Origin of the sequence: Halalkalibacter krulwichiae, assembly GCF_002109385.1 — a bacterium.
In the GTDB taxonomy this organism is placed as follows: domain Bacteria; phylum Bacillota; class Bacilli; order Bacillales; family Bacillaceae_D; genus Halalkalibacter; species Halalkalibacter krulwichiae.
Genome location: NZ_CP020814.1, coordinates 3,858,141 through 4,319,513 on the forward strand (window position 1 = coordinate 3,858,141; position 461,373 = coordinate 4,319,513).

The 461,373-nt window shown below is 40.2% G+C and carries 448 protein-coding genes, 18 tRNA genes, 3 rRNA genes, 16 pseudogenes, 3 riboswitches and 1 other annotated feature (2 of these 489 running past the window's edge); of the genes and pseudogenes, 110 read left to right on the forward strand and 375 right to left on the reverse strand.

The features are described 5' to 3' along the window. Positions 1 to 808: the 5' portion of a nuclease-related domain-containing protein gene (locus BkAM31D_RS19595; protein ID WP_066161157.1), read on the reverse strand. The gene continues 176 nt to the left of window position 1, outside the view; the window shows 808 of its 984 coding nt (coding positions 1-808); the start codon lies at positions 806 to 808; its stop codon lies beyond the left edge, outside the window. Positions 809 to 879: 71 nt separating this feature from the next. On the opposite strand from BkAM31D_RS19595, the gene BkAM31D_RS19600 reads away from it, so the two are divergent. Continuing rightward, positions 880 to 1,278: a secondary thiamine-phosphate synthase enzyme YjbQ gene (locus tag BkAM31D_RS19600; RefSeq protein WP_066161159.1), complete on the forward strand. Its 399-nt coding sequence runs from the start codon at positions 880 to 882 to the stop codon at positions 1,276 to 1,278. A gap of 99 nt (positions 1,279 to 1,377) precedes the next feature. Next, positions 1,378 to 4,137 (forward strand): LysM peptidoglycan-binding domain-containing protein, encoded by a 2,760-nt coding sequence (locus BkAM31D_RS19605; RefSeq protein WP_180319881.1) that lies wholly within the window; start codon positions 1,378 to 1,380, stop codon positions 4,135 to 4,137. Between the two features lie 55 nt (positions 4,138 to 4,192). Here BkAM31D_RS19605 and opp4C read toward each other — a convergent pair whose 3' ends face one another. The 5 genes and pseudogenes from opp4C to BkAM31D_RS19630 all read right to left on the reverse strand — a co-directional run. Further along, positions 4,193 to 5,107, reverse strand: coding sequence for an oligopeptide ABC transporter permease (opp4C, locus tag BkAM31D_RS19610; protein ID WP_066158208.1), 915 nt, complete (start codon positions 5,105 to 5,107; stop codon positions 4,193 to 4,195). 14 nt (positions 5,108 to 5,121) lie between these two features. After that, on the reverse strand, positions 5,122 to 6,069 hold the full coding sequence (locus BkAM31D_RS19615) for an ABC transporter permease (protein WP_066158210.1): 948 nt from the start codon (positions 6,067 to 6,069) through the stop codon (positions 5,122 to 5,124). An 82-nt stretch (positions 6,070 to 6,151) separates the two neighbouring features. Then, positions 6,152 to 7,786, reverse strand: a complete 1,635-nt coding sequence (locus BkAM31D_RS19620) for a peptide-binding protein (RefSeq protein WP_066158212.1) — start codon at positions 7,784 to 7,786, stop codon at positions 6,152 to 6,154. Between the two features lie 156 nt (positions 7,787 to 7,942). Further along, positions 7,943 to 8,953 (reverse strand): ABC transporter ATP-binding protein, encoded by a 1,011-nt coding sequence (locus BkAM31D_RS19625; RefSeq protein WP_066158214.1) that lies wholly within the window; start codon positions 8,951 to 8,953, stop codon positions 7,943 to 7,945. After that, positions 8,950 to 9,638, reverse strand: a pseudogene (locus BkAM31D_RS19630) (ABC transporter ATP-binding protein); the annotation flags it as partial. The gene BkAM31D_RS19625 and the pseudogene BkAM31D_RS19630, both read right to left, overlap by 4 nt. A 116-nt stretch (positions 9,639 to 9,754) precedes the next feature. On the opposite strand from BkAM31D_RS19630, the gene BkAM31D_RS19635 reads away from it, so the two are divergent. Then, positions 9,755 to 10,825 carry an LCP family glycopolymer transferase gene (locus BkAM31D_RS19635; protein WP_066158216.1) on the forward strand — a complete coding sequence of 357 codons (1,071 nt, stop codon included), beginning with the start codon at positions 9,755 to 9,757 and terminating at the stop codon, positions 10,823 to 10,825. Between the two features lie 34 nt (positions 10,826 to 10,859). Here the strand turns inward: BkAM31D_RS19635 and BkAM31D_RS19640 are convergent, their stop codons facing one another. The 4 genes from BkAM31D_RS19640 to galU (BkAM31D_RS19655) form a co-directional block, all read right to left on the reverse strand. After that, complete coding sequence (locus tag BkAM31D_RS19640) at positions 10,860 to 11,942, reverse strand: glycosyltransferase family 4 protein (RefSeq protein ID WP_257391602.1); 1,083 nt, start codon at positions 11,940 to 11,942, stop codon at positions 10,860 to 10,862. Positions 11,943 to 12,136: 194 nt separating this feature from the next. After that, positions 12,137 to 15,529, reverse strand: a complete 3,393-nt coding sequence (locus tag BkAM31D_RS19645) for a peptidoglycan-binding protein (RefSeq protein WP_066158221.1) — start codon at positions 15,527 to 15,529, stop codon at positions 12,137 to 12,139. Positions 15,530 to 15,770: 241 nt separating this feature from the next. After that, a complete protein-coding gene (locus tag BkAM31D_RS19650; protein WP_066158225.1) occupies positions 15,771 to 18,929 on the reverse strand; it encodes a peptidoglycan-binding protein in 3,159 nt (1,052 codons plus the stop codon). Between the two features lie 139 nt (positions 18,930 to 19,068). Beyond that, entirely contained in the window at positions 19,069 to 19,947 is an 879-nt protein-coding gene (gene galU, locus BkAM31D_RS19655) for a UTP--glucose-1-phosphate uridylyltransferase GalU (RefSeq protein WP_066158227.1), read from the reverse strand. Positions 19,948 to 20,268: 321 nt separating this feature from the next. On the opposite strand from galU (BkAM31D_RS19655), the gene BkAM31D_RS19660 reads away from it, so the two are divergent. Beyond that, positions 20,269 to 22,515, forward strand: coding sequence for an N-acetylmuramoyl-L-alanine amidase (locus tag BkAM31D_RS19660; protein WP_066158229.1), 2,247 nt, complete (start codon positions 20,269 to 20,271; stop codon positions 22,513 to 22,515). 105 nt (positions 22,516 to 22,620) lie between these two features. Here BkAM31D_RS19660 and BkAM31D_RS19665 read toward each other — a convergent pair whose 3' ends face one another. The 14 genes from BkAM31D_RS19665 to BkAM31D_RS19725 form a co-directional block, all read right to left on the reverse strand. Then, positions 22,621 to 23,922: a UDP-glucose dehydrogenase family protein gene (locus BkAM31D_RS19665; RefSeq protein ID WP_066158231.1), complete on the reverse strand. Its 1,302-nt coding sequence runs from the start codon at positions 23,920 to 23,922 to the stop codon at positions 22,621 to 22,623. A gap of 145 nt (positions 23,923 to 24,067) precedes the next feature. Then, positions 24,068 to 26,086 (reverse strand): peptidoglycan-binding protein, encoded by a 2,019-nt coding sequence (locus tag BkAM31D_RS19670; protein ID WP_066158233.1) that lies wholly within the window; start codon positions 26,084 to 26,086, stop codon positions 24,068 to 24,070. A 158-nt stretch (positions 26,087 to 26,244) separates the two neighbouring features. Then, on the reverse strand, positions 26,245 to 27,621 hold the full coding sequence (locus tag BkAM31D_RS19675) for a sugar transferase (RefSeq protein ID WP_235820531.1): 1,377 nt from the start codon (positions 27,619 to 27,621) through the stop codon (positions 26,245 to 26,247). A gap of 364 nt (positions 27,622 to 27,985) precedes the next feature. Further along, entirely contained in the window at positions 27,986 to 29,605 is a 1,620-nt protein-coding gene (locus BkAM31D_RS19680; RefSeq protein ID WP_066158235.1) for an ATP-grasp domain-containing protein, read from the reverse strand. A gap of 69 nt (positions 29,606 to 29,674) precedes the next feature. Next, a complete protein-coding gene (locus BkAM31D_RS19685) occupies positions 29,675 to 31,291 on the reverse strand; it encodes an acylphosphatase (protein WP_066158238.1) in 1,617 nt (538 codons plus the stop codon). Between the two features lie 59 nt (positions 31,292 to 31,350). After that, on the reverse strand, positions 31,351 to 32,988 hold the full coding sequence (locus BkAM31D_RS19690; protein ID WP_066158240.1) for an acylphosphatase: 1,638 nt from the start codon (positions 32,986 to 32,988) through the stop codon (positions 31,351 to 31,353). 64 nt (positions 32,989 to 33,052) lie between these two features. Further along, positions 33,053 to 34,582: an ATP-grasp fold amidoligase family protein gene (locus BkAM31D_RS19695; protein ID WP_066158242.1), complete on the reverse strand. Its 1,530-nt coding sequence runs from the start codon at positions 34,580 to 34,582 to the stop codon at positions 33,053 to 33,055. Continuing rightward, complete coding sequence (locus BkAM31D_RS19700) at positions 34,569 to 36,554, reverse strand: glycosyltransferase family 2 protein (protein ID WP_066158245.1); 1,986 nt, start codon at positions 36,552 to 36,554, stop codon at positions 34,569 to 34,571. Before BkAM31D_RS19700 ends, BkAM31D_RS19695 begins: the two co-directional genes overlap by 14 nt. A 29-nt stretch (positions 36,555 to 36,583) precedes the next feature. Then, entirely contained in the window at positions 36,584 to 38,002 is a 1,419-nt protein-coding gene (locus BkAM31D_RS19705; protein ID WP_306807473.1) for an ABC transporter ATP-binding protein, read from the reverse strand. Between the two features lie 2 nt (positions 38,003 to 38,004). Beyond that, entirely contained in the window at positions 38,005 to 38,199 is a 195-nt protein-coding gene (locus tag BkAM31D_RS24750; protein WP_306807415.1) for a hypothetical protein, read from the reverse strand. A gap of 14 nt (positions 38,200 to 38,213) precedes the next feature. Next, positions 38,214 to 38,990 (reverse strand): ABC transporter permease, encoded by a 777-nt coding sequence (locus tag BkAM31D_RS19710; protein WP_066158332.1) that lies wholly within the window; start codon positions 38,988 to 38,990, stop codon positions 38,214 to 38,216. Between the two features lie 128 nt (positions 38,991 to 39,118). After that, entirely contained in the window at positions 39,119 to 39,898 is a 780-nt protein-coding gene (locus BkAM31D_RS19715; protein WP_066158249.1) for a glycosyltransferase family 2 protein, read from the reverse strand. Between the two features lie 2 nt (positions 39,899 to 39,900). After that, the gene (locus BkAM31D_RS19720) at positions 39,901 to 41,061 is read right to left on the reverse strand and encodes a glycosyltransferase (protein ID WP_066158251.1); all 1,161 of its coding nucleotides are present in this window, start codon (positions 41,059 to 41,061) and stop codon (positions 39,901 to 39,903) included. Positions 41,062 to 41,094: 33 nt separating this feature from the next. Beyond that, positions 41,095 to 42,216 (reverse strand): glycosyltransferase, encoded by a 1,122-nt coding sequence (locus BkAM31D_RS19725; protein ID WP_066158253.1) that lies wholly within the window; start codon positions 42,214 to 42,216, stop codon positions 41,095 to 41,097. Between the two features lie 285 nt (positions 42,217 to 42,501). Between BkAM31D_RS19725 and BkAM31D_RS19730 the strand changes: the two genes are divergently transcribed. From BkAM31D_RS19730 to BkAM31D_RS19750, 6 genes are all read left to right on the forward strand, one after another. Continuing rightward, positions 42,502 to 44,112 carry an InlB B-repeat-containing protein gene (locus tag BkAM31D_RS19730; protein ID WP_066158254.1) on the forward strand — a complete coding sequence of 537 codons (1,611 nt, stop codon included), beginning with the start codon at positions 42,502 to 42,504 and terminating at the stop codon, positions 44,110 to 44,112. A gap of 27 nt (positions 44,113 to 44,139) precedes the next feature. Then, positions 44,140 to 44,916, forward strand: a complete 777-nt coding sequence (locus BkAM31D_RS19735; RefSeq protein WP_066158256.1) for an SGNH/GDSL hydrolase family protein — start codon at positions 44,140 to 44,142, stop codon at positions 44,914 to 44,916. Between the two features lie 174 nt (positions 44,917 to 45,090). Beyond that, positions 45,091 to 45,249 (forward strand): hypothetical protein, encoded by a 159-nt coding sequence (locus tag BkAM31D_RS23750; protein ID WP_157076884.1) that lies wholly within the window; start codon positions 45,091 to 45,093, stop codon positions 45,247 to 45,249. Positions 45,250 to 45,589: 340 nt separating this feature from the next. Continuing rightward, the gene (locus BkAM31D_RS19740; protein WP_066158258.1) at positions 45,590 to 47,017 is read left to right on the forward strand and encodes an alanine/glycine:cation symporter family protein; all 1,428 of its coding nucleotides are present in this window, start codon (positions 45,590 to 45,592) and stop codon (positions 47,015 to 47,017) included. A 288-nt stretch (positions 47,018 to 47,305) separates the two neighbouring features. Further along, positions 47,306 to 48,892, forward strand: coding sequence for an ATP-binding protein (locus tag BkAM31D_RS19745; RefSeq protein ID WP_066158260.1), 1,587 nt, complete (start codon positions 47,306 to 47,308; stop codon positions 48,890 to 48,892). A 159-nt stretch (positions 48,893 to 49,051) separates the two neighbouring features. Further along, positions 49,052 to 49,510 (forward strand): hypothetical protein, encoded by a 459-nt coding sequence (locus BkAM31D_RS19750; protein WP_066158262.1) that lies wholly within the window; start codon positions 49,052 to 49,054, stop codon positions 49,508 to 49,510. Between the two features lie 49 nt (positions 49,511 to 49,559). On the opposite strand, the gene BkAM31D_RS19755 is transcribed toward BkAM31D_RS19750, so the two are convergent. Beyond that, entirely contained in the window at positions 49,560 to 50,456 is an 897-nt protein-coding gene (locus BkAM31D_RS19755) for an LCP family glycopolymer transferase (protein ID WP_276565222.1), read from the reverse strand. Positions 50,457 to 50,702: 246 nt separating this feature from the next. Between BkAM31D_RS19755 and BkAM31D_RS19760 the strand changes: the two genes are divergently transcribed. Further along, entirely contained in the window at positions 50,703 to 51,332 is a 630-nt protein-coding gene (locus BkAM31D_RS19760) for a cell wall hydrolase (RefSeq protein ID WP_306807416.1), read from the forward strand. A gap of 488 nt (positions 51,333 to 51,820) precedes the next feature. Here the strand turns inward: BkAM31D_RS19760 and BkAM31D_RS19765 are convergent, their stop codons facing one another. Further along, on the reverse strand, positions 51,821 to 52,576 hold the full coding sequence (locus tag BkAM31D_RS19765; RefSeq protein ID WP_066158267.1) for a 3-hydroxybutyrate dehydrogenase: 756 nt from the start codon (positions 52,574 to 52,576) through the stop codon (positions 51,821 to 51,823). Between the two features lie 258 nt (positions 52,577 to 52,834). Between BkAM31D_RS19765 and BkAM31D_RS19770 the strand changes: the two genes are divergently transcribed. From BkAM31D_RS19770 to BkAM31D_RS19775, 3 genes are all read left to right on the forward strand, one after another. Continuing rightward, positions 52,835 to 53,014 carry an H-type small acid-soluble spore protein gene (locus tag BkAM31D_RS19770; RefSeq protein ID WP_066158269.1) on the forward strand — a complete coding sequence of 60 codons (180 nt, stop codon included), beginning with the start codon at positions 52,835 to 52,837 and terminating at the stop codon, positions 53,012 to 53,014. 183 nt (positions 53,015 to 53,197) lie between these two features. Further along, a complete protein-coding gene (locus BkAM31D_RS24550) occupies positions 53,198 to 53,323 on the forward strand; it encodes a hypothetical protein (RefSeq protein WP_257391603.1) in 126 nt (41 codons plus the stop codon). Positions 53,324 to 53,508: 185 nt separating this feature from the next. Next, positions 53,509 to 54,159: a GGDEF domain-containing protein gene (locus tag BkAM31D_RS19775; RefSeq protein WP_066158271.1), complete on the forward strand. Its 651-nt coding sequence runs from the start codon at positions 53,509 to 53,511 to the stop codon at positions 54,157 to 54,159. Positions 54,160 to 54,661: 502 nt separating this feature from the next. Here BkAM31D_RS19775 and BkAM31D_RS19785 read toward each other — a convergent pair. From BkAM31D_RS19785 to BkAM31D_RS19815, 7 genes are all read right to left on the reverse strand, one after another. Continuing rightward, complete coding sequence (locus BkAM31D_RS19785) at positions 54,662 to 56,371, reverse strand: adenine deaminase C-terminal domain-containing protein (RefSeq protein ID WP_066158273.1); 1,710 nt, start codon at positions 56,369 to 56,371, stop codon at positions 54,662 to 54,664. Positions 56,372 to 56,386: 15 nt separating this feature from the next. Continuing rightward, positions 56,387 to 57,448, reverse strand: a complete 1,062-nt coding sequence (locus BkAM31D_RS19790; RefSeq protein WP_066158275.1) for an ABC transporter ATP-binding protein — start codon at positions 57,446 to 57,448, stop codon at positions 56,387 to 56,389. Positions 57,449 to 57,462: 14 nt separating this feature from the next. Continuing rightward, entirely contained in the window at positions 57,463 to 58,251 is a 789-nt protein-coding gene (locus tag BkAM31D_RS19795) for an ABC transporter permease (RefSeq protein WP_066158277.1), read from the reverse strand. Positions 58,252 to 58,258: 7 nt separating this feature from the next. Further along, positions 58,259 to 59,080: an ABC transporter permease gene (locus BkAM31D_RS19800; protein ID WP_066158279.1), complete on the reverse strand. Its 822-nt coding sequence runs from the start codon at positions 59,078 to 59,080 to the stop codon at positions 58,259 to 58,261. A 69-nt stretch (positions 59,081 to 59,149) separates the two neighbouring features. Next, entirely contained in the window at positions 59,150 to 60,085 is a 936-nt protein-coding gene (locus BkAM31D_RS19805) for a nucleoside hydrolase (protein WP_066158282.1), read from the reverse strand. A gap of 15 nt (positions 60,086 to 60,100) precedes the next feature. Next, positions 60,101 to 61,147: an ABC transporter substrate-binding protein gene (locus BkAM31D_RS19810; protein ID WP_066158283.1), complete on the reverse strand. Its 1,047-nt coding sequence runs from the start codon at positions 61,145 to 61,147 to the stop codon at positions 60,101 to 60,103. A 220-nt stretch (positions 61,148 to 61,367) separates the two neighbouring features. Further along, on the reverse strand, positions 61,368 to 61,709 hold the full coding sequence (locus tag BkAM31D_RS19815; protein ID WP_066158336.1) for a hypothetical protein: 342 nt from the start codon (positions 61,707 to 61,709) through the stop codon (positions 61,368 to 61,370). A gap of 329 nt (positions 61,710 to 62,038) precedes the next feature. On the opposite strand from BkAM31D_RS19815, the gene BkAM31D_RS19820 reads away from it, so the two are divergent. Next, entirely contained in the window at positions 62,039 to 63,304 is a 1,266-nt protein-coding gene (locus BkAM31D_RS19820; RefSeq protein ID WP_066158285.1) for a SulP family inorganic anion transporter, read from the forward strand. Positions 63,305 to 63,317: 13 nt separating this feature from the next. On the opposite strand, the gene BkAM31D_RS19825 is transcribed toward BkAM31D_RS19820, so the two are convergent. The 3 genes from BkAM31D_RS19825 to BkAM31D_RS19835 all read right to left on the reverse strand — a co-directional run bounded on the left by BkAM31D_RS19825 (position 63,318) and on the right by BkAM31D_RS19835 (position 67,688). Continuing rightward, positions 63,318 to 64,211, reverse strand: coding sequence for a macrolide 2'-phosphotransferase (locus BkAM31D_RS19825; RefSeq protein WP_066158289.1), 894 nt, complete (start codon positions 64,209 to 64,211; stop codon positions 63,318 to 63,320). Between the two features lie 376 nt (positions 64,212 to 64,587). Further along, positions 64,588 to 66,204, reverse strand: a complete 1,617-nt coding sequence (locus BkAM31D_RS19830; RefSeq protein ID WP_066158292.1) for a gamma-glutamyltransferase family protein — start codon at positions 66,202 to 66,204, stop codon at positions 64,588 to 64,590. Between the two features lie 251 nt (positions 66,205 to 66,455). Next, positions 66,456 to 67,688, reverse strand: a complete 1,233-nt coding sequence (locus BkAM31D_RS19835) for a dicarboxylate/amino acid:cation symporter (protein ID WP_066158293.1) — start codon at positions 67,686 to 67,688, stop codon at positions 66,456 to 66,458. A gap of 453 nt (positions 67,689 to 68,141) precedes the next feature. On the opposite strand from BkAM31D_RS19835, the gene BkAM31D_RS19840 reads away from it, so the two are divergent. Then, positions 68,142 to 68,915, forward strand: a complete 774-nt coding sequence (locus BkAM31D_RS19840) for an SGNH/GDSL hydrolase family protein (RefSeq protein ID WP_066158295.1) — start codon at positions 68,142 to 68,144, stop codon at positions 68,913 to 68,915. Positions 68,916 to 69,033: 118 nt separating this feature from the next. On the opposite strand, the gene BkAM31D_RS19845 is transcribed toward BkAM31D_RS19840, so the two are convergent. After that, positions 69,034 to 70,563 (reverse strand): AbgT family transporter, encoded by a 1,530-nt coding sequence (locus BkAM31D_RS19845; protein ID WP_066158297.1) that lies wholly within the window; start codon positions 70,561 to 70,563, stop codon positions 69,034 to 69,036. A 349-nt stretch (positions 70,564 to 70,912) separates the two neighbouring features. On the opposite strand from BkAM31D_RS19845, the gene BkAM31D_RS19850 reads away from it, so the two are divergent. Together BkAM31D_RS19850 and BkAM31D_RS19855 are read left to right on the forward strand one after the other, a co-directional pair. Next, positions 70,913 to 71,815 carry a DMT family transporter gene (locus BkAM31D_RS19850; RefSeq protein ID WP_066158299.1) on the forward strand — a complete coding sequence of 301 codons (903 nt, stop codon included), beginning with the start codon at positions 70,913 to 70,915 and terminating at the stop codon, positions 71,813 to 71,815. A gap of 117 nt (positions 71,816 to 71,932) precedes the next feature. Continuing rightward, the gene (locus BkAM31D_RS19855; protein WP_066158301.1) at positions 71,933 to 72,478 is read left to right on the forward strand and encodes a hypothetical protein; all 546 of its coding nucleotides are present in this window, start codon (positions 71,933 to 71,935) and stop codon (positions 72,476 to 72,478) included. A 47-nt stretch (positions 72,479 to 72,525) separates the two neighbouring features. Here BkAM31D_RS19855 and BkAM31D_RS19860 read toward each other — a convergent pair whose 3' ends face one another. From BkAM31D_RS19860 to BkAM31D_RS19895, 8 genes and pseudogenes are all read right to left on the reverse strand, one after another. Then, the gene (locus BkAM31D_RS19860; RefSeq protein ID WP_066158303.1) at positions 72,526 to 73,437 is read right to left on the reverse strand and encodes an AEC family transporter; all 912 of its coding nucleotides are present in this window, start codon (positions 73,435 to 73,437) and stop codon (positions 72,526 to 72,528) included. A gap of 7 nt (positions 73,438 to 73,444) precedes the next feature. Further along, a complete protein-coding gene (locus BkAM31D_RS19865) occupies positions 73,445 to 74,479 on the reverse strand; it encodes a LacI family DNA-binding transcriptional regulator (protein ID WP_066158305.1) in 1,035 nt (344 codons plus the stop codon). A gap of 153 nt (positions 74,480 to 74,632) precedes the next feature. Then, the gene (locus BkAM31D_RS19870) at positions 74,633 to 76,165 is read right to left on the reverse strand and encodes a BCCT family transporter (protein ID WP_066158307.1); all 1,533 of its coding nucleotides are present in this window, start codon (positions 76,163 to 76,165) and stop codon (positions 74,633 to 74,635) included. A 158-nt stretch (positions 76,166 to 76,323) separates the two neighbouring features. After that, positions 76,324 to 77,413 (reverse strand): annotated as a pseudogene (locus BkAM31D_RS19875) (tartrate dehydrogenase). Between the two features lie 5 nt (positions 77,414 to 77,418). Further along, positions 77,419 to 78,879, reverse strand: coding sequence for an aldehyde dehydrogenase family protein (locus tag BkAM31D_RS19880; RefSeq protein ID WP_066158309.1), 1,461 nt, complete (start codon positions 78,877 to 78,879; stop codon positions 77,419 to 77,421). Continuing rightward, positions 78,872 to 79,954, reverse strand: a complete 1,083-nt coding sequence (locus tag BkAM31D_RS19885) for an aromatic ring-hydroxylating oxygenase subunit alpha (protein ID WP_066158311.1) — start codon at positions 79,952 to 79,954, stop codon at positions 78,872 to 78,874. Before BkAM31D_RS19885 ends, BkAM31D_RS19880 begins: the two co-directional genes overlap by 8 nt. 31 nt (positions 79,955 to 79,985) lie before the next feature. Next, a complete protein-coding gene (locus tag BkAM31D_RS19890; RefSeq protein ID WP_066158313.1) occupies positions 79,986 to 80,240 on the reverse strand; it encodes a ferredoxin in 255 nt (84 codons plus the stop codon). A gap of 24 nt (positions 80,241 to 80,264) precedes the next feature. Continuing rightward, positions 80,265 to 81,281: an NAD(P)/FAD-dependent oxidoreductase gene (locus BkAM31D_RS19895; protein WP_066158315.1), complete on the reverse strand. Its 1,017-nt coding sequence runs from the start codon at positions 81,279 to 81,281 to the stop codon at positions 80,265 to 80,267. Positions 81,282 to 81,533: 252 nt separating this feature from the next. On the opposite strand from BkAM31D_RS19895, the gene BkAM31D_RS19900 reads away from it, so the two are divergent. Next, positions 81,534 to 82,910 (forward strand): sigma-54 interaction domain-containing protein, encoded by a 1,377-nt coding sequence (locus BkAM31D_RS19900; protein WP_066158317.1) that lies wholly within the window; start codon positions 81,534 to 81,536, stop codon positions 82,908 to 82,910. Positions 82,911 to 82,965: 55 nt separating this feature from the next. On the opposite strand, the gene BkAM31D_RS19905 is transcribed toward BkAM31D_RS19900, so the two are convergent. Then, positions 82,966 to 83,307, reverse strand: coding sequence for an immunity protein CdiI family protein (locus BkAM31D_RS19905; RefSeq protein ID WP_066158319.1), 342 nt, complete (start codon positions 83,305 to 83,307; stop codon positions 82,966 to 82,968). 117 nt (positions 83,308 to 83,424) lie between these two features. Here BkAM31D_RS19905 and BkAM31D_RS19910 point away from each other — a divergent pair, with 117 nt between their 5' ends. Beyond that, complete coding sequence (locus BkAM31D_RS19910; protein ID WP_235820532.1) at positions 83,425 to 85,179, forward strand: bifunctional metallophosphatase/5'-nucleotidase; 1,755 nt, start codon at positions 83,425 to 83,427, stop codon at positions 85,177 to 85,179. 58 nt (positions 85,180 to 85,237) lie between these two features. Here the strand turns inward: BkAM31D_RS19910 and BkAM31D_RS19915 are convergent, their stop codons facing one another. After that, on the reverse strand, positions 85,238 to 85,723 hold the full coding sequence (locus tag BkAM31D_RS19915; protein ID WP_066158320.1) for a DUF2798 domain-containing protein: 486 nt from the start codon (positions 85,721 to 85,723) through the stop codon (positions 85,238 to 85,240). 16 nt (positions 85,724 to 85,739) lie between these two features. After that, positions 85,740 to 85,937, reverse strand: coding sequence for a hypothetical protein (locus tag BkAM31D_RS19920; RefSeq protein WP_066158322.1), 198 nt, complete (start codon positions 85,935 to 85,937; stop codon positions 85,740 to 85,742). Positions 85,938 to 86,196: 259 nt separating this feature from the next. Here BkAM31D_RS19920 and BkAM31D_RS19925 point away from each other — a divergent pair, with 259 nt between their 5' ends. Further along, the gene (locus BkAM31D_RS19925) at positions 86,197 to 87,159 is read left to right on the forward strand and encodes a siderophore ABC transporter substrate-binding protein (protein WP_066158324.1); all 963 of its coding nucleotides are present in this window, start codon (positions 86,197 to 86,199) and stop codon (positions 87,157 to 87,159) included. A gap of 100 nt (positions 87,160 to 87,259) precedes the next feature. Here the strand turns inward: BkAM31D_RS19925 and BkAM31D_RS24555 are convergent, their stop codons facing one another. The 20 genes from BkAM31D_RS24555 to BkAM31D_RS20015 form a co-directional block, all read right to left on the reverse strand. Beyond that, positions 87,260 to 87,391 carry a hypothetical protein gene (locus BkAM31D_RS24555; RefSeq protein ID WP_257391604.1) on the reverse strand — a complete coding sequence of 44 codons (132 nt, stop codon included), beginning with the start codon at positions 87,389 to 87,391 and terminating at the stop codon, positions 87,260 to 87,262. 140 nt (positions 87,392 to 87,531) lie between these two features. Beyond that, positions 87,532 to 87,735 (reverse strand): hypothetical protein, encoded by a 204-nt coding sequence (locus BkAM31D_RS19930; protein WP_066158326.1) that lies wholly within the window; start codon positions 87,733 to 87,735, stop codon positions 87,532 to 87,534. Between the two features lie 174 nt (positions 87,736 to 87,909). Continuing rightward, positions 87,910 to 89,214 carry a branched-chain amino acid transport system II carrier protein gene (gene brnQ / locus BkAM31D_RS19935; RefSeq protein ID WP_084372405.1) on the reverse strand — a complete coding sequence of 435 codons (1,305 nt, stop codon included), beginning with the start codon at positions 89,212 to 89,214 and terminating at the stop codon, positions 87,910 to 87,912. A 316-nt stretch (positions 89,215 to 89,530) separates the two neighbouring features. Further along, positions 89,531 to 89,917, reverse strand: coding sequence for a DUF4825 domain-containing protein (locus tag BkAM31D_RS19940; RefSeq protein ID WP_066158328.1), 387 nt, complete (start codon positions 89,915 to 89,917; stop codon positions 89,531 to 89,533). Positions 89,918 to 90,064: 147 nt separating this feature from the next. Continuing rightward, positions 90,065 to 93,286 (reverse strand): M14 family metallopeptidase, encoded by a 3,222-nt coding sequence (locus BkAM31D_RS19945; RefSeq protein WP_235820533.1) that lies wholly within the window; start codon positions 93,284 to 93,286, stop codon positions 90,065 to 90,067. Between the two features lie 1,404 nt (positions 93,287 to 94,690). Continuing rightward, positions 94,691 to 95,011: a YckD family protein gene (locus tag BkAM31D_RS19950; RefSeq protein ID WP_066156961.1), complete on the reverse strand. Its 321-nt coding sequence runs from the start codon at positions 95,009 to 95,011 to the stop codon at positions 94,691 to 94,693. Positions 95,012 to 95,107: 96 nt separating this feature from the next. Continuing rightward, the gene (locus BkAM31D_RS19955; RefSeq protein WP_066156962.1) at positions 95,108 to 95,539 is read right to left on the reverse strand and encodes a hypothetical protein; all 432 of its coding nucleotides are present in this window, start codon (positions 95,537 to 95,539) and stop codon (positions 95,108 to 95,110) included. 61 nt (positions 95,540 to 95,600) lie between these two features. Continuing rightward, positions 95,601 to 96,527, reverse strand: a complete 927-nt coding sequence (locus BkAM31D_RS19960; protein ID WP_066156965.1) for an AEC family transporter — start codon at positions 96,525 to 96,527, stop codon at positions 95,601 to 95,603. Positions 96,528 to 96,694: 167 nt separating this feature from the next. After that, positions 96,695 to 97,567: a LysR family transcriptional regulator gene (locus BkAM31D_RS19965; protein ID WP_066156968.1), complete on the reverse strand. Its 873-nt coding sequence runs from the start codon at positions 97,565 to 97,567 to the stop codon at positions 96,695 to 96,697. A gap of 30 nt (positions 97,568 to 97,597) precedes the next feature. After that, positions 97,598 to 98,158: a sugar O-acetyltransferase gene (locus BkAM31D_RS19970; protein WP_066156972.1), complete on the reverse strand. Its 561-nt coding sequence runs from the start codon at positions 98,156 to 98,158 to the stop codon at positions 97,598 to 97,600. Positions 98,159 to 98,377: 219 nt separating this feature from the next. Further along, on the reverse strand, positions 98,378 to 99,655 hold the full coding sequence (locus tag BkAM31D_RS19975) for a voltage-gated chloride channel family protein (protein WP_066156973.1): 1,278 nt from the start codon (positions 99,653 to 99,655) through the stop codon (positions 98,378 to 98,380). 294 nt (positions 99,656 to 99,949) lie between these two features. Then, positions 99,950 to 102,472, reverse strand: a complete 2,523-nt coding sequence (locus tag BkAM31D_RS19980) for an EAL domain-containing protein (protein WP_066156976.1) — start codon at positions 102,470 to 102,472, stop codon at positions 99,950 to 99,952. A gap of 64 nt (positions 102,473 to 102,536) precedes the next feature. Next, a complete protein-coding gene (locus BkAM31D_RS19985; protein WP_235820505.1) occupies positions 102,537 to 103,274 on the reverse strand; it encodes an alpha/beta fold hydrolase in 738 nt (245 codons plus the stop codon). Positions 103,275 to 103,673: 399 nt separating this feature from the next. Then, positions 103,674 to 104,855: a sensor domain-containing diguanylate cyclase gene (locus BkAM31D_RS19990; protein WP_066156985.1), complete on the reverse strand. Its 1,182-nt coding sequence runs from the start codon at positions 104,853 to 104,855 to the stop codon at positions 103,674 to 103,676. Between the two features lie 465 nt (positions 104,856 to 105,320). Continuing rightward, a complete protein-coding gene (locus tag BkAM31D_RS19995) occupies positions 105,321 to 107,783 on the reverse strand; it encodes an EAL domain-containing protein (protein WP_066156989.1) in 2,463 nt (820 codons plus the stop codon). A 174-nt stretch (positions 107,784 to 107,957) separates the two neighbouring features. Continuing rightward, the gene (locus BkAM31D_RS24560) at positions 107,958 to 108,083 is read right to left on the reverse strand and encodes a hypothetical protein (protein ID WP_257391605.1); all 126 of its coding nucleotides are present in this window, start codon (positions 108,081 to 108,083) and stop codon (positions 107,958 to 107,960) included. Between the two features lie 143 nt (positions 108,084 to 108,226). Continuing rightward, on the reverse strand, positions 108,227 to 109,651 hold the full coding sequence (gene nhaC / locus BkAM31D_RS20000; RefSeq protein WP_066156991.1) for a Na+/H+ antiporter NhaC: 1,425 nt from the start codon (positions 109,649 to 109,651) through the stop codon (positions 108,227 to 108,229). 34 nt (positions 109,652 to 109,685) lie between these two features. Beyond that, entirely contained in the window at positions 109,686 to 110,804 is a 1,119-nt protein-coding gene (locus BkAM31D_RS20005; RefSeq protein WP_066156994.1) for a M20 peptidase aminoacylase family protein, read from the reverse strand. Continuing rightward, entirely contained in the window at positions 110,801 to 111,520 is a 720-nt protein-coding gene (locus BkAM31D_RS20010; RefSeq protein ID WP_066156998.1) for a hypothetical protein, read from the reverse strand. The genes BkAM31D_RS20005 and BkAM31D_RS20010 overlap by 4 nt, the downstream gene beginning before the upstream one ends. 1 nt (position 111,521) lies before the next feature. Continuing rightward, positions 111,522 to 112,640: a mandelate racemase/muconate lactonizing enzyme family protein gene (locus BkAM31D_RS20015; protein WP_066157001.1), complete on the reverse strand. Its 1,119-nt coding sequence runs from the start codon at positions 112,638 to 112,640 to the stop codon at positions 111,522 to 111,524. A gap of 120 nt (positions 112,641 to 112,760) precedes the next feature. Between BkAM31D_RS20015 and BkAM31D_RS23755 the strand changes: the two genes are divergently transcribed. Together BkAM31D_RS23755 and BkAM31D_RS20020 are read left to right on the forward strand one after the other, a co-directional pair. Continuing rightward, positions 112,761 to 112,901 carry a hypothetical protein gene (locus tag BkAM31D_RS23755; protein WP_157108294.1) on the forward strand — a complete coding sequence of 47 codons (141 nt, stop codon included), beginning with the start codon at positions 112,761 to 112,763 and terminating at the stop codon, positions 112,899 to 112,901. Between the two features lie 116 nt (positions 112,902 to 113,017). Beyond that, positions 113,018 to 114,073, forward strand: coding sequence for a Fic family protein (locus BkAM31D_RS20020; RefSeq protein ID WP_157108295.1), 1,056 nt, complete (start codon positions 113,018 to 113,020; stop codon positions 114,071 to 114,073). Between the two features lie 38 nt (positions 114,074 to 114,111). On the opposite strand, the gene BkAM31D_RS20025 is transcribed toward BkAM31D_RS20020, so the two are convergent. The 5 genes and pseudogenes from BkAM31D_RS20025 to BkAM31D_RS20045 form a co-directional block, all read right to left on the reverse strand. Then, positions 114,112 to 114,687 carry a LysM peptidoglycan-binding domain-containing protein gene (locus tag BkAM31D_RS20025; RefSeq protein WP_066157006.1) on the reverse strand — a complete coding sequence of 192 codons (576 nt, stop codon included), beginning with the start codon at positions 114,685 to 114,687 and terminating at the stop codon, positions 114,112 to 114,114. Continuing rightward, positions 114,641 to 114,925, reverse strand: a complete 285-nt coding sequence (locus BkAM31D_RS20030; RefSeq protein ID WP_066157012.1) for a LysM peptidoglycan-binding domain-containing protein — start codon at positions 114,923 to 114,925, stop codon at positions 114,641 to 114,643. Before BkAM31D_RS20030 ends, BkAM31D_RS20025 begins: the two co-directional genes overlap by 47 nt. A 165-nt stretch (positions 114,926 to 115,090) precedes the next feature. After that, positions 115,091 to 116,453 (reverse strand): annotated as a pseudogene (gene brnQ, locus BkAM31D_RS20035) (branched-chain amino acid transport system II carrier protein). A gap of 162 nt (positions 116,454 to 116,615) precedes the next feature. After that, entirely contained in the window at positions 116,616 to 117,596 is a 981-nt protein-coding gene (locus BkAM31D_RS20040) for a proline dehydrogenase family protein (protein WP_066157018.1), read from the reverse strand. Positions 117,597 to 117,665: 69 nt separating this feature from the next. Then, positions 117,666 to 118,604 carry a proline racemase family protein gene (locus BkAM31D_RS20045; protein WP_066157604.1) on the reverse strand — a complete coding sequence of 313 codons (939 nt, stop codon included), beginning with the start codon at positions 118,602 to 118,604 and terminating at the stop codon, positions 117,666 to 117,668. 241 nt (positions 118,605 to 118,845) lie between these two features. On the opposite strand from BkAM31D_RS20045, the gene BkAM31D_RS20050 reads away from it, so the two are divergent. Further along, positions 118,846 to 120,222, forward strand: a complete 1,377-nt coding sequence (locus BkAM31D_RS20050; RefSeq protein WP_066157021.1) for a sigma-54 interaction domain-containing protein — start codon at positions 118,846 to 118,848, stop codon at positions 120,220 to 120,222. A gap of 191 nt (positions 120,223 to 120,413) precedes the next feature. On the opposite strand, the pseudogene BkAM31D_RS23760 reads toward BkAM31D_RS20050, so the two are convergent. Both BkAM31D_RS23760 and BkAM31D_RS20055 read right to left on the reverse strand, forming a co-directional pair. Then, a pseudogene (locus BkAM31D_RS23760) lies at positions 120,414 to 120,611 on the reverse strand (aldehyde dehydrogenase family protein); the annotation flags it as partial. Between the two features lie 2 nt (positions 120,612 to 120,613). Beyond that, positions 120,614 to 121,498, reverse strand: coding sequence for a LysR family transcriptional regulator (locus BkAM31D_RS20055; RefSeq protein WP_066157023.1), 885 nt, complete (start codon positions 121,496 to 121,498; stop codon positions 120,614 to 120,616). A 139-nt stretch (positions 121,499 to 121,637) separates the two neighbouring features. On the opposite strand from BkAM31D_RS20055, the gene BkAM31D_RS20060 reads away from it, so the two are divergent. The 3 genes and pseudogenes from BkAM31D_RS20060 to BkAM31D_RS20070 all read left to right on the forward strand — a co-directional run bounded on the left by BkAM31D_RS20060 (position 121,638) and on the right by BkAM31D_RS20070 (position 125,516). Next, positions 121,638 to 122,372 carry a cyclase family protein gene (locus BkAM31D_RS20060; RefSeq protein WP_066157025.1) on the forward strand — a complete coding sequence of 245 codons (735 nt, stop codon included), beginning with the start codon at positions 121,638 to 121,640 and terminating at the stop codon, positions 122,370 to 122,372. A 46-nt stretch (positions 122,373 to 122,418) separates the two neighbouring features. Then, a complete protein-coding gene (locus tag BkAM31D_RS20065; protein WP_066157027.1) occupies positions 122,419 to 123,888 on the forward strand; it encodes a sodium/proline symporter in 1,470 nt (489 codons plus the stop codon). A gap of 18 nt (positions 123,889 to 123,906) precedes the next feature. Beyond that, positions 123,907 to 125,516: pseudogene (locus BkAM31D_RS20070) on the forward strand (gamma-glutamyltransferase family protein). Between the two features lie 153 nt (positions 125,517 to 125,669). On the opposite strand, the gene BkAM31D_RS23765 reads toward BkAM31D_RS20070, so the two are convergent. Beyond that, positions 125,670 to 125,840 carry a YwzD family small protein gene (locus BkAM31D_RS23765; protein WP_157076864.1) on the reverse strand — a complete coding sequence of 57 codons (171 nt, stop codon included), beginning with the start codon at positions 125,838 to 125,840 and terminating at the stop codon, positions 125,670 to 125,672. A gap of 268 nt (positions 125,841 to 126,108) precedes the next feature. Between BkAM31D_RS23765 and BkAM31D_RS20075 the strand changes: the two genes are divergently transcribed. The 3 genes from BkAM31D_RS20075 to BkAM31D_RS20085 all read left to right on the forward strand — a co-directional run bounded on the left by BkAM31D_RS20075 (position 126,109) and on the right by BkAM31D_RS20085 (position 130,398). After that, positions 126,109 to 127,359, forward strand: coding sequence for an FxLYD domain-containing protein (locus BkAM31D_RS20075; protein WP_066157030.1), 1,251 nt, complete (start codon positions 126,109 to 126,111; stop codon positions 127,357 to 127,359). A gap of 12 nt (positions 127,360 to 127,371) precedes the next feature. Beyond that, positions 127,372 to 128,505: a S1C family serine protease gene (locus BkAM31D_RS20080; protein WP_066157033.1), complete on the forward strand. Its 1,134-nt coding sequence runs from the start codon at positions 127,372 to 127,374 to the stop codon at positions 128,503 to 128,505. 162 nt (positions 128,506 to 128,667) lie between these two features. Further along, positions 128,668 to 130,398 carry a WG repeat-containing protein gene (locus BkAM31D_RS20085; protein ID WP_066157035.1) on the forward strand — a complete coding sequence of 577 codons (1,731 nt, stop codon included), beginning with the start codon at positions 128,668 to 128,670 and terminating at the stop codon, positions 130,396 to 130,398. A 38-nt stretch (positions 130,399 to 130,436) separates the two neighbouring features. On the opposite strand, the gene BkAM31D_RS20090 is transcribed toward BkAM31D_RS20085, so the two are convergent. The 8 genes from BkAM31D_RS20090 to BkAM31D_RS20115 form a co-directional block, all read right to left on the reverse strand. Continuing rightward, the gene (locus BkAM31D_RS20090) at positions 130,437 to 130,682 is read right to left on the reverse strand and encodes a hypothetical protein (RefSeq protein ID WP_066157038.1); all 246 of its coding nucleotides are present in this window, start codon (positions 130,680 to 130,682) and stop codon (positions 130,437 to 130,439) included. A gap of 165 nt (positions 130,683 to 130,847) precedes the next feature. Continuing rightward, a complete protein-coding gene (locus BkAM31D_RS20095; protein ID WP_066157041.1) occupies positions 130,848 to 131,054 on the reverse strand; it encodes a hypothetical protein in 207 nt (68 codons plus the stop codon). A 39-nt stretch (positions 131,055 to 131,093) separates the two neighbouring features. Next, positions 131,094 to 131,178, reverse strand: a riboswitch (cyclic di-GMP riboswitch). Positions 131,179 to 131,454: 276 nt separating this feature from the next. Next, on the reverse strand, positions 131,455 to 132,090 hold the full coding sequence (locus BkAM31D_RS20100; protein WP_066157045.1) for a hypothetical protein: 636 nt from the start codon (positions 132,088 to 132,090) through the stop codon (positions 131,455 to 131,457). A gap of 438 nt (positions 132,091 to 132,528) precedes the next feature. After that, complete coding sequence (locus BkAM31D_RS24570; protein WP_306807475.1) at positions 132,529 to 132,906, reverse strand: thiamine pyrophosphate-dependent enzyme; 378 nt, start codon at positions 132,904 to 132,906, stop codon at positions 132,529 to 132,531. After that, positions 132,795 to 133,709: a hypothetical protein gene (locus BkAM31D_RS24575; protein WP_257391607.1), complete on the reverse strand. Its 915-nt coding sequence runs from the start codon at positions 133,707 to 133,709 to the stop codon at positions 132,795 to 132,797. Before BkAM31D_RS24575 ends, BkAM31D_RS24570 begins: the two co-directional genes overlap by 112 nt. Further along, a complete protein-coding gene (locus tag BkAM31D_RS24580; RefSeq protein WP_257391608.1) occupies positions 133,709 to 134,242 on the reverse strand; it encodes a thiamine pyrophosphate-binding protein in 534 nt (177 codons plus the stop codon). The genes BkAM31D_RS24575 and BkAM31D_RS24580 overlap by 1 nt, the downstream gene beginning before the upstream one ends. 21 nt (positions 134,243 to 134,263) lie before the next feature. After that, a complete protein-coding gene (locus BkAM31D_RS20110) occupies positions 134,264 to 135,184 on the reverse strand; it encodes a malate dehydrogenase (protein WP_066157057.1) in 921 nt (306 codons plus the stop codon). Continuing rightward, a complete protein-coding gene (locus tag BkAM31D_RS20115) occupies positions 135,102 to 136,103 on the reverse strand; it encodes a ketopantoate reductase family protein (RefSeq protein ID WP_180319882.1) in 1,002 nt (333 codons plus the stop codon). Before BkAM31D_RS20115 ends, BkAM31D_RS20110 begins: the two co-directional genes overlap by 83 nt. Positions 136,104 to 136,394: 291 nt before the next feature. Here BkAM31D_RS20115 and BkAM31D_RS20120 point away from each other — a divergent pair, with 291 nt between their 5' ends. From BkAM31D_RS20120 to BkAM31D_RS20140, 5 genes are all read left to right on the forward strand, one after another. Further along, entirely contained in the window at positions 136,395 to 137,165 is a 771-nt protein-coding gene (locus tag BkAM31D_RS20120; protein ID WP_066157063.1) for an IclR family transcriptional regulator, read from the forward strand. 17 nt (positions 137,166 to 137,182) lie between these two features. Beyond that, entirely contained in the window at positions 137,183 to 138,223 is a 1,041-nt protein-coding gene (locus tag BkAM31D_RS20125) for a DctP family TRAP transporter solute-binding subunit (RefSeq protein WP_066157066.1), read from the forward strand. Between the two features lie 228 nt (positions 138,224 to 138,451). Then, a complete protein-coding gene (locus BkAM31D_RS20130; protein WP_066157068.1) occupies positions 138,452 to 138,937 on the forward strand; it encodes a TRAP transporter small permease in 486 nt (161 codons plus the stop codon). Continuing rightward, positions 138,934 to 140,199 (forward strand): TRAP transporter large permease, encoded by a 1,266-nt coding sequence (locus BkAM31D_RS20135; RefSeq protein WP_066157070.1) that lies wholly within the window; start codon positions 138,934 to 138,936, stop codon positions 140,197 to 140,199. The genes BkAM31D_RS20130 and BkAM31D_RS20135 overlap by 4 nt, the downstream gene beginning before the upstream one ends. Before the next feature lie 24 nt (positions 140,200 to 140,223). After that, positions 140,224 to 141,690: an aldehyde dehydrogenase family protein gene (locus BkAM31D_RS20140; RefSeq protein WP_066157073.1), complete on the forward strand. Its 1,467-nt coding sequence runs from the start codon at positions 140,224 to 140,226 to the stop codon at positions 141,688 to 141,690. Between the two features lie 116 nt (positions 141,691 to 141,806). On the opposite strand, the gene BkAM31D_RS20145 is transcribed toward BkAM31D_RS20140, so the two are convergent. The 7 genes from BkAM31D_RS20145 to BkAM31D_RS20175 form a co-directional block, all read right to left on the reverse strand. After that, on the reverse strand, positions 141,807 to 143,333 hold the full coding sequence (locus tag BkAM31D_RS20145; RefSeq protein ID WP_066157076.1) for a spore germination protein: 1,527 nt from the start codon (positions 143,331 to 143,333) through the stop codon (positions 141,807 to 141,809). A 13-nt stretch (positions 143,334 to 143,346) separates the two neighbouring features. Continuing rightward, complete coding sequence (locus BkAM31D_RS20150) at positions 143,347 to 143,670, reverse strand: Ger(x)C family spore germination C-terminal domain-containing protein (RefSeq protein WP_085449836.1); 324 nt, start codon at positions 143,668 to 143,670, stop codon at positions 143,347 to 143,349. Between the two features lie 11 nt (positions 143,671 to 143,681). Then, positions 143,682 to 144,266 carry a Ger(x)C family spore germination protein gene (locus BkAM31D_RS20155; RefSeq protein ID WP_085449837.1) on the reverse strand — a complete coding sequence of 195 codons (585 nt, stop codon included), beginning with the start codon at positions 144,264 to 144,266 and terminating at the stop codon, positions 143,682 to 143,684. Continuing rightward, positions 144,263 to 144,541, reverse strand: coding sequence for a hypothetical protein (locus BkAM31D_RS20160; RefSeq protein WP_085449838.1), 279 nt, complete (start codon positions 144,539 to 144,541; stop codon positions 144,263 to 144,265). The genes BkAM31D_RS20155 and BkAM31D_RS20160 overlap by 4 nt, the downstream gene beginning before the upstream one ends. A 15-nt stretch (positions 144,542 to 144,556) precedes the next feature. Next, positions 144,557 to 145,675: a GerAB/ArcD/ProY family transporter gene (locus BkAM31D_RS20165; RefSeq protein ID WP_066157081.1), complete on the reverse strand. Its 1,119-nt coding sequence runs from the start codon at positions 145,673 to 145,675 to the stop codon at positions 144,557 to 144,559. A 24-nt stretch (positions 145,676 to 145,699) separates the two neighbouring features. Further along, the gene (locus BkAM31D_RS20170) at positions 145,700 to 145,900 is read right to left on the reverse strand and encodes a hypothetical protein (RefSeq protein ID WP_066157083.1); all 201 of its coding nucleotides are present in this window, start codon (positions 145,898 to 145,900) and stop codon (positions 145,700 to 145,702) included. Positions 145,901 to 146,072: 172 nt separating this feature from the next. Then, complete coding sequence (locus tag BkAM31D_RS20175; protein ID WP_066157085.1) at positions 146,073 to 146,630, reverse strand: DUF2179 domain-containing protein; 558 nt, start codon at positions 146,628 to 146,630, stop codon at positions 146,073 to 146,075. Positions 146,631 to 146,979: 349 nt separating this feature from the next. Here BkAM31D_RS20175 and BkAM31D_RS20180 point away from each other — a divergent pair, with 349 nt between their 5' ends. Further along, positions 146,980 to 147,456: a hypothetical protein gene (locus BkAM31D_RS20180; RefSeq protein ID WP_085449839.1), complete on the forward strand. Its 477-nt coding sequence runs from the start codon at positions 146,980 to 146,982 to the stop codon at positions 147,454 to 147,456. 86 nt (positions 147,457 to 147,542) lie between these two features. Here the strand turns inward: BkAM31D_RS20180 and BkAM31D_RS20185 are convergent, their stop codons facing one another. Next, on the reverse strand, positions 147,543 to 147,854 hold the full coding sequence (locus BkAM31D_RS20185; protein WP_066157090.1) for a hypothetical protein: 312 nt from the start codon (positions 147,852 to 147,854) through the stop codon (positions 147,543 to 147,545). A 247-nt stretch (positions 147,855 to 148,101) separates the two neighbouring features. On the opposite strand from BkAM31D_RS20185, the gene BkAM31D_RS20190 reads away from it, so the two are divergent. Next, positions 148,102 to 149,925, forward strand: coding sequence for an SGNH/GDSL hydrolase family protein (locus BkAM31D_RS20190; RefSeq protein ID WP_066157093.1), 1,824 nt, complete (start codon positions 148,102 to 148,104; stop codon positions 149,923 to 149,925). Positions 149,926 to 150,069: 144 nt separating this feature from the next. After that, a complete protein-coding gene (locus BkAM31D_RS20195; RefSeq protein ID WP_066157096.1) occupies positions 150,070 to 150,723 on the forward strand; it encodes a hypothetical protein in 654 nt (217 codons plus the stop codon). 191 nt (positions 150,724 to 150,914) lie between these two features. Here the strand turns inward: BkAM31D_RS20195 and BkAM31D_RS20200 are convergent, their stop codons facing one another. Both BkAM31D_RS20200 and BkAM31D_RS20205 read right to left on the reverse strand, forming a co-directional pair. Further along, positions 150,915 to 151,442: a DUF2812 domain-containing protein gene (locus tag BkAM31D_RS20200; protein ID WP_066157098.1), complete on the reverse strand. Its 528-nt coding sequence runs from the start codon at positions 151,440 to 151,442 to the stop codon at positions 150,915 to 150,917. Next, a complete protein-coding gene (locus tag BkAM31D_RS20205; protein WP_066157101.1) occupies positions 151,439 to 151,756 on the reverse strand; it encodes a PadR family transcriptional regulator in 318 nt (105 codons plus the stop codon). Before BkAM31D_RS20205 ends, BkAM31D_RS20200 begins: the two co-directional genes overlap by 4 nt. A gap of 240 nt (positions 151,757 to 151,996) precedes the next feature. On the opposite strand from BkAM31D_RS20205, the gene BkAM31D_RS20210 reads away from it, so the two are divergent. Then, positions 151,997 to 153,352, forward strand: coding sequence for an MFS transporter (locus BkAM31D_RS20210; RefSeq protein ID WP_066157607.1), 1,356 nt, complete (start codon positions 151,997 to 151,999; stop codon positions 153,350 to 153,352). 90 nt (positions 153,353 to 153,442) lie between these two features. On the opposite strand, the gene BkAM31D_RS20215 is transcribed toward BkAM31D_RS20210, so the two are convergent. Next, on the reverse strand, positions 153,443 to 154,222 hold the full coding sequence (locus BkAM31D_RS20215) for a PhzF family phenazine biosynthesis protein (protein ID WP_066157609.1): 780 nt from the start codon (positions 154,220 to 154,222) through the stop codon (positions 153,443 to 153,445). 152 nt (positions 154,223 to 154,374) lie between these two features. Between BkAM31D_RS20215 and BkAM31D_RS20220 the strand changes: the two genes are divergently transcribed. Continuing rightward, a complete protein-coding gene (locus BkAM31D_RS20220) occupies positions 154,375 to 155,463 on the forward strand; it encodes a hypothetical protein (protein WP_066157104.1) in 1,089 nt (362 codons plus the stop codon). 50 nt (positions 155,464 to 155,513) lie between these two features. Here BkAM31D_RS20220 and BkAM31D_RS20225 read toward each other — a convergent pair whose 3' ends face one another. The 5 genes from BkAM31D_RS20225 to BkAM31D_RS20245 form a co-directional block, all read right to left on the reverse strand. Then, entirely contained in the window at positions 155,514 to 155,996 is a 483-nt protein-coding gene (locus tag BkAM31D_RS20225; RefSeq protein ID WP_066157107.1) for a DUF2798 domain-containing protein, read from the reverse strand. A gap of 209 nt (positions 155,997 to 156,205) precedes the next feature. Continuing rightward, a complete protein-coding gene (locus tag BkAM31D_RS20230; RefSeq protein WP_066157109.1) occupies positions 156,206 to 157,384 on the reverse strand; it encodes a chromate transporter in 1,179 nt (392 codons plus the stop codon). A 122-nt stretch (positions 157,385 to 157,506) separates the two neighbouring features. Continuing rightward, positions 157,507 to 157,695, reverse strand: a complete 189-nt coding sequence (locus BkAM31D_RS20235) for a BshB3 potential contributor to bacillithiol synthesis (RefSeq protein WP_066157113.1) — start codon at positions 157,693 to 157,695, stop codon at positions 157,507 to 157,509. A 97-nt stretch (positions 157,696 to 157,792) separates the two neighbouring features. Continuing rightward, positions 157,793 to 159,232, reverse strand: coding sequence for a MocR-like pyridoxine biosynthesis transcription factor PdxR (gene pdxR, locus BkAM31D_RS20240; protein ID WP_066157116.1), 1,440 nt, complete (start codon positions 159,230 to 159,232; stop codon positions 157,793 to 157,795). Between the two features lie 533 nt (positions 159,233 to 159,765). Continuing rightward, entirely contained in the window at positions 159,766 to 160,710 is a 945-nt protein-coding gene (locus BkAM31D_RS20245) for an arsenic resistance protein (protein ID WP_066157119.1), read from the reverse strand. A 120-nt stretch (positions 160,711 to 160,830) separates the two neighbouring features. Between BkAM31D_RS20245 and BkAM31D_RS20250 the strand changes: the two genes are divergently transcribed. The 3 genes from BkAM31D_RS20250 to BkAM31D_RS24015 all read left to right on the forward strand — a co-directional run bounded on the left by BkAM31D_RS20250 (position 160,831) and on the right by BkAM31D_RS24015 (position 161,904). Beyond that, positions 160,831 to 161,034, forward strand: a complete 204-nt coding sequence (locus tag BkAM31D_RS20250) for a hypothetical protein (RefSeq protein WP_066157120.1) — start codon at positions 160,831 to 160,833, stop codon at positions 161,032 to 161,034. Positions 161,035 to 161,128: 94 nt separating this feature from the next. Continuing rightward, a complete protein-coding gene (locus tag BkAM31D_RS20255) occupies positions 161,129 to 161,473 on the forward strand; it encodes a YhfM domain-containing protein (protein ID WP_066157123.1) in 345 nt (114 codons plus the stop codon). 281 nt (positions 161,474 to 161,754) lie between these two features. Then, positions 161,755 to 161,904 carry a hypothetical protein gene (locus tag BkAM31D_RS24015; protein ID WP_169801134.1) on the forward strand — a complete coding sequence of 50 codons (150 nt, stop codon included), beginning with the start codon at positions 161,755 to 161,757 and terminating at the stop codon, positions 161,902 to 161,904. A gap of 96 nt (positions 161,905 to 162,000) precedes the next feature. Here BkAM31D_RS24015 and BkAM31D_RS20260 read toward each other — a convergent pair whose 3' ends face one another. The 3 genes from BkAM31D_RS20260 to BkAM31D_RS20270 form a co-directional block, all read right to left on the reverse strand. Beyond that, on the reverse strand, positions 162,001 to 163,149 hold the full coding sequence (locus tag BkAM31D_RS20260) for a glycerate kinase (protein WP_066157127.1): 1,149 nt from the start codon (positions 163,147 to 163,149) through the stop codon (positions 162,001 to 162,003). A gap of 18 nt (positions 163,150 to 163,167) precedes the next feature. After that, positions 163,168 to 164,436 carry a GntP family permease gene (locus BkAM31D_RS20265; protein WP_066157130.1) on the reverse strand — a complete coding sequence of 423 codons (1,269 nt, stop codon included), beginning with the start codon at positions 164,434 to 164,436 and terminating at the stop codon, positions 163,168 to 163,170. Positions 164,437 to 164,563: 127 nt separating this feature from the next. Then, positions 164,564 to 165,700 (reverse strand): sugar diacid recognition domain-containing protein, encoded by a 1,137-nt coding sequence (locus BkAM31D_RS20270; protein ID WP_066157133.1) that lies wholly within the window; start codon positions 165,698 to 165,700, stop codon positions 164,564 to 164,566. A gap of 165 nt (positions 165,701 to 165,865) precedes the next feature. On the opposite strand from BkAM31D_RS20270, the gene BkAM31D_RS20275 reads away from it, so the two are divergent. Further along, positions 165,866 to 166,903 carry a hypothetical protein gene (locus BkAM31D_RS20275; protein ID WP_066157136.1) on the forward strand — a complete coding sequence of 346 codons (1,038 nt, stop codon included), beginning with the start codon at positions 165,866 to 165,868 and terminating at the stop codon, positions 166,901 to 166,903. A 283-nt stretch (positions 166,904 to 167,186) separates the two neighbouring features. Here the strand turns inward: BkAM31D_RS20275 and BkAM31D_RS20280 are convergent, their stop codons facing one another. Continuing rightward, positions 167,187 to 167,438 (reverse strand): hypothetical protein, encoded by a 252-nt coding sequence (locus BkAM31D_RS20280; protein WP_066157140.1) that lies wholly within the window; start codon positions 167,436 to 167,438, stop codon positions 167,187 to 167,189. Between the two features lie 124 nt (positions 167,439 to 167,562). Between BkAM31D_RS20280 and BkAM31D_RS20285 the strand changes: the two genes are divergently transcribed. Further along, on the forward strand, positions 167,563 to 167,892 hold the full coding sequence (locus BkAM31D_RS20285; RefSeq protein WP_066157143.1) for a hypothetical protein: 330 nt from the start codon (positions 167,563 to 167,565) through the stop codon (positions 167,890 to 167,892). Positions 167,893 to 168,115: 223 nt separating this feature from the next. Next, positions 168,116 to 168,502, forward strand: coding sequence for an SMU1112c/YaeR family gloxylase I-like metalloprotein (gene gloA2 / locus BkAM31D_RS20290; protein WP_066157145.1), 387 nt, complete (start codon positions 168,116 to 168,118; stop codon positions 168,500 to 168,502). Positions 168,503 to 168,552: 50 nt separating this feature from the next. On the opposite strand, the pseudogene BkAM31D_RS24910 reads toward gloA2, so the two are convergent. From BkAM31D_RS24910 to BkAM31D_RS20320, 6 genes and pseudogenes are all read right to left on the reverse strand, one after another. After that, positions 168,553 to 170,015: pseudogene (locus tag BkAM31D_RS24910) on the reverse strand (alanine/glycine:cation symporter family protein). Between the two features lie 36 nt (positions 170,016 to 170,051). After that, positions 170,052 to 171,665, reverse strand: a complete 1,614-nt coding sequence (locus BkAM31D_RS20300) for a M20/M25/M40 family metallo-hydrolase (RefSeq protein WP_066157148.1) — start codon at positions 171,663 to 171,665, stop codon at positions 170,052 to 170,054. Positions 171,666 to 171,754: 89 nt separating this feature from the next. Then, the gene (locus BkAM31D_RS20305; protein WP_157076868.1) at positions 171,755 to 172,516 is read right to left on the reverse strand and encodes a dimethylarginine dimethylaminohydrolase family protein; all 762 of its coding nucleotides are present in this window, start codon (positions 172,514 to 172,516) and stop codon (positions 171,755 to 171,757) included. A 20-nt stretch (positions 172,517 to 172,536) separates the two neighbouring features. Beyond that, positions 172,537 to 173,415, reverse strand: a complete 879-nt coding sequence (locus tag BkAM31D_RS20310) for a dimethylarginine dimethylaminohydrolase family protein (protein WP_066157157.1) — start codon at positions 173,413 to 173,415, stop codon at positions 172,537 to 172,539. A gap of 172 nt (positions 173,416 to 173,587) precedes the next feature. Next, positions 173,588 to 174,763: an amidohydrolase gene (locus tag BkAM31D_RS20315; protein ID WP_066157160.1), complete on the reverse strand. Its 1,176-nt coding sequence runs from the start codon at positions 174,761 to 174,763 to the stop codon at positions 173,588 to 173,590. 25 nt (positions 174,764 to 174,788) lie between these two features. Continuing rightward, entirely contained in the window at positions 174,789 to 176,216 is a 1,428-nt protein-coding gene (locus tag BkAM31D_RS20320; protein WP_066157163.1) for a YfcC family protein, read from the reverse strand. A gap of 365 nt (positions 176,217 to 176,581) precedes the next feature. Between BkAM31D_RS20320 and BkAM31D_RS20325 the strand changes: the two genes are divergently transcribed. Continuing rightward, positions 176,582 to 177,316: an IclR family transcriptional regulator gene (locus BkAM31D_RS20325; protein ID WP_066157167.1), complete on the forward strand. Its 735-nt coding sequence runs from the start codon at positions 176,582 to 176,584 to the stop codon at positions 177,314 to 177,316. An 82-nt stretch (positions 177,317 to 177,398) separates the two neighbouring features. Here BkAM31D_RS20325 and BkAM31D_RS20330 read toward each other — a convergent pair whose 3' ends face one another. The 3 genes from BkAM31D_RS20330 to BkAM31D_RS20340 all read right to left on the reverse strand — a co-directional run bounded on the left by BkAM31D_RS20330 (position 177,399) and on the right by BkAM31D_RS20340 (position 179,697). Further along, a complete protein-coding gene (locus BkAM31D_RS20330; protein WP_066157171.1) occupies positions 177,399 to 178,307 on the reverse strand; it encodes an AbaSI family restriction endonuclease in 909 nt (302 codons plus the stop codon). Positions 178,308 to 178,368: 61 nt separating this feature from the next. Next, positions 178,369 to 178,716, reverse strand: coding sequence for a DUF4260 domain-containing protein (locus BkAM31D_RS20335; RefSeq protein ID WP_066157174.1), 348 nt, complete (start codon positions 178,714 to 178,716; stop codon positions 178,369 to 178,371). Between the two features lie 90 nt (positions 178,717 to 178,806). Continuing rightward, positions 178,807 to 179,697, reverse strand: coding sequence for a LysR family transcriptional regulator (locus BkAM31D_RS20340; RefSeq protein ID WP_066157176.1), 891 nt, complete (start codon positions 179,695 to 179,697; stop codon positions 178,807 to 178,809). A gap of 129 nt (positions 179,698 to 179,826) precedes the next feature. Between BkAM31D_RS20340 and hutG the strand changes: the two genes are divergently transcribed. Beyond that, positions 179,827 to 180,804, forward strand: a complete 978-nt coding sequence (gene hutG / locus BkAM31D_RS20345) for a formimidoylglutamase (protein ID WP_066157182.1) — start codon at positions 179,827 to 179,829, stop codon at positions 180,802 to 180,804. 15 nt (positions 180,805 to 180,819) lie between these two features. Next, the gene (gene gltS / locus BkAM31D_RS20350) at positions 180,820 to 182,025 is read left to right on the forward strand and encodes a sodium/glutamate symporter (RefSeq protein ID WP_066157185.1); all 1,206 of its coding nucleotides are present in this window, start codon (positions 180,820 to 180,822) and stop codon (positions 182,023 to 182,025) included. 66 nt (positions 182,026 to 182,091) lie between these two features. Here gltS and BkAM31D_RS20355 read toward each other — a convergent pair whose 3' ends face one another. The 7 genes from BkAM31D_RS20355 to BkAM31D_RS20385 form a co-directional block, all read right to left on the reverse strand. Beyond that, positions 182,092 to 182,544, reverse strand: a complete 453-nt coding sequence (locus tag BkAM31D_RS20355; RefSeq protein WP_066157190.1) for an ASCH domain-containing protein — start codon at positions 182,542 to 182,544, stop codon at positions 182,092 to 182,094. 155 nt (positions 182,545 to 182,699) lie between these two features. Then, on the reverse strand, positions 182,700 to 182,960 hold the full coding sequence (locus BkAM31D_RS24595) for a hypothetical protein (protein ID WP_257391609.1): 261 nt from the start codon (positions 182,958 to 182,960) through the stop codon (positions 182,700 to 182,702). Positions 182,961 to 183,235: 275 nt separating this feature from the next. Further along, the gene (locus BkAM31D_RS20365) at positions 183,236 to 184,141 is read right to left on the reverse strand and encodes a M23 family metallopeptidase (protein WP_066157196.1); all 906 of its coding nucleotides are present in this window, start codon (positions 184,139 to 184,141) and stop codon (positions 183,236 to 183,238) included. A 235-nt stretch (positions 184,142 to 184,376) separates the two neighbouring features. Next, positions 184,377 to 185,897 (reverse strand): glycine betaine uptake BCCT transporter, encoded by a 1,521-nt coding sequence (locus tag BkAM31D_RS20370; protein ID WP_066157200.1) that lies wholly within the window; start codon positions 185,895 to 185,897, stop codon positions 184,377 to 184,379. Positions 185,898 to 186,175: 278 nt separating this feature from the next. Then, positions 186,176 to 186,952, reverse strand: coding sequence for an SDR family oxidoreductase (locus tag BkAM31D_RS20375; RefSeq protein ID WP_066157202.1), 777 nt, complete (start codon positions 186,950 to 186,952; stop codon positions 186,176 to 186,178). Between the two features lie 60 nt (positions 186,953 to 187,012). Next, positions 187,013 to 187,363: a DUF2200 domain-containing protein gene (locus tag BkAM31D_RS20380; RefSeq protein ID WP_066157206.1), complete on the reverse strand. Its 351-nt coding sequence runs from the start codon at positions 187,361 to 187,363 to the stop codon at positions 187,013 to 187,015. 63 nt (positions 187,364 to 187,426) lie between these two features. Beyond that, positions 187,427 to 188,449, reverse strand: a complete 1,023-nt coding sequence (locus BkAM31D_RS20385) for a serine hydrolase domain-containing protein (protein WP_066157208.1) — start codon at positions 188,447 to 188,449, stop codon at positions 187,427 to 187,429. Positions 188,450 to 188,637: 188 nt separating this feature from the next. Here BkAM31D_RS20385 and sigY point away from each other — a divergent pair, with 188 nt between their 5' ends. From sigY to BkAM31D_RS24755, 3 genes are read left to right on the forward strand one after another with little or no spacing between them, the layout of a single operon-like run. Beyond that, complete coding sequence (gene sigY, locus BkAM31D_RS20390; protein ID WP_066157214.1) at positions 188,638 to 189,162, forward strand: RNA polymerase sigma factor SigY; 525 nt, start codon at positions 188,638 to 188,640, stop codon at positions 189,160 to 189,162. Between the two features lie 4 nt (positions 189,163 to 189,166). Next, positions 189,167 to 189,493 (forward strand): YxlC family protein, encoded by a 327-nt coding sequence (locus BkAM31D_RS20395; protein WP_066157217.1) that lies wholly within the window; start codon positions 189,167 to 189,169, stop codon positions 189,491 to 189,493. Then, positions 189,490 to 189,615 carry a hypothetical protein gene (locus tag BkAM31D_RS24755; protein ID WP_306807417.1) on the forward strand — a complete coding sequence of 42 codons (126 nt, stop codon included), beginning with the start codon at positions 189,490 to 189,492 and terminating at the stop codon, positions 189,613 to 189,615. Before BkAM31D_RS20395 ends, BkAM31D_RS24755 begins: the two co-directional genes overlap by 4 nt. A 123-nt stretch (positions 189,616 to 189,738) precedes the next feature. Here the strand turns inward: BkAM31D_RS24755 and BkAM31D_RS20405 are convergent, their stop codons facing one another. Together BkAM31D_RS20405 and BkAM31D_RS23770 are read right to left on the reverse strand one after the other, a co-directional pair. After that, complete coding sequence (locus tag BkAM31D_RS20405) at positions 189,739 to 190,251, reverse strand: GrpB family protein (RefSeq protein ID WP_066157222.1); 513 nt, start codon at positions 190,249 to 190,251, stop codon at positions 189,739 to 189,741. A gap of 17 nt (positions 190,252 to 190,268) precedes the next feature. Then, positions 190,269 to 190,466: a hypothetical protein gene (locus tag BkAM31D_RS23770; RefSeq protein ID WP_157076869.1), complete on the reverse strand. Its 198-nt coding sequence runs from the start codon at positions 190,464 to 190,466 to the stop codon at positions 190,269 to 190,271. Between the two features lie 631 nt (positions 190,467 to 191,097). Here BkAM31D_RS23770 and BkAM31D_RS20410 point away from each other — a divergent pair. Beyond that, entirely contained in the window at positions 191,098 to 191,886 is a 789-nt protein-coding gene (locus BkAM31D_RS20410; protein ID WP_066157227.1) for an Ig-like domain-containing protein, read from the forward strand. Further along, a complete protein-coding gene (locus BkAM31D_RS24915; RefSeq protein WP_369692344.1) occupies positions 191,786 to 192,058 on the forward strand; it encodes a YetF domain-containing protein in 273 nt (90 codons plus the stop codon). Before BkAM31D_RS20410 ends, BkAM31D_RS24915 begins: the two co-directional genes overlap by 101 nt. A gap of 173 nt (positions 192,059 to 192,231) precedes the next feature. Here BkAM31D_RS24915 and BkAM31D_RS20415 read toward each other — a convergent pair whose 3' ends face one another. The 16 genes and pseudogenes from BkAM31D_RS20415 to BkAM31D_RS20490 form a co-directional block, all read right to left on the reverse strand. Next, positions 192,232 to 192,723 carry a hypothetical protein gene (locus tag BkAM31D_RS20415; protein WP_066157233.1) on the reverse strand — a complete coding sequence of 164 codons (492 nt, stop codon included), beginning with the start codon at positions 192,721 to 192,723 and terminating at the stop codon, positions 192,232 to 192,234. 105 nt (positions 192,724 to 192,828) lie between these two features. Then, positions 192,829 to 193,395, reverse strand: coding sequence for a DUF4256 domain-containing protein (locus BkAM31D_RS20420; RefSeq protein ID WP_066157235.1), 567 nt, complete (start codon positions 193,393 to 193,395; stop codon positions 192,829 to 192,831). Between the two features lie 337 nt (positions 193,396 to 193,732). Next, positions 193,733 to 194,302: a histidine phosphatase family protein gene (locus BkAM31D_RS20425; RefSeq protein WP_066157240.1), complete on the reverse strand. Its 570-nt coding sequence runs from the start codon at positions 194,300 to 194,302 to the stop codon at positions 193,733 to 193,735. A gap of 32 nt (positions 194,303 to 194,334) precedes the next feature. Further along, positions 194,335 to 194,649 (reverse strand): hypothetical protein, encoded by a 315-nt coding sequence (locus BkAM31D_RS20430; protein ID WP_066157244.1) that lies wholly within the window; start codon positions 194,647 to 194,649, stop codon positions 194,335 to 194,337. 20 nt (positions 194,650 to 194,669) lie between these two features. Beyond that, positions 194,670 to 194,957 (reverse strand): hypothetical protein, encoded by a 288-nt coding sequence (locus BkAM31D_RS20435; protein WP_066157247.1) that lies wholly within the window; start codon positions 194,955 to 194,957, stop codon positions 194,670 to 194,672. A 14-nt stretch (positions 194,958 to 194,971) separates the two neighbouring features. After that, positions 194,972 to 195,376: a hypothetical protein gene (locus BkAM31D_RS20440; RefSeq protein WP_066157250.1), complete on the reverse strand. Its 405-nt coding sequence runs from the start codon at positions 195,374 to 195,376 to the stop codon at positions 194,972 to 194,974. A gap of 144 nt (positions 195,377 to 195,520) precedes the next feature. Then, entirely contained in the window at positions 195,521 to 196,300 is a 780-nt protein-coding gene (fabI, locus tag BkAM31D_RS20445; protein WP_066157253.1) for an enoyl-ACP reductase FabI, read from the reverse strand. 120 nt (positions 196,301 to 196,420) lie between these two features. After that, complete coding sequence (locus BkAM31D_RS20450; RefSeq protein WP_066157259.1) at positions 196,421 to 196,927, reverse strand: DUF4871 domain-containing protein; 507 nt, start codon at positions 196,925 to 196,927, stop codon at positions 196,421 to 196,423. Between the two features lie 50 nt (positions 196,928 to 196,977). Then, complete coding sequence (locus BkAM31D_RS20455; RefSeq protein ID WP_066157264.1) at positions 196,978 to 197,406, reverse strand: DUF4829 domain-containing protein; 429 nt, start codon at positions 197,404 to 197,406, stop codon at positions 196,978 to 196,980. Positions 197,407 to 197,890: 484 nt separating this feature from the next. Next, complete coding sequence (locus tag BkAM31D_RS20460) at positions 197,891 to 199,543, reverse strand: catalase (protein ID WP_066157267.1); 1,653 nt, start codon at positions 199,541 to 199,543, stop codon at positions 197,891 to 197,893. Positions 199,544 to 199,665: 122 nt separating this feature from the next. Further along, entirely contained in the window at positions 199,666 to 200,733 is a 1,068-nt protein-coding gene (locus BkAM31D_RS20465) for a DUF4179 domain-containing protein (protein WP_066157270.1), read from the reverse strand. Then, positions 200,717 to 201,259 carry a sigma-70 family RNA polymerase sigma factor gene (locus BkAM31D_RS20470; protein WP_066157273.1) on the reverse strand — a complete coding sequence of 181 codons (543 nt, stop codon included), beginning with the start codon at positions 201,257 to 201,259 and terminating at the stop codon, positions 200,717 to 200,719. Before BkAM31D_RS20470 ends, BkAM31D_RS20465 begins: the two co-directional genes overlap by 17 nt. Before the next feature lie 132 nt (positions 201,260 to 201,391). After that, positions 201,392 to 201,625 (reverse strand): annotated as a pseudogene (locus BkAM31D_RS20475) (hypothetical protein); the annotation flags it as partial. 23 nt (positions 201,626 to 201,648) lie between these two features. Then, complete coding sequence (locus tag BkAM31D_RS20480; RefSeq protein ID WP_066157276.1) at positions 201,649 to 202,296, reverse strand: HAAS domain-containing protein; 648 nt, start codon at positions 202,294 to 202,296, stop codon at positions 201,649 to 201,651. Next, entirely contained in the window at positions 202,293 to 202,604 is a 312-nt protein-coding gene (locus tag BkAM31D_RS20485) for a PadR family transcriptional regulator (protein ID WP_084372338.1), read from the reverse strand. Before BkAM31D_RS20485 ends, BkAM31D_RS20480 begins: the two co-directional genes overlap by 4 nt. A gap of 148 nt (positions 202,605 to 202,752) precedes the next feature. Continuing rightward, a complete protein-coding gene (locus BkAM31D_RS20490; protein ID WP_066157282.1) occupies positions 202,753 to 202,983 on the reverse strand; it encodes a DUF3953 domain-containing protein in 231 nt (76 codons plus the stop codon). Positions 202,984 to 203,121: 138 nt separating this feature from the next. Here BkAM31D_RS20490 and BkAM31D_RS20495 point away from each other — a divergent pair, with 138 nt between their 5' ends. Beyond that, on the forward strand, positions 203,122 to 203,739 hold the full coding sequence (locus BkAM31D_RS20495) for a YczE/YyaS/YitT family protein (protein ID WP_066157284.1): 618 nt from the start codon (positions 203,122 to 203,124) through the stop codon (positions 203,737 to 203,739). Positions 203,740 to 203,780: 41 nt separating this feature from the next. Here the strand turns inward: BkAM31D_RS20495 and BkAM31D_RS20500 are convergent, their stop codons facing one another. Both BkAM31D_RS20500 and BkAM31D_RS24600 read right to left on the reverse strand, forming a co-directional pair. Further along, the gene (locus BkAM31D_RS20500) at positions 203,781 to 204,323 is read right to left on the reverse strand and encodes a DUF6609 family protein (protein WP_066157287.1); all 543 of its coding nucleotides are present in this window, start codon (positions 204,321 to 204,323) and stop codon (positions 203,781 to 203,783) included. A 13-nt stretch (positions 204,324 to 204,336) separates the two neighbouring features. Continuing rightward, positions 204,337 to 204,465: a hypothetical protein gene (locus tag BkAM31D_RS24600; RefSeq protein ID WP_257391610.1), complete on the reverse strand. Its 129-nt coding sequence runs from the start codon at positions 204,463 to 204,465 to the stop codon at positions 204,337 to 204,339. 808 nt (positions 204,466 to 205,273) lie between these two features. On the opposite strand from BkAM31D_RS24600, the gene BkAM31D_RS20510 reads away from it, so the two are divergent. Beyond that, entirely contained in the window at positions 205,274 to 206,206 is a 933-nt protein-coding gene (locus BkAM31D_RS20510; protein WP_066157292.1) for an aldo/keto reductase, read from the forward strand. A 19-nt stretch (positions 206,207 to 206,225) separates the two neighbouring features. Here the strand turns inward: BkAM31D_RS20510 and BkAM31D_RS20515 are convergent, their stop codons facing one another. The 17 genes from BkAM31D_RS20515 to proV form a co-directional block, all read right to left on the reverse strand. Further along, positions 206,226 to 206,996, reverse strand: coding sequence for a transposase (locus tag BkAM31D_RS20515; RefSeq protein ID WP_306807476.1), 771 nt, complete (start codon positions 206,994 to 206,996; stop codon positions 206,226 to 206,228). 375 nt (positions 206,997 to 207,371) lie between these two features. Next, positions 207,372 to 208,565 carry an ABC transporter permease gene (locus BkAM31D_RS20520; protein ID WP_066157297.1) on the reverse strand — a complete coding sequence of 398 codons (1,194 nt, stop codon included), beginning with the start codon at positions 208,563 to 208,565 and terminating at the stop codon, positions 207,372 to 207,374. A 20-nt stretch (positions 208,566 to 208,585) separates the two neighbouring features. Beyond that, on the reverse strand, positions 208,586 to 209,257 hold the full coding sequence (locus BkAM31D_RS20525) for an ABC transporter ATP-binding protein (protein ID WP_066157300.1): 672 nt from the start codon (positions 209,255 to 209,257) through the stop codon (positions 208,586 to 208,588). Then, on the reverse strand, positions 209,250 to 210,356 hold the full coding sequence (locus BkAM31D_RS20530) for an efflux RND transporter periplasmic adaptor subunit (protein WP_066157303.1): 1,107 nt from the start codon (positions 210,354 to 210,356) through the stop codon (positions 209,250 to 209,252). The genes BkAM31D_RS20525 and BkAM31D_RS20530 overlap by 8 nt, the downstream gene beginning before the upstream one ends. A gap of 370 nt (positions 210,357 to 210,726) precedes the next feature. After that, the gene (locus tag BkAM31D_RS20535; RefSeq protein WP_066157306.1) at positions 210,727 to 211,446 is read right to left on the reverse strand and encodes an ABC transporter ATP-binding protein; all 720 of its coding nucleotides are present in this window, start codon (positions 211,444 to 211,446) and stop codon (positions 210,727 to 210,729) included. Then, positions 211,446 to 213,227: a hypothetical protein gene (locus tag BkAM31D_RS20540; protein WP_066157309.1), complete on the reverse strand. Its 1,782-nt coding sequence runs from the start codon at positions 213,225 to 213,227 to the stop codon at positions 211,446 to 211,448. Before BkAM31D_RS20540 ends, BkAM31D_RS20535 begins: the two co-directional genes overlap by 1 nt. 12 nt (positions 213,228 to 213,239) lie before the next feature. Next, on the reverse strand, positions 213,240 to 213,746 hold the full coding sequence (locus BkAM31D_RS20545) for a stage II sporulation protein M (protein WP_066157312.1): 507 nt from the start codon (positions 213,744 to 213,746) through the stop codon (positions 213,240 to 213,242). 109 nt (positions 213,747 to 213,855) lie between these two features. After that, positions 213,856 to 214,050 (reverse strand): hypothetical protein, encoded by a 195-nt coding sequence (locus BkAM31D_RS20550; RefSeq protein ID WP_066157315.1) that lies wholly within the window; start codon positions 214,048 to 214,050, stop codon positions 213,856 to 213,858. Between the two features lie 36 nt (positions 214,051 to 214,086). Continuing rightward, positions 214,087 to 214,713, reverse strand: coding sequence for a hypothetical protein (locus tag BkAM31D_RS20555; protein WP_066157318.1), 627 nt, complete (start codon positions 214,711 to 214,713; stop codon positions 214,087 to 214,089). Positions 214,714 to 214,902: 189 nt separating this feature from the next. Further along, the gene (locus tag BkAM31D_RS20560) at positions 214,903 to 215,547 is read right to left on the reverse strand and encodes a response regulator transcription factor (RefSeq protein WP_066157321.1); all 645 of its coding nucleotides are present in this window, start codon (positions 215,545 to 215,547) and stop codon (positions 214,903 to 214,905) included. Positions 215,548 to 215,560: 13 nt separating this feature from the next. Beyond that, the gene (locus BkAM31D_RS20565) at positions 215,561 to 217,063 is read right to left on the reverse strand and encodes an ATP-binding protein (RefSeq protein ID WP_157108297.1); all 1,503 of its coding nucleotides are present in this window, start codon (positions 217,061 to 217,063) and stop codon (positions 215,561 to 215,563) included. Continuing rightward, a complete protein-coding gene (locus BkAM31D_RS20570) occupies positions 217,027 to 217,767 on the reverse strand; it encodes a PDZ domain-containing protein (RefSeq protein ID WP_085449841.1) in 741 nt (246 codons plus the stop codon). The genes BkAM31D_RS20565 and BkAM31D_RS20570 overlap by 37 nt, the downstream gene beginning before the upstream one ends. 2 nt (positions 217,768 to 217,769) lie before the next feature. Beyond that, positions 217,770 to 217,940 carry a competence pheromone ComX gene (gene comX, locus BkAM31D_RS20575; RefSeq protein WP_084372324.1) on the reverse strand — a complete coding sequence of 57 codons (171 nt, stop codon included), beginning with the start codon at positions 217,938 to 217,940 and terminating at the stop codon, positions 217,770 to 217,772. Next, the gene (locus BkAM31D_RS20580; protein WP_066157330.1) at positions 217,941 to 218,840 is read right to left on the reverse strand and encodes a polyprenyl synthetase family protein; all 900 of its coding nucleotides are present in this window, start codon (positions 218,838 to 218,840) and stop codon (positions 217,941 to 217,943) included. Positions 218,841 to 219,042: 202 nt separating this feature from the next. Next, complete coding sequence (locus tag BkAM31D_RS20585; protein WP_066157333.1) at positions 219,043 to 219,936, reverse strand: glycine betaine ABC transporter substrate-binding protein; 894 nt, start codon at positions 219,934 to 219,936, stop codon at positions 219,043 to 219,045. After that, positions 219,936 to 220,724 carry an ABC transporter permease gene (locus BkAM31D_RS20590; RefSeq protein ID WP_066157611.1) on the reverse strand — a complete coding sequence of 263 codons (789 nt, stop codon included), beginning with the start codon at positions 220,722 to 220,724 and terminating at the stop codon, positions 219,936 to 219,938. Before BkAM31D_RS20590 ends, BkAM31D_RS20585 begins: the two co-directional genes overlap by 1 nt. A 61-nt stretch (positions 220,725 to 220,785) precedes the next feature. Beyond that, complete coding sequence (gene proV / locus BkAM31D_RS20595) at positions 220,786 to 222,033, reverse strand: glycine betaine/L-proline ABC transporter ATP-binding protein ProV (RefSeq protein WP_218017039.1); 1,248 nt, start codon at positions 222,031 to 222,033, stop codon at positions 220,786 to 220,788. Between the two features lie 244 nt (positions 222,034 to 222,277). Between proV and BkAM31D_RS20600 the strand changes: the two genes are divergently transcribed. Beyond that, positions 222,278 to 222,820: a GbsR/MarR family transcriptional regulator gene (locus BkAM31D_RS20600; RefSeq protein WP_066157338.1), complete on the forward strand. Its 543-nt coding sequence runs from the start codon at positions 222,278 to 222,280 to the stop codon at positions 222,818 to 222,820. Positions 222,821 to 222,837: 17 nt separating this feature from the next. Here the strand turns inward: BkAM31D_RS20600 and BkAM31D_RS20605 are convergent, their stop codons facing one another. The 22 genes from BkAM31D_RS20605 to BkAM31D_RS20710 form a co-directional block, all read right to left on the reverse strand. Continuing rightward, complete coding sequence (locus tag BkAM31D_RS20605; protein ID WP_085449842.1) at positions 222,838 to 225,384, reverse strand: alpha-amylase family glycosyl hydrolase; 2,547 nt, start codon at positions 225,382 to 225,384, stop codon at positions 222,838 to 222,840. A gap of 532 nt (positions 225,385 to 225,916) precedes the next feature. After that, a complete protein-coding gene (locus tag BkAM31D_RS20610) occupies positions 225,917 to 226,828 on the reverse strand; it encodes a hypothetical protein (RefSeq protein WP_066157344.1) in 912 nt (303 codons plus the stop codon). Positions 226,829 to 226,845: 17 nt separating this feature from the next. Further along, positions 226,846 to 227,694 carry an SHOCT domain-containing protein gene (locus BkAM31D_RS20615; protein WP_066157347.1) on the reverse strand — a complete coding sequence of 283 codons (849 nt, stop codon included), beginning with the start codon at positions 227,692 to 227,694 and terminating at the stop codon, positions 226,846 to 226,848. Between the two features lie 481 nt (positions 227,695 to 228,175). After that, positions 228,176 to 228,913: a glucosamine-6-phosphate deaminase gene (gene nagB / locus BkAM31D_RS20620; RefSeq protein ID WP_066157353.1), complete on the reverse strand. Its 738-nt coding sequence runs from the start codon at positions 228,911 to 228,913 to the stop codon at positions 228,176 to 228,178. Next, the gene (gene nagA, locus BkAM31D_RS20625; protein ID WP_066157356.1) at positions 228,900 to 230,102 is read right to left on the reverse strand and encodes an N-acetylglucosamine-6-phosphate deacetylase; all 1,203 of its coding nucleotides are present in this window, start codon (positions 230,100 to 230,102) and stop codon (positions 228,900 to 228,902) included. The genes nagB and nagA overlap by 14 nt, the downstream gene beginning before the upstream one ends. A gap of 27 nt (positions 230,103 to 230,129) precedes the next feature. After that, positions 230,130 to 231,644, reverse strand: coding sequence for a xylulokinase (gene xylB, locus BkAM31D_RS20630; protein WP_066157361.1), 1,515 nt, complete (start codon positions 231,642 to 231,644; stop codon positions 230,130 to 230,132). 38 nt (positions 231,645 to 231,682) lie between these two features. Continuing rightward, positions 231,683 to 232,414 carry a sugar isomerase domain-containing protein gene (locus BkAM31D_RS20635; RefSeq protein ID WP_066157364.1) on the reverse strand — a complete coding sequence of 244 codons (732 nt, stop codon included), beginning with the start codon at positions 232,412 to 232,414 and terminating at the stop codon, positions 231,683 to 231,685. 11 nt (positions 232,415 to 232,425) lie between these two features. Then, positions 232,426 to 233,172 carry an MBL fold metallo-hydrolase gene (locus BkAM31D_RS20640; protein ID WP_084372326.1) on the reverse strand — a complete coding sequence of 249 codons (747 nt, stop codon included), beginning with the start codon at positions 233,170 to 233,172 and terminating at the stop codon, positions 232,426 to 232,428. A 6-nt stretch (positions 233,173 to 233,178) separates the two neighbouring features. Continuing rightward, on the reverse strand, positions 233,179 to 233,640 hold the full coding sequence (locus tag BkAM31D_RS20645; RefSeq protein WP_066157374.1) for a RidA family protein: 462 nt from the start codon (positions 233,638 to 233,640) through the stop codon (positions 233,179 to 233,181). Positions 233,641 to 233,652: 12 nt separating this feature from the next. Next, a complete protein-coding gene (locus BkAM31D_RS20650) occupies positions 233,653 to 234,681 on the reverse strand; it encodes a Gfo/Idh/MocA family protein (protein ID WP_066157377.1) in 1,029 nt (342 codons plus the stop codon). Positions 234,682 to 234,692: 11 nt separating this feature from the next. Then, entirely contained in the window at positions 234,693 to 235,496 is an 804-nt protein-coding gene (locus BkAM31D_RS20655; RefSeq protein ID WP_066157379.1) for a carbohydrate ABC transporter permease, read from the reverse strand. An 11-nt stretch (positions 235,497 to 235,507) separates the two neighbouring features. Beyond that, complete coding sequence (locus BkAM31D_RS20660; protein ID WP_085449843.1) at positions 235,508 to 236,446, reverse strand: carbohydrate ABC transporter permease; 939 nt, start codon at positions 236,444 to 236,446, stop codon at positions 235,508 to 235,510. 107 nt (positions 236,447 to 236,553) lie between these two features. Next, positions 236,554 to 237,882, reverse strand: coding sequence for an ABC transporter substrate-binding protein (locus BkAM31D_RS20665; RefSeq protein ID WP_066157389.1), 1,329 nt, complete (start codon positions 237,880 to 237,882; stop codon positions 236,554 to 236,556). A gap of 33 nt (positions 237,883 to 237,915) precedes the next feature. Further along, the gene (locus BkAM31D_RS20670) at positions 237,916 to 239,082 is read right to left on the reverse strand and encodes a threonine synthase (RefSeq protein ID WP_066157392.1); all 1,167 of its coding nucleotides are present in this window, start codon (positions 239,080 to 239,082) and stop codon (positions 237,916 to 237,918) included. Next, positions 239,079 to 240,284, reverse strand: coding sequence for a M20 family metallopeptidase (locus BkAM31D_RS20675; RefSeq protein ID WP_066157395.1), 1,206 nt, complete (start codon positions 240,282 to 240,284; stop codon positions 239,079 to 239,081). The genes BkAM31D_RS20670 and BkAM31D_RS20675 overlap by 4 nt, the downstream gene beginning before the upstream one ends. Position 240,285: 1 nt before the next feature. After that, on the reverse strand, positions 240,286 to 241,230 hold the full coding sequence (locus tag BkAM31D_RS20680; protein WP_066157398.1) for a sugar phosphate isomerase/epimerase family protein: 945 nt from the start codon (positions 241,228 to 241,230) through the stop codon (positions 240,286 to 240,288). 128 nt (positions 241,231 to 241,358) lie between these two features. Beyond that, positions 241,359 to 242,102, reverse strand: coding sequence for a GntR family transcriptional regulator (locus tag BkAM31D_RS20685; RefSeq protein WP_066157401.1), 744 nt, complete (start codon positions 242,100 to 242,102; stop codon positions 241,359 to 241,361). A 217-nt stretch (positions 242,103 to 242,319) separates the two neighbouring features. Beyond that, positions 242,320 to 243,042: an amino acid ABC transporter ATP-binding protein gene (locus tag BkAM31D_RS20690; RefSeq protein ID WP_066157404.1), complete on the reverse strand. Its 723-nt coding sequence runs from the start codon at positions 243,040 to 243,042 to the stop codon at positions 242,320 to 242,322. Next, positions 243,039 to 243,674, reverse strand: coding sequence for an amino acid ABC transporter permease (locus BkAM31D_RS20695; RefSeq protein ID WP_066157407.1), 636 nt, complete (start codon positions 243,672 to 243,674; stop codon positions 243,039 to 243,041). Before BkAM31D_RS20695 ends, BkAM31D_RS20690 begins: the two co-directional genes overlap by 4 nt. 85 nt (positions 243,675 to 243,759) lie before the next feature. Further along, on the reverse strand, positions 243,760 to 244,581 hold the full coding sequence (locus BkAM31D_RS20700; protein ID WP_066157410.1) for a transporter substrate-binding domain-containing protein: 822 nt from the start codon (positions 244,579 to 244,581) through the stop codon (positions 243,760 to 243,762). A 310-nt stretch (positions 244,582 to 244,891) separates the two neighbouring features. Beyond that, a complete protein-coding gene (locus BkAM31D_RS20705) occupies positions 244,892 to 245,491 on the reverse strand; it encodes a hypothetical protein (protein ID WP_066157413.1) in 600 nt (199 codons plus the stop codon). A 14-nt stretch (positions 245,492 to 245,505) separates the two neighbouring features. Beyond that, entirely contained in the window at positions 245,506 to 246,021 is a 516-nt protein-coding gene (locus BkAM31D_RS20710; protein ID WP_174521926.1) for a hypothetical protein, read from the reverse strand. A gap of 170 nt (positions 246,022 to 246,191) precedes the next feature. On the opposite strand from BkAM31D_RS20710, the gene BkAM31D_RS20715 reads away from it, so the two are divergent. Then, complete coding sequence (locus BkAM31D_RS20715; RefSeq protein WP_066157416.1) at positions 246,192 to 246,635, forward strand: hypothetical protein; 444 nt, start codon at positions 246,192 to 246,194, stop codon at positions 246,633 to 246,635. Between the two features lie 28 nt (positions 246,636 to 246,663). On the opposite strand, the gene BkAM31D_RS20720 is transcribed toward BkAM31D_RS20715, so the two are convergent. The 10 genes from BkAM31D_RS20720 to BkAM31D_RS20760 form a co-directional block, all read right to left on the reverse strand. Then, positions 246,664 to 247,098 (reverse strand): N-acetyltransferase, encoded by a 435-nt coding sequence (locus BkAM31D_RS20720; protein ID WP_066157419.1) that lies wholly within the window; start codon positions 247,096 to 247,098, stop codon positions 246,664 to 246,666. A 251-nt stretch (positions 247,099 to 247,349) separates the two neighbouring features. Then, positions 247,350 to 248,867: a flotillin family protein gene (locus tag BkAM31D_RS20725; RefSeq protein WP_066157613.1), complete on the reverse strand. Its 1,518-nt coding sequence runs from the start codon at positions 248,865 to 248,867 to the stop codon at positions 247,350 to 247,352. Positions 248,868 to 249,007: 140 nt separating this feature from the next. Further along, positions 249,008 to 249,784: a transposase gene (locus BkAM31D_RS20730; protein ID WP_066157421.1), complete on the reverse strand. Its 777-nt coding sequence runs from the start codon at positions 249,782 to 249,784 to the stop codon at positions 249,008 to 249,010. A gap of 141 nt (positions 249,785 to 249,925) precedes the next feature. Continuing rightward, positions 249,926 to 250,120, reverse strand: coding sequence for an ATP-binding protein (locus BkAM31D_RS24760; protein WP_306807418.1), 195 nt, complete (start codon positions 250,118 to 250,120; stop codon positions 249,926 to 249,928). A 269-nt stretch (positions 250,121 to 250,389) separates the two neighbouring features. Next, entirely contained in the window at positions 250,390 to 251,544 is a 1,155-nt protein-coding gene (locus tag BkAM31D_RS20735; protein ID WP_066157423.1) for an N-acetylglucosamine-6-phosphate deacetylase, read from the reverse strand. A 69-nt stretch (positions 251,545 to 251,613) separates the two neighbouring features. Continuing rightward, positions 251,614 to 252,339, reverse strand: a complete 726-nt coding sequence (locus BkAM31D_RS20740) for a glucosamine-6-phosphate deaminase (RefSeq protein WP_066157426.1) — start codon at positions 252,337 to 252,339, stop codon at positions 251,614 to 251,616. 20 nt (positions 252,340 to 252,359) lie between these two features. Then, positions 252,360 to 253,640, reverse strand: coding sequence for a TRAP transporter large permease (locus tag BkAM31D_RS20745; RefSeq protein ID WP_066157429.1), 1,281 nt, complete (start codon positions 253,638 to 253,640; stop codon positions 252,360 to 252,362). After that, positions 253,637 to 254,140: a TRAP transporter small permease gene (locus BkAM31D_RS20750; protein WP_066157432.1), complete on the reverse strand. Its 504-nt coding sequence runs from the start codon at positions 254,138 to 254,140 to the stop codon at positions 253,637 to 253,639. Before BkAM31D_RS20750 ends, BkAM31D_RS20745 begins: the two co-directional genes overlap by 4 nt. Positions 254,141 to 254,224: 84 nt before the next feature. Then, entirely contained in the window at positions 254,225 to 255,256 is a 1,032-nt protein-coding gene (locus BkAM31D_RS20755) for a TRAP transporter substrate-binding protein (RefSeq protein WP_066157435.1), read from the reverse strand. 135 nt (positions 255,257 to 255,391) lie between these two features. Next, positions 255,392 to 256,423, reverse strand: a complete 1,032-nt coding sequence (locus BkAM31D_RS20760) for a LacI family DNA-binding transcriptional regulator (protein WP_066157438.1) — start codon at positions 256,421 to 256,423, stop codon at positions 255,392 to 255,394. A gap of 215 nt (positions 256,424 to 256,638) precedes the next feature. On the opposite strand from BkAM31D_RS20760, the gene BkAM31D_RS20765 reads away from it, so the two are divergent. Next, the gene (locus tag BkAM31D_RS20765) at positions 256,639 to 258,888 is read left to right on the forward strand and encodes a P-loop NTPase fold protein (RefSeq protein ID WP_066157441.1); all 2,250 of its coding nucleotides are present in this window, start codon (positions 256,639 to 256,641) and stop codon (positions 258,886 to 258,888) included. A 135-nt stretch (positions 258,889 to 259,023) separates the two neighbouring features. Here BkAM31D_RS20765 and BkAM31D_RS20770 read toward each other — a convergent pair whose 3' ends face one another. The 6 genes from BkAM31D_RS20770 to BkAM31D_RS20795 all read right to left on the reverse strand — a co-directional run bounded on the left by BkAM31D_RS20770 (position 259,024) and on the right by BkAM31D_RS20795 (position 264,494). Next, complete coding sequence (locus tag BkAM31D_RS20770) at positions 259,024 to 260,025, reverse strand: zinc-dependent alcohol dehydrogenase (protein WP_066157444.1); 1,002 nt, start codon at positions 260,023 to 260,025, stop codon at positions 259,024 to 259,026. A gap of 20 nt (positions 260,026 to 260,045) precedes the next feature. Further along, positions 260,046 to 260,723: an SDR family oxidoreductase gene (locus BkAM31D_RS20775; RefSeq protein WP_085449844.1), complete on the reverse strand. Its 678-nt coding sequence runs from the start codon at positions 260,721 to 260,723 to the stop codon at positions 260,046 to 260,048. A 76-nt stretch (positions 260,724 to 260,799) separates the two neighbouring features. Beyond that, positions 260,800 to 261,330 carry a TRAP transporter small permease gene (locus BkAM31D_RS20780; RefSeq protein ID WP_066157450.1) on the reverse strand — a complete coding sequence of 177 codons (531 nt, stop codon included), beginning with the start codon at positions 261,328 to 261,330 and terminating at the stop codon, positions 260,800 to 260,802. A gap of 150 nt (positions 261,331 to 261,480) precedes the next feature. After that, positions 261,481 to 262,695 carry a TRAP transporter large permease gene (locus BkAM31D_RS20785; protein ID WP_085449845.1) on the reverse strand — a complete coding sequence of 405 codons (1,215 nt, stop codon included), beginning with the start codon at positions 262,693 to 262,695 and terminating at the stop codon, positions 261,481 to 261,483. Positions 262,696 to 262,722: 27 nt separating this feature from the next. Continuing rightward, a complete protein-coding gene (locus BkAM31D_RS20790) occupies positions 262,723 to 263,850 on the reverse strand; it encodes a type 2 periplasmic-binding domain-containing protein (RefSeq protein WP_066157457.1) in 1,128 nt (375 codons plus the stop codon). 152 nt (positions 263,851 to 264,002) lie between these two features. Beyond that, positions 264,003 to 264,494 (reverse strand): 2,4'-dihydroxyacetophenone dioxygenase family protein, encoded by a 492-nt coding sequence (locus tag BkAM31D_RS20795; RefSeq protein ID WP_066157460.1) that lies wholly within the window; start codon positions 264,492 to 264,494, stop codon positions 264,003 to 264,005. 129 nt (positions 264,495 to 264,623) lie between these two features. On the opposite strand from BkAM31D_RS20795, the gene alsR reads away from it, so the two are divergent. Continuing rightward, positions 264,624 to 265,520 carry an acetoin biosynthesis transcriptional regulator AlsR gene (gene alsR, locus BkAM31D_RS20800; protein WP_066157463.1) on the forward strand — a complete coding sequence of 299 codons (897 nt, stop codon included), beginning with the start codon at positions 264,624 to 264,626 and terminating at the stop codon, positions 265,518 to 265,520. Between the two features lie 319 nt (positions 265,521 to 265,839). Further along, positions 265,840 to 266,694, forward strand: coding sequence for a M14 family zinc carboxypeptidase (locus tag BkAM31D_RS20805; protein WP_066157467.1), 855 nt, complete (start codon positions 265,840 to 265,842; stop codon positions 266,692 to 266,694). 187 nt (positions 266,695 to 266,881) lie between these two features. Here BkAM31D_RS20805 and BkAM31D_RS20810 read toward each other — a convergent pair whose 3' ends face one another. The 8 genes and pseudogenes from BkAM31D_RS20810 to BkAM31D_RS24020 form a co-directional block, all read right to left on the reverse strand. Beyond that, positions 266,882 to 267,289, reverse strand: a complete 408-nt coding sequence (locus BkAM31D_RS20810) for a hypothetical protein (protein ID WP_066157469.1) — start codon at positions 267,287 to 267,289, stop codon at positions 266,882 to 266,884. A gap of 36 nt (positions 267,290 to 267,325) precedes the next feature. Then, positions 267,326 to 267,964 (reverse strand): hypothetical protein, encoded by a 639-nt coding sequence (locus BkAM31D_RS20815; RefSeq protein ID WP_066157472.1) that lies wholly within the window; start codon positions 267,962 to 267,964, stop codon positions 267,326 to 267,328. Between the two features lie 193 nt (positions 267,965 to 268,157). After that, complete coding sequence (locus BkAM31D_RS20820) at positions 268,158 to 269,258, reverse strand: recombinase family protein (RefSeq protein ID WP_066157480.1); 1,101 nt, start codon at positions 269,256 to 269,258, stop codon at positions 268,158 to 268,160. A gap of 29 nt (positions 269,259 to 269,287) precedes the next feature. Then, entirely contained in the window at positions 269,288 to 269,917 is a 630-nt protein-coding gene (locus tag BkAM31D_RS20825) for an ATP-binding protein (RefSeq protein WP_084372330.1), read from the reverse strand. Continuing rightward, positions 269,917 to 271,144: pseudogene (gene istA / locus BkAM31D_RS20830) on the reverse strand (IS21 family transposase). Before istA ends, BkAM31D_RS20825 begins: the two are co-directional and overlap by 1 nt. Next, positions 271,113 to 271,517 (reverse strand): hypothetical protein, encoded by a 405-nt coding sequence (locus BkAM31D_RS20835; protein WP_066157483.1) that lies wholly within the window; start codon positions 271,515 to 271,517, stop codon positions 271,113 to 271,115. Before BkAM31D_RS20835 ends, istA begins: the two are co-directional and overlap by 32 nt. A 332-nt stretch (positions 271,518 to 271,849) precedes the next feature. Continuing rightward, entirely contained in the window at positions 271,850 to 272,056 is a 207-nt protein-coding gene (locus BkAM31D_RS20840; protein WP_066157486.1) for a hypothetical protein, read from the reverse strand. Between the two features lie 132 nt (positions 272,057 to 272,188). Beyond that, positions 272,189 to 272,341 carry a hypothetical protein gene (locus BkAM31D_RS24020; protein WP_169801132.1) on the reverse strand — a complete coding sequence of 51 codons (153 nt, stop codon included), beginning with the start codon at positions 272,339 to 272,341 and terminating at the stop codon, positions 272,189 to 272,191. Between the two features lie 277 nt (positions 272,342 to 272,618). Here BkAM31D_RS24020 and BkAM31D_RS20845 point away from each other — a divergent pair, with 277 nt between their 5' ends. After that, a complete protein-coding gene (locus BkAM31D_RS20845) occupies positions 272,619 to 273,338 on the forward strand; it encodes a hypothetical protein (protein WP_066157489.1) in 720 nt (239 codons plus the stop codon). Between the two features lie 93 nt (positions 273,339 to 273,431). Here the strand turns inward: BkAM31D_RS20845 and galE are convergent, their stop codons facing one another. The 18 genes from galE to BkAM31D_RS20930 form a co-directional block, all read right to left on the reverse strand. Further along, entirely contained in the window at positions 273,432 to 274,427 is a 996-nt protein-coding gene (galE, locus tag BkAM31D_RS20850; RefSeq protein WP_066157491.1) for a UDP-glucose 4-epimerase GalE, read from the reverse strand. 33 nt (positions 274,428 to 274,460) lie between these two features. Continuing rightward, on the reverse strand, positions 274,461 to 275,627 hold the full coding sequence (locus BkAM31D_RS20855) for a nucleotide sugar dehydrogenase (RefSeq protein WP_066157494.1): 1,167 nt from the start codon (positions 275,625 to 275,627) through the stop codon (positions 274,461 to 274,463). Between the two features lie 149 nt (positions 275,628 to 275,776). Beyond that, complete coding sequence (locus BkAM31D_RS20860; RefSeq protein WP_066157496.1) at positions 275,777 to 277,063, reverse strand: oligosaccharide flippase family protein; 1,287 nt, start codon at positions 277,061 to 277,063, stop codon at positions 275,777 to 275,779. Positions 277,064 to 277,223: 160 nt separating this feature from the next. After that, a complete protein-coding gene (locus BkAM31D_RS20865) occupies positions 277,224 to 278,270 on the reverse strand; it encodes a glycosyltransferase family 2 protein (protein ID WP_085449846.1) in 1,047 nt (348 codons plus the stop codon). Positions 278,271 to 278,389: 119 nt separating this feature from the next. Then, positions 278,390 to 279,514: a glycosyltransferase family 1 protein gene (locus BkAM31D_RS20870; RefSeq protein WP_066157501.1), complete on the reverse strand. Its 1,125-nt coding sequence runs from the start codon at positions 279,512 to 279,514 to the stop codon at positions 278,390 to 278,392. Positions 279,515 to 279,542: 28 nt separating this feature from the next. Next, positions 279,543 to 280,451 (reverse strand): glycosyltransferase, encoded by a 909-nt coding sequence (locus BkAM31D_RS20875; protein ID WP_066157504.1) that lies wholly within the window; start codon positions 280,449 to 280,451, stop codon positions 279,543 to 279,545. A 45-nt stretch (positions 280,452 to 280,496) separates the two neighbouring features. Continuing rightward, positions 280,497 to 281,678, reverse strand: a complete 1,182-nt coding sequence (locus tag BkAM31D_RS20880) for a hypothetical protein (protein WP_066157507.1) — start codon at positions 281,676 to 281,678, stop codon at positions 280,497 to 280,499. A gap of 31 nt (positions 281,679 to 281,709) precedes the next feature. Next, positions 281,710 to 282,816, reverse strand: coding sequence for a glycosyltransferase family 4 protein (locus BkAM31D_RS20885; protein ID WP_066157510.1), 1,107 nt, complete (start codon positions 282,814 to 282,816; stop codon positions 281,710 to 281,712). A 23-nt stretch (positions 282,817 to 282,839) separates the two neighbouring features. Beyond that, entirely contained in the window at positions 282,840 to 283,460 is a 621-nt protein-coding gene (locus BkAM31D_RS20890; protein WP_066157513.1) for an acetyltransferase, read from the reverse strand. Further along, complete coding sequence (locus tag BkAM31D_RS20895) at positions 283,457 to 284,101, reverse strand: sugar transferase (protein WP_066157516.1); 645 nt, start codon at positions 284,099 to 284,101, stop codon at positions 283,457 to 283,459. The genes BkAM31D_RS20890 and BkAM31D_RS20895 overlap by 4 nt, the downstream gene beginning before the upstream one ends. A gap of 5 nt (positions 284,102 to 284,106) precedes the next feature. After that, the gene (locus BkAM31D_RS20900; RefSeq protein ID WP_066157616.1) at positions 284,107 to 285,216 is read right to left on the reverse strand and encodes a DegT/DnrJ/EryC1/StrS family aminotransferase; all 1,110 of its coding nucleotides are present in this window, start codon (positions 285,214 to 285,216) and stop codon (positions 284,107 to 284,109) included. A gap of 842 nt (positions 285,217 to 286,058) precedes the next feature. Continuing rightward, complete coding sequence (locus BkAM31D_RS20905) at positions 286,059 to 286,358, reverse strand: hypothetical protein (RefSeq protein ID WP_218017041.1); 300 nt, start codon at positions 286,356 to 286,358, stop codon at positions 286,059 to 286,061. Positions 286,359 to 286,542: 184 nt separating this feature from the next. Continuing rightward, positions 286,543 to 288,363, reverse strand: coding sequence for a polysaccharide biosynthesis protein (locus tag BkAM31D_RS20910; RefSeq protein WP_066157521.1), 1,821 nt, complete (start codon positions 288,361 to 288,363; stop codon positions 286,543 to 286,545). A 70-nt stretch (positions 288,364 to 288,433) separates the two neighbouring features. Next, positions 288,434 to 289,315, reverse strand: coding sequence for a UTP--glucose-1-phosphate uridylyltransferase GalU (gene galU / locus BkAM31D_RS20915; protein ID WP_066157524.1), 882 nt, complete (start codon positions 289,313 to 289,315; stop codon positions 288,434 to 288,436). Positions 289,316 to 289,547: 232 nt separating this feature from the next. Then, positions 289,548 to 289,691, reverse strand: a complete 144-nt coding sequence (locus tag BkAM31D_RS23780; protein WP_157076873.1) for a hypothetical protein — start codon at positions 289,689 to 289,691, stop codon at positions 289,548 to 289,550. 376 nt (positions 289,692 to 290,067) lie between these two features. Further along, entirely contained in the window at positions 290,068 to 290,838 is a 771-nt protein-coding gene (locus BkAM31D_RS20920) for a tyrosine-protein phosphatase (protein ID WP_066157527.1), read from the reverse strand. A gap of 22 nt (positions 290,839 to 290,860) precedes the next feature. Next, complete coding sequence (locus BkAM31D_RS20925; RefSeq protein ID WP_066157530.1) at positions 290,861 to 291,562, reverse strand: CpsD/CapB family tyrosine-protein kinase; 702 nt, start codon at positions 291,560 to 291,562, stop codon at positions 290,861 to 290,863. Between the two features lie 11 nt (positions 291,563 to 291,573). Continuing rightward, the gene (locus tag BkAM31D_RS20930) at positions 291,574 to 292,275 is read right to left on the reverse strand and encodes a YveK family protein (protein WP_066157532.1); all 702 of its coding nucleotides are present in this window, start codon (positions 292,273 to 292,275) and stop codon (positions 291,574 to 291,576) included. Positions 292,276 to 292,448: 173 nt separating this feature from the next. On the opposite strand from BkAM31D_RS20930, the gene BkAM31D_RS20935 reads away from it, so the two are divergent. The 3 genes from BkAM31D_RS20935 (at position 292,449) to BkAM31D_RS24610 (ending at position 294,136) form a co-directional block, all read left to right on the forward strand. Beyond that, positions 292,449 to 293,381: an LCP family glycopolymer transferase gene (locus BkAM31D_RS20935; RefSeq protein ID WP_235820508.1), complete on the forward strand. Its 933-nt coding sequence runs from the start codon at positions 292,449 to 292,451 to the stop codon at positions 293,379 to 293,381. 110 nt (positions 293,382 to 293,491) lie between these two features. Beyond that, positions 293,492 to 293,586: riboswitch (cyclic di-GMP riboswitch) on the forward strand. Then, positions 293,554 to 293,754: a hypothetical protein gene (locus tag BkAM31D_RS23785; protein ID WP_157076874.1), complete on the forward strand. Its 201-nt coding sequence runs from the start codon at positions 293,554 to 293,556 to the stop codon at positions 293,752 to 293,754. It overlaps the preceding riboswitch by 33 nt. 256 nt (positions 293,755 to 294,010) lie before the next feature. Next, positions 294,011 to 294,136 carry a hypothetical protein gene (locus BkAM31D_RS24610; protein WP_257391612.1) on the forward strand — a complete coding sequence of 42 codons (126 nt, stop codon included), beginning with the start codon at positions 294,011 to 294,013 and terminating at the stop codon, positions 294,134 to 294,136. 101 nt (positions 294,137 to 294,237) lie between these two features. On the opposite strand, the gene BkAM31D_RS20940 is transcribed toward BkAM31D_RS24610, so the two are convergent. The 8 genes from BkAM31D_RS20940 to BkAM31D_RS20980 form a co-directional block, all read right to left on the reverse strand. Then, positions 294,238 to 294,771: a hypothetical protein gene (locus tag BkAM31D_RS20940; protein WP_066157539.1), complete on the reverse strand. Its 534-nt coding sequence runs from the start codon at positions 294,769 to 294,771 to the stop codon at positions 294,238 to 294,240. 77 nt (positions 294,772 to 294,848) lie between these two features. Continuing rightward, entirely contained in the window at positions 294,849 to 295,139 is a 291-nt protein-coding gene (locus tag BkAM31D_RS20945; protein ID WP_066157541.1) for an RNA polymerase alpha subunit C-terminal domain-containing protein, read from the reverse strand. A gap of 30 nt (positions 295,140 to 295,169) precedes the next feature. Continuing rightward, positions 295,170 to 295,358, reverse strand: a complete 189-nt coding sequence (locus BkAM31D_RS20950; protein ID WP_066157544.1) for a hypothetical protein — start codon at positions 295,356 to 295,358, stop codon at positions 295,170 to 295,172. Between the two features lie 82 nt (positions 295,359 to 295,440). Next, the gene (locus BkAM31D_RS20955; protein ID WP_066157547.1) at positions 295,441 to 295,716 is read right to left on the reverse strand and encodes a toxin-antitoxin system YwqK family antitoxin; all 276 of its coding nucleotides are present in this window, start codon (positions 295,714 to 295,716) and stop codon (positions 295,441 to 295,443) included. A 76-nt stretch (positions 295,717 to 295,792) separates the two neighbouring features. After that, positions 295,793 to 297,058 carry an MFS transporter gene (locus BkAM31D_RS20960; protein WP_066157549.1) on the reverse strand — a complete coding sequence of 422 codons (1,266 nt, stop codon included), beginning with the start codon at positions 297,056 to 297,058 and terminating at the stop codon, positions 295,793 to 295,795. A gap of 54 nt (positions 297,059 to 297,112) precedes the next feature. Beyond that, positions 297,113 to 297,366, reverse strand: a binding site (T-box leader). Between the two features lie 113 nt (positions 297,367 to 297,479). Continuing rightward, complete coding sequence (locus BkAM31D_RS20965; RefSeq protein ID WP_235820510.1) at positions 297,480 to 298,289, reverse strand: arylamine N-acetyltransferase; 810 nt, start codon at positions 298,287 to 298,289, stop codon at positions 297,480 to 297,482. A gap of 137 nt (positions 298,290 to 298,426) precedes the next feature. After that, positions 298,427 to 298,738, reverse strand: a complete 312-nt coding sequence (locus tag BkAM31D_RS20970) for a hypothetical protein (RefSeq protein ID WP_066157553.1) — start codon at positions 298,736 to 298,738, stop codon at positions 298,427 to 298,429. A gap of 480 nt (positions 298,739 to 299,218) precedes the next feature. Beyond that, the gene (locus tag BkAM31D_RS20980; protein WP_066157560.1) at positions 299,219 to 300,523 is read right to left on the reverse strand and encodes a C40 family peptidase; all 1,305 of its coding nucleotides are present in this window, start codon (positions 300,521 to 300,523) and stop codon (positions 299,219 to 299,221) included. Between the two features lie 200 nt (positions 300,524 to 300,723). Between BkAM31D_RS20980 and BkAM31D_RS20985 the strand changes: the two genes are divergently transcribed. After that, positions 300,724 to 301,125, forward strand: coding sequence for a VanZ family protein (locus tag BkAM31D_RS20985; protein ID WP_169801141.1), 402 nt, complete (start codon positions 300,724 to 300,726; stop codon positions 301,123 to 301,125). A 54-nt stretch (positions 301,126 to 301,179) separates the two neighbouring features. Here the strand turns inward: BkAM31D_RS20985 and BkAM31D_RS20990 are convergent, their stop codons facing one another. The 11 genes and pseudogenes from BkAM31D_RS20990 to BkAM31D_RS21040 all read right to left on the reverse strand — a co-directional run bounded on the left by BkAM31D_RS20990 (position 301,180) and on the right by BkAM31D_RS21040 (position 312,231). After that, positions 301,180 to 301,614, reverse strand: coding sequence for a hypothetical protein (locus tag BkAM31D_RS20990; RefSeq protein WP_066157566.1), 435 nt, complete (start codon positions 301,612 to 301,614; stop codon positions 301,180 to 301,182). Between the two features lie 114 nt (positions 301,615 to 301,728). After that, a pseudogene (gene ribB, locus BkAM31D_RS20995) lies at positions 301,729 to 302,328 on the reverse strand (3,4-dihydroxy-2-butanone-4-phosphate synthase); the annotation flags it as partial. Between the two features lie 23 nt (positions 302,329 to 302,351). Continuing rightward, positions 302,352 to 303,131, reverse strand: a complete 780-nt coding sequence (locus BkAM31D_RS21000; RefSeq protein ID WP_235820511.1) for a DeoR/GlpR family DNA-binding transcription regulator — start codon at positions 303,129 to 303,131, stop codon at positions 302,352 to 302,354. Between the two features lie 296 nt (positions 303,132 to 303,427). Continuing rightward, complete coding sequence (locus tag BkAM31D_RS21005; RefSeq protein ID WP_066157569.1) at positions 303,428 to 304,204, reverse strand: SDR family NAD(P)-dependent oxidoreductase; 777 nt, start codon at positions 304,202 to 304,204, stop codon at positions 303,428 to 303,430. A gap of 96 nt (positions 304,205 to 304,300) precedes the next feature. Continuing rightward, a complete protein-coding gene (gene tkt / locus BkAM31D_RS21010) occupies positions 304,301 to 306,313 on the reverse strand; it encodes a transketolase (RefSeq protein WP_066157572.1) in 2,013 nt (670 codons plus the stop codon). Beyond that, on the reverse strand, positions 306,310 to 307,302 hold the full coding sequence (gene glpX / locus BkAM31D_RS21015) for a class II fructose-bisphosphatase (RefSeq protein ID WP_066157575.1): 993 nt from the start codon (positions 307,300 to 307,302) through the stop codon (positions 306,310 to 306,312). Before glpX ends, tkt begins: the two co-directional genes overlap by 4 nt. A 159-nt stretch (positions 307,303 to 307,461) precedes the next feature. Beyond that, positions 307,462 to 308,109, reverse strand: a complete 648-nt coding sequence (gene dhaL, locus BkAM31D_RS21020; protein WP_066157624.1) for a dihydroxyacetone kinase subunit DhaL — start codon at positions 308,107 to 308,109, stop codon at positions 307,462 to 307,464. Between the two features lie 18 nt (positions 308,110 to 308,127). After that, the gene (locus BkAM31D_RS21025; protein WP_066157577.1) at positions 308,128 to 309,132 is read right to left on the reverse strand and encodes a dihydroxyacetone kinase subunit DhaK; all 1,005 of its coding nucleotides are present in this window, start codon (positions 309,130 to 309,132) and stop codon (positions 308,128 to 308,130) included. Between the two features lies 1 nt (position 309,133). Then, positions 309,134 to 309,598 (reverse strand): ribose 5-phosphate isomerase B, encoded by a 465-nt coding sequence (rpiB, locus tag BkAM31D_RS21030; protein WP_066157580.1) that lies wholly within the window; start codon positions 309,596 to 309,598, stop codon positions 309,134 to 309,136. Positions 309,599 to 309,796: 198 nt separating this feature from the next. Then, positions 309,797 to 311,074, reverse strand: coding sequence for an MFS transporter (locus tag BkAM31D_RS21035; RefSeq protein WP_066157583.1), 1,278 nt, complete (start codon positions 311,072 to 311,074; stop codon positions 309,797 to 309,799). Between the two features lie 68 nt (positions 311,075 to 311,142). Then, positions 311,143 to 312,231, reverse strand: coding sequence for an MDR/zinc-dependent alcohol dehydrogenase-like family protein (locus tag BkAM31D_RS21040; protein ID WP_066157628.1), 1,089 nt, complete (start codon positions 312,229 to 312,231; stop codon positions 311,143 to 311,145). Between the two features lie 319 nt (positions 312,232 to 312,550). On the opposite strand from BkAM31D_RS21040, the gene BkAM31D_RS21045 reads away from it, so the two are divergent. Continuing rightward, positions 312,551 to 313,276: a CPBP family intramembrane glutamic endopeptidase gene (locus BkAM31D_RS21045; RefSeq protein WP_066157586.1), complete on the forward strand. Its 726-nt coding sequence runs from the start codon at positions 312,551 to 312,553 to the stop codon at positions 313,274 to 313,276. A gap of 82 nt (positions 313,277 to 313,358) precedes the next feature. Here BkAM31D_RS21045 and BkAM31D_RS21050 read toward each other — a convergent pair whose 3' ends face one another. Continuing rightward, complete coding sequence (locus tag BkAM31D_RS21050) at positions 313,359 to 314,039, reverse strand: peptidylprolyl isomerase (protein ID WP_066157589.1); 681 nt, start codon at positions 314,037 to 314,039, stop codon at positions 313,359 to 313,361. Between the two features lie 212 nt (positions 314,040 to 314,251). On the opposite strand from BkAM31D_RS21050, the gene BkAM31D_RS21055 reads away from it, so the two are divergent. Beyond that, positions 314,252 to 315,253 carry a DUF3231 family protein gene (locus BkAM31D_RS21055; RefSeq protein ID WP_066157592.1) on the forward strand — a complete coding sequence of 334 codons (1,002 nt, stop codon included), beginning with the start codon at positions 314,252 to 314,254 and terminating at the stop codon, positions 315,251 to 315,253. 188 nt (positions 315,254 to 315,441) lie between these two features. Beyond that, entirely contained in the window at positions 315,442 to 316,320 is an 879-nt protein-coding gene (locus tag BkAM31D_RS21060; protein WP_066157631.1) for a radical SAM/SPASM domain-containing protein, read from the forward strand. 48 nt (positions 316,321 to 316,368) lie between these two features. Here BkAM31D_RS21060 and BkAM31D_RS21065 read toward each other — a convergent pair whose 3' ends face one another. After that, positions 316,369 to 316,809 carry a hypothetical protein gene (locus tag BkAM31D_RS21065; protein WP_066157594.1) on the reverse strand — a complete coding sequence of 147 codons (441 nt, stop codon included), beginning with the start codon at positions 316,807 to 316,809 and terminating at the stop codon, positions 316,369 to 316,371. Between the two features lie 59 nt (positions 316,810 to 316,868). Next, a complete protein-coding gene (locus BkAM31D_RS21070) occupies positions 316,869 to 317,057 on the reverse strand; it encodes a DUF4177 domain-containing protein (RefSeq protein WP_066157596.1) in 189 nt (62 codons plus the stop codon). A gap of 93 nt (positions 317,058 to 317,150) precedes the next feature. On the opposite strand from BkAM31D_RS21070, the gene BkAM31D_RS21075 reads away from it, so the two are divergent. Beyond that, the gene (locus BkAM31D_RS21075; RefSeq protein ID WP_066157598.1) at positions 317,151 to 317,336 is read left to right on the forward strand and encodes a hypothetical protein; all 186 of its coding nucleotides are present in this window, start codon (positions 317,151 to 317,153) and stop codon (positions 317,334 to 317,336) included. 19 nt (positions 317,337 to 317,355) lie between these two features. Continuing rightward, positions 317,356 to 317,622 (forward strand): hypothetical protein, encoded by a 267-nt coding sequence (locus tag BkAM31D_RS21080; RefSeq protein WP_066157601.1) that lies wholly within the window; start codon positions 317,356 to 317,358, stop codon positions 317,620 to 317,622. A 735-nt stretch (positions 317,623 to 318,357) separates the two neighbouring features. On the opposite strand, the gene BkAM31D_RS21085 is transcribed toward BkAM31D_RS21080, so the two are convergent. Continuing rightward, on the reverse strand, positions 318,358 to 318,552 hold the full coding sequence (locus tag BkAM31D_RS21085) for a hypothetical protein (RefSeq protein ID WP_157076920.1): 195 nt from the start codon (positions 318,550 to 318,552) through the stop codon (positions 318,358 to 318,360). 91 nt (positions 318,553 to 318,643) lie between these two features. Further along, positions 318,644 to 319,906 carry an MFS transporter gene (locus BkAM31D_RS21090; RefSeq protein ID WP_066160120.1) on the reverse strand — a complete coding sequence of 421 codons (1,263 nt, stop codon included), beginning with the start codon at positions 319,904 to 319,906 and terminating at the stop codon, positions 318,644 to 318,646. 214 nt (positions 319,907 to 320,120) lie between these two features. Between BkAM31D_RS21090 and BkAM31D_RS21095 the strand changes: the two genes are divergently transcribed. Further along, the gene (locus tag BkAM31D_RS21095) at positions 320,121 to 321,446 is read left to right on the forward strand and encodes an alkaline phosphatase (RefSeq protein ID WP_371807210.1); all 1,326 of its coding nucleotides are present in this window, start codon (positions 320,121 to 320,123) and stop codon (positions 321,444 to 321,446) included. An 84-nt stretch (positions 321,447 to 321,530) separates the two neighbouring features. On the opposite strand, the gene BkAM31D_RS21100 is transcribed toward BkAM31D_RS21095, so the two are convergent. Further along, positions 321,531 to 322,076: a cupin domain-containing protein gene (locus BkAM31D_RS21100; protein WP_066160125.1), complete on the reverse strand. Its 546-nt coding sequence runs from the start codon at positions 322,074 to 322,076 to the stop codon at positions 321,531 to 321,533. A 148-nt stretch (positions 322,077 to 322,224) separates the two neighbouring features. Between BkAM31D_RS21100 and BkAM31D_RS21105 the strand changes: the two genes are divergently transcribed. Next, positions 322,225 to 322,836 carry a LysE family translocator gene (locus BkAM31D_RS21105; RefSeq protein WP_066160127.1) on the forward strand — a complete coding sequence of 204 codons (612 nt, stop codon included), beginning with the start codon at positions 322,225 to 322,227 and terminating at the stop codon, positions 322,834 to 322,836. Between the two features lie 43 nt (positions 322,837 to 322,879). Here the strand turns inward: BkAM31D_RS21105 and BkAM31D_RS21110 are convergent, their stop codons facing one another. Together BkAM31D_RS21110 and BkAM31D_RS21115 are read right to left on the reverse strand one after the other, a co-directional pair. Then, positions 322,880 to 323,527: a hypothetical protein gene (locus BkAM31D_RS21110; protein ID WP_066160129.1), complete on the reverse strand. Its 648-nt coding sequence runs from the start codon at positions 323,525 to 323,527 to the stop codon at positions 322,880 to 322,882. Continuing rightward, on the reverse strand, positions 323,524 to 324,270 hold the full coding sequence (locus BkAM31D_RS21115; protein ID WP_066160131.1) for a MerR family transcriptional regulator: 747 nt from the start codon (positions 324,268 to 324,270) through the stop codon (positions 323,524 to 323,526). Before BkAM31D_RS21115 ends, BkAM31D_RS21110 begins: the two co-directional genes overlap by 4 nt. A gap of 689 nt (positions 324,271 to 324,959) precedes the next feature. Here BkAM31D_RS21115 and BkAM31D_RS21120 point away from each other — a divergent pair. Next, on the forward strand, positions 324,960 to 325,154 hold the full coding sequence (locus BkAM31D_RS21120) for a hypothetical protein (RefSeq protein WP_066160134.1): 195 nt from the start codon (positions 324,960 to 324,962) through the stop codon (positions 325,152 to 325,154). Between the two features lie 20 nt (positions 325,155 to 325,174). Beyond that, complete coding sequence (locus BkAM31D_RS21125; RefSeq protein ID WP_066160136.1) at positions 325,175 to 325,357, forward strand: hypothetical protein; 183 nt, start codon at positions 325,175 to 325,177, stop codon at positions 325,355 to 325,357. Between the two features lie 24 nt (positions 325,358 to 325,381). Here BkAM31D_RS21125 and BkAM31D_RS23790 read toward each other — a convergent pair whose 3' ends face one another. Further along, a complete protein-coding gene (locus BkAM31D_RS23790; RefSeq protein ID WP_157076921.1) occupies positions 325,382 to 325,552 on the reverse strand; it encodes a hypothetical protein in 171 nt (56 codons plus the stop codon). 123 nt (positions 325,553 to 325,675) lie between these two features. Here BkAM31D_RS23790 and BkAM31D_RS21130 point away from each other — a divergent pair, with 123 nt between their 5' ends. Continuing rightward, complete coding sequence (locus tag BkAM31D_RS21130) at positions 325,676 to 326,242, forward strand: GNAT family N-acetyltransferase (protein ID WP_066160139.1); 567 nt, start codon at positions 325,676 to 325,678, stop codon at positions 326,240 to 326,242. 72 nt (positions 326,243 to 326,314) lie between these two features. Here BkAM31D_RS21130 and yeiL read toward each other — a convergent pair whose 3' ends face one another. Next, on the reverse strand, positions 326,315 to 326,986 hold the full coding sequence (gene yeiL / locus BkAM31D_RS21135; RefSeq protein ID WP_066160142.1) for a transcriptional regulator YeiL: 672 nt from the start codon (positions 326,984 to 326,986) through the stop codon (positions 326,315 to 326,317). Between the two features lie 81 nt (positions 326,987 to 327,067). On the opposite strand from yeiL, the gene BkAM31D_RS21140 reads away from it, so the two are divergent. Beyond that, positions 327,068 to 328,240 carry an MFS transporter gene (locus tag BkAM31D_RS21140; RefSeq protein WP_157076922.1) on the forward strand — a complete coding sequence of 391 codons (1,173 nt, stop codon included), beginning with the start codon at positions 327,068 to 327,070 and terminating at the stop codon, positions 328,238 to 328,240. A gap of 45 nt (positions 328,241 to 328,285) precedes the next feature. Here the strand turns inward: BkAM31D_RS21140 and add are convergent, their stop codons facing one another. The 5 genes from add to BkAM31D_RS21165 form a co-directional block, all read right to left on the reverse strand. After that, on the reverse strand, positions 328,286 to 329,281 hold the full coding sequence (gene add / locus BkAM31D_RS21145; protein WP_066160145.1) for an adenosine deaminase: 996 nt from the start codon (positions 329,279 to 329,281) through the stop codon (positions 328,286 to 328,288). A 72-nt stretch (positions 329,282 to 329,353) separates the two neighbouring features. Further along, a riboswitch (purine riboswitch) is annotated at positions 329,354 to 329,452 on the reverse strand. Between the two features lie 62 nt (positions 329,453 to 329,514). Next, positions 329,515 to 330,063, reverse strand: coding sequence for a GNAT family N-acetyltransferase (locus BkAM31D_RS21150; RefSeq protein ID WP_066160147.1), 549 nt, complete (start codon positions 330,061 to 330,063; stop codon positions 329,515 to 329,517). 65 nt (positions 330,064 to 330,128) lie between these two features. After that, positions 330,129 to 330,653: a GNAT family N-acetyltransferase gene (locus tag BkAM31D_RS21155; protein WP_066160151.1), complete on the reverse strand. Its 525-nt coding sequence runs from the start codon at positions 330,651 to 330,653 to the stop codon at positions 330,129 to 330,131. 29 nt (positions 330,654 to 330,682) lie between these two features. Continuing rightward, a complete protein-coding gene (locus tag BkAM31D_RS21160; RefSeq protein ID WP_066160154.1) occupies positions 330,683 to 331,159 on the reverse strand; it encodes a GNAT family N-acetyltransferase in 477 nt (158 codons plus the stop codon). Between the two features lie 119 nt (positions 331,160 to 331,278). Continuing rightward, positions 331,279 to 331,926, reverse strand: a complete 648-nt coding sequence (locus BkAM31D_RS21165; RefSeq protein WP_066160157.1) for a YdeI/OmpD-associated family protein — start codon at positions 331,924 to 331,926, stop codon at positions 331,279 to 331,281. A 199-nt stretch (positions 331,927 to 332,125) separates the two neighbouring features. Between BkAM31D_RS21165 and BkAM31D_RS21170 the strand changes: the two genes are divergently transcribed. Next, entirely contained in the window at positions 332,126 to 333,130 is a 1,005-nt protein-coding gene (locus BkAM31D_RS21170; protein WP_066160160.1) for a DUF3231 family protein, read from the forward strand. A 101-nt stretch (positions 333,131 to 333,231) separates the two neighbouring features. Here the strand turns inward: BkAM31D_RS21170 and BkAM31D_RS21175 are convergent, their stop codons facing one another. After that, complete coding sequence (locus BkAM31D_RS21175; RefSeq protein ID WP_066160164.1) at positions 333,232 to 333,627, reverse strand: hypothetical protein; 396 nt, start codon at positions 333,625 to 333,627, stop codon at positions 333,232 to 333,234. Between the two features lie 287 nt (positions 333,628 to 333,914). Between BkAM31D_RS21175 and BkAM31D_RS21180 the strand changes: the two genes are divergently transcribed. After that, a complete protein-coding gene (locus BkAM31D_RS21180; protein WP_066160168.1) occupies positions 333,915 to 335,474 on the forward strand; it encodes a BCCT family transporter in 1,560 nt (519 codons plus the stop codon). Positions 335,475 to 335,652: 178 nt separating this feature from the next. On the opposite strand, the gene BkAM31D_RS21185 is transcribed toward BkAM31D_RS21180, so the two are convergent. Next, a complete protein-coding gene (locus tag BkAM31D_RS21185) occupies positions 335,653 to 336,267 on the reverse strand; it encodes a DUF421 domain-containing protein (RefSeq protein WP_306807419.1) in 615 nt (204 codons plus the stop codon). Between the two features lie 250 nt (positions 336,268 to 336,517). Here BkAM31D_RS21185 and BkAM31D_RS21190 point away from each other — a divergent pair, with 250 nt between their 5' ends. The 3 genes from BkAM31D_RS21190 to BkAM31D_RS21200 all read left to right on the forward strand — a co-directional run bounded on the left by BkAM31D_RS21190 (position 336,518) and on the right by BkAM31D_RS21200 (position 338,993). Further along, a complete protein-coding gene (locus BkAM31D_RS21190) occupies positions 336,518 to 336,802 on the forward strand; it encodes a hypothetical protein (RefSeq protein WP_066160170.1) in 285 nt (94 codons plus the stop codon). Between the two features lie 130 nt (positions 336,803 to 336,932). Further along, positions 336,933 to 338,303, forward strand: a complete 1,371-nt coding sequence (locus BkAM31D_RS21195; protein WP_066160172.1) for a hypothetical protein — start codon at positions 336,933 to 336,935, stop codon at positions 338,301 to 338,303. 300 nt (positions 338,304 to 338,603) lie between these two features. Continuing rightward, complete coding sequence (locus BkAM31D_RS21200) at positions 338,604 to 338,993, forward strand: cytochrome b5 domain-containing protein (protein ID WP_066160175.1); 390 nt, start codon at positions 338,604 to 338,606, stop codon at positions 338,991 to 338,993. Positions 338,994 to 339,139: 146 nt separating this feature from the next. Here BkAM31D_RS21200 and BkAM31D_RS21205 read toward each other — a convergent pair whose 3' ends face one another. From BkAM31D_RS21205 to BkAM31D_RS21215, 3 genes are all read right to left on the reverse strand, one after another. Next, positions 339,140 to 339,568, reverse strand: coding sequence for a hypothetical protein (locus BkAM31D_RS21205; RefSeq protein ID WP_066160178.1), 429 nt, complete (start codon positions 339,566 to 339,568; stop codon positions 339,140 to 339,142). Positions 339,569 to 339,846: 278 nt separating this feature from the next. Next, positions 339,847 to 340,209: a VOC family protein gene (locus BkAM31D_RS21210; RefSeq protein ID WP_066160184.1), complete on the reverse strand. Its 363-nt coding sequence runs from the start codon at positions 340,207 to 340,209 to the stop codon at positions 339,847 to 339,849. Between the two features lie 28 nt (positions 340,210 to 340,237). Beyond that, a complete protein-coding gene (locus BkAM31D_RS21215; protein ID WP_066160187.1) occupies positions 340,238 to 340,699 on the reverse strand; it encodes a VOC family protein in 462 nt (153 codons plus the stop codon). A gap of 292 nt (positions 340,700 to 340,991) precedes the next feature. Here BkAM31D_RS21215 and modA point away from each other — a divergent pair, with 292 nt between their 5' ends. The 4 genes and pseudogenes from modA (at position 340,992) to BkAM31D_RS21235 (ending at position 344,560) form a co-directional block, all read left to right on the forward strand. Next, entirely contained in the window at positions 340,992 to 341,792 is an 801-nt protein-coding gene (gene modA / locus BkAM31D_RS21220; RefSeq protein ID WP_066160189.1) for a molybdate ABC transporter substrate-binding protein, read from the forward strand. A gap of 24 nt (positions 341,793 to 341,816) precedes the next feature. Continuing rightward, the gene (gene modB, locus BkAM31D_RS24025; RefSeq protein ID WP_066160191.1) at positions 341,817 to 342,503 is read left to right on the forward strand and encodes a molybdate ABC transporter permease subunit; all 687 of its coding nucleotides are present in this window, start codon (positions 341,817 to 341,819) and stop codon (positions 342,501 to 342,503) included. 113 nt (positions 342,504 to 342,616) lie between these two features. Continuing rightward, positions 342,617 to 343,569: pseudogene (locus BkAM31D_RS24035) on the forward strand (sulfate/molybdate ABC transporter ATP-binding protein). A gap of 49 nt (positions 343,570 to 343,618) precedes the next feature. Then, complete coding sequence (locus tag BkAM31D_RS21235) at positions 343,619 to 344,560, forward strand: substrate-binding domain-containing protein (protein ID WP_066160197.1); 942 nt, start codon at positions 343,619 to 343,621, stop codon at positions 344,558 to 344,560. A gap of 90 nt (positions 344,561 to 344,650) precedes the next feature. Here BkAM31D_RS21235 and BkAM31D_RS21240 read toward each other — a convergent pair whose 3' ends face one another. From BkAM31D_RS21240 to BkAM31D_RS21275, 8 genes are all read right to left on the reverse strand, one after another. Beyond that, a complete protein-coding gene (locus tag BkAM31D_RS21240) occupies positions 344,651 to 345,472 on the reverse strand; it encodes an AraC family transcriptional regulator (protein WP_066160200.1) in 822 nt (273 codons plus the stop codon). Positions 345,473 to 345,588: 116 nt separating this feature from the next. Continuing rightward, positions 345,589 to 346,314 (reverse strand): alpha/beta fold hydrolase, encoded by a 726-nt coding sequence (locus tag BkAM31D_RS21245; RefSeq protein ID WP_066160203.1) that lies wholly within the window; start codon positions 346,312 to 346,314, stop codon positions 345,589 to 345,591. A 234-nt stretch (positions 346,315 to 346,548) separates the two neighbouring features. After that, positions 346,549 to 346,998, reverse strand: a complete 450-nt coding sequence (gerQ, locus tag BkAM31D_RS21250) for a spore coat protein GerQ (RefSeq protein WP_084372504.1) — start codon at positions 346,996 to 346,998, stop codon at positions 346,549 to 346,551. Between the two features lie 22 nt (positions 346,999 to 347,020). Continuing rightward, entirely contained in the window at positions 347,021 to 347,497 is a 477-nt protein-coding gene (locus BkAM31D_RS21255) for a cell wall hydrolase (protein ID WP_066160205.1), read from the reverse strand. Between the two features lie 302 nt (positions 347,498 to 347,799). Beyond that, entirely contained in the window at positions 347,800 to 348,150 is a 351-nt protein-coding gene (locus tag BkAM31D_RS21260) for a DUF6568 family protein (RefSeq protein WP_066160208.1), read from the reverse strand. 55 nt (positions 348,151 to 348,205) lie between these two features. Further along, the gene (gene gshAB, locus BkAM31D_RS21265) at positions 348,206 to 350,524 is read right to left on the reverse strand and encodes a bifunctional glutamate--cysteine ligase GshA/glutathione synthetase GshB (protein WP_066160211.1); all 2,319 of its coding nucleotides are present in this window, start codon (positions 350,522 to 350,524) and stop codon (positions 348,206 to 348,208) included. 134 nt (positions 350,525 to 350,658) lie between these two features. Beyond that, the gene (gene fghA, locus BkAM31D_RS21270) at positions 350,659 to 351,492 is read right to left on the reverse strand and encodes an S-formylglutathione hydrolase (RefSeq protein ID WP_066160213.1); all 834 of its coding nucleotides are present in this window, start codon (positions 351,490 to 351,492) and stop codon (positions 350,659 to 350,661) included. A gap of 4 nt (positions 351,493 to 351,496) precedes the next feature. Continuing rightward, on the reverse strand, positions 351,497 to 352,612 hold the full coding sequence (locus BkAM31D_RS21275) for an S-(hydroxymethyl)glutathione dehydrogenase/class III alcohol dehydrogenase (protein ID WP_066160216.1): 1,116 nt from the start codon (positions 352,610 to 352,612) through the stop codon (positions 351,497 to 351,499). A 122-nt stretch (positions 352,613 to 352,734) separates the two neighbouring features. Here BkAM31D_RS21275 and BkAM31D_RS21280 point away from each other — a divergent pair, with 122 nt between their 5' ends. Next, positions 352,735 to 353,097, forward strand: a complete 363-nt coding sequence (locus tag BkAM31D_RS21280) for a winged helix-turn-helix transcriptional regulator (RefSeq protein ID WP_066160219.1) — start codon at positions 352,735 to 352,737, stop codon at positions 353,095 to 353,097. A gap of 82 nt (positions 353,098 to 353,179) precedes the next feature. Here the strand turns inward: BkAM31D_RS21280 and BkAM31D_RS24920 are convergent, their stop codons facing one another. From BkAM31D_RS24920 to BkAM31D_RS21335, 11 genes and pseudogenes are all read right to left on the reverse strand, one after another. Continuing rightward, positions 353,180 to 353,254: a DUF3885 domain-containing protein gene (locus BkAM31D_RS24920; RefSeq protein WP_371807211.1), complete on the reverse strand. Its 75-nt coding sequence runs from the start codon at positions 353,252 to 353,254 to the stop codon at positions 353,180 to 353,182. 58 nt (positions 353,255 to 353,312) lie between these two features. Beyond that, a complete protein-coding gene (locus tag BkAM31D_RS21290; protein WP_066160222.1) occupies positions 353,313 to 356,270 on the reverse strand; it encodes an EAL domain-containing protein in 2,958 nt (985 codons plus the stop codon). A gap of 525 nt (positions 356,271 to 356,795) precedes the next feature. Continuing rightward, on the reverse strand, positions 356,796 to 357,452 hold the full coding sequence (locus BkAM31D_RS21295) for a DUF3885 domain-containing protein (protein WP_066160225.1): 657 nt from the start codon (positions 357,450 to 357,452) through the stop codon (positions 356,796 to 356,798). A 27-nt stretch (positions 357,453 to 357,479) separates the two neighbouring features. After that, positions 357,480 to 358,106 carry a membrane lipoprotein lipid attachment site-containing protein gene (locus BkAM31D_RS21300; protein WP_066160228.1) on the reverse strand — a complete coding sequence of 209 codons (627 nt, stop codon included), beginning with the start codon at positions 358,104 to 358,106 and terminating at the stop codon, positions 357,480 to 357,482. 60 nt (positions 358,107 to 358,166) lie between these two features. Then, positions 358,167 to 358,583: a hypothetical protein gene (locus BkAM31D_RS21305; protein ID WP_066160231.1), complete on the reverse strand. Its 417-nt coding sequence runs from the start codon at positions 358,581 to 358,583 to the stop codon at positions 358,167 to 358,169. A 146-nt stretch (positions 358,584 to 358,729) separates the two neighbouring features. Next, positions 358,730 to 359,284, reverse strand: a complete 555-nt coding sequence (locus tag BkAM31D_RS21310; RefSeq protein WP_066160234.1) for a hypothetical protein — start codon at positions 359,282 to 359,284, stop codon at positions 358,730 to 358,732. Positions 359,285 to 359,333: 49 nt separating this feature from the next. Beyond that, on the reverse strand, positions 359,334 to 359,567 hold the full coding sequence (locus BkAM31D_RS21315) for a hypothetical protein (RefSeq protein WP_066160237.1): 234 nt from the start codon (positions 359,565 to 359,567) through the stop codon (positions 359,334 to 359,336). A gap of 105 nt (positions 359,568 to 359,672) precedes the next feature. Further along, positions 359,673 to 359,930 carry a hypothetical protein gene (locus BkAM31D_RS21320; protein WP_066160239.1) on the reverse strand — a complete coding sequence of 86 codons (258 nt, stop codon included), beginning with the start codon at positions 359,928 to 359,930 and terminating at the stop codon, positions 359,673 to 359,675. 313 nt (positions 359,931 to 360,243) lie between these two features. Beyond that, a complete protein-coding gene (locus tag BkAM31D_RS21325) occupies positions 360,244 to 361,254 on the reverse strand; it encodes an LLM class flavin-dependent oxidoreductase (protein ID WP_066160242.1) in 1,011 nt (336 codons plus the stop codon). 268 nt (positions 361,255 to 361,522) lie between these two features. Further along, positions 361,523 to 361,816, reverse strand: coding sequence for a YuzF family protein (locus BkAM31D_RS21330; protein WP_306807420.1), 294 nt, complete (start codon positions 361,814 to 361,816; stop codon positions 361,523 to 361,525). Positions 361,817 to 361,926: 110 nt separating this feature from the next. Continuing rightward, positions 361,927 to 362,574: pseudogene (locus tag BkAM31D_RS21335) on the reverse strand (GyrI-like domain-containing protein); the annotation flags it as partial. A 77-nt stretch (positions 362,575 to 362,651) separates the two neighbouring features. Between BkAM31D_RS21335 and tnpA the strand changes: the two are divergent. From tnpA to tnpC, 3 genes are read left to right on the forward strand one after another with little or no spacing between them, the layout of a single operon-like run. Beyond that, the gene (tnpA, locus tag BkAM31D_RS21340) at positions 362,652 to 362,969 is read left to right on the forward strand and encodes an IS66 family insertion sequence element accessory protein TnpA (protein ID WP_012960629.1); all 318 of its coding nucleotides are present in this window, start codon (positions 362,652 to 362,654) and stop codon (positions 362,967 to 362,969) included. Next, entirely contained in the window at positions 362,966 to 363,322 is a 357-nt protein-coding gene (gene tnpB, locus BkAM31D_RS21345; RefSeq protein ID WP_012960630.1) for an IS66 family insertion sequence element accessory protein TnpB, read from the forward strand. Before tnpA ends, tnpB begins: the two co-directional genes overlap by 4 nt. A gap of 47 nt (positions 363,323 to 363,369) precedes the next feature. After that, positions 363,370 to 364,950, forward strand: a complete 1,581-nt coding sequence (gene tnpC / locus BkAM31D_RS21350; protein WP_066161166.1) for an IS66 family transposase — start codon at positions 363,370 to 363,372, stop codon at positions 364,948 to 364,950. Between the two features lie 53 nt (positions 364,951 to 365,003). Here the strand turns inward: tnpC and BkAM31D_RS21355 are convergent. Further along, positions 365,004 to 365,240 (reverse strand): annotated as a pseudogene (locus tag BkAM31D_RS21355) (helix-turn-helix domain-containing protein); the annotation flags it as partial. Positions 365,241 to 365,804: 564 nt separating this feature from the next. On the opposite strand from BkAM31D_RS21355, the gene BkAM31D_RS21360 reads away from it, so the two are divergent. From BkAM31D_RS21360 to BkAM31D_RS21370, 3 genes are all read left to right on the forward strand, one after another. Beyond that, complete coding sequence (locus BkAM31D_RS21360; protein ID WP_066158891.1) at positions 365,805 to 366,119, forward strand: ArsR/SmtB family transcription factor; 315 nt, start codon at positions 365,805 to 365,807, stop codon at positions 366,117 to 366,119. 78 nt (positions 366,120 to 366,197) lie between these two features. Further along, positions 366,198 to 366,626, forward strand: a complete 429-nt coding sequence (locus tag BkAM31D_RS21365; protein ID WP_066158877.1) for a DMT family transporter — start codon at positions 366,198 to 366,200, stop codon at positions 366,624 to 366,626. Positions 366,627 to 366,637: 11 nt separating this feature from the next. After that, positions 366,638 to 367,099: a DMT family transporter gene (locus BkAM31D_RS21370; protein WP_066158874.1), complete on the forward strand. Its 462-nt coding sequence runs from the start codon at positions 366,638 to 366,640 to the stop codon at positions 367,097 to 367,099. Positions 367,100 to 367,316: 217 nt separating this feature from the next. On the opposite strand, the gene BkAM31D_RS21375 is transcribed toward BkAM31D_RS21370, so the two are convergent. Further along, positions 367,317 to 368,105, reverse strand: coding sequence for a DUF2935 domain-containing protein (locus BkAM31D_RS21375; RefSeq protein WP_066158870.1), 789 nt, complete (start codon positions 368,103 to 368,105; stop codon positions 367,317 to 367,319). 282 nt (positions 368,106 to 368,387) lie between these two features. On the opposite strand from BkAM31D_RS21375, the pseudogene BkAM31D_RS21380 reads away from it, so the two are divergent. Beyond that, positions 368,388 to 369,795: pseudogene (locus tag BkAM31D_RS21380) on the forward strand (PQQ-dependent sugar dehydrogenase). A 178-nt stretch (positions 369,796 to 369,973) separates the two neighbouring features. Here the strand turns inward: BkAM31D_RS21380 and BkAM31D_RS21385 are convergent. The 10 genes from BkAM31D_RS21385 to BkAM31D_RS21430 all read right to left on the reverse strand — a co-directional run bounded on the left by BkAM31D_RS21385 (position 369,974) and on the right by BkAM31D_RS21430 (position 377,207). Then, positions 369,974 to 370,462 carry a hypothetical protein gene (locus BkAM31D_RS21385; protein ID WP_306807421.1) on the reverse strand — a complete coding sequence of 163 codons (489 nt, stop codon included), beginning with the start codon at positions 370,460 to 370,462 and terminating at the stop codon, positions 369,974 to 369,976. Positions 370,463 to 370,541: 79 nt separating this feature from the next. Continuing rightward, positions 370,542 to 370,919: a YmaF family protein gene (locus BkAM31D_RS21390; RefSeq protein ID WP_066158866.1), complete on the reverse strand. Its 378-nt coding sequence runs from the start codon at positions 370,917 to 370,919 to the stop codon at positions 370,542 to 370,544. 324 nt (positions 370,920 to 371,243) lie between these two features. After that, positions 371,244 to 371,963, reverse strand: a complete 720-nt coding sequence (locus BkAM31D_RS21395) for a polysaccharide deacetylase family protein (RefSeq protein WP_066158863.1) — start codon at positions 371,961 to 371,963, stop codon at positions 371,244 to 371,246. A 98-nt stretch (positions 371,964 to 372,061) separates the two neighbouring features. Beyond that, positions 372,062 to 372,247: a hypothetical protein gene (locus tag BkAM31D_RS21400; protein WP_066158860.1), complete on the reverse strand. Its 186-nt coding sequence runs from the start codon at positions 372,245 to 372,247 to the stop codon at positions 372,062 to 372,064. 143 nt (positions 372,248 to 372,390) lie between these two features. Further along, positions 372,391 to 372,621 carry a hypothetical protein gene (locus tag BkAM31D_RS21405; RefSeq protein WP_066158857.1) on the reverse strand — a complete coding sequence of 77 codons (231 nt, stop codon included), beginning with the start codon at positions 372,619 to 372,621 and terminating at the stop codon, positions 372,391 to 372,393. Positions 372,622 to 372,678: 57 nt separating this feature from the next. Next, complete coding sequence (locus BkAM31D_RS21410; RefSeq protein WP_066158855.1) at positions 372,679 to 372,942, reverse strand: CPCC family cysteine-rich protein; 264 nt, start codon at positions 372,940 to 372,942, stop codon at positions 372,679 to 372,681. Between the two features lie 13 nt (positions 372,943 to 372,955). Next, entirely contained in the window at positions 372,956 to 373,150 is a 195-nt protein-coding gene (locus tag BkAM31D_RS21415) for a hypothetical protein (RefSeq protein WP_084372437.1), read from the reverse strand. A 171-nt stretch (positions 373,151 to 373,321) separates the two neighbouring features. Next, positions 373,322 to 375,175 (reverse strand): zinc ribbon domain-containing protein, encoded by a 1,854-nt coding sequence (locus BkAM31D_RS21420; protein WP_066158850.1) that lies wholly within the window; start codon positions 375,173 to 375,175, stop codon positions 373,322 to 373,324. A gap of 30 nt (positions 375,176 to 375,205) precedes the next feature. After that, a complete protein-coding gene (locus BkAM31D_RS21425; RefSeq protein WP_235820544.1) occupies positions 375,206 to 376,531 on the reverse strand; it encodes a hypothetical protein in 1,326 nt (441 codons plus the stop codon). Positions 376,532 to 376,715: 184 nt separating this feature from the next. Further along, positions 376,716 to 377,207, reverse strand: coding sequence for a zinc ribbon domain-containing protein (locus BkAM31D_RS21430; protein WP_066158843.1), 492 nt, complete (start codon positions 377,205 to 377,207; stop codon positions 376,716 to 376,718). A gap of 290 nt (positions 377,208 to 377,497) precedes the next feature. Between BkAM31D_RS21430 and BkAM31D_RS21435 the strand changes: the two genes are divergently transcribed. Further along, positions 377,498 to 378,208, forward strand: coding sequence for a DUF421 domain-containing protein (locus BkAM31D_RS21435; protein ID WP_066158838.1), 711 nt, complete (start codon positions 377,498 to 377,500; stop codon positions 378,206 to 378,208). A gap of 68 nt (positions 378,209 to 378,276) precedes the next feature. Here the strand turns inward: BkAM31D_RS21435 and BkAM31D_RS21440 are convergent, their stop codons facing one another. From BkAM31D_RS21440 to BkAM31D_RS21470, 7 genes are all read right to left on the reverse strand, one after another. Then, positions 378,277 to 379,032 carry a 3-hydroxybutyrate dehydrogenase gene (locus BkAM31D_RS21440; protein WP_066158833.1) on the reverse strand — a complete coding sequence of 252 codons (756 nt, stop codon included), beginning with the start codon at positions 379,030 to 379,032 and terminating at the stop codon, positions 378,277 to 378,279. Positions 379,033 to 379,132: 100 nt separating this feature from the next. After that, positions 379,133 to 380,437, reverse strand: coding sequence for a GntP family permease (locus BkAM31D_RS21445; RefSeq protein WP_066158831.1), 1,305 nt, complete (start codon positions 380,435 to 380,437; stop codon positions 379,133 to 379,135). A 332-nt stretch (positions 380,438 to 380,769) separates the two neighbouring features. Next, positions 380,770 to 381,186: an acyl-CoA thioesterase gene (locus BkAM31D_RS21450; protein WP_066158829.1), complete on the reverse strand. Its 417-nt coding sequence runs from the start codon at positions 381,184 to 381,186 to the stop codon at positions 380,770 to 380,772. Between the two features lie 14 nt (positions 381,187 to 381,200). Then, positions 381,201 to 382,037, reverse strand: a complete 837-nt coding sequence (locus BkAM31D_RS21455) for a beta-keto acid cleavage family enzyme (protein WP_066158826.1) — start codon at positions 382,035 to 382,037, stop codon at positions 381,201 to 381,203. 90 nt (positions 382,038 to 382,127) lie between these two features. Beyond that, positions 382,128 to 383,315 (reverse strand): acetyl-CoA C-acetyltransferase, encoded by a 1,188-nt coding sequence (locus BkAM31D_RS21460; RefSeq protein ID WP_066158823.1) that lies wholly within the window; start codon positions 383,313 to 383,315, stop codon positions 382,128 to 382,130. Beyond that, positions 383,315 to 383,977: a 3-oxoacid CoA-transferase subunit B gene (locus tag BkAM31D_RS21465; protein ID WP_066158820.1), complete on the reverse strand. Its 663-nt coding sequence runs from the start codon at positions 383,975 to 383,977 to the stop codon at positions 383,315 to 383,317. The genes BkAM31D_RS21460 and BkAM31D_RS21465 overlap by 1 nt, the downstream gene beginning before the upstream one ends. 11 nt (positions 383,978 to 383,988) lie before the next feature. Further along, positions 383,989 to 384,696 carry a CoA transferase subunit A gene (locus BkAM31D_RS21470; RefSeq protein WP_066158818.1) on the reverse strand — a complete coding sequence of 236 codons (708 nt, stop codon included), beginning with the start codon at positions 384,694 to 384,696 and terminating at the stop codon, positions 383,989 to 383,991. Positions 384,697 to 384,836: 140 nt separating this feature from the next. Between BkAM31D_RS21470 and BkAM31D_RS21475 the strand changes: the two genes are divergently transcribed. Both BkAM31D_RS21475 and BkAM31D_RS21480 read left to right on the forward strand, forming a co-directional pair. Continuing rightward, positions 384,837 to 385,784 carry a LysR family transcriptional regulator gene (locus BkAM31D_RS21475; protein ID WP_066158815.1) on the forward strand — a complete coding sequence of 316 codons (948 nt, stop codon included), beginning with the start codon at positions 384,837 to 384,839 and terminating at the stop codon, positions 385,782 to 385,784. A gap of 118 nt (positions 385,785 to 385,902) precedes the next feature. Continuing rightward, a complete protein-coding gene (locus BkAM31D_RS21480; RefSeq protein WP_235820543.1) occupies positions 385,903 to 386,283 on the forward strand; it encodes a DUF1761 domain-containing protein in 381 nt (126 codons plus the stop codon). Positions 386,284 to 386,377: 94 nt separating this feature from the next. Here the strand turns inward: BkAM31D_RS21480 and dmpG are convergent, their stop codons facing one another. From dmpG to BkAM31D_RS21500, 4 genes are all read right to left on the reverse strand, one after another. Then, positions 386,378 to 387,382, reverse strand: a complete 1,005-nt coding sequence (gene dmpG / locus BkAM31D_RS21485; RefSeq protein WP_066158886.1) for a 4-hydroxy-2-oxovalerate aldolase — start codon at positions 387,380 to 387,382, stop codon at positions 386,378 to 386,380. Positions 387,383 to 387,400: 18 nt separating this feature from the next. Then, a complete protein-coding gene (locus tag BkAM31D_RS21490; RefSeq protein ID WP_066158811.1) occupies positions 387,401 to 388,279 on the reverse strand; it encodes an acetaldehyde dehydrogenase (acetylating) in 879 nt (292 codons plus the stop codon). Positions 388,280 to 388,318: 39 nt separating this feature from the next. Then, positions 388,319 to 389,092 carry an IclR family transcriptional regulator gene (locus BkAM31D_RS21495; protein ID WP_066158809.1) on the reverse strand — a complete coding sequence of 258 codons (774 nt, stop codon included), beginning with the start codon at positions 389,090 to 389,092 and terminating at the stop codon, positions 388,319 to 388,321. Between the two features lie 206 nt (positions 389,093 to 389,298). Then, complete coding sequence (locus BkAM31D_RS21500) at positions 389,299 to 389,895, reverse strand: TetR/AcrR family transcriptional regulator (RefSeq protein WP_066158805.1); 597 nt, start codon at positions 389,893 to 389,895, stop codon at positions 389,299 to 389,301. 119 nt (positions 389,896 to 390,014) lie between these two features. Between BkAM31D_RS21500 and BkAM31D_RS21505 the strand changes: the two genes are divergently transcribed. Further along, positions 390,015 to 390,455, forward strand: a complete 441-nt coding sequence (locus BkAM31D_RS21505) for a small multi-drug export protein (protein ID WP_066158802.1) — start codon at positions 390,015 to 390,017, stop codon at positions 390,453 to 390,455. Positions 390,456 to 390,884: 429 nt separating this feature from the next. On the opposite strand, the gene BkAM31D_RS21510 is transcribed toward BkAM31D_RS21505, so the two are convergent. Further along, positions 390,885 to 391,829 (reverse strand): DMT family transporter, encoded by a 945-nt coding sequence (locus BkAM31D_RS21510; RefSeq protein ID WP_066158800.1) that lies wholly within the window; start codon positions 391,827 to 391,829, stop codon positions 390,885 to 390,887. A gap of 122 nt (positions 391,830 to 391,951) precedes the next feature. Between BkAM31D_RS21510 and BkAM31D_RS21515 the strand changes: the two genes are divergently transcribed. Then, positions 391,952 to 392,833 (forward strand): AraC family transcriptional regulator, encoded by an 882-nt coding sequence (locus BkAM31D_RS21515; RefSeq protein ID WP_066158797.1) that lies wholly within the window; start codon positions 391,952 to 391,954, stop codon positions 392,831 to 392,833. Positions 392,834 to 392,894: 61 nt separating this feature from the next. Next, entirely contained in the window at positions 392,895 to 393,263 is a 369-nt protein-coding gene (locus tag BkAM31D_RS21520) for an iron chaperone (protein WP_066158795.1), read from the forward strand. A gap of 257 nt (positions 393,264 to 393,520) precedes the next feature. Here BkAM31D_RS21520 and BkAM31D_RS23800 read toward each other — a convergent pair whose 3' ends face one another. The 15 genes and pseudogenes from BkAM31D_RS23800 to BkAM31D_RS21590 all read right to left on the reverse strand — a co-directional run bounded on the left by BkAM31D_RS23800 (position 393,521) and on the right by BkAM31D_RS21590 (position 410,044). Next, the gene (locus tag BkAM31D_RS23800) at positions 393,521 to 393,676 is read right to left on the reverse strand and encodes a hypothetical protein (RefSeq protein ID WP_157076905.1); all 156 of its coding nucleotides are present in this window, start codon (positions 393,674 to 393,676) and stop codon (positions 393,521 to 393,523) included. Between the two features lie 69 nt (positions 393,677 to 393,745). Then, positions 393,746 to 395,203 (reverse strand): MmgE/PrpD family protein, encoded by a 1,458-nt coding sequence (locus tag BkAM31D_RS21525; RefSeq protein WP_066158790.1) that lies wholly within the window; start codon positions 395,201 to 395,203, stop codon positions 393,746 to 393,748. Further along, positions 395,169 to 395,954, reverse strand: coding sequence for an enoyl-CoA hydratase/isomerase family protein (locus BkAM31D_RS21530; RefSeq protein WP_066158787.1), 786 nt, complete (start codon positions 395,952 to 395,954; stop codon positions 395,169 to 395,171). The genes BkAM31D_RS21525 and BkAM31D_RS21530 overlap by 35 nt, the downstream gene beginning before the upstream one ends. A gap of 30 nt (positions 395,955 to 395,984) precedes the next feature. Further along, a complete protein-coding gene (locus BkAM31D_RS21535) occupies positions 395,985 to 397,148 on the reverse strand; it encodes an acyl-CoA dehydrogenase family protein (protein ID WP_306807422.1) in 1,164 nt (387 codons plus the stop codon). A gap of 19 nt (positions 397,149 to 397,167) precedes the next feature. After that, a complete protein-coding gene (locus BkAM31D_RS21540; protein WP_066158784.1) occupies positions 397,168 to 398,142 on the reverse strand; it encodes a hydroxymethylglutaryl-CoA lyase in 975 nt (324 codons plus the stop codon). 11 nt (positions 398,143 to 398,153) lie between these two features. Then, positions 398,154 to 399,347: a CaiB/BaiF CoA transferase family protein gene (locus BkAM31D_RS21545; protein ID WP_066158781.1), complete on the reverse strand. Its 1,194-nt coding sequence runs from the start codon at positions 399,345 to 399,347 to the stop codon at positions 398,154 to 398,156. Between the two features lie 30 nt (positions 399,348 to 399,377). Beyond that, a complete protein-coding gene (locus BkAM31D_RS21550) occupies positions 399,378 to 400,349 on the reverse strand; it encodes an electron transfer flavoprotein subunit alpha/FixB family protein (RefSeq protein WP_066158778.1) in 972 nt (323 codons plus the stop codon). Between the two features lie 64 nt (positions 400,350 to 400,413). After that, a pseudogene (locus tag BkAM31D_RS21555) lies at positions 400,414 to 401,180 on the reverse strand (electron transfer flavoprotein subunit beta/FixA family protein). Between the two features lie 134 nt (positions 401,181 to 401,314). Next, positions 401,315 to 402,760, reverse strand: a complete 1,446-nt coding sequence (locus tag BkAM31D_RS21560) for an aldehyde dehydrogenase family protein (protein ID WP_066158771.1) — start codon at positions 402,758 to 402,760, stop codon at positions 401,315 to 401,317. Between the two features lie 69 nt (positions 402,761 to 402,829). Further along, positions 402,830 to 403,939, reverse strand: a complete 1,110-nt coding sequence (locus BkAM31D_RS21565; RefSeq protein WP_180319886.1) for a tripartite tricarboxylate transporter permease — start codon at positions 403,937 to 403,939, stop codon at positions 402,830 to 402,832. Positions 403,940 to 403,956: 17 nt separating this feature from the next. Continuing rightward, entirely contained in the window at positions 403,957 to 404,250 is a 294-nt protein-coding gene (locus tag BkAM31D_RS21570) for a tripartite tricarboxylate transporter permease (protein WP_157108298.1), read from the reverse strand. A gap of 96 nt (positions 404,251 to 404,346) precedes the next feature. Beyond that, the gene (locus BkAM31D_RS21575; protein WP_066158765.1) at positions 404,347 to 404,796 is read right to left on the reverse strand and encodes a tripartite tricarboxylate transporter TctB family protein; all 450 of its coding nucleotides are present in this window, start codon (positions 404,794 to 404,796) and stop codon (positions 404,347 to 404,349) included. A 114-nt stretch (positions 404,797 to 404,910) separates the two neighbouring features. After that, a complete protein-coding gene (locus BkAM31D_RS21580) occupies positions 404,911 to 405,945 on the reverse strand; it encodes a Bug family tripartite tricarboxylate transporter substrate binding protein (protein WP_066158762.1) in 1,035 nt (344 codons plus the stop codon). A gap of 214 nt (positions 405,946 to 406,159) precedes the next feature. Further along, positions 406,160 to 407,902 carry a thiamine pyrophosphate-requiring protein gene (locus BkAM31D_RS21585; protein ID WP_066158759.1) on the reverse strand — a complete coding sequence of 581 codons (1,743 nt, stop codon included), beginning with the start codon at positions 407,900 to 407,902 and terminating at the stop codon, positions 406,160 to 406,162. Positions 407,903 to 407,989: 87 nt separating this feature from the next. Next, on the reverse strand, positions 407,990 to 410,044 hold the full coding sequence (locus BkAM31D_RS21590) for a (Fe-S)-binding protein (RefSeq protein ID WP_066158756.1): 2,055 nt from the start codon (positions 410,042 to 410,044) through the stop codon (positions 407,990 to 407,992). A gap of 275 nt (positions 410,045 to 410,319) precedes the next feature. Here BkAM31D_RS21590 and BkAM31D_RS21595 point away from each other — a divergent pair, with 275 nt between their 5' ends. Then, complete coding sequence (locus BkAM31D_RS21595; RefSeq protein ID WP_066158754.1) at positions 410,320 to 411,189, forward strand: LysR family transcriptional regulator; 870 nt, start codon at positions 410,320 to 410,322, stop codon at positions 411,187 to 411,189. 78 nt (positions 411,190 to 411,267) lie between these two features. Here BkAM31D_RS21595 and BkAM31D_RS21600 read toward each other — a convergent pair whose 3' ends face one another. The 16 genes from BkAM31D_RS21600 to BkAM31D_RS21675 all read right to left on the reverse strand — a co-directional run bounded on the left by BkAM31D_RS21600 (position 411,268) and on the right by BkAM31D_RS21675 (position 426,799). Further along, the gene (locus BkAM31D_RS21600; protein ID WP_066158746.1) at positions 411,268 to 412,530 is read right to left on the reverse strand and encodes an MFS transporter; all 1,263 of its coding nucleotides are present in this window, start codon (positions 412,528 to 412,530) and stop codon (positions 411,268 to 411,270) included. 56 nt (positions 412,531 to 412,586) lie between these two features. Further along, a complete protein-coding gene (acnA, locus tag BkAM31D_RS21605) occupies positions 412,587 to 415,244 on the reverse strand; it encodes an aconitate hydratase AcnA (protein WP_235820542.1) in 2,658 nt (885 codons plus the stop codon). A 193-nt stretch (positions 415,245 to 415,437) separates the two neighbouring features. Continuing rightward, on the reverse strand, positions 415,438 to 416,637 hold the full coding sequence (locus tag BkAM31D_RS21610; RefSeq protein ID WP_066158740.1) for an FAD-dependent monooxygenase: 1,200 nt from the start codon (positions 416,635 to 416,637) through the stop codon (positions 415,438 to 415,440). Positions 416,638 to 416,669: 32 nt separating this feature from the next. Beyond that, entirely contained in the window at positions 416,670 to 417,791 is a 1,122-nt protein-coding gene (locus BkAM31D_RS21615) for a cupin domain-containing protein (RefSeq protein WP_066158737.1), read from the reverse strand. 27 nt (positions 417,792 to 417,818) lie between these two features. Beyond that, positions 417,819 to 418,658 (reverse strand): fumarylacetoacetate hydrolase family protein, encoded by an 840-nt coding sequence (locus BkAM31D_RS21620; protein ID WP_066158733.1) that lies wholly within the window; start codon positions 418,656 to 418,658, stop codon positions 417,819 to 417,821. Positions 418,659 to 418,910: 252 nt separating this feature from the next. Continuing rightward, complete coding sequence (locus BkAM31D_RS24925; RefSeq protein ID WP_180319887.1) at positions 418,911 to 419,051, reverse strand: IclR family transcriptional regulator C-terminal domain-containing protein; 141 nt, start codon at positions 419,049 to 419,051, stop codon at positions 418,911 to 418,913. Next, positions 419,048 to 419,686 carry an IclR family transcriptional regulator gene (locus BkAM31D_RS21630; protein WP_157108299.1) on the reverse strand — a complete coding sequence of 213 codons (639 nt, stop codon included), beginning with the start codon at positions 419,684 to 419,686 and terminating at the stop codon, positions 419,048 to 419,050. Before BkAM31D_RS21630 ends, BkAM31D_RS24925 begins: the two co-directional genes overlap by 4 nt. Positions 419,687 to 419,821: 135 nt before the next feature. Next, positions 419,822 to 420,043 (reverse strand): helix-turn-helix domain-containing protein, encoded by a 222-nt coding sequence (locus tag BkAM31D_RS21635; protein ID WP_066158723.1) that lies wholly within the window; start codon positions 420,041 to 420,043, stop codon positions 419,822 to 419,824. 12 nt (positions 420,044 to 420,055) lie between these two features. Next, positions 420,056 to 420,532, reverse strand: a complete 477-nt coding sequence (locus BkAM31D_RS21640) for a DUF2975 domain-containing protein (RefSeq protein WP_066158719.1) — start codon at positions 420,530 to 420,532, stop codon at positions 420,056 to 420,058. A gap of 144 nt (positions 420,533 to 420,676) precedes the next feature. Further along, the gene (locus BkAM31D_RS21645) at positions 420,677 to 420,910 is read right to left on the reverse strand and encodes an MOSC domain-containing protein (protein WP_084372429.1); all 234 of its coding nucleotides are present in this window, start codon (positions 420,908 to 420,910) and stop codon (positions 420,677 to 420,679) included. 198 nt (positions 420,911 to 421,108) lie between these two features. After that, positions 421,109 to 422,041: a ribose ABC transporter substrate-binding protein RbsB gene (gene rbsB, locus BkAM31D_RS21650; protein ID WP_066158713.1), complete on the reverse strand. Its 933-nt coding sequence runs from the start codon at positions 422,039 to 422,041 to the stop codon at positions 421,109 to 421,111. Between the two features lie 48 nt (positions 422,042 to 422,089). Further along, positions 422,090 to 423,034 (reverse strand): ribose ABC transporter permease, encoded by a 945-nt coding sequence (gene rbsC, locus BkAM31D_RS21655; RefSeq protein WP_066158710.1) that lies wholly within the window; start codon positions 423,032 to 423,034, stop codon positions 422,090 to 422,092. Then, on the reverse strand, positions 423,024 to 424,520 hold the full coding sequence (locus BkAM31D_RS21660) for a sugar ABC transporter ATP-binding protein (protein WP_066158707.1): 1,497 nt from the start codon (positions 424,518 to 424,520) through the stop codon (positions 423,024 to 423,026). Before BkAM31D_RS21660 ends, rbsC begins: the two co-directional genes overlap by 11 nt. Positions 424,521 to 424,533: 13 nt before the next feature. Next, on the reverse strand, positions 424,534 to 424,923 hold the full coding sequence (rbsD, locus tag BkAM31D_RS21665) for a D-ribose pyranase (RefSeq protein WP_066158705.1): 390 nt from the start codon (positions 424,921 to 424,923) through the stop codon (positions 424,534 to 424,536). Next, a complete protein-coding gene (rbsK, locus tag BkAM31D_RS21670) occupies positions 424,920 to 425,813 on the reverse strand; it encodes a ribokinase (protein ID WP_066158703.1) in 894 nt (297 codons plus the stop codon). The genes rbsD and rbsK overlap by 4 nt, the downstream gene beginning before the upstream one ends. Beyond that, positions 425,810 to 426,799, reverse strand: coding sequence for a LacI family DNA-binding transcriptional regulator (locus BkAM31D_RS21675; protein WP_066158700.1), 990 nt, complete (start codon positions 426,797 to 426,799; stop codon positions 425,810 to 425,812). The genes rbsK and BkAM31D_RS21675 overlap by 4 nt, the downstream gene beginning before the upstream one ends. Before the next feature lie 166 nt (positions 426,800 to 426,965). Between BkAM31D_RS21675 and BkAM31D_RS21680 the strand changes: the two genes are divergently transcribed. Continuing rightward, the gene (locus tag BkAM31D_RS21680) at positions 426,966 to 427,160 is read left to right on the forward strand and encodes a hypothetical protein (protein ID WP_066158697.1); all 195 of its coding nucleotides are present in this window, start codon (positions 426,966 to 426,968) and stop codon (positions 427,158 to 427,160) included. Positions 427,161 to 427,746: 586 nt separating this feature from the next. Continuing rightward, positions 427,747 to 428,343, forward strand: a complete 597-nt coding sequence (locus BkAM31D_RS21685; RefSeq protein WP_066158695.1) for an MSMEG_1061 family FMN-dependent PPOX-type flavoprotein — start codon at positions 427,747 to 427,749, stop codon at positions 428,341 to 428,343. 63 nt (positions 428,344 to 428,406) lie between these two features. Here BkAM31D_RS21685 and BkAM31D_RS21690 read toward each other — a convergent pair whose 3' ends face one another. From BkAM31D_RS21690 to BkAM31D_RS21705, 4 genes and pseudogenes are all read right to left on the reverse strand, one after another. Then, positions 428,407 to 428,592 carry a PspC domain-containing protein gene (locus tag BkAM31D_RS21690; RefSeq protein WP_066158693.1) on the reverse strand — a complete coding sequence of 62 codons (186 nt, stop codon included), beginning with the start codon at positions 428,590 to 428,592 and terminating at the stop codon, positions 428,407 to 428,409. 42 nt (positions 428,593 to 428,634) lie between these two features. Further along, a complete protein-coding gene (locus tag BkAM31D_RS21695) occupies positions 428,635 to 429,396 on the reverse strand; it encodes a YxiH-YxzG fusion protein (RefSeq protein ID WP_235820541.1) in 762 nt (253 codons plus the stop codon). Positions 429,397 to 429,580: 184 nt separating this feature from the next. Beyond that, positions 429,581 to 430,806, reverse strand: a pseudogene (locus BkAM31D_RS21700) (MFS transporter). Further along, positions 430,803 to 431,846, reverse strand: a complete 1,044-nt coding sequence (locus BkAM31D_RS21705) for an ArsR/SmtB family transcription factor (RefSeq protein WP_066158688.1) — start codon at positions 431,844 to 431,846, stop codon at positions 430,803 to 430,805. The pseudogene BkAM31D_RS21700 and the gene BkAM31D_RS21705 overlap by 4 nt, the downstream one beginning before the upstream one ends. Before the next feature lie 189 nt (positions 431,847 to 432,035). Between BkAM31D_RS21705 and BkAM31D_RS21710 the strand changes: the two genes are divergently transcribed. After that, positions 432,036 to 433,706, forward strand: a complete 1,671-nt coding sequence (locus BkAM31D_RS21710) for an ATP-binding protein (protein WP_066158685.1) — start codon at positions 432,036 to 432,038, stop codon at positions 433,704 to 433,706. A 64-nt stretch (positions 433,707 to 433,770) separates the two neighbouring features. On the opposite strand, the gene BkAM31D_RS21715 is transcribed toward BkAM31D_RS21710, so the two are convergent. From BkAM31D_RS21715 to BkAM31D_RS21825, 23 genes are all read right to left on the reverse strand, one after another. Beyond that, the gene (locus BkAM31D_RS21715) at positions 433,771 to 434,262 is read right to left on the reverse strand and encodes a GNAT family N-acetyltransferase (RefSeq protein WP_066158682.1); all 492 of its coding nucleotides are present in this window, start codon (positions 434,260 to 434,262) and stop codon (positions 433,771 to 433,773) included. A gap of 174 nt (positions 434,263 to 434,436) precedes the next feature. Then, entirely contained in the window at positions 434,437 to 434,889 is a 453-nt protein-coding gene (locus BkAM31D_RS21720) for a DUF4064 domain-containing protein (protein WP_066158679.1), read from the reverse strand. Between the two features lie 132 nt (positions 434,890 to 435,021). Continuing rightward, positions 435,022 to 435,103 (reverse strand) — tRNA-Leu (locus BkAM31D_RS21725). 33 nt (positions 435,104 to 435,136) lie between these two features. Then, positions 435,137 to 435,212 (reverse strand) — tRNA-Lys (locus BkAM31D_RS21730). A 237-nt stretch (positions 435,213 to 435,449) separates the two neighbouring features. Then, positions 435,450 to 435,525: transfer RNA gene (locus BkAM31D_RS21735), tRNA-Phe, on the reverse strand. Between the two features lie 13 nt (positions 435,526 to 435,538). Beyond that, positions 435,539 to 435,615: transfer RNA gene (locus BkAM31D_RS21740), tRNA-Asp, on the reverse strand. Positions 435,616 to 435,624: 9 nt separating this feature from the next. After that, a tRNA-Met gene (locus BkAM31D_RS21745) sits at positions 435,625 to 435,698 on the reverse strand. Between the two features lie 42 nt (positions 435,699 to 435,740). Then, positions 435,741 to 435,816, reverse strand: a tRNA-Val gene (locus BkAM31D_RS21750). Positions 435,817 to 435,825: 9 nt separating this feature from the next. Beyond that, positions 435,826 to 435,900, reverse strand: a tRNA-Glu gene (locus BkAM31D_RS21755). Between the two features lie 7 nt (positions 435,901 to 435,907). Beyond that, positions 435,908 to 435,982 (reverse strand) — tRNA-Asn (locus tag BkAM31D_RS21760). A gap of 3 nt (positions 435,983 to 435,985) precedes the next feature. Then, positions 435,986 to 436,062, reverse strand: a tRNA-Ile gene (locus BkAM31D_RS21765). Positions 436,063 to 436,070: 8 nt separating this feature from the next. Beyond that, a tRNA-Gly gene (locus BkAM31D_RS21770) sits at positions 436,071 to 436,144 on the reverse strand. A 14-nt stretch (positions 436,145 to 436,158) separates the two neighbouring features. Next, a tRNA-Pro gene (locus tag BkAM31D_RS21775) sits at positions 436,159 to 436,235 on the reverse strand. Positions 436,236 to 436,239: 4 nt separating this feature from the next. After that, positions 436,240 to 436,316 (reverse strand) — tRNA-Arg (locus tag BkAM31D_RS21780). 10 nt (positions 436,317 to 436,326) lie between these two features. Further along, a tRNA-Leu gene (locus BkAM31D_RS21785) sits at positions 436,327 to 436,415 on the reverse strand. A 17-nt stretch (positions 436,416 to 436,432) separates the two neighbouring features. Further along, positions 436,433 to 436,507: transfer RNA gene (locus BkAM31D_RS21790), tRNA-Gly, on the reverse strand. Positions 436,508 to 436,511: 4 nt separating this feature from the next. Further along, positions 436,512 to 436,586: transfer RNA gene (locus tag BkAM31D_RS21795), tRNA-Gln, on the reverse strand. Positions 436,587 to 436,615: 29 nt separating this feature from the next. After that, positions 436,616 to 436,708, reverse strand: a tRNA-Ser gene (locus tag BkAM31D_RS21800). A 9-nt stretch (positions 436,709 to 436,717) separates the two neighbouring features. Next, a tRNA-Met gene (locus BkAM31D_RS21805) sits at positions 436,718 to 436,794 on the reverse strand. Positions 436,795 to 436,816: 22 nt separating this feature from the next. Continuing rightward, positions 436,817 to 436,892 (reverse strand) — tRNA-Ala (locus BkAM31D_RS21810). 46 nt (positions 436,893 to 436,938) lie between these two features. Continuing rightward, positions 436,939 to 437,054 (reverse strand): 5S ribosomal RNA (gene rrf / locus BkAM31D_RS21815). Between the two features lie 62 nt (positions 437,055 to 437,116). Then, a 23S ribosomal RNA gene (locus BkAM31D_RS21820) occupies positions 437,117 to 440,052 on the reverse strand. A 377-nt stretch (positions 440,053 to 440,429) separates the two neighbouring features. Beyond that, a 16S ribosomal RNA gene (locus tag BkAM31D_RS21825) occupies positions 440,430 to 441,983 on the reverse strand. The 16S, 23S and 5S rRNA genes sit together here with 18 tRNA genes alongside, the layout of an rRNA operon. A 610-nt stretch (positions 441,984 to 442,593) precedes the next feature. On the opposite strand from BkAM31D_RS21825, the gene BkAM31D_RS21830 reads away from it, so the two are divergent. From BkAM31D_RS21830 to BkAM31D_RS21845, 4 genes are all read left to right on the forward strand, one after another. Then, positions 442,594 to 444,087 (forward strand): spore germination protein, encoded by a 1,494-nt coding sequence (locus tag BkAM31D_RS21830; protein ID WP_066154566.1) that lies wholly within the window; start codon positions 442,594 to 442,596, stop codon positions 444,085 to 444,087. Further along, positions 444,084 to 445,178: a GerAB/ArcD/ProY family transporter gene (locus BkAM31D_RS21835; protein WP_066154567.1), complete on the forward strand. Its 1,095-nt coding sequence runs from the start codon at positions 444,084 to 444,086 to the stop codon at positions 445,176 to 445,178. The genes BkAM31D_RS21830 and BkAM31D_RS21835 overlap by 4 nt, the downstream gene beginning before the upstream one ends. After that, positions 445,175 to 446,395, forward strand: a complete 1,221-nt coding sequence (locus BkAM31D_RS21840) for a Ger(x)C family spore germination protein (protein WP_066154569.1) — start codon at positions 445,175 to 445,177, stop codon at positions 446,393 to 446,395. Before BkAM31D_RS21835 ends, BkAM31D_RS21840 begins: the two co-directional genes overlap by 4 nt. A gap of 133 nt (positions 446,396 to 446,528) precedes the next feature. Then, positions 446,529 to 447,071, forward strand: coding sequence for a PepSY domain-containing protein (locus BkAM31D_RS21845; protein ID WP_066154573.1), 543 nt, complete (start codon positions 446,529 to 446,531; stop codon positions 447,069 to 447,071). Between the two features lie 42 nt (positions 447,072 to 447,113). On the opposite strand, the gene BkAM31D_RS21850 is transcribed toward BkAM31D_RS21845, so the two are convergent. Next, positions 447,114 to 447,692 (reverse strand): TetR/AcrR family transcriptional regulator, encoded by a 579-nt coding sequence (locus BkAM31D_RS21850; protein WP_066154576.1) that lies wholly within the window; start codon positions 447,690 to 447,692, stop codon positions 447,114 to 447,116. A gap of 149 nt (positions 447,693 to 447,841) precedes the next feature. On the opposite strand from BkAM31D_RS21850, the gene BkAM31D_RS21855 reads away from it, so the two are divergent. Further along, the gene (locus BkAM31D_RS21855) at positions 447,842 to 448,759 is read left to right on the forward strand and encodes a DsbA family protein (protein ID WP_066154579.1); all 918 of its coding nucleotides are present in this window, start codon (positions 447,842 to 447,844) and stop codon (positions 448,757 to 448,759) included. Positions 448,760 to 448,920: 161 nt separating this feature from the next. Then, positions 448,921 to 449,763, forward strand: coding sequence for a nuclease-related domain-containing protein (locus BkAM31D_RS21860; RefSeq protein WP_084372196.1), 843 nt, complete (start codon positions 448,921 to 448,923; stop codon positions 449,761 to 449,763). A 673-nt stretch (positions 449,764 to 450,436) separates the two neighbouring features. Here the strand turns inward: BkAM31D_RS21860 and BkAM31D_RS21865 are convergent. The 13 genes and pseudogenes from BkAM31D_RS21865 to BkAM31D_RS21925 all read right to left on the reverse strand — a co-directional run. Beyond that, positions 450,437 to 451,636 (reverse strand): Ger(x)C family spore germination protein, encoded by a 1,200-nt coding sequence (locus tag BkAM31D_RS21865; protein WP_066154582.1) that lies wholly within the window; start codon positions 451,634 to 451,636, stop codon positions 450,437 to 450,439. A 275-nt stretch (positions 451,637 to 451,911) separates the two neighbouring features. Next, positions 451,912 to 452,373, reverse strand: a complete 462-nt coding sequence (locus tag BkAM31D_RS21870) for a hypothetical protein (RefSeq protein ID WP_066154585.1) — start codon at positions 452,371 to 452,373, stop codon at positions 451,912 to 451,914. Positions 452,374 to 452,384: 11 nt separating this feature from the next. Beyond that, a complete protein-coding gene (locus tag BkAM31D_RS21875; RefSeq protein WP_066154588.1) occupies positions 452,385 to 453,164 on the reverse strand; it encodes a hypothetical protein in 780 nt (259 codons plus the stop codon). Positions 453,165 to 453,309: 145 nt separating this feature from the next. After that, on the reverse strand, positions 453,310 to 454,176 hold the full coding sequence (locus tag BkAM31D_RS21880) for a polysaccharide deacetylase family protein (RefSeq protein WP_066154591.1): 867 nt from the start codon (positions 454,174 to 454,176) through the stop codon (positions 453,310 to 453,312). Between the two features lie 146 nt (positions 454,177 to 454,322). Continuing rightward, entirely contained in the window at positions 454,323 to 454,559 is a 237-nt protein-coding gene (locus BkAM31D_RS21885) for a hypothetical protein (protein ID WP_066154594.1), read from the reverse strand. A gap of 115 nt (positions 454,560 to 454,674) precedes the next feature. Next, complete coding sequence (locus BkAM31D_RS21890; RefSeq protein ID WP_066154597.1) at positions 454,675 to 455,061, reverse strand: OsmC family protein; 387 nt, start codon at positions 455,059 to 455,061, stop codon at positions 454,675 to 454,677. Continuing rightward, the gene (locus BkAM31D_RS21895) at positions 455,049 to 456,071 is read right to left on the reverse strand and encodes an ABC transporter ATP-binding protein (RefSeq protein ID WP_066155315.1); all 1,023 of its coding nucleotides are present in this window, start codon (positions 456,069 to 456,071) and stop codon (positions 455,049 to 455,051) included. The genes BkAM31D_RS21890 and BkAM31D_RS21895 overlap by 13 nt, the downstream gene beginning before the upstream one ends. Then, positions 456,040 to 457,032: an ABC transporter ATP-binding protein gene (locus BkAM31D_RS21900; RefSeq protein WP_235820429.1), complete on the reverse strand. Its 993-nt coding sequence runs from the start codon at positions 457,030 to 457,032 to the stop codon at positions 456,040 to 456,042. Before BkAM31D_RS21900 ends, BkAM31D_RS21895 begins: the two co-directional genes overlap by 32 nt. 1 nt (position 457,033) lies before the next feature. After that, a pseudogene (locus BkAM31D_RS21905) lies at positions 457,034 to 457,968 on the reverse strand (ABC transporter permease). A 9-nt stretch (positions 457,969 to 457,977) separates the two neighbouring features. Next, positions 457,978 to 458,931, reverse strand: a complete 954-nt coding sequence (locus BkAM31D_RS21910) for an ABC transporter permease (RefSeq protein ID WP_066154605.1) — start codon at positions 458,929 to 458,931, stop codon at positions 457,978 to 457,980. A gap of 64 nt (positions 458,932 to 458,995) precedes the next feature. Next, positions 458,996 to 460,576, reverse strand: a complete 1,581-nt coding sequence (locus BkAM31D_RS21915) for an ABC transporter substrate-binding protein (RefSeq protein WP_066154607.1) — start codon at positions 460,574 to 460,576, stop codon at positions 458,996 to 458,998. A gap of 202 nt (positions 460,577 to 460,778) precedes the next feature. Continuing rightward, positions 460,779 to 461,054 (reverse strand): hypothetical protein, encoded by a 276-nt coding sequence (locus BkAM31D_RS21920; protein ID WP_066154610.1) that lies wholly within the window; start codon positions 461,052 to 461,054, stop codon positions 460,779 to 460,781. Between the two features lie 62 nt (positions 461,055 to 461,116). Then, on the reverse strand, positions 461,117 to 461,373 hold the final stretch of the coding sequence (locus BkAM31D_RS21925; RefSeq protein ID WP_157108300.1) for a hypothetical protein. Its footprint extends 559 nt past the window's final position; only the last 257 of its 816 coding nucleotides appear in the window; the start codon falls outside the window, past its right edge — the gene reads right to left on this strand; it ends in the stop codon at positions 461,117 to 461,119.

Here is a 461,373-nt window from a genome sequence, read left to right on the forward strand (position 1 = left end):
CTCTTAATGCTTCAATGTGGGCGTCTTTATGCTTTGATTGGCATCTCTTGCAGTACCAAGTTCCGTAAATTCTCAGTAAAGGTCCTACTGAACATTTTGGGCAGAGAACTCCGTGGCATAATTCAGAAGGATTGATTTGATATTTTACTAGTATCTTGGGATCGAGTGGGGTATGGTGTTTTATTAATAGGTTTTCTAACCTTATAAGTTCGGTTTCAGAAAGAATGTCTTCTTGAAAGTTTTGATCTAGGAGATTGATTTTTTCCGGAAGGGCGTCACGGTGGATGACTTTTTGCGCTAAGACTTCAGGGTCCATATTCGTACGGATGAGAGAATGAGGATTGCTGATGACAATGAGGGGGATAATAGGAAGATCGGCAAATTGATTTTGGGAGAGCCATCCTTGTAACAATGACTTATGTCGGTTTACTTGAATCAATGGATCAGGGTACGCTTTTTGTCTCCCTTCCACTTTCTGGATCAGCTGCTTAAAGTGCTGGTCAAAGAACAGCTCTCCTTTCATGTTTTTCACTTCTATCACTACGAAAAATTTCTTTGATATTACTAAAAAGTCCATTTGAAAATAATAGTGTTCATGCTGCAACCTTAAACTCTGCTTCACTTTGTAAGCTTCTTTTGCTAAAAAGCTTAGCGGATACTCTAGAGAATGTTCACCGTTATCACCGGCGAGCCGCTTCTCAAGGTCCGTTTGTAGTTCTGACCATTTAGGATGGGTCACTGGGAGCCTTTTTACTAGCACTCGTAATTTTTCAATGGAAAGTGAGATTTCTCGTTCTTTATTGCCCATCACATCACTCCCTTTTTCTATACTAATACGATAAAATAGATAAAAACTCCTCCATAGAAAGGTTGTTTACATTGGAAAAAACATTTCAGTTAAGAACGAACCAGCGAGATGAAATGATTGATATTACTTCAACGATTGAGCGTTGGCTACAGGAAGAACACATTCGTGACGGGCTTTTAGTCGTCTCTTCCCTTCATACGACAGCTGGTATTACCGTCAATGAGAATGCAGATCCAGATGTAAAAACAGATTTTCTTAGACGACTAGATGAGGTATATCCTTGGGAGCATCCGAAAGATCTACATATGGAAGGCAACACAGCGGCACACTTGAAAACAAGTACGGTTGGGCATGCGCAAACCCTGATTGTTTCAAACGGGCGTTTCATACTCGGGACATGGCAAGGCATTTACTTTTGTGAATTTGATGGACCACGTCATCGAAAATTCCATGTAAAAGTCATTCAGTAACTCCACTGCTTTTGTGGAGTTTTTTTCTGATTTTACATAGATTCACCTCTAAAGGAGATACTACCACAGACTTTGTTTTCCAAAAGAGGTGTGATGAACATGGAAATGATAAAACACCAGCTAACGAGACTTGATTCACCTGATGAACAGTTTGCCTTAACGGTTCATCTAGATCCGCACGATTTCGAATTTGCGAGTGAGTTAGATCGCGACACAGGAACGAAAAAGACGTTTCTTCTTTCATGTAAAAAAATAATCGATAACCATTATCCAACAATCAAAGTTTCTGTCGTCCGTGTTGTTGTCAGTGGGTTATTGTTCACGACTATTCCCTATGCAACAAGCTCCGTTTCTGCACAATCTAGCAACGGTGATGCTACAGTGCAAGCAAATTCAATTTTCTACGAGGCTGGTCCTGGAGATTCGCTCTGGACGATCTCAAGAACGTTCAACACAACGGTTGAGTTGATAAAAAGAGCCAATCACTTAACTTCTGATATCGTCCAGCCAGGTCAACGTCTCATTATCCCAAAAGCATTCCATACTGTAGCAGTCGGAGAATACTTATCGATTTTAGCTAGAAATTACGGCACAACAACAGCTGCTCTCCGCGAAGCCAACCATCTTTCAAGCGATACGGTGCGAATTGGCCAGACACTCGTGATCCCAACAATGGTAAACAACAATCGTCCGAGTACATCTCAGCCTGCACAAAAAACAGACACTTATACCGTCAAGTTAGGTGACAGCCTTTCCGTCATCGCGCGTCAATACGGGACAACGACGGAAGCTATAAGAAAAGCGAATCACTTATCTTCTGATCTGATTCGTGCCGGCCAAGTACTAGCCATTCCTTCAGACAGCGGAAATCAAGAGCCGACTTTTAAAATCCAGCCGACTGATCAAGTGTACACCGTCGTAGCTGGTGATCATTTATCTCTTATTGCAAGCCGATTTGATACGACAGTTGAAGCAATCCGACAAGCCAATCATCTAACAAGCAATACCCTTCAAATTGGACAAAGGCTTGTCATTCCTGGAGCGAACCTTTCGCCTAATTTAACTAGCCCGCAAACTAGTCAAGCAAAGACGTACACCGTCGTCTCCGGCGACAGCCTTAGCGTCATCGCCGCTCGACATGGCGTTTCGACCAGTGATTTGCGCTCCGCTAATGGCTTGAGTTCTGATCTTTTGCGCGTCGGGCAAGTGCTCAACATTCCTAATGGGGCTAGCTCTCCTGTTCAATCTGTGTCGTCGTCGTACACCGTCGTCTCCGGCGACAGCCTTAGTGTCATCGCCGCTCGACATGGCGTTTCGACCAGTGATTTGCGCTCCGCTAATGGCTTGAGTTCTGATCTTTTGCGCGTCGGGCAAGTGCTCAACATTCCTAATGGGGCGAGCTCTCCTGTTCAACCTGTGTCGTCGTCGTACACCGTCGTCTCCGGCGACAGCCTTAGCGTCATCGCCGCTCGACATGGCGTCTCGACCAGTGACTTGCGCTCCGCTAATGGCTTGAGTTCTGATCTTTTGCGCGTCGGGCAAGTGCTCAACATTCCTAATGGGGCGAGCTCTCCTGTTCAACCTGTGTCATCGACGTACACCGTCGTCTCCGGCGACAGCCTTAGCGTCATCGCCGCTCGACATGGCGTTTCGACCAGTGATTTGCGCTCTGCTAATGGCTTGACTTCTGACCTTCTGCGTATCGGACAAGTGCTCAACATTCCTAATGGGGCTAGCTCTCCTGTTCAACCTGTGTCGTCGTCGTACACCGTCGTCTCCGGCGACAGCCTTAGCGTCATCGCCGCTCGACATGGCGTCTCGACCAGTGACTTGCGCTCCGCTAATGGCTTGAGTTCTGATCTTTTGCGCGTCGGGCAAGTGCTCAACATTCCTAATGGGGCGAGCTCTCCTGTTCAACCTGTGTCATCGACGTACACCGTCGTCTCTGGTGACAGCCTTAGCGTCATCGCTGCTCGGCATGGCGTCTCGACCAGTGACTTGCGCTCTGCTAATGGCTTGAGTTCTGATCTTTTGCGCGTCGGGCAAGTGCTCAACATTCCAAACAGCACACCACCTCAACAAACAGAGGTACGTAAGACATTTACGTACACCGTCGTTGCGGGGGATTCCTTATCTACCATTGCGAACCGGTTTAATGTCACGGTTGATTCTATTCGCCAAGCGAATCACCTAAAGTCCGACTTGCTTCAAGTTGGACAGCGTTTGACGATTGCAGAAGGACTAAATGCGCCAACACAAACAAGCTTAAATTCCCTTTCATATAAAACTCACACGGTTCGTTCCGGTGATACGATTTGGGATTTAAGTGTGCAATACGGCATTCCTCAAAGTGAGTTACTTAGAGTCAATCGCTTAACGACTTCCAGTAGACTTTCGATCGGACAACAATTGACTATTCCCGTCCATCACATTGCCGTTAAGCCGGTCAAAAGTCCGAGTCATGGAGAGCTGCTAGACTGGTGGACCGAGGCTCAATATGTTTTCCCTATTGGAAAAACAGCGAAAGTAACGGATATCGCTACGGGAAAGAGTTTTCATATTAAACGGACAATTGGAGCTAATCACGCCGACTGCGAAACGCTTACGGTGAATGATACGAACATTGCACGTTCCATTTGGGGAGGATTTTCATGGACTCCTCGTGCGATCCTTTTAGAAGTTGATGGACGCAGGCTCGCAGCGAGTATGAGTTTCATGCCTCATGATGTCCAGTACATTCGTAATAATGGAATCACTGGTCACTTTGATGTGTATTTTTCAAACAGTACGAGACATGTCGATGGACGTGCCGATGCGACTCACCAAGCTCAGGTCGAGCGTGCAGCAGGCTTGCGTTAATTGAGATTAGCTCCCACCAAAAAAGAACAGCGGCTCAAAACGGGCCGCTGTTCTACTACTTCTCTACAACACGTGGATCAAGTGCATCTCGCAATCCATCTCCAATAAAGTTGAAGCACAGGACGGTAATCAAAATCAACATTCCTGGGAAGGTTGGATACCACCAGGCTGTTCGAAAGATCGTGATGCTTTGCGAATCAGTTAGCATGTTGCCCCATGACGCATGCGGCGGCTGGACTCCTAGCCCGAAGAAGCTAAGGGCTGATTCCGCTAGAATAAAGTTTCCAACTGCAAGCGTAGCGGCTACGATAACCGGGCCTAAAGCATTTGGTAGAATTTGTGCAAAAATAATGCGCGTGTTGGACATACCAATTGTTCTCGATGCGAGGACAAATTCTCTTTTTTTCAAAGTTAGAAATTCCCCGCGAACGACACGGGCCGTTCCTGTCCAGCTTAGTAGGGCGAAGACTAAAATTAATATATTAATCGACGGATCTAATAGCGCAACTAGAGTGATCAATAAGAAAATATTCGGGAACGCGAGAATGACATCAACCATCCTCATTAAGAAGGCATCAACGAGACCGCCAAAGTATCCGGCAATGGCTCCGATGACCGCTCCGATCGTAACGGCTCCTAACATCGAGGCAAAGCCGACGTATAAGGATACTTGCCCGCCATAGAGCATCCTGCTAAATAAGTCACGACCGAGATGATCGGTACCGAGCCAGTGCACAGCACTTGGTTCTGCTAGACGGTTACGCAAATCTTGATACGCCGGATCATGGGGAGCAATCACGGGTGCAAATACACAGGCGAGCGTAATCAACGTTAGCATCACAAGCCCGATAACGGCTAATTTATTTTGAAAAAATTTCGTTACAATGATGGAGATGAGGGAGCGACGTTCGCCGAGAACTTGATTGTCTTTCACCTCAGGTCCATGTTGGAATTGTGGTTGTACACTCATGAAGTCGTCCCTCCTTAATACTCGATGCGCGGATCTAATACCGCGTATAGAATGTCTGCGACTAAGTTTCCGATAACGGTTAATAAAGCACCAAACATCGTAATGGCCATAATGACTGGATAATCGCGCTGGAATGTCGCATCAATAAATAATTTTCCAATTCCAGGCCAGTTAAAGACCGACTCAACGATTGCAGAGCCGCCGATCATCGTTGGAAGCATTAAACCAAACATCGTGATGACAGGAATTAAGCCGTTACGAAGACCATGTTTGTAAACGACACGGCGTTCACGGAAGCCTTTTGCACGTGCGGTGCGAATATAATCTTGATTAATTACCTCAAGCATACTTGAGCGAGTATAACGTGTTAACCCAGCCATATCAGCAGTCGCTAATACAAAGGCAGGCAAAATCAAATGGTGCAAGCGGTCAAGAATGCTAAAATCTGCTCCAATCGTTGAGATTCCGCCAACTGGTGTCCATCCTAATTGGACAGAGAACAGCATAATCAACATAATACCGAGCCAGAAATTTGGTGTGGCCAGTCCTAGAAAGGAACCGACGGTCACACCGTAATCGGTTAAGGAATATTGCCTTGTTGCTGAGATAACCCCGAACGGTATTGCAATAATCGCTGCGATAAAGAGTGAGGAAGCCATTAGAAGAATCGTGTTCGGCAAGCGCTCTAAGATCATGTCAGTAACCGGTATTTTTCTTGAATAAGACGTTCCGAAATCGCCTTGCGCCACATTGCCTAACCAGCGCATATATTGAACTGGAACTGGATCATTTAACCCAAGTCGTTCTGCTTGAGCTTCACGCACTTCTGGAGAAATTTCAGGATCTAAATTTAAAATTGCTGGTTTACCTGGTGCTGCGTACATAATCGCAAACGATAAGATCGATATTCCAAATAAAATGGGGATCATCATAATGACCCGTTTTATGATGTAATTAATCATGATTACATTCCTCACAATCCCTCAAGATAATTTAGTAGAGTAGGAAGGGGAGGGTTTCCCCTTCCCCCCACTACTTGAAGGCTTATTCAGTTACATACCATTCGTTCAGACGGTACATGTTTTCACGTGGGTGATGAGTGAAGCCTTCTATACGGTTAGCAAGTAACATGTGTTGCTCTGGGTAGAAAAGATACGTATATGGTTGCTCTTCAGCAAGAATCTCATAGATTTCACCGATGACAGCAGCACGCTCATCTTGATCGATGATTTGCTTGTTACCTCCCGCAAGTTCATCGACACGATCGTTTACATAAGAAATGTTGTTTAAGCCATTTTCAATTTCACGAGAATGCCAGATTGCTGTTGGATCTGGATCTAATGCAAGCGCCCAAGCAAGGACAACTGCATCAAAGTCATAGTTTGGAGGGTTGATGCGATCTAAGAATGCGCCCCACTCCATTTGACGAGCTTCTACTTCAATGCCAATTTCCCCCAGCATTTGTTGCACAATAACACCGATATCACGACGAACAACGTTTCCATCATTCGAAAGGATTTCAAACGAGAATTTCTCGCCGTCTTTTTCTAAGATGCCATCCGCACCAGGCTCCCAGCCAGCTTCAGCTAATAACTCAAGAGCACCTTCAGGATCATAAGCAAATTCCGTCACACCATCTGGGTAAGCCCAGCTAAGTGGTGATGCAGGAGCATGTGCGACTTCCGCGCGTCCATCCATGATTGTCTCGACTAATAATTCACGGTCAATCGCCATCGTTAACGCTTGGCGAACACGAACATCATCAAACGGTGCACGGTTGTTGTTCCAGCCAATGTAGTCATAACGTAGCGCTAAAACAGATGAAATACGAGCGTGATCATACGTTTCAGCTGTTTTGTATTCAGTTGCCGGAAGGATCATCCAGTCAATTTCCCCTGTTTCAAACGCTAATAGTTCAGCATTTGTATCAGCGAAAATACGGAATGTTACTTTATCTAAATAAGGGCGGCCATCAAAGTAATCGTCAAACGCGCTTACTTCGATGTATTGACCATTTTCGTATGTTTCAAAAACGAATGGACCAGCACCAATTGGGTTGTCTAAGTTGTATTCCATATGCTCTTCTAAATCAGCAACCGGAACATCTTCTAAAATATGCTTCGGTAGGATTCCGTAACCAGAACGAGTCACAAAGCTAGCATCTACTTCATTTAAAATAAATGTAACTGTGTATGGATCAATAACTTCTACGCTTTCAAGCTCCGTGAAGTCACCAGCACGTGGGCCTGTGTAATCTTCATGTAAGAAGATATCGTATGTGAACTTAACGTCTTCCGCTGTTAATGGTTCTCCGTCATGGAAAACAACATCTTCACGTAATGTATACGTATACTCAAGACCATCTTCAGAAACTTCCGGTAGGTCTACAGCAATCATTGGTACTAATTCTAATTCTTCATTTGATTCAAGAAGGCTTGCATGAATTAATTTAATAATGTCTGAAGAGGCAGTATCTTGAGAGTAAAGATCATTGAATGTTACAGGTTCTCCAGATGTTCCGAGTACAACACTTCCACCTTGCTGAGGTCCAGCTGCTTCATCAGTTCCATCATCAGCAGGTTCTTCGTCCGTTGATGCACCGTTTCCGCCACAGGCTGCAAGCACAAGCATGAAGGCTAGTGCTAATCCTAGAAGCGATAACCACTTTTTGTTTGCCATCGTATTTCCCCCTTAGTAAATGTAAATTGACCTTCAAAACAACTGTATACATCGATCGCCCTACCTCTAGGCAACACCCCCTTTCAAAGGTAATCCAAAAGACCTATGATATTTTCCGCAATAAAGAATATTCAAAAAATTAAAATTAAAAGCGGACTATTTTATTCCTGGCTCACCATTGTATAAGTGACATGCGACAAATCGATCCTTAAATACCTCTCGAAACTCCGGTACAACGACTTTACAATGGTCGATTGCCTTCGGACAGCGCGTATGGAATACACAGCCACTCGGAGGATTAGACGGGTTAGGAATATCGCCTTTTAAAATAATTCTCTCCCGCTTTTTTTCTGATGGATGCGATCTCGGAACAGCAGATAATAACGCTTGTGAATAAGGATGAAGAGGGTCGGCATACAAATCCTTTTTGCTTGAGACCTCCATCATATTGCCAAGATACATTACACCAATTCGGTCGGATATATGTTTCACAACCCCTAAGTCATGAGCAATAAATAAGTAAGTTAATCTGAATTCTTGTTGCAAATCTTTCATTAAATTTAATACTTGTGACTGAACAGACACATCAAGTGCAGATACCGGTTCATCACCTATAATCAACTTCGGATTCAGAGCGAGCGCTCGGGCAATCCCGATTCGTTGACGCTGTCCACCAGAAAACTCATGAGGATAACGGTTCGCATACGAAGGATTTAAGCCGACTTTCTCCATTAGTTGTTCAATATACTCTTGACGTTCCAATCCCTTATAAAGGCCGTGTACACTAAGCGGTTCTTTCAAAATAGCGCCGACCGTTTTCCGTGGATTTAACGATGAATACGGATCTTGGAACACCATTTGAATATCACGACGGAATTTTAGCAACTCACTTTCTCTTAACGTAGAGATATCCGTGCCATCAAATATAATCTGACCATCGGTAGGCTCATATAAGCGCATAATCGTTCGGCCGGCTGATGATTTTCCACAACCTGATTCTCCAACAAGCCCGAACGTTTCTCCTTTTTTAATCGCAAACGAAATGCCATCAACCGCCTTAACGTTCCCGATCGTCCGCTGGAAAAAGCCCTTTTTGATTGGAAAATACTTTTTCAACCCTTTCACTTCAAGCAATACTTCATTTTTTTTATCCAATGTTACACTCATCGCTCGTTTCTCCCTTCCTCGTGCAAGAAGCAACGTACTTTACGCCCTTGTTCTACTTCAATTAATTGTGGCTGTTCCTCCACGCAACGCTCAAACGCATGGGGCAACGAGTGACAAAACGGCAGCCTTTCGGGAAATTATCAGGGGTTGGAACATTACCTGCAATGGATGCTAAGCGATCTTGTTCCACATCTAGCTTCGGAACGGATTCCATTAACCCGGTTGTATATGGATGGAGCGGCTTATCAAAAAGCGGTACGATCTCCGCTTCCTCTACCACTTGCCCCGCATACATAACGACGACGCGATCGGCTAATTCTGCAACGACACCAAGATCGTGTGTAATTAAAATAATGGAGGAGTTGAATGTTTCACTTAAGCCCCGCATCAAATCGAGAATTTGCGCTTGCACCGTTACATCTAGCGCTGTTGTTGGTTCATCGGCAATTAATAGCTTCGGATCACAGCTCATCGCCATAGCAATCATCACACGTTGTCGCATCCCACCAGATAGGCGGTGCGGGTAATCACTTAGAATTTCTTCAATCCGTGAGAATCCAACTAGCTCAAGCATTTCCTTCGCCCGTGCATATGCTTCTCTTTTCGTAAGCTTCTTGTGGTAGATGAGCGTTTCCATTAACTGATCTCCAATTGTCAGCACAGGATTTAATGAAGGATGAGATTCCTAAAATCTTCTTATTTACTAATCTACGTTTTTTCGATAAGATAAAATTGTTGAAGATTGTCTAAAGCTTCTCGTTTCAATGGAGCATTTATTTTGCTAAAAAAGTGGGGTTTGATATGGCTCAATCTAGAGTGAAAAGAAGGAAGAAAAAAGGAAAAAAAGGCGTATTGCGTTTTTTTATGTTAGTTGGATTTGTACTGTTTCTTGCGTTTGGCGCAGGAGCCGGTTACTTAATTTATAAAATTTCAAATGTAACAGCAAATACTCAGCTCGAACTCGAGCGTGGTGATAAATCAGAAAGACGAGATCAAGCAGTAAGTCCGAGCAAAGATAACATTTCAGTGCTTTTTCTTGGAGTGGACTCGCGTGACAGTGATTTAAGAGGTCGTACAGATGCGATGTTACTTGCAACATTTAATCGCACTGATTCAAGTATTAAATTGTTGAGTATCCCACGAGATACCCTCGTCGATATTCCAGGTCGAGTAAATGCCGATAAGATCAATCACGCTCATGCATACGGCGGACTTGATTTAACAATTAGTACGGTTGAAGAATTTTTAGATATTCCGGTTGACTACTATGTCACATTGAACTTTACAGCATTTATGGAAATCATTGATGCTTTTGGCGGAGTTGACGTAGAAGTTCCATTTACGTTCACAGAACAAAACAGTGAAGGGCGCCTTGATAAGATTACGATCAATGAAGGCTGGCAAACTCTTGATGGCGAGGAAGCATTGGCTTATGTCCGTATGAGAAAGAAAGATCCTCTCGGTGACATCGGTCGAGGGATGAGACAACAGCAAGTGATGCAGGCTCTCATCGAAAAAGCTTCATCGTTCTCATCGATTACTCGTTATGGCGATGTTCTTGAAAGCATTGAAGAATATTTAAATATGAACTTATCATTCGGAAATTTAGTCGCTCTGCATTCATATGCAGCTTCCCTTAATAACATTGAGCAAATTAACTTACAAGGAGATAACGCGACAATTAACGGTGTTTACTACTATCAAGTCAGAGATGAGTCTCGCGAAGAGATTTCGACTCTCTTGAAAAGACATTTAGAATTAATGCCACCAGCTCCTGAAACGGATTCGTATCAAACAGAGGGAGAGTTCCAATCTGAGTCTCCAACTGATTTCGAAACCGCTCCTGAAGGACAAACTACCGATCTACAATAATAGAAAGGACGATCATTATTGGTCGTCCTTTTTGTTATTCCTTCTTATCGATCATTCCAAACCTCTTCACGGCATCGATAATCGGTCGCCGGCTTTTGCCAAACAGTCCGATAAATTCCGCGTACAATTGGATAACCATTAACAAAACAACAAGCAAGATTAACGACGCCCATAATGTAGCATTTGTAAAAATAATAGCGAGCGCCCCAAAGAATATACTAAAGCCATACACAATTAGCACCGTTTCTCGGTGACTATACCCCATCGCCAACAAACAATGATGAAGATGTCCTTTATCCGGGCTCATAATCCCTTGTTTGTTCAAGATTCTCCGCACCATGGCAAAGACCGTATCTGATATCGGCACAGCTAAGATAATAATCGGAACAACCAAACTGACAAACGTTACACTTTTAAATAAACCTAGAATGGAAATGATCGCAATGGAGTAGCCTAGAAAAAGCGAGCCTGCGTCCCCCATGAAAATTTTCGCTGGATGAAAATTAAAAAATAAAAAACCGAGTGTGCTTCCAATCAGCACGACAGATAACGCAATCGTCAGCACATGGGCAAACGAATCAAGCAGTGCCATGATTAAAATCGTGCTAATGGCAATCGTCGCCACTCCTCCTGCTAACCCATCCAACCCATCAATTAAATTAATCGAATTCGTAATACCGACGATCCAAATAACCGTAATCACATAACTAAATATCCCAAACTCAAACTGCCCCATAAATGGCAATGTAATAAAAGGTATATTCAGTCCGGAAGCGACAACGGCGATCGCCGCAATCAGTTGAGCAGCAAATTTCGTTTTTGCTCCAAGTGAATATTTATCATCCAAAATGCCTGTGACAATAATGACCAATGCCCCAAAGGCCACGCCCATTAAATGATCACTTTCAGGCCGGATAATCAAAAGGCCCGCCATCGTCCCTACAATAATCGAAATGCCACCAAGCCGTGGCATCGTTTCTTTATGGATCTTACGATTGTTCTTATGATCGACAAAGCCGTATGTATTAGCAAGCTTGATGACAAGCGGCATTGTGGTGGCGGAGACAAGCAGCGAAACAAAGAATGCGATTAGATATAGATAAGAGCCTTCCATCATTAGTCACCTACTCTTTTCATCAAGAACTACATAAACGAAGCTCTGATTATTATTCACTCGATTCCAAATTTCTAAACATAATGTTCGACGAAAAGAGCCCTCCAACCATAACAAAGAGGGTGTCTCAGAAGGTTAGTTGTTTGACCTTTTGAGACACCCTTGACGCTCTAATTCAAGCTTTTTTATACACTGCGTTACTTATATTGAACAAACTCAAAATGTAACACAGGATTATCTAATTCATCATATAGTTTTTTAATGTTTGGCACTTGTTTAACAGCCCAAGCCATATCTGTTGCATATTGAGGGAATCCTGGATTAGCTGGGTTCCATCTCATTTTATACAATGTGTTCTGCTTGTGTGAGTTATGAATATAGCGCGAACCGATAAACTGCGCTCCACCAATGATTGCAGCCTCTGGTGTAAACCATCCTTGGCGATAGGCATGAAAAGCACCTTGGCGATAAGGATCTGCATCAACGGCATTGATTCCAAACATATTGTGCGTTGTTCTAATTTCAGTTAATCGACTTCTATTGCTGCTTGTTACAAGCTCAAGCTCTCCGCTGCTATTCTTTCCAACTTCAATCCCTGTTGCTAAACTAGAAGCCCCATGTCCTGTTTCAAGAAGAGCATGAGAAATTAAATACACTTCATTGACCGAATGGCTGGCACCTGCATCAATAAAGGCTTGTCCTAATCCTTGTAAAACGCCTTTACCTGTTAGTAGTCGATTCAATTGCTCAGCTGAAACACCCGCACTAGAAGACAGTACTAAGTGCTGGAAGCGATCATGGTTATTCGGATCCATATATGGAATAAAGTCCTCTTGCTTCGCATTTCTCCAAGTCGTAAAACTGATTTGGTGCCATGTTGCTCCAAGGCTTGTCACGTTAAGTGATGTGCCGCTACGCACGAAGGAATAGGCGTGACTGCTTCCGTTCGCCGCTTCACGTATCGCGACATTATTAGCCGTAGTTTTCGCTACAACATTCATTAACGGTGCATGGGCATATAATGTTTTGCCATTGTAGCGGACTTCGTACCATTTATCGCTACCACCTGTTAAATCACCTGTCACTTCTTTTAACACTGTCATTTTCGTCCCTTGGCTTACACTTGTTTCAATCGTAGCGGACCCTAACCTCGGTGCCGTTCGAAGGTTTACCGTGCTTCCTGAGATCGTTCCTTCAAGCTCAACTAACGACGCACTCACAAAAGCAGGGGCATTTCGATAAGCATCTGTTTGCGGCGGTGGATTTAATGTTAGTTGTCTTTCTATCGATTGAGTCATTGTAAAATTCGATTGCATGTACGTGATTTTTTCCTGTGGTGCAACTTCAGCAAGTTTCGCTAATGTCTCAGCATCAGCAATACCAGTCACCTCAAGGCCGTAAGCTGCTTGGAAATCTCTTAGTTGTCTTTCAGTAATCGGTCCAAAATAGTTCGTTAAGCTAGACGAAACTCCAAACCCTGCTCGAGCTAACATTTCTTTTAACTCAACAACATCATCTCGGTACATTCCTACACGTAGCGGGCCATTCGCAAGCTCATTTAATAACGCAACCGTATCTGGATCGGCTACTCCCGTTACTGGCAGGCCATACGCTGCTTGGAAATCACTTACTTGGCTTCTCGTAATCGATCCGTAAAGACCAGTTGGATTACTCGAGACACCAAAGCCCATAATAGCAAGATTGATTTTCAAATCTACAACTCTTGGATCATTCATTCCAATATAAAGATTGTTTGCTTTTGCTTGCTTTAACTTATTTAATGTAGCTTCGTTCGCCACACCATCCGCTGTTAAACCATGTGCTTTTTGAAAAGCTTTTAATTGAGAAGCAGTTGATGGTCCAAAATAATTATTTGGGTTGCTCGATACAAAGAAACCAGCAGCTTCCAAATCAATCTTTAATTGGATGACATCGTCACGATACATCCCTTGTTGCATTGGTCCTGTCGCTAATTCATTTAGCTTTGAGATCGTTCGCTGGTCTGCAATTCCTGTTACCGGTAAACGATAGGCCGTCTGGAAATCACTTACTTGTGAGGCCGTAATCGGTCCATACAAGCTAGTTGGGTTACTAGATACGGAAAAGCCAAGGATAGCAAGGTTCATTTTTAAATCAATAACTCTTGGATCTCTCATTCCCTCACTTAAAACCGTTGCTGTTAATTCATTAAGCAAATCGACGGTAGATTTCCCAGCGATGCCGTCTGGGTTCAAGCCATATGCTTCTTGAAAAGCTATTAATTGGCTCGTCGTTTGTGAACCAAAGAAAGTAGTCGTATTACCTGGAACAACAAAGCCAAGTTTGCCAAGATCGATCTTTAATTGAACAACGTCATCACGATGCATTCCTTGGCGTAACGGTCCCGTTGCTAATTCATTCAAACGTTCGACTGTAACACGATCGGCATTTCCTGTTACCGGTAAACCATATGCCTTCTGGAATTCAGCAACTTTTTGAGTCGTAATCGGTCCATAATTGCCATTTGGGTTACTAGAAACTCTAAAGCCCATAATTCCTAGATTCACTTTTAATTGAATCACGTCAGCATCCGTCATAGAGATTGATGCTTTTGCTAACAATTCTTCTATTTTATTTAATGTTGCTACACCAGCAATTCCATCAACCGGAAGGCCATACGCTTCTTGGAAAGCACGTACTTGTGATGCAGTAATAGAACCAAAGAATCTTGTTGGGTTACTGGAAACACCAAAGCCTAATGTTTCTAGATCCACTTTAAGTTGAACAACATCATCACGATACATTCCTTGGCGAAGTGGTCCATTGGCTAAATCCTCCAATGTTTGGAAGGTCACTTCATCGGCCATGCCTGTTACCGGTAAACCATACGCTTCTTGAAATTCACTCACTTTACGAGCTGTCATCGACCCATATAATTGTGTTGGGTTATTCGATACTTTAAAGCCCATAATTTCAAGGTTGATCTTGAGCTCTACAACACGCGGGTCACGATCTCCGTCTTTTAGAACATTCTCTGAATCAACATCAACGGAAGTCATTGCTACTGTAGCTTCTTCCTCAGTGATCATTTCCTCTTCCGTTCCTTGTTCTTGAGCTTCTTCAACTTCCTCTATTGTTTCTTCTTTAGCTTCAGCCATTTCTTCTTGTTCTTCAACGAGCTCTTTTGCTTGCTCGTCTACTTCTGTTTGCTCTGACTCAACGTTCGCTTCTTCTTTCTCAGCATCTTCGCTTGAATCTAGTTCTACCTGTTTTGCTTCATCAAGAATAAACTCAAATAATTCTTCATCGACAAAGCCTGTTACCTCATATTCATAATACTCTTGTAACAGTTTTACTTGCTCTTCTGTTTCCTCATCAAATAAGTCATAATCCACTTCATCTATATCAAGATCGATTTCAAAGCCTAAAGCAAGTAACGCTTCTTTTAGCTCGACGACTTCTTCACCTTGTGAACCAACTTCTAATAAGAGATATTCTTCAACATATTCTGTCGCATTCGCTGCATAAGCCCAGCTTGACGTAATTGGGACAAATACAACCACCGTAGCAGTTACACCAGCAATAAAAGAATATCGTACCTTTTTTAGCATTCAAAAACTCCTTCCAAATCTCATAATCTATGATTTTGTGACATTACTAGACAAAATACTCTATGTATAAATAACCATAGATTGATAGGCAAAGTAAATAGTTAGTTTCAAACTAATTATGTAAAAATGACCAATATCATGTGAAAAACCGAACAAAAGCTTGATCTGCTCGGTACTTGCCAATTACAAGAAAAGGATGAATAAAAAGGTTTCACCCTTTTTATTCACCCTCGTTTCTTCCTTACCTCGTTCTTGCTTCATTGGCAATATAGAGTCCTACCGTACGGTTTTGATTCCACACTCTGCTCCAATTGCTAAGTGGTACAGGCCGATCTCCGACAAAAGGAGAAATCTCAGGAGTTAACCCTGGTCTTTTGCGGTTTAAAATAAACCAGTCGGTAAAACCACCGCCACTTTGACTGTGTTGCAAATTGATTGGTGAATAACCAGTAATATTGGCTACACCTTGTGCAATCCGTTGTGTATACGGCTCTTGGTTATACCTTGCATAAATGACTTCTCCAGAAGAATGATAAGAAATCGCAGTCATGAAATTACGACTAAGAGTAAAATCATAAAGCGCTTTTGCCTCTGGCTCTGTTAAAGGTGCTGTCCCTTTGTAATTAGCCGGTCCAGGTCTTCCTGGATTATTCGTGATCGTATTCCATAAAGCTGGATATTGACGGTTTAAGTCTACTCCGCGAATGTTCGCCTTCCAGCCTTGGAAGTTCGTGCTTCCATTATTTAATACGATTGCTTGTGAAGGATTTCTCGCTGAATTAGCCCCTTGTTGAACAAGCATAACGCCATCTGGATTTAGCATTGGGACAAACCAAATACTAACATTATTCAAAACCGTTCGTACATTGTAGCCACCATAACTATTGTGACCAGCATATGCTTTGGCATAATCATCGACCATCTTCATTAGAACATTTGTCGTCATATGTTCACGCGCATGATGAGAGCCGTTAAACATGACTTCCTTTGAACCATGCCCTAATTTAATCGCATAGATGTTACGCCCATCAACAGACCGTCCGATCACTCTCGTTTCAATTAAACCTGGATAAAAGAATTCAAGCCTCTCGATGTCGCTGCGCATTTGACTATAACTATACGTTCTGCTGCCATCCACAATCGAGCTGACCGTTCGAGCAACTTCGTTATTGATGACGCGTTTTAGCATCGCTAACGTTGCCTCATCACCAATTCCTGTTTGAAGAAGTCCGTATCTTCTTTGGAACGCCTTAACTTTTTCTTCGGTACTTGGACCAAAGTAATTCGTTGGATTATTCGATACTTTAAAACCAGCTCTTTCTAGGTCCAATTTAAAGTCAATAACATCTGCATGTCTTGAACCATTGAATAGTCTCGTCGAATATTTTTGTAATTCAGCTAATGTAGCTGCATCGACAATTCCAGTTTGCGATAAATTAGCAAAAGCTTGAAATTCTTTTAGACGACTTGTTGTAATCGATCCAAAGAAATTGGTGTTGCTATTGGATACTTTAAAGCCAGCTTGATCAAGCATTATTTTAAGAGTTACGACATCATCACGATACATCCCTTCTTGTAACGGTCCAGTTGCACGGTCTTTAAGCACCTTTTGTGTTCTCGAATCCGCAGCACCGGTCACAGGAAGATTAAAGTCTCTTTGAAACTCACTTACCATGCTCTCTGTAATCGAACCATATAATGAAGTTGGAGTATCAGAAACACCGTATCCAAGTATTGCTAAATGTTGCTTTAATTCAATGACCTTACTATCACGTAAACCTACATACAAACTTCCGCGTGCTAGTTCATTTAACAACGAAGCCGTTTGATGCCCAACAATCCCATCTGCCGTTAATCCATACGTTTCTTGAAACGCGACAACCGCCTGATGCGTCGACGGACCAAAATAAATCGTCGGGGTATTGGATACTTTAAAACCGACTTTTTCTAAGTTTATTTTTAGCGTTCGTGCGTCGTCACGATACATGCCATTTTTCAACGGACCAGTAGCTTCATCCGTTAATACGGCGATCGTCAGTAAATCTGCTTCACCGGTGACAGGAAGCCCATAATCTTCTTGAAATTCACTTACCATTCGCGCTGTAATAGAACCGTACAACTGAGTAGGTGAAGAAGTGACTTCATAGCCTAACACAGCTAAATATCTTTTTAACTGAACAATGTCTGGATGTCTATCTCCATTTTTAAAAGAAGTTAAATCACGTAACTTTTCCCAAACGTCATTTGTCACAACACCATTTTCTGGGAAACCATAATCCTTTTGGAAAGCTGTCACTTGTCTTTCCGTTATCGGTCCAAAATATGTAGTTGGGTTACTTGAAACCCCATAGCCCTTTTTAGCTAACATTTGCTTTAACACAATCACACGTTCATCGTACATTCCAACCCAGAGATTTTCAAAGCGCATTGTTTCTAGAGCTTGCAATGTATCTGACCCAGCAATCCCATCAGGTTCCAGTCCAGCCTGTTGCTGAAATGCTCTGAGTTGCCTGTCTGTAATAGGTCCGAAATAGGTTGTGGGGGTACTTGAAACTCCATGACCGTTTTGAACTAAGTGGATTTTCAACTCGATGACATCTTCACGATACATCCCTTGACGTAGAGGACCAGTTGCAAGTTCTTCAATGAACTCAAATGTCTCTTCATCGACTTCTCCCGTTACGTTTCTTTCATAATCACTCTGAAATTGCTCAACGCTTTCTTCTGTTGATTTTCCAAAGTATTCAACCGGTTGATCGTTTGATTGATACCCTAATATTGCTAAGTACTCTTTTAATTTCGTTACATCTTGAGACTGATCTCCATAACGAAGGGCATGAGCAAGTTCTTCTTCCTCTGCTGCTTCTGCCGTTTCAACTTCTGGCTCTGCCTCCATCGCTGGCTCCGCCTCAACTTCAGCAAGATCCCGTTCGGATTCAACATTCTCTTGTTCTTCTTGAACGGCCTCCTCTGCGTTTGGATCATCTGATACTTCCTGTTTAACAAGCTCTTCTTCCTCTAGCCACTCGTCTTCCATATGAATAGTGGCAAGTTCTTCTCCCTCTTCGCCAAGTAACACGAAAACGAATTGAGCTAATTGTTCAATTGACACACCCTCGAGTTCATAGCGATTCTCTTCCAAATTGTAAACATTTTCAAATTGCTCTTCATCGTGGTAAAACTGAACAGATTCAATAAGACTCTCCTCTATGGAAAGGGAATCTAGCACTAAAGAAAGAATAATAGACGTTTCCTTTTCTTCTTCAATGAATACAATCTGTTCTCGTCCTTCTTCTAACTCCTCAGCAAACGCCAACTGACTACTCGTTACAGAAAGCGGGCCCCATGGAGTAATTAAGAGAAGACAAATAAAGAGCAATGTAAGTTTTTTACTATTCATTACTACCTCCCTGCTTTTTTTACAATTTTTACTACCTTTTTAAAGTTTAATAGATTTTCGATTGTATATCTAGATAAAATCCGACAAAAAAAGAGGCGACCCAAAAACTTTGACTTTTGGATAACCTCTTAATTGAATCCTATTTAAATTGATCAGTGATCTCTTTCAAGTACGCTTGTACATCATCTTTAAGATCTTTGCGGTTCAGTGCAAAATCAACGGTTGCCTTTACAAAACCTAGCTTATCACCGACATCATAACGTTTTCCATCAAAGTGATAGGCTAAAACAGCCTGTGAGTCATTTAGAACATTAATGGCATCCGTTAATTGGATTTCGTTTCCTGCACCAGGTGCTAAATTTTTTAAAATCGAGAAGATCTCTGGCCGAAGCACATAACGACCCATAATTGCATAGTTTGACGGGGCATCCGCAAGTTTTGGCTTCTCTACTAGGCTTTCAATCGACAATGTCTTTGGTTCAATTTCTGAACCTTTCGGATTAATAATCCCATACTTAGATACATCTTGGTCGGGAACCTGTTGTACTCCAATGACAGAAGAATGATAGCGATCAAAGACATTCATTAACTGCTTTAAGCAAGGAACATTAGATTCAACAATATCATCCCCTAGCATAACCGCAAAAGGTTCGTTACCGATGAAGCTCGATGCACAAGCAATCGCATGGCCGAGTCCTTTCGGTTCTTTCTGACGGATGTAATGAATATTAGCTAAGTTTGAAATTCCTTGAATTTCCTTTAATAGTTCAAACTTTTCTTTTGCTGCTAATGTTTCTTCAAGTTCATATGATTTATCAAAATGATCCTCAATGGCTCGTTTTCCACGGCCTGTCACAATAATGATATCCTCTATCCCTGAAGCAATGGCTTCTTCGACAATGTACTGGATAGTCGGCTTATCAACAATGGGCAGCATCTCTTTCGGTTGAGCTTTTGTTGCAGGTAAAAAGCGTGTTCCTAACCCCGCAGCTGGAATAATAGCTTTTCTGACTTTCAAATTAGTCTCCTCCTAAAACAATCATTCAATATATCTGCTCTTTCATTTCATGCGTATCTCATTCGTTCATTATTATAGCAAACTGATAACATATTTACAAAATAGGCCGATTAGTTAATAGCCAGCTTGCTATCTATCAATCTACAGAAAAAGTAGGAAAGGCTGTATGCAACCAACATCAGCCTTTCTACTGCTTCATAGGCAAGAAATCGACAAAATCATCATGTTGTACGATAGCATTTTGTAGTATTATGGTTATTGATAGTAGAGCTTGGCGAAAGATCCGATTTGGTTTCTTTCGGAAAGGAGTGTTTAGTACTTTTGAGGTTTAACAACTTAATAGTTTTCACTGTTGCATTTTTTCTATTTATTGGATTGATCCCTCATTCTGCGATTGATGCCCAAAGCCTTATCTTAAAAAATGGGGACAGGCATCCCGAGGTCATTCAATTGAAACTAGATTTAGAGAAAGCTGGTTTCAAAGTTTCAGACAATCCAACTTCTTTATTTGGTTCGATCACAGAAGCAAAGGTGAAAGAGTTTCAATCCGCCCATGGCCTTGTCGCAGACGGAATTGCTGGGCCTGCGACGTTTAGTACGTTACAGGATGTCATTTCAGATCTCGACAAGAACACATCTGCTTCTTCCACTCCTTCTTTGCTTCGCTTCGGAGATCGTCACCCAGCTGTTGTTCAGCTTAAGCGTGATCTCGACAAAGCTGGTTTTACCGTTCCTGGTAATACAACCGAGTACTTTGGGTCCCAGACTGAAGCTCAAGTTACAGCTTTCCAACGAGCCCATGGCTTAACGGCAGATGGCATTGTTGGACCAGCCACGTTCAGTAAGCTAGAAGAAGTTGTGCAGCAATCTGCATCTCAATCAAGTCCATCTGTTTTACGGTTCGGAGATCGTCATCCTGCCGTTGTTCAGCTTAAGCTTGATCTAGATCAAGCCGGCTTCACCGTTCCTGGTAATACAACGGAGTACTTTGGACCTCAAACGGAAGCCCAAGTCAAGGCGTTCCAACGAGCTAATGGATTAACAGCAGATGGAATTGCTGGGCCTGCGACGTTTACGAAACTTGCAGAAGTCATCCAAGGTATTTCTGAGCCAAGGCCATCCCTTTTACGTATTGGAGACCGCCATGCAGCTGTTATCCAGTTAAAAGAGGATTTAGACAAGGTTGGATTTACCGTTCCTGGTAACACAACCAACTACTTCGGCTCACAAACAGAGGCTCAAGTCAAAGCGTTTCAACAAGCTTATCGCCTTACAGCTGATGGAATTGCTGGACAGGCAACATTCAGTAAGCTTGAGGAAGTCATCAAATCAGGTCATGTCGTTTTACGAAATGGTGTTTATCATCAGGACGTTGTTCAACTTAAAGTGGACCTAGGAAAGTTAGGCTATAGCGTTCCTGGCAATACAACGACATTCTTTGGGTCTCAAACAGAAGCCCAAGTAAAAGCATTCCAGAATGACCATAACCTAGTAGCTACTGGTGTCGCTGATGCTTTAACATTACAAACGATCCAAGCAGCAACTAGCGCACCACCTTCATCTACTCCTTCTTTATTGCGTTTAGGTGATAGACATGACGCTGTCATCGAGTTAAAAGAGGACTTGGATAAAGTTGGATTCACCGTTCCTGGTAACACAACGACTTATTTTGGCTCAAATACAGAAGCTCAAGTTAAGGCATTTCAACGTTCGTATGGCCTGAGTGCTGATGGAATTGCCGGTCCTGCGACTTTGAACAAATTAAATGAAGTCAAATCGAATCGCAACTTAGTCGTTCTTCGTAACGGTGTTTCTCACAGCTCGGTTGTTCAATTGAAGATCAACCTTGGCAAAGCTGGTTTTCCTGTACCTGGCAATACAACTTCATTGTTTGGCTCGCAAACAGAGGCTCAAGTCAAAGCCTTCCAACGTGCACATGGTTTAGTTGCTAGTGGAGTTGCAGACCCTTACACTTTAGAGGTTCTGCAAAATACGGTAAAGAACTCATCGACTGGCTCTCTTTCTGGCAAGCGCATTGTCATTGATGCTGGGCATGGTGGAAGAGACTCTGGTGCTCCAGGTGTGAACGGCTTATATGAAAAAATCGTTGTTCTCGACATTTCAAAACGTGTTGAGACTAAATTAAAAGCAGCAGGAGCAACGGTCATTATGACGCGAACGAATGATACGTATATCTCATTAGATGAACGTGTCCGAATCGCTAACACTTCAAATGCCAGTGCCTTTGTAAGTGTTCATACAAATGCCTTTAACGGAAGTGCACGCGGGGTTGAAACATGGTGGAATCAAAGCCATAGTTCAGCTCTAAGCAGAAATCTTGCTGAAGAAATTCAAAAAGAATTGGTTCCTGCTCTCCAAACGTTGGATCGAGGAGTGAAACATGGAACTTTCCAAGTCATCCGCTCTACGACGATTCCAGCTGTCCTAGTTGAAGCTGGTTTTATCGATAATAGCAGCGATGGTTCAAAATTAGGATCTACGCAATACCGCGAAAGAGTTGCCGATGCGATCTATAAAGGATTAGTTTCACACTACAACAAGCGGTAATCGTAAAAGCTACAAGCAAACTTTTTGCTTGTAGCTTTTTTTGTTCGTTCATGCTGAAATCAAAAAAAGACACCAAAATGTGTTTGGTGTCTTCTTTTCCGTTTATTAACGAAAATCAACTGTCTTTCTTCCAATCGAGTCATAATAGAAACCGTATTGCTCCATTGCATCAAGGGAAAAGACATTTCTTCCATCAATGATAATTGGCTCTTTCACGACTTTCTTTACTTTCGCTAAATCAATCTGTTGAACTTCTTTCCATTCTGTTAAGATGAGGACAGCATCAGCTTCTGAAATCGTGTCATAAATATCAGCTGCCGTCACTAAACCTTCAATGACCTTCTTCGCATTGTCGCTCGCAACTGGGTCAAATGCTACGACTTCCCCACCGAGCTTCTTAATCTCGCGAATGATATCAATCGAAGGAGCATCCCTCATATCATCCGTATTTGGTTTAAAGGCAAGACCGATGACCGCGATCTTTTTCCCTTCTAGAGAACCTAAAGCTTGCTTCAGCTTCTCAACCATACGGTAACGCTGATCGTTATTAACTTCTTCGACATTACGTACGACTTTAAAATCATAGCCAACTTGTTCAGCAATCTTGATAATCGCTCTCGTATCTTTTGGAAAGCAAGACCCTCCATAGCCGATTCCTGCTTGCAAGAACTTAGATCCGATTCTAGAATCCAATCCCATTCCTCTTGCTACTTCCGTTACATCAGCATTTACCTGCTCACAAATATTAGCAATTTCATTAATGAAACTAATCTTTGTCGCTAAAAACGCATTAGACGCATACTTAATCATCTCTGCTGTCTCAATATTGGTGACGACTACTTCTGTCTGAAAAGGCTCATGTAATTTCGTTAAAAGCTCTTCAGCTTTTTTCGACTCTACGCCAATAACAGCTCTCTCCATGTTTTGCGTATCATAAATCGCGCTACCCTCACGTAAGAACTCGGGGTTTGAAGCGACATCGAATTCAACATTCGTTTTTGATTTAATAATGTCTTTGATTTTCTGACCAGTCCCTACAGGAACCGTTGACTTTGTTACAATGACCTTATAGTCATTTAACTGCTCACCAATTTGTGAAGCGACTGCTTCAATATATTGTAAATCTGCTTCTCCATTTTCCTTTGGCGGCGTACCAACCGCAACAAAGATCACTTCTGCCTCTTTCATGCCGTCTGTTAAATTTGTAGTAAACGTTAAACGACCTGCTTTGACATTCTTCTCTACAAGTTCTTTAAGGCCTGGCTCATAGATTGGAATTTCTCCGTTTTTAAGCATATCTACCTTTCGTTGATCTAAATCAACACATGTCACTTGATTTCCCGTATCACTAAAGCACGTACCCGAAACAAGGCCGACATAACCCGTTCCAATCACACAAATGTTCATAGTTTTCGTACTCCTTTTCGAATGTAACCATTCCTCATTATAACTGATTCCTAATTGAAACTAAAATAATTCCATTATTTTTCTTTATTATTTACTTTATTACACGAGTCAGAGACCTGTTCCTAATGGAAGAGGTCTCTTTCAATTATTTACGAATTGTTTCAATTAATTTCCTTCTTGTCTCAGGTGTTGCAATTCCAGTAGGAGAAAGCTTTACAGATGATTGAAACTCTCGAACCTTCGTTGTCGTAATCGGTCCATAGTAATTCGTTGGGCTTCCCGATACCCGGAAACCCGCTTGCTCTAAATCTAGCTTTAGCTGAATAACATCTGGAAGACGATCACCTTCTTGTAACGAGGTCGTTGTCACTTCAGTCAACCTTTGCATCGTCGCAAAATCGGCAACACCCGTTACAGGCAAGCGATAATGAGACTGAAACTCACGAACCCTAGTTGTTGTAATCGGTCCATAGTAATTCGTTGGACTTCCAGAAACACGGAAGCCCGCTTTTTCCAAATTCAACTTTAACGTCACGACACCCGGTAACCGGTCTCCTTCTTGTAAAGTGCCCGAAACGACTTCTTGCAGCTTCCGTAGTGTGCTAGGACCTGCTATCCCATCAGCAGGTAAGCCATGAGCTTGCTGAAATTCTCTTACTTTTCTCGTTGTTATCGATCCGTAATAATTCGTTGGATTCGTTGAAACAAAGAAGCCTGCCAGCTCTAAATCCAGCTTTAATTGGATAACTCCTTCGTGATAATCACCCTGCCTAAAGGTTGGTAAGTTATCTTCAGGCGCTGTCTCCTCAACAATCTTTCTTAATGTATCAAGCGTTCGTTGGTCGACTTCACCGGTTACATCTAGGCCATTTTCCTTTTGAAATTGTTTCACTTGCTCCATTGTAATCGGACCGTAGTACACCGTTGGGTTGCTAGAAACACCGAAGCCCGCTTTTTCTAAGTCGATTTTTAATTGAACGACACCAGGAAGACGATCTCCTAGTTTAAAAATAACCTTAGTGTCTTCTGACTCCTCCTCTTCAGGCGGTTCTGGGGCCGGTTCCTCCTCCGCTTTGTAAGGAGCTTGAACAAGACCGTAGCCAAAGATCTCATCTCGACCGCTAGGCGCAAGGTCAATAGCGCTTTCTTGAAGCTTCTTTCTGTACTCACTAGGCGTTAATCCTGGATTTTGTTGCTTTAACAAGGCAAGGGTCCCTGTTACATAAGCAGATGCCATCGATGTTCCATTTTGTCTAACATAGCGATTATTTAAATGGGTACTTAGTACATTCACTCCAGGTGCTGTCAGCTCAACTGCTGGTCCCGTTGCAGAAAACGAGCCACGTTTGTTGTTTGAATCAACCGCAGAAACAGCAATGACAGAATCATACCTCGCTGGAAATTCAACTGTATTTCCGCTTCCCGTCCCATGATTTCCAGCAGCTGCTACTAGTATGATTCCATGATCATATGCACGGTCGACCATTTGTTTTAATGTGGCCGAATCATTTGACGTTCCTAAGCTTAAATTAATAATGTCGATCTTGTTCGTGATCGCCCAATCTATTCCTTTTACAATATCAGATATATATCCATTTCCTGACTGATCAAGAACTTTAACCGCATAAAGCTCAACATCCGGAGCAACTCCTACAACACCAATGTCGTTGTTTTTCGCACCGATAATTCCAGCGACGTGCGTCCCATGCCCATTGTCGTCATGAAATGATTTTGTATAAGAAGTAATTGCTGTCCCACCGGCAATCTTCAAATCTTCGTGGGCAGCAATCCCTGAATCTAAGACAGCTACTTTCACGCCTTTACCAGTGTAAGCCGATTGCCATGCTAACGGTGCCTTTACTTTCTCAATGCCCCAATCAAACGTTTGATTACTTATTGAAACCGGATGGTCGACTTCTATAAAGGCAATTTCCTCATACCTTTCCAATTCCTCTATCGAATCAATCGGAATTTCAACTGACACGGCTGGTACATGTTCAAACGTACTCAGCAATTCACCCTCTACCTCTGCAAGCAAGCTCTCATCAATCTGTTCTTTGAAAACAACGATCACCTTTTCTGTCTCAGCACTATCAGCCAATGCCGAAAAAGGAGACAGAAATACGATCATCGAAACAAACAAGAAAAGTAAGCTGTTTTTCATTTCCCACCTCTATTAGTATAAAATCAATCATTATTCTATCTATCATAATCATAGTAGATGATTTCTCTTTAAATGAAAACTAGTAAAATACTGGTCTCAAAAAAAGAGGACACTGCAAAGATCGTTATGTTGATCTTTGCAGTGTCCTTTACTCGTTTCTATCTAACTTCCTTTGATTCGTTAAGAACCATTTTAACTTTCTTTGGCTCCACTTGTTCTCCATCCGCTTTCGCCTTATTAATGACGACTAAAATCGTACGTAAGAAGATCACCATATCAAGCCATAGGGAGTAATTTCGAATGTAATGCAAGTCAAATTTCAACTTGTCATTCATATCTGTTGTGTAATTCCCCATAATTTGCGCATAGCCTGTAATACCTGGCTTGACTGCACAACGTGTTTTAAACCAGATGTTTTCCTTTTGGAAATTCTCTGCAAAGAAGTAACGTTCTGGTCTAGGACCAACAATCGACATTTCTCCTTTTAATACATTAATTAATTGAGGAAGCTCGTCAATTCTCGTTAAACGTATAAAATGTCCAACCTTTGTAATCCGGGCATCATTGCTTTTCGCTAATGTTGGACCTGTTTCACTTTCTGCATTTTCTTTCATCGAACGAAACTTCAAGATGTTAAATGGCTTATTAAATTTGCCTAGTCGCTCTTGCTTAAAGAACACACTTCCTCCGTCTTCAAGCTTAATCGCCACAACTGTAGCCAACATTACCGGCAAACTAATGAGTAATAAGACAAGCGAGAATAAAATATCTACTACTCGTTTAATGAACAAATACACACCGTTAATATAAAACGGTTTAACTTGGAGAAGCATCGTGTCGTCGAGTGACGCAATCGATGATTTCATTAATACAAGCTCACTTACTGTTGGGATCACATAGATGTTTTTATTTTTTCTCATCCCAAGATAGAGAACTTCATTTCTAACCTTTGCATGAACAGTTGAACTAATAAAAACAATGTCATAGCTATCGAGTTTAGCCTTAATGGCAGCATAGTTTGTGTTCATATCAATGAAATCGACTTTTTCTTTTTTCGTTACAAGCTTTCTAATGCTATGTTTGATGTTTTCGTATTCACTACGATCACCGATGATGACCGCTTTGCCTTTTGTGAATTGGTTGCACTTAATGATGAACCCTTTCCAAGCAAATAAAAACAGAAACATGAATGCATGAGCCAGGAAAATAACGGATCTCGGTAAAGAAAATTCTCGAAATAAGAACGACATTGCAATCGTGATAATCATGATGAAACCAGATGCAACAACTAATTTCCTTGTTAAATCAAGGAGATCGTGATGAACTAAGCGGTCTAGTTCAAATACGACAATAAAAAAGATCCCTAAAAGTAAGATCCAAGGTAGCAAGTTAACAAAAGAATCTATATTACGTTGTTCAATTAATGTGAAATTCGCAGCCACTCGAAACGAAACGACATATGCGAGTAAGATTAAAAGTACATCGACTAATACGACAGAAACTCTCAATAGACGGTTCGGATTTATATTTGGCATTTTTTAATCTCCTATTATATTAGTCTAGTCTACAAGAAGTGTAACATATAAACTTCTAGATTCAAGACAAGAACTTTGTAGCTTTTTGTAAAATTTACGTTTTTTCAAAAATCTGTCATAAATAGTTACGCAGATCCTTTTTTAAAAAACTAGATGGTCTTGCGTTGTGCCTTTGGTTATTTTAACTGCGCTCTCATACAATTGCAAGTTGTAGATTGTGACAATTGGTTAGCTATTTTCCTATAGTGAAACGTACGAGAAGACTCATACGTTTCAAATTACCATCGATTTTTTCGTTTGGAATGAAAAAGAGGATGTCACAACAGGTTACTGTTTAACCTGTTGGACACCCTCGAAGCCTTCATCACATTTTGGCCGTTTTAGGTTTAAGGATACTGCGTAAAACCATTGCAACTTTTCTAATAGGCATCGTTAACTTCCACGTGCGGCTTTTCCGTATTTCTCTCATTCTTCGTTCAAAGCGATTCTTTTCTTTCTCAAGTTGTGCATATTCCTTTTTCATCATCGTTAATTCATCTTCAAGATGCTCTAACGTCATAATGTTGAATTTGTTGACGAGTTCAAACCCTTTTTTAACTGGTTTCGAATATTCCTCTTCCACACTAATCTCGATTCTTCCAAAAGCCGTACTTTGAATCAAATGTTGCTTGAAAGCTTCCACATCTTCTACTGTTTTCCCAGCAACGACTACTTCTACATCTTGTTTATTAAACTTTTGTACAAAGCCGTGAAGGTTATTGGCGATTGCCTGCTTCAGGAGCCAATTTTGAAAACCGACATGAAAAGGACCGTCAATCACAAATCTCTTCGCTTTCACTGTGACAGGTGAAGGTGGAGCAATTTCAATTTCCACAACGGATCTACTTTGAAGGGAATCGATAATGCTTTTGAAATCAAAGAAAACATTGGAGTTCTCCGTCTTGATTTCAATTGTCTCAGGGAAATAATAATCAATAATGGCTTTAGGTATGTCTTTCGCATTCCCTTCAATCGGATAAATATGAGAGCCTAGTCCAGCCTTCGTATTTAACTCTAAAATGACTCCTGTCTTAAATGAAGGATCAATAATCATATCGACTCCGCATTGAGCAAGTCCTGGTACAGCTTTTACCGCATCAACGGCAATTTTCTTCACTTCATCCGTTAACTGATCCGTTACATCAATCGGGTCGCCTCCAGCTGATACGTTACTAATTTTACGTAAATAAATTCGTTTACCAGCTTTCGGAATGCTTTCAAGTGTATAACCAGCCGATTCAATCGATTGGCGTACTTCTCGATCTAATTTAATTGGGCGGAAATACAAATGCGGGATGCTTTTGCGCTCTTTGTTCTTTAAGCGGATTAGCTGCTGAACCGTATGAATTCCGTCCCCAACAATGTTAGCAGGTCGTCTATTCGCTGCCCCTAATACTTTGTCACCTAGTACGTAAATCCGGATTTCATCACCTGTTACAAATCGCTCCACAATCACTTCCGGAAAGTTCAGCTGCTGCCTGACATAAGTCAACGCTTCAATAAATTCCTGCTCGGTTTCAATGTTTGCAATTACCCCTTTACCAGCACAACCATTCGTCGGCTTGATGACTAAAGGGTAAACAAGGGTCCGTGAATACTCAATAACTTCTTCATCCGTTGCTTCTGCCCCGAATCTTCTTCCCTTCGGAGTAGGCACACCTGCTTTTGTTAAATAATCATTCGTTAACCCTTTGTTATCACAAATGTTATAAGCTTCTTCTGAAACTAGATCACCTTTAGAGCCTTGAAAGTGATGCTCTCTCCCTTGATAGCTAAGAGAATATCTGATTTGCAACTTTCCTTCGTTACTATGATTATAAAATTTTACCGTAATGCCTCTTCGCCACGCCTCAAGAGCAATGACATACATACTTGTTTTCTTCCTACGAGCCTCGAGTGGTACTGCATCAATGTAGTGCGGTAGCCAGTTTCTATTCTGTTGCATACATATCCCTCTTTACTATACTTTCCTTCGCATCGAGCTATGGAAAAGGATCGTCCCTCTACTTTAAGATTATCTTTTCCCTCTAGATGTCATAATCTTTAGTTTGCGAATGGGTCTCGTAATACGCCAAGATAAACTTTCTTCAATTCGTCTATATTTACGTTTCATTAGATTGTATTTCTCTTCAAGCTTCGTCATTTCTTCTGTAAGTTGTTTGTTTTTCTCTCTTTCAACCTGTAGTTCTCTCTTTAGTTTAACCGGTAATTTCGGTTTGTTTTCTCCTAATACTTCAAATCCAACATTTACCGCCTTTGTCCACTCTTGCTCTTGTATGCTTTTGACGGTTGCTTTTAGCGGTCGTTCAGTCTTAATAAACTCATCGAAACGTAAGATGTCCTCTTTTGTACCAGCAACTACAACGAGAAGCTTCTTATCCTTCAAGTTCTCGGCGAAACCATGTAATCGGAATGAGATTGCTTTTCTTTGTAAAAAGCGACGGTAGCCTACGCCTTGAACCTTACCTGTTAACAGATAACTTTTCTGAACAAGTGGCTGAGATGGCGCCGACGGAACGATAAATTCTCCAACCACTCCGCTTCTCAACAAGCTTACAATTGTTTTGTAATTGAAGTAAACATTTTCGATGTTGCTACCAACGGTTTCAGGGAAATAATAATCAATGATTGCCTTAGGCACATCTCGTCCTTCTCCTCTTTCAGGGAACATGATCGATCCGATGTGTGCTCTTGAGTTTACTTCAATGACAACACCTGTGTTTCGCTTCGTATCAATGATCATATCTAATCCACAATGAGCCAGTCCTGCTGCTTTTGCTGCTTGAACAGCAATCGCTCTTGTCTCTTCCGTTAGTTGCGGAGTGAAGTCAACTGGGTCTCCTCCAGCCGAAAGATTGCTTTTCTCTCTTAGGAAAAGTTGCTCCCCTTGTTTTGGGATAGAATCGAGTGTATAACCAGTTGATTCAATAAGACGAAGAACTTCATCATCTATTTTAATCAAACGTTTAGATAAACTAGGATTCGTTTTTCTATGCTTGTTTTTTAAATCAATTAGCTCTTTTACTGTGCTTTTTCCATCACCAATAATATGAGCTGGAATTCGATTCGCTGCCCCTATCACTTGATCTTCAATAACATAAATCCGACACTCTTCCCCTTCAACATGTTGCTCAATGATAATATCGTCATATTGTAAGGTTTCGCGTATATGAACGAGAGCTTCTCGTAGCGAATTAATATTGGCAATGTTGACAATGACGCCTCGTCCCAAACTACCATTCGTTGGCTTTGCGACCAATGGGAACTCAACGGTCTTGGCAAATTCAATCATCTCATCAATGCTATGTTCAGAAGTGAAATTCCGCCCCTTTGGGACTGGTACTCCAGCTTGAGTTAACGTTTGTTTCGTTAATTCCTTGCTTTTGCAAACTTTAATCGACTCTTCCGTAATTTTATCCCCTAGTGAATGAGAAAAGAAATGTTCCCTACCTTGATAACTTAAGGAATAACGGATCTTTAAGCGGTCACCACTTTTATAAACGGAATAAAACTTTAGGGTTAACCCTCTTCTCCAGCCTTCTAATGCAATTGTGTACATACTTAAGTTATCACTGTGAGCTTCTGGCGGAATTGCACCTTCTAAATGCGGCAACCAAATTCTTTGATTCATTATTCTTCCCCTCCTTATAAGGACATTGTCATGACTGGTTCTCTCTGTATAAAAAGTCCTTATGTTACTTTTCGTTTTACCTTTTTGACAATGTCTAGTAGCTTTCTAAACGGTAATGTCAGCCGCCAAATTCTACTTTCTTGTAAGGCTAAGTATTGCTGCTCCACACGATTACGCTTTTTCTCTAGACTTTCGAGCTCTTTTCTCGTTTTTGCAATTTCTGCAATGATTTCTTTGAGCTCTGCTTGAATTTCAAATCCAATTCGTACTGGCTTTTCCCAGCTTTCCTCTTGAATTTCGCTAATCTCCACTTTCTTCGGGTCTAGCTTAATGATTTCTTTGTATTGATTCACAGAATCACTACTTACACCAGCTACTACAACGTCAATACTTTCATTCGTTATATTTGAAATAAACCCATTTAATCCCATCTCAAGAGCACGTTTTCTCAACCACTGATGGAAAGCCACAGGTTGAACCGCTCCTACGACTCTATACTTTTTCGCATAGATCTTTCCTAATTGCGCAGGGGCAACTTCAACTTCAATCGCCGTCTGACTCACTAAAGGTTGGAGAACACTTTTGAAATCAAAATATAAGTTAGTTTTATCACGATTGACTGATTCTGGGAAGTAAAAATCAATAATAGCCCCTGGAACATCACGGCCTTTTCCTGTCATTGGATAAACAAGTGAACCTAACTGTGAGGTAGGATTAAGTTCCAGCACAATCGCTTGCCCTTCTGGCTGTTTCGATGGGTCAATAATAATATCAACTCCACCGTGATAGAGATCCGGTACAGCCTGAATGGCTTTTACGGCTGTTTTTTTCACTTCGTCAGAAAGTTGATCTAACACATCAATTGAATCTCCACCAAGCGAAATATTGCTCTTTTCGCTTAAATAGACGACTTCCCCTTTTTTCGGAATGCTTGTTACACGATAACCAGCGTCTTCCAAAACTCCATTCATTTCGTGATCGATTTTGATTAAACAACTAAACAAGCGAGGATTCTTTTTTCTTTCCTCATTTTTCAGCTCAATTAACTGTTGAACCGTACTAGAGCCATCCCCAATCACATTAGCAGGAATTCGTTGAATCGCACCAACTACTTTGTCTCCGACAACATACAGTCGGTAGTCATGACCCGGGATGAACTGTTCTACAATGACATCAGGGTATTGTAACTCAGAGCGAACAAGGATTAAAGCAACTTCTAACTCTTCAGTTGTTTCAATTTTCGTAACGACTCCACGTCCGAAGCTTCCATCAGTTGGTTTAACGACTAACGGGAAGCCAATCTGCTGCGTTGCATATTCAATAATCTCTCTATTTTCAACTTCAGCACTGAAACGTCGTCCTTTTGGGACTGACACTCCTGCTTTTGTTAGCCATTCCTTTGACTTTTCTTTATCGGCACCAATTTCAAGCGCTTCATTGGTTACCTTATCTCCTCTTGAGCGAAAGAAGTAATGCGTTCTCTCAGCCGAGCTAAGGGAAAAAAGTCTTCCTGGACGATCGACGTACCACACCTTCATATGATCAAACTTGTCCGATTCTTTCGTATACCACTTCAGAGTTAACCCTCGACGCCACCCCTCTAAGGCAATAATATAAGGACATAATTCATGACCGCGTGCGCCCTCTACCACTTCTGCCGGAAGATCAGGGAGCCATTCTGTCTTATTTTGATTCATTGAGTTTCCTCCTAAAAATCGATCAACTTACTAATGGAATTGACAATCTATTTCAATTTTGGTCTTACTTATCTTGTTGTGACCCTAGCAACTGATTAAAAGGAACAAAAGATTTCCCTGCAAGCAAATCTTTTAGCAGACGAGCTTCCGCTTCTAAATAATACTCGCCAAGGAGGCGATCTGTTGTTTCATTAAAGTGATCGTAATGACCAGGCTTTGGCGTGAATTCTCCAAACACTAATTCGTTTGAACTTTTCAAGAAATCAATCCGCATAAAAGGAGCAGGGATTTCCAAACTAAGCTTGTTAGCAAGCTCTAGTTCTTCGTCTGTAAACCCGTCCCCTTCAAAGCTTGCCTCTTCATACTTTCCTGTCTTTACTTGCTCACCCGTTGCCGTCCACCAACAATACTTTACTTCGGGATACCTTTTTATTTCAAGAATAAGCGCAACTTTTCCATAAAAACAATAAAATTTCAAATCACGCGCTGGTATGTGCTCAAGCTCGTTTTCAAGAACGAGCTCTTCTAGCATCCATTGATCGCTTTCAACTAAGCCAGCAACCAGGTCTGCTTGAACAAAAGCCTCAAGTTCCGACCAGCTTTCTAGTATTTGTGAACGTTTCACATCTTGGATACGAGATAGATCATGCACCAAGTAAACCCCGCGCGAACCCGCACCATCGACTGGCTTAATCACGATGCCAGACTGCTTTGGAATATCCGCAAAGGAGTACTGTTCTGTCGAGACCCACGGCCTTCTAACTTGTAATGCATCAACAAACGCATACGCATCAACCTTATCGTCGAGTACCCACTCAGGGAGCGCCGCTTCAAGCTGTCTTTGTCTTGCGCGCAAGCTAAGGCTCGCTTTAAAAGAGGCTACTTGATTCAGCGACAACTTATCAGCTGTTTCAGCGGTGCGAATGATGAATTCCGGTATTTCTTCTATTTTCAAACCTTGCAACACTTTGTCGTATACTACTTTTCGGCTTGCTTCATCTTTGTTACTATAGAGCCTTGCTGCATGCTTTAACGCTGTCGAATAGTTATGATCATGTTCTGCACGTTGCAGCACAAGTTGATCAATACAACTCAGGACTTCGCCTCTTTCCACTGCTTCTTGAACCATATTCTTGTATCCAGCCTGATCAAGCTCTTCTAGCTGTAAAAGCAAAGCTTGTTCACGATCTGCTTGAGCTTTCGCCTTCTGTTCACTTGCCTTCAATCTTTGCTTCGTAACAATGGCTTCCCTCTCAAGCTTTTTATTCAACGTTTCTAGCTTTTGCTTATCGTCTTTTAGAGCTTGATATTTTGAGCCGACCAAAGAGGTTTGCAGAGCATTCAGCGATTTCTTTACGAACGCAATCGTACGTCTTAGCGGTAATGAAAACTTCCACATTGGACTTTTCGTAATGGTTTTGTAGTTTCGCTCAACAAGGTCTTTTTCTTTTTGAAGCTTCTTTTTTTCTTTTTGGAGCTTCTGTAATGCAGCCTCTTGCTTAATTAATTTGCTTAATAATGCTTCTTCCTTTGGCACCCTAGTCGTAGAATTTTGTTCAAGCTGTGACTGTTTCTTTTCTTCATTTACTGTCACGGTTTGCCCTACTTTCAGAAATGATGTTTTCGACTTTCCAATCTCTTGGATCCATAGAACTAGATTCCGTTGAAAGAATGGAACGTGATTCGGCATTAAGCGGGTGCCAGGTCGCTTTTTGGCCAAAGTATTGATCAACATGCTTTTCGCATGTAGGAATATCGAAGCTTTGTCCCTTTTCTTGTTCGCGATCATCCTTAGATACAACAACATGTACTTCTTCGGACTTCACTTCAGGTAGATACTTTTGCCAAACTTCCAGCGATGGAGGATGTTTAATGATCAATTGTTTACATTGAATTTTCTCACCGTAAACAACCATCTGAACGAGATTCCCATCCAATATTTCACGAATACGAGCATTTACTTTTTTATCAGGGCTTACTTCATATTGAAACAGCTGCATCAAACCGACTTTTAATTGTTGCTGCTTCAACCATTCAATTTCTGCTATGACTGCTGTAATAGAATCATCTGTTAAACGGAAGTCATGACCAATTAACACATCAAATACGCGGTAACCATCGACTTTCTCTTCTCTTTCAGGCCACATTGGTTCTGGTACAGCAAAAGGTCGCTCTTTCTGCGGGAATGAATAATATAGTTGATCCGAATTCTCATGAACATAATCATGACCTTCTTCATACTCTCTCCGCACACCCATTTTAAATCCATGGTAGCCAAAAGCAGAGTTTCCTGTTAAAGAAGTCGCAGTTTGACGTTGGAACGATAGCGGACCAGTCGGCAACGCAACAATTGATTTTTCTCCAAAAATCTTTTTAATCCGTCTAATGAACTCAGAATCAGCTGCAAATCGAACCGTGTCCCAGTAACCCAATTTCTCTAATACCACTTCCCGTCTAAATAGAAAAGAAGACATGTTACTAAAAATATACGTACCTGGTTTGCCACGTCGATAAAATTTAAGATCCTCTGTTGCTCTTGCCTGCTCTGATGTATTCCCAACGACATCCGGGTTTTCAAGTAAATGGCGAACTTGTCTTTCAATCTTTTCAACATGCGACCAATCATCGGCATCATGGATGGTTACAAATTCACCTGTTACTTCCTGCAAAGCAAGGTTTCTTGCGGCGTAAGCTCCACCATTTTTCTTTGCTTTAATGAGCTTTACTCTTTCATCCTGCTTGATGTAACGTTCAACGACTTCTACGGTGTTATCTTGACTACAATCATCGACGACAACGATTTCAAGGTTCTTCCAAGTCTGAGTTAGCATCGACGTCAAAGACGTTCCGACACCATCTTCTGCATTGTAAACCGGAATGATCACCGAAACTTTTGGAGCCTCAGCCGACGATGACGAAACTTTCTTTCCTACTGATGACAAGCAGTCATACGGCTCTTTTCCTTTTTTCAAATCTAGAAGAACTTCAGAAGTACCGTAAAGCTTCAAAGCTTGATTAGCCCACTTTAAGCGCTCTGTAACAGAATCCTCCAAGTTGGCTGCTGCTAGTAATACATCTGGATGTTGCTCTTCTTCTTTTAGAAAAGGAGCTAAAGCTTGTTTGGCGCGATCTACTTCTCCTAAAATCTCATAGCACTCAGCCTGCATAATCGCCGCTTGACGCTTTCTGTTAAGGTCGACTTCATCGTCTAGTACTTTCGTTAATAGGTCTAGGCACATACGTGCATGTTTCTTGTCATATTGATTGGCATGCCATAACGCAAGTTCCCATCTCGCAAGGCGATTTAAATAAGGTTCATCTTCTCGATTGCATAGTTCCTCAAGCTCTTTGAGTCCTCTTTCTGTAAAACCGAGATTGTATAAGCGATGCTTTACTTGATTCACTTCGCTCCGTTGCCACTTCCCCGATAATAAAATCTTTTTTAGATAATATTTTTGTTTATCAGTAAGCGAGTTTTTGATTTTCTCACGTTGCTTTGGTGTAAGCACCTTATAGCTCAAACGCTCAGTCATATTTAACATTTTTCGGATGTTTGATTTAACCATCTTATCCTCAACACCTATTCAATCTATTGTTAGTCCTGTTTCGTTTCTTCTGTTACAGCTGGCTTTACTGCTTTCTTGCGTCGTTTTTTCTTCCGTAGCGTCGTTTTTTTCGCGGCCTTCTTCGTTCCGCCTACACTTTCTGTATAGAGCGCTACTGCTTCAGCTGGATCTCCATCAAAGCGAACTTGTCCTCTTTCCATCCAGATGACACGCGTACAAATTTTCTCAACAAATCTCATGCTATGAGAGACGATAATGACGGCTTTCGCGCTTTCCATCATATCTTGAATTCGCTCACTTGCCTTTTGCTTGAATGCCATATCGCCTGTCGACAACGCCTCATCAATAATGAAGATATCTGGTTGAAGAGTCGCCGCGATACTGAAACCTAAACGAGCCTGCATCCCGCTTGAATATTCCTTTACCGGCTTATCAATCGCTTGCTTAAGCTGTGAAAATTCAACGATTTCCGGGTAGTCGGCTTCAATTTTTTCTTTTGGAATCCCAAGCAACATTCCATTTAAATAAATATTATCTCTTCCTGATAATTGAGCATTGAATCCTGTCCCATATCCTAATAAGGAAGTTGTCTCTCCATCAAGTTTGATGTTTCCTTCATCAGGAGTCAGGATGTTTGTCATTAGTTTACACAATGTACTTTTACCAGCACCATTGTGACCAATAACTCCAACAACTTCTCCTTCTTTCACTTCAAAACTTACATTCTTAAGCGCCCAAAACGTATCTTTTTTCACGTTGTAAGCTACACCAACATTTTCAGCTTTGACCACTGTTTTGTCTTTCATGTTCAGTGTTGTTTTTTCAATATCAAGCCTTTTTCGTTTTCTACGTGCTTTAACAGGAACAGACGCTTTATACATTTCAACGACTTCTTTTGGGTCTCCCACTTGACGAATGACCCCTTTATCTAACCAGACTAAGCGATCACAATTTTTTTCTGCGAAGCGAAGCGAATGAGTTACAAGAACAACCATTTTGGCTTTTGCAACAAGCTCCTTCATCTTTTCAGCTGCTTTCTTACTAAAAGCAGCATCTCCAGTGTTAAGGGCTTCATCTAAAATTAAAATCTCTGGCTCTAAAAAAGAAGCCACACTAAATCCTAGCCGTGCTTTCATTCCACTAGAATAAGTTTTCATAGGTTGATCAAGGAACTTTCCAAGTTCAGAGAACTCATGAATTTCGTCAATGAATTCATTGATCTTCGCTTTTTCAATTCCGAGCATCATTCCGTTTAAATAAACGTTCTCACGCCCTGTTAGTTCCTTATTGAATCCCATACCAAGTGAGAACAAGGCAGAAACTCGGCCATCAACCATTAACTCCCCTTCATCAGGGGTAAGAATTCCAGAGATCATTTTACATAGAGTCGTTTTCCCTGAACCATTTGAACCAATGATTCCAAGGATTTCACCTTGATAGCCTGTCAGATTTAAATTTCGTAAAGGCCAAAAAACTTTATCCTTTTGCTCTTGATCTTCTTTCTTTTTTTAAACAAGTTAATGACATGCGATTTATAGTCATCCTTCTGCTGAGCATTGAAGGCTACTCCTAAGTTATCTAGCCGTAACACCACTTCTCTAGCTTCAGCAGATGGATTGTTTGAGTTGTTTTCGGTTACTGACATATGAAACCCCTCTTTTATAATGCTTTTATAATTTTGTGTTCGTTGCGGCTATAGAAATACAGTAGAATGGCTATGACGACCGCAGAAGACAGCGCAATGACAAGCAATCCGCCAAACTGTGGATTCGTCTGATACATTAATACAGCCCGATAAGAATCTAATATGATCGCAACAGGGTTAATCGCCACAAGCCAGCTATACTCAGCAGGCAAGCGTCCACCCTCCCAAATAATTGGCGATGCATAGAAGAAAACCCTAAGTACATGAGATAGAATGTTATCAATATCTCGTACAAAAACACAAATATAGGCTACAAATAGACTTATAGCCAACAAGAACACTAATTGCACCAATATAATAAGTGGTAAATACACGACCTGCCAACCTGGCATCACCCCAAAAATAATTAGGAAAATCGCGATGACAACTAACCCAAAAACAAAGTTCACAACTTGAGTCGAAGAAGCTGCAAGTGGGAAAATTGATTTAGGCAAGTACACTTGGTTGATAATCGAAGAATGTTTCACAATCGCCCGTGCTGATGTATTCACCGTTGTATTCATCCAACGCCAGCCAATCAGCCCGATGACAAGAAAGACAGCAAAGTTCTCGCCGCCTCGCCCCAAAATAATACCGACTAAAAAATAATAAACGGCTACATTTAATAACGGATCTAACAACCACCAGAAATACCCTAAATAGCTATTTCGATGCTCTGCCTTTAATCCAGATTTCACAAGATATATTAATAGATCTTTTCTTTTCAGAATTTCGTTTATATACTCACGCATAAATTTCATTTACACCGCCATTCAATTGAATAGAAATAAGAGGACTTGTATTTCGGTCCTACAAATTCTACTTATTATACATAGTCCCAATCTCCATGTATAGATGCTTCACAAAAATTTCGTTTCAGCTATGCTTGATATTTCTTTAATTTAAAATAAACATAATGGATGAAGTACCATATACTTTTTGCTAAACCAATCTTTTCAATTTTCCGGTACACATACCAATTTTGCTTAGCCATCTTTATTTTATTACTGGAAATCGATTGTTCAACGACACGATATTTCGCTAACGGTTCTTTAAGTCCGTAAGCTGTAAAACCTCTTTTCGTTAAGTCAAGCCATAGTACGTAATCCTGACGTGTACGAATGTTCACCATCTCAATGTCTCCAATTGCCTCTTTATCAAGCATAACCGTTAGACATCCAATGACGTTGTTTTTCAAAAGTTCCTCATAGGTCACTTGATCAGGAACTCCAATGGTTGTACCCGTATTCTCACCTGCTTCATTAATGACATGATAAGCAGAAAACGAAAACGCAATTTGCTGATCAACCATAAACTGAAGTTGCTTCTCCAACTTATTTGGAAGCCATTGATCATCACTATCTAAGAAAGCAAGAAAACGGCCCTTCGCATTGTTAATTGCTGTATTTCGAGTGATCGCTGGTCCACTATTTTCTGTTAACTTGATCAGCTTAATTCTTTCATCTTGTTCCATATACGTTTGAACAAGCTCTACCGTTTCGTCCTTGGAACAATCATCAACAATGATCATCTCCCAGTGACGGTACGTTTGAGCAAGCACTGATTTCATTGTCTCTTCAATAAAACTTTCAGAATTGTAAGCTGGTGTAATAATAGAAATTAACGGAGTTCTCTTCTCATTTTGCACATTTATCACCATTATTAAAAGTTTCTTTGCTTAAATGACTCAGTTTGATCCTGTGCCAATTCTAACTCCTGATACCACTGAACAAGCTTTTCAGCTTCTTTGTCCCAGTTCAACTGTTCCCTGACAGATTTTTTTCCATTTTCGCCCATATTCCATGCTTCCTCTGGATGCGTTCTTATATACTCAATTGCTGCCTTTAATTCCGTATCATTCGTTGGATCGACTGCGATTCCGCAGCGATGTGTCTCGACAAATTGCTTCCAAACAGGGAAGTTTGAGCAAATAATCGGTAGCCCGTAGCTCATATATTCAAAGAACTTCGTCAGTTCTTTTTTCATATAGTGATCATCTCTTGGAAAAAGCGCAATCCCAGCTAACCAATTTCTTGAGCTGTAGGCTTGGTCAATTTCGTCTTTTGGAACATAACGATCAATGCCTTCAATCTTCACTTGGCTACGATAATCACCAGCTTGTTCCAACATATTCTCAGCTAAATGCTTCGGACATTTCCCATAGAAATGAATCGACATCGACGGGTCGACAACTGGTATTCTCGCCTGCAAAAGAGCCCCTCTTTCAACAGAGACATTTCCTGTATAAATGATTTCGTCAACAACCGGCTCTTTCGTCTTCCTAGCTGTCCTTGCTTCTGGATTCAAGATCGGATAATTTAAGACACATGTGCCTCTTGGGTATTTCTCTTTATAGTACTTTTCCGCTAAGCATAACTCTAACTTTTGGGCAAAGATTCCCTCGATGGTACGGTACGCTTTGGCGATTAGCTTCCGCATTGGCTTCTTTATATAATCCTTTTGCATGATACTCGTTTCATAGTCTTCGTGAATATCATAAATGACGACATTGTCTTTTTTCTTTAAAAGCCAAGCTACAGGAAGCAGCTCAGGGTCATGAATTTGATAGAAATCAGCCTTTTGTTTCTTTGCTGCTTTGTACGCTTCAACTGTCGAGAGCAGCATTCTTAAAATCTTGTTTTTTCGTTTTGTGATCGAGACGACATTGACATTGCTTTCTTTAATGGTCTCTTTTCCGTCCGGTGCGATTAACGTTACATCATAGCCTGCCTCTTGAAGAGACTGACATTCTTTATAATAAATTCGCGGGTCTAATGGATGGTGTACCGTTGTAATGTGTACAACCTTTTTTCGATTAGTCATCGCTTCACTCTTCCTTGTTCATCAATTAATGGTTTATTGTTTCGATAAAGTCGATAAAAATAGTTGTTCATACTGCTTCACAATTTGTTTCGCGTCAAAGTCTCGTGCTCGTGCATATCCTTTTTCAATAATTTGCAAACGCTCTTGTTCACTTACGGATAACACCTTAAGCATTTCTCCAGCCATTTGTTCGTCATTCCCAACGTCACATAGCGCTCCAAACTCACCGAAATTTAATACTTCTTCCGGCCCACTTTTACAATTGGTTGAGACAACAGGCGTACCTGTCGCTAGCGCTTCAGCAATCACATGACTGAACCCTTCATGCTTTGAAGACAAAACAAAGAGGTCGGCTTTTGTAAAGTAGCTGTATGGATTGCTTTGGAATCCGATGAAATGAACGCGATCTAAAACAGACAATTCTCTCGCAAGTTCCATGAGCTCTTCCTTTAAAGGTCCTTCACCCAATATGACTAAACGGCTGCTTATTTCGTTGTTCACTTTCGCAAAGGCTTTGACTAACGTGCGTTGATCTTTCTGTTCAACGAGACGGCCAGCTGTAATAATTACCTTATCATCGGTAAGAAAAAGCGCTTCATGCTCGGGGTCAATCTTCCCGTGCTCGACTTTGTCATTAATGCTATTTAAATCAACTGGATTGTAAATCACTTCAATCCGCTCTGGCTTCACCTTATAGCGGTTGACTAGATTTGCTTTTACACCCTCTGATAATGAAACGATTTGATCAGATGTTTTGTACACCATCCCGAACCCAAGCAACTGCATATTTTCACGGAGACTTCCACCTAAATTGTCTGCTTCCCGAATGACGCTTTTCACCTTAGAGAAAGAAAGCTTACTTGCGATAATCGCAATCGTATTCACCCTTGGAATCGTACTGAAAGCTACGTCGATACCCTCTTCTTTAATGATTTTTGCTAGACGCAAAATGGAACGGCTTAACCGTTTTGTATCCAACTTGATAAATTTCACATCATCTTTTAACTCTTTTTCATAAGAGCCATCAAAATTCAACGTCACAAGGTAGGGCTCAAATTTGCTACGGTCTAAATTATTGATAATATTCAACAATGTTCGAGCCGCTCCGCCACCACCCATTTGATAGATAAAAAATAAGATCTTCACTTTTTTCATTGAAACGACCGGCCTTTCTTCTATATGAAGATTTCTTGAAATAGCTGTTACTATACTTATTCTGCTCTTTGCAAACGATAGCTAATCGATTATATCATATTTCCGTTTTCGAGTACTCGTCCGAAAAGAGTTCGTCATGCCATGCGTTCACAACAAACAGTCGACTTTTCTCCTAAGAATAATCGACAAATCTCACTTTTTTCCTACGTTCCCTTCCGAAATCTGGCAAACTTCTTTATAATAGACCTATTATCATAGCTATGTTTAAAAGAAAAGAGGGTTAACATGCCTAAGAAAATTGTCATCCCTTCCCTTAGTATTATCATCCTTTTTTTTGCTGGCGTTTTGCTTCTATTCCCTTTTGAATCGAGTGGCCAAATTAAGCAACTTGAGCAGAAAGCGACGACCGCTTTTGATCAAGCGAACTTCGATGAAAGCATCTCTTATTATGAAGAAATTCTACAAGTAGATCCTCTCCATGTGAATGCTAGATTAGGCCTAGCCAAAAGCTATCACTCTATCGCAAAGCTTGAACGAGCAGAAATGACACTTCTTGAAGGGATTGAACTCTTGCCTGATGAAGCTCGCTTTTACACGCACTTGTCAGACTTGTATGTCAGTCAATCTGATATCGTTTCAACTCTATCAATTTTGAAGCAAGGCTTCGAGCAAACAAAAAGTGACGATTTTCAGGAAAAGTATGAAACGTTTCTATCGCAAATAACGATTGAAATCGAACGTCCTTTTATTCAAGTTGGACACAAGCGTGAGCTAAAGCTTGTTTGGTCCGATGAAAAAGAGCGAACACTGCCCATTGATGCAGAATGGACTGTATCCGATTCAGATATAGCCAACCTTGATCTACAAGAAAAGGAAACATGGATGTTAACAGGAGAAGCGCCTGGCAGTATGACGGTGACAGCCGCAGCTGAAGATCTGACTCGTAAGCTTGAAGTTGAGATTAAAGATCAAGTCGTTGAAGAAATGGAATGGCTAACAGCTGAAGAACCAACAGTTATGCTGAATGAAACTCTTCCAATCACTCTTCAAGCATTTGATGCTAACGGAGAGAAGATGGACATCCGGCCAAACTGGTCTGTCAAAGGAGAACGTGGACTATTATCGGAAAGCAGCCATGACAATGAGATTCTCTTCTTAGCCTCAGAAGTTGGCACGGAAACCGTTGAAGCTGAAGTGGACGGATTAGAAATTTCACTTGAAATTGAAATAGTAGATGAGAATATGCTTACCACCTATGTAACGGGAGATGGCACGGTTACTGCATTCCCAGCGAAAACTCATTATACATACGGAGAGACCATTGAATTACAGGCCGTTGCCGCACCCGGCTGGACGTTCAAACATTGGACAGGCGACCTGACAGGATCAGTTGCTTCCCAAACCATTACGCTTGAACAGCCACTATCGATCGGCGCCGTGTTTGAACGAGATTTGCCATCTTTCACACTACAAATCTCAAAAAGCGGACAAGGAACGATCGTGCAAAGCACGCTAGATAATCCGATTCAAGAAGGAGAAACCGTGACGGTCACGGCTCGTCCGGATCCTGGATATGTCTTTGAGCGTTGGACGGGAACGCTATCAAGCTCTAATGCTTCGATTACCTTTACAATGGATCAATCCATAAGTTTGCAAGCAGTATTTAAAAAGCAGGTAACAAGTTCACCACAACCTGCACAACAGGTGGAAAAACCACAACCACCACAAGGGAAGAAAGAAAGTGAAAGCGAAACGGAACAATCCAAACCCGTTCAAAAGCCAACAGAACCAGATGAAAAAGAGCCAGATGAAACACCTGAACAACCAGAAACGAAACCCGAACCAGTACCTGAGCCAAAGCCCGATCCTGATGAGGGTTCAGATGAAAGTGAATGACACTCCTAGAAAGGTGGATGGAACATTTTGAAACTTTTTTTATACGCAGGCAGTATTGTTTTATCAATTGCGATTATTATCTTCGGAAACTTTTATTACAAAGGTAAGCTCGCCTCGATTGCCGAAGAATCTGCCGCCTACTCGGCTACGATCGTAAAAGCAGATACGGAAATCTCTTCTGAAACGAGTGATGAAGATGGTGATAAAGAGGCAACAGGTCTTTTAAAAGACCTAATGAATGATCATGAACATGTGAAAATAACTGTCTTTGGATCCAATTCAAATATATTGGATGATAATTCTGACCGCTCATGGCCTTATTTAGTAGAGACACAGCTTCAAAGCTATCAAGATGCTAGTGAGATTACAACGGTAGTCATTGACGGAGAGCGCTCAACTTCGATTGAGATTCTAAACAGTGAATATCATAATGAGGTCATCGATAGCGATCCTGATCTATTGTTATTTGAACCGTTTATTTTAAACGATAACGGCAATATTCGAATAGAAGATTCCATTGATGCCCTTGATCTAATGTTACAAAGGTTGACAAGCTCACTTCCTGAGACAACGATCGTCCTTTTACCAGCCAACCCACTGCCTGGTGCTGGTTTTTACTTGAGTCAAATTGAAGCGCTCGAAACCTATGCGAAAGAACATGATTATTTATACGCGGATCACTGGACAGGTTGGCCGTCAACCGATGATTCGTCATTAGAAGATTACATCGAAAATGCTCGTCCAAATGAAGATGGCCATCAATTATGGGCGGATTCAATGGTTGAATTTTTAACAGCAGAATAGCAATGAGAGATGGTTTCTGATTAACAGAGATCATCTTTTTTTCTGCAAAAAATGGCGTCTTAGCAGGCATACTCCTTCTACTCACACCGAGCGAAAAAATTTTTTTGAATAAAAATGGATAATAATTCAATTTTATCAAATACTAAGAAAAACTAGCTGTGAGGTGTGACAGAAATGGCCAAGTTATTCTGCAAAACATATGCATTGCTCCGCTTGATTGATGATAATGATTATGTAACGGACAAGATGTTAAAGTCTCTTATTTATTTGCAAAATAACCAAAGCTTCTCGTCCTCCTGCAACTGGCTCGGTGCTTTTGTCTATCTCATTTAAGAAACTAGCGATGAGTGATGGTAAAGCCATAAGAAATATTTTGCATATTGAAGAGATTGTTAAGTCTCGCTCTTATATGTTGCCACCACTCTTTTATTTTACCCATATATTTTCCAATTGCATGTTCTTGCCATAATAAATTTCGTTCTAATCAAACCCACGCTGTTCTAAAGCAAACTCCCTTCCTTTTCACCTAAGTAAAAACTCACTATTTCAATTATTCTAAAATAACAAAAAAATAGTAATCTCTCTTTCTTCCTATTATAATAGGATAGTTGACAACGATTTCAACTGATTGATGTTAACAGACAACATGACAATATAGGAGGAGAGCGCATTTATGACATCGATTATTGAAAGCATCGTTTCTGTAGGGAACGATATTCTCTGGAGTTACTTGTTAATTGCTTTATTAATCATTGCCGGAATTTATTTCACGGTTGCATCACGTTTCGTTCAGTTCCGATACATCGGTGAAATGTTCCGACTGCTCACGGATAAAGAAACCGTGACATCTGGAAAAAAGAGTGTATCAAGTTTTCAGGCTTTTTGTATTAGTACTGCATCACGTGTCGGTACAGGAAACTTAGCTGGGGTTGCTTCTGCGATCGCACTTGGTGGACCAGGTGCTGTCTTTTGGATGTGGTTGATTGCCCTTTTAGGTTCGGCGACAGCGTTCGTAGAAAGTACACTTGCCCAAATCTACAAAGTGAAAGATGGCGAAAGCTTCCGCGGTGGTCCAGCTTACTACATGGAGAAAGCGTTAGGCGCGAGATGGCTTGGAATTATTTTTGCGATTTTAATTACATTCTGTTTTGGTCTTGTCTTCAATTCTGTTCAATCAAATACAATTTCAATGGCAATGGGTAGCGCTTTTGGCTCAGACACTTTTGTCATTGGACTTGTGATTGCTGGTTTAACGGCGATCATCATTTTTGGTGGGGTACATCGTATTGCTAAGGTTACATCGATCGTAGTTCCGATTATGGCTCTTATTTATTTACTTGTCGCTTTGATTGTGATCGTAATGAACCTTACTGCAATCCCAAGTGTGTTTGTTCTTATTTTCCAAAGTGCATTTGGAATTGAACAAGCTGTCGGTGGTGGTTTCGGTGCCGCATTAATGATGGGGATTAAACGCGGATTGTTCTCAAATGAGGCTGGTATGGGTAGTGCACCTAACGCAGCGGCAACAGCGAATGTCAGCCACCCTGCTAAACAAGGTCTTATCCAAGCATTCGGTGTATTCGTTGATACGCTCATCATTTGTAGTGCAACAGCGATGATCATTCTCGTTTCGGGCGACTTTACATCTGGAGCGGTTGGAATTGAGCTTACTCAAAACGCTCTAGCCTCACAAATTGGAGAATGGGCAAGCATCTTTGTCGCGATAGCAATCTTCTTATTTGCCTTTAGTTCCATTGTTGGGAACTACTACTACGGTGAAACAAATATTGAATTTATTAAGAAAAGCAAAACCTCTATTATGATTTATCGTTTAGCAGCAGTTGGAATGGTGTTCTTTGGTGCGATCGCTGAGTTCGCACTTGTATGGGACATGGCTGACTTTACAATGGGTCTCATGGCTCTTATGAACATTGCCGTTATTCTTTTACTTGGTAAATTTGCTTTTGCTGCACTTGATGATTACAGCAAGCAACGCAAAGCAGGTAAAAACCCAGTTTTCTATGCTGATTCTGTACCAAACTTGAAAAATGTTGAGCATTGGCAGAAGGAAGCAACAGAAGAAAAAGCGGTCAATAAGTAAAATGCAAGAAGCTTCACACTAGGAATGGCGTGTGAAGCTTCTTTTTTATTACACCTTTCTTTTTCCTCAACTCTGCGTCATGCTCTCTTTATTTTTCATATATTTTAGATAATTTTCTGTTAGCTTTTCTGCAATAGCGGTGCTACGATCAAGGAAACTTACTAACACATTATATTTTTATTCCGATGCGGTTAGGATAAAGAGGAAGAACTGTACGATTCTAAAAACAAGAACCTTACATATCTATACAACCTGTATAGTGATTTTATAATGAAAGTAGGCCACAATATGAATCAATCTAATTGGTTACCTCAATTAAAAAGCCTCGTACCAAAAGATGCTTACGGGTTTACATCCGTTATGTATACGATCGCGCTTGAAGCATGGAAAAGAGGATTAACGGTTAAATTTTACAAAACTTATTCTAAAGGCAAAGTAAGAATTCGTTACGCTATTTCTAGTGAAGGAACGGAGCAAACATTCCAATATTCATTGGCAGACAGCATTCCAAAAGAAGCTAGAAAGATTACGAAAAATAAAGAAACGACGAAAGAGTATTTACTAAAAGCTAACGTCCCAACACCAAAAGGAAGAAGCTTTGGTCCTGAGAGTGACATTCCTGAAATGGTTGAGTTTTCAAAGACGCTTACGTATCCTTTAGTCATTAAGCCTACAAGTTCAAGCTTAGGAAAAGGTGTTACAACAGGCATTATGACGGAGGAAGAGCTTTCTACACACTTGACGTACTTACGAAAAGACAAGGGGTATGAGAATATCATTGTCGAAGAAGAAGCAACGGGAGAAGATACACGTGTGTTCGTCGTCGGTTATCAAGTCGTTAGTGCTTATAAGCGGATTCCAGCTAATGTTACAGGAGATGGTAAACATTCCATCGCGGAATTAATTGAAGTGAAAAATAATGCGAGACTAGAAAATCCACATGCAAGTGATTATCAAATTAAAATCAATGACGATATCACGACGTTTCTTTCAAAGTCGAACTACTCACTCGATTCTGTACCTGCTGAAGGCGAGCGAGTATTCTTAAGCGACAGTACGTTACACTCTTTGGCTGCCGAAACCGTTGATGTTACCGATCAGTTAACAGAAGAGAGCAAACAAGTCGCGGTTAACGCTGCAAAAGCATTACCAGGACTCTCATGTTGCGGAATAGACATTATGATTGATAATGAACGAGGAACGAACTACGTACTCGAGCTTAATTCTAGACCGAATATTGGTGGTGGCCTCTTCCCTGTTCACGGCATGCAAAGAGATATACCAAAAGCGTTAATTGATTACTTTTTTCCTGAAACAGCTTCACACGAACATAGCAAGGAAAGCCACCAGTTCTATTATGATTATAAACGAATTGCTGACACCCTCTACACAGGGATTGCAGAAGAAATCATCCTTCCTGCGATTCCGAAACAACAGCCCGTTTGTAAGAAGATTGTGATAGCGAGAAAGGTTAGCAGCAACATCTTAAGCAACAAAATTTACAAAAAGGCCATTGGCCTGAAAATCAATGGCTATGTAAGAACGTTAAAAAACAAAAACTTGTTAATTGTCGCTGCTGGCGACCAAGATAAGATAGAAATGTTCCTTGAAGCCTTGCCGGAACTAAGTTCAAAACAGTTAGATATGAAAGTAGAAGAATGGGAGAAGCCCGTGATGATTGGCTTTAGGGTGAAATCTTCGAACAGTCGAAAAACAACGAAATCAACGGTTCAGCCGATCCCTCTCGAAACAGAGTTAATCCAACAACGAGATCAAGCGATTGACCAATTAAAACGAATAGAGGAAAGCAAAAGTTGGAAGTATACAATGCCCATTCGAAAATTGGTTAAAAAAGTTCGCGGTAAAGCAAATTAACTGAAGTGATAAAAAAGGATGTCTCTTAGGCTCTTGCCGATTGAGACATCCTTTTTTGATATCCCACTAGCTCTTCCCCATTTTTAAGGTTTTAGGACAATCCTCCCACCTCATAATGTAGTACAAAGCACAAGCATCTATTGAATCGGGGGCGCTAACATGAAATTTAAGAACAGACAGCAGCCTATTCAGCTCTTTATGATCTTTGGAGTTTTTCTCGTTGTAATTGCTCTTCTTTTCGCTTTTTTCCCTACCAATTCCGGTGTTCAAGTCATTAAGACATTTTATAAGCATGAACAGAAGCAAGAATTTTGGAATTCGTATGAACTGTTTCATCCCTTTATGAAAGAGCGATTTACTCGTAATCGTTATATTGATCAGCGCAGTCATATATTTGTTAGTCACTTTGGTGTTGAAACGTATGAACTAGAGTTTGGACGGTCAAAAAAAGTGAAGAATTGGAAGATGACACAAGATCATGAACCGATTGAAGAGGTGTTTAAAGTACCTGTAACCAAAACATATGAAAGTGATTACGGACGTTTTACAATCCAGCAAGATGTCTTCGCAGCTAAAGAAGATGGAAATTGGTATGTATTATGGGATTACAAGTATTAGAAAAACAAACAAAAGAGCTAGGGATGTCCCTAACTCTTTTTCTCTTTCTTTATTCAAGCTCCATGTGTGTTCTAAGCTCTGATCGCACACGTGCTAATTCTTCATCTGGAATTTGTAAGTAATAAATCCCATTAATCGTTGTATTGTTTCCTTTAATCTCCATTTGATCGACATGATGACGAGCATCTCGATAGTTGGATTGAATTCTCCACATGTGATCAAGCGTCATGTCTGTACGAACAGAGTTTCCAACAGCATCAAGAACACTACCCGCTTTTGTAATTGTGCCAAAATGCGCCGCTTCTTGAATAACCGCTTCAACAATTTGACGTTGGCGATCATTTCGACCGAAGTCTCCTCTTGGATCTTGCTTTCTCATTCTTGCATAGGCAAGAGCCTCGTCACCATTTAAATAGATTTCTCCTTCCGCAAACGAAAAACCATCTTGCGAAAACGCAAAAGCATTGTCTACTTTCACCCCGCCTACTGCATCTACAAGGTTCTTCATGCCTTCCATATTGATACTAATATAGTGATCAATCGGAATATCTAAGAAGTTTGACACAGTGTCCGCTGTCATTTGCACACCGCCGAACGCGTAAGCATGATTGATTTTGTCTTGAGTACCTCTGCCAATGATCTCTGTTCTCGTGTCACGTGGAATGCTCAGCATTTTAATCGAGCGTTCATTTGGATTCACTGTCATTACAATAATTGTATCAGAACGTCCCGCATGCTCATCCCCTGTTGAATCAACCCCGGCTAATAAAAACGAGATCGGTTCTTGATCATTCAAATCGATATCACGAGTTGGTATAAATGGTTCATGAATTTCTTTTGCTGTATCTGTTACTGATTTATATAAATAAACTCCGTATGCGAAAACCGTTAAGAAGATAACCCCAATTACTAAACCTAACGTAATAAAAACCTTCTTCTTATTCATCTCTTGCCTCATCTCTTATAAATTTATATATTTCTAAAGTATTATATTTCACATTTCTCATTCAGACAAGAAGATCTTTCAGGGAGAACGTTGTGAAATATTGGATTGTGATCAGGATGAAATAACTAGTGTCGTTTGATCGTTGTATGAAACAGAAGTAGGAATTGTTAGAAATGTCGAATTACTGGAAGGAATCCCCTCTTCTTTGTCTAATAACTAGGTAACAATAGAAGGAGGCTTTACATCATGATGAAAAAATTACTACTGTCATCAACATTAAGTTTACTACTTGCTGTGACAATCGTACTTTTCCCTAACCAAACGTCTGCAGCAACCGTTCTCCAGCTAGAAGACGAGGGATCAGCAGTTGTTGAATTACAGCAACAATTGATTGCATTAGGGTATTTGCCAACAAGTGCAACGGGATATTATGGAGATTATACGAAAGAAGCTGTTCGCCAATTACAGCGTGACTTCAACTTATTTCAAGACGGAGTGGCTGGGCCACAAACATGGGCTAAACTTCGTGACATTGAAAAAATCGCAAAGATAGTCCATGGAGAAGCGAGAGGCGAATCTTATGAAGGACAAGTTGCTGTCGCTGCAGTTGTCAAAAACAGACTCCAATCGCCACACTTCCCTTCAACCGTTGAAGGAGTGATTTATCAACGAAATGCTTTTACAGCTGTACAAGATGGGCAATATGATCTTACTCCAACATACATATCTTACCGCGCAGTAAAAGACGCTTGGAAAGGCTGGGACCCAAGCCAAGGCGCAACATACTATTACAATCCACATATCGCAACATCCGAGTGGATCTTTGCAAACACGACACCGAAATTCAGCATTGGAAAGCACTTGTTTGCTGACTAAGTACATAGTTTCTAGAACAAATTGAAATCGCATTGGATAAGCCAATGCGATTTTTTTCTGTTTTATTTAGTTGAGCTTTTTTTCGGTTGTTCCATATGCCTTTTGGGAGGAGGTTGAGGGATCATTTCTTTTCTGTTTGAGCTTGGTTTCTCCTTTTGATGCTTCTATTGGACAGATTCCTCTCTTTTTGGGGCTCGACTGTCCTTTAGCGCCCTCCTATTGGACAGATCCTCTCCTCTTTTGGCTCGGACTGTCCTTTAGAGCCCTCCTATTGGACAGATCCTCTCCCCTTTTGGCTCGGACTGTCCTTTAGAGCCCTCCTATTGGACAACTCCCGCTCTTTTTAGCTCGATTTTGTCCTTTAGCGCCCTCCTATTGGACAGATTCTCTCCTCTTTTGGCTCGGACTGTCCTTTAGCGCCCTCCTATTGGACAACTCCCGCTCTTTTTAGCTTAATTTTGTCCTTTAGCTCCCTTAATACAAGTGAACTACATCCCTCCTGTCACCGGAATCGACTCGCCCGTAATGGCACCTGCTCCTTCAGAAGCTAAGAACACAGCCGTTTTACCGATTTCAGATGGTTCAAGTAGACGTTTGATCCATTGTTTGCCGAGGATATGTTGGTCTAATGCTTCTTGTTCAGTCGTACCATCCTTTTCAGCTAATACGGGTATTTGTTTTTCAATTAGCTCCGTGCGTACAGGCCCTGGTTCGATTGTGTTACAAGTGATTCCTTCCGTAGCATTCTCTAATGCGACCACTTTCGTAAAGCCTGTTTGTCCTGCTTTAGCCGCACAGTAAGCGGATTTGTAGGCATCTGGAATACGCCCGTGCGCAGATACAATGTTGATAATCCGACCATACTTTTGAGCTTTCATAGAAGGCAATGAGTGTTTCGTCATTAAGAAGGTCCCTTTTAAAATAACGTCATTTAATAAATCCCATTTTTCTACTGGAAAGTCTTCTACTTTTGAGATGTACTGCAAACCAGCATTATTGACAACAACGTCTACAGACCCACGTTCCGTAATGACTGAATCAATCGCTGATTTCACCGACTGTTCATCGGCTACGTTTACATGATACCCTTTCGCGTTTCCTAACTGTTCAGCTGCTACAATCGCTGCTTCTTCGTTTAAATCAAAGATGGCTACGAAATCACCATTAGCGATGAATTCTTGCGCAATCGCATACCCGATTCCTTGAGCTGCTCCTGTGATAATAACTGTGCGTTCTTGATTCATTTAATAGTCCTCCCATCTTCATACGTTAAAATTTGTATGTATCGAGCTTAATTAAGTGAGTCATCCCCACTTAATCAAATTCGACTAATCCTCTGCTTATTCCTTGAAAATGGAGGTTTTTTCCCTCCTTTAAAAAAATGCTGCACTTTCACTATCACCAATCCTTCTCAAAAACCAGGTACCATAAAAATCCATTACGTATATTTAAGAGAAAATTGACAAATAGTACTAGCGAATCAAAAAAGGAGGGACTCTAAAATGGAAGCGAAACGAGCACAAGAAATTTCCTCATCACAAACGACTATTCCTGTTATGTGTAATGGCCAACAAGTGTATATTGAGCATGTCGATCAAGACAAAGGCTTAGCAACCGTTCACCCAATGAACGATCCATCGCAAAAGCAAAGCGTATCTGTGGATAGCTTGACAGAAGGCTAAACTGTAAACAGAGGCTGCCCCCTATTCATTCCAAATTAGGGGCAAGCCTCCTTCTTAGAAAACTCACCGAAAGCTGCTTACATAAATGACGCGAATTCCGCTCAACCTATATATGAACGAACCATTTTACGCCTCGTGTGAACAGAGAACACTCAGGCATTAAATAAAGGGGAGCGATCAACGATGAGCAAACGTTCAAAATCAAAGCGCAACATGATTAAAAGCAAAGATGCTGTGCAACCGAGCACTGGCGAAGAGCGTATCACCATTTCTAAAGTAAGCAGAGAATTAGAAGATAGCAAAGAATAGTGCTATGAGAGGTTGTCACAAAAGGTCATCCAAACGACCAATTGGACAGCCTTCTATTTCTGTTTAGCTTTCCTTCCCTCCTCCATAGTTCAAAAGATTCATTCATCCATACATCTCGAGTCGAACAAATTACCCATTTTATGTTAAAATAAGTATTAATGTCAACATAATAAAGAGGGATATTCGTGGGATATAAAGGTCGAGTTTTTTCCATTGGGGTTGTTATTTTATTTAATGTCATGCGTTATTTTTATTATCATTCCTATTACGGTTTACCCTTTGAAGCAAATTTCTTTATTTTAACAACGGTTTTCCTCTTCGTTGCATGGTGGACCGGGAAGCAATACGATAAAGCGAAGTATTACTCTGAGAAAGATCCTTTAACCGATACATACAACCGTCGAACGATTAACAGACGCTTTCAGAAACCAACGACACGTGATAAGAAGATGATTCTTGTCATGATTGACCTCGATAACTTCAAAGAAATTAATGATACACATGGTCATCAAGCAGGTGATGATTTATTAGTTGAGATCGCCCAATTGTTAAAAAGGCTCTCATCGGGTCGTGATGATTGTATCGCTAGATGGGGCGGCGATGAATTTTTGTTACTCGTTGGAAATCCAGATCAGAACTTTAAATCGACATTTACCCATTCACTATTAGCTGAACTGCAAAATATAAAAGCGTTAGAATACACATCATTCGGTGCCTCGATTGGCTTTGCCACATTTCCAGACGATGGTCAAACGCTCGAACAATTGATTCAAAAAGCAGATAGCGAGATGTATAAAATGAAAGAAAGCAAACCGGTTCAACGTACGAGTCGTTAGACTTTGTCGAGGAAAACGCTATCATCACGGACAAACTTCGAGTTACTTCTCATTTCAACTTTGCTATTGTTAACGGAATGAGGTGATGAGATGTATTTTGAACATTTACTAGACATAGTCCTAGGCGAAAGAAAAATACTCGATATTATCGATTGTTCCATTTGTGGATTTGAAGAAATTTATTATCAACACCCAATCACACACATACAAGTAGGCCGCGCCTGCTCTCATTGCAATTTTGTGCAAAAATTTGATTTCGATCACGAGGTAAAAAGTGAATAATGTATTTTAGGATGGCACAAGGTCAACAGGCTCATGTGTCATCTTTTTATTTGCATCCCCCCTTTTAGCTACAAGTAACGCAAAAAAGAGAGCACTATGAGCACTCTCTTTTAGTCCATAATATTTCTAGCAATCTACTGTCCAGATAGGCGCAATCCAATTATGGCACTTCCTATATACGTACCACTGGATCATCTTTATTAAAGGTGATGAGAATAAATCAGCTTACAACTAAAGGCACAACCTCTCCTTCGTTGACGTTGATTAAACCGAAGTCGGTAATCTTTAACGCCGGGCTGACCGGTAGGGAGAGCGTGCTAATCGACATGATCGAATTGTAATGTTTGTAGCCAAGATCAGCCAGCGTTCGGCGGAGTTCTTCAACTTGCTGCGCTAACAATTCAAGCGGTTCCTCTGATAAAATACCTCCGACAGGCAACTTTAACATTTGCAAAACTTTTCCTTCTGAAACGACACATATTCCGCCTTGATTCTTAATAACTGCATTGGCCGCAATCTCCATATCTCGTCCGTTTTGACCGAGCACGAGCAGGTTATGATTATCATGCGAATACGTTGTCGCAATGGCTCCATTTTTAATAATGTCCCCGCCAATTAACCCATGGGCACGATTACCATTTTTTCCATACCGTTCAAAAGTAGCAATTAAACCATACTGACTTTGTTCCCAATTTACCTTTTGCTTGTTCACTTCCATTTCAGCAATGATTTCCTTTGTGAACGTCGATCCGTCCTGAACGACCATAACACGGCATGGATAGTACCCATCAGCTTTATCAGTCATGATCATGAAATCTTCTTTGCAAAGGGATGAGAGTTTCACACTTTCATAGAACGATGCCGGGAATTGTTTCGGTGTAACTTCTTGTTTGTAAGCGGACCGAGCATCGTACACTTCTTTGCCATTTTTAAATACTTGCTCAATTTTAAACGTATCTAACTCACTTAATAGCAAGAAGTCCGCCACTTTTCCGGGACCGATCACACCTCGGTCTAGCATTTTCATTCTCCGTGAAGGTGTGTACGTACAAGCATAAATCGCTTGTTCTGCGCTCATTCCCATTTGAATCGCTTTTTTCGCAATGTGGTTTAAGTGTCCTCGCCTTTGTAGCGAGTCCGTCATGACATCATCTGTAATAAAGCAATAATGTTCAGCAACATCATGTTCTATCAAGTAATCAATCACTTCTTGTGACATCGATTTTTCTTGTATTTCGATAAACATTCCAGCAGCAATTCGTGCTTCCATCCCTTCAATTGTTTGATGGGTATGATCGGAGTCGACTCCTTTATAGATCATCTTGTGTAGATCTAAATCTAACAACTTCGGAACATGACCTTCAATTGTTAGTTGTGGATATTGTTCACGAATGTGATTCAGGATTTGATTTGTTTTACAAGTTGGATCACTTATTACATCAACATAATTCATGATCTCGCCGAGGCAAATGATCTCACCAGTTTGCAACAATTTATCAATATCCTCAATCTCAATTGCGCCCCCAGTCGTTTCAAGCGACGTAGCTGGAACAGAACTAGGAATCGCATAGAACATATCGACAACGCAATCACGACTTGCCTTCATCATTTCGGTCACACCTTTTATCCCGAAAACGTTTGCCATCTCATGAGGCTCAGGGACAATCGTTGTCACTCCATTTTGTATAAGGCCAAACGAAAACGTTTCAGGTGTAACCATTGTACTTTCAATATGCAAATGAATATCAATTAGGCCCGGTACCATATACTTCCCTGTGCCGTCGATCACCTTACAAGCGTCAAATGTTTCTGCTCCGCGCTTGCCAATGTATAGAAACTTTCCATCAATCACAGCGACGTTTTCCGTTGTAAACCTTTTATAATAACTATTAAAAACTTGGACATTTTCAATTAGAATATCCAATTTCATCTAATCACTCCTATGCTACTGAACTAAGACGAGTTTTTCTTTTGGGAATGTTAAAAGCACACTGTGTCCGATATGATAAGGGTTCTCCGTTTCCTCGTTTACAGTGAACGTTCCTATCTTCGTCTCAACATCGTATTGATAGCTTCTGCCTAGGAACGTACAAACTCGAACGGTCCCTTCTAAGCTATTTAGACTCTCCACCTGTTCTTCTAAAGCTTGGATTTCAATATTATCTGGACGAATCGCTCCAATCAGACCCGTTTGATCAACACCCTCAGGAATTCTTTCCACAAGGAAAGAATGACCGTCTAGCGACAGAGCGATTTCTTCTTTCTGGTCGTTACGGCTCTCAAAGTGGATGAAGTTTTTAAATCCGATAAAATCAGCAACGAATTTCGTTTTAGGAAATTTATAAATCGTCGCAGGATCATCTAATTGCTCAATCAGTCCTTTATTCATAATCGCGACTTGATCAGAAATCGAAAAGCACTCCTCCTGATCATGGGATACATAGACCGTAGTAATTCCAAGCTCTTGCTGAATTCTTCTAATTTCCACACGCATATTGACCCTCAAATTTGCGTCGAGGTTACTAAGAGGCTCATCAAATAACAATAAGTCTGGTTCAATAATTAACGCACGGGCAATCGCCACCCTCTGCCTTTGTCCACCTGACAGTTCTTGAGGAAAGCGTTTCTCAAATCCGCTCAAATTTACGACTTCAAGCATTTCAGCGACTCTTTTGTCAATCTCTCCCTTGGACATTTTTCGTAAACGTAATCCAAACGCAACATTTTCATAAACTGATAAATGTGGAAAGAGCGCATAGTTTTGAAAAACAAAACCAAAATTTCGTTTATTCACAGGTACTTTTGTGTAGTCCTTATCTTGAAAAAGAAACTTTCCCGCTCTCGCTTCCAAAAAGCCAGCTATCAAACGGAGTGTCGTCGTTTTCCCACACCCACTTGGACCGAGCAAAGAAATGAGTTGTCCTTTTTCAATATTAAGGTTGAAATCTTTTAGTATATCTTGTTTTTGATAGGCAACTGTAACGTTATTCAAGCTGAGCAATGCCATAAATCATGCCTCCGTTATCGTTTTGTAAAGTAAGATAAGCCTAATAACCGTTCAATTAAAAACATTAAAATAGCTGTTAAAATCATAAGTAGAACAGAAATAGAGGCAATCGTCGGATCAAAATAATATTGAACGTACGTTAACATTTGAATCGGTAACGTACTAATTCCTGGACCTGTCATAAACACCGAAATATCAACGTTATTAAAAGATTCCAAGAATGCAATAATGACAGCAGCAATGATCCCTGTTTTTATATTCGGCAATACGACTTTAAAAAAGGTTTCGAGTCTTCCTGCCCCAAGGCTTAACGCGGCTTCTTCAATGGAAAAATCAAAGTTAGATAAGCTTGAAGAAATGACGCGAATCACAAATGGAAGCATAATAATCGTGTGACCAATAAATAACCCCGCATAAATAGGAAGCTGGTATGTTACGATAATGTATTTAAGCAATGTAAAACCAAGCACAATTCCAGGAATTAATATCGGCGATAAAAATACTGCATTAACGATCTCCTTCCCGCGAAAGTCCGCACGACTTAACGCATAGGCTGCTGGAATCCCTAGTACTAGAGCAAGTAAATTACCAGCAAGTGAAACGAGAATCGAAATTTTAAATGTCTCTAAAAACATTTGTACTTCAAAAATATTGAGATACCATTTAAATGAAAATCCTTCTGGAGGGAATTTCAACACATTCCCAGGTTCAAAAGAAGTAACCGAAATGATAACTAGAGGCCCTAATAAAAATGTGAAAACGAAAAGCGTAAACAGGGCCAGTATTTTATTTTTCTCCTGCATACACTTTCTACCCCTTTGGATTCAGCTTTTTAGCTGCTTTATTCATTAATGTAATGATGGCAAATGTCACGACAATCATGATCGTCGCAATAATCGACGCTAAATACCAATCATTCAATGTGATGGCATTTTGATATAAAAACGTTGAAATGACTCGTTGTTTCCCACCTAGTAGAGCAGGAGTTGTATATGCGGTAAAGCTACCGACAAATACTAAAATACTTCCAATCATAAGCCCTGGTACACAGAGCGGCAAAACAACCTTCCGAAATGCTTCGACCTTTGACGCCCCTAAACTTTCCGCTGCCCTAAGCAAATCGTGATCGATATTTTCTAGCACACCGACTAACGTAATAATAATTAGTGGCAAAAACAGATGAATCAAACCAATCATCACAGCAGTCGGACTATACAAAATCTCAAGCGGCTCCTGTCGTAAGCCGATTGATAATAAAATATTGTTTAACAAGCCATTTTTACCCAAAATCACCATCCAGCTGAACGACCTTACAACCGGACTTGTCAATAATGGGAAAATGGTTAATAACAACAGAATGACTTTTTTTCGCGGACCTAATTTAGATATATAATAGGCAGCTGGAAATCCTAAGATAATACAAGCAACCGTTGTGACTAAACTAACTTGTAATGTCGTAAATAGAATACTCCGAAAATAATCATCGGTAAAAAATTGCAAGTAGCCCTGGAATGAGAAGCCCCCTTCTGGAACGAAGGTTGAGCCAATCGTTAAAGCAATAGGAATAATCATAAAAATTGTTAAAAATAATAGACCGGGTAAAATAAGCAAATAAAGAGTTCTTTTTTTCATTGTAAAAACCTCTGTTCTTGGTTTGCCTTAAGCTTATTGGAAGCCGCCGCTATAAAGCAGCGGCCTTCTTTAAGCGTTTAATGTTTCAATAAAAAGGTTCAAAAACGCTTCTGAATCTACATCTACACACACTTGGACATTCGCTTTCTTTTGCAAGCGGTTTTGAAAGTCACAAACCGTCTGTCCGTCACATAGCTCACTATTTGCTTCAACATCAACATAATAAGCATTCGTTTCAACAATTTGTTTGTTTAATGCTACACCCACAGCCAATGGGTCATGGAGCGCACACGCCATCACACCGTTTCGTTCAAAGTAGCGTTTCGTATAGTCCGCCGTACTCGCTTGAACATACTCTCTCAGCTTTGGATCCAAAATCCTATCGACATGCGCAGCATTTAATAGAGCTTTTCTAGTGACATCTAATCCGACTAACGTTAACCTAGGAATTCCTGCTTTCATGACGGCTTTTGCCGCTTCTGGATCGACGTACATGTTGTACTCAGCCGTTGGCGTCACATTGCCAACCCCTTTTACTACACCACCCATGAAAATGACTTCTTTCACCTCATTAACGAGCTTCGGATATCTTTCAATTGCTAATGCAAGATTGGTTAGCGGACCTGTCATAACGAGTGTGACTTCGTTAGGGTAGGCCTGCACTTGCTCAATAATAAAATCGGGAGCAAAGCCTTCAGTCACTTCTTTTGTCACCTTCATATTTAGAAGCGCACCGCCTAATCCATCATTCCCATGGATCCTATGTTCAAAGAACGCCTCTCGCTTCAGCGGTTGATCGGCACCTTTAATAACAGGGATTTCTCGATCTACCTGTAGAAGCTCGAGGATTTTACATGTATTAGTCGTCGCGGTTTCTAGTGACACATTGCCGTTTGTAGTCGTAATTCCTAGTATGTCAAACTGACGACTTTTCACAGCGAGAATAATGCCTAAAGCATCATCGACACCTGTATCGACATCAAGGATTAGCTTCCTATTAGTCATCACGCTCCCCCTCTCTTACTTCGTGAGTTCACGATTCCAGCGATCAATCCAAGTATCATTGTTTTCATTAACAAATTCCATATCGAGTAAAATTAAGCTTTCTACTACATCAGCACCATATGTTAATCCAGCTGCTTCTTCCTCTGTTAAATCAAGCGTTGTATTAACTGGAGAATCAATTTTAGAAATAGCCGCTGCCTCTTGAACTTCCTTGCTTAAATGCCAGTTGATGAACTTCTCAGCTAACTCTTTATTCTCAGTCCCCTTGACAATATTGACTGTATTTATAACCGCATATCCTCCTTCTTCAGGAGAAACAAATTTTGCCTCTTCTACAGAATCTTGCACTTGCGAGAAAAACATTTCCATAATCGGACCTGCAGCTATTTCTCCTTGGACAAACATATTAACGAATTCAGACGTTCCCCCGTACTCTGTCACGACGTTCGGATTCAACTCTACCAACTTTTCAAAGGCTGCATCTTCATTAAATGTTGGCTCACCAGCTACTCTTGAAGCGACATCTAAGAACATTGGACCAGATGTTGTCGTAATTCCTGGAATCGTAATATTTCTAGCTAATTCTGAATTCCACAAATCAGCCCATGAGCTAATCTCAAGATCAGTTGCTGCTGGATTGTAAGCAATCCCAAACTGAGCAACCGTATAAGCCGGTCCATACTCTGCTCCAAGCGGCGCTTTTGCCATTTCATATATTTCATCAATATTAGGGATATTTGAGTGATCGATCGTTTCAAACAAACCTGCTTCAATTCCTTGCTGTGCATAATAATCAGATAAATAAATGACATCTACTTTTGAACTTCCTTGCTCAATGCGACTTAAACGCTCGGCATTGTTCCCTGTATCTAGAACAATTTTGACATTGTGCTCTTCTTCAAACGGCGCATATACTTCACTTCGGAAAAAGTCCTCTGCAAATCCCCATGTAGAAACGACTAATTCCGTCGGAGCTTCTTCACTTGCTGAGTTGCTTCCCCCACAAGCAGTTAATCCTAAAAGAAAACCAACCAATCCTAAACTCAACATTACTTTTTTCATCATTTTCCCTCCTGAATACTTAAGAATAATATCTGTTCGATATGTGTCAGTGATACATACGAACAATGTTTTATAAAAAGAAAAAGATGACTCTAAATAGAATGATCAAAAAAATCACCCTATAGAATCATCTTTTCTCTGTAAACAAAGATAAGAGGTATCCACATCTAAACATAATGGTTTTCTTTTCAGAATCGATCCAAAAAGAAACTCCCTCTATTTAATTAACTAAAACAATATTGGTAAACGCACGCTGCGTTGCTCCGTCGTAATCACGCAACACCGCTTCTATCGGCAAATTCAATTCTTGTTCTAACTTTTCTTTTAATTTCCTTTTATACAGTAATGACAATTTGAAATCAACTTCCAACTTCAAGCCAGGGTCTTCTCCCTCCAGAGCGGCTGAGCGCGGTGAACGGCGATGTTTAGCTTGAAAGGTGATGATATTTTGGTCAATGGACACCTTTAATAAAGTTGTCCCAGAACCAAACAATTCCTTTGACACCTCATTATAAATATGGGCAAGTACCTTCTTATTTTGACTAGTATCAATTTGGATTATAGCAATCACCCACCAAACAAAATGTTAAGTTAAGGTTATTATACAAAAGAAGAACTAGATAATCAATAGCATCGTTCGGATTTTTTGATATTATTTCAAGTTTCCAACTCAATCTGTCAGGTTTTTTAACAAAATACGTAAATTAAATTTAATTCACCCAAAAATTATCGGGATTTGCGCTTTTCACAGAATATTTTTACGTATTCAAGTTAGTGAAACCACCAAAAAGGGCCAGCTCCATTTCTAAAGTTGCTATAACGGACATCTTTTCGTTTGCCTTACATATATTTGATATGGCCAGTCCAATTACTACTAAAAGGAGATCTACGATGCTTTTCAAAATGATGCCTGGTTTAGAACGACTTATCCAGTACAACAAAACACATTTCTTTCGCGATCTGACAGCGGGAATCATCGTGGCGGTCCTCTTTATTCCTCAAAGTATGGCTTATGCGACCGTTGCTGGAGTTCCGCTAGTCATTGGTCTTTATGCTGCGACTTTGCCGCTAATCGTCTATGCCCTTTTCGGCAGCTCTAAGCATTTATCCGTCGGTCCTGTTTCAATCGTTTCTCTATTAGCTTTTTCTGGGATCGCTAGTATTGCTCAACCGAACTCCGCAGATTTCCTTGAATTGATTTTGCTTCTTGGCTTTATGGTTGGGGTCATTCATTTGCTTTTGGGCCTTCTTAAAACAGGATTTATTTTTAATTATATTTCTCCTACTGTCATCACAGGCTTCATCTCTGCTTGTGCGATCATCATCGCTCTAAATCAAGTGAAGTCGCTGCTTGGTATTTCATTGCCGCCATATCACGATGTCTTCAGCTACACGGTGACAATCATTCACGAAGCAGCGACAGCCCACCCGGATACGGTTCTACTCGGTGTCGGTAGTCTCATTTTCTTACTTATGTTCAAAAAAGTGAACCCTATCCTCGGACCACTATTCGTCATTGTCCTTTCGATTCTGATCGTTCCGCGGTTTGGATTTGACGAGCGCGGCGTCGAACTTGTCGGTGTTATTCCTAGTGGGCTGCCTCAGTTTCAGCTCCACATTCCAAACGTTGAAACAATTCAATTGTTGCTTCCTCTTGCCCTTATGATTGCCTTTATCTCCTTTCTTGAATCGTTCGCAGTCGCTAAAACGATTGCCGCAAAAGAAAAGGATACGATCAGACCAAATCAAGAGCTTGTCGGACTCGGACTTGCGAACATTTCTAGTTCGTTTGTCGGGGCAATTCCAGTAGCAGGAGCTCTTTCACGAACAGCGGTTAATTACGAATCCGGTGCAAAAACAAACCTATCTCTACTAATTACAGCAGGCTTCGTTTTAGTAACCTTGCTGTATCTCACTCCACTCTTTTATTATTTACCAAAAGCAACACTTGCGGCGATTATCATCCTTGCCGTCTCAAGCTTAATCCAACTAAAGCATGTTCCAACACTCTTTCGACATTCACCGCTAGATGCGATAATCTTACTCTCTACCTTTCTCGCAACTTTAGTAGTTGATATTTTCATAGGCTTGTTGACGGGCATTTTCATTTCCATCGTATTCGCTGCGATTCGTCGGATGTTTTTGCAACATGCGTGAGGGGGGGCTAGCCCTACTCACTTGCGAGCATCTGTGCAGCTATCTCTTGCATGTCTTTTAAGCCTGAGACTTGAGCGTATTCAGCAACGGTGATTCCACTTGTTGTGAGCAGTTCAACAATATGTTCAGCCATTCTTGGCCATGTTCTCCCCCCAGCATTGTCATAAGCATCGAGTACCTTTTTCAACCCTTCGTCTCCAAACAGCAAATGATGAGACATGAAATCAACAGACACATCAGCTATCCCTACTTCGGTCCAATCAATAAAACCCGTTACCAAATTGTTTTGATCGATTAAAATATGACCTGGATGTAGGTCTCCGTGTTTTACCCCTACATGAGTTGGCCAAAAAGAGTCTTCCGCTAACCATGCTTGCCATCGTTCCCATAAAATTGGGTTAACATCGTATTGCTCCTTCACCCGTTCCATTCGTTGCTTCATCGATGCTCTTAGTTCAGTAGCCCCAACCATTTCAACACCAATATTTTCAAATTCTCGTTTAGGCAGTGCATGTAATTCGGCTATCGCTTTTCCTAATGACTGATGAAATTTAACTGGTACATTGGTTTCATCAAAACTCCATATATAGCCTTGTTGCTCAACATCAATAGTTGCAGCAGGAACACCCTTTAGTTGCTTATAAGCGATTATTTCGTCTGAAAAGATTGACCAATCGGGAACTTGGAAGTTTACATGGTGCTGAATGATCTCTAACGCTTTTTTCTCTTGTATGGCATGTCTCATCGATTCTCGTCTACGCGGAAGCCTTAGGATCCATTTATCACCGTTATAGTCATTGGCATGTGCTACTCGAAAGTCAACACCAGACTCATTGATTTTAATTGTCTCTTCTAAAATATCTAGTCCATTTCTACTTGCTAATTGTGTTACGTTACGTGTATTCATATCAATTCCTCCAATTGTTTCTATTTTGAGCAATGTCATCATAAAAAAACCACAGACGGCTTCTGTCTGTGGTTAGAGTAAACGAGAAATTACAAATAGATGTCCCTTTTAATAAAAAGACAGACGAAAAAAAGACAGATGTATACCTGCCTTCTTCACGTAAAAAAGTGTACTTCTCCGTTGAAGATTATTAAAAATGTGCAGACTACTCCCGTTTACTCTGTTTTATGAAAACAGAGCCTTTGAACATATTAAGTTACTTCTTGTTCAAAGTTTCGTGGCGTAATCTTCCTGCATGCATCATTTTTAATAACCCTCCTTTCAATAATGTATGAAAACTATACTATATTACGAAGCAAAGATCAACAGCGGCTATCTACCAAGCTGCAACCTCACCATCTGTACGAGGTTCCGTCCCTCCGCATAGAACTCCAGTCTCATTATTTCGCCAAATAATCTGACCGCGCCCAAAACCTCCTTCATCTAGGCTTTTCACGATCTTATGCCCTTTCCGCTGCAATCCTTTAGCAAGATGATCAGGAAAATGGGATTCGACTACAACGGTTTTCTCCTTTGTCCACAACCACCGTGGTGCGTCTAGCGCAGCTTGTGGATTCAAATGAAAATCAATCGTATTCATAATGACTTGAACATGCCCTTGTGGTTGCATGAAACCTCCCATAACTCCAAATGGACCTACAGCTTGCCCGTCTTTCGTTAAGAAGCCAGGTATGATTGTGTGAAACGTTTTCTTACCTGGAACAAGGTAATTGTCATGTTTTGGGTCAAGTGAGAAGTTATGTCCGCGGTTTTGCAAGGAAATCCCTGTTCCTGGAACAACGATCCCTGAACCAAATCCCATATAGTTACTTTGAATGAACGACACCATATTGCCTTCTTGGTCGGCTGTGCAAAGATAGACCGTTCCTCCTTTTGGTGGCTCACCAGGTTCAGGAGTCAATGCTTCCTCTCCGATTAAGGCACGGCGACTTGTCGCATACTCTTCAGACAAAAGATCATCCACAGAAACCGACATTTCTTTTTCTTCTGTGATGTATTTCAGTCCGTCTGAAAAAGCGAGTTTCATTGCTTCTATTTGCTTATGGTATGTGTCTACTTCATCCTTAGCATTGAACTCAAAGCCTTTCAAAATAGAAAGAGCTTGTAGCGCAATTAAGCCTTGGCCGTTCGGTGGAATTTCCCAAACATCATAGCCACGATAGTTAACACGAATTGGCTCGACCCACTCTGGTTCGTAAGCTTCCAAATCACTTTTGCGAATGTAACCGCCATATTTTCTCGAGAACGCATCGATTTGTTCTGCCAGCTCTCCTTTATAAAAAGCCGCTCCCTTTGTTTCTGCTAGTTGACGAAGCGTGTTAGCGTGACCCTTTGAAGCCCAAATATCACCAGCCTCTGGTGGTTTACCACCTGGAGCAAATGTGTCAAACCAAGCAGAAAATTCCTCGCTCTTGCCGACCTTTTCAAAAACCTCAAATCCCCGCTTCCAATACTTCGCCAATGTTGGAGACACTGGAAATCCATTTTCAGCGTAGTCAATCGCCGGAGCCAACACTTGCGTTAATGGCAATTTCCCATATTTTTTAGAGAGCTCAGCCCAAGCTCCAGGTGCACCAGGTACGGTTACGGGAGTTAAGCCAAACTTAGGGAACTCCTTCTCATGGCCAGCTGTTTTCATTGCTTCAGGCGTTAATGCCATTGGCGCCTGACCACTTGCATTTAGCCCATGAAGCTCGCCTTTTATCCAAACGAGTGCAAAAGCATCAGAGCCAATTCCATTTGACGTTGGTTCTACTACCGTTAAACAAGCAGCCGTTGCAATCGCTGCATCAATCGCATTTCCACCTTCTCGAAGAATTTGCAAACCAGCTTGTGCAGCAAGTGGTTGGGACGTAGCAACCATCCCTCTATTTCCATACACGACATTTCGCTTAGAATGGTATGGGTAATAATGTGAATCGATTTTGTTCATCGTTTTCCCTACCTTTCGAATAAAAAAGTCTCTTATTGCTTCCCTTTTATATTAAAAACAGAGAGTTTTCTAAACAATTTGTATATATAAAATTATAGAACAACAGCATTTGTTCGTCTATCAGTTTAAAGTTATTTTCCATCCTTATTTCCGAGGAAATTCGAGGACTTTCGTGAGCATTCGCTCTATCCGACAGACAAAAAAAGCCTTATCAACCGAAAATGGCTGAGAAGGCCTTTGTTCCTTTTTTCTTACACTGTCGATTCTTTTGCTTCTTCTTTCCCGCCTTCACTACGTTCGACAAACACCGCACATGCAGCATCTCCAGTAATGTTTAATGCAGTACGAAGCATATCTAGAATACGGTCAACCGCTAAAACAAGCGCGATCCCTTCAACTGGTACGTTAACAGATTGCAAGACCATCGCAAGCATGATCATTCCAACTCCTGGAACCCCAGCTGTCCCGATACTAGCAAGTGTCGCAATTAATACGACCGTGACCAAGTCACCAAATGTTAACGGAACGGCGAAAACTTGAGCGATGAACACGGTAGCAACAGCTTGCATAATCGCAGTACCATCCATGTTAATCGTTGCACCAAGCGGCTGAACAAAACCAGAGATTGGTTTTGAAACCCCTAATCTTTCTTGCGCCGTTTTCATCGAAATCGGTAACGTCGCATTACTACTCGATGTACTAAAAGCAACGGTCATCGCAGGGAAGAAATTTTTAAAGAATTGAATTGGATTCATCTTCCCTAAGAAATATACAACCCCTGAATAGACGATTGTCGCATGTAGCACAAGCGCTAAAATGACACAGAACATATAGATTCCCATTGAAGACAATGCATCAAACCCTTGCTTTCCAAGCGCTGATGCAATTAGAGCGAACGCCCCGTATGGTGCAAGTTTCATCGCAACTGTTACAAGGTACATCATAATGTCATTTCCTTGCTCAAAGATGCGGTATATCCCTTTTGTCTTTTCTCCAAGGTGCGCAAGAGCAAATCCAATCATCACAGCAAAGAAAATGATTTGCAGCATTTCTCCTGTTGCTAGTGCACTAATTGGATTTGTAGGTATGATGTTTAATAATGTCTCAATGACCGGTGGTGGCTCTTGTGCTTCATAGTGAGCATCCCCGTCTGCCATTAATCCCTCTTGTCCTGGCTGGATTAATAATGCAATGGCAAAGGCAAGACTAATCGCGATAGCGGTCGTGATCATGTAGAACCCAACTGTTTTCGATCCGATTCGTCCTAATTTTTTAGTGTCTCCCATTCCTGCTGCCCCGAGGACAATTGAAAAGAAAACGAGCGGAACAACTAACATCGTAATTAACTTTAAGAAAATTTGCCCAAGTGGCGTTAAGAAGTAGGCATCAACTGGTTCGAATAAATTTGGTGCTAAAGCATTGAAACCTAGTCCAACGACTACCCCTAATACAAGAGCAATAATAATTTTTTTCGTTAAACTCACCGTGCTCTCTCTCCCTTCTAACTTTATGTTTTGATGGATTCGCTTTCGTTTCGCGACAACCTAACTATTATAATATAATTTCATTTTTTTCGTTCAGAGTCAAACAAAAATCTTCATCCTTTGTTTTATATATGCAAAAAAGACAAATTCCAAACATTTTTTTTCGTAAACAGGCAAGGAGTTCTATGAAAATAGTCGCTGAGCACTGTCGATATTGCACAATTTTTGTTTTATTTTAATAGTCTCTAGATCAATTTCATTTAATCCGACAAGCTTCCCACCTTCCAATATTCTTCAATGCTTATTCGCTAAAATTCTATAAAAATAGAAAGAATTTGCCTACACACTTCGTCTTACTTCCCAATGCTAGCTTGTTATAGTAGCTATAGAAATTACTAGATTACGTTTCATAGATTCGTAAAAACGAGAATGATAGAAAAAGGAGATTGTCCTATGAAAAATTTCTTTTACTACGCAACGATTGTCTTAAGCTTTGTCATCATCTTAGTCGGTCACTTCCACTATCAACAAAAATTAGAAGTACAAGCCGAGACGTTGCACATGTCTGAATCAATTATCGAGGTCGAAGTCCCAACTGAAAAAGCGAAAGCCAGGCCTGATGTCGACTGGGAGCTTGGGGGGATACTAGAAGAGCTAACTAAAGAACACGAAGATGAAAAAGAGCTCTCCATCACGGTGTTAGGCTCCTCTTCTCTTTCCAGCATTTCTTATTCAAACACTTGGCCAAAGCTACTCGTCCAAGACTTACGACCGGTACTCGATGACCATCAATTGAACTTAACCGTCATTGACGTCCATCAATCAACATCTGATTCAGTTGTGAACGGTTCATACATGGAAACTCTTCTAAAAAGTGAACCCGATCTTCTATTAATTGACCCGTTTTCGCACAACGATTTTGACAATCTATCGATGAAAGAATCGATCGAGAATTTGAACGAACTCATTGATAAATTAGAAAAGGAATTAGACGCACAAATTATTTTCCTCTCACCATCCCCTCTTCTAAGTGAAGAGAAATTTGCTGAACATGTGAAAAAGCTTAAGAAAGAATTAGAAGACCAAGATTACCTATATGCTGATCACTGGAAAGCTTGGCCAAAATCAGATGACGATGACATCAAAACATATGTAAAAGACGACATGCCAACTAAAAAAGGTCACGAATTGATCGCAGAATCGTTACGAGGCTATTTACTGAAATAGAATTTGATTAACATAGCCGTTGCGCCTATTTTGATGAGGTGCGGCGGCTATTCGTTTTCTTACAGGTAAAAAAACGGTGCCCATTCCCCGCACTGGGGACAGGCACCGCTTATGATTCCTATGGTTGATAATAGATCGGAGAACCAGGTCCTAAATCAATACCGAACAACATCCAAACGATTAACATCAATACCCAAATAATTGTAAAGGCAATCGAGTATGGAAGCATCGTTGAAATTAATGTTCCAATTCCAATTTTCTTATCATACTTTTGCGCAAAAGCGATCACGATGGCAAAGTATGGCATTAGAGGCGAGATTACGTTTGTTGTTGAGTCGGCAATCCGGTACGCCATTTGTGTTAATTCAGGCGAGTATCCGATTCCCATCATCATCGGTACGAACACTGGTGCCATAATCGCCCATTTGGCTGACGCACTTCCGATGAATAAGTTGATAAAACCAGCAACGACAATAAACGTAATAATTAATGGAATTCCTGTGAATCCTGTTGTTTCTAAAAACTCGGCCCCTTTAATCGCTAAAATACGGCCTAAGTTCGTTTCATTAAAGTAGGCAACAAATTGACCAGCAGCAAAGGCTAGAACAATGTAAGCTCCCATCGTTGCCATCGTATCAGATAGCTGATCGGCAACGTCCTTATCATTTTTAATTGACTTCGTAATCTTCCCATAAACAAAACCAGGGATAAAGAACATTAGTAAAATGACAGGAACAAGGGAAGAGAAAAATGGCGAATTTATAATCGCTCCATCTTCACCACGAAGCGGTCCCCACTCTGGCACAATTAATAGAGCTAAAGCAGCACATGTAGCTAAAAAGGCAATTAATGCGCCCCATAACCCTTTTTTCTCAACAGATGACAAATAATCAACTTGATCCGTTATCGCTCCTTTATAAGTTCCAAGGCGCGGTTCTACAATTTTCTCTGTTACAAATGTCCCGACAAGCGTTAAGACAAAAACAGAGACAATCATGAAATAGTAGTTCATCGCATAGTTCATTGATTCCGCGTAAGCTGGATTTAACGTTGCTGCAGCTTCTTGCGTTAATGAACCGAGTAGCGGGTCAAGCGATGTTAACAATAAGTTCGCACTATAACCAGCTGATACCCCTGCAAACGCCGCAGCTAGACCTGCGAGCGGGTGACGCCCAAGCCCGGCAAATAGCACAGCCCCAAGCGGTGTTAGCACAACATAGCCTGCATCAGCAGCCATACTTGACATAATTCCACCAAAGACAAGCGCGGCAGTCATTAACTGTTTTGGAACAGATGTCACAAGTCCACGAAGAGCAGCACTAATTAAACCTGAGCGCTCAGCAATCCCAATCCCAAGCATTGTCACAAGGACCGTTCCGAGCGGAGCAAACCCTGTGAAGTTTGCTACAGCATTCATGAACATGTATTCAATACCTTCTGCCGATAGTAAGTTTTTAACGGTCAGAACTTCCCCTTCATTAACCGGATCATTCACCTGTAACCCAAATGCCGAGAATACAGCTGACAATACGACAACGGTTATCGCAAAATAAAAGAACAGCGTGACAGGGTGCGGAAGCTTATTCCCTACCACTTCAATTGTATCTAAAGAGCGAAGTACGAACCCTTTCTCTTTTGAATTTTTCATATTCGAACCCCTTCCATCTCCTAAACATTCTGATAATTCAACAGAAATACTTTCGTAGTATAAGAAAAATCACTAGAAAAGTAAAGTTTAATTACATTATACAGAATATATAGTTTTCTCAGAAAAACAAACCCTTCGCCTCCCTAATTTTTATTACTATTTTATATGAATAAGGTGACTCGAAAATTACTTTAAATATTCTGCCAATAGCCTTCTCATATCTGTTATGATAGCTGTGGTCACTGTGACAATGCTTCGAGGGCACTGAAAAAGGTGAAAATTGACGTTTTTCAGTGCCCTCTCCTAGCGTGTCCTATTTACTTAAAAACCATGATTTGGAGGGATTAATGTGAACAAAAAAGCCTTTTTCTTAGCCTTTATAACAATTCTTATTTGGGGCTCAACGTTTGCGGCGATTCGTGCCAGTTTACATGGCGGTTATTCTGCCGGTCATTTAGTGCTTGTTCGATATTTAATTGCATCGGTCTTCTTTCTTATCATTGCTCTTTGGCCAGGTGTGACATTTCGTTTACCGAAAAAAGAGGATCTGTTAAAAATTTTCGTGCTCGGCTTAATTGGAATAAGTGTGTATCACATTGGTGTCACGTTCGGAGAATTAACAATTTCGGCTGGAACGGCCGGAATGTTGATTGGCTCTGCACCGATATTCACGTCGATTATTGCCGTCATTGTTTTAAAGGAACGCTTAGGAATCGGTGGGTGGATTGGACTTGCCGTAGGGTTTATCGGTATTTTTGTTATTACACTCGGTACTGGTGGTTCTTCTTTTCAGTTGGCTGAAGGTGTCTTTTACGTCTTAGCAGCTGCGATTGCCACTTCGGTTTTTTTCGTTTTTCAGAAACCACTGCTTACACGTTACTCAGCAATTGAAATTATGGCTTATTTCACCTGGATTGGAACATTGCCTTTTCTCATGTTCGCTCCAGGACTTTTTGAAACATTACAAACGGCCACACTTGAAGCACATTTATCAGCGATTTACACAGGTCTATTCCCTGCTGGCATTGCCTACATTACATGGACCATTGCGCTTTCAATGAGCAATGCAAGCTCTGTTGGCAGCATGATGTACCTTGAACCAGCTGTAGCGATTCTCGTTGCTTGGGTATGGCTACAGGAGTTACCAAGCACCCTTTCCATTATCGGTGGCGTCATTGCCCTTTCTGGTGTTTTGCTTGTCAGCTTACTTAGTCGAAACAAATCGACCGTTGAAATGCAAAAAGCCTCTTAAACGAACTCAAAACAAGCTCGCGTCATTTATACGCGAGCTTGTTTTTTTGTTCATATCTTTTAATTCCGGTGGCACACTACTCGTAAAATATGTATTTTAAGAAAGGAAGGTTATCACATGCTGAAAAAGGTTTTTATTATCGGTCTTTCTGCTTTTATGCTTGCTGCTTGTGGAGAGGAAGCCCCTGTTGAAGAAGAAACAGCCCCTGCTGAAACGGTTGAGGAAGAAGACGCTCCAGAAACAGAAACAACTGAACCAGAGGAGGCATCAGCTGATGGAGAGTTTCGCAAAGAATTTGATGAGGAAGTAGCAAATACCGATAACTTTCGTGCGACGTTAATGAGTGTCGAAAAAGTCGTCGATGAAGATTGGGATGAGGAAAAAATCTTGGTCACATTTGAAGTCGAAAACAAAATGGATGAAACAATTGAAGTGCAAGCTCGCGAAGTCTCAGCAGATGGAAGAATGGTAGACGAAGCGCTCCTATTTATGAGTCAGGAAGTATCAGGAGGCAAACTTGCTGACGCTGTCTTAACCATTCAAAACTATGATGGCGACTTGCCAAATATCGAAGACCATATCGAAATGACTCTCCACGTATTTTCTTGGGATGATTATGACTTCTCAGAGGACCATGATGTAAGGATTGAGTTAGGCGAATAAGGATACATGTGCCTGTTCTATCACACTGAGGGAACAGGCACATCCTTTTATAAAATGAAATTGGAAAACAAATACAAAATCACAATGCTAACCATGATCGTAATGTTTGAAATCGTTGCAATCAAGCGGATCGAGTTCGTACTATAGTTAAACTCAACAGCAAATGCAAGCGGCGATGCTGCAACCGGAAGCAAGAGACCAATCATGATCGTATACCGAAACATTTCATCATATGGTAAGAGAAAGTATAAGCTCACCCCTACTAACAATCCTAGACTATAACGGAAGGTGAGAAATTTCAAAACTGGTCGAATAAATTGTTTTTCAAAACGAAAATTCAAATAGATTCCTAACAACAACAAAGATAACGGGACATTCGCAGCAGAGATAATTTCCGCCATGTTAATGAATGACTCTGGCAATAAAATATTGCTGTAATTAAGAGTCATAGCAATGATATACGTCATCAAAGGAATCGAGGTTAGAAGCTTTTTCACAATCCCAATCGGCTTCAAACTGAGCCCTGCTTCTGAAAAATAACTCCCTAAAATGTATGCCACACCAAATACGATGAACGAAGCACCAACATCATACATTCCAAAATACGTTATCCCATACATCCCCCAAATCGCAAAAATAAGCGGGAAAGCAAACAACCCGACATTCCATCCGGACGAAAGCATTAAGAATGATCCTTTCAGTTCCCTTTCTTCATTTTTAAAGACGAGAAGACCAAGTGCTGCTGTTGCGACTCCGTATAAGAGCACAATCATCGGCAATACGATAAGCGACGGTTCCAATTGAACGGTATTGAACGTTACGATTACTAGAGCTGGCAGCGTTACTTTGAAGATCAACTTCGCAATGACAGCACCATCTTTTTCTTGCAGAATATTAAAACGTTTTAGTAAATATCCAAGTGCGATAATCAAAATAATGTTTAAAAATTCACCATTCATTCTCTTTTTAACTCCTTTGAATCGGGTGTTTACGTTCCTTGCACGATTCCCGTTTTACTAAATTCGGGGAAAGCTCAATCTTGCGGACGCCCTCTTTCGTTCTTCCTTCAAGTCGTTCTATTAAAAGCCGCACGGCCATCTCCCCTAAATCTCTCATTCGTGCGTCAATCGTTGTTAATGGAACCGCTGCGAACTTCGAAAAATAAATATTATCAAATCCAATGACAGATAAATCGCAAGGTACGTTCAAGCCTACATCTCTTGCAGCCTCCAGCACCCCAAGAGCCATCACATCCGTACTTGCAAAAATCGCCGTCGGGGCATTTGGTCGAATGAGCACCTTTTTCGCAGCAGTGAGGCCTTCCTCAACAGTTTGACCGCTCCGAACAACAAGAAAATCTTGATGAAGTCCATTCTCCTGCAGCACATCGTTGAAGCCTCGTATTCGCTCTTGGAACTGATAGATTTCACGCGGCCCTGTGATCATCGCCATTTTCTTATGTCCAAGACTTACTAAATGCTCTGCTGCGATTCGCCCACCTTGATAGCCATCAATGACGACATAATCAAAAGCACTATTTGGAATGTGACGGTGCAGCAAAACAATGTGCTGAAAGGTTTGCTTAAACTTATCTAGCTCGACCCCTTCTTTTCTGACATTCGCTAAAATGATGCCATCTAAATGCTCGTATTTATTCACTAACACTTCCGGCAGCTCACGCTCATGACGCTCCTCATCATTCGTACTAAACAACACAACGCTGAATTGATACTTCGCCGCCTCAGCCTCCACCGCCTTGATCAACTCCATGTTCAACATGCTTTCATAATTAGAAACAACAAGACCTATCAGCTTCGTTGACTTTTTAACTAACCCCCTCGCTACACTATTGGGCTGAAACTGAAGAGTCTTAATTGCCTCCTCAATTTTCTTCTTTGTCTTCTGTGAAACATACGGAGTGTTATTTATAAATTTAGAAACCGTTGCCTTTGATACCCCCGCTAGATCGGCAACATCTTGAATCGTCGCTTTTTTTCTCACTTTTCTCCTCCTCTGCTTTAAATAGGAAACCGGTTTACTATTTACGCAAACTTATAAAAAAATGGTGCTTTTATTTATTTGCTTTCTATTATACTAGAGAAAAAGAATTAGTTTAAGCTATAAACTAATTCTTATTAAAAAACCCTTCTATATTTAGTTAACTTTTCGTCTTAAAGGTCTTTCCTCTTCCCCTCTTTCTGGCTTGGTTAATAGTAGTTCTTGCTTCAATCCCTTATATGTCGAGTAACACATAATTAACATTAAAATGGCCAGAGGCAAAGAGGTAGCAACTAAAGCTGATTGTAGGCCCGCTAAACCACCTGTCATAATAAGGACAATTGAAATTCCAGCGACCACCATTCCCCAAATGATTTTCGTTACATGTGATGGGTGTGGATTACCATTCTCACTAATCATTCCTAGTACAAACACAGCTGAATTGGCCGAGGTAATAAAAAAGATAAGCACTAGTACCATTGCTAAAATACTTAAAAATGAAGTCATTGGGAAGTATTCAAAGAACCTAAATAGCGCAGATGTCACATCAGTTGATACAGCAGTTGCTAAAGCTGTTTCTCCCATATTTTGAATAAAATGAATCGCCGATCCTCCCATAACAGCAAACCAAAAGAAAGAACCTATAACAGGAATAAAGACGGCTCCCAACATGAATTCTTTGATGGTTCTACCTTTTGATATTCTGGCAACAAAGCTTCCGACAAGCGGTGCCCAAGCAATCCACCATCCAAAATAAAACAATGTCCAGCTAGCGATCCAAGAACCATCATTATAGGGCTCTGTCCTAAAAGAGAGACTAATAAAATTCTGGACATAATCTCCTACTCCTTGAAAAAAGATTTTGAAAACGGCTTGTGTCGGTCCAAATAAAAGAACGAATGCTAACAGAGCAAAAGCCAGTCCCATATTTAAATTGGAAAGGTGCTTCATCGCTCCTTGTAGCCCTGAAACCGTTGAAGCAATATATATACAGGTCACTATCCCAATAATAATTACTTGAGTATTAATCGTTATTGGCAAGCCCCAAAGCACATTTATTCCGCTGTTAACTTGTAAAGTACCAAATCCAAGCGAGGTTGCAATTCCTATAACAATTGAAAGAATTACTATGACATCAATTGCCTTTCCAAATGGTCCTCTAATTTTATCCCCTACTAATGGATAAAAAACAGAGCTCAATGAGGCAGGTAACTTTTTTCTAAATTGGAAGAAGGCTAATGAAACTCCTACCAGAGCATAACAAGCCCAAGCAGACACCCCCCAATGTAAGTAAACGAACTGCATTGCGAGTTTAGCAGATTCCTCAGAAGACGGTGTACCAAATGGAGGATCAATATAGTAGGAAACTGGCTCTGCCACGCCCCAAAACACAAGACTAATCCCAATTGATGCACTAAACAACATGCTAATCCAAGTAGCCGTCTTGAATTCAGGACGATCAGAATCATCACCTAAGCGAATATGACCAAACTTAGAAAGTCCAATGAACATACAGAACGCAAAGAATATAAAAACACTTACTAAAATAAACCAACCTAAATTGTCATAAATGAAATGAAGCGATGAATCAGAAAAACTCTGCAACTTGTTTGGCATGAATACCCCTAGACTTATTAAACCTAGACTAATAGCTAACGAGGTATAGAAGACCGTTTTCTTACTATTCATCTAAACACTCCTTATCAAGTACTTATAATTATTTGATAACCACATAATTACGTAAACGCTTCCATTATTGTCGAAACATAGTCCTCAATCTCAGTTAAGGACTATGTTTCTCTGATAACGCATGTATAGTAATGCCGATTTCAGCTGTAACGGTTACTCTATGATCGTAGTATACCAGATTTAGAGGAGATCGCCGATACTAGTATTTCCACTACCCGATCTCCTACTTCATTCGTAGAAGCAAAGCCATTCATATCCGGGGTCAAGACTTGACCTTCTAATAAAAGCTGCTCAAGTGCATCTAGAACAAGATCTCCATATTCCTTATATCCAATAAACTCAAGCATCTGGCTAGCTGACCAAATGGCAGCTAAGGGGTTGGCTATTCCTTTCCCTGCAATATCTGGGGCTGATCCATGTATCGGCTCGAACATAGAAGGAAAGTCTTTTTCTGGATTAATATTCGCTCCAGCAGCAAGTCCTATTCCTCCGGCTATAGCAGCACCCAAATCAGTTAGTATGTCTCCAAATAAGTTTGATGTGACAACAACTTCAAATCTCTTTAATCATGAGCATCGCCGCGGCATCAACGAGATAGGATGCTGTTTCCACCTCAGGATATTCCTGACTTACCTCTTCAAATACTTCATCCCAAAAAACCATTGAATAATTCAGGGCATTTGCTTTAGAAATACTCGTAAGTGACTTTCCTTCTTTTCTCGCTATTTCAAATGCATAACGAATAATTCGTTCAGTTCCTTTGCGAGAAAACACACTATTTTGGAGAACGACTTCATGCTCCTTGCCTTTAAAAAGCCATTCCCCAGCTCCAGAATATTCCCCTTCACTATTCTCGCGAATAAATAGCATATCTATCTCTTCTCTTTCCACATCTAATAGAGATAACGGGGCTCCTTTTAATAGCTTTACTGGTCGAATATTAACATATTGATCAAAGCTTTTGCGGATCTTTAATAATAGATCCCACAAGGAAATATGATCGGGAACGCCGGGAAAACCGACCGCTCCCAAAAAGATTGCATCATATTCCTTTAGTTTCTCAATCCCATCCTCATCCATCATCATTCCGTGTTGACTATAGTACTCACACCCCCATGGAAAACAAGTAAAATCAAATTGAAAATGGGAGTCCAGTTCAGCAACTTTCTTTAATACTTTAACCCCTTCATTTATCACTTCAGGCCCGATTCCATCCCCTGCGATTACAGCAATGTTATACTTTTCCAATACACTCACCCGTTCTCACTTTGATTCCAAACAACTAACTTCAATTCTGTCATTTCTTCGATGGCATAACCTATTCCTTCACGCCCTGTTCCACTTTCTTTTACACCGCCATATGGCATTTGATCCACTCGATACGTAGGGACATCGTTAATTATGACTCCACCGACATGCAATGCTTGTGATGCATACAAGGCGGTTCTTACATCATTTGTATAGATTCCTGCTTGCAATCCAAAACGAGAATCATTGACTTGCTCAATCGCTTCCTTCACAGAACGAACTTTATTAACAATGACAACTGGAGCGAATGCTTCTTGGCAGGATACCTTTAACGAAGAATCTGCACCTGCAATGATCGTTGGTTCAAGAATACCTTCTTTTAGGTTTCCGCCCGCTGTAATTGTTGCTGTGCTACTTTTCGTTTCTTCAATCCAATCAAGTACACGTTCTGCTTCTTTTCGTGAAATCAAAGCTGAAATATATGTTTCTGGATCAAGCGGATCACCAATTTTAAGCTTCTTCGCTGCCTCAGTAAACTTTTCAACAAATTCCTCATACACGTCTTCATGAGCATAAACACGCTGTAAAGAAATACAAACTTGACCTTGGTTAGAAAAGGCACCCATGATGCAGCGATCAACAATTTCATCAATGTTAATGTTTTTATCGATAATAAGTGCAGAATTAGAACCAAGCTCTAAAGTGGTCTTTTTTAAGCCTGCTTTATTTCGAATACCTATTCCGACGCTCGGGCTACCTGTAAATGTAACCATGCTCACACGATCGTCCTCGACAATCGCATCACCAACCACTCCTCCTGGGCCAGTAACGACATTTAGTACTCCTGCTGGAAGTCCAGCTTCTTCAAACAGCTCTGCAATAAATAAAGCAGATAAAGGAGTTTGAGAGGCTGGTTTTAGTACAACGGTATTACCAGCTGCAATCGCAGGCCCAACTTTATGTGCAACAAGATTCATAGGGAAATTAAAAGGTGTAATCGCCCCAATTACTCCTATAGGCTCTCTTAATGTATATCCAATTCTTCCTACACCGCCAACTGCAGCATCAAAAGGAATCGTCTCACCATGTATTCTTTTTGCTTCTTCAGCTGAGAATTTGTACGTTTCAATTGTTCTTTCTACTTCTCCTCTAGCAAACACGATTGGTTTAGCTGATTCACGAGAGATTATTTCTGCGGCTTCCTCTGCTTTTTCTTTTAAAAGAATGGCTACTTTTTCAAGAATTTCAGCTCGCTTATAGGCAGGCATTTTTGCCATGATATCTCGTGCATTGTAAGCAGCGGTAATGGCTTCTTCTGTTAGTTGATTGTCTGCCATTGCGATCTGCGCAATTTCCTCTCCGGAAAACGGGGAAAATAGAGATTCGTACTTTTCTGCTTCTACTTTATTTCCATTGATTAATAAGAACGTCTTTGTCGAATTTTGGTTATGAACTAATTTACTCATTAAGGGCCTCCAATACCATTTCGTGAAATTGTACAATCGCTTTTTCAGATGAAGAATAATTGCCTTTATTAAAGGCACGTGAACGGAAACCAATTTGCTCTAACTCTACAAGCTCTACATCTTCTTGACGGACCTGTTCAGCAAATGTAACCAAATCTTTTTCTTCCTGAGTCAAGTTCTCATCTCGGAAGTAATAAGTGTACACAGCCAAAGTTGTTTCATGATCAATCGGTAACATCTGAATGGTAGCCATATTCCCTGGTCCAGGGTAAATCGTCACCATCAGATTTGGCCATAACCAGAAAAAGGAGCCACCTTGCATTTCAGCTTTATTTAAATCAACTGTTCCATAGTTTTTATCTGGTATAACGACAGAACCTTGTAGAGAATAGTTCTCGCAAGTAATAATTTGGTAGTCATTCATATCAAGCGCAGAAACAAAACTTGGATGAGCGACATGACAATGATCACATTCTAAATAATTGTCGATAAACGCTTTCCAATTGGCCTTAATGACTCTTGTCTTTTGATTGGTTCTCTTCAATTCATTTAGGAATGGGAACTTTCCTAAACGGTCGAAGAAATCACCATATGATTCATTTAGGGGCTTCGCTTCATCATCCAAATTGACAAAGATAAGCGATTCCAAAATTTCCATTCGAACGGAACGTAAGCACGCATCTTGTACACAAGCTTCATCTTCGCCTTTGAAGTTCGGGGCTTTATTTAATTTTCCATCGAGTTTGAATGTCCAACCATGGTATGAGCATTGAAGAATTTTCTTCTTACCTGATTCACTTTTTTCCAGCTTTGTTGCACGGTGCGGACATACATTATAAAAAGCTCTAATGACTTCATCGTTGCCTCGAGTCACAATAATGGGCTCTTTCGCCACCTCTGTCGTGAAAAAATCTCCTACTTTTTCTAACTGACTAACATGACCTACTAACTGCCAACTCTTTGAGAAAATTAAATCCATTTCTTTCTCAAGCACGGCCGGATCGGTGTACTTGTCATACGTCAATGTTCTTTCATATATGCGATTTGTTGCATTTTCTACTTTGTTATAAGCCATAATTCATTCCCCCAAAATCTATTTTTAGTCATTACTTTATTAACGTTTTTTCTGGTGTGCATATAAAAGGGTTAGACGAAATCTTAATTGAGTCTGTTGGGCAACCTTCTCCAGCATCTTCAAGATCTTCTTCTAAATCCTCAGGTACTTCTGTTAATCCTTTATTTTCATCGAGGATTGCAAACGCAATCCCTTCGTCGTTATAATCGAATAGTTCTGGTGCGGTTGCTCCACACGCACCACATGCGATACATGTCTCTTGATCCACTATTGTATAAGCAGCCAAGACAATCCCCCCAATTCCTTCAAGTTATACTGTAGTACGACTCTTTTCTTTTTCTCCCATAATGCTCGTACTGTGAAGTGGTTGTACTTTCGCGCTCGGATCAATAAACGCTTTTGCGTTACTAACAGCGGTTGGCGCTTCACCAAAGCCGCTAGCAATGAGCTTCACTTTCCCCTCATATGTGCAAATATCACCTGCAGCATAAATGCCTTCTACATTCGTTTCCATTTTTGAATTAACAACAAGACAATTTTGTTGAATTTCAAGACCCCAATCTTTTATCGGACCAAGCGAAGAAACAAAACCATAATTTACGAGAACATCATCAACTTCAAGTTCTAGTAACTCTCCTGTTTTTGCTTCTGATAGAATCACTTTTTCGATTTGTCTATCACCAACTAATCGCTCTGGTACATATGGAGTTAAAATGTTCACTTTTGACTGCTTTAGCTGATTTACGCTATGTTCATGAGCACGAAACTTATCTCTTCTATGAATAAGGGTGACTTGATCAGCTATTGGCTCTAGCATGAGTGCCCAGTCGACCGCTGAGTCACCTCCACCAAATACAGCCACCCTTCTGCCTGAAAATTGATTTAAATCATTTACGAAATAATGAAGATTGCTTTGCTCAAACTTTTCTTCTTTTTCAAGCTTTAACTTTCTCGGTTGAAAAGCCCCGTTACCTGCCGTAATAATGACAGCTTTGGCATAGTGCGTTTCTTCGTTTGTTTCAATCACAAACGTACCATCAAAATCGCGGTCAACCTTCAACACCGATTGATTCAGGCAAATCGATGCCTCAAACTGCTGGACTTGTTTCATCAACTGATCGATTAGCTCCTGCGCTCTTACCTTTGGAAAGCCTGCAATGTCATAAATGTACTTCTCAGGGTACAAAGCAGATAATTGTCCACCAAGCTGAGGAAGACTTTCAATAACTTTTACAGATGCCTGTCGCATTCCAGCATAAAAAGCTGTAAACAACCCTACTGGTCCTCCTCCGATAATGGTGATGTCATAAACGTTTCTCTTGTTCACCTTAATCCTCCTCACCGCTTACAATATTAGAATTTCTTACTTACTAATTCAGGGATTAGTACAGTGACATGCTTTGCAACCTGTCATTTGTAAGTTTTGCAATTTGCGTGCCAACTTTTAAAATAGTGTAAATACAGTGAAAATTTAATATTCTTATTGGAAACGCTATCAAAACGAGTTATAATCAACTCGAATATTAAGTTTGGCTAGTCAAAATCCACTCAACCAACTTAAAAGGAGGCTTTTTTGACGATGAATCGTACGGAAACAGATAATGTTGAGATGACCTTGCAAACTCTTTTAAAAATTCTCGATCATTCTTCAGATGAGATTTTTGTTCTCGATAGCGAGAAACGAATTATATACGTCAACCAAACATGTGAACGCCATTACGGTTTAAAGCCAAAAGATGTTATCGGCAAATACAATGCAGAGTTATTTGAGAAAGGCTATTGGAAACCGTCTATTGTTCCAGAAGTTTATAGTAGAAAAAAACCATGTTATATGAACATGCAAACATATATCGGGGCAGAATTATTAACGTCAGCAATCCCGATCTTAAATGACAAGGAAGAAATAGAGTTTGTCGTTATCACCTCTACTGAAACTCAGCCTTATAAAATGGTGAAAACAAACGAAGGCAAAAGCGAGTCAAAAACCACTCAAGACGAAATTAAGGAAAGGGGATTTGTCACAAATAGTGGCAAAGTAAATAGAATTTTAACTTTCTGTGAAAAAGTAGCACCGACAGATTCTACTATTTTGATTCAAGGTGAATCTGGGACAGGAAAAGGTATGCTTGCCCATATTATTCACCAGAGCAGCAATCGTCGAAAAGGACCTTTTTTAACGATTAATTGTGCTGCTATTCCTGAAGAACTACTTGAATCAGAGTTGTTTGGTTATTCTAAAGGCGCTTTTACTGGAGCAAGTAAAACAGGGAAAACGGGATTAATTGAAGCTGCAAACGGGGGCACTATATTTCTTGATGAAATTGGAGAGATGCCTCTTTCTCTTCAGGCAAAAATTCTACAAGTCATTCAAGAAAAACAGTTTATTCCAGTTGGTGGCAATACGATGAAAAAGGTTGATATCCGCATTGTCGCCGCAACTAACCAAAACTTATTAGAGATGGTCACTAATAAAAAATTCCGAGAAGACTTATTCTACCGATTAAATGTGATTGATGTTCACCTCCCTCCTCTACGCGAACGTACAGAAGACATCATTCCACTGACATACACCTTCTTAAACAAATTTAATAAAAAGTACCATGAAAACAAGGTCATTTCTCAGGAATGCTTGAACATCCTCATCCATTATTCTTGGCCAGGCAATGTACGGCAGCTCGAGAACTTAATTGAAAGATTGGTGATCATTAGCGAATCCGTTATTCAAGTAAATGATTTGCCGAAACTAATCACAGATAGCGTTGAAGAACTCACGGAACTTGCCCTACCAACATCACTAGATAAAGCGATCGACGAGACGCAACGATTTCTGATAAGAAGGTCCTACCAAACATACAAAACGTCTAGAAAGGTAGCTAAAGATTTAGACATTAGCCAAACAAAAGCTTCAAAACTGATTCGAGAATACTGTGATGATCTTATCAACAACGAACGGTAACAAAAAGAAGGAGTGAAACCATTCATTCACTCCTAGCTTTGTTTCATCTTTCTTTTTAACCCTCATTTTTATAGCTACTCACTGTGTCGGAAGGAGAAAAGACCACTTTATAGATCACTCCTAACTCATTTTTTATCTCTTCAGTTAGAACGATCCCCTCCTGATTATGCTCTATTTCGAGCTTCACTCCGCCTTGAACAACCACGTCGTTCTCCCAGTCATACCAACTACCGTAGTTTGCACTCCAATTCATCAATCTATTTTTTAACCGTTTAGATAGTGGGAGTTCTTCTAAATCAAGATTACAGCCGCAGCTCTCACACCAGAGAGCATCCGCGCCAATCTCCCCTTCTACCTTTAAATTCAATGTTAGTGACTGTCCACACAAACATGACATATTGAATACTCCTTTCCAAAAAATTTAATGATCTGCCCTTCTAGTCTCAGATCATTTTGGATAAATCTCTCTCCAAAACGAACACTATTGTTAGTTCAATAAACTAGGAGGATGTATATGAAAAAAGCACTATCTCTTCTGTTAGCCAGTTCCATGCTGCTTAGCATGGCTGGCTGTAACGCTGATAACCAAACGACAGAACCGCTTGGGCAACCTGAAGCCCAAATGAGTGAACACCGTTACCAGCCACTAAGCCCTACTAATAATCGCAACGAAGAACGTGGAAGACAAGGGCTTTCGGATGAACGCCATGGCCATATAAGTGAACGTCCCGAACCGAACAACCGCGGTCGTAAGAAAGCTCCGATTAATCCACAGTATCGACAAATTCAATTATTAGGGATTAATGATTTACACGGCCAACTCAATGTCACTCGTCAAGTAAATGGAAGGGCTGCCGGCCGCGCTGACTACTTAGCTGCTTACTTAAAAGAACGTGCAAAAAACAATAAGAACACGATCTTCGTCCATGCTGGCGACATGGTTGGTGCGAGTCCACCCGTTTCTGCTTTGCTGAAAGATGAGCCGACGATTGAGTTTTTAAACACAATGAATATGGATGTTGGGACTGTTGGAAATCATGAGTTTGATCAAGGTTTAGATGAACTGCTGCGACTAGCCCATGGAGGCAATCATCCGGATACTGGTGACTTTGAAGGGTCTGATTTCCCATGGCTCGCCGCAAATGTAATCGATGACAGCAGCGGTGAACCAATTCTGCCTCGCTATAAAGTGATCAAACGAAATGGTATCGATATTGGCTTTATTGGAGTTGTGACAACCGATACACCGAATCTCGTCATTCCAAGCGGCGTTCGTGGACTTTCCTTCATCGATGAAGTCGACGCCATTAACGATGCCGTTGATGAGTTAAAGCGTCAAGGTGTCAAATCAATCATTGTTCTTGCTCATAACCCAGGTACTTCAAATGCGAACGGGGATCAAGCGGTAGGCGAACTCGTCGAGATGGCCAATAACGTTGATGATGAAGTCGATATTATCTTTGGCGGGCATAATCATGCTTATATGAATGCAGTCGTTGATGATAAACTCCTTATTCAATCCTATTCGTATGCCACCGCTTTTTCAGATGTCTTAATCGAGGTTGATCCAAGAACGAAAGACATCGTCAACAAAAGCGCTGAAATTGTTACCGTTTTTCAAGACGATATCGAGCCTGATGCTGAGATTTCACGCATGATTGGGCAATACGAAGAAAAAGTCGAACCGATCGTCAACGAAATTGTAGCTTCGACCAATATGAGGCTAACTGGGCAACAAAACGAGAATGGAGAATCGATTTTAGGGAATCTCATTGCCGATTCGCAGCGCGCTGCCATGGATGCTGACTTTGCCTTCATGAACCCAGGTGGGATTCGTGCTGATATTGATGAAGGTGATGTTACTTGGGGCAACCTCTATGTTGTTCAACCGTTTAATAATACATTAGTGAAAATGAATTTGAGCGGCGAGCAAATTCGTCAAGCACTTAACCAGCAATGGCAACCGAACGCTACAAGAATGCTGCAAATTTCAGGCCTCTATTATACGTGGGATGCCAACCAAGCACCCGGTGAAAAAGTCCTTAACATTCAGCTTCCAGACGGAACCGACTTAGATCCAAATGAGACCTATAGTGTTGTTGTGAACAGCTTCCTAGCTGATGGCGGCGATAGTTTCACCGCGTTCCGTGATGGAACCGATCGTGAAACAGGACCTGTAGATCTTGATGCTTTGGTTGACTTTATTAAAACACTGCCACAACCATTTAGTTACGAAATTCAAGATCGCATTCAAAAAGTACAGTATTAACGACAAGTTGCCCCAATTTGGCCGTCAAGTCTGCCAAATTGGGGCTTTTTATAAATCATTAAGCAGCTTCTACTCCTCTTTTTTCTTTTAGAAAATGAGCAAATACAAAACGCACAAATGGGCCAACAACCAAAAGTTGCAGCGGATACGCAATCATAAAATTTTTAGCATATACGATCAAATAACTAAGTAGTAGCGATTCAGAAGGCAAGCTATTGTTTACAAAAGCCGAGCCAACCCCGTAAATAGACATACATAGAATCATCCCGATGACCATACATGTTGAATTAACAAAAATAACATGATTCTTTTTTGATTTATCGTATGGCAGCATCATCGCGACTTTTCTAGCAATCGGGCTAATGAAGAACATAAAAAACGTAAAAGCAATGATAAAAACAAGTGCGAATTGCATGACCATTTCCTTAAACGTCATGATGCCCACTAACCCATTCATATACAAATTACTAAATGTCAGGACCAAGACCATCAAAAAGACCATCAAAAAACCATAAAAGAATTTTTCTTTCCTTGTTGTTGGCATCTTCCTCATCCTTTTCTTACGTTCTTGTATTCTTTTTCTCCAATGAAAGAATTAAGCGAATCAACCAATACAAAATAATCCAAGGCAAAATAAATTTCGTTGCCCATTCAATCATACCAAGGAAAAAGTAAATCGAGTAACCAAAGAAATTTGAAATTAAAATAATACCAAGAATGACAGGAGCTAACAATCCAAGTAAGTAACTCATTTTCATAGCTCCACCTCCTCTACTCTCCAACTACTTTTCCAAATTATAACATCTGCTTCTTGCTATTAGAACCTCCTACTATTCTATTTTCTAAAAAAAAGATTTTTTAAAATGCAGTTGACTTTTGATAATGATAATTGTTATCATCTATTTGCGGTTAACAAAATCACCCAATAGTTAAGGCGCCTTATTTTTTTCTTCACCAATGATAATCAATATCATTGAGAATGGCCGTATTTACATATAAAAAGGAGTAGAGCACAAAATGAAAAAGAATAGTTTGTTCGTTTTAATGATTAGTTTGTTATTGCTTTTCCTAGCAGCTTGCGGTACATCTGAGGATACGACTGCAAGTCCTGAAGCGGATGCAGCGGAAGAGGTTGAAGAGGAAACGAGCATTACCGTAACCCACCATCTTGGTGAAACAGTTGTCGAGAAAAACCCTGAAACAGTAATTGTCTTTGATTACGGCACGTTAGAAACATTAGACCAATTAAATGTAAAAGTGGCTGGTGTCGCAAAAGGAAGTCCACTGCCCCATTACCTTTCTGAATATGAAGGTGACGAGTATGAAAACGTTGGAAGTCTAAAAGAGCCTGACTTTGAGAAAATCTATGGGATGGATCCAGATTTAATTTTAATCTCAGGTAGACAAACCGATGCATATGATGAATTAAGCGAAATTGCCCCTACTATTTTCGTAGGTGTTGATACAACGAATTACATGGAATCATTCACTGAAAATGTAACGTTATTAGGCGAGATTTTTGGAAAAGAAGAAATCGTTGAAGAGAAGTTAGCCGCTATTAACGAATCGATTGACACTTTATATGACACGGCTTCAGCTGATGATAAAACGGGATTAATCATCCTAACAAACGAAGGAAGTTTCAGCGCATATGGTGAAGCTTCACGTTTCGGTATTATCCATGATGTCTTTGGTGTGAAGGCGGCCGATGAAAATATCGAATTATCAACTCACGGAATGAACGTATCAATAGAATACATTGCAGAACAAGATCCAGATTATTTATTCGTAATCGATCGTAACCAAGCGATTGGTGAGAAAACAGAAGCAGACGTATTCAATAATGAAGTAATTCAAGGAACAAAAGCTGCTCAAAACGACAACATTGTTTACTTAGATCCAACTGTTTGGTATCTATCAGGTGGCGGTTTAATTTCTGTTGAAGAAATGGTAAAAGAAATTACAGAAGGTATTCAATAAGTAGTGGTCCCTTTCCCCCTAAAGGGTTCACTTTATAGAAGTAACTCCTGATGTCTTATGACATTAGCGAGTTGCTTTTTTTCCTTAACCCATCTTATTCTCATTCCTCCCCTCCATTATTTTGATCACTCAGTACTTTTTTTAATAACTGTATTTCTTCAATATATAATGCCCGATTTAGCTTTTGTTCAAAAGTTAGCACAAGTTGTTCAAAATAAATGTTTTCTGTCATGTCTTTCACCTCACGGGCAAGTATAAAACATTTACGGCTCTATTCCTTATGATTTGTTAGATAACCTCCTTATTTTTTTATAAGAAAACTGATCCCCTTTTCAAAACTACACGTGTAGCAGGGGATCAGCACTCTGTTTCCTAGATCTTCTTGTAACTATCATGTTTGACTACAGTTCGAAGGCTTGTTCCATCCTTTTGCTTAATCGTATCAAAGCAGACAGCAATCGTGTTATTGTAAATATTAATAACACTTGCCTTCTCACCTTTATACTCACCTTTTGTCACTTGAATTCGATCATCAACCTCAACATCAATTAGTGATTTTTCTTCTACATCTGACATCAAGATCCCCCTCTTGAACAATTCGCTTACCTTATAAGCTTCTCAATTATAACCTATTTTTATGAATGGAAAAGAGGGGAAGAATTTACTGTGGATAATGAGAGTAGGAAAAGGTCATCCTATATACTGGTATCGTAAAAAGACCAAGCGCTATACTAAGCACTTGGTCCACCTTTACGCAGCTCGTTCATTTAGTTTCTTTTTCGTTTTCATTTGATGCCAGATTGTTCCGAACAAAAAACCAATAATCGCTGGCAACAGCCAGGAGAAACCACTTGTACTTAATGGTATTTGGGAGATGATGCTCATCGTTCCTGGTATTTCAAGACCGATCACCCCTAGCGTTTCTGTTAAGCTGACAATAAATGTGAACAAAATAGCACCGCGGTATGAACCTGCATTCGGAATAATGGCACGGCACACACCAAGAAGCACTAATACAATGGCAACTGGATACAGTGCAAGGAAGATTGGCATTGTGTATTGTATAATCGCACCGACACCAAGTGACCCCATTGCAGCTCCCGTTAAACAAACAATGAACACCCACGAACGATACGCTAATGTCCCTTTCGTTAAACTACTTAAAAATTGAGAGATAACCGCAACAACCCCGATGGCTGAAGTTAAACAAGCGAGTCCTACAGTTAATGCAAGTGCCAATACCCCAAAGTTTCCTAACACAACGTTGACAAGCTCTGAGACCAAAGCTGTATCACTAATGCCAGAAGGAAAAACACGATTGCCTGCCGCACCTAAGTACAGCAATCCTCCATATACAATCAATAGGCCAACTCCAGCAATTGCTGTAGCTGAAATAGCTATCGTACGTATTTGTTTTCCTTTGTAACCGAGTACGGCAATCGCAGCAATAAAGATTGGCGCAACAAATATCCCCGTAATGACATCACCTGTTTGATAAGCGCTAATAAAAGCATTGGAAAAGGCATTTTCAACTTCTGTTTGGGCTGGTGTGCCAACCGGTGAGAAGATCCCTTTCCCAACAATGATTAAAAGAATCATGACTAAAGCAGGAGTCAAAAGCTTTCCGATTCGTTCAATGACATTAGACTGATCCATCGCAAAAATGTAGCAAATCGCAAAGAAAACGATAACGGTTACAAATGACGGAACGCCTGGCATTAACGGTTCTACCCCTAATTCATGAGTCGTTGCGGCCATTCGCGGAACCGTTACTAACATGCCGATTCCAACCATTAATAACAAATTAAAGAGAATATGAAACCAAGAACTGATCGGCTTTGTTAATTCCTCAAACTTACCACCAGCATTCAAGATCGCAAGCACAGCTAACAAAGGTAAAACGATCCCTGTCATTGAAAAGCCAAGTAAAGCAGCGCCCCAACTCGTCCCAGACTCCACTCCAATCGTCGGAGGAAAAATCAGATTACCCGCTCCAAAAAACATCGCAAACAAAGCAAAACCAATGATAAAGGTATTCGTTAATGTTTTACTCATCGTACCACTCCCCTTATGAACATTCGGTTACTACCAAACAGTAACTACATAATAGGCTTTGCAAGAATAATGCCACCTTTAAGAATTTTATGAAAGATGACTCTTCTCAAGCGTGAAAGCCTTATCAAAAGAGAAAGTTAATAATGTTCAAATAAAATTAATAATATAAAAATTAGACAAAACTTTTTTACCTTACAGTAAAAATTTTCTACCCCCTTCCATTCTAACGAGCTTGTACCTTCATTCACACAAAAACGCTCGTACATTTGATTGCTATGTGCAGATCGAATGTACGAGCGTTTCTAACCTTTTTCCCCTATTCAGCAACAATTCCCTTATCGATATTCTCTCGATCTACTGTCGCTGTTTGTTCGCCAACATTGAACGTAATCCACTCAGCCTTCTCTGCAAAGGCAAACAAAAAAACCGCATTGGATTTCACCACGTCTTCAAGCGTCGTTGATTTGTCTATCTCTTTATACGTGATGGTGATTCCATACGGTGCTTCCGTGTGAAGATCTACCCTCTCTAAATTCTCCCCATTTGGCAACTCGGAAATGACACTGCCAATCGCACTAGTATCTTCGTTATTAGAAGGTTTGAATAGAAACCCTCCTTCAGCTCCGCTTGTCGTTGAACTACAACCTACTAGCAACAGCACCGCAAGTAATGTAAAAAGATGATATTTCAACCTGCCGTACATGCATGATTCCCCTTTTTCCCCGTTTTTTCATTCTTAAAAAAGTTAACAATCCTTTAATATTTTTCCTAATTGTTTCATTTTATCACAAATTTTCAGGTCGTCTAGACAGAAAAGAACCGAGCGCAAGCACTCGGTTCTAACGACTATTTATTGTCTTTCTAGCAACGTTGGAAAACTCGTAAGCTCCACTTCTGCGTTTCCGACTAAGGCAGAAATCGTTACATACCCTTTATCGAAAATCACTGCTTCTTCGTCTTTTGTTTCATCCGTTGCTTCTTTTTCAAGCTCAGTTTTAATGGAAATGGTTGTATCTTTCCCTTTATTTTTCGCTACTTTTCCTAATTCAAAGTCAGTTAGCGGGAAGGAGTAAGATTCAGCTCCGAAATCAACAGTCAGCCTCGCATCAGCATGCGTAGCTTGAAGTTGTTCAAGTGTACTCGCGAAAAGCTGTATTTCTACGATTTCTTGACCTGCCCGGTCAAGTGCAATCGTAACGTTGTCAATCCGTTCATTAGATGCTGCTTCTTTAAGCGCATCTTTGTTTACAATGGCTTTCACTTGATTCGCCTCTTTCGCAACTTTTACATCGCTTGCCTTGACTTGAACTTCTTTTCCTTTCGCTTTCCCTTGACCTTTATACTTCTTTTCTACTTCTGAACTCGCAGATTGATAGATACTGTTAGCAAGAAAACGATAGCTATGATCTGTGTGAGCTCGGAAAGCTAGAGCATTCGCAAATAACGTAATCGTTGTTTGATCCAACTCTTGAGTAAAGGCTAATGTTTGCCCTTGTGCTTGTTCATTTCCAGGCCACCATCCTGCTAGATAGAAATCATCACGATCACTAAAGGTCGCTAACACGTCTGCTCCCTCAGGAACTTCAGAAATCCAAGCTCCTGTTGTCACATATAATTGTTCCTCAGCTTCATACCCAGATGTTAAAAGGTGATCAGCGACATTTGCTTGTACGAGACCTTCATGATTTGTTCTTGTAAGTCCAAATGAGAAGCCGGGTAATAGGCCACTATTTTTTACATGACTTAAAGGAGTTGCACCAAAACCAATAAAAGTCTTCCCTTTAATATGATCTTTATTAAATGTTCCCCCGTCACTTACAATGACATCGGCATCGGCTTGTCCAACAAGTTCAAAGCCTAATTCATTCAATGTGTTTTTCAATTGAGCTGATCCTGTTACGGCTACTTTCGGCTCTCTCAGCTCGTTTGTTTTGATATTCTGACCATTGCCTAGTGGCAACGTCTCAAAATAATAGTGATCGACATATGGACGAATGTCGTTTGTTGCAACGATATAGTCCCCTTTTTCAACACGAGCCGTCGTTTCCATGGCTACTTCAACCTTTTTACCATTAGCAAGCAATTCATTTACGAGCTTAATCGTGTCGGTGTTCGTATTTTTCACGACTTGCTTCGGCGTATTTCCAGTAATTGTCGCAGATGGCCCGGTCACGCTTTCTACTTCAACGGTGTTCGTTGCAAAAGCTCCTGCTTCGCGAATTTGATCGATATCAAATCCTCTTAACGCTGGGAAGTTAACAACAATTGGATCATACATCGCATTCCAATCAGAAACATCATCTCCGTTATAAAGGACGGCATTCGCTAATCCACGCTTTGCTTGATTCATTGGAACGACAAACGTCCCTTCTGGATACATCGTGTTATTAACTTTGATCTTTTTCGTTGTTTGCTCGACTTTTACCCCGTTTCGAAGCAAATAATCAACCATTTTATATGCTTCTAACGTGTTCTTTTGCATTTCCTGATTCGCTGGAATCACATAATAATCCGGGAAGAAGTTGTCATGCTCGCCTCTCACACGACCAATTGACTCACCGTTCGCATTGACATAATACTCATCAACGGCACGGTTGTCTTCTCCATTAACCCCACGCTTAAAAACCTTCAATTGGTTCGCATACAACTCATCTTTGTTTTCAATCACAAACGCTGTCGCTCCTAATCCAGTCCCGACCATTGCATAATAGGAATCCTGGCTTAACTCCGGAACCTCAATCGTATGACCAAGGGAACCGTGCAACATCGAAAAGACAGCCGTATAAGCCGGCGTCATATCATCCCAGCCATCTTCCCAATCTAATTTCGGGATAAAATAAGATTCGAGCGACGACTGACCAACCCCTGCTTGTCCCATTGCATGTGCTTGATTGATCATATTTTGATTCAATAGATCATACTCGAAGTTCGGATTATGCGGAGGCGTCGTTGGCTCAATCAAAAAGCCATTTACATACCCATGCATATCTAAAAACGAAAGCGGCGTCCACTTCGCAATCAGCTCATTTACTTGTTGTGTTTCTGGTTGTGTTTGATAAGCATTGTCTCGATTTAAATCAAAACCATTCGCATTGGCTCTCGTATTTGCAACTCGTCCATCAGGGTTGCTTGTGAACATATAGAGAAAAATGACATCATCGAGAACATCATCAATATGTAACGTAATGGCCTCTTCGCCATCTTCTGTCACGCTCGTAAATTTCACCTCCTCTTCTAACGCAAACGTTTCGAAAAGCTCAATTTGAGCATCAACACCCTCAACTTCATCTGGGTGAATATTATTAAACCATACCGGAATTTGATAATCGCCGATTGTGCCGTTCTCGACCTTCTCTAGTAAACTAGCAGGATCTTCTAACGCTGTCGGCAACGTCTCATTTAAATACTTATCTACCGCTTCTTGATCTCTCGCTAAAATAACGAAATGAATATCTCGCCCTTCAACAGACGTACCAGCTTTTTGATACTCCAGGTAACGGTTGTTATCGTCATCCTCATCAGCTGCTAGAAATACTTTATCAATTGCTGGCTTTAATTCTTCATATGATAGAAACTCATCATACACATTCAACTTCACATCCGTTGCTGCCTTAGAACCTGTCTCTTTATTCAATAGAGCCAATTCATACTCTCCAATTAGGGACGGATATTGAACACGAATCGTTCGATTTGATAGATTCGTAGTGTTAAAAGGCAAACCAAACTCTAACGTTGCTTGAACGATTGTCGTCCCATCTACAAAATGTGGTTCTTCTACAACCGTAATAAACGGTTCGCCATTAAAATTTGTGCCCCCACTCCACTTCTTCCATTCAGAAAGACTCTTCCCTCCAAATGTCCAATCTAGCTGACTCAGGTCAATCTCCTCATCAAAATCAGCCCGCACATCAACCATGCGCACTTCGGTCATTGAAAACAACGACCTGCTCACCTCTAGCTCAACTTCCTCTGCCGTTTCCACACTAGCACTAGCTAAAACAGGAGAAGAAGTTGGGGCAATCACTGACAGCAACATTACAAATGCTGCAAAAACCGATAACCACTTCTTCATCTTTACTATCATCCTTTCAAGCGTTTTCCACAAAATAACATTACCAGATTATTTCGGAGATTGAAAGAATAAATATACACTTTTGTTTCTTTTTATACCTTTTGTTATTCTGATTCTACTTCTCTAAATAAACAGATAGTTCATAAGTCACCTTGAGAAAGCTATGGTATTTTCTTTAAAAGAGGAATAAAGAACTGGATATATATTCATAGGAGGTAGTCTCGTCACGGAACAAAAAAGCCCGCGATCTTCGTAACGGGGCCGGTTCTGTATGACATTTCATCTGCTGCTTTGTCTCTTCTTGTCCTTTAGACGCTTCCTCTTGGACACTTCTCTCTCCACTTCCTCTCTTTTTGTCCTTTAGACGCTTCCTCTTGGACACTTTCCTCTCCACTTCCTCTCTTTTTGTCCTTTAGACGCTTTCTCTTGGACACTTTCCTCTCCACTTGCTCTCTTTTTGTCCTTTAGACGCTTCCTCTTGGACACTTTCCTCTCTTCTTGCTCTCTTCTTGTCCTTTAGACGCTTTCTCTTGGACACTTTCCTCTCTTCTTGCTCTCTTCTTGTCCTTTAGACGCTTCCTCTTGGACACTTCTCTCTCTTCTTGCTCTCTTCTTGTCCTTTAGACGCTTCCTCTTGGACACTTCTCTCTCCACTTCCTCTCTTTTTGTCCTTTAGACGCTTTCTCTAGGACACTTTCCTCTCTTCTTGCTCTCTTCTTGTCCTTTAGACGCTTCCTCTTGGACACTTCTCTCTCTTCTTGCTCCCTTCTTGTCCTTTAGACGCTTCCTCTGGGACACTTCTCTCTCCACTTCCTCTCTTTTTGTCCTTTAGACGCTTTCTCTGGGACACTTCTCTCTCCACTTCCTCTCTTCTTGTCCTTTAGACGCTTCCTCTGGGACACTTCTCTCTCCACTTCCTCTCTTTTTGTCCTTTAGACGCTTCCTCTTGGACACTTCTCTCTCCACTTCCTCTCTTTTTGTCCTTTAGACGCTTTCTCTTGGACACTTTCCTCTCCACTTGCTCTCTTTTTGTCCTTTAGACGCTTCCTCTTGGTCACTTTCCTCTCTTCTTGCTCTCTTCTTGTCCTTTAGACGCTTTCTCTGGGACACTTCTCTCTCCACTTCCTCTCTTTTTGTCCTTTAGACGCTTTCTCTAGGACACTTTCCTCTCTTCTTGCTCTCTTCTTGTCCTTTAGACGCTTCCTCTTGGACACTTCTCTCTCTTCTTGCTCTCTTCTTGTCCTTTAGACGCTTCCTCTTGGACACTTCTCTCTCCACTTCCTCTCTTTTTGTCCTTTAGACGCTTCCTAAATCAATGAAAAAAGGGAGTCCCATTCCTATACGAATGAAACTCCCTTTTGCGTCTTATCCTTCTGTACTGAAACCTGACTTTCCTATAAGACTTTATTCCTCATTATGATGTTTGCCGTGTTTGCGGTCCCAAGTCGGAATGAATCCATTTTCCTCTAATTTTTTATAATGCTTGTCCATGTGCGCAATGATTTTTTGCGCTTTTTCTTCTGTGAAAACGCCGTACTCTACGTATTTGTTAAGAATCACTTTCTTTTGCTCAAGCATTTGTGTTTGCAAAGCAGCCATCTCTGTTTTTTGTTCTTCCGTTAATGTTACCTCTGCTTCTGGCTTTCCTTCTGCTCCTACACCACCTGGCAAGAAAACAAGTGCGATGACTACTGCCGCAAGCAAACCTGATAATTTTTTTCTCATAACCAATCAACTCCTTTTAAAGTATGTAAGGTTATGATGTGTAACTTACCCAAAATTATCCTTTTACAATAAAATTCTTTCTCATTTCATCACCATTCACTTTTTCAATGCCTTTAAAACAATTTTTTCTTCATAGTCTTCCCACTCACCAATTGTGACGGTGATCTCTTTCTTCTTATCTAAATACTTACAACCATAGCATGCTAATCTTTTACTCTGAAACAGATGAGCCTTATTTAAAGAAAACGTATCGGTGATGTATCCGCCTTCCTGATCATCAATGGTGTAGCGCAAAGAAGGGGATCCGATGATTGTTTGATCTTCTCCTCTATACGTAATCTTTGTTTCATAATCTACATCTGTTCCGACTAGATACAGTCGATGCTCAACAATCCAATTTGGACTTTCACCTTTAAAAGCAACCGATGTTGGGCGCGTGAATGCATTTGGTTCCTGTGCACTTACAGGAGCCAAACCCAGAATCATGACTAAAATGACTAGAATGAAGATGTTCCCTTTGTTGTCCACTATACTCCTCCTAGTTTTTAGCTTTATTTTTTGCAACAATTTCTATAATAATCAAAAAAAGTTACAAGAATATCACCTGAGCCAAATACACGACCGTCGTAACCGTAACCATACTGCATAATTCAGACAGCAATACGGCCTGCGCTGCATATTCAGGATGATTCCCGTACTCCAAAGCAAAAAGGGAGCTGTTTCTTGAAGTTGGAAACGAGCTTGCAATTAATAAAGCTTGTGCCGTTGTTCCTTCTAAATTCAAGGTCATAATGACGATAAATGCTATACAAGGGGATAGCACTAATCTCCCAAGAAGGCTTAGGATCAACGGGGTAGAAAACCGGTAAATTTTTAAAAAGGCACTTTGGGCACCTAATGTGATGAGAGCTATTGCTAAAAAGGCGCTTGAGATGCTCTCAATGGGTGTCCATAAGTATTCGGGAATGCTGATTGATGTAGCTTGAAGCAGCATCCCTAGCAAAAAAGCATATAAAACAGGATTCTTCAAGAAGACCTTCATCGCTTTGAACCCGTTGCTTTGAACGGAAACAGAATTAAATAATCCATACGTGTAAGTAAGCAAATTTTGAAAGATCATGACGACAATTTGAATCGATAACCCTAATGGATTATACTGGAAAATAAGTTGACTGACAGGCAATCCGAAATTTCCAGAGTTGCTCAATACGACACTGTTTTTAAAAGTCGAAGATAAGCTACGCTCGAAGTTAAACATCTTTGAAATCCCTGCACTGATCCCCATGAGAATAAGGCTTTGCAATACGAGGAAATTAAGAATGAGCAGAAGCGTCTCTCCTCCCATTTTGCTTTGATAGACATTGGCAAACCCGACTGCTGGTAATAGTAGGTACGTATTCAATTTAGATAATGTCCCCATATCAAATTTGAATGTCCGATGGAGAAACGCACCTAATCCTATTAATAAAAATACGGGCAAAATGACATTTAATAATATAAGAAAAAAAACATCCATACGATCAGTCCTCCTACTGAAAACCTAAAGCTATGAACAGAGGTTTTCTCGACTATTCCTACAGCCATTATAAGAACAAGAGTCATTTCAATTAAAATACAAATAATCTATCGGGGACGATTCAAAAATCGAATAACAAAAAAAGCATGGAAATATCCATGCTTTGATTAAAGATCATTTTTTATATCCAATTTCCTCATAAACTCAACAAATTCTTTCACAACTTTCATTTCAAGAGATTCATTGTGATAAAGCATCCACGTTTTTCTTTTAAGAGGTTGGCCTTGTTCATTTTTAATATCGACTCGATAAAGGTCTGGCTGATCATCGACCAGTACACTCGGGAGGATTCCATACCCTAGACCGTTCACGATCATTTCCTTACATGTATCTGCTTTGTCCACTTCCATCTCGATTAAAGGAGGTTCCGTAAAGGTCCCCGTCCACCAATTATCAATTAACGTCTTCAATGTCGCATCTGTCTCATATTGTATTCGCGGCAATTGCGGTAAGTCGTTTAGAGCAATCTTTTCTTTTGAGGCAATGCAAATCGTTTCTTCAAAAAGAAGCTCCTTGGAACCCGCCCATTGGTAATCCCCTCGCACAATACCAATATGAACATCATGATGATACGCAAGAGTAAAGATGTCACGGCTCCACCCTGTTACCACTTTATATTTCACTTTTGGAAATTGCTCACGGAACCGTTTTAACAGTGCTGGCAGCTTATGTCTCGTGATGTAATTCGAAACTCCTAATTGTAAAGTCCCATTTACTTCGTGATCCATATTCTTCACTGTATCTTTGATTTTGCGAAGACGAGCAAGCATTTCATCCGCACAATCCACTAAATATTCCCCTTGAGGTGTAAATTGAACCCCTTTTGCTCCCCGGCTGATAATCGGTTGATCAAACTCTTTTTCGATTTGTTGAATTCTTTTCGTTAATGTTGGCTGTGAAATATATAAGCTTTGTGCTGTTTTCGTAATGTTCTTTTTCTCATACAGAACTTTTAAGATCAGCCAATCACGTTCTTCCATACGTTCCTCCCAGAAATAAAATCATTCCACCTATACTTCAATTTCCTTAATGACTTTAGCCGGATTACCGCCAACGACTGTATTACTTGGCACATCTTTTGTCACAACGGCGCCTGAAGCAATCACAACATTGTCTCCTATCGTTACTCCTGGGTTTAAGACAGCACTTCCACCAATCCATACATTGTCTCCAATCGTAATCGGTTTCGCATATTCTTTCCCTGAGTTACGCTCCGTTGGGTGAAGTGGATGTGTCGCTGTATAAATTTGTACCCCAGGAGCAAGCATACAATTATCACCAATTCGCACTTCACAAACATCTAGAATTGTACAGTCAAAGTTTGCATAGAAGTTTTCTCCTACGTGAGTGTTATAGCCGTAATCAAAGCGAATGTTTGGTTCCATCGATACGTTTTCTCCTGTTGAACCAAGCAACTCTTTCAATAGTTTTGTTCGCTTATCACCTTCTGTTTCAACGGTTTGATTATAGATTCTCACTTTTCGTCTAGCTTCTTTTCGTTCTTCTACTAATACAGGGTCAGCTGGATCATACAGTTCTCCAGATAGCATTTTTTCTTTTTCTGTTTTCATCATTTGCTCTCCTTTATTAGTATTAAGGCTCATTAATAAGTGATGATAATATAGCACATTATGTTATCACCTACAACGCGCTGATACTTGGTAGCTTTGTGCCATCGCAAGAAAAATCACGCTTCCTTCTTATATAGCTATCGAACAAAAAAAGGAGCAGCCTGTAGGCATGCCCCTCCTATTTACCATTAGTCTAACGATTTCATCCCTGTATAAAGGTTAATACTTTTTCTTTTGTTCAACATCTTTAATCGTTTTCCCATTAGCAATTTTAAAAAGGCGACTCTTTGGTTCATAGATCATTTGAGAAGGCCACAGTCCATGGTGACCTGAGAATAGATAACTTGTGAAGCACGCAACGAAAAAAAACTCCATTCCTTGTCCATCAAACATCTCTACGGCTAAAAGGAAAGCGGCGATTGGCGTATTGGCACCGCCACAAAATGTCGCAATCATCCCTACGGCTGCCACAAAAGACATTGGAAAGTCAATAAAGTGATATAACGTATTTCCTAACGTTGCCCCTATAAAAAATAATGGTATTGCTTCTCCACCTACAAAACCAGTCCCTAAAGTTACCGCTGTAAAGACGAGCTTGGCCAGAAAGGCAAAGGGAGGAACATCTTGTGAAAATGACTCCTCTAACATATCTAAACTACGCCCATTGTAATCATTAGTTCCAATTATAAATGTTAAAACAACAATGATCATTCCTCCAATGAAGGCTCGTACTGCATGGTTTTTCTTTGTGTATTTTTCTGAAACCTTATGTATTCCGTGTCTTAATTGGCTATATAACACACTTACAAGACCAAAAAGAATAGCTAATAAAATGACTTTCGCAAATGACAGGAGCGATAGTTCTGGTACGGTTTGAATGATGAATGTTTCATGTTCAGTCCCCCAAATTTTTTCAGCGGTGTAGTGTCCGACAAAACTCGATACTAGGCAAGGAACGATTGCTTCGTATTTCATCTTTCCTAAAGCGACCATTTCCATTCCAAAAATAGCACCCGTTATCGGTGTACCAAAGGCTGCACCGAACCCAGCGCTAATTCCACTCATCAACAAAATCTTCGTATCGATAACATTCACTTTAAAGAACGTATTTACAGCTTCAGCGACACTTCCTCCCATTTGAATGGCCGCACCTTCTCTACCTGTCGATCCGCCAAATAAGACCGTCATAAATGTTCCTAAATAGACTATAGGCCCCAACCTTCGTAGTATCTTGGCCTTTCCATGAACCCCCTCGATTACAAGATTATTTCCTTTATATAATTCCGTTCCAGCGCTCGTCCCTAAATTCATATAGATGTAACCTAGGACCAATCCTGCTAAAGGGAGAAAAAGAATCAACCAAGAATTGTCTTTCCGTGTCTCTCCAAGAAAATCATTGGTATGTAAAAGAAAGGATGTTGTAGAGCCAATAATGAAACCGATCATCACTCCAAAAAAAATCCATTTAAATAGAGTTACTAACAGGTTTTTATACACTTAAGTCCACCTCGTCCTTCCTCACTTCAGATGATCTTGAGGTTGTTCTTCAAGTTTGTTATGTACCACTTCTGTAATAAGGTTCCAACCTAAAACAATGCCAATCGCTTTCCATATAAAATGCAAATCCAAGTTAGACTCTCCTTTAAAACCATTCTTATTCTCCCATATCTTTAACCGAAATCATTTATATATGTAGGGAGAACTCACAAAGTCATCCAAAGCAAAAAGACAATCCCATTAAAGGATTGCCTTTTTAACTCATTCATTATTTCATTTAAAAAGTGAAGATTGCTACAGCCAATTCTTTTCAAAATCGTCTTTGCTTAGCGGCTTACTAAAGAAAAACCCTTGCATGTAGTTACATTGATTTTGTACTAAGAATTCCTTTTGATGGTTTTCTTCTACTCCTTCGGCAACGACATCAAGGTGTAAGCTGCGTGCAAGGTTGATGATCGTTAGCGGAATTTCTGCATTGCGGTTGTCCTCTGTAATGTCTTGAATAAACGAACGATCAATCTTCAAACAATTAATCGGCAAAGTCTTCAAGTAGCTTAAAGAGGAATATCCAGTTCCAAAATCATCAATCGAGACAGAAATTCCATACTCTTGTAGACTTTTGAGTGCCTTAATCGTTTCTGTCGTTTTAAAGAGCAATGTACTTTCTGTTATTTCAACTTCAAATAAATTTGGTGCCAGTTGATGTTCAGCTAGGATGTCCTTCACTTGATTCACTAAAGAACACGGGTCTTGAAATTGTTTCGCTGAGAAATTCACAGCTAATCGAATCGGTTCATTTCTTTGGCTATTCCATATTGAAATTTGCGAACATGCTTGTTTCATTGCTATTTTCCAAAGTGGGTGAATGAGTCCCGTCTCCTCAGCAATGGAGATGAATTTATCTGGCGGAACAAAACCTAGTTCTTCATCTGTCCATCTCAGCAGTGCTTCTACGCCTCTTAACTGATCAGACTTAGCATCAATCTTCGGCTGGTAGTAAACTTCAATTTCTTCATTGGCAATCGCTTTTCTCAGACGCTTTTCGATTCTTAGCTTTTCATTTTTCTCTTTATTGATTTCTTCATTATAAACAACGACATGATTGCCGCCATCTTTCTTGGCTGCATACATTGCGCCATCGGCATAAATCATTAATGTCTCCATTTTATTCGTATGTTTCGGTGCCAAGCTGATGCCACAGCTTGCACTTACGATCACTTCATTGCCTTCAATGAGATAAGGTTGGCTAATCGTTGAGACAAGGTCTTTGGCTAAAGCAGTGATCTTCTCTTCTTCAAGACCACTTACTAAAATGACGAATTCATCGCCGCCTTGCCTTGTTAGAACACTATTTCCATTCGTCAATGATAGCTTGATTCGTTCAGAGATGAGGCGGATTAATTGATCGCCTCTTGCATGTCCTAACGTATCATTCACATCTTTAAAGCGGTCGACATCGATAAATAAGATCGCAACCGTTTCTCCTGTTTTGTCTGCTTCCGAAAGACGCTTTTCCAATTCTTCTTGGAAGTATCTTCGGTTTAACAGCCCTGTAAGAGGATCATGATAGGCTTGGAATTGGATCAACTCCTGGCTTTTTTCTAAGTCCGTTACATAGGTTTGTAAGGAATTAGATAAGGCATTGACATTTTGTGCAAGGTGACCGAGTTCATCTTTTCGTTTTAATAAGATGCTCTCCCCGAAATGACCATGTGCAATTTCATTCACTTTGACAACAATTTTACCAATCGGCTTTGTAATCGATCTTGAGAAAATAAAACTTGTTAATAACACGAGTAACATAAATGGAATCGCAAGAATTAAGTGCTGGATCAGTTCTTTCTCAAGTTCTTTTTGAATTAAACTATAGTCATACACGACTCCAATTACATAAGGGTCTTGGCTGCCTGTATCAATAGGGACGAGTGTCTTTGTTACTAGTTTCCCATTAACTTCGTCTGTGTACTTTTGCGAAGTTTCCGTTTCAATCGCCTCTTGAATCAGCCCCGCATCGATTGCCTGGTTCTCAAAATCGTACGTCCCGTACCAAATTGGCTGATCGACGATCCGAATAAAGCTATTGCCATTGTTATGCATCCATTTCGTCTCTTTTCCAAATTTGTCAGGATTAAAGACGGTCAGTTCAAGGACACCCTCTAGTTTGCTAGTAAATCGCTCCATAATATTGGCTGGTCCAAATAGCTTCTCATACTCTAGAACTTGGTTATCTCGGTAATATGGATTAATAATATAATCGGTCGTCCCATCGTGAAAATAACCCCATTTATCTGTATGGTCAGGATTGCTGGCAGCCACTTCAATCGGCCCAGCCCAGTAATTCGGAAGAGCAAGACCTTCTTCAACTGTTACGGGCGTTAACTCAAGCAACTCCAAAAAGGCGTCGTACCAGAAAAGCCAATCTTTAGTAGACATATTAATTTCATGAGCATCGGATGATTTCACTCCAATAATATCGTCCTCTGTTTGAGCGAGGAGTGTAATATGAGATATGAGTAATTCCTCCGCAAGCTCCGATAATTGTTCGTTCGTCACATTTTCATGCTCGGCTGGTAAAGCGTTCCGAATCGCAATCGAAGCTGTCCGTAACTCACGTGCGATAATATCTTCTACGTATTGTGCACCGTTTCTTGAATTTTCAACTTGATAGGAAACCTCTTGGGTAATTAATTCAATCTCACGTTCATTGTATTCAATTAACTTTTCCTTTGAGCGGATGTAATGCAATGTACTGTTTGCGATTAAAATACATAATACCAATGAGGTAAAGATGAGTGGCAGTTTCTTTTTGATGGACATAGGTTACCTCCTTAGGCATAAAGCAACTAGATGTGAAACTGCTATATGAAAGTCAATTTCGTGCTTAAGCAATTTTACTATGATGACCCTTCCTTAAGAACGTTTGGAAAAGCAACATAAACAACTCTGGTTGATGAATATGCGCCACATGCCCAGCCCGCTGAATCTCATGATACTCCACATGTGGAATTTGGGTTTTCAGATGTGAAAGAGTTCCTTTATACAATTCATCATACTCCCCCATCACCCATAAAACAGGCATCGTTAAACCAGCTAATGCCGTTTTTGAATCAAACTCAAGCTGCATGCGAATCAGCTTCTCTAAAACAACCGGATGGACTTGCTTAGCATATTGAATAAAAATGGCTTCAGAATCTTCTGCGATGCTATCTACATTGGGATTTAAGAGGCGTGCATATTCACAAACCCACTCCTCATAATCAATTTGGTCTTTCTTCTCAAGCATTGTCGTAACATTTGTATAAAATCGTGACGGAACTTGACAGCAATACCCGCCAACAACCGTGATACTCTCAACCATGTCTGGATACTTCTTCGCAAACGCTACCGCAATCAGGCTTCCAAAACTGAGCGCACAAAGATGAGCCTTCTTCAGTTTTGCTTTCTTATATTGATGAGAAAGTCGCTCAATCAAAACGGTTAACGAAAGTCCGACTTCATGAACGTCATACAAATCATAACAGATACAATGATACTGTTCTTTCAACTTTGCTATTTCTTTTTTAAACGCATTCTTATTTCCAACAATCCCATGCAAAAAAATTATCGTTTCTTTTTCCAAGACGATCCCTCTTTCATCTTTCAGGTAGCTTTTTAAGCAATTCGTAGTTTGCCGGTATCGTTTGAGGTGCTCTCAAAACACCTCAAAAAGAATTAGTATAGTAGTTGTAAAATATTGACTTTCAGGCTTTTTTTCTATCTTTTAGACTATCTCTATCATTATATTGGTAGACTATAAAACAAGTAAAACGTAATTCCTGGTAATCGTTCTTTAGTATCATATAAAGGGAAAACCCTATCCAAATATAGTAAAACAACAGAGACTAACGTCTTAACTCCTTTCTCCTTCTAAGCGAGTGTACTCATACAAAAAAGAAGAGGCACGTCAAAAGGATTGAATTCCTTTTGGCGTACCTCACTTAGAATCTTTCTTTCTAACTAGACCTAAATCACCCGTCTACTACCAGAATTTTGTGCTTTGAACAAAGTTTTTCCATCTCGCCCAAACACCGACCTCACTCGGTTCCATTTCCTCCAACTCCGGTGTATACAAGACAAAATGATTTTTGCCGTTATGTTTGGCATGATACATCGCTTTATCAGCATTTTGAATTAACGTCGATTTGTCTTCGCCATCCTCTGGGTACATGCTCACCCCGATGCTTAACGAAATCTTTGCTTCAATTCCCTCAAGATCATATGGAAGAGAAACGTTACTGACAATTCTTTTAGCTATGTCCTCAATTTCTTCTTTTGTCGTTTCTTCGAAGACAACGATAAACTCATCACCACCGATACGAGCTATCAAGTCTTCCTCTCGGATGCTTTCGTGTAATCTACTGACTACTTGTTTTAATAGCTGATCTCCTACATCATGCCCATGAGTATCATTAACAATTTTGAAATCATCTAAATCGACGAACATAAGCGTGAAATTATGCTGATGACGCTTCGCTCGCGATAAGGCTTTTTCAATATGACGATCTAACATTTTCCGGTTCGGTAAGTCTGTTAAGTCATCAAAAAACGCCATTTGCCTCAACTCTAGCTCTAATCGCTTCTGTTTCGAAATGTCCCTGAACTTCCCAAACACTTTTTCAGAATGCCCAGTCCCATCCTTATACGCTTTCCAATATAACTGAATCCACTTTTCCTCTCCATCTAGGAGAATCCGGCAATCAACTTCCGCTTCTTCGTTACATTCAAGTGCTTTTTCTACTTGATCAACTTTGGCTCGGTCCTCCTGATGGATTAAGCTTTTCCACAAGTTTGGATACGCATTAAGCTCCTGCTGGCTAAAACCAAACAGATCCTCTACCCCTTTAGAAAAATGAACGTCGTTGCTGCTTTTATCAACCATGACTAAGGCCACTCGAGTAAAAGAATTAAACAAAAGCTCATACTCTTGTGAGAGCTTCACTAAACGCTCATTTTCCTTTTCTATCTGTTGTTTTTCCTTTACTAGCTTTTCATAGCTCGCTTGCAACACACTGAATTTTCTCCACAACGACCACGCACCGAGTACGATAACAACCAAACCCAACAAAACAATCCAAATCAAATGAGAAGAACTAAAAATGAGACCTACAAAAACAAGCACACCCCCGCCCACACCAAGAGCGACACCTCTATCTTTTTTCATGTTCAACACCCTTTTATCGAAATTCATTAAAAGAATAATATTATCCTATAGGAAAAGCACCAACACATATATAGGTGTTTCCTCCCATACCCTCCTAATAGATTAAGAGGACATAAAACGAAGCAAACTAGTTTAGCAGTTTTAGGTTACGAGTAGAAATGAGAAACTCTCTATCAAACAGCAGCCATCCGCGTATGAACTAGGAGTTAGGGAGACAGCTGCATGTTTAAATGCTTATTAATACTCAGGTTCACCGTTTGTTTAGTAGACTCGGCTTTATAAAGGACAGGTTGCCTCAAATCCTTCCTCCGTTTGTCCTTTAGACGCTTCCTCTCGGACAGGCCGGTCCTCTTTCTTCCTCCATTTGTCCCTTAGACGCTTCCTCTCGGAGATCGTCTAATAGGAGTCCCATTCATACACGAATGAACCTCCCATTAGCAGTGCTTGTTTTCTCTCTCAGCTTAGCTACTTCCGCAAAAATTCGATAAACTCCTCATTCGTTAACGGTTTTGCTATGAAAAACCCTTGGACTTCATCACAACCAAGCTCACGTAACAACTCGATTTGCTCGATTTCTTCCACACCTTCTGCTATCACTTTCATCCCCAATACATGGCCAAGGTCAATCATTGATTTTGTCAGCTGCTGATCTCCTTTGTTCTCGCAAATTTCGCGAATAAACGCACGATCAATTTTCACTACGTCAATTGGGAATTGTTTTAAATAGCTTAAAGAAGAGTAGCCTGTTCCAAAGTCGTCAATGGAAATGGTGAGGCGGCGCTCCTTCATTTGCTCAAGAATCGGTTTTACAAGAACAGGATCTTGGAAGCCACTTTCTGTCAGTTCAAGCTGCAAATAGGTGGGGTCAAGCCCTGTTTCTGCTAGTATTCGATCAATGAGGGGAAGTAGATAGTCTTTTCGATTAAACTGGTTTGCCGAAAGATTAACGGAGACAACTAATGGTTGAAATCCTTCTACTTGCCACTGTTTCGTTTGTCTACAGGCTTCATGAAGAACCCATTCTCCAATTTGATAAATTAAACCGGTTTTCTCAGCGATCGGGATAAAGTTTAATGGAGAAATAATCCCTATCGTAGGGTGCTTCCAACGTACGAGCGCCTCCATCCCCGTTATTTCACCTGTCTTTACATTTTGCTTCGGTTGATACGTTAGAAACAATTCGTTATTAGCGAGCGCGACACGCAGATTATTTTCAAGTTCATATTCTTGCTTAAAGCCTTGGTGAATCCCGTCATGGTAATAGACATACTGTTTTTCTTTGTCTTCTTTCGCCTCGTACATCGCTTCTTCCGCTTGCTGCATAAGGGCTGTGAAGGTTTGTCCGTCTTTTGGATATTGACTAAGCCCAATTCGAATACTTAAATAAAACGTAAACCCAGAAATGTCAAACGGCTTTTTCAATTGCTCTAAAATACGTTCTATTTTCTCATTAACCTGTTCTACGTCTGCTTGATGAGGAAGATACAAGGTAAACTTATCTCCATTCTGCCGCGAAAGAACTTCTTCTTCTCCTAACACTTCCTGTAACCGCCTAGCAAATTGCTTGAGCGTCTCGTCACCAATTTGGAAACCGCGTGAGTAATTCACATTTTTAAACCTTCCGATATCAAGACGGAGAATCGTTGCCTGTTTCATCCCGGCCTCCATGTCCCGTTCTACGATCAATTGCAATTGGTGATTGTTCGGCAGCTGTGTTAGTTGGTCAGTGAAGGCGAGTGCATAAATCCGCTCATTTGCCTGCTCCTGCTCTTTTATTTTTTGTTCGAAACTATGGGCAATCTGATTAAACGAATCACCGATATACTTTAATTCATCCTGCGTCTTAATTTCCACTCTTGAAGAAAAGTCTCCGTCAATCCAGCGTCTCGTCCCTTTATTAAGCGCCTGAATCGTTTGCATAACAGAAACGTAACTACTCCCAAAAAGAAGACATACCATTCCGATCGAACAAAGAAAAGACACAACAACCAATCCAATAAGTAGACGGCTCTGTTTCTCTTTCTCTTGTAAATGCTCTAAAAGAATTCCATTCCCTTTTTCGTAAAGAGTAAACCCACTTGTAATGGCGTTCGATCCAGATGAAAAAACACCCTCAGGACCGATGGCTGACAACTCGTCTGCCTTTATTAAACGGAGAAACTGCTTGGCACTCGTAGTAAATTGTTCTAATTCGACATCTAGCTTTGTCTCTCCATTTAAATCAGGGTTCCTCACAGCAACACTTTGAACGAAAAATTGTGCTCCACCAATCATGATTGCTAATTCTTCTTGCTGCTCAGGTGTACGTGTATCGGCAAAACTCAAACTCGTTGCATACGCTCTCAGTTTTCCAAGCGCTTCCGTAGCGAGCAACAAATCACCATTTAGGACACTACTTAGCCGGTTCATCTTGGCGTCTGGATTCAAATAGATTCTCGCCTGCTCCCCGATTTCGTTAACAAAAATCAATATTTCTTCATTCAATTGATTATGTATATAATAGCTTTTAAGTAAATGATTCTCTTCCTTTACTCGGTGCCATTGCGCCTTAATCTGATCCCACTTTTCCGCATGAAAAAAAGCAGGCCACTGTTCTCTTTTTGAATCAATGTCTGATATTTTCTCATCGACCGCTTGTTGTGTTTCTTGAACTTGTTCCGTAAAGTCATCATACCCTCTTAAATAAGACTGATTGAGCCCGCGGTGAATTTGCGCATACATAAGCAGCTCAGATGTATGAAGAAATGAGTCGATCGCTTGTTGTTCTAATTGATTTTGTTTCAAATTTGTATGTACATCTATTACTATGAGAGACATTGCGAACATCAGAGGGATTGTGAGTGCAATGAAATGCAAAAAGAACTTCTTTGAATAACTGATTCTTCCCATCCGCTCTACGAACCAGCTAGGAATTATTTCCCTAAACATCACACACCCCTCCCCGGCCACAAAGTTTGAAAATTCAACGTAAACCGACAAATTTCTACTTTTTCCATCATATCACACAAAAACCCAATTAAATACATTTATGTAAGAAGGATTTACTATGAAAATGACTGCTCCGTAGAACAGTCACATCTAATAAGCAGTCTCAAAGGGTGATTAATACTCGATTTCTTCGTAATCTTTTGGCTGCGGAAGCGGTTGTTGATTGTCTCTCGATGGTTGCTGTTGCTTGGATTGCTCTTGTCTTCCTTTATTTGATTGATTTCTTTGCTGCTTTTTCATCCAGACCTCTCCTTTCTACTTTATGAAACTCGTTCTTTTTTAGGGTTCCTCGAGTCTTACGAAACGATACCTTTTAATGAACAAGAAAAGAAGCCCTTGAAAAAGGTTTCTGACCACCTTTTTCAGGGACTTCTATTGCAACTTTAAATTACCTTTCGATCATCCTGATCCACTTTCACATCGCCGCCAGGAGGCAAAGGTGTAATCGAAAAACCAGTCCATGCATAAATGAAGGAAATAATCGGTACAACCAAATTTAAGATCGCATAAGGCGCATATTCTAACGGATGAACAGCTAACGTTGCGAATATGAAGATCGCACACGTATTCCATGGAACAAACACGGAAGTGAGGGTACCTCCATCTTCAACAGCTCGTGATAAATTTTTCGGGTGCAGTTTTTTGTCACGAAAACTTTGCGCATACATTCTTCCAGGTACGACAACAGAAATGTATTGTTCTGCCGCTGTCACATTTGTTATAAATGCGGTTGAAATAGCGGTTGAGACTAAGCCTTTTCCTGTTTTGGCGACTTTTAAGATTTGATTCACGATCGACTTGAGCATTCCTGTATTTTCTAAGACACCGCCAAATGTCATTGCGACAATCGTTAACGATACGGTGTACATCATGTCATCAATCCCGCCGCGGTTAAACAAGCTGTCAATCATCTCATTGCCAGACACAATCGAAAAGCCACCTTGAAGAGTATTAATGGCATCGCCGATCTGTCCGCCCTGAACAAATACTTGCGAAACTAACCCTAAGAATACTCCGACCGTTAAAGCTGGTAACGCAGGTACTTTTTTAGCTACTAGTAAAATAACGATCGCCGGAACGAGTAAGAGCCAAGGCGTAATGACAAAGTTCGCCTGCAACTGAGTCATAATTTCGCTAATTTGACCGTCCTCCATTGAAATCGTTGAAAACTGCCTGCCGAGAAACCAATAAACAACTAACGCAATAACGAGACCAGGAATCGTCGTGAAAAACATATGCTTAATATGCTCAAACAGATCGACTCCGACAACTCCGGCAGCCAAGTTCGTTGAGTCTGAAAGCGGTGACATTTTATCGCCGAAGTAAGCACCAGAAATGATTGCTCCTGCAATCATTGGCGCTGGAATTCCCATACTTAGCCCAATCCCCATTCCCGCTACTCCAATTGTTCCCATCGTCGACCATGAACTGCCGATCGCAAGAGCCACGATGGCAGCAATGACTGTAATCGAAACAAGGAAAAGAGAAGGGGAAATCAGTTTCAATCCATAATAAACCATAGTTGCAATAATACCGCCACCAATCCAGGCACCAATAATAATACCGACCATGATGATAATGACGATCGCTGGAAGAGCTAAGCGAATCCCTTTGTAAAGTCCTCCCTCAATCTCTCCCCATGAAAAGCCGCACTTTAACGCAATCAGAGCCGCTACAACCGTCCCAAGGATTAACGGAATATGCGGGTCACCGCCTACAATGACAATCGTATAAGACATCGCTGCAATCATAATAATTAAAGGAATGATAGCCCAACCAAAAGAAATCTGTTTCTCTTCTTGTTTCATCTGTCTTCCCCCGTCCATAAATTTGTATGCGCTTTCAATTTTTTAACGTTTTCACAACAGCTTGTGCGAGGATCTCCACCCCTGTAAAAATGGCCTCCCGCTCAAATGTCATATATGGATGATGCAATCCTGGTGTTAAGTTCGCTCCAAGTCCAAGCATGGTCGCTTTCAAATGCGGACGTTTAATCGTGTAATAATGAAAATCATCGCCGCCTGATGTGACAATCGGTCCCACGAACCTTTCTTGTCCAATCACTTCATTAATAGCTGCTTCCATCATAGACTCAGCTTGCTTATGTACTTCTGCTGCCGGAACATAATCGAGAACATCGAGCCTGATCTCAACGTCATACAGCTTTCCAATCGCTTCGATTACATGTTCAACTTTCGTTTGAAGTTGATCTAACACTTCGTTCGATTGAGCACGCAAATCAATCGAAAAAACAGCCGACCCCGGAATAATATTGGCATTCTCTCCACCAGCCTGAAACTTTGTCAGTTTGACTGAATGAGGAACTTGCGGATCAGCATAGATCCCTTTTAGCTGTTCAACGATCGCCGAACCTACTTCAATCGCATTGACTGCTAGATGAGGCCGCGCTCCATGGGCATCTTCACCTATAATCTTTCCTTCAAAAAACAATCCAGCTCCATGGATAATCGCCGGTGTCGCTTGTCCTCCTTTGAGCTCTTGCACCGGTCTTACATGAACACCATATAAGTAATCGACATCATCAACCACTTGCTTTTCAACCATTTTTAACGCACCATTGCCTACTTCTTCAGCCGGTTGAAAAATAAATCGAACGGTCCCTTTTGGTAGCTCCTGTTTTCGTAAAGTCAGCAGTACTCCTATTGCAATCGTCATATGGGCATCATGAGCACAAGAATGGTTCGCCTGAATCACTCCATTGACTTCCTGACCGAGGGCATCGATGTCAGCACGAACAGCCACAACAGGCATGCCGCTTCCAATTTCAGCAACCAAACCCGTACAATCTGGAAACGTCCTCACAACAACGCCCTCTTGTTCAAGAAGCTGTTTGATATAAGCAGTCGTCTTCTCCTCTTTCCAGCTTAGCTCCGGATGGCTATGAAGATGGTCAAATATTTGAAGCAACCGATCGTGCAGGCTCTCTACTATTTGCTTCATAACGCTCCCCCTTTCGCAAAAAGAATCTTTCTCTCTCCGTTCTCTTCCTTTGTATCAAAGCCATAATATCCCGTTGTTAGCAATGCTTTTTGTTGTTCGTAATCGGTCATCACTACGGCTATAACGGTCTGTAAATCTAACAAGCGATGCTGTTCTAAGTCTTTTAAAAAGATGTATCTTCTTTTGCCGCTATATTTCTCTGTGATTTTAACTATTAGCATCTCTTGTTTAAACTTATCTTTGACACTTGGAACATTCGTCGGAAACACCGTGCAACAAAGATAACGATACGGAAGCTTCTGCTCTTGAAACTTTTTCATAATTAGTTGAGCTAATTGATTTTGCAGGCGATTTCCACGGTATTGAGGAAGCACACAGCTTAATTCCTGATGAACGACTTTTTCTTGTTCTTCCAATGAGAGACCTAGGTCACGACCTAGATTTTCCGGGTGATCCCTAGGGAACAAAAGCACACGAAACGCAATCAATTGCTCGCCTACGAAAGCTCCTATCATCAGTCCCCCATCACTAAATACATGTTCAAACTCTTCAACTGTAAGGGGCTGAAGCGATTCTTTCACTTCAAGATGCCAGGTAACTTGCTGCTGAACTTGTAAAACTTGTGAAAGATGCTGTTTCGTTAGGGTACGTACTAGAAAAGGCTCCTCGCACTTCGTCGTTTGATTCACCAATGTTCCCCTAGCAAGGATTTCCATGCTAGCAATCCCCCTTTATCACATCATGCATGTCTGTTAACTCAAAGAGTACATCTTCATCTACTTCAACCCCAAGTCCCGGTAAGTCATTGAGTTGAATATACGGAAGGTCGTACGTCAGATTGCCGACATCTTTTGTGAACTTTAATGGACCTGTTAACTCAACACTTGTAATGTTTTTCTTGGAAAAGGAAAGATGAAACCCAGCCGCTGAGGCGATCGATGATTCGACCATTGATCCAACCTGACAGGTGATGCCAGCCATTTCTGCTTGATGGACGAGTTTCATTGCTGGATAGATTCCGCCACATTTCATTAATTTAATGTTTACTTTATCAGCCGCTCGTTTGGCAATGATTTCACGCATCTCTTTCTTGCTATGTAATGCTTCATCGGCCATTACAGGAAGACGGCTTTTCTGCTTCACTTCTACTAAAGCGTCAAGATCATCAGCTAAAACAGGCTGCTCAATCCAATCAATCTCGCAATCCTCAATTTTGTTTAAAACAAATAAAGAATCAGCACTTGTCGTCCAGCCTTGATTCACATCAACTCGGATCACAATCTCATTTCCGACTTTTTCACGAACCGCACGAATTCTTTCAATATCTTTTCGTTTATCGGTTCCGACTTTCAATTTTAAAACTTTGTAGCCTTGCTGAACCGCTCGCAGCGCGTCTGCTGCCATTTCCTCAGGCTCAAGAATACTTACGACATGAGCAACGGGGAATTGCTCATGATACTTCCCGCCAAGTAGTTGATAGACCGGTTGTTTCAATGCTTTGCCAATCAAATCATAACAAGCGATATCGACTGCTGCCTTTGCTGTCGGTGCGTGGTGGATAACTTGATTCATCTTGTCATGAATTTTCTCAAGGTGAAACGGATTCTCTCCGATCACAGCGGGAATCAACGTATTTTTCAACACTTGATACGTACTTGCCCACGTCTCACCTGTTACATGTTCATCCGCAACGGCTTCTCCGTAACCAGACAACCCATTGTCTGTTTCTATTTTGACAATGACAGAAGGAATCGACGTGTACGTTTCGTAGCTGACGATAAACGGTTCTTTTAAAGGCAGGTGAATTCCATAAAGATGAACAGCTGTAATTTTCATAATAATATCCGCTCCCCCTACACACACTTAACATGTCGTTTAGTTGTCGTTAATTAATAACTATGATATATTGTCAATAATATTTCGTCAATTGCGAATTTTCATTTCAAGGAGAGAACGATGAAAATAAAGATTGCTGTATTTGGTTCACAAGAGTTTTTCAACCAAGTTAAAACGTATGAAGATCAAGTGAAGAAGATCGAACTCATTCCTTACATATATAAAGACCCCGGGATACGACTTTTCTTATTAAGAACCTAAAACCATGTGATGTCCTATATTTCTCTGGACTGCTGCCTTATCTTTATGCAAGTTCTGAAAGAAAGAAACTACCGATTCCAGCTGTGTACCAATCTTTCAATGAACACGCTCTAACATTGTCACTCTTTTGGATTCAACAGCACCACCAACTTCCGCTGGAACGGATATCGATTGACCTAGCCGATCGCTCTTATCTTGCAAATGTCTTAAACGACTTACAAATAACCGTGAAACCTCTTCACGTGATCGACTATCCAATGATTTTAGAAAAACGCGTCGAGCAATTTGACTTAGATGAGATCGAAGCATTTCATACCTCATTACAAAATCAAGGCTCGACAAGATTAGCCTTAACAAGCGTGCACGCCATCTACGACCGACTAACGGCAAAAGGAATCCCGTGCTTAAAAATGCTCGAACCGCAAAAAAGCATCATCGATTGTCTAAAAGAAGCCAAAACAATCGTACAATTAGAAAAGCGTAATCGTGCGCAAATTGCAGCCGGTCTCGTCAAGATCGAATCCTTGAACGACGTGTCAAAGTCTCGATCAAAACAAGTAGGTGCGATCAAAGATCAGCTTGTACAGTTTGCCAAAACGATTCAAGCCTCTATTCAAATCGAGGAGGATAATCTAAAGCTTTTCGGGACAAAAGGCAGCATTGCAGATGCAACGAGGCAATTCCAGTCGTTTCCCGTTTTTACAGGAGAAGCAACAAAGATTCAGATTGGATTTGGATTTGGGAGGACAGTGAAAGAAGCAGAAAATCATGCGGAAATGGCTTTAACCTATGCGAAAGAAGCACCGTATCAACAAAGTGTCTTTATCATGACTGAGGAAAAACGAGTCATCGGCCCATTAAACGAAGACAAAAAAGAACACAACACCAAAACCGAAAATGAAGAACGACAAATCCTTGCGAAAACGTTGCAAATAAGCACAGCGAACGTAAATAAGATCATTCAATTTGTGAATCAGAGAGAAACCTCTTCTTTCACGTCAAATGATCTTGCTGACTATTTAGGCGTTAGCCGAAGAACAGCCGAGCGACTCCTTAAAAAGTTTGCGACACATGGCTATCTAACAACAGTCGGAGAGGAAATGCCTTATACAAAAGGACGTCCAAGAGCGATTTTCGAACTAAAGTTATCAATGCATATATTGAAGGATTGAGACAGGCGGGCACAGACGGTGCCCGCCTCTTTATCGCTTCAAGAAATGTTAAATTTCACACGCACACGAACCAAGTCCTGGACTGAACCATCTGCAGCACTTCTCGTATACACTTCAAGCACCCCAGTACTAGCGGTAGGCTGCTGATCAAAAGGAATGACATCGTGAAAACGGCTAAAAGCAGGTGCTCCGAACTCAGCCGTTGTAAAGCGTTCTCCCGTTACCCCAACCCCATTATCATCAACAACTCGGTACAAAACATTCGCTTCAAAAGCCCTCGCGTATCCACTTATCCCACTACGGTCAAAAATCACGTTTCCCGCAAATGGTTCGGTAATCACGATGTTTGTAGCAAGCGGCAAAGGCACAATCAGCCTCATCCCAGGATAAAGCACATCTTCTGATACCGTGACTCGATTGGCATTCGCTTGAATCAAGGAGCTGACCGTGATTCCTAGCTGTTCGGCAATCAAGGAAAAGCTATCACCTACCTCCACTTCATAGACAGCGGCCGGAACTTGAATTTGCTGATTTTGATAAAGAAAAGTTGGATTTTGAATCGTTGCATTAATTCCCGCTAAAAGATCTGGTGTCGTAAAGAAACGCTGAGCCACCCTCCAAATCGTCTCCCCCCCGCTGCACCACATACAGTGTTACCGTCTCACCCGAGATCGTCTTAGGAATGATTAGAACTTGATTCGGATACATTTGATAAGGCTCAACAAAAGGTGGATACAAAGCATTCGCCCGAGTGATAGCCGCAACGGTACTGTCATACCTCCCCGCAAGACGGTACACCGTATCTCCCGGCTCCACCGTATGCAAAATATGCGTCCCAAACATCATCGCCATACACACCGCTCCTTTTGGATGGATATTCAATTTTATGATGTCGAAACAGGAAGATATGCTTGATTTTTGAGCTAGAGAGGAGTGGGAGGATTGTTGCGTAAATCAGCTACGAGAAAAAGGTACCTGTCAATCCTCGAATTTCGAGAATGACAGGTACCTAAACAATTAAGCACCCTTTTTGCTGACCTCCTGTCCAGCTATATCAATTATTACAGCCGGTTCATTTGTTGCTTTTGCGGCAATTAATCCAATAACAAAACCAATTAGGCCAGTAACAAACCATCCAGCTCCATATTCAAATAATGGAATGAATCCAAAGAAACCATTTATTGTTTCTGATGACATACCTGCATCCTTTAAAGCATCTACAATTGCTATCACGCCAACACCAATCACCGTTCCTTTATAAACAGACTGATGACCACCAAATAGATTGTTCGTTAAGATTAAAACGATCAAAGCAATTGCCAAAGGATACAGCAAGAGTAAAATTGGAGATGCTAATTGAAGAATCTTACTCAACCCAAAATTTGTAATGACTAAACTCATAACAGAAAATATCAGCAGCCATTTTTTGTACGATATTCCCGGTAAAATTCTTTCGAAATATTCGGACACAGCTGCTAAGCAGGCAACATTTGTTGTAACGGCTGTTAGTAATATAACAGTTCCAATAATATAAATCCCAAACTGGCCAAATAGAACGATTGAACTTTGGGCTAATACTTCTCCGCCATTATCTTTTAGTCCGATTGCATCGACACTTGAGGCACCTAACCATGCCATTGATACTTGTAAAGCAATCAGCCCTAAAACCGTTATCAATCCAGCTTTAATAAAAAGCTTAGAAACTGCTTTTTCAGACTTAATACCTAATGAACTAATTGATTTTATAAAGATACCTCCAAAAACAAAGGCAGCAAGAACGTCCATTGTATAATACCCTTGTGTAAACCCTTTCAAGAAGGTGCCACTCAGATAATTTTCTTGAGGTTGTCCAATGTTCCCCATAGGTGTTAAAATCGATTTTGCTATTAGCACAATTAATAAAACGGAAAAAACCGGTGTGATTATCTTCCCTAATCGATCTACAAACTTAGTGGTATTCCATGAGAGTAATATCGTAAAGAAAATAAAAACAACAGAGAATATCAGTAAATAAATACTAGTATTTGTATTCGTTTGAACTAACGGATTTATTGCAATCTCATATACAACCGATGTAGTTCGGGGATTACATAAATGGGCCCAAGCGTTAAAAAAAGTAATATCGAAAAAATGACTCCGAACAGAGGGTGGACTCTCCCTGCAAGTTTTTCTACGGTCCCTCCCCTCGAGTTAGAGCAACAATTGCTAATAATACCAAACCCACCCCTGTTATTAAGAAGCCACCCATAGCAACCCAAGTGTTCGTTCCTGCCTGTTGACCCACCATTGGTGCAAAAATAACGTTGCCGGCACCTAAAAACATTGCAAAAAGCATTAAACCAATAGCAAGTACTTGTGAAAATGGTAATCTATTTTCCATTATGTTTCCCCCTAAATTAAACTAAAAGAATACATCACTTCTTCCACTATTCCGATTTACTCTCTCCCTAAGATTTTCTAATTAAATATATCTATATCCTACTTTTAGAAGATCGTTAACAAAAAAGCAATAACTATTATCTTCTGGACCTGACTTAGTAAACTAAATTTGCCTTCTTTTGCTGACTCTTCCTAATATAAAGCCACCAGCGAGAGTTCCAATTACAGCATTTGTTCGCTTATTAAACATCTGTTTGACTACCAAGTTAAGGTTTTGAGGCCGTTCAGCCAAACGTCGCATGAAATAGCCATACCAGTCTACTCCAAAAGGCACATAGATACAGACGTTATATCCTTCCTCTGCTAACTTTAATTGCAAGTCTTTCCGAAACCCATAAAGCATTTGAAATTCAAACTTTTCGTTTGGAATCTTCTTTTCTTTTACAAACGCTTTAACACGATTAATAATATTGTGATCATGTGTCGCAATAGAAGTAAACTTTCCATTTAACAGATGATACTCTATTAGTTTCATAAAGTTTCGATCTATCTCATCTTTGTCTTGATACGCCAGGCTTTCCGGTTCTTTATAGGCACCTTTTGCGATACGCAACCGGTAACCTTTATATTTTTCAATGTTTGTTTGAGATTGATAGAAATAAGCTTGAATAACAGTACCGATATTCTCAAAGTCTCTTAAAAGTTCATCAATGATATCAAAGGAAGGTTGTAAGTGACTATGATCTTCCATATCAAAGTTAATAAAAATATTATATTTATGAGCTACCTCGACAATCTTTCTTAGATTTTCTAAACAGAAATTGTATTCAATATCAAGACCTAATTGAGTAGGTTTTAATGAAATATGAGCATCTAGTTTATTTTCTTGAATCGCTTCAATGACCGCGATAATTTGTTCTGTTGCTTTAGTGGCTTCTTCCTTTTCAAACACAAACTCTCCTAAGTTGTCGATTGTTGCAGATATCCCTTTTTCATTTAATTTTTTAACACTTTGCACCATCTCTTCAATATTGGTTCCAGCAACAACAGATTGTGCTCCTACTTTGAGTCCCCATTTTTTAGCACTGTTGTTCAGAAGTTTATTTTGAGAAAGAAATATAAAGAAATCTTTGGTTAATCCCATAGTAGTAATTTCCTCCATTTAAAAATTTCTATCTTATCTTTATTCATGACGTGTGTAGACTACTAATATCTACTTTAATAAGAACCCCTCAGTATAAGGGTCAGTTGAATCCAATGAAAATTTATGAATCCCTGTAATCCACGCTGCTCCTGTTATTTTAGGAATGATCGCTTGAAACTGTTGAATATTCGTCTTGCCGACTACCGTTCCTTTAAATGTAGAACCTATTATACTTTCCTGAATGATTTGATCACCGATTTCAAGATTCAGAGTAGCTAGTTTTGCACATGTACCAGTACCACAAGGTGAACGATCTATTTGTCCATCTCCGAATACAACTGTATTTTTGTAATGATTTCGTCCTAGCTCTAAGCTAAACTCTACTAGGTCAATTGAATTAATAGCTGGTATCTCAGGATGACAAATCCGTAATTTCTCATTCGCCGCTTTTCTAATGGCCAACCCTAACATTTCAATCGTGTCTTGCTCTGCGATCTTTAGTTCTAAACCAAACTGTCTTGCATCAACAATCGCAAAGAAACTCCCGCCAAAAGCGATATCCATTATCACCTCACCTACATTTCTCACCAAAACATTTACATTCTTTTGTAATAGGAATGCTGGAACATTAATAAAAGAGACTTCCTTGACTTTTTCCTGCTCATAAGCAATTTGGCATTCTACGACCCCAGAGGGAGTGTCAAGAAATACTTTGTCTTTTTTCTCAAGTAGACCATTATTAATGGCTACTGTAACGGCCGCTATCGTTCCGTGCCCACACATGTTTAGATAACCTCCGCTATCCATAAATAAAACACCTAGATCACAGTTGGAATCGCACGGTTCTGTTAAAACAGCACCGAACATATTTAAATGTCCTCTCGGCTCGTGCATAAGAAGCTTTCTAACACTATCCATTTCCGACTTCATATGAAGTTTCTTTTCCATCATTGTTTTTCCGTGAATTTCTGGAATTCCATTTATGACGATTCTCGCCGCTTCCCCCATCGTATGAGCATCAATTGTCTCAATAAAATCCACCAAATCTCCCAATTTGTTCCCCCCAATAAACATTTTGTTTTTCTACAAAAACCATATATGCAACGACCGTGCCAATTCTCAAAAGTCCTACTATTCCTTATATTGCAATACTTCTGTAAGTCCAGTAGAATTGTAATTGTTTATTTTTTTTACAAAATTGTAATCTTCCACTTAACATTTACAATGATTCTAAGAAAGGGTGTACGTTATGGGGGAAAATGTGCTTGACCATTCACTTGATTACTTGAAGGCTTTGATCAGTACAAGCTCGGACGCTATCGTGATCATTAACTCATCTGGGGTAGTAAAGTACTGGAGTCCACAGGCTGAGGAGATCTATGGCATACCATTAAACGATATACAAAATAAAAAATTAAGTGATTTTTTCAAAAAAGACAGCTTAAAACTACTTGAAATCCTTAAAACGAGAGAACCTGTATTTAATGTTTATCACCAACCAAGGAAAGACAAGCACGTGTTAATTAGTTCATCTCCCGTTTTTGATCAATCAGGAACATTAATCGGCGCTATATCAATCGATCAAGATATTACAAATACCGTGAAATTAAATGAAAAACTCACCCTCACAACAACTCAATTACAAAAAATTAAACAGCAATATAAAATGCAGGAGCAAATAGGACCATTTTCCGATATTAAAGGCACCAGCCCAGCTTTAAAAAACGTAAAGGCTTTAGCTAATAAAATTGCAAAGACAGATGCTACCGTTCTGGTTCATGGCGAAAGTGGAGTAGGAAAAGAGTTGTTCGCACAAGGAATCCATGAAGCAAGTCTCAGAAAGGATCAACCTTTTACTGCCATTAACTGCGGCGCAATTCCTGAAGCACTCTTTGAAAGTGAATTCTTTGGCTATGAAAAGGGATCCTTTACCGGTGCTTATAAAGATGGGAAAGCAGGCAAAGTAGAAATGGCTAATGGAGGAACATTATTTTTAGATGAGATTGGTACACTTCCAATAGATATGCAGGTAAAATTATTAAGAGTTTTACAAGAAAGAGAAGTAACTCGTATTGGTGGAAACAAACCTATAAATGTAAATATTAGAATTGTAGCTGCCACTAATAGTGATTTAAAAGAAATGGTTCAAAAAGGATTATTTCGAGAAGACTTATATTATCGCTTAAATGTTGTCACCCTGAGCATTCCTCCACTAAGAGAAAGAATTGAAGATATTCCGTTGTTAGTTAAAGGTTTCATCCATGAGTTTTCTATTAGATATCAAAAAGAAACTCCTCAACTACTAGACAGTGCTATAGAGATGTTTATTAATTACCATTGGCCCGGTAATATTCGAGAACTAAGAAATGTTGTTGAAAGAATTACTATATTAACCGATAAATCTCACATTCACGCAGAAGACATCACTTCTATTTTTCCTGCCCAAATAACTGAAAATGATATCGATAGAGATGGATTGGCACAGGAAAAGGCCCTATTAGAAAAAGAGCGCATTGAAGAAGTTCTAATAGAAACTTACGGAAATAAAAGTGCTGCCGCAAAAAAATTAGGTATATCAAGAGTAAGCCTTTACAATAAAATCAAACAATATAGCATAAAAACCTAACATTAGGATCATAAACAAACCCTTCTTGAACTATCAAGAAGGGTAATTTGCAACCATCAAATCAATACATTTCTGAAATTGTTTTTGCCATCATAAGATGTGTTAAGTAATCTGGACTCCAGCTTTTGAATCAGTAACAGACATTTTAAATCTACTAACGGATGATAACAAACAATCGCCACGGCTGCTCAATCGAGGTCAGCATCTTTGTCTACAACAACTGTATCCTTACCACCCATCTCAACAATTACTCTTTTAAAATGAGTTTGCCCTGGATGTACGGATCGCTGTCCTTTCATACAACCTAGTTCCTACTTCACAAGACCAGTAGTCGTAATTAATGCTGTCTTAGGATGATCAACTAAATAATCACCAACTTCTGCTCTACTACTCAATAATTACACTCTCTTACAAAATTAATAAATTGCTCAATTGCCGGAGAATCTTGGCCCTCGCCCCAAGCCAGCGCTGTTTTCATCCTATATCCCCCATCTTGAATCGGGACATATAGAACATTTTCATTATCTGCAAACCTTAACGAGTTTGGTACAATCGCTACTCCCAGTCCGGAAGCGACTAATGAGATGATTGTTTGTAATTCCTGTGCTTCTTGAACGGTATTTGGACTAAAGCCAGCATGATAACAGAGGCTGATAATCAAATCATAATAGCCAGGCCCAGATATTCGTGTAGGCATAATAAAGCGTTCATTAGCTAGATCGATTAACTTGATTCCTGATATTTCTTTGTCATGAAACTGCTCCCTAGGCAAAGCCATCACAAAATCCTCTTCACGTAAAAAGGCAAGCTTCAACTTCCTCTCTTCGATAGGAGGAATTAAAATGCCAATATCAATGATTCCTTCGTTAAGTGCTTTCACTTGTTCGGTTGTAGTTAAATGTTTCAGAAGCAATTTCACATTCGGGAATTCGCTCTGGTAATTCCGGATAATCGAAGGCAATATGTCGTAAGTTACAAAGCCCGTGAAGCCGATTTTAATTTGTCCTAACTCCCCACTCGAAACACTTCTCGCTTCATCACATGCCTCTGTTACATTTTTTAAAATTTCCTTTGCTCGAAGCAAAAACACTTTCCCAGCTTCCGTTAACTCCACCTTTCGTTGTGTTCGGTGCAATAGCTTCACGCCAATTTCTTCTTCTAGTTGCTTAATTTGATGACTCAATGCTGGTTGTGCAATGTGAAGGTTTTTCGCCGCATTGCCAAAATGAAGTTCTTTTGCGACTGTTGTGAAATATCTCAAATGCCTTAACTCCATTTGTGAACCCCTCCTTATTGATATTTTTTATTTATCAATCTATCAAATTTAGATATTAGATTTATTAATTTATGTAGTATACAGTTTAATTAACTGAAATGAAAGATTTTTCAGACAAATAGAAAGGAGAATGTTGATTGTGAATGTTTTTACCCAAACGAACCAAAGATTGATCGATCTCACTTTAGAAGTAAAGTCCGCTGATTCTTGGATTCAATTTCCAAGAAACATTGTAAGTGGCGCAGAAGAACCACCAACTAAAATGAAAGCACTCACTACGATTGGAAAGCAAGGATCATTTGTTCAAACATTTTCAACAACGACTCATTCGTACACACACATTGATGCTCCAGCTCATTTTTTTCCTAATGGCACTCCTATTAATGAAGTTTCACTTGAACAATTAGTTGGCGAGGCAGTTGTCATTGATATGATGCATAAGCAACCGTCTGAAGGCATTACTGCAAAAGATCTTGAAGATTCAGGAGTTGAAGTGAAGAAAGGAGATATCGCTATCATCCGCACAGGGTGGACCGATAAAGCTTTCGGCACTCAAGAGTTTTGGGAGAAAATGATATATTTGTCTGAAGACGCAGGAAAATGGCTTGCGGAAAAGAAAATCAAAGCGCTATTAAATGACTTCATGACAGATTTGGCACCGCTCTCAACTTGCCCAAAAACCGGTTCATTGATTGCTAATCCAAAAAACTCCTACCCTAGTCATCACACATTGCTTGGAGCTGGTATTGTGTTAATCGAATGGTGTACAAACTTAGTTTCTATTCAAAAAGAAAGAGTTATAGTGGTTGCTTTACCATTAAAGCTGAAAGACGGAGATGCTGCTCAAGCTCGTGTAATCGCGATTGAAAGTTAAGCAACATTAGTGAAAATAAGATTTGTACGAAAGGTGTGTGATGAGTATGAATGTAATCATGGTCGTTGTATTCCTTTATTTTTTAATGATGATCGCAATCGGAATTGTCTTTAGTAGAGTAAAAATGGACCATTCTAAATTTCTCTTAGGTGGAAAAACATTACCCGGTTGGGCACTTGGACTTTCAGAGAGAGCAACTGGTGCCTCAGCATGGATCATGATCGGTTATACCGGATTTGTTTTTTCAACTGGTTTATCTGCAATTTGGGTATCGGTTGGATCTGCGATTGGAATTATTACTGCGTGGGCCTTCCTTGCTAAACGTTTTATTAAAGTAAGAGATAAATATAATGCCCTAACGATCCCAGGTTATTTAGCAGGGAGATTTGGAAAACATAGTCGTCTCATTCAAAGTCTAGGCGGAATGTTAATCATTGTGTTCTTCATGTTTTATTTAGGTGCACAAATAGCTGGTGCTGGGAAAACCTTCTTTACGACTTTTCAAATTGACCTTGTCACAGGGATGATCATTTGTACTATCATCGTTATCGCCATTTCGTTTGGAGGAGGCTTTATCTCAGTCGTTTGGACCGACGTAATCCAAGGAATTATGATGCTTGCAACATTGACAATTGTTCCCATTCTTGCTTTATATCAAATATCAACAAATGACCTATCAATAAGTGTTGCTCTTACAGAAGCAGGTCCAGGATTCGATTCATTAACAGGCGGACTAACTGGCTTTGCTTTAGGAGTGTTATTATTTAACAACTTTGCGTGGCTCTTTGGGTATTTAGGGGGGGAACCTCAGTTAAGTGCACGTTTCATGGCTTTAAAGAATGAAAGAGATGCCAAAATCGGGTTAACAACAGTTGTCATTTGGTCGGTTATTGTTTACTTCGGTACAACGATCATAGGATTGTCAGCGCTTACATTATACGGTGCGGGTAGCTTCTCTGATCCTGAAACGATTTTACCGTTTATGATTATGGAGCTTGCTCCCCCTTGGATTGCTGGTCTATTGCTTGCAGGTATTATCGCAGCAATTGTAACAACTGCAGATTCGCAATTGCTCGTTGTTGTAAGTTCAGTCAGTGAGGATATTCTCCACAGAGGCTTAGGCTTAAATTTATCTGACAAACAATTGGTGAATATTTCAAGACTAACAGTTATTGTTGGCGCACTTGTCGGACTCGTTGTTGCGCTTACTTCCAATGCGTTAGTGTATGTAGTCACAAGCTGGGCCTGGGCCGGAGTCGCATGTACACTTTCTGCGGCGATTATTCTAGCCTTCTTTTGGAATCGCTATTCAAGCATCGGCGTAATCTCGACGATTTTGTCCGGATTAATTTTTACAATTATTTGGATCTCCACACCACTTGATCAAATCATTACTGCTCGAATTACGACGTTTTTCATTGCTGGATTTTTCGGAATTGTCTTTAGCCTACTTTTCCCTGATATAAACCAAGATTCAAATCATACAGAGAAAACACAACCAACACTCAATACTTAAAAAAGGAGCTGTTCACTTATGCATTTTAACCCTACGTATCATCCTTATTCTTCTTTTCAAACACCTGTCTTTGCTAAAAACGGGATGGTGGCCACATCGCAGCCACTTGCTTCCCAAGCTGGTTTAGATATTTTAAAACAAGGTGGAAATGCCATTGATGCGGCGATTGCAACTGCCGCTTGTTTAACTGTATTGGAACCAACTTCTAATGGCATTGGTGGAGATGCGTTCGCTCTCGTTTGGGTGAAAGACCAATTATATGGGTTAAATGGTAGCGGTCCCTCCCCTCAATCGATTTCGATTGAGGCGCTGAAAGCACTAGGGCATGAAAGAATTCCGCAATTCGGATGGACTCCTGTAACCGTACCGGGGGCACCTGCTTCTTGGGCAGCTTTATCAGAACGTTTCGGAACATTACCACTCATTGATGTTTTACAGCCGGCTATTCAATATGCTGAAGAAGGCTACCCGGTTTCTCCAGTTTTAAGTAAATATTGGGAAGAAGCCTACGAAAGCTACAAAACTCAATTAACCGACAAACAGTTTCATCCTTGGTTTGACACCTTTGCCCCAAAAGGAAGAGCTCCAAAAGCGGGAGAAATATGGCGCTCACCTGATCACGCTAGCACACTCAGGCTAATCGGCGAAACAAATGCTGAGTCATTTTATTTAGGAGAATTAGCGGCTAAAATCATTGCATTTTCAAAGCTGAATAACGGCTTCCTTGATTTTGTAGATCTCCAAACGTATAAACCAGAATGGGTCGATCCAATTAAAGTTAATTACCGCGGCTATGACGTATGGGAGATTCCTCCTAACGGCCAAGGACTAATCGCATTGATGGCCCTCAACATCCTGGACAAATTTGAAATAAAAGAAAAAGAAAACCTTGATACGTACCACATGCAGATTGAGGCAATGAAACTTGCTTTTGCCGATGGACAGCAATACATTACCGAACATGACAAAATGCCACTATCAGTTGATCAACTTCTCTCTTCTGCTTATGCGATAGAACGCGGTCGCCTCATTACCGATAAAGCTCAATTACCGGAGTGTGGCTCTCCCGCCTATAGCGGCACCGTCTACCTAGCAACAGCAGATGATCAAGGCAATATGGTGTCTTTTATTCAAAGTAACTACAAAGCATTCGGGTCAGGGCTTGTTGTACCTGGAACAGGCATTGCATTACAAAACCGTGGCTATAATTTCTCACTCGATCCAAACCACGCTAATCGGCTCGAACCAGGAAAACGTACGTATCACACTATTATTCCTGGCTTTTTAACAAAGGACAATAAAGCGGTCGGTCCCTTCGGCGTAATGGGCGGGTTTATGCAGCCACAAGGTCACTTACAAGTTTTGATGAATACAATTGATTTTGGTCTTCATCCACAAGCTGCCCTAGACTCTCCTAGATGGCAATGGATTGATAACAACACCGTGGAAGTCGAACAAACCTTCCCTAACCATATCGCAGAAGCACTCATACGAAAAGGCCACAATGTAAAAGTCAATCTCGACTACGGAAACTTTGGCAGAGGCAAATTATCTGGAAAGATCCAGAAAGCGGTGTCTTATGCGGGGGATCAGAATCAAGAACCGACGGATTTGTGGCCGCCTGGTAAAAAATGCGCTCATGACACAAGGTTTTACCTCAACCTTCGTGTCATGGGTTCCACTAATTCAAAACTCCACCCTACACCCATAATCATTACAACTAATAATATTAAAAACAAAAAAAGAACCCTAAGCAATCGACTTGGTTACAAGTATTGCGCTTAGCGTTCTAGTTGATCTGATTTAACAAAAGGCTTTAAAAAAGTAGCGATCTCTTCGACCAGTTGTCTTGAATTTAAATCCGCGGATTCCGTTCCTTTTTTGTAAGCATCCTCTAAAATTTTAACGAGATGCTTTTGTGTTAATTTTTCGATATCTTTCACGGCACTCATGTCTTTTTAATTCCCCACCTTAGTTTCATGAATTTCACAAGCGCACTACTCATTCTATTTATCTATGTCTAAAGTAGCGTTTTTAACAAATCTACTTTCCTATCATACCATTAGAATTTTCTAAACTGTATCATCGTTTATCGACAAATTCCGCGTTATTCCTTGTAGAATCCTACCATTACCAAATTTAACCATGAACCAACACGTGACAGCAAAGCAAATCTAGTTTATCGTTAGTTGTAGACTGCAAAATGGGAGGATTATGATCGTGTTTTGTCAGAATTGTGGGGAGCCCTTAAATGAAAAGGCTCGTTTTTGCTCAAATTGTGGAGAAAAAGTAATCGAGCAGGCGATCGAGAAAGAGCCATCTCCTATTGAAGTAGAGAATGAAACGATGGTAGAATCAGAGGTTGCCGCAACGGCTGAATCCCCTCTACCACAACAAAATGAAAAGCGTGTGAAACGAATCCAACGCACCTTCAAAAAGGGACCGCTTTTAATCCCTGTGATTAGCCTGTTACTAGTCTGTAGCGGTGTATCAGCAGCGTATTACCATGAAACGAATAAAAATGAAGAAGTGCTTCACTTGCAACAAGCAGCGGAACAAGCTGCGTTAAGTGGTGAATATTCGAAGGCTGAAGAGCAACTAGAGCAAGCTTTACATATTCGTCCTGCTTATTCTGTGTTAGAGCAGAATTTGGAGGCCGTTCGTCGTGCTTCCGTATATACTGCTGAGTTGGCAGCAATTACTGATCAAATGCGTAAACAGGAGTTTCTTGATGCCGAAGCGAGTCTTTTTTCTTTAAAAGAAGCGATTGGCCAAGAAGTTGATCCGTTGTTTGAAGGATTTAGTGAACTGTTGACCGCCAAAGAAGTGACGATCGCTGTTGGCAAAATTAAGCAGGAGTTAAGCGAGCTTACGACCGTAAGTCAATTAGCCGATAAGCTGAACCGACTTGCGACGTTATCAACAGAAGAAGCAGCCGCTGTAAAAGAACAGATTTTAACAAAAATGGTTCAGATTTCAAGTGAACAAGCCCAGCAACAGCTCGAGAATAAGCAGTTTTCTGCTGCGATCGCAACGATCAACCAAGCACTTGAGTATGTAAGAGATCATCAAACATTGCTTTCGTTTAAGGAGAAAATTGAACAGGAGCGAAATGCGTTTGAACAAGCTGAGCAAAACCGGCTTGAGCAGGCACTCGAAGCAGCTGCCCAAGAAGAGCTCCAAAACCAAACCGCTGCTGTTGAAGTCATTTCATTCGATTACGAAGTCGATGAGTTCGGTGATTTGTACGTGAGCGGCGAAATTAAAAATGTCGCGACAAAAGATATTTCAGCCGTGACTATTGAATATGCAGTGTATGACGTTGAGGGTGAACACCTTTATGACGGGTCAACAACCGTCTATCCTTATTACATCGGCCGCGGCGAACCAGGATCATTTGAGGATACAGTGTTTTATCTTTTTGAAGAGGTAGACGTTGAAATTGAAAACATCTCATGGTATGTCGAATAAGGAGCGAAAGAAATGAAGAAACAGTGGATCATCAGCAGCTTGCTGACCGTCTTCATCTGGGGAGCTGGTGCTTATGCATTTTTCTCCATAAAAGATGATGTACCGAGTCAACTAAATACGGAATCTATGCTTCTAGCAAGTGCCCCACTTGAAGGAGAAGATCCGTCTGCAGAAAGAGAATTAAAAGAGATTATCGATGAAACACAAAAACTCGTTGTTCACATTGAACTTGAGGACGACTCTCTCGGCTCTGGTTTTTTATATAACGACCAAGGCGATGTCGTCACGAATGCCCACGTCGTCGGCAATGCGACAGAGGTTCAAGTGAAAACGACCGACAACCGCGAATTTTCCGGTACTGTTATCGGCCTTAGCGAAACGATTGATGTCGCGCTCGTTCGTGTCGACGGCTTAAAAGGAACAGAGTCTCTCAACATGAGGAAAAAAAAGCGTGCTGAAGTAGGCGATGAAGTGCTGGCGATCGGAAGCCCGCTTGGTTATCAAAATACCGTGACGACCGGGATTGTCAGTGGCTTGGAGCGAGCATTTGAAGTTCCTCCTTATCACTACGAAGACATGTATCAAATTTCCGCACCGATTGCTCCAGGCAATAGCGGCGGTCCGTTGATTGACCGTAAAACCGGAGAGGTGCTTGGCATCAATTCGGCTGCCGCCGATCAAGGGTCGATTGGCTTTAGTATTCCGATGCCTAATGTGATTACACTTATTGAAGGCTGGTCGAAAGAACCGATGACAACTTTGCCAGTTCTCGATTTCACATCAAATTCCGTTGAATATGAGTATGACACCAATTTAGACGAAGACTACGCACAATTTCTCGTAAGCTACTTTTACGAAAGCCTTGATCAGCAAGACTATGTCACAGCCTATTCGTTGCTTGGCAGCTCATGGCAAGGAAATCTACCTTATGAAGATTTTCGAGAAGGCTATATCGATACGAAGGCCGTTTCAATCGAGGAACTTACAGTGAACAGCAGTGAAGAGATTACCGTAGTCGCCATTATTACAGCACAAGAACGTACGGACGATGGCGATACGTTCAGCCAGTACAGAGTCACTTACACGATCGGTTATGAAAATGATCAAATGAAGATCCTCTCCGGTTGGGGCGAGGAGTTAGAATAGCAACGAAACCGTCGGCAAAAAGCATCTCGCGTGAAAACGAGGTGCTTTTTGGTGTTTTTTTAGCTTTCTTTTGGAAAATACTCTGAGCCTCTCCCCTGACAGGCACGGCTTTCCCCATCATTCGTATGATAGAGAAAACAACACATACGGAGTGACGATCCAATGAATAGACTACAAACAAACTTAACACCCCTCCTCCCCGCTTTCATTCATACGAAAGAAGGAAAACGTTGGGGATACATCAACAATCAAGGGCAATTCGTGCTCCCTCCTCAATTTGAGGAAGCAGATGATTTTCAGGAAAACGGGATGGCGATTGCTAGGCTGAACGGGAAAGTCGGGTTAATAAACGACACAGGGCAATTCGTTATCGAACCACAATATAATTCAATGTTGCCCTTTACAGAGAACCGCGCCATTGTGACGGATGATGAAGGTTTTTCCGTTATCAATGAGCAAGGTCAGGTGTTAACAAAAAAAACATACGGACTGATTAACCCTTATCAGGAAGGCAGAGCGATTTTTGCCGAGACGCGCGACGATCAATTTTTGTATGGCTATTTAGATGAGGATGGAAACGAGCATATTCCACTACAGTTTGAACTCGCTTATGATTTTTCAGATGGCAAGGCTCTTGTGAAAATCAAGGAGAACGAGTTTGCTCTCATTAATCGTGATGGACACATCGTTCAAAGCTATCCTTATGCGTCGATGATGAGCTATAGCGAAGGACTTATCGCCTTTGCAAAAACGTACCAGGATAATTGGGGATATGTAGATGAACAAGGAACTGTGATGATCGAACCACAGTTCACTTACGCTTTGCCATTTCAAAACGAGCGCGCAATCGTCAATGCTGCAGAAGGCATCGACAATCAATATGGCTTGATTAATCGCGATGCGAGCTACATTCTTCCACCAACCTATCAGGATATGACGCAACTTGGCAACGGGCGTGTCGCGGTTGGGCGCGCGTTCGATCCGGAGCGCCCCTTTACTGGCTCACGCTACGGAATCGCTACGACCGACGGCTCCGTGTTGACCGATTTTCTTTATGATCAGGTTGCCGAATATAAAAATGGACTCAGCTCGACGACAGCCGGCCAGTTCACTTTTTTCATTAACGAAAGTGGCCAGCGTGAGCCCTCGCTTCCTGTGATCCCAGGCATCGGTACAATCACGATCATTGATGATGTCATTCAAGCCAATGTCGACCACAGTTTGTCCTATTATGATCGTGCTGGCAACATTGTCTATCAACCTAACACCGTCTTCCCACTCGACGACCAATACCGAATTCATATTCGAAAATACAGCCCGAACAAAGATTATCTCGTCTATTATCCACAAATTGAAGGAATGACAAACGGCGAAGCTGAGAAAAACGTCAATGCCATCCTTCGTCAAAAATCACTCGTACTCCCGGTTCCATCGACTCAGTTGGATTACGGCTACTACGGTGATTTCTCGGTAGCCTTTTTCCAAAACCATTTGCTCATCTTAAAATTAGAAGGCTACCGCTATCCATTTGGCGCCGCACACGGCATGCCGTACCAAGTGCACGTCTCCATTGATTTAGGTACCGGGCAAATCTATCAGCTTAAAGACCTTTTCAAACAAGATAGTGACTATGTAAAAGAATTAAGTGATATCGTTGGCCAACAGATAAAAGACCAAATGGAACAAGGGCATACCTACTTTTTCCCAGACCAATACCGCGGCATCACACCCGACCAAGCCTTCTACGTAACCGATGACGCACTTGTCCTTTACTTTGAACCATACGAAATCGCAGCTTATGTTGCCGGTTTCCCTAGCTTTACCATCCCTTTTAAAGAAATCGAGGGAATCCTTGATTTTACTAGTTCATTTTGGCGATCTTTGCATGAATGAATGTTGAAAGGCCACTTGTATGAAGTGGCCTTTCTTTATTAATATAACGGTTGATAAGGCCGTTGCTGCCCTTGCTGGGGCGGACAATGAGGAAAAGGATTAATATCTTGAATGCTATGAAAATCATAATGCTTCAGAGCAAATTGAGCCTGATACAAATATTCCATTACATATATTTGTCCTCCATACGCATCACACAAAACCCCTGACGTACCTTGACCGTTCTTAAAAGACACACCAATCGGCTGCCCCATGAGTTGCCACACCTTTTGTTGCCAATTCATTAAAGATCTCTCCCTTCCGTTTACTTTATGTGGGAGAGTGTTTAGGGGTGAGGGTAGGCTGAGGCGTTTTGCTCCTACCTTGATGATAATGAGTTCTTCTTAACTTCCATTGCCTTCGCAGCCCACTAAAAAAAGCCAACACACATGTGCTGGCTCAAACAATCATTATAAACCTTTAAAATCTTCCTCGGATAGGTAAAATTCCCTAATCATGTCTCGAACAACTAGGTCAACGGCTTTGACCTCTCCTAGGTTGATTTGCTTTAACTCTACTAAATCTTCTTCTTCAAGCTGCTCAAACAAGGAGTTCTTTGTTTCAATTAACTTTTGAACATAGTTAATAAGTTGCTTCTTCCCAACGGTTTCAGACACACTAAATCCTCCTTTTGTTAATCGACAAAAGGTATTAAATTCGGCAACTGGCTAGCATAGTTTCATAACTTTAGCCCCTATAGTTTTGCGTCATCACTTTTCAATGATTTTGCCCTTTCGTTCGATTAGGTTTTTAGTTATATGCTTATTGTACTATCGTTGTAGTGAAAACGGTAGGGGTTATTTTATTTTTCTTAACGTTTATTGAAGAGATAATTAGTATCTAAATATCATTGCTCCCTTATCTAGGAAATTCAGTTAGTAATTTCAAGGTATTACTCCTATATTTCCCCTGCATTTCGGTTTACTAAAGTAATAGCCATGAATTTTGATCGGTTGGTGTATGAGACCCAAAAAAAGCCACCACACCCTCTCTTACCAAAGGCGTAGTGGCTTTCCCTTATTCCTCAAACGCATCCGGATAAACAGTTGTATTAAACACTTCACCGGTCTCTGCGTTTTCTAAATGAATTGTTACGTCAATCTTATCTGGATCGTCTCCGTTAAAGATCTGATAATACATCCCAGTCATCGCTAATCCTAATGCAGCGAATCCATCAAAGCTATTTTCAAAAGCTTCTTGGTCAACAACGAGCGTAAACTCTGAATAAGATTGGTTCGATCTCACATCCGCAATTGATGGGTAATCGTCACTCTGTTTGATTTCTTCGATATTCGCTTCAATTCCCTCTCTCATCTCGCTCATCATTTCGTTATGAGTCGAGCGCGACATTTTATACGTAAGCGAGCCATCCTCATTTTCTGTTACTTCTTTTACGCCGGCTTCTTTTGCATCAGCGATCACTTGGTCGATGTCTTGATCTTCAAGCATCATTGGCGGAATCGTAATTTCGACGTTCAAGAGACCACGGTCAACTTCAACCGATTGCTCGTCCTCCTCCGTTGCTTCTTCCTCTTCCCCAGGGGCTTCAGCTACTTCATCGGCATCAAGTTCCTCATCTGCTTGTGGCTGTCCGCACGCTGCGAGAAACGCAATAAACAGCACTATGAATAACCATGTTACATTCTTTTTCATTTAAAACCCTCCTATTTGGAAAATAAAATCCATTTACTAGTATGCCAAATAAAGGTGTTTTTAACAGGCTGTTTTAGGGTGATTGTTGCTTAAGGACATATTGCGCCCGAACTGCTAAGGGAGATGTCCTTTAGACAACTTCTCTCGGACACTTCCAACCCCTTCTCCCGCGAGACTGTCCTTTAGACGACTTCTTTCGGACACTTCCAACCCCTTCTCCCGCGAGACTGTCCTTTAGACGACTTCTTTCGGACACTTCCAACCCCTTCTCCCGCGAGACTGTCCTTTAGACGACTTCTCTCGGACACTTCCAACCCCTTCTCCCTCGAGACTGTCCTTTAGAACCCTACGCTCTCCAAGTAACCAAATAAAAACCTTGAAAGAAGTAACCTACTTCTCTCAAGGCGCATAGCGAAAGGAGCTATCTCCATCTTATTTTTAAACATTCGGCAGCGATACATCCAAGACAGCTACTCTTCCTCCTTTGACGACTTCTAAGCATTCGTGAATCGCATCTCGTAATTCATCTGCTCGTTCCACTTTTTTGGCGTACGCTCCTCCTGCGGCTTCGGCGATCTTTGATAGGTCGGCGTCTGGGGTGAAGTCGACGAAGAATTGATTCGTTTGTTGGGCGATGCCGGTTGGGTGTACACCGAGTGTCGATAGTTTCGGTGATTTCCAGCCGTGATTGTTGTAAATAATTGTTAGGAAAGGTGTTTCGTAACGTTTGGCCATCCAGTGAACCGATGATGGGATGCTGAATAAGTAGGAGCCATCCCCGTTAAGCTTATAACCGTTTTCGTCGGGTCCGCTAATTTCATACCGATTGCCGCTCCTCCGTTCCAGCCAAGTGATCCAGCTCCGCTTCCAAAGAGCATCCCACTGCGGTTTAGCTCAAGGTGGTTCGAGATCGTTGGATAATTGGAAATGCCTTCGTTGACGACAATCGTATTTTGGTCAATGATTTCACGGACACAAGCGGTTAAGTATTCGGGTGTAATCGCATCACCGTCCGGCTCCTCCATGAGACGGAAAGCTTGTTTGCGTTCATGGTGAATGACCTCAAATTTTTCCCAACGATTAGAAATTTGTTCTTGATCAAGGTCGCTTATCGCGCTCAATTTTTCATTTAATTGCTCAAGGGCAATCTGCGAGTCCGCTTTAAAAAAGTTTTTCGAAGGAATGTACCAAAGTGGCATTTGCTCCTTAATCGGGTCAGCATCGATGTAGTAAATTGTCGCTTCGTTTCCTGGCTTATTTTTTAACGGAATCCAAGGCACGTCACTGTCTAGCACTAAAATGACATCGGCTTGTTCGAGCCATTTGTTTTGTTCCGGTGTGTTCCATTGATAACCGATGTGCATCGCGTGATCAGCCGGGAAGTTCACATAGTTCGGGCATGATTCCAATACGGGAATGGCCAATTGTTCTGAGAGACGGATTAACTCATTCACGGCTGCTTCGTTTCGCCCTAAATAAGAGGTAACGATCAGCGGGTTTTTGGAGTTTCGTAAATCATTGGCTATTTCTGTGACTTGTTTTGGCGGGAGTGCACTTGGAGCGATCGGCTCCCACAAGCTCGGATCGATCGTAACCTTTTCTTCCAGCTGTTCTTCCATTACTTCCCGTGCCCCATTAAATAAACCGGGCCTTTCGGTTCGCTTTTCGCAAATTGCATCGCACGGTGGACAAGTTGTTTGACATTTTTTCCAGAGCGGATTTCGTGATTGTATTTTGTATAGCCACGCATGATGCCGCGTTGGTCGAAGACATCTTGAATCCAGTGAATGAATTCATTGCGACTTCCGGTCAGTTCCCCTTCTTGTGTGAACGGCGACGCCCCAGCGAATATTAGGACAGGCACTCTTCCTTTAGCTGCATTGTGGATCGCACCGCCTAAGTTTTGCGTACCGCATTCGACGTGGATGATGACCGCTTGTGGGATGCCTGTTTTTTGAGCGTACCCGTGAGCTGCGCTTAAGGCGACCATTTCATTCGGGCAGACGATAACCTCAGGTAGTTCCCGGTTATCTCGTTGTGCTTTCGCTAAACTTTCAATCATCGCTGGATGGTCACTGCCTAAATTTGCAAAAATATAAGAAACATTTGCTTCCTGTAACGCTTCTAAAAAAGCGGTGCTTGTCGTATACATTAGATCTCCCTCTTTCTTCTATTATAAAAAGTACGCTTTGTTTTCCACGATCATTGCCTGAATCGTTTTGGCTGATTGGGTAAGCGCCTTCGTTTCTTGATCACTTAAATCCCACTCGATGATTTGTTGAATCCCGTTTCGATTTACCTTGATTGGAACACCGAAACTCATGTCATCGAGCCCATAATGTCCAGAAACAATCGCGGACCCAATGGTCTCCATTGGCTCGTCTTTTGAAAGCTTGGCAACGAGCTTGCTCATCCCTACTCCCGTTGTCCATCCTGTTGTTCGCGGTACATTGAGCTCATTAAAGCGGACGAACCACGTCTTAAGCTCTGCTCGGATCTGTTCCTCTTGCTGCGGTGTTACCGAAAGCTGCTCACCGCTTTTTCGAACGTGGCTAAAAAGTGGCACTTGAGACCCGCCATGCTCCCCGATCACAGGGCTTACGACATGCTCCTTCGCCTCAATGCCTAACGTGCTGCGCAGAGCCCATTCAAATCGGTACGAATCATTTAATGAATAGCCGATTAACTGTTCACGCTGAAAATCAAATGCTTTGTAAAGATAATAATTTAAAAGGTCAACCGGGTTTGAAGCGGTTACAATAATGGCGTTAGGCACATACGTTTCAATCACTTGACCTATTTTCCGGAAAATCGAGATATTCTCTTGTAAATAAGCATTTCTTGATTTAACATCGCTGCGATTCGGAACACCGGCTGTAATAATGACAATCGATGAATCCTTTAAGTCCGGATAGCTCCCTCGATACATTCGCTTGTGTGGAAAAGCATTTTCAAAATCCATCACATGATTATCTAAAAACGTTTCATTGACATCAATTAAGCAAAGTTCATCAGCTAACTCGTTCATCGCTAACGTCATGGCACAGGCTGCACCTAACGTACCGGCTGCTCCTATGATCGATATTTTTTTCATTGTCTTCTCCCTCTAACATGCGAATAAGATGGTAAATGAGTTCATTCGTTGGAACCGCTATGTTATGTCGCTTTGCTTTTTCAACAATCGCTCCATTTAAGTAATCAATTTCCGTCGGTCGACCACTATGAAGATCTTGTACCATTGACGGCAAATGATTTCCGGACATTTTCGGATCAAACACATCGACGATCATCTTCACAATCACTTCTTTATTGAGGTTGATTCCTTCCGCCTCTGCGACGACAATGATCTCATCAACAATCGCATTGATCACCTCATCAATTTGCTGATAGCTTCCAACGGCACTAACGGTGTCATTGATGATCGTACAAAGCGTATTTAATACGGCGTTAAAAGCAACCTTGTTCCAGATGCTAATCAAAACATCTCGCGAGACCTCCACATTCATCCCTGCCGCATTCATCACGGCACAAATCTCTTTAACTGCTTCTGACTCTCCGCCGTCAACTTGCATAATGTGAACATGCCCCGTACCAAGCGCTTGAATATGACCCGGGCCAAGGAGCTCCGTACCAAAAGTCGTCACACCTGCTAACAGTCGGCTTTTTGGTACATATGTTTCAAGCGTTTCAATATTGCCTAAGCCATTTTGAAGAGTTAGCACTCGGGTATGATCTCCAATTAAGTGACGACAGCTTTTCACCATCTCATCTGTCTGCATCGATTTCGTAAAGACGATCACTAAGTCGAATGTCCCCTCGCTTTCTTCTGGCAACGAAGCATCCATATAAAGCACTTGATTACGATCTTCCTTTTTGATAGCTAGTCCGTTCTCTCGTATTTTCTTCACATGCGTCTCCCAACGATCGACTAAGAGCACCTCATTTCCAGCCTCAAATAACATGGACCCAAAGCGACATCCCATTGCGCCCGAGCCGGCGATTGCTATTTTCATAACCCGTTCCTCCTTTAGAAGATTGATTAGTAACTTATATAAGCTTTCTATCATTTTTAGAACAATCTACTAGAGATTTCCAACTAACAAAAAAAGATTCAACCGGTATATAGAATAAGGAAACAACTAGGAGATCAAATATTTTTTAAAAAAATAGTTAATATTTCACTCATCTTAGCCATACAGTTTAGTAAAGCCTTACGAACAAGGCACCTTGCCTTTCTTCGTGAACAATAGTGAACACGTCGTTCACATATCGAACAAAAAATCTAAAAAAAAGAAGTGATACTAGTGAGCGATCAATACGTCCTAAAAACTCTAGTAAACGCGATTGATGTGTTGTCCATTTTTGAAGAAGAAGTAGAGCTGACACCAAGTGAAATCGAACATAGAGTCAAAATGAACCGAACCAATTTGTTTCGAATCCTGTATACACTACGGCAAGGAGGCGTTTTAGAATGTGATCCAGAAACCGGAAAATATCGCATTGGCATGAAACTTGTACACCTATCCTCCCTTTACTTAAAACGATTAGACATTCGCACGATTAGTCATCCGCACTTAGTTGAGTTGCGAGATTCGTTAAATGAAACGGTCCATCTCGTTGTGATGAATAATGAGCGAGCTACCTTTGTTGACAAAGTAGAATCAGGCGGAGAGCTCGATATAAATATGGGCTCCTATGTTGGATGGAGTGCTCCACTCTACTGCACCGCCTCTGGAAAGCTACTACTAAGTTTTGAATCTGATGAAAAAGTCGTGCAGTATGCATCAACAGAAACGATGAAACGTTATACTCACAACACGCTTACAACGAAAAAGGAATTTCTTGATAGCATTGCAGAAATTCGCGAGCTCGGATATGCGATGGACAAAGAAGAAATGGTAGAAGGCTTAACATGTATCTCCTGTCCGATCGTCGATGAAAATCAAAAAGTTCTAGCAGCGATTAGTGTCTCAGGCGCGACGACCCGAATGAAAAGCAAGCATGACTTTGTTCTTACACAACTATTTGAAACCGCTACCAAAATAGCTGAGATAAAAAAGAAAATACCGAATTAATCGAGGGGGAAAATTGTATGAAGAAGATTTTATCGCTAGGATTTGTGTCGCTATTGTTTCTCTTTTTGCTTGCTGCCTGTGGCAGTGGCACGAGTGATAACGGACAGTCAGAAGCTTCCGATCCAGAAGAAGCAACGAGTGAAACGGATGGCGAAGTGTACGAACTACGTCTTGGACATATTGCAACCGAAACGAACCCATATCATCTACTAGCACTTGAGTTCAAAGAGTTAGTTGAAGAGAGATCAGAGGGCCAAGTGAAAATCAATGTATTTGCGAACGGCCAGTTAGGCCAGGAAAGAGAATTACTTGAGTCGATGCAATTTGGAAATATGGATTTAGCGGTTATTACTAGTTCACCTGTTACAAACTTTGTACCAGAGTTCGGGATTCTTGATGTTCCTTACCTTTTTGAAGATTGGGATCATGTCGAACGTTTCCTAGATTCTGATGTTGCCGAAGAGCTTTTAAAAGAAACAGACAATGTCGGCATTAACACATATGCCTTCATCCCACGTGGCTTTAGAAGCGTGACCAACTCGAAGCACCCTGTTCACACACCAGACGATATGAAAGGCTTGACATTGCGCGTTATTGAAAGCGGTGTTTACTTAGATACGATTAATGAAATGGGTGCAACGGCAACTGGAATGCCTTGGTCCGATGCCTTCACTGCCATGCAGCAAGGAGCGATTGACGGACAAGAAAATGACTACTCAATCAACTACACACAAAATGTGTTCGAAGTGCAAAAGTACCTTTCGTTAACGGAGCATATTTTCGCGATTAATACGATCATGTCTAGTCAAACAACGATGGAGAAATTACCTGAAGACCTTCAACAACTAATCGCCGATGCAGCTGTTGATGCGGCCAAAACTATCGCTGAGCACAACCGCGAGCAACAAGATGTCCTAAAAGCAAACTTGCTTGAAAAAGGCATGGAAATTAACGAAGTCGACAAAGAACTATTTATGAATGCCGTTCCAAACACACAAGAGAAATACAGCCAACAATTTGGCGAAACGTACTTTAAAGGTATTACTGATCTTAGATAAAACGAGACAACTTTAGCGGAGGAAAGATACGTAGACTCCTGCGGGATGAAAGGCAAGGGTGAGCCCTACAGTGCGTTAGCACGAGGAGGCTCACCAGCCGCCCGCGGAATGCGAAGTATCTTTTCGGAGCGGATGCTACGCTATTACATTCAGACTCTTCGTTAATTAAAACTCTTTTGTTCCGGCCTCAATTAAAAATGTTTTCATAGAAAGAGGGGAAGCATCTCTATGAAACTAGCAAATCGGATTAGTTCAGCCATTGATAAAATCTGTCAGCATGTGATTACGATCCTGCTTGTGACCGTTTCAGTTGTATTGTTTATTCAAGTGTTCTCTAGATTTGTATTAAATAGTGGGACGTTTTGGACAGATGAACTTGCTCGATATGCGACCGTATGGCTTGTTTTCTTAGGAGCGGCCATCGCAACTAGAGATAAATCTCTCATGAGTGTCGACATTTTCGAAAGTCTCTTTCCGAAATCGAAACGTTATCTCAGAATCTTTCAAACCGTTATGATGCTCATCTATGCAGGCCTAATAGCGAAAATCAGTTACGGCACCTTAACTTTAGTGAAAAATCAGCTCTCACCGAACATGTCCGTACCAATGACGGTCCTTTATGCAGTTCTTCCGTTATCAGCACTTATTATGGTCATTCATCTTGTTGTCCATCTGCTCCCTACCAAATCCGGCCAAGGAGATGATCAAACATGATTACGATTCTACTACTTGCCGCTCTTTTGCTAATGGCAATGGGGCTTCCAATTGCTGTCACGATCGGTCTTGTCTCCATTGGCTATATTTTCATCAATGAGATTCCTGTGAACATCATCACCCAGCAAATCGTCGGCGGGGTCGATGTCACCTCTTTGCTTGCAATTCCCCTTTTCATCTTAGCTGGTGACTTAATGAGCAAAGGTGGACTGGCTAAGCGGATGATTCGACTCGCCAGTGCTCTTGTTGGGAAAGTAAGTGGCGGCCTAGGTCTCGTCACCGTTCTTGCTTGTATGTTCTTTTCGGCGATTTCTGGAAGCGGGGTCGCAACCGCCGCTGCACTTGGTAGTTTAATGATCCCTGCCATGGTAAATAAAGGCTATGACCGCGGCTTTGCGAGCTCAATTGTGGCAACCGCAAGTCCGTTAGGGGTCATCATCCCACCAAGTATTTCCTTTATCATTTACAGCAGCTTAACAGGCGTTTCAGTTGCGAACCTATACAAAGTCGGGATTCCCGCAGGCCTATTAATTGGCTTCGTCTTAATGATCTTGTTTTATTTCTTAGCACGAAAACATGGTTACAAAGCAGAAAATACTCCTTTTGACCGCAAAGAATTTTGGTCAGCGTTAAAAGACTCGCTTTGGGCGTTAGGGACTCCGGTTATCTTAGTCGGAGGGGTTTTCGGCGGCGTGTTCACGCCAACAGAATCGGCTGTTGCCGCTGTCTTTTATGCATTAGGTGTTGGTCTGTTTATTTATAAAGATTTGAAGTTCAAAGACATCCTGCCGATCTTTTACGGATCAGCCAAACTAACAGCTAACATCATGTTTATCATTGCGAACGCCTCCTTACTTGCATGGGTATTAACAGCAGAAGGAATTCCGCAAAGCATCGTTGCAACGTTTCTTTCTTTCTCTGACAACCCAATTGTCATATTGTTAATCATCAACTTAATCATTTTGATTATTGGCTTGTTCATGGAAACGTCGGCTACGTTAGTGATTCTCGTTCCATTGTTTTTACCGATTGTCACAAGCCTTGGCATGGACCCGCTCCACTTTGGCATTGTTGTCGTCATCGGTACAGCGATTGGCCTTGCGACTCCGCCTTTTGGCGTCTGTCTATTTACCGCTGCAAGCGTTGGAAAAGTAAGCATTCAAAAACTATCAAAACATATCGTTCTTCCGATTCTCGTGATGATTGCCGTCTTGTTATTCATCACGTTCGTACCAGAAGTTGTCATGTTTTTAGTCAAATAATATGGAAAAGGGATGGGATTTTTTATGCAAACTACAACTACCTTTCGTGATTGGTCAAGACAATACATTGGAGGCCAATGGAAAATAGGAAACAGTGAAAATACGTACTTAAACAAAAATCCATTTGATAAATCGATTCTCGTGAAAATGCCGCTTGCTAACCTAGAGGATGTTAACACCGCCTATCAAGAAGCAAAGGCCGCACAGAAAAAGTGGCAGGAAACATCCGCCTATGAGCGCTCCGCTCTGTTAAAAAAAGCAGCTGAACTACTTGCCAATAAACGCGATGAGATCGTTGGGATCTTAGTCTCGGAAACAGGGAGCAGCTTTGCGAAAGCACAAGCGGAAGTAGACCTTTCCATTGCTGATTTGACCGAATTTGCCTCGTTGCCGATTCGGATGACAACTGAAACCGTCCCTTCTGTCGTCCCAGGAAAAGAAAACCGAATCTACCGGCTTCCTGTTGGGGTCGTCGGCGTCATTAGCCCGTTTAACTTCCCGCTTTACCTATCAATTCGCGCCATCGCTCCAGCCCTTGCTGTTGGAAACGGGGTCGTCGTCAAACCAGATTTGCAAACGTTCATTTCAGGCGGGCTATTTATCGGGAAGCTCTTTGAAGAAGCTGGCTTGCCAAAAGGACTGCTAAACATCGTCGTTGCTGACATTGCTGAAATCGGCGACGCCTTTGTCGAACACCCTGTTCCAAAAGTGATTTCGTTCACTGGCTCAACGGCAGTCGGACGCCACATCGCCCAGCTTTGTGCGAAAAACTTAAAACGCGTTGCACTCGAATTAGGCGGCAACAACGTCATGATTGTCCTTGATGACGCCGATGTCGAGCAAGCTGCAAGCGCAGCTGTGTTCGGAAAGTTTCTACACCAAGGTCAAATCTGCATGTCCTTAAATCGAATCATCGTCCACCGCAATCTTTACGACGAGTTTGTGAAAGTCTTTTCTGAAAAAGTTGCCGGCCTCCGCGTTGGAAATCCGGTAGATCCTAATGTCTTTATCGGACCAATCATCAATCAGAATCAAGTCGATAAAATCCAACAATTAATCGACCAATCGATTGAACAAGGGGCCAACGTCGTCACACGCGGCAACGTTACCGGAACACTCATGGAGCCTGTCATCCTCACCGATGTCACAAATGACATGGCAATCGCTCAAAACGAAATCTTTGGCCCAGTTGCAGCGATCCTCCCTGTCTCGAGCGAAGAAGAAGCAATCCGCATTGCCAATGACAGCGACTACGGCCTCAGCGGATCGGTCTTTTCCGGAAACCTCGATCACGGCATCAACGTCGCCTTACAGATCGAAACCGGTATGATTCACGTCAACGACCAAAGCATCAACTGCGAATCCATCATCCCGTTCGGCGGCGAGAAAAGCTCAGGCCTCGGGCGCTACGGCGGCGACTGGTCCCTCGAGGAGTTCACAACGCTCCGCTGGGTATCTGTCCAAAGAGAACCACGACCATTTCCATTTTAATGTTGAAAGCTCAAGACTAGGGTCAGTGATCCTGGTCTTGAGTTTTTTTACGGTACAGGGCTCAGTTGGACTAAAAAAGCCATCACCCCACTTCACACAAGGAGCAACGGCTCTACTCATACATCAGATTGTCTAGTGTTATCTTGCGTTTCAGGTTCTACCGATCTTTTCCTCAATATTGAAGTTGGCGCTCGCCAAATGAGATCAAGCCAGCTCGGAAAATCGTAAGGAGCAATCGGTGCTGTATAATAGCTGCCAAAGCTTCGTAATCCAACAAGATGAATGTTAATCGCAATATAAAAAAGAATCATCCCATATAAACCTAATATTGATGCGGCGATCATCATGCTAAAGCGAAGAATCCGAATCGAGATACTAATGCTATAAGCAGGTAGGGCAAAGGAAGCAATCGCTGTTAGGGCTACGACAATAACCATAACCGGGCTCACAATCCCCGCTCGTACAGCCGCATCACCGATAACCAAACCACCGACAATCCCAATCGTTTGTCCAACCGGTCGCGGCAGACGAACCCCAGCTTCTCGCAAAAGTTCAATCGTAAATTCCATTAGGATTGCTTCAATAAAAGCAGGGAACGGAACGCCTTCTCTCGTCCCGGCAATGGAAAGGGCCAGTGTCGTAGGAATCATCCCTTGATGGAAAGACACAACCGCGATATAAACACCCGGAAGAAGTAAAGCGATGATCGCTGCAATCGCACGTAGGCTACGAATAAGTGTCCCAATAAACCAGCGTTCATAATAATCCTCAGGCGATTTGAATAATTGTTCTAATACGACCGGAGCAATTAAGACATAAGGGCTCCCATCGATCGCAATGAGAACTTGTCCATTCATCAGTGCCCCTGCTGCTTTATCCGGTCTTTCTGTATTCCCTAATTGCGGAAAGGGAGAAAATACATTTTCCTCAATTAATTGTTCTACCGTGCCAGATTCAAGAACCCCATCAAGGTCAATACAAGAAATCCGGAAACGGACTTCTTCAATTAATTCATTAGGTGCAATGCCTTTCATATAAAGTAAAGCAAAATCCGTTTTCGATCTTCGTCCAATTTTGCCTTGTTGGACAACTAAATTCGGATCTTTTATTCGTCTTCGTATCAACATAATATTCGATTGCAGAAGTTCAATAAAGCCATCTCTAGGACCTCTTACGACAATCTCACTTTGAGGTTCCTGAATCGATCGTTTATCCATTTGCCGAGTATCTAACGTTATTAACTTCTCATACCCGTCAATAACGAGTAAGGAGTCTCCGCTCATTACCGGAAGAATCGCATCATCAAAATTATCAACGATTGATATATTAGAGACACTAACGACTTCGTTCACTACTCGTTCAATTGGCTGACCTCTCAATATTTGATTACTAGAGTCGGTCAATGGCTTAATAATATTTTGTTCGATGTGATCAATACCGGAAAGGCCATCTATATAAAATAGGGACGCTCTAATATAATGATTAATCGTAAAGTCGCGTTGAATAACATCCGTGCTTTCCCCGATCACTTTACGAATGGAGTCTACGGTCTCGTTCAAATTTTTTGAGAGGGTCACTTGATATTCCTCTTTTTTCCGGGCGGTGTTCGAGTGTAGCGTTTTAAACAACTTCTTCTTAAACATTGTTTTAACCCTCTCAGTTCAATTTTTCATTCAGCATATAGTGTCTAATTTCTACCTTCGCGTTCACTGTCACTTCCGCTTTTGAAAACACTCCACCTTTTCCATCCCAATCATCTTCGACCGTCTTCCAATAGCGATTTTCTTTTTGTCTTACTTTCCGGTTAAATTCAAAAATATCAGCTCCAAATTCTTTTTGCATTTTTTGGATGATATCGTTTGCTCTTAACCTTATTTCTTTTTCAAAAGCTTCACCAAGCTGCTCAAACATCTTCATATCATTAATTGCTTTTTGGCGAATCCAGCTCTCTCCTAACGAACCCTCTACCTTAATCTCCACATTAAAATGGTTTACCCCTCTTTCCGCTCGTAGTCAACCACCGCATCCGCAGTAAAACTTTCAAGCACGATCGGTTCATCTTCAAATTTTGTTTCGATCGTACCATTGCCATACTCTCCTATCACTAATTTATATCCTCTAACATCCTCTTCCCCTAACAAACCGATTAGATGATTAGATTTCCCTAGAAAAATGGCGGCTCCCGCCATTTTCAGATCTTTTTCTGGTCCTTTTACAATTCTCGGCAATAGAAAACTTGCTTCCTCCATTACATAGGCTTGAATCGTTCCAAGCATTTGTTGAGGTAACATTTGAGCTACATTTTTCTCATTTTCACCAATGTGCATGATGCTTATTGACGGCATTTCTTCCAGTGGTAACTTGTCTTGTAAGATCTCTGATGCCTCCCCCTGTGAAATGATCACATTCGTTCGTCTACGAACTTCGTGATCCCGCAAGAAAAAGTCCAAAATGTACTCTAATACATGTTCTTCTCGCACTAACTCCTCATTAATAATGATGTTTTTCATATGCTCTAAATTTAATTTCCGGCTTCTCTTTGAAGCTATTTGCCGCATCATTGTGAAATTGGTCAAACCAGTCGTTTCAATATTAAAAAAAGGATCACCTGTCCCTCCCCCTCTTGTTGGATAAGACGACTAGGGATAGCTACTTGGTATGTACCATTAATTAAGTGGTCAAAGCTTTGCTTCTTTTCCTTTTCGATTTTTTTCATTTCCTTTTTAAATTCTTCTCCAGGATCTAAGCCTACCCCTATTAAAAAACCGACTTCTTCAATTTCGGTTCGGTCCCAGCATCCTATTAGAAAACAACTAGCAACTATAAGAGAACATACTATTACGGCCTTCAACTCTACACCTCGAATCTACATGCCAGCTTCATGAGTCGTTTTACTTTGTTGTTTCTTTTTACGCATAACCGCAATCCAACCGAATAACAGTATTGAGCCTGTAGCGATACTGGCTACATAGGCCGACCAGTCTCCCACTTTCGCAACCTCATCCATTGAATTGGGAATGAAGGTTATGATAAAAAGAAAAAAAGCCATTGCACTAGAGAGCCAAGGTACTGTTTCCTTTTTAAGAATGACATCTTTAATTAAGATTTGAGCTAATACAGCATTAATTGTTAAAGTAGTAAAGACGCTCATTATATAAATCGTCAAAAAAAGCGATTCGATCCGTTCGAAAAAACCTCCAGGAACCTCAATTTCTTTCGCTAGTTCAATCGTAGGAAAGGTGATTGTCTTCAAAGGTTCTAATGAAAAAACAGCTACCTCGACCACAAAGTAAAGAGTATGAATCAAGATAACAATGACAAGACCAATGTAATAAGGCCAAGCCTTAAACTTGTTATCTTTCACCCTTCCAAGAAAAAAGAAGAGAATATAAACACCCATATACGAATACACCGTCGGCAAAATCCCATTCGCCACTGGATAAAACCCTTCAGACAAAACAGGCACAAAGATTGTCAGATCTACATTTCCTATGTTAAAAACAATACCTAACATTAAAACGATCAAAATAATGGGTACAAACATTAAACTAATATGCACAATTCCTTGTACTCCTTTTGAGACCGCATAAAAAACAAGAAGTAACATCGAACCAACTATAACTTCTATTGGCGTTTGATCTAGTAAATACATTTTTACCGCTAATCCAATAATCCGCGAAATAAAAGAAATGACTAAAACAAGAAAGATTAGGAATTGAATGCTAATAAACAAGGTTATCCATTTACCATATTTACCTGTACTAATAAATTCAAAAAAATTTTGTCCAGGAAAATGGCGTTGAATCAGGATACAGAAAAAGATGATGCCAATTTGAACTCCCCCGCCCAGAATCATTGAAATCCAGCCATCTGCCGTTCCAACATCTTGAGCCACAGACCTTGGCATAATCAAAATTCCAACCCCAAAAATGAAAGAGATCATTAAAATACTTAATTCGGAAGATGACATCTTGAAATTGTTCATATTTCATTGTTCGCCTCCCCAATTTTAATCGCCACTTTTTTCCTTACTCAAATTCGTCTTACGCATATGTTGATTTTCCTGCTTTTGCCAAGGCAACAGAAAGATTTCTGATAAAGTATGGTATACATATTGAGCAGTCCCAATACTAAGTGCCAAAATGATTGCTGACCATATCGTTGATCTATGTGGTAAAAACCCTAGTACCCTGTCTATAATCTCTTCCATTACTCGACTCCCTTTCATTTATTCCCTAGTATTTTCTAATGTTTTCAAATATATGAATACATTTAGACTGAAAATGGAAAAGGCGTGCGAGAGGTGGATTTCCACATCCCCACACAAAAAAGCCATCACCCCACTTCACAGCGGAGCAATCGCTCTTTTTTTCTGGCACAACTTAAGCTGATGCCTCAATCTTTTTCTTGTCGCGCTTTGCTTTTCTCTTTTTCATCGCTTTTGTTATATAACCGCCTTTAAAGTTACGCGGCTCATACGATACGATAAATGCATTCGGCTCATATGTGCTGACGATCTTCATAAATTCTTCTTCACGGTCACGCCTCGCTGTACAATCGAGCCTGTATCTGCTTGCTTGATTCATCCCTTCAACTTGTGAAGTCGACACACTGAAGCCCTCATCACGCAAATGTTTCGTTAATGGTTCATTTTTACTCATAATATTCACTTCGAGTGAAACATAGCCGATCGCCAGTTTCTGCTCCACTAATTGACCAATATATACACCGAGCCCAAACCCTAAGGCATAGGCTACCATATTTAAATAATTCGATAAATCACTAAACACAATTCCAAGTGCCACAACATAGATAAGCCCTTCGAGGATACCGAGAGCTGCCGCTTTTTCTTTCATCCCTTTGACCATCAAGATCGTTCGTAACGTTAACACCGGAACAAAAAGCAACTGGGCAAAGAAAATAATGAACGCCTGGAGCATGACCTCACCTTCCCCTTAAAAAAGTTCAACTCGTGTAGTGTAACAGGGATCACCGGTAGAAATCTAGTCATTATCAAAATTCGCTATAAACGTCTCTTCTCCAAGACTTTCCGCCTATTTTTCTCTTTTACAGTTTAGGCAATGACGATTTTTGACAAATCATGTAAACGCCTTCAAACGTGTTAACATGCTGATCGATGTTGTTTCATGGTAGGGCCCTTCCTTATTGCTGTAGAGGAACGTCGAGTTATGTAAAACGATTGAAAAAGGGGACTTGCTAACAATGTAGAAATTCTAAGTATCAGTTAAACGGAAACTTATAAAATGATATAAATGGGGGTAAATTGGCATGTTTCAATTTTTCAAGTTATTCAAACCGTCAAATAACGAGCAAGTTTTATGTGAAAGAAGACTTTCTAGAATTATGAAGCACTTAAATGTCTCCTATTTCGACTATAACTGGGATCGCAGCAGCTGCTACATTAGCTTCCGCTACCAAGACATTTTGTACAAAATGGAACATTGTGTAGAACACGCGAATGCAAAAGGAGCCCAAGTACTAAGAAGCGGCCTCGACTGCCTAATTGAGTTGATCGAAACCCTTGAAGATCTCTGCCATATCATTGATAGAGGCACTTATAAATTAGAAGTATGGCTACACGGGATGAAGCAAACGACTTTGACTGAAACAGCGCCTTCCGCTTTTGAAGATGGCCCAACGAAAACAAAATTCATCGAAAAGCAAAAACAGCAACAATCAAAATATGCTGAATATGGTCAAGCTGCCCCCATTTCTCTCTTGTCGATTTTGAACGGAGAAAGTTAAGCCAAGGGAGCAAGTGAACAGTTAGCCCCCGTCAATTTAATCGGGGCATCTTATTCTAGAGCAAACTTCAACAGAATCTTTTCAAGTTAAGAGAAATCTTTAAACTCTTCCATGTCGGGATGCTCATCCATTAGTTCCTCTGCAAATTCCATTACAGCGACTGGGCTTAGGGGACCAGGAGAGCTGGGTTGATTATGTTTCATTACACCAGCTTTCGGAAATCGATTTTCACTCGCTTTTATCGCATTATAAGCAACCGCGCCTATCCCTAGTCCCAATAAAGAAAACAGCAGGCCATTGCTGTTGTTATGTTTCGTTCCAAAGACTTGCTCCGCTTGTCTCCCTGAGTTAAATACAGCTTTGATCCAGCCAATATGATTGTACATTGATTTAATCATGTTGTTGTCTCCCTTTGGTTATTCTTCATTCTTTTTTAGTATTTTTAGTCCTTCTTTAATTATGCACAAGCAGCTGTCACAACCTTTTCAACGCCCCCCAAAACCGACAAAACCTCCCCTACCTTCTCCCTAAGTGCTCCATTCAGACAAATTCTGACAATAAAACTAATAGATAATTCAGTCTATTTCGATTATACTAGTTTAGGTTAGAAAAAATTAAATAGGTTAAGAGAGGATTGGATGTAGTTTGAAGAAGCTATCTTTTTTGTTCGTTGTCATGCTTTTAATTAGTACTTTTCTCTCATCTTTTGTACTCGCAGACGAAAATAATGAAGGCCAACTTAAGCTAGTGGCGCTTGGGGATTCGATTACTTTCGGGACCGGTCTTGAGCCGGGAGACGAACCATTTCCTAGTTTAATAGGAGATGGGCAGTTAGAAGTGACGAATTTAGGGGTTCCAGGTGCGACATCAACAGATTTAGTCAATAGCCTTGGATCGTTTTCTGCCCACCTTCAAGACGCTGATGTTGTTACGTTAACAATCGGTGGAAATGATTTATTACAAAATGAAATGATGGCCACTATATTAAACACACAAGAAATACACGTGACCAATGAGGAACTTGCTGCGGAAGTGCAAGCTATCGTTGCAACATATACGCAAAATTTACAAACGATCATAGCTGCAATCCGCGCTCAGACAGACGCTCCGATTGTGTTATATACGATCTACAATCCTTTTGGTCCTAGCGAAGATCCATTCGCTCAAGCCCTCCATGGACTCGGTGAGCAAGTGATGACAGCGATGAACACGGCCATCCATGCTGTAAGTGGACCTTCTGGTTCTCTTGTTGCGAACGCTTATGCGAGTTTCTCAACTCAACAAGCAACTTTGATATCAGCAGATCGCATTCATCCAAATGCTAATGGCCATCAAATTCTTGCAGCGTTAGCGGACCAACTGTTAGCCGATCTTCTTGTCCCACCAGCTCCTCCGGAAGAGGAAGAACCGGTTGAGGAAGAAGAAGACCCCGTTGAAGAAGATCCGAATGAAGAACCACCATCAGAGGTACCGCCAACGGAATCGTCCATTCTTGTCGCTCTCGGTGACTCGATAACATACGGACTTTACCTTGATGCCGATGTTACCAAACCTTCAACTCTTGCCTTCCCTCATTTAATCGAAGCCGGCAAGCATGAGGTAATAAACCTAGGAGTTCCTGGTTTAACATCAGCTCAACTGCTACAACTTTTGCAAACAAATGAGGAGTATCTCACAGCTGTTCAACAAGCAAGCATCATCACTGTAAACATCGGAAACAATGATTTATTGCAAGCGGCCGGAATTGCTGAAGCCATTGAAAACGGGGAGCCAATCATTATTGATGAAGAGCTTCAAAATAAACTTGACGGAGCTGTACTTGAAATGGCTCAAAATCTTCAAGCGATCATGGGAATGATTCGTCAACAAAGTGACGCACCAGTTGTTTTGTACAATCTATATAACCCATTTGGTGAAAACGAAGATCCATTTTTACAGTCTCTTCATTTGCTAGGTGAGGAGCTCATCCCAGCGATCAACAGTCAAATCATTCATCCAATCGCAAATCAATCAGCAGCTGTCGTAGCTGATGCCTATACTGCTTTTAGCGGAAAACAATCCGTCTACATTACGTATGACTTTGTTCACCCGAATGCCCTTGGTCATGAAGCACTCGCTGCCGCTGGAGTAGCTGCCCTACGCGGTGTTGAGCCGGAACAACCAATCATTGTACACCCGCCTGAGGAGGAAGAAGTCGAAGAGCCTGAAGAATCCGAAGAAGAAAATGAAGTTATTATCACACCAGTTAAAAAAGAAACTACAAAGAAAGAACCACCTAAAAAACAACCAGTCAAACAAACAACGACAGACAAAAAACAAACATCCGAACAAACTGGCAAAAAGCTTCCGAATACCGCTACTCAGACTTACACCTATATGGCAATCGGTGCAGCATTGCTCGTTTTAGGAGCCATCCTTCTCATCATTCAATATCGTCGACAAAGAGGGATAGAAAATCTCCTGTCATAACCTAATCACAAAGAGGCACGAAGAAACCATTCTTCGTGCCTCTTTTATTAATCAAAGACACTGCCACTAAACACCATTCCCTTCTATGCATATCCTGTTTAGTTTCTTCAAAAAGTAAAAAGGGTACTCAAAAAGGAGGAAAAAATGGCGGACAAAGAAAAAAACAAGAAGAATGCTAAGAGAGGTTGTTTAGGTTGCTTAGGTCTTATTCTCTTCTTTATCATACTCGGATCATGCGCTGCCATCTTCTCTGGAGATGAAGATGGAGATCAAACCGACGAAACAACTGAACAAGTGCAAGAAGAAGAAGCAACTGAGACAACTGATGAAGGAACCGGAGAAGACCTTGAACAAGAGGAAACAGAACCTGCTACCGTAGAGGATCAAGTTGAGAGAACAATCTTAGATACGCTTGGGGAAAACACGAATATGGACGAACCTCGCATGATTGAATTAGCGGTAAATAACCATGCTGGAACGGATGACCCTGATGACAAAATTGTCATTGCTCGTATGAATGCAAATGAAAACTTAACGACCAATATGACGAGAACGAGTATTTTACGAGACTCTGCCGAAGTATTTGAAGAACTGTTTCTAATAGATGAAGTGGAACAAGTTTCTTTAATGTGGTTTTTGCCTTTAACGGATACGTATGGCAATGTCTCACCAGGTGAAGTGCTACGAGTTGAAATAGACCGTGAAATTGCAGAGCGAATCAATTGGGATAACTTTGATACAGCTAATTTCAGGTCGATTGCTTTGCAGTATACAGAGCACCCTGCTTTTCAAAATTAATGAATTAATATCGGTACATCGCATCCGCTCCGGAAATATACTTCGCTTTTTAGCAGGCGGCCGGTGAGCCTCCTCGTGCTAACGCACTGTGGGGTCTCACCCTTGCCTTTTGATCCCGCAGGATTCTTCGTATATTTCCTCCGCTAAGGCTGATTTTTCAATAAACACTTTCGTTATGGTCCCAGCCTCGGTTATAATCTAAGCTTCAACTTTTGATAAAACACGGCGGCAGCTGTCATAATAGCTGGCACGGTTAAGGCGGCTACACCGATAAAAAATAGCTTCGTGATCGTTTGCAAAGTTCCAGTCGTTAAAAGGCTAATCGCCAATAAAACAACAGCAATTGCGAACAATACTCCTGCTATTCCATTAATGAGCTTCCCCTGACTATTATGCTTTTCAGTCTTTGACTCCTTTTCACTGTAAATCGGTGCTGTGTTTGGAAGTGCTTTAAACAAATGCATATTGGCTTCTGAACAGACGTGTGTCCATCCTGCCGAGTCAAAGAAATCAACGTATTCTTCTCTCTCATCATCATGCAACGAGCGATAATCTATGCTGTACGTAACATCTTCTTTTTGGCCACGCTCCAACCGATACCCCATAAAGGCAAACGACTTTACATGCCATCCTTTCAAAGATTGTTTACGAAGCTTATTCATATCTTTTTGTTCAGAAAAAGCTAACCCACCCGACATCATATATTTGCTTTTTTTCATTTCTTCCCCTCCTTTAAACCATCAACTGCTATTTGGATCATGACTTTTCTACGTTCAATATCTTCTGTTAGTACTTCACGTCCTTTATCCGTTAAGAAGTAAGTCTTCCTGCGTGAATCTGATTCATCGTATAAGTATATAAGCTCTTGCTTCAGTAATTTTTTAATAATCGTATACATTGAAGCCGGACCTATCTTTACAGCCCCTTTTGTCGCTTCTTCAATTACATTCATGACAGCGTAGCCGTGCCGTGGTTTCGTGAGAGCTGCCATAATGTAAAAAACAGAATCAGTCAATTGTTCAAGTTGTTTCACGTTTGCCCTCCTTTATATCATATTATGATATATCTATAAATAATATATCATAATGTGATACACCTTTCAAAAATTTTCTTGCCAATGATTAAAAGTTGAGTTTATAATCAGTAATATCAAAATTATTACACTAATATGATATTTAGTTCACTATTATTATAATATTAAATGTATATTTTTAAAAACAACATTTGGTAAGCGCTGTTATAGCTATTTTTTTAGGGGGGATTTAACGTGGCAATGATTAACACAACAGAAGTGATTGCTAAAAGTAAATTTAACCGCTTTCACTCTATGTTACTATTTTGGTGCACCTTTATTATTGCGTTTGATGGTTATGATCTAGTTCTGTACGGTTCAGTTGTTCCTTTTCTTATTGAGGAATGGTCTTTATCGTCGGTTCAAGCAGGAGCAATCGGAAGTTATGGCTATATCGGGGTTATGATTGGTGCCATTACTTTTGGAATATTAGCCGATCGAATCGGAAGAAAAAATGTTATTTTATTATGTATTATTTTATTTAGCTTATTTACCGCCTTGTGTGGTTTTGCACCTAATCCAGAAGCCTTTTCTATTTACCGATTTATTGCTGGTTTAGGTCTTGGTGGGATTATGCCTAATATTATTGCTCTAATGACAGATTATTCACCTAAAACAAGTCGAAGCACGTTGGTTTCTATTGTCCTTTGTGGATATTCAGTAGGAGGAATGATGGCACCTACTTTAAGTATTTTCCTCATTCCGATGTTTGGCTGGGAAGTTATCTTTTGGATTGCTGGAATCCCGCTTTTGCTTCTCCCGATTATGTATAAACAGATTCCAGAAACACCTAATTTCTTGATCGCACGAGGCCAAAACGAACAGTTAAGCAACATCCTTACAAAAGTAAGTCCAAGCTTTTCATACCAGAAACATGATCAGTTCGAAAAGAAAACGATTACTGAAAGCGGTTCCTCTGTTGGTCAGCTATTTAAAAACAACCGTGGACTAAGTACGAGCATGATTTGGGTTGCCTTTTTCATGAGTTTGTTAATGATCTACGGTTTAAATACGTGGCTTCCTAAATTAATGTTTGAAGCTGGATATGCTCTTGATTCAAGTCTTACATTTTTAATTATTCTTAATTTCGGTGCGATCGTTGGCACACTCATTATTGGAAGATTAGCAGATAAATGGGGAGCCAAAAAACTGTTAATCCCGATGTATGTAATCGGAGGGATTTGTATCATCTTGCTAGGTTTCAGAAGCAATTTGGCTGTCCTTTACCTGCTCGTTGCGATTGCCGGAGCGTGTACAATTGGGTCACAGAACATCGTCAATGCTTATGTATCACAATATTATCCTCCTCGTATTCGTTCAACCGCTCTTGGCGTGTCTTCTGGAGTCGGACGAATTGGTGCGATTGTCGCTCCAACGTTTGGGGGAATCTTACTTGCTGCTAGCTTACCTATTCAAATGAACTTCCTTGCCTTTGCAATACCTGGAATTATCGCAGCAATCGCATTATCATTTGTACAAGAAAAATATGCTTATTATAAGCAAGAAGAAAAAAAGAATTCTCAAGACACTCCACTAGATAAAGCAGCAGGAAGCTAACTTTCTTAATGTGATAAATGAAAGGCCATAACATGTCAAATATGTTATGGCCTTCCCTATACAACTACTTAATATATCACACAAAATTTTCTATACATTTATAAACCCTTCTAAATAAGATACTGCTTCTCCAGCTATTTTGACCGTTTCACCTACATCCGTACAATATAGTTTTCCGCCTCTTTCTGATAATTGCCATGCGACAAATTGATTTTTATTCAATTTATTCTTCCAATACGGGACTAACGTACAGTGAGCAGAACCCGTAACCGGGTCCTCATCTATTCCTGCCTTTGGTGCAAAAAACCTCGATACGAAATCGACGTCTTCCCCTTTAGCTGTCACGATTACACCAAACCCATCTAGTTTCTTTAGTTCATCGATATTTAGTTCAAGATCTAGGATATCTTGTTCTGTATCAAATACCGCCAAATAGTCTCTTGATTTATAGACCTCTATAGGTGCCTTTCCTAAACCTTTAATCAGTTCCTCTGGAGTATCGCATTTTGCTCCTTCTCTAGAAGGAAAACTTAATGTAAAGAGACCGCCATCCTTAGATACCTCCAAAAGTCCACTCTTTGTCTTAAACGTTATCTTTTTTACATTCTCTTCTATATAAGTGCATATGACATAAGCAGCCGCTAAGGTTGCATGTCCACATAAATCAACTTCTCCTTTTGGCGTGAACCACCTCAACTCATATGCATCATCTTTTTTGACGAAAAAAGCTGTTTCAGATAAATTATTCTCCGCTGCAATCTTTTGCATTACATCCTCTTTAATCCAGTCTTGTAATGGACATATTGCTGCCGGATTACCTTTAAATTGTTCATTTGTAAACGCATCAACCTGGTAAATTGGGATTCTCATTCTCGTCATCTCTCCTCCTGTTTTAAGTAAATTATACACGATCTCCCTCACGAAAAATCAGTATCAATTCCTCATACACGCATACTGGAAAATGCTGTATGATAATAAATGGTCTAATATGATCATGACGAACAATACGGGAGGAAGATACGTTGACCAACCAACCTTGGGAAATTGAAAACATTCAAAATACAGTGAAATACTTAACGAACGGAAAACTCATTTTGACTGATCCAGAAGCTGAGATTTGCCTTGTCTTTTTAGAAAAAGAAGGAGAAGAGATTAATGCAATTGTCGAAGCAAAGTATTATTTTGAACCTGAGAGCAAAACGTACGAAGGGCTATTAATGTTCAGTGATTATCGAATTGTCTTTTTCTCACGGATCGCTGATGGCGAGGATGAGCTGGATTATTTACAAACCTATGAATACCCTTTTATTTCGCACGCTTCATCCACTTTCGAAACCGACTCTCATTCCAAGCTATCACTTGATTTTAAAAGTCGCAAACAGGAAACCGTTCATTTCACCAACATTGATCGCTCCAAAATAGAAACGCTCGTGAGAATGACCAATCACTTCGCCCAGACTCGAACTCGAAAAGACTATAAGCAAAATCAAAAAGGGAGCAGCTGGGTTGGAAAATTATTCGGTGCTGTAGTAGCCGCACTGCTTTTCTTCGGCATCATCGGTTATTTTACAGTCGATGAGTATAGTGAGGAGTACGAAGTCGTTGATGTGTTTGATGAGTACGATGAGTATGATAACGATTGGGTGCAATTAGATTTTGAAATTGCGATTGACGATCAACGCATTACCGTGCCTGATATGTTCGAGTACACGATGCACGACTCTTATTTTACAAATGTGATTGAGCCAGAAAATTATCACGGAGAGTATCCGTCCATTTTTTATAAAACTTCTCAAGACAACACCATTTACTATGTCTTTGAGTTTACTGTAAAGAACTTGACGGACGATCCGCTTGATCTCATTATGGACGTTCCCATTGGTTTCACCTTACTGGAAGACGGCTTCTATGAATTCTTTGCGAGTACGGTTTATGTGAATGACGATCGGAGTGATTTTGATTTCAGCCGCGAACTCGACGGAGGAGAAGAAAAAGAAATGTATATCTACTTCGAAGTACCTCCAAAATTAAAGGATGACGATAATCGCCTCGATTTACAAATTGAAAATTTCCATGATTATGAAGACAGGCAACTTATTCACTTGCGTTAAGCCTGATTGAACAACCAATCTTCCTGACGAGGAAAATTGGTTGTTTTTGCTTACACGTTTACTTCAAGCTTTTGCGTTGCCAGCTTCACGTATTTTGTTAAGAGCCAACGTGAAATTGGTCCAACAATGAGTAGCTGTGCCGGGAGTGCAACGATAATGTTCAGACCGATCGTTTTCAGATATGCAGTGAAAATGGAGCCTTCTATTCCTATCGTGACCGACTGTAACAGCACTCCGTATCCCGACATAATAAGAACCATCATCGGAACCATACAAAAAGCAAGGGCCAAAATGATGTTCATTCTTTTTGAACGATCAAAAGGCACTGAGAAAGCAAGCTTACGCGCGATTGGTTCAACGAGAGACTCCGCGATAAAAGCCACAATAAACGTTACGGCGAATATGATCACGACGCTCCATACGGTAAACGCTGAAAATCCTTGTAAAGCGGTGTTGTAAACCGACATAATGAGGACCATCCCAAAACACATGAATAACCCAAAAATGATCCCTTCCTTTTTGTTCGTTGGCAAAATAACCATCCTTCCTTTTTTAAGAGCATAAATTCGATTATATAGATGGAAAATTTTTTTCATAAGTGACGATTTTGTGAAGGTTAGCAGAATGACGGTTTCATTGAGGAACGTTGAGCAAGGGGCTTGAAAGAGTTGCAGAAGAGGTTATTTGCCTCCAATCATCGTATAAAAAACCGATCTTCCAACGAGGAAAATCGGTTTTTTCTTTAGAGAAGCGATAGCAAAAATCCACCCAATGCCCCTGTCAACACAATCACCCATGGTGGGAGCTTCCAGAACACGAGCATGCTAAATAAAATCGCGGCAAACGCAAAATCCACCGCTGATAAAATCGAACTCGTCCAAATCGGATGATAAAGCGCAGCGATTAATATACCGACAACCGCAGCGTTGACTCCCATTAACGCCCCTTTTACGTTGCGGTTACGGCGTAGCGAGTTCCAAAAAGGCAATGTACCTAAAATTAATAAAAAGGCAGGTAAGAAAATCGCAACGGTCGCAAGTAGTCCACCTTGCCAGCCGTTAATGACCGCACCGATATAAGCGGCAAACGTAAATAACGGTCCTGGCACCGCTTGTGCAGCCCCGTACCCTGCAAGGAATTGCTCTTCTGTGAGCCAGCCAGCTGGTACGAATTCCCTTTCAAGCAATGGTAAGACAACATGGCCTCCTCCAAACACGAGCGAACCGGCGCGATAAAAGCTATCAAATAAAGCAACCCAATTCAGGTTAGTCGCTTCTCTCATGATTGGCAGAGCAATGAGCAACCCGAAAAACAACGTGAGACAAACTACAGCAAAACGGTGCGAAAGTGGAAATTTCACTTCGTCTGACGAATCCTCTACGGTTTGATGTTTGTATAGAAGAAATCCGACGAAGCCAGCAAGCAGAATGACACCGACTTGTGTGAATGCCGTTTGCCACAGCAATGTCACGACAATCGCAAATAAGGCAATCGTTTTCCGCTTTACATCAGGAGTTAAATTTTTCGCCATTCCTAAAATTGCATGGGCGACGACGACGACGGCCACAATTTTCAATCCATGAATCCAGCCCGCATCGGTAAAGCCAAAGCTATTTAGTAACAACGCAAAAATAATTAACGCGATCACCGATGGCAACGTGAATCCTAAAAAGGAGACGATCCCTCCGATTACACCCGCTCGCATGACACCAATACCTATGCCCACTTGGCTGCTCGCAGGTCCAGGTAGGAACTGACAAAGAGCCACTAAGTCGGCATAACTCTTCTCATCAAGCCACTTTCTTCTTCGGACATATTCAGTGTGAAAGTACCCTAAATGGGCAACTGGTCCGCCAAACGACGTGAACCCAAGTCTTGTCGAAACAATCAAAATTTCAAGCAGAATCTTTAGTTTATTCATGATTATCACCTTCTTTTATTGTTAAAATCGTACCAAAGCTTCTTTGAAAACACAATCAAGGCAAACACATCTTAATCAAAACTTTACAAACGAAAAAAGCATCGGTTTCCCAATGCTTCCTGCTAAAAAAACAACACCCATACGAGCACTAATAAAATAGCAATAACCGGAATAAGTCCAAGGTACATAATGAGTTGATTGTTAATGCTTCGCTTGCTGTTATAATTTGTGTCTTCTGCTTTTGTCAGTAATAACGTAATGACAAGCGCCGCTACACAGACGAGCGCGACTAAAATAATTAATATAGTCATAGTTCCTCCTCTTTCATGAAGTTCTTTTATATTTAATTAAAGGTGAAGTTCCATCCAATGTGACCATCCAATTTTCATTTATTTTCCTCATCCACTTTTAACGTAAGTTGGTCGCATCAAGCGCCTCTTTAAATCGCTTAATGCCCTCACGAATTTGATGTTCATTTCCTCTGCCATAAGTAAAGCGGACATACCCTGACTGTGAGCCTAGTATTCGTCCCGGAGTATAAACGACACCTCTCTTAATCGACTCTTCCATTAAGAGGTTTTCATTCTTAAGTCCTTTTATTTTGCACCATAAATGAATGCCACCTTGAGGTTGAACAAATTCTACTTGATCGGAGAGGAACTCTTGCAAACTGTTGACGAGTTCCTTTTTCCGCTCTTCAAGTTTTTTTCGAAGGGTCTGAATATGCTCATCGAAATAAGAGGAACGGAGAAACTCTTTTGCAACCCATTGCGGAAAGACACTATGACCAAAGTCAACTTGCTGCTTTATATCTGCAAGGCGCAAAATGACAGGGGCAGGCCCTATGATCCAACCAATTCGCAGGCCTGAGGCAACAGTTTTTGATAAGGAACTAATATACAAAACGTTGCCATTTTGATCACTTGATTTAAGTGGCGGCAACCCGCCTCCTGAAAACGCCGTTAAACTGTATGGATCGTCTTCGATAATCGGAATCCCGAACTGAGCAGAAATATCTACTATTTGTTTACGGCGCTCTTCACTTAAAACAGCACCTGTAGGATTTTGAAAAATAGGATTTAAAAACACCATCCGAATGCGGTGCTTCTTATGTAGCGCAACAAGATCGGAAGGATTCACTCCATCATTGTCTACTTTCAAATGAAATACCTTTAAGCCGGCTGACCGAAAAAGAGGCAACGTATAACTATAAGATGGATCTTCTATCGCAACGGCATCACCTTGTTGCAGCAAGCCTTGGACGATCAGATGTAACGCTTGCTGTGCTCCTGATGTGATTAAGATGGATGAGGCAGTCGTATCGATTTTTCGGTAATCGCGGACATGATCTTCAATTGCCTCGCGCAATTTCAAACTACCTTGAGGGTCATCATAACCAAGATGCTCTCGAAATGGGCGCTCAGAAAGGATCGTTTGAAATTGCTCGTTCGGAAACAACTCGTCCGATAACTCTCCACTCATTAAATTAATAACGTTTTGACCCTTTGTTTCCTCTCTCAACCTTTGCACAATTGGAACATTAGGCAAAAACGAACCAACATCAACGTATTGATTCCAATTAGGAATACGCTTATTCAGCCGCCCCCAAATGTTGCTGCTCACAATCGTGCCGCTTCCTTTCACTCTGTTGACAAGCCCCATCGCCTGCAGCTCATCATAAGCAGCCACAATAGTACTCCGGTTCACAGAGTATTTCGTCGCTAACGCTCTTTCCGAGGGCAAAGTGCTACTAGGAGGAAGATTCCCAGATGAAATCTGCCTTTCAAAGTACTCAGCAATCTGTTGATATAAAGGCTTCTTGTCTTCGCGACTTGGCTTCCATTCCATCGCACATCCCCCTTTCATGCTCGTTACTGCAACTATACCGAATGAACGGTTGCTTTTCCAATAGTAACTATAATCGGCTTTGATGTCGCCGATAAATAGTGCGAAGTCGCCGATTTATGCTCTAGGTTCGCCGATATATATGGAATGTCGCTGATATGCCCTCTGAGGTCGACGATAAAACGACGGTCGCTGATATATACTCTTGGCTCGCCGATATATCACAAAGGTCGACGATATATCCTCTGAGATCGCCGATAAAACGAAGGTCGCTGATTTATGCTCTTGGCTCGCCGATAACACGACGGTCGCTGATTTATCCTCTTGGCTCGACGATATATAACAAAGGTCGACGATATCTCCTCTGAGTTCGCCGATATATAACGAAGGTCGCCGATATCTCCTCTGAGTTCGCCGATAACACGACGGTCGCTGATTTATGCTCTTGGCTCGCCGATATATAACGAAGGTCGACGATATATCCTCTGAGTTCGCCGATACATCAAGCAAAGTCGCCGAATCTTGAACCGAACCGACTAATTTTGTCTGAAAAACAAGAGTAGCTGAGTCACAACCGCCAAAATCGGTAATTCCAACAGAGGACCTACTACTAACGTTAGAGCAAGTAATGGCTCGTCTGGGAAAGCAGTCATCGCAATCGCTAAGGCGATCGGTGAATTTCGCGCCAAAGTCGTTAAGCTCAAGCTCACCCTATCTGACTGACTGAACGCTAGGAGCCGACCAACTTTCTGACTGACCAAAAAATTGATCACGAAAAAGAGCAAAATAGGAATCGTAATAAGCCACATGTAATCCAAATGCTCCAGTAACAATTGACCTTGTGACGCAAACATGGCCATAATCGCAAAGCTTAGTAAGAAAATCGGCCACACACTGATCTTGGCAAGCCATTTTTCTCTAAGCGGCTGCTTGCCTTTTAGCAGCGCTTTGGTCAAAAAGGCTAGCAGAAACGGTAACCCTAAGACGAGCAACACACTTTCTACTAAAAACGATAACTCGATCACCCCTGTCGCCCCACCGAATACGAGTAAATAAACCGGTAACAACAGCACTTGCAACAGCAAATTCAACGGCAAAATCGCCGTTGATAAGGCAATATTCCCTTTTGCCATTCCAGTAAATATCAAATACCAATCCGTACAAGGTGTCACCATCAGCATTATAAAACCAATATACAAAGCAGGATGATCCCCTAAGAAAAGCATTGCCAAAAGCCACGCCAACAGCGGCGCCCAAACAAAATTAATGACAACGGTCGTGAAAGTAAATCGAACATTTTTAAAAGCCTTTCGAACATCCTCGACGGGGATTTGCAAAAAAGTCAAATAGAGCATCGCAATCAACAATGGAACAATCAAGCTTTCAGCATTTGCCGGAATCCATTCAACTTGCCCGATCCCAATACCTATAACCACCGCCAACAAAATAATGACGGTATACCATTTTTCAACTAGATTCATTTATCTCTACACACCTTACGAACCTTTTTATACGTATTTTATCATAGCAGTCGATCTTTTTTGTCCGAATGAAGAAAGGATTATGTTATGGTAATGGAAAAATATTCAAGGGGCGTACGAATGAAGACACCATTAATGCTCATTAGTCTTTCCCTCCTCCTCTTATCAAGTTGTCAAACAGAACAGCATTATGTGTATTGGACCGACCTAAGCGAGAACCAACTTGAACGACTAGATGACGCCAACATTTCTTATCAAGTTCGAAACGGTGAAATATGGGTGAAAGAAAAAGAAATGATGCGCGTCGTCGCATGCTGCTCTTAAATTGAAGCGAGGAATCGTGATGAATTTACAAAAACTAGCTCTGTTCCTATTCATGAGCACCCCCCTAGTCGGATGCCTTTTGGAAGGAGAAACGATGGTATTATTGGATGAAAAAATTGAAAACATTGAAGTCGCCGCATCAAACGGAGTTGGCGACATTAGCGAGTATGTCATTATGACTATTGACGACCGAGCAGCGATCACCATAACCGAACAAGCAATTCGTCAAGCGATCATGAAAAAAGTTGACACTACTCGCGACCCTGACTTTGATTTGATCGTTTCATACGGAGACGATTTCCCTCTGCACCCGATCCACCTTTGGGTTGGCGATGAAAACGAGGAAAGCATTTTAATGTATGCGGTAGGCGAAGGTGAAACGTACACGACGACAGTGGCTGATACAAAGCAGTTACGTGAGCTGCTTTTGGTTGATTGAGAGAATCGCCCCTGGTGTAGCTGAACTATTAGACCATCGTCAGGGACACTTCCTCCGATTTTCTCATCCCACTTGTCCTTTAGAACCTTCCTCTCGGACACTTCCGTCGACTTTCTCATCCCACTTGTCCTTAAGATCTCGATCACGGACACACTCTCTCATTTCCTCCTTTAATCAACACTATGCTCCCCTTCCAAAATGGTAATTCATTCCCATAACTCTTCCTCCCTATGTTATCGTAGGGACAGATAAGAGAACTGAACAAGAGGTGGAAATCAAACATGCTATTTATTATTTTACTAATCATTTTACTAGTATTTGTCTGGGACTTTGCGAAGTTACGCCAGCAAAACGAAAAGCTGATTAATCAAAACTATCATATTATTAGTCTTTTGGATGAGATTAAGAATCAAAATAAAAAGGACGAGTAGAAAAAGAGGCGTCTCATAATAAAATCATCAATGCGGGAGTTCACCCCAAAAAAAAGACCACTGATGAATACAGTGGTCTTTCAATCTTCCAGCTTTTTATACCAATTTTCGCCCAGCTCCTAAAGCAAGAACGGCTCCAACGTTACGTGCTGAACCTTTCATATTTTCATAAGCTGAAGCTAGGGCTTCCTCTAGGCTTACAGCTCCAGGAACGATGCTGAAGACTGCGTCGATGCCGTGGTCATACACATTTGTGTAATCATGAGTGAGGCTACCGGCTAAGGCGATCACAGGAACGTCATGTTTTTTTGCGACGGACGCAACACAGATTGGTGTTTTGCCATGGATCGTTTGGTGGTTAATGCCACCTTCTCCTGTAAGGACAAGGTCAGCGTCGCGAACTGTTTGTTCGAGACCGACCGCTTCGATCACTAAGTCGCCGCCGCGCTTTAATTGCGCTGGCAAAAAGGCAAGAAGTCCTGCACCTAACCCACCGGCAGCCCCGGCTCCTGGGACATCGCGAATGTCTTTGCCGACATCGCGCTTGATGATGTCCGCATACTGAGTCAAATAGCCATCAAGCAGCTCGACTTGCTCAGGAGTGGCTCCTTTTTGTGGTCCGTAAATGGCTGATGCACCTTTAGGACCAGTTAATGGATTGTTGACGTCGCAAGCGACATCAATGGCGACGCCATTTAGACGGGGATCAAGCTCCGACAAATCGATGCGGGCAAGTTCACGAAGCCCAGCGCCACCAAATGCAATCTGGTTTCCAGCGCCATCTAACAACTTTCCACCTAACGCTTGAACCATACCGGCACCGCCATCATTCGTTGCACTTCCGCCGATGCCAATGATGATTCGCTCGACGCCTTGGTCTAGAGCGACCTTTATTAACTCGCCTGTGCCGTACGTCGTTGCCACCATCGGATTTCTCTTTGATTGCGGCACAAGCTCAAGGCCAGATGCCGCAGCCATTTCAATCACTGCTGTTTTCCCGTCACCAAGTAACCCGTAAAACGCATTGACTTTCTCTCCTAATGGACCGGTCACTTCTGCATATTGAATCGTTCCTTCTGTTGCATCCACTAACGACTGAACTGTTCCTTCTCCGCCATCTGCCATTGGCACTTTGACATACTCCGCCTCGGGGAGCACTTCTTTTAACCCTTCTTCAATCGCGTTCGCTGCTGCTAATGCAGTTAAACTCTCTTTAAATGAATCTGGTGCAATCACAATTTTCATGCCTCATGTCCTCCCCATTTATAAAAATAACTTGAATACGCCAAAGATCAATGTCGAAACAATCGCAATCGTTAACCCAACAAGCGACTCATATGGAATCAACTTCAAGCGTTCTTGGAAATTCATTAACACACTTCCTGCTGTCGCGTGGAAGAAGCTTCCGTGTGGCAAGTGGTCTAATACGGTTGACCCCGCATGGATCATTGCTGCTCCCGCGAGACCCGCTACTCCTAACTCGATCAACGTCGTACTGAATACACTACTTGCTACAGCTGCCCCAGCTGTTGTCGAAGCTGTCGCTGCTGACATGAAAATCCCTGAAACTGGTGCAAGCACGTATGACGGCAAGCCGAGCACATCGATTCCATCAATTAAAACGTTACGAAGTCCTGAATTGGAGATGATCCCAGCAAGAGTACCCGTACCAAGTAACAATACCGCGACACCTGACATTTTGTTTAAACCAGAAATGATAAACTTGTTTACTTGTGAGAATTTCCCCATCACTAACGCTCCAATTAATCCTCCGGCAGGAAGCGCAAGCATCGGATCGATCACAATATCAAACAACGGACGCAGCGCAAGAAGCACAATCGTTACAAGTGGAGCAATGATCGCTAGCCCAAATGCCGGTAGCTTTTGCTCGTTGTTTTGCGTCAACTCTTCTAACTTCACCATCGAACCTTTGTTAACAAGTCTTTTTGCAATTACATACGTCACAAAAAGTCCAGCGATTCCTGGGATAATCCCCGCTGCCATGACAGACGTTAATGGCACTTCAAACGCCTCAGCAACGGCAATCGAGTTCGGGTTTGGTGACATAATGTTACCTGCTTTACCGCCCCCGATCATCGCTAACAAAATCGCCGTTTTCGATAAGTTTGCACGACTTGCAATCGCAAGCGCAATTGGTGCAACTGTAATAACGGCAACATCGACGAATACCCCAACTGCGGTTAAAATCATCGTCGCAATCGCGAGCGCGAACAATGCTTTTTTCTCACCGATTTTTTTCACAATGCTTTCGGCAATCGATGCAGCCGCTCCTGACTCAATTAACACACCAGCGAGTACACCCGCTGCTAAAATCCGTAGCACCGCTGGAATAATTCCTTGCGCGCCACCCATCATTAAATCTACGGTTTCGACGACAGACGCCCCACCGACTAACCCACCAACCATTGCTCCTCCAACAAGAGCGTAGACTGGCGGAACTTTTCTAAATATAAGAACAATCGCTAATACTAAACCAACAATAGCACCTAAAGCGCTTACTTGAATATCCATCTGAATACCTCCCTAGATGTAACTGACACTTACATTGTAAGCGCTTTATACGATAAGATCATTGTTCAAACGAACAAAGAAAACCGCTACCAAATAGCGGTTTCATTGTGCAACTGACCAATTAGTTTCATTCATTTGTAAACTGATCAATGATTAACGAGAGATACAGCTCAAATAAATCATTGTATCTCCGCGGGTCCTTTCCGGTAATTTCTTTTATTTTTTCTAAACGATACTGGAGCGAATTACGGTGGATAAATAACGCATTAGCCGTATTGCTCGCTTTGCCATCCTCCTTAATGTACGCTTCAAGCGTCCGCTTTAGATCACCAAGTTCATCTTCCTTCTTTAACTTATTCATAATCTCGATAAAAGGATTGTCTCGTGAATGGGCAAGTTCATGAATAAAAACATAGACTGAAAACTCATCATACGACAACAATAGCTGCTCGACTTTAAGCTTCTCACCGACAACAAGTGTATCCTTCGCTTCTTTATATGATAGATGAAGTTGATCAAAATTGGGATAAAAGCGCCCGATTGCGACTTTGACAGACGAATCAATTTTGTGTAGCTGATTGAGCCAAATCCGAACAGCACTTAACGTACGCTCTTGGTCCCAATGCCCGTCTTTTACATGCACTCTTTTTAAAAGGACGATCTCGCCTGTATAGGTCGTAACCATCAAGTCATCCTGCTCTTTCATCTCAAGCAGCTTCTGTTCGAGCTTTTGGTTGCGGTCGACTTTCGGCAAACGGCTTTTTAACACCATAACGACCCGCGGCACCGTTAGATTAATCTGCAGCGAACGAGCGCGCTCATACACGAGTCCATCATTTAGTGGCAAGCCATTAATGAGCTGATGTACGAGCTCTTCTTTAATTCGTTCATCGAGCTGTAACTGCTTTTGCAAAAATGCCTGCTCCAAAATCATTTCCGTCGTCATCTTTACAAGCTGACCATACCCCCGCGTTTCCTTAAGATCACCAGTAATTCCGACGACGCCCACAACTTCCCCTTGAAAGACGATTGGCAAATTTATTCCTTCTTTGACCCCGTCCCAGTTCAACGTATGATCACGGTCAATTTCAATTGGTTCACCTGTCTGCAAAACTCGTACCGCGACCTCATGCTTCGTTGCAATCCGGCCACGATCGCCTGAACCAATGATCCGCCCCTCTTGGTCCATGACATTAATGTTATAAGGAAGAATTGCCATCGTACGGTCGACAATCTCCTGCGCGATTTGTTCTGTAATGTACATGCTTTTCGTTCCTCTCTTACTCCGATGATTGTCCTTCTATTTTATAGGAATTTAAGAGAGAGAGAAAGCAGACAGTAGGGCGTCCAAAATTCTAGCATATTTCTCTTAAACCAAGCATATCTATTAAGAAATAATAGAATGCCTTTTTAGAGGAGGTGCTGCGGTATGCTTTCCCAAAAAGAAGTAGAATCAGTGATGAGTACACTAAACGACGAGCAAATCTATTTTTTACAATACCGAACCAAACAAAGAAAAAAGAGCCGATGGTTGCAAACACTCGCTACGTACAAAGGACTCGACATCGATGAGAAAATGAGTGAACAGGAAATCGAAGAAATGCTAGAGGATTGGGTGTTAGTCGATATTAAGGACGGCGGCTATCAAAAGCGCCCTTACAAATGCGACTGCGGACAAGCACTCCGCTTTCAATATATCATTCAAAACAAAAAGGAATGCGCGATTCGCTCCCTCGGAGAAAACTGTTTTGAAAACTATCTTCAGCTCCCTCCTGCTATCATTAAAGACATAAAAAAAGGGATGTATCTCATCGACCTCGAACGCGATGAGATTCTCGTAAAATACAAAAAGAAACTCTACTACCCTTTGCAATCATTCCTGCACCTAGCAATCCCACAAGACTTCATCGATCAACACGAAGTCGGGCTGCCTTTAACCGATAACCAGATTGCCACTGTCGAACGCCTTCACAAACAATATGAAGAAGAAAAGAAACTAGCATCGCTATTCTTGCGTCTCACCATTGAGCAACAACAATTCATCTCCAAATGGAGCCAAGAGGACCGAAGAGAATTGCTGCTTATGATTGAGGAAGGCCATGCAGAGTGCCTCTTCCAGACAGATGAAGCTTCCATCTATCATCCATTCATTAAAAGACAAATGGAACTCAAACTACCACTACTAGAAAAACAAAAACAGCAACTAAACGAATCACAAATGAAGCAAAAAAGAGCGAAACAATTCCATGCCTTAACCGTGGAACAACAACAATTTCTACTCACCTTTGATCACGAAGACCAAGCTGCATTGCTAGACCGAATACACAAGCCTCTTTATTACAATCACCAAAGCATCGAACACTTGCCGCTCGATGCTCGTATCAAAAAACAAGTCGAATTGCAGCTCCCTTTGTTAAAGGAGCAAATATACGAAATTCAAGTCGCGTTAAACCGAGTCGTGACTTGATCAGACACTCTTACTCCGTTGAAAAAACATTTGAACAGTCAGCGCCAACAACATCATAATCCCTGGGTTTCTCAATTTCTTTGTTCTCATCATTAAAACACCCTCCCGCTTCTTGTTACAACCATCTTATCAACAAGAAAACGACTTGTATCGAAGTGCGTGAGGTTTTGTGACAGAGAAATATGTATTTAAAATACATCTTTTAGGTTTTGAGGTTTCCGGGGGTTTGAGGTTTTTTTAATCAGAAGCTAAGCGACCCGAAAGAATGACTCTGCTTCAACCGTTAATCCACATCAAAGAAGTTCTTCAAAAAACGCACATACCTCTCTTTATGCTCGTTTTCAGCTTGTCCGAAAGCTTCGATCGTATCAATCATTTCCTTGTACGATTGATTCACTTCTTCTTCAGTGATGATTCCTTTTTTCACAAGCAATTCCGTAAGCGCGATCACTTTCATATCAATGGCGGCACGGTGCATCGCTTGGCCTTCGCTTACATCGACCTCTTCTTGCCTACACTCATCGAATTTCTTCATCGTCCCTCTCCCTTCCTTGCAAAACGACTTCAAGATCCTACCCACATTCTTACAAAACAAATCTGTATTCAAACCGATTAAAATAGAATATTATTATTCTAACACGATTTTAGGAGGGTACTAGATGAAAACAGCGGTGAAGCTTGTTTCGTTTCTCGTCTTCTTTTCGATCATCGTGTCTCATCATTACTCTCCATTTAGCACTCATTCGTTTGAGCATCAAGCGACGATCACACCTCAGCTTGCAGCCGGTGAGTGGCTCGATTTTAATGGGTTCGATTACGGATCTTCAAAGAGCTTCTTCTTCACCACGCTCCTTGTTCTAACAGCCACCGTTTTAGCTTATGCTTGCTGCCGATCGATCCCACCGTGGTATTACGAGCGAGTTACAGCTTTGTTGAATCCTGTCTTTTACCGGTCAAGTTATCTCATCAAACCATCTCTTACATTATGAAATCACTTCATAAGATAGGAGGAGGTTCGAACATGTTGATTCGATTTCTCATGATTGGGATGCTTTCATTGTCCGCTTTAAGTGTATTTGCTTACCAAGCCTTTGAATTTGTCATCGCGTGGCAGATGTTATGAAAAATAAATAATCACAACGAAACGATTGCTTCTTCCAAACAGAAGCAATCGTTTTTCTATGTTACACTAAATCAAAAAAGGTGCACTCTATGAAACTAAACAAAATCCACCACATCGCCATCATATGCTCAGACTACGAAAAGTCAAAACACTTTTACACCGATTCACTCGGGCTGACTGTCATTAAAGAGACGTATCGTAAAGAAAGAGATTCATACAAACTCGATCTCGCCATTAACGATGACTACCAAATCGAGCTGTTCTCCTTCCCAAACAGCCCGGAACGACCAAGCTATCCGGAAGCACGAGGTCTTAGACACATCGCTTTTGAAGTAACGGACATCGAAGAAGCTGTGAGAGAACTTGAAGCAAAAGGCGTTGCCGCAGAACCGATTCGCGTCGACGAGATCACCGGCAAAAAGTTCACCTTCTTCCCCGATCCGGATGAGTTACCGATTGAATTTTACGAAAAGTAAAAAGATCGAGTGATCACCGAGCAAGGTGATCATTCGATCTTTTTTCTTTCTTACTTCACCTTCTCGACCTTCGAAGGCTCATCCTTTTTATCGTCATAAAAAACTTTAAAATTCGGATCGACCGTGCCGATTCCTAAGTGACGCGCATTGAAATCCTTCAACAGTGAGATAAACTTCGGAGCTAAGATCAACAGCGCTAAGATGTTAGCAAAAATCGGCAGTGCTGTTGTCATATCGGCTAATAACCACACAGCCGTACCTGGCATTCCTAACGAAACAGCTATTAATACAAGGAGAAATCCCGGAATTGGATAGGTCCATTTGTAAAAAGTAAGAACCCTCTCCTTGTACTTTCCCTCTCCCAACAAATACCGGAGAATGACTTCAATTTGCGCATAAATCCCTGAAGAGGTCGTGAGCCCAAATAAGAGAATACCGACGACTAGGATCACCCTTCCAATCATGCCGAGTTCTGTTTCAAATGCACTTAATGTAAGCGATGCACCATCTAGCCCCGAGGACCAAGCACCGGTCACAATAATAACCAATGACGTGATCGAACAAATGATGAACGTATCTACGAATACTTCAAATACGCCTAGAAGTCCCTGACGAACCGGATGATCGGTTTTCGCTGACGCATGAATCATCGGTGAAGAACCCCAACCTGCTTCGTTGCTAAACACAGCACGTGACATTCCGACTTTAATGGCCTGAGCGACCGCTGCCCCGGCGAAGCCGCCGACTGCACTCGTTCCGTTAAAGGCACTGTCAAAAATCAGCGCAAACGCAGCAGGAAGGAGCGGGAAGTTTACAAGCAGAATGTAAAGGCCACCAAGCAAATAAAAAAGAATCATAAAAGGCACGATTTTTTTCGCTATTTTTCCTAACCCAGCTAGCCCTCCGCTAATGAAAATGTAAAGCAAATTAAGTATACGAAACTGACAAGCACTTGGTTAATTTGAAAGGTTGAAGAAACGGCTTCTGATACCGTGTAATTTTGAATCGTTAAGAAAAAAACTGTCCCAAAACCTAAAATAAAAATAAAGTTCAACACTTTGTATAGTTTTTTGCTTTTTCGTTCTTCATGGAGGCCCTTTTTAATGTAATAGGTGGGACCACCATATGTTTCACCATTTTTGTCTGTAGAACGATAATGAACCGCTAGTGTAACTTCAGCCATCTTGATAATTTTTCCAAATAACCCCGCGACCCACATCCAAAACACTGCTCCCGGTCCACCAAAAGCGATCGCTGTTGCGACACCCCCAATATTCCCAACTCCAACCGTCGCTCCAATCGAAAGACTAACACTTTCAAGTGGTGAAAGGACACCATCTTGGTTGTCTTTATTTTTCGCGCGAAACAGCCGATCGAAACTGTCTTTTAAAATATAAGGGAGCTTGATCACTTGAAAGAATTTCGTTCGAATCGAATAATAAATACCGACGGCTAAAATCGTAAATATTAGCGGCATTCCCCACAAAAATTCCCATACGATAAGCTCAATCATTTCCAACCTAATCCCCTCCCTCGTTCTTCACAAAGCTTAAGCTGACACAACCTGAAACAGGCTTTTTACCAAGCTCTCAAGCATGACCGGTGTTTGAATAAAAGCACTCTCTATATGAAGACGCTCGGTTTTCTTGTGGGCATCTTTTCCAAATGGACCGACATTGAGTACCGGTGCTTGTAGCTCTTGCATTGCTTCAAATGGAATGCTATAGCAACTGCCCCAAACCGGAGTGTTTCGTTCAAACACTTCCCAATCTTGTGTTGTGCCTTGGTAGTTCACATAGCTTAAATCACAGATTCCGTTAAAATAATGAATTTGGTTCATTTCAATCTGATGTGTATCAGCTACTTTTTGCAGCAATGTGACAGACTTCTTGATGTGAGGATCGGTGGAGGAATTGACTGCAGGATAGTAAGGTGGTGCAAACAACAGGATGATAGCAGGAGCTAATTCCTGGCATTGAGTCATTAATTTATCTGCTAACCGTATCGATTTTTCACGTTCATCCCATTGAATATTGGCCTCAACTTCATTTTTCAAGTTCGCAATAAAGGCTTCTCCATACTTTTTCTCAGCATGGACGAGGAGTTCTTCATACTTCAGGACTTTTACCGAACCGACTCCTTGCATATGCTCGCGCTTGCAAAGCTCGGAATAAGCTTTGTTACAATGGTTTGCCGCTTCGTTTGCGACTTGTTCAAACACATTCATAATATCAGCAGCACTGCGTTTCATTAGAAAAACGTTATACAAAGCGGCAGCCCTGTACGGAGTTTGTGCTGAATACTGCAATTGTAAATCTTTCTGCTGCAATGTCACTGGTAGCGGTGTCGCTTCGCCAAGATCTATTTCACGAAATGCCTCATTCCACTCCATTAACTGAGTCATGTAGGAGGCTATATAGTTTGCAGTTATTCCCGATAATGATTCGCCAACATGGGTTTCCTTGCCATAAAACAATGCTGCAGGCATGATTTTCCCCATCGTTCCCGTGTAAATATATCGCTTTTCGTCACCCGGCTTTTGTGAAAAGGACGGCTCGCTATTTAAAAACAGTACGTATGAAAGGTCAAAGGTCTCTTTCATTTTGACCAATTCTTTAACACACACCCGCATTCCTGCTGAGCTTACTTCCTCATCGGGAACTGTTGCAAGCAACAGGTTGATTGGCCAATTTTCAACTGTCGCTTTTTCCAATAATGCCATATGAAGGGCAAGGCCCATCTTCATATCCATTGTTCCTCTGCCAAATAGATACTGACCCGATTCAAGGTCGGTGCGTGCATCCAGAGGTAGCTCGTTTTTACGACTGTGCAGTCGTGCAGTCAGCTTTTCCGGTTGGCATGCATACGGCTCTAAGTCCCCATATTCCTCCGTTTGCACCGTATCAAAATGACTGATTAACACAATGGTCTCTTTCGCCTCTTGATGCTTATATAGGGCGGTGACGACGTTTCTACCTGAGCCAGCATCGTGTAACGTGAGATACTGCGGGTGTTGATTAAAGTATTCGAGCTCCCTAAGTTTTTCTTCAACTTTATAGGCAAAAGCACATTCGCCTTCTGTGAACGTCCGACTTTCCCAACTCACAAGCTCACACAACAAAGTCCTGAGCTGATCAGGAGTCGCCCATTTTAACTGTTCCATAGAACATCTCCTTTCTACATCACCCGTATTATTCAATATCAGCAGCAATCGGTCCGACTTTGCTCGTCAGACCGTGCCACATTCTACTACTAAAAACGTAAAGACAAGCAACTTAACCCACCATCTTGTTTTTGGAACTCTGACATTTCAAGCTCAATCGTTTCGTAACCCGCTTCGTTAATTTTACGATTTGTTTCTTCATAGCCCTTTGGAATGATTACGTAGTCATTCACAAGAATACAGTTCGCTGAATACTCATCCGAATCTGACACGACAATTTTGTCATAGTGCTCAAAATCTGGATGATCAACAAACTCACCAGCTACGACAATGAGGTTATTCTGTAAATATGCGATCCCTGTTTTCAAATGGAAAAACTCTTTTAATGGAACGATTGTCGCCTGATACGAATTCGCTTCAAGAATGTCTTTCAACTGCTTAGCTCCTGCTTCATTTGTTCGTTCCGATATTCCAATGTAAAAATGATCATCCACTTGGAGAACATCTCCACCATCTAGTGTGCCTGGAGCGTTGATATAATGGAACGTATTGTAAAATGATTTAAGCGTTTGTTCAATCTCAACAATTTCTCCATTCCTTGAATCAGCACCTGGATTGGTAATAACCGCAAATTCAGGAGTCAGCACTGCTGCATCCTCAACAAAACAAGAGTCTGGAAATTCCTCACTCGCTTCAAGTTCTGTTACACTAACGCCACAAGTTTTCAGTGCCTCGATGTAAGCCGCATGCTGCTTGAGCAAAAGATCATAATCTGCCTTTCCTAGATTAGAAGTCGTTAAACCATTGACATAGCTCTTTCCTGGCTTCTTCACAATCACATTTTTAAACATGTTCATTCCCCCTATTAACTTTAATTATTTATTCGAACAACAGGACATGTTAAACAAGTCGGGCCACCTGTTCCTTTATAACTAATCTCTTCACCTTTATACTCAAAGACCGTTGCACCAGCATCAACAAGCTGCTGTTTTATAAGCGGATTGCCTGCCACAACAAGACAAATACGCGGAGCTAGTGCAAGTACATTACTGCCTAAGCGCTCATACTCTTCTTTTGTTACTTCAAGTAGCCGGAAACCCCGTTCGATTAAAAGATTTCTGAAAAACACTGGCATGAGTGGAGAATAGACAACGGCTAGGTCATGGTCAACGATGCTGATTAACGACATTAGATGCAAGCACTCTTCAACGCCTCTGTCATGTGGCAATTGAACAACGATAAACTCGTCGACATAAGGAGCAGTCATTTCTTTTAACTGCTGGATCGCCTCCGCGTTCGTTCGATACCCAAGACCGACAGCAAGAGTGCGATCATCAAGCCAAACCAGATCACCGCCATCAGCGACTGCATCCCCTTGAAGTTCACCGATAATAGGAATGCCGCGTTCGATTAAAAACTCCCTATACACCTCAACCTCAGGCTGTCTTGCTTTTTTCCCTGATTTTAAAAGAATCGCACCTGCATGTGTAAATTTAACTGGATCATGTGCATATAAAGAATCAAGTCCGACGGATGACGATTGCGGCAAAAATTCAACGTGTGGAACATGTTGTTCAAGGATGTGAAGAAAGTTGTGATATTCAGATATCGCTTCCTCTAAATTCGGCTCTTCCACATAATTAAACACCTTCCACTGCTTTGATAAATGCTCTTGACTGATAAATGCCTGCTTTGGATGTTTAACAATTACATGCTGCATTGGTTGAAACATTGATGAACAATATGACATCTTCTCCCCTCCTAACATTTCCGTTCAACGGAAACCTATTCCATTAATCGGAAAACTTAACCTCACTATATAAAACCCTTCACTCCCTTGTCAATAATATTCTGAAATTTTAAATAAAAATAAAATCGAATGAAAAAAGCAAGCCATCACAGCTTGCTCTTCTTGCTCGTCTTTACTTGCTAGCCAATTGTTCGGCAAGGCCTACAAAATATTTCACCCCATAGATTAAACTATCTTCATCAACACGAAACTTAGGGTGGTGCAAAGGATAGGCATCGCCCCATTGCGGGTTGTGAACACCGATAAATTGCATCGAAGAAGGGACACGCACAGAAAAAGCAGAAAAGTCCTCTGTCCCAAACATCGGCTCCTCAATCTCCACGACATGTTCTTTCCCAAAATGGGCTTCTCCAACCTCACGGGAAAACGCAACAGCTTGATGATCGTTAACGATCGCCGGATAGCCATATTCCCAACTGATTTCATAGCTCGCCCCGTGTGCAGCCGTTATCCCTGCAACAATTTGCTCGAGCAACTCTCTTGCCTTTACACGCGATTCTTCATTTAACGATCGGATCGTTCCTCCAAGCTCTGCTGTATCGGCAATCACATTCAAAGCAGAACCACATTGAAACTTTGTAACAGAAACTACCGGAGCTTTTAAGACAGAGATTTTTCGCGCGACGATTTGTTGCAAATTCGTCGTAATTTCAGCCCCTATCATCAACGGATCTATCGTTAATTCTGGTGTAGACGCATGTCCTCCACTCCCGATTATCTTAATCTCAAAATCATCCGCCGCTGCACAAAATGCCCCTTCACGAATGCAGATAGTCCCCTTTTCATAATAAGGACTGACATGTAACGCAAAGGCATAGTCAACGCCATCAATGATCCCTTTTTCCACTAGTTCACTTGCTCCACCAGGGAAAGCCTCTTCAGCATGTTGGAAGACAAAGCGAATTTCTCCACTAAGATCCTCCTTTTTTGCAGCAAGCACTTTCGCAGCCCCTAATAACATCGCAGTATGAGCATCATGCCCACATGCATGCATAACTCCTTTGTTTTTAGATCGGTATTCAATCTCGGCTTCTTCTTCAATTGGCAAAGCATCCATATCAGCCCGAAACGCAATCGTTAAGTTTGAGCCTGTCTTCCTCATTCCTTTTAAAACAGCAACCACACTCGTTTCAGTTGGTCTACTCACTTCTAGCCCTGACATCTGAATCAATTGTTGGTAAATAAAATCCGACGTCTCCTTCTCCTGATAAGACAGCTCTGGGTGTTGATGCAAATGTCTTCTCCATGATAAGACTTCCTTCTCGATTTCTACTAATGTCGTATTCAATACATACGCCTCCTACCTTTAATCATTAGAAAGGTCCATACGAAATGCTTTGAGCAATAATTAAAAAGATAATCGCAACCGCAACTTGAATCAAAAAGTACGGCATGACCCACTTAAACCACTTTGTGAAAGGAATGCCAACAATCGCTAAGCCCGCTAGTAAAACACCTGATGTCGGAATCACCATATTTGACAACCCATCACCTAACTGGAAAGCCAGAACCGCAGTCTGCCTAGTCACTCCTACTAAATCCGCAAGTGGCGTCATAAGTGGCATTGTCAAAGCAGCCTGCCCACTCCCAGAAGGAACGATGAAGTTTAGAAATAATTGAACAATGAACATTCCAACCGCATTAAACGTCGGAGGAAGTTGACCAACTATGGCTGCTGAATAATATAAAATTGTGTCAAGCAATCCCCCATTTGAAATCACGACTAGAATCGTTTGGGCGAAGCCAATAATTAACGCGCCTGCAACCATTTCTCTCGTTCCAGAAATGAAACTATCTGCGATTTTATTAGGAGATAAGCGTCCAATTAATGCCATAATGATACTCGCAAATAAGAACAAACCAGCAATCTCGCTAATGTACCAACCTAACTGAATTACACCATAAACTAAGACGAGAAAGTTCACGAGTAAGATAAGCAACTGCAGGCGATGTCTTCCACTTATTTTAAAATCTTTATCAACGACAAGCTCCGTTTGACGCTCAAATTTTCCATACAAGCCTAATTCGGGATTTTTCCTTACTTTTACAGCATGAAAATATATATATAGTACAGTCACAATGAAGAAGACGGCGAACATCGCAATCCGTAAACCCATTCCTGAATACACAGGCAGTTCTGCGATCGTTTGCGCGACCCCGACATTAAATGGGTTCGTAATTCCTGCAACAAATCCAGTCGCAAGCGTTCCTAACATGACAATTGCAAAACCAGTAATCGCATCAAAACGCAAAGCAATCGTCATTGGTACAATGATCGCAATATAGACGAGTGTATCTTCAGCCGATCCAATTAATGCTCCTAAAGAAGCAAACACAAGCACCATAATCGGAATCAAAATCTTCTCGCGATTGCCAAAACGGTAGGCAACAAATTTAATAAATGAATCGAGCGCTCCAGTGGCTTGCATAATCCCAAGTGCTCCTCCAAACAAGAAGACAAATAATATAATTGATGCTCCATCAATCATCCCTAAATGAAAACTATTGAACATATCCATTAAACCGACTGGACTCGACTCAACAAACTGAAACGACTCAGGATCGACAACACTTCGACCATCGACTTCCGTCCTCTCAAATTGCCCTGCAGGAACAAGGTACGTTAAGATTGTCGCAGCAACAATAACAAAAAACATTAAAGCAAATGGATTAATTCCCTTGTTAATTGGTGATTCAAGCTTTGGCTCAGCTCTCATTTCGTTCTTTGGTAAATTACTCATCATATTCCCCCTATGATTAAAGTCACCCTTTTTCAGAATAAACAGAAAACTAAATCCATTCCTCTCCACTTTCCATGCTTTTCTCTCTAGGAACGGTTTATCAAAAAGGCATCATAAAACTAGGGAGCTTTCTACTTGTCGAGTTTGATGACTTTTCTGCCGTTCAAATTGGCTGAACAAACTCAAGTACTTTAGACGAATTTAAAAACACCTCCAATCTTTCCGTTGAACGGAATTAATTTTCGATATTCGGAACTTAATTCCATCATAAAGAAATTCATGTTATAATGTCAATAATATTCAGAATATTTACTAGCAAATAATCTCCCCTTATGGAGGTTGTGAAAGATAGGTGATCTAACTCCATGCAAGGTATCGATAGAGCAATGAGTGTGATAAATGTCCTTCGGGTCCATCCTGATAAGTCTCTTTCCATTTCTGAATTAGCCAAGCAGTGCGAGCTCCCACTTAGCACGATGCACCGCTTACTCTCCTCTCTATTGGAGCACGGACTAATTCAACAAGAAGAAGAAACAAAGAAATACCACCTCGGCTATTTATGGCTTGAACTCGGATTGCAAATGTACGATACAATCGACTACGTAAGCAAAATCAGACCAGAGCTTGAAGCCCTCATGCAAAAGGTCGAAGAGAATGTCTATTTAAGCAAACCGATGCAAACCGACTCTCTCATCATTGAACGGATCGACAGCTTATCCAATAACATTCGCGTTTACGACCAAATCGGCTTACGAATCCCCCTACATATCGGAGCATCCAACAAAGTGATGGTCGCTCATTTTCCAGAGGAAAAAGCGACAGAGATCATTCACGAACTCGTGCCCGAAGAAGAACAAGCCGCTTTTAGAGAGCAATTAACAGAAATCAAACAACAAGGCTACGCCGTCAGTCACGGTGAACGAACAGAAGGAACCTCCTCTGTCGCGGCTCCCATCTTTAATCATTTTGGCGAAATTCATGGCGCAGTAAGCATCGGTTTTGTGAATTATCATTTAACCGATAGGCGGCTTGATGAGCTCCTTTCTGCAATTATTGAAAGTGGGCGGAAGATTTCGTTGTTGTTGGGGTATAAAGGGTAAACAAAAGCCAGCTGTTTTAGTGTTTATGAGCGCACTGGAACAGCTGGCTTTTTCTTTTTAGCCAGGAGTGTCAGAAGAGCACTCATCCCTTTGCAATCTTCTGCACATCCTTCACAATCCTCACACGATCCTCCACACGATAATACCTCACACAATTTTCATCTTCAGGGGAAAGACCCGCACTTTGAAAAACCCCAACAAATCGATAGCGATTAAATCCGAGATTGTCCTTGTATTTCGCAAATACCGCTCTTTTTCGATTCAAGTTCATTTCTTCAAGGTGGTTTGCTTTTCTCTGTTCTACGATTGTTTCATCCTGATGGGATTCGTCAATATAGGACCAATCCTCTGCCAAATAATTAAGCCAACCGTTAGCTACAGATTTCGTATTTCCATCGACAATGATAGACAACTTTGGGCACCACAACCACGTATGATCCAGCACCCGAAACCAACTGCGTTGATAGCTCTTTGCATTCTTGCCAAATACCGTATTGACAATGTCTTTAATGTCCTTAAAAGACACTTCATCATGAATCGATAAATAGTCTTGTTGTTTTATTTCATCGAGCTCTTCCTCATATGTGAGCCACCTTAAAGGCGTTTTTACTTCCTTCTCTTGTATAATCGACACGACTTCGTTAATGCGGTGATGGATTTCGTCAATCGTTCTAGTTGCATCAATACGAAGACAGACAAAGTCGTCAATCGACTCTTCATTAACAGCTGAAATAATGTCATCCATTCGAAGGTTGTCTGCTTCTTGATTTCCCAAATGATAGGCTTCATCGACCTCTATTCCAATATGTAACTGTGGAAAATATAAATCCATTAACGCATGGCTACCATTTTTTCGTTTCACGTATTGCTGACTCACCGGCTTTATATTCACATTGTCTATCTTATGCCAAATGGCCGTTAAAATATAATTCTCGTAATCTTTTCTTTTCGTTCTTGAGAATGTTTTTACTAGATAATCACATTTATTCATTGATAGTCTCCTCTGTTATGTCCGAAATATCCTATCACTTGTATTCTCAAACCCTTCACCATTATACACGCCCCAAATGCGTATCTTTAAAACTAGATGGATACTTCAAACCATATCCGAGCATTCTGTCCATGCCTATATGAGCAGATAAAATAAGGCCAAATGCTACTAACATTGAGCTAGATATCAACACTCCACTCATAATAATGAAAATCGCTAAGCTATACGTATGAACTATGTTATATAAAATAGCGCCTACTTTCTGATTGATCAAATAGCCGATCATTGAGATATCTGGTGCCAATAACAGCACAAAGAATAATAGCCAGCTAAATTGAAAGGATGAGTACAAATAAAGACTTAGGATGAGGACAGCTGCTCCCTCTACATGCAATAAAATTTTATTCATCACGTCCACTGCCTTTCATTTTTTATAAATACATATTCGGCATTTACGTCAAAATTCCTCATCCAACGAGATGTTATTTCAGCACGTTTTCTATTCACCTATCTCACTTACCGTCCGAATCTCCTCAATCAGCTCAACCACAGCTGGTGGCAGCATTCGAACGTTTGAAAAAGCTACGTACACCGGTCTTTGAAGGTGTTTAGAACGTATTCTGCGTGTGATTAGGTTTGGGTTCGCGTTGTAGCGAGTATAGCTTTCTGGCAGGATCGAGATGCCAAGGTCTTGTTCGATTAAGCTACATGCCGTTTCGAAGCGTTCGTACTCAAACATGATCGATGGTTTCAGCTCTTCTTTCGCAAATGCTTCAAGTATGTTTTCTCTTGTTTGAAAGCCTTTTGTGCTAATGATGAATTCTTCGTTGATCATGTCGCTTAATGAGACCTTGGGTTGTTTGGCAAGTCTGTGATCTTTATGAACGACTAACACGAATTCTTCGACATATAATTCCGATACGCTGATCTCATCCGATTCAATCGGTTGATTCGTAATGGTCAGGTGGACATCATAGTTTTCGATCGCTTGGATGACATTTTCATGGCCGAGTGTTTCCTTTAAATCTAAGCAAATGTCAGGGTATTTCTCTTTGAATGTTTTAATCCTTCCTAGCAACCAAAACTTTGATGATTCAATAAATCCAATCGATATCGTTCCTCTTCCTACTTGCTTAATTTCATGTAATTCCTTTGCCATGTTGTCGTATTTCTTCATTAATTCTTGCGCCTTCGTGTAGAAGGCTTGTCCCGATTCTGTGATCGAAAAGCTTCTTGTGTTTCTTTCTAGCAGTTGAAACCCGACTTCTTTTTCCAGCTTTTTAATGGCGTTGCTTAAAGAAGGCTGCGAGATATGAAGGGCCTCTGCCGCTTTTGAGAAATGCTTTAAGTTTACAACGGTAATAAAATAACGAAGCTGCCGGAGATCCATTTTTCCCCTCCTTCATTTATAGTTTTAAACTATTATTTTATATTTTTTTGATATTGGTAATTATATATCGACTCCATTATACTTTTCAATAATCACAAATAATCAGAATTTTAAGAGGAGGGCGAACCAATGTATGTAAAACCGACTCAAGACTATTGGCACGGAAGAATCGATGATCCAACAGATCGTAGGAGTTTTCGCTTTCATCAAATGATTAAGCTAGCCAACCTTGATCAACTGATAGAAAAAGGAAAGACTGACCGCAAAGCATTCGCATTCCTTGGCTTTCAATGTGATGAGGGTGTAAGAAGAAACAAAGGGCGTACCGGCGCGAAACAAGGACCGATTGCAATTCGAAAGGCACTATCATCCCTGCCTTGGCATTTCGATGAACAGACAGATGTCTTTGATGTTGGCGATGTCGTTTGTGAAAAGAAAGAGATGGAACAAGCGCAAGCCGAGTTAGGAGATGCGGTTCATACTCTATTGAGAAACAACGTACAACCGATGATTCTTGGCGGAGGCCATGAAACATTGTACGGTCACTATCTCGGTGTTCGTAAAACACTTGGGCCATCAGCCAAGCTTGGAATCATTAATATTGATGCACATTTTGATATGCGTTCATACGATGTCGAAACATCCTCTGGAACCATGTTTAAGCAAATTCTTGACCATGATGACAAATGCGGCTACTTCTGTGTGGGCATCCAAAAGCTCGGCAATACCGCTTTGTTATTTGATTTAGCTGACGAGCACCACGTTCAGTATGTCTATGATGAAGAAGTAAATGATAATGAGATCACCACTACTTTCAAGAAGCTTGATGCCTTTATCGACCGCTATGATCAAATCCTTCTGACTTTATGTACCGATTCGATCAATTCAGCGTTTGCACCTGGAGTAAGTGCACCAACGCCTTTTGGCTTAGAACCCAAAACCGTCCGTCAACTACTCCGTCATATTCAGTCACACGAAAAAACGAAATCCTTCGATCTATGTGAAGTCAATCCATCTCTAGATGAACACAACAAGACCGCTAAACTTGCGGCCCAGTTCATAGCTGATACAATGATGCACGTAGAACAGCGGGAAAAACAATACTAACAGGAGGTATGTTCCATGAGCATTGAATTGAATCAGATTACTACTTTATTTTTAGCCGTTATACTTCTTTTAATTGGAAGCGTTCTCGTAAAAAGAGTTCAATTCCTTAGCCGCTTCTGCATCCCGGCTCCTGTCGTTGGAGGATTGCTTTTTGCTCTTATTATCGTTTTAGTTAGACAGACAGGAATCACGATTACGATGGACACGTCCCTTCAAGGGTTATTCATGCTTACGTTCTTTACAACAGTTGGTCTTGGTGCCAGCTTTAAGCTCGTGAAGCTTGGAGGTAAGCTGCTACTCATTTACTGGATCGCTTGTGGATTTTTAGCTTTATTCCAAAGTGTAATTGGGATCTCACTTGCTAGTGTATTCGGGTTAGATCCATTGTTAGGGGTTATGTTTGGAGCGGTATCGATGGAAGGTGGCCACGGAGCTGCTACAGCTTTCGGTGGAACAATTGAAGAACTCGGCATTGAATCAGCCTTGTCGATTGGTCTTGCTGCAGCGACATTTGGATTAATAGCCGGTGGATTAGTCGGTGGTCCAACGGTGAAGTACTTAATTACGAAACACAAATTGAAAGCTACTGAACCGAAACAAGAAAATGAGATTGCCGCAACAAGTGAACATGTACAGGACTCTTCATCAATGAAGCTTAACTCGCAAACATTTATGGTCCAAATTTTAATTATCACATTTTGTATGGCTATAGGATCTTATTTAGGCGAATTATTCTCAACGGCAACAGGATTCGTCCTTCCGAATTACGTTGGAGCGATGTTTGTAGCGGTTATTACCCGAAACGTCATCGACCACTTCAACAAAAACACCGTCGATATGAAGAGCATCTCCTTTATCGGCGACGTGACACTCGGACTATTCCTGTCAATGGCTTTAATGAGCATCAAACTATGGGAAGTTACAGCGCTTGCGCTTCCGATGTTCGTCATCGTATTCGTTCAAGTAGTCTTCGTTGTCCTTCTAGGCATCTTCGTCTTATTTAGATTATTCGGTAAAGACTATGACGCTGCCGTTATGGTCGGAGGCTTTGCAGGTCACGGACTCGGCGCAACGCCTAATGCAATGGCCAACATGTCAGCGATCACAGAAAAATACGGCCCTTCTCGAAAAGCCTTTTTAATCGTCCCAATCGTAGGTGCCTTTCTTATTGATGTATTTGCGATGCCAATTATTATTACGAGCATTAATTTATTGCAGTAAACGAACATACAAAAAGGAGCTTGGCTATCAAGCTCCTTTTGCTATGATTTGTTATTCAAAAGTTACTTACCTACTTTCTTTTGAATAAACGTTCTTAAACCGTTCACATACAACTAACATCTTTGGTGAAAATTCGATGCCGTATTCTTTTAACATAGCAGTAAAAAACGTTTCGTGTGCCTCCCACCAAAACTGGTAATCTCCTTCGCCTTCTGCTAGAGCAAATTCCTCTGTTACCTCATTCATCGGAACAACTTCTACCGATTGAATTTGAATGACTGCAGCAGGCTCACCCTGACTATCTAAAACAATATAATATTCCCCCGTTTTAGGTAAAGCTGCTTCTTCCAATTCATAAAATATGAAACCAGAAGTAGTCGCTGTTTTCTTTCCTTCAACAACTAAACGAGCTAACAAATCAGCAGAAGCTCCAAATTGAAAAGCATCTTTGTATTCTATTCCTTCCTTATGAACTGCTGTACAAAACTCATCCCAAAATTTTTTCATTCTATTATTCATCCTTATCATCCTTTAACCTTACGTTTTTCTTCCTCTTTTATCCTACTCTTTACATGAATAGAAAAAAAAGCAATCCCTGCTTATTCAAGGATTGCATCCGCACTTTTTATCCTTCATTATACTTATCGAGCACTCTTTTGATGTGCTCTAGTTCTTTATCCCTTATGTTGTTCCGCCAATTGCTTAATGACCTTTTTCGATTCCGCCGCAAATTCTACTGAAGCATCATAGTAAGGTTGGCCATCTTTTATAAGTGAAAAGTCGCCAATTTTTATTTTTAATAATGTACAACCATGTAGATCTTCTAATTGATACAGATAGGCCACGTCCCCCTCCTGCGGTTGTACTTCCCACTTCGACAAGGACAAGGCAATTTTTAATTCTTTCTCTTCTTCTGCTTTTATAATGGTTGTCACAGTCTCTCCTCCGTTAGGATTTTCCCAAACCACTTTGCTACCCTTCGTCATCTTTTCACTCGGATAACCTTCTGGAAGAGCATCCCACTTCGCTACATATTCGGGGTAATAAGAACCTCCCAAACCGTTGATGGAGTTGCCTCGATCAAGATCTCATCTGTTACAATCAACTTTTCTGCCACTTTATTTACCTCCTATTTTTGAAGCGCCTTACTCAATACCGTAAAGCTAAGTTTCCCTGTTTCTAGAGCTAAATGCAACTCATCGTTGCAGCCCTACCTTCTCACCACGCTATTTCTCACCAAAAACTTCCCAGCAAAGCGCATCGGTACTCCAACTCCATCCTTCTCAGCATGGATGTGCAAATGAGGCTCTGTTGTATTGCCTGAGTTCCCGATCAATCCAAGGAAGTCACCTACTTCAACAGACATCCCTTCCTCTACTTGAACCGTGCCCTCCTGCATATGAGCGATGAAGACGATCGCCTCTGATCCTACGCAACTAAGGGCAACATAGTTGCCTTCTGGATGAGTCGGGTCTGACTCTGGTGGTGTGTAATCAGGAAGGTCATTTCTCGCTTCAAGTACTTCCCCTGTGCACGGACTATAGAGCTCAGCCCCATAGATTTCATATTTCTCTAACTCACTTGGATAGATTCCTTTCGTGCGAAAACCAAAGGCATTCAGCTGAGTTACATCTAGAGCATACTGTTGCGGCAAATAAGCATTATGGTAGTTCATCATTGGATGATTGCCACCTTGACCGACATAATAGTGGCCATCCTCTAACGGAAACACAAGCTCAATCGCCTCATCCTCTGTCGTTAAACTACTAAGAGCAAACAGTGAATACAAACCAAAAACCGTAAGCAAAAAGCCATCCAACGCGAACGACCATTTCTGACTACGCGTAAACCCTGATCTAAAAGGCAAGTGCCTAACCTTCCTCCACGAAAGGTAAAAAACAACCAACGGCAGCACGACCCATAAATAACGGAAATAATAGCCAAGCCAATCCCAGCGCCCCGTTAAGAAAATCCATGTCATATACATCGAAAGCGCCACCACATGAACAAGCCAATGCAGCTTACAATGATGCGTCCCCTTCCAGAGCAAAAGCGAAAGTAACGTCGCCGGTAAAACAAATTGAAAAACGATTAATTGAATAATAGCAAGTGTCATTGCTCACCCTCCAAATATTGATCCTCTCTTATACGATATCTATGCGCGTGAAGTTTCGTAAAGAATAAATTTGGCTTTCACACCTATTCTCTCCTAAAAGGTGCTCTATCAAAACTCAGATTAAGATTAATAGCTAAGCTCACTAAAAAGGAACCCGCTCTCTAATCAGAGATGCAAGGTTCCTTTCTCTTCGACAAGATTCGAGGAAATTCGGGTGGTGCCAGGCACGCCACACCTACGCCACCTTCTTCCCTTTCCCCTTAGCTGTTCCATGACGCTCTTCTTTTAAATCCTGATTCAGCCCTTTAATCAATCCGTAGCACATGACTAGGACGATAAAAGTAAGGGGCAGCGCACTAACGATAATCGCCGTTTGCAATCCAGCAAGCCCTCCTGAAGCCATTAAGACGATCGTCGATGCCACTAAAATAATGGCCCACGTTATTTTTACTCGATTCGGTGGGTTTAAATCTCCACCAGTCGTCTGCATGCCTAACACAAATGTTGCAGAATCAGCTGACGTAATGAAAAAGGTAGTAATCAATGCTACCGTCAAAATCGATAGAATAATCCCAAATGGCAGCTGTTGATAAACGTAAAACAACGCAGTTTCAAGCCCTTGCCCTGATACGTTTAGCCCTTGAATTAATTCTAAATAAATTCCTGTTCCTCCAAAGACCGTGAACCAAAGAGCACAAACAAGTGTCGGGACAAGTAATACAGCGATCATAAACTCTTTGATCGTTCTACCTTTGGACACGCGGGCAATGAACATCCCGACAAATGGTGTCCATGATACCCACCATGCCCAATAAAAGACCGTCCAACCTTGGGTAAAGGCTGCTTCATCACCATCAAACGGTGATAGTCTCAAGCCCATTAAAGCAACATTTTGCACATAGCTGCCTAAGCTTGTCGTGAACATATTTAGTAGAAATAAAGTTGGACCAAGGATGAGCATCGCAAAAAAGAGTAAGGTTGCTAGGGACATATTAACATTACTTAATAGTTTAATCCCTCGCGAAATACCTGTGTTTGCTGAGATGATGAAAAGAACTGTAATGATACTCATGATGATCATTTGTACCATAAAGTTATTAGGAATACCGAAAAGATATTCTAAGCCCGCGTTTATTTGTTGAGAACCAAGCCCTAAAGAGGCTGCTACTCCGAACAAAGTTGCAAAAACAGCGACGACATCGACCGTTTGGCCGATTGGACCTTTCACCTTTTCACCAAGCACAGGATAAAGCGTTGCACTCATTAAACCTGGTGCACCTTTACGAAACTTTTGATAAGCAAGAGCTAACGCAACAACCGCATAAATCGCCCAAGCATGTAAACCCCAGTGAAGCCACGTATAACGCATTCCAACTATGGCTGACTGTTCGGTACTACCCTCTCCCATTGGAGGTGAAGAAAAATGAGCAATTGGCTCAGATACTCCGTAGAAAAGTAGACCAATTCCCATTCCTGCAGAGAATAACATCGCAAACCAAGTCGGTCGATTAAACTCTGGCTTGGAATCTGGCTTACCAAGCTTTATTTTCCCATACTTACTAAAGATCAAGAAGATCGCAAACACAAGGAAAAAAGTAGCAACTAACTGATAAAACCACCCAAACGACTCAAGCATAAACGCTTGCGCGACAGACATCGCTTGACCGAGTTGATCAGGGATCAAAACCCCTATTAACACGAAAAGACTAGCAATACCAACAGATATTTTAAAAACCGACCTATCACTTTTATCCATAAATAACTCCCTTTCATTCTGAATGCACAGTTGATTTAACCATTAAACCATAATACTCATAAAAAGGAAAAACGCATACGTTGCGATATTTCATGAGTTTTCACGATTCTTTTCGATAGGCAAAAATGAACTTGTAGTATTTCTTTAATTGCTCTTAAATAAGTGAATATCCTTCCATTTCCTATTCTGCGACACTTCTTCTACACTTTTGACCTAGTACATAGTCAATTGTCCTACTCACAACAAAGAGACTCTATGACAAGAGCCTCTTTATAGCGTTATCTTTTAAATCCACCTTCTGCATGAATCACTTGTCCTGTTATCCAATCTGCATCTTCACTCACTAGGAATTTAATTGTTTTGGCTACATCCTTTGGTTCACCTATTCGACCGAAAGGAAACAGTGGTTGTAATTGCGTTTTTATTTCGTCGGTCATCCAACCGGTATCGGTTGGACCTGGGTTTATGGCGTTGACTGTTATGCCTAACGGAGCAAGTTCAGCCGACAATGTAATAGTTAGGGCATCAACAGCTCCTTTTGTTGTAGCATATGCTAATTCACCAGGCATTGGTCCTTGAAACTGCCCTGAAGTAATATTAACGATCCTCCCGCCAGATTTCTTATCAAATCTTTGAGCAAATAAACTACTTAGTAGTGTCGTAGCTCGCACATTTACGAGGTAATGCTTATCTAATATTTCGGCAGTCACATTAGAGAAGTCGTTGTTCGTTGAGTAAGCTGCGTTATTAATTAAAATATCTGGAACACCTAGTTGTTCAGAAACAATATTAATCAGTTGTTCTGGTGCATCAGATTGGGTTAAATCCAATTCCATGCATGATACTTTCACACCTTTTCTCAATAGTTCCTCTTTTAGTTTCAGCGGCTCCTCTACATGAATGTTCCAAGGCATTTGTTTATCATATTCCGTCCAATAAGTGAAAAAGATATGATAGCCCGTTTCAGCTAACTCCTTACAAATAGCAGCTCCAATTCCTTTTAACCGGCTTACCCCTGTAACAATGGCAATTTTATCTTTAATTTGGTTCATCATCATTCCTCCAAATGAAGCACAGGCAAATAACCCTCACTGAAATCTATTCGCCTATCATTCTTAAGCCCGCAAAATCTTCTCCATCGTTTTCCCTTTTGCTAACTCATCGATCAGCTTATCCAAATAACGAATTTCCTGCATCGTTGGCTCTTCGATGTCTTCCACTCGGACACCGCAGATCACACCTTTGATCAAAGCGCGTGAAGGATTCAGTAGAGGCGCTTTTGCAAAGAAAGTCTCAAAGTCTGTTTGCTCTGCAAGGTGCTCTTCTACCTCTTCCTGGCTATACCCAGTCAACCAACGGATAATCTCATCGACTTCTGTTTTCGTCCGTCCTTTTTTCTCCGCCTTCGTCACGTAGTGTGGATAGACCTTTGCGAAACTCATTGTATAAATCTTGTGTTTTGTCATGATATATCCTTCCTTTCTTTCCAAGGCCTATGTAACCTCTAGCTTTCCCTGGTAACAGTTTGCTCATTTTATCTTTTTAATCATTTCGATCATCATTTTTGCCGCGACACTGTGCCCGTAAAATTGGTTGACTGTTCCTGTAAAGTATAGGTCCGTTCTCGGATGATAAAATGAAAACGCACCTGTCTGTCCCCAATGTCCAATTAATCCATTTTTAAATTCTTTCAGCGAGAGCGGTTGACTCGCAATCCCAACGCCATAAAAGAATAATCCAGGACCAAAAAGAAGTTTCCAGTCTTTCAGCTCCTTGAAATCTTCTTTAGGAAAGAAATGCCCATTGAAAAAGGCTTTTAGAAAGGTCATCGACTCCTTTGCCGTTGAGACAATGCCACCTTCTGGTCCTATCGATGCCATATAGTTAGGCAAGTACAATTGCTGGTCTTTGTAATAAAAAGAAGCTGGTCGTTGATCATTCACATCTTCATACAAGTACGTATCCTCTAATTTTAGCTCATCAAAAATAAACTCCTTGAATATCGTACGAATGTCTCTATTTGTGATCGTCTCAATTATCTTCCCTAACAGTTGAAAATTTGTATCTGAATATTGCGCCCTTTTACCAGGTGCGAATTTGGGTTTCTTTTCCTTGGCACTAGCTATCGTTTTTTCAAAACCCCAACCTTGATCGTTTCCTGATGTTAATTGCCTTATCACATCAGAGGAAAAATAATCAGGTATTCCTGACGTATTGGACAGTAAATGTTTGATTGTGATGTCTCTCGCATAATCCTTCCCTTTGAATACATGGAGGTCACGTAGAAGATCATCAGAAAGGTATTTCGAAATTTTATCTTCTAGCTGTAAACGACTTTCGTACCTTAATTTCAGTAACACAGCTGTGACGTATAATTTGGTGACACTTGCGATAAAGTAGGGTTGATCAAAAGATACATTTCCAACTCCAGATATGTGCGAAAACGTTTGGTCTCCCCTCTCGACACATAACACAGCGCCATAGATGTTTTTCTTTGATCCAGCCCTTGACACAACTTCATCAACAAATGATGCCTCAATGGTTGTTGCCAATGATCATAGCCCCTCTCCTTATAATGGGTTTTACTCTTAGTTTCTATCTACTTTACTAGAAACCCTTCAAGAATCAATCGTATAAGATGTTATTCACAACTCTTTCCTTGAAAAAAATTTTAAAAAGAAATGAACGATTTCGTAATCTCAAGCGTCTTATAGCTGAATCAGATAGAAAGGGGCATCGTATGGAACATGAGCAAGATTGGAGCTTAATAAAAAAAGCACAAACTGGAGATCATGGTGCATTCACTCAGCTTTTTCAGCGTCATTATTCCTTCTTATATAAATATCTCTTAAAACTAACACTTGATGACGAAGTGAGTGCGGACCTTGCCCAAGATACGATGTTAAAGTGCTACACGAACCTCTCATCCTTTAAAGGGGAAGGAAAGTTTTCCACTTGGATGATCTCCATTTCAACGAGGCTGTATATGGACCTTCTACGTAAGCAAAAACGAGAAAAGACTTGGCTCAATCAGCTCAAGCGGACGCTTTCCCGACAGCTTTCCTGGCAAGCACGAGCGAAAGGGATGGAATGGAGCGATGTGTTTACAGACTTTAACCAATTGGAGGACAACATAAGAGTCCCGATTCTCCTACATCATTATTATGGGTACTCGTATCACGAAATTGGTCAAATGATGGGAATTCCCTCAGGCACGGTCAAATCAAGAGTTCACACTGGATTAACACGATTGCGAAAGGAGTGAGTTGGTGAAGCAAAATGAAGAGCAAGTTCACATGAAAAAGCTACAACAAGATTGGAAACAACTAGATGAATTAGCAGAGAATCCGTCGGTTTCAACGATCGAGATGAAGCAACAACTCGAAGTCTATCAGGAGAAACAGAAACAAAGATTTTACAAAGAATTGATAATCTTCTTCCTAACAGCTGTCTGTATGTTAAGTTTCTTCGTCATCAGCTTTGTTCAAGCTCCTCTCCTTTTTATCATCGTTGAGATTTGCGCAATCATTATCGGCCCGATTGTCTTTTATGTACTTGTGAAAAGAAAGAAAAAGGAAGGGAAGGTGCTTTTATGACAACTTTAGAATTATACTTGCTCCCGGTTCTTGTCATCGTCTTACTTGTCCAAAGTACACTGCTATTTATTGATGCGAAAAAGAAAAACGGTTTTGCTTGGTTTTGGGGATTTGGGGATTGATCCAATTCCCATTGCCGACTTTGTTATATTTATTAGTAGTGATATATCCTCACAGGAAGAGACAAAAGCTCGATAAGACGGGGAGATGACTCCCCGTTTTTGTTAGTTCAATTGAATATCATGTTAACTTTGATACCATCTCAATGCCTCGTGCTCGATTTTAGATACAAAAGTTTCCTTCCCTCTAATATAAGACTCAATATCATAAGGGAACTGTTGAGCTAACTGTTTCTTCAATTGCCCATATTCATTCGCTGCTTCTTTATGTGATTTAACATAATCACGAAAAGCAAGATGTCGTTCAATTTCAGGGCTACCAACTTGGTAAATATGAACATGATGAGTGCGGTCATTTCCGCCTTTTTCAAAGAACCTTCGTTGCGCTATTCCGTTTTCTCCCTTTGGTTTATATCCTAACTCGTACATGAGATGATTGTAGTTATCGACTACTCGAATATCCTTAACGACTGGCATGATATCAATAATTGGTTTCGCCTCTAACCCTACAACAGATGTACTTCCAATATGATGAATATCGATAAGTTCTTCCCCGTAAATTCCAGTTAACTTCTCAGCTTCCTCTTTAAACAACGAAGCCCACTCTTCTTTATATTGTGATACCTCAACCCTACGCATCTGATGTTTCCCCACCTTTATTTATTACTTACCTTTCTATAACGAAACGCTGCTATTACAGCTGCAGATGCGAATAATAATGATGAAAGCAATATAGAAAGAAGTGTAAATTCATTTGACGTTAAACCTATCATTAACAGAAGTATGCCAATAATCAATAAACCAACAATCATACAAATCCACTTCTTTAAGAAAATGATAATAAGTATTTTCATATATTTTTTTCGTCTTAAAGCAAACCTGCCTTATTTATACAATAAAGAATGATATTGTGCAGACTATGACTATGGAAATGGCAATCGCTTGTTGGCTTTTGTCCCTTGAACTCCTTTTTATTGAGAGAATGAACGAAATAAGCCCATAAATGATTCCTAATACAAAGATAGTTTGTAAAATGCCCACTGATTAACACGCCCTTTACTAAAAACAACCCACACTTAAACTGTACCATAAATTGGTAAACCCCTCATAGCGCCCCCTCTAACAAAAACAGTCCATCTCAATCAACATTTCTACTTCAGCCTTTAACTTCCCATAAGTAATCTTATCCTTTTACCTATCCCCATCTCCTTCCCCCAACAGCACTAAACCCTTTCACAACCATACCAAATGTAAAATATTCAAAAAAATCATCCCGTCCTATATTGACTATTGAAATTTCTATAATACATTTAAGATAGATAGAAAGAACTATAAAAAAGGAGGTTCTAAAAGCGAATTAACTAGTAAAAATGGTCTACAAACCCTTACACCGTCGTACCAAAAAAGAGGAAACCATCATCGTATTTCAAAGCAAAAAACAATGTTTCTATGAAAACTAAATTAAAGTGAGAGAAGGAATGAAGCGTGAAAAAAGGAATATGGGCAAAAATATTTGTGATGATGCTGCTGTTTGTATCAATCGGATTTGGCGGGGGTTCAGCAGAAGCGACAACAACAACTTCGCTGAAAACTGGTACATATGTCGTAGGGAAAGATCTTTCTACTGGTTTAACTCAATTTAGTATCTCAAAAGGGCAAGCTTCTATCTATATTTCTCGAGCGTCTGAATGGATCGTGTATGAAGACATTCAAAGCAGCCGATTTCTTTACCCAAATCAATTCACTGTCAACTTAAAAACAGGCGATGAAGTCAATATCGACTTATTTTACGGTTCAGGAAATGTCACAGCCAAACCAGCACCGAAGATAGAAGTAACGAAACTCGCAGCCGGCTATTACGAAGTCGGGACCGACATTCCAGCAGGAACGTATACTCTTAAACTAGATCGCCCGTATGCCTACGATGATTACGCATACATCGAAATTCATGATAGCAAGTACAATTTAAAGGATTACTATACCATTTGGTCAGATGATAAAGCCTTCGAAATAAAGCTCGTTAAAGGCCATAAAATCTATGTATCTGAGCTACTCGGAACAATTCGTTTAAAAGAAAAAACCTTTGTTCCCCAAAGCTTAACCGTCAATAAATCAACCTATAACATTACGAAAAACCAAACGGTCAAACCAACGGTCACCGTCTCACCATCTGATGCGACGAATAAAAAGATCATATGGAAAAGCTCGAATCCAAAAGTCGCGACCGTCGACTCAAAAGGGAACATTTTATACCGCACAAGCTTTTATTATTGATGGTCAAATTCTTTCAACCAGCTTAAAGCTGTTAGGAAAAGATACTACCTGGATTAGACAAGTCCTCCAAGCAAACAATATCGCAAATATAAAAGACGTTTTTTTTGCACAAATTGATGAGCAAGGCAACATTTACATTGATAAAAGAAAAGATGATCACAATATTGAATAGCGTTTATCCAGGGCGCAATAATTTCGTCTCGAATTTCCCCTTCCATTTAGCTGTCAACTCAAGTTAAAATTCTCTTGAAAAAGGACATGCACAAACCTTCAAACTAATGAGAAAGCGATGCCCGGTTATCAAGCATCGCTCTTCCCTATTGCACAAACAAAAAGGCAGGGCCCTTAACGATTCTCAACCGCCAAGCTCGACCTTTTTCTGTTGACTTTCTCTATCAAATACTGCACCCCATACAACAAATAAGCTTTGTAATGAATATAAACAAAAAATTGTAAATAAGATAACCGATTTAAGCGGATGATTCCGATTCTTTTAAGAAAAGGCATGAAAAGAAACGCAAAAAACCCATTAGCAAGTGCATTCATTAATGCAAACTTTTTAAAGTTCCCATATGATAATTTAAGGATCCACATAGAAAGCGGCATGTAAGGACCAATATCAAAAGGTAGTTCATCCCTCAAAAAATTTCTCGGCCTATCATAGAACACCCACCACTTTCGTTTTTGCCCAACCATATGACTAATCATTTCATAAACACCAATAATCGCACTCGATAAAGAGTATCGTTTAAAAGTACGCCTCCCTAAAAAAAGGACCGATAACCATGGAACGATGATCATAATTAAATTAAAATACACGTGCCTTCTTGATGCCATAAGGATTTCACCTCAACTTGGAATTGGATACTTTTCTTAAAGTATCCAATTTCAAATAAAAAAATCCACAGATTTTGGCTAAAGGTGTAACCTTTCTAACAAATCTTACACCTTTAGCGACCCACGAAATCCCCTTGCTGCATAGTAAGAATCTGCGCCATTATGGTACATAAAAACAGTATCGTAGCGACGATCACAAAAAATAGCCCCGCCAAGTTTTCGAATTGGAGCAGGCGTTTGCACCCAGCTCGAAGTTTTCAAGTCGAAATTCCCAAGTTCTTGTAACTCCCTGTATTGTTCCTCCGTTAACAATTCTATACCCATGGCAGTTGCTAGATCAATCGCACTATTTTCAGGCTTATGTTTCTTCCTTGATTCGAGCGCTTCACGATCGTAACAAACACTCCTGCGTCCTTTTGGACTTTCCGCAGAACAATCATAGAAAAGATACTCTTCCGTCGTTTGATCCCATCCAACAACGTCCGGTTCACCGCCCGTTTTCTCCATTTCATTGAGCGACCATAACTTCTCAGGATTCGCTTCGAGCTTAGCTTGCACTGCAGCCCAATCAAGTCCTTGGTGGCGGACCATATTTTTCTCAAATCGGTCATGCAACGTATTGAGCAATTCTTCTCTTTGTTCTGATGATAACTCTTTATTGCTGTTGGTCATATTTGTATCCTCCATTTTTTAATTGATTTTATATCGACTGCTTTTTATTTACAAATGGTATGAAGGACATCTCCCTCGGGATTCGGTCTGTTTAGCACTTTTCTATAAGACATTCCTTTTAAGATTCCACCTTCTATTGTCCTTTAACACCTGGTTCTAGGACACTTCCCTCGTAATTCCGTCTGCTCTTGTCCCTTAGCGCCTTCCTCTTGGACACTTTCCTCGAGATTTCGCCTCCTCCTGTCCTTTAGCGCCTTTCTCTTGGACACTTTCCTCGGGATTTCGCCTGCTTTTGTCCTTTTGACCTCAAACCACCCGTAACCCCAACTCAATCCAACTAGCTAGGATTACTCAAAGTATAAGTCGTACAATTCCAATGCTTCGCGCCTGTCTTCCTTTTGCCTTTCCAGCCCTTTTTCTGTAGTTCTTTAGCGATCAACATGTTAAAAAAGCCATGTCCGATTAGAGCGACCGATTGATGTTCTTTTGCATAATTGATTAGCTGTTCGGCTGCCTTGTTTGCTCTTGCTTTTGCGTTCCTCATTGACTCACACTGGTGGGAATATCCGCAGAACCACACTAGTCTTAACAGAATCGCCCAGATACTCGGTCGTAATTTAACTTTCGTCATCGATGGAGCTGGTAGTTCTGTTTCTCGGAAGATTGGACTGGAGATGGCTTGTCCTTTTGGTCTGAGTAGAGTAGCTGATTGAACAGCTCTTTTTAAATCACTTGTTATTATAATGTTTGCATTTGATACTTTTTCTATCGTTTCAAAAGGGTAAGTCGATGGTTCCAATACCCCGTGATCATTATATTTCTCGACCCATTTCTGAAACTCGACACAAGTGACTTGGGCGTTTTCCATAAGTAGTGACTGGCCATGTCTTATCAATGATATTTCCATATTGAATCTCCTCAACCTCCCTTCCCATTTAATTAAAATGGATTTTCTCCTTTGACAAAAGGAACGAAAATAATATAAATAGAAACGACAAATGCAAGCCAAAAAATCTTTGACTGAAGAAATGCCTTATAATATTTTACCTCTTTAAAGAGAGCCCCCATAATCATTGCATAAACGACAAAGAGAAAGAACGAAATTCCAAACCAATTGACCCAAACATTCCCCGTAAAAACAATACCATAACTGCCATAAATAGTTGCAGCTAGATTGGTCGTTAGAAAAAAACCTACTATTAAAAACAACAATATTTCAATTGACCTTCCAAGATCTTTAATAAAAATTTGCATAAAATCATCCACCTTTACAGCTAAAAAGAATACACATATGGATAAATGAGCAACATAACCACTAAGAAGACGGCGATAAATAGGAAACTTCCAATCAATACGATCTTCCAATTGTTCTTTTTAAGCTGGAAGTAATAAGTTGCAAACAAAATAATTAGCAAGAAAATTACAACGCCGATGTTCACAGGATTGAAAGGAGATCCGGCCCCATCTGATGGATTTGAGAACATCCCAACTGTGACAAACCCAATGATAACTAGAGATAACAAATGAATAGCATGTATTGTTATTCGATAAATGTTCCTCAAAAAGACCACTCCTTCTAACGTAACTCTAAGGCGATATCGCTCAACCTACTGCGTATCACCAATTGCACCTTCCTTGCTCGATCATCTAGATCTTTTATATCCTCGGTTTGTTGTTGCCAACTTAACTTTGTTTCTGTTTCAAGCTTACACACTTCCTCTTCTATCCATTTGGCGTATTGACGATATCGTTTGATCGCAAGAAATTCATCCTGAAATTCCTCTGGCAATCTATAATGGAGTTCACTGAACCACTTTTGAAATGCCTTCTCTCCATCTTCGTTTATTCTATCTTTAAAAGTATTCATGATTTCTTCCGCAAATTCTCTATCAAACTTCATTTCTGCCATCTTTTTATTAATAGCTTCCAATGTAAAATGACTCACGTTCCTATTTCGAAAACCTAGTACTTTCCTAATCATTGGTCCTCAACCTTTCACTCGGTTTCTCTTTATAAACATACCACAAAATGGTAAATGGTTAGAACCACCTTAGCTTATTCTCTCACCACTAACGTAACGCGAAAAAAATGCGCCCCTTATGAAAGGAACGCATTAAAACATAGCCTAGCCAATTATATTGTATCCTGCATCGACATAGATGATTTCACCTGTTACTCCTCTAGATAGATGACTCAGCATCGCGATCGTCATATCGCCGACTTCTTCTTTTGTCACATTTCGTTTAAGAGGAGCCGTTTCTTCAACTTTATGAAGGATCTCATTAAACGAGCCCACTCCTTTAGCTGCAAGAGTTCTGATTGCTCCAGCAGAAATCGCATTAACACGAATGTTGTCTTTTCCTAAATCTGTTGAAAGGTACTTTACGGAAGACTCAAGAGCTGCTTTTGCGACTCCCATCACATTATAGCCACGCACAGCCTTTTCCGCTCCAAGGTAACTCATCGTCACGATCGAACCACCTTCAGTCATAAATGGTTTTGCTTCTCTAGCAACCGCTATTAACGAGTACGAGCTCGTATCTTGCGCAAAAGCATAACCAGATCTTGAAGTATTAATAAAATCACCTTTTAAATCTTCTGCATTGGCAAAGGCAACTGAATGCACAATTCCGTGGATCGTGCCTACCTTTTCACCAATTTGTTGAAACGCATCTTTAATGCTATCATCATTGTTGACATCACATTGTACGACTAATTCAGCAGGATAGTCATTTTCCTTTAATAACTTAGTTAACTTTCCAAACGAACGCTCTAGTCGATATGTAAAAATAAGATTCGCACCAGCTTGATAAAGTGACTGAGCTACTCCCCAAGCAAGACTACGCTCATTGGCAACACCCATAATGACAACATTTTTCCCTTTCAATTTAAGCAAATCTTCCATCTCGTCCTCCTACATTAACGTATAATCAATATATTTATATGTGGTTATATTACCAGGTACTAATTTAAAGTATATCATATTTTCTTTTTAAACTAAATTAGATTGAGAAAAAGCTTCCCCTTACTCATGAATGTCGTAGATTAAAATATCAAATAGCTCACCATTCGTATAGAGAAGAAAGGCCCATTCCCCTCTTTCTGGCAATGTAATAGAAGACGGCATGTGGGCATCTGCACCGTTGTTTTCTCCAATCGCTTGTCTTGTCCAATAAGGCTCTCCACCAGGTCCGTTATAGAGAACTTGATGAACCGTTTTCGTTTCTTTATGGAAACCAACAACGGTTAGTTCCACATCATCCACACCCCATAAATGCCACATCCATTTTTGACCGTTTAATACGGGCATATCTGCACCAATGACACCAGATTTGTTCTCATTCCCTTTCATTCCTCGGTCTCCAAAGTCAACTGCTTTCCTCTCCCAATCAACTTGATGAAGATCAGTTTCCTGAACAAATGAAGGGATACTTTCTGGTAAAAGAATAGCAATTTCACCAGTTTCCTCCGAACTGCAAGCAACCGAAAAGAGAACACTGCCTAACATCAAAATAAATAACAGCTTTTTCAATCACTCCATCTCCTAACATTTATTTCAGACCAAGGAAAAACGTAGAATGTTCAATATCCCCAATCATCGACTCGCCATTTATCTGTTTTTCGATCTCTGACCAATATCCACTTCCAATCGGATTGCGTTGAGTTCGGCTCAAAACTCCCATCACCACCAGAAGAGTTCACATCAAAATTTGATAGTAAAACAATTACATTTCCATCATTATCCTCATTTAATGAACCATTGCCATACTTTAAATAGTCCTCACTATACTGGTTAGAATGACTTTCCGAATACCAAAGATCGGTAAGCTCACAACCCCTAAACCCCATAAACTTTCTCTTCACAACAGCAATCGCTGCATTAATTTCCTCCTCAGAAAATTTAGTAGACTCTTCAATACTCACTTGAACATTATGAGTCTTCCCAACTTGGCTATAAAACACAATCGACAGCAAAACGATGATAAGGCAGAGAGAAATGATCTTTTTCATAGGAAACCTCTTTTTAATGTTTATATTTGTGAGGAGTGCTCAAGCATAAACACTCGCTAGTAAGTATTTCTATTTAAAAAAGCATTTCCCCTTCTAACTCCTAAAACTGAATCCGTTTCCTTATAGGAGATGTTATTTTAGTAGATTACACCCTTATTCCAGGACACTTCATACTTCTTTCTAGTCCAATTTGTCCTTTAGCACACTTCTCTTGGACATCTTCCTCCCTTTTCTTCTCCACTTTGTCCTTTAGCACGCTTCTCTCGGACATCTCGCTCCCTTTTCTTCCCCACTTTGTCCTTTAGCACGCTTCTCGGACATCTCGCTCCCTTTTCTTCCCCACTTTGTCCTTTAGCACGCTTCTCTCGGACATCTTCCTCTCTTTTCTTCCCCTCTTTGTCCTTTAGCCCACTTTCCCTCCTTCAAACACAAAAAAGGCTGCCAGACTCACTTCCTGGCAACCCGATAACTATTCAGCTTCTGATTAATAAGGTCCTGTTTCGTGGCTTTTGTTCACAGCATCTTTTGTTGCTTCGTTTGCTGCGATTGAGCCTTGGCCATATTTGGATTGACCAGCTTCACGACCTGGTACGTTGTTTTCCGCATTCATTTCTTTCATTTCTTTGATTTTCATTTCCAACGCTTCCTTGACTCGACGGCCGTATTCTTCATCAGCTTGTGTAAAGTGCTCAATCATCGCATTTTGGATACGCTCGTGACAGACAGCAAGTGCGTCGGAAAGGTTTTTGATTAGTTCATCGCGCTCCCAATCATCAAAGCTGCGGTACGTATGGCCGGCTTGACCGTAGTTATTAGGACGGTCGATCGGCTCACTCTTTAAGGCATCATTGTACGTTGGTTGATGTGGGTTGTGGTTTTCTTTGCTCGCTTCCTTAAAGCCGCCAAGCATAGATGGCTCATAGTTAATATGCGGATTGTCTCCAGACTCTTTCGGATCGCGCACATCCATTTGGCCACGTTGCTGATTTGTGCGAACAGGCGCTTTCGGTGCATTGACTGGCAACTTCAAATAGTTCGCGCCAACACGGTAGCGCTGTGTATCAGAGTAAGAGAACGTGCGTCCTTGCAGCATTTTGTCATCTGAGAAGTCCATTCCATCAACAAGAACCCCAGTACCGAAAGCGGCTTGTTCAATCTCTGAATGAAAATCAACTGGATTACGATCAAGAACCATACGTCCTACTGGCAACCAAGGGAACTGGTCCTCTGGCCAAAGTTTCGTATCATCGAGCGGATCAAAATCTAGTTCCGGATGATAATCATCCTCCATAATTTGAACAAAGAGCTCCCACTCTGGATAATCTCCATTGTCAATCGCTTCATAGAGATCTTGTGTCGCATGACCTACATTTTTCGCTTGGATCTCGTTTGCCTCTTCTTGGGTTAAATTTCGAATCCCTTGCTTCGGCTCCCAGTGATACTTCACCAACACAGCTTCTCCTTTTTCATTTACCCACTTATACGTGTTAACCCCGGAACCTTGCATATGGCGATAGGTTGCAGGGATCCCCCATGGCGAGAATAGAAATGTAATCATATGTGTTGCTTCAGGTGTACGAGACACGAAATCAAACATCCGCTCAGGATTTGGCACGTTTGAAGCAGGATCTGGCTTAAATGCGTGAATCATATCAGGGAACTTCATCGCATCACGGATAAAGAAGATTTTCAAGTTATTCCCAACTAAATCCCAATTTCCATCCTCCGTATACATTTTAACCGCAAAACCGCGTGGATCTCGTGCTGTTTCAGGAGAATCCTTCGCCCCTGCTACTGTCGAAAAGCGAACCATTAGCGGTGTTTTCTTTCCTGCACCAGAAAACACTTTCGCACGAGTATACTTTTCTACCGGCTCATCGCCTACTTTTCCATACGTTTCAAAATAACCAAAGGCGCCCGACCCTCGTGCATGGACGACACGCTCTGGTACCTCTTCTCGATCGAAGTGGGAAATTTTTTCGATGAAATGATAATTTTCAAGAGTCGCTGGACCACGGTTGCCAACGGTTCGGATATTCTGATTATCTCTGACAGGATGCCCCTGACGAGTTGTCAGTTCCTCCCGCGTTACATCATCCTCATGATTAGAAGAACCGGTTCTTCCGTTTTCCGCCATATAAAAAACCCCCTAAATATATTTACACCTATATGTTGCACCAATTTGGAAATTTCATACACTAATTGGGATTTTTTTTTCACAAACAAAAAACAGGAGCTGTATGATAACTCAAATGTTTTTTACTTTATTTGTACTTGAAAAGAGGAAAACTCAATCGGCTTAATAGAATCGCCCTTATATTCTATCTCTTTTTCGTTGCCATTTTCGTCTATTTCCACTCCTCCTCCAGCTGAGGGAATGACTACATAAGGAGTGATCGTCAATTCGGTAACAGTAGAATCAATCGGATCAAATTGCTTATTACTCTTGAACACGATCGAATCCTTCACTCTTTCACCTGTTACACCACCCGAGCGTCCTGCAACCTCATTTCCATCTTGATCCTCAATCAGAAACTCAATATTCCCTCCACGGCTCAGATCAAAATCCGTTTCCTCTTCCGAACTTTCATAGGCGATGCTTAGCCCCGTTTCACTTACAGACATTTCTTTTACAGTGAGGGTTACTCCATCAACTGTCTGTGTATGTTGAACAGGAATCGTCTGAATATCGGTCATTTTTTCAACAGGAGTGGAGAAATACCACGTTTCTCCCTTTTCCCCACGTAACATTAATCCGAGTTCGAACTGCTCCGGCATGTCGTCAGTCACATTGATCTCCTGAATCGCTGTACGAGTCGTTGTCGAAAGAATTTCTTCACCGTAACTTCCGGTTGCCCCAGCTGGATTTCTACCATTAATCGTAAAATCCATCCCTGCACCAAAGTAAAATGGATCAAGCTCCTCGTCGGATTCAATGAAAAGACCGAGCGTAATATTATTTTGATCATATAATAATTCAGCAAGCGTAACGGAAATGCCATTGACCGTCTGCGTCTCGCCAATTTCATTCGTTAGCCCCTTTTTTTGAGCTTGTTGCAGACCGATCAAATCCGAATTTCCGAAAACAGAACCGATAATAGGGATTTGCGCCAAACTACTAGCCAAAGCCGGAGAAACGTAAGAAGACCCAACCAAAATTGCAAAAGCCGCCGCCACGCTGCCTAAAGCATATAGGCGTTTTCTTCGCTTACTAGCAACTCGAGTTTGCTTATCTCTTTGCTCTTTCGCTTGATTAATGCCCGAACGAATCGCGGAACGAACTTGTTCTTGTGGAAACTTCTCGAGGGGATCATGTGACTTTTTCATTTAATTGATAACTCCTTTCCAATTCACTTCTCAATAGTTTCTTCGCTCTACGTAAATACGTTTTTACTGTCCCAACCGGCTTCTCCATTACCTCAGCAATATCCTTAATCGATAAGTCATGATAGTAAAATAAGATCACCGATGTTTGATAGGACGGATTTAATTTTGACAGTGCCTCATGTAAATGAAAGGAATCAAACACCTCGTCCTGCTTGTAATCTAGTCGCTTCAACAACTCGCTTTCCTCATAAGGAATCATCTGATCGCGCTCTCGTAACAACCTGTAACATTCACGTATGAGAATCCGAAACAGCCACGTTGAAAAAAATTCCGGATTCCGCAATTGCCCAATCGCAAGAAACGCCTTGCACGCCGTTTCCTGAATAGCATCCAAAGCCTCCTCCTTTTTCCCAACGTAGGAAAGCGCCTTATAGTAGAGTCTTTTTTCTACTTGAAAAAGCAATTCCTCAAACGCCTCAGCATCACCATTCATCGCTCTTTTTACCGTATTTAGATCCTGTTCCATCGTGCCATCACTCCCTCCTCTCACTAGTTAGAGTGATTTTGCCAAATAAAAAGTTTCAACTTTATCCTTTTTTTATAAATTTAATTAGAAAAAGGGCAACCCCTGTCTATTCAAGGATTGCACCATTCATCATCACTTCACACTACTGGCGAGAAACATCGAAGCATCCTGCTTCATAAAAATCTGCTTGCCATGATAGAACGTTCTCATTTCAGTTGAGGAAAAACCAACTTCTGCTAACGTTTCTTTCAGCTCTTCATGCGAGAAACTATTATGGACTGTCGGATGTTGTATGTTCTCGTTTTTGTCAAAATCGACCACAATTAGCCTGCCGCCACGATTTAAGACTGCAAACAACTCTTGTAAATCTGCCTCCCCCCTCCGGTTCCTTAAAGAAAAAAAGTAGTAACCGAAGCATGAAGCATCAACAGGGCCAGAGCTCCTAGAAGACCAAACCAACCTAATAACCTTTGAATCATGATTAGAAAAATAGAGAGAAAGATTCCTGTTACGACTAGACTTCCGCTTGAACCGAGTACGATGAAAGGTTCAGCGATTCTTGAGTTCACAAGAAACACCGCAACCATCGCCAACATCCCAATTGCTACACTTATGACTAAAACGAGATCTTGCAGTTTTCTCCCTTTAAAACTTGCAATACGCACCCCAATACCGACAACTAATAGAAACCCTATATAAACAAGCGGGTATCCCACTAATTCAACGAATGTAAAACTCAGATTCTCCGTTAATCCCGTTGTTGAAATTTGATAACTGATCAAAATGAGGACAATTTGACTGATCAAAGCGAAAGGTCTTCGAAACGAAGCCCCCATCGCCTTTACAAGGTCATTGGCATATTCTTTCGGGGTACAACCAAAGATCTGCTGAACATTCTTTCCATGTTGCTCACCTTCTAGTAAATGCCCTTCCGCTTCTTGGATGAAGTCATCTACTTCTTCATGTTTCACACCTTTCGTAAAGAGATAACCTCTCAAATCTTGTAAAAATTTTTCACTTTCCAACGATAGTTTCATTGTTTCTCCTCCTTTAATAATTGATCAACTCCCGTTTTTAATTCGTTCCAATTGATGATGAAATCATTCAGTTCTTCCTCGCCTTTTTCCGTAATCCGATAATACTTTCTGTTCGGTCCTGCGCTAGACTTTTTCAACGTTCCTTCAATTAAACCTTCTTTGTTCATCCTGATTAATAAAGGATAAATAGACCCTTCACTCACCGCAGAAAATCCACTCTCATGAAGTTTCGTAGCGAGTTCATACCCATATACCTCTTTTTCAGCAATGATTTTTAATATACACCCTTCAAGGATTCCTTTTAGCATTTGAGTTTGTGACAAATTTTGATCACCTCCACTATTCAGTACCTTGCAATACAAGGTACACATTCAAAAAAGACCACTACCTTGCTTTACAAGATAATGATACCAAACACTACCTTGTTTTGCCAAGTAATATTTGGAAGTTTTTTACTCAAAGATATAGGAACCCTTCTATCGATACAAAAAGAACAAATAAAGAAGCAATGATACTCATGTAGCCCCTTTTGTTATCGGCTCGAAGGTCAATGACCCCTGAAACAAACATCAAAATAGACAATTTCAACATCAAAAAGGCCATATAATCAAAGTTTTGAGTGACGATACTAAAGCCTGCCAACAGAACGATTACAATAGCTAGAATTAGCCTTACTGTTTTTAACATAGTTCTCCTCCTTAATCCTTTTATTTCCAATCTAACATATTTCTCTTTGCTTGATTTGCTTTTTTCCCTTACAATTGGTATTAGATCGTTCTAATTCTGAATTATGGAAATTTTATCATTGACTGAGAAGGTGTATATGTGAGGAGAAGAATTAGTGTTTATCTGATTGGTTTGGCGGTTGCGGCATTAGGAATCGCGCTCGTAATTAAATCCGGAGCTGGTACGGGTCCTTGGGACACGGTTGCCGTAGGGCTGCATTTACACTTGGGATTAACGATCGGGACTTGGGCGATTCTCTCACAAGGACTTCTAATTTTTGTGACGAGTATCATCGAGAGAAAAGGACCACAGTTTTTATCCCTAGTTGTGTTAGTAGTGAGAAGTTTGTTCCTCGATTTTTGGCTCTATCTTGTGTTACGCAACGTTGATTTCACCTCTTCGATCGGCATGCAATGGCTGACTTTTACGATTGGTCTCTTATTACTCGGCACTGGAATTGGTATTTACTTATTATCAAAGTTTGCCGCATCTCCTGTTGACGGCTTGATGGTTGCCATTCATCAGCGCTTTGGACTTAGTTTTACCGTTTCGAGAATCATCATCGAAGCAACAGCGGTTTGCCTAGGCTTTCTGTTAGGGGGTCCAGTCGGGCTCGGAACCATCATCATGGCTCTAACGTTAGGAAGAATTGTGCAGAGTTCCTACAGTCTTTTTCAAAAACTATCGAATAAAGAACAACAATCTCTTTCGGCCTAACTTTGACAGACAGCCATTTCCCCGAGAAATGGCTGCTTTTTTCAAGAAAACAAATGCTCTGAAGGCACATTCACCTCACGCTTCATAGTAAACATCTTTAACCCAACGAGTAACTTTAAGCCCCCATCAAGAAGCGCAAAAACAATAAAAGGAACACCGATCAGGACTAACCCAAGCAAACCATTCACAACCGTTAAAAGGCCTAAAACAATCATGCTCCTCCCTTGAGAAAAATAAAAACCAAAGAAATGAACCCCAACCACGATAAAAATACTTAACCAAAACAACCTTACATTCTCAAAACCAATAAGCAACCCACAAGCTGTACATAACACGACATTCAAGACGATCGCTATGTTATCCATCCGATCCTGAAACTTCGTACTCTTCCCATAAGCCAACTTCCGATTCACAAACGGAAACACAAGAATCAACAGAAACCCAACAAAATAACCAATCCCTAACACGAGCGGTTGAATAAGTAAATCACCACCAAGCAGCGCGGAAACAATCACAATAACCCCGATATACACTAACCAAACCCCACACGTTCTTTGCGTGTTATACTCTCTGATCCCGGTCAAGAAGCTCCCCTCCTCATTTATTCTGTTCTTTCAGTAATTCAATTATCTCCTTGTTTTGCTCGTTGACCTTGCCTAACTTACGCTCAATCGCAAACAATGTAGACATTAACAAAGCAAAAGCAATTAACCCAAATATGACCATAAGCCCTCCTAACCATTAACAATCTTTAAATTTACTAGGATTCTCAATCCGAATAGAACGAACCTCCCCACAATCCAAACAGAAGGAATAAATCTTAATAGAGCCCATTGAAAACTTCTTATCTAAAGGCCTAACCGACGAAAAATCAGTTCCTTCCGCGAACTCACTCCCACCACAATTTTGACAAATTGTCTCTTTCAACACCACCAACTCCTTTATATTTTACAAGAATATACGAGGTAAAAGGGAAATAGTTCCATTTTTCGTTAGATATTTTTAAACTTTCTAATTAATACGGTCTTAGTAGGTGGGTTTTGAGGTGTTTTTGTTCTTTCGATGTACTTTCTTGGACACTTGTTTCTGGTGCTCAGCTATTTTGTCCTTTAGACGCTCTTTCTTGGACACTTTTTCCTCGTGCTCCGACGCTTTTATCCTTTAGACGCTCTTTCTTGGACACTTCTCCCTGATTCTCACCCACTTCTGTCCTTTAGACGCTCTCTCTTAGACACTTCTCCTTGATTCTCACCCACTTCTGTCCTTTAGACGCTCTCTCTTAGACACTTCTCCCTGATTCTCACCCACTTCTGTCCTTTAGACTCTCTCTCTTAGACACTTCTCCCTGATTCTCACCCACTTCTGTCCTTTAGACGCTCTCTCTTAGACACTTCTCCCTGATTCTCACCCACCACTTCCTTCCCTCGACAAAATCCGGGGCGTGCCAGGCACCACGAAAACAAAACCCGAAATATTTGTACTATTCTCTCTCATAATCTATCATATTAACTAACAATCCAAGGAGGCGAACCAAATGAAGTACACAACGTTGAAAAAGTCGAATCTAAAAGCATCTGTCATTGGACTTGGTACCAATGCGGTGGGTGGGCATAATTTGTTTAAAAATGTAAATGAAGCTGACGGGAAAGAGTTAGTGAGAGAAGCAGTAAAGATTGGGGTCAACTTCCTTGATACAGCGGATATTTACGGCCTTGGCCGTTCTGAGGAATTAGTTGGAGAAGTGTTGAAAGAGTTTCATCGCGATGATTATGTGATTGCGACAAAAGGAGCGAAGCATTGGTTCAGCGATGGCTCGGTTAAAACGGATAATCGTCCGGAGTATCTAAGAGAAGCGGTTGAAAAGAGTTTGCAGCGGCTGCAATTAGACGATGTCGACTTATATTATTTACACTTTCCTGATCATGAAACACCGTTTGCCGAATCGATTGGGGAATTAGCTCGGTTAAAGAAAGAAGGGAAAATTAGGTCGATCGGGATTTCAAATGTGTCACTTGAGCAATTAAAAGAGGCAAACCAGGATGGCGACATTTCTGTCCTCCAAGCCCCTTATCATATGCTAGATCGTTCAGCGGAAAAGGATTTATTGCCTTACTGTATCGAACATAACATTTCGTTCATTCCATACGGTCCGTTAGCCTTTGGCTTGCTTGGTGGCGGCTTCACAAAAGACTCGAAGCTCGATCCTAAGGATTGGCGCAATTCCGTTCCTCTATTCCAAGAGGAGCAATTCCAGCAAACCCTCTTCAAAGTGGAGAGATTAAAAGAAGTCGCGAGCGAAAAAGAAACGACACTCCCTAACCTAGCACTCGCTTGGTTACTTGCCCAAGAAGGCGTCGACGCAGTCATTCCTGGAGGCAAACGAAAAGAACGCATCCGCGAAAATGCTCAAGCAAGCGAGATTGACTTGTCACAAAGCGAACTAGCTTTGATCGATGATATTTTATAGAGGGGACAGGTTCCTCGTCTTAATCAAGACGTTCGATAACGCTCTTTGAAACACCCGTAACGCGAGATAATTGCCTAATCGAGACACCACCTAGCTTTTTTAATTCCCGAAGTATGTCATCTCGATTCGCTTTATCCATTTGCTGTAAGTAACTGCTACTTGTAATTCCCAGCTCCTTCATGTAATCCGTAAGAACGTGATCAGGCGTTCTTGATCTAGTTTCTACATCTAGAACATCATCATCTGATAAGTGCCGCATATAGTTTTTAAACAGATGCAGAGCCTGCTTTTTTTCAGCTGCAAATTGAGAGAGAGGAAAGTCAATATCTACCAGATTAGCTCTTTGAATGTATTCCTCCATGCTTGTCCATGGGCTATGAAACACACTTTGAGCGAGGCCTGCTTTAAGGGGATTTTGATGGATATACTTGAGGACGGATAAGAAATAGGCTCGATCTTCAACATTTTCACTTTTAAAGCGACCTTGAAAAAGATGCCCATACCTATCATATTTCTGATTGTACCAGTAAACGTAACTGGAACTAATTCGTTTTATAATCATTGAGATCGGTTCCTCCCCCTCTTTTAACAAAAGGTGGACGTGATTGTTCATCAAACAGTAACCGTACAACTCAAATTGGCATTTCTCTTTATATCGTTTTAACGTTTCGAGAAACCTTACTTTATCTTCCTCATCCTCGAAAATTACCTGTTGATTCACTCCTCTCTGGATAATATGATAAATGCCACTTCTACTTTTGGTTCTAGGTTTTCTAGGCACTCTTGACATCACCTCGGATTTAACTTCTTTTTGGAATTTATTAGGAGGATCTAGTTGTTGCTGTGTGTTAGATGGGATGAGGATGGGAATTACAAGGTGATTCTATGTGTGTGGGTGTTGGTTGAGATGAGGAACGGAAAATAGAAGAGGGAACATGAAGAGCGGAAGAACGGGCAAAAGAACGAAGGCAATGACGCATACGCAGAATCAACGCGGGACACGCGGGGCGGGGGCTCTGGCTCTAGGGGATCTTATTACTTTTCGACTCTTAGTAGTGGAAAACCTCTTTTTTTTGGGGACAGGTTCCCCGTCCCATTTAACACAAAAAGAGGACTCCCACTCGAAAATTGTAGACAAGGAACCTGTCCCCCCTACTCACCCCACCTACTCAAACCGCAAAGACTCAATCGGATTCAACTTCGCTGCTTTATTAGCTGGCAATAACCCAAAGAGAACTCCAATAGCCATCGAGAATAACAGCGCACCTATTACGATTGGAAGTGATAGTAAAGAGGGCCAACCTAATAGAAGGGAAATAACGCTTGCTACCGCTATCCCCAGTCCGACTCCTAGAACTCCACCTATTAATGTTAAAATGATCGATTCAATAAGGAATTGCAGCAGAATTTGTTGCCGGGTAGCACCTAATGATTTACGAATTCCAATTTCCCTTGTTCTTTCTGTTACGGAAACAAGCATAATATTCATCACACCGATCCCGCCAACAAACAAGGAGATCCCTGCTATTCCACCGATGATTAGTGTCATGATTCGAGTAACTTGTCCAATGCCGCTTGCTATTTCTTCCATATTCAACACTTCATAAGCTTCGCTTGTACCATTTAACTGATTTAGAAGCTCTGTCGCTTTTTCTCCTGCGACTTGCAACTGATCTAAGCTGCTAGCTTGAATCGTAACTTGACCAAAGTCGTTCGATCCCTTTATATTGCGCCAAGTTTCCCAAGGTATATACACTTCTGACACATTAAATGCCAATAACCCAGTAGCCGGTTCCAACACACCTATAACCTCAACGGGTTGGTCTCCTATACGAATAATTTGCCCAACTGCTGTTTCATCCGGAAAGAATTCCTCTGCAACCGCATGAGATATAAGAGCTACCCTCTTACCAGCTAAGAAATCCCCAGTTTGAAAAGAGAGCCCTTCGAATATGTTTAAATGATGGACATTCAGATAAGGCTGGTTAATTCCAATAACAGAAGCATCTAATATCTCTGTACGATAGGTAATCGTACTATATTCCATACTCGAAGCGACTACATTGACAACTTCTTCAATCTTCTCTAACTCTCGTATATCAGTTAACGAAAACGCTGGCTCGTTCCAAATATTTGGATTGGCCCTTATTTCCTCATCTGTTGGTGAAAAGTAAATTTCACTCGTGTTATGATCGCCAGCAATCTGTTTCTTTAATAACTCCTCTCCGCCACGACCTATAGCTACGACGATAATGACAGAAGCTACTCCTATAATAATTCCTAGCATTGTCAAAACCGATCGCATTTTATGTGAGTAAATCGAACGAAAGGCTATTCGAATGTTTTCCATGACATTCATGAGTAAGCTCCTTTCTAGCTTTAGTCTTGAGCTTCAACTATTTTTCCATCACGTACAAAAATCGTTCGATCCGTGTACTCAGCTACTTCAAGCTCATGCGTTACAATGGCAATGGTTGCTCCTTCTTTGTTCAAATCTGATAACAGCTCCATGATCGATTCACTCGTTTTTGTATCAAGTGCACCTGTAGGTTCATCGGCAAGAATAATAGCTGGTTGATTGACAATTGATCTTGCAATCGCCACACGTTGTTTTTGTCCACCAGAAAGAGCGCTCGGTAAGAATGCGCACTTTTCGATCAATCCCACTTTTTCAAGCGCCCACTTCGCTCGCTCTTCTCGTTCTTTTCTTCTCACACCGGCATAAACCATAGGTAATTCAACATTTTTCTGTACGCTTAACCGCGGTAAGAGATGAAACTGTTGAAAGATGAAGCCAATTTTCCGGTTCCGAATGTTAGCCAAGTCGACTTCACTCAACTCACTAATTTTTTGACCTTCCAACCAATTTTCTCCCTCTGTGGGCTGATCCAAACAGCCAAGCAAATTCATAATTGTCGACTTTCCAGAACCCGAGGGACCCATTATTGATAAGAAGGCGCCTTTTTCTATTTCAAGATTAATGTTTGATAAGACAGGAAACTGATTGGGACCGAGGCGAAACGACTTTGTTACATCTTCCAGTCTAATCATGTGACTCTACTGCCATCCCTTCTGTTATCACACTATCATGAAGAATAACTTGATCGTCTGTACTAAGGCCCTTCGTCACTTCAAATACATTCCTCTCTGTAATTCCAATTTCAATGTTGCGCTTAACAGTTCGGCCCTCTTCCATTACATAGACAAAGGCTTCTTCATTCGTTTGTTCGATCGCTTCACTTGGGATCGTTAATGCTTCCTTTTCCTCAAGAACCACGTTCATAATCATTTGATAACCGGGCTTTAATAATTCTGTTTTGCCTTTGTTGATTTTTACTGTTATAGGGTACTGAACCATGGCCGTCTCTCCCCCTAATAGACTGTCTTCAATGGGAAAGTAACCAATTTGATGAACAGATCCTTGCCATTCTTCACCTGGAAACATGTCTGAAGCAATTCGGACATCTTGACCTTCAGCTAACAAAATAGAGTCATATTCACTAAGAAATCCTGTAACGACAAATTCATCTGCCACGATCTCTAGCAGTTTGTCTGATTGGCTATTCGAATCTGGGATCATCACTTTTCCTTTCGCGTCACTATGTACCGTCAGATTCTCTTCTAATTTGTTTAACTCATCACGTTGGATCAAAAGTTGACGTAAATCAAGATTTGCCATTCTTTTATCTAAACGGAGTTGGTCTGTTTCAGCCTGAAACTGCTTCTCTGTCTCTTCTTTTCCCATTTCGTTATAGGCCCGTTCTTTTTCTTCAGCTAATTGTTTTTCTTGGCGTTCAATATGATTAATACGAAGATACCCTGACTCTATTTGAAGCTCTAACAATTCTTGATCCATCTTTATATTTCTATTAGAATAGCGGACTAAAGGAGTTCCTTGTTCTACTTTATCTCCATCTTCAACGAGCAGTTGATATTCCCCGCCAAGTTCCGGATTGTTGAGGATCGTTTCTTTCTTTAGTAACTCTACTTTGCCAGGAATCATCACTTCATTTACTACCTCTATCATTTCAGGATTGACCGTTTTAACCGTTACTGTTCCGCTTGCATTTGTTTTCATAACACCATTCCATATAAAAAGGCTTATCGCTAAGCCAACACCAACAAAGATCAGAATCTTCTTCTTATTCATTGGTCATCTCACCCCTCTTCTCTAATCAAGTAAGAATCATTCCCTTACGCTAAACAGTCATTTGGAGTCCGCAAGAAGAGACCGGGGCAACAGAGTTTTCCTTAACGAAAATGGAAACGCAATACCCGCTAAGGTTATCGTCGTTCCTATTTTCAATAAAACTGTTATGTCCCAGCCTCTTCTTACTATTTAGCGGTGCTCTTTCTAAGAATAGAAAACCAAATAGACATTGCACAGTATTAAGAAAACAGTCGCTAGCATAAATACGAGACTCGCTTTTTTGTCTTCTTTCCAAAATAGAAAGACCAAAACAAAGGAAGTAATAATCAACACTGCTATAATGATGTTTGTGAACATACCTCTCTCCCCTTTACTTTTTATGAATACTTTTGACAAAATAATCTTCCAAACTGCCATCCTCATCTACTATTTTCTTCGTTGCCGTAGTTGTTGATACAACTCTTCCTTTATCGATAATAATTATGTAATCACAAATAGTTTGAGCAGCATCTAATTGATGAGTTGATAAAAGGATACTATTCCCTTCAGAAACATACTTCTGCAACACTAGTTTTATGTCTCTAATGCTGATTGGATCAATTCCAGAGAAGAATTCATCCAATAGAAGAATTTTAGGTTTCTTTAGTAGAAAAGGAATTAAAGAAAGCTTCTTCTTCATGCCTAATGAGTATTCAGAAACCCTTTTATGAATCGAATCGTTAAGCTTTAACAGTTGTAAATAATAGGTGTAATCTTCTAAATCATGGTTCAATAAGTCACTCATAAACGAAAGGTATTCGTGTCCAGTCAAGACAGGGTAGACTAACGGTGTATCTGGTAAAAACATAACCTTGTCTCTATCCTTCTTTTCAAGCGGATTACCTGCTACCGAAATGATGCCATCATCCCTTGGGATAATGTTACTAATGGCTTTCAGTGTTGTTGTTTTACCAGCTCCATTTTGCCCGAGAAATCCAACAATAGCACCTTCCGGAAGCCAGAACGACAGATTATTTAATATAGGAGTTTCTCCAATTTTTTTCGTTAAATTAGATACTTCCAAAGAGATTCTTTTCGTTTCTTTTTGCATTATTTATATCTCCCAATAAAGTAATAATCTTTACGTACCTTTCTTTTAAATAGATTGATCACAGTCAGGGCAGCAATCCCTTTTACTAACAATAATGAACTATTGATCATAACCAGTTTCGTCAAATCAATCATATCTAATAGATACAAAACGCACGGAAGCATGAGCAATGGTATGAATACCCCTACTGTTAATAAGTTCGATAATGATGAAGTCATTTTTTGATCGGCAAATTCTCCTACCTGTTCTAGATTAAAATAATGGAATTGCGCATTATAGACAGTAGGAATGTACAAGATCATAGTAAAGACCAGGATAGACACACCTTGACTGACGACTAACCATAACAAGAGTTGTACGTTAAATGTGAATAGAAACAAAACGATCTGACTTACTAAGATAGGTATCGCAGCATAAGTAATAAATACAACCAACTTCTTTTTCAATAAAAACCACAGATTCTCTTCATTGTTTAAATAAAGTAATGCATTCTCCCCTTCACTATCTAGAGAAAAGTACCCTTTATACGTACTATAAAATCTCTCACAATAAAAATAAGTATGGAAATAGACAAACAAATAGAGAAGGAAGATAACTAGCTTATTCCCCCACTCTGCGTCAATGACCAAACCTAGAAACACACCCGTGATCAACCAAAATCCTAGATCTCCACCCAATTGACCTATTTGCCTGAACACAATCGGAGATCGGTAGAATAGTTTGTAAAAAATGCTATTTTGCTTCATCCATTTCAACTTAAACAGTAGCTTTGAATGAACCGATTCAATGACAGGTAACAGCGAATAATGATAGCTGTACTTATATTCATCGATGAATATGTATCTTTGTAATAGAAACAAAATAAACATAGAAACTAGAATCCCTATCACAATGAGAATAAATAACGAAAACAATTCATTGTTGTATATGAAGTAGGCAAAATAGTTATTTGGCATCCACAACTTTGTAAACAGAAATGAGATACTTTCACCAAAGATTTGGTAGCCATCGTAAATCCAATTCTCTAATTGCTCACTCGTAAAGTCAGATGAAAAAAAGGGAATCTGTTGTAACCACGGAACAAACAACACCGAAAGGCGATACCCTATTACTAGAGCAATCGTTTTTAAAGTGATCAATTGAATAAGCAAAATATAGCGATTTACTCGATAGCTCCTATACAAGACGTATAAATAGGAAATAACAGCAAAAAGAAAACTGATCCATAAGTACATCAGAGTAAGAATAAGAGTGAATAAGAGGACAAACCATATACTTTTTCCCATGGCTAAACTTAATGAAATACCTAGAGAAAGGATTCCTAGCGCAAATGGTCGATAATTCCAAATGATTGATTCAATTAATAAAAAAGTCTGCACATACTGCGGTGTCCATGAGTAATTTTGTAACAATACCTTATCCTCTGAGAATAGGCTCCATAAGGAAGACTTAGCCCCTACAAATCCGCAAAAAAGAATGACTAGTAGAAAGTAGATATTCCATAGGAAGTATGTATTATTTTGAAGATTAGCTAATTGTTCTATAATAAATCTTGAAGTAACACTATGATCTTCTAAAGATAGAATCTTTTCATTTAAAATGATAAATCGAAAGATCGAATAATAAATGACCGTATAAGAAATGGCTTTAATGAAATCGATTAAAAAGAGGAAAAGGCCAACCCTAGAACCCCACTTCCCTTTCAGAAAATAGAAGGCACCCCAAGTGTTATGCCACCTAATATACGTTTTCCACTTTAGCCAACTGTAGAGACCTTGCATCTAATCATCACCTTACAAGGCAGCCGTAATAAATCCTTCTATAAAAGCAGCTGCTAATATTAAGAAAAAAACGCTTATGAGACCTTTTTTAATAAATGTCAACTCCTTCTTAGAGTTAAAATAAAAGGTAAGTCCAAGTAATCCGATGCTTGCCGAAATGAGAAAACCAACCACCTCGAAGATTGCATGTGGCAGTAATTTCAATAAAACTTCTTGTATATCTAATCCAATGAGAAGCAAACTTTTCACTCCAGTACCTAGAAAGAAACCATTTAACATTAAAAGAAAAAAGGTAGGAATGCTAAACAGGAATATTCCTGACATTAAAATAAGACAAACGAATAGGTTATTAACAAACAAATCAAACGTTAAGCCCATACCTGGGTCCGGTTTCTCCAGCTGATCTTGACTGCCTATTAATTGCAGATAATCTCCCGTTAGAAACCCAATTGAAAAGGTAACGACAAACAAACAGATAGATATAATCAACAGTACTTTCATGCTTCTAAAATATTTCATCGGTTTCGTTTAGCTCCTTTAAGACAAACATTGTGCATGAGCTGAATGGGAAAAAGGGAATGAAAGTGACGCTTTCAATTCCCCGACCTTGTTAATGAATAAGATACTATTAAGCTACAATTGCTTTTTTACCTTCAGCACGAAGAGCCATTCTTAGTGCAGCAAGACCAACTCCCAATCCGCTTAACATCGTAACAATTGAGCCGATTGCCATTCCAGCATCAACCATTGATGCTGCAACTTCAGCTGCAGTCTTAGGAATACCTAAGGCTACTAATGCGTCTAATACGAACAACGTTTCCATTTATTCTCACCTCCTTTCAAGAGTAAACGTAGAATTTTATATAAAAAATGAACTTACTGTTTTGATTAGCAGATAGGTAACGAATACAATCGTGAACGTTTTGCCAAAGCTATATTTTCCGTTATATACATAGAAACCAGCCGCTACGATCACCGCAGACCAAACTTGAAATAGCTCTACTGTGTTTAAAATATGTAATACGATAGGAAGATCGACAAAGCCAGCAACAAGGTAAGCTAGACTGAAGATAGACAAAACGTTACCTTCCATAAATCCTTGTATGAAAAATGAATTTATGAATAAACTTAAAGAATTCGGTAGTTGAGCTAGAATAATCACAAACATGATCGTTTTAAAATTCATTGTTTTAAAGAAAAATAGACTGATAAGTTTAAAGATAATACCTAAGAAAATGATATTGACAAAAGTAATAAATAGTTGAAAACCACTCATAATCACTACTAATAATGTCTCAGGAATGTCGACGGACAATTCGACTAATTCTTCGACAAAAAGCGTATCAATTAAATTTAGAATCGAGAAATACTGGAGAATGCTAATCGTGATTAAGATGAATAAAATATTAATGAATGCTTTATTAGCTTGTTCTATCTTTTTAAATGTTTCCAATGGCTTTCCTAAAACTTCTAACCAGTAAAACAAAGTACCACTCCCTCTTTTCTAACCACACATCGTAAGCAATCACTTGCCTTAATCAAATAGTATCATTCCCTATCATCCGCTATACCGACAGCCTCTGTCGGTATTCCGCCATTCCGTTGCAGCAACAAAAAAGGTTGTCCCAAAACGGTCTAATTCTGACCTTTTTTGGGACAACCCGATTGCATCGACTTATTTAATAATGATTTCTGGAACTAACTTTTCTTTTAACGCTTTTTCGACTGCTTCTACTCTTGAGGCGACTCTTAGCTTTCTGTAAATACTACTCAAGTCTCGCTCTACGGACCGTTGACTCAAAAACAGCAATTCAGCAATTTCTAAATTTGTTGTTCCTTTTACTACTTCTATTAATATTTGTTGCTCTCGATCCGTTAGGGCTGTAGTTTCGGCGGCTTCGTTAGCACCATTTCGATAGACTCTTATTTTCTTCATTAATTCTAATGGCATCAGAATATACCCTTGGAAGGCGGATTGAACAGCCAAACGTATTTGTTCACTCGAACTATTCTTGCTGATTACTCCATCTGCTCCCATGTCGACACATAGATTGAAATGAGATTCTACATCTAGACCTGTATACATAATCACTCTTGTTTCTGGATGCTTTGCTTTTATCTCTTTCATCCATTCCAATCCGTTTTTCCCTGGAAGATGCATATCCATTAACACTAAATCAAACGTACTAGAACGAAGAACAGCCTCAATTTCACTTTCTGTGCTTGCAAGTGAAATATCAATATTCTCTAATTGTTCAATAATGGCCTTCGTTCCCACTCCTACCGCTTCATGATCATCTACTATTAATAATTTTTTCATTCGTGTTCAACACCTACTGTATGGGAAGAGTTATTTCAATCTTCAACCCAGTCGTTTCTTTATTTTCAATTGCGATTGTGCCACCTTTAGCTGAGACGCGTTGCTTCATCCCGAAAATCCCAAAGTGTCCATCCTTATGCAAATCCTCTATGTTATCAAAACCCTTACCATTATCATCATAGTAAAGATATAATTCATCCCCTACTCCAACAATTCGTACAGCCATCTTCGTACCTTCCGCATGTTTGATTCCGTTGTTGACCAACTCTTGGACGAGTCGATAAACCGTTCGAAACATTTGAGTCGAAAGAGGCCTACTCACATAGTAATCAAGATCAATTTCATAGGATGACCGCAATATTTTATTTTCAATGAAACTTCTTACTATTTTCTCTAAGTCCATCAGCCTCTCATCAGGTGGCTGAAGTTCTTGCAACGCTTCTCTAGTAATCGAGATCATATCCTCTGTATTCTCTTCTAATTGCTTAACTTGGTGAATATGAAACTGCTTGTGCATGGAATCCTTTTCCAACTCGATACGATGGCGCTCTAGCTGCCTTCTATGCAAGATCATTTCTTGCAATACCGTATCATGAAGATCGAGAGCTAGATTCATTCTTTCCTTTTCTGCCCAATTAAAAAATAAATGTTCGATCCATTGAGTATTTTCCTTCTGATTCGCTTGTTCTTGTAGCTCCGAAACAACTTCTTCCACTTTTTTTAGATTTTCAAGCTTGATCGTCAAATACGAATTGACCACTATCACCCAATCTTCTTCAATACTGCTTAATTTTCTTCGGCCTGGAATCCTTCCGATGATAACGTAATGAGTCGGTCCTTCACTGCCAATTTCAAAACGAATGAATTTCTTTTCCAAGAGAGGATCTTCTGTTTCGTTAGATTGCTTTTGAGTTTGTTCAATCTTCACGTCTCGCATTCCGAGAACATCCTTTATTTCAAGTTCAATAATTTTCAAAATACGTTCTCGATTGTTTTCCGTCCGAATGAGAGCATTTAGCTTCGTAAGGCTTTCTAAGTAAAAGGTTCGATTCGAAAAAAGCCGATTTCGCAGCCTTCTATCTACCGTTTCCTTGATAAACATGAAGACCATCGAAACGAACAATAAACTACCATATAATTGAACAACCGTGAAACCATCTACTTTATGAGATCCAAAAACCAAAATAACAACAACACTTAGGAATGCCAATATAACGGCAACAAAGAAATAATATAACAACTTATTAATTGTTAGCTTAGCAAAATAGTAATTGTCTGTCACAAGTACATACAGCAACGTGATCGGAATCAACAACAAGAATAATAAGGCTATCTCGAGTGGCAAAATAGATGCTTTCACTAATAGATCTGGAATTAAGTAAAAACAGATAAATGGAATGACACTAACGAGCAAAGTATGGGCCATGACATTGATTCTTTTTTCATATTTCGTTTGTGAAACTTTACGCTTCAAAAAGGCTAAGAGAATGATCGCCAGAGAAATCGATGTGAACAAACAAAAAAGGAATGCCTGCCCGCAAGACTTGGCAGAAGATACAAAACGAGAAAATAGAGTAAGATTAGCAAAACACTGCTATAACCAAAGAAACGTCTTACTTGCTTGCTCCATTTCGTTTGCCTATGCTCTACCACCATATTTAGTACGAGTTTAAAATAGAGGAATGGCAATAATAAGATGGAAAGAGTATAGATGTGCCTAATAAATAAAAACTGTTTCCCATATAACCACGCTGTCACTAAACAAAGAGATAATATTAGTAAAAAGAAAACGAGTTCAATGTGTTTATCGCTTTGAAGCAATTTCTTATTTGAGATAAGAATTGCAATAACAGATAAAATTAATGCAAATAACGGCATTAATACATAGGTGATATATTGACTGATTAATCGAAGGGAATGAGCAAATGTAAAATCAAGCCGTTCATTTTCTCTTTCCACCGTGATCGCAGAGACTTGTTCTACTCGTCTATTGACAATCTGGTCTTCAAACGATTGCTGTCCATCGATCTCGACTAATTTATCTCCTACCTGCAAGCCAGCAACATAACCCGCTCCCACTTCGTCTAAATAATTAATGTGATAACTGCCTTCCTCTTCCTTAACAAATATCCCAATATACAATGTCGAAATACTAATAACATTTAAATAAGCGATAAAAAAAAGCAAGAACCCAATACCGATGATTCTTACTGTTCTCACATTTAATTTCTCCAAGCTTTTCTAATCGCTGCATCTACAATCGTGTTCGATTGAAAGACCTCTCTTAGTAGTTCATTTTCTTCAATGGTCAAACCGACCATTTGAACGGTCCCTGCTTTTACTTTTTCAATTAAGTCTGGATTTTCCATGATATACTGAATGATTTCCTGCATTTAACTCATCCTTTCGATATAACGTACTAAATGATTAATGTTGTGTGAGTATACTGGGGTTTGCTTAACGGCTTGGATAAAGTTCTTCTCGCTTTTTTTAATATAAAAATGACAAAATGGGATCGCACCTTTATTTTCAAATTCGCTAATCACTTCGTCTTTGAAACTCAGAAGTTGACGATACGTCAGCTTAGAAGAATAGTACCTCCCTATTAAACTATCGCGATCATGCATCATATAAAGGACAGGAAATATCATCCTTTTATTTTGAAGATCCGTATGTGTATCGATTTCATAGATGGCATCTATATCATTATAAATTTGGGCAATTGTCCCAAGATAGCCAGAGTACAGTTTGATTTGATCTAGTACTTGTTCATTCTCAATACCTGCAGCAATTGCTCCAGTAGAACCAGCAAGGTTGAAAAGCGCTCCGGACTTTTGTGAAGCCATCTTATGATAATCCGCTTCATCTTTTACCGAATTACTCAAGTCTAGTGCCTGTCCATTAGCAGACTCTATCAACGACTGACAGCAAATATCTTTAATCTTCGTTACGACTAAAGAAGGAAACGAAAGCTCATCAAGCAAGGATAAAGTCAATGGAAGTAGCATAAATGCTCTATTCATGATTAAACCTTTCTCATCCTTAATGTCGCCATCTTGTATATCATCTAACTGATCTGTTAAATAAATGATTAAATCAATGATCGCACCAAGCTGTTCATGCCTCTCATCAAGTTCTGAAACTCCTTCTATATGAGCAAACATCCACTCACTAAAGAAAAACGATCGCGAGCTTACCTCTTCTATCATTTGATCAAGATCAAAGGAAGTTAGCTTTTCTTCGATCTTACTATTCCTAAATAATTCCTTTATGACCACCTTCTTTTTGCACATCACTATCAATCTCTCATCCTTTTCGTTTCATACCACATTTTAAAAACAGCCAGGAGAATTTGTCAAGTTTTGTATATTTTTCTTTTATATCCCTTTAACACCTAACAAAGGAAATACAACCAAACTGAAAAACCCCTCGCTCAATCAGAGCAAGAGGTTCCTGTTCATATTCGACAAATCTCGGGGCGTGCCAGGCACCACCCTACTCCACTAAATCCTCAATCGACTCAACATCCATATAAGCAGGCACTACTAACCCTAGCTTCGTTCCAGTTAAGTTTGAACCTAAGTCTTCAAACTGACCTTCATATTCAGCGTAGTAATCCGCATGCGTTGTTGGCAACCACGCACCTACCATTGCATCACCACTACCACTTGCAATTCCAGCCCACATTGGACCTGCGTCAACTTGTACCAAATCAACATCAAATCCGATGCTTTCAAGTGCATATTCGACAACGTGTGAGCTAGCAATTACATCATCCCATGCTACATAAAGAAGTGTTAACTCTTCACCGTCAACCTCGTTTACTCCTTCCGTCCACGTACTAACTAACTCTTCATTTTCGCTTGCCCATTGGGCTGCAGCGTCACTTGGGTTTTGACCTTCTTGAATTAAGTTCATAACTGTTTCTAAGTGTTCCGGTCCCCAATTAAATTGATCAAGAAGCTGATAACCTTCAGGGTGATCTTCTTGTAATCCTTGACGAGCAATTGTGTGGACATCTTCAGCTCCACCATAAACGCCTTTTGGATCATCTAAGTATTTTAAGTCAAAAGCTGCAAATTTCCAGTGTGGACTCCAGCCTGTTACAATAATTGGCTCCTCATTGTCATAAGCTCTCTTTAAAGCGGCAGTCATTGCAGCACCCGAACCCTCGACGATGTTCCAATCTTCAAGACCGTATTCAGGTACTACTTCATTGATTGTTAGATTCATAATTCCTGCACCAGGGTCAATTCCTACGATCGTGTGATCAAACTGCTCCCCTACAGAACTTGTTTCCGATGTACCACTTGTTTCTTCTCCTCCACATGCAGCTAACCCTAACGTTAGTGCTACTGCGGATGTGATTCCTACTAATTTTTTTAACATTACACAGTTCCCCCTTGTTTTTTCTTTCCTATATTTTGAGTGAGGCGGTCTAGTAAAATAGCCATAATGACGATCGCTAAACCAGCTTCAAACCCTGCACCTGTTCGAATTTGTGTCACAGCACGATAGACTTCTGTTCCAAGTCCAGGAGCACCAACCATCGATGCGATGACAACCATTGATAAAGCAAGCATGATGCTTTGGTTAATCCCAGCCAAAATCGTTGGCATAGCTAAAGGCAGTTGAACTTTGACGAGCTTTTGTTTCGTTGTTGAACCAAATGCTTCTGTTGCCTCAATTAAATCAGCTGGCACTTGCTTAATTCCAAGAATCGTTAGACGAATCGTTGGTGGCATTGAGAAGATAACCGATGCAATAACGCCCGGTACAACACCAATACTAAAGAAAAAGATTGCTGGTAATAAGTAGACAAAAGCCGGCATCGTTTGCATCAAGTCTAAGATCGGCGTAATCACTTGTCGTGCTCGTTCACTTTGTGATGCCCAAATACCAACTGGGATTCCAATGACGATTGAAATCAATACCGCCGTCAACACGAGCGCTAACGTCTCTAGCATTTGTCCCCAGTAACCTAGATTATCAATTAGAAAAAGCCCCGCGAATGCAAATATCGCAATTCTATTATTACAAACCTTCCAAGCTAGTAAACTGACAAGAATCATTAAAATAATCGAAGGGATAAAACCTAAACCTGAAACGATTCCTTCTACGAAAAACCTAATACCAGTCGAAATTCCATCAAACAATCCGCCAAACGAATTAATCATCCAATTTACTAACACATCAATCCAATCAGCTAAAGGGAGTCTCGGTAGAATTCCTTCCACGTTACATCACCTCCTTAGCTAACGGTACTTCTGGTTCACTAACTTCATTAATATACTGTTCGTTCCCTGCAAGAGCACCAATCACCGCACCTCTAATGAGAATTCCTTTTAATCGGTTATTCTCATCTGTCACCGCAACCGGGATCGTTGATGTGGACACTTTATCAAATAAGTCGATTAAAACCGTGTCTGTTTGAACGACATTGATCTCCTTGTCCAAGTAAGCCTCGATCGACTCATTTCTCTCAGCTGCTTTTGACGTGTCTTTTGCGGTAATGGCACCGAGAAGTTTTTGCTGCTTATCGACGACATAGATTGAAGAGATTCCTAAGCCCTTCATTAGTTTCAGAGCAACACGAGGACCTTTATCAATTTGAACCGTCTCCGCACGCTTCATGACATGTTGCGCCGTAAGGACTTTCGCAAGATCAACATCCTCTACGAACCTCTCGACATATTCATTAGAAGGGTTCATTAATATTTCTTCCGGTGTTCCAATTTGTACGATGTTTCCATCCTTCATAAGAGCGATTCTGTCACCGATCCGTAGCGCCTCATCTAAATCGTGGGTAATGAAGACAATCGTTTTTTCCATCGTAGATTGTAATTCTAGCAACTCATCCTGCATATCTTTTCGAATTAAAGGATCCAATGCACTAAAGGCTTCATCCATTAAAAGAACATCAGGATCATTTGCCAGCGCTCTCGCAAGCCCCACACGTTGCTGCATTCCACCACTTAGTTGATCAGGATATTGATTTTCATAACCTTTAAGTCCAACTAACTCTAATGCTTCTAATGCCTTTTCACTTCGATCAGCCTTTTCAACACCTTGAATCTCTAACCCATACTCCGTGTTTTCAAGCACCGTTTTGTGAGGGAACAAGGCAAACTTTTGAAAGACCATACTAATTTTCTTTCTTCTTACTTCCCTTAATTCTTCCTTGCTCAACTTCACGATATCTTTTCCATCAATTTGAACTTGCCCCATTGTCGGGTCAATCAGACGATTAAGCATTCGTACTAACGTCGATTTTCCACTTCCGGATAATCCCATGATGACAAAGATCTCACCTGACTTCACTTCAAAGGACGCTCGGTTAACCCCAACCGTTGAACCTGTTTCCTTTAAAATTTCTTCCTTGGATTTTCCTTCTTTCGTTAGCTGTATCGCCTTCTTTGATGATTTTCCAAAGATCTTGGTCACATCACTAACTTTTATTTTTATGTTTTCCTCCATTTTTTTCACCTCGTTTAATTCGCCGCTTAGGACTTTTTTATTATAGCTTGATTGATTCTATTGACTCAAACAGTATATTCAACCTGTTTCATCCATATAGTTCGTTTAATATTTATTAAACGTATTGAACGACGACATTCTTTACACATCCTCTTAAATGGTCCAACTTCCACTAGAAAAGCAAACTTTACAATCTTCTCTTGAATAGGTAGTCTTAACATAGCGAAAGTAGTCTATATAGGATGTGAGATAGATGAACGACAACGAAGCATTACAACAGTCCAGAACAAGGGTGATCGAAGCCATTTCGCAAAATATGTACCTATATGGAGTCAGCCCTTCCATCGGACGTCTATACTGTCTTCTTTTCTTTTCAGATAAACCATTAACACTCGATGAAATGAAAGAAGAACTCGGAATGAGCAAAGCAAGTATGAGCCTCGCCGTTAGAACCTTACTTGATTTACAAATGGTTGAAAAGACTTGGAAGAAAGGCGTAAGAAAAGATTTATACGTAGTCAATGACGACTCGTACCAACGCTTTTTTGATTACTTTACAACAAAATGGCGATCAGCCTTGACGATGAATACAAGTGCGATAAAAAAAACCCTTTCTGAGCTACAACAGCTCCTTGCAAATCCGGACACGTCTGAAGACGTTCGCAAGCATGCCCAAACTGATATTGAAAAACTCGAAAGATGGGTCGAATATTACGGTTGGCTCGGCAAACTCATCGACAGCTTTGAAACAAAGGAAATCCTCGACTTTATTCCGATTGAGGAGAAGAAGGAATAAAGGGACCAAGAAAATCCTTACGACAGTGAAACACGGTCGTAAGGATTTTTTGTGCTGTGTGTGCTTTTTTGGTTAATCGACAAATCTCGGGGCGTGCCAGGCACCCCCAGACGACCAGAAACTTCAAAAATCTCAAATCCTTGTTCTTCCACTGTTACCTCAATCGTCCCTCTTTTCGCTGGCTTCCTTTCTTGAGTTAACACATTTTTCAACCTCGCATTTGTCAGTCGGTCTTGTTGATACAGTTCGGCTAAATCAAATGTTTGTTCAGCTCCTTTATTCACGAAAACGAGTAAGCGTGCGTCTTGATCCTCACGCTCAAACACAAGCACATCATCATTTACAAATATCTCTTTGAACGTCCCTGTGCGCAAAGCAGAATACTCCGCTCTTAAGGCAATGATGTCTTGATAATGGGCAAATAGATCAGGATCTTGCTCTTCCTTATTCCAAATCATCATTTCGCGATACCAGCGATCTTTCCAGTCACTATAGTGATGATGGTTTCCACTTTGTGACATGCCGACTTCCGTTCCGTAATAAATCATCGGTGCCCCAGGTAACGTAAATTGAGTAAAGGACGCAAGCTTTAGCTTATTGCTGTCATTCCCCGCTTCATATAAAAAGCGCGGTACATCATGGTTATCCAAAAAGGTCGTCATCACGTATTCTGGATGATACGTCGCTTCATTTTCTTTGAGTAAGTTGCTAACCTGTTTCATCGAACCGTTGTTGGCAAAAGTTTGTTTAAACGTATCGTGAAAGCCAAAATCAAGAGCTCCATCTAACTTTCCAGAGTAGGAGTTGATCTTTTCTCGGCTGTCCCAAACCTCACCAAAAATAAAATAGTCTTGATCCATCTGTTTCACTGCATGGCGGAAGTCTACCCAGAAGCTGTAGCTCGGCCCCTTCGCATAATCTAAACGGTACCCATCAAAGTCAACCTCCTCCAACCAGAAAGGAATAACTTCCTCAAGCATCCAGTCTCTTGTAGCTTGATTGTCATTATTCAACTGTGGCAGACTTTCAACTCCGTAAAAGGTTTCATAAGAGCCGTCTTCGTAAAATGTATAATAATCGTAGTAAGGACTATTTTCCCCATTTTTCAAAGCATCTTGAAAGAAAGGATGTTCACTTGAACTATGGTTTGGAACCATATCATAAACGACTTTCATGTCACGCTCATGAGCTTTCGCAATTAACTCTTTTAACACTTCAAGTGAACCAAAGTTCTTATCTACATCTAGAAAGTCCATCGGATGATAGCCATGAGAGTATGGGCCTTCAAAAACAGGCGATAAGTAAAGCGTATTAACCCCTAATTCATCTAAGTAATCGAGCTTTTCAATAATGCCTTCAAGGTCGCCACCCATCCAACCTTTTAATGCTTCCTCTAACCCAACTTCCTCAACATCAACTGTATCGTAATTGTTCTTTTCGTTTCCATCTTTAAAACGGTCAACAAAGATGTGATAAATAACGGCATCTTTTGCCCAATCTGGAGATGTGAACTCATCTACATAATAAGCAAATTCAGTAGCCTCTGTAGAAACTAAGCTATTCGTATCCGCAAACTGAGAACCTTCACCCTCTTCATTCCAAATATCCACCTTATACTTAACAGGGGTCTCATTCGCTTGAGCAGGAATCTTCCCTTCTAACACAGAGACATAGCCACGACCTCTTTCATCTGTTGACACGACGCTCATCGGAACAGCTTGCCCTACATAAGCTTCCCCTCTTGCCCCTTGTGGTGAAGCACCATCTGTTGTAAAGTAAATGCTCCCATCGGTAATCGGGCCATAATGCTCGACTTCAACGGTAACCGTAACGTCATCCTTTTCATTTGGGATAAATGGCGAATGGTGAAAATCATGATTGACGTTACTTGCAATCGGAATTCCTGTCCAAGCTGCCACTGTATCCTCAACGATATTTTCCTCTTCTGTGAACGTAACAGTACGGTGGTGATCTCTTACTTCTTGGTACTTTGCATCACCTAAACCATAGCGATATCGCAACTCTTCACCAGCAGGTCCTCTTAACGTAATCGAATAGAGTCCATCTTCTTCCATCGTCATTCGTGTCACTTCATAATTAAAGCTATTCATACTGGAGGCAACGGTTAAGGCAGCCCAATCTGGAGTCTCTTCCGGAACGCTCACCCGCAACGTTACTTGTCCATCGTATGCCGTAGCCGGTCGAACATCAATCAGCCTCTCCTCATCTGGATGAAAGACAAACTGATAGTCCCCTGTCTGAGGAATCGTATACTCTAAATTAGCACCTGGCATCCATTCGCCATCATAGACAAACTTGTACTCTACCTTTTGACCACCTACAAAGGAAATAGGCTCCGTAATCCAGACACCCTCTTCCTCATTAAACAGCAAAGAATGATCATTGCCATCCCACCGCAAAGGATCGACACTTCCCCTTAGTACAACACTGTCATACCGATCCGCATCACCAGACCACTGACCATGAACCGGTTGGACAAACGTTGGCGCAAACATAATCAACAACAAGATCATCGACAAAAACAAAACAGAAAATCGCTTCATCCGACACCCTCCAAATCCAAATTATCGAAACCGCTTTAATAAAACGCTTACATTAATCTTATTGGGAAAACAGACTAACTTCAAGCCCTTTTCCAGATGAATAACAAAAATGATTATATAGAACGAGCAATTATGTGCAACACACAGCGCAAACAGGAAAGCGTTTGCGCAATAGTAGTAAAAAAGGTACAATTTTTTTACTCTATCACTATGAGCTAAAGAATAATATTCCTAACTTTAGCTAGAATTCAAGAAACGTCTAACAGCTTATAGCACTGTTCTAACAGATTTACTGAAATTTGCTAACAAAACAAGTACAGCAAAATAAACCTATAAAAGCATCTCCTCCATGGATGTTGCTTTACTTATGTGGATATGTAATTCCCAAAAAAAATTATCACTCTTTATTTCTGTGGATAGCCACTATTATGTGGAAAAATCTCTGAATAAGTAAGGGTTTTTCCACCGTTTGAGAATGAGGTATCCTATTGTTTTGTTTTCTGATTGCTAATAATCCACAGCTCAACTCTAACTATTTATAAATAGTACCTGACATCAAACCAACTGAAACTAAGGCTTCATTAACCGGTGTACTTATAGTCGATGTATCGGTATAAAACTCATTTAGAGCTTCAATGAAATAAAACTCACTTTCCTCAATTACATACCCATTTTGATCTAAGTTATATAAGGCATTCGAAATAGCATGGAATTTTTTATTATCTGTTAAACCAATCCAATCATAGCCATTCATTCCTTTTATAGATGTATCCGAGTCTTTGCTTGTCTCTAACTTGGCTGATGAATTAGAAGGCACAGATGTTAAAATCGTATTCACTCCTTCTCTGATAATGTCACCAGCTGTTGAGTAAAGGACTGTGTTTAGAGCTTCTTTAGAGTTGCTCTCTTTTTCTTTAAGTGTGAGACCACTTTCTTTCCCAGACAAAACCATTTCCTTTTCTAACTTATCTAATTGAATATGCAATTCTTCACTTGCCTTCTCACCTACTTCTCTGTCAATCCCTACGTTAACGGCTACAATGGTAAAAGATTTAAGATTAATTCGATAAGTAGGAAACTCTTTATCACTATAATAAACCTCTAACGCATTAAGAAATCTCCCATCGTTAGGAAGCAATTCACTGAACTTTTCATTATACGTTTCATAAAGTTCAACCAAATATTCGTATTGTTCACTTATTTCCTTTTCTGCAAATGCATCATCCATCACAATCGTAAGGTAATTAAAATCGAAATCCTCTTCAATTGTATGTTCATACTCTCGAATATACTCGTTTGAACTTAAGAATTCATCTCTCTCTTCTTCCGTCGGAGCAGCCTTTTCTACCTCCTGTTCTACCGTACTAACAGGTTCTTCATTAGTAGTAGAAGAACAAGCGGTAATAAACAGAAGTATTGTTATCATCAATAGAAGCTTGTTCATACGTAACCTCAATCCTTTTACTCAGATATGATTTTTTTCTTTTGAATATCAAATTCTTCTTCGGTAATAATTCCCTCTTTAAATAGGTCATGTAACTTTCTTATCTCATCAGCATGAATATACGTATTTTGCTTTTGACCACTCTCAAGTTCTATGTTCGTTTGAGCGTTCATTACCTTGTCTTCTTGATCAGCTTGTTTAATCAATACACTGATCAGTTTATGCCAATGGGTCGCATCTACTAGAGCTTGTTCGTATAACGGATTATCCTTTTTCACTTCCACTTTTTGTTTTAGAAAGGAGATTTCTTGGACCGGCTTTTTCGTATCATTTACGACGATTTGAAGCTTCACACTTTTTACTTCCTCCGCTGTCTTCTTCTTACCGGATAGACCACCGATTAATGCCCCAACACCACCAACTAGGAGCCCACCGATTAACGCTCCGCCAATTTGGCTAGTCCGTGACGTTTTAGTTGTCGAAACCCCATCTTCCAAAATATGAGATTCTAATAGATCTTTATATGAGTAGGTATCGATAACAAAATCATTATTATCGATAAAATTTACACCCTTTGTTCTCACAAAGCTTATCCGTTTTGAATTCTCATCAATTGCTAGCATCGACGTATGATCGCATGAATAAATGCTTTGAGAAGCGTTAAATTCATTAGCTTTGAACTCATCCTCTATCTTCGCTTTCGTAACACTAAACTTTTCATTTTGTTTTGCTTCATGCTTCGTTCCTATAGAAATCATTATCCCGAATAGCAAAATAAGTAAGATCAAAAAAGCTATTCCTGTTCCAACATTTATCGTAAATCCATATAAAACTAAAAAGATTAATATAAATGCTAAACACCCCATGAAAACTCCCCCCGACGTTTATCTATCTATATAAAATATACCATTAAAATAGTAATATTCTTATTGTTTTTAAGATTATGGTCTAGTTGTGGCAGATAGCAAAATTTACCTTCTCTATAAAACTATCCCCGCATTCTACAACCAACTCCCAATCCTACCAAGCCCCCCAAAATTACGCGCGCTTAAACCCTACTGCATTAATGCATTAAAGTGTACATTGTGCCGGCGGGGCACGCACGCAACACGCCGTTCGCCCGACTTCTGAACGCATGAGCATAGAGGTAAAGCAAAAAAGCCCTGCTTCCCAAGAGGGAAAACAGGACCAGTTCTTTGCTTTTTGAAGCAGGGGGACGGTTCTTTCGCTTCCTCGCGAAGCAGGGGACGGTTCTTTCGCTTCCTCGGGGGAGACAAGCATTACCTTCACTTAAGGAAGCATTAGAACCGTCCCCACGCTCCCACCTCGCTTCCCCCACGCTTCTCCTTAACTTTCAATTAAAACCCCTGACAACGCTTCTTTATCAGCAATGATCGTAACATTTTCATGTTGATTCAAAATAGAAGCTGGAAACTCCTCACTGATTTTACCTTGAAGCAATCGTTTTAGTGCTTGTTCCTTCTTATTCCCAGAAACCAATAGCAAAATCTGTTTGCTTTGAACAATCGTTGAAATTCCCATCGTTATGGCTTGTGTCGGAACTTCCTCAATCGATGGAAAGAAGCGGGCATTTGCTTCTCTAGTGGACTCTGCTAGTTCAACAACATGTGTTTTGGAGTGTAATGAAGTGCCTGGCTCATTAAACCCAATATGACCATTCTGACCAATCCCTAACACTTGAAGATCAATCCCGCCGTTTGCCTGGATAAGTTCTTCATAGCAAAGGCACTCTTGTCCAAGATCAGTGGCATCTCCTTTTGGTAAATGGATCTGCGAGACTGGGATATCAATAGAATCAAATAATTGAGTTTTCATATAGTAATGGTAACTGTTTGGATCGGAACGTTTCATTCCAACATACTCATCCAAATTAAACGTAGTCACATGACGATAAGAGGTAGCGTTCTGCTTCTGGTCCTCAATTAAATTACCATACAACCCTTCAGGTGTGCTCCCTGTTGCAAGTCCAAGCGTGAATTGTTTGGACTGCTTCACTTTTTGAATGATAATATCAGCAGCTACTCGACTCATTTCTTGATAATCATTAGTTTTAATTAGCTCCATTTAGAACAGTCCCTTCTCTTTGGTAGGCTAATTCTCCGAGACAGAAAGTCATTTCCACATCCAGCTCATCATTTAACACAACAATATCGGCATCTTTTCCTGCTACTAAGCTCCCTTTTCGGTCGTAAACGCCTGCTTGTTTGGCTGGGTTCACTGATGCCATTTGAATGACGTCAACAAGGCTGCAATCTTTCGCATAACTTAGCATATTTTTGGCAGCGTCTTTGAGCTTTAACACACTTCCTGCCAACGTTCCATCTGCTAACATTGCTTTTCCGCCCTCCACAATGACTTGTTGACCACCTAGATCATACATACCATTTTTCAAGCATTTTGCTCGAATCGCATCGGAGATCAGAATTATCTTCTCAGCCTTTTTTTGGCGATAAGCAAGATCTACCATTTCCGGACTCACATGAATCCCATCGACAATCATTTCCGCATACAATTCGTCTAGTAAAAAAGCCGCACCGACAACCCCGGGTTCTCGGTGATGCAACCCCTTCATTTGATTGTACAGGTGGGTTACCTGCGTTGCCCCAGCCTCCACCGCTTCTTCTACTTCAGCAAAGCTCGCATCGGAATGACCAATAGAGACAACTATACCACTTTGCTTTAAAAAACGAACAAGCCCCATTCCCTCTCCTTGTTCCGGTGCCATGGTCACGACTTTTATGGCACCTTCAGCTAGGTCTTGCCACTTTTGAAATAAAGGAATTTCAGGCAGCTTGATATGCTGACTAGGTTGTGCACCTGCTTTGTTCGGATTAATAAAAGGACCTTCAAGATGAACTCCCAATATTTCACTCCGACCGCGTTTTGAAGGTTCTTTTAAAAATGAAGCTACATTTCTTAGAGCGGCCGAGATTGCTTCATCTGATTGCGTCATTGTCGTGGCCAAGAAACTCGTAACTCCTTCCATTGACAGTGCAATCGTCATCGCTTCTAACGCATCTGGATTGGCATCCATTACGTCCGCCCCTGCTGCCCCATGAATGTGAAGATCAATCATTCCTGGTATGACCGTTTTTCCTTGAAGGTCGATCACGTCGCTAGATTTTTCAAATTGATAGTTGCTCATGCTGCACACATCAATAATTTTCCCATTTTTAACTTTGATGTAACCATTTTCTATATAACCTTGTTGGCTATAAATGTTCCCATTGGTTAGCACAATTGTTTTACTCATCTTTTTATGAACCCTTCTCACTCTCCTTCAGTTAGGGAGGTTATTCATATAACGATTGATCGATTGATATACCTGTTGATATCCAACAAATAACTTCTGATATTGCTGATGCTTCTCATGATTGTAAGAAATATCTGTTTCTGCTTTGACTAGTTTCGATACAGCCTCCTCAATAGAAGAGAACATTCCAATACCAGTACCCGCAATAACAGCTGCTCCTAGTGCCGAGCCATCTCGATTAGCCAATGGGCTCACATCCATCCCTAACACATCTGCAATCATCTGGCACCAAACCATGTTCTTACTCCCGCCAGCTCCAAGGTGAATCTTCTCGACCGGAACACCCAGTTCCTTAATCACATTGACATTTTCCAAAATGTTAAACGTTATTCCTTCTAGAATCGAATGAAGCAGCAATGACTTCTTTTGATCTAATGACAACCCAATCCAAGCTGCACGATCTTTTGGATCAAAATAAGGAGTCCCACTACCTACAAGAAATGGCAAAAACAATAACCCTTGGCTACCAGCCGAGTATTGTTTCATTTCTTCAGTTAATCTTGCTAATTCGCTGTAATCTGATCGATCCATTGCTTCTTTATGGAACAAAAACTTATAGCCCCACTCCACACCAAGTCCACCTGTAAAGACCGTGCCCATCGTGTACATGGAATCAGCATTGACTCCAGGGTGAAACGTTAACTTGCCTACTCCCCTTTCATGATGGGCAGGAACTCCCATCACGACCTGACCTGACGTACTTAACGTAATTGCCATCGTTCCATCCAAAGTGGCACCGGTTCCAATCTGACTGCATGCCATATCGGCTCCTCCTGTTATAACAGGCGTGCCAGCTCTTAAGCCTGTTTGTTGGGCCGTTTGTTCGGTAATTGCTCCAAAGACATCAGTTGTATCGACAAGCTCAGGAAATATATGAGCTGGTAGATCTAACTCTTGAATCATCGGCCAATTCCAGTCTTTCTTCATTGGATCGTATAACAAACTATTCCCTGCATCTGTAGGGTCTGTCCCGATTCGTCCAGTCAATTGAAAACGAATAAAGTCTTTTGGGAAGAAAAAATTCCTAGTATGCTCGAGAATTTCAGGCTTCTCGTCCGCTACCCACAGCAATTTTGATACGGTAAAAGCATCAAGAGGCTCGTTACCTGTGATTTCCGCAAAAGCCTCGCTATAGTTTTGCCGTAAGTAGGAGGTTTGTTTAGCTGAGCGAGTATCAGCGATTAGGATACTTGGACATAACGGCTGACCGTCTCCATCAATCAATACAAGAGCACTCATATGGCCTGATAGGGAGATGGAAGCAATGTCGGCAGCATGAACGATCTCAAGACAATCTTTGATCGATTGAATAACCGCCGCCCACCAATCTAGTGGATCTTGTTCGACCCAGCACGGCTTTTGATTGATGATTGGATAACCATAGGAAGCTTGAGCCATTGTTTGCCCCGTTTGATTCATTACGAGACATTTAACCGATGTTGTTCCAACATCTATGGCCATTACGAATTGGTGAGTTTCCACAATTGAACACCTTCTTCATTTACAATCTATATTTAGAATTACAGATGCTTAATACGATCTTGATACTTTGTTATATACTTCTGATTGTACTCCATTCCACCCTCAACATTTCCGCTTACGAAAATTGGCGGTTCAACGCCTAGCTTTTGCAATTCCTCTACGACTCTAGCCATTAGCATATTGATCAAGAATGCTCCGACTACGGTCGATCCAGGACTCATTTTTAACGGCGTATTCGGAATATCAACTAGCGCATCACCGTATGGTAACTTATTATCAATGACGATGTCTGCGAGATCATGAAGCTTCTTACCAGATGGATGTCTTGATTCTCGATCGAGATAAGAAGAGGAGGTAATCGCAATGACTTTCAGCCCTTTCTTCTTTGCTTCTATGGCCATTTCAATCGGCAAACAATTAATTCCCGAATTGGAAATAAGGACAATGACTTCATCTTCATTCAATGTGTAATTATTCAAAATATGAACTGCATATCCCTGCATCCGTTCAATCTTCGAGCTTTTTACTGCCCCTTCATGAAGCATTGCACTCGTTTCGAAAATCGGGTTAATCGGCACAAGTCCACCCGCACGGTAAAACACTTCTTCAACGAGTAAATGGGAATGACCACATCCGAATAAATGTAGCAAGCCGTCCTTTTGTATTGATTTAGCAATCAAAACAGCTGCATCCCCAATTGATTCATTTTGTGTCTCCACCACACCTTCTATCACTTCGCAAACTTTTGAAGCATATTGTCTTTCTAACATTGTTTCTCCCCCTACTCAACGATATTTGATGGTACCCCCATACTTTGGAATATTTGATTTGCTTTTTCTATATGAGTATCTGCATGCTTTAAGGCAGGATGAAAATGCCCTGGCAGAAGGACATTCGCCTTGATGTCAGCTAGCTTTTCAATACTTTTAGCCAACGTCTGCAGATGAAAATCTTGTGTATGAAGCATGGATATTTTTCCATCGTAAAAGACGGTATCACCGCTAAACAAATAGGTTTCCCCATTTTTATTTTCGATGACATAAGATACATCAAAACGAGAATGTCCCGGCGTTTCGAGAACTCTCAACTTAAGGTTTCCAATAGAAAATTCTTGCCCTTCTTTCACTAACTGATCTGCTACACACGGTGTAAATTGATAATCCTCAGGGTAAAACCCGAATTTCTTGGCCGTTGTTAAGTCGATCGCCTCTTCATCGCCAGCTTTCAACGTTTCATAAGCACTTTCTATGACAAACACGTCCGCTCCTGTTCTCTCTTTTAATGCCGCGGCTCCACCTGCATGATCTGCGTGAATATGTGTCAGAAAAATTTTGTTAACTTGCGATAACGAAAAGTCCAGTGCTTCGATATGCGAACAAATATCATTAACTGAATCGCCAGTGCCGGAATCAATCAGCGCGAGTTCGCCTTGGTCTTCTACCAAATAAACATTACAATCTGATGGATGTGTTAAATCAAATCCCATCTTTCCACTGGCCACCAAATAAACATGATCATTGATTTTCATAGCTGATCAGTCCTTTTTAACCTGAACAATCATCTCTAATTCGACTGGTGCCCCAAATGGAAGTTCACTCGTTCCAAGCGCTGCACGAGCATGCAGTCCTTGTTCACCGAACACTTCATGTAACAATTCAGAAGCGCCATTAATTACTAGTGGCTGCTCGCCAAAGTTTTCTGCTGAACGGACGTACCCAATCACGCGAACAATTCGCTCGACGCGATCAAGACTTCCAAGCACCGCTTCCATCTCACCAATACAGTTTAATGCTGCTAATCTCGCAGCATTTTTGGCTGTTTCAACATCCATGTCTGCACCAAGTCTGCCAACATAGTGCATTTTGCCATCGATCTCAGGAGTTTGGCCGGAAATAAACAATAGCTCTCCAACCTGCACCCCTGGTACAAACTTAAAACGCGGTTCCACTTTAGGGATCGTAATCTCTAATTCTTTTAGTCGATCATATACACTCATCTTTTCTCCTCCTTATAGTTGAATCGGGCGCTTTTCCTTTGCTGATAATACAATCGCATCCGCTATTCGCAACGCTTCAACCGAATCATGAAGAGGGGCAACTGGCGACTCTTCTCCTTTATGTACCTGCAGAACAAAATGCTGCAGTTCTGCACGAATCGCTCCTCCAATACCATCGTGTTCAGTCGTCCATAGCGTTAATTCTGGATGTTGCACTCCTTGTTCCGTCCAAATTGAATATCCTGGATGGGCCAATTTATAATTCGCTGTACCTTTATCACCTATGATTTCCATATCGGCATCGATCGTTCCCGCTAACTCAAGGGTTTCAACGAGATTATGCGGGCCTCCTTTTGGGTAAAGCCAAGAGGAATCGAGCGATGCAATCAGTCCATTTTCAAATGTTAGAACAGCTGAAAATAAATCAGGGTGATCGTAACCGCTCATATTCCGCTCCGAGGCGTACACTTCCTGACACGGACTGTCAGCATACCAAAGGATCAGATCAAGGTCATGGATACCAGATTCATAGACAGGATGAACTCGATGTCCAAAATGGTCGAACCATTCTTTACTGAAATTCCGTTTCGCTCGAATCATCCCAGCTGTCCCTAACGCCCCGCTTGCAAGTGCCCTTTTCATCGACGCATATGGTTGACTAAAGCGACTAATATTTCCTACCATCACTTGAACGTTGTGCTCTTTTGCTAACTGTTCAATCTCTTTTGCCTCTTCGTATTTTGTCGCAATTGGTTTTTCAATAAACACATGCTTTCCGTGTTTAATAGCTTCAATTGCTAGCGGACCATGTGTATCTTCATCACTGACAATATCAATGACATCAATAGCAGGGTCCTTGATCAGCCGAAGCGCATCCTTATAAGTCTTCTCAATTCCGAAATCCTGCTTAACTTGATTCAGTAACTTATCGCTCACATCAGCAATTGCTGTAACCTCACAACCTGCTATTTGATTAAAAACTCTTAAATGAAGTCGTCCAAAACGACCAATTCCTATCACGCCAATTCGTAACTGGTCCACGGCCTTCCCCCCTATTTCACAGATCCTTCTGTTAATCCTTTAACGAAATATCTTCCAGCAAATGCGAAGAATATTAGAACCGGAAGCAATGTTAAAACAGCACCAGCTGTTGTCCATCCCCACTTCACCGTGTATTGACCCATAATTTGACTTAAGCCAATCGGCAATACTTTGTATTCATCACTTGTTATTAGAATCGAAGCAAATGTAAATTCTGTCCACGAGACAACAAATGCATAAACAGCAATTGTCGCAAGCCCAGGTGCAATTAGTGGCAAGATAATTTGGAATAGAATCCTCATCGTTCCCGCTCCATCAATCGCTGCAGACTCATCCAGTGTTTTAGGAATGGCTTTAAAGAATCCACTCATTAACCAAGTTGCAAAAGGAGCCCCAAATGTAACGTTCATAATGATTAAGCTCCATAGGGAATCTACTAAGCCAACCTTTGACATTAGTTGATATACTGGTACAAGCAACAGCATAGCCGGGAAAATGTACGTAGCTAGAATTAACTTATAGAAAAAGTTTCTTCCTTTGAATTCCATTCGGTAAATGGCGTAGGATGCCGGGACAACAATCATGACGGTGACGATCATCGTACCGAACGAAACAATTAAACTATTTTTCAAATTTAATAAGTATGGTGTATCAAACAATAACTCTCTATAGTGCTGCAAGGTCCACGCTTTTGGCCAAAGGTCTGGCTGCAAGATTTGATCGGGAACTTTAAAAGATGATATGGTCACCCAATAAAACGGGAACACGATTAGTAATACGAGTAAGATTCCGTATATCCACTTGAAAACTCTCATCTAGATCACTCCTATTCGTCTTTTGGTGCGGCAAATTTAATAAATACGACTGCGAATACTACCATCATAATCGCCGTGACAACAGACATCGCTGATGCACTGCCGAGCTCATAGTTATCAAAGGCTTGTTGATAGATTTGAACAGGAACTGTTGTTGTTGAACCTGCAGGACCACCTTCTGTTAACGTATAGATGACATCAAAGATATTAAACATCCAAAGCGTTCCAACGAGCCCTAGTGCAAATGTGATATGTTGCAAGGATGGGAACGTAATCCCCCAGAATTGCTGCCACTTGTTTGCTCCATCAACCGCAGAAGCCTCATATAACTCTTCTGGAATTCCAGCTAATCCAGCAAGAATAATAACTGCTAAGAACGGGAACCAATGCCAAGAGTTGATAAAGATGATCGTAGGCAAAGCCCATGTAGGATCACCAAGTAAATTTAAAGGTTGATCGATAAGTCCGATCCCCATTAAGACGTGATTAAAAATTCCATAAGATCCGTTAAATATCCATTGCCAAAATATTGCGACAACGATTGTTGGAATAATCCACGGGATAATCATCCATGTACGCGCAAACTTTGATAGTTTAAATTTATTATTTAAATATAATGCCACCGAAAAGGCCAATACCGTTTGTGTAAGTCCATTTCCAACTACCCATAGTAAGGAATTCTTCCATGATCCCCAGTAAGCGCTTGATGTGAACACATTGATGTAGTTCTGCAGACCAACAAACTCCCCTTGAGTTCCTACAAATCCTGTACTGTAAAAGCTTTCTTTGATAACTGTACTTAAAGGAATAAAGATAGTAATCACGATCCACAATACGAGCGGGCTCACTAATAAATATGGAACAAAGTGCTTTACTTCAACTTTCTTTGCCTTTTTCCTTTCAATTGGTCGTTGAGTGATAGTAGCATTTTGAGTTGCTTCCTTTTCCAATTTGACCCCTCCATTCTTTAAGAGATTTGTTCAAAAAGGTCAGTTATGTCCCTTTTTGAACAAATCTTTAAGAAAAAAGGGAACGAGTAGTCCCCTTTTATTCTCCGTTACTTTGTTGCCTCTTCCATTTGTTGTTGTCCCCATTCAACAGCTTCTTCTGGTGACATGCCGTTAATGATCACTTGCTCAAGTGTTTGAGCAATGAAATTCGGTCCAGCAACCTTCCCAATGTTTGATGCTACTCCATCTGTAAAACCAAATAGCGCTCCATTCTCAGACGCTTCTAAAAGAACTTGAACTTGCTCTTCATATTGCGCAATGATTGGATCATTCCAATAGTCTTCAGAATCGAAACCTGATTGTGTAACTGGTAGGAACAATCCTGGCTCAGCATTTACAAATTGCGCATAATTTTCTGGCTCATATAGATAATCAAAGAATTCTGTAATCGCCTCTTGCTTCTTCGCATCATCTGTTAACACCATAATTCCATTTGAATAGTAAATGCTTCCTGCTTCTCCTCCATCTGCAACCGGCATTGGAACGACTCCTAACTCACTTGCAGGTTGACCAGACTCAGATTCAAACGGCGCCAAGTACTGGCCTTTCTCAACTGCCATCGCGGCTCTCCCTGAGTTAAACTGAGCTTGCGGCTCTCCCCATTGATACGTATTGCTGTCTCTAGGTGAGTACTCTAATAACTGCTGATACATGTCATAAGCCTTCACTGTTTCTGCTGTGTTAAATGTCACGTTGTTGTCAGCATCAATTAAATCCTTTGCCCCAGCTGCTACCATAAAGCTATACAGAACTTGGTCTGTGGCCATTGATTTAGACGCTGGTAAGGCAATTCCGTGTTGTCCATCTTTTGTTAGAACTTCAGCCGCATGTAACAGTTCATCCCATGTAGTTGGTGCTTCAAGCCCCTCTGCTTCAAATAAGTCTTTACGATACCAAAGTGCTTGAACCATTCCGAAAACAGGCACAGCCCATGTTTCGCCCTCATATTGATATGGAGCTAATGATGCATCAATAAAACCATGCTTTTCGTTCAGCTTTTCGACAATGTCATCCACTGGTTGTACTACATCAAGCTGTTTTAACAATGTCGTATAGTCCGGAATCGCAAATAATAGATCTGGACCATTTCCAGCTTGAATCGCTGCAGGGAATTTCGAGTAAGCATCATCCCAGCTTTGTACTTGCGCTTTTACTTGAACATCCGGGTTCGATTCGTTAAAAGCTTCAATGACTTCATTAAAACGTTTTACTCGGTTAGGTGGTTCTTCCATGTGCCAAAGGGTAATTTCAGTCACTCCACCTTCTTCACTTTGCCCTTCTTCACTAGAGGCGCCCTCATTTGAAGAGCCACATCCAGCTAAAATAAGAGAAAGCAACATCATGAAAGCAATCAAACTAGTTAATGACTTTTTCATCCTTTTTCCTCCTCACACCTCATGCTTTTTTTATTATCTAATGGACTTTAAGTCCTTAAGACCATGACCCGTAACGACTGTGACAATGCTGTCACCATTTTGGAGAAACCCTTTTTCCTTCATCACTTCAATCGCGGCAATCGCGGTTGCCGAAGATGGCTCTGCAAATATTCCTTCTTTTTGAGCAAGCCATTTCTGATAGTGCATAATGCTCTCATCGCTCACAGCGATGCCACACCCCTCAGACTGATAAATGGTTGTCAATGTTCTTGTCCCATCTTGTGGATAAGTTGTTAATGGATCGGCAATTCCTGATGCAACCGTCTGATTGGAATAACCCCACGGTTCCACTTCCTTCAACTTTTTTTCAAAGGCTTGAACCGTTGGGGCACAATTGGCCGCTTGCACTCCGACCATTCTTGGAAGTTTTGCGACCTTTCCGGCTAACTGCAATTCTCGAAAACCTTTATAGCAGGATACGAGTAACGGCCCTGCTCCAATTGGAATAATGATCCAGTCCGGCACTCCCCCGTATTGCTCATAAATTTCATAGGCAAGCGTTTTATCGCCTTCAATGGCATATGGGTTGAGGAAAGTTGACGTGAGGTTGAACCAGCCATTCTTTTTGGCTTCTTGTCCCGAAACAAGATAAGCATCACTGAATGTCCCTTCAATTAATTCAATCTTCGCCCCGTACATTTCCATCATGATCAACTTTTCTTTCGGTGTACCTTTTGGCACGTAGATTCGGCAAGGCAATCCCGCTCTTGCTGCATAAGCAGCAGCAGCCACACCAGTGTTACCCGTCGAAGCTGTTACGACACCTTCTACTCCAAACTGCTTTGCAACCGTCAAGGCAACAGCTAATGGACGATCCTTAAATGAAAGTGTCGGATTGACCGCCTCATTTTTAATCAATATTTCGGCCTGATCAAACTCGACTTCTAGAGCCGTCGACCGTAATAACGGCGTATTCCCTTCCCCTAGCGACACGGCTTCGGTATTGGCAGCAATAGGAAGGAGAGAGCGGTGCCTCCAAATTCCACCTTCACTTATGTGATCGCTTACATTTTCAGTGAAAATAGATTCATAGTCGTATATGATATCTAAACTGCCTCGACAATGTTCACATTCATAGATCATCTCAATCGCATGAACATGACCGCAACTGACGCACTTAAGACCTTTGAGTTTCTTCATTTCTCATTCCCCTTCACACAGAGAGTTTCAGCTACTTCCAAGTACATCTGAAACGCGGCCAGTAACTGTTCTTTCGAAATATACTCTTCGTTGGAATGGGCTTGCTCAATACTACCAGGACCACAAACAACGGTTTGAATTCCAGGAATATCTCCAATTAGCGCTCCGTCCGTCCAGAACTGTAAGCCAACTGGCTCAGTTGATGACTCAAACACCTTTTCATAAGCCTTGCATAGCGCCTTAACAAGTACACTATCTGGATCCGCTTCTAACGCCCTATGTGGAACCCCTTTGAACACCGGAAGCTCCTTAACAGTCCCTTTCATGTCCGGATCATATTCTGCAAGTTGATCAATTAATGCTTGCAAGTCACCGAGCACCGTTTCTTCTTTTTCATTTGGAAGCAGCCGCTGTTCAAACTTCACCACACATTGATTCGGGACAATAACCGGTCTTGTACCACCGTTGATCTCTCCGATGTTAATAGTGGGCTTCCCTAGTATTGGGTGCCCTCGCTTGTTTAGCTCGGGGATATACTCTGAAGTAATTTTCCCAATCCAAGCAGTAGCCTTATAAATCGCATTGATTCCTTTATCAGGAACGCTGCCATGAACTGATTTCCCTTCAAAGATCGCTTCTCCCCACACAACTCCTTTATGAGCAATCCCAACATTCATCCCAGTTGGTTCTCCGACAATGGCAAAGTCGGCGTCCAAGCCACTTTTAAGGAAGTGGTACGCTCCGGGGCTATAGTTTTCTTCTCCGATTGTCGCTGCAAACATAACATCTCCTCTTAAGGAAACATTGCTGCGCTTAATCGCTACAAGCACGGAGATCATTGCCGCAAGAGCGCCTTTCATATCGACACTCCCGCGACCAAAAATCTTTCCATCCTCTATTTTGGGCTCGAATGCATTCTCCATCTCATAAGGAGGGACAGTATCCGTATGCCCATTCAAAAGCAGAGTGGGACCGCTTCCATCTCCTCTTACACGAGCAATCACATTGGAACGGCCATCCACCACCTCTTGAAGCTCTACCTCAATTCCTTCTTTTTCAAGGTAATCTTTGATAAAATATGTTACGTCTTTCTCATGACCATCGTGATCTTGATGACTCTCGATCTGAATCAAATCACAGGTCAAGTCGATCACTTCAGTAGGGTCTACCTTTGTCTTAAGCACATCTATGTGTCCAGACATCTTACTTCAGCTTACCCCAGCCATTTTCTTCTAAGTATTCTTTTGCCTCAACCGCCACACGGTCAAAATCATTTAACCCAATACCAGATGGTTCCCCTACACCATATAAACCGCCTGCTTGCCATGCTTCCCACTCAACCGAGTTATAGTGCTTATATCCGACACTCTTCAACGCATCTGCCATTTCTTCAAAATCAACAAACCCGCCGCCGAACCATACGTGCTGTGATTGCATAATGTTTGGGAAACCGACCTCATCTTTAACGTGAACCACTCTGATTCGATCGCCTAACTTCTGAATCGCTTGTTTGATCGGCATCTTCGGCTTGACTGTTGTATAGAACGTCCCGACGTCAACACAACAATAGACATTTGAACGATCAACATCTTCAAATAATTTTAATGTTGAACGAATGTCATTGATAATCGTTCCTTGGATCAACTCAATACTTACATCAATATTGTATTGCTTCGCATAATCTGCTACTTCACGCGTTGCAGTAACCACTTGGTTCCATGCTTCTTTACGCGTCATTAAGTTGTATAGTGGCGGATCATAATAACCATCCCCAATTAGCGTAACAACCGTTTCAGCTCCCATATCCGCAGCCGCATCAATCGCTTTTTTGAACTTCGCAATTCCATTTTCACGATCAAAATAACGAGGCGTCACAAACGTCGTATGGCAACCGATAGAAGAAAACGCGATATTATGCTTCGTCATCGCTGCACGAACCTTTTTCACTTCATCATCGTACTCATTTGGACGGAGCTCCATAATCTTAGGATAAACAACATCGAATCCTTCATAACCATATTCCGCAATACGCTCCACACACCACTCAAGGGACTTGTCTCCCCAACTGTTTGATGCCGGACCACAAATTTCCAAACGACCCCACGGCATATTCGGCCAAATCTCAAAAGAAAGTTTTAAATGTGACATATCATTTCATCCTCCCTGTTTCGATTAGTAGATCAATAGTCTACATATCCTCTAATATAGTTGTTTACTTGTCTATACCACTTAATTTGAATAAAAAGGAAGTCACTTCATATAAAATTTCTTCCCAGTTATACCTTCATCTCAATAGAGAATTTATAACGGTCAGCTCGATACAAAGACTGCACATACTCAACAGGCATGTCCGTATCAGTGAACGTTCGTCTCTCAATTAATAGAACCGGAGTATTAATTTCGATATCTAAGAGCTTTGCATCCTCAGCTTGAGTAGCATACGAAATCTCAATCGATTGTTTAGCTAATGCTAAATTCAAATTACACTTTTCTCTCAGTTCTTTATATAATGATTTGTTCTCTAAAGACCCTGTTAATATCGGTGCGACTTTCTCAAGAGGCAAGAACGAACGCTCCAGTGCCATCGGCTCATCGTTTGCTAACCTTAAACGAAACAATTCTACGACATTATCATTTTCTTTAATTTGTAATAACTCAGCGATTTTCTTCGTTGCTGGAATTACCTTCACATGTAACACTTTCGCACCTGGTTTTAGTCCACGTTGTTCCATATCACTCGTGAAATTGGAAAGCTTAGTTAGCCCTTGGTTAATTTTCGGCTTAGCTACAAAGGTCCCCATCCCTCTTTTACGATACAAAATCCCTTCATTAACAAGATCATTAATCGCATGTCGAACCGTCATTCGGCTAATTTCAAACTGCTCACTTAACTCTCTCTCAGACGGAATCATCTCATCGACTTTCCAGACTTCTTCTTCAATCTGTCCCTTTAAAAGCGTTTTCAATTGATGATATAAAGGGATCACACCATCTTTATCAATCAGTTTTTCCTCTAGCATGTATACCCCCCTTCTCAACAACTGTCCACTAGTTATCTTGTTGTCTATACCAGCTTGTTACGTCTAGTATAAACTTACCATAAATGAATTGCAATAAGTTTTTTGAAAATTTTATGTTTTCTTAAGATGATGAAGCAGGGGGACGGTTCTTTCGCTTCCCCATCTCAGCAGTAGGAAGCAGCAGAACCGTCCCCTCGCTCCCGCTTCCTCGCTCCCCCTACAACACCTTCGACAAAAACGCCTTCGTCCGCTCATGCTGCGGGTTGCCAAACAACTCTTCCGGAACTCCTTCTTCGACGATATACCCACCGTCCATGAAAATAACCCGGTCGGCTACTTCCCTAGCAAATCCCATCTCGTGAGTAACGATGACCATCGTCATTCCTTCTTTAGTCAGGTCTTTCATAACCGCAAGGACATCGCCGACCATTTCTGGGTCAAGGGCAGATGTTGGCTCATCAAACAGCATAATGCTAGGTTCCATCGCAAGGGCTCTTGCGATAGCGGCGCGCTGCTTTTGTCCTCCAGATAAGTGGTCTGGATACACATCTGCTTTGTCGGATAAGCCGACTTTTTCAAGAAGCTCACGGCCAAGTCGGTCGGCATCTGCTTTTGCTTTGCCTTTCAAACGCTTTGGCGCGACGGTGACATTTTGCAAAACGGTCATATGCGGGAATAAATTAAATTGCTGGAACACCATTCCTAAGCGTTGACGCATTTTGTTAATGTTGTTTTTCGGATCGGTAATATCGGTTCCTTCTATATAAATAGAGCCGCCCGTTGGTTCTTCGAGTCGGTTTATGCAGCGCAAGAACGTGCTTTTCCCCGAGCCCGATGGACCGATGACACAAACGACTTCTTTTTCTTCAATTTCGGCATTCATATCTTTTAACACTTCTAGCTCACCGAATGATTTTTGTAAGTTCTCAATTTTGATCATGCGACATCGAGTCTCCTTTCAAGCCAGCGTGAAAATAAGGTTAGAGCATAGATGAGGACGAAATAGAGAATTCCGACCAATGCTAGAATTTCAAATGCTCTGAAGTTCATTGCATAAATGGACTGACCCGACATCGTTAATTCCGCAATCCCGATGACCGAAAGAAGCGATGTATCTTTAATGCTGACAATAAACTGGTTCACAAAAGCAGGAATCATCCGGCGAACGGCTTGTGGCAAAATAATTAAGCGCATCGTCTCCGCATAAGAAAACCCTAGTGTTCTCCCTGCCTCCATTTGACCTTTATCAATTGAATTAATCCCAGCACGGAAAATTTCTACTAAATACGCACCAGCGTTAATGCTAATCGCAATAATCCCCGCCGTTAGCGCACTCATCGTAATCCCTGTCCCAGCCGGTAAACCAAAATAGATAAATAGAATTTGTACCAAAATCGGCGTCCCGCGAATGATATCAACATAAATCATCGCAATCGCCCTTAGTAACTTGTTTCTCGAAATACTAAAAAGCCCTAACACTAAGCCAATCACGAGTGCAATTAAAAGAGAAATGACTGTAATGACAATCGTCCACCACAACCCTTTTAATAGCACTGGTAACGCATCAATCATAATTTGTATTGTATCGATGATTGCTCTCTCCTCTTCTTTCTAGAAAAAAGGTGAGACCGTCACAGTCACACCTTCTCTCCATCTATTACTCTGCAAAGTAGTTACTGTAAATTTCGTCGTATTGACCGTTTTCCATAATCTCAGCAAGACCTGCATCTAAGACTTCAAGCAAGCCCTCTGCTCCTTTTGAAACAGCGATTCCATAGTCTTCCCCAGTAAGACGATCACCGACGATACGAACATCTGAGTCATCGCCATCTAGCGCAATTTTGTACGCCACACTCGGATAGTCGTTCACTAAGGCATCTGCATTCCCAGAAACGATTTCCATGTACATCGTTGCATCATCTTGAAGCGTCGTTACATCGCCACTGTATTCAGCCGCGAACTCTCTCGCTTTTTCAAGACCTGATGTCCCTTGCTTGGCAACAAGCTGTGCCCCCTCTAAATCTTCGATGCTATTGATCTCACTATCTGCTGGAACAACTAATGATAGACCGGACTCAAAGTACGGCGCTGTGAAATCAACCACCTCTGCACGATCTTCACGAATCGTAATCGCCGATACCGCCGCATCTACTTGATTCGCTTGCAGCGCTGGAATAATTCCGTCAAACTTCATGATCTCCCAGCTCACTTCAATGCCTTGATTTTCGGCAATCGCTTCGACAATCTCAATGTCAAAACCCGTTAAATCTCCATCTTCAATATATTCAAACGGCGGGTAGTCCTGAACAACAGCCACTTTGATTTCCTGAATCTCTGCAGGCTCTGCCGCTTCCCCAGAATCTGCTCCTGACTCTTCAGCCGACCCACAAGCAGCAAGCATCGCAACAAACGCAGCCACTAGTAAAGCAACGATCACCTTTTTCACATTCTTGTTTTTCTCTAGTTTTGAAAGAATCAATGTATAGCCCCCTTGTTTATTCTGTAACTTTTTACCTAAACAACCTGACCTTTTAAACTCTATACGCAACTGGAATTTAAAGCAAATTATGTAAATTTGGATTATTGCGTATTATCAAGGATTACTTGTAGTAGGAGGAGGTCATGTCTTTCTGTATCCGAAATACTCATCGAAGAAGAACGATGCTCGTGATTCGATAAAATCCAACAACGAGGCTCAACGAAAAAAAGCCCTGCCTCCCCTTAATGAACATCTGTCTCAATAAACCACAAAAAAAACCGTAACAACCCATCGATTGTTACAGCAAAGCCTACCCTTTTTCTTCAACTGGATGAATAGGAGACGGTCTAGTTTGCAAAAATAAAAACAACTTTGTTATGACAACAGAAAACACAAATACGACTAAATAAACAAGAATAATGTGATAAAAGGCCGTTTGTTTGTGGAACTCAAACAGATGATGAAGCGAAAGAATCGGTTTAAAGATCCCTCCTAGAAATACACACAAACCAATTGAATACAAATAGAATTTCTTCGTATTCCTCATATGAAACTGGTACACATACATAAATAAAACCGGAATAAGTGCCGTCTCTAGTGAATGGTTCCCCGGTATGAACGGTAGTAACTCATATGGATAGCCCCATAGCCCTTCTTTTAGCGCCCATGTATCAATATACTGAAGCCACATATGGATGTTGAATCCAAAGAATCCTATTTGAAAAATATGCTTTCGATCAATGAAAAAATAAATGGACACGAGCGGAATCATAAAAAACAAAAGAAACATCAGCCAAAATTGCCATGTACTAAGGTCGGAATACAGAGACCAATATTGAACCTGCAGATCAGACAGTTCTTCACGAATCGTAGAAATCTCCTTGTACATTAATGTTTGTTCTTTTCCCATTACGCGGAGCACCCCTAATGTTTTAGAAGCCAGTATTCCCTAAAGCTACAATACTTATTCAAAGCAGGGGGACGGTTCTCTCGCTTCCCCCACTCAGCAGTAGGAAGCAGCAGAACCGTCCCCTCGCTTCCCTCAAGAAAAAACTGAAACTGACTAAGCCGATCTAGTTTTACAATTTTCAACTTCTCCATTAAATTTGATAAGACAAAGGCAAAGAAAGCATTGACGGCGGCATTAAGCGATAAAAACGTTAAAAAATGGCCGTATGTCCACTTCAAGATCCACATAGAGGCTACCAGAAAAGGACCAACATTAAAGGCGAACTCTCCAGTCAGATAGGATCTTGGTTTGTTGTAAAACACCCACCACTTCCGCTTCTTCCCTACTTGCACGTGCCATGCTTCTAGCAAAACAAGCACAATCGATGCTGGTAAAAATCGTTTTATATTATGACGACCAAGAAAGACAAGAGAAAACAATGATAATACAACCATAACAATATTAATGATCCACTGGTTTTTTAAAGACATCTGATTGCAGCCCCTTTCGCCTTTTTAAAGTAACCATTAATTGTCATGGGTAAACATGGAACTGTCTTCCTCTTCTAGGATCGAAATGTAAACTGACGTTAGACTGCAATTTTTGGTCTAAATCAACCAAAATCCCATAATGTTTTATAAACTGTATTAGGAGGTAAGACATGGCACGAAACTATCATTTAGACCCTGGCTACATGACAGTCCCCGAGGCCAATAAAATGGTGTTAACGATGTTAAGGATAACCAATCAAGACGACAAAACGCACTACCGTAAGATCCTTTCAGCTGCTAAAAAAGGTCAGTTAGGCGGAAAAAAATACGGGACGAGAATGTATCAAGTTCGAAAAAAAGATATCGAAGAATACGCAATAAACTGCCTGCAGGAAGAACAAATTAAACTCTTTGATATTGAAGTAGTAGACAACTTAGATACCATTCATGCCCAAAGCAAACTACCGACGATCGACCAAAAAACGGCAGGTAACATCCATTATTATCTCAGATATTTAAGGTTCCACGATATCATTTCCGAGGACACGTATGGAGAAGGAGAGAAAAAGTTAATTATGCGTTTAAAGATTAAAGAGTTGAATTTGAAGGAGTAAATAAGATCACCTGACACTACAGACCTATTTACTCTTCCCACTCCATCAATAACTCTTCATGCTTTGTATTCTCATCTAACAACATTTCCTTAATCACAAAACCGTTTCTTTCATAGAAGCGAACAGCTGACTCATTTTTCTTATAAACTTTCAAAGACGCTTTTGATTTTTGCCCTTTTATGAAGTTCAGCAACTCTTTTCCATAGCCATTTCCTTGATAGTGCGGATGAATGAAAAGAGCCGCTAAATAATCATCCACCATGGAAACGAAGCCAGCTATTTCTGATTGATCGTAAATGACATACGTCTCTGACATGGGAATGTATTGATCTCTCATGTCCTTTATTTTTGAATGCCAGTAATCCGGACTAATAAAATCATGTGCTTGAACCGATCCTTGATACCAAATGTCGGTCAACGTATCAACATTCATCTCTGATTTGTTAAATAACTCTATTCTCAACTCATTCACCCATTCATCTAAATTCTCTATCCTATCCTAACACAGAAGAAGCTGTGGACTGACATCATCACCCCACCTTATTTTCGAAAAAATCAAATCTTTTCTGTGGATAATCGGTTAATGTGGAAAAAGCTCTGTATAAGTCATTACTTTTCCACCAATTTAGAGCAATTGTTGAATCGTTCATTTCAACTAATCCACAGAAAAGCCGTAACAACCTTAGAGTGATTGTTACGGCTTTTCCATCTTAGCTAATTCAGTTTATCTTCATTGCCGTTATTCTCAGACTCATCCTTACTTAAATCTTGCTCCTTCTCATCTCCTTCTTCGCCAGCTGCAACCTGTGACACGTACGTCTTAAAGTGATCGGCTTGCCCGCGCGATACAAAGCTTTCTAGCATTGCTTTCAAGTCCATTCCTGTGCTTTCCTTTAAGCTTTCCTGCAAACCAACCATCGTTTTCGTGACGTTGCCTGTCACTTTAGCTGCTCCATTAGAGTCCGAGCCACCAAGGTCAATCACTTTCATGCCTTCAATTTTCGAAAGCGGCTGAGCTACTTCGCGCGCATATTTAGGAAGCATCTCGATAAACATTTCGAGAATCGCCGCTTCGCCGTATTTCTCCATCGCTTGAGCCATAAGCTCTTTTGCCTCCGCCTCGGCACGACCGCGTTCGCGAATAACCTCCGCTTCCGCCAGACCTTTTTGTTTCTCAATCATCGCCTTCGTTTCCCCGTCGATTCTAGCTTTATCTGCCTCAGCTTCTGCGTTTGCTTTAATGTCGTACGCATTGGCATCGGCTAGAGCTTTACGACGTTTTTGTTCCTCTAACTCAAGCTCTACCTGTCTTTGGCGTTCGATGTATTGAATTTTCATTTCTTCTTCTTTAATTTGCTGCGCAAGTCTCGCTTTTTCAAGTTCATAGGCTTGCTCTGACTTGGCTCTCGCTCGTTCCGTTTCTTCTTTAATCTGAGCTGCTTTAATATCTTTTTCTTTTCTCGACTCCGCAATCGCGCTTAGTCGTTTATTTTCCTCATCTTGCGCTTCTTGATTGTTTCGCGCTTTATACATTCTTGTTTCCTTCTCAGCATCCGACTCAGCCATTTCAGCCTTTTTGCGGATTTCCGCAATACGAGGACGCCCTAGATTTTCTAAATAACCATTTTCTGCATCCGCATCACGAAGATCATCCAATCCAAACGACGTAATCTTAAAGCCCATATTATCTAATTCCTGTTGAGCAATGTCCTGAACCTGGTGATTAAACGATTCACGGTCATTATTGATTTCCTCGACCGTCATTTTCGATAAAATCGCACGCAGATTCGTCCCGAGCACTTTCGAAACCTCTTCTTCAATCTCCTTATCCTTCTTCCCTAAAAACTGTTCCGCATAGTTCGCAATCCCGATTAACGAATCAGCAATTTTCACCGATGTTACCGCATCAGCAACAACCGGAACCCCTTGAGACGTATATACTTTGGGCGTAGTTAACTTAATTTGAAATGAATTTAAATCAACAGGCGTACACGTTTGAAACATCTTCAAACGAATTCCACCACCACGAATAATCTTCAAACTTCTTCCATTCTCATCAAAGAATATCCTAGAATCCTCTTCAGGATTACCAAGCTTCGGACCCGTAATAATCAATGCCTGATTGGAACTAGCCGTTCTATACCGCTTCTTAAAAATAAAAAACGCCACCCCAGCAATAATCAGTAAAGCAAAAAGAAAAATACTCGTTAGAAACAACCAGATCGTACCCATCATCAAGCATCACTCCTGTTTACAATTTATTGAAATGATTCCTCTTTTAGTATATACGATTATTGTTTGGAAAAAGTTTCAATGGTGGAAAAAAAAGCAAAGGGACGGTTCTCTCGCTTCCACCTGCTTATTTAACTTAACTAAGCTTTAAAAACTAGACTAGGAGAAACTCCCAAGATCCTTGCTGCTTGTCTTTGGGAAACCCCATTTATTTGTTTTACTTTCCGGAGTAAATCATTTCGTTTTTCCCTAGGCAAACTCTTAACTTGTGGGATATCTACGTCACCAAGAATCTTTCTAATTTCAGAACGCGCCTCTTCGTCCGTTAACCTCCGTTTAAAAATAGGCTCATCAAAAAACTTGTCATCATTTCGTTCTTCATTAAACTCCTTGAACCGTTCCCTCTTCACTTTACCCTCATTTGAAAACATTCCTAAAACCAATTCATCATCGAGTAATCCTAAGGGATACACTGTCTTCCCATAGTACCCGCGACAGCTGCTCCAGCGCCACCCATCAACTTGATCAACCATGCCTGCTTTTAGCGGGTTTTGATGGATATACCTGACTACTGTTTTCAAATACTGAGCAGTCTCAACATTCTCGCTTCTAAACCTGTCCTGAAACAGATGGCCTCTCACACGATACTTCCAATTAAAATAAGAAGCAAAACTTACCGCCATTCGCTTCATTGTAATCGAAATATCCTCATTCCCCTCCCGCAATAGAAGGTGAACATGATTACTCATCAAACACCAAGCATAAACGCTAATATCCACTTTCTGTTTATATTTCAAGACCGTATCAAGATACTTTAACCGATCCTCATCATCATGAAAAATATCCTGTCCTCCCGCCCCTCTCCACATAATATGGTAGATCCCAGTTTTGCTTTTCACTCTAGCTTTACGAGGCATTACCGTCACCACACTTATTCATTTATTAACTACTATTGGCCACGTTCGATTGTAATCCGTATGAAACGGTTGTTTTATCTAACTTTTCTTTGGAAAGTCGAAAAAGAACTCCGCGATGCGCTAAGGAAACTTTACCTGGTTTCAGGCTCGTTCCCCGCCGATTAGCGACAGAGCTGATGCAGCATGATGGGGATGTCTGTATGGAGGCATGATACTTAGTGTTTTAACTGACATATGATTTTGTACAGGTTTTGATTTTTTTTGGTGTTTTAGTATTTGAAAGATATTAGAGACTATTTGGGGAGGGGGCAAAATAGTAATAGATGCACTTTTCATTCTCAATAGTAAAGAGGTTACTTAACAGAGTTTACGAGGAAGGGTTTCTGGTACCTTAAGAGGTTTTACTATCAACCAGTATTTAGTTGCTTTATTGAATATATCATATCTTACATTATTGAATTTTTCATTATCTTTTTGTTTAAGAAAGCAGAGGGACGGTTCCTGTGCTTCCCTGTTTAGGGCGAAGCATGAGAACCGTCCCCACGCTCCTTTTCCCCGTCAGTCCAGGAAGCACGAGAACCGTCCCCCGCTTCCGTCCCCCCGCTTCACACCCTCCCACTCTTCACCGTCTCCACAACCTCCAACTCGCCATTCTCTTCTCTCAGCAACACCAAATCCGCGGGTGCATTCTCCGATAGTCCTAACTGCTGCGGGAGATTCATTAGCTTAGCTGGTAAGATAGACGCTTTGTCCAACGCTTCACTTCTAGTTGAGATTCCACTAACAATCAGATGATTGACACCCATGAGTAGTGATTGGGCAGATCCGGCTAGAATCTGGGGATTTCCTCGTAAATGTAGTTTGTATTCGTCTGTGAGAGTTACTTTTCCACCAACTGCCGTGTGATAGTGACCTGGTTGCATACCGGCTAGGGATACGGCGTCACTTACGAGAACCATCTTCTCTTTTTTGACTAGGTTCATCACTTTGAGCACATTGGTTGGAAGGTGGTGTCCGTCTGCAATGACGGTTGCCCATAGTTCCTCTTTTGCTAATTGGTCCCACAAGTAGTTGGGGTGACGTGGCAGTGAGACATGCGCTCCATTTCCTAAGTGGGTGGAGGCGACGGCTCCTGCACGGACGGCATCATCAATTTGTTTTTCAGTGGCATTTAAGTGGCCCAATGCTACTACTTTCACTCCATGCTCGTTTGCTCGTTGAATAAAGTCGTTGGATGCTTCCCATTCTGGAGAGAGCGTAACGAGTTTGATCAATCCTCCTGCCTTTTCTTGAAGGTCGGTGAACTCCTTCCAATTCGGGCTGCGCACATGCTCTTTCGGGTGAGCTCCACGTGGTCCTTCTTCTCTTGATATATAAGGTCCTTCTAAATGAAAGCCCGCAATCATGTCATTGTTAGAGAATCCCTCTGTGATCGTTTTCTTGTTTTCTTCAAACAAGCTTGCTAGTTGGTCTTGGGAGTTGGTGATCATCGTGGGGTAGAAGGTCGTTACACCGACTTTCGCTAGTTCGTTCGTTACGGTTAACCATTGTTCCTTGTTTAGAGGCTCGTGATTGAAGTCGATTCCTTTGAATCCGTTAATTTGAAGATCAATTAAGCCTGGGGCGACGATAGGAAGATCCTCATCGTTTGAATCAAGTAAGTGATACATTCTTTTGATTTTGCCTGCTTCCATGATGATTTCAATTGGTTTATTCGTTTGGTAGTGCAACCCTTTCACTTTCGTATAAGTAGAAGACATCTCTTTTCCTCCTCTTCCCAAAAGGGAAAGCAGGATCTCTCATTCACAGATCCTGCCCCTGATTGATTGTTATTTAATAAGCGAAGCTGATTCTTCGTCGAGATACAATGTCCAGTTACGATGTTCTTTTAAAATCGTTGCGGGAATCGTGTTATCGACTTTATGCTCAAGCGTGTTTTTGATTGCTTCCGCTTTTACGGCATATGGGACACAAGAGATAATATGTTTGCTTTGTAAAATTTGGTGAATCGTCATCGTTATGGCTTCATTCGGCACTTCTTCTATAGAAGAGAACCACCCTTCACGTACTTGTTGGTTTTTACATGTATCGTCTAGTTGAACCTTAATATAGGCTTCTTTTGTCTCAAAGTCAGCAGGTGGATCATTAAAGGCAATATGAGCATTTTCGCCAATCCCGATCAAGGCAACATCGATTGGCGCTTTCCTAATTTCTTCTGTAAGGGATTGAATATTGGCCTCAATTTCTCCTTCGCCGACAAAATAAGCCTTCTTTAAGTTGATTTTATTGACGAATCGTTCTTTCAAGTATTTTCGAAAACTTGCTTTATGCTCTTCACTTAAATCGACATATTCGTCGAGGTGAAACATCTCAACCTTGCTCCAGTCGATGTCTTTCTTCACTAGTTCATTGATCGTCGTTAATTGCGATTGCCCGGTCGAAAATAACAATCTTGCTTCGCCTTGATTCTGAATCGTTCCATTTAAAAGTTCAGCCGCATATTCTGCCGCTTCTTTTCCTAGTTGTTCTGCATCTTTCAATGTAAAAATCTTCATTAACTCACTCCTCAAATTGGTTAGTTCGCTAAACTTGGAATCCATAAAGCGATCGATGGAATAAATGTTACTAAGAGCACGACAAGGACCATCACTAGATAAAACGGCAATAGAGCCTTAATCGATTTTTCAATTGGTAATCCAGCAATGGCACAGCCGACAAATAACGATGTTCCAACAGGAGGCGTACATAAGCCGATCCCTAACGTGAGAACCATTATGACCCCAAAGTGAATCGGATCAATACCAGCCATCGTCGCAACCGGAAGCAGGATTGGCGTTAGCAATAAAATGAGCACACCCATATCCATGAACATTCCTAATACTAATAACAATAAAATAATTAAAAGGGTAATAACAATCGGGTTCTCAGAAATCGTTAGAAAGAAATTCGAGACCATTGTTGGGATTCTTAGATAAGCCATCACATAGCCAAAAGCAGATGAAGTAGCAATAATAGCGACAATCATACCTAATGTCTTTGATGATGAGTAAAGGATCTTTTTGATTTTCTTGAAGGTCATGTTTTTATAAATGAAGGTAGTGATTAGTAACGCATAGACGGCTGCGACCGCTGCAGACTCAGTAGCCGTAAAGATCCCGAAGATAATACCTCCAATGATAATCACGGCTGTTAAAATACCAAGACTTGCCTCTTTTATAATGTGCAAACTTTCTTTGAGCGTATACCCTCTTCCTTTCGGGTATTTGCGCTTGACCGCTAACAGATACGTGACGATCATTAGAGCAATCCCTAGCATAATTCCAGGTAAAAATCCTGCTAGAAACAGTTCACTAATCGAGATTCCTCCAGCTGCAATCGCGTAGTAAATCATATTTTGACTTGGTGGGATGATCACACCTTGTGTCGATGAAGTGACGGTAACCGCCACACTATAGTCTTTGTCGTAGCCTTGCTTTTTCATCGCCGGAATTAACATCGAACCGATCGAAGACACATCCGCTACGGAAGACCCTGACACACCTCCAAAGAACATACTCGATGTGACATTGACCATCGCCGTGCCCCCACGGATTTTGCCAACGATGACACTCGCAAATTTCATGATCTTATCGCTGATTTCCCCGTCTGTCATGATCTGGGCTGCCAAGATGAAGAAAGGAACCGCTAGAAACGTGAAATTATTAATGCCACTGACCATGTTTTGAAATAAAAGCAGCAAAGGGATCTCATAATAGATCGCTACAATAACAGACGTAATTCCTAACGAAAAGGCAATCGGAATCCCTAAGAACATGAACAGGAAAAGCAACCCGAATAAAATAAATATCTCCGTCATCTTCTATCTCCTGCCTCCCTTCCCGTTCTAGGAAATAGCAACGTTATGACATGATTGATCGTATAGAAACTAATTAAGAGTCCTGAAATGATTAACGGGAAATACAACAAGGAACGTGGAAGATGAGACGCCGGGAGATGCCTTCCTTGCGTGTTAATGACCATTTCACTTCCAAAGTAAACCATTAGAATAGCGAATCCTAGAATAAGAATGTTTCGAAGAAGATCTAACCCCTTCTTCGTCATTTGATTAAAGCGGGAATAAAGAAACTCTAGCGAAATATGCTTTCCTTCTTTGACCAAAATAGCGATAATGATATACCCATACCATGTAAGCATGACTAACGTAACTTCATCTGCCCAGATCAAAGGGCTATTAAACACATACCTTAAGACAACCTGGATAAAAGTGATTAGTAGCATGAGCGTAAGTATGATGCCTAGAAACCAATTTAGAACCGTCGTCATTTGATCTAGTTTTTTATTGATCATCTCGTACATTTTGTTCACACCCCAGGTTAATAGAAAGAAAGGTCACAGGCCGAAAGATTCTCAGCCTATGCCTTTGTTCTACTAAAATTATCTTTATTGCAAGGCTCTTATTCTCTCAATTAACTCTTCATATTGCGGCATCTCGTCAAAGATCGGATTAATAGCTTCTTGGAACTCCTCGACATCGACTTCATAAATAACAGAACCCGCTTCTTCAACCTCTTTTCTGAACTCTTCTTGCATCTCATTCATCGATTCTCTCTGTGCTTCGATCGCAATCGCAGCAGACTCTTTGATTGCTAGCTGATGTTCCTCTGATAGACCATCCCACGTTTGCTTATTCATAATGACTAATGCCGGCGGACTTAAGTGGCCATTCAACGTATAATGCGGGGCAGCTTCAAAGTGACCGGATGTATAATAGCTGACAAAGTCGTTCTCAGCACCATCAATTACACCTGTTTGTAAAGCGGTAAACACTTCACCATAATCCATAGGAGTTGGAACGGCTCCTAGCAATTGGACCATTTTCACGGAAATATCAGATGGCTGAACGCGAATTCTTAACCCCTTCATATCTTCCACAGACTCAATCGGCTTATCAGTCGTGTAAAAGTTTCTAGTTCCCGCTTCTAAATAGCCAAAACTAACCATCCCGTGGTCTTCAAATTTAGCAAGAACTTCTTCGCCAATCTCACCATCTAGCACTCGATATTTGTGCTCTTGATCAGCAAAAATAAATGGCGTTGTAAAAACTCCTATTTCATCTACTATTTGTGCTACAGGAACTGAGTTCACACGCGCCATATCTAAAGCGCCTGCCTGAACCTGATCAATATTGGCTGTTTCCTCACCAAGCTGACCATTCGCATAAACCTCAATCTTCACTTCACCATTTGTCTTCTCTTCCACCAAATCAGCAAACTCATACATCGCAATCGTCACTGGATTATTATCAGGCTGATTTTCAGCTAGCCTCAACACAACTGTCTCCGCCTTTTCCCCTTGATCCGAATTCCCCTCATCACTCGTATTTCCCGTCTCCTCCGAACTAGAAGAACAAGCTGCTAGAAACAAGAAAAGTAACAGAACCCCAATGCTTAACCATGAAGACCTTTTTTTCATTTTTCTTCATCCCCCTTAAAGTAAATGGACTCCTTACCTAGCCATGACTTTTGTATATTCTGTAATCCGTTTACTACAAGTCATAGTAAACGTTTACTACCAGCGATAAAAAAATCCAATGCGAGTTCTCCCGCCTTATCCATTCGTCGACTGCCTTTCAATTAAGGTCGGTTGCAACAAGTTATTAGTGGGTGCAGCCGAGGTATTTTTCATACTGTACATTAAAGCTTCAGCCGCCAACCTCCCCATTTCAAAAGTAGACTGGTCGATCGTCGTTAAAGAAGGATTGACGATCTCACACATATCGATGTTGTCAAATCCAACAACAGCGACATCCTCAGGAATCTTCAATCCATTATTCTGCAGCTGTTGAATCACCCCAAAAGCCGTCATATCATTGATACAAAAGATCGAGGTCGGTAACTTTTTCTCTGAAAGCAGCTGTGAGGCTAAATTCTTACCATTTTGATACTCAAACATTTCACCAGAGATCTCCTGCTGATCGGAGCCAATCTTGATGTACTCTTTCTGCTCCTTAATCCCATACTGGTTCAAGCAAGCTTGAAACCCTTCGTACACCTTCCTTCGACTATGTCGACTGAGCGGCGCACTGATAAAACCAATGTCTCGATGACCTCTCTTGATGAGATGCTCAGCAGCCAGAAAGCCCCCTCTATAATAATCGAAATTGATCTTCGTACAATCCAAATCAAGATCCTGTTCAAACGCAACAATTTGCACATGATTCTTTTGAAGAAACCTTAAATACTCAACATCTGGATTAATCGACGAAATGATCATCCCCCGCACTTGCTTCTGATATAAATACTCTAAATACTTTCTTTCCAACTCAGGATCACCATTCGTATTACACAAAAGAATATACTTCTCACTCTGCCTAATCACGTATTCTAACCCAGAGATTAATAAGGTGTAGTACGGATTAGAAATGTTAGGAATAATAACTCCAATCTCATTACTCGTATTCGTCTTTAACTGTTTCCCTACAAGATTCGGAACATAGTTCAACTGCTCTATGGCCTCCATTACCTTTGTTCTAAGGCTCTCCTTCACTGGATAATCCGGATTATTAAGCACTCTGGAAACCGTAGCAGTAGAAGTATTTGCCGCTTTTGCAATGTCATTAATAGTCACTTTTTTCGTCATATTGTGCTTCACCTATAATCTTAGAAATTGTGTAGTAAACGATTACTACAGTATATTGGCGGAGGTGGAGATTATTCTTGTGAATTTTCAAAAAAATGGTTTTATAATCATTGTTATTTTTATAATTATCCAACAGGCACCCCACTAGTTGTAATTCTTTTGGTAAAATTCATTTAAGTAAACTATCTTCTAGATTGAAAGTGTGGTGGTAAAATATGAAACTATTCATTGATTATAAAAAGCTAAATGATACTAATTTCTTTAAAGATCAGAAGGGTGTAAAACTGGAAGAACCTACAGTTCAAAAACTCAAAAATGAGATACTATATGGTAATTGTTCAAGTTTTCTTATTTCAGGTTATCGCGGGGCCGGCAAAACATCGTACATTGACATAATAGAAAATGAAGTCGCTAATGAAAACAGGATATTTGTGAGATTAAATTTATCCAAATACAGTAGCTATTCATTATTAATGAGAAAGTTAATTAGGAGTATCTATGAAGAGATTCCTGAAGATAGACTAAATAAACTAGAAAAAGATGATAAAAAGTTATGGACTAAATTAGGATTGCTTTATGAAAGAACGTTTAACGATATTTCCAATGTAAATAAAACTGAACTAACTACAGAAATGAGTAATTCATTAAAGGCTGTCATTGACTTCAAAAAGTTCATCTTAATCTTCTCTACTCTAATATTTTCAGCAATTAATTTTAAATGGGACTTATTAAGTTACATATTTAATTATTTTACTAATTTAATTGGGTGGGTACTTCTTATCGGCGCCTCTATTTGGGGTTGTGTTGAAGGATTTAAATTACATACGGCAATAACAAAGAAAAGTTTAACTAACCAAGTTCTAAGTAGACAGAGTTTATACGACGATGAAATTGCTGAACACCGTTTAACAGAGATATTAACCGAACTAAAAGAACATCATATTACATTCGTGTTTGTATTTGATGAACTGGATAAACTGGATATAAAGAGTGTTGAGAGCATAATAAATGAAACAAAATCATTGATGCTGAGTGGATTGGGCACATTTCTGATTGTTGCAGGACAACAACTTTATTATAAGTACTATGATTCGCCTACTGAAGACGATTCGATATTATCAAGCCTATTTGCGAACACTTTTCATATACCTCTCGCTAGTGACGATATCCTCCTTGAATTGTTCAACCGATTAATCACTAAAAAAGAAGACGTATCTGATGAGGCCATTAATCAATATTTCTTAGCCTTAACATTAAATTCAAATCGATTGCCAAGAAAGTTTATGAACCTTATACGAGAAGAAATTGAATGGGAAGGTAATAAAGCTTATATCGATTTAGAAAAATTAACAGCTAAAAATGAAGTGATGGCAACTTGTTTAAGGGTAGTTCAGGAAATAGAGGAAAGCGCACTTCAAGATTTCACAGAAGAGTATGATAAAGGAATAAAAGACTTTTTATCATACCAACTATACAGATGGATACAAATGATCATTAGAAAAAAAAGCAGACCCTTTCAGTTAGAAGAAATCACAAAGATTTCTAATGAACAACTACCTTCTATACTCGAAGAATATGAAAAGTTACTAATAGATTTGTCTGAAATCCTAAAAGATAAATTAGTAGAAGCAAAGTTATTAACACCAACCAACGAGGGTCTAAATAGTAAGGAATATTTAGTTTTCAATGAAGTAATCCTTAATGACGAGCCACAAGATCTTGAAACTTTAAGTCATAATACAAGATTAATAAATCAAATTATTAATATTGAAAGCATGATTATTAAAGTTGCGGATATGACCAATTCTCGTAAGTTTGGTGATACATTAGAAGCTACGGTAAATACACTCGTAACAAAAGGCTATCTAAAACAATACTGGGTAAAACACGTCACTAAAATATTAGAGCTTATTTCCATTAGTGAAAAGTTAAGCAAGAACAATTCTCTTTCAGCCAATGAGGTAAATGTCATACAAGAAGCAAAGGTTCAAATCAATCGCCTAGAGTCTGAAATTAGAGAACAATATTACTATCTTAAAACGAGGTTCATATACAATAATCAACAAGTAAAAGTAGAATGGGATAATTCAAAAAGAAAATATGCTGATTTCATTTTAAGGTATACAGACGACAACCAACCAGATATATTGTTTGAGGTGAAAATGGGGTCTAGTATTAATGGAATTCAGTCATCCTTAAATAGTTTAATATCTTATAATCAGATCACTCAAAAGAAAAATAAATTAGTGCTTATTTTCAAAAATGACTTTGATAAAAAGTATGGCTATGAGAGATTAGCAAATTTTGTGAGTAGCGGATTTAAAGAGTTCGAATCAGACATTTATCTTTATATAGAAGATAATAATATCGAGGAATCCTATAGTGAGTTTTTAAGCAAGACCTTAACAAATAACAGTGACCATATCGGATTTCTAGAAGTCACTAAAAATGAAAAATCAGTTTAAGCTAACATTATTTAGGACTTGTGTTTTTTTATTACAAAAGAAGTAACCCCACTCTTTTAGAGTGGGGTCTGTTTAGTTGGCAAAATTCAATCTTCTTGAGTGAAAAGGGAAGCATGAGAACCGTCCCCCCGCTTCTCACTCATTAAACAAAACAGCCTTCAACACATCCTGTTCCATACTTTTCGCAAAAGCTTCTCTAGCAGTTAATAAAGGAAAGAGGGAAATTACTTCCTTTAAAGGTTCTTGATAATGGACCAGTATCTCCTCGGCTTCCTTGTAATCAACGGGATCACATCCATAGCTGGTTAATAAGGGCACCTCTTTCCTGACCAATTCTGTTAGAAACAAACTCATTTCTTCTTCATAGAGAGCTACTAGTACAACTTTCCCTCCCTTTTTCACACTAGTTATGCCGCTTTTTAGAGCAGCTGATGAACCAGAGCACTCAAACAAAACATCTACTTCTCCTTCTAATTTTTCTTTATTAGCAATGAGTGGTTTCATACCGAATTTAGTCGCTTTGGACAATCGATGTTCATAGTCAGAATCAAGTCCAGAGAGAAGGACATCGGCTTGTTTGTGTGCACTAATTAACCCAGTGAAAAAGCCGATAATTCCCGGACCTTGAACCAATACTTTTTGATTTGGTTGCAGTGTATCAATTCGGTTAACTGCGTGAACAGCAATCGCCATTGGTTCCATTAAAGCTGCTAATTCAATTGGTAGTGCCGGGTTTATTTCTTTTACGAATTGACGAGGTACTTTCACAAACTCTGACATTCCTCCGTCATAGTGAAGCCCTATGACTTGAAGGTTCATACAGATAGACGTCCTTCCTGATAGACAGTTTTCACATTTTCCACAGTAATGCATTGATTCAACATAGACATTCTTATTTACTAAATGCTGATCTTGTTCATCTGTTACCTTAATCACTTTCCCAGAGAATTCGTGCCCTAATGTTGTCTCCTCTCTGACAAATTCGTACCCTTTTGCGTGTTTCACAGCATGAATATCACTTCCACAAATGGCACAATGAGAAACCTCAATGAGGATTTCCCCTTTATTTAACTGAGGAATCTCCTTTTCCGTTATCTTAATTTGACCTGGTAGTTGAGATTTCGTAATGACTTTCATTGAATGACCCCTTCTTTACGTTAAGATGATGTCCAGCCACCATCTACGTAAATGGTCTGACCGGTAATATAATTAGATTCTTCGGAAGCTAATAGTACAGTGATTCCATTCAGATCTTCTGGTTTGCCTGTTCTTCCCGTTGGAATTCGAGATAAAATAGATTGTTTCCAGTTTTCGTCTTGGAATAGCACTTCTGTTAGTTCTGTTTTAAAATACCCTGGTGCAATCGCATTGACTTGGATGTGAGGGGCCCATTCTACAGACATCGCTTTAGTCAATTGGTCTACCCCTCCCTTAGACGCACAGTATGGCCCCATATTAGGCAATCCAATTTTGCTACTCAAAGAGGCAATGTTGATGATCTTGCCTTTTTTTCTTTGGAGCATTTGTTTTGCAGCTATTTGCGATGTGAAAAATACACCTTTTAAATTTATGTCCAATACTTTGTCCCAATCATTTTCATCAATCTCTACCATCGGTCGACGAACATTTATTCCTGCTCCATTAATAAGAATGTCTAGATCTTGATATTTCGCCATCACGGTCTTTATTTGTTCTACATTTGTAACATCAAGGTATTCAAAGCTGACATCGAGGTTTTCTTCATGAAATGTCTTTTGGATACTGGACATCTTTTCTTCTATGTCGATGGCTGCGATGACAACATGAGCACCAGCCCTTGCTAATGAAAGGGCCATACTCCTTCCAAGATCTCCTGTTCCCCGGTGATTAATGCTGTTTTATTTGAAAGGTCAAACATGCAACCAATCCTTTCTACGTTTCTTCCGTATTATTAAAGAAAGTGAATTCTCCATTTGTTTTGATCATCTTGCGTAGGGTTAGAATTAAGCATATCGTAAGCATGGCAAACCCAATCGTAACCAAGAAAAACATTGGATATAATGGTAAACTATTGACCCCAGCCAAAAACGTAATGTTTTCTCTCAATCCGTATAATCCATAAGAAAAACTATAATACGTAATGAGGATATAAACGAGTAACTCAATGACTAGTACACTAATCATTATATTAATAGACACTTTTTTAGAAAAACGCTTGATCAAAAGATCCAGTCGTGGAAAAATTCCTGTGAAGAAAACATAAGGCAATCCACAAAAGAAAGCAACAGGCATTAAATAATTTTGAACATACAAATAGTTACCTGGAATGGTTGAGCTAAAAAGCGCCTTTAGTGTAACGTCAATGACTGTCATGACCATCATAATTAAAATGGCAATACCGCTTATATACATGCCTACTTTAATCACGTTTGAAATAATAGGATTAAATTGATTTTCGTTCATACATTCATCTCCCTTTGTATCTCCGTTACATAATGCTAGGTAACCAAGTGACTAATTCTGGCCAAATTAATAGAGGGATTACGACTAAAACCGTAATTATAAGCGCATAAATCGTTCCATAAAAGAAAATCTTATGTGAAGATAAATTGGCTACCCCGCAACACTGTAAACACTTAACCCTACTGGTGGTGTCAAAAGTCCTGCCGCACATACAACAGTCAATAATACCCCAAACACAATTGGATCATAACCAGCTTGTGCTGCAATTGGTACAGCTACACTAACCGTAATAAGAATAACGGCAGTCCCTTCAATGACCATAAATAGAACAAAATAAATGGCTAACAAAAGGAACATAAGTAAGATTGGATAGCTCAACAATGGCTCAATCCAAGAAATAATTTTAGTTGGAACGAGAGATAATGTCATAAACTTCCCAAAGATACTTGCCCCTAAGATGATAAACATAACCATCGTTGTGATTTTCACTGTTCCTTCAAGCGAGGCTTTGAAGAATTCTAGATTAACCTTCTTCAGTAATGCTGCCATGATTAAACTTAGCATTGCCCCAATCGCTCCAGCTTCTGTTGGAGTGAAGATTCCGAAGAAAATCCCTAAAAAGATGGAACTGATAATAACAAGCATGATCCCAACTGCGATTGTGTAATTTTTTACAGTAGGTGGCATTTCTCCCTCTTGAAATGAACGATCTAACGTAGCTGCCACTTCATTTGAAGATGAATCCTTGACATCTTCTTTCGTATATCTATGCAAGATAAAGATTGAAATAAATAGGATCACCATTGTCAGTACAACAGGAACCGTCATTGCAATAAAAAGTTGACCAATTGATGTCTGTGTTGCTGCACCATATACAATGAGAATAATAGAAGGCGGAATGATCGTTGATAATGAGCCTGCAGCGGCAACCGTCGCTGCTGCAAAATATTTATTAAACCCGTGTTTACGTAATTCCGGTAAAGATATTTCTGCAAGAGCGGCACTAATTGCTGTTGGAGAACCAGATAACGCCCCAAGAAATCCTCCTAGCATGAGAGTGAAAGCCCCCAACACACCGCCACGTTCTTTTGATAGATTGAAAATTAATCTATACAGTAAACCAATAATATTTGACCTTACAATAAATTGAGCCATTAGGATAAATAAAGGAATTGTCGTTAATGAGTACGTCGCAATACTATAAAATCCCGAGTCTTGTATAACCGCAGGAAATGACCGGAACCCATCTAATAAAATAAGGCCAACTACACCTGCTACCATTAACACTGTACCAATATGCATCCCCACAGCTAATAGAAAAATAAACAATAGTGTGATGATGATTAAAGCTAAAGTTCCGTCCATTCTCTCACCTCTTTGTCTGTTTCTTATTTACTCCATTTCTTTAATTGCATCCGGAACATCTCCGCCATATTTAATAACTAAATCTCTCCATAAAAGAGCTGTTTCTTTACCAGGTAATCCATTCTTTTCATTTGCGTCTATCCATTCTATCCAAGTTTCAACAATAGCTTGATTAATTGCTTCTTGAACCTCAATCGGTTGCTCACTAATATCAGCCATGATCCCTCCATGAGCCTCATTCGTTTGCAATGACTTTTCTAACCGTTCATCATAGACCGCATACGTTTCATCTGCGTGCAGGAGCTCGACTGCCACTTCATCCATTACTTCTTGAACATCTTCAGGAAGTGAATTCCAAGTCTCATTGGTCATGCCAAATGTATGACTGAAATGACCTAAGTTCACTCCTTGGATCGTATAACCAATCAATTCATCAATCCCATATCCATTCCAATCTGGAACTGAAAAATATAGACCGTCAATTGACCCACGTGATAGACCATCATATATATCCCCAGCTGGTAGGGAAATTGCATTGATTCCTAGTTTGCTTGAGAATATTTCGGCCATTCTTCCAGAGCTTCTAAAGGTCACATTTGCAAGCTCTCTCACGTTACTAGGACCAGAGTTACGAGCGTAACTAAAGTTGTACCCTTCAGTTGTTGGAGTTGTCCACATTTTCATATCACGTTCTGCCCATTCATAATCATAAAAAGTCTTGTTATCTCTTAAAATATGATTACCCATGACCAATTCCTCGTACGCTGCTGTCGCGACTCTTACATCTGATTCAAGTAAAGGCAACATTGAGATTTCCGAAAGCGGAAAGCGAACAGGGTCATACATTTGAAAGATCGGCAAAGCAATATCAACAAGACCTGATGTTAACCCTTCATATTCTCTCCCCATAGCTATCACACTACCTGAGTAATGCTTTTCAAACTGAACTTTCCCATTTGTACGTTCTTCTACTTCATCCATCCATCTACTTAAGTAAGAAACATTGACTAGATGCGTTGTCCCTACACCTGCTCCAACTCGTAATGTAATCACTTCCTCTTCACTTACATTACTTGTTGAATTACTGTTACATGCCACTAATAGCGCTATCAGTGAGATTAATAGAAAAGCAAATTTCACCCTTTGCTTAAACACACTTAGCCACCTTCTCTCTGGTATAAAATAGTAAGCCTTTTCATTTTTTTCTTCTCAAAGTGAGTAATATAATAAAAATTAAAAGAATAATTGCCGTAAATGCCCTGACTCAAAGATTTTGAATTATGAGCCAGAGTCATTTATCGTATTTATTAAAAGGTCAAATCTTTTACCGGGATATTGTTCGCTTCACAATAATCATAATATTTTTTCATTCTATAGAAGATATCATCTTGCTTAAAAACATTTCCTTGCTCATCGAAATACTCAATCACTCCACCTAAATAAAATAAAGTAATCATATCCTCTTCTCCGTCGACAACTAGTGTATGGATATCTCCAGGTGGCTCGTAAACAAATGTGCCTGGTTTTGCTACCCATTCCCTTTCTAAGTATCTCCATGACCCTTGAAGAGTGTAGGCTAAGACGGTCCCTCCCGTATGTCGATGTGTAGCATTACCACAATTTGCAGCAAATTTCGAAATGTGAATCCAATTACCAGTTGTTAAATCAAAACGAATTGGTTTAAACCAGACACCATCTTCTTCACCATGTGTCGGTACCCAAGGAATCTCATTGATATCAATTGCTTGGTCTGGCAGATTAAATTTTTCCGTAAATTGGTTTAGATCAAGTGTTGACATATATAGCCCTCCATACAAATAATTTCAATTATTCTTACAATTTATACTTTACATGATGAAAATGAATACTTCCAATATCTATTTAGGCCTTAATTAATATATAATAAGTATTAAAAGGAGAGAGTCAAATTGGAACTTCGTCATCTTAAATACTTTGTTACAGTTGCTGAAGAATTGCATTTTGGGAGGGCAGCTATTCGATTAAACATGGCTCAACCTCCATTAAGCCTACAAATACGGCAATTAGAAGAGGAGATAGGGGTACAGCTTTTTCATCGCACAAAAAGAAAAGTTGAATTAACGAAAGAAGGGCAATATTTCCTAGAGAAAACATATCGCTTATTAGCAGATTTAGATGAAAACATAGAAACCATCCAGAAGATGAAACGAGGAGAAGTTGGGGAGATCGTTATTGGATTTATCGCAACAGCTGCCTATGACCTAGTGCCCACCATTATAAAACTATATCTTAATGAATACCCAGGTATTAAAGTAACACTGAAACAAATTACTTCTGCCGAACAAATTATTGCGTTACAAAACGGAAGCATCGATGTTGGGGTATTAAGTGAACCAGCTGAAAGTGATCAAATTAGTTTCCAAATTATACGTGAAGAAGAAATGGTCATTGCTCTTCCAAAAGAACATCCATTAGTAAGACAAACAGATGCCATTCAATTAAGTGACCTTGCATCAGAACCATTTATTATAACTAGTCGACAAGCTAACCAAGGTCATTTCGATTCAGTCATTAATTGCTGTTTCCAAGCTGGATTTAGTCCAAATATTATTCAAGAAACAGCAGAAATGTCAACCGTTATATCCTTAGTAGCTGCTGGGATTGGAATTGCACTTGTTCCATCCTCGATGAAAATGCTATTACAAAATGAAGTCGTGTATCGTAATGTGGAGAACAATAAGTTTCAGAGTGTAACCGCCCTAGCATGGAAACAGGATTCACCTTCAGAAATCGTCCACACCTTTATTGAGCTTGTAAAGGAACGCGTAGTTCCGATCTATGAGTAATTAAGTAATTTCAAGGTAGTTAGTGAAAGCACGAGAACCGTCCCCGTGCTTCTCTTACTCTTTTCTCAGTCACAAAGTCCCACCTTCTCCAAACCTTTTACATATGTATTCTTCTTTCTACGTTATCTCCAAAATTTCACCATTTCTCGCAGATCCAAAAAACAACTTACGCCTGATTTAATCAGTTTTCTTAAAATGTTAGACTATCATTTTATCATGAAATCCCTTACATATCTCAGATCTTTGTTAAAAGAGGAGGTGTAATTCTTTTCAATTGTTTCGCTTTATAAAATTAAATCTTAGAGAGGAATGAGTTTTCTTGAAAAAGGTTATCGCAACAGTCTTAGCAATTATGCTCACAATTTCGTTAGTACCATTACACGCAGCTGCCGTTGGGAAAGGCGCCAGTTATAACGGCAATGAGACCATTAAAAATGAGAGACTCACTAGCTATGAAGATTTGGTCAAACAATTGGAGCGAGCTGATAATCGTTCCGACAACGTAAATGTAGAAGTCATCGGGCAATCCGTAAAAGGACGAAATTTGCATTTAGTGAAGTTTGGAAACAACCCGGAGAATCCTACTATTCTATTTCTTACTCAACAGCATGGGAATGAAGCACTTATCACAGAAGCTGCCTTACATGTTATTAAAAATTTATCCGGAAACAGCAGGCAAGTTCAAGAACTTGCAGACGAGGTAAATGTATTTTTCGTACCTCGATTGAATCCAGATGGAGCTGAAGGAGACGTGAACTTTGATACATCTGACCATGTACTAGGAGGTCTAGCGACAGTCAATAACGCGAATAACGTCAACTTAAACCGTGATCATATAGATCGCCTTGAGCCAGAAACAGCGGCACTCCATAATAACGTTCTTCAACGTTACAATATTGATTATCTAGTCGATTTCCATCACCAAAGCGCTCAATACGCTGTGGATGATCGATATGTATCTGGCGCGATGCTTTACCCTACCAATTCTGAAGTGGACGAGGATGTAATAGAAATGTCAAAACAGCTTGGAGCTGTTATGTATGATGCGGTGGACGCTCGTGGTTTCGGAAACATTGCGAAGTATGTAGGTGGAGATGCATTAACGATTTCTCGGAACGGACTTGCTTACGAGTACGGCCGTGAGTCGACGCGGATAAAAATACGCAAAATATAGATTAAAATATCCGAGTTTCTACCATTATATAGACGGGCATTCTTACTCCTCTTCCCCTCTAATTTCTCGATTCATTTTTATGGCGAATTCCACCCCATAAAACGCAAAAAAATGGCCCATAACCAAGTTAGGTCATGAGCATTATTAGCCAAATTTCTTCTAGAATTTTCGATTGCATATTAAGTTGTTACTTCTTGAATTCAGTGAACTCGACTTGTTTATCTGTATATTGGTCTGAATTCTTGTTTGTTAACCAAAACTCTAAAGCATTCGATTTCCCTGACTCGCTTACTTTTTCAATCTTATAAATGTACTCTGTGTTCTCTTCGTCATATGGAGCTATTAACCCATCAATCGTTCTACAATCTCCCGCTACAATATAATCAGCTTTCTTCGTATTATCTTGTTCTATTGTAGAGTTATTAAAATCTATTCCACTCTTCGGTTCAACACCAATTCTGTAAATAAACGGGTTACAAATTGCGTAGTAAGTAGCTCCAATAAGATGACGATGTAAATGCTGGGAAGCTATTGCTTGAACATTTACATCCAATGGAATGACAGCTTCTAACTCCTTCGTCTGCCTATGAAGCACTTTTAACCTTCTAATATGAACGTCATCATCTGTTCTTTAAAAAATATACTTTTGGCTAGACATCGCTACCTGTTGCAAGTCCGCTTCATTTATAATTTTATCTAAACATGTTAAATACAAGTACCCAATTGAAGTCAATTCTTTAGTACCAGCAAAGTTACCTCGACTATCATAAAAATGTCCACTTTTCATAATACTTTCTTTAGCGTTAGCAGTCGTATGGTGATATAAACGAATGTAAGGTTCAAAGTTCTCTTTAAAATACCCTGTTCCAGTTGCGTGTTCACTTAACATCTTAGGTCCATGAATTTCACACTTATATAGCTCTGAATAATCATCATATCCCCTTACATAATCGTTATTAGAAAACCTTAATTCTATTGTCTGTGTACTAGAAATATCGACTACAATTGAACAATGAATGTAATCGTTTTCTGTAATTATTAATCGACAACCGAAAAAAGATAGAGGCTGGATCCATTTAAAACAACTTTCTTCATCCTCTTCCAAGAATATCAAATCTGGAACAATTAGAGATTCACCAACAGTGTGAATTAGCTTGCACTTCACATACCCTTTAACTATATTGGAACGTTCGTTTCTTCCACCAAGTTCGCTGAAATATACATGGCTACTGCCCTTAGCATATCTATTAAACATCTTATTCCTGTTCAAGATAATCCCTTCTCTCTCAAATCATTTCAGAATAATTAATACCTTTATATTTTATCATTTTCATTCAAGTACAAAATTTATATTCTATTAAAATTTTAGAATAAAACGCAAAAAATGGCCCACCTCCCTGAATTGGAGATGAGCCTAATTGGTCGTTTTTCTTATGATAGATTAATAGATTGCTAGATTACACTTATTCCTGATCTTCTTTTACTTGATACGCATATTCTCTAATGTTCGGTGCCCTTTTTTGCAGGAAGCGTTCAAACGTTCCTTCTTTAAACAATGGCATAACTATTCTATCAACAAGCTTGGTTTTACCGATTTGCATTCTTTCCTGCATGAAAGCTAACATCTCTTTTACTGTCCTCGGTTCTTGACAGTACTCGAGCAGAGCCGCTACTTCTGGCCCTTTAAGAAGAGCTTCGTGTTTTTCTTTAAACTTCGCCCACCGCTGTTTTTCACATTGCTCCTGAAAAGTTGCATACACTTCGTCTGTTGTCCATTCCAAACCAAAACGCAAATGATACACAATCCTTCCATCTTTATAAACAGCCGCATGGTTCACAACGTCCGTATAGATCTCAGTTGGGAAGGCTTTTGATTCACTTTTTATATAAGCCTTCAAGTTTTTCATAAATCGCTTGAGTGCTTTGCGTTCCTCTTCTGCTTTCTCTTTCCGATCTCTAAAAGCTGCAAGCCTCTCATACATGGCACACAGCTTTTCAGTCATTTGGTCGACACGTTCTGTATTTCGTCCCTGTCCATGAAGGCTTTCATCAACCACCTTGTACAGTTCTTGATTCAATGCTTGAACTTCTTGTTCCAGCTGCTCTTCTTTGTCTTTCTCTTCTGACGTTAAGTCCATCTGTTCAATCGCCTGCTCCGCCTTCTGATAAAATGTAGAGTCCTCATAAATATTCGTTAACAAGTGTCGAAAATGTTGCTCATAATAGTCCTGGTTATGAGCCATGGAATCACAAGGCTCATGTACATGATAATGTGGAAAGCCTGCCCGATAACAGAACCAATAATGTTGATAATAGTCACCATTTTTTCGTGGTCGTTTATTCGCAAAATGGACCACTTGTTTTGAGCATTCCCCACAAACCACCTTATCTAAGAACGCCTCATTCTTGTCCTCATTGATTCCCGGCAAAGGAGCTGAACGTTTCTGCTTGATCGCTTCCGCTCGCTCATCTAAGATTTTCTGTACTTCCTCCCATTTTTTCTTTGAAACAATCGGTTCGTGATGGTCTTCAATATAATATTGAGGTTCTTGGCCTTCATTCAAAACATTTCGCTTTTGACCATTTTGAAGGGCTACCGTTTGTTGGAATAGGTAATCTTATTAGAAGTTATTATTAATGCCCCTTTTTTATCATACCGTTTTGATATTACTTGAAATAAGATATTTGCACTGAAGTCGTCAAAAGGAAAATAGCCTAATTCATCTATGATTAATAGATCAGGACGGCTCCATCGCTTTATTACTCGATTGATTAAACCTGCCTTCTCAGCTTTTCTACACTCATTTATAAAATCATCTGCCCTTATAAAGAGAGAGGAATAGCCTTTAATAACTGCTTCCATTGAAAATGCTACGGATAAGTGAGTTTTACCCACCCCTGGAGGACCCAGGAGTAAAACATTTTCTCCGTTCTCAATAAACCTGCAGGTTAAAACTTCGTTTACTCTTTTTTCACTAATACTTGGTTGAAACTTAAAATCAAAGTCATGAATGGTCTTTTGAAAAGGAAGCTTTGCTTTTAGTAGCCTTTTCTCTAGTGCAACCGAGTCTCTCTTTTCAATTTCATTTAATAGGATAGTGTTAAGAAACTCAGAATATGGTACATTATCTCTAGATGCATCTTCTAAAAGACCATCAATTTGGTCGGCAGTTTGGTGCCATCCGACTTGTGATAGTCGTTCGGTTAGAAGTTGAGTGGTCATCAATTATCGCTCCCTTCTAATTGTTCATACACTTGGAGAGAACGTTGTTCTACTTCAAGGCCTTGGGGTTGATTGAGACGGGTCGCCAAACCTTTATGTGTCTCTTTCAGCCCTTTATAATGTTCTAAGTTCATATACATTTCTGTTTTCCCTGAAATGATAGGATGCTTCGCAATACACTCATATTCATCATAAATTTCCAAATGATGCTCGAGTGTTTCTTTTACTTTTACCGTTGCTCCAACGAAACGAAAGGGAACGGAATAACGTTTACCTTTATATGAGACAAAGGAATCCCGACTCACTTCTCGAATTTCCCATTTAGTTATAGGGAATGAAGGTTTTAGATTGCTTTTAGCTAAGTATCTTTCCTCAACTTCAAATCTCTTGAGAGGAGATTCATTAGTTGTAGCATTTGGCTTAAGGTTAGCCGTTTTATCAAGCCATTTTCTTACGTCTTCATTTAATGCATGAAATGGTTGGTTCATGCTTACGCTGCATAAAATTCTTCTTTAGATAACCAACTACATTCTCAACCTTTCCTTTTGTTTGAGGTCTATATGGCTTGCATGCTTTTGGCGCAATGCCATAGTAAGCTAAGAAATCTTCAAACTTTTGATTGAATCGAATTTCAACAGGAGAGTGTTTGGTAACAGCCGTTTTCATATTGTCATAGAGTATTTGTTCAGGAACTCCATTAAAATAAGCGAAGGCATTCATATGACATTTCATTAGCGTTTCAAGATCCATACTGGTAGTAAATTCAACGTACTTCATTCGAGAATAGCCTAATACTATTACAAAAGCATATACATCTTGTTCGATATCATCTACAAGAAACTTCCCAACATATCCCCAATCCATTTGAGCTTGTTTGCCTGGTGGTGTTTCGAACCGTAAGGTTGCCTGCTTCTTCGGATTAACTCTATATGGTTTAACAAATTCTCTTAATATCGTTAACTTCCCCTGATATCCTAATGATTGAATTTCATCTAATAAAACCTCACAATTTGTTGTCCCTTCTTTAATCCGTTCTAAGAGATACGATTTAAATGGGTCTAATTTACTTGGCTTCCCTTTAACTGGTTTCCTTTCAGGGAGAGTGTCTTGTTTTATGTATTTTCGAATTGTCTTTGGATCAAAGCCGGTCTCCTCCGAAATTGCTTTGATTGTCCATCCTTTCTGGTAAAGTTCTCTAATCATAAAAAATTCCCCAATCTTGACCATAGTTTCTCCACTCCGAATATCTTCTAGTTTTGAAACTATTGTCCGTTATTTTAGGGGAATTTGAAACCGTTGATATAAGGGATTTTATCACCGTTGTTAACACCTGCAAGATTAATAGTGTTGCTTTATCACAAATAATATCCTCTACCAGTTGTTCGCCTTCAAAGTCTGCACCTTGGTCCATCAAACGATTGATTGAATCTTCTTTGCTTGGAAGAAAATCAATCGTTTCTGTATTAACGTCAACGTTGATCCGCCCTACTTTAATATCCTCTTCCATGTATCGCTCACGTCTTTTCATTTTGTAGTACTCTCTGTAAATCTCTTCACTTACTGACACTCGTTCCTTACCGACTTTAATAAACTTACCCATTCTTTTTTCCTCCTACGGCCCGGCAAGGAGCCATCAGAAAAAAGAACAAAAAAAAGACCGAGCACAATTACCCACATGTTTTGTAGGTAGGTTTGTGCCCGGTCTTAGGTAGTTCACATCACGACTCCATTACTCGGTACCAATTATTTTGATTTAATGTGCATTCACTTACTGGATGATCATTTCTTCTCAAAATTGATCCAGCCTGGGTAATGCCATCGATTCCTCGCTTGGTATCATCGTGATATGAACTTATTGGTGAAAAATTAAAAAGGCCCAGAAACATCAGTTATACTGATTTCCCGGACCTTAAGGTAGAATTGTTTTGCAACTCATGATGAATCGCTATCTCCTTTTCGTCTCGTTATTGGTTTTCCGCTAACTTGTTTGAAATTACCTGTTTCGAGTTCAACTTCCCAAACCCGTTTACATCTGGTGCACTTCGTTTGAACGAGCCCTGCAGCTTCATCCCCTTTATCAAGCATCCTGTAACCACAAGCAGGACATTCCACTCTTGTTAATTCAAATTCTTTTATCATATGTTTTCCTCCTAACTACTACGCTGAAGTTAATCCAATGAAAAGTACGCTATGATTATATTTTATAAAAGAACATACGTTCTGTACAGTGAGAATTGTGAAAGGCTTGCACATAGCAATTACTATAACAGGTTACACCGCTTCCCCATGTATCTGATTATCTATAAGTGAAACACTAATTACCTTTTTACATTTTGGACATTTTATTTGTAAATTCGCTTCCTTTGCTGAAAGCATGTCCATTAACCTTTTTGCACAAACTGGGCATTTTACTACTTTAACCATTAAATCCATCTCCTTTTAGTATCATGTAATCCAATTTAATGTTTCGTTGTTAACACTTCATTTTTAGTGTTGTTTATAGTCAATGATTGAGGTAAAAAAATATGTAGGTAAAATAAATAATGCATCACATAATTTTCCAACACTCAATTTCGAATTTATTATATCACGCCAATAAAGTTTACACAATACATTTATTGATATTATTTTCGTTGTCTATTGACTATACTAAATGGTTAAACTATAATAATATTATAAGTTAAAGTGAGGGTGAATTAATATGGTTAGTGAGGAACAATTCAATAAAGAGGAGTTTGCCGTGCTACTTCAACAAGCGAAAGGTAACAGATCCATAAATAATTTCGCAAATGAAACGGGTGTAAGTGCTGCTCACATCTCTAGGTTTCTTAGACAAATGATTGCTTCACCGCCAACTCCGGAAACGATATCGAAATTCGCGGCAAAAGCACACAATGAAGTTACATATAAAGATCTCATGGTTGCGGCAGGACATATAGCGAAGAATGAAGCTACAGATGAAGATCAAAAAAATATAGATGAAAGAGAATCACCAATAAATTTAAGAATGCAACGTGACGAATTAGAGAGAAGATTTAAACAAGTTATCTTGGCTGATTTATATGAAAGTCCATTTAAATGGAGTGTGGAGAAATCAGAGGAAAGACTAAGGTTTCCAGACATGATATTAAATATTGATAATGAAGGGTATACAAGATGGTATTTGGAGTTTATGCCTGTAAATCCTGAGCGTCGTCATTTTTCCTTCATGAACTCAAACCACCTGTATGGGCAAATTGCAACGTTTGAATTAAAGGAAACTGATAAGTTTACCATTGTAGTTAATGATAAAAAAGCTTACGAATTTTTTTTCAAAAGAGCACCTATATCACTTCGTGCTAATATATACATTATGTTAATAGACTTAGAATTGGGTAAAATTTTAAAAGAAGAGATGTTAAGTAGCTATAGAATAGATTAAATCACAAGGGATAATTAAAAAGTCAACACAAATCAGCCCGCCCAGCTATATTAGCTAAGCGGGCCATTACCATTACATAATAGAAAATACTTTTTACTCCTTATAACTCTTCTCAAATCGCCATGCATCACGGCACATTGCCACAATGTCACGTTTTGCTGTCCAGCCAAGCTCCCTTTCAGCTTTGGAAGCATCGGCATAACATGAAGCGATATCACCTGGTCTACGATCAACAATTTCATAAGGAACTTCGATATCATTTGCTTCTTCAAAAGCTTTTACTAACTCTAATACACTAGTACCTTGGCCAGTTCCTAGATTATAAATATGAACACCTTCAGTTATATTATCAAGGGCGGCAACATGGCCTTCTGCCAGATCCACCACATGTATATAATCTCTAACGCCTGTCCCATCTACAGTTGGATAATCATTTCCGAATACTCTAAGCTTGTCCAACTTTCCTTTTGCCACTTGTGTTACATATGGCATCAAGTTATTAGGAATACCGTTAGGAGCTTCACCTATCAATCCACTCTTATGAGCACCAACTGGGTTAAAGTAACGGAGCAATGATACAGAGATACCTGGATTGGCTTTAGCTATATCAGTTAAAATCCGCTCACTCATAGCCTTTGTTTCCCCATATGGATTAGTAGTTGGTAAAAGATCCATTGTTTCAACAAACGGCACAGTATTGTCTCCGTATACAGTAGCCGATGAACTAAAGACAAATTTATTTACATTATACTTTTCACAAGCTTTTACAAGCAGCATGGTGCTGACAAGGTTGTTGAAATAATAAGATAATGGCTTTTCAACAGACTCACCTACTGCCTTAAGGCCAGCAAAGTGAATGACACCATCGAGCTTATAATTCTTAAAAAGCACCTCAACTGCTTCAGGGTCAGTTACATCAACTTCGTAAAAAGTAACTTCTTTATCAGCAATTGCTATAATTTTATCAACATTCTCACGCTTACTATTACAAAGATTGTCTGCAATAATTACTGAATGTCCTGCAGCTAGCAAAGCAACACAAGTGTGTGATCCTATATATCCGGCACCACCGGTTACGAGTATGTTCATGGAATTATTCACCCCAAATTTTTAATTAATATCTTAATCCCTACTAAACAAATCCCTAGTATATACCTTTTCTCTTACTTCCCTTAAATCTTCATTTATTCTATTTGCTACAATAACATCACTTACTCTCTTAAACTCTTCAAAATCATTTATAACTCTAGAGTTGTAAAATGTCTTCTCACGAAATGATGGTTCATAAATAACAACCTCTATCCCCTTCGCTTTAATACGCTTCATAACCCCTTGGATGGCAGATTGTCTAAAATTATCTGAGTCGGTTTTCATTGTAAGTCTATAGATGCCAACTTTCTGGGGATTCCTCTTAAGGATCATGTCTGCAATATGATCTTTTCTAGTTCTATTAGCATCTACAATCGCACCCATAATATTGTTTGGAACATCAGCATAGTTAGCAAGTAGCTGTTTTGTATCTTTCGGTAGACAATAACCTCCATAACCAAACGATGGATTGTTATAGTGGTTCCCAATTCGAGGATCAAGGCCTACACCTTCAATAATTTCCTTAGCATTTAAGCCTCTTACCTCTGCATATGAGTCTAGCTCATTAAAGAAAGCCACTCTCATTGCTAAGTAGGTGTTAGCAAAAAGTTTAATAGCTTCAGCTTCAGTAGAATTTGTAAACAAAACTGGAATATCTTCTTTAAGAGCACCCTGCACTAGTAAATTAGCAAATACTTTAGCTCTTTCAGATTGCTCTCCTACAATTATTCTTGATGGGTATAGGTTATCATATAAAGCCTTACCTTCTCTCAAAAATTCTGGTGAGAAAATAACATTATTAGTATCGAATTTCTCACGAATTGTCTCTGTATAACCTACTGGAACAGTTGATTTAATGACCATTACTGCATCTTGATTAATAGATAATACACTCGCAATAACATCTTCTACAGTTTTGGTATTAAAATAATTCTTTTCTGGATCATAGTTTGTAGGAGTAGAAATAATTACATACTCTGCATCTTTAAAAGCTTTATTATTATCTGTTGTTGCAATTAAATTTAATTCTTTTGTTGCTAGAAATTCTTCAATCTCACTATCAACGATGGGAGATCTTCTATTATTAATCATATCTGTTTTCTCTTGTATAACATCTAGTGCTATAACTTCATTATGTTGAGCTAATAATATCGCATTAGAAAGGCCAACATAACCTGTTCCTGCAATTGCTATTTTCATTATAAATACACACCCTTACTATAAGTCAGTGTTCATGTTATGGTAATTCTCCGCTTAATCACCTTCTTAACAGATACAGACTGAGAATTAGCATCATTAATAAACTTATTTAGATCAAATTAGAAATATAGGCCCTCTAGAAGAAGGAATTAATACCTTTTCGAATAACTTTTACTTGACTTTAATACCCATAAAATCAAATAAATATATGCAAAAACACCAATTAATGAATATAACGCAATGGCAACCACATCATTTTCAAAAATAAAAAATCCAAATATTAAAGCTAAGATTTTTGCAATAATGCTGATTACTTCATAAACCAAAAAACTTTTCTGCAATCCTAAAATTGGAATTGCAATAACACTTGGTTTATTTATAAACATAAAAAATAACCAAAAGGCTAACCATCTAGCATATTCACCCGCCAAGATCCATTCTGAGCCAAAAACTAATCCAAATAACCATGGTCCGAAAGCTATCACAATTCCAAATGGGATAACACCTAAGACTGCTAATGCTAATGTTGCTTTTAGTATCATCTCAGATATATTTTTACCGTTATTTGTTGCCTCTGTAATTTTAGGATAAAAAACATCTCCGACAGATTTACCAATAAGTGAGATTGGCATAATAAGAACAGTTCTGCTAATTGTATAAAATCCAGCTGACACAGGGCCAAAGAAGCTTGTTAATAATAAGACAGGCAAGCTTTGGGAAATTGCATTAACAAATACCTGAGGTGATCTATATAGAGGAAAATCACGATATTTTTTCACTAGTTCTTTAATCGTTAATATATTTGTTGAGCTTACCTCAATTTTATCCTTAAAATTCTTTGAACCAAGAATTAGCATTATTGCATTCACTGCAGTTCCTAGTGTTGTTAAAATAACTAGAACGGCTCCAACAGGGTTGTACCATCCCAATCCCACTTTGGCAACATTTAATATTAATGCGTTCATAAATGTCACTTTAGCAGTAACTCCAAATTGTTTTGTACGTATTAACCATTGCTCACTCACTTGTAAAAAAGCCGAAAATATGATAACTAAAGGGATAAGGTATAGAAATGGAGCAATCTCCTCAATATTTAATAAATGAACTATTGAATTATGGAAAAATAATAGTACTAACGCTACAATTAAAGCTATTATTGCAGAAACATATAAAGAAATTTTAATTAAACCTTTTGCTTCACCATCATTTTTAGGCAATACGATAGCAATAGGATAAGTTAATGCAGCCACGGGGGCTATTACAGCAACTATCGCTGTAAAAACCCCTAGCATACCGAATGCTTCAGGACCATATATTCGAGTAATAAAAGGAGCAAATAACATGGTAATTGCTTGAGCTGCTGCTGTCCCCGTAGAAATTATTAACACATTCCTCACAAATGGTTTTTTAAACAAATTTTTTACCTTATTTCTCATTAAACTACCCCTCAGCCATCATTAAGACTAATTATATAAATAGGAAAATGTTATCCTCTTTATCCAGAATAACTTAATAGTTCGTTAAATTAAGGAAACTATCACACCATAATGTCTTAAATACTTATTAAAAAAAAATAAATAAAAGTTAAATACCTATTTACCTAAATAATCGATATAAATGCTTCAACATAAAATAGAATTTTTCCTTACTTTTTCTCGGCGCTTTACACATATAGGTTAAACGATTATATAATTCAATTTTATTCTCAAGAGTTATAAAAGGATTATTTAAAATACCCATACTAAAAGTAGTGTTAAACAGTACTTTTAAAAACAGAGTCTCTTCAAAAATCTTTTTCTCATTGTTTTGCTTTATCATTTTCTCTAGTAAATTTGATAGATCAAGAATTGTTATTCCACTCATACCATTCTGTGGTGCGTCATTGTAGAAATCGTAGTAAATTTGAATTTCATCTTTTGTTAACTCGAAGCCGTAATAATTTAAAAGGTCTTGATGAATTGAGTTAATAACTTTCTTTCGTTTAACTGCCTTAGTTTGTATTGATGTTTTTGTAATATTTGAGTGGCCAGTTCGATAATTAAGTAATACCTCTGGTAAAATAGCCAGATTACCAACTTTTGAAAGCTGAGCCCAAAAATCATAATCTTGAGCTACAAAGTAATCTAAGTTGTACTTAATATTATATTTATTTAATGTGTCTAAACGAATAAACGATGTAGGATTACCAATTGGATTAGAAAATAATAGACATACTTTAATTTCTTCAGGAGAGCATAGTGCAGGCTTAACTGTCCTCTTAAGCTTTTGACCAAACAACTTAAAATAAGTACCAATTGCGTCTATATTCAAATTTTCTTCCATGTACCTTACCTGCTTTTCAATTCTATCAAAGGTAGCAATATCATCAGCATCCATTATAGCCATATATTTGCCTTTAGCATTTTTTAAACCTTTATTTCTCGTATAGGGAATTCCTTTATTCTCAGGGTTTTCAACTATTCTTATTCTAGGATCGTCAAAAGATTTTACAATTTCTAGAGAATTATCAGTTGATCCGTCATCAACAATTAGAATATCTAAATTTGAATATGATTGATTAACGATACTATTCAGTGCGTCTTTTATATATTTTTCACAATTATATAATGGTATAAAAACCGTAACTAAAGGGGGATCATTTATTAGTTTAACTCCTTTATTTTTACTACCTTGCTAAATTATTATTTACGATGTTTTAAAATTAAACCTTTATTAAATTAACTCTTCGTTTTTTTAAAAATATAAATATATTAAAATGCGATTTATTTAAAAGTTTTATTAAAATAAAAGTTTTCAAGCCATTTTGCATTGCTTTTTATATCATATCCACTTTTCACAATCTCCTCGTAAGTACTTTTACGTACTAACTGGTTACTATCCTGAATTATTTTCTCTGCCCAAAACCTTGGACTTTCAGAAATAGGTAACCTTGTAACTAATTCAGTTACCTCTACCTCTGATGTAATTGTATCTGTCGCGTATATCTTGAGACCCGAAGCCTGAGCTTCAATCAATGCAACTGGTAACCCCTCAAATTTAGACGGTAACAAAAATACATTCATGGCATTGAGTAAATCCGGGATGTCATTTCTAACACCTAGAAATTTTACCTTATTATTTAGTTTTAATTCAAAAACCTTTTGTTTAATCTCATCAATAAGTTCACCACTTCCAATTAACAAAAGTAGTGCATTTGGATTCACCTTAACTACTTCGTTAAAAATATCAATTATAAAATGATGGTTTTTTGGATAGGAAAAACGTCCGATATTGCCAATAACCAATTTATCATCGATATTCATTGAGTTCCTTATTTGTTCCGCCTTTCTTTTATTATATAAAAACTTTTTTGAGTCTATAGCATTGTTAACGAGCCTAACCTTGCTTCTCCGTTCCACACCAAATAACCAATCTCCAGCTGCCTCTGAGCAAGCAAATAGATCGGTAGACAATGATAGCATAATTGGTCTTAGCAAATTGTGTATTCTATGTTGAAAAGAACCTTTTGGTTTTTCTAAATCTGTTGCATGCGAATGAACTATCCTTTTCTTCTTTCCTGCCAATTTAGCAATTAATAGATACAAAAAACTAGTGGTACTGGCTGTGTGAATGTGAATTATTTCATGGGGGGATCTCTTATTAATAATTTTAAATGCTTCATATATATTTTTCCAAATGCTAATAGATTTAGGTGTAATCTTAATAACCGATCCTCCCATGTCATTAATCTCTTTTACTAATTGTTCTTCTGTATTATTGTGTGTCAGGAAATCAAATTGAACTTTATTTATATCAACGTTTTTGTAATAGTTCATTAAAAAAGCACCTACACCGCCACTACTGGTTATTGACCCACATATATGCAAAACTTTAACCTTATGACTCATTTAGTCCCTCCTTTTTTGAACAAAAATTTTATATAAGCTGAAGTATGTTCTTTTTTATTTTTGATTGTTCAATAATCCTATCCCATAAGAAGTCATTTACGTTTAAATTATTTTTAAATTCATATTTTTCTAATTCATTGATATTAATATTAAATTCATTCATGTTCATTTTATAAAATGAACAATTATGGGATCTCTCAAACTGCCTTACCCAACTATAGTTGGTAGTAATCACCTTTAAATCAAGTGCTAAATATTCAAGTAACTTTGTAGAAGTTTGTAATTTAAAAGGATATTTATCAGGCATAAAATTTATACCATAAACAGCTTTCGAAGCAATTTTTGGTACCTCAGAATATGGAACCTTTCCCGTAAAAATAATATTTCCATTATTTTTGTATTTGTTGAATATTTCATTATCTACATTCCCGACCATGCAAATTTTACCAATTTTATTTTTACTAAAGTTCTCTAATAGTTTTTCAACTTCTCTTTCTCTCGAAATCGAACCTACGTAAACAAAATCATAATCCTTTTTACTACTTCTCAATTTAAGGAAATTCTCATCAATCCCCATATCTCTGTAACAATACTCAATGCTATCTTTAAACCCAAAGCCTAATCTAACATTTTCGTTAAGAAATATCCTCAAGTTTGGCTTAGGGTTAATCGTAGTCTTCATTAAATTTTTAAATTTTGGAAAAGATCCTGTAGATAAAGAAGCGTACTCGTGGATCAGAATTTGGTCTTCTTTTATTTTCAGTCCCCCTAAACCTTTAAATTCCCAAACAACATCAAAATCTTCTAACATATATTCTCCTTCAAATTTTGAAGAATCGTATGCTTTAAAACCCTCAGTTTTATTGAAGTAGTGAATATATGCCTCTACTTCTGGCAAAAAGGCTTTATTACTTCGTATAAATAAAATTTTAATCATTAATTTTATCACCGACGTTCCTATAATAATTAATTTTTAATATTTTCAAATAATCTTCTTCTTAAAATATCTATTCTTTGAATAAACTGATACAAATACAATTAATATTAAAATCCAGCCAACGGCTCTTAATCTGGTTGCAGTCCCTATATTATCATTTGTAACAGCTATTAAACCTATCCAAACAAACGCGTGAAGTAAAACATAAATCTGCACTTTAGAAAGTAAATTTCTTTTCTTCCATATAAATAATAGTATAAGAATCATTGGTATAGTTTCAAAAAGAAATATAAATAAAGTACTTATACCGCTCAAATGCCAAGGTAAAGGCCCTATTAAATTACCTATAAAACTATGGAAATAATTGATGAAAAAAACAGGGAAAAAAGGATGATCTAAGTTAATCCACATCTGACTTCCACCTGAGTATAATGTTATCGCTGAATGCCTATAGTTTAAAGCCCCCCTAAGGGACATATCTAGATAAGGAATACTGTAGTCCATGAATAATGTGTAGTAAACTCCAAAAACTGTAATAAATGCCGTTAGAGTTAATATAGGCCTTCTTAGTTTTAAAAAACCTTTATACAATAAATAAAGAATTATACTAATAATGAAAGAAGCTAAAGCATACCCTCTAAATTCCCCTAATAACCAAAGAGATGGAAACAATAATATTAAAAATAAGAATCTATTTTTTTTATTAAAAATAACCTTTATACTTAATATTAAAGATAAAATGTAAAAAGAATAAATCCAAATATCTCTATTTATTGACAAACTTATATTCATAAAGAGGCTGACGTAACATACAAAACTTAACAACATTAAGATTTTTGAGGTGTATATAGGATTTAAGTCTCTTCCTAATTTTATTTGTTCAAGCTTATAGAATAATCTAATTAGATATAACCCTAAAAAAGTTAATATTATGAATCCAAAATAATTAAATATCCTAATAAAATATACACTTTCGATACCAGTAATCCTCATAATATTACCAATTATCAGTGGGTAAATTGAAGTTAATATTGCCTCCTGTCCAGCAGCTATCTTCTGAGATTCTTCCCAATAAAACATCCCGTCGTCCCCGCCGCCTAAAAATCTAAATGTTACACCCTCATTTCCTTGCCTTATAGCTAAAAAATAAAAAAATGTAGTTAATATTAAATAAAATAGAAAAAGAATCTGTTGCGTTGCCACCAGTAGAAATCTTTTTTGCCTCATTTAAACACCTTCATTTATTAGTCACATTCATTTACAAAGTATAACTTTCATAAATTTTTTTTATCTGTTTTATTACACTTTCATACGAATATTTTTTAACTTCTTTTAAGTTAATTGAACCATATCTTAAATCCTCAGCTTTAAATATTTTTTTTATAGCATTAGAAAAACCATTAATATCATCTGGTTTTACTAAATAACCACCTTTACCATCCTCAATTAAATCATTATTTCCTCTAATGTCCGAGCAGACTATAGGTAGCCCCGAAGCCATTGCTTCCATCATAGCAACTGATAACCCTTCTCTATAAGACGGAAATGCAAAGACATCCGATACTTGACAAATCTCTTTTATATCGTTGCGAAAACCCAATAATTTTACTTGATTACTTATTCCCAATTTTATTGATAATTCTCTTAGATAACTATCTAATTCACCTCGTCCGCATATTACATAAACTATATTTGGATTATCTAACTTTGCTATAGCCTTAATAACAGTTTCATGGTTTTTATTCTTATTAAGTTCACCCACCGAGAGTACAACAAATGCTTCCTCAGGAATTTCTAAATCCTTACGTTTTTTTTCTCTATCAACTGCGATACTGCAATACTTGTTAGTATCAAGACCAACTCCAGGAATATACATTATCTTTCCAGCTTTAAAAGATTTTTTTGCTCGTTCATAGTCTTCTTTATTAATAGTGATAAGTACATCAGTATTTCTAGACAACCAACGTTCTATTGGATAGTAAATCCCCCAATTAATCAATGGAGCACCGCTATAAAAGTGAAAACCGTGGGCAGTATAAACAACTTTGACATTCCGATTATTCCTACAGGCTAACCTTACACAAGCTGAAGCAACAGGTGTATGGGTGTGAACTAAATCATACTTCTCGCTATTAATTAGTCTCTTTAAATTTTTATATGCTGAATAGTTTACCCTATTTAAAGGAGATCGTTGAAATTCAATATTGTGTACAGTACATCCTAAGTTTGTTAATTCCGGATTTACTTCTTGAACAATATTGAAGGCAACATCAACTTGATGACCTTGTTCAATCAAAAGTTTTATATGTGGTATTAAGAACGCATTTACAGTATTAGATATTGTTGTAACATATAGTATTTTCATTCCCGTCTCCTTCTAAATCACTATCAGTCTATCTTCTTCGATGGAATTCCGACATAGGTCCCGGTTTGATTTATATCCTTAACCACTACAGCACCAGCACCAACTATACATCTGCACGTAATATTTACATTATTACTAACCACACTACCAATACCTAACCAAGTTCCTTTTCCAACCTTCACCGTACCAGCTAAATGCACTCCCGGTGACAAATGGACAAAATCTTCAATTAGATTATCATGATCTATTGTAGCACCAGTATTAATAATGCAACCTTTCCCGATTTTTGTGCAGCAATTTATAACAACACCAGCCATAATCACTGTACCAGATTCCACTTCTACTTGTTCTCCAATTACGCTATTTGGATGAATTAACTTAGGTATGCTCGCACCTTTTAATTCAAGGCTTTCCTGTAACTTTTTTCGAATAGCATTATTTCCAATACCTACAAAGATGTCACAATCATCTATATATGCAAAAGCCTCATCTGACTTCCCAATTACTTCTATTCCCAATGAGACTTTAATGTTTTCATTATCATCTAAAAAAGCAATACTCTGCCATTTACCCATTTTTAATGCAATATCAGCTACAACCTTACCATGTCCATTTGCACCAATTATAAGTAGTTTGTTTTTCATGATCCCATTCGTTCCTTTTTAGTTCCCTTAAAAGGTTCCATCGTTGCTGCAGTTTCTGAGTTGATCCCTTCTCTTACAAAAACCTTCTTAATCGTTAGAAAAATAATTTTCCAATCTTCTAGAAAACTAGCATTATCTACATATTCCACATCTAGATTAAACTTATCTTCCCAACTAATCGCATTCCTTCCACTGACTTGAGCTAATCCTGATAAACCAGGTCTAACTTCGTGTCGACGTTTTTGATGATCATTATAAAGGGGAAGATATTGTACAAGTAATGGTCTAGGCCCAATTATAGACATGTCACCTTTAAGAATATTAAATAGCTCTGGTAATTCATCAAGTGATGTAGAACGTAAAAACATACCAAACTTCGTCAACCTCATACTATCCGGTAATAACTCCCCATTCTCATCTCTCTCATCTGTCATAGTTCTGAATTTATACATCATAAAGACCTTTTCATTCAAGCCAGGACGTTGCTGCTTAAACAATACCGGACTCCCTAGTTTAGTTCTTACCAAGGTAGCTACTATTATGAGAACTGGACTAAGTGCTAAAATAGCAATCAATGACAATATGAAATCCATCGGTCTCTTTATAAATTTCCTATAAATACCACCTTTAGATGTCTCCATTAAAATCACCACAATTCCTTTATAATTTCTACAATTTTCTTCATCTGTGCATCCGTCATCTTCGTATCAGAAGGCAAACAAACCCCATTCTCAAACAACTTCTCTGATACATCGGTTCCGACAAAGTCATACTTTTCAAAGAACGGTTGCATATGGATCGGTTTCCAAACCGGCCTTGATTCGATATTCTCAGCTTCCAATGCTTCAAATATATCAATTGGTCTGACTTTACCAATCAAAGTCATTGAACTTAACCAATAATTCGGTGCATCCCATTCATTACTAGGCATAAACTCAACACCTTCAAGCCCACCAAGTTCTCTCTTATAGAACTCATAAATATATCTCTTTTTCTCAACTCTTTGATCTAGCACCTTAAGCTGCCCTCGACCAATACCAGCAACCACATTACTCATACGATAATTAAACCCTAATTCGCTATGTTGATAGTGTCTAGCTTGGTCTCTAGATTGAGTAGCCCAAAATCTAGCTTTAGAAATTCTCTCTTCATTATCAGAAACAAGCATCCCACCACCAGAAGTAGTGATTATTTTGTTTCCATTAAAAGAGAAGATGCCATAATCGCCAAAAGTCCCGGTATGCTTACCTTTATAGTAAGTTCCTAAACTTTCAGCAGCATCTTCTATTAATACAACATTGTGTTTCTTACAAAGTTCTACAATTCTATCCATATCAGCAGATAAACCATATAAATGAACAACAATAACTGCTTTAACTTCAGGATACTTTTGAAAAGCATCTTCTAATGCTTTAGGACACATATTCCACGTTTCATAATTACTATCAATAAATACTGGAACTGCATTTTGATAGATGATTGGATTAGCTGTAGCTGAGAATGTAAGTGTTGGACAGAACACAATATCCCCTTCACCAACTCCTGCAGCTCTTAAAGCTAAGTGAATAGCTGCAGTTCCAGAAGAAAGTGCTGCTGCAGCTTTAGAGCCAACTTTTTCTGCCAGCTCTCTTTCAAATCCATTTACGTTTTCTCCAAGAGGAGCAATCCAATTTGTATCAAAAGCTTCCTTTACATATTCCATTTCATAACCTTCATCACTCATATGCGGTGATGAAAGAAAAATTCTCTCGTTCACTTTTGTTGTCTCCATCTATAGACTTCCTTCCATCGTTAAGTTAATATTTTAGTAGATTAGGACTTATTTGGAATCTTCAATACTATTACTCCAACCAACTTCTAAACCACTAAAAACGTTATCTACGTCTAATAGCCACCTCGTAATATCTATTCAATCTACCAAGCAAATACGAAATAGATATTCACTCCATAATCACTTCAAACCGAGTTTCTTCCTATTATATATACCATTCAATCAATCTATAAATCTCACTAAAAACGCCTCTAACCCTTATCCCACAAGGCTTCCAGCATCTTATCTGATTACGATACTCAGTTCCTTAACTCCATTCAATATTTTTCCATGTTTTTGGTTACCAAAAACCCCGTCAAATCAACGTTTTCTAAACTTAAAATATCTGATTTTAGCCCCATTTTATCTTTATATACTAACAAAATGGTACTATGTTATATAGATAAATCCCATATATTGTATACTTTTGTGTATTTTCTCTGTTTTTAACACAATATGCTGTGGTTATCTCTTGACCATTCTGACTTCCTAATGTACATTCAATCATTTCTTATTTTTTACAAGGTAAAAAATGGGTAGTTTTCCAAATTAATATCCCTTAGTTGGGATTTTTGCCTTTAATACTTATAAATGGTCTTATGTTAAATATAAAAAAAAAGTATATTGTATATCAAATGATCTCCCAACGAATTATTACAATTTATAGCAATTACCTATTGCCCATTTAAACTTTTTATAGTGTAGTTTATTTATTATTTATGAGTGCTATAATTTAACGATGACTTTCTTCTCCCCTTCATTTAAAAATTCTAAACAAATGAAAACTATTAAAGAATCGGAATATCCTCTCCATCTTCTCTACTATTCTCACTGCACTGAACTCTCCCGTCGAGGTAATCTAACTCGCAATCGCAAACACTTAGATCAAATTGCTCCAAGTATTGAGTAAATAAAATATTTGTATGCTGAATACTCCCAAGGGCCATATACACTTGGTATCCATTTTGGACTTCAGCAACTGTGAAGTTACAAGCCTCTTCTTCAGCCTCAGATATCACACCAATAAATTTTGGGACTACAATACCTGCTAAAATGGCGATTACTACAACAACTACCAAGACCTCCACTAATGTCAGTCCCTTTTCATTTATTCTTCTCTTACAATTACTTATTTTATTTTTCACCATTTTGAGTGAACCACCCTTAATACATTACAATTAAAGTTCTCGTAATTTGCTAACTCTTAGGTGATATAGAAAAAGAAGAAAACTTAGTACTTTCCTTCTTTTTCTCATCAATACTTTTTTGCATCTATTTGACTATATTTAAAACCCTTAACTCATCGACACGGAAGTTCCCAATATTTAATAGTCGTTCTCGAAGCTCTTCCTTAGAAAGGCCTTCAAACTTCTCAACCAATCCATATGTCACATTGATATTTACCTCAGGTGTCTTCCCACGGTAGATCTTCGGATATACCTGTTCATCATGTACTTCATCCTTGCCAAGTAATTCCTCAAACATTTTCTCTCCAGGTCTCATACCTGTAAAAACAATCGGAATTTCTTCTTCTGTATAACCAGATAGGCGAATAAGATTCTTCGCAAGATCAACAATCTTAACTGGCTCTCCCATATCTAAGACGAATACTTCTCCACCTTCAGCTAAAGCACCCGCTTGAAGCACAAGCCTAGATGCTTCTGGAATCGTCATAAAGTAACGAATCATATCTGGATGCGTAACTGTCACAGGACCTCCATTTTGTATCTGCTGCTTAAATAATGGTATGACACTACCACGACTGCCCAGTACATTCCCAAATCTAACTGCGACAAACCTTGTATCACTAATCATATTCATATGCTGCACAACCATCTCAGCAATTCGCTTTGTCGCTCCCATCACACTTGTAGGGTTGACCGCTTTATCTGTTGACACCATGACAAACGTGTTAACTGATGACGCATCTGCAGCTTCTGCGACATTCCTTGTTCCAATCACATTGTTCTTCACCGCTTCTTCAGGGTTACGTTCCATTAACGGTACATGCTTATGAGCAGCGGCATGGAAAACAACATGTGGTTTCCGATTATTCATAATGGAAAACATCTTATCCCGATCTTGAACATCAGCGATTTCTGTTGAAATGTTTAAGTCCGGTGATGTTCTTCTAAGTTCCATTTCAATTGTATAGATGCTATTTTCACCATGACCAAGTAAAACCAATTCTTGCGGATTAAAAATTGAAATTTGACGACAAATTTCAGAACCTATCGAACCACCCGCTCCTGTTACAAGAACCGTTTTCCCTTTAATGTAATCTTCAATTCCTTTAATATCTAGTTCCACTGGTTCACGACCAAGCAGATCCTCCACTTCTACATCCCGGAACTGATTAACTGAAACCTTTCCTGACATAATATCCTCAATTCGCGGAAGAATTTGCGTTTTCGCCTTTGTCTTCGAGCATTCTTCAAAAATTTTGTTTAACTCATGACGAGATAATGACGGAATCGCAATGACAATATGTTCAATGCTCTCTTCATTGACAGTCTTTTCTATTGCTTCTACTCCTCCAACGACAGGGAGGTTCAACAGCTCTAACTGCTGCTTTGATACGTCATCATCAATAAAAGCAACCGGGTGTAGGTCAGCTTCTTGACTTTGTTGAAGCTGTCTAGCGACCATCGTTCCTGCCGCACCAGCACCAATGATTAATGTTTTCTTTTTATCGGTAACCGGGCGAATATAATAGTCTCGATACAATCGCCACGAAAAACGCGAACCTCCGATTAAGAGGATGTGCATCATCCAAGTTATTGCCAATGTACGTAATGCAACCTCTTGGAAAAAGATTAATTGCACACAACCTGTAATTAAGATTGAAAACGTAACAGCTTTAAAGATTGCGCTCAGCTCTGGCATGCTTGCATATTGCCAAACTTTTTTATAAAGCTTGTACTTATAAGCAAAAATATGATGGCCCGCTAATAACGTAATCGCACTTGCAAACAAGAACGTCGTAAATGGATTCGCCAAAGGGATTAATAAGAAATTGCTAATAAAAATACATGATAGCACGATAAGCGAATCAACCGACATGAGTGCTGCAACTCGTTTATGATAGGACATAGAATTTCTCCTTTCTTTCAAAAAAGTGATTTGAATTGTTCCAAAAGATGAGCTAGTTAGCCTTCTTCTCCTACATTAAAGCTTTGTTTTTCTTTAATAATTGTTCCATTTCACGTAATAATGGTCCACGCAAAGCTTTATTTTCCAAAGCGAAGTTTAGTGTTGTTGTCACAAATCCAAGTTTCTCACCTACATCAAAACGCTCACCCTCAAAGTCATATGCATAGACAGACTGAATTTGATTTAAGCGTTGGATCGCATCTGTTAATTGAATCTCTCCACCAGCACCTGTTTTTTGATTTTCTAATAACTCAAAGATTTCAGGAGTTAATAAGTAACGACCCATAATCGCTAAGTTTGACGGTGCAGTTCCTTGCTCTGGCTTTTCAACAAAATTACTTACTTGATACGTGCGACCTTTTTGTGAAATTGGATCAACAATTCCATATCGATGAGTTTGATCTGCAGCAACCGTTTGAACGCCGATAACAGATGACCCTGTTTCGTTATATACGTCGATTAATTGTTTTGTGCAAGGTGTTTCAGACTTCACAATGTCATCTCCAAGTAACACCGCAAATGGCTCATCCCCAATAAACTTCCGTGCACACCATACGGCATGTCCTAAACCTTTTGGATCTTTTTGACGAATATAGTGAATATCTACTTTTGAAGCTTCTTGGACTTTATCTAGTAAATCGTATTTTTCTTTTTCAATTAGGTTTTGCTCTAACTCAAACGCATGATCAAAATGATCTTCAATCGCACGTTTTCCTTTTCCCGTTACAATAATGATGTCTTCGATTCCAGCTTCAACCGCTTCTTCTATAATGTATTGAATCGTTGGCTTATCAACAATCGGTAGCATCTCTTTCGGCATTGCTTTTGTCGCTGGTAAAAATCTCGTTCCAAGCCCGGCAGCCGGAATAATTGCCTTGCGTACTTTCTTCATTTATAAGAACCCCTCACTTATTTTCATTATCATAAATAAAACCCTAACCCATCGTCCCACTTTGTTCTATTAGTCGAATGATAGGTTAAGGTTTTATTAGAATAAGAGGCATCTAACCCCTCCTCACATCACACCAGCGACGACTTCGCGTCTAAGGTTGTCCACCCACAGCGTGACCGAGTGCCTCCATCGATAATGGCAAGGAGACATTGCCAAAGTTGCTTTTTTTGTTTTAGCGTGTTCCCTCTTGTCTTCTTATCTCAATCGCTTGTTTAAGCAGTAGATCGATTGCTTCTAACTTATCCTTTGGTGCATCTTGCTTAATATAGCGAATTGCTTTTATAATTGATTTAGGCATTTTATCTAATTCTTTCATCGAGAACATCCCTCACCTTAAAACACAAGAGCAATCGACTCACTCTCGCATGACAAATGACCTAGTTATTGTTTGATAATCGACAATCCGATTGGCTTTCCACATAATATCACAAATCTTTCACATTTTTGATGTTAAAAGAAGATTACCGATATTTACAAAATCCCTTTAAAATTCATAGGTTTTATCTCATTTCATCATATAATTGTATAAGCTAATCTGACACAATTCAACAACTTCCCTACGTCATTATTCGACATATTCCTATGAAATCGCAACCATGCCTTTAGTCTTAAAGAACTAGCAATAATTACCCTCCATTTACATGCGAAAGGACACTTCTTTTTCAGATGACAAGTGTCCTTTCTCTTCAATGCTAGAACAAGTTGAAAAACTTCTTTCTTTTCTTCACTCGCTCAGGCGGCATTAAGTTAATATGTTGTCCACTTACTACTAGCTCCGCATTCTCTTGAAACATGTACACCATTTGTAATCCAAATTGTTCCTCTAACACACGGTATGCTTCCCTCATATGAAACGGTCGACTTGTGATATTGTGAGCATCTGAGGCGATGAAATGAGCTAAGTTAGCCTCAATTAGCTGCTCTGATAAAGTTTTGATCTTTTTGCCAAGATGTCCCGCTAAGCTTGTTGCTGTAATTTGGGTTAACACGCCTGTATTCACAAGTTCAAATAGTTTATTCGGATCTTCTGAGAATACTTTGTTTCGTTCAGGATGGGCGATAATCGGCGTGCAACCTGTCATTTGAATGTCGTATAGAAGTCTTGATGTGTAGTGTGGAATGCTGTTTGTTGGTAACTCCACTAGGATGTATTTATGATCTTTAGTCATTGGTAGAACATCTTTTGAATTCAAGTTCTCAAGAAGGTCCCCATGTATTCGAACTTCTTGAGAAGGTAGTACATTAATGGCAATTTCAGCTTCCTTTAATGCTTGGTTTAATTCATCTACCTTTTGTAGGACGGATGGACCGTCATTTTCAAATGACGGGTGTTTATGATGAGGAGTCGCAATGATCGTTGTAATCCCTTCTGCTTCCGCTGCTCTCGCTAACTCTAAGCTTTCTGCTAGATTACGAGGTCCGTCATCTACTCCTGGCAGTATGTGACAATGGATATCAATCATTGCTTCTCCTCCTTACGATTGTTTATTTTTGGTTACTATAATAGTAATAATAATTTCCAGCTTCTATTTCTTTGTTGTTTAATACCGCACCAAGAATGTGTGCATTGGCTTTTTGAAGCAATTCTTTTGCTTTCTTCACACCTTCGCGTTCGGTTTTACCGCTAGAGACAACAAGTACGGTTCCATCACATTTGCTCGAGAGGATTTGTGCATCCGTTACGGCCATTACAGGTGGGCTATCTAGAATAATGACATCAAACATTTCTTGTGCACGTTCAAGGATCAAACCCATCATGCGTGAATTTAATAACTCAGCTGGATTTGGTGGGATCGGTCCACATGTTAATAATGATAAGTTTTCGATCTTTGTTTCTTGAATCGCTTGTTCTAAGCTTGATTGCTTTGTTAAAACATTTGTTAAGCCCGTTAAGTTTGGTGTGCTAAATGTGTAATGAGCTGTTGGCTTACGCATATCAGCATCGATCATTAGAACAGATTGTCCTGTTTGTGCCATAACCACTGCTAAGTTGGCTGCAGTTGTTGATTTTCCTTCTCCTGGTCCAGCTGATGTCACAAGAATCGTTTTGATCTCGCGGTCAACGGCTGAGAAAGCAATGTTTGATCGGATCGTACGGTATTGCTCTGAAATAGGAGAGCTTTTGCTAATGTCTGTAATCAGGTTTCGTTGGTTCTTCAATGTTAATTTTTTATCTTTACGAGCCATTTTGTTCACTCCTATTTCTTTTGTCTAGTTCCGCTTTTTTCGTCAAACGTTGCTATCACACCGAGTACAGGTAGATCTAGAACGTCTTCAATGTCTTTTTCTGTCTTCATCGTTGTATCTAAGTATTCAAGTAAGAAGGCAAGTCCGATTGCTGCCATTAATCCAACGACAAAGGCAATCGCCATGTTCAAGTTCGGATTTGGTTTTACCGGTGATGGTGATTCTGATACTTGTGCTGGTGATAAGATGCTGACGTTATCGACGTTCATAATATCGGCGATTTCACGTTGAAAGACGGTCGCAATTGTGTTGGCAATGTGCGCCGCTGTTGCTGGTTGTTCGTGTTCGACTGTAATGTTGACAACTTGTGAGTTATTTTGACTTCCGACGGTTACTTTGCTATTTAATTGACTAACGGACTCCGTTAAGTTCGCTTCTTCAATTACTTTTTCTAGAATGATTGGACTTTTGATAATAACGTTGTATGTGTTTATGAGTTCTATGTTTGTACGTATTTCGTTTGAGCTATAAAATTGATCATTGCTGCTCGCTTGGTTGACGAGAATCTGTGTTGAGCTTTGATAAATTGGTGTTAAGAGGTAAAAACTTACGAGTGCGCTAATTAATACAGCGATAATTGGGATAATAATAATGAGTTTCAAACGTCTGCGTAACGTTCGGAAAATATCTTGTAAGCTAATCGTTTCTTCCATTCTATTAAAGGACCTCCTAAATTTGTAATTAGCAATAGAAAGAATTATATCACAGATTGTCATTTTCTGTAGATGTTTTTGTTGCTTGCTTTATATAATTTAACTATAATTGCAGAAGAAATCCAGACCATATTTATGGAAATTTACTGAGACGTAAGAAAGAGGAGGGCCTTGTGAAGTCGAAAATTCTTATTACTTTAGGATTATTTTTTGGTGTTATTGCTGTCGCCGTTGGTGGGTACGGCTTCTATCTATATAAGTCTGTTACCGATACGGCGCAGGAGATTCATGAGCCGATTGAGCGTGTCACTGAAAAGCGAGAGGTGGAAGTTGATGTCGAACAAAGTGAGCCGATTTCCTTCTTAATTGCCGGTGTTGATTCACGTGGGGATGATCATGAAGGTCGATCGGATACGATTATTGTCATGACGGTTAATCCGGATGATCGTTCGGTAAAGATGTTAAGTATTCCTCGTGATACGCGGACAGAGATTGAAGGTCGAGGGTTGGACAAGATTAACCATGCCTATGCGTTTGGTGGGGTTGAGCTGACGATGGATACGGTGGAGCACTTCCTTGATATTCCGATTGATCATTATGTCAGTGTCAATATGGAAGGGTTTAAAGGGTTGATTGATGCGCTTGGTGGCGTGCAAGTCGAGAATGATTTTGCTTTTTCACAGAATGGGCATCGGTTTGAAGAAGGAACATTGTTCTTATCTGGTGATGAGGCTCTTGCATACTCGAGAATGCGTTATGAAGATCCGCGTGGGGACTTCGGCCGAAATGATCGCCAGCGTCAAATTGTCGAAGCGGTCATTCAAGAAGGAGCACAGATTAGTTCGATTACGAGAGCGGGTAGTATTTTAGAGGAAGTTGGGAAATCAGTAAGAACGGATCTTGATTTGGATGCGATGTGGAAGATTCAAGATAAGTACCGCGACGCTCGTCATCATGTTGAGCAAATGGAGATTAGCGGGGTTGGTACTCGTATTAATGGAATCTATTATTTAGAAGTTCCGGATGAGGAAGTCTCTCGTGTAAGTAATGAGCTTCGGGTTCATTTAGGCCTTGAAGTGGACGAGAGTGTGACAGTTGCTGAATAAGTTTGAAATAGAGATTCTTGGGGTATGAACCTTATGAATCTCTTTTTTTGTGTAAAAGTTGAATAAAACCTTAAAGTAATGTCAAGAATTGTCGATAATAGAAAAGTATCATGCGAAAAAGGCAAAGTCTGTGAAAGCAGATGACGCAAAGCTATAGGGGCTTCATTGGCCAATGAATTGGTCATTATGCCAGCCAGCTACCGAGAACTGCCTCCGTGTGATGACTTTATTTGGAGGAGGAATGACAATGTTTTACACACCAGAACAATTGCACAAGAGAAAGAAAATCAAGCAAGTTGCTTACACCGTTGTCCTTTCCACTGTTGGGATTGCACTAGCAGTTGGAGTTTCTGTCTTAGTCGGCGGAATGTAAGAATTGATTGATTGGCTCCTCGTGCCTATTGTCCTTGGGTGGAGCTTGTATTCCCTGATTTCCTAGATAGATTTCATCTATCTGGGGCATGATGTAAAAAGGCCTTCCAAGTTGGGAGGTCTTTTTTCGTACTTTTTTTCGGTTCGACAATATTCTCGGTTGATAGTGTACCTGGAGTTTCTTATAATGGAAGTAATTACATAAATAGATTATCACTATGAATATATTATAAAATAGATCGGGGGAAGATTGGACGATGCCTTTTATTAGTGTGAAGCCAGTATGGACACCACTTGCGTTAGTTGGAGTAAAACTATTAAAAGATACGGAAGATCGCTATTACTTAAAGATTTGGGGCGGAGAATTAAAAAAGATCATGTAGGTACTTTTACGTTCTATTATTCTGGGTCTTATTTCGCACTATTACATTCTTATATTATTTAGTAGGAGCCAGTTCTCGAGGGGAGAGCTGGCTTTTTGTTTTTAGTTGTTCTTTTCAATGAGGGATTCAATCGTCTTTAAGTGGTTGGTGTTGCTAATGATTTGCGATTCACCGACATATTGATCATCAATTTTTAGATAAGTCGTTGTGGTCCTTGAGAAGTTCTCTCTTATCTTATGATTTGCTGTTATTCCTATTGTGTATTTTCTATTTTGCACTCGGACATCGTCATCTTTTTTCAGTTTGATTTGATTGAGGTCTTCTAGGATTTCTTGAATGAGTGAGTCGTCTTCGATTGTCGTGCGTGCTGCGGGTTCGGCTCTGTCTCCAGATAAGTCGTTCACTGTTATGGAGATGCTTCTAATCTCGCTATCTTCGGGAACGAGGTCCTGGAATGTTGTGTATTTGGTTTGGTTGATTAGGAGAATGGTTCCGAGAATGATAGTGAGTGTTACGGCAAGTAGCGCGATTTTATTCTTGATGAAACGACTTAGTAGAAAGATAAGCGCCGTTAGGAGAATGGCTATTAGTAGGTAATGGAATAGTTGCCATGATAGATCAAAGAAAAGGTTCATAACTACCTCCTCCCCTTCCTTTGTGTCACATTAGGGTTAAAGCGACTGCCACTCGTTCGGCAATCGCTCTCGTTACTTTATTGTTTAAATGTTAACCCTTCTTCTTCTAATAGAGTTCTCATTGTTGGGATGGAAGCTGGGCCAATCCCGTGGATTTTTAGGATTTCTTTTTCGGTATGGGTTGAGAGTTTTTGCAGTGTGTCGATGCCTTCGTGGAGCAAGGCACTTCTTGCAGGTGAACTGAGTTTTGAAAGGAAGCCGCTAGAGGGCTTATTCTCTTTGTCACACGTAGGGCAACTTGTGCAGTCACTGCTTTTGTAATAGGTATGTCCTTTATCGCACGTTCTTAAGGTTTTTTCTGTTGGCAATTGGATCCCTCCGAATATATTATTATTTATTTATGTATTATGTGTTGCTCTTTTGTTTGCGCGACGTTCTATCCCAAAGTAAACAGCAGCGAATAGAAACAGGATAGTCGATACAAATAGAACGATTCCATTCCACTCGCCTTTAAAGATCGTTACATTTACAAGGATCATTGTATGCATGAGAGCCACAATCATAAATAGGATCGAGTACGTTTTCATGAACAGACACCTCCAGTAGAAAACGGTCATTTCTTGTTTAGCCATTAGATTGAGTAGAGGATTTCCTCCATCATTTTATCCTTTATCCACGATTCGTGGTTTTGTATTTCTCACCTTTGCTATCATAGGTAATCCATTCACCAACAGGATCGCCATGATCAAAGTGCCCTGAACGCTTGATCGTTCCATCGGCGCGATACCATTCCCAATAACCTTCTGGCTGATCTCCAATTATTTTACCTTTTGACCAGATTGTTTTTCCGTTCGCATGATATTTGATCGTGTATCCATCGATGACTTCTAATTTCTTTTCTTTGACGCTCTTCGGTTGCTTCATGTCACATTTTTCATTTTCCATCGCTTACCTCCGTGTAGCTATTTCATATTATGAAAACTGTATCATCTTGTTTGGTAAATGAAATGCCTCCACATTGCTAGTTCAATTCTATTTTTTCCAACATAGTCGATTGATAATATTTACTTTTTGATGATTGAACATTGAAAGTACATAATATCAATGAGATTAACAACATAACCACAGCTCCTGTAATAACCGCAAATTGAATCGAAAGAACTTGTGCAAAGAGTCCTATCATCACAGTCGTTATGATCGTAAGTACTGCTTGGACCAATCCATATATACTTCCTATTCTCCCCATCACCTCAACAGGAATATTGTTCTGATAAAAAGTAAGAAAACCTGTATTTGCAAATGCAAGAAAGAAAGCAAGAAAGAAAGCAAGAACAAAGAATCCTATTGCAGCGATTAGAAACGAGTTTGAACATGCGTAAATGATATACCCAACAGATACAAATATTGAACCGAAACCAATCATCAATGAAATCGCCATCTTCTTAACAATAAGTGTGTTAAGAAACGCTCCAGCAATGATCCCCGCACCCGCAACGCTTACTAAAAAGCCGTAATCACCATCTGATAAACGAAGAACTTCTTTTGCAAAAGCAGCTTCTAATGAATCAACAGCAGCAGTCATCACAATAAATGAATGAAACAAAAAGTAAATTAGCATGACATAGACGCTCTTCCTGCTGAAATTCAATACGACTTGAAAATCTTTCTTCAATAATTGCAGGGATAGCTTCTCACTCTTCGTAAGAGCTTGTGACTGTTTCTCTACATTAGGCATAAGTAAGGTGATTAACCCTGACAAAAATAAGGCAATCGCATTTATGATAATGGCAAGTTCAGGTGTCCCAATGATAAAAAGCACTCCCGCCAGAGCAGGTCCGAGAAGAAAAGCTCCAGAATCAATTAAACTTCTTAGCGAATTGAACCTCTTTCGTTGGTTGGAAGGAATTAATTTTGTCATATAAACCATCGATGCCGGGCTAAACATTGAAGTTGCCATACTAATGAAAAAGACCATTATATACAATAACACTAGAGATGTATGTAGTAACCCAGGTAGAAGAAATAAGCACAGTGCCCTACAAACATCGAGAAAGATCATCAAATTCCGCTTATTTAACCTATCAACAATGCTACCACACCAGAAATTAGTACATATCGTTGCTAAAGGGATCAGAATATAAAGGGCTGCTACGGCAAGAGGAGACCCCGTAATCTCGAATACAATTAAATTAAGTGCAAGTAAGTAAACCCACGCACCTACATTTGATACTCCTATGCTTAACAACAAAATAGAAGGATATTTCCACGATGCTACCAACTTCATCAAACCCACTCCTAAATTATATTTAACAAATAAAAAATCTCGCCCCAAGACCTTTGTCTTGGAGACGAGATTTTATAATCGTGGTACCACCCCAGTTTATTAATATGTCACCATATTAACCTTATCAGGTACGGCACTCATATGCTTATACCCTAACTCTATAACGGGAGTTCCCGTTACACCATCCCCTAAAAAAGGTTCCAATGTAATGCTCAGAGGCTTGGTTCAATAAAATCCTTCTTACTCCTTTTCAGCTGACGGAGCTCTCTGTGAAGAAGCCTTTTACCTACTCTTCTCTTCATAGCAAATCCAACGTATTTACATGTAAGTAATTCCATATTATAGCATTGATTTTTATAGGATGTGTACTTAAAAATTACTAAGTAAACATCCCACCAGCTATCGCTACCTTTGAGTACTATCACTAATTTGTGCTTTGTGCAAAAATGTCTATATTTAATGTCTTTAAAACGTCAATAGCATCTTTAATTGGTAATTTCGGTAACATAAATTCTTCTGAGACGACTGCTCTTATTTCTTCTGATGATGATAACGTTTTAACAGATGTTTCACCATTTGAATAACGTATACCGAACTTATTATTTACTAACGAAACACTTCTTTGTTTACGAGTTTGATATAGTTGGCATCTTAAAATCGTCATAAATGGAGCGTTAGGTTTATTAGATCTTTCTATTACATCATGAAAATCACGAACTTTAGCTTCTTTTCGGGAATCAAAGTGCCATGTTTTTCCGCTTTGTATTCCATTCGTGTAGCGAACATATTTATACCTATCTCTTTGTGGCTCTTCTGGTAATATAAACACTTCATCTTTCCCGAAAAAAGAGATATTCTTAAAATTTTCAAAACGTACTGGCTTAAAAAAGGGGGCAGCGGCACCACAATCAATATAAAAACGCTCATTATCAATCTTCACTATAATGCCCATGTGTTCTTCCCCAAGCATAACATGATAACAATCAAACCCTATCCCCCTTAATAAAACCAATAGGTTAGAATTTAAAGTGTAGCAAGTTCCTCCAAAGTTGTATTTGTTAAAATTCTTAGTAAATAACTCAAATGAAGGTATCTCAAAATTATTATAATGATGATCTTTAAAATAAAGTAGTTTGCTGATATTCTCAAAAGGAAACGTATTTAACTGCGCATTACAAATTTGTTCTAAATAATGATATGTTGGCTTCTCTAAATGTAAATTAAGACAATCCAAATAGTTAGTGATAGCATCAGTTATTTTTGCCAGTCCATTCTACCTCCTCTTTGGCCTTGTTTAAATCATCGCTCTAGTTGAAGAAGCGTTTGCTTTATTTTTAATAACACATCCATTAATCCCAATAACATTGTAAACTACGGACCAAATTCAATTAGACCAGTAAATAATAGGATAATCGTGATGATCCAAAATAGAAAGAAAGACGAGGAGAGAATGAAAGAGAGAATAGGAATTAGATTTTTTTCTGTTTTCTTAACGATCCCAATTGTAGATAGCACCATCCCTATACCTGTAAGCGTGAATGTTATAACATCCCCAACCAAACTTCCAATATTCGCTATTCTTGTCGGTGTTACAAAAACAATAAAAAAACAAACGATCCCAATGGCTAGAGACATATAACTGATCGTTCCGTACTTCTTTTGTGTAGTCGTTTCAATTTCCATCTAAACACAACCTTTCACAATCTTATAAAACCTGAAACTAAAGAGTATGTTGCGACAATAAAAGAGAGAATCCCAAAGAACCTTGCCACTTTAACTTTGTCTTTATCTTCTACTAATCCATCTGTAAACCCTAACATGAAAAATGAAATAAAATTAAGGTTTTTTTTAATACCAATAAAGTATGATACTACATAAAATAAAACGCCTATTAAAATAAGAATAAGACTTAGAACCATTTTGCACCTCTTACAAAATAAAAAGTTATTATCTCTTTTTAAAAAAGGTTAAAGACAACTGTTCACTATGACTTCTTTAACATTCGCATTTCATTTCCTTTATTATAATTCGTCAGTTATCAAATTGGTATATATTTGAAATTATTTGTAGCAATTTAGGTTTATCACTCGCTCTTAAAATCCTGACAGTCTTTTGAATAAAGACAAAAAAACATCCCTTCACAATGAAAGGATGTTTACTATTTTACAGTCTCTTTGCACCTAAATAACGTGATTTCCAGTAAGAGTTGTTCATGCTTGCAACGGTTACGCCCGTTGATGAACCACTATGTAGGAATTGGCCGTTGCCGATGTAGATTCCGTTATGAGACGGGCCTTTTGAGATCGTTTCAAAGAAGACGAGGTCTCCAACTGCTGGTTGAGAAACCGTTGTTCCTGCTGCCCATTGTTGTGCGACAGTACGTGGAATCGAAACGCCCTGTTTCTTAAATAAGTATTGTACCAATCCACTACAGTCGAATCCGCTTGGCGTTTGTCCGCCCCAAAGGTATGGAACGCCAACGTAGTTTGCACCGTCAGCGACGAGATTCGTCATAAGTGCTGCGCGGTTTGTTGTTCCTCTTGATGGTTCTGCTGTTTGGTTCGAAGAGGAAGATGATGAAGAAACGTTGTTCGACGATGATTGGTTCGTCGCCACTTGGCTTAGCTTGTTCATCGTTTGTGGACCCGCAACACCATCGACTGATAAGTTATGTATGCGTTGGAATTCACGTACAGCTCTTGCTGTTACTTCCCCGAAGTAGCCAGTTGGTTCCTGGTTGAACACACCCACCGAGCGTAGTTGTGATTGTAAGTTTCTGACGGCTGAACCGCTGTTGCCCACTCGTAGTAAGTTCGATGAAGCGGGAGCTTGTACAACTGTGTTCGCTGTTTGTGTTACGTTTCGTTCTGTTGTTACCGTATTGTTAGAAGGCAGTGGCTCGTTTAACAATTGCGATAATGTTTGTGGACCGACAATGCCGTCTACTTGAATGCCTTTTGCACGTTGAAAGTCACGTACCGCAGCTTCTGTTACGCGCCCGTATTGACCTGTAATCGAGTGCTTGTAGTAGCCTTGTTCTTTCAGCTTATGTTGCAGCTGCTCGACATCTCTTCCTGATGAACCGAAGCGAAGAAGATTGGAGCTGATGCTTGTTGAAGCTTGAGATGAAGACGACGAAGAAGATGATGCTTGTCCACCCATTTTTGCTAGTAAAGCTGATAGAGTTTGAGGACCCGCGATCCCATCGACTTGCAAGTTATTCTTTCTTTGGAAGTCACGAACCGCATCGGCTGTGATCTGTCCATAATATCCTGTTGACCGTTCAAAATTGAAATGACCTTTGCTCTTTAATGCATCTTGTAGTTCTTTCACGTCCGGATGTGACATTCCTGTTCTAAGCGTTTGGTCGCCAAGCGCTGCATCAGCCATTTGCGGGGCAGCTAAAAAGATCCCCGTCGCAAATGTCGACGAGATGACGACTTTTCGAAGTGTTGACGCTTCCTTCATCTACAGAATACCTCCTTTTACACCATAAAATACCGATTTTCTCTCATTTTACATTGGCATTACTAGATTTACTAGTTATTTCGGGTGTTTGTTACACAATTTTAATAGTTTACGAGAGATTCGGGTCTTTTGTCGTGTAGATTTGTGGAGAAGTGATGAAGCGGTGTCTGTTATCATGTATAATCATTTTTGGTGATTCGATGAAAAAAACAACGATTTGGTGGTGTGTCGCACTCATTTGGTGCCTCGGAATTGCGATCGCGACACGGCAGCCTTTTTTAACAGGAGATGCGACAGAGGAATTGGTGCGGAATCCATTTTTCGATTCGGCAATCGTCAATTACTTCGGTCGAAAGTTTGTTCACGTAGCAGCGTTTGGGCTGCTGGCGCTCTTCTTTTGGCTCGCATTAGAAGGAAAGAAATATCGCTATGTGCTTGCCTGGGGGCTGGCAACTGCGTACGGAGCGGTCGATGAATGGCATCAATCGTTCATCCCAGAGCGGTCTGGCCTTTTTAGCGATGTGTTAATTGATTCAGCAGGTGCGGTGCTCGTGCTTGGTGCGGTGTATTGGTGGCAGCGGCGGAAACGGGTTGTGGAGTGATCGGTCATCTGAGTTCAGGCAGGTTGTGCTTGCCGGACTCAGATGACCTTTTCATTAAAACATCGACTCGACTTCGCCTGTTTTGCGGTCCACGGTGTACCAACCTCGCGTTTGTGTGTGCGCCGTGTCTCCTTCGCCGCCGATGACGTCAAATACTTGAATAACGAATTTGCCGCCTTCTTCGCGGTCTACAATGATTCTCACTTCTTCATCATAGAAAATTTCTAGATGTGCTTTTAGTTCCTCGATTGCTTCTTCTTGCGTAAGGCGTTCTGTTGCTGGCTCTTCAGCTCGGGTTTCTTCATCGCCTTCTGTTGCTTCTTGGTTGTTCTCTTCTGTTGATGGTTCTTCTTCTACGTTCTCTTCTGTGTCTTCTGTTTGTTCGATTTCTTCTGTTTCTTGTTCAGGAAGCTCTGTTTCCTCTACTGGGGCCTGTGTGCAGGCAGCGAGTAGGAAGATGAGCATGGTTGTTAGTAGGATGTAGCGCATCGGGTACCTCCGGTTAAGATTTGGTTATGATAAGAGTAGCATATTTAAGGGGAAAAATCTCTTGGGGAAAGGAAGGAACCCACACTTTTTCGGTGTGGGTTCCTTCTATTGTCATTTGCTTTGACGGTATTTAATTAAATCAGCAATCGTAATTAGTTTCAGTTGATGCGTTTTTGCGAACATTTCTAACTCGGGAAGGCGCGCCATCGTGCCGTCTTCTTTAATGATCTCACAGATGATGCCTGATGGAGAGGCTCCGCATAGTTTGGCGAGATCGACCGCTGCTTCTGTATGGCCTTCACGTTCTAGCACGCCGCCTTCTTTTGCGACTAGTGGAAAGATGTGACCTGGTCGTTTGAAATCAGAAGCAATCGCATCGTCGGCAACGAGCGCTTGAATCGTATCCGTTCGTTCTGGCGCGGAGATCCCAGTTGTATTCGTTATATGGTCAACACTTACGGTAAAGGCTGTTTGATGGGAGTCCGTGTTTTGTTGCACCATCGGCTCTAGCTCTAGTTTATCGGCTCTTTCCTTTGTAATTGGACAGCAGACCAAGCCTTTCGCATGAGTAATCATGAAATTAATGATTTCTGGGGTTGCTTTTTCTGATAGCGCTAACAAATCTCCCTCGTTTTCGCGGTCTTCATCATCGACAATGACGATCATCTTGCCGTTCTTTAAATCCTCAATTGCTTCTTCTATTGAATGGAACATCTCGTTCGCCCTCTCTTTTTGGCTTACATCACATTGATGTTGTATTGCTCTAATCGTTGTTTTTCTTCGTCGCTTATTTGATTGTCGATAATGAGTGTATCGATCTCATCTGTTGATGCAAAGGAGACGATCGACTTTTTGCCGAATTTCGTATGGTCTAATAAAGCAACGACTCGATTAGACGCTCGAACCATTTCTTTTTTCAGTTCCACTTCATACACATTAAAGTCCGTTAAACCATTCTCATAATCAAAACCACTCGCAGATGTGAACATAATATCGACGTTAATCTTATCTAATACGCCTGCATCAATCGTGCTTTCAAGCGCACTCGAGCCAGGGCGGATGACGCCACCAATTAAGATGACCGTGAATTCCGGGACGTCTCGTAACTCAAGCGCCGTATAGATTCCATTTGTCACAACCGTTATCCGCTTTCGATCAGGGCTGTCTTTTAACCGTTTTGCTAGTTCAAGTGCTGTTGAGCTTGCATCGAGCAGGATGCATTGGTTTTGTGTCACCAACTTTTCCGCTTTTGTACTGATTAAGTATTTCTCTTCTTTGTTTTTCTTTTCGCGTGTGGAGAAGCTATATTTATTGGCGTCATAGTCTAATAGAACAGCTCCGCCATGTGTTCGTTTCAGAAGGCCTTCTTTTTCCATGTCATTGAGGTCGCTTCGTAATGTCGCTTCTGACACGTCTAGGATTTGCGATAATTCTTTTACAATGATTCGTTGATTTTTATCGAGGTGCTGCATTATCGCATTTCGCCTTTCATGCATTAACATTTTTCCCACTGTCATCAACCTTCCGTTTACAAATATCCTATCTTCATCATATTTCATTCGTCAGTGAAGTTCAATCAATTCGAAAAAAAACAACCAAAAACAAAAGGTAATGAAAGATTTTAAAAGAATTCAATACCATTTTTCGTATGGCTTTTGTTGCATTAGCATCGTTTGCCCTAAAAAGTTAAGGGAACCGAAAGATAGGGCCATGCTAATGTTTGGTCATCCTATAAGAAGGAAAATGAGCAGATTCATAGAAAGATGAAGCTGCTCATTTCGTTCACATTATAGGATCAACAAAACTCGCCTTCTTATTGAATCGTATAGCCGCCATCGACGACAAAGACGGAACCTGTTGCATAGCTAGAAGCTTCAGATGCAAGATAAATTGCCAGTCCCCCTAATTCAAATGGCTTTCCTAAGCGCTTCATCGGGATATAATCAAGCACATGTCTTAACTCGCCACCCTCGGCAAAGAGTGGTTTGGCCATGTCTGTTTCCATATACCCTGGTGCGATCGCATTAACACGGATGTTGTGCGATACCCATTCATTCGCCAAGCATTTCGTCATCATTGCGACAGCTGCTTTCGATGTGTTGTACGCACATTGTGCCTCAGTGTTCGCAATGAAGGATGACATCGAGGCAATGTTAATGATCGATCCTCCGCCTGTTTCCATCATCTTCACGCCCGCTAACTTTGAGACGAGGAAGACACCATTCACATTGACTTCCATCGTTTTATTCCAATCTTTCAGGCTCATTTCTTCCGCTTTAATCTTTTGACAAATGCCGGCGTTGTTGATGACGATGTCAATTTTGCCAAATCTTTCAACCGTTGATTCAATCAGCTTTTCGACTTCGTCTTCGTTTGTGACGTCAACTTGTACCGCTAACGCTTCGACGTTGTGTTCTTGTTTTAATTCTCCAGCCGCTTGTTCAACGTCGTTTAAATTCAAATCTGCCGCTACGATATTTGCTCCTTGTTGGGCAAGGGCATTTGCCATCTCTCTTCCTAACCCTCTGCTTGCCCCTGTGATGATCGCTGTTTTTCCACTTAAATCAAAAAGGTTTTTGTAATCGATCATGCTCTTCCCTCTCCTATCCTCTTTTTCTGTTATCGCTTACACATCTCTTTTTTTAAGAGGAGCAGCGTCGGGCGAACGAGCTGCTCCCTTTCGTTGTTAAGACAGTAGGTTCTTAAACGAATTAACGACGTTTTCTACAGTAAATCCGTACGCTTCGATTAGTTTTTCTCCTGGGGCAGACTGGCCGAACTCATCAATGGCTAGTACGTCACCGTGATCGCCAGTGTATTTATGCCAGCCAATGGAAGAACCCATCTCGATTCCTAAACGAGGTTTCACCGCTTGTGGAAGGACGCTCTCCTTGTACTCGCGTGACTGCTTTTCAAAGCGATCCCAGCTTGGCATGCTGACAACCCCTACATGAATTCCTTCTTTTTCAAGCACCGCTTGTGCTTCAACTGCAAGAGCGACTTCTGAACCTGATGCAAGCAGTAGCCCTGCTGCTTCGCCGTTTGCTGGAGAGATTGTGTATGCCCCTTTTTTAACGCCTTCGTACGCTTGCTTCGATTCAACTAGTGTCGGTAAGTTTTGACGAGTTAACACGAGTGCTGTTGGCTCATCCTTGCTTTCGACTGCAAGCTTCCATGCTGCAACGGTTTCATTGCCATCTGCCGGGCGAATCGTTGAGATGCCAGGCATCGCACGTAACGCGGCAAGTTGCTCGACCGGCTCATGTGTTGGTCCGTCTTCTCCAACAGCAATGCTGTCATGGGTAAAGACAAACATAACCGGTAATTTCATTAACGCGGACAGGCGGATCGCCGGGCGCAAGTAATCAGAGAAGACGAAGAACGTTGCTCCAAACGCTTTGACACCACCATGTAAGGCCATTCCGTTCACCGCTGCTCCCATCGCGAATTCACGTACACCGAACCAGATGTTTCGACCGCTGTAGTCGGTTGCGTGATAGTCAGCTTCGCCTTTTAACAATGTTTTGTTAGAAGACGCAAGGTCAGCTGAACCGCCGATTAGCTGCGGGATGTTTTTCGCTAATGCATTTAGCGCCTCTCCTCCTGATGCACGGCTTGCGAGACTGTCTTCGCCTTTACGATAGATTGGGAGATTCTGATCCCAGTCGTCTGGAAGGTCGCCAGCGATTGCCGTTTTGAATTGGGAGGCAAGCTCTGGATGTGCTTGTTCATACTCATCAAGTAGTTGATTCCAAGCTTGTTCCTTCTGAGCGCTTTGTTGTTTCAGTGCTGCAAAATGGTCTTTCACTTCTGTTGGCACATGAAACTCTTCTTCATTCGTCCAGTTGTAATGATCTTTGACGAGCTTGATCTCTTCTTTTCCAAGTGGCGCACCGTGAGAGTCCGACTTGCCGCCTTTGTTCGGCGAACCGTAGCCGATCACCGTTTTCACTTCAATTAACGTCGGTTGTTCCGTGTTTTCTTTTGCTTGTTGCAGCGCTTTTGCAATCACTTTTGTATCATTGCCATCTTCGACACGAATGACTTGCCAGTTATACGCCTTAAAGCGGTCTTCTACGCTTTCGCTAAACGATAGGTGAAGATCGCCGTCTAGTGAAATGTCATTGGAATCATAGAGGACAATTAAGCGACCTAGCTTCAAGTGCCCTGCAAGTGAAGCCGCTTCGGCTGAAACTCCTTCCATTAAGTCACCGTCACCGCAAATGCTGTACGTGTAATGGTCGACAACCGGATAGGATTCGCGGTTATACGTTGCTGCCAATTGTCTTTCTGCCATTGCCATTCCAACGGCCATCGCAATTCCTTGTCCGAGTGGTCCTGTTGTTGCGTCAACACCAGGTGTGTGGCCAAATTCAGGATGTCCCGGTGTCTTACTTCCCCATTGACGGAACGATTTTAAGTCATCGATAGAGACGTCGTACCCTGTTAAATGAAGCAAGCTGTATAACAGCATCGAGCCATGTCCAGCCGATAATACGAAGCGATCACGGTTGAACCAGTTTGGATTCGCTGGATTGTAGTTCATAAAATCATTCCATAAAGTATAAGCCATCGGCGCCGCTCCCATTGGCATCCCTGGATGTCCGGAACCCGCTTTTTCAATTGCGTCGATCGCCAATGTGCGGATCGTATTGATCGATAGCTGATCCACGTTTACAGTTGTCAATTGTTCACTCATTTCATTTCCCCCGATGCTAGATGATGAGATTTAATATATTGATAGGTTTTCACATCGCCGCCAATCGCAACAAACGATTCGGACTGCAAAAGGCCGTTTTCCCTTTTCTCGATGCCTTTTACTAAAAGTCCCTCGGTAATGCCTGTTGCCACAAAGAAGCATTCGTCTGAGCGGACGAGCTCATCCATCGTTAGTTTTTTCTCTGGTTCTGTAATGCCCATTTCGAGACAACGTTTGATTTCCGCTTCATCTTGCGGAACGAGTTTTGCTTGGAAGTCTCCGCCTAAGCATTTCAAGGCAACGGCAGTGATCACACCTTCTGGGGCTCCGCCCGTTCCAACTAACATATCAACTTGGATTTCATCAATCGCTGTCGCAACCGCTCCTGAAATATCAACATCCGGGAAAAGCCTGATGCTTGCACCGAGAGCGAGCACTTCATTAATTAATCCTTCGTGTCGTTCACGATTTTGAATCATTACAGTAAGCTCTGTTACGTCTTTGTTCATTGCTTTTGCAACAGCCATCATGTTGTCTGTTAGCGATGCGTCAATATCAATGCAGCCTTTTGCCTTTGGCCCAACTGCCATTTTCTTCATATACATATCAGGTGCATGAAGCAGGCTTCCTCTTGGGGCGCAAGCGATTACGGTAAGAGAGTTTTCCTGTCCGGTTGACATTAATGTCGTTCCTTCAACGGGGTCGACCGCGATGTCGATATGAGGACCGTTCCCTGTTCCTAGCTCTTCGCCGATGTAGAGCATAGGAGCTTCATCCATTTCTCCTTCTCCGATGACGACAACTCCAAGCATATCGATCTCATTCATCGCCTGGCGCATCGCTTCTGTCCCCGCACCATCTGCTTCGATTTTGTTTCCTTTTCCGACCCACGGGTAACTGGCGACGGCTGCCCCTTGAGAAACCGAGACAAAATCCATAGCGAGCTTCTTCAAATCTGCAGTCGATGTAATCGTTGTTTTCGCGCTCATGGTCTTCCTCCTTAATAATTGTATAAAATTATAATACTTATGTATATTTATACAATTATAGTGATAAGTAACCAGCCCTGTTCGCGTATTGTGAACAGATTGTGTTAAGTGACATCGATTTCACCAATTGATGAAATCGATGTCTTATTCGTTCAGCTATTAAACTGTTTGGTTCGCTGTAATGGTCTGATGAAACGTTTCAAGAATAAGGTATGCAGATGTTGCACCAGGGTCTTGATTTCCAATTGAACGCTCTCCTAGTCGGCTTGAACGCCCTCTTTTTGATAGAAGATCTTTCGTTGATTCCATTCCTGTCTTTGCTGCAGCTACGACTTTGGCAAAGCCCTCAACAAAGTCTTCTGTCGATTGAAGCTCTTTCAAACTTTCAAGTGCTGGTTGCAGTGTATCGACCATCGTTTTGTCGCCGACTTCTGCTTGCCCGCGTTCTTTAATTCCTTCGATAAAGGCAATCCAGAATTCTTTTACGTCTTCGCCTGTCACTTCTGTTTTGTTTTGAACAACTTTCGCTCCTCTTAAGAAGCCTGTTGCATACAATGGCCCAACCGAAGAGCCAACTGCACTTAGGAAGGTACGACCTGTCGTAATGCAAATGCGGCCGCAATCTTCTTCGTCTTTTAATTCGTCTTGTAGCTTTTCATTAATTGCTTGCCAGCCGATTGACATCGTCACGCCATGATCTCCATCGCCTAGCTTGCGATCTAGCTCACATAAGTAGTCTTTGTTTTCTTCCATGACCTCAACAACATTTTTTAAATAGGTTAATAGATCTTTTGCCGTGAATTTCATCGTCATTCGCACCCTCTCTTATTTTTGTACATACATTGGGCAGTCTGCCGTTTGGTCTACTAATTCTTTTAACTCATCATCTAGCTTCATAATTGATACAGAGCATCCACCCATTTCAAGCGATGTGCTATAATCGCCAACGTACGAACGGTGAATCGTAATGCCCTTCTCACTTAGCATCTTTTCTACTTTTCTAAACATAATGTATAGTTCCATTCGAGTAGTCGAACCTAAGCCGTTTACTAATACAGCAACGTCTTCTCCTTCAGCAATCGGCATATCGACTAGAATGTCGGCTACTAAACGCTCAGCTACTTCATCAGCTGTTTTCAGTTCGCCTTTTTCAACACCTGGCTCACCGTGATGACCTAGGCCAATTTCCATTTCATTTTCTCCAAGTTCAAAGCTCGGCTGTCCTGTTTGCGGCAGTGAACAAGGGGTAAGACCTACGCCCATCGAACGCGTGTAATCATTTGCTTTGTTTGCAACGCTTACAAGCTCTTCAAGAGAATAGCCCTTTTCCGATGCAGCACCCGCTACCTTCGTCACGAAGAACTCTCCAGCAATCCCTCTACGCTTTTCCTTCTCTTCTTTCGGTGCTGATGCGACATCATCTGTAACGAGAACCGTACCAACTTGAATGCCATGCTCTAGATCAGCAAGCTCTGCCGCCATCCCGAAATTCATGACATCTCCTGCGTAGTTTCCATAAATATAGAGAACGCCCGCGCCTTTATCGATCACTCTTGTCGCTTCTAAGATCGGATCTGGTGGTGGAGAAGCAAAGATGTTTCCAACTGCAACGGCGTCAGCCATTCCTTCGCCAACATAGCCCATAAATGCAGGCTCATGACCAGAACCGCCTCCGATGAGGACCCCAACTTTTCCATCTTTCGTTTCTTTCGCTGTCACAATCGAGCGTTTATTTTCAGCAAGCTGCTTCACATGATTTGGATGCGCTTTAATATATCCTTCTATCATTTCATCTACAACGTTAGTAGGGTTATTGATTAGTTTCTTCATATTAAATGCTAACTCCCTTCAAGAATTCCTTTTCCTTATCCATGATTTGCTGTACTTTTCTAGCTGAGTTCCCTCCAGGAAATTCAGATTCTAAATAGACTTTCACAATGTTCTTAGCTGGCTCGATCCCGATCACCTTCGCTCCCATTGTTAAGATTTGGGCGTTGTTGCTTTTTTGCGCGCGTTCTGCAGAATACGTGTCATGGCAAAGTGCTGCTCTAATTCCTGGTACTTTCCCTGCTGCAATCGCAACACCAATCCCCGTTCCACATACAAGAACTCCTCGATCAAGTTTGTTTTCGTTAATGTCATTTGCGACATCAAACGCAACTTGAGGATAATCTACTTCGCTGCAAGCATCTTGGCAACCATAATCAACCACTTCATATCCCAATTCTACCATATAATCTTTTAAATTTTCTTTCATTTCGTAAGCATTATGATCTGATCCAATTCCAATTTTCATTTCACTTCGCCCTCTCTCTGTTTGTTTTCGTTTCACTTATCTGTTTTTCGTTTATATGTTTATTTTTTCATTTTAACAATTAAAAGTCAATTACTTTTTTCGTTTTCTTTCGTTTATTTTTATTTTAAAGGTAAAAAGAAAAATAACGTCCAGCATTTAAGAAAATGGGACGTTATTTCTCTTTCGTAGATCCATGAATCACTGAGCAGCTTTAATATCGCTAAGCTCAACCGGCTGATCTTGCCCTTCGTTCTTAGGCAATGTGACAAACTTCATCAGAATCGCACTGACGACATGTAAGCCTGTAAAGATCCAGATGATTCCAACAGTTCCTACCGTACCGATGAAAGCGCCTACAATAACCGGCCCGATAAACGTACTTAATCCAGCTCCAAGGTTCAAGATCGACATCGCCGCTCCTCTGTTTTCAGGTGCTAGTGATGGAATCAAGGCAGATAGTGGAACATACGCAGCTAAGCAAGCTCCAAATGTAATCGCAATCGCTGTCGTTGCCCAGTAGTTCGCTCCCATAAAGTGAGGAACATAGTATAATCCAGCAAACGTTGCGGCACAACCAATTCCGCCAAACCACATAACCGTGTTTCTCCAACCTAATTTATCACCAACAATACCAAAGATCAGATTAAAGATAACATTACTCGTCCAAAGCGCTCCATAGATTTGCAACCACTCTGTTCTTGTGAAACCAATTTCCATCATATAACTTGGTAAAAAGACAACTAATCCATACGCCCCGGCTGTATTAATCGTTCGCACAATTCCACCGAGACCAATTTTTGGTTTCTCAAACGCAATTGTAATCCCTTTTGCGATGTATTTAACTGCATCTGCTTTCGTTTCAAATCGCTTCTTGTTCTTGTTGTTCTTGTCTTCTTTGTTTAATAGAATCGCAATCGTTGTTCCTAGCAATGTGAAGATTAGCGCACTCCATAATGTACGAATTTCTCCTAAGTAAGGTAGAGCGAAACTAGAGTAATAAGCTCCTAGTACGTTCAGACCGCCTGCAAACGAAACCCAGAACCAACCTACAGCTGTTCCTAGTCTTTCTTGCGGTGCGTGATACGTCAACCACACTAAGAACGAATACGCAAATAACGGATAACCCAAACCACGCAACGCATACGTCGGAATCATAACTCCAAGATTCATCGTCGGAATCCCTGCTGTTAAGAAGACGAGTGTTCCCGCAGTGAACATCGCCACTCCCCAGATCATCGCTTTTCTAGCCCCTAAGATCTCAGCAAGTACTCCAGATAACCAGGCAGCAATTGCAACCGCAAAACCATACACACTAAACAATAGAGCTGACTGTTGGACGGTTAATCCACTATCAATTAAATAAGAAGATAACCAACCAAGCTCAAGCCCTTCCCCGATCATAAAGATCATGACCCCAAGATACCCTAAGGCCATCTTTGGATCCATACCCATTCTCCCTAACAATCCTTGGTTCATACAATTACCACCTTTGTTATTTTAATGGAGAAGTAGATTTCAAGGGCAAAATCTACTTCTCAAAGTGATTATAGATTTGGTTTCAAAATAACTTTCAAAGAGTCTCTTCCATTTTTCACAAGGTCAAAACCTTCTTTAAAGTCTTCTAATGCTAATTGATGCGTCACAACGCCTTCTGTCGGCAAGTCGCCATTGCCAATTCCTTTAATGACAGGCTCATAGCAGTAAGGACCTAAGTGAGAACCTAAGACATCAAGCTCTTTACGGTCACTAATAATACTCCAGTCAACCGTTACCGGCTCTTTAAAGACACTGAACTCTACAAACGTACCAAGCTTACGAATCATTTTCAGTCCTTGCTCGACTGACTTCTGAGCACCAGTTGCTTCTATATAAACGTCACATCCATAACCTTCCGTTAAATCTTTAACGATCTTATCCGCATCTTCCTTCGCTGGGTTGATGACAAGGTCTGCCCCAAACTGCTTCGCAAGCTCTAGACGATCATCGAATAAATCAAGCACGATTAACTTCTCTGCTCCCGACTTCTTGATTGCCCCAATCATCCCTAACCCTAAAGTTCCCGCACCAGCAAGCACGACTACATCGCCAAGCTCAATCTTCGCGCGCTGTACAGCATGCATCGAGCACGCATACGGCTCAATTAAAATCGCCTTTTCAATTGGAAGTTCATCAGGCACTTTATAGTTGATTGCTTCTTTTGTAAACTTCATATATTCAGCCATTGCACCATTTACATTGTTTTGGAAACCGTAAAGGTCATGCTTTTCGCACATCCAATACTGGCCTCTCTTACAAAAACGACACTTCCAACAAGGAACGATTTGCTCAGAAATCACTCGATCCCCAACTTCAAATCCTTCCACACCTTCCCCTAACGCAACAACATGACCGATAAACTCATGCCCCGGAATCATCGGAGCCTTTATGTAAGCCGGTTGTTCTTCATCTCCCCAGAAACTAGGAGCGCCGTCATACGCTTTTAAATCCCCTGCACAAATTCCGCAAGCTTCTACTTTCACAAGCATTTCACCCGCTTCAATCGTCGGTACCGGCACCGTCTCTAAACGGTAATCCCCCGGTGAATACGCTACAACTGCTTTCATTTCTGTTGGAATATTTGCACTTTTACACATGAACAACTCTCCCCTTTTATTTGTTTTGCTAATTTTTGTAACTTTTATTAAAAGCGCTTTCATAATCAAAACAAAATGAAAGAAAACCTCCATTATTGAAAACACTTACATTTCTTTAATTTGTTTTCATTTCCTTTCAAAAGCACCTTTTGTTTCTTCGAGTATATTATAAGCACTTTTGTACGTCAATCATTTTTTTCTTTTATTTTCGTTTTATATTTCCGTTCGATAAAAAACGAAAATAAATACAGGCTGTGTTTTCGATATAGAAACTCAGCATATAATGTTAAAATAAGGAAAACAGAATGGAGATGCTGCTATGGAGTTTGCGATCATCCTCTTGCTTATATTTCTAGTAATCTACGAACCGGTTATTGGCTATTTTGATTATCAAAAGTTCAAAAAGAACGTGAAAACCCATGATCAAGCGCGACGAAACTACTACCTCAATTCCATCATCGGCTTGTGGATTCCCACTCTCTATATTTTTTTAATCGTCGTGTTTACAGATCTCACTTTTGCTGAGATTGGACTCACCCTTCCTTCGATTAACACTGAACCATTGGGTGCTGTTGTGACGTATTCGGTGGTGGGGCTCGCTTGTCTGTATTATGTTGGCATCCTTTATTACTTTATTGGCTACCAGGTCAGTTCGAAGATTCGAGCGTCTTTCATGCGAGCGAAAGAAAAGGAATATGAAAAGACGGAGTTTCAAGAAATCCTCCCTCAAACGAAGGAAGAGAAAAAGCTGTGGAATTATGTTTCGTTGACAGCGGGAGTGACAGAGGAAGTCATTTATCGCGGGTTTCTGCTTTTTGCTTTGCCTTTCTTGTTTCCTCAGTTGAGCATTTGGCTTGTGATTCTCCTTGCCTCGCTTTTGTTTGGGCTTGCGCATACGTATCAAGGCTGGCTGATAGGAGTTTTCCGGACGATGGTGTTTGGAGTCTTCTTCTCAATTTTGTTCATTGCGCTAGGGTCGATTTTGCCTTTGATTGTGTTGCATGTGTTGATTGATTATGTCGCTAAACTTGGTGATACAACTTGAAAGCAAAGAACACACTGGCCTTCGGACCAATGTGTTCCTTATTGATGGTTATCCTATAAAGCACTACTTTTCAATTGTCTTTCTACTGGATAACTTGCGGCTCTGGATACTCATAGTCTTTTGTATCAACGGTCATCGTCTTGATTCGTTGGTCTTCTTCTGGCTTGTCACGGAAGTCGCGCTCGACATTGACGATCTGATCGACATGCTCGATCCCTTCAATCACTTTTCCAAAAGAAGCATACTGGCCATCAAGGCTTGGTGTATCTTCTACCATGATGAAAAATTGCGAACCGGCCGAATCCGGGTGCTGCGATCTTGCCATTGAAAGGACGCCGCGCTCATGGTTCAGTGGATTTTCAAAGCCATTATCAGTAAATTCCCCAGCAATCGAATAATCTGGGCCACCTGTCCCATCCCCACTCGGGTCGCCGCCTTGAATCATGAAACCTGGGATAACTCGATGAAATATAAGCCCATCATAGAACCCTTGCTCCACAAGCGAAATAAAATTTAATACCGTATTGGGGGCAATATGTGGATAAAGCTCAAGCACGATCTCCTCATCGTTCTCCAACGTGATCGTCACGACCGGATTTTCCTCGACATCGAGGACAATCGGCTCGTTTTCCTCAGCTTGTCCCCCTTCCTCTTGCCCTTCATCCACAGGATCCGGTCTTACTTGCTCCTCTTCCTGCGCTGTTCCACAGGCTGAAAGGGCGAATACAAGCGTTATCAACAACGTTATGAACATATTCCTCATTTCTAGTCCTCCTATCTTTGTGTTTTGTTTGATTTTACCATTGTTTGGACGGAAATTGTAATCGGAGGGTGTGGGTAATGGGGGAAGGTTGTTGATAGGTTAAGATTCGTTAAATGAATAGCGTATTCAACACATACATAATTCGTTTTTCTTAGTAAATATTAATTACATACATAGAAGTTATTCGAGATAATAATGGAGTGAAAAATTCAATGGAAAACAATCAACATATAGGTATGATGTCAATTGAAATTGGCGCTTTATGGAGTACGTATTTCTCAGAAACAACAACAAGGTGTATGATTATTCACTTTTTAGAGAACGTAGAGGATCCAGATATTGAATTACTTCTAACGAATGCATTAACCATCTGTAACAAACGCATTCCAAAGATTGAACAATTGCTTGGGAAGGAGAATTTTCCTATTCCTCAAGGGTTTACTGATAAGGATGTGCACTCAAAAGCTCCACGCCTTTTTTCCGATCCCTTTTATCTCTATTATATTTGGTTTATGAGTAGTATGGAATTACAAGCCCACTCATTATCAATGACATTATGCGCCAGAACAGATGTGAACGATTTTTACCGAGATGTTTTAAACGATTCTGCTGATACAGACATGAAGTCACGAGAATTAGCTTTGAAAAAAGGATACTTTATTCGCGCACCACACATTCCGACCCCCTCAAAGGTGGACTTTGTCAAAAGACAGAGTTTTTTAACGGGATGGTTCGGCGAACGAAGACCTTTAAATGCGCTCGAAATCACTCATTTGTTTAAAAATGCTATGACGAATACAATAGGCAATCTATTAATAACAGGATTCAGCCAAGTGACCGAATCAAAAGACATTCGCAACCTATTTGTTAGGGGAAAGGAAATTTCCGCTAAGCATGTTACTATATTTAATTCGATCTTAAAAGAAGAAGATCTTTCTTCTTTTGATTCCTGGGCGGCATATGTAACTGATTCAACCACTCCCCCATTTTCTGAGAAGTTAATGTTATTCCATATCACTTCATTAAACTCAGTAGGTATAGGTAACTATGGTATATCTATTTCAGCTAGTTCAAGAAGAGACCTTGGGACCCATTACACACGTTTAATGGGAGAAATCGCACTCTATACAGAAGATGGAGCGAATCTTATGATTGAAAAAGGTTGGATGGAACAACCACCTCAAGCAGCTAATCGAGATCAACTAATAAGATAATATTGCAATAACAATCTAAGAAACCTCACCTTGCTTTACTAAGGATAAGGCGCCTCTTAAGACTACATAAAACGGCAACGATGATTTCCATGAATAGGCATGTTTTCATTTATGAATAACTTTACTGGAATCGTGCTATAATAGTAGTTTAAGCTGTTCTAAGTAGGTAAAGAAGCGAGGAATGAATGGTGAAAAAATTTAAGAAGTTTTACTTAGAGATTACAAGTGTATGTAATCTTGCTTGTAGCTTTTGTCCACCGACAGAACGACAGAAGCAATTCATTTCTGTAGAGGATTTTTCTAAGAGATTAGACCAAATCAAACCACATACAGACTACATTTATTTACATGTAAAAGGCGAACCACTGCTCCACCCTAAAATTGACCAATTGCTAGACCTAAGTCATGAAAAAGGGTTTAAAGTCACGATCACAACGAACGGAACATTAATTAATAAAAAGAGAGAAAGATTATTAAATAAGCCTGCCCTAAGACAAATGAATTTCTCCCTCCATAGTTTCGATGGCCATATTGGTTCCAAAGATAAAGAGGGGTATGTCAAAAGCATCCTGTCTTTTATCAAAGAAGCAACAAGCCAATCAGAAATGCTTGTTTCCCTAAGGTTATGGAACCTTACACAAGATAATAAGACAAATATGGAAAAACAACGAAACAGAGAATTACTAGAGATTATTGAGAAAGAATTTGAGTTAGACTTCAAAATTGAAGAGAAGGTCGAACCAGGAAGCGGCATAAAAATTGCGGACCGCATCTATATCAATCAAGATTACGAGTTTCAATGGCCAGCGTTACACGAAGAAGAAGATGACGGCAAGGGCTTCTGCTATGGCTTGCGAAATCAAGCAGGCATTTTAGCAAACGGCACGGTTATTCCTTGTTGTCTAGACGGCGAGGGTGTTATCAACCTCGGAAACATCAATGAACATTCATTTTCCGATATTATCGAAATGGATCGCGCAAAAAATCTTGTAGACGGCTTCTCCCGTAGAGAGGCAGTTGAAGAACTATGTAGAAAATGCGGCTATCGCAAGAGATTTGGTAAATAGACAGAGAACCCCTCGATTCGGAGTCGAGGGGGTTCTTGGTTATATCGTTTATCGATTCGATTGAACCAACTCAATCGTCTCTTCCTCGTTATCCCATTTGATATACACTTTGACCTTCTCATTTTTTCTTACACCACCAGCACCAGTGCCGCTCCCCTCCATCGTAAAGGTCGTCGTCTCCAGTGGATTTTCAAGTCTCTTCGTAACGCCCCCGCCGCCACTTGCCGTCTCATACGAATACTCAAACGTTTCGATCGACTCGATCTCTTCAAGCGGGCCTTTATATGTCACTGTTAACTGATCTTCATATTCATGATGATAATAAGTCCGTCCGTTTTGAGGTCTAAATTCAGCCGTACCTTCGACCTCATATTGAGCCTCCCACTTCTCACCATCTCCAGTAAAAAGATAGTGATAATCACCAGACTCTTCCTCCGAACAGGCGGAGAGGAGGAACAACATCATAAGTAGTGCCAATCCTTTTTTCATTGTTTTCTCCTTTTCAATTCGTTGAAGGATATCTTCATTTTTTATGGAAGTGTTACACTTTAAGTACGAGGTCTTTCAAAAATAATTTCAAAATACGAGGCAGAGCCATACCCAGACGTCGCCGGCGCAAAGATTTGGATAAACCTCCACCCCTCTCTCGCATGCTCGGCAATAACTTCATGATAGTCCTCTTTCGGCTTGCTTGCCCAAGTTGTTAAATCAATTTTGACAAATTTGTATTCGTACATCGGATTACCCCCTACTTTGTTCGTTATACTTGATATACGATTGGGGTGGGTGAATCGTTTCAAAATTTTGTAAAATATAATCGAGGTGTCAATGTGTCTTACTTTAAACAAAGAATGAAGCAGTATAAAACCGTTTCAATAAGCTTATTGATCGGCTTTATTATCGTGACGTTGTTATTTGATAAACCAGATTATCCGAAAGCCCTACTTGCGATTGTGATTGGATTGTTGATTGGAGAAGCGTTCGTTTATTTGAAGTGGAGACGAAAAAATAAGTGACTGACCAGAGGGAAACTAGATGCTTGAAATACTTGCGAACATCGGCATGTCGATGGTGATCTTTCTGCGGGGAACGCCAGAGGATGAAAAGATTGAAAAGAATATTGAGCTGTTGCAAAGGGTGGCGTGGTTTCGAGAACTTTACTCAGAGAACGAAGAAGAGTTCAGGAAAGACCCCGACCTTCGTTACTTGATTGGTACAGCGAATGTGGAGAAATGTTTGGAGAGTGAGAAAAGGAGTGAGCAGTTGAGGCGGAGGGTGGAGAAATACAAGATAGTAGGCTAATGTTGTTTTCTGTTTTTTGAGTTATATGTATAGGAAAAGAACGAGCCCTACCGGATATCGGCGAGTTCGCTGTTTTTTCGGTGACTTTTTCCTGCTTTTCGGCTACTTCGCCTGTCTTTTCGGCGCACCCTCTTTTTTCAGCGACTTCCACCTGCTTTTCGGCTACTCTTCCTCTTTTTCGGCGACTCACGCTCGCTTTTCGGCTACTTCGCCTGCCTTTTCGGCGTCCGCTCTTTTTTCAGCGACTTCCACCTGCTTTTCGGCGACTCTTCCTCTTTTTCGGCGACTCACGCTCGCTTTTCGGCTACTTCGCCTGCCTTTTCGGCGTCCGCTCTTTTTTCAGCGACTTCCACCTGCTTTTCGGCGACTCTTCCTCTTTTTCGGTGACTCACGCTCGCTTTTCGGCTACTTCGCCTGCCTTTTCGGCGTCCGCTCTTTTTTCAGCGACTTCCACCTGCTTTTCGGCTACTCTTCCTCTTTTTCGGTGACTCACGCTCGCTTTTCGGCTACTTCGCCTTCTTTTTCGGCGCACCCTCTTTTTTCAGCGACTTCCACCTGCTTTTCGGCTACTCTTCCTCTTTTTCGGCGACTCACGCTCGCTTTTCGGCGACTCCGCCTGCCTTTTCGGCGCACGCTCTTTTTTCGGCGACTTCCACCTGCTTTTCGGCTACTCTTCCTCTTTTTCGGCGACTCACGCTACCTTTTCGGCACACGCTCTCTTTTCAGCGCACGCTCTCATCTCCTACCCACCACCAACTTCTTCACTCCATATATCCCTACCGCACTGCCGGCCATTGCGACAATCATGCTCGATGATAGAAAATAGAGTGCATAGTAGATTCCCGATCCTGCAACTAGATCAATCATTACAAAGGAGGAAATCGCTGCACTCTTGATTGTGTAGAAGACAAACGTTTCTCGTTGTTTCACCTCTGTCACGCACCTTTGGTTTTTACTTAGCGTATGACGAGGAAGTTTTGTCTCATTCGACTTTGTTTCGAGCAGGTAGCAGGTCAACTCGTTATGAGATTGACCTAGCTGCTTCTTCTACCGTTGCTTTCTTTTTTAACATGATGACAAAGAGTGTTGCCATGATGCATAGGAGGCCTGCTGTTAAAAACGTAATCGTATATCCATCGAAGATTTCAAAGAAATAACCTCCGAGAAAGGCTGCCACTCCTGCTCCAACTTGGTGGGCGGCGAAAACCCAGCCGTATATAATGACTCCCTGTTCCTTCCCAAAGTAATAGGAAGCGAGCCGGATTGTAGGCGGGACCGTCGCAATCCAATCAAGACCGTAGAAAACCGCAAATGCGATTAACAGAACGTATGAATTCATCCCAAGTGCATATGGCAATACGAGGAGGGACAACCCTCGTAATCCGTAATACCAAAATAGGAGCCAGCGGTTATCGAAGCGATCGGATAGCCAGCCCGAAGCCATTGTGCCGATAATATTGAAAATGCCCATAAAGGCTAATAAGCTCGCTGCATGCACTTCCGGTATCCCATGATGGGAGGATGCTGGAATGAAGTGCGTGCTAATTAATCCGACGGTTGAGAAACCACATATGAAAAAGCTAAGAGCTAAGATCCAGAATGGGACAGATCGTACGCCGAGTCCAAGTACATTGAACGCTTCTTTAATTGGGTTCTTGCTCTGATCTTTTTCATGTGGGATGTCCGTCGCGCCATAAGGCAATAACCCCTTGTCCTTTGGCGAATCTTTCATCCAAATCGCTACCAATGGAATGATCAGTAAACCTAGGATGAGAAACATCGAGATGCCGATTCTCCAAGAATACACATCTGATAAATACGACAGCAAAGGCAAAAAGAGCACTTGTCCCGCCGCCGTACTGGCCATGAGCAAACCGATTACAAATCCTCTTCGTTCTTCAAACCAGTTATTAGCCACATTTGCAGCAAGTACCGTCAGAAAGACACCACACCCAAAGCCAATCATAATCCCCCAAATAAGGTACAGTTGCCATATATGAGACATGATTAAGCTGATTACCATTCCTAGTACTAGTAGAACCATGCCATAGATCATCATTTTCGTGATCCCGATCTTCTCCATCGCTGCCGCAATAAACGGTCCTAGAAAGCCATAGAGTGTTAGATTAATCGCAAAGGCCAAGGAAATCGACGAACGAGTCCACTCAAATTCTAATTCCAGCGGCAGAAGAATCACACTAGAAACCGAGCGAATGCCTGCCGCTATTAATATTGCAAAAAAAGTAATCCAGACAATGACCCAGCCATAGTGGGTTTTCTTCATGTGAAACACTCCTTTAATGTTGCACCCGCTTCGTTTTCAAAAAAACTCTATGTAAGCGTTGCCTCTAAACTATTATTATATGACACGTAAAATAATGTAAGTATTAAAAATATTTATTTTATTTTTACATGATCTTTATTATAAGTTAATAATTACCTTTTATACTAGCAACTGTACTCAAATCTAGTAATTATAGGAGGAGTTAGTAATGAAGATGTTTAAGAGATTTTTGGCAACTGCTTTATGTTCTGCTGTTGTCGTGTCCGGATTTAGTCATATCCAAAAGGTGGACGCAGGACCTCCGTCGCACTCCAATGCAAAAGTGGACAATGTTATTTATATGATTCCCGATGGGTATTCGGCTAGTTACGCGACCAATTATCGTATTTATAAAGGGGAAGACCCCGTTTTAGATTCTATGCTTGTTGGAATGATGAAAACCAACTCAGCAGATAACTGGGTAACGGATTCCGCTGCAGCAGGGACCGCTATGGCAACAGGTGTGAAAACAAATAACGGAATGGTTAGTGTCACTCCTGATGGTGAACCGCTAGAAACGATTCTTCAAGCGGCCGGTGATGCTGGAAAGTCTACAGGTTTGGTTGCGACGTCTACCATCACGCATGCAACACCTGCTGTATTTGGATCTCATGTTGAATCTCGAGGTAGCGAAGCAGATATTGCCTTACAATTGGCAAATGAAATTGATGTCCTTCTTGGCGGTGGGAAAGCAAACTTCTTACCAAAATCTGAAGGTGGTAACCAAGAAGAGCGTCATTTAATTGATGAGGCGATCGAAAACGGCTATCAATTTGTTGAAACTAGAGAAGAGCTTTTAGCGCTTAATGGACAAGCCGACAAAGTATTAGGATTATTTGCAACGGGTGCGATGGCTCCAGAATTAGACCGCGATGTGACAGAAGAGCCTAGCTTGGCAGAGATGACGAAGGCGGCCATCGACACGTTATCAAAAGAAAAAGATGGTTTCTTCTTAATGGTAGAAGGCAGTCAAATCGACTGGGCTGGACATGCTCACGATGCGGCCTGGGCGATGAAAGACACGGAAGCTTTTGAAGAAGCAGTCAAAGAAGCATTAGAATTTGCCAAGAACGATCGCAAAACATTAGTAGTCGTAGCAGGTGACCATGATACTGGCGGTATGTCTGTCGGAGGCTATGATGAATATTTAGCAAAAGCGGATATCCTTCATGATGTAACAGCGACTGGGAACTACATGGCAAGTGAATTACATGCAGACCGCAGCAATGCAAAAGATGTACTAAGTACATACGCAAACATTGAGCTAACAGCTGAAGAGGAAGAACGCATCCAAACAGCCCCTGCCAATCAGGTAGCCTTTGTGATCAATACGATTATTAGTGAGCGTGCTTACGTCGGCTGGTCATCAACCGCCCATACCGGAGTTGATGTTCCATTATACGCGCACGGCCCTTCCTCAGATTTATTTAACGGTCTTCTAGATAACACCGATTTGCCACAGCGAATGGCCGAAGCAATGAAGATCGATTTTGCCCAGTAAGGTCCCTATGTTTTCAGACGGTAAAAGAAGGATAGATGAGCAGCAGTTGCTGCTTATCTATCCTTTACTTGATTATTCTCCACCTTAAAAAGCCGGCGGTGTCACCGAAAACAAGATCGAAGCCTCGGTGTCAAACGCGTTCTCCCACTTATGCTTCATATGGGCAGGAATCTTTACACTATCTCCTTCGACTAATGTATACTCTTCACCATTTAAATAGATTTTGATTGTTCCTGCTAGCACATAGGCTACCTCTTCCCCTTTGTGGGATAACAGTTTCTCTGATGAAGTGGTTTGAGGGGGAACTTTCATAATCGCCGTTGCCATTGTTCCGGTAAAGTCTGGCGAAATGAGTTCATATGATAGATGTTCTACCGTCATCTTCTTGCGCTCGTTTGCTCTCACGACTAAGTCGGCCGTATCGTTATCCTCGAGCAAGAAACTGAACGTTGGCACATCAAGTGCTTTCGCTAATACTTTTAGTGTTTGGATCGATGGATTGGCAAGCCCTCGTTCAATCTGGCTTAACATTGATGGCGTAATGTCAGCTAACCTCGCCAACTCCCTGCTGCTATATCCCTTGTCTTTTCTAAACGTTTCTACCTTTTTTCCAATATCAATATTCTCCACTTCTACCTATCTCCTGTTCTTTCGTTAAATTAAATTAAATTTTATTAAAAATCACTGAACATTATATCTCCGTGTGTTAATATACATTTAACATATGTTAAATCATATTTTACTAAGTCGAGAGTGCAAATGTCTAGGAGGGGCGAACATGAGTGATTTCTTTACGTTTTTATTGTTATCGCTTTTTGTTGTCATGAGTCCGGGGGTCGATACGGCTCTTATTACGAAAAGGACGATTGCAGATGGGCGAAAAAATGGTTACAAGATGGCTTTAGGAATTACAACAGGCTCGTTGGTTCACACATTGGCGGCAGCTTTCGGCCTGTCGGCTATCCTGATGCAATCAGCTCTTGCCTTTGAAATTGTAAAATATATTGGCGCTATTTATTTGATCTATCTCGGGATCTCTTCCTTTTGGGCGAGGAAGAACGTAGGTGACAACGAGATTGATGTTGTGAATAGAAAGTCTGCTTTTAAACAAGGCCTTTTATCTAACGTTCTCAATCCAAAAGTAGCGATGTTCTTCATTACGTTCCTCCCGCAATTTGTCAGTAACGGGAGCCATGTGACCACTCAGCTGATCACGATGGGAATCATCTACACGCTGCTCTCGATTTCTTGGTTTTTTGTGTACGTATTTTTTATCAATTCGTTACGCGAATGGCTCTTATCTGTGAAGGTGCAAAGGATGATGGACCAAGCAACAGGTGTCGTTTTGATTGGGTTCGGCTTGAAGCTGGCACTTGAGAAACAGCAATAGATAACAAAAAGCCAATGAAAAAAGGGATGGTTCCATCCTTTTTTCATTGGTTCTTTTTCTGGCTCGGAAAAATTGTATAAGACATTGAATAGACGAAATCTAGGACAAAAATAAGTCCCCATAACATCCCGATGTAATACATCGTTTCATTTGCATAAGGCGATGTGGCGGCTTCGCCTGTTTCAATCCAGGAAAGATCTGTTACGTACTGCATCATTTCTTCCACACTATTTGTCCCGATCGACCAAAGAATGAATTGCCCGATTGCAAAGACAAGTAAGTGGATCGTTGCGCTCATTCGGTATTTTTTCGCGATGTATTTAGGGTTTTTGTTCCGTTCGATCATGTTGTAATCTTTTTCCGTTAGGAGCTCGACTTTACGGAGCTTCCCTATTTTTTGCCGCATCCACCGATCAAGGCGAATGAAGTCGAAGATCCCAAATGTACATGCGTAAATCACAAAGATGATGATAACGAGTAAAAATGTTGAAAATTCCCCGGTCTGTCTATACACAAGAAGACCCAATAGCGCTTCTAAAACAAGGAGGGCGAGGAATCCAACGATGAAGAACATGCTTAGCTGGCGTTTTTCTAAAAAGTAACGAAAGAAACCAAAGAGCAACAAGCAAGCAATGGACAGAACTTCGGCGATGATAAAAATCTCCCATTGATATTCAATCAGAACATTCATTGCCTTCCCCCTTTTAAAAAGTATTCGGTCGCTTCCTCAATAAATTGAATAAGGTCCTCTTCAATCGGATAGAAGCCTGCCTTTTCCGAATCCTCCTGCGATTTTCTCACTTCCCACACTTTCTCGGCAAAGTCTGAGTCCTCCCCGTACGTCTCATTTTCTTTCTCTAGCATCCGACGAATGATCGACTGGACTTGAACCGCAGCAACTCCCTTGTTCCGATGCTTTTTGGTCTGAGCTAATAATGAAACCCACTCGAGCGTGTCCGCGTCACCGTTATTCATATTCGGTAGAAGATCTAGCAGTTCTTGTTCCTTTTCACTAAAGCGTTCCTGTAAAAAACGTTCCCTTTGATTTGAGTGGTCTTCATACATTCGTATGAGTTGATGGATGTGGGCAAGGTCATTTTTTCCCTCAATCGTAAATTCGTTCATCAAGCCTCGAAGCATCGATTCCATTTTTTCTAGTTTCTGCTTTTCTTGTATGCAGTAGTTTAATTGATTTTGCAGTTCTTTGTACCAATCACGTTCGCCCTCATCCAATAACTCTTTAATATCCGCTAAGCTAAACCGCAATGTCTTTAAAAACTGAATCCCTTGCAGCTTCTTAATTTCTTCCTCCCCATACAAACGATGCCCACCATCTGTTTTCCCTAAAGGCTTCAACAACCCAATCTGGTCATAGTGCCGCAACGTTCTTACCGTAACACCTGTTTGCTTCGCTACCTCTTTTATCGAAATCATTTCATCCCTCCTTGTGATCGAACCCTTTATATTGATTATACAAAATGACGTAACGTCAGCTTCAAGAGGAAATTCGCGAAGTAAGGGTGTGATACCTTTTTTTGAAGTTGATGAAAGACCACATGCGGTGATCGCTAAGGGGGATTGGCTTTTAGGACGTCTCTTAAGGACAGGTCTTTTCTCTTTTTCTCGTATTTTGTCCTTTAGGACGCTTCTATTGGACTTCTCCCTCCTCTTTTTCTCCCTTTTTGTCCCTTAGACCGCCTCTCTTGGACTTCTCCCTCCTCTTTTTCTCTCATTTTGTCCTAGAGAACACTTCTCTTGGACTTCCACCTCCTCTTTTTCTCCCTTTTTGTCCCTTAGACCGCTTCTCTTGGACTTCTCCCTCCTCTTTTTCTCTCATTTTGTCCCTTAGACCGCCTCTCTTGGACTTCCACCTCCTCTTTTTCTCCCTTTTTGTCCCTTAGACCGCCTCTCTTGGACTTCTCTCTCCTCTTTTGCTCCCTTTTTGTCCTAGAAAACGCTTCTCTTGGACTTCTCTCTCCTCTTTTGCTCCCTTTTTGTCCTAGAAAACGCCCTCTTGTCCTTCCCACTCCTATCAAACTCTAACAATATATGGTAAATACGTCCTCTAAGGTGTTACACTTAAACTTAATCGTACCGTATCGAATTTGTAAGGGGGAATTGCCTTGAGCGAGAAGAAGCCAAGATTGACTTTGACTGGTGCAATCATTATTTTAAGTATTTGCATCATCTATGCTGGATCGACGATATCGAGTGCAATTAGGGAGGCGGGGAACCGTTCAGACAGTGGAATCAATGATTATGAATTAAGCAGATTTAATGATAATTTCGAAGAGTTGATTAAGACGTTGCAGGAGTAAGTTCATAGGGGGAGCCGGAGATGAACATAGAGTTATGGATCGTCCTTTTACTACCGTTACTCATTGGGTCTGTAGTTGGCGGGGTTGTCATTCATCGCGTGAAGAATGTGAAGAGATTTCTTCTAATATATTCACTAAGTGGCGTGCTCTATATTATGTTGTATGTCGCTTATCTTTCTTTTTTGAAACCACATTTGTTTTAAAAAGGCGCTAATCTGACAAGGAGATTAACGCCGAGCTCCATCTTCTAGAGACTGCTGCTTTCGTTTCTTCTTCTCTTCTGCCTTAACGTGCATCTGCAATCCAACATAGACTCCAAGCGCAATGACGACAACTGCTAAAGATCCGATCCAAGCATACATAAAAATCGTAAAAAGAGTACTGACTAAGAAATCCATTGAGAAAAATCCTTTCTATCTTAAAGGTAGAAGTTTCCTTTTCTTACTATAACCGTAACATACATATCGACATGATGGGACCCATAAGGGAGATTTATTGGAGGAGGAGGGCGATACTTCACTATGGTTGAAATTTCAGGCAACAAAGTCGTGTTAAAAAAAGCAACGGATAAGGATATTAACGAGTTGTACTTTTGGAAATATGAGGAGAAGAAACAAGAAGCAAAGAAGTGGAATGGCCCCTATATTCCAGAAGAAAAAGTAACTAAAGAAGAGTACGAAAAAACTTGGGAAGAAGAGATTTTTCCAAACATCCCTGCTTCCCTTGTTATAAAATCGGAAGGGAAAGCGATTGGTTACGTTGGTTCTTACTGGGTAGGTAGAAACACGAATTGGCTTGAGACTGGCATCGTTATTTATGACAGTGACTTTTGGAATGGCGGCTATGGCTCTGAAGCTTATAAACTATGGATTGACTATCTTTTCACGTCCACTACTGTACACCGATTAGGGATGTCAACGTGGTCAGGGAATGTAAGAATGATGAAGGTCGCAGCTAAATTAGGGATGAAAGAAGAAGCGAGAATCCGAGATGCAAGAATCGTAAATGGCGAATATTTTGATGCGATTAAAATGGGGATCTTGAAAAAGGAGTGGGTACAAAAGGGATTCTCAATTTTTTCATTATGAATTAGATTTGGCTGAATAGGCATTTCAAAAGCCGATTGGTTTTCATCAAAACCAATCGGCTATTCTTTATGATCACTTATGTTTCAAAAGCTGAGCAAGATCATAAAGGGATTCGTACTGTTTAATTTCAAAGTTTCGTCCTTGCTTTTGCAAATAGCCTTTTTCGCAAAATTGCGTTAGCACATGCAATAAGTGCCGGTAAGAGACGCCCAAATAATCACAAACCGTAACGTGTTTCTCCTTATATACCCCTTCATCTGCCGTTTCCAAGATGAAATCGGCAAGCCGGTTTTCTAGTGGGAAAGCAAGGCTTTGAGAGTATCTTGCGGCCATAAGGGATGCTTTCACACTTAGAAATTTGGTTAATTCACGTAGGAATTTGGCGTCTTCTAGCAATTGTGTACGGTAGTGATGAATCGGAAGAGCAAAACAGATCGTCTTCGTTGAGGCTTGGATTCCTTTTGTATAGTACACGTCATTTAATAATTCCATTTCCCCAATGTAGTCGTTTTCTTTTATAAAATTAATTAAGGAAACTTTCCCGTTTTGATGTGTCACATATATTTTGGCTTTTCCTTCAACTATATAATAGAGGAAATACGGCCTCATGCCTTCTTGAATAATCCATTCGTCCCTTTGATATTCGTGAATTTGTATAAATTCATCGATCGGAAATGAAAACAAATGTGCGATGGAGTGTTCTTCTAAATAGCGCTGTCTTTTCGTGCTTTTATAAATTTCCATATATCACCTTTCAAAACATGAGATATCTCATATTATTGTAAGAACCTCCGTGATATTATGCAACCATTGGGGTGATAAACATTGAACACACAACGTTGGATGAGTAGTCAGTTTTTTAGTTTCTTTCTGACTTGGGGTATTTTCCTTCCGTATTGGACCGGATGGATGATTTATACAAAAGGGATTACCGTTTCCGAAGCTAGTTTGATTATGAGCCTAGGATTGGTTGCTCGCGGTCTCTCTACTTTGTTCGTATTTCCTTATTTCTCAGAGAAATTTAGTAGTAAAACTTTATTACATGTCATGTCCATTGGGACGATGATCAGCTTATTGAGTTATATTCCGGCAACTTCATTCACTGACTTGCTATTGGCTACTTTGCTTTTGCATTTGTTCTATCCAGCGTTAATGCCAGCTTTGGATACTGTAGCTGGTACACTTGTACAACATAAACAATTAGCGGATTACGGCAAGAGCCGTTCCTATGGTTCGATCGGATTTGTTGTTGCGGGTATGGTCTTAACGTTTTTTACAGGAGCATGGGGTGATGAAGTCATCTTATGGGCGATGTTACTCGGGGCTCTCCTATTCGTCATTCTAGGTTTTGTGCATTCACCGGCTATTCTATCGAAAAAGCCGAAAGTCGATCCTACCAAAAAGCAAGGAATGATGAGCTTACTCCGTATAAAGAACTTTGGCTTAGTGCTTGTGATCGTGATTTTATTACAAGCTGCACACGCCTCTTATTACAGCTATGGCTATATCTATTTACAGGAAATCCATGCGCCAAAGTACTTGATTGGACTTATTCTTAATATTGGCGTACTCGCAGAGATTATTTTCTTTGCTGTTGCCGACAAGAAATTCAAGCGTTTTTCCGTTGGCTCGTTGTTGGCACTGGCTGCACTAGGTTCAACGATACGATGGATCCTCGTATTTGCCTTTCCTAATGTGATTGTATTCTCTATAGCACAAGTGCTGCATGCTTGCTCATTCGCAATGGGGCATTATGCCTTTATGAAATACTTGATCAACCATCTTACACCTGCGCAGATTCCAAAAGCGCAAGGCCTGTACTCAGCCTTTGCACTTAGTTGGAGTACGGCAGTCTTCACATTGTTCGGTGGCTTTTTATACGAAATCGAGCCAAGATATGCTTTTATCGGAATGATTATTTGTACGATACCGTCGATGTGGCTCGCGCTTCAATATCGAAAAGTCGAAGGTAGATATTTAGATTCCTCTGTAGCATAATTGATCAAAACCCTTATTCAAGTTGAATAAGGGTTCCAATTTGTTCTATTTATATTGTGCTAAGCACCAATCCTTCGTTTCTCGGTCGGCAAAGGATGCTTCTACACTATTTACATAAATTTGTCGGTAGTCTTCTTCGCTTAAGTTAAATTCCCCGTTAACTACATTGATTTCCTTTTCCATTGTCGTATCAGATACTGTTCTGTTATCGGTATTAATCGTTACTTTTATTCCATCTTGATGGAAGTCATAAATCGGGTGTTCGGAATAATGTTGAACAGCTTTTGTTTGAACATTACTCGTTGGACACATTTCCAGCACGACCTGTCTTTCCTTTACGATCTCATAGGCCTCCGCACAATCTTTTATAAATACTCCGTGTCCTACTCGCTCAGCTCCCAAACGTTCAACAGCTTCTAGAACATTTCTACCAAATCCCGTTTCACCAGCATGAATCGTAACTCTGTAGCCATATTCTTTCGCTAATGTAATTGGCTCGACGAATCTTTCACAAAACCCTTCTTCTTCTGATGCACATAGGTCAATGGCTACTACACCTTTTCCAAGGAACTGTTTTCCCTTTTCAACCACTTCGAATGCACTTTCTGTAGACATCGTTCTCATGCATGACAGAATAATATTTCCCTTTATTTCGTAACGGCTCTCAGCTTCCCTCATTCCGTCTATGACAGATTGAATCACGTCCTCCACATCAAGACCTTTTACTGTGTGAAGCAACGGAGCAAATCGAACCTCTAAATATTTCACATTTTCCTTCGCTGCATCCTCAAACAGCTCAAACGTAATTCTACGTAAGTTCTTCTCAGACTGCATAACCAAATTAGGAAGAGAAAATCGTTTTAAATACTCATCAAGCGACTCACATTGCAACGGAGCAACCAGCTCCTTTTGTAACTCATCCTTATCATAAGAGGGCAACTGAATGCTTTCCTCTTGGGCAATATCAATAATCGTCTCACTCCGAAGACTTCCATCCAAATGACAATGAAGTTCAATTTTTGGCAATGCTAAAAAGTTCATGTTTGACCTCCTGAAATGAAATTTTACATTTATATACAAAAAAATTCCTGACTACGAAGAAAATACAAAAGACACCTTTTGCACTCTCTTCGTAATCAGGAATTTCGGTTCCTGGTAGAGACCTCCAAACCATATTATTGGAGTTATACGAAGTTATATTAAATTCTTTAATGTTTTCTAGAATAATAAAATATTGATAGATTGTCAACAGGTTGTCAGACATCTTCTAATCATTACCTGTTTCGCCCCATATAATCAGACTTCAACATACTATAATATAAATTTATAACGTCTTTATTATCTAACAACCTTAGCTTTTCATTTTTTTGAAACCTATATGTAAAACCACATTTCTCGATTACTCTTTTTGAGTTATGATTAAAATCAAAATGCGCACACCATATCAAATCTAAATGCAGCTCATTAAAACCATGTTGAAGTAAACCATTTACCGCCTCTGGGATAATTCCTCTTCCCCAATATTCAGGATTCAACACATAGCCTATTTCCTTCTGTTTTAATTCGGCAAGACGATCGTCAGGTTTTCGATCGTGAAGACCAATCCCACCAATGACTTTATTTTCCGCCTTTAAAACAACCACATAAGTATCATTATTTTTTATAAACATTTTTATAATATCTTTGCTTTCTTCTTCATTTTTATGCGGCGGCCAACCAGCATTCGGACCAACTTTTTCACTTTTAGCATATTCATATAAGTCCTTGCTGTCAGATTCTTTCCATTGTCTTAGTAGTAGTCTTTCTGTTATTAATGGTTCCATGTATTCCCCCTGTATAACTTTTTTTGACTAACCTATAAAGGACAGTCATTATACTCCCTGTTGCATTACTTTAAGTCTGAAAGCAGCATTCCATATATAAGGCTATCTGTCCATTCATTCTTATTCCAAAAATCCTGAATGAAGTGAGCTTCTTTTCTCATACCTATACACTCGCACAACTTTTGTGATGCTATATTTCTTGCATCGAGGTTGGCTTGTATACGATGCACTTGAAATTCATGAAATAACATCCTAACCAAGGAACTCACGGCCTCTGTAGCGTAACCCTTTCCTGAAACTTCCTCAGAAAAGCTATAACCAATTTCAACAGTATCTCTCATATCTGTATACCACACAGATAAATCGCCTATCACTTTCGTTTGATTTACTACTGCTAAACTTAAAGTTGTACCTTTTACGAGTGAACGATTTTCTACCTTTTCATTAAATCTTTTCAGCATATTTTCATCTGTCCACTTATCATGTAAGAGATATTTACATGTCTCCTCGTTCTTGTAAATATGAAAGACATCATGAAGATCCTCACTCTGAAACGGCCTAATCGTTAATCTATCAGTGCTAAATTTCAAAAAAACCCTCCTTTGATTGCCAAGTATTATCAATTATCCACTAACACTAACTCCCATTTTTCTTCGGTAAGTTCTTTATTGGAAAGCATTTGAATTTGATTTCCCTTTAATTTAAACCCAAATCTCTCGTAAAGTTGCCTTGCAGATTTCAGTTCGCTATTAGTCCAAAGCACAATCCTCTTAAACCCATTTTTTTTGCTAAAGTTAATAGCTGTTTCGACTAACTTCCTTCCATATCCAGTCCCTCGAACGTTAGGTTCAACAAGAAATAAACCCAATTGCGCAGTAGTGTCATTAACCTTTTTAATACTTACGGAACCACTTTGTTTCTTATCAACCTCTAAAATGAAAATGTTCTCATCGGAGTCTGCCCGTTCAATAAACCCATTAACACTTTCTTCTATAAAACCTCGAAAAGATAAATCGTATCCAAATTCTTTATTGTATAACTCATAGTGGGAGTTTACTATGTAATCTTTATCTTCTAATCTATATGGACGTATCAACAAATCACCTTTCCCATGTTTTTCTTTTTCAAGGAATGCAGCCTCGTTACTTCAATTACAGAAAGAATGGTCTTTGCAACAAACAGCTCCCAAGCGAAAGCTCTTTAGTTGAAGAACTATTACTTTTTTTGACGATACAAATCAATTGATTTGTATCCTTGTGATAAGACATCAACCATTTGCATTCGGCGTTTATCACGAGTTTTCTGTTGCTTAGCTGAGAAAATATAGCGAGCCCAATCCCTTTTGTAACCTGGTGTTAGTTCCTGATAAAACTTTAATTCATTTGGATGATCTGTTAATAGCCCTTCTATATCTTCAACATTTTCTTCGTAATCTGCTACACATTGACTAGTAGCTGAAGACTTTTCTGCTTTCTTCTTCTCACGCTTTAATCCAACGACCGTAAATACATCATCCATACTTACCATTCGTGAAAACTTCACATCGCTATTTTCCACATACCCATCTTCATCTACTTTCATTGTTGGAAAAATTTCATCTCTGTGAATAAACGTCTCATATCGCTTGTTCCCTTTTTTCGGATATGCAAAAAACAAGTAGCCTTTTTCTTGTAGTTGTTCGGCATTAATCACTTTTTGAGTTTGATTCACCATTTCTTCAATAGTTTCAACAAAAATGAAGATAGCATCATGGTCTCCTGATAGTTCCGTCCTATATCCATTAAACAAATCATAATCACTAGGTTGATTAAGCACGACCATTTTTTTATATTTACTCAGATTTAGTTTATTAATAATTGTCATAGTGTTCTCCTTCGTTTCGTCAATAGTTGTTGTCATTATACATCAGTAGTAACTGGGAATTAGATTGTTTTTTCTAACTCTCTCCGTTAGTGCAATTTTCTAATTAAACTTTTTTTAATTACTTGACTGGATATATTTGATCATCGGTTAAATACTAATTCTATCTGAATTAGTAAATTATATTTATGAGGTGACTATTATGGAAAAAGATAAGTTAAAACTCACATCTGCTGAAATAGGGACATTGTGGATGGAATATGTAAACGGAACAGCCGTTGATACTGTAAACAAATATATGGTATCGATCATAGAGGATGAAAAGATAAAACAATTATTTGAAGAAGCCATCATGATTTTTGATAACCAAAAAAAACAGATCGCTACCTTTATAGAAAATGAAGGATTTCCAGTCCCCATTGGATTTACTGATTCAGACCTTAATATAGGGGTAAAAAGGCTGTTCTCCGACACATTCTGTTTACATTACTTGCACATAATGACGCTACATGGTTTGCTAGGTCACATGACATCACTTAGCGCATCTGTAAGAAAGGATTTAAGGTATTTTTACGATTCTTGCGATAATGACGGAAAAAAAATGTACCATCAAACGACTGAATTACTTTTGGAAAAGGGGCACTTTCAAAGAGACCCTTACTTTTACCCTGAAGCAACTCCTGAATTTGTTACGGGTCAACAATTTTTAGATGGCTTTTTTGGTGACAAACGCCCATTAGCTGCCACTGAAATTATCAGTCTTTCGTTTAATATTAAAAAGAAAATATTAGAAAAAACACTTTCTATTGCTTTTAGCCAAGTGACACAATCAAAAGAAGTGAGGGAATTTTTAGAGTCATCGGAAAAAACCTCAGATGGACAAATTCAAACACTTGCTAAAATACTTCAATCAGATAATTTACCTGTGCCAATGTCATGGGAAACAGAAGTTACAACTTCTCAGGATTCTCCCTTTTCAGATAAGTTAATGTTGTACCACATTGGATTTCTATTACAAACTGCACAAGCCTATCATGGAACTGGACTTGCTTCAGCAATGAGAACAGACCTTGCACTAACTTATGAAAAGATTATATTAAAGAACTTGATGGTTACTAAAGAATGGTTCACCATAATGACAAAATATAAGTGGTTAGAACAGCCACCGCTTGCACCTAATAGGAAAAAAATTGCAAAAGATACATAATCGTTAAATGGCACCTCCCGTATATTGGAGGTGTTATATGTATTAAATTACTTCTACAAGGAAAAGCGATAACCTTTAATCAGCTATCGCTCTCCTTACGTTTATTTTATCAATTCTCCATCCTTATTGAGTAAGGAAACTTGATAAGATTCTATATTAGATATCGATTCAAGCTCTTCAGATTTTAATAGATCTTCAACAGACTTTTGGATTTCTTTTGCTTTATCAATGTCAGAACTGTCTAATGAAGTTTGTACCGTTATTTGCTCATGGTAATCAATGTGTATATCACCAATACCATCATAGTCGTTAAGTCCATCTGAGATAGCAGACGTTAAAGTGAACATTTCTTGATTTACCACTGCCATACCCGTATCCTCAACTGTACTTACAGATTCTTTATCATCTGCCTTTCCCATAACAATCGTTGTTCCTATTATGATTCCTAATATGATAATAACTGCTACAACACTCATACTCATAATACGCTTTTTCATAGAACTCCCCCTTTCTATTGGGTATGTCCAATTACATTTAATATTCCAAAAAAGATACAGTCGTTTGACTGAGTGATGTTTTATTACTATAATGTTGAACTATTAACATTCGGGTAATGAGCTTCTTTCAATTAATTGAATGAACAGAGAGGTAGGTGAAATTATCTTAGACGACTATTATAGGTGTACACGATTTAGTAAGACAGCAAGTGGCCCTTCAGTTCCGTAATCTTTTCCCCAAGACATCAAGGATTATCAATGGAAGATTATTTTTGGGGAGGAAAAGGATGAAAACAAGAATGAGTTTGAAAACGGACTGGACTACATTTGCCGTTAGTGGAGGTTTTTTATTCCTCTTTGTCATTTTTGCATTAGTTGATATTAATAGAGTTGAAGGTTGGGTAACTAATTCCTTCAATTGGTCTGTCACATTTTTTGGTGCTTATTGGCAATTATTATTATTAGGAAATTTTGTAATTGGAATGATCTTAGCTTTTTCGAGATATGGAAATGTGAAGTTAGGAAAAATGGAGAAACCGGAGAATGGTAATTTTCGTTGGATTTCTATGATTCTATGTACGCTTCTAGCTAGTGGTGGTGTATTTTGGGCTGCATCAGAGCCAATCTATCATTTTGTAACAACTCCACCGTTGTTTGCAAGTGATGGAATGACTCCGCAAGAGGCCATTATACCGGCTTTATCTCAAAGTTTTGTCCACTGGGGCTTTTTAGCTTGGGCATCTTTAGGGACTTTAACAACCATTGTCCTCATGTATGCACATTATCATAAAGGATATCCACTTAAACCACGTGCCATTTTGTATCCTATTTTCGGAGAAAAGATTTTTAAGAAAAGCATCGTTGGTTCAACTGCCGATATTGTTTCCATTATTGCAGTTGCTGCAGGTACAATGGGTCCGATCGGATTTTTAGGTTTGCAAATTGGGTATGGTCTTCATTTTTTATTTGATATTCCAAATACGTTAACTACGAATATGATCATTGTTGGGGCATTAATCCTGATTGCTGCTATATCTGTCGCAAGTGGTGTTGACAAAGGGATTCAATTTTTAAGTCGTTTAAATGTTATCTTTGTCGTCTTATTAACAGCGATCCTTCTCATTATTGGACCAACAATGTTCTTAATAGATTCTTTTATTGGTGCTCAAGCTTTTCAATTGCAGCATTTTTTCCAGATGAATTTATATCGCGCAGATCAAGCTTGGCTTGGGTATTGGACGATCTTTTTCTGGGGCTGGTTCTTAGGATATGCCCCGATGTTGGCAATTTTCATTAGTAAAATATCGCGCGGTCGTACGATCAGAGAGCTTATTGTAGCCGTATCGATTATCGCTCCGCTCGTTAGTAATTTCTGGTTTGCCGTTGTTGGTGGTACTGGATTATCTCATGAACTAACGAATCCCGGTTCGATTTCAGGCCCTTTAAGTGATGGCGGAATGCCCGCGACCGTCATGGCCATTATGAACCAATTACCTATGGGATTCTGGCTCGCTATTGGGTTCTTAATCGTTAGTATTGTGTTTGTATCGACTACCGTTGATTCGATTTCATATACAGTAGCCGTAACCATACAAGGTACAGATCATCCCCAAAAATGGATGAGAGTCTTTTGGGTCATCTTGTTTGGGATGTTATCCGTAGTCCTATTAACAATCGGTGAAGGCAGTATACAGGCATTACAAAACTTTATTGTGGTCACGGCAGTACCTGTATCAATCTTGCTCCTTCCACCACTATGGAGTGCACCAAAGATTGCAAAGCAAATGGCTAGAGAACAGGGGATTGTATCTTCTGTTGAAGCTGCGAAAGAAAAGAAAATAGCGTAGGAAGATAATGGTGCCTGTCACCTCCCGCATTTTGTCGATAGAATTTCGACATATTCCGGGGAGTGACAGGCACTTAGTTGTAAATAGGCGGCATCTGTTGTTGTTCATTTTTTAAGGAAACGTGAAGTTCGCGGTCGTCATTAATGGAAGCGAAGAAGACGCGATTTAGTTGTGCAACCTATCTTCGTTGCAATTCAGCAATTAACCATTGTCGGTTTAAACCTAGATAGGTTAATATATCTTCGTAAATTTTCCCTTCTACGATTAATGGATAAGACAAACTTTTGCTTTTCTTTTTTAAATTAATATCCTCGATCGTTACTTCTAATTTACTTTCTTTTTTTAACACGCTTATTTGCCCATTTGCTTCGATAATGGCAATTTCAACATCACTTATATCAAAAATATTTTTTTGTCGTAACATTTGCAACACGTTATCGATGCTATACCTAATCCTTTTTAAGTTTTCCACTAAAAGCTTCCCATCTTGAATGACTAGCGTAGGTTCGAACGTTATCTTTTTCCCTATTTTTCGATGTGTAATTGATAAGTAAGCAGTTAACCTTTGCATCAGTGGAATAACTATAATAGCTAAATACGTATACACATGATTTACATTCGGATCAGCAATGTCGGCCCCTACAACATTGGCTAAAGTCATAATAATAAGGAAATCGAAAATAGGCATTTCTCCAATCGAGCGTTTACCCATATATTGCGTTATTAATAAAAAGAACGGGAAGATCGTAATAATTCTCGCCAATATAATAACTGACTCTTTTAAAACCTCCATATGTTTTCACCTATTTCTGCACAAGTTTAGGTTAGTTATTTCCACGGTGTGGAGAAATATTACCGTGCCTGTCACCTCCCGCATTTTGTCGATAGGATTTCGACATATTCCGGGGAGTGACAGGCACTTTAATTAAACCCAAAATCAAATTATGTTAAAATACAAACGCTAGGACATAAAAGAAAAATCTCTTTACTATATTTAAAATGGTAAAGAGAATAACCATAAGAAACATACTGGAGGTAGTAAAATGAATGGAGAACTAGGTTTAGTCGCACTTAGAGAAGTTTCAAGAGATGAATTTCTTGCTTTAGCTCAAAATGGCATGCGTGAATTATTTGAGCTTGGGCACTACAAAGTGGTTGATGGTTCTAAAGGAGAAGAGCTCAGTCATTTTATTTACGACATGAGCACACACGCTTGTTATTTAGTCGATATGAACACTTGCTATCAATTGCTAACAGCTTTCTATTGTGGTGGAGATAAGACAACTTTGCTTGGGCAATTAAATAAGATTGCAGCGTCGGTGAAGTGAAAATAGCAAAGGGACGGTTCGCACGCTTCCTTCGTTTAGCGAAACGAAAGAAGCAAGAGAACCGTCCCTTCATTGCCTCCTATGCTATAATTTGAATGTTTGTACTATTACATCATCGCAGGAGGAAAAAATGAAACATCCAGTATTCCGCTATCTTTATATTTTCTATTCGTTCGTATTCTTACTACATACGATCAATGTCTTTATGGAAAACGAGAATATAAATTACATAGTGGGCATATTTGCTATTCTTATGTTATTTGTGTCATTCCCATTAGCTTCACGTCTTTTTAAGATTCTTGGGGGTTCGTTTTTATTGATAGGAGGTTATTTATTCTTTACAACTGGTCAGTCTCTTCACGTTATTCCTAGTATATTAACCTCGAATTTATCATTATTAACACTTTTAGCCATGCTTCCTTGGATGAATAGTATTGTGCGGAGTGGAAGATTTGATCGAAATTTGAATTTACTTATGAAAGGGAATGTCACAGATCTCGGTAAGCTGTATCCGCGTAGTTCGTTAACTACACATATCCTTGCAGCTTTTTTAAATTTATCGGCTGCCACCATTTCACAGGATGTATTGAAGAACACGTTGTCTTCTTTTAGTAAAGAGATTCGGAATTCATTTATTACAACAGCATCCCTTAGAGGCTACTCATTAGCCCTGCTGTGGAGTCCTTTGGAGATTATGGTCGCAGTATCGCTATTTACAACAGGGGTTGATTATGTAACGGTCTTGCCGTGGCTTGTTTTTATTGCGGTTGTTGCCTATTTATTAGATTCCGTTTTTGGACGCTTGTATTATAAAAAGTACGCATTCGAGAGTATGGCAGTTAACCATCAGCCAAAAATCAATAAAAAAGCCATAGCGAGGAAAATGGTTCAGTTCGTCTGTGCACTGATCGTATTTCTGACACTTGTCGTATTAATTGGAAATCTATTTGAATTAAACTTTATTTTAACCGTTACCATTATTATTTTCCCGTTTGCTTTTATTTGGTCGCTACTACTGAAAAGACGGAAAAGCTTTTGGACAATCGGATGGAATAATTGGAAAGCAAAAACGAATACGATGCAAAATTTCATCGTATTGTTTATCGGACTTTCCTTATTTTCTACTAGTTTAGGAGATACATCCTTTTTAGCGGTGATTGAAAAGCCACTCTCTTTTGTAACGTCTTATCCGATGCTCGTCTTATTGTTGATTCAAGTAATCTTTGTTTTACTTAGTATGTTCGGAGTTCACCCGATTGCGACAGTTGGGATCTTAACAGGAATCATTACACCTTTGTTAGATTTTATGAACCCTGTCAGTATCACACTCGTTCTCATCACTGGCTCTGTCGCAACATTCACAGTCGGTACGTACGGATTGCTCGTCACATTAACAGCGATGGGTACGCAGCAAAGCCCATACCGCATTACGATACGGAATATGCCTTTTGCAATCGGCTTGTGGATCGTCGGAACACTCGTTGCCTACCTTTTATTATAATGGGCAGGTTTCCTTCCCTTTCCGATAAAGCTACTAATCTGCGTCAATTGTTGAAGAATATTAGAAACAGGAGCAATCATATGTGATTGCTCCTGCTTTTTTAGTACTGCATGTTAGTTGAAAGTCTATCCGTTATAACTGTTCTTATTCTACCATTCGTTTATTTGACAAAAAAGTGACCACATTTTTAAAAGAAAATGAACACTACGTTAAATGCATTAAAATCCCTTTTAGTGAGGGGAGATAACATTTAACATATAACTATATAATTAAGTTTTAAACATTTAGGGGGGCAAGAAGATGAAAAAATTTAAAGGGTTATTAGTATTGTCAATAACGGCTTTTGTTTTAGCAGCTTGTGGTGGGGACACAACAACTGAAGAACCAGATACGTCGACACCGGAAGAAAGTACAGAGGAAAATACTACAGAAGAAACAGACGCTTCAGCAGTTGAAGAAGGTCAAGTATTCACAGTGGAAGAACTTAGTGAGTATAATGGGCAAGATGGAAACCCTGCTTATGTAGCGGTTGACGGAGTCGTTTACGATGTTTCAGATATTGGAGCTTGGGAAGGTGGAGAACACTTTGGTGGAGTAATGGCTGGTGCTGACAACACAGAAAAGATTTCAGCATCTCCACACGGCTCATCTGTATTGGAAAATTTACCAATCGTCGGTACACTTGAATAACAATAAGAATGAAACAAGACAGCTAGTTTCGATTCAAATAATCGTAACTAGCTGTCTTTGTTTAAAGGAGGCGGGAAAGCCTTATTGAACAAAAGCAACGGCTTATTGTGCTATCGCTCTCCGTTAGTGCAACATAGGGCATTAGCTTATTCGCTCTCTTTATACTTTAACTCGCTTAAATTTTCTTTTTTAGTCGAAAAGCTAACTTGGTAAATGTTATTCTTCTCTACCCAATAATGATAGGTTACTTCTGGCTCGTCTTCGAAAACCACCCCAATGTAATACGGATTAAGGTGCTTATAACCATCTTCTCTATGAGGAACCATTGTAATCATCCATTCGTCATTGGGATACTGTTGTTCTAAATATGGTTCTATCATTTCAACTTTCTTCTCAATTTGTGCATCAATCCAATAGGGGCGAGCTATAAAAAATACGCTATATGCTATAAGAACGACTGTGGCGAATACCAATCCAAACTTTCTCCGATTACCTTTTAAAATAAATGAAATAATTATGATTACTGCAATAGCTACACCTACAACCAGAAACTCTATTACTTCTGTTGGGTGCATAATACCCTCCTTGGGTTATTTTTTCACATCAATTTCTTCTTGTTCAATTCTCATGCATGAAAAACAAAGACTGTTGTTCTATACTGCCCCGTTACTTCAAGAAGCTTTCTATTTTCTATCTCTTATTTCTTCTAAAACTTCTATAACACGTTTGTTTTGTTTTTCTATAGAACTTAACCTCTTCTCAATGATGCTCGTTGAAAAAAACACAATAAGTACAATAGCTATTCCAGTGATTATTTCCAATGTTATTCCCCAATATTTCTTCCAGTAAGTAATTAAATTCCTTGTATCATTTCTACTCTATTACCAAAAGGATCTCTAAATTCAAAACGTTCATAATTGGGAATCGGAACAGAGTCTAATATTTTTATGTTCTTCTCTTTTAAAACTTTTCTCCAGTGAGAAACATCTTCCACTTGATAGGCTAAATGGGCTTTCGTTGTGAACCGATCGAAACCTTCTTCTGTCCCAACATGCACCTCTTGGGCTCCAACTTGTAACCAGAATCCCCCTCGCCCTTTTAAGGAATCAGGCTTTTCGATTTCCTTTAAACCCAATACACGACAGTAAAAATCTTTTCCTTGCTCTTCAGCACCCTTTGGGATCGTAATTTGAATGTGATGCAATCCAATAATCATCAGAATTCCTCCTTTAAAGCAAAGTTTTCTAACCTTCTTCGTTTACCCTTTCCCACTCGCTTAAGTACATCCGGCTCGTCAAATTTTTAGGATTGGGAATTTTACAGATAAGTTCAAGACTGTTGCCATCAGGGTCGTTAAAGTGGATTTTGGCGTGAGCCTTACCATTATGAGCCATCACAAAAGGTTCTATTGGCTCAAACCCAAACGCTTCTCTAGGCTTACAACCTCTTTCATTCAACCACACAACTGCATTTTTTAGATCTTCTAAAGAAACTTGAAAAGCTATGTGCCTGATAGAAGGGTGGTATTCAAGTTCAACCTTATCTGTTTCCCATAATCCCAACCAGCTTTTCCCTTTATCAATCCAAAAAAAGGCTAACTTATCCTCGTGGCAATGTGAAAACTCTAAGCCTAATCTTTTATAATATTCAATAGAACTCTTTAAATTGCTTACTGGTAAATGTGCTTCATATAATCCTAGAATCATTGATTGTTACCTCCATAAGATTAGCTCATCTTTTAAGAAGCCTGCTTCTCTAGCTTACCATCTACTTCCTTTTTTTGGCACAATAAAAGGCACCCTTTTTGAAGAAATGCTTAGCGAGAATTCCAAACGCTCTACTTACGTACTTTTTCTCACAAGGTTTTCATCTCAAACTCACTTCCCTCATTGACTACAACTACTTATAACCCTATCATAAGAACTATTAAGTCATTTTAGTTTGGTTTAGTTAGTTTTAGTTTGGTTTATTGAAAGAAAAGTAAGGAGAACACATATAATGAAGAAATTTTATGGCCTTTTGGTTTTCGTGTTTTTGCTTGTCGGTTGTGGAAGTGCGGGCACTGAGCCAGATAAAGCAGAATCGAAACATGAATCAGAAGAGGCTTCTGTAGAGTTACTCATTTCGGCCGCTGCTAGTTTAACTGATGTGTTAGAGGAAGTGAAGGAAAAGTACGCTGAGGAGAAACCAACTGTTACGTTAACATTTAATATGGGGCCATCTGGTCAGTTGCAGCAGCAAATTGAACAAGGCGCACCTGCTGATGTTTTTCTTTCAGCTGCTCAAAGACAGATGGATGAGCTAGAGGAAAAAGAGTTACTTATAAAGGAAACGAAAGTTGATATCGTAGGAAATGAACTCGTGTTAATAGCTCCTACTCATTCTACATTGACAAGCTTTGAGGAGTTAAAAGGAGATGCGGTCAAGCATATCGGAATTGGTAACCCAGACTCTGTCCCAGTAGGTCAATACGCAAGAGAAGTATTAGAAAATATCAACCTATGGGAAGATTTATCGCCAAAATTAGTCGAAGGTCAAAATGTGAGAACGGTCTTATCTTATGTTGAAACTGGAAATGCTGAGGCCGGGTTCGTTTATCGTTCTGATACAGTAGCTTCGGATAAAGTAAAAATTATTGAAGCAGCACCAGAAGGTTCAGCTTCACCAATCCTTTATCCAGCAGCAGTAGTAAAAGCTAGCAAGCATCAAGACGAAGCAAAAGCGTTTGTCGAATTTTTACAGACGGATCTAGCTATTGAGATCTTTGAACAGTATGGTTTTAAGCAAATCGAAAAGTAATTTTATTTTTTGGGAGGGGATTTCATGCTAGATTTAACCCCCTTATGGATATCGATGAAAACATCACTTACAGCAACGGCCATCACTTTCTTTTTAGGGTTGGCCGTTGCTTACTGGATGGCACATTACAAGGGGCGACTTAAAGGGATCATTGACGGGCTTCTCATCTTGCCAATGGTACTTCCTCCCACTGTTGTGGGTTTTATTTTATTGCTTGTCTTCGGAAAAAATAGCTTTATTGGTGGGTTATTAGCAAACTTTGATATTACCGTAGTCTTTACTTGGTGGGCGACTGTCATTGCAGCGACGGTCGTTGCGTTCCCTCTGATGTATAAAACTGCAAGAGGTGCTTTTGAACAAGTTGACATGACTTATATTGAGGCGGCTCGTACGTTAGGTTATCATGATTTGAAAATATTTTGGAAAGTCGTTCTACCTCTGGCCTGGCCAGGGATTGCCGCAGGAACCATCCTCTCTTTCGCACGAGCATTAGGAGAATTTGGAGCAACGTTAATGCTAGCGGGGAGCATCCCAGGAAAAACACAAACGGTTCCTATCGCGATTTACTTTGCTTCTGAAGGTGGAAACATGGATCAGGCATTTATTTGGGTGATGATCATTATATCTATTTCCTTAATGGTTGTTGTGCTTTCAAACCTTTGGACAACTAAGCGCTATTCTACTATTGGACGAGTTAGGGGGGATCGTTGATGAAGCTGCAAGTGAAGTTAGAAAAACAGTTTCCAGACTTCTCCTTACATAATGAATTTGAGATTGAGGATGAGACATTTGGGATTCTAGGTGCCTCTGGTTCAGGGAAAAGCATGACACTTCGTTGTATTGCAGGGCTTATTACCCCTCAAAAGGGAGAATCGTCTTAAACGACCGAGTCCTATTTGATTCAGAGAAAAACATCAATCTCCCGCCAAGAAAGAGGAATATCGGCTATGTTTTTCAAAATTACGCCCTCTTTCCACACCTAACAGTTGAAGAAAATATTGCTTTTGGCATTAAACATCTTTCAAAAGTTGAACAAAAATCAAGGATAGAAAAACAGCTAGAATCGATTCAGCTAACACACCTGAAAAAGAAATACCCAATTCAATTATCAGGGGGACAACAACAGAGAGTCGCATTGGCACGTGCCCTTGTAACAAATCCAGAAGCATTGCTACTTGATGAACCTTTTTCAGCGTTAGATAACCACCTTCGCAAGCAGATGGAACATGAACTGATTGAATTGCTCAAAACATACGAGGGGGTAACGTTATTTGTTACTCACCATTTAGAAGAAGCTTATCGAGTTTGTAATCGAATTATGATTATGGATGGCGGAAGGGGAATTGCGGACGAAAAGAGAGATACCATTTTTGCTAATCCCCCTACCCTAACGGCAGCGAAGCTAACTGGTTGTAACAATTTATCAGCAATACAAATGGTGACTCCTTCTAGCATCGAAGCGGTTGAATGGGGAAATATCGTCTTGAATTTGAAAGCCGACGAAGTTCTTAAAGGCAAGCCAGCTTACGTTGGGATTAGAAGTCATCACATCCAGTTTGTTTTCGGGGAGAGAATCAACAATGAAAATATCTTCCCTTGTAAAATTGAATCGTTTGAAGAAGGACCGCACTTTATCACTGTTTTTATCAAGCTGAATGAAAACTCCTCATTATCGCTCGAAGTCCAAATTGCCAAGGAACAGTGGAAGACGATTCATTCAAATGAAAAACAATACGTCTACTTTCCTCCAAACCATTTATTTTTAACAGAGGCTTAATTGATTAGATACCATCATTACGGAATAGAAATGGAGAAAAGGTGATTACATGTCGGACAATGTTTCCTATACACCAGATGAAATTGCAACAATACTTAAAATATCTCGCTATACTGTATATGAAATGATTAAACGTGGTGAGCTGCAGGCCTATCGAATTGGAAGAAAAATGCGAATTGATGACAAAGATCTACAGGAATATATCCTTAAAAGAAAAGGAATTCAGTCAACTCCGAAAGATCAACAGTTGGAAGAACCTTCTACGCAAACCATTGTCCCAAAAAATAAAGGCTTTATCATTTGTGGGCAAGATGTCGTTTTAGATATTTTGGCTAGGCATTTAGATAATCAATTTACGAATCTACCTATTTTGCGAAAATACGTAGGTAGTATGAATGGGTTGTTAGCTATGTATCATGGTAATGCCAACATTGCCACTGGACATTTATGGGCCGCAGATGTAGATGAGTATAATGTTCCTTACGTTCAAAGGTTGCTACCTGGCGTTAATTCCGTAGTCATCAACCTTGTTTCCCGCATGGCAGGGTTTTACGTTGCCAAAGGGAATCCAAAAGAGATTCAGAATTGGACCGATTTAGTTAGACAAGACATTCGCTTTGTAAACCGCGAAAAAGGCTGTGGAGCCAGGGTTCTTCTAGATGAACAGTTAAAGTTGCAAACAATCGATCGGAAACGAATTAATGGCTATAACCAAGAAGAGTTAAGCCATTTGGCTATCGCAAGTGCGGTAGCTCGAGGAGAGGCCGATGTTGGGGTCGGAATTGAAAAAGTAGCCTTGCAAGTAAACGATATCGAATTCATCCCTATGCAGAAGGAAAGATACGACCTGATCATCCGCAAAGAAGACTTTGAAAAACCCCATTTCCAACAATTGCTGACGGTTATTCGTTCAAAAGCTTTTAAGCAAGAAGTGTTAGGTATGGGTCATTACGATGTGTCACGTATGGGAGAAATCATTGCTGAAGTGTAAACAGTCTAGTCTCCCTTTTTTCGTTAGGGCACTTCCAACTAATGTGCCCTTTCCAATAAGAAAAAAGGGGTCACAAAGACCCCTCTCTACCTATTTCATCTTCACAGGAACCCAAATTTCTGTCGTTGTATCATTTCCTTTAACAAATTCAGGGGCATCAGCTAATTGATATCCAGATGTGGGGAACCATTCAGTATATACTCGCTCCCAAGTCGCTAATAAAGCCTCTGGCATTTTTCCTGTTACTTGAAAGACTGCCCATCTTTGCGAATCAATTTTCAAAAGCTCAAGTTCCTTAGGACATAGCTTCGCAGTCGCAGTAGCAATGTAGTAATCGATGTCTCCGTTCTCTTTAGTCATTGAAACATGTAAAATGCCCGAAAAAGGAGTATTATCATATGGTTTAATCGTTTCTTCGATCTCTTCGATCTGTTCCCACATTTTTGGATTGAATTCAGACCCACTAGACGCTACTGTTTCTTTTTTCCCTACTACGGTAAAAGCTTCTTTATCAACAAATCTGTAATTCATTTCAACATCTCCCTTAATCGCCATTTGGAAGGTCATCCGAGGAAAAGCTTTTAATGGAGCTTCTGAACTCTTAACTGTACTTGGGATTACTCCATGTAGCGCTTGGAATGCCCTTGAAAATGAATCTGGTGAGTTGTATCCATACTTAACCGCTACATCAATCACTCTCATATAGCTCTCTTTCAAATCAAAAGCAGCTAAGGTCAAACGTCTTCTGCGAACATATTCGGTCAAGGAGATCCCTGCTATGAACGAGAACATTCTTTTAAAATGATGTTCAGAAAAGCAGGCAATCTTTGCTACTTCTTTATAATTGATCTCCTCATCCAAATGGTTCTCGATATAGCTTACTGCCGCATTCATATTTTCAAGCAAATCCATTTGAATAACCTCCCTTCGCTTTTAAGAATAACAAGATGTTCTTTCAACGATCCGATAAAATTGGTTCAACTTTGTCGGATATAGATAAACGTAGAATGCCAATAAATACAACCACCTTAACTGTTATCTAGCAATGTTCTTATTGCACTAACAACAACTTCTGGTTCATCATTTTGTATATAATGAGTACTATTTTCTGCAATTATGAATGTGCTATTTGATGATATTGTAGAAATATCTTTCTGCATTTCATTCCATAACATTTGTGATTGCTCTGAATAATGAGCTTTTTTTCCTGCTGCAAGAACAATTAATGGTATATCTAATTGTCTTTTTGATTGTTTTAGTTGTTTCAAGCTTTCCATAAATTCATCATAATTTCCTTCGTAAACAAATTGTTTGTTATATGCTTGCTGAAATTCTTTTGACATTGAAGGGAGAAACTTTTCTTTATAATCTTCAGGTGTAGAATCAACTAAGAGCAGTCCACAAACGTCATTAGGATATTCCGTTGCATATAACCTTGCATTAACTCCTCCAAATGAATGACCGACTAATATATACGGCGGTTCTATCTTCGCTTTCATAAGAAGTTCTTTTAATTCTTTTATCATCTCACGACTTGTTCTTCGGTTAAGACTTGATTCGCTCTTTCCAAGCCCTGCTCTATCGTATATGAGAACATTTGAAAGCAATGAAACCTCTCGTATTACTGAGTCCCAAGCCTTTGAATAATCGCCATATCCAGCTTCCAATACAATCGTTGGTTTCCCATTATTTTTACCAACTAATTGGGCATATAGCTTACAATCTCTTATTGGTATTAACAACTCTTTTGCCATTTAATCTGTTTCTCTCTTTCTATTAACGCATTATAGTTATGTAATTCCTCTTCAACAAGAAGAAGCGATTCCCTTTAATTAGGGGACGCCATTTCGGTTTGTATATATAATTGTTACAGTAAAAACCTCACTTTTTGATGTGAGGTTTAATGTCTTAAACTTGTTGTTCGAGATTCATTGTCTCAACCAGCATCAGGGGGAGAATCAATAATCCAACGCACCCGTTCTACACCATTACTCAGATGTATCCAAAGACGCCTGCATAGCTGCGGTAATTTCCGTGTGAGGATAGTTGATTTGCTCAGCAAATTCTACCCAGTCGAGATTTGCCATCATCAGTAGGTAGCGTTTACCACTGGCCGGATCGCTGATAATGATATGATCACGACCAGCCGTTTCAACGCGACCTTGGTAAACCATTGCATTCCATCTACTGTTTCCTTGGTAAGTAAAGTAGAATGTACCAACCTTGCCTCTGTTAAAGCGCAGAATATTTTCGATAAACGATTCTTCCACGAAACCTGTCGGTAGCTGCTGCCCCGTCCCCATCGGAACGACTGGCACCGAATACGCCGGTCCAGAAGGCATATCAGCCGGGAAGCCTTGTTGCTGCTGGGCACCGGCTGCCATCGTAGGATAAAAACTAGGTTGATTGTTCATTGGGTAATTTCCATAATAATTCATGAGAAGGTCATCTCCTTTTTATTTATCTATAAAACTCTGGGCAATAGCCCGGTACAGCGACATAGAAGCAATGATTCTTGTGTGCAAAATCAAACTGAGTCATTGGAGACCTTGGCATCGTAGGAGTACAAGGGTCTCGGTATGCTTGCCCCGGACTCGGATTAAAAAACCATAAGTTCATTCTAGCTCGAGGATTCCTATGGCCATTCAGTAAGTTTCTGGCCCTCTGGAGGTCTTCTTCGGTTGGACGCTGTGTATACAAGGCTCCATTTAAAACAGGCTCGAAGTGAGGGATTCCAGTTCCCGGTATCGTTTGATAGATAGCATGACGAATATTACGTAAATTTTGGAAGTCCGGCTCACAGTCCGCCTCGACCCGATTCGCCACAACCGTCCCTACCATATCCATCCCTTCAGCGCCTTCACCAATCGCCTCCGCAAGCATGAGTCTTGCTAAAGAATTCACGTCGCGTTCAGTATGTTTGATTCGCCTACCCATTTTCTCACCTCTTTCGGCTTATACAAGTAACTTATTGTCTTAAGCCCGTTTTGGTAGCTTGCCTATCCGCCCAAACCTTAGAAATTGAATTATAAAAAGTGTAGAACCATGTCCTGTTAGACTTATATGATCTATTAGTGAATAACGAAAAACACCGTCTGTGTGAAGTGACGGTGTTTTTCGTTATTCAACTCTTCTCTTTGTTGCTTCAAGAAGAACAAGAGACTCTGAAATTCATTTAATTGCCTTGTCAAAAATGTTCCAAGCAGAATGCGGCTGTCACTTATCGCTTTAGAATTGAATCATTTATTCATAAACGATTTGATTTCTTCTTCTGACATAGATGAATCGCATTTCACTGTTACTGTGTCACCATTGGTATAGATGAAACCGGGAACCGTTGGAATACCGTATTCATTACGGAAAGCCGTAATGCCTGCCATATCAGACTGTTCCACACTATTTACATAATAAATGTGAGTGTTCGTTTCTTCAGCAATCTTTTTTAATTTTTTAATGAATATTTGACAATAAGGACAGACAGCCTTGCCAATATAGATAACGGCCTCTCCTTCCCCTTTTATCAATTCCTGCGCTTTGGTCGAATTAATTTTATCAAAACGAACTACATTTTCTTCATAAGTCGCAATCATTCCTCAATCTCCTCTTACTATTATTTTGACCATGCCTTAATCACTTTATCTTCATTTAACAGCCTACCGTTGTGAACCCGTCTTTTACTACTCGTTTGACTGACTTGGATTCCTGACTTTGTAATAGTTCGGGGAATAAATAATGGATGATATGCATTGTTAACCGTCGAGATTCACCTTTATATGGATATATATGCATATACATAGATGGGTTAAAATTCGCTTCAATAATTCCATAAGCGTTTTCATGATCTGCAGGAACCTCTGTATTTTCAATAATCAAATCAATGCCACAAATTTTCACCCCGAGTGCGGATACCGCATCCACTGCTATTTTTTTATAATCTTCAGGAATTTGATCAGTCACATCAATCGAATCTCCGCCTGTACTAATATTGGAGTTTTCACGCAGATAAATGATTTCACCTTCTTGTGGGATCGAATCCATTCCATATCCTTGACCTTTAAGCATGAGGTTCTCTAATTCACCTAATTGAATTTTTTCTAAAGGTGTTCGATGGTCTTTTCCTCTTAACGGATCACGGTTTTTTTGCATAACTAACTCTTCAATTGAATGGTTACCGTCACCTTTAACATTCGCAGGAATTCGTAATAAAACAGCATAAACTTTATCCTCTAACACAAAGAACCGATATTCTGTTCCATTGATAAATTCTTCTATTAATACAGATGAGTCTTCCTTAAATGCTAGCTTGAGTGCCTTTTGATAATCCTCGTAATTTGCGCCATCTTTGAAGATTGATATTCCTAACCCATAGTTTGTTGTTTTCGGTTTCACAACAAAAGGTTTCGTGGAGAATAAATGATAGGATCGTAAAGCTTGATCGATTGTTTGAAACTCCTCACCCTTAGGCACTCGAAATCCATGTTGGTGTAGAATTTTCTTTGTTACTGTTTTATTTTCCATAATTAACGTTGAGACATAATTGTCTTTACTTGTCATATTGCCATTCTTCACATATTCAACATGATCTTTTAATTTCAGCTTCAAAAATTGATCTTGTCGATCCAAAATTTCTACTTGGATTCCTTGTTGAATTGCATCAAACATAAGAATCTGAGTGGACAACTCCATATCAGTAAAACCTGCTAATTGATATGGCTTATCCCTTGATTTCTTTTGATTTTGTTTTGCAATTGACGTAGCTACTTGACTTTGACTGCTTTTTTCACTTTCTAGATAAAGTCGACCAGCTAAAGTCTTATTTGGATTCATTAGCATTTCTCTTAGATGAACAAATACCGTATCAGAAACAGTTACATCTAAGATCTCTACTAAATTTTCCATTTCATCAATCATCTTTTTAGCTTCTCTTTCAAATTGTGTGCGCGCCAACGGATGCTCAAGAGCCACTATCTCATTGTTTAAATCACCCATTTTACCCCAATCATCACCATATTCTTCATCTTTCCATAATAAATAAAGTAAGAATAGATGGAGAAACTCTATTTGTGTATAACTAATTCCATATGTTTCAAAGGGATTTAAATCTATATTGCGCAATTCAATATACTGAACACCATGATCTTTTAAATCTGAAAAATGGTGCCCACCTCTTAACCGAATAGGTGCATAAAATTCCTTTTCTTCTGATAGAAGCCCTCTTTTAACCATCAAAGATAGATCTGATAGATAGCTTTGGATACTGCTATACGACACTTTAACCTCATCCGCATTGACATAACCGTATTTACTGCCTCTAATGCTTCTTACGGCTTTATCCAAAGAATGATATTCGAAAAAATTCTTTTCACTAATAGGAGAAGCCCCATAAAAATATGTTATGAACCAGCGGTTGTGTAAATAATTTCTTGTTACCTTTAAATAAATCTCCGCTTTAAACTGTTGGTAATCTTTTATCTCCGATTGTAAGCTGAATAACGCTTGGAGCAACTCTTCACCGAATTCAAAGTTGAAATGAATTCCGCTAACCATTTGTTTGCGACGGCCATAAGATTGCGATAAAGCTTGCCGATACTTGTAATTCCCAACATTTTTCAATTTGGCAATCGCAATGTCTTCTTCTTTTTTTGGTAACTGTGGTGGCATGCTTAACGGCCATAGCATTTCATTCTCATCCATAGAACGATAAGCAACATCATGGATCGCTGCTAAGTAATGAAACAGATCCTCTACTGTCTCCATAACAGGTGTGATGAATTCCAGTTGTGTTTCTGAAAAATCTCGTTGAATATATGGATGATCATCTTTTAATGTAATGCTTGTAGGATGATCTGTTTTAGCTAGATTTCCCGACAAGTCGACTCGATGACTTTCTTTCTCTATCCCATAACGGGCTTTTAATAAATATGATTTCACACGCTCATTAGCTAACATTTTTTTCAAATCCATAGTTGCTCTCCCCCAATTAACCATTTATCGAATAAATTCCGGTTAAATACGACTAAATGGGTCATAAAAATATCCACACTGCAGCTCATGTGGATATATTTACTTTTCATTCCATGTTATTTTACATACTTGAATTATCTTAAGTGCTGCATATGAAATGAGAAATGGTCCTCTAAGAAAGTTGCTATAAAGAAATAGCTATGATCATAACCTTCCTTTTTCTCGTAATGTACTATTTGATTATTTTCCTCGGCATTCTTTAGGAAATGAGTTTCATCTAATTGTTCTCGATAAAAATGATCTTCCGTTCCTTGGGTAATAAGAATTGGAGGCATGCCGCCCTCTTTGATCAATTCTGAAGCATCCCATTTTTTCCAAGCAGCTTGATCTTCACCTAAATAAGTTGAGAAAGCCTTTATTCCCCATGGAACTCTAGCAGGACTCAAAATCGGAGAAAAGGCAGAAATCGCTTTAAACCTTGTTGCACTTTTCATGCCAATTACTAAAGCTCCATGACCACCCATTGAGTGGCCCATAATGCTTTCTTCTCCTGAAAAATAAGGTACCAATGTTGACGCAATAGCGCTTAACTCATCTACTATATACGTATACATGTGATAATTCTTTGCCCACGGATCTTGTGTCGCATTTAAATAAAAACCGGCACCTTTTCCAAGGTCCCATCCATCATGATCCGCAACATGCTCTCCACGTGGCGAAGTATCTGGAATCATAACGGCCACTTGATATCTTTCTGCCAAACGTTGAAATCCACTTTTTTGACTAAAATTATCATCTGTACATGTTAAACCAGACAGCCACCAAATAAGTGGGATTTCCCTCATTTCTTTATTTGATGGCAAGTAGATACTAAATGTCATCTCACACTTCAATACCTCTGAATAATGAGTATACTTACGTTGTTCTCCGCCGAAAGAACGATGTTTTTCAATCAGTTTTAGACTCACGTTCTCACTCTCCATATGTTAACATCGTACGAATTGACTCACCTTTATGAAGCAAATCAAATGCCTTATTGATGTCTGTAAAGTTTAAGTGGTGTGTGATAAAAGAATCGATATCGATCTTACCATTCATATAATCTTTAACCATTCCCGGAAGCTCCGTTCTTCCTTTTACGCCGCCAAAGGCAGAACCACGCCATACTCGACCCGTTACTAATTGGAATGGACGAGTATGAATCTCTTTACCTGCGCCAGCTACACCGATAATAACGCTTTCACCCCAACCTTTATGACAACATTCAAGAGCAGACCTCATTACTTCAACATTTCCAATACACTCGAAGCTATAATCGACTCCTCCATCCGTCATTTCAACAATGACTTCTTGGATTGGCTTATCAAATTTAGAAGGATTTATAAAATCAGTTGCTCCCATTTTTTTAGCCAATTCAAACTTATCTTCATTTAAGTCTATCGCAATAATTCGGCTTGCTTTTGCTTGAACCAATCCTTGAATTACAGCTAATCCGATCGCACCTAGACCAAATACGGCTGTCACAGCTCCTTCTTCTACTTTAGCTGTTTTGTGTACAGCCCCAATTCCTGTAGTCACACCGCATCCAAATAGACCAACTTTATCAAGCGGTGCTTCTGAATCAATTTTTGCTAAAGAGACTTCAGAAACGACTGTATATTCACTAAATGTACTTGTTCCCATGTAATGATAAACCGGCTCTCCATTATAAGAGAAACGAGTCGTTCCATCAGGCATTAAACCTTTACCTTGAGTTTCTCGTACGGCACTACATAAGTTTGTTTTGCCAGAACGACAGAATTTACATTCTCCACATTCAGCCGTGTATAGTGGAATCACATGGTCCCCCGGTTTTACTGAAGTTACTTCATCTCCTACAGCAACGACTACCCCAGCACCTTCATGACCTAATACAGCAGGAAATACACCTTCCGGATCATCACCTGATAATGTAAAAGCATCTGTATGACAGACTGATGTATAGAGAATTTTCACTAATACCTCTTTTGCTTGTGGTTCTTCCACATCAATTTCTACAATTTGAAGTGGTTCCCCTGGTTCAAATGCAACAGCAGCTCTACTTTTCAAATGAATCCCTTCCTTCTCTTGTTTTCTCATTTACATTTTCATAATCACACATTATAATAGTTCAGACAATACTGATATTTCTGTCACTATAAAAGGAATAACAGGGAAAGGGGTAACAATATATGGAAATATCTTATAAAGAAAAAACTTTTTTCACTAACAAAGACTTGGCTTTATCAGTGATAGGTGGCCGCTGGAAAATCGCAATTATATGGTGTCTGCTTCAACAGTCTCCATTAAGATTAAGTGAAATACAAAGTTACCTTCCCGAAGTCAATCAACGTATGTTAATTAGACAATTAAGAGAATTAGAGGAAGATAAAATTGTTACTAGAGTTGTATACCCGGTTGTACCTCCTAAAGTGGAGTATCAACTAAGTGAAGTTGGTTTACTGCTAGAACCCGTAGTAACTTCCATTTGTGATTGGGGAGATCATTTCAGAACATTTTTGGAAGAAAACTCCGCTGAAACATCAGGTAAATAACAAGCTGCACAAATGAAAATGAAAGCCACGAAACGCTGATATATTGGCGCTTCGTGGCTTTTTATTCTTCTTCTATCACATCTCATTTACATTCAGAAACCCAACCCTTATATTTCTTATATAACGGCATGATCGTTTCTTTCCTATCTGCGATCACTTTGCAACCACTATCGTCATAAATGAGGAAAATGATCCGTTCTAAAGGTTAACACAACTTATTTCTTTATTTTCAGGTAATTCATTTTATCCTCTTGAATAAAATGACAATCCTGTACTAAGGGATTTTTACGAAGTTGAATTTGAAAATTATTTAATAATTTAACAAGTTTGTCCCTCTCAACCTCATTTATAGTAAACTGAAGTCCATATTGATATAAATCATTTACCTCTTGCTTCCATACAATATGGCCTTGTAATTTTACTATGTGCTCCATGATCAAGGTTTCGAATTCTAAAATAACATCAGGACGAACTGGTAAGTTTATGTTTGACAGAAATCTCAATCCACCAATTCCTATATCCTCTATCAATACTTCCGTTTTCCCTAATTCAACGCTTTTACCATTAATCGATGTTAGAGACATATTTGAACTAAGAGGAAAAAGTAAGTTAATTCTATAATACTTCCTTCTATTTTCAATATTCTCTTGATTTTGAAGAGAATTATTTACTTTAAGGACTTTATTTTTTAATAACTGTTCAAACCTTTTTTCATCAACAGGCTTACTAAATAAATATCCTTGAATTTCGTCGCATTCTTGCTGTTTGAGAAATGTTAACTGATCATTTGTCTCAACACCTTCTGCGACTACGTTTAAATCTAGTCCCTTAGCTAAAAAAATGATTGATTTTATTATCATCTCATCACTTTTCGCAATATTAATATTTTGAATAAATGATTGATCAATTTTTATTGTATCTATTGGATAATTCTTCAGATAAGTTAAGGATGAGAAACCGGTACCAAAATCATCCAATGCAATACGAATGCCCATTTCCCTTAATGATTGTATAACTTGACTTACAGTTTCCTCATTATAAACTAATGTAGTTTCAGTAATTTCAAGTTCTATGAATTTTGGATCTGTATTTGTTTTTTCTAAAACATATTTCATTTTAGATATCAAATCATTCCTTAAAAACCTTTTAGCTGAAACATTAATAGATATAGGAACTATCGGCGACTTGTTCTCACTCCATTTTTGCAAGTAAGAGCATACTTTTTCTAATACCCAATCCCCAATATCAAGAATTAGTTCACTTTCCTCTGCCAGTGGGATAAATTCACCTGGTGAAACCTGTCCCCAAATTGGATGTTCCCATCGAACTAGCGCTTCAGCACTAACCATTTTACCTGTTGCCGTATCCACACGAGGTTGAAAATCCAAGTATAATTCTTCATTTTGAATAGCCTTATGCAAATCTCTTTCAAGTGTATACAACTTAAATGATGATATATTTAAGGATGCAGAATAAATTTGGTAATTATTTTTCCCCATCTCTTTTGCTCTATTTAATGCGGCACGTGCATTTTTTAATAGTTCTTCTTTTGATTCTCCATCATGTGGAAAATTACTTATGCCGATACTCGATGAAATATACAGTTCGTAATCGTCTACATAGAAAGGTTCCTTTAAAAGTTTGATTATCTCTCTTGCAATGGCAACAGGATATTCCTTCTCCTTAAAGTCATACAGAATGATACTAAACTCATCTCCATCGAGTCTTGCAATTAGACTAGTATCATCTAATAAGGTATTGATTCGTTTAGTGAACTCCTGTAATAATTTATCTCCAATTTCATAGCCTAATGTATCATTTATATTTCCCAAACGGTCTAGATTTAAATATAACAATGTGAAATTAATAGGATCTTTTGATTTGACTAGTGATTGAATTAGATCGTCAAACATCCGTTTATTGGGTAGATTTGTCAAAATATCATGATATGCGAAATGAGTAATTCTTTCTTCATATACCTTTAGTTCGGTAATGTTCGTAATAATCCCATCTATTCTTATAAGATTCCCGTTGTCATCTAAAACAGGTATGGTCTGATCTTGAACCCACCTGATTTCTCCACATTTATGAATGATGCGATATTGATGGTTTAATGATTCGCCATTCTGTAAAATAGGTTGAAGCTTACGATACTTTGGTAAGTCATCCCCATGAATGATCGATTCCCAAGCTATATCATGTTTAAATTGATCCGAGGTATATCCTGTTACAACTTCAACTCCTGGAGAAATAAGAATAAATTCATTTCTACTAACATCAAATGACCATATTCCAGCTTCAAGATTAGTATAAATATTTTTAAATCTTTGCTCACTTTCACTTAATTTATTTTCTACCATTTTTCTTTTTGTGATATCCTGAATAAACCCGATAATTCTTATCGGTTGCTTGTTTTCATCCAATATTACTTCCGCTTGTTCATATACATGGATAGTACTTCCATCTACTCGTGAAATTCTAAATTCCATGTTGTAGCTTTCACAATTTTTAATTGAGTTAGTAAAAATGAAGTCAAAATACTCTTGATCATCAGGATGAATCCGCTTTAACACTTTATTATAGGTAGGTACATATCCAGACGCTTCATCAATACCATAAATTTGATATGTTTGGTTTGACCAAAAAGATTCATCTTCAATGATGTCATACTCCCAACTACCTATTTTTGCAACCTGCTGTGCCAATTCTAGATTACTTTTTATTTTCAATATCGCTTTTTCATTTTCCACATCTTTTGTAATGTCTCTTGCAATTCCATAAATACCTAATACTTGCTTATCTCCACTGAAAATTGGAGTGTAACTGACTTCAGCATGTAATAATTCACCATTTTTCAAACGTACAACAGACGTAAATTTCTGCGCTTCTCCATTAAGAGCTTTTTGTAAACGATTTGTCCTCTGTACTTGATTATCCTTAAACAAATACTTTCTAAAATCTCTTTTTAAATCATTGTCATCACACCCAAATATTCTTTTAACTGAGGAATTATAGTTCAACAAATGACCGTTTCTATCCAAAGTAAAAACAGCATCAGGATAATTTTCAAAAAGAGACTCAAATGTTTTATTGTTAAGTAAATAATGATCATCTATGTTAGTTTCAGAATGATAATCCTTCTTTTTATATTTCAAAAACTTAAACCTTCCCACAAAAATTCCCTCCAAAACCTATTTTGAATTGGAATAGTTTTGAATTCACTCATTGATTTTGAGTTATTCTCCACCCTTTGACGCTCCAGCCACCATAATGGTTCTAACAACAAAATTAACATTTTATTTTCATTAATGTATTTACAGATTATAATTATTAATTAATCACTTATTCACTATAGCAATAGTAAAAAAGTGCCCGTTTTTTACATTTTATTACATAAAAGCTCTAAATACTACTTAATTTTACAAATTACTTTCTCCATTTTATACCTTTGCATAGAGTCATATAGTTAAAACATGTTATCTTTTTTCAATCAACAACCATATCGATTTTGTGAAATAGTTTCCAAAGGATTATTTACTCATAATCTACTATCCCTCCTAAACCAAAAGAACACCGTTTATTAACGGTGTTCTATGGTTTATTCAACTTTCTCCTTCGTTGCTTCAACAAGAACAGGAGGCTCACCAGCTCCCCCGGAAAGCGAAGGATATTTCCAAAGCCGATTACTATGCATCCACTTATTCTTCTATCTCTTTCCGTTTAAATTCAGAAACCCAACCCTTGTATTTCTTATATAACGGCATGATTGTTTCTTTTTTATCTGCGATCACTTCGCAACCTCTATCGTCATAAATGAAGAAAATGATATTCTTAGAAGTATTGATGAAAAAGACATCTGGATAATAGGACCCGTTCTCCTCACCCAATTTAGGTTGCAATGGGAAGTCCTCATTACAAGTTGCTTTTATTAGTAAAAGGTAATCTAAATCTCGCTTTTTGCACTTTAGGTGAAGCTGCGAAATGTAAGACTCTTCAGCTTCCTCTTCGTCAAAAACGAATGGCAAAGTCTTCTGCCTGATTTTATATTTTAATTTCTTATTTTTGAGGAAGCGGTCATAAACCTTTGTTGGCTTTATCCTTTTTTTGTAACTTTTGCGATGATATACATTTGTAACGAGAATCATTTCATCCTGATCAGAAAAGAGATCATGAAAAACAGACAAAGCTTGACTATAAACTCGTTCAAACCTATTAAGATTAAGCTTATCCTCATCTGTAAACTGGTACATTCCTTCCCCTAATTCAAAATGAATTCCTATCTCCCACTGATGATAGAGGCTTGGTTTCAAGTATAATCCTGGGAAAACATGATTTAAGTAGTTTCTTAATTCCATAGTTATGAACCCCATTATTAGTGAATGTTAATAAGCCCACATCTCTTCTTCTGAAATCCATTTGTTATTCTTTAAATCAAATGATTTATATTCATCATGAAAAGAAAAATAAGATGGCAGTTGAAAATCTTGACCATTTGCTTTTTTCCAACAATCTACAAACCAATTCTTGACTACTTCTTGTTCTGCCAAAACTATTTCTTCTTCATTTTGTTCATAAAATTCAAGAAACTCATCCTTTTGATCAGCTCGTTCTTCGTAATATACTACATCTTCCACTACATTCAAACTATCGGCAAACACCTTTGGATCATCACCTTCATAGAAGACTTCATTAGCTTCTTTATCCATCGAATACATTATAATTGATAGTTCATACCTTGTCGGTTCCACCAAGGAAGAAAAATCTAATAACTCCACTTCGGTATAAAAATTCAACCTTTGAATTTCAACTAATTTCTCAATTAACCTATCAGAGTACAATTCAAGATTATGTTTAATTGTGTTTGTATAATTATCTAAAATAAACATTGATTCGCTCCTATTAGTTTCCGTTTTATTATTTTCTATTAAATTCTCTTTTTCATTATTGTTTAATTCTTGACAACCACTTAATACTACTAATAATAAAAAAGGATATAGTAATTTCTTCATACTCTCTTCTACTCCGTTTGTTTTATTTACTTACTTTTACAATAACTCTTTGCTTTACTATCATCTTTCCAACTGTAACTTTATAACGTCGTGTCTATCATTAAAGTTTATAGTGATTTTATATTCATCTTCTTCGTATGTCTCAAAATTAACCGTTCCAACTAAAAACGAAAGAACATTGCCATCCATTTCTGTTACCATATCTCCAACATTACCTGTGATCAATGCATCTCTACTTTCTATTTCAATGTCAATATTACTGAGATCTTCCTGTGATACTTCGAAACCTTTTGGCTCGATTTCAACCCAATTTACCTTTTTTTCATCATACAATTTTGGATTGTATATGTAACTAACAGTCCAGTATTCTCCTACTCCATAAAAGGTTTCCTTATCGGAAACAACCGTTTGTGTCGTTGGAGAACAAGCTGTTAAGATGATTATGAGAAAGCAACAGAGCAAGACCCTCAACTTCATAATGAGAACCACCTTTTTCTATAAGCTCTAACAATCATACACGAATTTAACATTAATTTCCTTTTTTTATAAAAAAGCACCCTTTGAAGGAGTGCTAACTACTAGAAAAGACCTTTTAATTTCTCTAACATTTCCCCCTCCTCTAACTAATAGACCGATAACCATATGTTCTCGACAGTTTGATCATCCTTGGTCCATAGCGTAAGCATATATTTATTATTCCTATCAACGTAAACCCAACCCTTTCCCAGTCCCATTTCTCGATACGAATAATAATGATCGCCATAAATGAGTTTGGCTCTTTCGATCGTGTCCCCTATTTTTAGTCCTGAGGACGTTTCAATAGGTTGTGACTTAGCTGACAGTGAAACAATCTGATTCTCACTGTCTGTACTTAGAAACAGGTCTTTATAGTCATAAGAATATCCATTATCGTTTTCCCTTTTCTGATAGGAGCCAAATCGATTTAGATCATCTTTTCTTAGTGTTTCATGTAAACGATACTCCCCGATCGATTCATTTTCTAGATTCGTCGAATATACGAAGTAATGATTGGTTGCTACTATCCACCAACCAACTAAAAGAACTACTAGAACAAGAGGGAATGAGATAAAAATGGCACCTGTAAGTTTTGAATGCTTGTAAAGCAAAAGGCCTAAAATAGGCAATAGAATGATGAACCCTAGTAACAACAAGATCATTTTAAACCACCTTCCGTCGTTTTTGCTCTATCTAGCTAACTAGATTTTGTCAATAATGCCTATAATCACTAAGTGTAAAGGAGGTGATTATCCCCTTACCCAAATAGTCGATGCTGAAAAATTCTAATGTAATTCCTTGCTTTCGATCGCGATAGCCGAGAACCGTCATGCTTTGTTCATCTCTGTAATAAAAGTTCGGACCGTATACTTTTTTAACTAATTCGAAATCATCGCCTACACGTATTCCTCGATCCGTTTCAAACTCTTCTGCCGTTACAGACAAAAAACGGATGATACCCTCCGAATCTCGATCGATGGATAAACTGTCGTAATTTCTTAGTTGGTTATAATAAGCACTTTCGCTTGTCGTATAATCACCATATTTTTCTTATTTACTATCCGTTTTTTTCAAACCAATACTTAAATCATTAGCAGTTAACTCGCTTAGATCTGTATGAGCAACAAAGTGATATTCATAGTCGATGAGCAGCATAATCGAAAAGGTGAAACCAATTAGTGAAGCAGGAATGAAAAAGAATAGGAAATAGCTTGCTTTTAGCCTCAGAAGATATGTTCCGGTTACTAATACCCCTAGAATAATGAGTAAGAACAACTTCAGATCCCACAGTATATAAATGATAGGCATCCCTTCCTCCCCCGATCACGAAAACCCTTTGTGTCAGACGTAAACATTAACAAAAGTAGAGTCGTTTAGTTATGCTCGTCACTCTTCTTTGAGTACAGCATAATACAACATTTATCGTAAAACAATAAATTTATGGTGTTTTATAATATTTTATTGTTGATAAGACTCCATACCCTCTAAAAAAAGAGCATTTCTTATCGAAAGAAATACTCCAAAATGTTTTTGATCATTAAGTAGCGCACCGGTCCTCCAAAAGGGAAAAGCGATAACTTTTATTAAGCTACCGCTTCCGTTGATAGAAAGAGCATTTTTCCTATTTCCCCACTATTTCTGCCACGAGTTGGTGGGAGTAGAGTCGGGCGTTATGGTCATAGACCATCGTGCTCACCATGATCTCATCTGCTTTCGTCTCATCTAAGAACGATTGCAGCTTTTTCTTTACGTTGCTAGGACTTCCGATGATTGTGGAGCCTAGTTGTTTCTCTAAAACCGCCTTTTCATATGGGCTCATGAGTTCATCCAAATTTTTTACTGGCGGTTGTAACTGTGATGGTGTGTTCCTCATCATGTTTAGGAAGCTTTGTTTGATAGAAGTGGCAAGCAATTCTGCTTCCTCGTCCGTATCTGCTGCGATAATGTTTACTGCTACCATTGCGTAAGGCTCTTTATAATCGTTTGACGGTTGGAAGTTCTCGTAATACAGTTCCAAGGCTGGTAATGTGTTTTCAGGTGAAAAGTGACTGGCGAAAGCAAATGGCATCCCGAGTTGTGCCGATAACCTGGCACTAAACCCACTAGAACCTAACAACCAGATAGGAATATTTGCTCCTTCACCAGGGATTGCTCGTACCGGTCCAGAACCTTCGAAATAGGCTTGCAGTTGCTCTAATTGTTCTGGGAAATCGTCGCCACTGGTGTAATTTGCCCCACGTAGGGCATGAGCCGTTCGTTGATCCGTTCCCGGTGCACGTCCTAATCCTAAATCAATTCGGCCTGGAAACATCGCTTCGAGAGTACCGAATTGCTCCGCGATAACAAGTGGCGAATGGTTCGGAAGCATGATTCCACCGGATCCTACACGGATAGTAGAGGTATGTGCCGCTACATGGCCGATGACGACGGATGTTGCAGAGCTTGCTATGCCAGGCATATTATGGTGCTCCGCTACCCAGTATCGTTTATAGCCTAACTTTTCCGTTAACTGGGCTAACTCTATCGAATGTTGGAAGGATTGGCTAGGCGTCCCCCCTTGCACGATCGATGCAAGGTCTAGTACAGAAAAGGGTATGTCGTTGATCGATTTTGTCGGTCTATTTATTGGCATGGAATAACCACTTCTTTCTTTTTCATTTATTAGTTATTGAATGTGTTTTTTATCATAACAGGAAGAATCGATGATTTGAATTAAGATGACTTAGGTGGCAACCTTATTCCCTGGTCGAGTGGATTTAGTATTCGTCGGGCGTCTGTCGCCCTATACTTCATGCTTTTTGTATTTTGGGAACGAGAAACGTTAATGTACAAACAAATCATGATAAAATTATGAATACAAATTAAAAAACCCCAAGATTTAGGGTTTTCCAGTGGAACTTCTATTGGTTTTTGGACTCAGGCATAATCCACACGATTTCAGATATGCGAACAAAGAATGTTGAATCATATTCTTGAACCACAACATGATCAGGTTTAGCATCAGCAACCGTTCCATTTACAGGACCACGCGATGTATCAATAACCACTCTCTTTCCAATAAGGCTACGAAGAGTTGCATATACATATGGTTCTACTAACACAACTTGCATAGGTCCATTTGGTGACCTTTGTGAATACATCATTCCATTGGGATACATATTGTTCATTCCCCTAGCAAGTAACATTTTTTTCATTTTATTACTTGTTAGCTTGGTTCATTCCCAACCTATCTTTTTTTCGTTTAAAATGAACATAGAAAAAACTGAGCTGCCGCAACAGCTCAGAATTACATTTCAAATCATTTTTACTTCCTCAAAACAGGAATCCATATTTCGCATTTTGCTGATGGTGAAGTTAAATCTTTGCTTTTGATCGACAAGATTTCAGGTCCCTCTGTTACTTGATAGTTAGAGGATGGGAACCACTCAGAATAAATTCTTCCCCACGTTTCCTGGAGGGTGTTAGGGAATGGACCGGTTGATTCAAAGATCGCCCATGTTAAAGCAGGAACTTCAAGTGTTGAAAAGTTTCCAGGATTCTCTTGTGTTGTCGCCACTCCTATATACTGATCGAGTTCTCCTTTTTCTTCCATTCGTCCTTCTGAAAAGTTTGTAGATGCTTGAATCATTCCTTTTGGTTCAACATTAGAAAGTTTTTGTAACTGGTCTATTTTTTCCATAGTCAAGGATTGCCACATCGCTGCTATTTCTGGATTTTCTCCTTCAAAAACAATGGGAACTCGTTTCATAATCCCAATGATATTAAATGCTTCTTTTTGTTCGATTCGGTAGTTCATTTCATTTCCTCCCTTAATTGACAGTTGGAAGGTCATGAGTGGATATGCTTTTAATTGCTGACCATTGTTTCTTGCTTCTGATGGTGTGACGCCATGTAAATTGAGAAAAGCTCTAGTAAAGGAGTCCGGTGAATTGTATCCATATTTCAACGGTAAGCGTCAAATAATACACACATTCCAATAGCCCTGGTCCCATGCGATACTTTAATCAATAATGATGAAAGGGTGTCGCTATGAAGCGTAAAGAAAAACACGATTTGTGGAAAAAACGCATGGAGGCATACGAAGACAGCGGGGAGACGATACAGGAATGGGTATCTAAACAAGATGACATTACAGAATATCAATTCCACTATTGGCGAAAGAAGATCAAGGCAGAAGTAAACTCAGATTCAAGTGATGAGGTAAGCCAGATTTGGACATCTTTTGATGTGCCTACCTTCCCCACCACATCCATTGAAGTGAGAATAGATGACCTGTCTGTCTATATTCCTGAAAATGTGAGTGAAGAACATTTATCTCGTGTACTACGCGTGCTGAGAAACGGATGATCAATCAACGCTCCATTGATAAAGTCTACCTTGCAAAAGGAAATACAGACTTACGAAAATCTATTGATGGCCTCGCGGCTATCGTACAAGAAAGTTTTCAATTAGATCCATTTTCCCCGTGTTTATTTGTTTTCTGTAATAGACAACGAGATAAGATCAAAATCCTTCACTGGGAACATAATGGATTTTGGCTCTATTATCGCCGTTTAGAAAAAGGTACGTTCCCTTGGCCAGAAGATTCATCTTCTTCTCCGCAAATGATTAGCCATCGTCAGTTCCGTTGGTTACTTGACGGCCTTTCTATTGATCAAAAATCAGCACATCCAAAAGTTACTGCACAACGTGTCATTTAACGAATAAATGATAAGCAAATGGATGAGAGGTGATGTATAATTAAGCTATGAAAACAACAGAAACCACCTCTCAACCTACAACTAAAGATTTAGAAAAACGTGTCTCATCACTTGAGGAACAAAACGCGGAGCTGACGGCAAAAATTAAATGGTATGAAGAACAATTCCGTCTTAGTAAGCAACGCCAATTTGGTACTTCAAGTGAGAAGACAAATGCTGATCAGTTAGAATTGCCTCTTTTTAATGAGGTAGAAATTACGGCTGATCCATCCATTGAAGAACCTACGGTTGAAACGATTACGTATCAACGTAAAAAGACCAAAGGGCAACGTGATATCAAACTTGAGAACCTTCCGAAGGAAGTCATTGAGTATCGATTACCTGTGGAAGATCAGGTTTGTTCGTGCTGCAATGGAAATCTACACGAAATGTCGACAGAGGTACGTCGTGAATTAAAAGTCATCCCAGCGGAAGTGAAGGTCATTGAACATGTACAACATGTTTATGCGTGTCGCCGTTGTGAACGTGAAAGTACGGAGACTCCTATTGTTAAAGCTTCTATGCCGAAACCTGTTTTTCCCAAGAGTCTTGCTTCGCCATCTGCGATGGCCTACATCATGAATCAAAAATATGTAGAAGGGCTTCCATTGTATCGACAAGAACAACAATTCGCTCGTCTAGATGTCTCTTTATCACGCCAAACATTAGCTAATTGGGTTCTTTATGGTGCTAATACATGGTTAAACCTCATCTATGATCGAATGTATCAATATCTAATGAATCTTGATATTGCTCATGCTGATGAAACGACGCTGCAAGTGCTACGAGAGCCAGATCGTCCATCAACAGCTACCTCATACTTATGGCTTTATCGTTCAGGACAGGAAGGCCATCCGATTGTATTATTTGATTACCAGCAAACACGAGCAAGTAAACATCCTAGAAAGTTTTTATCTCCTTTCCAAGGATACTTACATGTAGATGGATATGCTGGATACAATGGAATTTCAAACGTAAAGTTAGTTGGATGCTGGGCACACGCTCGTCGAAAATTTGATGAAGCTTTAAAAGCTTTGCCTAAAGAAGAACAGTCGAAAGATGTCTTAGCAAAGGAAGGCTTAAAATTTTGTAACCAACTCTTTGCGATCGAACGAGAAATAAAAGATTTATCGTTCCCTGAACGTCATCAAATACGTCTAGAAAAAAGTCGACCACTTCTTGGCGCTTTTTCAGCATGGCTTCGTACGCAAACGCCAAAAGTGTTACCAAAGAGTGCACTCGGACAAGCAATTAAATACTGTCGCAATCAATGGGATAAGTTAGAGGTTTTCTTAGAGGACGGTAGACTAGAGATTGATAATAATAGAAGTGAACGATCTATTAAACCATTCGTAATTGGAAGAAAGAACTGGATTTTTGCCAACACTCCGAAAGGAGCAAAGGCAAGTGCTGTAACGTATAGTATTGTAGAAACGGCCAAAGAAAATGGCCTCAACCCTTATCAATACTTAATGCACTTGTTTGAAGAGCTTCCCAATATAGATGTGAATAATGAAAACGCCATTGATCAATTGCTTCCTTGGTCAAACAGTCTTCCGGCTCACTGTCGTATTCAACTTGATAAGTAGATTATAAGTTAGTCCCCATCACATTAATAGGTGGGGACTATTTGACGCTTACATTTCAACGCAATATCGATTACTTTTACGTTACTCTTATGAAGCTCAAATGCTGCCAAACTAAGTCGTCTACGGCGTATATATTCTGATAACGAAATTCCTGCAAGGAAAGAAAACATTCTTTTAAAATGATATTCCGAACAATGAGCTAACCTTGCCACCACCTTGAAATCTATTTCGTTAGTAAGGTTTTCCTCGATATACTTCATTGCAGTATTCATGTCCTTAAGCAAATCCATTCATATGACCTCCTTTCATCAATAGAATAACAGGAGTTTCCTTTAGTCATCCGACATTTTGTGCACCATTTTGTAGGGTTAACTATTTATGAGAAGTTGCTTGTATTATTTAGAGCGAGTCAATAAATAATAATCAAGAAACATAATCCAAAAGTAAGGAATGATCGTTTTTGTTAAACCAAAATATTGTCAGAGGTTTATTGTATAGCACAATATTATCAACAATCTTAAGTTTAATCGGGATCGCTTTAACGATTTATCACCATTTTAAGGTTAAGAAATTGATCGTAAAGCAATCTAAAAATGTCTAGCAACATTTAAATAACCATGCTTTGGATATTTTTTTCGATCATTAATTGCTGCATAGTTTGTTTCAATCACTTAGAATACAATCGTCCTAAGTGATTAATTTATTAACAGTATATTTGTACTGTGCAGCAAATACCTTTTTTATTATTAGTTGTCTTGTTCAATATAGCTCTCCATTAGTTAAGATTTTAAATCAAATAGACAGGGAAACCCTGTACTTTGACATATCGAAAAAAATCGATATATAATATAGACATGGAACCTATCGATGTATTCAAAGCATTATCTAACGAAACTCGGTTTAACATCTTACAGTGGTTAAAAGAACCGGAGAAGCATTTTCCTAAACAAGGCGCTCACCTGCCAAAGGAGATTAGTTACAAAGGGGGAGTATGTGTGGGCGATATTCAAGAAAAAGCCGGAGCTTCTCAATCTACGGTTTCACACTACTTAAATATGATGCAGAAAGCCGGTCTTCTTGAATCTGTAAGATATGGTCAGTGGACGTACTATCGAAGAAATGAAGAAGCCATTCGTCAGTTTGCTGATTATCTTAAAACGGAAATCTGATTTGGGTGATTTCTGTTTTTTTTAATGCATATATCGATTTTTCTAGATATTTATATATATAAATGGAGGTTTTATCTATTGCGTTATATCGCTTATTTATTAGCTATAGTAGCAGGAGCTTCACTTAGTTTTGAAGGAGCTATTTACGGTGAATTAGGAAAAACAGTAGGAAAGCTTGAAACTAGTTTTTATAACTTCTTTGTAGGTTCAATCATCCTCGGGTTATTATGGCTATTCTTTGGAAAAGGTAAACTTTCCTATACCGTTGAAGCACCGAAATGGACATTACTTGGTGGGTTTTTAGGGGTTATTTATCTAACAGCTATTGTAATAAGTGTCCCATATGTTGGTGTTGGGATATCTATGGTTTCCGTTATTATTGGTCAATTAGTCATGAGTATGGTGATTGAACATTATGGTTGGCTTGGAAGCAAGAAATCGGGAATCAATAAAGAAAAAATATTAGCTGTTATTTCAATGATTATAGCACTTGTGTTGGTTTATTAGGAGGTCTAAAAATGAGTATTATGATGGTTCTTTTCACTTTAATAGGTGGTCTTACATTAAGCATACAATCAGCTGTTAATGGTACACTCAGTCGTAAAGCCGGAACAATTGAAACGACACTCTTAACCTTTCTAACCGGAACAATGTTCCTTGCAATCTTTATTCTTTTTTTTGGTCAAGGAAATCTTTTGGCTATTTTTGAAGTGCCTAAATGGCAACTAAGCGCCGTATTTCTAGGTGTGCTGTTTGTACTTTTTATCGTTATAGCTGTTCCTAGAATTGGGGTCATTGCAACCAATATTACTGTTATCATTGGTCAGCTTGTAATCGGCATTGTTATTGACCATTTCGGCTGGTTCAATAGCTTAGTCATTCCTTTAGATATGAAACGTTATTTCGCATTACTATTTATGATCATTGCTCTTTATTTTATCTATAAAGGAAATACACGCGCCAGCGAAGAACACAGGTAAAAAGGCTAATATTCGTGATTATGATGAGATCCAAAGAAATTAATCAAATGTCCATCTTGAACAACATATAACATAAATCCTAATGTTGCCCCTAATGAAAGCAAGAATTCAAGTATAGCTTTCAACAATACTACATTCTGTCACTTTAACAAAATAAGAGCTGCCGTATCGATATCGACAACTCCTTGTTCAGTCACTGCACTCAGTTAGCTGAGAATCATGTTCTTTTCAAACTAGCTTCAAATAAATCTATAATTTCCAAAAATCTCTCAGCTTCTCTAAATGTATGGTCTGCCAAAAGAGGATGAATATTACTTTTGATACGGCATGCTTCAATTAACTCTCTAGCTGTTTTCTTAAAGTCCCTTAAGGAAGCAACCGATACTTTATTTTGATTTAAAAATTGACTTAAAATTGGTTTAGTTTCTGATTGAGGACGCATGGAGTCTAAATCAACCGCTTGAAACATCAATTGGTCGAAATCATGGCTAAAATCTCTTGCCTGTTCAACCAATTTTCTTTCAGAAGGATCTAAAAGATGGCCAATAAACTTTGCATGATCTGCCATAATTTTTAAGAAAAACACATTTTCTTCGATTATAGTATCTGGTTCTGGGGCAAGCTTCCCTTCATTCAGTTCTTTTAAACGGTTAGCAAAGTATGCTGCCTCTCTACTAATATGATCAACTAGCAAAGGAAAATTGTTATGACGGATTTGGCAACTTAAAGTTAAGCCTAAGACTTTTCTTTTGTAGCCCCATATTGCTGCTGCAGCTTGATAAACCTCACTATTAAAGGCTTGAATTTGACGTAAATCTGAATTTACAGTAAATCTAGCTAACCTTTCTTCAATACTTTCGAACAATGAAATGAACTGTCGAGCTTCATCGATAAGTTGTGTCTGTTCATAAGTAAAACCCAAGCTTAAAAATAAGGCATGTTCTTTCATAATCCTAGACCAAAATCGGATTTCGTCTAATGATCTCTCAACTATCGGATTCGCCATAATATCCCTCCTTATTTAACCCTCCCTTTCTATATATACGTGTGTTACTTTGTACTAATTCGTTATTTACTCCTTCAATGGTTCGTGTATGTTTTATTTCAATTTAATGACTAACTTAAAACTTCTTTCACTATCTGCTTTCTAGTCGATTAGGAAAGCGATGTTATTTTTATGAAAGTATGAGTGGTGAAATGTGAAATTTCCCGGCCCTATTGTGGTACTTATTGAACATTTCTAATCATATTCTTATAAAAGATAACAATAAGAAGGGGGGTAAGTTAATTGAAAAAAGTTAAGGTTAGTTTACGGCCCATTGTAAGTAAGATAAATTTACCCACTGTTTTGAAAACAACTATACTTCCAGGTGACTCAATTGAAAGATTATTTATTGCAACCCAGGTAGGAGAGATTTATTACATAGGAAACGGAGAGGTAAGGACTTTTTTAGATATTCGCCCACGAGTCATAAAACTAGGTGCTTCTGGTGGTGGTTATGATGAAAGGGGATTGCTAGGGCTAGCGTTTCATCCCGAATTTTATTATAACGGTCTGTTTTACCTTCATTATTCAGTAGCTGGAACACAAGGTCCAGGTGCTCTTCCTGACTTTTTCAACCCTAATCCGTGCGATCCAGAACCTTAAACCTAAAATGGATAAATAGAGAAATTCAATATGATCATCTAGATACAGTTGAAGAATGGATTCTTCAATCGAATGGTCTACCTCAAAAACAGCGGACATTACTTAACTTAAGAAGACCATTTTCTAATCATAATGGTGTCAATAGCTTAAACTTTTCACCTGAAACAAGAAAACTTGTTTTAACAACCGGAGATGGTGGATCGGGCTATGATCCATTTAATTTAAGCCAGGATGATATGGAGATTGCCGGTAAAATAATTGAAATGGATGTGGATAAAAATTCATTTATCAATAATCCACCCGTAGTTACACGCTTTAATGAACTTCCCATACCTATTCAGGAAATGCTCACAGTCATTGCTAAAGGAGTTCGTAATATACCAGGCATTTCATTTCAAAGGTTCAATAATCAGTATATTAAATATGCGGGAAATGTCGGACAGGACTTGGTCGAGTCGATCTTTTCATTTCTTCATTATAAACCCATACCAGTTACACAGCTTATTCAAGCTTCTTTAGTAATTCTACTGACCAAGATGGATTTATTAACTTTGGCTGGCGGGGGTGGGAAGGGTGTTTTCCTACTTCGACCATAAGAGGCTGTACTGATAATTCGTCTTTAGATGAGAAAACAATTGCTTATTACAATGAATCAGTATCACTTTCAGGGAGTCGTCTTCAGCCTTTAACTAGTTATTTTCATAAAGATCCCCGACCCGATAAATTCGAAGGAACTGCACTAACAGGAATTCAGCCTTATATGGGGAATCGAATCCCTGATTTAACAGGAAGTGTTGTGTTTACTGATTTTGCCCGGAAAGATTCTCAACCACAGGTTAGAGGCGCTTTAGCTTATACTAGAATGAGACCAGATGGCAAACAAAATGATTTCAGTGTGATTCAAACCGATTATGATTTTGGGTTTCAATCAGCCTTTTATGCTAGTCTGGGAACGAATCTGGATCAATCGAGACTTTATTTAGGGGTTTATGGTTCTATGAATGTAACTGATTTTAACCAAGGCACTGTTTTTGAAATAGTTCCATAAATCATACCTACAAAATTCTACTTAATCTTGATACAACTCTTACATGGACTAAATTTCAATCTAATGAACAACCAAGGGAAGAAGCAGACTCCCTTGGTTGTTCATTTTTCCAGGTATTAAAAGTTGAACATCTTGATTTCACCAAAATATTGTTTTTCTAGGTTGTTTTAGAGGATCACTAAATTATAATCATTTTTATTCTTTTAAAAATGACTAAAGCAATTTCAACCCATAACCAGCTATAAAGGAAAGCAAATAAAATGATACTTATGGTTGTAAGAATTGAAAAGGAATCAGAGACGGCCGGCCCTAGAATTGGAAAGTGAAAAATAAAAATTAAACTCATTATTCCTAACATCAAAAGAATTGTGCCAGTAGCAATAATACTTACTCTCTTCCGAAAAAAGGAAAAAGATGCTCCTATGCCAAGTCCTAATAATCCTGTTGTAAAAGGAAATACAATTAGTTCCGTTGGCTGCAGGATGAATAACAACATAATAGTCAGAAAATAGGACTTTACTCCAAATGAAATGGATAACATGGAACATAACAGAATAGGTGCAGTGACAAGCGGACTTATAAAATATCCTACACCTGGTACAAAACCACCAGAAGCCTGTAAAATGGCAGCAATACAAGCAAAAATAGACCCTAATATCAGCTTCATCGTCTTTTTATGTTTATTGAATATGATTTGAGCTAAACGGACCTCATCAGAAATAGGTTTTAAAAAAAACATTATTATTCTATAAACTAGTTCGACCACTATACTTATGTCTATGTGGAGTAACACCATCAACAGTAGTTACTCCACTGAATTCATGGTAATGGCCTCCTTCTGGGAGGAAAATTGCTGGTCCAGTAACACCTCGGATTTCATGTCTATGTCGTTCGTCAAAACTAGTAAAAGTCCCATAACGATGTGTATGTTGTACACCACTAGGAGCTGGTTCTGTTGTTCCGGCATAACGATGGTCATGCCCTACATCAAATGATGTTACTCCTCTAAATTCATGTGTATGAACAGGTCGCCCGTTCCATGAAGTTATATAAAGAGTATGCGAGTGTTCAGAATTATCTTCATCAGAATGATAAAGATAACCAGTTACTGGTATGCTTGTCATCTAAGCCATCATCCTTTCACTTTAGATCTAACATTTTATGTTAAAAACGATAAAACGTGTGAATATCAATTTAGAGGAAGATGAGTCAAGCATGTGTTGATATGACCAAGTTTTTGGATATCTATTTGCTTTGGCTTTGGAAGACCTGGAAAGAGGAAATGACTAATGATTACATCGAATGATATAAGCTTTATAATTTAAATAACGAAAACAAGGATAGCTTAATTGTTGTTATTTTATTAATTATTGTAGGTACAGCTTTCGTTAGCAATTATTATTAAGAACTATTAATGCGAGCACTTGAAGAAGTGCTCGCATTCTCTATCACTCTTGAATTTCATATTCTAGAAGTTCGGAAATGGTTACGAATGTATACCCTTGCTCTTCTAACGAAGTAATAATCCCTTCTACTGAATGGAGTGATTCTTTTCTACTCTCATACATGACATGCAATAAAATAATGGAACCAGGTTTTATCTTTTCTACAACATGGTCTACGATTTTATTTGCATCAGCTGCAATATCAGGATAAGAATCTGGCTCTATATTCATATAAATCGTATTCCTATCTAGCTTGGAGAGATAATACGGTAACAAAACTAACCTTTTTCCAAAAGGCGGACGGAAGGTGATTTCTCCTTCATAACCGATTTGTCGGATTAGCTCATCCGTTTTATCTATTTCATCTTTAATAAAAGATGGAGATTTAAAAACCATTCTTTGATGGGAATAGGAGTGGTTTCCAATTTCATGTCCTTCTTGCACGATCTTTTTCGCGTCATCAAAATACTTTTCAATTTCATATCCTGTTAAGTAGAAAGTACCTTTCACATCATGTTTTCTTAATATGTCTAAAATTTCATCTGTATGTACCCCAGGACCATCATCAAATGTTAAAGCTACTACTTTTTCGTCTGTTTCTACACTATTAACTAAACCGCCAAAGAACTGGAACGTTCTAGATTGAGATAACTCGTTTACTGAATAACCTACAGCAATTAATAGTACGATTGCTATAAGAATCCTTTTTATTATTTTTTTCATATATCCCCCATAATGAAACTATTTTCTCCCTTCATATAATACTATAATTTTGTAATATTCAGCTCTAGTAAATAAAAGTTCACCTTTACTCCACTTGCTTACTCATTGTTTTTCTTCTTCCATTCATATGGAACTTTAGACCATTCATAAAAAATAATAATCAAGTACATGACAATGGAGATGGAAATATTCTCAACCATATTAATCTCTTTATTTGCAAATAAATTCCAAAACGTTCTTGATATAAAATAGATTAAGGGTAATCGAATGCTTTTCTTAAGCATATTGGCAGTATTCCCCCTTATGTAGCAGCATAATTACATGAATAACTCCTCTCTCTAATTTAACATTTATTCCCTTTTTTGTGATATCAAAAGAAAAATGCGTCCCTGTTTCGTTGTAGGCACGCTAAATGTGAAACCAAATGTTATCCAAAGTAATTATGAAACGACAATATAATTAGACCAATACTCACCATTCCCCAAGCTACAGTACTCACGATCCACCAAACGACCGCTTTCGTTTTTGATGTACGCTCTCCGCTTTGAGGATTGGCTTTTATAAAAGCGAGTTTCCTTTCCATATTCTTTTTCAAAGAAATAAGAACAACAAAGCCGATTAGAATAAAACCTATTGTGACCAATAGCAATATATCCACTTTATATGCCTCCTTATTTTGTGAATGGCTTACTTGACTCTACTCTCAAACCTTCTCTCATAAAGGCTTCCAGTTAGAATCTTTACGATCATTTTCATCTGGCTTTTTCACGGATTCAATATATTCCTTTTGACACGCTCCAAACGCAATAAAGTTCTTTTGTGCTTGCCTTAATGAGACTTCATTCGCTCCACCTTCATAATCTGGATTTTGAAATTGAAGACCATCATCTTCCCAAAAGCATATTTCACAAATCTCAAATGTATCTGTTAGCTCTTCTTCTAACGTTTTATACCCACAACAAGGACATGTATATTTCATGTTTTCACCTCTGTTATGCAAACGTCTTTCTGAGCTTTCTTAAAACCATACCGTTTGCTACTGCTCCTATTAACCCTGTCATGACAAAAATATAGGCAACAAACAAAGGGGTTGAAGCAAGTGATTCCGTAAGTATTCGTATCACCCCAACAGCAAAAATGAGCAAACTGCATACTAGAGTAATAATGGTTCGAGTTTTAACATTCAAATGAACAACCTCCATTAATTAAATGACTTCCTTACATATTATAGTAACATTAAATTCCATAACTCTACTTTTAACCTATGAGCTAAAAAGGAAAAATAAGCGTACCAAATCGCTTTAGATTCGGTACGCTCTTACTGTCATTTCTCCTCCGAAATCGAAATCTCTCTTCTACTAATACAAATCCTCATCCACGATCGTATTCGTCTCAAGCATCGTCTTCATTTTCATTCCGTTTTCAGTGACTCTTACTTGGTAGACGGAAACGAAAGCTTTGTATTTCGCCGTTCCTTCGTCGCCATAGTATATATGGAATTCCTCTGACGTTGTCATTTCATATAAGTTGTCACCGATTTTCCGGACGTTTTCGACGCGGTTACCTAATAGTTCCTCTTGGATGCCGCGGCTTTGTAAGTAGTCAATGTAGTTTGCGGTATCCTTTTGATATTGGGTTGATTCTGGATCGATGAGGTGGGCAATCATCGAGTAGTCGCCTGCATTGTATGCATCTGTGCATAAACGGATAAAGTTCGCGTAGAAATTGGCGAAGTCGGCATCGGTGACCTCGACCGTTTTGATGACGTCGAATACTTCAGCGTTTTGCACGGCTTCTGCCTGTTTCTGCACATCAAATGTTTTCGTTTCAAGTCGGTTGCCTTCTAGTCCTGAGACGTTGTGGCGAGTGAAGAGTTTCCACTTCTGGTCTTTGTATTCAAAACCATACTGATAGGCATACTGAAGTTGCTGCAAGTTGCTAGAGCCAGATTGTGCGGCACCTTCCTGCCATTTTTCTTGGACGGTCATATAAGCGACCCATCGGCCATTTTCCTCCGTGACAATGAGTGAATCGAGGTCAAAATCGGCTTGATCGATATAAGCGATATAGTAACTATTTGTGTTTCTCATATTTTGAATAGATGTCGTAAACTCCGTATTGAGCGGGTCGGAGTAGTTTTTTAAGTAGCTTGAGTCGCGGTAAATAAGTGCTTTACTCCAGTTCGTGAAGTGATCAGATAGGACTTGAATCAACTCGGTTTGCTGCTCGTTTGAAAGTTGAAAAGATACGATGACTTCATCGTCAACAAGTTGATAATCTGGGCTTTGCACTTTGCCGAATGGTGTTTCCTTTTCAAGTGAGAGAGTCATGCTGCCATCGGTTAAGACTGGGCCGAACTGCTCTCTTCCTTTCTCGACCGTCTCACCGGTATTGGTACCGTTTAAATAAATCGTTGCTTCGTCAATCGTCGTATCAAGCATGATGTAGTCAACTTCAATCGTAAAATCGACGACCTCTTCGTTAAAATGGCTCACGTCTAGCTCTTTATCAAGCTCTAGGAAATCCGTCGATAAAACGGCGGTGACGTCATATCGTCCAGGAAGCCTGTAGCCAAGGTCAATGTATCCATCTCCTATTTCTGTGTATGAGACTTCCTTTCCGTTAATTAAAAACGTAAGACCCGCTTCATTCGTGTACACCGTTAAAGCAATTGGGTGTAAAACAAAGTCAAAGTTGTCATAAAGGAAATATAATTTGCCCCTTTGTTCATACGTAATTAGGCGGTGCGATTGGATGATCTCTCCGTTCTCTTCTGTTGTAAAATTTCCGCCTGTTCGCACATCTTGCTTTAGTTGTTCGATCAGCTCTTCTTTTGCCTTCGTATCTTCTTCCAAATAGGCAAGCAGGTCATCGATATGTTTCATCGTCACCGGCAAGCTATCGTCCGCTGTTTGCAATAAGCTGAATACAGTGTCCGCATCTTTGTCGTCAATCGCCGCAATAAATTGCTGCAGTTGTTTATTCGGGTCGGTGATTGATTCGCCAAATTTATAAAGTCCTACTCCTAGCGCAAGCAAGATCACCACAGAGGCAATCAGCCATTTCGTCTTTTTGCTTACGGACGCTAGAGTTGGCAGGTCTTGCTTTTGTCTTTTAGCAGGGCTCTCCACGGTTTCGACCTTCGCACCACACTCGGAACAAAAAGGCGTCTGGTCCTCGACTTTTGAACCACAATTTGTGCAAAATTTCATCGTTTTGGTCTCCTTGTTCTTTTTTTCCGTCTACACAGTGTCTTCCGTATCGCCATTTCGGTTCGTCAGGAGTACAGCAAGGTAGGCAATGACAAAGGCTGCTACCGCACCAAAGAAGAATGAGCCAATAACCGAAAACCCTAACGACACATTGAACAAATCACCGAAATTCGTATTAATGGAAAAGTTCGCTAACGCCACAATCGCGGCATTCACTAGCCCAAACGACGCGGCATAGACGCCAAGCTCAGGAATGATCTGGCCCTCGGTTGCTTTTCTGAGCTGATTGCCTGCTTGAAAATGAAGTAACAGCGGCACGAGCGCGATGAGCCAGAAGAAGCTTCCAGTCAGCTCCTTAATGACTTCTTGAAACGACTCTTCATCTTCAGACGCTTTCGCTCCACCTAAAAGCGAGTAACTGGCCTTGACTTGTTCATCATAGACTGTCGTTTCAAAACGGAGTGTTTCAAACTGGGCAACATTCCACATGTAGCCTCCGACCTGCGAACCGACCACGTTTTTGACGAAGGTTTCATCGTTTTTAAATTCCTCATGAACGTGAAACACAGCAAGCCCGGCGACAATAAACAATACAACACCCGCAACTTGATTCAAGAGTGCCCAGCGAATCGATACTCCGTATTGTCTGTTTTTCTGCTTCACGTCCGCTGATAGACCAATCAGTGAACCAAGACTTGTAAAAAGAACACTCAAAATCAACGCATTCACAAACACATTGATAAAACGATACTCGGCTGCAATGATCATTTCTTCACCAAAGCTGCTGAAGGAAGACAAATCAACCGAAATCCCAGAAAACATACTAATGACCGCAACAAGTGCAGCATAGACAACTGCAAACGAAACATTTTTCATGAGACGGTTACGAATCGAGCGCTCACGGTTGTTTCGATGCAGCAAATACCCGGTAGGAATCAAAATAAGGGCCGGTAAAAGAAGAAACAAATACAAACTGCCATTTGTTTTCACATAAAACTCAAGAAACATCGCACTTGCGACATAATCGACATTCGCCAAATGACCGAGCATAAAAATATCCGTCATCGAGACAACTTTCAGCGATGAGATCAGCGGACCTAGTAAATCATCCTCCATCGACGAACGAACAGCTTGGTTAATCATCATACTAATGACCAGCGAAACGACCATAAAGGCTGCAATCGTGATCGCACTTGCCTTAAGTGACCCTACTAACGTCTCCGTTTGAAAAGGACGGACCGTTTCGTTGTCTGTTGCTTGTCTTCTTCGACTACTTTTTTCGTTTTTAAAACGCGTTTCACCAGATGAAGCCTGAATGATTTTTTCTAACGATTGTCCGCACGCAATGCAATACAAGGCACCTTGAAGCGTTTGGCTACTGCAATTTTGACAATACTTATTGCTTTCTTTCTCAAGCGTGAGCTCCTCCTTCGCGCTATGCAGGGCGACACCGTCGTGTTTGCAATACAACGCGTTAGGGTCATTTTTCGTTCCACATTGCTTACAATACAAAGAATTCGACCTCCTCTTCTCTTTGATCTTACACCTTCACACCACAGCACGAACAGAATTGTGCCTCCTCCGGAACTGTCTCTTCACAGCGCACACACGCTGTACCCTCGACACTCTCCACCGCCGCAGCCCGTTCCACTTTCGTCCCGCAACCACCGCAAAACTTCGCATCAGCAGAATTCACCGTCTCACAGGAAGGACAAACGCTCCCGCTCTCCTCTTCTTTTTTGTTCAGCTCTGCTACCTTTCTAGACGATGCGTAGAGATGTTGGTCGAACCCATACACATTTTTCGTCAACTCGACTAGCTCTTCGTCGTCGATCTCCCCTGTGCGGATCTTCTGATACGTCCGCAAACCAAGCTCCAAGAGAATCTTAGACTTACGAACAGACGTCTCTTGAATCTCTTTCTTCAGCCTGCTTACCTCTTGTGCAACTTGCAGCTTCTGCTTTCCTTGCTCAATCCCACCTTGAAACTTGGACAACCCTTCCCCTAATTTTGATTGAAAATGACCTGACACATTTTCACGCTCCTTTTTTTCTATGACTTATCGACTATATATATACAGGGATCTGTTACTGAATACCTAAAAATTTTGTGTGCCGGTGCCTGGCACCGCCCGAATTCCCCCGAGATATGTCGAAATAGTCCCAGTGCCTGGCACCACCCGAAATATGTCGAAAAGACGACCAATAGCTGATGAGCGCTAGGTCGTCTTCTTGGAAACGTTTAGAAAAATCGTGTATGTTTTGCTAAATTAGTAAACAAACTATTTTTACATATAAATCTAGTGAAATTGGAGAACTAGCAATGGTCGAAATTGGAGAAGTGGTAATAAGAACGGTGGTCGCCTTTAGCTTTTTAATCATAGCGGCGCGCTTTTTGGGAAAACAAGTGATTTCACAAATGACAATCTTTGATTTTATCGCTGCAATCACGTTAGGAGGGCTAACTGCAGGATTAGCCTATAACACTTCCATCCAGCCACATAATACAGTCGTCGCTTTTATTATGTTTGTTGTCATTATCTTTTTGATTGCCGTATTGTCGACAAGAAATAGAAAGATCCGAAAAATATTTGCAGGAGACCCGACGATTGTCATTCAAAACGGGAAAATTCTTGAAGAAAACATGAGGAAAATGCGCTATACACTTGATTATTTAAACCAACAGTTACGAGAAAAGGATATTTTCAATATTAATGAAGTTCTTTTTGCTATTATCGAAACAAATGGTTCCTTAACGGTACAAAAGAAACCGCAATTCCGAAATGTAACGAGACAAGAGTTAATGCTCGCAACGAACGAAGAGCCTAAACTACCGATTGAGCTTATTATGGACAGTGAAGTGATTGACAAAAATTTAGTTGAAAACGATCTTACTCAATCATGGCTAAATGCTGAACTTCAAAAAAGAAATGTAGACATGAAGGACGTCTTTTACGCGGTCTTATTAGGAAACGGAATTGTGTATATTGATACGTATAAGGACCATATTTTATCTCCTATTGATAAAGAGTAATGACATGCCTCTCCCCGACTGCGACAAAATTCGCTAAATTCCGGGGAGTGACAGGCACCGGCATCGAACTACATCCCTCCTGTCACCGGAATCGACTCGCCGGTAATGGCACCTGCTCCTTCAGAAGCTAAGAACACAGCCGTTTTACCGATTTCAGATGGTTCAAGTAGACGTTTGATCCATTGTTTGCCGAGGATATGGTGGTCTAATGCTTCTTGTTCAGTCGTACCATCCTTTTCAGCTAATACGGGTATTTGTTTTTCAATTAGCTCCGTGCGTACAGGCCCTGGTTCGATTGTGTTACAAGTGATTCCTTCCGTAGCATTCTCTAATGCGACCACTTTTGTAAAGCCTGTTTGTCCTGCTTTAGCCGCACAGTAAGCGGATTTGTAGGCATCTGGAATACGCCCGTGCGCAGATACAATGTTGATAATCCGACCATACTTTTGAGCTTTCATAGAAGGCAATGAGTGTTTCGTCATTAAGAAGGTCCCTTTTAAAATAACGTCATTTAATAAATCCCATTTTTCTACTGGAAAGTCTTCTACTTTTGAGATGTACTGCAAACCAGCATTATTGACAACAACGTCTACAGATCCACGTTCCGTAATGACTGAATCAATCGCTGATTTCACCGACTGTTCATCGGCTACGTTTACATGATACCCTTTCGCGTTTTCTAATTGGTCAGCTGCCGCAATCGCTGCTTCTTCATTTACGTCAAAAATGGCTACGAAGTCACCGTTAGCGATGAATTCTTGCGCAATCGCATACCCGATTCCTTGAGCTGCTCCTGTTATGACTACTGTACGTTCCTTATCCATTAAAATCACTCCAAACTAATATGTTGAAATTTGTATGTAATGAGGATGGGACATAACTAAACTCTTTTATATCCCAACTTCTTTCTTAATTGATGACAGCTTATCCGTAAAAAATGATTGCTACAGCCATAGCAAATACAAGGGCTAGTAAAGGAGCCACAATATTTACAAAGAAAACGGGTTTATACCCCATTTTATGTGTTAATCCCATGACCGTTAAACCTGTTACGACCGCTCCACTATGAGGTAAAGAGTCTAACCCACCTGAACTGATTGTCGCAATACGGTGCAATACTTCGGGATCAATCATTGTTTTATAATGTCCTGAGAGTGCTTCCATTGCAATCCCTAACCCACCTGATGTGGAACCAGTTATTCCGGACATGATGTTCGTTGCGATGGAGAAGGCAATAAGCGGATGACCCGGAATGCTCATTACCGCGGATTCAACTAAATTGAAGCCACTTGTGATAATGACTACTCCTCCAAAAGCTACGACAGCACTAGTGTTCAAGATAGGGGCAGCAACATTCATAGCACCTGTATTAAACGTTTGAAGCGGATTGGTCAAATACTTTCTCAAAAATAATCCTGCAACAATAACCGATAACCCTAATGATATTTCGATACTAAATGGTGTAAAGTTTAGCAAAATAATTAAAAGGGCAGGAGGCAAGAGACTTAACAGAAAAGGTGGATAGCTTTCCTTTTCTTCGTAATCAAACCGAGTGTTTCCTTTTGTCTCCTCATAACCAATATTTTTACTCGTATATTTTTTGTCTTCTCTCCACAACCACCAAAGACCAAAAGGAATAACGACTAATGTAGCGACCACTCCAATCAAGGCCCCCGCCGTCGGTGTTGTACCAAGATATGGGATTGGGATTAGATTTTGAATTTGTGGGCTTCCCGGGAGCATGGTCATCGTAAATGTTCCACATCCGAGGAAGAAAGCGCCCGCAAAAATAGGCCAAGGAATATCTAACTTTTTGAATACAGGACGGGCAATGGGAATCATCGTGAAAATAACAACAAATACACTAACCCCTCCATATGTTAAAACACCTGTTATTAACACCATCGCAAATATGACGGCAATTCGACTGGACTCTCCTGTAACTTTTAAAATTCCTCGAGCAATGCTTGTTGCCGCCCCACTATCTTCCATTACTTTTCCGAAGATTGCGCCAAATAAGAACAGCAGGAAGTACCTCTCAACAAAGTTAACAAAGGATTGCATATATCCAGTTTTAAGAGCTTCTGTTATATCAATTTGGCTGACAACCGCCACAAGTACTCCTAAAACAGGTGTCACGATGAGCAAACTGTATCCTTTCATCGCAAATATAATGAGTAAACTCAGTCCTACAACAATTCCAATTAAGCTTAACAATTGTAAATCCATACGGTTTCTCCTCCTTCAGTCGTTGTTCATTTGCCGATAACCGCTGTTTCCTGGCACTCTAGTTAAGGAGGCACTGTACGGAAAGTCGACTTACCTTCTAACACGTCTTCTATCCAAACTTTTCATTGATTCAACCTCTGCCAGCGACACTGAATTGAAGCGCTTTCCAAAATTGATTTGATTAATGGTATAACCTCATTCTGATATCACTGTTATTACTATCGTGAAAGAGCACCTGTTTTCCCCAGTAGTTCATTCCGACTTTCAAAAGGGCAGGTGCTTTCACTTATTTACCTTCTTTAAAAATATGTTCAGATATGAAGCTTTTACTCTTAGCGGTTTAGTGTCTCTTTCGGCATCATTTTTTCTCGTACTTGATCTGGGATTGGATACGCTTTCGGTTTTTCTTTAAACGATGTCCATGCGCGAATTTCAAATCCTTCAGCGATCAATTTTTCGTTTCTTAAAAACGTATGGCTAATTTTAAACACTTTTTGGTGCAATTCGACCACTACACTGCGCACGGTCACTTGATCTTCGAAAAACAACGGACTCTTAAACTGGCAATTTGCCTCTAGAAGTGGGGTACCGACTTGCTGCTCGACAAATAAGGTCGAAGATGGAAAGGCAATCGCTGTGAAATATTCATGGGTCGCTTCGTCCATCCATTTATAAAAGTTAGGGTAAAAGACAATTCCCGCTGCATCTGTATTTCCCCACTTTACTCGAAACGAGTATTCTACAACCATCTTTCATTCTCTCCTTAAACGTTGGATATCTTTTTGACTTTCAATCCTATCATTTCTCTAGCTTCATCTGGTGTTGCGACTTCTCGGCCTAACGTATTCGCTAATTCTACAATTCTCTCTACAAATTGAGCATTGGACGTGGCTAGTTCTCCCTTGCGAAGATAGACGGCATCTTCCATCCCTACTCGAACATGTCCACCAAGAAGAATGCTCATCGTATTAATCATTAACTGATCTTTGCCGGCACCAATTGCGGACCATCTTGCCCCTTCTGGGATGCTGCTTCTCATAAACATCAAGTTTTCAGGCGTGGCAGGGATTCCCCCTTGCGCTCCTAAGACAAATTGGAAAAAGAACGGTGGTTTGATGAGTCCTTTTTCGGCAACGCGTAAGGCATTGTGGATCATTCCAACATCAAATACTTCGATTTCTGGTTTCACATCATTTTCTAGCATTTTCTCTGCTAATTGCTCGAGCATTGCCGGAGTGTGAATAAAGACATTTGGTCCGATATTAAAAGAACCTGCGTCGTAGGAGGCAATCTCCGGTTTTAACTCTACGATTGGGAAGCGTTTCGTCACATCTTTAAGTTCGCCCCCTGCAGTCGTAAAGTTGATAATGATGTTACAGTTCTTTTCCTCTAGTAATCTTGTTACTTCACAGTACTTCTCTGCATCCAAAGTAGGAACTCCAGCATCATCCCTCACATGAATATGGGCAATCGCTGCACCAGCTTTCCATGATTCATAGATTTCATCAGCAATCTCTTGTGGGGTAGTCGGTAAATAAGGCGTATGGTCCTTTGTTGCAAAATCTCCTGTTGTCGCTACAGTGATAATTAATTTTTCCATAATAGTCCCACCTTTTTTATTCGTTTTAATTATAGTTTAAAAGATTTTATCTTCCTAAAAGCTCTACAATGGTCCGTTTGACTCTGACTTCTATACTTTTTCAACAATCGTTGCCACACCTTGGCCACCGCCAATACAAAGCGTTGCAAGTCCTAACTGGCTGTTTCTCCGCTTCATTTCGTGCAGTAGTGTTACGAGGATACGTGCACCGCTTGCACCAATTGGGTGGCCTAAAGCAACGGCGCCACCATTAACATTTAGTTTCTTTTTATCTAACCCTAATTCTTGTTGTACGGCAAGGGCTTGAGCAGCAAAAGCTTCATTTGCTTCAATTAAATCTAGCTCTTCTATTGAAATCCCGGCTTTCTCTAACGCTCTTTTTGTTGCAGGAACCGGGCCAATTCCCATAATTTTCGGATCGACACCGCTGCTTGCATTGCTGCGAATACGAGCAAATGCCTTGATGCCAAGTGCTTTCGCTTTCGCTTCACTCATCACGATCAACGCCGCAGCTCCATCATTTAGTCCAGAAGCATTGCCGGCTGTTACACTTCCGTCATTTCGTTTAAATGCAGGACGAAGCTTGGCTAACCCTTCGACGGTTGTCTCAGCACGAATGTGTTCATCTTCAGCGATAATGAGCGGTTCACCTTTTCGCTTTGGAATAACGACAGGTACAATCTCCTCTTGAAAACGTCCTTGTGCTTGTGCTTCTCCAGCTCTTTGATGACTTTCTACAGCAAATGAATCTAATTGTTCACGAGTTAGTTGATACTTTTCAACGATGTTCTCAGCTGTTACCCCCATATGAATGTCATGAATTCCACAAGTCAACCCGTCATGAACCATGCTATCAACAAGCTTATGGTCGCCCATTCGCATGCCTTGTCTTGCAGTTAAACTTAAGTACGGCGCCTGACTCATGTTCTCCATTCCACCAGCTAACACTACTTCTGCTTCTCCTGCTAGAATCGCCTGTGTCGCTAAATGAATTGCTTTTAAACCTGAACCACATACTTTATTAATCGTTATTGAAGGCACCGATTCAGGAATCCCCGCCTTTATTGCAGCCAGTCTAGCAGGGTTTTGACCTTGACCTGCCTGGAGGACATTTCCCATTATGACTTCATCAATCTCTTCAACCGGGAGACCGGCACGAGCAATGGTTTCTTTTAATACAAGTGAGCCAAGCTCAACAGCTGACACATCTTTAAATGAACCAAGAAAGGTACCAATCGGGGTCCTGACAGGTTGAACGAGAACGACGCTTTCTGCCATTATCTTCTCACTCCTTCCTTCACTAAGTGATCGGCTACTGTAAAGGTAGCTTCTGTACAAGCACGGATTTCATCAACCGTGTGCTCACCAATGATCTCTGTCAGGATCATCCCTTCTTTGGTAAAATCAAATACTGCACGGTCGGTAATAAGACGATTAACGACTTGCATCCCGGTAAGAGGCAGAGTACACTCTTTTCTCACTTTCGTTTCTCCATGCTTATTAACATGATCCATAATGACAACGACTTTTCTCGCTCCTTGCACTAAGTCCATCGCTCCACCCATGCCTTTAACCATTTTCCCTGGAATCATCCAATTGGCCAAATCACCTTGTTCCGACACTTCCATTCCACCGAGAATGGCAAGGTCGATATGTCCACCGCGAATCATCGCAAACGATTCCGCATTGTCAAAGAAGGACGCACCAGAACGAGCTGTTACAGTCTCTTTCCCGGCATTAATTAAATCAGGATCTTCCTCTCCTTCATACGGATAAGGGCCAATGCCTAGCAAGCCATTTTCTGAATGAAGGAAAACATCAATCGTATCTGGAATTTCATTCGCTAACAACGTCGGCATTCCTATTCCTAAGTTGACGTTCATTCCGTCCTTAATTTCCTTGGCAGCGCGCTTAATAATTCGTTGACGAGACGTTAACATGTTCATTCCTCCTAGTTTAGCTGCTTCTCACGCAGCGTTCTTTTTTCAATTCGTTTTACATATGCGTCTTCTTCCACAATGTGCTGTACATAAATGCTCGGAGTGTGAATATAATCAGGATCTAAAGCGCTATCCCTTACAAGCTCCTCTACCTCAGCAATCGTAATTTTACCAGCAGCCGCTGCTAATGGGTTGAAATTACGAGCTGTTTTTCTATAGATTAAATTTCCGTATTGATCGCCTTTCCAAGCCTTCACAAAGGAAACGTCTCCTTTAATTGCTTTTTCCAACACATACAGCTTGCCATCGAATTCTTTCGTCTCTTTTCCTTCAGCGACATTCGTACCGACACCCGTCGGCGTATAAAATCCTGGAATCCCTGCCCCACCAGCACGAATTCGTTCTGCTAATGTTCCTTGAGGGACAAGTTCTACTTCAAGCTCTCCGTTTAAAAATTGCTTCTCAAACAATTTATTTTCACCAACATAGGAAGCAAGAATCTTCTTAATTTGACGATTTTCCAGCAACAGCCCTAATCCCCAATCATCGACACCACAGTTGTTGCTGACAATCGTTAAATCTTTAACGCCTTTTTCAGCTAGAGCAAGGATCGCTTTTTCTGGAATACCACAAAGACCAAATCCTCCTACAATCAATGTATCTCCATCCTTCACAATATCAATGACTTCCTCTAGCGAATTTGCACGTTTCGTACTCATACCCCACACTCCTTCTTGGCTATATATCTTCATCCGTGAAAACGTTTTCTAATTTCACTTTACTAAATATTCGATCATTAGTAAAATGAATAAATGTTATAAATTCATTCCTAAAAGGAATAAATCAACCTTGAAAAGGGGTGTTACCGATCGATATTAAACAAATTCGTTGCTTTTTAGAAGTTTGTAAAGAGCTAAGCATCTCACGTGCCAGCTCAAATCTTCACCTCTCTCAACCTGCACTGAGCAAAATTATTCAAGCAATGGAGGAAGAGCTTGGGGTTCCGTTATTTAATCGCTCAACACGCCACTTGCACATTACTGATGAAGGCAAGGCGATCATTCCTTACGCCAAACGGCTGTTGCGTCAGATGGAAGATTTACTCAAAGTAGCTGCAGAACTACAACATACCCATGCCGGCAATGTCCGGTTCGGCTTACCGCCTGTCATTGGCTCAAGCTTCTTTCCAAGCATCATTACTGCTTTTAAAAAGCAGTATCCACATATCCAGCTGACCATCGTGGAAGAAGGATCGCGAATTATTGAGCAAACCCTGCTTGATGGCCATATTGATCTTGGGATTACGATTCTTCCTCTTGATACGGATCAATTTGACGTCATCCCAATCATTGAACGGAAATTAAAGCTCGTCTTACCTATTAACCATCCTCTTGCCAACCGTGAGAGTGTTGCGTTATCGCAATTGCGCAATGATCCATTTCTTATGTTTAGCAAAGGTTTCTCCCTATATGACCGAGTTCGCGATGCCTGTATTCAAGCTGGATTTGAACCAACCATTATTCAAGAAAGTAGCCAGTGGGATTTCATGATGGAGATGGTCGCAGCCGATAATGGCATTTGCATCCTTCCAGAGACGATCTGCGTTCATGCTGACCTTACAAGATGTGCCGTTGTCCATGTTACAGATCCAGAAATTGAATGGAATCTCGCCATTGTCCGTCGAAAAAATAGCTATCTTTCTACAGCGATGAAAACGTGGATTGATTTTATTCGTTCTTCCTTAGGCAGTGACGGTGCCTTGACGGTGCCTGGCACCACCCGAAATATGTCGAAAGACGACCAGTAGCTGTTGAGAGCTGGGGCGTCTTCTGTATTCTGCAGTTTGCAAGCATTTAGTGTATTAAGTTCCAACTAAACAATATGCTAAAATACTAATTAAAGAAAAATAGAAAGGAATTAAAAACATGATGCTATTAGCCATCTTAACTGGGGTTGTCATCTACATGGCAAGTGGAATGGTCTATTACTCGATTCTAGGTAATCGTTGGGTTGAGCTTTTGAAGATTAAACCAGAGCAGCCTAATTATGGACTTCTTACATTGGTAACGTTCTTAACCTCGACTGTTTTGTATAGTCTTCTGCGGCTGTTCGAAGTGGAGACACTATTAGATGGAGCCTTTATTGGCGGGGCTGTAGGGATTATTGTCGCCCTTGCTTATGCAAAGGATTTTATCTTTGGACTAGGAGCAAATAGCCTGAAGGCTTCAGCTGTCTTTGTGATCGCAGTTGGTTATCATGTAATAGCCCTTACGATCATTGGCGCTGTGATGATGTTATTTCTTTAGGGCCAGCACCACCTGAAGTAATTAAGAATAAGGAACTGTCTCTCCCCGACTGCGACAAATTTCGCTAAATTCCGGGGAGTGACAGGCACCGACACTATTTTTTCGCAAGTTCAGCTGCTACATCAAGAATCATATCTTCTTGTCCACCAACTACTTTATGCTTTCCAAGTTCAATTAAGATATCACGTGAGTCAATGTTGAAACGTTCTGCTGCTCTTTGTGAGTGTAATAGGAAACTAGAGTACACACCGGCATAACCAAGCGTTAAGCTATCTTTGGTAATTTCTTGTGGTTTTGGTAAGATTGGCGCGATAATATTTTCTGCCACGTCCATGATTTTGTACAAATCAATGCCACTGTTAATTCCAAGACGGTCTAGCACTGCTACTAATACTTCCGTTTGCGTGTTACCTGCACCTGCGCCTAGACAACGGATACTTCCATCAATGCGTGTAGCCCCTTCTTCAATTGCTGCTAATGAATTAGCCATCGCAAGTGATAGATTGTTATGTGCATGGAATCCGATTTCTACAGAAAGATTTTCTTTCATTGCACGAATTCTCTCTTTTACTTCGTGTGGTAATAATGCTCCAGCTGAATCAACAGCATAGACAACATCAGCGCCATAGCTCTCCATTAGTTTAGCTTGTTCTACTAATTTATCTACTGGAGCCATGTGTGACATCATTAAGAAGCCAACCGTTTCTAACCCGAGCTCTTTTGCTAGTGCGATATGTTGTGGAGCTACGTCAGCTTCCGTTACATGTGTTGCAACTCGAACCATTTTTGCTCCTAGTTTCGCAGCTTGCTTCAACTCTTCTTTCGTTCCAACACCCGGAAGTAACAACACAGAAATCTTTGCGTTTTTTACAGTAGCTGCAGCAGCTTCAATTAATTCAAGGTCATTTGTATGAGAAAGACCAAATTGTAGAGAAGAACCTCCTAGACCATCGCCGTGAGTTACTTCAATATATGGAACATTCGCTTCATCTAATGCTTTTGAAACATTTACTACTTGATCAAGTGTAAATTGGTGGTTAACTGCATGACTCCCATCACGAAGAGCTACTTCAGTAATTAATAAGTCTCTTTTAGTCATAATCATTCTCCCTCTCCTCTACGCATTCGCATGAATTTTTGTTTTGGCCCATTCTTCTGCTACCTTAACAGCAGCTGCTGTCATGATATCTAAGTTTCCAGAATAAGCTGGTAGGTAGTCTCCTGCCCCTTCAACCTCTAGGAAAACCGTTACTTTATTTTCATCAATGATTGGCTCTTGTCTTAGACGGTAACCAGGAACATATCCTTGAACCACTTCTACCATTTCTTTAATAGAGTTTGAAATTGCCACTTCGTCCACTGGACCTTCTACTAGACAATGAACCGTGTCTCTCATCATGATTGGTGGCTCTGCTGGGTTTAAGATAATAATCGCTTTCCCTTTATTCGCCCCACCAACTGTTTCGATTCCTCTTGCTGTCGTTTGTGTGAACTCATCGATATTCGCCCTTGTTCCAGGACCAGCACTCTTACTTGAAATCGTTGCTACAATCTCCGCATATTCAACGGATTGCACACGATTGATCGCATGAACAATCGGAATCGTTGCTTGACCGCCGCACGTAATTAAGTTGATATTTTCCGTGTTTAAATGTTCACTGATGTTAACACCTGGAATAACCGCCGGCCCAATTGCTGCTGGAGTTAAATCTAGCACTTGCTTTCCAGCTTCTTTTAATAATTTCGCATGGTGGATATGTGCTTTTGCTGACGTTGCATCAAATACGATGTCAGCCAAATCTGGTTCTGCTAAAAAACCATCAATTCCTGTATCGATTGCCTTATAGCCTAATTCTCTAGCACGTTTTAAGCCGTCTGATTCAGGGTCAATTCCTACCACAGCCGTTAATTCCAACACCTCTGAACGTCCTAATTTAAGCATTAAGTCTGTACCAATATTACCTGAACCAATAATCGCTACTTTTACTTTTGACATCTTCAACTCTCTCCCTTAGCTTTTAATTTATATGGAAGTCTACAGGTGTAAATTTGGTTTATACCCCATTTGTCGCGAAATCACTTCGGCAGATGCTTTAACATGAGCCACAACATCGGTTAATCGCTCATCATTAAATCGTGTAGTAGGTGCCGCACAACTAATGGAAGCAACACTCTCACCTTTATGATTAAAAATCGGAGCTGCAATGCATCGTAAACCAATTTCAATCTCCTCATCATCAATCGCATATCCTTGCTTTTTCACTTGTCTGAGATGCTCTATAATTTGTTCTTTATCAGTCATCGTTTTATCTGTAAACGTTGTCAAAGTTGCTTCTGATAGAAGTTGATCGATTTCATTCTCTGGACGAAACGCCAATATCGCCTTTCCAACCCCCGTACAGTGAATCGGGGCTCTCTTTCCAATTTGTGAATAGATGCTTAATGAATGCGAGCCCTCTACCTTTTCCACATAAATGGCTTCACCTCGATCCAAAATCACTAAGTGAACCGTTTCTTTTACCTTATCGACAAGCTCTTGAATAATTGGCCTAGCAATACTGGCAATATCTAAATTCTTACTAACGGAGTTGCCTAGCTCAAATAGCTTCATTCCTAACTTGTACTTTTGATCCTCTTGATCTTGAGCGAGAAACCCTTTGAACTCTAGAGTTTTGATAATCCCATGAACGGTACTTTTCGAAAGCCCCATTCTTTCACTTACCTCTTTAATACTTAACTCAGGCGAGGATAAGAACAACTCTAAAATATCAGCAGCTCGCACGACAGATTGAATGTGACGCTCACTCATTTAAACACCTCCTCTGGTGCAATTCTACTTTTGATTGCATCCGATAATGCCGAATGCCGTTCGTAAATCTGTTACTTTTAGAATAATGAATAGAGGGTGTTGTTGTCAAGGAGTTTTCTGATTTTTCTGTTCCTTTTTTCTGTGCCTGGCACCACCCGAAATATGTCGAAAAGGGTGCCGCTCCTGCGACACCCTCTGCTTGCGTTTTATCCCTTAGCCCTCACCCCACTCCAGAAAACCTTCCATATCTGAGACAAATGACGCTCCGCTTCTTTCTCATCAAAGGAGTAATAACGTACATCTATCTGTAAACCACTCATCATGCATACATAACTTTTTACAATCGAATTAGTTGGAAGTGATTCGTCAATTTCCTTTTTTTGCTTTCCAGCATCAATTGCTTCTTGTACCAATTGAAAATAGATTTGGTCGCTTTGAGCATACAGTTCTTTGATTTTCTCTTCCATTTCTTTCGGCGGGAATAGGAGAAACCGATAGTAGAATTCAGCAATACTTCCTTGTTGAATCAACTCTTTAAAGAAACGATGCATTAAATGATATAATTTTTGTTCTGTCGTATCGTGTTGCAAATGGTTCAGAGCTTCTATCGCCATTTTTTCATATTCAAAATTTATTTTTTTGATTGCGTTAAAAAAAATCTCTTCTTTGCTGCTAAAATGGGCATATAGAGACGGCTTCTTTATCCCGGCGCCTTTGGCAATATTCGTTAACGATGTCCCTTCATAGCCATCCTCAGAAAATAGTTGAATGCTTGATTCGATAATTTTTTCTCTTGTACTCATAGAGACCACCTTTACTTTCTTATCTGCACTGTGTTATATTTAGATTCAAAAACCGACCGAACGTTAGGTTGTATTTTATTATAGTAGATCATAAGCAAAAAAGAAAGGCGGTTATGAAATTGTTGGAATACTTATGGCTTTCTTTAACAGCTTGGTTTATGGGTTTCTTTCCACTATTTGAAATATATATCGCCATCCCAAGCACGATCGCTTTAGGACTAGACGCGACCTCGGCAATTATCTGGTCATGTCTAGGAAATTTTATTGCGATTCCTTTTGTCGTTTTCTTTTATGATAGCCTTTCCCGGATTAAGAAAGTTAGAAGTTATTTAGGAAAACTATCTCGTTCGAAATTTAGCGAAAAAATGAGGAAAGGAAGTTTTGTCTTTATATTGGTTGGTACTCCAATCGTTGGTTCTTGGGCGGTTGGCGCCATAGGGAAAGTGATAGGTTTAGAGAAAAGGAAGCTCTTTCTCTCTTCCGCGGTTAGTATTTGTGTATATGGCGTTATTATTGGGGTTTTAACGAAATTGGGTGTTGATGCTTTTTTTTTGGCTTAGAGGAAACCTAACGGTCGGTAGTTCAGTGAATTATTTTTATTATATATCTATTATTTAGGAAATTATAACTTGCTAAACTTAATGAAGGACAAAATGAGGCTCAACTTTATGGATATTGTCCTTTAGGAGCTCCCTATTGGACATTTCTTTGCTCATTCTCTTAGATTTTGTCCTTTAGAACCTCCCTCTTGGACACTTCTTCACTCGCTATCCTCGATTTTGTCCTTTAGAAGCCCTCTCTTGGACACTTCTTCACTCGCTATCCTCGATTCCGTCCTTTAGAAACCCGCTAAATTCCCGTTCTCCCACATCATTATGTAAAAAGAAAAGAGTCATTTTACTCCTTCAAAAAGGAATCAAAATGACTCAAATACACTTCAATCTATATTTAGCGGTGCCGTGGAAAACCCACGCCCATCCACTGCAACTCTAGCTGATTTTAAGGGGCTTTTTTTCCTTATCCAGTTTACTAGTCTTTGAAGATGCCTCTTTGCTTAAGGCCAATAATATGATCATAAAAATGATGCAGGCGGTGCCGATCCATTGAAAAGCTCCAAACGGCTCTTTTAGCCAAAAGACGGTTGTGAAAACAGCTGCTAATGGTTCTGTGCTTCCTAGTAAGCTCGTTTCTTTTGCTGCGAGGCTTTGCAAGCTTTCGATATAGAACCAGAATGCAATCATCGTACCAAAGATAATGACGAAGACTAAGTAGGCATAGGCTTCCATTGGCAATGTATTTAATTCGATTTGCCAAGGTGGATGGATGAAACTTAAAGCAAGGCTGCCAATCACCATTGCCCAGCCAACAATGACGAGAGAGTCGAATTGCTTAAGTAATGGTACAGCATATAGGGTGTAAAAGGCTAACGCCGCTCCTGATAACACGCCCCAAACGATCGCTTGCATCGGTACAGATAGCTGCGCGGTTGAGCCGTTTGTTAATAAGAAGAAACAACCGACTAAGGCAAGGAGGACCGTTATGACATCTCTTCGTGTCAGCACGGTTTGTCTTCGCAGGAGCAAGTAGACGATAATCATGACAGGAGCCAAATATTGCAAGAGCGTTGCAACGGCGGCGTTTCCATAGTTAATTGATGCCATATATGTGTATTGAACCCCAAGCATGCCAAGGATCCCGAAGATGATTAATTGGATCGCCACCTTTTTCGTTTTCCAAACACCTAAAATTTGTGAGCGGTCTTTCCAAATCAATTGAACGGCTAAGAGTAAAATGCCCGCTAGTAACAATCTAGTCGTGACAAGCCATCCTACATCAATTTGAAACTCTTGAAAAAGCTTTTGCGCCACCGTGCCACCGATTCCCCAAAATAAGGCACCTGTTATCACTAGGAATATTCCCCTTTGTCTACTCATGACTGATTCTCCACCTTCAACTATCAAAATAGTGTTACAATAGTTCTTATCATAAAGGATAAACCCTTTTAAAAATACTAAAATGGAATAAAAAAATATAAGAATATTGAGGTGGGGGGGAAATGACTGATTTTATCGTTGACCAAGATTTAAAAGAACTTACCGAACATCGAACCGTTGTGTTGCCACTTGCCTGTTATGAAACGACGATTACTCAAAATATAAATGGACATATCCCCCTTCATTGGCATGAAGAATTGCAATTTGTTCTTATTCTAAAAGGGACGGCTATGTTTCAAGTAAACGAGGAGAACATTACGGTTCGTGAAGGCGAAGGACTGTTTATTAATAGTGGCTGCTTGCATATGGCAAATGACCATGATGAATCTAGCTGTGTTTATATTTGTTTAAATGTTTCTCCGAGCTTTGTGTTATCTCAAGAACTTTATACCACTTTGGTCGTTCCCTATATTCAGGCAACGAACATCCCGTTTTTACATTTGCTCCCGGCGGCGCCGTGGGCCAATCATATGTTAGACTCGATTTCCGCCATCAATCAGTTGATTAAGGAGAAACCACCTTATTATGAGATCGACATTAGCACCCAGCTAGCACACATTTGGAAGAACTTTATTATGAATGGTGTTCCGTTAGAATACGAACAGACGGAAGTCATAAAGAATGACCGAATGAAGCAAATGCTTAACTGGATCCACCTTCATTATGCCGAGAAAATTTTGCTAGATGATATTGCACGGGCTGGCCGGTTAAGCCGGTCGGAATGCTGCCGCTATTTTAAACGAACCCTTAAGGAAACACCTTTGCAGTACGTAACCAATTATCGCATTCAAAGAAGCTTACTTTTATTACAACAACGAGAATCCAATGTCACAGATGTCGCCTATCAAGTAGGCTTCAATAGCACCAGTTATTTCATTGACCGATTTCGAAAATCGATGAAAATGACCCCGCTTGCGTACAAAAAGCGTTTTTTACCATTTTGACTATCAATTGTGTAACAGCTATAGTTGAAAATAGAACTAGATTATTTGAGGAGGGGACAACTTGAACGTTTTTTCTGAGTTTTTAGCGGGACTTGAAAACCCGGAGCATCGGGCGCGGATGGAGGAAGTTTTGACTTGGATTCATAAGCAGTTTCCGCAATTAGAGCCGGTTATTAAGTGGAATCAGCCGATGTTTGCCGATCACGGGACTTTTATTATCGGTTTCAGCGTAGCCAAAAAGCATATCGCTGTTGCGCCGGAAAGTGTTACGGTTGAGCGATTTGCTGATGACATTGGACAAGCTGGGTATGAGCACACGAAAGAGTTAATACGAATGAAGTGGAATCAACCGGTTGATTTTTCTTTGCTTGAAAAGATGATTGAGTTTAATATTTTGGATAAAGCCGATTGTACGACGTTTTGGCGGTAATGGGCCAGTCAAAATAAAAGGGAATTTCAAAGCAAATAGGAAATGCCTCCAGTAATGAGCTGGAGGCATTTCCATTATCGATAGTAACGTTTGTAACACCTGCCTGGCCTCCTGGTAGTCATACTGATAATCGAGTTGATTCGACAAGTAGCGTGTCTTTTAATCGTGTAAACTTGTTTTACTTTATCTTATTCTTCAAAACAACAAACTACTTCTCAGTTTCTAATATTCTTGCTCCAGTTAATAAATCATTTTTTCTAACTAGCTTCCCTTACTGTATTCACCTTTTTTGATAGTAATAATTCTTTATCATTAATATATTTTAATAACATTTCACTAAATTCCTCTTCTAACTCATATTCAATCGATTTATTATACGCATCTATTAGTTCTTCTTTCGTAATATTAAGCATTTTTTCCACTCCTATTATTGTTTATTTAGTCTATCTATTTATATTTTTTTCATGTAGACCTTTTTATTCTTATTTATAATTTGTAACTCCCTGTACACACGACAACCAATCTTGAAAGCAGCCATATAACTCTATTTGTAATCCTTTATTGTAAAGTTCGTTTGCTATTCCCTCTACTTGTATATTCGGTTGGATCGATTTTGTCAGTTTCGTATAGTGCTTTATGCATTCTACCCATTTTTCTCGATGCTCTTGCTCACTCAACGGGGTTTCTTTAGACCCTGGTGCATGAAGAACTGCTTTCTTTACGGTTTGACCACTTTTCGTCTTAATTTGAATTTCAATTGGTAAGCGGAGATTTATTTCCTCTTCTTTTTCCTTTACTTCCAACACTTTTACAGACGAAAACAAATCTTGAATAGCTGGTCGCTGAACTTCACTATCTTCAAAACTACTTAACGTTACATTGCCATCTGCAATTGCGGTTAATACTGTATACTCAGCACTAAACTTTCCTTGCAATCCTGTCTTTGGACGCTTATGAACTAAAGGCACCAAACTTCTTCTTTGCGAAGTCACGACAATCTCTTCTATGTCATCGAGAGACAAATCGTATTCTTGTTTAAGCGATAATGCTCCATGAATGAATCGATGTGAACCGTAACAGCATGGAAACTTCTTAACCGACAAACCAGATTCTAAAAGGTCATAAGGTTTTCCGAAGTGAATTGCTTCCATATTTGTCCTTACTATCTCTTCCTCTAAGCCTCCACTAAAAGCATTGAACACTCCACGACTTCCGAATATTTCCGTATTCCCTGTAAAGCCACTTTTTGCAAGCTTCGCTGATTGAATGGCATGAGAAGCAGCTAACCCGACATGCAATGATTTGGTCATCGACCCAAAGTTTTTCTGTAACCCACCTGCCATTGAAGCAGCAATTGCTACTGTGTTTGCGCATTGTTCCAAATTCAGCTTTAAAAGATTGGCACAAGCTGCTGCAGCTCCCATTGTTCCTAACGTTCCTGTTGCATGCCAACCTAGTTCGTAATGTCGATATCCCATTACCTGGCCCAAACGTATCATTACCTCTGTTCCAACTGAATAAGCTGTAATGACTTCTTCACCTGAACTGCCATTTTCCTCAGCAAGTGGAATGACCGCTGAAAGAATTGGTGCGCTCGGATGAATAACCACACCTATTGAAGCGTCATCAAAATCCAATACATGAGTGGCTGTTCCGTTAATAATGGCAGCTTTTTCACTTTCTAGCTTTATTCTCTCTCCCCATAAAGAAGAGGGATGACTGTAGCCATCCCTTGTTGACGATGCATAAACTTTTTTTACAACTTCAACTGCGGGCTCTTTCCAACCAGCTAGAGCTACCCCGATCGTATCTATCATAGCTTGCTTAGCTATTTTTGACATTTCTTCAGGTAGATCCATATATTCGGTTGTTGAAATAAATGTAGTCAGACGTTTCATTAGATCATTATCGGTTTTTCCATCTTGGTTTCCGTTTCTCATTAAAAGCTGCAACTCCTTCCAAACGATCTTCTGAAGAAACAAGCATGTTATAGGCAGCTAAATCTAGAACATACGCCGTATGGAAATCGACCTCGGACCCTCTAGTAACAGATGTCTTAGCTGCACGTACAGCTAGTGGTGCACTTTCAGCAATTTGATAAGCAATCTCCAGTGAAGTTTCTAATGCCATGCCCTTAGGAACGACCCGGTTGACCATTCCCCATTCATAAGCGAGGTCCGCATTAATTCTTCTGCCAGTGTAAAGGAGTTCTTTCGCTCTAGGGGCTCCAATAACCCTTGCTAGATTTTGAGGACCCCCTGCACCTGGTATAATGCCTCTTAGTATTTCGGACATTCCGAATACAGCCGTTTCTGAAGCAATAATAAAATCTGCAGATAATGCCATTTCGCAACCGCCAGCAAGTGCATACCCTTCTACCGCTGCGATAATCGGAACCGGAAAATCTCTGTATAATAATACTAAATCTTCAATAATGCGATGCTGTTGACGCCATGAACGATTGGCCATGTTGTTTCTTTCTTTTAAGTCTCCACCTGTACTAAAAGCCTTGCCACCAGCTCCCGTTACAATCACACATCTTAAGTCTTCGTTTTCGGCTTGCTCACGAAACAATGCCAATCTCTCTTCTAGCATCTTCGTATTCATAGCATTCATTACTTCTGGTCGATTTAACGTTACAATCAGAATTTCATTGTTTTCGCCTTTAAATTCTACTTTGAGAGTTTCCATATCAATTCTCCTTTATGAAGTCTGGAATCATTAGAATGACCTTGGCAATCCAAGAACGTGCTGAGCTACATGACTTAAGATTAAGTTCGATGATACTGGGGCGATACGTTGCATACGACACTGCATCCATTTTCTGTTAATGTGGTATTCATTTGCTGCTGCATACCCTCCAAATGTTTGCATACAAGCCTCAGCTGCTTCATATGCTGCTTCGGCACACAAGTATTTACCCATATTAGCTTCTGCCCCTGTCGTCAGCCCTTTGTCAAATTTCGTAGCAGCCTTGTAATTCATAACCTCAGCAGCCTGAAGATTAATATAAGCTTTGGCGATTGGGAATTGAATTCCTTGGTTCTTCCCAATTGGTCGGTCAAAGACAACTCGTTCATTTGCATATTTAACCGCTTGATCAATAAACCATTTTCCGTTACCAATCGACTCTCCAGATACAAGCACTCTTTCTGCGTTCATACCGTCTAAGATACAATATAGTCCTCTACCTTCTTCACCGATTAAGTTCTCTGCCGGTACCTCAAGGTCATTGAAAAAGAGCATATTCGTATCTCCGCCAAGCATTGTTTTAATTTTTTGCGAAACGATTGCATCTCCAACATCACGCGTATCGACTAAGAATAAGCTAATACCTTTTGTCTTTTTATCTACTTGATCAAGAGGTGTTGTACGAGCTAGAAGAAGCATTAAGTCTGTGTGATTAAAACGAGAGATAAAGATTTTTGATCCATTAATGATATATTTATCTCCCTTTTTCTCTGCAAATGTTTTAATTTTGGTTGTATCACTTCCTGCATCTGGTTCCGTTACCCCAAAAGACTGCAATCGTAAAGACCCTTCGGCAATTTGAGGAAGATACTTTCTCTTTTGCTCTTCACTTCCATGTCTTAAGACAGCACCCATTGTGTACATTTGTGCATGGACCGTGTTCGCATTCCCGCCAGATCGATTGATTTCTTCAAGAATGATGGAACCCTCTGTAAAGCCAAGACCTGATCCACCGTACTCCTCAGGGATAAGGGCACCTAACCATCCTGCATCACTCATTGCTTTTACAAATTCTTTCGGATAGCTTCCCTCTTCATGAACCGTTCTCCAATAATCTAAATCAAATCTTGAACATACTTCTCTTACTCCATCACGGATATCATTTTGAAACTCAGTTAATTCGAAATTCATCATCGTTTATTCCCCCAGAAATTTAGTGTTTTGAACCTTGCTGTTTCATCCATGTATGTGGCCTTTTACTATATAATCGTCCGCCTTTTATGAGGTGGCCGGGAAGTTCATCTCCAACAATCTGCTGGGCTAACTTTGCGCACTCTAGTAAAGCATCCAAGTCAATCCCTGTTTCAATTCCTTGTTCCTCACACATAAAAGCCAAATCTTCTGTACAAATATTCCCTGGTGCTCCTTTTACTGCAGCGAACGGGCAACCACCAAGCCCAGCAACTGCTGCATCAAACTCATATACACCTTCTTGAAGAGCTGCATAAGCATTTGTTAAACCAAGGCCACGAGTATCATGAAGATGCAAACCAATCTCTAACTCTGGCCACTTGTTCTTAATGGCAAAGATCGTTCTTTTCATTTGCTCAGGGTTAGCCCAACCCATTGTATCTGCTAACCTAACCTTTTGTATTTTCTCTCCGTGTTGTTCTGCTAAGCGGCTCACTCTATCAATCATGTTAATTAAATGGTCTAAATAAATGTACCCTTCATAATTGCAACCAAATGCCGCCATAAGACCCATTTGCTTAACAGGAACTCCAGCCTTTTGATAGGCTTCAATCCAACCAGGTAGCGTTTCAACCATGTCATCTATTGTCTTATTCATATTTTTCATAGAAAATGTATTACTTGCAGATAATACAAGGCTTCCTACAACGGTGACATCATTTGCTAGAGCTCTTTCTAACCCTCTCATGTTTAAATAAGCGGCGCGGTAAGTCACGTCTTGCACTCTTTCAATTTTAGCAAGAACGTCTTCAGCATCTGCCATCTGTGGAACCCACTTAGGACTAACAAATGATGTAACTTCTATACTTGAAACACCCGTCTTATTAAGGGCATTTATAAAGGAAACTTTATCCTCTGTCGGAATAGGGGTCTCTTGCATTTGAAACCCTTCTCGAGGTCCTACTTCCAGTATGGAAACACGTTTTGGTAATCCCATAACCAACCTCCTTACTGGATAACCTTTTTACTTTTGAGTTGCTCCATTTTTTCTTTCGAGTAATTTAATGAAGCAAGTACTTCTTCTGATTGTTCTCCAAGTAAAGGAGGCAATGATCGAATGCTTGCTCGTTCTTCATTAATTCGGAAAGGAAGATCGACTACTTTAAAGTCTTCAACTCTGAAATCCTCAATCGGTCTAATCATCTGAAGAGCATTCACTTGTTCATTGCTATACACGCGGTCGAGTGTATTAATCGGTGAGCAAGGGACTTTGAATTCAGCTAATACTCTAGCAAGGTCATCAACCTCATACTGCGTTGTTTTCTCCTCTATTATTCTACGAAGCTCATATCTATTTTGAACTCTAACGGAATTCGTTTTGAATCTTTCATCTTCAACTAACTCTTGTAACTCAAGTGCATCGCATAGATTTTTAAATAGACGGTTATTCCCTGCTGCTATAATAGCCCACTGGTCATCATTCTTCGTTTTAAAAGCTTCGTATGGTACAGTCGTTGCCATTCCAGTTCCTAGTTTCTTAGGTAGATTTCCAGATGCCATAAAGTTGGAAAGCTGTAAGTTGACCCAAGCTACTCCCGTCTCTAGTAAACTGTTCGACACTTTGCATCCTTCATTCGTTTCATTGCGTTGGTGAAGCGCTGTCAAAATTCCAATAAGTGACCACATACCTGTTGCCATATCAACAATTGACACACCTACTCGAACTGGATCATCTCCTTGATTTCCAGTCAAACTCATAATTCCGCTATATGCTTGGATAAGTGGGTCGTAACCTGGTTTATTCTTCATTGGCCCTTTATCGCCAAACGCACTAATCGCAGCATAGATTAAAGAAGGATTGATTTCTGATAACTTTTCATACCCTAGTTGCCGTGATTCCTCGCTTCCAGGTTTGAGGCTGTGAATAAAAATATCTGCGTCCTTACATAAATCATGAACAATCTCTTGACCCTCAGGGCTATCAAGATCAATACAAAGGCTTTTCTTGTTGCGGTTAAGTGCTAAGAAAGTAGCTGATTCTTCGCCCCATTTTGGAGGATGCCATTGTCTAGTATCATCACCAGTTCCAGGACGCTCAATTTTTATAACTGTAGCTCCTAAATCACCCAATAACTGCGAACAGAAAGGCCCAGCGACATTTTGTGTTATATCAACAACTGTAATACCTGATAATACGTTCATTGCTCTACACCTCTTTTTCTATTAATCTCTTTATACAGAAATCTTACTGAATTCCTCATTCAATAAAGGAAGGACTTCAAACAAGTCACCTACAATACCATAGTCCGCCACTCTAAAGATAGGAGCTTCTGGATCCTTATTAATTGCAACAATAATTTTGGAGTTCGACATCCCTGCCAAATGTTGAACGGCACCTGATATTCCGCAAGCTATATATAAATCTGGAGTTACGACTTTTCCTGTCTGTCCGACCTGTAAGGCATAATCACAATAACCTGCATCACACGCCCCACGGGAAGCTCCTACGGCACCCCCAAGAGTAGTTGCTAGTTCATAAAGAGGCTTAAATCCTTCTGCACTTTTTACACCTCTTCCACCAGAAACAATAATTTTAGCTTCTGTTAAGTCAACACTACCTGCCGTTTTCCGTACCACATCTTTAATGACTGTTCTCAGATCCTTAATATCAGCCTCAAGATCGACTACTTCTGCTACGCGACTTGTGTCAGGTTCCTCAATCGCAATATTATTAGGGCGAATGGTCGCAAAGATTGTCCCAGTCTTGATTCTTTTCTCTTGAAACGCTTTACCTGCATAAATAGGACGTACAAAAGTAACCTCTTCACCCTGTACTTTCAGATCTACACAATCAGAAATTAAACCAAGGTTTAATCGAGACGCGACCCTTGGAGCCAAGTCTCTTCCTATGCCTGTGTGACCCCACAAAATTGCATCTGGTTTTACTACTTCGATGACTTGAGTCAGAGCCTGGGAATAAGCATCTGGTGTATATTCTTTTAATTTTTCATTTGAGAGCGAGTAGACTTTGTCCGCACCAAAGTAAGCCAGCTTATCAATATCACCTTTGCCATTGTCCTCAAATAAAACTGCCGTCACGGTTCCACCAGCTGCTACTTTTTTGGCAGCAGACAAAACCTCAAAAGTTACATTCCGTAAATTCTCTTCACGTTTTTCAGCGATAACTAATACATTTTTACCCATCTGTCTGTTGTCCCTCCTTATATTTTACTGAAGATTATGAATTTTAAGATTATAGAGATTGCAGTTACACTACTTTCGCTTCTGAACGTAAGTATTTTACAAGTTCTTGAACTTGGTCAGGAATTTCTCCTTTAAGAATTTTTCCTTCCGTCTTCTTCTGAGGCGGGTATTGATCTATCACTTCTGTTTTACTTTGTATTGCATCTAGATTTAAACCAAGTTCTTCAATCGTTAGGCGTTCAATAGGCTTTTTCTTTGCTTTCATAATCCCTGGAAGTGTTGGGTATCTAGGTTCATTTAGTCCTTGTTGGGCTGTTAAAAGTACAGGTAATGTAGTTTCAATAATTTCTGTATCCCCTTCTATATCTTTCTCCACTTTAACAGTGCCATTTTCAATCTCTAGTTTTGTAATCGTTGCAATATGAGGTATATCAAGTTCTTCAGCTAAGCGCGGTCCCACTTGAGCTGCTCCATCGTCAACCGCCATGTATCCCCTAGGATAAGGTCATATGAATCACGCTTTACGACAGCAGCCAATACTTTAGAAATTGTGAACTCGTCACCTTCAAAAGAATCCTCTTCAACAATAATGGCTTTGTCTGCTCCCATTGCTAAAGCTGCACGTACCGCACTCTCTACACGTGGTGGACCTACCGTAACAATTGTTACATCGGCTCCCGTTGATTCTTTAATTTTAACGGCTTCTTCTACGGCAAATTCGTCATAAGGATTAATGATGTATTTTGCTTCTTTTTCGCTAACCTTACCGTTTTCGATTATAATTCTTTCCTCTGTATCAAAGGTCTGTTTGAGTAAAACTAGAATATTCATTGATCGCCTCCAGAAAATTATAAATATTTAGATATCTTATATTTACAATTTATCATGGCCCCATTCATATTACAAATATCTATAAAGTTTGTTTTCCATACTATTTAAATATGAATTGGATGAAGTCAACAGGGTCACCCTTGTAAGCCCCCATGACAATTAATCCCGTGATATTCGATAAATTCATCGAAGACACGAATCGTTTTCTCTCTGCCGATCCCACTTTGTTTAATTCCACCAAAAGGCATATATTTCGATCCTAGTGGCGTTTGTCCATGTCCATTAATAAACGTCATCCCAGCCTCTATTTTGGAAGCAACTTCTGCCGCATGCTTACTATTAGAAGACCATACAGAAGAACCTAAACCGAACTCTGTTGCATTTGCCATTTGAATCACTTCAGCCTCTGTCTCATAAGGAACTAGAGGCAACACAGGACCAAATTGTTCGCAAGTAACGACTTCAGCATCAGGGGCAATATCGCGTACGACAACTGGTTGAATATAATAGCCATTCTCCCAATTTTCAGGTTCTAGCTTCTTCCCTAGTTTCACAAGGTTAGCCCCGCTACTCTCAAGACTCTCTATCAATTCAGTTATCTTTCGGTATTGTTGTTCGTTATTTACAGGCCCCATTGTTGTCTTCTCATCAAGTTGATATCCGATCTGATAGTTATCAGTAAGGTTACAAACCAACTCATAGAATTGCTCATACATCGCACGTGGAACATAAACTCGCTTGATAGCAAAACAAAATTGTCCACTTCTTCTAAATGCAGCTTCTACAATTTTAGGTGCAACTTCGTGAAGATCGGCATCCTCTAATACGATAGCTGGATCATTTCCTCCTAACTCAAAGTGAATACCTTTTAATGTTTCAGAAGCAGATTTCATGATCATCGTTGCAGTAGGTCCACCTCCCGTAAATGAAATCTTTCGTACGTGCGGATGACTCGTCAAGGCACTTCCGACTTCACCATCCCCTAGCACAACATTAATTACACCGGCAGGGAAAACAGTAGCCATTGTTTTTAATAATAGTGTCACGCCCATTGAAGCAGTAGGAGATGGCTTAACGACAACCGTATTGCCCGCTAGTATAATCGGTGTGATCTTTTGCATTGTAAGAATTAACGGAGCATTCCATGGAACAATACAGCCAACGACTCCCATTGGCTTTTTCTCTACCCTTACCCATCCTGTATCATCCTCATGATAATCAACTTCAAATGCTGAATTTGCTAAGTCTGCTAGAAGCCTTACATCTGCTAAACCTAAATGAATTTCATCCTTAGTTCTATTTAACAGCATTCCATTTTCTTCAGCGGTGATCGTTGCTATCTCCTCCATTTTTTCTTCTATCTTCTCTGTCGATGTAAGTAACAATGAGATTCTCTCTTCTAAGGAGATCTCTCTCCATTTTAAGAACGCGCGATGTGCAGCTTTCACTGCGAGATCGACATGATTTGCGGTTCCTTTCGCAACGTAACCGACAAGTTGGTTTAACTTCCCAGGGTTTTGAATTCCATCGTAATCTGTCGTTGCAACCTCTTGACTTTCAATCAGCATATTAACTTTCATCTCGTACCTCCTAGAGTAAAAAACATTTCCTTGCTATACATAAGGTCACTCGGAACTGGAGTACCTAACTTAAGCACTGATATTCTCTTCTTCTTTCATATTCCTTGATTTCATCCACTTAATTATTCCGAAAATCACAAATATTAACATAAGTAAAATTAGAATGATAGAGTACGTTCGTGTAAAGAAAACCATATAGCTGCCATCGGAGATAACAAGTGCTCTTCTTAAACTAACTTCAATAATCGGGCTAAGTACAAAAGCCAGTACAAACGAGTAGATTGAATAGTTTAGAAGCCTACAATAAAATGCTATAATCCCAAGCACTAACGCAAACCATAGATTGAAATGAGAAGAGCTTGAAGCGTAGATTCCGATCACTGAAAAGATCACAATTCCAGGTACAAGGAAAGCATTCGGTGTGACCAATATTCGTGCAAAACCAGTTGTAAGAAGTCTACCCATAAAGTACATTAATATCGCCGTTATAATAAAACCAACGAAAATCCCATTAACTAATTCAGGTGTTTTCGAGAATATTTGAGGCCCCGGCTGTATGCCATGAATGATAAAAGCACCAGCTATAATAGCTAACGAGGCAGACCCAGGGATACCAAGCGTTAATAACGGTAGTAAAGCTCCACCTACTGTCGCATTATTTGCCGACTCTGGCGCTGCGATCCCTTCAGGATTTCCGGTACCAAACGACTTCGGATCTTTAGACACTTTCTTAGCCGCAATGTACCCAAACCACCCAGATGCAGATGAACCGACTCCAGGCAAAATTCCGACAAAAGAACCTACGATCGATCCAATTCCAGTTGGCTTCAATATTGACTTGAATTCTTGAAAAGTTAACTTCGTCTTTAAATTGCTAGCATCAATTTTGTTTCTATGATTTAAGTTTCCAGATATCATATAAAACACTTCTGTAAAGGCAAACAATGCTACAACAATGGCAATAAGATTTATCCCTTCACTCAATTCATGGATATTACCTGTAAATCTCTGAGACCCGGTGAAAATGTCTACTCCTACCGTTCCTGCTATTAATCCGAGGACTATAGAAGTTAGATTCTTAATTTTGTCCCCTGATCCGATGCTAGCGATAGCAACTAAACCGAGTATCCCTAATAGAAAATATTCAGGGTCACCTAATTGCAGAGCAAACTTTGACAAAGGTTTAGAGAGTAAGATTAGTACCAGTCCCCGAAAATGGCACCAATCGTTGATGCAGTTATGGAATAGGCTAATGCTTTTCCAGGTGACTTATTTTTTGCTAACGGATAACCATCCACTACTGTTGCTGAGGCCATGGCTGTACCTGGTATTCCGAGTGTAATCGCTGAGATCGAACCACCATACTCGGCCCCTTGATAACAAGCTAGCAATAATAGAATCGAGTCCATTACTGATAAACTATAAGAAAGCGGCAATAACAAGGTTATTGCAATCATTAGACCTAAACCCGGAAGTGCTCCCATCAGCATCCCAACAAACAACCCGAGAATAATACACAAAAAGCTAAAAGCTAGCCCCCATAGTCAATGCTCATTAATAAATCCACGTGTATCCTCCTTTCAAAATTAGAACTTCACGTACATAAGTACATCAAATACACCATAAACCATAAGCGTTAAAACAAGTGCTACTGCAAAGTTAACGGCAAAATACCTCTTTTTCCGTCCCAAAGGTAAACGGTATAGAGTAAACATAATAAATAAATAGAGAAACATTTGAACATAGAAATAACCAAACTGTTTCCATGTAACAAAAAATAATGCCAGTAGCCCTATAGTCCACCAAATTCTCTTTGCGTTTGGGAGCTCTATCTTTTGTCTATCTGTACTTACGAATGTTTTCACTAAATTAATGGAAGATAAAATAATTAGGATTGTAGCTAAAAGCGTGGGAAAATAGCCTGACCCTATTTGGTTAAAACCTATTTCTACAAGTTGGTTGGACTTCACGATAATCCAAATCGCAAATACAATAAACAAAATGGACATCATATTATTTGCTAGCTTTTCATGCATTGATGAACACCTTCTTTCGTTTAAATAGTTGTGCGTTCTGAATGAAAGAGAGTGAGCATTTTGAGTTGCCCCAAACGCTCACTAACATTTGTTCATGCCCCATTGACAAATTTACTAGATTAAACCTAATTTAGTTAAAACATCCTTAGATTTGTTATACTCCTCCGTTAACTCTTCCTGCACTCCTTCAGCTGGTTTATAGTCAACTTGAATGTCAACATTTTCTAACTCTGCTAGTAGATCAGGGTCAGCAAGCGCCTCTTCTAGTGCGGCCTCAAGAATTGTTAATACTTCTTCAGGTATACCATTTGGTGCTAACAACGAAGCGTTACTGTCGTAAGCAATGTCATAACCTTTATCTATTAATAACGGGACTTCTGGAGCGTAAGGTACTGGTGTTGCTCCAGCGTTAAACAACATCTTCATTTCTCCAGATTCTACAAAACCTTTTACACTACTTGGTTGCCCGATCGCACCATCGACTTGCCCACCTAATACTGCCGTCATAGCTGGAGCCGTTCCATCATAAGCAACAGCCGTTGCCTCAAATTCTGCTTCCATCTCTAACTCTGCCATCGGTAAATGGGAACCAGACCCAATTCCTCCACTTACTGCATACGTAAATTGACCCGGGTTTTCATTTACATAATCTAACCAGTCTTCAAACGTATCCCAAGGTGCATCTGCTCTTACTGCCATTACTTGCTGTTCAGTTGTTACTTTTGCGATCGGTTGAAAACTATCATAAGAGTATTCCGTTTGCCCATATACTGGTTGCATGGCAATACTACGGTGAGTTGCTAGTTCTAACGTATAGCCATCTGGTTCCGCTTTAAATAAATCAGTAGCTGCAATCGTTCCTCCCGCTCCTGGTTTATTAACGATTACGATATTGACTTCATTAGGTAAGTACTTTGGTAAGTATTTACTTAACACTCTAGCAGTAGTATCTGTAGAGCCGCCCGCAGCAAAAGGTACTAATATCTCAATTGGCTTACTAGGGTAATCGGCACTTGCTACCTCTTGAGTTTCTGTCGTTCCTGTTGATTCGTCTTTTTCTGAATCGGATCCTGTACTAGCTTGCGAACAGCCTAAGCCTACCAATCCAAATAGTAAAACCATAAAAACTAACATAATTGTTTTTTTCATAAACAATTTCTCCTCCTCAAGGTCCTGAATAGTTTTATATTAGATCAGTAAGATGTAACACCGTTTATTGCAACCATTTTATCCATTTCTAAGTTCACTATTTTTAATGATTCTATCTAGCTCTCGCCTCCTGTATTAAGTATTTTTCCATGTTTTATTTGATAACGCTTTCATATTTTAAATAAAAAACCACCTCCTTATATAGTTTTTATTATTAATTATCTTTTTGATTTGAGATTCTAGCTAAACGAACATCGACAACAGCCGACCGTCCATTAGAAACTTCATTCATAGCTTGTAACAAAACTTCCTGTACTTCATCAGGATCTTCCACCGTTCTTGCAAACGCCCCCCCTGCCGCTTCGGCAATTTTCGCCAAATCAGCCGGTTTATCAAAATTGACCCAATAGTTGTCTGTTTGTTTTGCCACACCATCTGGATACCATTTCAGATGGTTCATTTTCGTTGCGTTCCAACCTTCATTATTGTAAATAACAGTAAGAAAAGGAGCTTGATATCTACGAGAAATCCATTGAACAGAGGAGGGAACACTGAATAAAAAGGTACCATCACCAGTTAATGAAACAACCTTCTTATTAGAGTTTGCTAGTTTCATCCCAATAGCCGCCCCGCCATTCCATCCTAATGACGTACCACCACTCCCAAAGTAGGTACCCTCTTTCGTTCGAGGCAGGTGCTTATTTACCACCATAGTGCTAGTAATTGTTTCATCTAATATAATGGTGTCATCATCTATCACATTTCTTAAACAAGCAGTCAGCCATTCTGGTGTAATAACAGCTCCCTCTGTTTGTTCTTTTTCCGCCCATAAATTTCGTTGTTTATCATGCAGCTTCTTCAAAGATTGATAGCGCTCTTCAACCAATGCCTCGTTTACTTCTGTCTCAGAGATATGTTCATTTAGCTGTACGAGAGAATGATAGGAGTCTACTCGATAATACTTGACCGCTGGAATGTTCCAAATCGGGATTTCTTCCTTAATGGGATCCAAGTCCATATAATAGACTTTGCAATCTTCTTTCGGTTGTACCTGTGTTGAAACCCAAGGTACATCCGTATCAATGGCAATAATCACATCAGCTTCTGAAATGAATTGATTCGGCTCGTATCCAAGGTGCATCGGGTGATTCCGTGGAAAATTCAAATAAGATGGATTTTGCTCAATGACCGGGATAGCTAACTTTTCACAGAAATCTACTAATTGTGTAATCGCTTTTGTATTTCTCCCTAAATAAGAAGTAATCAATAATGGATTCTTTGCTTCTACGATTGCTTTTATCATTTCTTGGACACCTTTTTGTGGTAGATCAGTCGGTTCAACCGGCAACCATTTATCTGAGTTGTCATTCAATGGTTCGATTTCTTCCTCTAACACTTCTCTAGCTCCCGTTAAATATACTGGGCCAGCTGGAGTGCTATGAGCTAACTGCATTGCTCGGTATGTGAGCTGCTTAATGTTACTTCCCGTTCTAATATCATAATCCCATTTCACATATGATCTAACAATGCCTCGCTGATCATAGACATTTTGTAAATAATTGACGAAGGAATTGCGACTTCCTCTTAGTTCTCCATCTGTCGTAAAAGGAGTTTCTCCAGCGAAGATAAAGACTGGAACTCGCCCCCGATATACATTGTGCAAGGCCCCTCCCAAATTCTGCGTGCCGACGTCTGTATGAATGATCACCGCTTGTGCTTGCCCGCTCAGCAGCGCATGACCATGCGCTGCTGCTAGAGCCACACTTTCATGCGGACAAATAATTACTTTTGGCAGTTTCTTGTTAGTTTCTTTAGCTTTTGCCAATGCCTCAATGATCGGTGGATGATCGCTCCCTAGATTACAAAATAGATAAGCTACTCCCATTTCTTGCAACGCTTCTAGTAAACCATCAGCAGTCGTATATCTATTATTCTTGCTACTCACAAGATCTTCCATTTTTTTGTCTCCTTTAATTTTAATGTCACGTTTTAACGAGCGGTTCAATGAAACGTAATAAAAGCGATAGAAGTTTTGTTTGAAACCTTATGCCAATGATTTCTCTAAAATCTCTGTAATATCCAATGTTTGAACCTGCTCTTCTACCTCATTCTCTTTCACACCGTCTGTCATCATCGTCAAGCAATAAGGACAGTTGCTACCAATAACTGTTGGGTTTGTCTTCAAGGCCATCTCAGTTCTAGCCAAGTTCATCCTAGTCCCTTCATGTTCTTCCATCCACATTCGGCCCCCACCAGCTCCACAACAAAGCGCATCTTGCTTATTACGTTCCATTTCAAGTAATTCAACACCTGGAATCGCACTAAGAATTTCTCTCGGAGCATCAAAAATATCGTTATAACGCCCAATATAACAGGAGTCATGATAGACGATTTTCTCATGAACCTTGTTAGTAGGTTTAATTTTACCTTCCTTAAGAAGATCAAAGAGAAATTGTGTATGGTGAACTACTTCTACATCAAGTCCGAATTCTGGATACTCATTTTTAAACGTATTATAAGCATGTGGATCAGTCGTTACGATTTTTTGGACATTATACTTTTTGAAAGTTTCAATGTTTTGAGTACATAACTCCTGAAACAAATACTCATTTCCCATTCTTCTTACGGTTTCTCCAGAGTTCATCTCCTCATTTCCTAAAATGGCAAACTTCACGCCAGCTTTTTCCATTATTCTGGAAAAAGATGTTGCAATTTTCTGACTTCTAATATCAAATGATCCCATTGAACCAACCCAGAACAGAACATCAAACTCCTCTACTTCATTAACGGTTTTGACAACATCCTCCATCCCCTCACGCCAATTGATACGGTCATTTCGATTAAGAGCCCATGGATTACTTTGACGTTCAATGTTTTGGAAGTAACGAGCTGCATCTGTAGGCATTTCTCCTTGAGTCATTACTAAATACCGTCGTAGGTCAATAATTTTGTCTACATGCTCATTCATAACCGGGCATTGATCCTCACAGTTTCGACAGGTTGTGCAAGCCCAAATTTCCTCTTCCGTTATCACATCACCTATTAACTGTGGCATTTCCAAAGTCGCAGCTGTTTCCGATTCATTTTGTAATGCTCCGTGATTTTTCTGATTAAATACGACGTTTGGCATCCACGGTGTACGAGATGTAACGGCAGCTCCCTTTTCCGTTAAATGATTTCTCATTTTCACTATCAATTCCATTGGTGATAAAATCTTTCCTGTTGCAGATGCCGGACACATATTTGTACAGCGACCACATTCAGCACACGCATACAAGTCAATTAATTGCTGTTGGGTAAAGTCCTCTATTTTTCCGACACCAAACTCCTCAAGCTCTTCATCTTCAAAGTCGATTGATCTTAATTTTCCTACCGGTCCTGTTCTCTTAAAGAACACGTTGAAGGTAGCAAAGATCTCATGGGCTTGTTTTGACTGTGGGACAAACACCATAAAACTAAGTACTGCAACCATGTGAAGCCACCATGATAGATAGAATAAGAATGTAGCAACTGATAGTCCCACCCCTGCAAAAGCGGTTGCAATTAGACTAGAAAAAGGAGCATACACGAAGTTTGGTTCATGGCCTAGCATTATTTGCTCAAATCCTAGTGTTAGAAGAATAGTTGCCGACAAAATAGCTAACGCAACGTAGACAAAAAGTGCTTTCCCATCTCGCTTCCATTGCAATCGAGTTAATTTCTCTCCGTAACGACGATAGCAACCATACAAGATTGCACCGAACATGAGAAAGGTGGTCCACTCCTGAAGAAAACTAAAATATTTGTGGGCAGCGCCTAACGGATATTCAAAGCCCTTGCTAAATCCTTTAATGATGATTTCAATTAGTCCAACTTGGATAATAAAAAATCCGTAAAATAGGATCACATGGATAATCCCGCTCTTAGTGTCTTTAAATAATTTTCTTTGACCGAATACATTAATTAATACCGTATTTAATCGATCCTTTAGCGCAAGGTCAAAATCACCTTTCTTGCCTAGTCGTATAAACGTAATTCTGCTGTATACCAACTGTGCGAATAAATAAACGGCATACCCTGACACCGCTAGAAAGAGTATAAAATTTAATAACACAAACATAATGTCACCCTTTTCAAAGAAGTTTCTATCAACCACATTTACACAGTGAAGGGGATGTTCAATTCTCGACAAGAAGGATAAAGTCTCTTTATCTTAGTACCTATGAAATAAGACCAGAAATGTTATTCTTTCCCCTTTATAGAGGTATTAATGTTCGTAATTTTCTAAATAAACATAATTGATAGTAATTTTATACTACCATCTGATATAATATATTTACAAATACCTATATAATAGATTTGCGATATGATTTAAATATGGATAGGAGGAACAATATGGATGTACGCCAACTCCGTTATTTCGTGACTGTAGCAAATGAAGGTCAAATTACACGCGCTGCAAAAAAGTTGAATATCGCTCAACCTCCGTTAAGTCACCAGTTGAAAGTAATTGAGGAAGAGTTAGGAACAACACTGTTTATCCGCCATAGTCGAAGTATTGAACTAACAAAGGCTGGTGCAGTGCTATATAAGCGAGCTTCTAGTATTCTTCAACAGATTGAAGACACTGTTAATGAAGTACAAGAAACGGGTGAAGGCTTAAAGGGTCAGCTTGTTATTGGAGCTTCTAGATCCTGCGCCACCACGTATCTGCCAGAAAGAATTAATACCTTCTTACAAGATTATCCCCTCGTAACATTTCGGTTGCTTGATGGCCACCCTTCACAGGTCGTTAATTATTTGGAAGACAGAGAAGTTGAGTTGGCATTAGTCCGCTTCGTTCAAGAGACCTACTTAGACTTTGAAAAGAAAGTGATACAAGTGGAACCTTATGTTTTATTTATTCCAAGACAGTGGGATTGGGATCCAAAAGTCACATCAATCTCGTTGAAAGATTTAGAAGAAATCCCCCTAGTAATGGTTGTTAGAGGCGATCGATACAACTCTATTTACAATGAGTGCACAAAGCATGGTGTAAAACCGAATGTCGTTTGTGAATGTCCTGATGCCTCAATCCTCTTATCTTTAGTGAACGCCGGTATCGGTGCTACGGTAATGCCAAGATCTACCTTATCCATGCTTTCAACAGAAGGGATTAGAATTGCAGATATTAAAGATTGTTCACTTCAAAATGAAACAACTCTTCTCTGGGCAAAAAAACGTCCCCTTTCGAAAGCTGCGCAACGGTTTATTGAAACATTTTAGCCTTACTTATCATTTCAGATGAACCTAGAAGGAGTGATAACTTATGCTCCTTCTAGCTTTTTTACATTTAGAAATAAATCATTGAGAAGCATATGTTTCCTCTGACTGTTTTTCTTCTACTCGCCATAATGCTTTCGACTTGATCAGTGTAAGCAAGGTAACTAGAATACAAAGTACACTCATCATTCCAACACCGAAAACGACAGTCCAGTATTCAGATAATATCCCTAGCAAAATAATGCCTAAAGGTACCATCCCTCTATCTAGCAGGTAGATACTGTTTACCCTTCCTAAATACTCGTTTTCAGTATTGCTAATAATCATAGACTGATTTAATGTACGGAAAAGAGCTAAGCAGACCCCCGCCAAAAACATGAAACAAACCGACAACCAAAAATACGTAGATATTGCAAACAACAGTAGAAACAAGCCATAAAATATAGTTGATGAGACAATGATTCTGCCAGGTTTCTTAATAGTAGGAAGAGTAATTAATAGGAGTGTACTCACGATCGTTCCAATCCCCATCGCTCCAAGCAAGATACCCGCTCCATCTGCTCCAACCTTCAAAATGTCTTCTGCAAAAATGGGAATAACACTTTGAACTGGATTTCCAAAAAACAGTGGAACAGTCGCTAAAAGGAGCAAGGAAAGAATGATTTCATTTCGTCGAACATAACGTAAGCCCTGTGCGATACTAGTAACGATGGACTCCTTCTTCTTTTTTTTGGGTGGGATGGAGATCATAGAACTCATTTGAATCGTCATCCATATACTAATTAAAAAAAGGGCAGCTTGTAAGAAGAAGGTTGAACTTATTCCCATTCCAGCAATAATGAATCCTCCAATTGCCGGTCCTGCTGCTTGCCCAATATTTAAAGTGCTCGAATTAAGAACGATTGCGTCTTGCAAAGATTTCCTAGGGACAGTCGCTGGGATAATCGAATTTCGTGCAGGCTGCTGAACTGCCATCGCTGTTCCTGCTAATAAACTTGTTGTGTACACCATCCAAACTTCTAGCCACCCAGCTACAAGGAGTATACCCATGAGCATATTGACAACAAAATTTGTTATTTGCGAAATCAATAATAGCTTTCTACGATCAAACCGATCAGCCAAAACTCCTCCCATCAAGCCAAAGAAGAGTAAAGGCAAGGCTTGCAGCGCCATTACAAATGACAATTGCAGAGCTGATTGGGTCATGCTGTAAATGAGCCAACTCCGAGTGATCATATCCATCATTTGTGCCGATACAGTTGTCAACTGCCCAATCCAAAGGTAACGATACTGTTTATAATGAAAGGGTTGAAAAGATGATGATAACTCACTTTTTAAACTCATCCACTTTTGTCCCTCGTTTCTATCCAAATTGACTATAAATCATAAAACTGTTGCTATTACAGCGGAGAAGTAGTAAAAACTCTTTTAGTAGTTTGCAGCATTTTTTTAAATAAACCACCTTGTAGGTAGTTATCAATTTCTGCAGTCGTGTCGAGGCGTAGTATGACTTGAAACTCTTTCATACCATCGCTTGAAATTGCTTGCACACGTAACAGTTTATTCGGGTATAACTCACTTTCTAGGTCTAATATGTTAAATTCCTCATCCCCGTTTAAACCCAGCCTTTCACAATTATGCTCATCACTAAATTGTAACGGCAATACGCCAACCATTGCTAAATTGCTTCTATGGATTCGCTCGAACTGCTCTGCGATAACAGCTTTAACACCAAGTAGCAACGTTCCCTTTGCCGCCCAATCACGAGCACTTCCTGCCCCGTACTGATTCCCAGCTAATATGACAAGGGGAATTTGTTCCTTTTGATACCTTACAGACGCTTCATAAATACTAGTTACTTCATTGCTAGGAAAGTGTTTCGTTATACTCCCTCGCTGTTTTACTAGTTTATTTTGAATCATCGGGTTCGCAAACGTTCCTCTGACTAACACTTCATAATTTCCTCTTCTACTTCCGTAAGTATTAAGTTCGGTATTAGTTACTCCTTGATGTAAGAGAAATTGTCCTGCAGAGCCATCTGGATCAATCACACCAACTGGTGAAATATGATCTGTTGTAATAGAATTTCCTAAGTATACTAAGGCTCTTGCTCGCTTGATATTTCCAATTTTCTCATTGGATCGTTTGAAAAATGGGGAAGGCTTAAGGTAGGTTGAATGAGAGTCCCACCTATACAATGGTGACTTAACATCTTGCAATGACTTCCAGCGCTCATCTCCAGCGAACACATTTTCATATGTGTCTTTATATAAAGTCGGGGAGATATAATTCGCAATTAACTCATTTACTTCATCTGCAGTTGGCCAAATATCTTTTAGGTATACCTTTTCGCCTTTATTTGAAATTCCAAGAGGCTCTTTTGACAAATCAATAGCAACCGTGCCAGCTAAAGCGTATGCAAGAACTAGTGGAGGAGAAGCTAGGTAGTTTGCTTTTACTAATGGATGAATACGTCCCTCGAAATTACGATTTCCGCTTAGGATCGATGCAACAATTAAATTGTTTTCTGTTATCTCTTTTTCTACTAGCGGATTAATTGTTCCACTATTGCCAACACAAACCGCACAACCATAGCCGATATTATAAAATCCTAACTGTTCAAAATACGACAGTAAGCCAGATTGTTGTAGGTATTGGGAAACAACTTTAGAACCAGGAGCTAAGCTCTTCTGAATATAACTTGAGGGTGCTAAGCCCTTTTTAACGGCATTTCTAGCTAAAAGACCAGCAGTAAGCATATTAAATGGATTCGATGTATTGGTACAACTCGTTATCGCGGCGATGACAATGGAACCATGTCCAACAATATTCTTTTTTTCGCTCATCGGTACATTCAGACGATCGATATTTCCCTCGCTTATTTCACTAAAAGCATTTAGAAATGACTTCTTTGCATTTTTATAGTCAACTCTATCTTGCGGGCGGCTCGGTCCTGAAATACTTACCTCGATGTCAGCTAGATTTATTTCTAGTACTTCTGAATATAACGGTTCTTTCGTATCCTCTGAGTAAAAGATCCCTTGTTCTTTTGTGTACTCCTCAACTAGCCGAACTGTTTTTTCATCTTTGCCCGTTGCTTTTAAGTAATGTAGGGTCTCTTGATCAACGGGAAAGTAACCAACTGTCGCCCCATATTCTGGAGCCATGTTTGCTATTGTTGTTCGGTCAGGTAGTGATAGATCCATCATTCCTGGTCCATAAAACTCAACAAATTTACCGATAACATTTTTATGTCGTAAATGTTCTGTGACAGTAAGCGCAATATCTGTTGCTGTTACCCCTTCTTTCACCCTTCCGATCAGCTTCACACCGATCACTTCGGGAACGATCAAATTTATCGGGTTTCCCATCATAACAGCTTCAGCTTCAACACCGCCAACACCCCAGCCTAAGACTCCTAGCCCATTAATCATCGTCGTATGTGAATCAGTCCCAATCACAGAATCAGGGAATGCATAACATTGACCGTCTTTCTCATCGGTCTTAACGATACTGGACAAGTACTCCAAGTTCACCTGGTGTATAATACCGCTTGCTGGTGGAACAACACGGAAATTTTCAAAGGATTGCTGGGCCCATTTTAGAAACGTGTAGCGTTCTTCATTTCTGCTATATTCCATCTCTAAATTCTTTTCAAAGGCATCCGAAGCGCCAGAGTAATCTACTTGAAGAGAATGATCAATAATGAGGTCAACAGGTATCTGCGGATTAATATTTTGAGGGTCAAAACCCATTTCTTCCATTTCATTACGTAATGATGCCAAATCTACGAGAGCGGGTAAGCCCGAAGCGTCCTGCATAATGATCCGAGATGGCAAAAAAGGGATTTCCATTTTTTTATTTGAACTAAATCCAGTTGCTATTTCAAAAATGTCCCTATCTGTCAGTTTCATACGATGCTTATTTCTAAGTAATGATTCCAATAAAAGTTTTTTTGTAAAAGGTATGTCTTCTAAACCTGAAATCAATTTTTCTAGACAATTTAACGAATATATTTCTACAGTAAGATCACTTGTTTTTAAAGTCTTTTCGTACACATACACCAACGCCTTTTCTAATAACTAGTAAAAAGAGGTGGTTCAGTTACACTTGAACACACCCATTTCACATCACTCTAACGTTACTTCCTAAATAATGCATAGTACTTGTTTTTCACCTGACTTTAACTCATTCATGTTCTTTGGTTTTTAAGAGAACCTTTTGCAAACACCAATCTAGTTCCTTATGACTCTATTGCTGCGCTAGCGAAATAGCAGCCGGAGCTGTTCTTTTACTATATAACCAATCTAAATATTTAAAGTCCTCAGCATCTCTATTTTCCATAATAGTATTTCTTAATAGGATAGTTGTTGGATCTTCAGCATGCTTGATTTCTCCCCATTGTCTGGCTCCTCTTTGCACTTGTGCCGTTCTAGGAATTCTTTCTTCTTGGTATAATGACAACACCTTATCAATATCACTATTTTCGGACATAACCCTAGTTAGACATACAGCATCTTCAATTGCCTGACAAGCACCTTGAGCCAAGTATTGCAACATAGGATGAGCCGCATCACCTAATAGTGTCACTCTTTTACTCGTCCAGTTATCAAGCGGGTCGCGGTCAAATAGTTTGGTCACCATGCCTTGCTCAGCAAACTTCAAGGATTCACGTATGGTCGGACAACTGTTACCAAACATTTGATGAAGTTCCTCTACCGTTCCACAATTGTCAGAACCATCTTTAAAACTTTGACTTTTGAAGACAGCAACTTGATTGATTACACTTTTATGTCGAACAGGATACTGGACCAAATGTATCCCAGGACCTATCCATGTAAATTTCTCATCCCAATCTATATCTAGTTTCATCTCAGATGCAGAAACGGTAAATCGATAAGCTACATACTCAGAAGGAACAAGTTTATCGTTACTAATTAGTTTGCGAGTATTAGAGTTTATTCCATCTGCTCCAACTACCATTTCAGCTCGAATAACAGCCCCGTTCGCACACAGTAATTCAACATGATCGTCATGTTCTGTTACTTCTAGTAACCGATGATTGCTTTTAAACGTAATATTATCTAAAGATCTACAAGCTTCGAGCAACACCGTATGCAAGTCCGTGCGATGAATGACAATATACGGATAACCATATCGCTCACGGAAGGTCTCACCGAATACAAGTGCACTCAGTTCTTTCCCAGTTATCGCATCCTTAAAAACATGTCGACGTGGGAACACTGCATGTTTATAAACCTCATCTAGAACTCCTAATGTATCTAAAGCTCTTAACCCATTCGGCCCTACTTGAAGTCCGGCACCCACTTCACCAAACTCTTCTGCCTGTTCTAACAAAGTTACTTTCTTTCCCAACTTGCCCAGTCCGCAAGCTGCTGCTAAACCACCAATACCTCCACCGACTATTACCACTTCTTTTACTTCTTCCATACAATTCACCTCATTGTCATTATTGTCATTACTTAGGGTAAGATCGGCTGAAAGACCTTTGCAATCTCTTGTCGACCGTTATAATCTTGATAAGCTTCTTCACGTTCAAATCCTAGCATTTCCATGAGAGGCAAGTCATTGGTTGAGAATAGTAGCGCCTCTTCTTCAGTGGAAGTATTAACATGTTCGTGCCATGCCCAACCTGGTAGAGCAATAAAGTCTCCAGCTTCCCACTCGAATTTAGTCCCATTTATAACGGTATAACCGCTACCTTTATATACATGGTAGATGCAACTATGAGCGTGACGGTGCGCTTTTCCTTCAAAGCCAACCGGAAGCTTCGTCATTCTTGCTCCCACTCTTCCATTCGCATCTTGTCCGTTGGAAGGATTAATGTACTCTACTGTATGACCATCAAAAGGATCCGGCGCTAACACTTCTAAGCCGTCTAAAGATTGCTTCGTGAGATCCCATTTATAACTTCCTAGAGGTGCAGGAGAAGGTTTTCTGTCCGTGATTGGCCTCACCATTCCTCCCTTATAACGATGCACACCGAGATCTTCAATCTCGTTTATCGGTTGCGTTTCTTCAGGATATTTCTCAAAGAAAAAGGTTCCTAACCCTTTGCAAAATGGTATATCGAGAGCATCCATCCAAATAACAGGTTCAGTTCCTTCATTTTTGTGATCATGCCAAGTCCAAGCAGGTGTAACAACGAAATCACCAGGTTCAAAATTGTACTTAACCCCATTAACCGTCCCCGAAGCTCCTTGTCCTTCAATAATAAATCGTTGTGCTGATGTCATATGACGGTGTGAAGGGGCAACTTCTCCAGGATTTAGAACTTGAACTGCAGCATATAAGGTCTGTGTCGCTCCTCCCCATCCATGAGGTTGCATATCTTTCATTCCAGGATTGATCAGGTAAACCGCTCTTCGGTCAATTGAGCCTGTGCCAACTTGAAGGAGCTCTTTAGCTTTTTCTAACTTTTTAAGAATTAAGTCTTTTTTCCACATATAAGGAATGGCTTTTGATTCCGGTTCAGCTTTGCTAAATACAGAAGCCCATAAAGGCCCTAAGTTTAATTCATCTAATTCATCATGAAAGTTTAATAGTTCAGGAGTCCACTTTTGTTTCACTTTCTGCTCAGCCATCAACACCCACCACTTTCTCTCAAATTTTTATACTAAGATTCCTGCTTTCTCTTTCACATTTACCGAAAACTCACCGATTCTTTCAATCTTTAAACGAACTGTGTCGCCTTTTTTAATTGGTCCTACTCCCTCAGGTGTACCAGTCGTTATGATATCTCCTGGATACAACGTCATCACTCGTGAAGCTTCCTCTAGCAATTTATAGCACCCATAAATCATTTCATTTGTATTAACAGATTGACGAAGCTCATCATTTACCCATAGATCCATTTGAAGTTGGTTTGGGTCACCTACTTCATCACTTGTGACAATCCAAGGTCCAATCGGAGTAAACGTATCAAAAGATTTTCTCCAAGGACGATCCTCTTTACCTCTGACCGTTATATCCATTAACCCCATGTAACCAAAAATATAATCCTGTGCATCTTCTGCTTTTACATCCTTTGCTTCTTTTCCAATGACAAAAGCGATTTCAGCCTCATGGTCAACCCTTCGATCTTTAAATGGTAACAACACATTTTCTCCTGGTCCGATAATTGACGATGGCGCTTTCAAAAATACACCTAGTCTATCAACAGTTAACGCTGCATTCATCTCTTGTTGGTGCAAAATATAGTTGATCGGTGCCGCAATGATTTTACTAGGTTTTGGGACTGGAGCACGTAACGAAACATCGGCTAATGAATATTTATGGCCACCTTTAACTGTCTCTTCTAATTGGCTACGTAAAACATCATAGTTTTCAAAAAAATTATTTAGTGAACGTTGTACATCATTTTTGTCCCACGCAATCAGATCAGTAATATCAACAATTTCATTTCCTTCTACAACACCAAATTGATTTTCATTAAACAACGCAAATTTCATAAATAAACCCCTTTCAGATTCCGTTTGTATTTGAGTTCATAATATGAACTATAGAGATCACTATATGATCATTTTACTACCTTTGTTAAATATTATCAATACTCAAAACGACTTTTATGCTGAATTGTTTAAAAATTTAAACATTTGTAAAGTTTACTAAACAAAAAAAAGACGGATTAACTCGTCTTTTTAAAAGTTTCTTCAATAAACATAAAAAAAGACCCCACCTTAATCATAGGTAGAGTATTTCGTCTAGTTTGATTGATATCCCATCTTTGTTGAAATTGTGTGCGCCGTTTCTTTGACCATGCTTTTAGTCTCTTCCAATGACTCTTCTTGTAAATTGGATGTCGGACATATGACACCTAAAACAGCTATTATTTCTCCATTCAATCCAAAAATAGGAGATGCAATCCCCCAAGTCCAATAGTAGCTTCGTTTATTTCAACACAAAGTTTCTCACTTCTGATTTTCTCTAAATCTTGAAGGAGACTTGCTTTATCTGAGATTGTATGAGGAGTCCATTGTGGAAGTGGATCATTTAGAAATTTCTCTTGTTGCTCTTTAGGTAAATATGCTAATAAAACACGTCCTAGTGCACCATAAAGTAAGTCTCTTTTTTGACCAACAACAGAAGTATACATAATTCCTTCAGCGGCTCTTTCTCTCTTAAATATATAGACAAGTGAATCGTTTTCTACCGTCGCAAGTAAAACCGTCTGTTTTAATTTTTTATACATTTCGATCAAAGTAAATTCTGATTCTTGCAAAATATCTTGTGAAGCGAGTAGCGCATTACTATACTCGAGAAATTTAAATCCAAAGTTATACTTCGCAGAAGCTGAGTCATAACGGATTAACCCTCTTTTTTCCATTGTATAAAGCAACCGGTATACAGTAGGCCTTGGATATTTGGTTATAGCAATAATTTCATTAATGGTTACCCATTCTTTCTCTTTTGATAGTATTTCTAAAATATCAATCGCCTTATTAAGCGAATTTACCTCACTTATTTTTAGATCCCTCAAAATGACACCCCTATCTTTATACAAAACTATAAGCACCGCGAAAGTATATATTGAATTTTACAATTATTAGTAGCATTATAGCAAATTATTCTTTTTATTTTGAAATTCAACTAAATGGATGACATCTTACTTAAGCTACTTCTTTGTATCTTCCTTACTCCGGTATTCTAAAATATCGCCAGGTTGGCAGTCCAATGCTTTGCAAATGGCCTCTAGCGTTGAGAATCTAATAGCTTTTGCCTTTCCGTTCTTCAAAATAGAGAGATTCGCCATTGTTATGCCAACCTTCTCCGAAAGTTCCGTTACGCTCATTTTCCTTTTAGCTAACATCACATCAATATTTATGATAATTGCCATTGTCTTTTCACCTCAGACGACTAAGTCATTTTCCGATTTTATATCAATTGCTTCTTGTAAAAGTCTTTGAAGAACAGCTGCGAAAACGGCAATGACCATTGCAGCAAAGATCAGGACCATTCCGATGACGATAATACCTGGTGCATCGTCTAGGTCTGCTAAGCGAAAAATAAATGGCATCGCTACGACATACAAACCACTAATGGTTATCGCACTGCGTTTGATGACCTTTAGAGATGTAACAGACAATTTTGAAAAAGCTTGGTTCCTGTCAATATAGCTTAAAAGCTTTAGCGCCTGATACAGGGCGACGAAAAAAGGGATCACTGATACATACATCGCACCTACAATCGGATAGAGAATATTGGCATAAGCTGGATTTACTGGGTTATTAACGAGCCAAGGCAACGCAAATAGAGCCAGCACAAGAACTGGAGCTCCGATAATCATAACCGCTATTTTTAAAAACAATGTTGTTCCTTGTTTCATAAAGAAACACCTCACTTAGTTATCGTTGTTTTTAAATTTACCACGGTATTTATTGTTTTACAATAAATAATTATTGATTATAGTGGTATTGTTATTGAAACAAACATAAAAGGTGCGCTGACCTTTTGAATTACCGCAATTAGGTTAATCAAGTAGATGAATGTCATTATCAACATGAATGTCACCTTTTTTGATCACAGATGCATAAACACCAAATTTATTGTTATTTTCTTTAATAACCGTTTTATGTAGACTCGCATCTCGTTTTGCGTTATCGGGATCAACAGTAATAATCATGCATCTTTTACAAGGTCCTACAAACTCCATTTCGACTTCATTTCCTATTTTAATCCGCCGGCCAATCCATTCTTCTTCAATGAAAGGCTCCTTTTCCTTTAGTTGAAAAACTGATTTTCCTTATCCTTTATCGTAACATTAAATTCCAAACTCCCTCAAAGGATCAATGAAAAATAAGCGTACAAACTCATTACGAATTTGTACGCTTTTTCTTGTGTTATGTTGGTTTCTCCTATGCTGGAGACAATCTTTTAAAACAGAAGTACATTTAGAAAAATCTTATTTTACTAATTCCAATTCTACCGGAATACTTTCTTCTACTGTTTCACCGTTTAGTACTTTTAACGCTGCTTCTACAGCAGATGAACCGATTAATGTTGGTTGTTGCGCTACTGTACCAGCTAAGCGGCCAGCTTCAACAGCTGCTACTGCGTCATCTGTTGCATCAAAGCCGATAACGAAGATCTCGTCTCCCTTGCCCGCCGCTTCAATTGCTTCTAACGCTCCAAGCGCCATTTCGTCGTTGTGTGCAAACACGCCGACAATGTCAGGGTTGCTTTGAAGAATGTTTTCCATTACGTTCAAGCCTTCAGAACGGTCAAAGTTTGCTGTTTGTGAAGACACGACATCAAGTGTTCCTTCTGCTACGTTATGGAAACCAGCTCCACGTTCACGTGCTGCTGAACTTCCAGGGATTCCTTCTAATTCAGCTACTTTCGCGCCATCTCCTGCTAATTCTACTAATAACTCAGCTGCTAATTCTCCACCAGCGATATTGTCAGAAGCAATATGTGTTACAATCTCACCAGATTCTGCTGCACGGTCTACTGTAATAACTGGAATGCCTGCACTGTTTGCTACTTCAACTGCTGCAGCGACAGACGCAGAGTCTGTTGGGTTGATTAAGATCGCATCAACACCACGTTGAACTAAGTCTTCTACATCACTTACTTGTTTTGCATCATCGTCTTGTGCATCAAGAACGACAAGATTCACACCTAATTCTTCAGCTTGTGCCTCAGCACCTTCTTGCAACGTTACGAAGAATGGGTTGTTTAAAGTTGAGATCGAAAAGCCAATTGTGAACTCTCCATCTCCACTACTCGCAGTGCTTTCTCCATTTGAATTGGAGTTATTAGTCGGTGATTCCATTGAACAAGCAGTTACAAAAGCTAACATCAGTAATGTGACAAGCATCAATAGTTTTTTCATGATCATGTTCTCTCCCTTTGTTTTGTAATGAGATTTCTTTAAAAACGATTAAGCATTTTTCTTCCGGTCAATTAATACCGCAAGTAAAATAACAGCACCTTTGACAACTTGCTGGAAGAAGGAACTGACTCCAAGCAAGTTAAGTCCATTGTTTAAAACTCCTATGATCAAGGCCCCGATTAAGGTACCGACGATCCAACCTCTTCCACCTGTTAAACTCGTTCCGCCTAGTACAACAGCGGCAATGGCATCAAGCTCATACATCGATCCAGCAGTCGGCTGAGCTGAGTTCAGTCTCGACATCAGGATCACCCCAGCAAGCGCCGATAGAAATCCAGTTAACGAGTACACATAAATTTTGATACGGTCAGCTTTAATTCCTGATAGAATCGCAGCTTCCTCGTTGCCCCCTACGGCATAGACGCGGCGGCCAAATGTTGTTTTCTTCAAGATGAGATATAAGATAACGAATGAAACCATCATTGTTACTGCTGGTACAGGAATTCCTAGAAAATATCCTTTCCCTAGCATTTGGAAGAACGTAGAATCTCCTAAACCAGTAACCGGTTTTCCGTCTGTAAACATAAGCGTTAAGCCACGGAAAATCGTCATTGTTGCTAGCGTCGCAATGAACGGTGCGACTTTTCCTTTTGAAATAATCAATCCGTTAAATGCTCCAAGTAGTGCCCCAACAGCTAAGCCGGCTGCAACAGCAAGCACCGGATCTACACCTGCTGCTAGTAAAGTAGCCGTTACGGCCCCGGACAATGCGAGAATCGAACCGACCGATAAATCAATTCCACCTGTTAAAATAACGAAGGTCATCCCAAACGCAATTAAGGCATTGATCGATACTTGTCTTAAAATATTAAAGATATTTGACATTGATAGGAAACTAGGATTTAAAATCGTAATGATCACAATGATTAACAAAAGACCAATTAGTGGACCTAATTTCGCTAAATTGAATGAAACTTTCCCTTTACCCAACATGTTTATCGCCTCCAGTGGCGTAGTGCATAATATATTCTTCGCTTAATTCATTTCGTGCTAAAATGGCTTGCTTCGTGCCTTCAAACATGACCATGACTCTTGTACTCATACCGATCACTTCTGGAAGCTCGGATGAGACCATGATGATTGCGACTCCTTGTTCTGCCAGCTCTTTCATAATCGTATAAATTTCTTTCTTAGCCCCGACATCAACCCCGCGAGTCGGTTCATCTAATATCAAAATACTAGGATTGGTTCCGAGCCATTTAGCAATGACAACCTTTTGCTGATTTCCACCGCTTAGTGATTTGGCCTGTTGTTCCGGTCCTGCACAAGCGACATTTAACCGTTTGATCAGATCGTTTACAAGTGTTGATTCCTTGCCCTTGCCAATCCAACCTTTCCCTGAAATAGAATTCAAGTTTGTTAAGCTGATGTTCTCACGAATCGAAAAATCGGTAATTAACCCTTTTGACTTTCGATCCTCTGTAATTAAACCTATCCTGTTTCGGATTGCCTCAATCGGTGAAGCAATCTGAACTTCCTTGCCATCGATGAAAATGTGACCCTTCTCGGCTTTGCGGTAGCCAAACAATGTTTCCACGACTTCAGATCTTCCTGCACCCATTAAGCCTGCAATCCCAAGAATCTCTCCTGAGCGTACGGAAAACGAGATGTCTTCAAACTCGCCTGTTCGACTGAGGTTCTTCACTTCAAGCTTCACATCACCAGGCTCGTTCGTCACTTCAGGGAACCTGCCGCCTAACTGTCTACCAACCATCATGCTGACAATTTCATCGAAGTTCGTTTCCGGAATCTTTTTCACACCGACATACTGACCGTCCCTTAACACTGTAATCCGGTCGCAAAGTGAGAAGATTTCTTCCATTCTGTGTGAAATGTAAATGAAGGAAACTCCTTGCTGCTGCAAATCGCGAATCGTTTTGAAAAGTGTCTGGATTTCACGGTCCGTTAACGCTGCGGTCGGCTCATCCATAATAATAACGTCAGCATTAGTCATAAGCGCTTTCGCAATTTCAATGATTTGTTGTTTCCCAACCGATAAATTTCCTGTCCGCTCTGTTGCCTTCACTCGTAATCCAAGTTCAGCGAGCTTTTCCTCTGTGATCCGGTTCATTTCTCTTGTTTTTAGCCAAGGGGTCTTTCCGACGGTTTGCTCTTTTCCTAAAAACAAGTTTTCTGCCACAGTCAGTTCTGGGAGGATGTTTAACTCTTGGTGAATAACAGCAATTCCGTCTTGTTCTGCATCCTTTGGATTTTTGTAAACGACATCTCTTCCTTTAACGTGAACCGTACCGTTATCGCGGGCATAAATCCCTGTTAAAATTTTCATCATCGTCGATTTCCCGGCACCGTTTTCGCCCATTAACGCATGAATCTCACCTTTTTCTAAGGAGAATGCAACATCCTTTAACACTCGGTTTCCACTAAATGATTTCGAAATTCCTTCCATTTGAATGATCATACAGACACCCCCTTTAGAAAATCACACCAGCCTGAAGAATGATATTGGCATACGGCGTAATTTCGCCTGTTCGAATAATCACCTTAGCTTCATGTGTTTCCTTTTTAAAACGCTCATGACTGACAAACTGAGTAGGAAGATTTAACAGAGCAAGTTCACTGTAAACCTTTTCATTATTTTCCTTTATCTCTTCTGCTAGCATGATGCTCTCCACTTCCATATCAGCAAGCACTTCTTCTAATACGTCTAAAAAGGTCGGTACCCCTTTTTTCAAAGATAAATCAATGCAGCGAACGTGATCAGGGATCGGGAGACCACAGTCTCCAATCACGATCGTATCCGTATGACCGAGCTTAGCGAGGGTTTCCGCGATATCTCGGTTTAAAATTCCTTGCTTTTTCATGATTGTTCCCTCGACTTTCTAATGAATTGCTCTAGTTCATCTCGTGTTGGCATGCCGCCTTGTGCTCCAAATCGTTGCACGGACAGGGCAGCTGCGGCATTGGCAAACTCAACCGCTTGTTGTAGCGACATGTTTTCACTAATCGCAACCGCTAGCGCCCCGTTAAATGTATCGCCAGCTCCCGTTGTGTCAGTCGGTTCTACTTTATAAGAGGGAACGAGCTTCTCCTCGCCATTCTCTGTAAATTTAGCGCCACGTTCGCCCATTGTCACAATTAGTTTCTGAGCAATTTCTTGATTCTGATCTAAATCCAATTCTTTTTCTTCTGTCTCATTCGGTGTAATATAAAGAGCTTTTTTCCAATAATCTTCACCGAGGTTTTGAGCTGGGGCCGGATTGACAATGGCCGGAATGCCCGCCTGCTCACATAGGTCTAAGCAATAACGAATCGTCTCAAGCGGAATTTCAAATTGCAACAAGACGAGGTCACTCGCTAAAAGCTGTTCTTTGTGGCGCTCGACATATTCAGGTGTCACATGACGATTCGCCCCTGGAATGACGATGATTCGGTTATCATTTTCCGATAAAAGAATCGTTGCAACACCGGAACTTGAATGTGTAACCGGTTCCACATTCGTTACAGAAATCCCTTCCTGTTGTAAAACCTGTTGAAGCTCCTTGCCAAAGGCATCGTCTCCAACACGGCCGATAAACTGCACATTCCCTCCGAGTCTTGCGGCAGCGACGGCTTGGTTTGCTCCTTTTCCACCGGGGATCGTTTCAAATCTCTCTCCGATCAGCGTCTCTCCCTGAACAGGAACTTGATCCGTCACCGTCACCATATCCATGTTAATGCTGCCAACGACTGTGATGATTGGTTGTTTGGTCATTTGGCTGCCCCCTCTCCTTTTGTTGTTTCACGTATGATTAAATCTGTAGATAGTTCAAAATATGAGCCTTCTATTGGTTTCTTTTCAATTAATTTAATTAGTAGCCTTGCAGCTGTTGCTCCCATCTGATAAATCGGTTGCGCAATCGTCGTTAAGGAAGGAACAAGCATCTCTCCAAAAGGAATGCCATCAAAACCGACAATCTGAATGTCTTCTGGTACACGTTTCCCCATTTTGCTAATTGCCTTTAACGCTCCTGCTGCTGTCACATCACTGCTAGCAAAAATCCCATCAATACTCGGATGTTGCTTAAGCAGCTCCTCTGTCACCAGTTCAGATCGCTCATAATGGAAATCCGCTTCGACCACGACACTTGCCACTGCTGACTGCTCTACGACATTGCGGAAGCCTTCTAACCGTTGATCCGCTGTCGGCAGTCCCTTTGGCCCTCTTAGATGAGCAATGAACTTGCATCCGCTTTCAACTAAATGTTTCGTAGCCATTTCAGCACCGATTTTATTAGTCGAAACGACGGTCGGAATATGATCCGCGATTACCCGGTCAAGTGCAACCATTGGAACACCGGCTTCATCAACCTCTGAGAACGAGAGCTGATTATTCGTTAAGATGATGCCATCAACATATTTTTGCTTTAAAACGTCCAAGTAATTGCGTTCTTTTTTAATATCTTCATCGGCATTACACAACACAACCGTGTAGCCGTATGTAAGAGCGATATCCTCGACGGCACGCGCTAATTCTGGAAAGAACGGATTCGTAATATCCGGTACAATTAAACCGATCATTCGAGATGACTTATTGTAAAGCGTCCTCGCAACGGCATTCGGCCTAAAATCAAGCTCCTTAATCGCAGCCATAACAGCCTCTTCCGCCTTCTTGCTTACATATCCTTTTTGGTTTAACACTCTTGAAACAGTCGCAACTGATACTTGCGCATGTTTTGCTACATCACGGATTGTCGTCATAAAATCTCCTCATCTTGATCGTTTCTGTAACCGGTTACACACATAGTAATCTATTTATCTCGGGTTGTCAAGAAGGAAATTCCGGAATCCCCAGTTAGGAAAAAGAGGAGTTACTAGCAGCTTTTCTAATAGTAGTAGGTAGTAACAAACGAAGAGGAGAAACACGATGTGGAAAGACTTTAAAAACAAACGCTACTGGCTGCTCATGCCACCATTTATAGTGATCGGCCTTTTGCTCATTATGTATTTGCCACAAACCTATAAGCAATTTGTTGCACTAGTAGGCATTCCACTGTTCTGGATCCTTTATGCACTTTGGAATAAAAAGAGGGAGGGCACGACTAGCGTAAAGAAAGAATAGATTCGTTATGGTATTAGTTTTTAATAAGTAGTCTAATTAGCAATAGAGGTTAGACTGCTTATTTTTCAATGGGAGTTTTATAATGGAATGAGACGATTTGTAGTTGAATTATCGTTTGGCTAGCTGGTCATGGACAGTTTCGTCTTAAATTATCTAGCAAGTGTCCTTTAGCATGCTTCTCTTGGACACTTTCCTCCTTATTCGTCTATCATCTGTCCTTTAGCACGCCTCTCTTGGACATCTTCCTCCTTATTCATCTAGCATCTGTCCTTTAGCACTCCTCTTTTGGACATCTTCCTCCTTATTCATCTAGCATCTGTCCTTTAGCACTCCTCTTTTGGACATCTTCCTCCCACAGTGCGTTAGCACAGGGAAGCTCACCAGCCACCCGCGGAAAAGCGAAGGATGTTTCCGGAGTGGATGCGATGTATCTACGGTCATGGCATTCGGATTTTGACTAATAAAACCCTTTTGTCACAGCCTTATTTTTTCTCGTACGCTCTTGAAAAAAGATCATGTCATCGTTTACAATAGCATTATGATTGATAATGATTTTCATTAATTGCTATAGAAATGAGCTGATTTCATGGAGCGAATCAATTTTTCTCGCTATGCCCTTACGTCAAAGGATGAATTACGAGGTATCATCCAAGCCCCTCACGAGTTAGTCGTCAAAAAGACGATCTCCGTCATCGATGAGCATTGTGAACGTTTCATCTCGGAGTCGCCTCTTTTTTTCCTTTCGACTGCAAGCGCCGAAGGCAAATGCGATGTGTCACCACGAGGAGACTACCCTAGCTCCATCAAGATTTTAAATAAACACCAATTAATCATTCCCGATCGACCTGGTAATAGACGCCTGGATTCGATTCACAATATAATCGAAAATCCGAACGTCGGTCTCGTTTTTGTGATCCCTGGATTAGAAGAAGTCCTTCGCATGAACGGACGAGCAACAGTTATAAAAGATCCAAACATTCTAGAGACAATGAGTTTAAATGGCAAGGCACCATTGCTTGGAATTGCCGTCGACGTCGAAGAATGCTTTATTCATTGCCCACGCGCGTTAAAAGAATCAAAAGTGTGGCAACCAGGCACTTGGATTGAAAAAGACGATTTCCCAACGATCACGGAAATCTTTCAAGATCATTTGAAGATCAACGGTATCGCGATTAAGAGTTAATAAATTCAGAGCGACACATCAAAGAGAAGCGTCGCTCTGTGACCTCCGCAGAAGGTTACGTTCTTATAAAGATGTCGGTCCGTCCGGAATCATCAACGTTAAAATAATATAAACGAGCAAATTGGCAGGAACAAACAGAAATAAAATCCTAACAACGAAAGACGAGATTCCGAGATACTCGGCAATTCCCCCACACACTCCTGTTAACGCTCGGTCTTTTGATGAACGTCTTAATCTTTGCCGACTCATACTGATTCCTCCTTTTATCATCTGAACGACTATACTCTCTTTCTACCTTTGGAAGATTCCCTCTTTTCCGTATAAATACAAAAACGTTCCACGCATAAACACTTGGCCAATCAGGCGCTTTCCCGCTTCATCAACAAATTCAATTTTCGCCTTTGGCACCATTGTCCGGTTTCTTTTTTTAAAGCGTTTGACCGTATAGTGGTCGATCTGGCCTATCATTCCATTTGGCTCCATGAGAAATTGTTGTAACGTCTCCCCCTCTATACGATAGCGTATTTCTTCTACTCGATTCGTTAATTGAACGAGATAAGAATCGGCATAATAATAAAAATACACTTCCTTCGAACTCGTCACATTGAGCGCGTAGCAGTCAACGATTCCATAATCACCCGCGCCCCAAAGCTTCTCACCGTCCTTTGTAAAAGCCAAAAGGCCTTCACTTCCAATGGGATGTTCCCAGCCAAAATTTCCAAACACTCCTTCATCAAAATAACTCACCCAAATCGTATCGGTCTCATCAATCTGCATCTGTTCAATTCCATCACCAAGCGTAAAAGCCGAGATCAATTGCCCATTCCGATTATACCTTCTCGCATTCCGCTCAACAGATGAACCGTCCTTCAAACAACGAGATTGAACGAGCAACAGCGAACCATCTGAAAACAAGTCAACCGCCGTCGGGATAAGCGACACATTTTTTAATTCAACCGTCTCTATCGTGTCATTTTTCATGATATGGATCGTCCAGTTTCGTTTCGGGACAGGTCGGCTGAAGAAATCAAGCTCTTCCAAACTCGTTTCCACTATTAGCAAAGCTCCATCCCTCGCCACTTGCCCACTAACAAACTGTAAATTTGAAAAAGGAGTAGTGCTTTTTGTAAGTTGGATTATCTCGATTGTTTTCGCCTCCTTCAGGTGTTTTGGGGAGTGTTCTCGGCAACAGTGTGTCACTAGCATATAAGTTTTTCATAACCCTACTATATTTCGATTAAGAAACCATTTTTCCTTCATCGTATTTCTCATCAATAAAAGCAAAATACGGCAGCAATAGACCAGCTGCGGATACGGTGCTGATTAGTATTCCTATCATTAAGTACAATGGTCGTACACCGAGGATTTCACTGAGTGCTCCGCCTAGTAAGACGCCAAGTGGCATCGCTGCTCTTATAATGAATAATCGAACGGAGAATACTTTTCCGATTAAGTCGTTTGGAACAGCTTTTTGACAAATGGTAGTATTGTGGATACTAAAAATCGCCATGACAATTCCGCCGATTATTTCCGTTGCGATCGCTAATAGAATGCTTCCATTCAACCAAAGGGCTATGAACGTCAGCCCCCTAAAAAGAGCGAGCCAAGCATCAGAACTCTGCGACTCTTGTATTTGATTTTAGTTACTAAAACGGCACCTAGTATGTATCCTACTGGGAAACTAGCCATGAAGTAACCATATTCGGCGTAGCTCCCTCCTAATTCGTCTATCACATATGGAAGAGTTGTTACCATCGTCACACCGACTCCAAATTGCACAAAGGCGAGGAAGACACCTAACCAGACGAGAATCCGTTCGGCATAGAAAAAGGAAACACCCTCTCTAAACTCCGCCATCCACGTTTTTCTAACGTCCATTTTCCTTCTATCCTCCTGAATCAACAGCAATGTAAACCCACTTCCGATCAGGAAGCTACTAACAAGGATGAGAGTAACAGGGATACCTGCAACTTCAATCACAGCCCCCGCCATAAGGGGTGCCATGAACATCATCAAGCGAGCCGTACCATCCAAGTAGGCATTTGCTGACTGGAGTTGCTCTTCCTTCACGATCGTTGGTGTCATCGCTTGGTTTGCAGGTACGTACAAAGGCGAAACGAGTCCAATGATAATTTGTACGAGATAGATGTGCCACACTTCCAAGTTACCAGTTAGCACAGCGACAAGTGGCAATAGAAAGACAAGCCCTCGTGCCCATTGCGAGAATACCATAATCCACTTTCGACTCCACCGGTCAATGTAAGGCCCAATAACTAGCTGCAGCACAAGCGATGGAAGGAAATACAATAACCACATACTGCCTAGCGCCACCGTCGACCCTGTCAGCTGATAGACCAAGATGGAATTGCAAAACGTTCCAAACGAGCCACCGATCTCCGAGATCGCATTCCCTATCCAAGTCGAAAGAAACGAACGATTTTTCAAAAGGTTTGTTTCATTCATCGGTTTACATACTGCTCCAACTCCGCAGAAAGCAGTTCGAGCCCATTTCGATTAAGTGAATATTTACCTTGATTGGTTTCAACGATTTTTGCTGCTCGTAATAGCTTAAGATGATGGTGAATGGTCGATTTTCCTAAATCTAATTGATCGGTAAGCTCCTGCAACGATCGTTCACATTCCGATAACAATTTCACCATTCGAAGGCGCACCTCATCCCCTAGCGCTTTATGTTTCAATACTAACGACTGGCTTGGCATATAGTTGTCATGAGGAGCGATACTTTCATTTGCGACAGGATAATAGAATACTTTCGTTCCTTCAATGTCTGCCTCTATCGTCCATGGACGGTAGACAAATTGAGGAATAAGAAGGACACGATGAACACTTGGTTCCGGCAAGTATTGAATTCCCCCTGTTGCCCATTGAACCAGTTCTTCAGCAGACACTTTCGCTTTCATTTCCTTTTTCGATTCGTAGTCCGTTCGTAGAATTTGCTCGGTTGCTTCAAGCTCCGGAGCCACGACTGACCGATACCATCCTGTCATCACTTTGATAAGGTGAGTTTTCAACTCAGTCGGTTCACTTTTACTAATGAACTCAATGTATTGCGGGAAAAACGGATTCTCCTTCGTTATCTCTTTCAATGCAGTAATCGCGCGCTCATCACCATAAGCAGCCTTTTCCCTTACATCTTGAAACCGGTCCCCGACAAAAGGGAGACATAGAAATTTTAATCGAACATTGTCTAACGACTGCACATGAGTAGTAAACGCCTCGATGTTCTCGTTCTTTGTATAGTGAAGCAATTGTAGCAATGCCTTCCACGTATTGTTCGTCTCGACATACTCAAGCTGATTTACTAGCTCTTCTGATAGAGATTCTTTCACCTCTTTCCAATATGAATATGGCTTTTCTAATGTATCAATTAATCGTGAATTCGTAACAGCCGCAATCCCAAGCGCACATTCCCATAACGACGAATATACCATTTGAACATCATAGGTTTCTCTTTTTCGTCCCGTCATCGTAAAAACATCCACCCTATCACCCTCCTAGGAAACTATTTCCACTTACTACATTCTATATAATTAGAATAATATTTTCAATTAATATCGAATAAAAAGTCGAAACAATTCGAATTCAAGTATCTCTAGACTCTTTTACCTTTATATGAAAAGAAATAATGATAGAATAAAGATAATGAAGTCAGGTGATGAGGAGAATACGGTATGTCGACGATACATCCTATTTCGAAACTTATAAACGATCAAACTTTATACAAAAAAGGTGCACATATTCTTTACATGTATAATGATTTTGATAAATATATCGAGAATGCCGTTCAGTTTAGCTATGAAGGGAAGACCGAGGATACGGTTGTTTTCTTTATTTATCAACCAGAGATTATAGAACAAATTAAGGAAGAAATATCGATAAGAGAGCTTCCTAGTTCAAACCTCATCTTTCTAAATACATTAGATTTTTATTTACGAGATGACAAGTTGGATATAACAGGTGTGCAATCTCGTTTAAATGTTTTATTTGAACCTTATTTTCATCAAGGTTTTTCGATACGCATTTGGGGAAAAGTTCCGATTGAAAACGTACACTCTGCTTTAAGAGACCTGAAATTACATGAGTGTACTTGCGATCAATTTATTAGAGAAAACAAGATCATGTCTATCTGTCCTTATAGTGGGTATACAACTCCTGCCTTTATTCAGAATGAGTTGTTGAAGAGTCATACCCATTTTTTGACAGACGATGAATACTGTCTATCGCCTTTTTATCATGAGAAGAATCATCGTTATCCATCGACCAATGAATTAGAAAGACTTCAACGGATTGAAAGCCAGAACGAAGAGTTACTCAATAAAAATGCTCATTTAATGAATGAAAATAACGTAATTAAGGGGAAGAAGCAAATAATCGAACAAAGTGAGAAAAAACTTCGTACGATCATTGATAAGCTTCCACTGCCAGTCATCATACGACAAAAGTCAGAGATCCTATTTTCAAATCAAGAAGCAAAAAATCAGTTTGAAATTGATTTAGAATCTTTCTTTCATTACTTTGATACCGAACTTGACCAATCCCCTGAGGAACTTCTACTAGAGCAGCCTGATGACAACAAACATGTCTTTTTAGTAAAATCCATCAATACCAGCTTTGAGGGCAAAGAAGCAATCCTTCATTCTTTTGTTGATCTTACGAAAGAAAAAGAGAATGAAGATCTCATGGTTCGATCAGAGAAATTAAACATAGCAGGAGAGCTAGCGGTAAGTATTGCCCACGAAGTGCGCAATCCATTAACAGCTATAAAAGGTTTCATCGACATCCTGAAAACGTCCGGCCAAAAAAAAGAAAAATACTTCAGCATTATCGAAAATGAATTGTCTCGAATTGAGCAAATTTCTAGTGAACTATTACTGCTTGCTAAACCTCATAGTGAAAACCGAAAAAACCACAACATAGTCCAGTTAATGAACGATGTCAAACTGCTCCTTACTTCTCAAGCAAATATGAAAAGCATTGAATTCAACTTAGAAGTACCATCAGATGAAATCATAGTCAACTGTGAAGAAACAAAAATAAAGCAGGTTTTTATCAACTTGGTGAAAAACGCAATTGAAGCCTCAAGTGATGGAGGAAACATCACCCTTGCAATTCGCAAACGAGAAGCTCGTGTTCAGGTTCAAGTCATTGATGAAGGAACGGGAATCTCTCAAGAAGTCCTTGCAAAAATAGGTGAGCCCTTCTACACGACGAAGGAAAAAGGAACGGGTATTGGCCTAATGATCTGCTATCAGATCATTGAAAACCATGAAGGAACCATTGATGTAGAAAGCGAAGTGGGAGTAGGAACAACCTTTACGATTACCCTACAAACCGTGCATTGACAAAGTTGGGAGTGTCTCAAAAAGACTAACCAAGCCTTTTGAGACACTCCCATTTATTACTCAACTAAAATACATACTTATAAAACTTTTTATCAACTTTTAATATTGGAAAACTCTCAGGTAAATCTGCTTGATCGATTGAAATAAACCCATTCTTCTCATAAAACCGGTGCGCTGCTTTAAATTGTGGTGTCGTCCCTAGTATAATCGCACCAACGTTCCTCTCTCTTGACCAGTTCATTACCGTTTCTAACAAAAGGTTTGCCGTTTGATAAATCGGACCACGAAAGTGTTTATCGACAAATACCTTCCTTAAGGCAACTTGATTCTCCCCTATATCTAAAAGGCTGATCGTGCCAACTACACGATTTTCGTATAAAGCAACCCAGAAATTGCCGTTCCCTTGTCGGTAAAATTCCTCAATTGTAAATAAGTCTGGTTGATCATTTTTTGTAATCGCAATATTATATTCTTTTTGTTGAATATCAAGAATCAACTGGACGACTTGATCTTGATACTCATGTATATACTCTTTTACAACAGGCTTGCTGTTCATCTATTACACCGCCATTCATTATACTAAAATAACAAGTGTCTATTTTACATGATACAAGCCAAAGATTTCAATAAAAAAGCACTGCTTTATTCCATAGCAGTACCGTTAAAATCGATCGAGTTGTAGACCGTTTTTTCGAATACGTACCGCTAAGTATACTAGTTATCATGAATATCAACTCTTAGCCGCTGTGATGGGTGATGTGTCTTTTTTTAATAGGAGATATCCTAAGTAAACTTGTAAAAGTGCTGGAATGATAAGGAAAGAGGATAGAATGGCAGCACACATAAACAAACTACCTGAAATATTCTTATTCCTGCTCATAACAATTAAGCTCACCACATGTAAAAAAGCTGAGAAGGCTAGTGCACTTATTGGCAAATGCTTATAGTTGTTTAGAAAGGACAATGTCTCATAAGCAAATTGTTCTGGTGACATTTTTAGAGTTCCACTAGCCGTGTCTCTCTGAACTTTAGGATCTTTCTTGTACAATTCAATCAACATTGTTTGGGCTAGACTACTTTTTTCTAGAGGTCCGCTTAGTGATATATAGAAAAGAGCAACGAAGAGGATGAGCAATGAAGTCAGAGACAATAGAAAGACTCGTTTCATCCGGAAATTGTTCATAACCATCTCCTTAGTCAGAAAGATTTTCTTTTTTATACGTAACGGTTACACAAAAAGTTCCAATTATTAACAACAAAACAAAAAAGGCTTTTCTAGAAGAATGCATCTTCTAGAAAAGCCTTTGCTTTGGAATGCGGGTGAAGGGAGTCGAACCCCCACGTCATAAGACACTAGATCCTAAGTCTAGCGCGTCTGCCAATTCCGCCACACCCGCGTATAAATGGTATTTTTTAAAAAATACCTAAAATGGTGAGCCATGAAGGACTCGAACCTTCGACCCTCTGATTAAAAGTCAGATGCTCTACCAACTGAGCTAATGGCTCGTAGATATTACGATGAAGTATTTCATGTAGCTTACGGACGATGTTACGCTCTGTCGTCTCCCCTGTTCCTTCCTCTACTAGATCGGCTTCGCAGCCTGCTGTGTCGGAACAACTCGAAGTATTTCAGGATGTAACGCTCGTAACTGAGCTAATGGCTCGTAGATATTACGATGAAGTATTTCATGTAGCTTACGGACGATGTTACGCTCGTAAGTTTATTCGGCTCACTACAAAAAATGGTGGCTCAGGACGGAATCGAACCGCCGACACATGGATTTTCAGTCCATTGCTCTACCAACTGAGCTACTGAGCCTAAATATAAAAAATGGCGGTCCGGACGGGACTCGAACCCGCGACCTCCTGCGTGACAGGCAGGCATTCTAACCAACTGAACTACCGGACCAAAATGGTATTGCGGGAGGCGGATTTGAACCACCGACCTTCGGGTTATGAGCCCGACGAGCTACCAGACTGCTCCACCCCGCGTCGTTATAAAGTAATCGAATGATGTGTTTCCTAAAAATTCTATGGTGGAGGATGACGGGATCGAACCGCCGACCCCCTGCTTGTAAGGCAGGTGCTCTCCCAGCTGAGCTAATCCTCCAACATATTATGGTGACCCGTACGGGATTCGAACCCGTGTTACCGCCGTGAAAGGGCGGTGTCTTAACCGCTTGACCAACGGGCCAGGAAAATGGCTCCACAGGTAGGACTCGAACCTACGACCGATCGGTTAACAGCCGATTGCTCTACCACTGAGCTACTGTGGAATATGGTGGGCCTAAGTGGACTCGAACCACCGACCTCACGCTTATCAGGCGTGCGCTCTAACCAGCTGAGCTATAGGCCCATATTCATTGGAGCGGGTGATGAGAATCGAACTCACGACATCAGCTTGGAAGGCTGAGGTTTTACCACTAAACTACACCCGCATATTTAGATTTCATGGTCGGGAAGACAGGATTTGAACCTGCGACCCCCTGGTCCCAAACCAGGTGCTCTACCAAGCTGAGCCACTTCCCGTAAATGGCGCGCCCTGAGAGATTCGAACTCCCGACCTTTTGATTCGTAGTCAAACACTCTATCCAGCTGAGCTAAGGGCGCTAAATATATATGGTGCCGAGGGCCGGACTTGAACCGGCACGGTAGTCACCTACCGCAGGATTTTAAGTCCTGTGTGTCTGCCAATTCCACCACCCCGGCACAGGAAACAAACAATATGGAGCGGAAGACGAGATTCGAACTCGCGACCCCCACCTTGGCAAGGTGGTGTTCTACCACTGAACTACTTCCGCAAAATGGCTGGGCTAGCTGGATTCGAACCAACGCATGACGGAATCAAAATCCGTTGCCTTACCGCTTGGCGATAGCCCAATAGTAAAAACTTGTCCATTTAAAAAATATGGCGGAGGAAGAGGGATTCGAACCCCCGCGCGGTTTAACCCGCCTGTCGGTTTTCAAGACCGATCCCTTCAGCCGGACTTGGGTATTCCTCCGAATGATTATGGTAGCGGCGGAGGGGATCGAACCCCCGACCTCACGGGTATGAACCGTACGCTCTAGCCAGCTGAGCTACACCGCCAAACTATCTAATTTACTATATATGGTGGAGCCTAGCGGGATCGAACCGCTGACCTCCTGCGTGCAAGGCAGGCGCTCTCCCAGCTGAGCTAAGGCCCCAAGTGACAAAATAAATTTGGACTAACAAGGTTAGTCCAAATATAAAGCCTGGCAACGTCCTACTCTCACAGGGGGAAGCCCCCAACTACCATCGGCGCAGAAGAGCTTAACGACCGTGTTCGGCATGGGAACGGGTGTGACCTCTTCGCTATCGCCACCAGACTTATTTAAGAGAAATGGTTCTCTCAAAACTAGATAATGCGTAATAGAAACTCAAGAATATATTGGATAAGTCCTCGACCGATTAGTATCTGTCAGCTCCACGTGTCGCCACGCTTCCACACCAGACCTATCAACCTCATCATCTCTAAGGGGTCTTACTGGATTAACTCCATGGGAAATCTCATCTTGAGGGGGCTTCATGCTTAGATGCTTTCAGCACTTATCCCGTCCACACGTAGCTACCCAGCTATGCTCCTGGCGGAACAACTGGTACACCAGCGGTGTGTCCATCCCGGTCCTCTCGTACTAAGGACAGCTCCTCTCAAATTTCCTACGCCCGCGACGGATAGGGACCGAACTGTCTCACGACGTTCTGAACCCAGCTCGCGTACCGCTTTAATGGGCGAACAGCCCAACCCTTGGACCTACTTCAGCCCCAGGATGCGATGAGCCGACATCGAGGTGCCAAACCTCCCCGTCGATGTGGACTCTTGGGGGAGATAAGCCTGTTATCCCCAGGGTAGCTTTTATCCGTTGAGCGATGGCCCTTCCATGCGGAACCACCGGATCACTAAGCCCGACTTTCGTCCCTGCTCGACTTGTAGGTCTCGCAGTCAAGCTCCCTTTTGCCTTTGCACTCTACGAATGATTTCCAACCATTCTGAGGGAACCTTTGGGCGCCTCCGTTACTGTTTAGGAGGCGACCGCCCCAGTCAAACTGCCCACCTGACACTGTCCCTGAACCGGATCACGGCTCGAGGTTAGAATGTCAGCACAGTCAGGGTAGTATCCCACCGACGCCTCCACGTAAGCTGGCGCTCACGCTTCCAAGGCTCCTACCTATCCTGTACAAACTGTACCAACATCCAATATCAAGCTACAGTAAAGCTCCATGGGGTCTTTCCGTCCTGTCGCGGGTAACCTGCATCTTCACAGGTACTATAATTTCACCGGGTCTCTCGTTGAGACAGTATCCAAATCGTTACACCATTCGTGCGGGTCGGAACTTACCCGACAAGGAATTTCGCTACCTTAGGACCGTTATAGTTACGGCCGCCGTTTACTGGGGCTTCAATTCAGAGCTTCTCCCAAAGGATAACCCCTCCTCTTAACCTTCCAGCACCGGGCAGGTGTCAGCCCCTATACTTCGCCTTGCGGCTTCGCAGAGACCTGTGTTTTTGCTAAACAGTCGCTTGGATCTTTTCACTGCGGCTCTCTCGGGCTTGCACCCTAATAGAGCACCCCTTCTCCCAAAGTTACGGGGTCATTTTGCCGAGTTCCTTAACGAGAGTTCTCCCGAGCGTCTTAGAATTCTCTTCTCGCCTACCTGTGTCGGTTTGCGGTACGGGCACCTCTCACCTCGCTAGAGGCTTTTCTAGGCAGTGTAGGATCAGGAACTTCGGTACTAATATTTCCCTCGCCATCACAGCTCAGCCTTTATGGAAAGCGGATTTGCCTACTTTCCAGCCTAACTGCTTGGACGCGCATATCCATCAGCGCGCTTACCCTACCTTTCTGCGTCCCCCCATTGCTCAAACGGTGAGGAGGTGGTACAGGAATTTCAACCTGTTGTCCATCGCCTACGCCTTTCGGCCTCGGCTTAGGTCCCGACTGACCCTGAGCGGACGAGCCTTCCTCAGGAAACCTTGGGCTTTCGACGGAGGGGATTCTCACCCCTCACTCGCTACTCATACCGGCATTCTCACTTCTAAGCGCTCCACCAGTCCTCTCGGTCTGACTTCGCTGCACTTAGAACGCTCCCCTACCACTGACACCAGAAGGTGTCAATCCATAGCTTCGGTGATACGTTTAGCCCCGGTACATTTTCGGCGCAGAGTCACTCGACCAGTGAGCTATTACGCACTCTTTAAATGGTGGCTGCTTCTAAGCCAACATCCTGGTTGTCTGGGCAACTCCACATCCTTTTCCACTTAACGTATACTTTGGGACCTTAGCTGATGGTCTGGGCTGTTTCCCTCTTGACTACGGATCTTAGCACTCGCAGTCTGACTCCCGAGGATAAGTATTTGGCATTCGGAGTTTGACTGAATTCGGTAATCCTGTGGGGACCCCTAGTCCAATCAGTGCTCTACCTCCAATACTCTTCCCTCGAGGCTAGCCCTAAAGCTATTTCGGGGAGAACCAGCTATTTCCGAGTTCGATTGGCATTTCACCCCTACCCACACCTCATCCCCGCACTTTTCAACGTGCGTGGGTTCGGGCCTCCATTCAGTGTTACCTGAACTTCACCCTGGACATGGGTAGATCACACGGTTTCGGGTCTACGACCACGTACTAATGCGCCCTATTCAGACTCGCTTTCGCTGCGGCTCCGCCTATTCAGCTTAACCTTGCACGGGATCGTAACTCGCCGGTTCATTCTACAAAAGGCACGCTGTCACCCGTAAATGGGCTCCAACTAGTTGTAGGCACACGGTTTCAGGATCTCTTTCACTCCCCTTCCGGGGTGCTTTTCACCTTTCCCTCACGGTACTGGTTCACTATCGGTCACTAGGGAGTATTTAGCCTTGGGAGATGGTCCTCCCGGATTCCGACGGGGTTTCACGTGTCCCGCCGTACTCAGGATACGTCTCGGAGAGACGGGCATTTCGGCTACAGGGCTGTTACCTTATACTGCGGATCTTTCCAGATCGCTTCACCTATGCTCGTCTTTTGTAACTCCGTATGAGACGTCCTACAACCCCAAGAGGCAAGCCTCTTGGTTTGGGCTGTTTCCGTTTCGCTCGCCGCTACTTGGGAAATCGCATTTGCTTTCTCTTCCTCTGGGTACTTAGATGTTTCAGTTCCCCAGGTCTGCCTCCTCATACCCTATGTATTCAGGTATGGGTACCATCCCATTACGGATGGTGGGTTCCCCCATTCGGATATCCTCGGATCAAAGCTTACTTACAGCTCCCCGAGGCGTTTCGCCGTTCGTCGCGTCCTTCTTAGGCTCCTAGTGCCAAGGCATCCACCGTGCGCCCTTTCTAACTTAACCATTTTGGCTGCAGATCTTCTTCGCATTTCTTCGTCAGCTTCGTGGATCTCAGTCATGTCACGTACGGGTGTACGTTCCATTCTTTCGACCACTCGCTTCCTCGAACTACTCGAAGCTCTTTGCCAAAAACGATCTATTTTGAAAAAGTCGTTTTTGAATTCTTGACATGCTCGTTTGATCTTCTCTTATAAATAAGATACCGATAAAACTAACATTGTTTCTATTGCATTATCTAGTTTTCAAAGAACCACAGTCACTAACTTTTTTCTTACAAAGTTAGTTTCTATTAATTGAAGGGAGTTCCTTCAAAACTGAACAAAAGACCAAAGCGTTATATGGTTCTAAAACCATACATCGACTAGAGTATTACTCCATAGAAAGGAGGTGATCCAGCCGCACCTTCCGATACGGCTACCTTGTTACGACTTCACCCCAATCATCTGTCCCACCTTAGGCGGCTAGCTCCCAAAAGGGTTACTCCACCGACTTCGGGTGTTACAAACTCTCGTGGTGTGACGGGCGGTGTGTACAAGGCCCGGGAACGTATTCACCGCGGCATGCTGATCCGCGATTACTAGCAATTCCGGCTTCATGTAGGCGAGTTGCAGCCTACAATCCGAACTGAGAATGGCTTTATGAGATTGGCTCGACCTCGCGGTTTTGCTGCTCTTTGTACCATCCATTGTAGCACGTGTGTAGCCCAGGTCATAAGGGGCATGATGATTTGACGTCATCCCCACCTTCCTCCGGTTTGTCACCGGCAGTCACCTTAGAGTGCCCAACTAAATGCTGGCAACTAAGATCAAGGGTTGCGCTCGTTGCGGGACTTAACCCAACATCTCACGACACGAGCTGACGACAACCATGCACCACCTGTCACTTTGTCCCCGAAGGGGAAAGCCCTATCTCTAGGGTGGTCAAAGGATGTCAAGACCTGGTAAGGTTCTTCGCGTTGCTTCGAATTAAACCACATGCTCCACTGCTTGTGCGGGCCCCCGTCAATTCCTTTGAGTTTCAACCTTGCGGTCGTACTCCCCAGGCGGAGTGCTTAATGTGTTAACTTCGGCACTAAGGGCATCGAAACCCCTAACACCTAGCACTCATCGTTTACGGCGTGGACTACCAGGGTATCTAATCCTGTTTGCTCCCCACGCTTTCGCGCCTCAGCGTCAGTTACAGACCAGAGAGTCGCCTTCGCCACTGGTGTTCCTCCACATATCTACGCATTTCACCGCTACACGTGGAATTCCACTCTCCTCTTCTGTACTCAAGTCTCCCAGTTTCCAATGACCCTCCACGGTTGAGCCGTGGGCTTTCACATCAGACTTAAAAGACCGCCTGCGCGCGCTTTACGCCCAATAATTCCGGACAACGCTTGCCACCTACGTATTACCGCGGCTGCTGGCACGTAGTTAGCCGTGGCTTTCTGGTTAGGTACCGTCAAGGTACCGCCCTATTCGAACGATACTTGTTCTTCCCTAACAACAGAGCTTTACGAACCGAAATCCTTCATCACTCACGCGGCGTTGCTCCGTCAGACTTTCGTCCATTGCGGAAGATTCCCTACTGCTGCCTCCCGTAGGAGTCTGGGCCGTGTCTCAGTCCCAGTGTGGCCGATCACCCTCTCAGGTCGGCTACGCATCGTCGCCTTGGTAAGCCATTACCTTACCAACTAGCTAATGCGCCGCGGGCCCATCCTGTAGTGATAGCCGGAGCCATCTTTTAGTCTAAGACCATGAGGCCTCAGATGTTATCCGGTATTAGCACCGATTTCTCGATGTTATCCCAGTCTACAGGGCAGGTTGCCCACGTGTTACTCACCCGTCCGCCGCTAACGTCATAAGAGCAAGCTCTTAATCAGTCCGCTCGACTTGCATGTATTAGGCACGCCGCCAGCGTTCGTCCTGAGCCAGGATCAAACTCTCCATAAAAGTGTTTGATTTGTGCTCAAATCGTATCGCTAACGATACTTCATTGTGATTTTACGAAATCACTTAAAATTGACGAGATATCATGTATCTCTTTCGCTTGGCTTTTGTTCAGTTTTCAAAGAACTCATTTGCCGCTTGTTACTCTCTCATCAGCGACGTTTACTATCGTAACACAACTTCTTTCTCAACACAACACCTTTTTTAAAAATGTTTTTGTTAATCGTTCGTTGTGTGTGCCGCTCTCTTGGCGACAAATAATAATTTACCACATTTAATATATCCACACAAGTGTTTTTTATAAAAAGTTTTTAATTATTTCATTTCAATCTCGTTTAACCGGCTTCAGAGGTACTTTTTGTGATTGAAATTACTTTCAATCGTCCCCGCTACTTCCATTAAGATTGATTTCAACCTTAATCTTACGTTACTAAATTCCGTTTCCTTCTATATATCTAACACCAACAAGCTCCTCCTACTTCCTTTAACTTACATAGATAGAATAATTAGTAGTCACAACAACCATATTAAAAACACGGATAATGTCATTCTTATCTAGAACCACCAATTAGAAAGCTTCTTTTCCAAGTATACAACAGGAGTGTGTAACAGCATGAGCATAGAAATGGAGAAGTTATCAACTCATTATCATGACAATGTTAAGCGGTTGAAGACTGCATTTTCCTATCCTAATAATGAAGACTTCGTTGTTAGAGAGCTTTCTCTTTCACATCTCAATAAACAAGCAGCCTTTTTTTATCTAAAAGGAACGGTGAAAGAAGACGAGATACAAGAGCAAGTATTCAACCCACTGCTTACAGCGAACGAGCAAATTGATACGGAGCATATTCTGACAGTTTTACAAAACCAATTAACGAAGCCTCCTCAGTTTCATACCAATTTGAATATTCTTATACATAAAATCTTAAATGGCCATACCGTCCTTATCATCGAGGGCAACCTTGAGGCCATCGTACTTCCAACAATGGCGTTTGCTCACCGTACGGTCGGCCAGCCTGAAATTGAAGCCGTATTGAAAGGCCCAAAAGAAGCTTTTCTTGAATCAAGCGATGTGAATCGATCTTTAATTCGTCGTACGATTAAAAATCAACATCTATTAACGGAAACGATTACGATTGGAGACGGATCAACGACTGATGTTTCTCTCATGTATGTCAGTGACCTTGTTGAACCAGCACTTGTTCAGGAAGTAAAAAAACATCTTCAGTCTATTGAGGCAGACTACATTGCCAACTTATCTATTTTAGAACAGTATATCGAGGACAATCCTTATTCACTTGTGCCAACCGTTTTGCTTACAGAACGTCCGGATCGCGCTGCTGCTTTCTTAGATGAAGGTCATATAGTACTGATAATGGATAACTCTCCTGATTGTTTAGTTGCTCCTGTGACATTTTGGTCGTTTTTCCAAACGGCAGAAGATCAGTATCAACGTTTTGCCTTTGGAAATTTGATTCGCATCATTCGGTTACTCGCTTTTTTCATGGCGCTATTTGCTCCGGCTGTTTATTTAGCCACGACGAATTATCACGTCGAGATGATTCCAACTGACCTTCTACTAACGATTAGTTCCAATCGCGGGAACGTGCCACTGCCAGCTGTGTTAGAGCTGGTTCTTGTGGAGATTATGTTTGATGTGATTCGTGAGGCAGGAACGCGGATGCCGAGTAAGGTCGGACCTGTTGTGGCAATTGTCGCTGCTTTTATCGTCAGTTATGCAACGATTACCGCTGGTTTGCTTAGCCCTGTCATCATTTCAGTTGTTGGTATTGCAAGCTTAGCTTCCTACGCAATTCCAACGAATAGCTTCAACTTTGCTGTGCGGATTGCACGCTTTGGCTTTATTGCACTTGCAGCTGTGTTAGGGTTCTTAGGAATTGCTCTAGGTGTCGCAATGAGCATTAGTTATATGTCAACGGTCAAATCTTTCGGTGTTCCTTTTATTTCACCGCTTGCTCCTTACAACCGTTCGTCCAGTGATTTAATTTTCCGTCGCGCGCAGTGGAAACAATGGGTACGCCCGATGAACATTAGTGGCAAGCAACCTGTTAGAGGAAAGAAACCAGAAGGAGGGGCAAATTCATGATTTCACTTGAACAAAAAATTGGAATGAGAGAAGCAACCGCGCTCATTTCATTAACAATCGGATTGAAAATTTCAGACCTGACTCCTTCTGTGCTTTTTCCTTACAGCATGACGGCCACTTGGATGGTACCTATTATCTCAAGTTTCATCATCGTCATTCCGCTTTTATTGCTAGCGGCAGTCCAGCAAAAATATCCGCAAAAAGGGCTGCTTGATTTAATTTATTTTTTAACCGGCAAGTACGTCGGCTTTGTTCTATGTTTCGTGCTTTTGCTGTTCTTTCTTGCAACAACGATTATTTACAGCAGGAACTTTGTAGATATTGTTGGGAGTTTGTATTTTCCTCAAACCCCGCCTACTTTTCTATATGCGGTCATTATGCTCGCTGTTTTCTTGATCGTCACCCGGGGATTAGAAGGGGTCAGTCGTTCAGCATGGCTCGTATTACCTTATTTGCTGATCTCCTTTGCGATTTTACTGCTATTTGTTTGGGGCGATTTAACGTGGGCGAACTTGTTGCCATTCACCGGGTCTGGCATGAGGCAACTGCTCATTGAAGGGACGAAGCACAGTTTTCTTTTTGCAGAACTCTTTCTCCTATTTATACTGGCGCCTTTTATCCGGTCTTATCAGGCAGTAAGAAAAGCAACAATCGTAGGATTTTGCGTTTCATTATTTGCGCTCGTTATTTTTTTCGCTGTCTATATTGCGATGTACAATTACCCTTCAGTTGAACATACTGCATACCCATTTCAACTTTTAACGAGAAGTGTGGATTTAGGACCGATTTTCGGAAACACTGAATCTTTATTTTTAGGATTTTGGGCAATTGCGATGATCGTTCGTCTAGCGATTTATTTATTTGTTACCTTTGCGATTTATTCGTTTGTCATTCGTCCTAAAAAACAAAACTTTCATCTGTTTGTGTTCACAGCATTAATTGTCGCGATTGGTTTAGTACCGGAATCGAACATTGATATTCTTCTTTTTCTACGCGAGAACTGGTTGTATCAATTGAACTGGTACTTGCTACTTGGTATCCCGTTATTAATTTGGGTTGTAGGGCGGTCGAAAAAGGAGGAGCGCGTATGAGGGTTTGGACGCTATCATTGTTACTTCTCTCTTGCCTCTTTGTGTTGAGTGGGTGCTGGGATAAGAAGGAACTAGGAGAATTCGCTTTTCCGGTAGTTATCGGACTTGACCAAGGAGAAGATGATCTTCTTGCTGTTACATTTCAAATTGCCAACCCGCTTGAAGGTGCCTTGCTTAGCGGAGGCGGTACAGAAGATGTTCAACCATCGGAAATCATTACCCTTCATGCTCCTGACTTCTTAACGGCAAGAGATTTAGCAAATATTAAAGTCACAAAAGACATTCATTTCTCTCATATTAAAACCATTGTCGTCAGTGAGCAATTGGCATCATCGCCTACGTTCCCCGATTATATGCAGTTCATTCTCCGTGAACGACAGCTGCGGCGCAATATGAACATTGTCGTCTCAAAGGAAAAGGCATCGGAGTTTATTCGCAATAACCAGCCTCAGCTTGAAAGACGGCCACATAAATTTTTCGAGTTGATGCTTGCTCGGTGGAAACAAACGGGCTTGATGCCAGAAGCGACGGTTAATCGCTTTTTCGAGCGAATGGATGAAGGAGCCGGCCTATTCCTGGCAAACTACGCAACCGCTAGCGAATTTGATCGAGCTTATCGGAACGAAGATGAATATGTCGCGGGCGAAGTAGCGATCGAAGGCGGAAATCCAACGCAAATGATTGGTTCTGCAGTTTTTCGAAATGGCGTAATGATTGGTGCGATCAACGGAGAAGAAACGCGGCACTCCCTTCTTCTTCGCCCCAATACAAAATCAGATAACATGATTGCCTCTTTTGAAGACCCGCTTAGCAAACAGCATCGGGTTAAAACAAGAATGCTAAAAACAAAGCCAACGTCGATTGAGATCGAGCAAGGCAAGAACCAACCAACTGTTACCGTGAAAGTGCCGATAACAATAGAAGTTCTAGGAATCCCTAGTCGAATTGATTATGTTGAAAACAGCGAGAACCGAAAATTGTTGAAAGCCGCAATTGAAAAGCAATTACAAAGTAAATCAACTGACCTCATCTCCTTGATGAAACGAAAATATAAAGATGAGCCATTTCAGTGGAATCTTACGGTCCGAAGCATGTTCGTCACATGGCCGCAGTACGAGCAATACGACTGGCCTTCTCAGTTTCAAAAGGCAAAGGTAAACGTAAGTTACGAGGTTGAAATCACGAGGTTCGGGCTGCAGTTGAAACCTTCGGAATAATAGTTAAAAACGTGTTGGTAAAATTTCTTAGCAATGCGTTAAAACCTTCTATTCTCATCAAATTCTAATCTTTCTCTTATTTCCCTTTTAAAACGGTGCGTGTATACTCAGTGAATGGATGAGGAGGGGTGACATGAATAAGAAATTGCAATTGATTTTAGTTACAGGATTGCTGGTAGCTGGTGCAACATTAGCAGGAGCTAGTATAAAGAATAGCGGTGAAACACTTGTTCAAGATTCAGAGACTGTCCTAACTAGAGAAGAAGCAACGGACATTGCCATAGCGTTAACAGGTGGCGAGGTAACCGAAATGAAGTTTAATGAAGAGAATGCTCACTTCGAATTTGAACTAAACGTAGAAGGTGGCGACGCAAAAGTCACGATTGATGCTGTTACAGGGGAAATCGTTGAACTAGAAGCGGCAAAGAAAAAGCCACAAAACTCAGCTGATTCTAATTATGTATCTTCTTACCCCGAACAAGAAAAGCTACTCGAATTAGAGAACGCTTATGACCTACAAGTAGAGGTAGTAACGGATAACGTAGGAAAACGGGTCCTTTTATTTGTTGATAGCAAAGGTCAAACGAAATACAAATCGATTTTTGTGAAGACAACAGATCATCTTAAGATTATTGAAATCAACCAAGGGTTGGTGTATAACAGCACTTTGAAATAGAAACAAGAGGGATGTCTTCTGACACACCTTCTTGTTTCTTTATTAAGCACCGTTTTCGTTGTCCGAACCAAAATCAACCCCCTGCATTATCGCCGGAATGACCAATTTAATAAATTGATCGGGAGGGACACTAGCGTCTCTTCGCCATTCAAGTGAAGCGCCGTACATTCCCCAGCTTAACATGGTTGCCCCAATTTTTAAGGCTGGGTCTTGATCGGTTGCATGACGCTTCACTAACATTTTGTAAAAAATCACTTCCAGTTGCTCCCTGATAATTCGAGCGATCGTCTCCTCATAGCCTCGGTGACAACGGGTAGATAGCGAATTTTGAAAGTCGGTAATCGCCTCGAAAATGCTGACAAATGCGTCTTCGTTCAGCTCCCCCTGTTCCAAGGCATGCAGGTCGAACTTTATGAATAACACGTCTGATAGAACGTTTTCCAATAAGTCGTATTTATCTTCAAAATGATAATAGAACGTCGCGCGGTTGATCATCGCCTCCGTGGTAATATCTTTGATCGTAATGTCCTTGAATTCCTTTTTGCTAGAAAGCTCAATAAAAGAATCCATAATTAATTTACGTGTCCGAATAATGCGCGGATCCACTTTCGAGTCAGTCACCTCATTTGTCCCTCCTACTTTTTCAACATTTTGCTTAAAGTGTTGTCTATACGATATATTGCCAAAATGGTTGGTATCCGTCTTCTTTCATATGTCTTATCATGTAATTGTACAACAAAATCAAGGCAATAAAAGGAGAGAACCTTACGATGTCTAATCAAAACATGATGTGCGACCTAGAAACAGGTGTGTGCGGGACAACTGAAGATGGTGAAATGGAAATCATTGATTTCAATCAATCAAAGAAAAAGATTGATCTCTACTATGTAACAGACCCAATCTGTTCCCATTGCTGGGCGCTTGAACCCGTTCTCCGTCGATTTGAACAGCAATATAGCAATTACGTGAAAGTCCATACGGTAATGGGTGGACTATTAGAAAAATGGGACGGCTTTGGTGACACAGCAAACGGCATAGCTAAACCATCTGATGTAGCTGGTCACTGGAGAGAAGTTGGAGAACAGAGCAGAATGCCGATTGACGGGACCCTTTGGTATGACAACCCCGTCCACTCTTCCTATCCTCCTTCTCTCGTCTTTAAAGTCATTCAAAAGCAAGACCCCACTTTAGCTAACGTCTTTTTACGCAGAATCCGTGAAGCTTTGTTTGCCTTTAATCAAAATATCGCTAACGCTTCTGTTCTTATAAATATAGTTAACCAACTCAACCTAAATGGAGAGGCAATTGTGAAAAAAGCCGAACAGTCAAGTGGACAGCAATTACTTAATGAAGACTTCGAACTTGCTGCTAACCTTGGTGTTCGCGGTTTCCCAACCGTCATTTTGGTTAATGAAGAAAACAAAGGAGTCAAAGTTGTCGGCGCACGTCCACTCCAAACCTATGTTGCTGCACTTAAACAATTGCTAGAAAAGGAAGAGCTCCAACCGGACTTACAACCTACTCTTGCAAACTGGTTAAAAGAAGAAAAACTCCTGTTCTCAAAAGAAATTGAAGTGATGTATGACATCGAGCAACAAGACATCGATGCTTTTATCAAGAAGGAGCTATCAACGACCCGCTATCAAATGAAGGACGTTTTAGGAGAGGTTTATTTGACAGCGGAATAATTGGATATAACGCTCGGTGAAGGGACCGGGCGTTAGTATATTTTATATTGTAGATGTATAATAAGATTGGAAGAAACAAAAAGAAAGGATGATAACCATGCCCTTATAAACCACGTAACGAACCACCTCAATTACTTACCCTAAAATCATTAAATACGCGAATGAGTTTGGCTAAAAACGAAAGGCAACACTACTACAACTTGAAAAAGGGATATGAAGGCGAGAAACACTTTGACGCAATGCTAGAAAAGATTTCTTGCGAATGCTTGATCCTAAATGATTTGCTCCTAAAAAAACATAACACCACCTTCCAAGTCGACTCCCTAATCATCTTTCAAGATTCTATTTACATGTTTGAAGTGAAAAATTATGAAGGTGATTATTATTACGAATCAGAAAGACTATACAAGACCCCCAATAACGAAATAAGTAATCCACTTAATCAATTAAATAGAAGCGAATCTCTTATGCGCCAGTTACTCTACGATCTTGGGTACCACCTACCAATTTACGCTAGTGTTATTTTTATTAACCCCGAATTCACGTTATATCAAGCACCGCGTAACCTACCATTTATTTTCCCAACTCAGGTTGAATCAGTACTTAAAAAAATGAAATCTATCCCTTCAAAGTTAAATGAAAAACACAAGATTCTAGCTAACCACCTTATGTCATTACACATAAAAGAATCCCCATTTACACTTGTCCCCCCTTATAATTATGACCAACTACGAAAAGGAATCACCTGCGCCAAATGTTCCTCGCTTTCCAACACCGTTGCAGGCAACCTCTGTATCTGTAAGCAATGTGGCTACGAAGAAGTGGTTGCCACTGCCGTCATGCGAAATATAAAAGAATTTAAGCTTCTATTCCCCAACCAAAAAATCACTACCTCTATTATTCATGACTGGTGTAAAGTAGTCGATTCTAAAAAAAGGATCAAAAGAATATTAGAAAAAAACTTTACGATAGTCGGGGTACACCGGTGGGCCTATTATGAATAGTACTCTCATTGTACTTAATGAGATCCCCTTGTTTTCTTGGGAGAGTGTCCTTTATCTTTTCTCTCGGACACTCCTTCCCCTTTTTCCTCAATATTTGTCCCTTAGATCCTCTCTCTCGGACGGACACTCCTTCTCCTTCTTCCTCAATATCTGTCCCTTAGATCCTCTCTCTCGGACACTCCGTCCCCTTTTTACTCAATACTTGTCCCTTAGAACCCCTCTCTCGGACACTCCTTCTCCTTCTTCCTCAATATCTGTCCCTTAGATCCTCTCTCTTGGACATCCCTTCTCCTTTTCCCTCGAAATTTGTCCCTTAGAACCCCTCTCTCGGACACTCCTTCTCCTTCTTCCTCAATATTTGTCCCTTAGATCCTCTCTCTCGGACACTCCTTCCCCTTTTTCCTCAATATTTGTCCCTTAGATCCTCTCTCTCGGACACTCCTTCTCCTTTTTCCTCAATACTTGTCCCTTAGAACCCCTCTCTCGGACACTCCTTCCCCTTTTTCCTCAATACTTGTCCCTTAGATCCTCTCTCTTGGACATCCCTTCTCCTTTTCCCTCGAAATTTCTCCCTTAGAACCCCTCTCTCGAACATCCCTTCTCCTTTTCCCATTCACATCTTTCTTTCCAATATAAAATCCCCTCACTTTTTTATCGCAAGAGGAAATTCTACTTATTCTTTTCTCTTACTTGTTAAAAAACTCTTCGTTCTCATCCCGTCTCTTCTCAGGTTAGCTTCTACATTTGCTGTTACATTCAATTGCTTAAATTTCTCATTCCACTGATTCTCATATTTCTTATATTCTTTGTGATGCTGTTTATTAAAATGTTCACCGAATCCAAAAATATCAACCCCAAACTTTTCTTGAACAGTCGTTACGGTCGCAACGATTTTCTCTTCAATGTGTTTTGCCAGTATATCCTCATAATTAAAATACGTATTATAATCATCTAAAGGATTTGGACATTGATTATCATAAATGTCTCCTTCGACAATAAGGTCGACCGTCACTTCTGGCAAACCATTGTTGAATTTTGTGTCAATTGTCGTGTATGCATTGTACACTTGTATAGAAAAATACCCTTCTCCGCATGGAACTGTGACAGCTGTTTCTGTTACATCTTGAGTCCACATGTAACTTCTAGCTTCTTCTGGGGATAAGTAACCAATCATTCGATCTTTTTCGAATACTGCAATTCCGTCATATTCAATAATAGCCGGTAGATCTAGTTCACGGTTATCATCAATATTCTTGCCTTTTGTCGCATCGCCCCTGATCGTTAAAGCTCCCACGACAGGTTCTCGTCCAGTTTGTGTGAGATCATAGACAAACTGGTTTAAGTCTGATTGCGGGAAACCTCCCCAAGTATCTCGAATTGTCATAAGTTGTTCGAATATTTTTAACGATGGTACTTTTGGGATCGGATATGTCGTCGTAATGATCTGTGATGCTTTCACGCCTTTTGCGACAATAATTTGGAAATCAGTGCGGAAATAGCCGCTCTTCTCTAGAAATTGGATGAATTTCGCAATCCCTTCTCTTGCTATCTCTTCATCGACAATCAACGTTCTCGCATGCGAGAAATCTAATTCTCTAGTTATCCCAAGATTCATTTTCGTTAATAACTCCCCCATTGTTAAGCCTTTTAATTGATAAGTAATCGTCGGCGTAAGCCCCTCGGCCAAGTCTGGATCCATTTCGCTTGCATTCAGTACTTCAATCGTTAAACTGAAGGCCTCCTCATCATCACTCTGTTCCAACGCAAGACCTGTCACTAATGACAATTCATTAATCTCTCGTCGATCCCAGCAACCTGTCAGAACGAGCATAAACATAAGGAGAACAAGAATGAATGAGCCAAGCTTGTACATCGTTTTCCTCCTTGAATTGAAATCGCTGTTCATAGTATTTGTATTCTAATCTTGTTCTTATTCCTAATGTTTCCTTGAAAGGAAAAGGCGCGTGCCCACTTTAGCACACGCTTAATTTCTACGGTTTCATGAATCTTTCAAATTTTAGAAGCGCCCACGGAATTCTTATTTCTAAAGAGTACTCGTTTTAAGCCCTTGTTCGAGTTTCTTTTTGTGTCATTTAACGTACTCCTTAACCTTGCTACTCTTATTAGACTTAACGCATATTTATAGTGTTAACCTTCCACTTTCGCCACTCCAAGAGCAAGGTTTTCCCAGAGGATTTTCTCCACTTTTTCGACTTGATTTTTCGTACAATTGATTACTAAAACGACTTCAGATTTCTTACCCTTGATTTGTCTCTTCTTTTTACGGATAACCTTAATAATGAAATAATCAATTAGAAATCCTAGAATAAACCCACTAGCTGCTCCAATTAAAGCCCATAAAATTGGACCCCACTCTAAAATAAAACCGACACTTCCCCCAATAACAGAAAAAGCTGTGCCTATCGCTGCACCCTTATCAAATAAGCTAATCCCATCTGCTCGGTGTAATGTATCAAATAATCTTCTTTCCTCCACTCGATTGTTTAGAGGAACAGCGAGGATCTGAGCCTTTCCAATTCCTATCTGTTCGAGAGCTGTAATAGCTAGCTCTAAATAACATGAATGCTCATACGTTGAAAAGATTTGCAAAAACGATCACCTCATTGTTTACTAGGAATTTTCACACGGTACTGTTGGTAGTTTTCACTCAAAAATTTTCTTTGTTCACTTTCAAAAAGCTTATTGTTTTCAACCGTGTTCACATAAGAATCATAAATTGCAAAACCATAAAGCGAAGGGATAAATAGCAACCACTGCGGGTTTAATACTTGCGTAGCTTGAGGGATGTCTCCTAAAAATAGTAAATGAATAGCTATAAGCACGTTTGAAAAATAAACAAAGACAATCATCCATATTAAAGAAAAGGTCCCCGTCGCCACCCTATGTATATAAAGCTGCCCCATGCCTGGCATGAAGAGTGACCATAACACCGCCATAGAAGGTCTCCTTTTATCTAAATAATTGATTTCAAAAGCGCCTATTGAGTATGAATTAAAATCAGCATTTTCTCGTTCTGCTAATAGGAATACCTTGTTTAAATCTACAGCAGTACGATAACTATCCCAGATGGCAAATAAATAGACGGGTATGTATAGAAGAAACCATCTAGGTTCAACAACTTCTTTCGCCATCTCAAAATTGCCTGTAAAGGAATAAACCATTGCAAGATTTAGCTTAGTCATGACATTTATAAGAATCTCCCAAAGAAATAACGTATATCCTCTGAGGTATTTAGATAAAAGTAAGTGTCCAAATCCCGGAAATGCCGCAGACCACCAGGCAATAATAAAGGGATTTCGCAAATGTAATTGGGTCGTTCCAAATATACTTACATGAGCTTTAAATCGGCGTTCCTCATTGGTTGGCTTAAAGTTATTCATACGAATTCCTCACTTATTAGTGAAATGACTGTATTCTTGTAGCTTTTACAAATAGATATGAAAAATGCGGAGACTATTATCTTCCTTCGGGCGTCTATTTTAAGAATCCTCAAAAAACCGACAGCACAAAGCTGTCGGCTCTCTCTTATTTCGCAAATGGTACATTCAACAATTCTGGTACCGTAACAAACTCATATCCTTGCGCCTGCAGCGTTGGAATGATTTGGCGTAGCGATTCAATTGTATTTGTTCGGTCTCCATCCCAATCGGCTCCATCATGCATAAGAATGATGGCACCTGGTCCAACGTTATCAATAACAGTAGAGGCAATTACTTCAGGTGGATCTTCCTGCCAATCTAATGAATCGACAGACCAACCGATGACTAAATACTGCATGTCTGCAAGCTTTTCGACTAATTCATTATACAAAAATCCATAAGGGGGTCTAAACAAACTTGTTCGATAGCCGACAATATCATTCAACACGTCTTCTGTTCTTGTCACTTCGCGCTCAAGCGTCGGAATGTCCCCTTCTTTGACCAAGTTAGGATGGAAGTATGTATGATTTCCGATCACATGGCCTTCATTGTTTATACGCTCTACAATTTCAGGGTAAGCAATTGCACGAGATCCCATTAAGAAAAATGTCGCTGGTACATTGTACTCATTTAATACATTTAGAACATCTTCGGTATAACGTGAATCAGGTCCATCATCAAAGGTTAGAGCGATTCGATTTTGTGTCGTCGGACCTTGCTGGATGAACGTATCTGGGTATAGCTGCTGCAACAAGTTCATATCAACAGGCTGCTGACGCTCTCTCTCTGGATTTTCTGGACCGCCTCGTAAATCAGGAAAATCTTCTTTTGGATCCTCTTTCTTATCTTTTTTCCACCAAAACTGCTGCTCTGCTTCACCTGAATCTGGTCCATTGGCATGAACGGCATCTGCAAGCTGCACACTAAACAATAAAGTCACAACCATCATCAACTTAAACAAACTTGCTTTCATTGAGTCATCTCCTATCTAGTAGTGATTCTTTGTTATTTTTGATAATAATGGTTTTATTATTCAAAAAATAAGAAAAAGCAACACCAAAAGGCATTGCTTCCAAGAGTGAGTGCTTCATACGTCCATTCGTTTTATTCAAAACCCTCTTACTCTATCTTCTTCCCCTTCCACCACTTCACCAAAAATACAACTATAACCACACACAACGTAATCGCAATCGAAGACCTTACGAGCATTAAGAAATAGTCTGGATAAGTCCTTGCAACACCTGAGTACGCTCCTGTTGCATCTTGTACCGTTTGGACTCGGTCAATGAACAGCAGCAGCATCGAAAAGGAAAGAATAAATGAATAAATAGCTGTTTTTACTAGTGTTCGTTCCATTAATTTCCTCCTCTATTAGTAACGGTACGTCAAATAGGAAATATAAAAAGCAAGCTATACGATAAAGAAAGGTTGTCTTAAAGGCGTTATCCACCTTTAGACAACCTTGAATCAATTATTCGACACTAATTGTTATCTCAGCTTCGTGGGCAAAGGTGTTGCTAATTGTGCATGCACGTTCGACAATGGTGAAAAGCTTCTTTTGATAGGCTTCTTCTAACCCTTGAGGCAGAGTGACACGCACATCAAAATGTGTAAAGCGATTCGTAACGCCGTCTTCTTTTTTCGCCGTAGCATCTATTGTAAAGTCATTTAAATCTAGCTCGATCCCATCTCTTTCAAGGACTTTTTCTAGTGAAATTGAAATGCACAAAGCTAGTGCACCTTCAATCATTTCCTTAGGAGAGAGGCCGTTCTGGTCTGGTGCTTTGCTTCCAATGATCTGAACTCCTGCTCCATTGGCAATTTCATTTTCGCCATTTTTCCACTTTAATTGAACCAATCTAATTCCTCCTCTTCTACTAGGTGACAGGCCACTCGGTGGTCTTTTCTTATCTCTCTAAATGCCGGTACTTCTTTCTGGCAGCGTTCTATTGCAAATGGACATCTTGTGTGGAAGACACAGCCGGATGGGGGTTGTAAAGGAGAGGGAATCTCACCTTTTAACACAATTCTCTCTTTTTTCGTTCCATCAGGAACAGCTGAGAACAACGCCTTTGTATAAGGATGAAGCGGTTCTTCAAACAAGTCATCTGTTGGCGCCTCTTCGACAATTCTTCCTAAATACATGAGGCCGATCCGATTGGAGATGTACCTTACTACACTAATATCGTGCGTAATAAACAACATCGTTAGTTTCATGTCTTTTTGCAACGTTTTTAAAATGTTTAATACTTGTGACTGGATCGAAACATCAAGTGCTGAGACGGGCTCATCGCAAATGACGACCTTTGGGTTCATAATAATGGCTCTAGCAATTCCAAGTCTTTGGCGTTGTCCTCCAGAAAATTCATGGGGATAGCGAAAGTAATGTTCTGCTTGCAGTCCAACTAACTCAAGAATTTCAAGAGCTCGTTCCTGTCTTTGTTGTTTGTTAGCCCAACCATGTATTTTCAACGGTTCTTCTAAAATTTGTCCAACTTTCTTTCTTGGGTTTAACGAAGAGTACGGATCTTGAAAAACCATTTGTAAATCTTTGCGTAGCTTTCGCATCTCTTTTTTCGACCATTTGGTCAGATCTTTCCCTTCGTAAAGGACCTCACCACTTGTAGCTTCCGTTAAACCGAGAATCGTTCTCCCTGTCGTACTCTTGCCGGAACCTGATTCGCCGACAAGCCCATACGTTTCACCTTCATATAAACGAAGGGACACATCCTGAACAGCTTGTACATTTTGCTTAATTCCGCCTAGCTTACCGAAAGGACCATAAAGAGGGAAATGCTTCGTTAGGTTCTTCACTTCAAGTAAGGGTTTTGTCACCTCAGTCACGGTGCCATCCCCCCTTCTCTTCATCATATAGCCAACACTTCACACTTTGTCCACCATCGACTGGAATTGTCGGTGGTTCTTCTTCTTTGCACAAGTTTGTTGCATAAGGACAACGAGTTGAAAAACTGCACCCTTTTGGAATGTTCGTTAAAGAGGGAACCGTTCCTTTAATAACATGAAGTGGCGCGTGACGATCTCCATCCATTTTCGGTGTTGATTTTAATAGCATTTGTGTATAAGGATGGAGCGGTTGCTTAAATAATTGATCTGTTGGAGACTCCTCAACGACTTGACCTAAATACATCACTTTTACATTTGTACAAAGACTAGCGACAACTCCAAGATCATGAGTGATAAACAAAACGCTCATGCCAAACTCTTGATTTAAGTCTTTAATCAGTTCAAGAATTTGCGCCTGAATTGTTACATCTAACGCCGTTGTCGGCTCATCTGCAATAAGTAATTTAGGGCGGCAAGCTAGCGCAATCGCAATCATGACTCGTTGCTGCATTCCACCGGAAAGTTGATGCGGATATTCATCAACGCGCTGCGCAGCAGCAGGGATCCCCGTTAACTTCAAAAGCTCAATTGCTTTTATTCTTGCTTCTTTCTTTGATAGCTTCTGATGAACACGCAACACTTCAATAATTTGATCACCAATTGTGTAGACAGGGTTCAATGAGGTTAAAGGATCTTGGAAAATCATTGAAATATCATTTCCTCGAATGTTCCTCATCTCTTTTAACGGTAAACGAAGGAGGTCACGACCTTCAAGAAACACTTCTCCTTCTAATTCAATCGGATCTGTATGTTCAAGTAAACGGATGAGTGATTGGGCCATCACACTTTTTCCGCAGCCAGATTCTCCAACAATCCCGATGATCTCACCTTCATCGACTGAGAAGCTGACATCCCTAACGGCCGTTATTTTGCCACGATCTGTATAAAAATGTGTCTTTAAATGATCGACTTTAAGTAATGACATCTTACTGACCTCCATGCTGCTTTTTCAAACGCCGTCTTCTTCGTGTTGGTATATTCTTTGTCCGTGGGTCTAAAAAGTCACGAAGCCCATCTCCTAGTAAATTCAATGAGAGAACTGCCATAACGATGAAGCTTCCTGGTACGACAATCATCCACCAAGCCTTATAAATCACCAATTTTCCGGCTTGCAAAATGTTTCCCCAGCTCGGTTCTGGCGCTGGCACACCCGCCCTAGGAAACTAAGAGCAGCTTCAGAAATAATCGCTTCCGCAAAAACGAAAGTCGCTTGAACTAATAAAGGTGACAAAACATTAGGGAGAATATGAAACATGATAATTCGGGTATTTCCTGCGCCTTGTGCGTGCATCGCCTCAATATAGGGCTGCTCCTTTATGACAAGTGCCGAAGATCTCACGACTCTAGCAATATGCGGGGTAAACACAACGACCAATGCGATAATGACATTCGTAGCAGAAGGCTTAAGCGCCGCCATTAAAGCAATCGCTAAAAGAATTCCTGGAATGGCAATAAGCCCATCACAAACGCGCATCAAGATATGATCAAGCGTTTTATAATAACTAGCATATAGGCCAATCAATAAACCAAGAACAGAAGAGATCGCCGCAACAGCAAGTCCAACCATCAATGACACTCGAGCTCCATAGAGCATTCGTGTAAAGAGGTCCCTTCCAAATTCATCCGTTCCAAACCAATGTTCACTGCTTGGACCAACAAGTCGATCGGTTACTTTCATTTCATATGGATCGACATTGGAAAGCAGTGGACCAAAGATCGCCATAAAAGCTAGCAGACTAAAAACGATTCCGCCAAAGAGTAGCGCTTTATTCGATTTGAATTTACGCCAAGTTACCTCTCTCTGTTCTTTTTTATACCTTTCAGCCAATTGTTGGATCTTCTTACTGGATTCAGCACTCATGTCGACACCTCACTGCTTTTGATCCAAGCGAACACGAGGGTCCACCAGACCATATAGTAAATCAATAATTAAGTTAATAAAGACATAGAGAACGGTTACCATTAAGACGACACCTTGAATCACGATATAGTCTCTTCGGCTGATTGAATTAATGATCAACTGTCCAAGTCCTGGAATGTTGAAGATCGTTTCCACGACTACTGCCCCTGTCACAAGCGTCCCAAATGTCTGCCCAATGACCGTCAAAATGGGCAAAAAGGCATTACGAAAGGCATGCTTTACTAATACATTCGCCTCTCTCAATCCCTTCGACCTTGCCGTCTTAATATAATTCAAATTAAGAATATCCAACATTGAAGAGCGAGTCATACGTGTAATCAGCGCCGCCTGTATCGCACCAAGAGATATGGCAGGCAAAATTAAATGTTTCATATGTTCAACAAAGCCACTAGAGATCGGCACATAACCAGCAACCGGTAACCATTGAAGCCAAACGCCAACAACAAGCATTAAAATTAACCCTAATAGAAAACTAGGAATCGCCATCCCTAACAATGAAACACTCATTAATGTTGTATCGACAAATGTACCACGGCGATACGCCGCAATAATTCCAAACGGGATTGCTAACACGAGTGAAATCACTTGAGCCAATATAGCCAATGATAATGTTGGTCTAATATGTTCAGCGATTGCTTCGGTCACCGGCTTTCTCATAAAGAGAGAATCGCCTAAATCTCCTCGGACAAGCCCTGCCACCCAATCAGCATACTGTTCGTGAATCGGTCGATTAAAACCAAGCTCTTCATTTAATTGTTCAATTTGTTCTGGAGTAGCTTCCATACCAAGAATTGTCGCTGCTGGATCACCCGGTGTAATATGGATAATCAAAAAGATCGTAACCGACACGACAAACAGGACCGGTAAGGTGGAAAGCAGTCTTTTCAAAATATACGCAATCATCGTATCCCCTCATTTGGTAAAAATAACAGAAAGGAGGGTCGACTTTCCCCTCCTTTCTCGCTGATTATTTCGGAATCTTCGCGTTCCAGACAACCGGTGCCTCGAATAACTCAAAGTCTTCTAGGTCTTTGTTAATCGCTACGACTCCATTATAATGTCCAAGCACTGTAGATGAAGCAATCTCATATAAGTAACCTTGAACTTCTTCCCACTCAGCTCGTGCTTCTTCCGGAGATTGGGCACTTCTCACTGCCGCTAGGCCTTCTTTAACAAAATCATCATCTAACCCAGCCCAGTCAGGTGTAACAGCCAAGTTTTGAGGTGGTGTCAATTGATAACCTGTACTCGCTAGGAAAATATCCCACGTGCTCGTATCACCTTTTGTTTCTAAGAATGTAGGGAAGTCAAAATTATCGACTTTTACATTCATCCCAATTTGACGAAGCTGCTCTTGAATGACTAATGTTCCTGTATACATTTCATTGTAGTCCTGCGTTGTTAACAATGTAATTTCTTCTCCATTATAGCCGGCTTCTTCTAAAAGTTGCTTTGCTTTCTCAGGATCAGCTTGATTGTAATATTCTTCTCCCGCATCCGTTGCCCACTGTGTTTGACTTGGGTTTAAATAACCGGGTGACAAAGAATACAATTCAGGCTTTGCAAAACTCGCTAACATAATTTCTTCGTTGTTAAGAGCAGCTAAAATCGCTTGACGAATTGCTTGGTCAGCCAATAACCCTTCTGATGTATTGAAGAAGGCAGTTAACGTTCCACCTGGGAACGTTTGAAGTTCCACATTTGCATCCGTTGCTAGTTGATCATAGCTTTCAATTGGAATGCTATCTGCCACATCATACTGACCTGTTTGAATTCCCGCGATGCGCGTAGAATGATCAGAGACAAAGTGGAAGTATAAGTTCTCAGTTGGTGCTGTAATTTCTCCTGTAAAGCCGCTCGGCGTTCCCTCAAGAGATACATAATCTTCATTTCTTACTAGGTGAATATATTGATCTTGTCTCCACTCGTTAAACTTGTATGGGCCAGTACCAATGTATTCATCAAAGCCCTCTGCCGTTGCTGATTCAACAATTTCCTTTGGCATAATTGATGGAAATTGAGCTTGTGCAGCCATTAAAATTAATACGTCAGATGTTGCCTGTGCAACTTCAAGCTGAACCGTATACGAATCCACCTCGGAGAATTCTGCTCCTTCTAGTAAAGACTTCGCTCGCGAAGATGTCTCTAACCAACGATTCATTGACGCAACTACATCTTCAGCGACCATTTCTTCTCCATTATGAAACGTCACACCTTCACGAAGCTTAATCGTGTAAGTTAAGCCATCTTCACTTACATCATAAGACTCCGCAAGAACAGGTGTCGGCTCATAATTGGCATCTAACTGAAAAAGTTGTTGATAGATATTCCCTGCAATATCAAGCGCTACCGCTGATACCGTTTGAGCCGTATCTAGCGTAGGTGGTTGCGCCGTAATAGCGATATTCAACTCATCTCTATATTCTACTTCTTGTGCATCAGATTGATTGTCTTCTCCTTCAGCACTTTCATTGTCACCGCCGCACGCCACAAGCCCTAACGATAAAGCGATCGACCCAAACAATAATCCCCATTTTTTACGTTTCATTCCCTTACCCCCACATAACATACTAACCATACTACTATACTCGGTTTTTTATATGTTGATTTTAGTTCAATACTCATAGGTAGTCAATGATAAATAACTCATATCTCTAACCTTCTAAGTCTAGTAATCCTAATTCAATTTAATCAAAATGTTCAAAAAAATCATGAGACTATCATACCATACTTTTTTTCAATTGAAAGCCTTACGGCTCCCTAAACCCAAATACCGCCACAAAAATCACAAAGAGTGACACACACAAAACGGAAAAATTTATCAGAATGAGACCGATTCGAACATTCCCCTTTATTCCTAAAAAGCCAAACACAACACCTAACAGCGCAAATAAAACCGGTAAATACAGGCTTATATTGATTACAAACAGAAAGATCGCATCACTCCAGTCTGCGAGCGCCGCCATGAACGGCAATGCTGCTAAAACGAAAAACAAGGCTGACAAATAAGAGTACACCTTTCTCACACAAGCACCACCTTTGATTAAATGGAGAAAATAGGAGAGACCTCAATTCTCCCACTCTCCTGCTATTTCAAATCTATTTCAATGCTTTGATCAAAGAACTTCCTTTTTGTGTACCCATTAATTTCAAAGCCAGTAGGCTGGACCATTTCGACTTTATCCTCTGCTTCGATCGTTACAAAGCTTTCTGTCGTGTAGATACGCGGTTGCTTTAATTCATGCATGCGGAAGAAATATTCCGCCACATCGTACACTTCTCCTGAGGCATCAACGAGAGTGCCCGTTCCGTTGCTGTAGCTTCCATACCATGATTGATCATTGC

What these genes read in the sequence shown, in the direction of transcription:
- BkAM31D_RS21375 (WP_066158870.1), bottom strand. Translation starts at nt 368,105, where the DNA reads ATGGCGAATCCGATAGTTGAGAGATCATTAGACGAAATCCGATTTTGG.
- BkAM31D_RS20610 (WP_066157344.1), bottom strand. Translation starts at nt 226,828, where the DNA reads ATGAACAAGCTTCTATTGATGATAACAATACTTCTGTTTATTACCGCT.
- BkAM31D_RS20270 (WP_066157133.1), bottom strand. Translation starts at nt 165,700, where the DNA reads ATGTACATTACAGAACAAATCGCGCAGGAGATTGTCGACCGTACGATG.
- BkAM31D_RS20635 (WP_066157364.1), bottom strand. Translation starts at nt 232,414, where the DNA reads ATGTTAGAAAGACAATATGCTTCAAAAGTTTGCGAAGTGATAGAAGGT.
- BkAM31D_RS19830 (WP_066158292.1), bottom strand. Translation starts at nt 66,204, where the DNA reads ATGAACAAAATCGATTCACATTATTACCCATACCATTCTAAGCGAAAT.
- BkAM31D_RS19635 (WP_066158216.1), top strand. Translation starts at nt 9,755, where the DNA reads ATGGCTCAATCTAGAGTGAAAAGAAGGAAGAAAAAAGGAAAAAAAGGC.
- BkAM31D_RS23780 (WP_157076873.1), bottom strand. Translation starts at nt 289,691, where the DNA reads ATGAAAGAATTAGATAAAATGCCTAAATCAATTATAAAAGCAATTCGC.
- gerQ (WP_084372504.1), bottom strand. Translation starts at nt 346,998, where the DNA reads ATGAATTATTATGGAAATTACCCAATGAACAATCAACCTAGTTTTTAT.
- BkAM31D_RS20145 (WP_066157076.1), bottom strand. Translation starts at nt 143,333, where the DNA reads ATGTTTAAGAAGAAGTTGTTTAAAACGCTACACTCGAACACCGCCCGG.
- BkAM31D_RS19715 (WP_066158249.1), bottom strand. Translation starts at nt 39,898, where the DNA reads ATGGTGATAAATGTGCAAAATGAGAAGAGAACTCCGTTAATTTCTATT.
- BkAM31D_RS21455 (WP_066158826.1), bottom strand. Translation starts at nt 382,037, where the DNA reads ATGGAAAAATTAATTATCACTGTAGCGACAACAGGAGATTTTGCAACA.
- BkAM31D_RS19680 (WP_066158235.1), bottom strand. Translation starts at nt 29,605, where the DNA reads ATGCAACAGAATAGAAACTGGCTACCGCACTACATTGATGCAGTACCA.
- BkAM31D_RS20370 (WP_066157200.1), bottom strand. Translation starts at nt 185,897, where the DNA reads ATGGATAAAAGTGATAGGTCGGTTTTTAAAATATCTGTTGGTATTGCT.
- tnpA (WP_012960629.1), top strand. Translation starts at nt 362,652, where the DNA reads ATGAAGCGTAAAGAAAAACACGATTTGTGGAAAAAACGCATGGAGGCA.
- BkAM31D_RS20530 (WP_066157303.1), bottom strand. Translation starts at nt 210,356, where the DNA reads ATGAATAAGAAGAAGATTCTGATCTTTGTTGGTGTTGGCTTAGCGATA.
- BkAM31D_RS20325 (WP_066157167.1), top strand. Translation starts at nt 176,582, where the DNA reads ATGCAAGGTATCGATAGAGCAATGAGTGTGATAAATGTCCTTCGGGTC.
- BkAM31D_RS20895 (WP_066157516.1), bottom strand. Translation starts at nt 284,101, where the DNA reads ATGGAGACATCTAAAGGTGGTATTTATAGGAAATTTATAAAGAGACCG.
- BkAM31D_RS20490 (WP_066157282.1), bottom strand. Translation starts at nt 202,983, where the DNA reads ATGTTAAAAACAGTAAGGCTAATTCTAGCTATTGTAATCGTTCTGTTG.
- BkAM31D_RS21180 (WP_066160168.1), top strand. Translation starts at nt 333,915, where the DNA reads ATGAAAACAAGAATGAGTTTGAAAACGGACTGGACTACATTTGCCGTT.
- galE (WP_066157491.1), bottom strand. Translation starts at nt 274,427, where the DNA reads ATGAACATACTCGTAACCGGTGGTGCCGGATATATAGGATCACACACT.
- BkAM31D_RS24560 (WP_257391605.1), bottom strand. Translation starts at nt 108,083, where the DNA reads ATGAAAAAGCAGCAAAGAAATCAATCAAATAAAGGAAGACAAGAGCAA.
- BkAM31D_RS21545 (WP_066158781.1), bottom strand. Translation starts at nt 399,347, where the DNA reads ATGAACGTATTATCAGGTATTACAGTTGTTGATATAACACAAAATGTC.
- BkAM31D_RS21325 (WP_066160242.1), bottom strand. Translation starts at nt 361,254, where the DNA reads ATGCCAATAAATAGACCGACAAAATCGATCAACGACATACCCTTTTCT.
- BkAM31D_RS21895 (WP_066155315.1), bottom strand. Translation starts at nt 456,071, where the DNA reads ATGAAGAGAAGGGGGGATGGCACCGTGACTGAGGTGACAAAACCCTTA.
- BkAM31D_RS19990 (WP_066156985.1), bottom strand. Translation starts at nt 104,855, where the DNA reads ATGAAAAAAGATAGAGGTGTCGCTCTTGGTGTGGGCGGGGGTGTGCTT.
- BkAM31D_RS20525 (WP_066157300.1), bottom strand. Translation starts at nt 209,257, where the DNA reads ATGATTAGACTGGAAGATGTAACAAAGTCGTTTCGCCTCGGTCCCAAT.
- BkAM31D_RS19940 (WP_066158328.1), bottom strand. Translation starts at nt 89,917, where the DNA reads ATGTACGGCAGGTTGAAATATCATCTTTTTACATTACTTGCGGTGCTG.
- gshAB (WP_066160211.1), bottom strand. Translation starts at nt 350,524, where the DNA reads ATGGATTTGAAAAAAATGTTAGCTAATGAGCGTGTGAAATCATATTTA.
- BkAM31D_RS21910 (WP_066154605.1), bottom strand. Translation starts at nt 458,931, where the DNA reads ATGATTGCGTATATTTTGAAAAGACTGCTTTCCACCTTACCGGTCCTG.
- modA (WP_066160189.1), top strand. Translation starts at nt 340,992, where the DNA reads ATGAAGAAATTTTATGGCCTTTTGGTTTTCGTGTTTTTGCTTGTCGGT.
- BkAM31D_RS20745 (WP_066157429.1), bottom strand. Translation starts at nt 253,640, where the DNA reads ATGACGGAGATATTTATTTTATTCGGGTTGCTTTTCCTGTTCATGTTC.
- BkAM31D_RS19730 (WP_066158254.1), top strand. Translation starts at nt 42,502, where the DNA reads ATGCCTAAGAAAATTGTCATCCCTTCCCTTAGTATTATCATCCTTTTT.
- BkAM31D_RS20540 (WP_066157309.1), bottom strand. Translation starts at nt 213,227, where the DNA reads ATGCAAGGTCTCTACAGTTGGCTAAAGTGGAAAACGTATATTAGGTGG.
- BkAM31D_RS20725 (WP_066157613.1), bottom strand. Translation starts at nt 248,867, where the DNA reads ATGGGTACGATCTGGTTGTTTCTAACGAGTATTTTTCTTTTTGCTTTA.
- comX (WP_084372324.1), bottom strand. Translation starts at nt 217,940, where the DNA reads ATGCAGGAAATCATTCAGTATATCATGGAAAATCCAGACTTAATTGAA.
- BkAM31D_RS19880 (WP_066158309.1), bottom strand. Translation starts at nt 78,879, where the DNA reads ATGAGTAAATTAGTTCATAACCAAAATTCGACAAAGACGTTCTTATTA.
- BkAM31D_RS21210 (WP_066160184.1), bottom strand. Translation starts at nt 340,209, where the DNA reads ATGATTATTGGATTGCATCACATTCAAATTACGATCCCAAAGGGTGCT.
- BkAM31D_RS24610 (WP_257391612.1), top strand. Translation starts at nt 294,011, where the DNA reads ATGCCTTTTATTAGTGTGAAGCCAGTATGGACACCACTTGCGTTAGTT.
- BkAM31D_RS21420 (WP_066158850.1), bottom strand. Translation starts at nt 375,175, where the DNA reads ATGAAATTTTGCACAAATTGTGGTTCAAAAGTCGAGGACCAGACGCCT.
- BkAM31D_RS19920 (WP_066158322.1), bottom strand. Translation starts at nt 85,937, where the DNA reads ATGAAAATGAGTTACTTACTTGGATTGTTAGCTCCTGTCATTCTTGGT.
- BkAM31D_RS20115 (WP_180319882.1), bottom strand. Translation starts at nt 136,103, where the DNA reads ATGAAAATAGCAATCGCCGGCTCGGGCGCAATGGGATGTCGCTTTGGG.
- BkAM31D_RS19625 (WP_066158214.1), bottom strand. Translation starts at nt 8,953, where the DNA reads ATGAGTGTAACATTGGATAAAAAAAATGAAGTATTGCTTGAAGTGAAA.
- BkAM31D_RS20550 (WP_066157315.1), bottom strand. Translation starts at nt 214,050, where the DNA reads ATGGAAACGTTGTTCGTATTAGACGCATTAGTAGCCTTAGGTATTCCT.
- BkAM31D_RS21190 (WP_066160170.1), top strand. Translation starts at nt 336,518, where the DNA reads ATGAATGGAGAACTAGGTTTAGTCGCACTTAGAGAAGTTTCAAGAGAT.
- BkAM31D_RS19645 (WP_066158221.1), bottom strand. Translation starts at nt 15,529, where the DNA reads ATGCTAAAAAAGGTACGATATTCTTTTATTGCTGGTGTAACTGCTACG.
- BkAM31D_RS21400 (WP_066158860.1), bottom strand. Translation starts at nt 372,247, where the DNA reads ATGCTTAAGAAAAGCATTCGATTACCCTTAATCTATTTTATATCAAGA.
- BkAM31D_RS20775 (WP_085449844.1), bottom strand. Translation starts at nt 260,723, where the DNA reads ATGGCCCTTTCATTAGCAAGGGCTGGTGCTCATGTTGTCATCGCAGCC.
- BkAM31D_RS21055 (WP_066157592.1), top strand. Translation starts at nt 314,252, where the DNA reads ATGGAAAACAATCAACATATAGGTATGATGTCAATTGAAATTGGCGCT.
- BkAM31D_RS20860 (WP_066157496.1), bottom strand. Translation starts at nt 277,063, where the DNA reads ATGAGAAATAAGGTAAAAAATTTGTTTAAAAAACCATTTGTGAGGAAT.
- add (WP_066160145.1), bottom strand. Translation starts at nt 329,281, where the DNA reads ATGAACTTTTTAGCATTGCCAAAAATTGAACTTCATTGTCATTTGGAT.
- BkAM31D_RS20545 (WP_066157312.1), bottom strand. Translation starts at nt 213,746, where the DNA reads ATGAAATATTTTAGAAGCATGAAAGTACTGTTGATTATATCTATCTGT.
- BkAM31D_RS20520 (WP_066157297.1), bottom strand. Translation starts at nt 208,565, where the DNA reads ATGAATGTCATGGAAAACATTCGAATAGCCTTTCGTTCGATTTACTCA.
- rbsC (WP_066158710.1), bottom strand. Translation starts at nt 423,034, where the DNA reads ATGTTGGGTAAAGGGAAAGTTTCATTCAATTTAGCGAAATTAGGTCCA.
- BkAM31D_RS20690 (WP_066157404.1), bottom strand. Translation starts at nt 243,042, where the DNA reads ATGATCAAAATTGAGAACTTACAAAAATCATTCGGTGAGCTAGAAGTG.
- BkAM31D_RS20875 (WP_066157504.1), bottom strand. Translation starts at nt 280,451, where the DNA reads ATGATTAAAATTTTATTTATACGAAGTAATAAAGCCTTTTTGCCAGAA.
- BkAM31D_RS20845 (WP_066157489.1), top strand. Translation starts at nt 272,619, where the DNA reads ATGGTTAGTGAGGAACAATTCAATAAAGAGGAGTTTGCCGTGCTACTT.
- BkAM31D_RS20600 (WP_066157338.1), top strand. Translation starts at nt 222,278, where the DNA reads ATGAACGACAACGAAGCATTACAACAGTCCAGAACAAGGGTGATCGAA.
- BkAM31D_RS20950 (WP_066157544.1), bottom strand. Translation starts at nt 295,358, where the DNA reads ATGAAAACGTACTCGATCCTATTTATGATTGTGGCTCTCATGCATACA.
- BkAM31D_RS20735 (WP_066157423.1), bottom strand. Translation starts at nt 251,544, where the DNA reads ATGTCTTCTACTTATACGAAAGTGAAAGGGTTGCACTACCAAACGAAT.
- BkAM31D_RS19675 (WP_235820531.1), bottom strand. Translation starts at nt 27,621, where the DNA reads ATGCCAAATATAAATCCGAACCGTCTATTGAGAGTTTCTGTCGTATTA.
- BkAM31D_RS21300 (WP_066160228.1), bottom strand. Translation starts at nt 358,106, where the DNA reads ATGAAGAAATTACTATATCCTTTTTTATTATTAGTAGTATTAAGTGGT.
- BkAM31D_RS20460 (WP_066157267.1), bottom strand. Translation starts at nt 199,543, where the DNA reads ATGGCGGAAAACGGAAGAACCGGTTCTTCTAATCATGAGGATGATGTA.
- BkAM31D_RS19605 (WP_180319881.1), top strand. Translation starts at nt 1,378, where the DNA reads ATGGAAATGATAAAACACCAGCTAACGAGACTTGATTCACCTGATGAA.
- BkAM31D_RS21575 (WP_066158765.1), bottom strand. Translation starts at nt 404,796, where the DNA reads ATGCATGAAAAGCTAGCAAATAATATGATGTCCATTTTGTTTATTGTA.
- BkAM31D_RS21235 (WP_066160197.1), top strand. Translation starts at nt 343,619, where the DNA reads ATGTCGGACAATGTTTCCTATACACCAGATGAAATTGCAACAATACTT.
- BkAM31D_RS24575 (WP_257391607.1), bottom strand. Translation starts at nt 133,709, where the DNA reads ATGGAAGAACAGCTGGAAGAAAAGGTTACGATCGATCCGAGCTTGTGG.
- BkAM31D_RS21170 (WP_066160160.1), top strand. Translation starts at nt 332,126, where the DNA reads ATGGAAAAAGATAAGTTAAAACTCACATCTGCTGAAATAGGGACATTG.
- BkAM31D_RS21865 (WP_066154582.1), bottom strand. Translation starts at nt 451,636, where the DNA reads ATGTACAAGCTTGGCTCATTCATTCTTGTTCTCCTTATGTTTATGCTC.
- glpX (WP_066157575.1), bottom strand. Translation starts at nt 307,302, where the DNA reads ATGAGCGCGAAAACAACGATTACATCGACTGCAGATTTGAAGAAGCTC.
- BkAM31D_RS21845 (WP_066154573.1), top strand. Translation starts at nt 446,529, where the DNA reads ATGAATAAGAAATTGCAATTGATTTTAGTTACAGGATTGCTGGTAGCT.
- BkAM31D_RS24750 (WP_306807415.1), bottom strand. Translation starts at nt 38,199, where the DNA reads ATGTCAGTAACCGAAAACAACTCAAACAATCCATCTGCTGAAGCTAGA.
- BkAM31D_RS21360 (WP_066158891.1), top strand. Translation starts at nt 365,805, where the DNA reads ATGGAACCTATCGATGTATTCAAAGCATTATCTAACGAAACTCGGTTT.
- BkAM31D_RS20215 (WP_066157609.1), bottom strand. Translation starts at nt 154,222, where the DNA reads ATGAGAATCCCAATTTACCAGGTTGATGCGTTTACAAATGAACAATTT.
- BkAM31D_RS21065 (WP_066157594.1), bottom strand. Translation starts at nt 316,809, where the DNA reads ATGAAAAAAGGATTGGCACTACTTATGATGTTGTTCCTCCTCTCCGCC.
- gloA2 (WP_066157145.1), top strand. Translation starts at nt 168,116, where the DNA reads ATGAAACTAAACAAAATCCACCACATCGCCATCATATGCTCAGACTAC.
- BkAM31D_RS23770 (WP_157076869.1), bottom strand. Translation starts at nt 190,466, where the DNA reads ATGAAAATACTTATTATCATTTTCTTAAAGAAGTGGATTTGTATGATT.
- BkAM31D_RS21620 (WP_066158733.1), bottom strand. Translation starts at nt 418,658, where the DNA reads ATGAAATTTGCGTTGTTTAATGAAAATCAATTTGGTGTTGTAGAAGGA.
- BkAM31D_RS21195 (WP_066160172.1), top strand. Translation starts at nt 336,933, where the DNA reads ATGAAACATCCAGTATTCCGCTATCTTTATATTTTCTATTCGTTCGTA.
- BkAM31D_RS20930 (WP_066157532.1), bottom strand. Translation starts at nt 292,275, where the DNA reads ATGGAAGAAACGATTAGCTTACAAGATATTTTCCGAACGTTACGCAGA.
- BkAM31D_RS19755 (WP_276565222.1), bottom strand. Translation starts at nt 50,456, where the DNA reads ATGAATAAGAAGAAGGTTTTTATTACGTTAGGTTTAGTAATTGGGGTT.
- BkAM31D_RS21115 (WP_066160131.1), bottom strand. Translation starts at nt 324,270, where the DNA reads ATGATTTCGATAAAAGAGGTAGCGAAGCAAACAGGTGTTACGGTAAGA.
- yeiL (WP_066160142.1), bottom strand. Translation starts at nt 326,986, where the DNA reads ATGGAAATTTATAAAAGCACGAAAAGACAGCGCTATTTAGAAGAACAC.
- rbsB (WP_066158713.1), bottom strand. Translation starts at nt 422,041, where the DNA reads ATGAAAAAACTATTGATGCTTGTCACATTACTGATGTTAGCTTTTGTA.
- BkAM31D_RS20330 (WP_066157171.1), bottom strand. Translation starts at nt 178,307, where the DNA reads ATGAATAAATGTGATTATCTAGTAAAAACATTCTCAAGAACGAAAAGA.
- BkAM31D_RS20340 (WP_066157176.1), bottom strand. Translation starts at nt 179,697, where the DNA reads ATGGATCTCCGGCAGCTTCGTTATTTTATTACCGTTGTAAACTTAAAG.
- BkAM31D_RS20465 (WP_066157270.1), bottom strand. Translation starts at nt 200,733, where the DNA reads ATGAAAAAGTCACATGATCCCCTCGAGAAGTTTCCACAAGAACAAGTT.
- BkAM31D_RS19800 (WP_066158279.1), bottom strand. Translation starts at nt 59,080, where the DNA reads ATGAAAAAAAGAACTCTTTATTTGCTTATTTTACCCGGTCTATTATTT.
- BkAM31D_RS20380 (WP_066157206.1), bottom strand. Translation starts at nt 187,363, where the DNA reads ATGACAAAACACAAGATTTATACAATGAGTTTCGCAAAGGTCTATCCA.
- BkAM31D_RS21200 (WP_066160175.1), top strand. Translation starts at nt 338,604, where the DNA reads ATGAAAAAATTTAAAGGGTTATTAGTATTGTCAATAACGGCTTTTGTT.
- BkAM31D_RS21130 (WP_066160139.1), top strand. Translation starts at nt 325,676, where the DNA reads ATGGTTGAAATTTCAGGCAACAAAGTCGTGTTAAAAAAAGCAACGGAT.
- BkAM31D_RS20180 (WP_085449839.1), top strand. Translation starts at nt 146,980, where the DNA reads ATGTTTCAATTTTTCAAGTTATTCAAACCGTCAAATAACGAGCAAGTT.
- BkAM31D_RS19840 (WP_066158295.1), top strand. Translation starts at nt 68,142, where the DNA reads ATGAAAAATTTCTTTTACTACGCAACGATTGTCTTAAGCTTTGTCATC.
- BkAM31D_RS20010 (WP_066156998.1), bottom strand. Translation starts at nt 111,520, where the DNA reads ATGGAAATCCTTGCTAGGGGAACATTGGTGAATCAAACGACGAAGTGC.
- BkAM31D_RS20885 (WP_066157510.1), bottom strand. Translation starts at nt 282,816, where the DNA reads ATGAAAATACTATATGTTACAACAATATCTAATACTGTAAATGCGTTC.
- BkAM31D_RS20050 (WP_066157021.1), top strand. Translation starts at nt 118,846, where the DNA reads ATGGGGGAAAATGTGCTTGACCATTCACTTGATTACTTGAAGGCTTTG.
- BkAM31D_RS20580 (WP_066157330.1), bottom strand. Translation starts at nt 218,840, where the DNA reads ATGTGCAAAAAGAAGGTGGTCATAAAGGAATTATTTAGGAATAGTAAG.
- BkAM31D_RS20245 (WP_066157119.1), bottom strand. Translation starts at nt 160,710, where the DNA reads ATGAATCTAGTTGAAAAATGGTATACCGTCATTATTTTGTTGGCGGTG.
- rpiB (WP_066157580.1), bottom strand. Translation starts at nt 309,598, where the DNA reads ATGAAAATTGGAATTGGATCAGATCATAATGCTTACGAAATGAAAGAA.
- BkAM31D_RS21410 (WP_066158855.1), bottom strand. Translation starts at nt 372,942, where the DNA reads ATGAAATATACATGTCCTTGTTGTGGGTATAAAACGTTAGAAGAAGAG.
- BkAM31D_RS21490 (WP_066158811.1), bottom strand. Translation starts at nt 388,279, where the DNA reads ATGTCAAAAGTAAAAGTAGCGATTATTGGTTCAGGTAATATTGGTACA.
- rbsK (WP_066158703.1), bottom strand. Translation starts at nt 425,813, where the DNA reads ATGACCAAACAACCAATCATCACAGTCGTTGGCAGCATTAACATGGAT.
- BkAM31D_RS19770 (WP_066158269.1), top strand. Translation starts at nt 52,835, where the DNA reads ATGGAAGCGAAACGAGCACAAGAAATTTCCTCATCACAAACGACTATT.
- BkAM31D_RS21045 (WP_066157586.1), top strand. Translation starts at nt 312,551, where the DNA reads ATGGAGTTTGCGATCATCCTCTTGCTTATATTTCTAGTAATCTACGAA.
- BkAM31D_RS20980 (WP_066157560.1), bottom strand. Translation starts at nt 300,523, where the DNA reads ATGAAGGAAGCGTCAACACTTCGAAAAGTCGTCATCTCGTCGACATTT.
- BkAM31D_RS21500 (WP_066158805.1), bottom strand. Translation starts at nt 389,895, where the DNA reads ATGAGTACAAGAGAAAAAATTATCGAATCAAGCATTCAACTATTTTCT.
- BkAM31D_RS21600 (WP_066158746.1), bottom strand. Translation starts at nt 412,530, where the DNA reads ATGAGTTTAAAAAGTGAGTTATCATCATCTTTTCAACCCTTTCATTAT.
- BkAM31D_RS21150 (WP_066160147.1), bottom strand. Translation starts at nt 330,063, where the DNA reads ATGGAACCATTAATAACAGAAAGACTACTACTAAGACAATGGAAAGAA.
- BkAM31D_RS21215 (WP_066160187.1), bottom strand. Translation starts at nt 340,699, where the DNA reads ATGATTCTAGGATTATATGAAGCACATTTACCAGTAAGCAATTTAAAG.
- BkAM31D_RS20430 (WP_066157244.1), bottom strand. Translation starts at nt 194,649, where the DNA reads ATGCAAATTTTTATTAAAGATCTTGGAAGGTCAATTGAAATATTGTTG.
- BkAM31D_RS21535 (WP_306807422.1), bottom strand. Translation starts at nt 397,148, where the DNA reads ATGATGAATTTCGAATTAACTGAGTTTCAAAATGATATCCGTGATGGA.
- BkAM31D_RS21900 (WP_235820429.1), bottom strand. Translation starts at nt 457,032, where the DNA reads ATGTCATTACTTAAAGTCGATCATTTAAAGACACATTTTTATACAGAT.
- BkAM31D_RS20285 (WP_066157143.1), top strand. Translation starts at nt 167,563, where the DNA reads ATGAAAACAGCGGTGAAGCTTGTTTCGTTTCTCGTCTTCTTTTCGATC.
- BkAM31D_RS21305 (WP_066160231.1), bottom strand. Translation starts at nt 358,583, where the DNA reads ATGAAGTTGAGGGTCTTGCTCTGTTGCTTTCTCATAATCATCTTAACA.
- BkAM31D_RS19710 (WP_066158332.1), bottom strand. Translation starts at nt 38,990, where the DNA reads ATGCGTGAGTATATAAACGAAATTCTGAAAAGAAAAGATCTATTAATA.
- BkAM31D_RS23755 (WP_157108294.1), top strand. Translation starts at nt 112,761, where the DNA reads ATGAAAATAAAGATTGCTGTATTTGGTTCACAAGAGTTTTTCAACCAA.
- BkAM31D_RS19965 (WP_066156968.1), bottom strand. Translation starts at nt 97,567, where the DNA reads ATGGAAGAACGTGATTGGCTGATCTTAAAAGTTCTGTATGAGAAAAAG.
- BkAM31D_RS21440 (WP_066158833.1), bottom strand. Translation starts at nt 379,032, where the DNA reads ATGGATAAGGAACGTACAGTAGTCATAACAGGAGCAGCTCAAGGAATC.
- hutG (WP_066157182.1), top strand. Translation starts at nt 179,827, where the DNA reads ATGTATGTAAAACCGACTCAAGACTATTGGCACGGAAGAATCGATGAT.
- BkAM31D_RS19790 (WP_066158275.1), bottom strand. Translation starts at nt 57,448, where the DNA reads ATGGCATTGCTCAGCTTGAATAACGTTACAGTTGCCTATCAAAAACAA.
- BkAM31D_RS21635 (WP_066158723.1), bottom strand. Translation starts at nt 420,043, where the DNA reads ATGGCAATTATCATAAATATTGATGTGATGTTAGCTAAAAGGAAAATG.
- BkAM31D_RS20140 (WP_066157073.1), top strand. Translation starts at nt 140,224, where the DNA reads ATGCAAACTACAACTACCTTTCGTGATTGGTCAAGACAATACATTGGA.
- BkAM31D_RS20405 (WP_066157222.1), bottom strand. Translation starts at nt 190,251, where the DNA reads ATGCGTAGGGTTGAGGTATCACAATATAAAGAAGAGTGGGCTTCGTTG.
- BkAM31D_RS20420 (WP_066157235.1), bottom strand. Translation starts at nt 193,395, where the DNA reads ATGACCAACAGCAATAAAGAGTTATCATCAGAACAAAGAGAAGAATTG.
- BkAM31D_RS21320 (WP_066160239.1), bottom strand. Translation starts at nt 359,930, where the DNA reads ATGCCTATCATTTATATACTGTGGGATCTGAAGTTGTTCTTACTCATT.
- BkAM31D_RS20195 (WP_066157096.1), top strand. Translation starts at nt 150,070, where the DNA reads ATGGCGGACAAAGAAAAAAACAAGAAGAATGCTAAGAGAGGTTGTTTA.
- BkAM31D_RS21445 (WP_066158831.1), bottom strand. Translation starts at nt 380,437, where the DNA reads ATGGATTTACAATTGTTAAGCTTAATTGGAATTGTTGTAGGACTGAGT.
- BkAM31D_RS20185 (WP_066157090.1), bottom strand. Translation starts at nt 147,854, where the DNA reads ATGATTAAATCAATGTACAATCATATTGGCTGGATCAAAGCTGTATTT.
- BkAM31D_RS21660 (WP_066158707.1), bottom strand. Translation starts at nt 424,520, where the DNA reads ATGATCATTCAAATGGAAGGAATTTCGAAATCATTTAGTGGAAACCGA.
- BkAM31D_RS20055 (WP_066157023.1), bottom strand. Translation starts at nt 121,498, where the DNA reads ATGGAGTTAAGGCATTTGAGATATTTCACAACAGTCGCAAAAGAACTT.
- tnpB (WP_012960630.1), top strand. Translation starts at nt 362,966, where the DNA reads ATGATCAATCAACGCTCCATTGATAAAGTCTACCTTGCAAAAGGAAAT.
- BkAM31D_RS20890 (WP_066157513.1), bottom strand. Translation starts at nt 283,460, where the DNA reads ATGAAAAACAAACTACTTATAATTGGTGCAAATGGACATGGTAAGGTT.
- BkAM31D_RS24600 (WP_257391610.1), bottom strand. Translation starts at nt 204,465, where the DNA reads ATGGTCATATTTGGGTTAATTGCTTTTGCTTTGTTAATGTCTACATTG.
- BkAM31D_RS20275 (WP_066157136.1), top strand. Translation starts at nt 165,866, where the DNA reads ATGCTTTCCCAAAAAGAAGTAGAATCAGTGATGAGTACACTAAACGAC.
- BkAM31D_RS20835 (WP_066157483.1), bottom strand. Translation starts at nt 271,517, where the DNA reads ATGGGTAAGTTTATTAAAGTCGGTAAGGAACGAGTGTCAGTAAGTGAA.
- BkAM31D_RS21675 (WP_066158700.1), bottom strand. Translation starts at nt 426,799, where the DNA reads ATGACGACAATCCGTGATGTAGCAAAACATGCGCAAGTATCAGTTGCG.
- BkAM31D_RS20485 (WP_084372338.1), bottom strand. Translation starts at nt 202,604, where the DNA reads ATGCTAAAAGGAATCCTTGAAGGGTGTATATTAAAAATCATTGCTGAA.
- modB (WP_066160191.1), top strand. Translation starts at nt 341,817, where the DNA reads ATGCTAGATTTAACCCCCTTATGGATATCGATGAAAACATCACTTACA.
- BkAM31D_RS20200 (WP_066157098.1), bottom strand. Translation starts at nt 151,442, where the DNA reads ATGAAAAAAAGCAAATATATGATGTCGGGTGGGTTAGCTTTTTCTGAA.
- BkAM31D_RS20045 (WP_066157604.1), bottom strand. Translation starts at nt 118,604, where the DNA reads ATGGGGGAAGCGGCGAGAATCGTCATAAATGGAATTCCAGAAATTCAC.
- BkAM31D_RS21125 (WP_066160136.1), top strand. Translation starts at nt 325,175, where the DNA reads ATGAACATAGAGTTATGGATCGTCCTTTTACTACCGTTACTCATTGGG.
- BkAM31D_RS21040 (WP_066157628.1), bottom strand. Translation starts at nt 312,231, where the DNA reads ATGTGTAAAAGTGCAAATATTCCAACAGAAATGAAAGCAGTTGTAGCG.
- BkAM31D_RS21280 (WP_066160219.1), top strand. Translation starts at nt 352,735, where the DNA reads ATGGAAATATCTTATAAAGAAAAAACTTTTTTCACTAACAAAGACTTG.
- BkAM31D_RS19855 (WP_066158301.1), top strand. Translation starts at nt 71,933, where the DNA reads ATGCTGAAAAAGGTTTTTATTATCGGTCTTTCTGCTTTTATGCTTGCT.
- BkAM31D_RS19900 (WP_066158317.1), top strand. Translation starts at nt 81,534, where the DNA reads ATGAATCGTACGGAAACAGATAATGTTGAGATGACCTTGCAAACTCTT.
- BkAM31D_RS20970 (WP_066157553.1), bottom strand. Translation starts at nt 298,738, where the DNA reads ATGGAAATTGAAACGACTACACAAAAGAAGTACGGAACGATCAGTTAT.
- BkAM31D_RS20615 (WP_066157347.1), bottom strand. Translation starts at nt 227,694, where the DNA reads ATGGGGTGTTTAGCATTTATATTAATCTTTTTAGTTTTATATGGATTT.
- BkAM31D_RS21435 (WP_066158838.1), top strand. Translation starts at nt 377,498, where the DNA reads ATGGTCGAAATTGGAGAAGTGGTAATAAGAACGGTGGTCGCCTTTAGC.
- BkAM31D_RS19745 (WP_066158260.1), top strand. Translation starts at nt 47,306, where the DNA reads ATGAATCAATCTAATTGGTTACCTCAATTAAAAAGCCTCGTACCAAAA.
- BkAM31D_RS20925 (WP_066157530.1), bottom strand. Translation starts at nt 291,562, where the DNA reads ATGGCTCGTAAAGATAAAAAATTAACATTGAAGAACCAACGAAACCTG.
- BkAM31D_RS24915 (WP_369692344.1), top strand. Translation starts at nt 191,786, where the DNA reads ATGCGACGAATAAAAAGATCATATGGAAAAGCTCGAATCCAAAAGTCG.
- BkAM31D_RS21915 (WP_066154607.1), bottom strand. Translation starts at nt 460,576, where the DNA reads ATGAAACGTAAAAAATGGGGATTATTGTTTGGGTCGATCGCTTTATCG.
- BkAM31D_RS19915 (WP_066158320.1), bottom strand. Translation starts at nt 85,723, where the DNA reads ATGCCAACAACAAGGAAAGAAAAATTCTTTTATGGTTTTTTGATGGTC.
- BkAM31D_RS21005 (WP_066157569.1), bottom strand. Translation starts at nt 304,204, where the DNA reads ATGATCGATTACAAAAACCTTTTTGATTTAAGTGGAAAAACAGCGATC.
- nagA (WP_066157356.1), bottom strand. Translation starts at nt 230,102, where the DNA reads ATGAGTAAAACAATTGTGCTAACCAATGGGAACATTTATAGCCAACAA.
- BkAM31D_RS21395 (WP_066158863.1), bottom strand. Translation starts at nt 371,963, where the DNA reads ATGAAAAAAATAATAAAAAGGATTCTTATAGCAATCGTACTATTAATT.
- BkAM31D_RS21000 (WP_235820511.1), bottom strand. Translation starts at nt 303,131, where the DNA reads ATGACAGTGGGAAAAATGTTAATGCATGAAAGGCGAAATGCGATAATG.
- BkAM31D_RS20260 (WP_066157127.1), bottom strand. Translation starts at nt 163,149, where the DNA reads ATGAAAATTGTGATTGCACCAGATTCATTTAAAGAGAGTTTAACTGCA.
- BkAM31D_RS21530 (WP_066158787.1), bottom strand. Translation starts at nt 395,954, where the DNA reads ATGGAAACTCTCAAAGTAGAATTTAAAGGCGAAAACAATGAAATTCTG.
- brnQ (WP_084372405.1), bottom strand. Translation starts at nt 89,214, where the DNA reads ATGAGTAAAACATTAACGAATACCTTTATCATTGGTTTTGCTTTGTTT.
- BkAM31D_RS21465 (WP_066158820.1), bottom strand. Translation starts at nt 383,977, where the DNA reads ATGTTAACGTCTCGTCAACGAATTATTAAGCGCGCTGCCAAGGAAATT.
- BkAM31D_RS19700 (WP_066158245.1), bottom strand. Translation starts at nt 36,554, where the DNA reads ATGGTTAAATCAAACATCCGAAAAATGTTAAATATGACTGAGCGTTTG.
- BkAM31D_RS21070 (WP_066157596.1), bottom strand. Translation starts at nt 317,057, where the DNA reads ATGTACGAATACAAATTTGTCAAAATTGATTTAACAACTTGGGCAAGC.
- BkAM31D_RS20280 (WP_066157140.1), bottom strand. Translation starts at nt 167,438, where the DNA reads ATGAAGAAATTCGATGAGTGTAGGCAAGAAGAGGTCGATGTAAGCGAA.
- BkAM31D_RS21580 (WP_066158762.1), bottom strand. Translation starts at nt 405,945, where the DNA reads ATGAAAAAAACAATTATGTTAGTTTTTATGGTTTTACTATTTGGATTG.
- BkAM31D_RS21460 (WP_066158823.1), bottom strand. Translation starts at nt 383,315, where the DNA reads ATGGCAGAAAGCGTCGTTCTCGTTCAACCTGTCAGGACCCCGATTGGT.
- BkAM31D_RS20785 (WP_085449845.1), bottom strand. Translation starts at nt 262,695, where the DNA reads ATGGACGGAACTTTAGCTTTAATCATCATCACACTATTGTTTATTTTT.
- BkAM31D_RS21690 (WP_066158693.1), bottom strand. Translation starts at nt 428,592, where the DNA reads ATGAGTCGGCAAAGATTAAGACGTTCATCAAAAGACCGAGCGTTAACA.
- BkAM31D_RS20670 (WP_066157392.1), bottom strand. Translation starts at nt 239,082, where the DNA reads ATGAAGAAACTCAAAGGTCTTAAGTGCGTCAGTTGCGGTCATGTTCAT.
- BkAM31D_RS19615 (WP_066158210.1), bottom strand. Translation starts at nt 6,069, where the DNA reads ATGATTAATTACATCATAAAACGGGTCATTATGATGATCCCCATTTTA.
- BkAM31D_RS19925 (WP_066158324.1), top strand. Translation starts at nt 86,197, where the DNA reads ATGAAAAAGAATAGTTTGTTCGTTTTAATGATTAGTTTGTTATTGCTT.
- BkAM31D_RS20310 (WP_066157157.1), bottom strand. Translation starts at nt 173,415, where the DNA reads ATGTCATATTGTTCATCAATGTTTCAACCAATGCAGCATGTAATTGTT.
- BkAM31D_RS20665 (WP_066157389.1), bottom strand. Translation starts at nt 237,882, where the DNA reads ATGAAAAAGTCATTAACTAGTTTGATTGCTTTCATGATGTTGCTTTCT.
- BkAM31D_RS20605 (WP_085449842.1), bottom strand. Translation starts at nt 225,384, where the DNA reads ATGAAGCGATTTTCTGTTTTGTTTTTGTCGATGATCTTGTTGTTGATT.
- BkAM31D_RS20300 (WP_066157148.1), bottom strand. Translation starts at nt 171,665, where the DNA reads ATGGAACAGTTAAAATGGGCGACTCCTGATCAGCTCAGGACTTTGTTG.
- BkAM31D_RS20165 (WP_066157081.1), bottom strand. Translation starts at nt 145,675, where the DNA reads ATGAACAATTTCAAGATGTCATCTTCCGAATTAAGTATTTTAATGATC.
- BkAM31D_RS19930 (WP_066158326.1), bottom strand. Translation starts at nt 87,735, where the DNA reads ATGTCAGATGTAGAAGAAAAATCACTAATTGATGTTGAGGTTGATGAT.
- BkAM31D_RS21595 (WP_066158754.1), top strand. Translation starts at nt 410,320, where the DNA reads ATGGATGTACGCCAACTCCGTTATTTCGTGACTGTAGCAAATGAAGGT.
- BkAM31D_RS21855 (WP_066154579.1), top strand. Translation starts at nt 447,842, where the DNA reads ATGTCTAATCAAAACATGATGTGCGACCTAGAAACAGGTGTGTGCGGG.
- BkAM31D_RS20130 (WP_066157068.1), top strand. Translation starts at nt 138,452, where the DNA reads ATGAAACTAGCAAATCGGATTAGTTCAGCCATTGATAAAATCTGTCAG.
- BkAM31D_RS20675 (WP_066157395.1), bottom strand. Translation starts at nt 240,284, where the DNA reads ATGTCTGGACACATAGATGTGCTTAAGACAAAGGTAGACCCTACTGAA.
- BkAM31D_RS21515 (WP_066158797.1), top strand. Translation starts at nt 391,952, where the DNA reads ATGACTGATTTTATCGTTGACCAAGATTTAAAAGAACTTACCGAACAT.
- BkAM31D_RS20825 (WP_084372330.1), bottom strand. Translation starts at nt 269,917, where the DNA reads ATGACCACTCAACTTCTAACCGAACGACTATCACAAGTCGGATGGCAC.
- BkAM31D_RS20480 (WP_066157276.1), bottom strand. Translation starts at nt 202,296, where the DNA reads ATGAAACTATCGTTGGAAAGTGAAAAATTTTTACAAGATTTGAGAGGT.
- BkAM31D_RS20375 (WP_066157202.1), bottom strand. Translation starts at nt 186,952, where the DNA reads ATGATGAACCAAATTAAAGATAAAATTGCCATTGTTACAGGGGTAAGC.
- tkt (WP_066157572.1), bottom strand. Translation starts at nt 306,313, where the DNA reads ATGAGTGAACAATTGACAACTGTAAACGTGGATCAGCTATCGATCAAT.
- BkAM31D_RS20425 (WP_066157240.1), bottom strand. Translation starts at nt 194,302, where the DNA reads ATGGAAATATCATTGATAAGACATGGCCAGTCACTACTTATGGAAAAC.
- BkAM31D_RS21105 (WP_066160127.1), top strand. Translation starts at nt 322,225, where the DNA reads ATGAGTGATTTCTTTACGTTTTTATTGTTATCGCTTTTTGTTGTCATG.
- BkAM31D_RS19860 (WP_066158303.1), bottom strand. Translation starts at nt 73,437, where the DNA reads ATGAATGGTGAATTTTTAAACATTATTTTGATTATCGCACTTGGATAT.
- BkAM31D_RS21470 (WP_066158818.1), bottom strand. Translation starts at nt 384,696, where the DNA reads ATGAGTACGAAACGTGCAAATTCGCTAGAGGAAGTCATTGATATTGTG.
- BkAM31D_RS20760 (WP_066157438.1), bottom strand. Translation starts at nt 256,423, where the DNA reads ATGACGAAAAAAGTGACTATTAATGACATTGCAAAAGCGGCAAATACT.
- BkAM31D_RS21880 (WP_066154591.1), bottom strand. Translation starts at nt 454,176, where the DNA reads ATGAAAGCAAGTTTGTTTAAGTTGATGATGGTTGTGACTTTATTGTTT.
- BkAM31D_RS19740 (WP_066158258.1), top strand. Translation starts at nt 45,590, where the DNA reads ATGACATCGATTATTGAAAGCATCGTTTCTGTAGGGAACGATATTCTC.
- nhaC (WP_066156991.1), bottom strand. Translation starts at nt 109,651, where the DNA reads ATGAAACAAGAAGAGAAACAGATTTCTTTTGGTTGGGCTATCATTCCT.
- BkAM31D_RS20770 (WP_066157444.1), bottom strand. Translation starts at nt 260,025, where the DNA reads ATGAAAGTCATTACGAAATCTCAACTACCAGGTCAAATTAAGATAACG.
- BkAM31D_RS21510 (WP_066158800.1), bottom strand. Translation starts at nt 391,829, where the DNA reads ATGAGTAGACAAAGGGGAATATTCCTAGTGATAACAGGTGCCTTATTT.
- BkAM31D_RS20040 (WP_066157018.1), bottom strand. Translation starts at nt 117,596, where the DNA reads ATGGGATTAACCAAAGATTTCTTTATATTTCTTTCTCAAAATAAACTT.
- BkAM31D_RS19685 (WP_066158238.1), bottom strand. Translation starts at nt 31,291, where the DNA reads ATGAATCAAAGAATTTGGTTGCCGCATTTAGAAGGTGCAATTCCGCCA.
- BkAM31D_RS21240 (WP_066160200.1), bottom strand. Translation starts at nt 345,472, where the DNA reads ATGGATTTGCTTGAAAATATGAATGCGGCAGTAAGCTATATCGAGAAC.
- BkAM31D_RS20230 (WP_066157109.1), bottom strand. Translation starts at nt 157,384, where the DNA reads ATGAATAAACTAAAGATTCTGCTTGAAATTTTGATTGTTTCGACAAGA.
- BkAM31D_RS21710 (WP_066158685.1), top strand. Translation starts at nt 432,036, where the DNA reads ATGTCGACGATACATCCTATTTCGAAACTTATAAACGATCAAACTTTA.
- BkAM31D_RS21835 (WP_066154567.1), top strand. Translation starts at nt 444,084, where the DNA reads ATGATTTCACTTGAACAAAAAATTGGAATGAGAGAAGCAACCGCGCTC.
- BkAM31D_RS19765 (WP_066158267.1), bottom strand. Translation starts at nt 52,576, where the DNA reads ATGAATCAAGAACGCACAGTTATTATCACAGGAGCAGCTCAAGGAATC.
- BkAM31D_RS20170 (WP_066157083.1), bottom strand. Translation starts at nt 145,900, where the DNA reads ATGGAAGAGATTATAGACAGGGTACTAGGGTTTTTACCACATAGATCA.
- BkAM31D_RS20455 (WP_066157264.1), bottom strand. Translation starts at nt 197,406, where the DNA reads ATGAAAAAGATCATTTCTCTCTGCCTTATCATCGTTTTGCTGTCGATT.
- BkAM31D_RS20440 (WP_066157250.1), bottom strand. Translation starts at nt 195,376, where the DNA reads ATGATTAGGAAAGTACTAGGTTTTCGAAATAGGAACGTGAGTCATTTT.
- BkAM31D_RS20515 (WP_306807476.1), bottom strand. Translation starts at nt 206,996, where the DNA reads ATGTCAAGAGTGCCTAGAAAACCTAGAACCAAAAGTAGAAGTGGCATT.
- BkAM31D_RS20255 (WP_066157123.1), top strand. Translation starts at nt 161,129, where the DNA reads ATGGTATTATTGGATGAAAAAATTGAAAACATTGAAGTCGCCGCATCA.
- BkAM31D_RS21295 (WP_066160225.1), bottom strand. Translation starts at nt 357,452, where the DNA reads ATGGAATTAAGAAACTACTTAAATCATGTTTTCCCAGGATTATACTTG.
- BkAM31D_RS20085 (WP_066157035.1), top strand. Translation starts at nt 128,668, where the DNA reads ATGAATAGACTACAAACAAACTTAACACCCCTCCTCCCCGCTTTCATT.
- BkAM31D_RS21540 (WP_066158784.1), bottom strand. Translation starts at nt 398,142, where the DNA reads ATGGGATTACCAAAACGTGTTTCCATACTGGAAGTAGGACCTCGAGAA.
- BkAM31D_RS20710 (WP_174521926.1), bottom strand. Translation starts at nt 246,021, where the DNA reads ATGTCTTTAAAAAACCAGTGGATCATTAATATTGTTATGGTTGTATTA.
- BkAM31D_RS21685 (WP_066158695.1), top strand. Translation starts at nt 427,747, where the DNA reads ATGGAGCGAATCAATTTTTCTCGCTATGCCCTTACGTCAAAGGATGAA.
- BkAM31D_RS20135 (WP_066157070.1), top strand. Translation starts at nt 138,934, where the DNA reads ATGATTACGATTCTACTACTTGCCGCTCTTTTGCTAATGGCAATGGGG.
- BkAM31D_RS19670 (WP_066158233.1), bottom strand. Translation starts at nt 26,086, where the DNA reads ATGAAAAACAGCTTACTTTTCTTGTTTGTTTCGATGATCGTATTTCTG.
- dhaL (WP_066157624.1), bottom strand. Translation starts at nt 308,109, where the DNA reads ATGAAATTCACGGCAAAAGATCTATTAACCTATTTAAAAAATGTTGTT.
- BkAM31D_RS19825 (WP_066158289.1), bottom strand. Translation starts at nt 64,211, where the DNA reads ATGAATACACGTAACGTAACACAATTAGCAAGTAGAAATGGACTAGAT.
- BkAM31D_RS21175 (WP_066160164.1), bottom strand. Translation starts at nt 333,627, where the DNA reads ATGAAAAAGCGTATTATGAGTATGAGTGTTGTAGCAGTTATTATCATA.
- BkAM31D_RS24550 (WP_257391603.1), top strand. Translation starts at nt 53,198, where the DNA reads ATGAGCAAACGTTCAAAATCAAAGCGCAACATGATTAAAAGCAAAGAT.
- BkAM31D_RS23785 (WP_157076874.1), top strand. Translation starts at nt 293,554, where the DNA reads ATGAATTGGTCATTATGCCAGCCAGCTACCGAGAACTGCCTCCGTGTG.
- BkAM31D_RS20510 (WP_066157292.1), top strand. Translation starts at nt 205,274, where the DNA reads ATGAAGTACACAACGTTGAAAAAGTCGAATCTAAAAGCATCTGTCATT.
- BkAM31D_RS21025 (WP_066157577.1), bottom strand. Translation starts at nt 309,132, where the DNA reads ATGAAGAAACTAATCAATAACCCTACTAACGTTGTAGATGAAATGATA.
- BkAM31D_RS19720 (WP_066158251.1), bottom strand. Translation starts at nt 41,061, where the DNA reads ATGACTAATCGAAAAAAGGTTGTACACATTACAACGGTACACCATCCA.
- sigY (WP_066157214.1), top strand. Translation starts at nt 188,638, where the DNA reads ATGGAACATGAGCAAGATTGGAGCTTAATAAAAAAAGCACAAACTGGA.
- BkAM31D_RS20090 (WP_066157038.1), bottom strand. Translation starts at nt 130,682, where the DNA reads ATGAATTGGCAACAAAAGGTGTGGCAACTCATGGGGCAGCCGATTGGT.
- BkAM31D_RS20470 (WP_066157273.1), bottom strand. Translation starts at nt 201,259, where the DNA reads ATGGAACAGGATCTAAATACGGTAAAAAGAGCGATGAATGGTGATGCT.
- BkAM31D_RS19960 (WP_066156965.1), bottom strand. Translation starts at nt 96,527, where the DNA reads ATGGATGTTTTTTTTCTTATATTATTAAATGTCATTTTGCCCGTATTT.
- BkAM31D_RS20840 (WP_066157486.1), bottom strand. Translation starts at nt 272,056, where the DNA reads ATGATAAAAGAATTTGAATTAACAAGAGTGGAATGTCCTGCTTGTGGT.
- BkAM31D_RS23790 (WP_157076921.1), bottom strand. Translation starts at nt 325,552, where the DNA reads ATGGATTTCTTAGTCAGTACTCTTTTTACGATTTTTATGTATGCTTGG.
- BkAM31D_RS23765 (WP_157076864.1), bottom strand. Translation starts at nt 125,840, where the DNA reads ATGAGTGCCGTGAAAGATATCGAAAAATTAACACAAAAGCATCTCGTT.
- BkAM31D_RS24580 (WP_257391608.1), bottom strand. Translation starts at nt 134,242, where the DNA reads ATGTATACGACAAGCACCGCTTTTTTAGAAGCGTTACAGGAAGCAAAT.
- BkAM31D_RS19725 (WP_066158253.1), bottom strand. Translation starts at nt 42,216, where the DNA reads ATGAAAAAAGTGAAGATCTTATTTTTTATCTATCAAATGGGTGGTGGC.
- BkAM31D_RS20265 (WP_066157130.1), bottom strand. Translation starts at nt 164,436, where the DNA reads ATGGATATTCAAGTAAGCGCTTTAGGTGCTATTGTTGGTTTAGTATTA.
- BkAM31D_RS19665 (WP_066158231.1), bottom strand. Translation starts at nt 23,922, where the DNA reads ATGAACATTTGTGTGATTGGAACGGGTTATGTCGGCCTTGTTTCGGGT.
- opp4C (WP_066158208.1), bottom strand. Translation starts at nt 5,107, where the DNA reads ATGAGTGTACAACCACAATTCCAACATGGACCTGAGGTGAAAGACAAT.
- BkAM31D_RS20320 (WP_066157163.1), bottom strand. Translation starts at nt 176,216, where the DNA reads ATGAGTAATTTACCAAAGAACGAAATGAGAGCTGAGCCAAAGCTTGAA.
- BkAM31D_RS21095 (WP_371807210.1), top strand. Translation starts at nt 320,121, where the DNA reads ATGTTTAAGAGATTTTTGGCAACTGCTTTATGTTCTGCTGTTGTCGTG.
- BkAM31D_RS20655 (WP_066157379.1), bottom strand. Translation starts at nt 235,496, where the DNA reads ATGAGAGTTTTCAAGTGGATATACGGAATCTTACTCGTATTACTAATC.
- BkAM31D_RS20755 (WP_066157435.1), bottom strand. Translation starts at nt 255,256, where the DNA reads ATGAAAAAAAGGTCTTCATGGTTAAGCATTGGGGTTCTGTTACTTTTC.
- BkAM31D_RS19910 (WP_235820532.1), top strand. Translation starts at nt 83,425, where the DNA reads ATGAAAAAAGCACTATCTCTTCTGTTAGCCAGTTCCATGCTGCTTAGC.
- BkAM31D_RS20920 (WP_066157527.1), bottom strand. Translation starts at nt 290,838, where the DNA reads ATGATTGATATCCATTGTCACATACTGCCAGGAGTAGATGACGGACCT.
- BkAM31D_RS21035 (WP_066157583.1), bottom strand. Translation starts at nt 311,074, where the DNA reads ATGAACCAAGGATTGTTAGGGAGAATGGGTATGGATCCAAAGATGGCC.
- BkAM31D_RS20870 (WP_066157501.1), bottom strand. Translation starts at nt 279,514, where the DNA reads ATGAGTCATAAGGTTAAAGTTTTGCATATATGTGGGTCAATAACCAGT.
- BkAM31D_RS20880 (WP_066157507.1), bottom strand. Translation starts at nt 281,678, where the DNA reads ATGAGGCAAAAAAGATTTCTACTGGTGGCAACGCAACAGATTCTTTTT.
- BkAM31D_RS19970 (WP_066156972.1), bottom strand. Translation starts at nt 98,158, where the DNA reads ATGAAAACAGAAAAAGAAAAAATGCTATCTGGAGAACTGTATGATCCA.
- BkAM31D_RS21885 (WP_066154594.1), bottom strand. Translation starts at nt 454,559, where the DNA reads ATGGAACGAACACTAGTAAAAACAGCTATTTATTCATTTATTCTTTCC.
- BkAM31D_RS21310 (WP_066160234.1), bottom strand. Translation starts at nt 359,284, where the DNA reads ATGATCTTGTTGTTACTAGGGTTCATCATTCTATTGCCTATTTTAGGC.
- BkAM31D_RS20080 (WP_066157033.1), top strand. Translation starts at nt 127,372, where the DNA reads ATGAAGAAACAGTGGATCATCAGCAGCTTGCTGACCGTCTTCATCTGG.
- BkAM31D_RS20415 (WP_066157233.1), bottom strand. Translation starts at nt 192,723, where the DNA reads ATGGCATCAAGAAGGCACGTGTATTTTAATTTAATTATGATCATCGTT.
- BkAM31D_RS21480 (WP_235820543.1), top strand. Translation starts at nt 385,903, where the DNA reads ATGATGCTATTAGCCATCTTAACTGGGGTTGTCATCTACATGGCAAGT.
- BkAM31D_RS21185 (WP_306807419.1), bottom strand. Translation starts at nt 336,267, where the DNA reads ATGGAGGTTTTAAAAGAGTCAGTTATTATATTGGCGAGAATTATTACG.
- BkAM31D_RS20640 (WP_084372326.1), bottom strand. Translation starts at nt 233,172, where the DNA reads ATGAAAATCAATGATCATGTTTATTTGGTGGCCAGTGGAAAGATGGGA.
- BkAM31D_RS19980 (WP_066156976.1), bottom strand. Translation starts at nt 102,472, where the DNA reads ATGTCCATCAAAAAGAAACTGCCACTCATCTTTACCTCATTGGTATTA.
- BkAM31D_RS20005 (WP_066156994.1), bottom strand. Translation starts at nt 110,804, where the DNA reads ATGAAGCAAATAGTAGAGAGCCTGCACGATCGGTTGCTTCAAATATTT.
- BkAM31D_RS20585 (WP_066157333.1), bottom strand. Translation starts at nt 219,936, where the DNA reads ATGTTAAAAAAATTAGTAGGAATCACATCCGCAGTAGCACTAACGTTA.
- BkAM31D_RS20125 (WP_066157066.1), top strand. Translation starts at nt 137,183, where the DNA reads ATGAAGAAGATTTTATCGCTAGGATTTGTGTCGCTATTGTTTCTCTTT.
- BkAM31D_RS20535 (WP_066157306.1), bottom strand. Translation starts at nt 211,446, where the DNA reads ATGCAAAAAGAAACGAAAAGAATCTCTTTGGAAGTATCTAATTTAACG.
- BkAM31D_RS23800 (WP_157076905.1), bottom strand. Translation starts at nt 393,676, where the DNA reads ATGCTTAATATTACGAAAGAAGAACTAATAGATGCGTATAATAAATCG.
- pdxR (WP_066157116.1), bottom strand. Translation starts at nt 159,232, where the DNA reads ATGGAATGGAAGCCAAGTCGCGAAGACAAGAAGCCTTTATATCAACAG.
- BkAM31D_RS21260 (WP_066160208.1), bottom strand. Translation starts at nt 348,150, where the DNA reads ATGATTGCGACTTATGAAGAAAATGTAGTTCGTTTTGATAAAATTAAT.
- BkAM31D_RS20110 (WP_066157057.1), bottom strand. Translation starts at nt 135,184, where the DNA reads ATGAAAAAAATATCGATCATAGGAGCAGCCGGTACGTTAGGTGCAGCC.
- BkAM31D_RS20065 (WP_066157027.1), top strand. Translation starts at nt 122,419, where the DNA reads ATGAATGTAATCATGGTCGTTGTATTCCTTTATTTTTTAATGATGATC.
- BkAM31D_RS21450 (WP_066158829.1), bottom strand. Translation starts at nt 381,186, where the DNA reads ATGGTTGTAGAATACTCGTTTCGAGTAAAGTGGGGAAATACAGATGCA.
- BkAM31D_RS21640 (WP_066158719.1), bottom strand. Translation starts at nt 420,532, where the DNA reads ATGAAACAAGGAACAACATTGTTTTTAAAAATAGCGGTTATGATTATC.
- fabI (WP_066157253.1), bottom strand. Translation starts at nt 196,300, where the DNA reads ATGGAAGATTTGCTTAAATTGAAAGGGAAAAATGTTGTCATTATGGGT.
- BkAM31D_RS21165 (WP_066160157.1), bottom strand. Translation starts at nt 331,926, where the DNA reads ATGACAATTATTAATAAACTAAATCTGAGTAAATATAAAAAAATGGTC.
- BkAM31D_RS21715 (WP_066158682.1), bottom strand. Translation starts at nt 434,262, where the DNA reads ATGAACAGCAAGCCTGTTGTAAAAGAGTATATACATGAGTATCAAGAT.
- BkAM31D_RS20715 (WP_066157416.1), top strand. Translation starts at nt 246,192, where the DNA reads ATGGCACGAAACTATCATTTAGACCCTGGCTACATGACAGTCCCCGAG.
- BkAM31D_RS19905 (WP_066158319.1), bottom strand. Translation starts at nt 83,307, where the DNA reads ATGTCATGTTTGTGTGGACAGTCACTAACATTGAATTTAAAGGTAGAA.
- BkAM31D_RS19950 (WP_066156961.1), bottom strand. Translation starts at nt 95,011, where the DNA reads ATGAGAAAAAAATTATCAGGTTTGCTTGCGGCAGTAGTCATCGCACTT.
- BkAM31D_RS21050 (WP_066157589.1), bottom strand. Translation starts at nt 314,039, where the DNA reads ATGAGGAATATGTTCATAACGTTGTTGATAACGCTTGTATTCGCCCTT.
- nagB (WP_066157353.1), bottom strand. Translation starts at nt 228,913, where the DNA reads ATGGAGCTAATTAAAACTAATGATTATCAAGAAATGAGTCGAGTAGCT.
- BkAM31D_RS21680 (WP_066158697.1), top strand. Translation starts at nt 426,966, where the DNA reads ATGTGGAAAGACTTTAAAAACAAACGCTACTGGCTGCTCATGCCACCA.
- BkAM31D_RS20235 (WP_066157113.1), bottom strand. Translation starts at nt 157,695, where the DNA reads ATGACTATATTAATTATTTTAGTCGCGCTCGTCTGTGTAGCGGCGCTT.
- BkAM31D_RS20780 (WP_066157450.1), bottom strand. Translation starts at nt 261,330, where the DNA reads ATGAACGAAAATCAATTTAATCCTATTATTTCAAACGTGATTAAAGTA.
- BkAM31D_RS20750 (WP_066157432.1), bottom strand. Translation starts at nt 254,140, where the DNA reads ATGTACGAGATGATCAATAAAAAACTAGATCAAATGACGACGGTTCTA.
- BkAM31D_RS21615 (WP_066158737.1), bottom strand. Translation starts at nt 417,791, where the DNA reads ATGGCTGAGCAGAAAGTGAAACAAAAGTGGACTCCTGAACTATTAAAC.
- BkAM31D_RS20100 (WP_066157045.1), bottom strand. Translation starts at nt 132,090, where the DNA reads ATGAAAAAGAATGTAACATGGTTATTCATAGTGCTGTTTATTGCGTTT.
- BkAM31D_RS21875 (WP_066154588.1), bottom strand. Translation starts at nt 453,164, where the DNA reads ATGAATAACTTTAAGCCAACCAATGAGGAACGCCGATTTAAAGCTCAT.
- BkAM31D_RS19650 (WP_066158225.1), bottom strand. Translation starts at nt 18,929, where the DNA reads ATGAATAGTAAAAAACTTACATTGCTCTTTATTTGTCTTCTCTTAATT.
- BkAM31D_RS23750 (WP_157076884.1), top strand. Translation starts at nt 45,091, where the DNA reads ATGGCCAAGTTATTCTGCAAAACATATGCATTGCTCCGCTTGATTGAT.
- BkAM31D_RS20730 (WP_066157421.1), bottom strand. Translation starts at nt 249,784, where the DNA reads ATGCCTCGTAAAGCTAGAGTGAAAAGCAAAACTGGGATCTACCATATT.
- BkAM31D_RS20740 (WP_066157426.1), bottom strand. Translation starts at nt 252,339, where the DNA reads ATGAAGATTTTTACATTGAAAGATGCAGAACAACTAGGAAAAGAAGCG.
- BkAM31D_RS20015 (WP_066157001.1), bottom strand. Translation starts at nt 112,640, where the DNA reads ATGAAAATTACAGCTGTTCATCTTTATGGAATTCACCTGCCTTTAAAA.
- BkAM31D_RS20645 (WP_066157374.1), bottom strand. Translation starts at nt 233,640, where the DNA reads ATGAGTGTATATGATCGACTAAAAGAATTAGAGATTACGATCCCTAAA.
- BkAM31D_RS21840 (WP_066154569.1), top strand. Translation starts at nt 445,175, where the DNA reads ATGAGGGTTTGGACGCTATCATTGTTACTTCTCTCTTGCCTCTTTGTG.
- BkAM31D_RS21255 (WP_066160205.1), bottom strand. Translation starts at nt 347,497, where the DNA reads ATGGGTAGGCGAATCAAACATACTGAACGCGACGTGAATTCTTTAGCA.
- BkAM31D_RS19640 (WP_257391602.1), bottom strand. Translation starts at nt 11,942, where the DNA reads ATGATGGAAGGCTCTTATCTATATCTAATCGCATTCTTTGTTTCGCTG.
- BkAM31D_RS21585 (WP_066158759.1), bottom strand. Translation starts at nt 407,902, where the DNA reads ATGGAAGATCTTGTGAGTAGCAAGAATAATAGATATACGACTGCTGAT.
- BkAM31D_RS20910 (WP_066157521.1), bottom strand. Translation starts at nt 288,363, where the DNA reads ATGTCCTATCATAAACGAGTTGCAGCACTCATGTCGGTTGATTCGCTT.
- galU (WP_066157524.1), bottom strand. Translation starts at nt 289,315, where the DNA reads ATGAAGAAAGTACGCAAGGCAATTATTCCGGCTGCCGGGCTTGGAACG.
- BkAM31D_RS19945 (WP_235820533.1), bottom strand. Translation starts at nt 93,286, where the DNA reads ATGAAGAAGTGGTTATCGGTTTTTGCAGCATTTGTAATGTTGCTGTCA.
- BkAM31D_RS24760 (WP_306807418.1), bottom strand. Translation starts at nt 250,120, where the DNA reads ATGAAAAGTGCATCTATTACTATTTTGCCCCCTCCCCAAATAGTCTCT.
- BkAM31D_RS19995 (WP_066156989.1), bottom strand. Translation starts at nt 107,783, where the DNA reads ATGTTTAGGGAAATAATTCCTAGCTGGTTCGTAGAGCGGATGGGAAGA.
- BkAM31D_RS21590 (WP_066158756.1), bottom strand. Translation starts at nt 410,044, where the DNA reads ATGTTTGTGTTATTAAATTTTATACTCTTTCTAGCGGTGTCAGGGTAT.
- BkAM31D_RS19820 (WP_066158285.1), top strand. Translation starts at nt 62,039, where the DNA reads ATGCTTTTCAAAATGATGCCTGGTTTAGAACGACTTATCCAGTACAAC.
- BkAM31D_RS21525 (WP_066158790.1), bottom strand. Translation starts at nt 395,203, where the DNA reads ATGAGAAACGGAAACCAAGATGGAAAAACCGATAATGATCTAATGAAA.
- BkAM31D_RS19785 (WP_066158273.1), bottom strand. Translation starts at nt 56,371, where the DNA reads ATGAAATTGGATATTCTAATTGAAAATGTCCAAGTTTTTAATAGTTAT.
- BkAM31D_RS20695 (WP_066157407.1), bottom strand. Translation starts at nt 243,674, where the DNA reads ATGATTGATGCGTTACCAGTGCTATTAAAAGGGTTGTGGTGGACGATT.
- BkAM31D_RS21110 (WP_066160129.1), bottom strand. Translation starts at nt 323,527, where the DNA reads ATGAATGTTCTGATTGAATATCAATGGGAGATTTTTATCATCGCCGAA.
- BkAM31D_RS19845 (WP_066158297.1), bottom strand. Translation starts at nt 70,563, where the DNA reads ATGAAAAATTCAAAAGAGAAAGGGTTCGTACTTCGCTCTTTAGATACA.
- BkAM31D_RS20680 (WP_066157398.1), bottom strand. Translation starts at nt 241,230, where the DNA reads ATGTCACATTTAAAACTTTCTTTTGAGATTTGGCCGAATATGCCGTGG.
- BkAM31D_RS24015 (WP_169801134.1), top strand. Translation starts at nt 161,755, where the DNA reads ATGCTATTTATTATTTTACTAATCATTTTACTAGTATTTGTCTGGGAC.
- BkAM31D_RS20705 (WP_066157413.1), bottom strand. Translation starts at nt 245,491, where the DNA reads ATGGGAAAAGAACAAACATTAATGTACAAGGAGATTTCTACGATTCGT.
- BkAM31D_RS20795 (WP_066157460.1), bottom strand. Translation starts at nt 264,494, where the DNA reads ATGTCAACACTTGATCTAAACCAATTTACGGAAAAATTTAATCTGCCA.
- BkAM31D_RS19620 (WP_066158212.1), bottom strand. Translation starts at nt 7,786, where the DNA reads ATGGCAAACAAAAAGTGGTTATCGCTTCTAGGATTAGCACTAGCCTTC.
- BkAM31D_RS21245 (WP_066160203.1), bottom strand. Translation starts at nt 346,314, where the DNA reads ATGGCAAAAGAGTTGTTAATACCAATAAGAGATTGTAAGCTATATGCC.
- BkAM31D_RS24555 (WP_257391604.1), bottom strand. Translation starts at nt 87,391, where the DNA reads ATGACAGAAAACATTTATTTTGAACAACTTGTGCTAACTTTTGAACAA.
- BkAM31D_RS21330 (WP_306807420.1), bottom strand. Translation starts at nt 361,816, where the DNA reads ATGAAAAAAATGTTACTTGCTAGGGGAATGAACAATATGTATCCCAAT.
- BkAM31D_RS20305 (WP_157076868.1), bottom strand. Translation starts at nt 172,516, where the DNA reads ATGTTTAAAAATGTGATTGTGAAGAAGCCAGGAAAGAGCTATGTCAAT.
- BkAM31D_RS19810 (WP_066158283.1), bottom strand. Translation starts at nt 61,147, where the DNA reads ATGAAAAAAGTAATGTTGAGTTTAGGATTGGTTGGTTTTCTTTTAGGA.
- BkAM31D_RS19690 (WP_066158240.1), bottom strand. Translation starts at nt 32,988, where the DNA reads ATGAATCAAAATAAGACAGAATGGCTCCCTGATCTTCCGGCAGAAGTG.
- BkAM31D_RS24755 (WP_306807417.1), top strand. Translation starts at nt 189,490, where the DNA reads ATGACAACTTTAGAATTATACTTGCTCCCGGTTCTTGTCATCGTCTTA.
- BkAM31D_RS21205 (WP_066160178.1), bottom strand. Translation starts at nt 339,568, where the DNA reads ATGCACCCAACAGAAGTAATAGAGTTTCTGGTTGTAGGTGTAGCTATT.
- BkAM31D_RS20365 (WP_066157196.1), bottom strand. Translation starts at nt 184,141, where the DNA reads ATGACACTTGCTATTATTCAATTAATCGTTTTTCAATTTGTTTTACCG.
- BkAM31D_RS20990 (WP_066157566.1), bottom strand. Translation starts at nt 301,614, where the DNA reads ATGCGCTACATCCTACTAACAACCATGCTCATCTTCCTACTCGCTGCC.
- BkAM31D_RS21385 (WP_306807421.1), bottom strand. Translation starts at nt 370,462, where the DNA reads ATGAAGCTGATATTAGGGTCTATTTTTGCTTGTATTGCTGCCATTTTA.
- BkAM31D_RS19885 (WP_066158311.1), bottom strand. Translation starts at nt 79,954, where the DNA reads ATGGCTTATAACAAAGTAGAAAATGCAACAAATCGCATATATGAAAGA.
- BkAM31D_RS19795 (WP_066158277.1), bottom strand. Translation starts at nt 58,251, where the DNA reads ATGCAGGAGAAAAATAAAATACTGGCCCTGTTTACGCTTTTCGTTTTC.
- BkAM31D_RS21560 (WP_066158771.1), bottom strand. Translation starts at nt 402,760, where the DNA reads ATGAAAGTTAATATGCTGATTGAAAGTCAAGAGGTTGCAACGACAGAT.
- BkAM31D_RS20250 (WP_066157120.1), top strand. Translation starts at nt 160,831, where the DNA reads ATGAAGACACCATTAATGCTCATTAGTCTTTCCCTCCTCCTCTTATCA.
- BkAM31D_RS20955 (WP_066157547.1), bottom strand. Translation starts at nt 295,716, where the DNA reads ATGGAAAATGAAAAATGTGACATGAAGCAACCGAAGAGCGTCAAAGAA.
- rbsD (WP_066158705.1), bottom strand. Translation starts at nt 424,923, where the DNA reads ATGAAAAAGCAAGGAATTTTAAACCGAGATATCGCGGAAACCCTCGCT.
- BkAM31D_RS21370 (WP_066158874.1), top strand. Translation starts at nt 366,638, where the DNA reads ATGAGTATTATGATGGTTCTTTTCACTTTAATAGGTGGTCTTACATTA.
- BkAM31D_RS20335 (WP_066157174.1), bottom strand. Translation starts at nt 178,716, where the DNA reads ATGAATAAAATTTTATTGCATGTAGAGGGAGCAGCTGTCCTCATCCTA.
- BkAM31D_RS21495 (WP_066158809.1), bottom strand. Translation starts at nt 389,092, where the DNA reads ATGAGTGAGCGTCACATTCAATCTGTCGTGCGAGCTGCTGATATTTTA.
- BkAM31D_RS21390 (WP_066158866.1), bottom strand. Translation starts at nt 370,919, where the DNA reads ATGACAAGCATACCAGTAACTGGTTATCTTTATCATTCTGATGAAGAT.
- BkAM31D_RS21550 (WP_066158778.1), bottom strand. Translation starts at nt 400,349, where the DNA reads ATGGGTAAAAATGTATTAGTTATCGCTGAAAAACGTGAAGAGAATTTA.
- BkAM31D_RS20355 (WP_066157190.1), bottom strand. Translation starts at nt 182,544, where the DNA reads ATGAATAATAGAATGAAAAAATTTTGGGATGAGTTTTGTACAGCAGTT.
- BkAM31D_RS20175 (WP_066157085.1), bottom strand. Translation starts at nt 146,630, where the DNA reads ATGCTCCAGGCGTTCATTATTTTCTTTGCCCAGTTGCTTTTTGTTCCG.
- BkAM31D_RS19805 (WP_066158282.1), bottom strand. Translation starts at nt 60,085, where the DNA reads ATGACTAATAGGAAGCTAATCCTTGATGTCGATACAGGTGTCGATGAT.
- BkAM31D_RS20210 (WP_066157607.1), top strand. Translation starts at nt 151,997, where the DNA reads ATGATTAACACAACAGAAGTGATTGCTAAAAGTAAATTTAACCGCTTT.
- gltS (WP_066157185.1), top strand. Translation starts at nt 180,820, where the DNA reads ATGAGCATTGAATTGAATCAGATTACTACTTTATTTTTAGCCGTTATA.
- BkAM31D_RS20765 (WP_066157441.1), top strand. Translation starts at nt 256,639, where the DNA reads ATGAAACTATTCATTGATTATAAAAAGCTAAATGATACTAATTTCTTT.
- BkAM31D_RS20590 (WP_066157611.1), bottom strand. Translation starts at nt 220,724, where the DNA reads ATGATTAATTCGTTTGGCGGATTGTTTGATGGAATTTCGACTGGTATT.
- BkAM31D_RS20985 (WP_169801141.1), top strand. Translation starts at nt 300,724, where the DNA reads ATGAAAAAAACAACGATTTGGTGGTGTGTCGCACTCATTTGGTGCCTC.
- BkAM31D_RS21080 (WP_066157601.1), top strand. Translation starts at nt 317,356, where the DNA reads ATGCTTGAAATACTTGCGAACATCGGCATGTCGATGGTGATCTTTCTG.
- BkAM31D_RS20685 (WP_066157401.1), bottom strand. Translation starts at nt 242,102, where the DNA reads ATGCTAGAGGAAAAACTGATTGATAAAGATGGTGTGATCCCTTTATAT.
- BkAM31D_RS20560 (WP_066157321.1), bottom strand. Translation starts at nt 215,547, where the DNA reads ATGAAAAAATTATTAATAGTAGATGATCATGAAGCGGTAGGAGTGGGA.
- BkAM31D_RS20940 (WP_066157539.1), bottom strand. Translation starts at nt 294,771, where the DNA reads ATGAACCTTTTCTTTGATCTATCATGGCAACTATTCCATTACCTACTA.
- BkAM31D_RS21830 (WP_066154566.1), top strand. Translation starts at nt 442,594, where the DNA reads ATGAGCATAGAAATGGAGAAGTTATCAACTCATTATCATGACAATGTT.
- dmpG (WP_066158886.1), bottom strand. Translation starts at nt 387,382, where the DNA reads ATGACTAAAAGAGACTTATTAATTACTGAAGTAGCTCTTCGTGATGGG.
- BkAM31D_RS20855 (WP_066157494.1), bottom strand. Translation starts at nt 275,627, where the DNA reads ATGAAAATAGCAATTGCAGGAACAGGTTATGTTGGCCTTTCTAATGCG.
- BkAM31D_RS19760 (WP_306807416.1), top strand. Translation starts at nt 50,703, where the DNA reads ATGATGAAAAAATTACTACTGTCATCAACATTAAGTTTACTACTTGCT.
- BkAM31D_RS20030 (WP_066157012.1), bottom strand. Translation starts at nt 114,925, where the DNA reads ATGGCGATGATGTTTGGGACGCATATTTTGCATACGGTGGAGCCGGGA.
- BkAM31D_RS21860 (WP_084372196.1), top strand. Translation starts at nt 448,921, where the DNA reads ATGAGTTTGGCTAAAAACGAAAGGCAACACTACTACAACTTGAAAAAG.
- BkAM31D_RS19750 (WP_066158262.1), top strand. Translation starts at nt 49,052, where the DNA reads ATGAAATTTAAGAACAGACAGCAGCCTATTCAGCTCTTTATGATCTTT.
- BkAM31D_RS21610 (WP_066158740.1), bottom strand. Translation starts at nt 416,637, where the DNA reads ATGGAAGAAGTAAAAGAAGTGGTAATAGTCGGTGGAGGTATTGGTGGT.
- BkAM31D_RS24020 (WP_169801132.1), bottom strand. Translation starts at nt 272,341, where the DNA reads ATGGTTAAAGTAGTAAAATGCCCAGTTTGTGCAAAAAGGTTAATGGAC.
- BkAM31D_RS21090 (WP_066160120.1), bottom strand. Translation starts at nt 319,906, where the DNA reads ATGAAGAAAACCCACTATGGCTGGGTCATTGTCTGGATTACTTTTTTT.
- BkAM31D_RS21570 (WP_157108298.1), bottom strand. Translation starts at nt 404,250, where the DNA reads ATGCTGATGGGAGCACTTCCGGGTTTAGGTCTAATGATTGCAATAACC.
- BkAM31D_RS19870 (WP_066158307.1), bottom strand. Translation starts at nt 76,165, where the DNA reads ATGAATAGTAAGAAAACGGTCTTCTATACCTCGTTAGCTATTAGTCTA.
- BkAM31D_RS21720 (WP_066158679.1), bottom strand. Translation starts at nt 434,889, where the DNA reads ATGAACAATTTCCGGATGAAACGAGTCTTTCTATTGTCTCTGACTTCA.
- tnpC (WP_066161166.1), top strand. Translation starts at nt 363,370, where the DNA reads ATGAAAACAACAGAAACCACCTCTCAACCTACAACTAAAGATTTAGAA.